We start from the raw sequence: 453691 nt of genomic DNA, 5'->3' as shown, positions 1-453691 counted from the left end.
ACGTCACAGCCACCCGCGCTGGGCGGCCTTGAGGCCGGCCTCGAAGCGGCTCCGCGCACCGAGCCGTTCCATGAGCCCGGCCATCGTCCTGCGAGCCGTGCGCGGCGAGATGTGCATGCGTGCCGCCACCGCCTCGTCGGTGAGGCCCTCGCCCGCCAGCCTGAGCAGCTCGCCCTCGGTCTCGGAGAGCCCGTCCGCCTCGGGCCGGCTGTCGGCGCCCAAGGGGGTCGACAGCTGCCACACCTGGTCGAAGAGCGCGTGCAGCGCCGCCACCACCCCGGGCCGGGTGACGTAGACGGCGCCCCGCCGGCTGGACTTCGGGTCGAGGGGGACCAGGGCGGCGTGGTCGTCCACCAGGATCATGCGGGGCGGCAGGGAGGCGGCCGTCCGGTACTCGGCCCCGTGGCCGCTGAGCCAGCGGGCGTACGCGAGCGTCGGACCGTCCTCCCGTACGGAGTCGAGCCCGATGGTCCGGACGCGGATGCCGCGCGCCAGGAGACGTGCGTCGTTGCGCCGGGCGGCGGCCAGCGCCGCCTCGGACTGCGCCCCGCCGGGCATGAAGGTCAGGATCTGCTGCCTCGTCTCCTCCGCGAGGCGCTCCAGCCGCTCCTGCACGGCGTCGAGGCCGATGAGCTGTTCCGCGTCCGGCGCGGACTCCTCCTCGGACGAGGAGAGCCGGCCGACGAGGTGACCGAGGGCCGACTGCTGCTCGATGATCCGCTTCTGCTGTTCGAGCAGATCGTCCCGCTGCCGGTCGAGCAGGGCCTGGAGGCCGGCCTGCGGAGAGACCGCGCGCAGCATGCCGGGACGCTCGAACGACTCCCTCAGCAGGCGTAGCTCGAAGAGGGCGTCGAGTGCGGCGCGGATCGCCTCGGCGGGCGTCCCCAGATGCTCGGCGAGCTGCGCGACCCCCCATTCCGGCTGCGCGCGCATCGCTCGGTACACCGCCTCGTGCCTGCTCTCCAGCCCCAGCAGGGTGAAGAGTTCACGTTCCCCCCCGGCGCTTTCTCCCTGGACTCCCTGTGAAGTTTCGGTGCGCATGTTTTAGAGGATGCGCGCGTGAACCCGAGGTCACAAGGGGTTTCGCAGAAGCCGCCTCCGGAGCGGGACGGCCGGTTCCCATGATCGCGAAGGGGGGGTCGGCGGCTGATGGCCCAAAGCGTCCTGGACGCTTCCGCCACCCCTGAAAGGCTTCTCCCCCGCTCCCGCGCCCGGCATCGTTGATGTTGCCCGGGGACGACGCCCCCCGGACGAACTCACCGCCCAACGCCCCTCATCGGTGGCACGTTATCGAGGAGTCTGTCATGTCCCAGTCCGGGGGAACCGCTTCCGTCACCGCCGCGCCGAAGCACCTGGCCGCCTGCCTCCTGCTGACGGCATGCCTGTTCTCGCTGGGGACGGCCTCGGTGGGCGGTACGGCCGCGGTCGACTCTCCCGTACGGGCCACGTCCGACACCGCTCCCCAGCAGATCGGCGTCCTCTCCGACGCCGGAACCGACGCCGGAACCGGCACCGGAACCGGCACCGACGCCGGCACCGGTACGTCCCCCGAGGACGGCCTCATCTGGGACTGAACCCTCGAACCGCCCCCCCCGACCGAACCCCCCACCAGGTCAGCCGAGATGCACCTGACGCTCGTCGTCCTCACCTCGCCCGCCGAGCCCCGGGAGTGGCTCCCCCCGAGGCGCATCGCCACCCTGCTGCACGAAGCGGCACACCCTGAGGACCTCTTGGAGCACGTCAGCGTGAGCTGCGGCCCCGGCCACGTCATCGCCGGACTGCACACCCGCCACCCGCTCACCGACACGGCCGTGCCGACGGCCATGGAAGCGCTGGTCGACCGCGCGCTGCGCGCGGAGCCGGACTTCGCCGACTGGCACGTGGTCCCGCGCGCCCGCATGAGCTGACGGCACCTCTCCCCGCACGCTCCCCTCCCTTCCGTGCTCACCCCTTGCCTTTCGCCCACCCCACCCCCCTTCAAGGAGACTTGTCATGAACACGCACCGCATCACCTCTCGTGGCCTGGCGCTCGCCCTCGCGACCCTGACCGCCGCGGGCCTCTCCCTGACCGTCGACACGGCCGCGTTCGCAGCGCCGCACAAGACGACCACGAGCACCTCGCCAGGGAAGCGGGCGGCCGCCCCCACAGGGAAGAGCACGGCGTTCACCCCGACCGTCGCCAACCCGACCACCGCCACCGCCGAGCAGCTCCTGGCCGGCGCCAAGGCCGCCGGGCTCCCGGCCCCGAAGACCTCCCCGGACACGACCGGCACCAGGACGGCCGGCGCCACGGACACCTCGGCGACGACCCTCTCGGCGACGTCCGCCACGCTCGCGGCGGACTGGCAGCCCGGTGACCCGATCACCCGCGACGAGGTGATGCGCCGCGCCCAGAGCTGGATCGACCAGGCGGTGCCGTACAGCCAGACGGCGTACCACACGGACGCCAACGGCACCTACCGGCAGGACTGCTCCGGGTTCATATCGATGGCGTGGGGGCTGCCGTCGAGCGCCTCCAACAACTACGGCGCGACGACCTGGACCCTCCCCAACTACGCCGACCAGCTCGCCGGTTACGAGGACCTGAAGCCGGGCGACATGCTCGACAACATCGACGCCCACGTCGTGCTGTTCAAGGGCTGGAAGGACTCCGCACACACGACGGCGATCATCCAGGAGGAGGCCCGGCCCGGCACCACGGCCCGGGAGGACAGCAGCTACTACACGACGAGCTACCTCTCCTCGAACGGCTTCAAGCCGTACCGCTACAAGAACATCATCGACAAGCGCGTCAACAAGCCCTCCCTCAACGGTGACGGGAACGCCGACATGGCCGTCCTGACCACCACCGGCGACCTCGCCGTCCGCAACAACGTCAACTCCGGCGGCTACTTCGACGGCGGCACCGTCCTCAGCAAGGGCTGGGCCAACTTCCTCGGCGGCACCGGCCAGGGCCGCCTCTACACCGCCGACACCGACGCCGACGGCCTGAGCGACCTCATCGTCCACGAGACCAACGGCGACGTCTCCATCCGCCACAACCTCGGCGCCGGCAAGGGCTTCGACGGCGGCACCGTCGTCTCCCAGGGCTGGGCCAACTTCCTCGGCGGCACCGGCAAGGGCCGCCTCGACTTCGCCGACACCAACGCCGACGGCGCCGCCGACATGATCGTCCAGTCCCCCGACGGCAACGTCTCCGTCCGCCTCAACCACAACAACGGCGCCTACTTCGACGGCGGCACCGTCGTCTCCCAGGGCTGGAGCAACTACCTCGGCAACGACGGCCAGGGCCGCCTCTACTTCGCCGACACCAACAACGACGGCGCAGCCGACATGATCGTCCACTCCACCAACGGCGACGTCGCCATCCGCCTCAACCACAACAACGGCGCCTACTTCGACGGCGGCACCGTCGTCTCCCAGGGCTGGACCAACTTCCTCGGCGGCACCGGCAAGGGCCGCCTCTACTTCGCCGACACCAACAACGACGGCGCAGCCGACATGATCGTCCACTCCACCGACGGCAACGTCGCCATCCGCACCAACCACAACAACGGCGCCTACTTCGACGGCGGCACCGTCGTCTCCCAGGGCTGGACCAACTTCCTCGGCAACGACGGCCAGGGCCGCCTCTACTTCGGCTGACCCGCCACCTGCCGCACCGGCGACGACCCCCGCGTCGTCGCCGGTGCGGCAGGGAACCGCCCCTGACCGTCACCCACTCGACCAAAGGATCAGCCATGTCCTCGCGGGGCTTCCGCACCGGCCTCCTGGCCGCCCTCACCACCCTCAGCGCCCTCACCCTCGCCGCGGCCCCCCAGGCTTCCGCGGCCGGCACCGGAACGCCGACGTCCCGCGCCGTCACCTACCAGGGCCACACCTTCCGCGTCCCCTCCGACTGGAGCGTCGTCGACCTGAAGGCCGACCCCACCGCCTGCGTACGCTTCGACCGCCACGTGCTCTACCTCGGAACCCCCGGCACCGAGCAGAACTGCCCCTCCGGGATCACCGGCAAGACCGACGCGCTGCTCGCCCAGCCCGCCCGCACGAGCGCGGACCGGCAGGGGACCGAGCGGGCCCCCCTGGACCGCGAGGTGCGCGTCGCGGCGGACACCCTCACCGTCACCGCGACCTATGACACCGACCCCACCCTGGTGAACGGCATCCTCGCCGACGCGGGCCTGCCCACCCAGCCCCGCCCGGCCACCATGACCGCGCAGACGCAGACGCTGACCGCGGCCGCGACGGTCCCGGCGTCCGCCACCCACTACACGGGCAAGGGCTTCGACGCCTGCGCCGCGCCCAGCTCCTCCACCATGACGGCGTGGAAGAACTCCTCCCCGTACGGCGCCATCGGCATCTACGTGGGCGGCTCCGAACGCGGCTGCGCCCAGCCGAACCTCACCGCCTCCTGGGTCTCCCAGCAGGCGAGCGCGGGCTGGAAGTTCCTTCCGCTCTACGTCGGCGTCCAGGCCTCCGGCATCACCTCGCCCGCCTCCCAGGGAGCCGCGGCCGCGGACGACGCCGTGAACGACGTCTCGGCGCTCGGCTTCGGCACGGGCAGCCTCGTCTACTACGACATGGAGAGCTACTCCTCCACCCGCAGCGCCGACGTCCTCGCCTTCCTGGCCGCCTGGACCAACCGGCTGCACGAGCTGGGCTACAAGTCCGGCGTCTACAGCAGCTCCACCTCCGGCGTGGCCGACCTGGCCGGGACGAGCAGCAGCTACTCCCGCCCGGACGTGATCTTCAACGCCAACTGGAACGGCGTCGCGAACACCGACGACACGGTCCTTCCCGCCAACCTGTGGGCCGACCACCAGAGGGTGCACCAGTACTCGGGGAACGTGACCGAGACCTGGGGCGGGGTGACGATCAACATCGACCGCGACTACCTCGACGTCGCGCTCGACTCCGCCACCACCAAGAGCAAGCCCTCCCTCAACGGTGACGGGAACGCCGACATGGCCGTCCTGACCACCACCGGCGACCTCGCCGTCCGCAACAACGTCAACTCCGGCGGCTACTTCGACGGCGGCACCGTCCTCAGCAAGGGCTGGGCCAACTTCCTCGGCGGCACCGGCCAGGGCCGCCTCTACACCGCCGACACCGACGCCGACGGCCTGAGCGACCTCATCGTCCACGAGACCAACGGCGACGTCTCCATCCGCCACAACCTCGGCGCCGGCAAGGGCTTCGACGGCGGCACCGTCGTCTCCCAGGGCTGGGCCAACTTCCTCGGCGGCACCGGCAAGGGCCGCCTCGACTTCGCCGACACCAACGCCGACGGAGCCGCCGACATGATCGTCCAGTCCCCCGACGGCAACGTCTCCGTCCGCCTCAACCACAACAACGGCGCCTACTTCGACGGCGGCACCGTCGTCTCCCAGGGCTGGACCAACTACCTCGGCAACGACGGCCAGGGCCGCCTCTACTTCGCCGACACCAACAACGACGGCGCCGCCGACATGATCGTCCACTCCACCAACGGCGACGTCGCCATCCGCCTCAACCACAACAACGGCGCCTACTTCGACGGCGGCACCGTCGTCAGCCAGGGCTGGACCAACTACCTCGGCGGCACCGGCAAGGGCCGCCTCTACTTCGCCGACACCAACAACGACGGCGCAGCCGACATGATCGTCCACTCCACCGACGGCAACGTCGCCATCCGCACCAACCACAACAACGGCGCCTACTTCGACGGCGGCACCGTCGTCAGCCAGGGCTGGACCAACTTCCTCGGCAACGACGGCCAGGGCCGCCTCTACTTCGGCTGACCCGAGACGCCCCCGAACGACGGAGCGCCCCGACCGGAAGAAACCGGTCGGGGCGCTCCTTAGCAGGTCAGAGGGGGTTTCCCTCGCCCGCTCCCGGTAGGCCGTGTGGGACTCGAACCCACAACCAATGGATTAAAAGTCCACTGCTCTGCCAATTGAGCTAACGGCCCGTGGAACAAGCACGCCCGAGCAGCATAGCCCGAGAGGGCTCGTGAACCGATCGAGTATCCGACACCGGCCGCGCCGCGGGCCCGGCCGGTGTCGGGCGGGCCCGCGGTGGGGCGGAGGGTCAGAACAGGGACTTGAAGGTGTTCCAGCCGGAGCCGACGAGGCGGCGGGAGCCGTAGGCGCCGCGGCAGGTGCTGTCGTAGGAGAAGAGCTTGCCGGTGGTGTCGCGGGCGGCGAGGTCGGCGCAGCCGTCGCCGGTGATGTCGCCGACGCCGACGAGGGAGGAGTACACGCCCCAGCCGCCGCCGACCTTCACGCGCGCGGTGACGCCGCCGGTCGCGGTGCCGTAGTAGCGCCACAGGACACCGGAGGCGTCCATGCCGAGGAGGTCGCCGCGGCCGTCGCCGTTGAGGTCGCCGGCACCGACGATCTTCTTGTACAGCTTCCAGTTGGTACCGATCCGGACCCGGGCCTTGAGCCGGTGGTCGGCGGTGCCGCCGTAGAAGTACACGTCACCGGTCGACGCCTGACGAACGACCAGGTCGGCGTACCCGTCGCCGTTCACGTCACCGGGGGACGTGAGGACGTCGTACTGCCCCCAGCCCGAGCCGACGAGGGTGTACGGCGAGGAGGCCGAGACCACCTTGTCGCAGCCCGGCCGGTAGGCCCGCAGCTGGTCGCCGACCCGGACGAGCACGTCCGCGCAGCCGTCGGCGTTCACGTCGCCGAAGGGCACCAGGACGGACGAGGTCGCGAACTTGGTGCCGGTCCCGGCGATCCGGGCCGAGAAGCCGCCGTAGCCGTTGCCCTTGTACATGGACACCAGGCCCGCGGTGTCCATGACGAGGAGGTCGCCCTGCGTGTCGTTCCCGGCGAGGTCCCGCCACGCCGGGCGGCCGCCGGTGACCGAGACCGTGCCGGTGAGGGACAGGTCGCTGCCCTGGCCGTCCGCCGTGCTCGCCGCCAGGTGCCAGCTGTACCGGCCGTTCACGACGGGCTTCCCCGCCGTGTCGCGGCCGTCCCAGGAGACGTCGACGCGGCCCCGGGTCTCGCCGCCGCCGTAGCTGCGGATCACGGCCCCGGAGTAGACGTCCCGCAGCGTCAGCTGCCAGATCGACGCGGGCTTGGACAGCGACCAGGACGCCTTCCAGCCGTCCTTCGACCGCATGCTCGCCGGCACCCTCGCCGAGGCGGCGGTGAGGCCGGAGGCGGGCACGCCCGTCCACACCGCGTGGACGCGGTTGTCGGCGTCCTTGTACGCGACGGCCCCGCCGAACCGGTCGACGGTCCAGGCCACCCGGCGGGCGCCGTACACGGGCGTCGAGTCGACGAGCGTGCGGGTCGCCGGCGTGCCCGTGTGGAAGTCGGTGATCCGGAGGTTCGCGTTGTTCTGGTCGACGTAGTAGCCGTCGCCGAGGAGACCGCCCTCCCCGTACGAGCGGGGCAGCGCGGTCTTGGCGCCGCTCTTCAGGTCGACGACGCCCTGCTTGGCGTACCGCGCGCAGGCCCAGTAGAGCCAGCGCCCGCCCGCGGTCTGGAGCTCCGTCAGCGGGCAGTCGGAGCCGGTCGCGAGCTTGCCGAGGACCTTGCCGGTGGCCAGGTCCTTGCGGGCGACCTCGCCGTCCGTGTCCGTGCTCGTGAACAGCGTGTCGCCCCAGAGGGCGGCGGCGGCCTGCTCCTGCCGCGACACGATCTTCGACGCGTCCAGGTCCACGACGATCGTCTCGGCGTCGGCGGCGAGTTCGCCGGGGAACATCGGCTGCCCGCTCTGGACGACCGCCCAGCGGCCGAAGGTGTCGCCGATCCAGCCGTCGCTGTCGCCGTCGACGGGGACGCGGGTCGTCTTCCCCGTGGTGCTTCGGGCGATGACCGCCCGCTGGGTGTACGGGATCCGGGGGTAGGAGACCGTGCGGCCGTCGCCGGTGTCGAGGAGCGGCGAGCCGTTCCACTCGGCGTTCGCCTCGACGCCCTGCCACACCGGTGCGGACTGCCCGGTGTGGACCGGTCCGACGGGCAGCGTCCGGCCGTAGAAGCCGGGCCCCTTCGGGCCGTCGTACTCCAGGGTGGTGAGCCGGCCGGCGCCCAGCGCGAGCGCGTCGATCTTCGCCGGGAGCGGTTCGAGCCGGCGCAGCTTCTCCAGGACCGGCACGCCGCCGCTCTTGCCCGGGACGGCCTTGAGCAGGGACCAGTCGGTGGCGGAGCTGCCGCCGACCACCGCCACGCCGGAACCATCACCCATCTGGGTGAGCGCCGCCTCGGCCCCCGCCAGGAGCGGGTTCTGCTCGCCCGTCGGGGAGAGCGCGACGAGGCGGCGGCGGAGCGTCGCGTCCGCGTCCGGCTCGTCGGCGACCGCGAGGACCCAGTCGCCGACGAGCCCGATGCGCTGGGCCGAGAGCCCCTCGGGCAGCGGATAGGCCGTCTCGGGCCCGTCCAGGGCGGCCAGCTGCCGGATGTGGACGGTGCGGGCGGTGTCGACCCAGGCGATCCGCTCCGGGGTCACCGCGACCGGCCCGGTGAGCACGTCGCCCGACGGGGTGGGCGAGGAGATCACCCGCATCTTCCCGGTCGGCAGGTCGACGACGCCGAGGTCGGTGTACGTGGGGGCCGAGGCGGAGCTCTTGAAGCGGATCACCGCCGTGGCGGCGTCGCCGGCCACGAGCCGCGCCGTGTGGAGGTCGGCCCCCTCGGGCCAGCCGGTGACGGGGGTCGTGGTCCCGTCCGGGTCGCCGACGCGCCGGAGGAAGTACCCGGTGGTGGTGGCGAGTTGCGAGCCGGGCTCGTACTGCTGGAAGAGCAGGGTCTCGCCGAGGATCCCCCGGTAGCCCGTGTCCTCCGGGATGGTCAGGCTCTGTTCCTCGCCGGTCCGCACGTCACGGAGGTAGTGCGTGCCGATGCCGTGCTGGAGGTAGACGTACGGGCCGCCGGTCCCCCGCTCCGCGAAGGAGTCGTTGCCGCTGCCGTACCCCAGCGGCACGGTGGCGCCGCTCGCGAAGTCGGTCCACTGCGGCTCTTCGCCGCTGTGCTCGTCGGAGTCCTCCGTGCGGTGCGCGTAGCCCGTGGGCCCCACCGCGAGGACGGTCTCCTGCCGGGGCACGGTCCGCCAGTTCGGCGTGATGTCCAGCTGGTCGATGCCCACGACCGGCGCGGCCGTCGCGGTCGGCGCGAGGCCGACCCCCGAGGCGAGCAGCGCGGCGGCGAGGACGGCTGTACGCGCGCGGGGTCGCCGCGCGCTTGGGTGACGGGTCAAAGAAAGGTCCCTCCCCGGGGAAACCTGCTGTGCGGGATGCGGGGAGGAGCCTTCGCCGGGCCCCCTGGCCGGCGCTCCTCACCCACCTCGACCGCCTGAGCGTATCCCGTCGAAATCCGGTACGAGACAGGGCCCGTACAAGCACCGGAGTGCTCGTACGGGCCCTGCTCTGTCAGGTCAGCCGACCTCAGCCGTTGCGCTTCCAGCGCGGCTTGTCGTCGCGACGGCCGAAGGAGCCGCCGGTCGAGCCGGTGCTGCCGCGGTGGTCGTCACGACGGCCGTACGGGCGGTCGCCGCCCGAGCGGAAGCCGCCGGCGGGGCGGTCGTCACGACGGTCGCGGTTGAACGGACGGTCGCTGCCACGGTGGCCGCCGGTGGGGCGGTCGTCGCGGCGCTCGAAGGAACGGCCACCGCGGTCGTCACGGTTGAAGCCGCCCGACGGACGGTCGTCACGGTTGAAGCCGCCCGAGGGACGGTCGTCGCGACGGAAACCACCGGAGGGGCGGTCGTCACGGCGGAAGCCGCCACGGTCGCCACCACGGTCATCGCGGTTGAAGCCGCCCGAGGGACGGTCGTCACGGCGGAAACCACCGGACGGACGGTCGTCACGGCGGAAGCCGCCACGGTCGCCACCACGGTCATCGCGGTTGAAGCCACCCGAGGGACGGTCGTCACGGCGGAAACCACCGGACGGACGGTCGTCACGGCGGAAGCCGCCACGGTCGCCACCACGGTCATCGCGGTTGAAGCCACCCGAGGGACGGTCGTCACGGCGGAAACCACCGGACGGACGGTCGTCGCGACGGAAGCCGCCACGGTCGCCACCGCGGAAGCCGCCACGGTCACCGCGGTCGTCACGGTTGAAGCCGCCACGGTCGCCACGGTCACGGCGCTCGAAGTTGCCCCGCTCGTCGCGGTAGGTCGAACGCTGCTCCTCGCGGCGCTCCTCGGCCTTCGCGGCACGCTCGGCCTCGACGACGGCGGCGGCGACCTCGGCCTCGGCGGCCTCGGTCACCTCGGCGACGGCGGCCTCCGGGTCCTCGCCGCGCTCGCGGGCGGCGCGGGCCACCAGGCGGTCGGCCTCCTCGCGGAGCTCGACGGCACGGCGCTGGAGGCGCTCCAGCTGCTTGGTCAGGTCGACGACCTCGCGCTCGGCCTGCTTGGCCGAGTTGTTCGCGGAGTCGGCCTGGACCTCGGTCAGCGAACGGGCGCCGGTGATCTCGGCGACCTCCGGGTCGAAGGCACCGGCACCGCCGACGATGTGGCGCGAGGCGTCGACGCCCGCGTCCTCCATCAGGCGGAAGATCTGGCGGCGCTGGTGCGGCAGGGCCAGGGAGACCACGACGCCGGAGCGGCCGGCGCGGGCGGTGCGGCCCGAGCGGTGCAGGTAGTCCTTGTGGTCGCCGGCCGGGTCCACGTTCAGGACCAGGTCGATGCCGTCGACGTGGATGCCTCGGGCGGCGACGTCGGTCGCGACGAGCGCGTTGACGTAGCCGTCCTTGAAGTCGGCCAGGGTGCGCGTACGGGCGCCCTGGGTCATGCCGCCGTGCAGGGCGTCGGCCTTCACACCGGCCTCGCGGAGCTGCTCGGCGATGCGGTCGGCGCCCAGCTGGGTGCGGACGAAGATGATCGTGCGGCCCTTGCGGGCGGCGATGGCGGCGGTGACCGGGGCCTTGTCCTTCGGCTTCACGACGAGGACGTGGTGGGTCATGGTGGTGACGGCGCCGGCGGACGGGTCGACCTCGTGCGTGATCGGGTTCACCAGGTAGCGCTTCACCAGGGTGTCGATCTCGTTCTCCAGGGTGGCGGAGAAGAGGAGACGCTGGCCGCCCTCGGGGACCTGGTCGAGCAGCTCGGTGACCTCGGGCAGGAAGCCCAGGTCGGCCATCTGGTCGGCCTCGTCGAGGACGGCGACCTGGACCTGCTCCAGGGAGCAGGCGCCGCGGTTGATGATGTCGCGCAGGCGGCCCGGGGTGGCGACGAGGATGTCGACGCCGCGCTCCAGGGCGTAGATCTGGTTGCCCATGGACGTACCGCCGCAGACGACCTTCATCTTGAGGCCGAGCACGTCGCCGTAGGGCTGGAGGGCGTCCGCGACCTGCATCGCGAGCTCACGGGTCGGGGTGAGGATGACGCCGCGGGGCTTCTTCTTCTCGGTGTGGCCGTCCGCGAGGGTGGCGAGCAGCGGCAGACCGAAGGAGAGGGTCTTGCCGGAGCCGGTGCGGCCGCGGCCGAGGATGTCCTTGCCGGCCAGGGCGTCCGGGATGGTCGCCGCCTGGATCGGGAAGGGGGTGGTGACGCCGTTCTGCGCGAGCTTGCGCACGACGCCCTCGGGCAGACCGAGGTCGCCGAAGGTGATGGTGGGCTCGGCGGGCTCCTCGACGGAGGCCTCGGCGTCGGTGTCGTCGGCCTCGATCTCGACGGCCTCGTCGGAGACGGTCTCGACGATCTCGGTGGCCTCTACGGCCTCGACGATCTCGTCGTTCTCGGGCATGACGGCGTGGTCAGAACTGAAAATGGACATGCGAAATGCGAAACCTTCCGGAGTCTCGGCACGCGCCCGTCAACTCCGTGATTTCGCACACGACCGCCTCGATGCGGTCAGCCACGGCTAGGGAGAGTACGCGCCACGCGGCGCTCTTCTGTGTCGGCGCCGGGCAATAGGATCAAGCGATCTACCACCATACGGACTCTCCCCCACCTATAGCAAATCGGACTACGTCACACCGGCCCGACCTGCGGAGACGCCATCGGCTCCGGGGGCGCGCCCGGCCCGTCCGCCGCCCGCATCGCACCCATCTGGGTGTCGGTGCCGGGCGTCGGCGGATCGGTGGGGTTCGAGGTGGGCTCCGGGGTGGGCTCGGGGGTCGGGTTCGAGGTCGGTTCCGGGGTCGGCTCGGGGCTCGGCGGGGTCGGCTCCGGCGTGGGCGTGGACCCGCCGCCGTCCGTGCCCCCGGCGCCTCCGCCGCTCCCCCCACTGCCGCCGCTGCCGCCGCTCCCGCCACTGCCGCCCGAACCGCCGCCCGGGACCTCGTGGGCACCACCGGGCGGCTGCGACTTCGACGGCCCGACGGCCCCGCCCGGGGCCCCCACCGGCAGCACCGCGCCCGGCGAGGGCTTCGCCGTGCCCGACGGCGAGCCGCTCGGGACCGGGGACTCCTTGCCCTCTCCGGCCGGCGCCGGGCCGCCCCTCTCCGGCCGGCCGTTCCACGAGCCGCCGTCCCCGCCCTGGACGCCGCCGCCCGTGTCGGTCCCGGTCGCCGCGCCGTGCTTCCCCCCGGACGCGCCGGGCGCCGGCTTCGCCCCCTCGTCACTCACACTCATACAGCCGCTCAGACCGGCACAGGCCGCGACGGCCAGCGCGGTGGCGGCCCATCTCACCGGGGTGGGCAAATGGCGCACGGGGGGCACCTCCAGGACACAACAGGCAGGAACGGAACGCGTCGCACTGCCCAACTCCCCAGGCACCACAAGGGACACGGCCCCCGCGCACCCACCCGATCCGGCCACGGCCGGCCGGCGGCCGCGCCGACACCGGCCGGCCGGCTCAGCCGTAGCCGAGCGCGTGCAGCCGTTCGTCGTCGATGCCGAAGTGGTGGGCGATCTCGTGCACGACGGTGATCTCGGTCTCCGCGACCACGTCCTCGCGCGACTCGCACATCCGCAGCGTCGGCCCCCGGTAGATCGTGATCCGGTCGGGAAGCACCCCGGCGTACCACTCGCCGCGCTCGGTCAGCGGCGTCCCCTCGTAGAGCCCGAGGAGCTCGGGATCGTCCGGGGAGGGCTCGTCCTCGACGAACACGGCGACGTTGTCCATCAGCCGTGTCAGCTCCGGCGGGATCCGGTCCAGGGCCTCGGCGACGAGCTCCTCGAACTCCTCACGCGTCATCTCCAGCACGGGCCCATTCTCCCCCCGTCGGAAACCGTTTTGGCGATACCGGCCGCCATCCCATATGCTTCTCACGTCCCCGACGCACTGAGAAGTGCGCAGGTGAGCCTCTAGCCCTCATCGTCTAGTGGCCCAGGACGCCGCCCTTTCAAGGCGGTAGCACGGGTTCGAATCCCGTTGGGGGCACGCAGGATCGTGTGCGAGACTAGTGATCGCACACAAGCAAGGCTCTGTGGAGCAGTTGGTTAGCTCGCCACCCTGTCAAGGTGGAGGTCGCGGGTTCAAGTCCCGTCAGAGTCGCTGAAGCTGGAAACAGCTTCGTGGCTGGGTAGCTCAGTTGGTACGAGCGATCGCCTGAAAAGCGATAGGTCGCCGGTTCGACCCCGGCCCCAGCCACAAAGAGAAGGCCCCGTTCGAAAGAACGGGGCCTTCTTCGTTTCACGTGAAACGGAAAGCGGCTGCACCTGAAACGGGAAGCGGCTGCACGGGGAGCGGGAAGCGGCTGCACGGGGACAGGAAGCGGCCGTACGGGGAAGGGGCCCGCGCCCCTCCCCCGTACCGCTCAGACCTCCTCGCGCCGCCGCGCCTTGCGGCCCCGCACCGCGAGTGCCACCGCCACCGCCGCCACGACCGCGACGAGCAGCGCCCAGTCCGGCACCGACCGGCCGAGGGAGGCGACCCGCTCCTCCACGGCGAAGGAGTCGTCCACCGACAGCAGGCCCGGCAGCGCGGTCGTCCCGTCGAAGACGAGGAAGAGCGTGCCGAGGGCGATGAAGAACAGGCCCGAGAGCAGCGAGGTGGAGTGGACCTCGAAGCGGCCGATGCGGAGCGGGCGGCCGCGCAGCCAGCGCCGCCGCCCCAGCTCGTACCGGTCCCAGAGCAGCGCCAGGACGAACAGCGGGACGGCCATGCCGAGCGCGTACACGGCGAGGAGCAGGCCCCCGTACACCGGGCTGCCGCTCAGTGCCGCCACCGTCAGGACGCTGCCGAGGATCGGGCCCGCGCAGAAGCCGGCGAGGCCGTAGACCAGGCCGAGGGCGTAGACGGAGAGCGCCGACGTGGGCCGGATGCGGCCGCTCGCCTCGGCGATCCGGCGGGAGGTGAAGCCGAGGCCGAGGATCTGGAGGACGCCGAGGCCGATGATCAGCCAGCCTCCGGCGGTGACGAGCAGGTCCCGGTGGCCGTAGAAGAAGCGGCCCGCGAGGGAGCCGGCCGCGCCGAGCGGGACGAGGGTGGTCGCCAGCCCCGCGTAGAGGATGCCGGTCCTGGCCACGAGCTTCGCGCGCGTGTCGATCGAGTACGCGAAGAAGGCGGGCAGGAGCAGGGCGCTGCACGGGCTGAGCAGGGCGAGGAGGCCGCCGAGGAAGGCGGCGAAGTAGCCGATGCCGGAGGTCACCGCTCGCCCTTCGACGAAGCGGTCTTCGCCGCCGCCTCGATGGCCTCCGTGAAGGTCTCCAGGGGCTGGGCGCCGGCGATCGGACGGCCGTTGATCAGGAAGGACGGGGTGGAGGTGGCGCCGAGCGCGTACCCCTGCTCCTGGTCCTTGCCGACGGCCTCGCGGGCCGCCTTCCCGTCGGTGTCCTTGGCGAACCGGGCCGCGTCGGGGACGCCGGCCTCCTCGGCGAGGGCGGCGAGGCGGTCCCTGCCGAAGCCCTTCTCCTTGGAGCCCTCGGCGTAGGCGGCCTTGTGGAACTCCCAGAACCGGCCCTGCTGCCCGGCCGCCCAGGAGGCGCGGGCGACGGTCTCCGACTCCTCGCCGAAGATCGGGAAGTTCCGCCACTCGATGCGCAGGGTGCCGCTCTCGACGTACTTCTTCACGAGGACGGGCTCGGTGTCGCGGGCGAACTTGCCGCAGTAGCCGCACTTGAAGTCGGCGTACTCGATGAGCACGACGGGGGCGTCGGCGCGGCCGAGGGCGAGCTTGTCGGCGGGGTCGCGGCGGGCGTACGCCTCCAGTTCGGCGTAGACGCCGGCGGAGGGGTCGGCGGAGACCTCGGCGACGGAGGAGGACCCGGAGGCGCCGGGGGAGGCGGGCCTGGTGGCGGTGTACGAGGCGAAGCCGGCGAGCACGGCGGCGACCGCCACCCCGGAGACGATCATGATCGGCTTGGACTTGGACGCGGTCTTGGACATGCGGAAGCGCTCCTGAGGGCGGAGGGAAGAAGGAAGGGCGGCGGAGGACGGCCGTCCGTCTACACCCTCAGGACCGACAGCTCCACGGGAGACGGCGCCACGCGCGCGGGTGGCTCCCGGCCCTGCGGCGCGGCCGGGACTCCGGGGTCCGGCTGCCGGACCCCGGGGGCCACCCGGTCGGCGGCCAGGGCCGGCAGCAGCTCGGCGAAGCCGTGGGCACGCGGCGGGACGACGGGGCCCGGGGCCCCTTCGTCGAAGGGGCGGCCGGGGTCGCAGCCGGGCACGGCGGCGGCCGTCACCACGGGGGCCGCCTCCGGAGGCGCGGCCGGGGAAGCGCCGCAGACCAGCAGGCCGAGCACCAGACCCAGCAACGCGGCGAGCGCCGCCGTCGCGCGGGTGGTGCGGAACATGCGAAACCTCTCCGGTCCGGGCCAGATGCCCGAAATACTACGCACGGCCGCCCCGCCCCCTTCGTAAATGGGTTCGCCGCTTCTCGCCGGCAGGTGCGATCCTGGATCCCGTATGTCTACTTCCTTCGCCGCCCTCCAGTCCGTCCTGGCCGAGGTCTCGCTGCGGGACTCCCACCGGCTCGGCCGCCGTCTCGAAGGCGCCCGCCGCATCCGCAAGCCCGAGGCCCGCGCGGCCGTCCTGGACGAGATCGCCGCCGAGGCGGCCAAGGCCAAGGAGCGCGTCGACGGGCGCGCCTCCCGCGTGCCCGCGGTCACGTACCCCGAGCAGCTGCCCGTCTCGCAGAAGAAGGACGAGATCCTGGAGGCGATACGCGACCACCAGGTCGTGATCGTCGCCGGTGAGACGGGCTCCGGAAAGACCACGCAGATCCCGAAGATCTGTCTGGAGCTGGGCCGGGGCGTCCGGGGCATGATCGGGCACACCCAGCCCCGCCGGATCGCCGCCCGCACGGTCGCCGAGCGCGTCGCCGAGGAGCTGAAGACCCCCCTCGGGGAGGCCGTCGGTTGGAAGGTCCGCTTCACCGACCAGGTGAACCCGGACGCGACCTTCGTGAAGCTGATGACGGACGGCATCCTGCTCGCCGAGATCCAGACGGACCGCGAGCTGCGCGCGTACGACACGATCATCATCGACGAGGCCCACGAGCGGTCCCTCAACATCGACTTCCTGCTCGGCTACCTGGCCCAGCTGCTGCCGAAGCGCCCCGACCTCAAGGTCGTGATCACCTCGGCGACCATCGACCCGGAGCGCTTCTCCCGCCACTTCGGCGACGCCCCGATCGTCGAGGTCTCCGGCCGTACGTATCCGGTCGAGGTCCGCTACCGCCCGCTCCTCGAAGAGGACTCCGAGGAGTCGGACCGGGACCAGATCACCGCGATCTGCGACGCCGTCGACGAGCTCCAGAAGGAAGGACCGGGCGACGTCCTGGTCTTCCTCTCCGGCGAGCGCGAGATCCGCGACACGGCGGACGCGCTGATCAAGAAGAAGCTCTTCAACACCGAGATCCTCCCCCTCTACGCGCGCCTGTCGCACGCCGAGCAGCACCGGGTCTTCCAGGCGCACTCCGGCCGCCGGATCGTCCTCGCGACGAACGTCGCCGAGACCTCGCTGACCGTCCCCGGCATCAAGTACGTGATCGACCCGGGCACCGCCCGCATCTCGCGCTACTCGCACCGCACCAAGGTGCAGCGGCTGCCGATCGAGCCGGTCAGCCAGGCCAGCGCCAACCAGCGCAAGGGCCGCTGCGGCCGTACGAGCGACGGCATCTGCATCCGGCTGTACTCCGAGGACGACTTCCTGACCCGTCCGGAGTTCACGGACGCGGAGATCCTCCGTACGAACCTGGCCTCCGTCATCCTCCAGATGACCGCGGCCGGCCTCGGTGACATCGAGAAGTTCCCCTTCATCGACCCGCCGGACCACCGGAACATCCGGGACGGCGTGCAGCTCCTCCAGGAGCTCGGCGCGATCGACCCGGCGGAGAAGGACCCGAAGAAGCGGCTCACGCAGCAGGGCCGGAAGCTGTCGCAGCTGCCCGTGGACCCGCGGCTCGCCCGCATGGTCCTGGAGGCCGACAAGAACGGCTGTGTCCGCGAGGTCATGGTGATCGCGGCGGCGCTGTCCATCCAGGACCCGCGCGAGCGGCCCTCGGAGAAGCAGGCGCAGGCCGACCAGCAGCACGCCCGCTTCAAGGACGAGACGAGCGACTTCCTCGCCTTCCTCAACCTGTGGCGGTACGTCCGCGAGCAGCAGAAGGAGCGCGGCTCGTCGTCCTTCCGCCGGATGTGCAAGCAGGAGTACCTGAACTTCCTGCGCATCCGCGAGTGGCAGGACATCTACGCCCAGCTGCGGACGGTCGCGAAGCAGATGGGGATCCACCTGAACGAGGAGGACGCGCCGGAGCAGTCCGTGCACGTCTCCCTCCTCTCCGGCCTCCTCTCCCACGTCGGCCTGAAGGACGTGAAGGAGAGCAAGGAGAGCCAGGGCCCGAAGCGCGAGGGCACCCGGAACGAGTACCTGGGCGCGCGGAACGCCAAGTTCGCGATCTTCCCCGGCTCCGCGCTCTTCAAGAAGCCCCCGCGGTTCGTCATGTCCGCCGAGCTGGTGGAGACCTCGCGGCTGTGGGCCCGGGTCAACGCGCGGATCGAGCCCGAGTGGATCGAGCCGCTCGCACAGCACCTGGTGAAGAAGACGTACAGCGAGCCGCACTGGGAGAAGGACCAGGCGGCCGTGATGGCCTTCGAGAAGGTGACGCTGTACGGCGTCCCGATCGTCGCCGACCGCAAGGTGAACTACGGGCGGATCGACCCCGAGGTCTCCCGCGACCTGTTCATCCGGAACGCGCTCGTCGAGGGCGACTGGCGCACCCACCACAAGTTCTTCGCGGACAACCGCAAGCTCCTCACCGAGGTCGAGGAGCTCGAGCACCGGGCCAGGCGCCGGGACATCCTCGTCGACGACGAGACGCTCTTCGACTTCTACGACAAGCGCGTCCCCGAACACGTCGTGTCCGGCGCCCACTTCGACTCCTGGTGGAAGCACAAGCGCCACGAGGAGCCGGAGTTCCTCGACTTCGAGCGCGAGATGCTCATCAACGAGAAGGCCGGGGCGGTCACCAAGGACGACTACCCGGACTCCTGGCGCCAGGGCGCGCTGAAGTTCCGGGTGACGTACCAGTTCGAGCCGGGCGCGGACGCGGACGGCGTGACCGTCCACGTGCCGCTCCAGGTGCTGAACCAGGTGACCGACGAGGGCTTCGAGTGGCAGATCCCGGGCCTGCGCGCGGAGGTCGTCACCGAGCTGATCCGCTCGCTCCCGAAGCCGATCCGCCGCCACTACGTGCCCGCCCCGAACTTCGCGACCCGCTTCCTGGACACGGTCGTGCCCGTCCAGGAGCCGCTGACGGGCGCGCTGGCCCGGGAGCTCCAGCGGATGGTCGGCGTGCCGGTCGCGGCCGAGGACTTCGACTGGGCGAAGGTCCCCGAGCACCTCAAGGTGACCTTCCGGATCGTCGACGAGCGGCGCCGGAAGCTCGCCGAGGACAAGGACCTGGAGACGCTGCGCCTCAAACTGCGCCCCAAGGCCCGTCAGGCGCTCTCCAAGGCCGCCGCGGCGGCGACGGGCGGCCCGGACGGCTCCGGGCCCTCCCTGGAGCGCACGGGGCTCAAGGACTGGACGATCGGGACGCTCACGAAGGTCTTCGAGACCAAGCGCGGCGGGCAGCCGGTGAAGGCGTATCCGGCGCTGGTCGACGAGGGCGATGCGGTGGCCGTGCGGCTCTTCGACTCGGAGGCCGAGCAGGCGCAGGCGATGTGGCGGGGCACCCGGAAGCTGATCATGCTGAACATCCCGGTGAACCCGGCGAAGTTCGCCTCGGACAAGCTGACCAACCAGCAGAAGCTGGCCCTGTCGTCGAACCCGCACGGCTCGATCCAGGCCCTCTTCGACGACTGCGCCACCGCCGCCGCCGACAAGCTGATCGCGGACCACGGCGGCCCGGCCTGGGACGAGGAGTCCTTCCGGAAGCTGTACGACAGGGTCCGCGCGGACCTCGTCGACACGACGGTGCGGACGGTGGGCCAGGTCCAGCAGATCCTGGCGGCCTGGCAGGCGTGCGAGCGCCGGCTGAAGTCCACGAACAGCCTGGCCCTGATCAACAACCTCACCGACGTGAAGGCGCAGCTCGCCTGGCTGATGCCGGCCGGCTTCGTCACCCGTACGGGCCTGAAGCGGCTCCCGGACCTGATGCGCTACCTGGTGGCGGTGGACCGGCGGCTCCAGCAGATGCCCACCGGGGTCCAGCGGGACACCACCCGGATGGAGAAGGTCCAGGAGATGCAGGACGAGTACGCCTGGCTCCTGGAGCAGCTTCCGAAGGGCCGCCCGGTGCCGTCCGAGGTGACCGACATCCGCTGGATGATCGAGGAGCTGCGGGTGAGCTACTTCGCGCACGCGCTGGGCACGGCGTACCCGATCTCGGACAAGCGGATCGTGAAGGCGATCGACGCGGCGGCCCCGTAAGAACCCTGTGATCGGGACCTCGCCGTGGGTGAGTTCGACCAGAACCCCTGACCTGCTGTACAGTCTTGCTCGCAGCCGCTTACGAGGGGCTGCGAGCAAGGCTCTGTGGAGCAGTTGGTTAGCTCGCCACCCTGTCAAGGTGGAGGTCGCGGGTTCAAGTCCCGTCAGAGTCGCTTTTCAGGAAGGCCCGCATCGAGAGATGCGGGCCTTCTTCGTGTTCCCGCGCCCCGCGGCTCACCGGGGGCCGAAGGTCCCATCGACCCGTGACCAACGGCGGGTTGGGGGCGGCCCCGGAGGTGGCAGGCTGTTCCTTGGCAAGGTTTCCACGGTGTGACGGGTGTCACTGAAACCGTTTCAGAAACGACCACACTTACACCCTCCCTACACCACCCCGATTTAATATGTGCAATTGCACCACCCTGGAGGGTGTACGGCGGAGCTGGAGGGTGCACGGCGGAGGGTGTGGCGCGGGGCACAAAAAGATCGCGCTGGACCCGGCGGAGTCCAGCGCGATCGATGACGAAGACCTGTTGGGGCAGGTGCCCGTCGGCAGTACTGAGGGGCGGGCGACCGGATTGGGGGATCCGGACGGGCCCGGTGTTACGGGGTGTTGCTTGGTCCTGCGGGGTTCTGCGCGACCTCAGGCCTCGCTGCGCTGCTGCGGAATGCCCGCCAGCAGAGCGCGAACCTCGGCCTCGCGGTACCGGCGGTGCCCACCCAGGGTGCGGATGGACGTGAGCTTGCCGGCCTTGGCCCAACGGGTCACCGTCTTCGGGTCCACGCGGAACATCGTGGCAACCTCGGCAGGGGTCAGCAGCGGCTCGGCATCAGGGGTGCGAGCGGTCATGAGCGGCCTCCTCGGGAGAACCGAACCAATCTCGGTTCTTTCCTCTAAATTCTGCACCTTGACCCGCCATGCCCGAAATGGCAGAAGCGGGTCGAGTCGGTTATAGGACGAACGGCTTGTCCTCGGCACTACAACTACACCATCCGTCCAGCCGCGTCGGCCAAACCGATGGAATTGCCCTCGCAGGTGTTCATCAGTGGCGGAAGTCGACTGACCATGCCATAACGGACAGTCACACCGCTGTGACGATCAGTCACAGGGTGATCAGGAGTCCTCAGACCCCCCATAGAGTGCAATGCTGAGCGTTCCGCCCGAACTTGGGCGGAAGGAACCCTCCCCGGACTCCTTGTCCTATTTTGGCACGAGGGTGGGTGATGGGCGCAAGGGTGCGTTACGTGCTGTCCGTCACGCTTGAGCCAAAGGCCCGGATCGGGACCAACGTCCTCACCCTCACGACGCGAAGGACCCGGCCACCCGGATCCAGCCAACGCCTCGAAGATCATTTACACCGGCCGGACATGTCTTGTCGATACCGACCTGACGAATCTGTCCGACTGATGTCAATTCGCGAAACGAAGGTCCCTGACGGTCCGCCAGCGCTCCGCGAGCCGCCCGTACACCTCGCTCGCCGTCTCCCCGTCCCCGGCCCGCAGCGCCGCGATCCCCTCCGCCAGCTGCGCCGCCGACCGCTCCTCCGCCAGCCACCCGGCCGGCATCGCGTGCACCAGACCCCCGAAGTCCAGCTCCACGAGCGCCCGCGGATGGAACTCCTCCAGCCAGCGCCCCACCTCGACCAGACCCTCCGTCATCGGACCGTCGTCGATCGCCTCCCGCAGCGCCCTCAGCGCCCGCGCGAGACGCCGCCGCGCCTGCGCCATCGTCGTCCGGTACCGCAGCACCGGCGCCCGGCCCGCCGCCCGGTCCCCCGGCTCGTACTCCCGCTCCTCGTCGCCGAAGAGCGCGAACCAGCGCAACGGCACCTGCCACACCCCGGTACGGATCCACGGGCGCGCGTCCGGATTCCGGCTCAGCCACCGCTCGTAGTCCCGCGCCACCTGGAGGCGCACCACGGGCGGCAGCATCGCGTCGAGCACCGACTCCGGATACGGGCCGGCCGCCAGCTCCTCCAGGGCCAGCCAGCCGCGCAGCCGGGTCCGCCACGGACAGATCACCACCGCCCCGTCCAGACGCGCGACGAACGCCTCCCCGCTCTCGTGCACCGGCACCGGCACCGGAGGCGTCGGCAGCAGGTCCGCGAGCGAGCGGCGCAGCTCCTCCTGCGCCCCCGGCGTGTGGGGCCGGCGGGCGTAGCGGTCCCAGTGGGACCGCTCCGGCTCGGGGAACGCGGCCAGCGGCTCGTACACCCGCAGATAGGACGCGTAGGGAACGGGGACCGTGGGGGCGACCGACATGTCGCAAATCCTTCCACGGAGGTACTCCGGGAGGGGGTGATCCTGAGCACTGCGGCCGATCTACGCCCAGGTAGGACTTACCCTCGTGCCGAACTGGTCCTCCCCCACCCCTAGGGAGGGCCGCAAACCGCCGCTTCGTACTTGGGAGTCACCACCGTGACCGATGTGACCGGCGTTCCTGCTGACGTACTGAGCACCCTGTTCCACTCGGAGCAGGGTGGCCACGAGCAAGTCGTGCTCTGCCAGGACCGCGCCACCGGCCTCAAGGCCGTCATCGCCATCCACAACACCGCCCTGGGTCCCGCCCTCGGCGGCACCCGCTTCTACCCGTACGCGACCGAGGCCGAGGCCATCGCCGACGCGCTCAACCTGTCGCGCGGCATGTCGTACAAGAACGCCATGGCCGGGCTCGACCTGGGCGGCGGCAAGGCCGTCATCATCGGCGACCCGGAGCAGATCAAGACCGAGGAACTCCTCCTCGCCTACGGCCGCTTCGTCGCCTCCCTCGGCGGCCGCTACGTCACGGCCTGCGACGTCGGCACCTACGTCGCCGACATGGACGTCGTCGCCCGCACCAACCAGTGGACCACCGGCCGCTCCCCCGAGAACGGCGGCGCCGGCGACTCCTCCGTCCTCACCGCCTTCGGCGTCTTCCAGGGCATGCGCGCCGCCGCGCAGACCCTGTGGGGCGACCCGACGCTCCGCGGCCGCAAGGTCGGCGTCGCGGGCGTCGGCAAGGTCGGCCACTACCTCGTCGAGCACCTCCTGGAGGACGGCGCCGAGGTCGTGATCACCGATGTGCGCGAGGAGTCGGTGCGCCGGATCACCGACAAGCACCCGCAGGTCGCCGTGGTCGCCGACACCGACGCCCTGATCCGCGTCGAGGACCTCGACGTCTACGCGCCCTGCGCGCTGGGCGGCGCCCTGAACGACGCGACCGTGCCGGTCCTCACCGCGAAGATCGTCTGCGGCGCGGCCAACAACCAGCTGGCGCACCCGGGCGTCGAGAAGGACCTGGAGGAGCGCGGCATCCTCTACGCGCCCGACTACGTGGTCAACGCCGGTGGCGTGATCCAGGTCGCCGACGAGCTGCACGGCTTCGACTTCGACCGCTGCAAGGCCAAGGCGACGAAGATCTTCGACACCACCCTGGAGATCTTCGCACGTGCGAAGGCCGACGGCATTCCGTCGGCCGCGGCGGCCGACCGGATCGCCGAGCAGCGCATGGCGGACGCCCGCCGCGCCTGATCCGCGCGCCCGGTCGCGCGCAGGGCCGGCCCGCCGCCGGGGAGACTTCCCTCACGCCCCTCGGCGGGTCGACCCTCAAGAAGAGGTTAAAATCGCGATTGACCAGCGAGGAAAGGGCACCTCGAAGGTTCTGTACCGGGGTATGTGATGCGCGCGGCGTACCGTAGACCCACGGAAACAGGTACCGTTGAAGCCCTACGGACCGGTCTCTCTACCGAGAGTCCGTTCCGAATCATGAACGCGTGTCAAGACTCTGGGGCCGACGAGCCCCGTCACCGAGGGGGTCGAGCCATGGGGCGCGGCCGGGCAAAGGCCAAGCAGACCAAGGTCGCCCGCCAGCTGAAGTACAGCAGCGGCGGGACAGACCTGACGCGTCTGGCCAATGAGCTGGGCGCTTCGACTTCGAGTCAGCCGCCGAATGGCGAGCCGTTCGAGGACGACGACGAGGAAGACGACCCGTACGCCCAGTACGCGGATCTCTACAACACGGACGACGAGGACGAGGACGACGAGTCCGGTCCTGGCGCGTCCCCGCGTCGCGCTTGACCTTCTGAATCGCAACACCGAAACCCGGACCGGGGTCACCCGTCCGGGTTTCTGTGCTGTCCGCGCACTGATCGCACGTCCGCGCACTGATCGTGCCGGGAGCGGATACGGGAACGGGGCGCCCCGGTGGGGCGCCCCGTTCCCGTATCGCTCTCTGCTACTTCGCGTAGTCGCCGACCAGCTCCGCGCCGGTCGTGTGCGCCCCGCGCTCGGTGATCTCGCCCGCGACCCAGGACTCGACCCCGCGGTCCGCCAGCGTCGCCAGGGCCACGTCCACGGACTCGGCCGGCACGACGGCCATCATGCCGACGCCCATGTTCAGGGTCTTCTCCAGCTCCAGGCGCTCCACCTGACCGGCCTTGCCGACCAGGTCGAAGATCGCGCCCGGCGCCCACGTCGAGCGGTCCACGGTGGCGTGCAGGCCGTCCGGGATCACCCGCGCCAGGTTGGCGGCCAGACCGCCGCCCGTGATGTGGCTGAAGGCGTGGACGTCCGTGGTCCGGGTGAGGGCCAGGCAGTCCAGGGAGTAGATCTTCGTCGGCTCCAGGAGCTCCTCGCCCAGCGTCCGGCCGAGCTCCTCGACCTGCTGGTCGAGGGTCATGCCGGCGCGGTCGAAGACCACGTGCCGGACGAGCGAGTACCCGTTGGAGTGAAGACCCGACGAGGCCATGGCGATGACCGCGTCACCCGTACGGATCCGGTCCGCGCCGAGCAGCCGGTCGTACTCCACGACACCCGTGCCCGCGCCGGCGACGTCGAAGTCGTCCGCGCCGAGGAGGCCCGGGTGCTCCGCCGTCTCGCCGCCGACCAGGGCACAGCCGGCCAGGACGCAGCCCTCGGCGATGCCCTTGACGATGGCGGCGACCCGCTCGGGGTGGACCTTGCCGACGCAGATGTAGTCGGTCATGAAGAGCGGCTCGGCGCCGCAGACGACGATGTCGTCCATGACCATCGCGACCAGGTCGTGGCCGATCGTGTCGTACACGCCCATCTGGCGGGCGATGTCGACCTTCGTGCCGACGCCGTCGGTGGCGGAGGCGAGCAGCGGACGCTCGTAGCGCTTGAGGGCGGAGGCGTCGAAGAGGCCGGCGAAACCGCCGAGGCCGCCGAGGACCTCGGGGCGCTGCGTCTTCTTCACCCACTCCTTCATGAGCTCGACGGCGCGGTCGCCCGCTTCGATGTCGACGCCCGCGGAGGCGTAGGAGGCACCGGTGGTCTCAGACATGGGTGAGAACTTTCGTGTCGTCGTACAGCTCGTGCTGCTCGTACCGCCCGTGCCGCGGGTCGCGGCACGGGCGGTGGGGGTCTTACGGGCGACGGAGCGCGTCGGAGGCCGCGGTGGCGGCCGGGCCGGCGGCCAGCTCGGTCTCCAGGAGCTGCTTGCCGAGCAGCTCGGGGTCCGGCAGCTCCATCGGGTACTCGCCGTCGAAGCAGGCACGGCAGAGGTTCGGCTTCTGGATCGTGGTCGCCTCGATCATCCCCTCCAGGGAGATGTACGAGAGCGAGTCCGCGCCCAGCGACTTGCCGATCTCGTCGACCGACATCCCGTTGGCGATCAGCTCCGCGCGGGTCGCGAAGTCGATGCCGAAGAAGCAGGGCCACTTGACCGGCGGCGAGGAGATCCGGATGTGGACCTCGGCCGCACCGGCCTCGCGGAGCATCCGGACCAGCGCGCGCTGGGTGTTGCCGCGGACGATCGAGTCGTCCACGACCACGAGCTTCTTCCCCTTGATGACTTCCTTGAGGGGGTTCAGCTTCAGCCGGATGCCCAGCTGGCGGATGGTCTGGGAGGGCTGGATGAAGGTGCGCCCGACGTAGGCGTTCTTCACCAGGCCGGCGCCGAAGGGGATGCCCGAGGCCTCGGCGTAGCCGATGGCGGCCGGGGTGCCGGACTCCGGCGTCGCTATCACCAGGTCGGCCTCGACCGGCGCCTCCTTCGCGAGGCGGCGGCCCATCTCCACACGGGAGAGGTACACGTTCCGCCCGGCGATGTCGGTGTCGGGACGCGCCAGGTACACGTACTCGAAGACACAGCCCTTGGGCTTCGCTTCCGCGAATCGCGAGGTACGGATGCCGTTCTCGTCGATCGCGATCATCTCGCCCGGCTCGACCTCGCGGACGAAGCTGGCGCCGCAGATGTCGAGGGCGGCGGACTCGGAGGCGACCACCCAGCCGCGCTCCAGCCGGCCGAGGACCAGCGGGCGGATGCCCTGCGGGTCACGGGCCGCGTAGAGCGTGTGCTCGTCCATGAAGACGAGGGAGAAGGCGCCCCGGACGTCGGGGAGGACCTTCGCGGCGGCCTGCTCGATGGTGAGCGGCTCGCCGTCCTCGTCCACCTGCGCGGCGAGGAGCGCCGTCAGGAGGTCCGTGTCGTTGGTGGCCGCCACACGAGTGGTGCGGCCTTCCCGCTTGGGCAGCTCGGCGACCATCTCGGCGAGCTGCGCCGTGTTCACCAGGTTGCCGTTGTGGCCGAGCGCGATCGAGCCGTGGGCGGTCGCCCGGAACGTCGGCTGCGCGTTCTCCCACACGGAAGCCCCGGTGGTCGAGTAGCGGGCGTGACCGACCGCGATATGACCCTGGAGGGAACCGAGAGAAGTCTCGTCGAAGACCTGGGAGACGAGTCCCATGTCCTTGAAGACGAGGATCTGGGAGCCATTGCTGACCGCGATTCCCGCGGATTCCTGACCCCGATGCTGGAGGGCGTAGAGCCCGAAGTACGTGAGCTTTGCGACCTCTTCACCCGGAGCCCAGACACCGAAGACGCCACAAGCGTCCTGGGGGCCTTTCTCACCGGGGAGCAGATCGTGATTGAGTCGACCGTCTCCGCGTGGCACGTTTCCGAGTGTAGACGGGCTCGACCACTGGTCCGAATTGAGGAAATGCGGGGGTGACCGCACTCGTGCGATCGCACCAAATGATCAATTGCGGCTTGGAGGGGCCTACGAACCAGGCGGCGTAAGGGCTCCCGGCCCCCGGACCCCGTCGAGCGGACGCTCGTACCAGGCCCGGGGCGGTCCCGCGATGTGACGGACGCCGCAGTCGGCGCCCCCTCAGCGGGTGGCCGCGGTCGCCGTGAAGCCCTCGCCGGAGGCGTCGGTGAGCGTCAGCGTTCGGTGGTTCAGCCGATAGGTGAGCGGGCCGTCGAGGAGCTCGTACAGCCTCGTCTCCAGCTTCATCTGCGGACTCGTGCACATCATCCGGGTGGTCGCCGCCGGGCCCTCGACGGTGAGGGTCCCGGCCTCCTCGTCGAGGCGGACGTGCGCGGAGAAGTCGTTGCAGCCGAGATTGCCGGTGGCCCGGCCGTCCTTGCCGAGGACGAACCGCGCCTTGTCCCCGCTGCCGTCGGACAGGGAGGAGGCCGTCTCCCCCGAGACCAGCCCGTCGATCTTCCAGGTGGTGCCGGTCAGCGGGATGGCCCGATCGGCGGTCAGCTCCAGCTCGTTGCGCCCGTCGGGCGAGTTCAGCCGCAGGCCGTCGCCCTTCAGCGTCCCCTTCAGCGGGCCGGAGAAGGCCTTGAGGAACTCCGCCTCGAAGCGGCCCCGGTCGCCGACGCAGGCCATCGTGGTGAACTCCCGCACGGTGACGGTGAGGGTGTCCCCCCGCACGGCGACGTCGGCGCCGAAGGCGTTGCAGCCGTCGTTCCCGCGGGCCCGGCCGTCCTTCCCGAAGTCGACGCTCACGCCGTCGGGCGCCACGGACCTGCGGCCGTCGACCGTGACGGCGCCGACCGTCCAGTACGTGCCGGCGACCGGCAGGTCCGGCGAGAGGGCGCCCGCGCCGCCGGCCCCGGTCCCTCCCTCCGTACCGCAGGCGGTGAGCAGCAGGAGGGGGACGAGGGGGACCAGGACGGCGCGTGCGCGTGGCTTCGGCATGCCGGTGGGACGAAGCGGCGGGCCGTACGGTTCCGGGCTTGGGCCGTCAGGGGGGCTCAGGCCATCAGAGGGAGCAGGGCGCTCAGATCCGCGCGCTCCCCGCTCGCGCTGACGTGCGCCGCGTCCAGCTCCTCGGCCCATCCCGTACGGCCCGTGGCGAGCCTGAGCCAGGTCAGCGGGTCCGTCTCCACGACGTTGGGCGGGGTGCCCCGGGTGTGCCGGGGGCCCTCCACGCACTGCACCACGGCGAACGGCGGGATCCGCACCTCGACCGCCCCGCCGGGGGCCTTCACGGCGAGGGCGTCGGCGAGGAGGCGGGTGCAGGCGGCGAGGGCCTGGCGGTCGAAGGGGATCTCCAGTCCGGCGGCCCGGTTCAGGTCGTCGGTGTGGACGACGAGTTCGACGGTGCGGGTGACGAGGAAGTCCCCCAGGCGCATCGGGCCGATCCACAGGTCGAGCACGTGGTCGTCGCCGTACCGGGACAGCGCCTCCGTGAGCCGGGCGCCGGCCCGCTCGTACAGCTCGGGTACGGGCGCCCCGGTGAGCGTCTCGCGCGCCGCGTCGGAGATCTTCCCGGCCAGCGCGACCGTGGTGAACGGCCAGTCGTGCGGCAGGAGCTTCCCCTCGGCCGCGGGCGGGCGGTCGAGGCCGCGGGCCAGCGAGTCGGCGATCCACGCGATGTGCCCGGCGAGATCGGCGACCGTCCACTCGCCCAGGTGCGTGGGACGGGCCGACTCGTCCGCCGTGAGACCGCTCACGGCGTCGGCGACGTGCCCGAACTGGGCCAGGACGGCGGCACGGGTCTTCGCGGAGTCATAGCTGCGGGGACGCTTCTTGGCAGGTGGCATGGCCCGAGGCTAGCCCCGAGACTGGAGGGGAAGGAGCCAATCGCAGCGAAAGCAGGCGACGGGACCATGACCCACCACGAGCACCCCCACGCCGCCTTGGTGCGCCGGGGCTACGAAGCCTTCAACAGCGGTGACATGGAGACGCTGGCCACGATGATGACCAGCGACTGCACCCAGCACGTTCCCGGCGAGAGCCAGATATCCGGGCACTACAAGGGCCGGGACAACATCCTCGGCGGCTACTACCGCATGCTCGGCGAGCTGAGCGGCGGCACCATCCGCGTCGACCTCAGGGGCGTGTACGTGGACGGCCGCGGCCACGTCATCAGCACGCACCGGTTCTTCGCCGAGCGCGGCGACCGGGGCATCGAGATGGACGGCGGCCTGTTCTTCACGCTCGTCGGCGACAAGATCTCCGACATCGACGAGTGCGTCGCCGACATCGTGGAGGCGGACTCCTTCTGGGGCACCGGCTGACAGCACGGAGCCCCCACCCTCGCGAGGGTGGGGGCTCCGTTCCGTACGGGACCGATCAGGCCAGCAGGCCCGGGATCGTCGCCTCGTGCGCCTCGCGCAGCTCCGCGAGGGAGAGCGCGAACTCGCCCTGCACGTCCACCGCGTCGCCGTCGACGACACCGATGCGGGTCGCCGGCAGACCCCGCGCACCGCACATGTCGGTGAAGCGGAGCTCCTCGCTGCGCGGGACGGCGACGACCGCACGGCCCGCCGACTCGCTGAAGAGGAACGTGAAGGCGTCCAGGCCCTCGGGGACGACCAGGCGCGCGCCGTTCCCGCCGCGCAGGCAGGACTCGACGACCGCCTGCACGAGACCGCCGTCGGACAGGTCGTGCGCCGCGTCGATCATGCCGTCGCGGGAGCCCGAGATCAGGATCTCGCCGAGCAGCTTCTCCCGGTCGAGGTCCACGGCCGGCGGCATGCCGCCGAGGTGCTGGTGGATCACCTCGGACCAGGCCGAACCGCCGAACTCCTCCTTGGTGTCGCCCAGCAGGTAGAGGAGCTGGCCCTCTTCCGCGAAGGCGATCGGGGTGCGGCGGTTGACGTCGTCGATCACACCGAGGACGGCCACGACGGGCGTCGGGTGGATCGCGACCTCACCGGTCTGGTTGTAGAGGGAGACGTTGCCGCCCGTCACCGGGGTGCCCAGCTGGAGGCAGCCGTCCGCGAGACCACGGGTGGCCTCGGCGAACTGCCACATCACGGCCGGGTCCTCGGGCGAACCGAAGTTCAGGCAGTCCGAGATGGCCAGCGGCTTCGCACCGGAGGCGGCGACGTTGCGGTACGCCTCCGCCAGCGCGAGCTGCGCACCCGTGTACGGGTCGAGCTTCGCGTACCGGCCGTTGCCGTCGGTCGCCATGGCCACGCCGAGGTTGGTCTCCTCGTCGATGCGGACCATGCCGGCGTCCTCGGGCTGCGCCAGGACCGTGTTGCCCTGCACGAACCGGTCGTACTGGTCCGTGATCCAGGACTTCGAGGCCTGGTTCGGGGAGGAGACGAGCTTGAGGACCTGGTCCTTGAGCTCGGCGCCGCCCTGCGGCCGGGGCAGCTTGCCGGCGTCGTCGGCCTGGAGGGCGTCCTGCCAGTCCGGGCGCGCGAACGGCCGGTGGTAGGTCGGGCCCTCGTGGGCGACGGAGCGCGGCGGCACGTCGACGATCTGCTCGCCGTGCCAGAAGATCTCCAGGCGCTCGCCCTCGGTCACCTCACCGATGACGACGGCGATGACGTCCCACTTCTCGCAGATCTCCAGGAAGCGGTCGACGTGCTGGGGCTCGACGATCGCGCACATGCGCTCCTGCGACTCGCTCATGAGGATCTCCTCGGGCGAGAGCGTGGCGTCGCGCAGGTGGACCTTCTCCAGGTCCACGCGCATGCCGCCGGAGCCGGCGGAGGCGAGCTCGGACGTGGCGCAGGAGAGCCCGGCGCCGCCGAGGTCCTGGATGCCCGCGACGAGCTTCTCCTGGAAGATCTCCAGGGTGCACTCGATGAGGAGCTTCTCCTGGAAGGGGTCGCCGACCTGGACGGCGGGGCGCTTGGCCGGCTTGGTGTCGTCGAAGGTCTCGGACGCGAGGACCGAGACGCCGCCGATGCCGTCGCCGCCCGTGCGGGCGCCGTACAGGATGACCTTGTTGCCGGGGCCGGAGGCCTTGGCGAGGTGGATGTCCTCGTGCTTCATCACGCCGATGCAGCCAGCGTTGACCAGCGGGTTGCCCTGGTAGCAGGAGTCGAAGACGACCTCGCCGCCGATGTTCGGCAGGCCCAGGCAGTTGCCGTAGCCGCCGATGCCGGCGACGACACCGGGCAGCACGCGCTTGGTGTCGGGGTGGTCGGCCGCGCCGAAGCGCAGCGGGTCGACGACCGCGACCGGGCGGGCGCCCATGGCGAGGATGTCGCGGACGATGCCGCCGACGCCGGTGGCCGCGCCCTGGTACGGCTCGATGTACGAGGGGTGGTTGTGCGACTCGACCTTGAAGGTGACCGCGTACCCCTGGCCGACGTCGACGACGCCCGCGTTCTCGCCGATGCCGACGAGCATGGCGTCGTTGACGGGGGTCTTCTCGCCGAACTGCTTCAGGTGGACCTTGCTGCTCTTGTAGGAGCAGTGCTCGGACCACATGACGGAGTACATGGCGAGCTCGGCGCCGGTGGGACGGCGGCCGAGGATCTCGCGGATGCGCGCGTACTCGTCCTCCTTGAGGCCGAGCTCCTTCCAGGGCTGCTCGCTGTCCGGCGTCTCGCTCGCGTGCTTGACGGTGTCGAGGCTCATCAGGCGTTGACCAGCTTCTTGAGGATCGAGGTGAAGAAACCGAGGCCGTCCGTCTTGCCGGTGCCGATCAGCGGCTCGACGGCGTGCTCGGGGTGCGGCATGAGGCCGACCACGTTGCCCGCGGCGTTGGTGATGCCCGCGATGTCGCGCAGCGAGCCGTTGGGGTTCATGTCCAGGTAGCGGAAGGCCACCCGCCCCTCGGCCTCCAGCTCGTCGAGCGTGCGCTCGTCGGCGACGTAGCGGCCGTCCATGTTCTTGAGCGGGACCTCGATCTCCTGGCCCTGGACGTAGTCCGAGGTCCAGGCGGTCTCCGCGTTCTCCACCCGCAGCTTCTGGTCGCGGCAGATGAAGTGGAGGTGGTTGTTGCGCAGCATCGCGCCCGGCAGCAGATGGGCCTCGGTGAGGATCTGGAAGCCGTTGCAGATGCCGAGGACGGGCATGCCCGCCTTGGCCTGCTCGATGATGCTCTCCATCACCGGCGAGAAGCGGGAGATGGCTCCGGCCCGCAGGTAGTCGCCGTAGGAGAAACCGCCGGCGAGGACCACGGCGTCGACCTGCTTGAGGTCCTTGTCCCGGTGCCAGAGCGACACGGGCTCGGCGCCCGCGAGGCGGGCGGCACGCAGCGCGTCCTGGTCGTCGAGCGTTCCGGGGAACGTGACGACGCCGATGCGTGCGGTCACGACTCCACCTTCACGATGAAGTCTTCGATCACGGTGTTGGCAAGGAAGGTTTCGGCCATCTCATGGATGCGGGCGAGGGCGGCGTCGTCGACCGGTCCCTCCACCTCCAGCTCGAAGCGCTTCCCCTGACGGACGTCGGCGATTCCGGCGAATCCCAGGCGAGGCAGTGCACGCTGCACCGCCTGCCCCTGAGGGTCGAGGATCTCCGGCTTGAGCATGACGTCGACTACGACGCGTGCCACTGGCACTCCCGGTGGTGTGTTGCGTGGGCGGTTCCCTCAGCGTACCTGCCTCCAAATTCTACGCGGGTAGAGATCTGAAGGATCCTACAAAAGCCCGGTTCGGGGCGACGTGCGTCACACGAACACCCGCCGGGCGCCGGACGCACACTCCCGCCCAGAATTCGAGCGAAATATTGCGGACCACATTGCGCCGGGACACGCTGAAACAATTGGCGGGGCTTCCCTATCCGACGCCTACCGCTGTACAAAGGAATCCAGAAGAAATCAGCATTGTCCCGGCACAACCGTACGGTCGGCATCGTTGCACGTCAGGGGCGCCACAAGCGCCCCGTCGACCCCGGTGGCCGCAGGAAAGGACCGATATCCGTGGCTCAGCGTGTGGTGGTCACTCTCTCCGATGACATCGACGGCGGAGAAGCGGCTGAAACGGTCGCGTTCGGTCTCGACGGGAAGATGTACGAGATCGACCTGAATGCTGCCAATGCAGAGAAACTCCGCAAGGCGCTCGCCCCCTACCTCGCCGCCGGCCGCAAGCTGCCGGCCCGGGCGGCGGCCGGCCGGAGCACCTCGGCGACCTCGTACACGCACACCGCCCTCGCCCCCGACCCGGCGGCGGTCCGCGCCTGGGCCCAGTCCAACAAGATGGACGTGCCCGCCCGCGGCCGCATCCCGAAGCGGGTCTACGAAGCCTTCCGCGCGGCGAGCTGAGCGGGAGCCCGGGAGACGGGGGCGCGCCGCCCCCGGGCCCGGACCAGGGTCGATTTGCATTGCACCCCCCTTGATCCGCTAGAGTCTGGATCACGCCGAGGGGCGAGGCCGAAAAGCCGAGTCCCCAGCAGCGTGCGGGTGTAGTTCAGTAGCAGAACAGCCCCCTTCCAGGGGGAAGGCGCAGTGTGCAATCCCTGTCACCCGCTCTGCGAGAAACGCGTTACCGACCACTCCGGTGGATCAGGTAGAGTGGTGCTCGCACCGAGCAGCGAAAGCTGACCGGTAGCAATGCGGACGTGGCTCAGTTGGTAGAGCATCACCTTGCCAAGGTGAGGGTCGCGAGTTCGAATCTCGTCGTCCGCTCAGGGAGCGAAGGCCCCGGTTCTTGAGAACCGGGGCCTTCGTCGTATCTCCGTATCCCCGGGCTTTCCCAGAACCCCATGACATGTGTCGGTCGGGGTGATGACAGCGCGCACTGCTTTCCGCCGCAGCCAGGGCGGCGGTTTCGGGGCGGTGCGCGGCGTCTCCCTCTCCGTCCCCCGGGGCGAGATCTTCGCCCTCCTCGGCACCGACGGCGCCGGCAGGACCTCCGCGGTCGAAGTCCTGGAGGGCCTCGCCGCCCCGACCGGCGGCACCGCCCGCTTCCTCGGCCACGACCCGTACCGCGAACGCTCCGCCGTCCGCCCGCGCACGGCGTGATGCTCCAGGAGGGCGGCTTCCCTCCGACCTCACCGTCGCCGAGACCGTCCGCCTGCGGGCCGGCTGCACCGGCGGCGGCCTCGCCGGCCGCGAGAAGGTGCGGATCAAGCAGCTGTCCGGCGGCGAACGCCGCCGCCTCGGCCTCGCGCACGACAGGAAGGGGAGACGGCCGCGTGACCGGGCCCGTACGCGTCCTGCTGCCGACGACGAGCGCCTGATCCGGGGCGCGCTCGCCGCCCTGCCCGCCCTGGAGGACGAGCTGGTCGTCGTCGCCGAGGCCGCGACCGGGCCCGAGGCGCCGGCCATGGCCCGCGCCCACCGGCCCGACGTCGCCGTCCTGGACCTCCAGACGCCAGGGGCGGGCGGTGTGACGGTGACCACATCGATCCGGGGCGAACTCCCGGACTGCCGCACGATGATCGCGACCGGTCGCGGCCGCCCCGGGCACCTCGAGCGGGCCCTCGCGGCGGGTGTCCGGGGCTTCGCGCCGAAGACCGTCAGCGCCGAGCGGCTCGCCGAGTCGAGCCGTACCGTCCACGCCGGAAACCGTTGTGCGGACCCCGAGTTGGCGGCCGACGCGATCGCCGCCGGGGACCCCCCGCCGACCGCCCGCGAGGCCGAGGTGCTCGAACTCGCCGCCGACGGCGCCCCCGTCGCGGAGATCGCCCGGAGGGCCGCGCTCTCCCCCGGAGCGGTCCGCAACCACTTCTCCTCCGCCACCGCGAAGCTCGGTGCGGAGAACCGTCACGCGGCGGTGCGTCTCGCCCGGTCGAAAGGTTGGGTATAGTTAGCAGCGCGCTACGGCGCATGCGGACGTGGCTCAGTTGGTAGAGCATCACCTTGCCAAGGTGAGGGTCGCGAGTTCGAATCTCGTCGTCCGCTCAGGGAGCGAAGGCCCCGGTTCTTGAGAACCGGGGCCTTCGTCGTACGCGCACAGCGGCCGGGGGCCGGCCGGGATGCCGTACGGGCCGGAAGGAGGCCCGTACGGCATCTGTCGGCTAGAAGCTGTCGGACCAGGCGTTCCCGGTCAGCAGCTCGTACGCCTCGATGTACTTGGCGCGGGTCTTCTCCACGACCTCCGGCGGCAGGGCCGGCGGCGGCTGCTCGCTCTTGCGGTCCCAGCCGGAGGCCGGGGAGGTCAGCCAGTTCCGCACGATCTGCTTGTCGTACGAGGGCTGGGCGCGGCCCGGCTCCCACTCGGCGGCCGGCCAGAAGCGGGAGGAGTCCGGGGTGAGGACCTCGTCGGCGAGGACGAGCGTCTCGCCCTCGAAGCCGAACTCGAACTTGGTGTCCGCGAGGATGATCCCGCGCTCGCGGGCGATGTCACGGGCCCGGGAGTAGACGGCGAGGGTCGTCTCGCGCAGCAGCGCGGCCGTCTCGGCGCCGACCTGGCGGGCGACCTCCTCGTACGAGACGTTCTCGTCGTGGTCGCCGACGGCGGCCTTGGTCGCCGGGGTGAAGATCGGCGTGGGCAGCTCGGAGCCGTCGGTCAGGCCCTCGGGGAGCGCGAGGCCGCAGACCGTGCGGGACTCGTCGTACTCGAGGAGGCCGGAGCCGGTGAGGTAGCCGCGGGCGACGGCCTCGACCGGGACCATGTCCAGCGACTTGCAGATCAGCGTGCGGCCCGCCCAGTCGGCGGGGGCGCCGGCCGGCAGCTCGGTGGAGAGCACGTGGTTCGGGGCCAGGTCGGAGAGCTGGTCGAACCACCACAGGGAGAGCTGGGTGAGGACCCGGCCCTTGTCGGGGATCTCGGTGGGCAGCACCCAGTCGTAGGCCGACATGCGGTCGCTCGCCACCATGACGAGGTCGCCCGCCTCGTTCCGGTACAGGTCGCGGACCTTGCCCGTGTGGAGATGGGTCAGGCCCGGGACCTGGACAGGCTCGGGCTTTTCTACGAATCCGGACACGGTTCCTCCGCGTAGGTTGATCCAGGGAACGTGTCCGATTCTCTCGCACGGGGGGACGGATCCGGCCGCCGGGCCCTGTGACCCCCCGCTCAGTCCCCTCTTCCAGTCCCCTCCTCAGTCCCTCTTGCAGATCCGGTCGAGGAGGTTGGCCGTGGCGCGCTGCACCCGGGCGTCGACATGGCCCGGGCGGTCCAGCGCCGGGGACCAGGCGAAGGTGCCGGACGCGAAGACCCAGGCGCCGGACGGGGCCCGGTAGAGGCTCGTCTCCTGGTGGCGCACGGCCCCTTCGCTGTCCCGGTACGGCGAGTGGGAGAGCAGGATGCGGCCCTGGTGCTCGGGGAGCGCGGTGCGCGGGTAGTAGCGGTCGGCCTCGCCCGCGACCAGGCCCGGGAGCTCGTCGCCGTCGCCCGCGCCCGTGGCCTCCCAGAGCCAGTGGTCGGCGTTCCGTACGACCAGCGGGTGCGGTTCGGGCACCCGGCCCGCGTACTGGATGCCGAGGAGCTGCTGCTCGGGCCGGTCGACCTCGCGCCAGAGCGCGGGGCGGCCGGGGCCGCGGCGCTTGCGGCAGGTGAGGAGGCGGTCCGGCACCCCGGACGGCGAAGGGCCCAGCTCCACCTGCCAGTACATGGTGTTGGCGGAGAGGAAGACGAGCGAGGTGCCCTGGTCGCGGGCGAGTTCGGCGGTCCGGCGCATCGGCGCCGACCAGTACTCGTCGTGGCCGGGGAAGACCAGGCCCCGGTAGCGGCCCGGGTCGACCCGGCCGGCGTGCAGGTCGCGGGTCTCCGCGTACGCCAGGTCGTAGCCGTAGCGCTCGGCCCAGCGGATGAAGTCGTAGGCGTGCCCGACGTGCAGGGGCAGCCCCGCGCCCGCGTACGGGCGGTCGAAGGAGACCGTGACGGCCGCCTCCTCCTCGCCGAGCAGCCGGCCCTCCTCGTCCCAGGCGTGGTACAGGCTGGCGCCGGTGTGTCCGTCCTCCGGGTAGAGGTTGTACGCCTGCCAGGTCACGTCCGGGAGGACGAGGAGCAGGTCCGCCGGGTGGTTGTCGCGGACCGTGAAGGGGATGTGCGAGCGGTATCCGTCGGCGGTGGTGAGGACCGCGACGTACGCGCCGATCGACCAGTACGAGGGGACCTGGAGCCGCCAGGACTGCCACCAGTGGTGGCAGGAGACCGTGCGGTCGGCGGTGAGCGGGGGCGGCTGGACGATCCCCGAGAGGCGCGGACTGGTGGTGATCTTCGCGGCGCCGTCGCCGCCGTAGTGCCCGATCCGGTAGACGTCGACCGAGAACTGCTGCGGCGGGTCCACCGTGATGTGGAAATCGATCGACTCGCCCGGTGCCACGGCCCCGCCGGACGCGAAGCCCTTGATCTGGCGCCGGACGTCGTCGGCCGTGCGCGGGCCGCCGCTGCCGCCCCGGGCCAGGATCTCGTCCGCGTACCAGGGGACCATCTGGCCCGTGTCGTCGAAGTAGTTGTCCGAGCCGCGCAGCCAGGGCAGCGGGCCCTGGCCGAAGGGATCGGAGACGGCGTGCGCCAGCGCACCCGACTCCCACCGTCTGATCTGCTCCGCCCCCATGTGCGCCCCTCCCTCGACTCCCCCGGTCGTCCGGTCAGTGCCTGTGGATCGTGCCGCTGTCATTGACGGTCTCCAGCACATCACATAACGCACGCACTCCGTCACCGTTCGTCGTGAATTGACGAGAGTGGAAGACGGGGCTCCGGGTACCTGCCCCTTCGGCGCCCTCAGACCAGGCGTACGGGCTTCTCCGGGCGCACCCCGGTACGGCTCAGCCAGGCCCGCAGCGGCTCCGGATCGCCGTCCTCGACGAGCGCGAGCACCCGGGGACCGAGGTCCGCCGCCCGCTCGCCGCCGACGAGCAGCGCCGGCCCGTCGAGCCAGTCGAGCCCGGGAGCGGCCTCGGCCGTGTCGACCGCCGCGCAGCAGACCATCGCGATCACATGGTCGGCGAGCAGGTCCCGCCCGGTACGCGGCGGCTGGAGCGGGAACAGCGGCAGGGGCCCGTCGGGACCACTCACGACATGCGGCGCCGCGCCGCCGCTCCCCTTCTCCGCGCTCCGGGCCGCACTCTCGGCCGCCGCCGCGACCCGCGCCTCCCGCGCCGCCTCCTCCCGCGCGACGAGCGCGCTGAGCGCACCGGCGAGCGCGTCGGCGGCGGGGTTGACGGGGTCGTCGTCGTGCTCGATGTCGTACTCGGCGTCGACGTCGATGTCGGGGCCGGCGCTGAGGTCGGGATCGGGGGCGGTCGCGGGTCCGGGCGCGGTCGCGGACTCGGGTCCGGTCACGGGCTCGAATCCGGCCGCGGGCTCGGTCGCGGTCACGGGCTCGGGCTCGGGCTCGGGCTCGGGCTCGGGTCCGGTCACGGGCTTGGTCACGGTCGCGGGCTCGGACTCGGGCTCGGGTCCAGTCACGGTCGCGGGCTCCGTCCCGGCCTCGGTCACGGTCCCGGTTCCCGGCCCGTGCTGGGGAGTCGTCAGGTGGGCCATCACGCGGGTCAGGGTGGGGCCGGGTGCGTCGTCGGAGGCCGGGCCGGCGGTGGTGGTGCCGGGTACGCCCAGGCCGTCGAGGGCCTGGTGGAGGCGGGCCGCGTCGGTGCGCCACTTCCGGTCGACGACCTCCTCCGGGTACTGGCTCCACTCCACGGGGGCCCAATCGGGCCCGGGCTCGGCGGGGCCACCGTGGAAGAGGCGGGCGGCGAGCAGCGAGGTGGCCTCGTCGACGGCGCCGGGCTCCTCCAGGAGGTCGCAGGCGGGGCGCTCCCCGAGCCGGGAGGAGAAGCCCTCCGCGAGCCGGTCCCGGCGGGAGAGCTCGGTCAGGGCGGAGACCACGCCCGCGTCGAGCTTGGCGGGCCAGCGGCCCATGCGCCAGGCGGGCAACGCGACCCGGGTGAGCAGGCGGTCCCAGCCCGCGTAGGCCAGGCCGACCTGTTCCTGGGCGACGATCCGTACGCCGTAGTCCACGGCCTGGGCGCGCTCGGAACCGGCGGCGGCGACCCCGCGCTCCATCTCGGCGGCGTGGCCGCGACAGGCGCGGAGCAGGACGCGGGCGACCTGCCCGACGCCCTGGGCGCCGAGCCGGCGGACCGGGTCGAGGCCGGGGGTCCGGGGCACGGCGACGGCGGCGTCCAGGCCGCGGACGAAGCGGCGGGCGGCGGCTATGTCGGGGTGGGCGGCGGGTCCCGTACCGGCGACGACGGGGGCGAGGACCGCCCGGAGCTCGCCGACGCGCATCCACCACAGGAAGGGCGAGCCTATGACCAGGACCGGGGCGCCGTCGCCGCCGGACGTCCGGTGGAGGCGGTGGGCCCGGTGGGTGCGGTCCTCCAGCCAGCTGTCGCAGTCCGGGGTGAGGGCTATCGCGGCGGGCGCGGGGACGCCGAGCCGGTCGGCCAGGTCGCGGACGAGCCGGTACAGATCGGGGGCGGCGGTCTCGGCGAGCTCCACCGTCGGCGTGGCCGCCGGACGGGCCCGGGTGATGACGAGGGCGACGACGGCGGAGGCGAGGAGGACGAGCACGGCGACGACGGTCACGACCCAGCGGGCCGTGTCCCAGGCCGCTCCGGTGAAGTGGCCGGTGACCCCGCCCGCGTACAGGACGACGGCCACCGCCGCGGGAAGCACGGCGAGGCCCAGTGCCCTGCCGCGGACACGGAGGACGGCGAGGGCCCGGGAGCGCGCGGCGCGCGCACCCCACTCCTCGCCGACAACGGAACCGGTACCGGACACGCCGTTCCTCACCCCCTCCTGCCCTCGACGGGACTGCCTGTGGCGGTGTTGCTCACTCCCCCACTGTGGCACCCGGCAGTGACATCGCAATGCCGGTGGGCCAAGTGCCGGAATGCCTTCGCCGCACCCTAGTTGGGGCTGTGGCGGGCGTCATCCGTATGGCCGAGCCGTCACCCGATGGAATGGCTTTGGGCAAAGGTGATGGCGCTTTTGTGGCCGTGTGGTTCACAGCTTCCGCACCACACGGCCACAAAAGGAATCGAGAGATTTCAGGAGAAATGCGGGCGGATCAGGCTTCGGCGGCCTTCCGCGCGATGTCCGTACGGTGCTGCGAACCGTCAAGGCGGATGCGGCCGACCGCCGCGTACGCGCGCTCGCGGGCCTGCGCCAGGTCCGTACCGGTGGCGGTGACCGACAGGACGCGCCCGCCGGCGCTCAGGACCGCGCCGTCCTCGCCCCGCTTCGTACCGGCGTGGAGCACGTACGCGTGCGGGGCGTCCTTCTCCGCGACCTCGTCCAGGCCCTCGATCGGGTCGCCCGTGCGCGGGGTGCCCGGGTAGTTGTGCGAGGCGACGACCACGGTCACGGCGGCGTCGTCGCTCCAGCTCAGCGGGGCCTGGTCGGCCAGGGTGCCGTTGGCGGAGTTCAGCAGGACGCCCGCGAGCGGGGTCTTCAGACGGGCCAGGACGACCTGGGTCTCGGGGTCGCCGAAGCGCGCGTTGAACTCGATGACCCGTACGCCGCGGCTGGTGATCGCCAGACCCGCGTACAGGAGGCCGGAGAACGGCGTGCCGCGGCGGCGCAGCTCGTCGACCGTCGGCTGCAGGACGGTCTCCAGGACCTCCTCGACCAGCTTCGGGTCGGCCCAGGGCAGCGGCGAGTAGGCGCCCATGCCGCCGGTGTTCGGGCCCTCGTCGCCGTCGAGCGCGCGCTTGAAGTCCTGCGCGGGCTTCAGCGGGAGGACGGTCGTGCCGTCGGTGATCGCGAAGAGGGAGACCTCGGGGCCGTCCAGGTACTCCTCGATGACGACGCGGTCGCACGCGAGCGCGTGCGCCCGGGCCTCCTCGACGTCCTCGGTGACGACGACGCCCTTGCCGGCGGCGAGACCGTCGTCCTTGACCACGTACGGAGCGCCGAAGGCGTCGAGCGCCTCGTCGATCTCCTCGGGGGTCGTGCAGACGTAGCTGCGGGCGGTGGGGACCCCGGCGCCCGCCATGACGTCCTTGGCGAAGGCCTTGGAGCCCTCCAGCTGCGCCGCCTCCTGGGACGGGCCGAAGACGGGGATGCCGGCCGCGCGGACGGCGTCGGCGACGCCGGCGACGAGCGGGGCCTCCGGGCCGACGACGACCAGGTCGGCGCCCAGCTCGGTGGCGAGCGCGGTGACGGCCGCGCCGTCCAGCTGGTCGACGGGGTGCAGCTCGGCGACCTCCGCGATTCCGGCGTTGCCGGGCGCGCAGTGCAGAGCGGTGACGTCGGGATCGAGGGAGAGAGAGCGGCACAGGGCGTGTTCGCGGGCGCCGCCGCCGATGACGAGGACCTTCACGCCTGCCAGGGTAGCCCGCGGGACGGGATGCCCTTTGTGCGGGCCACCGAGCGAGACGCCCCTACTGGTTCGGATATTCCTCCACAACCGTGGCGCCGAGCTCGCGCACGATCAGGTCGTGCCCGGACAGCGCCGACTCGACGAGATCCGGGTCGTCCTCCTCCGGGACGTCGTCCTCGGGCGCCACGGTCTGCGGCACCGGCGGGCTGTACGCGGGCGCGGGGGCCGGGGCCGGCTGCGCCTGCACGGGGGCGGGCTGCGCCTGTACGGGGGCGGGGGCCGGGGCCTGCTGGAAGGCGGGCGCGGGAGCGGCGGGCCGACCGCCGAAGCCGCCGTTGCCACCGCCGCCGAAGCCTCCGGTGCCGCCGGAACCGCCGAAGCCGGTGGCGGCGGGCGGGGGCGAGGCGCCGCCCGAGGGGTCGATGATCGCCTCGATCTTCCAGTTCACGTTGAACTGCTCGGCGAGGGCCTGCTTGAGGACCTCCTCGCTGCCGCTGCTCGCGAAGTTGTCGCGGGCGCCCGCGTTGAGGAAGCCGAGCTGGAGCGTCGTGCCGTCGAACCCGGCCACCTGGGCGTTCTGGCTGAGCAGGATCCAGGTGAAGCGGCGCCGGTTCTTCACGGCGTCGAGGATCTGCGGCCACAGGTTCCGCACCTGGGCCGTGTCCCCGCCGCCACCGCCGCCACCGGCCGGAGCCGGGGCCTGCGGCGCGGACTGCTGCTGTACGGGCGCGGGGGCCGGGGCGGCGGGCGCCGCGGACGCGCCGGACGCGCCGGGCCAGGCACCGGGAGCGCCGCCTCCGGGAATGCCGCCGCCGGGGGTGGCGGCACCGGGCCACGCGCCGGGCCGGGCGGCCGCGGGCTGCTCGTGCGCGGGAGCGTTCTGCGGTACGGGTGCGGGGGCGGGCTGCTGCACGGGGGCGGCGGGGGCCGGCGGGGGCGGGGCCATCGGGGTGTGGGCCTCGGGTCCGGGCACGTACCCCATGGCGGGCGCCGGAGGTCCGGGCGTGAAGACGGGCGCGGGCGCGGCGGCCGCCCCGCGCTCCAGCCGGTCGAGCCGCGCCTGGAGGGAACGCTCGTCGTCGAAGGCGGCGGGCAGCAGCACGCGCGCGCAGATCAGCTCCAGCTGAAGCCGCGGCGAGGTGGCCCCGCGCATCTCGGTGAGTCCCGCGTTGACGAGGTCCGCGGCACGGCTGAGCTCGGCGGCCCCGAACACGGACGCCTGGGCCTGCATGCGCTCGACGACGTCGACGGGGGCGTCGATGAGCCCCTTCTCGGCGGCGTCGGGCACGGCCGCGAGGATCACGAGGTCCCGCAGCCGCTCCAGGAGATCGGCGACGAACCGCCGAGGGTCGTTCCCGCCCTCGATGACCCGGTCGACGACCTCGAACGCGGCGGCCCCGTCCCCGGCCGCGAACGCGTCGACGACGGAGTCGAGCAGCGACCCGTCCGTGTACCCGAGCAGAGAGGTCGCCATGGCATACGTCACACCGTCCTCGGCGGCACCGGCGAGCAGCTGGTCCATGACGGACATCGAGTCACGCACGGACCCGGCACCGGCGCGGACGACGAGCGGCAGCACACCGTCCTCGACGGGAATGCCCTCCCGCCCGCAGACCTCGCCGAGGTACTCCCGAAGCGTCCCCGGCGGCACCAGCCGGAACGGATAGTGGTGCGTCCGGGACCGGATGGTCCCGATGACCTTCTCGGGCTCGGTCGTGGCGAAGATGAACTTCAGATGCTCCGGCGGCTCCTCGACCACCTTCAGCAGGGCGTTGAAGCCCGCCGAGGTGACCATGTGGGCCTCGTCGATGATGTAGATCTTGTACCGGCTGGACGCGGGCCCGAAGAACGCCTTCTCCCGCAGGTCACGGGCATCGTCCACACCACCGTGCGACGCCGCGTCGATCTCGATGACGTCGATCGACCCCGGCCCGTTCCGCGCCAGGTCCCGACAGGACTGGCACTCACCGCACGGCGTCGGCGTCGGCCCCTGCTCACAGTTCAGACACCGCGCGAGAATCCGCGCACTGGTCGTCTTCCCGCACCCGCGCGGCCCGCTGAACAGGTACGCGTGATTGACCCGGTTGTTCCGCAGGGCCTGCTGCAACGGGTCGGTGACATGCTCCTGCCCGATGACCTCGGCGAAGGACTCGGGGCGATAGCGGCGGTACAGCGCGAGAGACGACACGTATACGAGGTTATAGGCGCCCACCGACAACCCGGGAAAACCGCAGCGGCACGAGCACACGCCCGGAAACGCAAGCGCCCCCCACGCACCTGCCAGAGCCGACCTACCCTTGCTGCCTTCCGGCCCTGGGGGAGTTCAGTCAGATAGCACCGCGTGAGGGGCTGCGCCCAGCCTACCCGATCCCACGCCCCCCACGGCCCCCCTCACCCACCTGCGGCCTTCGCCCCACCCCCGCGCAGAGCGACGTGCGCGAGCACCCCCTCCGGTCATGTAATGTTCTCCCCGGAGGATTCGCCTAGAGGCCTAGGGCGCACGCTTGGAAAGCGTGTTGGGGGCAACCCCTCACGAGTTCGAATCTCGTATCCTCCGCCAGCTGTACCGAAGGCGCCGACTGCACTGCAGTCGGCGCCTTCGTCGTGCCGGGGCCTCGGCCGGGACCCCTGGGCTCAGCAACGTCTTCGCCGGGGCCGCCAGCTCGGCGACCGCCTCGGAGCAGTCCGTCGGTCTCGTCGGCGAGGTCGTGCAACCCGGTGGCGCCGTCCTATCCGGCCGGCGCCACCAGGCCGTGCTCGTAGGCGATGATGACGAGGTGGACGCGGTCACGGGCGTCGAGCTTGGCCAGCAGCCGCGTCACGTACGCCTTGACGGTCGCGCCGCTGATGAACATCGCCTCGGCGATCTCGGCGTTCGACATCCCCCGGCCGATCAGGGTCAGGACCTCCCGCTCGCGGCCGGTGATCCCCTGGATCTCCTTGGGCGGCAGGGCAGCGGCCCGCTGCGGGCGGTGGGCGAACTCCTCGATCAGGCGGCGCGTCACCTTCGGCGCGATCAGCGCGTCCCCGGCGGCCACGACCCGCACCGCCGCGATGATGTCGTCCAAGGCCATGTCCTTGACGAGGAATCCCGAAGCCCCGGCTCGCAGGGCGTTGTAGACGTTGTCGTCGTCGTCGAACGTCGTCAGGACGACGACGTGCGGGGCGCCGACGTCCTTCGTGATCATCCGGGTGGCCTCGATGCCGTCCATGCCGGGCATGCGGATGTCCATGACGACGACGTCGGGATGCAGATCCCGGACCAGTTGCACGGCCTCGGCGCCGTTTCCGGCCTCCCCGACGACCTCGACGTCCGGGACGTCGGTGATCACCATGACCAGACCGGCGCGGATCAGCGGCTGGTCGTCGGCGAGCACGACGCGGACCGGCATCAGACCTCCATCGGGATGGGGAGACGGGCAGTCACGCGGTAGCCGCCCTCGGGACGCGGACCGGCGGTGAAGTCGCCGTTCAGCAGCTTCACTCGATCACGCATTCCGGCGATGCCGTAGCCGGCGCCTTCGCCCCGGCCGGTCCCGGTCCCGCTGTCGACGATCACGACGGACAGGTCGGCCGGCTGGAAGACCACGGAGACACGGCACTGCTCCGTCGCGGAGTGCTTCACCACGTTGGTGACGGACTCCTGGATGATGCGGAACGCGGACAGGTCGACCTCCGGCGGCAGCGGACGCCGCTCGCCGCGCCACTCGACGTCCACCCGGACGCCGGCGTTCCGGACGTTCTCCACCAACTTGTCGACGTCATCGAGCCCGGCGAGCGGCTCGTCCGCGCCGCCGGACTCGGCGTCGTGGAGGGCTCCGAGCATCCGCCGCAGCCCGGCGAGCGTCTCCCGGCTGGTGTTCTCGATGACGCCGAGGGCCTTGCGGGCGCCCTCCGGCTGGGTCTCGATGACGCGCTTGGCGGCGCCGGCCTGGATCGCGACGACGCCGATGCTGTGCGAGATCACGTCATGCAGCTCGCGGGCGATCCGCAGCCGTTCGGCCGTCACCGCCTGCTCCGCGACCCGGGTGCGCATCTGCTCGGTGTGCTCGCGTTCCTGACGTCGCGAGTTCCCGATCACGCAGGCGACCACGATCATCATCAGGACGACGGCCTCGACCGAGGTGCCCACCCGGAGTCCCAGCGCCAGACGCGTGCCGATGTAGCCGAGGAGCCCGGCCAGGGCCAGCCCCGCGGCGAACAGTGACGTCCGCCGCGCCTCCGCGGCGGCGACGAAGCAGAGGGCGACGCAGACCGGCAGGTACTGCTCGGGCGCGATGCTGATCGTGTGCAGGGGGCCGTTGGTCAGGACCAGTGCGCTGAGCACCAGCATCGTCATCGATGTCAGCGGTCGGCGGGTCAGGAGCCGGCAGGCGCCGGCCATCAGGACCGCCGCGAGCAGCAGCATCGCCTGCTCGCGGCGGTCCATCGCGAACGGCTCGATGAGGTGGCTCTTCTCGCCCCAGGGCTGCAACCGTTCGCCCGGCCAGCGGATCTGGACGACGAACGAGTACAGCGTGGACACGCACCAGGTGAGCGCCGTCCAAGCGCCGGGCGTCACACGCCGCAGCAGCGACATCGAGGGCGGGGGCGGGGGCATGACGCGATCGTAGCCAGGTGATCATCCGGGGGCATCGGAGCGAGGGTGTACACCCTGGGTCGGTATCCCCGCCCCGGGATGTGGACGGCGCTCCGATGCCGGTGGACCAGGGTGATCGGCAGTGTTCTCCCCATGACGAACACTGGCGGTCACGAGGAACGGGACGTCGTCGTCCGGCTCACGGACGTGCGGAAGGACTTCGGGGATTACGCGGCTCTGGACGGCGTCTCGCTGGAGATCGGCGCCGGCGAGGCGGTCGCCCTGATGGGGCCGTCCGGCTCCGGGAAGTCGACGCTGCTGAACATGGTGTCCGGGCTCGACCGGCCGAGCACCGGATCGGTCGTCGTCGGCGGGGAGGACCTGGTCGGGCTCGACGAGAAGGGCCTCGCACTGTTCCGGCGCCGCCGGATCGGCATGATCTTCCAGTTCTTCAACCTCCTGGACGACCTGCCGGCCCTGGACAACATCGCCCTGGCCGGACAGCTGATCGGCCTGAAGGCGTCGGCAGCCCGCAAACGCGCTCTGGAACTCATGGGCGAACTCGGGATCGCCGACCGGAAGAACATCTATCCCGCCTCCCTCTCCGGCGGCGAGCGGCAGCGGGTCGCCACGGCGCGCGCACTGATGAACCAGCCGTCCCTGCTGCTGGCCGACGAGCCCACCGGCGCCCTGGACAGCCGGTCCGGCGACCAGGTGACGCACCTGCTCACGGACCTGAACCAGCTCGGCCAGACACTCCTGATCGTCACGCACGACCCGCGGCTCGCCGCGCAGTGCGCCCGCCGGGTCGTCGAGGTCGCGGACGGGCGCATCACCCGGGACCGCGCGGTGGACCGCGCAGTGACCACGGAGGCCGGCCGATGAGCGCCGTCTGGCGGGCTTCGCGCGCGGCGGTCAGGCGCCGCAGACTCCAGACCTTCGTCCTCGGCGTCGTCGTCATGGTCTCCAGCGCCATGGCCATCGTCACCCTGGGCCTGCTGGCGGCCGTGTCAGGCCCCTTCGACCAGGCCTACAACGCCGCGAACGGCGCACACGTCATCGCCGAGTTCGACAGCTCGAAGGCGACCGCCGCACAGATCGCCCAGGCCGCGAACGCCCCCGGCGTCGAGGCCGTCGCCGGTCCCTATCCCGAGGCCGTTCTCCACTCGCCCTCGGAGACCGGCGACCATCCGGTCGGGCTGTCGGGTTCGTTCACCGTCGTCGGCCGCGACCGGCCGGACACCCCGGTCGACACCCTCGGGCTCAGCGCCGGCCGCTGGGCGACCGGTCCCGGCGAGATCGTCATGAACGCGCCGTCGGACATCGGTCCGCTACAGATCAAGTCCGAGCGCGAGGTCGTCACACCGGACGGCGTGAAGCTGAAGATCGTCGGCTACGCCGCCTCGGCCAGTCAGTCCGCGGGCGGCTGGGTCACACCGGACCAAGCCCGGGCCCTGCACTCGGACTCACTCCAGATGATGTACCGCTTCGAGGAGGCCGGGTCCGACCCGGCACTGAAGGCCGGCACGGCCGCCGCCACGAAGGGCCTGCCGTCCGACGCCCTGACGGGAACCAGCTCCTACCTGGCCATCAAGGCGAACCTCGCCAAGGGCCCCCACACCTACGTGCCGTTCCTGACGGTCTTCGGCGTCCTGGGACTGCTCGTCTCGGTCCTGATCGTCGGCAACGTCGTCAGCGGCGCGGTCGTCTCGGGCTTCCGGCACATCGGAGTCCTCAAGGCACTGGGATTCACGCCGAACCAGGTGACGGCGGTCTACCTCGTCATGGTCACCGTCCCGGCGACGATCGGCTGCGCGCTCGGCTCGGTGATCGGCGGCCTCGTCGGCGGAAAGCTGGTGCGCCAGGCGTTCTTCGGCATCTTCGGCAACGATCTCGTCATCGACAAGGCGACCGTCCCCACGTGGGTCTATCCGGTCGTGCTGATCGGAATGCCCGCACTCGTCGCGCTGTCCGCGCTTGTCCCGGCGATGCGCGCCCGCCGCCTCCCCGCCGCCGTTGCCATCAGCGCCGGCAGCGTCCAACAGACCGGACGCGGCCTGGCGGTCCAGCGCAGACTCGGCGGATCACCCCTGCCGCGCCCGGTGAGCCTGGGCCTCGGCTGGCCCTTCGCCCGGCCGGGTCGCACGGCCCTGACACTGTCGACCGTCGTACTCGGCGTCATGACGGTGACGATGGCCCTCGGCCTCTCCACCTCGGTCGTCAAGTTCGGTCAGCTGCAGACGCAGACCGACAAGATCCAGGTACGCATCGACCTCAACGACCCCCAGTGGAACCCTCCCGGCCCGACCCACTCCGACGACCAGATCTTCGCGTTGCTGCGCTCGCTGCCCGGCACCGAGCACGTGTACGCCGAGACCGCGCTGGAGACCCGCCTGACAGGCTCATCGGGAATCCTCCGGATGAGCGCCGAGAGCGGCGACACGACGGAGCTGCACCCGGCTCTCGTCCGGGGACGCTGGATCGAGGGGCCGAACGAGGTGGTGGTCTCATCGGAGTTCTGGCACCAGCACAAGCTGTCCCTCGGCGACACGATCACGCTGGACTCGAGCGACGGGCCACAGCCACAGAAGATCGTCGGCGAGAGCACCCTCGGCTGGGACGTGACGACCCTCGACTGGAACCGGTTCACCCCGCTCAGCCCGGTCCATCGCGCCCAGAGCTTCCACGTCCAGCTCGCGAAGGGCACCGACCCGCAGGCCTACGCCGCTGCGGTCACACGCACGGACCCAGGACTGAACGCGACTGTGAACGGCGCCTCCGACACCATCGAAAAGGTCATCATCAGCGTGGTGTCGACGCTCACCCTGATGCTGATCATCGTCTCGAGCCTCGGCGTGTTCAACACAGTCGTCCTCAACACCCGCGAGCGGCGCAAGGACCTTGGGATGCTCAAGTCGCTCGGCATGACACCGCTCCAAGTGATCGCCATGGTGATGACGTCCATGACGACCCTCGGAGCGGTAGGCGGCCTCATCGGCGTCCCACTCGGAATGCTCGCGCACCGGATCATCATCCCGCTCACCGGACACGGCATCGGACTCGATCTGCCGAACTCACTACTACACGTGTGGAACTGGCCGATGGCATCACTGCTGGCCTTCTCAGGCTCCATGATCGCCGCGCTGGGGGCCTACCTCCCGGCCCGGGGCGCGGCGAAGGCGCCTACGGCGGAGGTACTGCGGACGGAGTAGTCGGGGGCAGCGGACAGCGAAGACCACGGCAGCAGAGTCCTGATCCTGGAATCGGTTCTGGTCTCAGTTCTGGTCTCAGTTCTGGCCTCGTCCATCACCGTTCAGGCACGTTCAACTACCTCTCCGGAGGACAGAAGCCGCAGGTCAGAACTGGCCCTGGCCCAGCCGAACAGCACCGAGCAGAATGGGAAAGCGTGTTGGGGGCAACCCCTCACGAGTTCGAATCTCGCATCCTCCGCCAGTGCCCCACCGGGCACGTTGCCGAAGGGCCCCACCGTTCGCGGTGGGGCCCTTCGACGTTGTCCATGCCGGTTTCCGTTCACCGCGCCAAGTGACAGCAGCGAGGCCCGTCGCTCCAAAGCCCGAGGTAATCACGATGGACGGCGAGGATGTCGTTCATCCGGGCATCAACCTTGGCGAGCGTCCGGTAGCCGGCCTTCACAGCCTCGCCATGCCGCCGGTAGTAGCGCCGATCTCGAGTCACTGCTCGCCGCACTTAGTGGCAGCCGATATTCGCCGCTTCCGCGCCGTATCCATCTTCTTCCCCTTGATCCGGCACAGCAGAATCATGGAAACAGCGTCGAACCGTAAGGGCGCCAATCAGCCGATGAGTCACCGGTCCGTTCCTGGACCGACTGTCCCGCCAAGGCTGCGTGACAAGCCACCAGTCGGCGGGCCCGGACCCGGCATGGTCACTTGTCGGGTGGAAGTTCGCGTTCCGGCTGGTTCAGGAGGGTCGGCAGTCGCTAGCCTTCCGTTGCACAGGCTGCCATGGGGGGACGCACCTGGATGACTTCCGGCCGGTTCCTCGAAGGCTCGCACTGCCCGAGAGGTGATGGATGATCGAATTCGATGACCCCCAGCTGCCCGAACAGGACCTGGTCCTGCTGCCCGACGAAGCCTTACGGGGCGACGAACCCGGAACCGGTCAGAACCCCGACGCTCCCCCGCCGCTGCGCGGCCGAGTCCGGCTGGGCGGCCCTCTCGCCCAGCGCCTCACGCCCGAGCAGTTGGCCGACGATCCCAGCCTGAGCGAATACCTCACCGGCCAGGTCAACACGTACAACTACTACCTGGTCCACCTCTCCCTCACCTTCGCTCCCACCCCCCAGCGGCCCCGGCTCGAATTCGCCCACCTGGCCCTGGACCTCTCCGCCAAGCCCGAGGCCCCACCGCCGCTGGCCCACTCCATGGACCCGATGCGTCTGACGGACACCGTCCAGGTCACCCGGACCCGCCGGCTCGGCCCGCAGCTCTCCCTCCTCGGTACCGACGTCTCGCTCGGCGAGGTCGGACAGAACCAGGAGTACACCACCCACCAACCCTTCGCCCAGGCCCTGGGGCTGCACGGTGCCACGCCCGGCTGGGAGTTCCGGCGGACCGTCGCCACCGAGCTGACCGGCTGCCACGCGCTTCGCCTGGTCGTCCGTACCGCCGTCGGCTCGGTCACGGACCTGACGTGCACGGTCACCGCGGGCGTCAAGATCCCCCTGCTGCGCCGCTACACCCGCACCCTGCCCCACCCGCTGCGTCTGGAAGCGACGCTGTGAGCGGGGGCCTCGCCGGCGCCCGCCCGGAGCCGCTGCTCCGGGCGGAGATCGCCGAACTGGCCAGCGTCTACAACGCCCCCGGGCAGGCCGAGACGCTGCTGCTGGCCGCCGGCTACCCGCCCGACGCGTTGCCCTACGCGCCGAAGTCTCCCCGTGAGTACTGGGAGACGGTGTCGGCGAACATCGCGACAGGCATCATGGCCGACGGCCGTCGGCGGATCCTGGCCGAGGCACGGGCGCGACGCCCGTTCAACCCCGTGTTCGCGGCGGCCCCCGCCCCAGGTTCGGGCGCCACCGTGGCCACGGCCGCCACCGGAGTACCCAAAGTCATGGTGCTCGGTGCAGAACCGGCCCGCCGGGGCGCCGTACGGGCCGGAGCCGAGCTGCGCGAGATCCTGAGGGCGACCGGCGGCCGCCTGGAGGTCATCCCCGGCCCCGCGGCCACCGTCGCGGATCTGGTCCGGATCCGGCGCGAGCTGCCCGACATCCTGCACTTGGCCTGCCACGGCACCGAGGAAGGACTGCTGTTGGAGGACCAGGACGGCGAGCCCCATACCCTGCCCGCCGCCGAACTCGCCAGCACGCTCCGGCTGGCCGCTGAGCACTACGACCATCACCTGCGGGCACTGGTCCTGCGCTCCTGCGACAGCGACGCGATCGCGGGGCGGTTCACGGAGCTGGCCGACGTGGTGATCGCCCACCGCGGCAAGCTCGACGCGGACTGCTCGACGCTCTTCGCCGCCGCCTTCTACGAGGAACTCGCGGCAATACCCGATCCGTTGTCCCAGAAGGAGCTTGTCGCCGCCGCCCACGTGGCCGCCCAGGACGTGGTGAACCGCGCCGGAGTGTGCCGTCCCATCCGTACCGACCTCATCGTCCTGACCCGAACCTCCTGAGGCGAAGGAGACGCAGTGCCGCTTTCCCACGTGCCTGAACCAGATGTGAACGACGAGGACTACGACGAGGCCGGCCCCTGGGACATCCCGCCCGAGGACTGGAAGACGCTCGTCGACCGCCTCTCCTCGGCGTTCGGCCACGACGAGTGGCTACGGATCCTCGCCGAACTCGGATACCCGAAGTCCGAGATCCCCATCGACGCCAAGGGCGCGAAGGACTTCTGGTTCCAGGTGCGCAAACGCGCCGAAGAAGGTGCGGTCCCGTGGGACTGGCGGAAGATCGTCCGGTATCTGGGTACCGACGACCGTGTCCAGTACCACCCGGACATCAGACGCCTCGTCACCAAGCACCGTCTGGACACGTCCCCCACCTCTGACGCCCAGCCGGCGAACGGACCGGCGCCCTCTCCCGAACCGACGACCGCCACCGCCATCATCCCGGCACAGGCCTCGACCGGTCCCGATACCGGCGCCGCACCAGAGACCGGCGAGCCGTACGCCGCAGCGCCCGCGTACGCCCGCGACGACCGCCTGCCACCCATCGGCAGTTACAGTGAACTGCTGCCCAAGTCCCCCCGCCCCGACCGCCGGGAGGCGATCCTGGCGCTGTGGGAGCATCGGCTCGGCCCGTGGGAGGGGCTCAACCAGTTCCAGCAGGACCTGGTCCAGGTCTGCCGGAAGATCATCGATGACCGCGGCGTGGCCCTGGTGTACGCGGTGACCAACAGCGGCAAGACCACCATCGCCCGCGTCGGCATGACGATGGCCCTCAACAACGACGAGTCGGCCATGATGCTGCTGCCGATCAAGGCACTGGTGGCGCAGGAAGAGGCCGAGTGGCAGGACTGGCTCGGCGGCCACGAGGCGCTGGAACGGCTCCAGGGGCAGGTGTACGGGGTGTCCCGCGACTACCCCGAGAGCGACCGGCCTGTGGGCAACGGCCACTACAAGGTCGCCGTGGCCATCTACGAGAAGCTCGGCGTCTACCTGGTCAACGGGATGCGCCCACTGGATCGCACCCGCCTGGTGGTCGTCGACGAGCTCCAGATGCTGTCCGAGACCAGCGACCGTGCGGCCAAACTGGAGGCCCTGCTCACCCTGATCAAGCTGCGGCCCGGCGACCGGCCCGCCTTGCTCGGCCTTTCAGCCGCCCTCAGTCCCGAGGCGGGCGAGACGCTGGAGCGGTGGTTGGGCGACCAGCGCACCACCTTCACCCCGAGCAGCAACGAGCGGCCTGTCCCTCTCGACACCTATGTCGTGGACCAGGGGACCTGGCTGGTCCAGCGCGACGCCCATCTCCTGAGCATGAACATGCCGGGCAGTCGGACGCCACCGGAGGCGGTGCGGGAGCAGCACCGGCTACCCGCCCTGCGCAGCCGGTACTCCCAAGCGCTGTCCAAGGGCCTCAACGGCCTCCAGCGCAAGCTGTCCACGGCCGAACTCGCCGCCACGCTCGTCCTCAGCATCCTCCAGGAGAACGACAAGCGCCGGATCATCTGCTTCGTCCCGACCCGGACCGCCGCCGACCAGCTGGCGGGCGGCATCCGGCAGGTCCTGGACGCCGCGTTCCAGCGTCCCAAGGGCGGCTCACCCTGGGTGAACGGCCGATACAAGAGCGCGGAGTCCGCCCAGCGCGACCTGGACGGCGATCTGTACGACCGGCTGCTGACCTCGGACATCCCCGGCTACGAGCTGGTGATCCGCGGCCTGCGCACCGGTGTGGCCGCGCACTCGGCCGCGCTGGCGCCCCCGATGCGGCGGCTGCTGGAGGAGGAGTTCCGGGCCGAGGACGGCCTGCTGCGCGTGCTGGTCGCCACCGACACCCTCGCGGTGGGCCTCAACCTCCCTGCCGACACCGTCGTTGCGACCAGCATCTCCGGCCTGTCGGGCGCCGGTTCTCAGCGCGCCCGACAGCTGCTGCTGCCCGCAGATCTGGACAATAAGGGCGGACGGGCGGGCCGCCGGGGCCAGACGGTGGCCGAGCGCGGCCAGTTCTACCTCCTGGTGCCCTCCGACCTGGAGCTGCAGAACGTCGACGGGCTGACGACCGCCGAGATCAAGGAGCTGGCCACGGTCGAGGGGGTCTCCAAGAAGTTCGTACGGAGCAAGCGCCGTTCCCTGGCCGTCCGGTCGCAGTACCGCGACCTGGACGCGATCAGCGGCCTGGTGCTTCAGGTGCTCTGCCAGGACAACCGGATGCTTGTCGAGAGCAAGTGGCTGGCACGGGTCCGGGTGATCATCGACAGCCTGCTGATCAGCTACGAGCCAGACCACCCCACGCTGCCCGAGCCCAAGGACATCCTGAAGGAGTTGCAGCGCCGCAAGCTGATCCACGAGGTGAGCCGAAGCACCCGCCCCGGCGCGGCGAAGAGCCTGAAGCTCACCGAGCTGGGCCAGGCCGTCGGACGGTCCGGCCTTGAGCTGGACGACGCCCCTGACCTGGAGCGCCTGGCAGGGCTCGTCCGCAGCGGGGCCGGAACGATAGAGCTGCTGTGGCACGCCTCCCGGGCCCGGTCCATCAAGCAGGTCACAGCCTGGGTGGCGCTCCCCGGCGAGGGGAGCAACCGTCATCTACCGTCCCTGAAGGGGGCGGTCCTCACCATGGCCCTGACGCACTGCGCCGAGCGCGAGCAGATGCGCCGGGACTGCGCGAACTGGGTGGCCACCGAGGGAGCACCCCTGCCGGAGCGGCTGCTGCGCGAGGCCGGGCGACCGGTAGTCTCGAAGGAGCTCAAGGATCTGCTGGCCAGCGACGAGGACGCCGCCGCCACCGACGAGGTCAACGCCCTGCTGCGGGCGGTGGTCGCGTACGAGTGGCTGCACGGGGTGCCGTTCGCCGAGATGCAGCAGCGGTTCTCGGGGGCGATCAAATCGGAGGAGGAGCCGGACAAGGGGCAGTTCAAGCCGCCGTCCCTGTCGCTGTACTACTCCGACGTCGAGCAGCTCTGCGAGCAGATGGCCGGCTACATCCGGGCGGCCGCGGACATCAGCTTCACCGAGGACGGGGTCGACCACTCCGCGCGGATGCAGCTCATCGCCCAGCAGGTGGAGTCCGGGCTGCCGGCGTGGCTGGCGAAGGTGTCCAAGATGCGGATCACCGGTCTGCATCGCGAGCGGCTGGCGAAGCTGGCGGGCCTGCCCGAGGACCAGCGGCCCGACCCGCCGTCGCTGCTGGTGGACACGGACCCGCTGAGCGAGGTCCTGACCGACACCGAGCGCGCCGACGCTCGGCGGATCATCGACAGCCGGCTGGCTCAGGAGCAGGCACACCGCGAGCGGATCGCCCGCGAGTGGGCCGACGTGGTGATCCCCGATGGCGAGGGCCAGATCTTCGACGACGTGTCGGAGGAACTGGAGAAGGCCAACGGGGCCGCCGCGTACCTGAAGCGGCTCGGCGAGCTCGCCGTGTGCCTGGGTCTGCAGGTCACCGAGGCGGTGATCGACGGGTCGTTCTACAGCTCGGAGTGGAGTGCCGAGGAGTCCGGCGCGGCAGTGACCGTCCGGGTGCCGGTGGCGGACCTGACCGCCGGGATGGTCGCGGACGTCCGGGAGGAGCGCACACTGGTCGTGGTCCGGGGGCGGCGGCCGGGAGTGCAGGAGGCGCTGGCCGCGCAGGGCCTGGTGGCCCGGTTCCTGGAACCCGACCACCTGCTGTCGGTCCTCGCGCACCTGGTGAAGACCCGAGGGCAGGTATCCGGGGACGAGGTCGTCGAGGAGCTGTCGGGCATCCGGCTGTCGTCGCTGGGCGGCATCAGCTGGTCGGTGCCAGTGCAAGCAAACTGAACTGGACGGAGCCGTCCGCGGGCCCCGGATCCGTCACGGATCCGGGGCTTCCGGTGTCACACGGTCCTGCTGGGCAACCGCACTGCAGGAGGCTGAAAGGTTGTCGGCAACCAGCGACGCAGCGGCTGTCTCTGGTGTCGGTCCTGGTCTCGGTCAAGCCCGTTCAACCCCACCCGGACAGGGCCATCCCCAACGCTCCGCTGCAGACCAGGACAACCACGGCCCCCGCCGGCCCCCCGTACGAACATTTGGACAACGTATTGGGGGCAACCCCTCACGAGTTCGAATCTCGTATCCTCCGCCAGCGCCTCACCAGGCACATTGTCGAAAGGGTCCCACCGTTCGCGGTGGGACCCTTTCGACGTATACGACACCGCCCCGACTGGGCGGGCCGGACGAGGCAAGGGCGGCACTCGAGGCTCAGCTCGCGGTCGACGGCGTAGCTGGTCCGCATCGAGGCGTCGATCACCTGCTGCCAGGAGCCGTACTTCGCATACAACTGGTCCGCGGGGGGCCGAGGGCATTGCCGCACTTGGCCTGGTTCCGCTCCTCCAGGATCCGGAGCTCCTCGGAAGTCATGCCCGCGCGGGTGATCGCCTTGGCCTGGTTCCGCATGTCGACCAGCTCCCGGGCGATCTCCTCGGCGGTGGCACCTGCCGCCCGCATGCCGGCCTCCGTGCGGTGCATGTCCTCCAGAAACCGCGATAGCTCATCCGGGCCCGCTGAGCCTCCACCTTCTCATCCATCGGCAGAACACGGATCCGACACACGCCCGGATCCGTACTCGGACAGGGGGCATCAGCGGAGACCGGCGGAGCGAGAGGAGCCGTGATGATCGACCCACAGGCCTCCGCCACGCTTGCCACGGACGAGCCTGCCGTCCCCAGCACGGCGACGGCAGCCACGAACGGGACAAGGACACGCCTCAGCAAGGAAGAGGAAAGGCGCATGGGCGCACCCTTGGGAACTCCACCACGCCCCTTCACGCAGCCACACCAATGATCCCCCTACGAGAACGAGAGCACGCCCACCAGACCCTGTCGGCCGTGGGTCCTGATGCGTCTGCCCCCGCCGTCAACCGTCCGCCCCTCGGCGGGAGCCTCCAGGCGCTTGGCGCCCGCCTGATCGGCATGTCGAACCCAGTCCTCGCCGTCGGTCCTCGACCCTACGGCTCCTCGGCTGGAGGCGCCTTCCATGCCTTCTGAACTGCGCTCTGGTGGAGGGCGTGACCGTGTGCGGGATTGGCCCGCAGGGCTGAGTTACGGCCCAGAAGGATTCGTTCACTGGATAGGGGGGTGATTTGGCGGAGGTACGTTCCTCCTCGATCCTCTTCGTAGCGATGACGGTACTTTCTGTGACGGCCAGTCGACGCGGATGACCAGTCGGCACATTCACTCAACTAGGGGATACCTATGAGGAAGTTGGCAGCAGCAGTGGTGGCTGCGGGGTTGTTCGTTGGCGGGATGGGGACGGCGGCTGCCGGCTCCTGGGGCCACGAGTTGAAGATGTACACGACCGGCGCCGCGTTCAGCGGTCGGTACAAGTGGGAGCCCAAGTTCCAGCACCGTGGGGCATTCCACGTACGTGGGCGCCTTTCAGACGCTGATCCTGGCGACGGCCACAACGTCTACCTCCGCGCAAAGGTAGAAGGGTACGGATGGGTTCGCGTCAAGGGTACCCAGAGGAAGACCGTCAACATCGACGAGATCTTCTTCGACGGCGCCGTTCTGGAAACCAATCACGCGCAGATCCAACTGTGCCGTGACCGTGGTTCTTTGCGTCCGGATAACTGCTCGGATCTTCGTAAGTTCCGACGCTAGAAGTCCACACCTGCGGGAGCCTCCAGCCCAGTGGCTCCCGCCCCACAGAGAGTGCACAGCACGATGGACGTCATCCTCCGCGCCGAGGGCGTGGATCTCTTCTACGGCACGCAGCAGGCAGTCACCGGTGCCGATTTCACGCTCAAGCGCGGCGAAGTGGCCGCCATCATGGGGAGCAGCGGTTCGGGGAAGTCGTCCCTGCTCTACTGCCTCGCCGGGGTCCTGCCGCCCACCAACGGCACGGTGACCTTCGACGGAGAACAGCTCTCGTGCCTCCCCGACGGGGAGCTCAGTGCGCTGCGCCGTACGCGACTGGGGTTCGTCTTCCAGTACGGGGAGCTGCTGCCGGAGTTGACCGTCGAGGAGAACGCGGCGCTCCCTCTCCGGCTCGCCGGGATCAGCAAGGCTCATGCTCACGCCATGGCCGGCCAGGTGCTCGGGCGGCTCGGCATGGGTGATCTGTTACGGCGCAGGACGTCGAAGCTGTCGGGTGGCCAGAGCCAGCGTGTGGCGGTTGCGCGGGCTCTGGTCCACCGGCCGGACGTGGTGTTCGCGGATGAGCCGACCGGGGCGCTCGACAGCGCCAATGCAGATGCTGTTCTGGACGAGTTCCTTCAACTGGCACGTCGCCAAAAGACGGCCGTGGTTATCGTCACGCACGATTCAGGCGTTGCGGCCAAGGCCGACACGCAGTACACGATGTCGGACGGTGTCCTGACCCAACGGGTGGCAGTGTGAGTGCCTTCTTTCTCGGGATGCGCTTGCTTTGGGGCAGCGGCCGTAGAGGGCGGGTCCGGTTCCTCTTGATGGCACTCGGCTCGGCACTTGGGGTGGCCTGCCTTGCCGCTGTCCTCACCATTCCCACCATCCTCGCTGCCCATGATGCGCGGACAGCGGCCCGCGCGGCGGTGCCGGGTGGCCACAGCAATATCGTCTACCAAGAGTTTCTGGACCCTTACGGGTCGCGTCCGCTTCGCCGAATCTTCATCGCTCGGACAGGTCCCGGTCCGACACCGCCCGCTCCCGGAATCAGAGAGATTCCGCACGCAGGCGAAGCCATCGTCTCGCCTGAGTTGGGCGAACTCCTCGCAGCCAATCCCCAAGCCGCAGGACTTGTGCCGGGTCATGTGACGGGCACGATCGCACCAGAGGGACTGGGCGGGCCGGACGACCTTTACGCCTACGTCGGCACCGCTCCTGCCGAGCTGACCGGAGCAAGGCCTCTCAGCCACTTCGGCGGCGAGCGCACAAGCGAGGAAGTAGTCGACTCGTCGACCCTCGACATCCTGCGCTTCACACTTGGGTGCATCGTGCTGCTCCCCCTCGTCATCTTCCTCTCCGTCTGCGCGCGACTTTCTGGGGAATCCCGTGCGCGTCGGCTCGCCGCGCTTCGACTCATCGGGCTCAGCGTGAAGGACACCCTGAGAGTCAACGCCGGGGAAAGCGTGGCAGCCGCATCGCTCGGCGCCCTGCTCGGCCTTCTCGGGTATCTCGGGGTCAACGAGATCATGGCGAGGGTCGGGCTACCTGGGCTGCAGTGGTATCCCGCTGACGGACGACCTGAGCCATCGACGGTGGCAGTGTGCCTGTTGGGATGTCCGTTACTCGCCTGGATTGTCGGGCAGTTCAGTGCACGACAGGCTGCTCTGTCGCCGATCAGTGTGCGGCGGACGGGGGAACGTAAGCGGCCCAAGAAGTACGGAACGTTGTTGCTGATCCCGGGGCTTGGAGTCATCGGGGGGTACTGCGCACTTAGTGTGATGGGACGAGACCCGTCCGGGGGGTCGGCCAGTGCCGTATTGGTGCCCGGGGCCGTGCTGTTGACCGGTGCTGGGCTCGTCTTCGGACTGGCGCCAATCACTGCATGGTTCGCACGACGGTTGGCTAGGGCAACAAAGTCATTGCCCATGGCTTTGGCGATGCGGCGTACAGAAGTGGATCCAGGGGCCTCGTTACGAGTGGCCACTGGACTCGTACTACTGATTTTCGGAGCCTCGCTGACGCAAGGGGTACTCGTCGAACTCGATCAGGTCAGTCGTCGAACGACACCCGTTCAGGAGTACAACATCAAACTGAGCGATCTGAAGCCGACACAACGAAAGGCACTCGCAGCAGTTCCGGGTGTACGAATGCAGATCGTCACGTACGGATCGTGGTACCGGCTCGATGACGCTATGCCGGAGCGCCTCGACTTGGTGGCTGCCACCTGTCCCCAACTCATCGCCTCCACTCGGCAAGCAAGGGGCTGTGTGGACGGAAGAGCCATGCAACTACGCGATGGCAATGCCGCCTACCCGGACGACCCTCAACCCGGTGACCGATTCCCCTTCCTGGCAGGTGACGATCGCAAGGTCACATTCACCGTGCCTCACGAGTGGATCGACATGTCCGCGTACCAGCCGTCTGTGTTCCATACCGGTGCTCTGCTTGTGCCTCCCTCCCTGCTCCCGCAGAACCTTGCAGACGCCAATGGCACCCTCACCCTCGTGAGTGGTGCCGACCCCGCCACCATCCGTTCCGTCCTCGACGGGATCGGGTCCGTGGCACCCACCGCTTCTGTCGAGCCGGTGGGGATCGTCATCAGTTCGCTCGCTCAGTTGACCGTGATCCGGAGTCTGCTGGTCGTCGGGATGGTGCTCGGGCTGGTGATCGGGGTGGCTGCGTTTGTCGTGTCGGTGGCTGATCGGGCTTTGGAGAGGCGGGGGCAGGTGACGGCGCTGGCGTTGTTGGGGGCGGGGGCGGGGACGTTGAGGGTGGTGCAGGTGGTGCAGGTGTTGTTGCCGTTGGTGGTGGGGTTGGGGGCGGCGATTGTTGCGGGGTGGCTGGCGGAGTCGAGTTATCTGATTACGGGGGGTGGGGAGGTGCACTGGGATTGGGAGGGGTTGCCCTTGTTGGTCGTCTGTGCGTTGGGGGTGATGGGTGCGGCTGCGGTTGCTTCCGTTCCGATGGTGCGGCGGCATATTGATCCTGAGCACATTCGGCGCGATTAGGTTTCGGGGTGGGCGGGGGGGTTTGTCTTCGGTTGTGACTGGAGCGAAGGGGCCCGTCGGCTGATTTCCTTCCTTCTGGGCCACGGGCATGCTGACGTGCTCGTGGCCCGTGTGTGGGCTGGGGGGGGGAAGTGGCCCCCGTTCTTCTCATGCCGCCAGTTCGTGGGTTGTGCGGTGCTCGATGCGGGTCTTCAGGGTCAGGGTGGCGGCCGCTGTCGCCGTGCCGGCTATGAGGGCTGTCCACCACAGGGTTGTGGGGCCGAGGTTCGTGTAGGTCGTCACGCCGAGGGTGAGGGCGGCGAAGCGGGCGACGCCCCAGGTCCAGCTGAAGGCGCCTTGGTAGCGGCCGCGGGCGTGGGACGGGGCGAGGTTGGCGAAGAGGCCGGCGGCGATGCCGGCGACGATGACCTCGCCGAGCGACCAGACGATGACCGACATGGTGTAGCCGGCGATGCTGTCGGCGAGGCCGGTCAGTGCGACGCCTGCCGCGATCAACGCGCTTCCCGTGCTCTGTACCGCCAGCTGCGGGAAACGGGAGAGCCATGCCGTCGCGAAGGGCTGGAGGGCGACGACCATGACCGCGTTGACGGCGGCCATCGCTCCGTACACCGCCGGGGAGAGGCCGCTGTCGCGGACGGCGAGCGGGAGTGCGACCTCGGTCAGCGAGTAGACGAAGAGCTGGACGCCGAAGAGGGGGAGGAGGAGCAGGGCCAGGCGGTCGCGGAGCACCACTCCGTAGCCGATGCCGTCCTGCTGCTTCTGCTGCGGAAGGGGCTCGCGCTTCGGTTCCGGGACGCGTACCGCCACCACCAGCGCGTACAGCAGCATCGAGCCCGCGTCCACGGCGAAGAGGAGCCAGTAGCCCCGCGCCGCGAGGTAGCCGCCCAGGACTCCCGCCACCGCCGTGCCGATGTTCACGCCCCAGCCGAAGAGGGCGTACGCACGTCGGCGTCGTTCGCTGTCGACGGCGTCGGCCAGCAGGGCGTACGCCGCGGGGGAGACCGTGCTGCCCGCCGCGCTGATCAGCAGCGCCGCCGCGGCCATCGTCCACACGCCCGGGGCCAGGAAGAGCGCTCCCTGCGCGGCCGCCGCGCCGATCAGGCCGATCAGCATCGTGGGGCGGCGGCCGATGCGGTCGGCGAGGATGCCGCCCACGGCCGGGCCGATCAGGTTGCCCGCGCCGAGTGCGCCGAGCACGTACGAGGTGTCTCCGCCGGTCACTCCCCGCGAGGCGAGGAAGAAGACCAGGAAGGGGGTGACCAGGTAGCCGAGGCGGTTGACGATCGTTCCCGCGAAGATCGTCCAGACCACGGACGGGAGGCCCCGGAAGGCCGAGGAGGAAGGGGAGTTCGCTTGGGTGGGAGGCATGCGTCGAGGGTGCTTTTCCTCCACCCCTCCCCTCCAATCATTAAGCTCAGGCCGAATCCATCCGCCGACTCCAGGACGTGAGACGCATGGACGCCGGGCTCAGCTTCTCCGCCGCCGATCTCGCCCAGACCCGTTTCGCCGTCTCCCCCATGTGGGAGGTCGTCACCAGCTACCGCGTCGTCGCCCATCTGCCCGACTCCGCCCCGCACGGGCGCTGGGCCGCCCAGGTGCGGCCCCGGCTCGTCCGCGCCGGGCTCGACCGCGGCTGGCTCGCCGCGCTCGTCCCCGGCCTCGGATACCTCGCCGACTTCCTCAACCCCACCCCCGCCGGGCCCTTCCCCACCCTCGAATCCGAGCTCGACGCCATCCGCCGCGCCTCCCCCGCGGACGTACGGGACGACCTCGACACCCTGGAGGGCAAGGGCGTCGCCCCGGCACGGCTCCGGTCGCTGCGGGAGGATCCCGCCGCCGTCCTCCCCAAGGTCGCCGACGAGATCGAGACGTACTGGGAGCTCGCCCTCGCCCCCTACTGGGCCCGCATCCAGAAGGTCCTGGAGGCCGATGTCTTCCACCGGGCGCGGCAGGTCGCCGAGCACGGTTCGGCGCGGGTCCTGAGCGAGCTCCACGAGACCGTGCGGTGGGACGACGGCACCCTCCGACTCGTACGGCGGCACTGCGCGCTCACCCGCGACCAGGCCGGCTCCGGGCTGCTGCTCGTCCCCTCCGTGTTCGCCTGGCCCCGCGTCCTCACCCGTTCCGTCCATCCCGACCCCCCTCAACTCGCCTACCCGGCGCGGGGTTTCGGGAGCGTCTGGGAGCCTCGCACCACCGCCGCCACGGACGCCGTCGCCGCCGTCCTCGGCCGCTCCCGCACCCTGCTCCTCAGCGAGCTCGACACCCCCGCCTCCACCACCCAGCTCGCCGCGCACTGCGGCATGTCCGCCGCCGGCGTCTCCCAGCACCTCATCGCCCTCCGGAACGCCGGCCTCGTCACCGCCCACCGCAGCGGCCGCTCCGTCCTCTACGCCCGCACCGCCGTCGCCGACCAACTCCTTCACCCCTAGGGGATGATCACCGGATGACCTCTTCCTCCTGGAGCGAGTTTTCCCTCGTACGTGACGGTGTACGGCTCTCCTGCCGCGACTGGGGCGGCGGTGGCGGCAGTGGCGGTTCCGGGTCCGACGTCCTCCTTCTCCACGGGCTCGCCGGGCACTCCGGGGAGTGGGAGGCCGTCGCCCGGCTGCTCCGGGACGCCGGTCACCGCGTCGTCGCCCTCGACCAGCGCGGGCACGGTGCCAGCGAGCGGCACCCGGCGGACGTCTCGCGTGCCGCGTACGTCGCCGATGTCGTCGCCGTCGTCGAGGAACTCGGGCTCGTACGGCCCCTGTTGGTCGGGCAGTCGCTCGGCGGGCACACCGCCCTCCTCACCGCCGCCGCCCACCCCGACCTGCCGCGCGCGCTCGTCCTCGTCGAGGCCGGGCCGGGCGGCGCCGGGCCCGAGCTGCCCGAGCAGATCGGCGGGTGGCTGCGGGCGTGGCCGGTGCCGTTCCCCTCGCGGGAGGCGGCCGTCGCGTACCTGGGGAACGGGAAGCCGGCCGTCGGGGAGGGGTGGGCCGAGGGGCTTGAGGAGCGCGACGGTGGGCTTTGGCCGCGTTTCGAACCCGCCGTCATGGAGCGGTCCCTCGACGAGCTCACCCGGCGCGCCTTCTGGGAGGAGTGGGCCGCCGTCCGCTGTCCCGCGCTCGCCGTCCTCGGAGAGGGCCGGGAGGGCGGGATCATCGGCGGCGACGAGTACGCGGAGATGGTCCGCGTCCGGACCGGGCTCCACGGCGTGAGCCTGCCCGGCACCGGACACGACGTGCATCTGGAGCGGCCCGGGGTGCTGGGGCGGGTGATTCTCGACTTCCTGCGGCAGGAGCCTCAGGAGCAGCGGCAGTAAGGGAGTTGAAGTCCTGGTGACGCGGTGCGCGCCGTCGGGCGGGTGGGCTCGAGTGGGCTAAGGAGCGGGGGTGAACTGTTCCGTGCCCACCACCCGGAGCAGTGCCAGCCGCTCCCCCGCGTCCGTGCCCGGCGGCGGGGTGTAGAGGACGAGGCGCTGTTCGCCCTCCGGGACGAGCAGCACCTGGCAGTCCAGGTCGACCGTGCCGATCACCGGGTGCGCGACCCGCATCCGGCTGTGCCGGCGGACCGCCACCTCGTGCCGTTCCCACAGCTCCGTGAACTCCTCGCTCGCCCCGCGCAGCCGCTCCACGAGCCGGGTGGCGGCCGGGTCGCCGGAGCGGCGGGCGACGGCCGCGCGCAGGTCGGCGACGTGGAGGCGGCTGTAGTACGCGTGCTCCTCGGCCGGATACGCCGTACGGGCCGCCGGGTCGGCGAACCAGCGCCATGCCACGTTCCGCCCGTGCTCCGACACCGTGCACACCCCGCCGAGCAGGGACTGCGCCATCGCGTTCTGGGCGAGGACGTCCCCGAGGTCGCTCAGGATCTGCGCGGGGGTCGTGTCCAGCTGGTCCAGGAGGTGGAGCAGCCCGGGTGCGACGTGGTCGCCGGCCGTGGCTCCGGCGGGCGGGCGGTGGCCGGCGAGGAGGTGGAGGTGGTCGCGCCCGTCCGCGTCGAGCCGCAGCGCGCGGGCGAGCGCGGCGAGCATCTGCGGCGAGGGCTGCGGGCCGCGCGCCTGCTCCAGGCGGATGTAGTAGTCGGCGGACATGCCGGCGAGCTGGGCGACCTCCTCTCGGCGCAGTCCGGGGGTGCGGCGGCGGGGACCGGCCGGGAGGCCGGCGTCCTGGGGGCGCACGCGTTCGCGGGAGCGGCGCAGGAAGTCGGCGAGTTCACGGCGGTCGATCGTCGTCATGCGGATCATGGTGCCGGGTGCGGGCGGGCGTATCCAGGGATCGGCGGTCCCTGGGTCGTGGCACCCGGATGGTGGGGCGGGGGGGGCTTACCCGGGGGGCGTACCCGGAGAGCGGGCGGTCCCCGGGGCGCGACACCCCGACCGTGAGCCTGGGGGGCGTGCCCAGAGACCCGGCGACCCCCAGGGCGCGACACCCCGACCCCGAGGCGTCGTCGTATCCAGGGACTGCCGGTCCCAGGGTCGGGAGGGCTCTCCCGGGCCGTTCCGGGCGGCGGCAGAGTCATCGGTGTCAGCCAACGACCGCATTCACAGGGAGCTCAGATCATGGCCACCGTCACCGTCGGTACCGCCCGCGTCCACTACGACATCGAGGGTGCGGGCGCCGGGCCCGCGCTGCTCCTCGTGCACGGCACCGGGGCGGGCGGCGCCGTTCTCACCTGGGGGCAGGTCGGGCCCCGGTTCGCCGGGGACCGCCGGGTGATCACTTTGGATCTGTCGGGTGCGGACCGGACCGTCGACGACGGCGGGCCGCTGAGCGTGGAGATGCTCGCCGCGCAGGTGATCGCGGTGATCGAGGACGCGGGCACGGGTCCGGTGGACCTGCTCGGGTTCTCGATGGGGGCCCCGGTGTCGGCGGCCGTCGCCGCCCTGCGCCCGGACCTGGTCGAGCGGCTCGTGCTGGTGGCGGGGTGGGCGTACACCGACGGGGACGAGTACATGCGGAACCTGTTCACGCTGTGGCAGCGGCTGGGCGGGTCCGACCCGGAGGGCTTCGGGCGGAGCGTGACGATGACCGGGTTCAGCCGCGGTTTCCTCAACGGGATCGGCCGCGAGGGCGTCGAGGCGCTCGTCCCGAACCTGCCGCCCACCCCGGGCACCCTGCGGCACGTGGCGCTCGACCTGGCGGTCGACATCCGCGCGCTGCTGCCCCGGATCACGGCGAGGACGCTGGTCGTGGGCGGTACGCAGGACATCACCGTGCCGGTGGAGAACAGCCGGGAGCTGCACGCGGCGATCGCCGGCAGCGCGTACGCGGAGATCGACGCCGGGCACGTCATGTTCTTCGAGAAGGAGGACGAGTTCGTGAAGACCGTGACCGGTTTCCTCGGCTCCTGAACGCCATGATGGGCCCATGGGAGACACGAGGTTCATCGACGACGCCGAGCGGCGGGCTCGGCTCGGGGTCCGGCACCTGCTGGCCGGGGGCGTGCGGGCGGGGTCGGCGGCGGAGGTCGGGGAAGCGCTCGTGGCGCTGCACGGGACAGATCCGGCGAGCGTGTTCCTCGCGGCGGGGGCGCGGCTCGGAGCAGGCGTCGAGCCGGTGGGGGCGGTGGAGGGGGCGCTGTACGAGGACGGGTCCCTGGTGCGGATGCACGGCATGCGGCACACGGTCTTCGTCCTCCCGTCCGGCCTCGCCGCCGCCGTCCAGTCCTCGACGACCCGGCCCGCCGCCGTCCGCGAACGCACCACGCTCCTCAAGCACTTGGCGGCCGGCAGCGATTTCGACGGGGCCTGGCTCGCGGAGACCGAGCGGCTCGTCCTCGCCGAGCTGGACGCCCGGGGCGAGGCGACGGGGGCCGAACTCGGCGAGGCCGTACCGAGGTTGAGGTCGACGTACGTGTACGGGACGGGCACCCGTCAGGAGGGCGTGCAGTCCGTCGCGAGCCGGGTGCTGCGAGTGCTGGGCATGGAGGGCCGGATCGTACGGGGCCGGCCGCAGGGTTCGTGGACGTCGAGCCGCTTCCGGTGGGCGGTCGCCGAGGCCCGTCCCGTACGGGATCCGGCGGAGGCGCGGGCGGAGCTGCTCGGGCGGTGGCTCGGGGCGTGCGGTCCCGCGACCGAGGCGGATCTGACGTGGTGGACGGGGTGGAAGGTCACGGACGTGCGCAAGGCGCTCGGGGCGGTCGGGGCGGTGCCGGTGGGGGTGGACGGGGGGACGGGTTTCGTCCTGCCGGACGACCTCGGTCCCGTGCCGTCACCGGAACCGTGGGCGGCGCTGCTGCCCGCGCTCGACCCGACGGCGATGGGCTGGCAGGGCCGTGACTGGTACCTGGACCCGGCCCACCGGGCGGCGCTCTTCGACCGCAGCGGGAACATCGGGCCGACGGTGTGGTGGAACGGCCGGATCGTCGGCGGCTGGGCGCAGCGCCCGGACGGCTCCCTCGCCCACCGTTTCCTCGCCGACGTGGGCGCGGAGGCGGAGCGGGCGGTCGGGGCGGAGGCGGAGCGGCTCGCGGGGTGGCTGGGGGACGTGCGGGTGACGCCCCGCTTCCGGACCCCGCTGGAGCGGGAGCTCGGCGCGGGGTGAGCACGGGCGGCCGGCCGGGTGAATCATCCCGGTTTCTTCCCGCGCGGTGTCGAGAACGGCGCCCCGGATCCGACTCTGCTGCGAGAGGCAGTACAGCCCGGCGAGCGAGGAGGAGTCATGAAGTACCTGGTGATGGTGCAGGGCGCGCAGGCCGACTACGAGGCGATGGCGGGGCGCGGCACCGCGCAGTACCCCTCCTGGGACAAGGCGCAGCTCCAGACGATGTTCGACCACATGAACGCGGTCACCGAGGAGGCGGCCGGGCGCGGCGAGCTGGTCGACGCGCAGGGGCTCGCCGCCCCGTCCACGACCCGCTTCGTCACGGTGGACGGAGAGGGCCGGCCGGTCGTCACCGACGGCCCGTACGCCGAGACGAAGGAGGTCCTCGCCGGTTACTGGGTCCTCGACTGCGCCTCCCTGGACCGCGTCACGGAGATCGCCGCGCAGGTCGCCCGCTGTCCGGTCCCGGCCGGTTCCCCGGAGTACCCGGTGGTCATCCGTCCGATCGACGAGACGGGACCGAGGCAGGACTGAGATCGAGCGGGACCGAGATCGAACGGAACCGAGATCGAGCAGGACCGAGATCGAGCAGGACCGAGATCGAGCGGGACCGGCGTCGATACGGGCGCTCGGTGCGGGTCTCAGTGCGGGTCTCAGTGCAGGCCGTGGGCCCCGCCCGGGTGGTGGGGCCGGCCCCTGGGGATCAGGGCCGGGGCGGTCAGGGCCGCCGTGGCGGCCGTGACGGCGCAGAGGGTGAAGGCGGTGGTGAAGCCCGTCGCGGGGGTGCCCAGGGCGACGGTGGAGGCGACGGCGACGCCGATGGCGCCGCCGACCTCGTGGAAGGTGTTGACGATGCCGGAGGCGAGGCCGGCCTCGTGCGCGGGGATCAGGCCGAGGGCCGTCGTCGTCGCCGTGACGAAGACCGCGCCCAGGCCGAGGGCCGCCGTGGCCAGGGACGGCAGGAGGGTCGTCCACGGATCGGCGGTGGGGGTGAGGAAGGCGAGCGGCAGGCAGCCTGCGGCCGCCAGGGCCATGCCGCCGGCGGCGCAGGCGCGCGGGCCGGCCGTGGTGACCAGGCGGGAGCCGAGGTGGGCGCCGATCGCCGTGGTGAGCGCGACCGGGAGGAAGAGGAGTCCGGTGCGGAAGGCGTCCAGGCCGTTCACGTGCTGGAGCCGCATCGAGCCCAGGAAGAAGAACGAGATCAGGAGCGCCGTCGCGACCAGCATGAGCAGGGAGCCCGCCACGACCGGGCGCCGGGTCAGCATGCGCAGGTCCATGAGCGGGGTGCGGCTGCCGCGCTCCACCGCCGCGAAGACGCCGTAGAGCGCGACCGCGCCCAGGAGCGACAGCAGGGTGGCCGGGGCCGTCCAGCCGGAGTCGCCGGCCCGGACGAGGCCGTGGACGAGGGCGCCGGTGGCGGTGGTGACGAGGAGGGCGCCGGGGACGTCCAGGTGCCGGGTGCCCGTCCGGGCGGGGTCCTCGGGCAGCAGCTTCGGGAGTACGGCGAGCAGCGCCAGGCCCGTCGGGACGTTCGCGTAGAAGATCCAGGGCCAGCCCGGGCCTGCCGTGAGGGCGCCGCCGAGGAGGACGCCGACGGCGGAGCCGGTGCCGCCGACGGCCGCCCAGACGCCGAGGGCCCTGGCCCGTTCGGGGCCGTGGAAGGCGGTCGTGACGAGGGCGAGGGCCGCCGGGGAGAGGAGGGCGGCGCCGATGCCCTGGGCGGCGCGGCCGCCGATGAGCACGGTGGCGTTCGGGGCCAGGCCGCAGGCCAGTGAGGCGGCGGTGAAGAGGGCGAGTCCGGTGAGGAGGACCCGGCGGGCGCCGAGGGCGTCGGCGAGCCGTCCGCCGAGGAGCATCAGCCCGCCGAAGCAGAGGGTGTACGCGGTGACGACCCAGGTCAGGGCCGTACGCCCGAGGCCCAGGTCGGCGGCGACGGAGGGCAGCGCGACGTTCACGACGGTGACGTCGAGGATCAGCATGAACTGGGCCGCGCAGATCAGCGCGAGGGCCGTCCAGCGGCGTGCGCGGACGTCTGCGGGGACGCCGGGGAGGGCGGTGTCGGTGGGCATAACTGAACTGTACGGCACAGTACAGTTGAACTCAAGAGTACAGTTTCGCAGCTGAACTTGAGAGTTCAGTTCCCTTGGTACGCTCCCCGCATGGACCCCAAGCCCGCCCCCACCGGCCCCCGCGCCGCCCGCAAGCGCCAGGCCATCGTGCGGGCCGCCCGCGACCTCTTCCTCCGCGAGGGCTTCGGCGTCGGCATGGACGCCATCGCCGCCGAGGCGGGCGTCTCCAAGGTGACCGTCTACAACCACTTCGGCAGCAAGGAGGCCCTCTTCACCGCCGTCGTCGCCGGCGCCCTCGACGAACCGCTGCACGGGGAGACCGGCGGCCCCGACCTCGCCCTCCTCGCCGACGCCGAGGACCTGCACGCCGCCCTCACCGAGGCCGGGCGCGCCTGGGCCCGGGCCGTCCGCGCCGACGAGGAGGGCCGCGCCCTGCGCACCCTCGTCGCGACCGAGCTCCACCGCTTCCCCGAGCTGGGCCGCGCCTGGCGCGCGCACGGACCGGCCGGCCACCACCCCGCCGTCGCGGACGCCCTGCGCGCCCTCGCGGACCGGGGGCGGCTCGCGATCCCGGACCTGGAGGTCGCCGTCCTCCAGCTGTACTCGCTGCTCGTCTTCCCGCAGATGGTGTTCGAGCAGTACGGCACGGAGCTCACCGAGGAGCTGAGCGAGCGGCTCGTCGTCGACGGGGTGGAGATGTTCCTGTGCCGCTACGCACCCTGACAGGTGTCAGCAGGTGCCATCCTTGGTCTTCGACGGAACCCCGTGCCGGGGAGTAAAATTACCCCCTGGGGTATCTGTGGAGGAGTGACAGTGGAACTCGATCTCGCGGGCGCCGAGCTCAAGGCCGTCCTGAACCGGCTGCGCCGGGCCCAGGGCCAGATCTCCGGCGTGATCCGGATGATCGAGGAAGGGCGCGACTGCGAGGAGGTCGTCACCCAGCTGGCGGCCGCCTCCCGGGCCCTCGACCGGGCCGGGTTCGCGATCATCGCGACCGGGCTCCAGCAGTGCTTGACCGACATCGAGGACGGTCGCAAGAACGGCGAGGACCCCGAGGCGATGCGGGCCCGCCTGGAGAAGCTCTTCCTCTCCCTGGCGTAGGGGCGTCCCCGGCGCGGAGGCACGGGAGCACCCCGGTGAAACGGATTCCTATCCGCTTCACCGGGGGGACGAGTATGCTCGCCACGGGACAGTCAGGACAGGAGTCGGCAGATGAGTACGGAGAACCCGCAGGCCGGAGGCAGGGCGGCGGTGCCGGTTCTCAGCCTGCTCCCGACCGTCGACGCCCCCGCCCCCGAGCGCGCCGACGCGGCCCGCAACCGGCGCAGGATCCTCGACGCGGCCGCCCGGATCGTCGCCGAGGAAGGCCCCGACGCCGTCACCATGAACCAGGTCGCCCACGCCAGCGGCATCGGCGTCGGCACCGTCTACCGCCGCTTCGGCGACGTCTCCCAGCTCCTGTGGGCGCTCCTCGACGACCGCGAGCGCCAGTTCCAGGAGGCGTACATGAGCGGCCCTCCCCCGCTGGGCCCCGGCGCCCCCGCCGCCGAACGGCTCGACGCCTTCCTCGACGCGCTCGTCGACCGGGTCGCCGCCCAGCGCGCCCTGCTCCTCGCGGCGCACTCCGCCGCGCCCCGCGCCCGCTACCACAGCGGCGCGTACCGGGTGATGCACACGCACATGGCCCTGCTCATCGGGCAGCTCCGCCCGGGCAGCGACAGCACGCTCCTCGCGCACCTGGCGCTCGCGCCGTTCTCGCCGGACGTCATGCACCACCTGACGGTCGAGCAGGAGCTGTCGGCCGAGCGGCTCAAGGCGGGCGTGAAGGGACTCCTGGCCCTCCGGGCCTGAGTCCGACCGGTCCGTCCGTTCCGGCCGGTCCGGCCCTTCCGGTCCGTCCGTCTCCCGCCGGTCCGGCCCTTCCGGTCCGTCCGTCTCCCGCCGGCCCGGCCCTTCCGGTCCGTCCGTCTCCCGCCGGCCCGGCCCGTCCGGCCAGTCCGGCCCGCCCGGCCAGTCCGGTCCGTGGCACGTGGTGGACCGGCGGGCCGCCGCCGGTCCAGGATCACGCCATGACCACGTACTTGATCCTGCACGGCTTCCAGAACCACCGTCCGCCCGCCCACTGGCAGCACTGGCTCGCCGGGCAGCTGCGCGAGCGCGGCCACGAGGTCCGCTACCCCCAGCTGCCCTCGCCGGACGCGCCCGTCCTCGACGAGTGGCTCGACGCCCTGGAGGAGCACGGGCAGCGCCCGGCCGAGGGCGAGTTCGTGGTCCTCGCGCACAGCCTGTCGGTGCTGCTGTGGCTGCGCGCCGGAGCCCGCCGGCCGGATGCCGACCGGGTCCTCCTGGTCGCCCCGCCCTCCCCGCGGGTCACCGCCTCGATCCCCGAGATCGCCGCCTTCGCCGACGGCCTCGACCTGACGGAGGCGGACCTGAAGGCGCGGCTCGTGTACGGGGACGGGGACCCGTACTGCCCCGAGGGCGCCGATCTGCACTACGGCATCCCGCTGGGCCTCGACCTGGACCCCGTACGGGAGGGCGAGCACCTCAACCCCGACTCGGGGTACGGGGAGTGGCCCTCGCTCCTGGAGTGGTGCGAGGACCCGTCCGTACGGGTGCGGGGAAACCTCGCGCCGTGACACCGGCAGCCCGGTAGCGTCGGCCGGATGCATCCCGTGACCGCACCGTACGACCAGGGCCTGCTCGACGTGGGCGACGGCAACCGCGTCCACTGGGAGGTCTCCGGGAACCCTGACGGCAAGCCCGCGCTCGTCGTGCACGGCGGACCGGGCTCCGGCTCCTCCCCCGGCAGCCGGCGCTGGTTCGACCCGGAGGCGTACCGGCTCGTCCTCTTCGACCAGCGCGGCTGCGGGCGCTCCACCCCGCACGCGAGCGACCCGGCCGCCGACCTGTCCGTGAACACCACCGCGCACCTGGTGGCCGACATGGAGCGGCTGCGGGAGCACCTCGGGATCGACAAGTGGCTGCTGTACGGCGGCTCCTGGGGCTCGACGCTGATCCTGGCGTACGCGGAGGCGTACCCCGAGCGCGTGTCGGAGATCGTGATCGCCGCCGTCACGACCACCCGCCGCTCCGAGACCGCCTGGCTGTACGAGGGCGTCGGCGCCTTCTTCCCCGAGGCCCACGAGCGCTTCCGGGCGGGGGCGGACCACGCGGCCGACCTCGTCGGGGAGTACGCCGCCCGGATGAACCACCCCGACCGGGCCGTACGGGAGAAGGCGGCGGCCGACTGGTGCGCCTGGGAGGACGCGGTCCTCGCGCCGGAGGGCATGGGCACCCCGTACACCGACCGGGTCGACGACGCCCGGCTCGGCTTCGTCCGGATCTGCTCGCACTACTTCGCGCACGGCGCCTTCCTGGAGGAGGGCGCGCTCATCCGCGACGCCCACCGGCTCGCCGGCATCCCCGGGGTGCTCATCCACGGACGGCTCGACATGGGCGGGCCGCTCACCACCGCCTGGGAGCTGTCCCGCGCCTGGCCGGACGCCGAGCTGCACGCGGTGGAGAAGCGGGGACACCTGGGCGGCGAGGAGACCGGGCGGCTGATCCTGGCGTCCCTCGACCGCTTCGCGAAGGGGTGAAGTCGGGCCGACAGGGCGGGAATTGATAATTCCACATGTCATTCCCGATCAATCTGACGGGAATTGCGAAGGATCTGTTCACAGAATGCCCTCACGATCGCTAACTTCCCCTCAACCTCGTCCGTATCGGGAAGGGACTTCTGTGAACGCATCCCAGCGCCGGGCCGCGGCCGTCCTCGCCGCCGCCGCCCTCGCCACGCCGCTGGTCCTCGCCTCCCCCGCCTCCGCGGGACAGGACCCCACGGCCGCACCCGCCCGCGATGCCGCCAGGCTGGCGAAGAAGCTGGTCCGCGAGACCACCGCCCAGGACGCCTACAAGCACCTGCAGAAGTTCCAGGCGATAGCCGACTCGGCCGGCGGGAACCGGGCGGCCGGCACGCTCGGCCACGACGCCTCCGCCGCGTACGTGTACACGCAGCTCAAGAAGGCCGGATACGACGTCCGGTACCAGCGGTTCGACTTCATCTACACCCAGACGCTCGCCGAGAAGGCCTCCGTCGTCGCGCCCGCGCCCCGGGCCCTCGACATCAAGGCGATGACGTACACGCAGTCCACCCCGGTCGGCGGCATCACCGCCGAGCTCGCGGCCGTGCCCGTCGACGCCGACGGGACCACCGGCTGCGAGCCGGGCGACTTCGCCTCCGGCACCTTCACCGGGAAGATCGCGCTGATCAAGCGCGGCGGCTGCACCTTCGCCGTCAAACAGCAGAACGCCGCCGCGGCCGGCGCCGCCGGCGCGATCGTCTACAACAACGTCGACGGCGCCCTCTCCGGCACCCTCGGTGACCCGGCCTCCGGAAAGATCCCCACCGGCGGGATCAGCCTGGCCGAGGGCACGCAGCTCGCCGCCGACCTCGCCGGGGGCCCGGTCTCGCTCTCCTTCGAGATCCGCCAGCTCCAGGAGAAGCGCTCCACCAACAACGTCATCGCGGAGACCCGCGGCGGCAACGCCGCCGAGACCGTCATGCTCGGCTCCCACCTGGACTCCGTCACCGCGGGCCCCGGCATCAACGACAACGGCTCCGGCTCCGCCGGCCTCCTGCAGACCGCCCTGGAGCTCGCCAAGTCGAAGGACAAGGTCCGCAACAAGGTCCGCTTCGCCTGGTGGTCGGCGGAGGAGGTCGGCCTCCTCGGCTCCGAGCACTACGTGAACAGCCTGACGGCGCTCGACAAGAAGGAGATCAGGCTCTACCTCAACTTCGACATGATCGCCTCGCCGAACTACGGCCTGTTCGTGTACGACGGCGACAACTCGGACGGCGTCGGCGCCGGCGCGGGACCCGAGGGCTCCGCCCAACTGGAGCGCGACATCACCGACTTCATGGACGCGCGCGGGCTCCCGCACGAGGGCACCGACTTCACCGGCCGCTCCGACTACGGCCCGTTCATCGAGGTCGGCATCCCCTCCGGCGGCACCTTCACCGGCGCCGAGGGCATCAAGACCCCTGCCCAGGCGGCCAGGTTCGGCGGCCAGGCGGGCGTCGCGTACGACGTGAACTACCACGCCGAGGGCGACGACATCAGCAACATCGACATGACGGCCTTCGACGCCAACATCGACGTCATCGCCAACGCCGTGGGCACCTACGCCCACGACCTCTCCTCCCTGCGCAAGCCGGTCGTCTCCACCCCCACCACCGGCGACGCGGGCAGCGGCGGCGGCCTGCACGGCGACCACGACGAGGTGACGCGGTAGCTAGCGCCTGCGGCGGGCCGTCCCGAAGAGCGAACGGCTGATCTCCCGGCCCAGCTGGGTGCCGATCGACCGGGTCAGGGACTTGAAGATCCCGCTGCCCACCACCTGTTCGACGAGCGAGGGCTCCTCCTCCGTCTTCCGGTCCTTCCGGTCCTTCGGAGCGGGAGCCCTCGCCGCTTCCTTCGCGGCCGCGGCCTCCAGCGCCGCCGCCTCCGCCGCCCGCTGCTCGGCGGTCAGCCTCTCGTACGCCGACTCCCGGTCCACCGCCTGCGCGTACCGCCCGTAGAGCGGCGAGGCCTTCACCGCCGCGTCCAGGGCCGCCGCGTCGACCGGCCCCATCAGCGACTCGGGGGCCCTCAGCCGGGTCGCCGCCACCGGAGTCGGCGCGCCCTTCTCGCTCAGTACGGTGACCACCGCCTCGCCCGTACCGAGCCCGGTCAGCACCTCCTCCAGGTCGTACGGCGACTTCGGGAAGGTCCGCACCGTCGCCTTCAGGGCCTTCGCGTCGTCCGGGGTGAAGGCGCGCAGCGCGTGCTGCACCCTGTTCCCGAGCTGCGCGAGCACGTCCGAGGGGACGTCCTTCGGGGTCTGCGTCACGAAGAAGACCCCGACGCCCTTCGAGCGGATCAGCCGGACCGTCTGCGTGATCGCCTCCAGGAACGCCTTCGAGGCCCCGCTGAACAGCAGGTGCGCCTCGTCGAAGAAGAAGACCAGCTTCGGCTTGTCGAGGTCGCCGACCTCCGGCAGGTCGCCGAAGAGGTCCGCCAGCATCCACATCAGGAAGGTCGAGAACAGCTGCGGCTTGTCCTGCACGGCCGGCAGCTCCAGGACCGAGACGATCCCCCGCCCGTCCGCCGCCGTCCGCAGCAGCTCGGCCGTGTCGAACTCCGGCTCCCCGAAGAAGTCCCCCGCGCCCTGCTGCTCGAAGGCCGTGAGGGAGCGGAGGATCACCCCCGCCGTCACGGTGGAGAGACCGCCGATCCCCTTGAGCTCGGCCTTCCCCGTGTCCGAGACCAGGAAGGCCACCACCGCCCGCAGGTCCTTGAGGTCGATCAGCTCCAGGCCCTTGGAGTCGGCGTAGTGGAAGATCAGGCCGAGCGACTGCTCCTGCGTCTGGTTGAGCTGGAGCACCTTGGAGAGCAGCACCGGGCCGAAGCTGGTGACCGTCGCGCGGACCGGGATGCCGGGGCCGGTGCCGCCGAGCGCGTAGAACTCGCAGGGGAATCCGCTCGCCCGCCACTCCTGGCCGACCTCGGCGGCCCGCTGTCTGACCTTCTCGCCGTCCTGGCCGGGCGCCGAGACGCCGGAGACGTCGCCCTTGACGTCGGCGAGGAAGACCGGCACGCCGTTCGCCGAGAGCTGCTCGGCGATCAGCTGGAGCGTCTTCGTCTTGCCGGTGCCGGTGGCCCCGGCGACCAGACCGTGGCGGTTGAGCACGGGCAGCGGGACGCGGATGCGCGCGTCCGGGTGACAGACGCCGTCCCAGAGCAGCGCCCCCAGTTCGAGTGCGGGGCCGTCGAAGGCGTACCCGGCGGCGATCTCGGCGGCGGGCCCGGTCGTCCCGGTGGTCGGCGGCGGCTCGCTCACGCTCATGACGGGACCCCAATTTCGCTTTTGTCACGGTTCGCACCAGCATCCCACCGCCCTCGCGTGGCTGCGCCGGGAGCCGCTCGCCCGGTAGGCTTTCCGTGTGATCTTCAAGCGCATCGGAAACGGAAAGCCGTATCCCGACCACGGCCGGGAAAGCACCCGGCAGTGGGCGGACGTCGCCCCGCGCCCGGTCCGCCTCGACCAGCTGGTGACCACCAAGGGCCAGCTGGACCTGGAGACCCTGCTCGCCGAGGACTCCACCTTCTACGGCGACCTCTTCGCGCACGTCGTGAAGTGGCAGGGCGACCTCTACCTCGAGGACGGACTGCACCGCGCCGTCCGCGCGGCGCTCCAGCAGCGCCAGGTGCTGCACGCCCGCGTCCTGGAACTCGACTGACGCCGCCGGGCCCCCTGCCCGGCTGACCCTTTCGAGGGGCAGTTCCACCCCATCCGGACGCGATCACATGATCATCAAGTAGGCATCGCCGACGGGCGGCATTACGCTGCGTTCATGAGCATGCTCACTCCCCCCGGCATGGGCGGAAAGTACCGCATCACGGGGGATGTCTACCCCCGCATGCGCCGCCCCCACCGCCGGCGCAGGATCGTCCTCGCGTCCGCCGCCGCCGTGGTCGTGCTCGGCGCGGCCGGCTGGGGGACGCTCCAGCTCGTCGACGTCTTCTCGGGCGGCGAGGGCACGAAGACGACGGCCGGGAAGCAGACCGACTGCAAGCCCGCGCCCAAGGCGACCACCGCGCCCGCCGCCGCCTTCCCCAAGCCCGCGCAGATCACGGTCAACGTCTACAACGCGACCCCGCGCAGCGGGCTCGCCAAGACGACCGCGGACGAGCTCAAGAAGCGCGGCTTCAAGATCGGCAAGGTGGGGAACGCGCCCGTCGCCTACGACAAGAAGGTCCCCGGCACCGGCCTGCTGCTCGGCGCGACCACGGCCGTCAAGGGCGCCCTCCCGGTCCTCGGCACCCAGCTCGCGGGCACCACGAGCAAGGCCGACACGCGGGCCACGGCGGACGTGGACCTGATCATCGGGACCGCGTTCAAGACGCTGGCCCCGAAAGCGACGGCGGACGCGGCCCTGGTCGCTCTGACCAAGCCCGCGCCCGTACCGACCGGAAAGTGCTGAGGGTTCTTACTCAGCCGACCCGTACATGCGGTCGCCCGCGTCGCCCAGGCCCGGGACGATGTAGCCGTTCTCGTTGAGCCGCTCGTCGACCGAGGCGGTCACGACGGTCACCGGCGTGCCCGCGAGCTCGCGCTCCATGACCTCGACGCCCTCCGGGGCGGCGAGGAGCACGACCGCGGTCACGTCGTCGGCGCCGCGCTTGATGAGCTCCTGGATCGCCGCGACCAGCGTGCCGCCGGTCGCCAGCATCGGGTCGAGGACGTACACCTGGCGGCCCGAGAGGTCCTCCGGCATCCGCGTCGCGTAGGTCGACGCCTCCAGCGTCTCCTCGTTGCGGATCATGCCTAGGAAGCCGACCTCGGCCGTCGGGAGCAGCCGGACCATGCCGTCGAGCATGCCGAGCCCGGCGCGCAGGATCGGCACCACCAGCGGACGCGGGTGCGACAGCTTCACGCCCGTCGTGGGGGTGACGGGGGTCTCGATGTCGACCTGCTCGGTCCGCACGTCCCTGGTGGCCTCGTAGGCGAGCAGGGTGACCAGCTCGTCGGCGAGACGCCGGAAGGTCGCGGAGTCCGTGCGCTTGTCGCGCAGAGTGGTGAGCTTGTGGGCGACCAGGGGGTGGTCGACGACGTGGAGACGCATGGCTCAACAGTAGCCCGCCCCGCACTGGCGTCGACCCACCGCGCTGGGGGAAAGTGGGGGCACAGGGACCCAGCGATGGGGTGGTGTGGCCCATGCCCGACCTGGAAGAACCGGCCGAGGACGCCGCCGAGGGGGCGGCCCGGGAGCCGGCGCCGGAGACCGACGCGGAGCGCCGCAGGCGCCGCGCCCAGTTCCTCCGCGAGCTGAACGAGGCCAAGGCGCTGCGCGAGCGCGTGCAGCCGCGGCGCGCCCGGGCCGCCCGGATGCGCCAGGCGATGCGCATGCGGACCTTCCGGTGGTGAGCTCCGGTGGGGTGCCGGCCGGATCATCCTTTGTGCGCCCCCTTCGTGCGCCGGGGTCGCACGCCCGCCCGATCGCGGGGTCGTTCAGACTGATGCACGACGCAAGAGCCGAAGACCTCTCCTGACGGCGTCGCATCTGTCACGATGCCGATTGGGCGGGGCATCAGGCTCGCGCCGCCGGAACGTCACACCTCTGATCAGTGGGAGAGAGTCAGGTGTACTTCGCCGCACTGCTCGCGCGCACCGAAGACGGGTGGGAAGCGAGCGACACGGAGCTCGACGACGTGGAGACCCTGTCGGATCTGGCCGAGCTGGCCCGCGAGGCCTCGGACGACGACACGGTGATCGTCTTCATCGAACAGGAGGACGCGTGGTTCGGGATCGTCCGGATCGAGGGTGAGGAGGACCCTCGCATCTACGTCTCGGACGGAGCCTCCGCCGCCCGTTCCTCGTACGGGGAGATGCTCACCCGGGAGCTCCTCGGGGACGGCCTGGACGACCTGGACGACGACCTGGAGACGCTGGACCTGGACGGCACCGAGGACGGTGAGCCGCTCGACGACGGCGTGGACGAGGACGACGAGGCGGGCTCCGTCGCCGCCGAGGCCGTCCCGGCCGCTCCGGTGGGCGACCGGCTGATCCTGGCGGACCTCGGCATGTCGGCGGAGGACCTGCTGGCCCTCGACAGCGACGCGCTCGCGGAGATCGCGGACGCGCTGGGCGCCGCGGACGTCCTGGAGGCCGTCCGCTAGTGGCAGTGCCCGTTCCGGATCCCGTTCGCGACCCCTGGCGCGAGGCCATGCGGCTCGCCATGGCCGAGGCCGACGCGGCCGCGCCCGCCGGTGACGTGCCGGTCGGCGCGGTCGTGCTCGGTCCGGACGGGGCGGTGATCTCCCGCGCGCACAACGAGCGGGAGGCCACCGGCGACCCCACCGCGCACGCCGAGGTGCTCGCCCTGCGCCGGGCGGCCGCGGTGACCGGCGAGTGGCGGCTGACGGGCTGCACGCTGGTCGTGACCCTGGAGCCGTGCGTGATGTGCGCGGGCGCACTCGTCCAGTCGCGCGTCGAGCGGGTGGTGTTCGGGGCGCTCGACGAGAAGGCGGGCGCGACGGGTTCGCTCTGGGACCTCGTGCGGGACCGGCGGCTGAACCACCGTCCCGAGGTGATCCAGGGCGTCCTCGGCGAGGAGTGCGCCGAGCAGTTGACGGCCTTCTTCCGCACTCGCTGACCCTCCTTCTGACCTGCGGAGGGATACGGATTTCATCGCAGCGGAACTTTGGGCTAAGCTCTCTCTCGGTAGCGTGTCCGAGCGGCCGAAGGAGCTCGCCTCGAAAGCGAGTGTGGGGAAACTCACCGAGGGTTCAAATCCCTCCGCTACCGCTTCGATCGAAGGGCCCGGTGCATCAGCACCGGGCCCTTCGGCGTATCTCCGGTGCCTTCGGTGCCCTTGAGGGGGCGCCTTCGCTGCCTTTGAGGGCCCCTACGCGAAAGGCCCCGGTACGCGCGCGGGGCGCGGCCGGGGCCTTCTCCGTCGGAACGGGGCTTGGGACGGGGGGAACGGCATCGGGGGGACAAGCCGCTCCCCCCGACGAGAACCGGTCCGGCAAGTCCTGCGCCGCGGTCAGGGGGGAAGCTCGCGGCGCGGACCCCGCAGTGCGGGCCGGTTCCTTCGAGCCCTCGGATTCCTGCCAGACCCGCCGGGCTCGACATCCATACTGCTCGCCCGTCACGCTTCCGGGGGACGACGAAAGGCCCGGATCGCCGGGCCCTTGGTCCATAAGGCCTCGGTTAGAGTGGCGCGGTCGTTCGACGGGGGAACAGGGGAGGGCGGGACAGATGGCGCAGGCGAAGAAGGTCGCGCTGTACGCGGTCATGGTCTTCATCGTGTACACGATCGTCACCTCCCCGGCCCGGGCGGCCGATCTGGTGCAGGTAGGGTTCGAGGGCATTTCCAGCGCCGCCCAGGGAGTCGGTCAGTTCATGACCGAACTGATCAACTAGGAGCCCTCCGTGATCCGCCATCTGGTCCTCTTCAAGCTCAACGACGGCGTCTCGCGGGACGAGCCGCGGGTGGTCGCCGGCGTCGAGGCGTTCCGCGCGCTCGGCGGGCAGATCCCGGAGCTGACGTTCTGGGAGTGCGACTGGAACATCACCGACCGGCCGATCGCGTACGACTTCGCCATCAACTCGGCCGTCGAGGACACGGACGCGCTCCAGCGCTACCTGGACCACCCGGCGCACCAGGCGGGCGTCGCCCAGTGGCGCGAGTTCGCGACCTGGGTGATCGCGGACTACGCCTTCTAGACCTCGCGTCACCCCTGGGCCCCCTGCCGTCGCGGCGGGGGGCCTTTTCCGTGCGTGACCTCCCCTTTTTCCGCCAACATGCCCTCAACACGTGAGTATGCGGTGCTTGCACACAGTGGACATGTCTTGTGATGCTATGACCGCTTTTGACGGATGAGTTGACCGTAGCCGACCCAGTCGACCAGCAAGACCAGCCAAAGGGGTGGCGTGAACGTGCCGGCCAGTACAGCACCTCAGGTCCCGCCCCAGCACGAGGCGGGCGGAGCCACCGACACCCCGCGCCCCCGGCCGCAGAGCAGCCGAGGCGCCGACACCCGGGCACTCACCCAGGTGCTCTTCGGACAGCTCAAGGACCTGGAACCCGGCACCCCCGAGCACCACCGGGTGCGCGGGGCCCTCATCGAGGCCAATCTGCCGCTCGTGCGGTACGCGGCGGCCCGCTTCCGCTCCCGCAACGAGCCGATGGAGGACGTCGTCCAGGTCGGCACCATCGGCCTGATCAACGCCATCGACCGCTTCGACCCCGACCGGGGCGTGCAGTTCCCCACCTTCGCCATGCCGACCGTCGTCGGCGAGATCAAGCGGTACTTCCGCGACAACGTCCGGACCGTGCACGTGCCGCGCCGGCTGCACGAGCTCTGGGTGCAGGTGAACGGCGCCACCGAGGACCTGACGACCGCGCACGGCCGCTCCCCCACGACCGCGGAGATCGCCGAGCGGCTGCGGATCGGCGAGGACGAGGTGCTCGCCTGCATCGAGGCCGGCCGCTCGTACCACGCCACCTCCCTGGAGGCCGCGCAGGAGGGCGACGGGCTGCCCGGACTGCTCGACCGGCTCGGCTACGAGGACCCCGCCCTGGCCGGCGTCGAGCACCGCGACCTCGTCCGCCACCTGCTCGTCCAGCTGCCCGAGCGGGAGCAGCGGATCCTGATGCTGCGCTACTACAGCAACCTGACCCAGTCTCAGATCAGCCAGGAGCTCGGCGTCTCCCAGATGCACGTGTCAAGGCTCCTCGCCCGGAGCTTCGCACGCCTGAGATCCGCAAACAGGATCGAGGCGTAACCGGAACGGGTAGACCGGTTCGGAGCAGTTCGACGGCGCCTCACATGCCGCACACCCCTTGTTTCCTGCGGATATGTCACCTCGCCGTGTCGACAAGTCACTACAGCGTGTTGCCGACATGTGACATTCTGCTGGAACCGAGTTTGCCGCAGCCCCGCCGCCGGTATTCAGGTGGTGGCTGCGTTCCTCAGATGGTCGCGGCGACCGCGACCGTCCGCGACCTCAAGGGGGTGGCATGTCCACAGAACTGGGCAGCTCGAAGGTGCTCACGCTCACGCCCGTTCCCGTGCCCGCGCAGACGACCGCGCCGACCGCGACCGACGGCACGGAGCCCGTGAACAGCACGGAGACCGCCGAGACCGCGCCCCCGCCGATGCTCCTCACCTCCGGCGCCCTCGACACCCGCACCCTCTCGCGCTCCCTGTTCCTGCGGCTGCGCGCCCTCGACACCGAGGGCGCCGCGGCCGACAGCCCGGAGCGGACCTACGTCCGCGACACCCTCATCGAGCTCAACCTCCCCCTCGTGCGGTACGCGGCGGCCCGCTTCCGCTCCCGCAACGAGCCGATGGAGGACATCGTCCAGGTCGGCACCATCGGCCTGATCAAGGCGATCGACCGCTTCGACTGCGAACGGGGCGTGGAGTTCCCGACGTTCGCGATGCCGACCGTCGTCGGCGAGATCAAGCGCTTCTTCCGCGACACCTCCTGGTCGGTCCGCGTCCCGCGCCGGCTCCAGGAGCTGCGCCTCGCCCTCACCAAGGCCAGCGACGAGCTCGCCCAGAAGCTCGACCGCTCCCCCACCGTGCCCGAACTCGCCGCCGTGCTCGGGGTGTCGGAGGAGGACGTCGTCGACGGCCTCGCCGTCGGCAACGCGTACACCGCCTCCTCGCTCGACTCCCCCTCGCCCGAGGACGACGGCGGCGAGGGCTCCCTCGCGGACCGCCTCGGCTACGAGGACTCGGCCCTCGAAGGCGTCGAGTACCGCGAGTCGCTCAAGCCGCTGCTCGCCAAACTCCCGCCCCGGGAGCGGCAGATCATCATGCTCCGCTTCTTCGCCAACATGACGCAGTCGCAGATCGGCGAGGAGGTCGGCATCTCCCAGATGCACGTCTCGCGGCTCCTCACCCGCACCCTCGCCCAGCTGCGCGAGGGCCTCATCTCCGACTGACTTGCCCAAAACGCCGCACTGTTGACGCCTCGTCAGCCAGACTGGGGCGCATGTGGCCAAGGAAGCCGGGACTCGCGGCGGTGGCGCTCTGCCTCGGCGGGGCGCTGACCGCGTGCGGCGGAGGAGGAGACGGCGAGGGGTACGCGGCGGTCGGCGCCGGCCCCTCCCTCAAGGGCGCGGTCGCCCCTTCGGGCGTGGTCACCCTGGTCCCCCTGGAGCCCTCCGCGAGCGGGACGACGTCCAGCACGTCGTCCCCGTCGCCCATGGCCCCGGGAAGCCCCGGGGCGTCCCCCGAAGGCGCCGGCGCCCCCTCTCCGGGCCCTTCCGGGACACCGGGGACCCCCGGTGCCTCCGGGTCTCCTCGTGCGGGATCCAGTACGGGTTCCCCCAGGGGACCGGGGTCGGGTGCGGCTCCGACGACCGCGTCGCCCGGTCACGCGAGCACCGGCACCCCGCCCCGTACCCCCTCCACCGCGCCGGGCACCGCCCCGCCCGGCACCGGTACGCCCCCGTCCTCGCCCACGCCGACCACCGCGCCCGGGCCCGCCGTGCTCACCGTCTCCGCTCCCGGCCTCGCGGACGGCGACCAGCGCTGGTGCCAGCGGGTCACCGTCACCTTCCGCAACACCGGTGGTTCCGCCGCGACTTCGGGCACGGTCGGCTTCGCGACGCACATCATCGGGCTGCTCGGCACCGACTGGGGGACGGTCTCCTCCCGTCAGCCGCTGCCCGCGCCGATCGCCGCCGGGACGGCGCGGACGCAGACGTACACGGTGTGCGTGGACTCCTGGCGGGTGCCGCTCGGCATGCGGGTCGACACCCGCGAGGTCACCGCCTCATGGCGCTGACCAGCACCTCCGCGAACTCCGCCGGGTGCTCCACGCAGCCCACGTGCCCGCCGGGGAACGCGACGGTCCCGGCCCCGGTCAGCTCCGCGATCCGCCGGGACGGCCCGACGAGCGCCTCCTGATCCGCCGACTCCCGCCCGACGCCCAGGACCAGCTTCCCGGCGGCGGCGCGCAGCCCGTCCAGGTCCGGGGCGGAGGAGGAGAAGGGGCACAGGACGTGCTCCAGGAAGACCGGCATGTTGGCGGCCATGCGGGAGGCCATCGGCCGGATGGAGGCGGGCAGTTCGCCGCTCCGCCGCTCCGGCTTCCGGCCGTCGGGCGTCTCGGAGAACCGGGCCATCGCCGGTCCGAGCCCCTGTGTGCGGTGCAGCTCGCGCACCTCGGCGAAGTGGTCGCGGTACGGGGCGGGGTCGGCGAGCAGTTCCACCAGGGGCGGCTCGTGGGCGACGAGCCGGCGCACCCGGTCCGGGCGGGCGGCGAGCAGCGCGAGGGCGACGATGGCGCCGGAGCTGCTGCCGAAGACGTACGCGGGCTCGTCCGGCGAGACCGCGTCCAGGACCGCGAGGGCGTCCTCGCGCCACTCGGCCACCCGCTGGTCGCCGAGGGGCCCGTCGAGCGGGCTGCGCGACAGGCCGCGCTGGTCGTACGAGACGACCGTGTGCCCGGCGTCCGCGAGCAGGTCCGCCATTCCTTCGAACAGGCCGGCGTCCCCCGCGCCGCCCGGGACGAGCAGGAGCACGGGCCCGGTGCCGCGTGACTCGTGGTGGAGCGTGGCCCCCGGGACCTTCACCGTGCCGACGTCGACGACCTTCATGATCCGTTCCCCCAGTTCCGCAGGACGTGGTGGAGCGCGTCGAGCGAGCGCGCCCAGGAGTCGGCGACGGGGCGGGAGTGCGCGAAGCCGCCGCTCAGTTCGAGGTGGATGTAGCCGTGGAAGGTGCTGCGGAGCAGGCGTCCGGCGTCGGTGAGGTCGGGTTCCTGGAGGCCGTAGCCGCGCAGCATGCCCTGCGTCAGCTCGACGGCGCGCAGGAAGACGGCGGTGTCGGCGACCTCGGCCGGGTCGATCCGCTGCTGGGTGGCCGCGTACCGCCCGGGGTGGGCGAGGGCGTAGTCACGGTAGGCGTCGGCGAAGGCGACGAGCGCCTCCTTGCCGGAGCGGCCGGCGACGGCCGCTCCGATGGCGTCGTTCATCTCGCCCGAGGCGAGGAGCGCGAGCCGCACCCGCAGGTCCCGCAGGTTCTTGATGTGCGAGTAGAGGCTCGCGTCCTTGACTCCGAAGCGGCGTGCCAGGGCCGAGACGGTGACCTTGTCGAGGCCGCTCTCGTCCGCCATCTCGGCGGCGGCCCGGACGAGGCCGTCGACGGTGACTCCCGCGCGTCGCACCACGGACTCTTCCTTCCTAGAGGCTCTAGTAAGAAACCTAGCACTCCTAGGCATGCTCAGGAACTGAGAAAACGCACTCCGGTCAGACGCTCCGACTCCTCCCACAGCCGGCGGCCCGTCCCGGGGTCTCCCGCCGCGTCGGAGAGGCGCACGCGGGTCGGGGCGCCCCGCAGTTCGCCCATGCCGTCCGGGCCGATGAACTCGCCGCCCGCGACGGACGGATCGGTCGCCGCGTACAGCTGGGGCAGCGCGCCCCGCTCCGGCCGCTGGGCGAGCAGCGGATTGCCGACGCGCCCGAAGAACAGCTTCGCCAGGCCGGAGGTGTCCTTCATCTGGAGGCTGGTCGCGGTGTAGCCGGGGTGGGCGAGCACGCTGCGGACCGGGCTGGAGGTCGCGGTCAGGCGGCGGTGCAGCTCCTTGCCGAAGACGGCGTTGGCGAACTTGGACTGGTTGTAGAAGGCCATCGGCGCGTAACCGCGCTCGCCGTTCAGGTCCTCGAAGCGGAGGCTGCCCTGCCGGTGGTTGATCGAGCTGACCGTGACCACCCGGGGGTCGGTCCCGGCGGCGAGCAGGTCGAGCAGCAGCCCGGTGAGCGCGAAGTGCCCGAGGTGGTTCGTGGCGAACTGGAGCTCGTGGCCCTGGGGGCTGAGCGTGCGGGGCGGGGCCATCACGCCCGCGTTGTTGACGAGCACGTCGAGGTGCGGGTGCTCCGCGCGCATCCGCTCCGCGAAGGCGCGCACCGAGTCGAGGTCGGCGAGGTCGAGCGGGCGGACGTCGAGGAGGCGGGCGTCGGCCCCGAGGGCCTCGGCGGCCCGTCGGCCCTTCTCCTCGTCCCGTACGGCGAGGATCACGCGCCCGCCCCGGCGGGCGAGTTCACGGATGGTGGCGAGGCCGAGACCGCTGTTGGCCCCGGTGACGACGGAGACCCGTCCGGTCTGGTCCGGGATCCGGTCGGCGGTCCAGCGCTGCTTGTCAGTCATGCGGCACACGTTGCCGTTCGTGTCACCGAGTGTCAAGTATGACTCTGGATGCCATGGGAGTCACCGCGTACCATCGAGCCCGTGACCACCCTCGCCCAGCGCAAACGCCAGCTCGTCGCGACCGAACTCACCGAGGCGGCCCTCCAGCTGCTCGCCCTCCGGGGCTTCGACGCGGTGACCGTCGACGAGATCGCGACCGCCGCCGGGGTCTCGAAGCGGACCTTCTTCCGGTACTTCGCGTCCAAGGAGGACGTGGTCGTCCAGTTCCTGGCCGGCATGGGCGCCGACATGCGCGCGGGGCTCGCGGCCCGGCCCGCCGGGGAGCGCCCGTCCGAGGCGCTGCTCCGCACCGTCTCCGTACCGCTGACCGCCTGCGGCGACCACGCCGAGCGCGCCCTGCCGGTGGTCCGGCTGATCCTGCGGACGCCCGCGCTGCTGGCCCGCTTCCTGGAGCACCAGGCGCGGTGGCGGGAGGAGCTGACGGAGGAGCTGGCGGTCCGGCTCGGGCGCGATCCCGGGACCGACCTCTATCCCCGGCTCGCGGCGGGCATGGCACTGGCCGCCTTCGACGCCGTGCTGCACCGGTGGAGCGGGGGCGAGGGCGCCGAGGATCCGGGCGCGCTGATCGGGGAGGCGTTCACGGTGCTGGCGCCGGCCCTGGATTCCGTCACCGCGTAAAGAAGTGGGCCGGGTCCGCACGCACTGCGGACCCGGCCCACTTCCTCCATGGGTACGGAGCGGTCAGCCCAGCGCCAGCCAGGCGACGGCCGCCAGGACGACGATCACCGCGACGACGCCGACGATCACGCCGACCTTCGGGCCGCCCGACGAGGTCGCGACCTGCTGCTGTCGCTGCTGCGGGGCGCCCTCGTCGACGAAGGCGCGGAACATCTGGGTGCTGCCGGCGGGGTCGTAACCCTCGGGGCCCTGCGGGGGCTGTCCCTGGCCGTACGGTGCTTGGGGGTTGTGTGCCATGGGCCAGGACCCTAGCGAAGTCGGGGTGGGGGGCCCAAGCCCCGCCCCCGCCCGCCTGCCTTTGCCGATTCTTTAGCGCCGTTTGACCGATTTAGTTTGCCTGAAGCAACCATCCATCTTTATGGTTGCCCTAAGCAACAAGATGGACGGGGGTGCCCGATGGCGACACGGAACAGGTACGAGGACCTCGCCCGGTCGGTGAGTGCGATCGGAGCCGTGAAGCGCGGACTCGCCCGTGTCCTGCCCGTCGAATGCCAGGGCGGCGCCGCGGCCACGCTCGCCCTGGTCAAGCACCACGGCGACATGCGGATGAGCCGCCTCGCCGAACTCATGGCCGTCGACATGTCCGTGTGCAGCCGCCATGTGGCCCACACGGTCGAACACGGCTGGATCGAGCGCCTGCCCGACCCGGACGACAAGCGCTCCCGCATCCTGCGGCTCACGGAACCGGGCCACGCGATGCTCGGCGAGCTCGACCGCCGGGTGACCGAGGCCTTCTCCCGCCACCTCTCGGAGTGGTCCGACGACGACGTCGAACTCCTCACCCACCTGCTGGTCCGCCTCCGAGAATCCTTCGGGGACTGCCGGGCCCAGGCCCACCACGCTTGAGAAAAAAGGAAGTTCATGGCTACGACCACGCCCGACACCGGTGCGCGGGACGGCGTCACCGGTACCGGCGGCGGCGACACCGCACCGATGACCCACCGGCAGATCATGGAGGCGCTGTCCGGGCTGCTGCTCGGCATGTTCGTCGCCATCCTGTCCTCGACGATCGTCTCCAACGCCCTCCCCCAGATCATCACCGACCTGGACGGCGGCCAGTCCGCCTACACCTGGGTGGTGACCGCCTCCCTCCTGGCGATGACCGCGACCACCCCGCTCTGGGGCAAGCTCGCCGACCTCTTCTCCAAGAAGCTGCTCGTCCAGATAGCCCTGATCGTCTACGTCACGGGCTCGGTCGTCGCCGGCCTCTCGCAGAGCACCGGCATGCTCATCACCTGCCGTGTCGTCCAGGGCATCGGCGTCGGCGGTCTGACCGCCCTCTCCCAGATCATCCTGGCCGCGATGATCGCCCCGCGTGAGCGCGGCCGGTACAGCGGCTACCTCGGCGCGACCTTCGCCGTCGCCACCGTCGGCGGCCCGCTGCTCGGCGGCGTCATCACCGACACCGACTGGCTCGGCTGGCGCTGGTGCTTCTACGTCGGCGTGCCGTTCGCGATCATCGCGCTGATCGTCCTGCAGAAGACCCTGAACCTCCCCGTCGTGAAGCGCGAGGTCAAGGTCGACTGGGCCGGCGCCTTCTTCATCAGCGCCGCCGTCTCCCTGCTCCTCATCTGGGTCACCTTCGCGGGCGACAAGTACGACTGGATGTCCTGGCAGACGGCCGCCATGGTCGGCGGCTCGGTCCTCCTCGGCGCGGTCTTCGTCCTCGTCGAGTCCAAGGCGAGCGAGCCGATCATCCCGCTCCGCCTGTTCCGCAACCGGACGATCACCCTCGCCTCGCTCGCCTCGCTCTTCGTGGGCGTCGCGATGTTCGCCGGCACGGTCTTCTTCAGCCAGTACTTCCAGCTGGCGCGGAACGAGTCGCCGACGATGTCCGGCGTCCTCACCATCCCGATGATCGGCGGCCTGTTCGTCTCCTCCACCGTCTCCGGTCTGATCATCACCAAGACCGGCCGCTGGAAGGCCTGGCTGGTCAGCGGTGGCGCCCTCGCCGCCGGCGGCCTCGGCCTGCTCGGCACGATCCGCTACGACACGCAGTACTGGCACATCGCGATCTTCATGGCGGTCCTCGGCCTCGGCCTCGGCATGATGATGCAGAACCTGGTGCTCTGCACCCAGAACCAGGTCGCCCCCGCCGACCTCGGCGCCGCCTCCTCCGTGGTCACCTTCTTCCGCTCCCTGGGCGGTGCGATGGGTGTCTCGGCGCTCGGCGCGGTCATGGCCCACCGGGTCACGGACTACGTCAAGGACGGCCTGACCGAGCTCGGCCCGAAGGCCGCTGCCGCCCTCGGCCAGGGCGGTTCGGGCGGCGGCATCCCCGACATGGACAAGCTGCCCGCCCCGATCCGCACGGTCATGGAGAGCGCGTACGGACACGGTGTCGGCGACGTCTTCCTCTACTCGGCGCCGTTCGCGCTGCTCGCCTTCCTCGTGACGCTGTTCATCAAGGAAGTCGCGCTGAAGAGCAACGCGACGAAGGCGGAGTCCCGGTAGAAGAGCTCCCGGCCGCGCTTCGAGCGGAGGCGCGGCCGGGTCCGGTACGGAGCGGCGGGCAGGGGACGGCCCGCCGCTCCGTCATTTCTCCGTGCCCTGTGCGGCCTCGCGCGCGACCATGACCTCGATGCCGGCGATCAGGACGTCCAGGGCGTAGCCGAAGTCGCGGTCCCAGATGACGCTGAGGTCCTCGTGCGAGGTCCGCTCGTCGAGGAGCTCCTGGAGGCCCTCGATCCGCTCCGCGAGGCCCGGGTCGTCCCGGAAGGCGTTCACCGACTCCACGTAGAACTCGTCCTGCGACTTGCCGGCCTCCGCCGCACGCCGGCCGAACTGGGACTCGATCGTCCCGTAGCCGTACACGAACTGGAAGACCGCCGACATCGCGCCCGGCCGGCGGTCGAGCGAGATGCCGGTCTCCGCGACCGTGTCGTGGATCTTCTGGCCGACGGCGATCGCGTTCGGGCCGATGTTCAGGTACTGGCCGGCGCTCGGCGACATCCACGCGTGGCGGACCAGCATCCGCCGGTAGTCCTGGGCGAGCAGCCGGATGCGGTCCCGCCAGTCCCCGGCGGCGTCGACCGCCGCGAGGTCGATCTCCCCGTACACCTCGTCCATGGCGTATTCGAGGATGTCGTCCTTGGTGTCCACGTACCAGTAGAGGGACATCGCGGTGACGTTCAGCTCGGTCGCGAGCTTGCGCATCGACAGCTTGGCGAGGCCCTCCTCGTCGAGCATCCGGATCGAGGCGGCGACGATCCGGTCCCGGTCGAGCCCGGCCGGGCCGCCGCCGCTGCGGGTGGTCTTCTGCTCCAGCCAGACGCTGGAACGCGCCGGGTCCTTGGCCCGATCGGCTGCCTTGACCATCGCGTTCCTCCGTCTGTCAGCGGTCCGTCACCATGCTAGGCAGCGACCGGCTGTCCGGGGGTCGCGGCCCGCTCCGCGCGCTCGGCCCGCTTGAGCAGGGCCGCCGCGAGGAGCCCGCCGGCGAAGACGGCGATCGCGCCGACGAGCTGGCTGGTCTGGAGGCCGGAGGCGAAGGCGTCCGAGATCTGCCGGCGCTCGGCCTCACCGCCGGCGGCGGCCAGGGCGGCGGGGAGGGAGCTCGCGGTGACGGCGACGAGGGCGGCGAAGCGGGCGTTGAGCACGGCCCCGAGGACGGCTACGCCCAGGCCGTTGCCGAACTCGGCCAGGGTGCCGTTGATCCCGGCGCCCACGCCCGCCTTCTCCGGCGGGATCGCGCTCATCACCGCGTTGGCCATGGCCGGGGAGGAGACGGCGATGCCGACGCCCATCAGGACCAGGCCGAGCAGCATGCCCCCGTAGCCGCCGTCCGTGCCGCCGCCGAGCAGCGCGATCGAGGTGAGGCCGGCGGCCACCAGCGTCATGCCGAGGACGACGGTGGGCGGGGTGCCGAGCTTCATGACGATCCGCGGGCCGACGCCGGTCAGGTTGAGGCCGACGATCGTCAGGGCGAGCGGCGCCATCCGGAGACCGGCTTCGAGCGGCCCGTAGCCGAGGACGAACTGCAGGTGCTGGGTGAGCAGGAAGAGCGAGCCGCCCATGCCGAAGACGACCAGGATCGAGCCGCCGATGGCACCGATGAACTTCTGGTTCCGGAAGAAGTGCATGTCGAGCATCGGGTACGGGGTGTGCAGCTCCCACCGCGCGAAGGCGCCGAGGGCGACGGCACCGATCGCGGCCGGGACCAGGACCTGCGCGGAGAGCCAGCCGTGCGCGGGGCCGCTGATGATCGCGTACACGACGGCGGTCATGCCGATGGTGGAGAGCAGTGCGCCGAGCAGGTCGGGGCGCTCGCCCTGGGGGTTCCTGGACTCGGGGACGAGCTTGAGGACGGCGACGAGGGCGAGGGCCGCGACCGGGATGTTGATCAGGAAGATCATTCCCCACCAGAAGTGGTCGAGGATGACGCCGCCGATCAGCGGGCCGCCGGCGAAGCCGAGCGAGGCGACCGTGGACCAGAGCGCGATGGCCTTGACCCGCTCCGCGTCGTCGAAGATCTGCATCACGACGGCGAGGGTGGTCGTCATCAGGAGCGCGCCGCCGACGCCCATGCCCGCGCGGGCGGCGATCAGCTGCGCGGTGGAGCCGGCGAGTCCGGCGGCGAGCGAGCCGAGGCCGAAGAGCACGAGGCCGGCGGCGAGGAGCTTCTTGCGGCCGTAGCGGTCGGCGGCGTTTCCGGCGGTGAGCAGCAGGCCGGACTGGACGAGCGAGTACGCGTTGATCATCCACTGGATGTCGGTGGTGGAGGCGTGGAGCTCGGAGGTCAGCGAGGGGATCGCGACGCTGAGGACGGTGTTGTCGAGCAGCACGGTGAGCTGGGCGAGGCAGATGACGCCGAGGATCAGCCAGCGCTGTGGATGGCGGCCGGTATCTGTCACGAGACGCTCCTATACGGTGTACGAGACCAAGGCTCGTACACCGTACAAGAGCTCTCTTACGCTGTATAGGGATTTACTTCTTCGCGGTCAGGTCGTAGAAGGCGGCACCGTCGACCGTGACCTTCTCGAAGGTCGCCGCGACCCAGGTGGAGAGGGCGGAGCCGCCGCCGCCGAAGCCTCCGCCGGCCTCGATGAAGTAGTGGATCCTGCCCTCGGCGACGTACCGCTTGAACTGCGCGAGCGTCGGGGCCGGGTCGCTGCCGTTGAAGCCGCCGATCGCCATGACCGGCTTCTCCGTGGCGAGCTGGTAGCCGGCGGCGTTCTGCGCGCCGACCGTGGCCGCGACCCAGGTGTACGCGTCGGCGTCGGCGAGGAGGGCGGCCTTCGCCTTCGCGCTGACGTCGGTGCCGTTGAGGAGGCCGCCCATGCCACCGCGGCCTTCGCCTCGGGTCGTTCCCTGAGGCGGGAGGCCACCGGGCATACCGCGCCCCTGGCCCTGGCCACCGGGCAGCTGACCACCCTGGCCGCCCGGCGCCTGGCCGCCCGGCATCTGACCGCCCTGACCGCCGGGCATCTGACCACCGGGCATCTGACCGCCCGGCCCCGGACCGTAGCGGAACGACCGGCCGTTCATCGGCCCCCGGCCGCCCATGCCGCCGCCCGCCGGGCCCGCCGTCACGATCGAGCCCCGGTGGCCGGAGTTCACCGTCGCCAGGGTGTACGCGAACGGCCCCGCGAGTCCCGCGAGCAGCCCGAGGCCCGCCAGCCCGAGCCCGAGGCGCCGGTCGACCCGGCCCGCGAGCGGCAGCCCGAGCGCGGCGGCCGCGCCCGCGACCAGGACCGTCCAGCGGAGCCACGGCAGCCAGTCCGGCGTACGGCCGAGCAGCGTCCAGCCCCACCAGGCCGTCACCGCGACGGCCACCGCGAGGGTCGCGGAGGCGAGGAGCCGCGTGCGCTCCTCCCACAGCACGGCCGCGCCCATGCCGATCAGCGCCGCGAGGTACGGGGCCAGGGCCACCGTGTAGTACTCGTGGAAGATGCCGGCCATGAAGCTGAACACGGCCAGCGTCATGAGCAGCGCCCCGCCCCACACCAGGAACGCGGAACGGGCCGTGTCCGTACGGGGCGCCCGCCAGGTGACGACGAGTCCGGCGACGAGCAGGATCAGCGCGGCCGGCAGCAGCCAGGAGATCTGGCCGCCCACCGCGTCGTCGAACATCCGGCCGATGCCGGTCTCGCCCCAGCCGCCACCGCGCGCGGGCAGCTCCATGCCGGCCGGCAGGTCCACGGTCGTCCCGCCCGGGCCGCCCCGGCCCCCGCCGCCGACGCTCCCGACCTCGTTGCCGTTGATGCGGCCGAGGCCGTTGTAGCCGAAGGTCAGCTCCAGGAAGCTGTTGTTCTGCGAGCCTCCGACGTACGGACGGGAGGACGCCGGCCACAGCTCGACCACGGCCACCCACCAGCCCGCCGAGACGAGCATCGCGAGCCCGCCGAGCGCGAGCCGGCCGAGCCGCCGCACGAAGCCGCCCGGGGCGCACACCACGTACCCGAGGGCGAGCGGCGGAAGGATCAGGAAGGCCTGGAGGGTCTTCGCGAGGAACGCGAGACCGAAGGCCACCCCTGCCCGCACCAGCCACTTCGCGGCGCCCTCGTCCGACTCCAGGGCGCGGAGCACGCAGTACACCGCGACCGTCATGAGCAGCGCGAGCAGCGCGTCCGGGTTGTTGAAGCGGAACATCAGCGCGGCGACCGGCGTCAGCGCGAGGACCACGCCCGCGACGAGGCCCGCGCCCGCGCCGAACCGGCGCCGGACGGCCGCGTACAGCACGGCGACCGTGCCCACGCCCATGAGCACCTCGGGCACGAGGATCTGCCAGGAGCCGAGCCCGAAGAGGCGGACGGAGAGGGCCATCGGCCAGAGGGCGGCCGGCGGCTTGTCGACGGTGATGACGTCGGCCGCGTCGAGGGAGCCGAAGAAGAAGGCCTTCCAGCTCTCGCCGCCCGCCTGGACGGCGGCGGAGTAGAAGGAGTTGGCGTAGCCGGAGGCGCTCAGGTTCCACAGGTAGAGCAGCGTGGTGGCGGCGAGCAGGCCGAGGAAGGCGGGCCGCACCCAGCGGGCGTCCTCGGCGCGCCCGCGCCAGAGCCGGGCGAGCCGGCCGGTGCGGGGTGCCGCGGGGACGGCGGTGGGGAGGGTGGTCATCGTTCGTTCCTTGCTGGGGCGCGGTCCGGGAAGACCCAGAGGCGGAAGAGGAGGAAGCGCAGGACGGTCGCGGCGAGGTTGGCGACGATCAGGACGGCGAGCTCGGTGGAGTGCGCCGGGTCGCCGCTCGCCGCGCCGAGGGCGGCGAGCGAGCCGCTGGTCAGGGCCAGTCCGATGGCGAAGACCACGAGCCCCTGCGCCTGGTGGCGGACGGCCCGGTCCCGGCCCCGCACGCCGAAGGTGAGGCGCCGGTTGGCCGCCGTGTTGGCGACGGCGGAGACGAGGAGGGCGGCGGCGTTGGCGAGCTGCGGGCCGGCTCCGAGGCGGAAGGCCGAGTACAGCGCCAGGTAGAAGAGCGTGGACAGGACCCCGACCACGCAGAAGCCGACGAGCTGGCGGGCGAGGCCGCCGGGTACGCCGTTCAGCTCGCGGTCCCGGGGGTCGTCGCCGAAGGGCCGGGCGAGCCGGTCGAGGGGCAGCGAACCGGTCGTGAGGGCCCGCCCCACCCGCCACACGCCCTTCAGGTCGTCGGTGGCGGTCCTCACGATGTGGACGGTCGAGTCGGGGTCGTCGACCCAGTCGACCGGCACCTCGTGGATGCGGAGCCCGGCCCGCTCGGCGAGGACCAGCATCTCGGTGTCGAAGAACCAGCCGGTGTCCTCCACCATCGGCAGGAGCCGCTCGGCGACCTCTCGCCGTATGGCCTTGAAGCCGCACTGCGCGTCGGAGAACCGGGCGGCCAGCGAGGAGCGCAGGATCAGGTTGTAGGCACGCGAGATGAACTCCCGCTTCGGCCCGCGCACCACCCGCGAGGAGCGGGCGAGCCGGGAGCCGATCGCCAGGTCCGAGTGGCCGGAGATGAGCGGCGCGACCAGCGGCAGCAGCGCGTTGAGGTCGGTGGACAGGTCCACGTCCATATAGGCGAGGACGGGCGCGTCCGAGGCCGACCACACGGTCCGCAGCGCCCGGCCGCGGCCCTTCTGTTCGAGCCGTACGGAACGCACCTCGGGCACCTCGGCGGCGAGGGCGGCGGCGACGTCGGGGGTCGTGTCGGTGGAGGCGTTGTCGGCGACGGTGATGCGGAAGCCGTACGGGAAGGTCCGCAGGAGGTGTTCGTGGAGCCGGCGGACGCACGGCTCCAGGTCCTTCTCCTCGTTGTAGACGGGGATCACCACGTCCAGGACGGGCCGCCCGGCCGCGCTCACCGGCAGGTGCTCCCGGGCGGGGAGGGCTTCCCCGATGGTGTGGGTTCGCATGGCAGGGACCCTCCCGGGCCCCGCTGTCACGGCTGTGTGATGAGCCTGTGGCCTGCCTGTGAGTCCTGCTGTCGGGCCTGCTTCCTGGGGAGCCGGACGGTGAAGACGGTCCGTCCGGGAGCGCTCTCGACGCTCACCTCCCCGCCGTGGGCGAGCACGACGGCACGCACGATGGCGAGGCCGAGGCCGGTGGAGCCGGCCTGCCGGGAGCGGGAGGCGTCGCCGCGCGCGAAGCGCTCGAAGACGACGGGAAGCAGCTCGGGCGGGATGCCGGGACCGTCGTCCTCGACGTCGACGAACACGGCCGGGACGTCCGTGCGGACGCGTGCGGTGACCTTGGTGCCGGGCGGGGTGTGGGTGCGGGCGTTGGCGAGGAGGTTGACCAGGACCTGCTGGAGCCGGGCGCCGTCGGCCCGCACGAGCGCGCTGTCCGTGGGCAGTTCGAGGCGCCAGTGGTGCTCGGGCCCGGCGGCGCGGGCGTCGCTGACGGCGTCCACGACGAGCGGGACGAGCTCGGTGGTCCCGTACGAGAGGGGCCGGCCGGCGTCGAGCCGGGCGAGCAGCAGGAGGTCCTCGACCAGGCCCGTCATCCGGGTCGCCTCGGACTCGATCCGGCCGAGGGCGTGCCGGGTGTCGGGGCCGCACTCCTCGTGGCCGCGTCGGGTGAGTTCGGCGTATCCCCGGATCGAGGCGAGCGGGGTGCGCAGCTCGTGGCTGGCGTCGGCGACGAACTGCCGTACCCGGGTCTCGCTCTGCTGGCGGGCGTCGAGGGCCGAGTGGACGTGGTCGAGCATCCGGTTGAGGGCGGCGCCGACCTGGCCGACCTCGGTGCGCGGGTCGGCCTCGGCCTCCGGGACGCGCTGATGGAGCGCCACCTCCCCGCTGTGCAGCGGGAGACGGGCGACCTGGCGGGCGGTGATGGCGACCCTTCGCAGCGGCCGGAGGGCGATCCGGACGAGCACGGTCCCGGCGAGCGAGGCCGCGACGAGCCCGGCGCCGGTGACGCTCAGCTCGACGAGGACGAGGGTGGAGAGGGCGTCCTCGACCTCGGCGAGCGGGAGGCCGACGAGGAACGCGCCCTTGGCCCCGGTGGCGTACTCGACCCGGTACGAGCCGAGCCCGCCGGGCAGGTCGACGGTGTGCGGCCGGCTGTCGCGGGGGACGGCGGCGAGGGCGGCCAGCTGTGCCGCGTCGAGCCCCTTGGTTCGGAAATACGCGCTGTGCACGCCGTTGTCGTCGACCTCCACCTGGTATCCGGCGGAGGAGACGCCGTCGTCCGTGAGGACGGCGCCGAGCGTGCCGTTCGGTGTCCCCGGCCCGATGAGGAAGTCGAGCGGATCCCTGTCCCGCACCGGCCCGGGCACGGGCAGGGCGACCGGCGGCCCGGCGGCCCGCTTCGCGACGGCTCGGACCTGCTCGTCGGCCTGGTCGTACAGGTACGAGCGGAACGCGATCGTCGTCACCGTGCCGATCACGGTCGCGACGACCGCGATCAGCGCGACCGCCGAGACGACGAGCCGCGTCCGCAGCGACCACGGCCGCCCCCGCCGTACGCGCACGGGAACTACTCCCCGGGCTTGATCAGATAGCCCGCCCCGCGCCGGGTGTGGATCATCGGCGAGCGGCCCGCGTCGATCTTCCGGCGCAGATAGGAGATGTAGAGCTCGACGACGTTGGCCTGGCCGCCGAAGTCGTACGACCAGACCCGGTCGAGGATCTGCGCCTTGCTGAGCACCCGGCGCGGATTGCGCATGAGGTAGCGCAGCAGCTCGAACTCGGTCGCGGTGAGGTGGATGGAGTCACCGCCCCGGGTGACCTCGTGGCTGTCCTCGTCGAGGGTCAGGTCCCCCACGGCGAGCAGGGACTCGCTGCGCGTCTGCGCGGCCCCGGACCTGCGGATGAGGCCGCGCAGCCGGGCGACGACCTCCTCCAGGCTGAAGGGCTTGGTGACGTAGTCGTCGCCGCCGGCGGTGAGTCCGGCGATGCGGTCCTCGACGGCGTCCTTCGCCGTCAGGAACAGCACGGGCACGTCGGGCAGCTCGCGTCGGATCGAGCCGAGCAGGCTCAGTCCGTCGGCGTCCGGCAGCATGACGTCGAGGATGACGGCGTCGGGCCGGAACTCTCGCGCGGAGCGGAGCGCGGCGGCTCCGTCCCCGGCGCTGCGGACCTGCCAGCCCTCGTAGCGCAGGGCCATGGAGAGCAGCTCGGCGAGCGAGGCCTCGTCGTCGACGACGAGGACCCGGACGGCGGTTCCGTCGGCGCGGAGCATGTCGGCGCGGGTGCCGGTGCGGCGTGTGGTGACGGTCATGGCACCACGGTGTCGGCCGCCGCTGAGAGGCCTCTTTCCCTTTCCTGTGAATTCCCTGAGAAAGGCCTTCGCGGGACCGGCCGCTCGCTGCTTCACGTTTCACGTGAAACGACGCGGCTCGCGTGAAACGACGCAGCTCACCGTTTCACGTGAAACAACGCGGCTCCGTTCTCGTAGAGGACCCGCCGGAGCCAGTCGTCCCCGAGCCCGAGCCGTTCGAGGGCGTCGAGTTGATGGCCGTACGAATACGGGATGTTGGGGAAGTCCGAGCCGAGCAGGATCCGGTCACCGAGGTCCAGGAGCCGCTTGCGCTCGCCCTCGGGGAAGGGCGCCATCCGCTCGCTGAAGTCGGTGAAGGCCATGGTGGTGTCGAGGTGGACGCCCTCGTGCCGCTGGGCCAGGTCGAGGAAGTCGCTGTACTCGGGCATCCCCATGTGGGCGATGATCGCCCGCAGCCGGGGGTGGCGGTCGAGCAGCCGCTCCATGGGACCGGGGCCCGTGAAGTTCCCCGGGCTGGGCCCGGAACCGCAGTGCACGACGACGGGGGTACCGCTGTCGGCCAGGGCGCCCCAGGCGGCGTCGAGCGCGCTGTCGTTCGGGTCGAAGCCGCCGACCTGGAGGTGCACCTTGAAGACCCGGGCGCCGGCGTCGAGCGCCTGGTGGACGTACGCGTCGACGCCCGGCTCGGGGAAGAGGGTCGCGGTGTGCAGGCAGTCGGGCGTACGGGCGGCGAAGTCGGCGGCCCAGGAGTTCAGCCACGCGGCCATGCCGGGCTTGTGCGGGTAGAGCATCGCGGTGAAGGCGACCGCGCCGAACCCGCGCAGGAGGGCGAGCCGGCGCTCCTCCTCCTCGCGGTAGGTGATGGGCCACTCCACGCCGGTCAGGGGCCCGACGGCGTCGAAGTACGCCCAGACCTTGTCGAGGACGTTCTGCGGCATGAAGTGCGTGTGCACGTCGACGAGCCCGGGGATGCCAAGCCGCGCGATCAGCGCTTCCGTCCCGCTCGCGACTTCCGTCTCACTCACGCTCAAAGCCGTAGCTCCGCTCGACCTTGCCGATGTGGACGCTGTAGCTGTCGTACCAGTGCTCCCGCCCGTACGCCTTGGCCGCCTGGTGCTCGGTGTGCAGGCGCCAGGCGTCGAGGGACTCCAGGTCGCGGAAGTAGGCGACGGTGATGCCGATGCCGCCGGGGGTGCGGGCGGACTCGTAGCCGAGGAAGCCGGGGATCTCCCGGACGATCTCCTGCATCCGGGCGGCGGTGTCGGCGTAGCCCTCGGGGGCGTCGGGACGGACGGAGGTGAACACAGCGGTGTAGTAGGGCGGTTCGAGGCCCGCCACCAGCTTCTGGGTCATGTGATCACCCTCGCCGGGGTGACGGCGGGATGTCCACGGCGCCCGGGCAAAGGGATCCAAGACTTTACGAAGAAGGATCCGGGCTCAGAAGAGCCCCTCCTGGGCGCTCTCGGCCACGGACGGAGGCACCGCCGTCACCGGCACGGAGAAGCCGTCCCCCTCCCCCGCCGCCGCGAGGATCCAGCCGCCCATGAGCCGGGTGTCGAGGACGAGGCAGCGCCCGTCGGGGGCGAGGAGGTGCAGGTCGGGACCGGCGGCGGCGAGCAGCCGCCCCGTGACGACACCGCCGTCGACGAGCTCGGCGACCGTGCCGTCGAGGCGCGGCAGTCCGTCGAGGTGGAACGCCCCCGCATGGTCACGCGCGGCGAACTCCAGCGGCTCCAGGGTCTCCGTCCAGCCGCCGACCTCCCGCGCCCGCCGGTACAGCTCCTCGACCTCGCGGGCCCGGTCCGCGGCGGGCGGCAGGGCGTGCCGGGCGGCCCTCTTCCGCTCGTACGCCACCCGGTCGGGCACGCCGAGGGCCTGCCGCAGGACCTCCTCCGTGCGCCGGGCGGCCATCAGCGGACCCCTGCCGAGCCAGCTGAACGCGACGGCCCCCTGCTCCAGGAGCCGGGCCTCGCCCCGGGCCTCGGCAGTGATCCCCACCTTGGTCATCCCGGGCCCGAACCACGCCAGGTAGACCCGGTACGGCTGCGGGTCGTCCGCGATCGTGTCGGCCGCGACCGAGTGCGCCCGGTCCAGCCGCGCACACTCCGGACACCGCCCCCCGGTGGCCCGCCCGGACACGGCGGCCTCCAGCGGACAGGGGTTCCCCCGGGCCCCCGGACACCGCCGGACCCCGACGGCCCGAAAGGCCAGCCGCTGCCCGTACGCGAGCGCGCTGACGCGCCCACCCCGCCACCGCAGCCCGGGCACCCCACCGCCCCAACTGATCCCCTGACACCACCACTCCACGCCGCCCACCCTCTTAAGCTCCCTGGATGTCCAGTCTCCGCCACATCCGCTTCCAGTCCCCGACCAGAAGCCCGCGGGGCCACCGTCCCGGCGTCTTCGGCCTCGCGAACGCGCTGGCCCGCGAAGGCCGGCTCTCCGCCGACGAGTACGCGGTCTGGCGCGCCTCGAACGACTGGTACGACGCGCACTTCCCGAATCCGGCGGCGGTGGACCCGACGGTCTACGACCCGGCGGTGAACCCGGGGGCCGCCGCCTGGTTCCGGCCGACGGCGACCGAGGCGCTGGCCCGGGTCGCGCCGTACCTGCGCATCCTGCGGGACCACGGCGTGCCCTGCGTGCGCCTGGATTCGGCGGATCCGGGCCGGATCGTGTACGAGGACGCGTACCAGGTGGTGGCGGTGGAACGGGCCGCTCAGGGCAGCACGTAGATGCGGGTGCCGTCCGGAGCCGGTCTGCCCACCTCGCGCATGCAGCCGCGTTCGAGGAGGAGCCGGACGCAGTCGCGGACGCGTTCGCGGGAGAGGCCGGTGCGGCGGGTGACGTCCTGGGTCCGGTAGCGCACCCCGCCCCGTACGAGCGCGGGCGCCAGGCAGGAGGCGACCGTGCGCATGTCCCCGGTGATGGCCCAGGACTCGACGAGCTCCTGCGGGCTGAGCGCGACGGCGGCGCCGGTGCGCTGGCGGGGCACGGCGAGCCGCTCCAGGGAGTCGGCGACCCTGGAGAGGCTCCGCCGGGTCTCGCGGAGCAGCTCCGCGTACTCGGTGGGTCCGGTGCGCACGGCGGCCCGCTCGTCGAACCGCCCCTCGAGCCGTACGAGGACGTCGACGAGCTCCGGCGGCAGCAGGTACCCGGAGTGCACCGGCGAGGGTTCGAGCCCGTACCCGCCGTATCGCTGGACCGCCGCCACGACCCCGGCCGTCCATGCCCGGAACGGTCCGGCCTCCGGGTTCCGGCACGCGCCGACGAGCTGGACGAGCCCCTCCAGGCTCACCATCCGGGCCGACGCCCGGATCCCGGAGGGCCGGCCGGAGGGCCCCGCGCCCCCGCCGAGGTCCCGCGCGGCCGCCACGCACTCCTCGGGCAGCGCCACGGTCCGCAGCGCCTCACGCGTCCCCGCGTACCCCAGCCGCTTCGCCACGTCCACCACCGGGAACCAGTGCGTCCCGTCCGGCGCGGTCAGCCGCCGCAGCCGCGCTCCGGTGGCGACGTGCACCAGGTCATCGATGTCGATCGCGTCCATCGATCATCACCTCCGCCTCGCAAGCTAGGCCGAGGGCATATTCGACTGACATGCAAATCAGACGGGTTCACCCAAAAGGGGAGGGTTCATGGGAGGGCTCCCAGGGATCCCCCAGGAACCTCCCGGGGACGAGGACACGCCCCTGCCGCCCCGCACCCCACCGCACTAAGATCCGACCCATGCCTCTGACCATGGACGACGTGGACCGGTTCGAGGCCTCCAGGCCCCGCCTGGAGGCGATCGCCTACCGCCTGCTCGGTTCGGCGAGCGAGGCGGAGGACGCCGTGCAGGACACGTTCCTGCGCTGGCAGGCCGCCGACGTCGACCGCGTCGAGGTCCCCGAGGCCTGGCTGACGAAGGTCCTCACCAACCTGTGCCTCAACCAGCTCACCTCGGCCCGCGCCCGCCGCGAGACCTACGTGGGCCAGTGGCTGCCCGAACCCCTGCTCGCCGGCGACCCGATGCTCGGCCCCGCCGACACCGCCGAGCAGCGCGAATCGGTCTCGTACGCGGTCCTCGCCGTCATGGAGCGGCTCTCCCCCAACGAGCGCGCGGTGTACGTGCTCCGGGAGGCCTTCGGCTACCAGCACCGGGAGATCGCCGAGATCCTCGACCTCACCGAGAGCGCCTGCCAGCAGATCTTCCACCGCGCGAAGAAGCACGTCGCCGCCGGCAAGGCCCGTACGGAGATCGACGAGGCCGAAGCCCGGCGGATCGTCGAGGAGTTCCTCGCGGCGGCCACCACCGGCCGGACCGAACCGCTCGTACGCCTCCTCACGGGAGACGCCGTCGCGATCGGCGACGGCGGCGGGAAGGTCCCGGCGCGCGCCAGCGCGTTCGAGGGCGCCGTCGCGGTGGCGAAGTTCCTGCGGGGCCTGTTCAAGCCGAGCAACGCCAAGCGCGCCCTCGTCGGCGGATCGCCCGAGCTGTACGCCTCGACCGCCAACGGCGTCCCCGCCGTCGTGGCGGTGCTCGACGGCCGGGTCATCGGCGTCATGTGCCTGGAGGTCACGGCGGAGGGCATCACGGCCTGCCGCAGCCAGGTCAACCCGGACAAGCTCGACCGCGCGACGAGGCACTGGTCGACCACGGACCACGGCGCTCCCCTGGTGCGGGCCACCTACTAGACCACCCTGTGATGCAGGTCACATCCCACTCCTGTCAGGAATCGTCGGGCTGCCCGGTTCAAGGGTCGAAACCGCGCGAGATCGTCGCCGAGACAGGAGCAGGAACATGCAGCAGCACCGCGTCATCGTCCTCGGGGCCGGCTACAGCGGAGCCATCGCCGCCGGACGCCTCGCCAAGCAGCTCCACCGCGAGGACGTCGCCATCACCCTCGTCAACGCCGAGCCCGACTTCGTCGAGCGGGTCCGGCTGCACCAGCTGGCGGTCGGCCAGAAGCTCACGCCCCGCCCGTTCGGCGAGATGTTCGCGGACACCGGCGTCGAGCTGAAGCTCGCGCGGGTGACCGCCGTGGACGCGGAGCGCAGGACGGTCACGGTCACCGCGAACGGCACCGGAGCGACCGAGGAACTGGAGTACGACACCCTCGTCTACGCCCTCGGCAGCGGCTGGGACCCCCAGGGCGTCCCCGGCACCGCCGAGCACGCCCACGAGATCTCCAGCCGCCCCGGAGCGCTCCGGCTGCGCGAGCGGCTCGCCGGCCTGGAGGCCGGGCGGTCCGTGGTCGTGGTCGGCGGCGGCCTCACCGGCCTGGAGGCCGCGACGGAGATCGCCGAGGCCCGCCCCGACCTCGACGTCGCCCTCGCCGCCCGCGGCGGCCTCGGCGACTGGCTCTCGCCCAAGGGCCGCGAGCACGTACGGAAGGTCTTCAAGGGCCTCGGCATCACCACGCACGAGCACACGGCCGTGACGGCCGTCGAGGCGGACCGCATCACCACGGCCGACGGCGGCGCGATCCCGGCCGCCGTCACCGTCTGGACCACCGGCTTCGCGGTGCACCCGATCGCACGGGCCACCACCCTGGAGGTCACCGACAGCGGCCGGATCGTGGTCGACGCGACGATGCGCTCGGTCTCGCACCCGGACGTGTACGCCGTCGGCGACGCGGCCCTGGCCATGGGCCCCGGCGACAAGCCCCTGCGGATGTCCTGCGCCTCGGGCGCCCCCATGGCCTGGCAGGCCGCCGACGCCATCGCCGCCCGCCTGACCGGCGGCAAGCTCCCCAAGACGGCCCCGCGCTACTTCAACCAGTGCGTCTCACTGGGCCGCAGGGAAGGCCTCATCCAGTACGTCACCGCCGACGACCGCTCGGTCAACGCCGCCCTCACCGGCCGACTCGCCGCCCGCTACAAGGAACTCATCTGCAAGGGCGCCGTCTGGGGCGTCGCCAATCCCAAGCTCGGCATCCCCACCCGCCGCCGCCACATCCTCCGCACCCCCGCCGCCCCCACCAGGGCCACGGCCTGACCCCACCCCCGGGCCGGGCGCTCTCCCCGGAGAGCGCCCACCGCGCCCCTCCCCCAACTCCCGCCCCCGACAACGCAAGAGGCCCGGACTCTCGTCCGGGCCTCTTGTCTGTGTGCACTCGGCAGGATTCGAACCTGCAACCTTCTGATCCGTAGTCAGATGCTCTATCCGTTAAGCTACGAGTGCTTGTTTTTAGTTCTTGTCTCCGTTCCCCGGCCCTTTCGGCCCGCTGTCCCGGCGACAGGAAGAACATTACATGAGTCCCGCCGTCATGTGAAATCCATTCCCCCCACCCCCTCTGACCTGCGGAAACGTCAGGGTGGGAGCCGAGGGCGGGGCGGCGGGCGAGGGGGTGCGCCGGGGGCTCGGGGGGCGAAAAGGCGGGGAAAGAGACCGGGGTCACATCGGATTGCCGTCGAGTCCCGAAAGGAGCTCGCGGAAGGAGTCCGGAAGCGGCCGAGCCGCGGAAGGAGTCCGGGAACGGCTGAACCGCGGAAGGGTTCCGGAAGCGGCCGAGCCGCGGAAAGGATGCGGGAGAACCGAACCGTGCAGAGAGCCCGGGAACGGCCGAAGCCCCGGCCTTGGGGGCCGGGGCTTCGGTAGGGGGCGGAGGCGGAGGGATTTGAACCCTCGATGGGCTTTAAGACCCAAACCGCATTAGCAGTGCGGCGCCATAGACCGGACTAGGCGACGCCTCCTTCGCACCTCGCGCATGCGCGGGTGGTGCGTGCAGATGATGACACAGGCGAACTGGTTGTCACCAATCGATTCTCACCGTACCGGTCGTTCGGGGTCCAGGGCAAAGCCCCGCCCCGCCCGGCGCACCCCGCTTGCGCAACGCCCCGGCGCCCGGAGCGTTAGAGGGGGCGGGCGCGCCGTGCATCCGCGCCCGCCGTACTTCCCGTGCTCCTGGAGATCCGCATGCTGCGCAGTCTCGTCCTCGCGACCCTCGCCACCGCCGCCGTCGGGACCGCCGGCATCGGCCCGCTTCCGCCGCTGAACCTGTTCTCGTCGCCCGACACGCTGACCGTGGCCATCGAGAAGAGCGGCCATCCGGAGGCCGACGGCGTCTTCGACCTGACCTGTGGCGAGCGCGCCCGGGGCAGCCATCCGGCCGCCGAGAACGCCTGCAAGAGGCTGACGCAGCTGGCCGGGGAGGGGAGCGACCCGTTCCTGCCCGTCCCCGCCGACCAGATGTGCACCCAGGTGTACGGCGGGCCCGTCCTCGCCCACATCACCGGCACCTGGCAGGGCCGCAGGGTCGACGCCCACTTCTCCCGGGCGAACGGGTGCGAGATCGACCGCTGGGAGAATCTGGAGCCGTTGCTTCCCTTCGTCCGGGGATGAGGCAGGGACGACCCCCGGAGGCTCCCTTAGACTCCCCTCAGTGACAGGCTGCGGCCCGAGGGGCAATATGGGGCCGGCCGGCCGATAGGGCGAGCACGTGCAGTGCGTCTGGGAGGAAGCGTCGTCGTGAGCAGCAGGCCATCCCGAGGCGCTGCTCGCCTCGCAGCCATACTCGACGCCCTCCCCGACGGCCTCGTGCTCGTCAACTGCAACGGCACGGTCGTCAACGCCAACACGATCGCCCTCGGCATGTTCGAGACGCCCGGCACCGCGCTCGTCGGCCGCGGCCTGCTCGATCTGCTGCCCACCTTCGACTCGCGCCTCATCCCCGGCTCCATGCGCCGCCCCGACGGCGCCGACGAGCGGGGCCACAGCAAGCCGGTCCGGATGATCGCCCGCCGGACGGACGGCTCCGAGTTCCCCGTCGAGGTCTCCAACGCCAGCCTGGAGGACGGCCGCCAGGCCTACGACTCGTACGGCGGCTACACCGGCGACGAGCTCCTCATGCTCGTCGTACGGGACCTCACCGGCACCCTCGACACCGAGGCCGAACTCGCCCGCTCGCAGCGCCAGACCGAGATGATCCTGCGCGCCGCCGCCGAGGGCGTCGTCGGCACCGACACCGACGGCCGCGTCGTCCTCGTGAACCCCGCCGCCGCGCAGATCCTCGGCTACCGCGCCGGCGAGCTCGGCGGCCAGGAGCTCCACCCGCTGATCCTCGCCAAGCGCTCCGACGGCGAGCCCTTCCCGTACGAGGAATCCCCCCTCGCCGACACCCTCAAGTCCGGCCGCAAGCACCGCGTCCGCGGGCAGGTCCTCTGGGCGAAGAAGGGCGACCGCGTGCCGGTCGACCTGACGACCGCTCCGGTGCGCGACGGCGACCAGCTCGTCGGCGCGGTCATGACCTTCACCGACCGCAGGCCGTACGAGGAGCTCGTCGAGAAGCACGCCGCCGAGCTCGCCGACCTGGCCGAGCGGCACGCGGCGGAGCGCGAGGCGCAGGCCGGGAAGTACACCTCCCTCGCCGCCCGCCACGAGCAGCTCACCGCCGTCCTCGCCGAGTCCCTCCGCGGCCCCCTGGACGAGCTGCGCACCCAGCTCGGCGCCCTCGCCGCCGACGACGCCGGGCAGCTGTGGCCCGAGGCCAACCAGGTCCTGCACCACCTGGCCGCCGGGTACACCCGGATGACCTCGCTCATCGACAACGTCCTCGGCTACCAGCGGCTCGACGCCGGCGCCGAGAAGCTCGACAAGGCCGTCGTCCTCCTCGACTCCGTCGTGACCGGCGGCATCGACAGCGCCGTGGAGCTGATCGGGCCCGGCCGGGCCCAGTTCGCCGTGCACACCCCGCCCATCGAGGCCGAGGTCGACGCGGCCCGGCTGACGACCGCGCTCGCCCACCTCGTCGCGGACGTCGCCGGCGTCGACGCGACCGGCAAGAGCAAGGCCGACCGCCCCGCGAGCGACTCCACGATCGTCGTCGCGGCCGCACAGCGCGGTGACGTCGTACGGATCGAGGTCCGCGGCCCGTACGCCGGCGGCGACCCGGTCCACGGGCCCGTCGTCCGCGGGATCGTGGCGGCGCACGGCGGTGTCGTGCAGACCCACGAGGTGCCGGGCACGAGCGGCGGCGCGTACGTCGTCGAGGTGCCGGTCGGCGCCGGCCGCGGCACCGTCCCCGCGCCCCCGGCGCCGAGGAACGACCCGCCCGAGGGCGGGCGCGAGGCCCTCGCCCTGCCCGCGCAGGCCTCCTCGGGCCCGGATGCCGCTCCCGCCGTTCCTGACGAGCCCGTCGCCGTCCCCGCCGCCGGTCTCGTGCCCGCCTCCGTCTCCGGTACCGGCGCCGACGCGCCGTCCGACCCCGCCGCCGAGACCTCCGGCGGCGGGCGGCGGCGGGCCCGGCGCGGGTCCACCGATGCCTTCCTGGAGAGCGCGGTCGCGCCCGAGGAGGAGACGCCGGGCGGGCGCCGCCGTGCCCGTACGGGGGAGCAGGCCGGTCCCGCCGAGCTGATCCCCGCCCAGCAGAACACGGCCGTGGAGCCCACCGGGCGCCGTCGGGGCCGTCCCGCCGAGGGCTCCGTCGTGACCGCCGCCGAGGGCGCGCAGGGGCGTGCCGCGCTCGGTGCGGCCGTGCCGCCGCAGGGCGTGGCCGTCGATCCGGCCGGGGTTCCCGCCCTGGCCCGCGCCCTGCCCGCCGTCGCCTCCGCCGCCCCCGAGGAGGCCCAGGCGCAGCCGAGCGGGCGCCGTCGGCGTGCGCTGGCCGCCGCGCAGGAGCGGGCCGCCGCGGCCGAGGCCGGGCCCCGTACGCCGTTCGCGCTGCCGCCCGCCGACGCCGACCGTGACGAGGAGGCGGCGCCGCCCGCCGCCGTTCCCGTGGCCGGCCCGCTGCCGGTCTCGGACGAGGGGCAGCACGAGGCCGTACGGGGCGTCCCGGGCGCCGACCACACGCCGCCGCAGCCGCACCCGCACGTACCGCCGCAGGCCGAGGCCCCGGTGGCCGTCGAGCCGACCGGGCGGCGCCGGGCCATCGCGGTGCCGCAGCCGGAGGCCGTACCGCCGTCCTCGCCGCAGAACGCCACCGGAACGGCCAACGGGACCGCCAACGGCTCCGGGACCGGCTCCGTGCCGCTGCCGCCCGAGCTGCCGATGCCGATGACCGTGTCGACGGATTCGACCCAGGGGCGGCCGTTCAGCGTCCGTACCCTCGGGCAGGGCGTGCCTTTCGTCCCGCCCGCCCCGACGGCCGCTCCGGTCGCTCCGGCCCCGGCCGCCAACGGCTCGGGACGGCGGCGCAAGCTCGCCACCCCGCCCGAGGTCGACCCGCCGGTCCCGGTGATCCCGCCGATCCCCGCGGTCCCGCCGGTCCCCGCGGCCGAGGCCAAGCCGCACCCGCTGCCGACGGCGCCCGCCCCCTCGCCGCACGACACCCCGGCCGAGGGCCGCGCGTACGCCATAGGAGCGCCCGCCGAGGGCTCCGCCGAGGGGCCCGAGCCGCTCGACGGTCCCGGCGGGGCGGTCGAGGTCGCCAACCGGCCGGCCCCGCGTCCCGTCGACGACGAGCTGCCCCCGGAGCCCCTCGACAACCCGCGCCGGCTGCTCGTCTGGCCCGCGCCCGACGTCTCCACCCAGCAGGCGCTGAGCGACCGCGGCTACCGGCCGGTGATCGTGCACTCCCGCGAGGAGGTCGACGCGCAGATCGCCGCCTTCCCGGCCGCGCTCTTCGTCGACCCGCTGACCGGCCCCATCACCCGGACCGCGCTCCAGTCGCTGCGTCAGGCGGCCGTCGCCGCCGAGGTGCCCGTGCTGCTCGCGGCCGGGCTCGGGCAGGCGACGCGGGAGGCGGCGTACGGCGCCGATCCGGCCGTGCTCCTCAAGGCGCTCGCGCCCCGCGACAGCGAGCAGCACCCGTCCCGGGTCCTGCTGATCGAGGAGAACGAGTCCATCGCGGAGGCGCTCGCGGCGACCCTGGAGCGGCGCGGGATGCAGGTCGCGCAGGCGGAGACGGACTCCGAGGCGGTCATGCTGGCCACCCAGATCCGGCCGAACCTGGTGGTGATGGACCTGATGCAGGTGCGCCGCCGCCGGGCCGGGATCATCGACTGGCTGCGCGCGAACGGGCAGTTGAACCGCACGCCGCTCGTCGTCTACACCTCGTCCGACCTCGTCGAGGAGGAGCTGCCGAAGCTCGAATCCGGCGAGACGGTCCTGTTCCTCGCCGAGCGGTCGAACAGCGCCGAGGTGCAGGCGCGGATCGTCGACCTGCTCGCGAAGATCGGCACCAACTAGCCCCGAGGGGCCGGTTGGTGCCGAGCAGGGCCCTACAACTGGGTGACGTCCAGCTCGCCCTCCGCGTACTGCCGGCGGATGACCTTCTTGTCGAACTTGCCGACGCTCGTCTTCGGCACCGCCGGCACGATCGCCCACCGCTCGGGCAGCTGCCACTTCGCGATGCCGCCCTCGTCGGCGAGGAAGGCCCGCAGCGTCTCGTAGTCCGCCGTCGCGCCCTCCTTGAGGACGACGGTCGCGAGCGGGCGCTCGCCCCACTTCTCGTCCGGCACGGCGACGACGGCGGCCTCGGCGACCGCCGGGTGCGCCATGAGGGCGTTCTCCAGCTCGACGCTGGAGATCCACTCGCCGCCGGACTTGATGACGTCCTTGGCGCGGTCGGTGAGGGTGAGGTAGCCGTCCGGGCTGATCACGCCGACGTCGCCGGTCTTGAGCCAGCCGTCCGCGCTGAACTTGTCCTCGGGGCGGAGCGGTTCGCCGTCGACCCCGTTGTAGTACGCGGCCGCGATCCAGGTGCCGCGCACCTCCAGCTCGCCCGCCGACTCGCCGTCCCAGGGGAGGTGCTCGCCGCCGGGGCCGACGAGCCGGCCCTCGACGCCGGCGGGGAAACGTCCCTGCGTGATGCGGTACGGCCACTCCTCCTCGGCGGTGAGGCCGTGCGGCGGGTGGGCCATCGTGCCCAGCGGGGAGGTCTCGGTCATGCCCCAGGCTTGGCAGAGCCGGACGCCGAGCCGGTCGTACGCCTCCATGAGGGAGGGCGGACAGGCGGCGCCGCCGATGGTGACCTGGCGCATGGAGGAGAGGTCGCGGGGGTGCGCGGTGACCTCGGCGAGCAGGCCCTGCCAGATGGTGGGGACGGCGGCCGCGTGGGTCGGCTTCTCGCGCTCGATCATCTCGGCGAGCGGGGCCGGCTGGAGGAAACGGTCCGGCATGAGCATGTTGATGCCGGTCATGAAGGTGGCGTGCGGCAGGCCCCAGGCGTTCACGTGGAACTGCGGGACGACGACCAGGCTCGTGTCCTTGTCGGTGAGGCCCATCGACTCGGCCATGTTCACCTGCATGGAGTGCAGGTAGATCGACCGGTGGGAGTAGACGACGCCCTTGGGGTCGCCGGTGGTGCCGGAGGTGTAGCACATGGCGGCGGCCGTGCGCTCGTCCAGCTCGGGCCAGTCGTACGCGGTCGGGCGGCCGGCGATCAGCTCCTCGTACTCGTGGACGCGCGGGGCCGCGCCGTCCAGGAGGGAGCGGTCGCCCGGGCCCGTGACGACGACGTGCTCGACCGTCGGCAGGTGCGGGAGGAGCGGGGCGAGGAGCGGGAGCAGGGAGCCGTTGACGAGGACGACCCGGTCGGCGGCGTGGTTGACGATCCACACCAGCTGCTCGGGGGGCAGGCGGAGGTTGAGGGTGTGGAGCACCGCGCCCATGGCGGGGATCGCGAAGTACGCCTCGACGTGCTCCGCGTTGTTCCACATGAGGGTGGCGACGCGCTGGTCGCCGGTGACCCCGAGTTCGTCGCGCAGGGCGTGGGCCAGCTGGTGCGCGCGCGTTCCGGCCTCCGCGAACGTGCGGCGCTGCGGCTCGGACTCGCCCGTCCAGGTGGTGATGGTGGACTTCCCGTGGATCGTCATCCCGTGCTGGAGGATGCGGCTCACGGTCAGTTGTACGTCCTGCATGGTGCTGTACACGGGGCGTCCTCCCGGTGGGCGCTACGTGGCAGAAAAGGGTGTGGAGATTCTGCGCCCGTACCGTTCGGTATGTCACTACCCGGGAGTAAGCAAATTGCCAGTGATTACTGGCGGGACCCGACGGAGGGCCCTCACGGCTACCGTACGGGCGTCAGCTCCGGGTCCTCGCGGAGCTTGCCGAGCGCCCTGGACACCGCGCTCTTGACCGTGCCGACCGACACCCCGAGCACCTCGGCCGTCTGCGCCTCGCTGAGGTCCTCGTAGTACCGCAGGACCACCATCTGGCGCTGCCGCTCCGGCAGCTTCAGGATCGCGCGCCACATCGCGTCGTGCAGCACCTGCCGTTCGGCCGGGTCCGGCTCCGGGAGGCCGACGGGCTCGGGCAGCTCCTCGCAGACGAACTCGTCGACCTTGCGCTTGCGCCACTGCGACGTCCGCGTGTTCAGCAGCGCCCGGCGGACGTAGCCGTCCAGGGCCCGGTGGTCCTCGATGCGCTCCCAGGCCATGAAGGTCTTGGCGAGCGCGGTCTGGAGGAGGTCCTCCGCGTCCGAGGGGTTGGCGGTGAGGGAGCGCGCGGTGCGCAGGAGCACGGGCCCACGCGCCCGTACGTACGAGGTGAAGGTCGGGAACGTCGCGTACTGCGAGGCACCGGCGCAGACGGGGCCAGAGGGTGGCGGAGTCATGACTCCACGCTAGGAGCGCGCGGGCCCCCGGGGATCGGCCCCAGGTCCCGACCCGCCGTCCGCCTCAGGTTGTAGGGGTGGGGACGGCTCCACCTCCTCTGGGTGGAGACCCGGCACCGGCCGGGTCAGGGTCGGGGGGGTGGAGGGCGGCCGTACGGGGGAGGCGGAGGTGGCCGTGCGGCGGGGGTGGCGTCCGGTGCGGTCCGGGGCGCGGGCCGCGCCCCGGGCGGCGGACGGCCCCTCAGGGGCGCTGGGAGTCCACGAACGACAGGGGTACGGGGACGCGCGCGGCGAACCGGGCGGGGGTGCCGACGCGGGCGACCGGCGCGTCGATCGCGTTGCGGTCGATCGCGAGGGTGCGCCCGCCGTACGTCTCGGTGACGTTGCCCGCGTACTGGTGGATCCGGGCGTGCGGCGTCCAGGCGTCCGGATGCAGCACCGACTCGGTGAGCAGCGCCGGCACCCCCCGCCAGCGCGCGAACCACATCACGTCCGGCAGGTCCTTCGTGCCCGCCTTCCGCTGGGTCTCCATGTCCCGCACCCCCGTGTCGGCGCTGCTGTAGAAGCCGGGGAGGTAGCCGAGGCGCTTCACCTCCCGGTTCCAGGCCCGGACGAAGGCGAGGGTGGTCGCGGCGCAGCTCGTGTCGCCCCGCCGGTAGGCCTCGATGTCGAGGTAGAGCGGGCTGCTCGTGTCGATCCCGAGGGCGCGCGCCGCCCGCACCGCGTCGCCTCCCTCCTGGGTGCCCTGGGTCGCGGGGGAGCTGCCGATGGCGAACTTGCGCTTGGCCAGGGAGTCCACGCACGGCGCCTGCGAGCCCACGAACAGCGGCAGCAGCCGCCAGCCCATGGAGTGCGCGGAGGCGACCCAGGCGGGGGTCAGCTCCTTCTGCACGGGGCAGCCGCGCCCCCGCCCCCCGAAGTAGATCCCGACGGCCCCGTACGGGGAACCCTGCCAGGCCTTCATCACCGTCAGGGACGGCGCCTCGCAGGTGTCGAAGGCCTTCCCGGCGAAGGTCACGGGGGCGAGGAGGGCGGGAGCGAGGAGGGCGTCGGGGGAGCCAGGGGCGTCGGGGGCGTCGGGGGAGCCGGGGACGTCGGGGGAGCCGGGGGCGTCGGGCGCGGGGACGGAGCGGGTCGTGGCCGGGGAGCCCTTCACGGCAGGCGCGGCCGGTGAGCCGGGCGCGGCGGCCGCGGCGGCCGTCGGGGTCGTCCTCGCCGTCGCCGGGGGCGGGGCGTTCAGGAGGGCGGCCCCGGCCAGCGCCAGCAGCACGGCCGCGACCGCGGTCCGCGCCCCGGGAGGCGGCGCGGAGCGCGGGCGGGCCGGTGCCGACGGCGGGGCCGGGGCGGGGGCGGGCGCGGGGGCTCCGGGGGCGGCACCGGAGACGGGCGTGGGGGCGGCTTCGGGGGCGGGCGGCGTGCGAGTGCTCATGGCGCGAGTGAAGGACCGCCCGTCCCTCCCGGCCACCGCTCAGGCCGTCGCCTCAGCCGTCCGTGCCCAGGATCAACCCGGACGTGGGAACACCCGTGCCCGCCGTGACCAAGGTCCGGGCCGCGCCGGGGACCTGGTTCACGGAGGTGCCGCGGATCTGCCGCACCGCCTCCGCGATGCCGTTCATGCCGTGCAGGTAGGCCTCGCCGAGCTGCCCCCCGTGGGTGTTCAGCGGGAGCGCGTCGGCCGCGACGAAGTCGCCCGCCTCGCCGGGCCCGCAGAAGCCGAACTCCTCCAGCTGCATCAGGACGAAGGGGGTGAAGTGGTCGTAGACGATGCCCACGTCGATGTCGGAGGGCGCGAGCCCGGAGGTCCGCCACAGCTGCCGGGCCACGACGCCCATCTCCGGCAGCCCGGTCAGGTCGTCCCGGTAGAAGCTGGTCATGGCCTCCTGCTTGCGGCCGGCGCCCTGGGCCGCCGCCAGGATCACGGCGGGCGGGCGCGGCAGGTCGCGGGCGCGTTCGACGGAGGTGACGACGATCGCCTGGCCGCCGTCGGTCTCCTGGCAGCAGTCGAGGAGCCGGAGCGGCTCGGCGATCCAGCGCGAGGCGGCGTGGTCGGCGAGGGTGATCGGCTTGCCGTGGAAGTACGCGGCGGGGTTGTTGGCCGCGTGCCGCCGGTCCGTCACCGCCACGTGCCCGAAGGCGTCCGGGGTGAGCCCGTACGCGTGCAGGTACCGCTGGGCGGCCATGGCGACCCAGGAGGCCGGGGTGAGCAGCCCGAAGGGCAGCTGCCAGCCGAGCGCCGCGCCCTCGGCGGAGGGCTCGCGCTGCTGCACGCCGGAGCCGAAGCGGCGCCCCGAGCGCTCGTTGAAGGCCCGGTAGCAGACGACGACCTCGGCGATCCCCGCGGCGACGGCGAGCGCGGCCTGCTGCACGGTGGCGCAGGCGGCGCCGCCCCCGTAGTGGACGCGGGAGAAGAACGACAGCTCGCCGATGCCGGCCGCCTGGGCGACGGTGATCTCGGGGTTGGTGTCCATGGTGAAGGTGACCAGGCCGTCGACGTCGGCGGGGGTGAGCCCGGCGTCGTCGAGGGCCGCGCGGACGGCCTCGACGGCGAGGGAGAGCTCGCTGCGGCCCGAGTCCTTGGAGAACTCGGTCGCCCCGATGCCGACGACGGCCGCCCGCCCGCCGAGCGCGTCCGCGCCGGTGAGGCTCATCGGGGCACCTCCACGGTGACGGTCCCGGTGACGTGGTGCCCGAGTCCGTTGGCGCCGACGACCCGGACGGTCGCCGTGTCCCCGTCCGCCCCGCCGGCCACCTCGGTGACCGTCCCGGTCAGGACCATGGTGTCCCCGGGGTGATTGGGGGCGCCGAGCCGGATGGCGACCCGGCGCAGGACGGCCCGGGGGCCGAAGTGGTCGGTGACGTACCGGCCGACGAGCCCGTTGGTCGTGAGGATGTTCATGAAGATGTCCGGGGATCCCTTCTCCCGGGCCAGCTCGGCGTCGTGGTGCACGTCCTGGTAGTCGCGGGAGGCGACGGCCCCGGCGACGATCAGGGTGCGGGTGATCGGGATGCTGAGCGGCGCCAGCTCGTCCCCCGGCCTCATCACGCGTCTCCCTTCGCGAGCAGGTCGCCGAGTCCGGCGAGGAGTTCGGTGCCGCAGCCCAGGTACGCGTCGAGCTGCCGGCCCCACAGGAAGTGCCGGTGGACGGGGTGGTCGAGGTCGGCGCCCATGCCGCCGTGCAGGTGCTGTCCGGCGTGCACCACCCGCTTGCCCGCCTCGGAGGCCCACCAGGCGGCGGTCAGGGCCGCCCCGGCGGCGTCGAGGCCCCCGTCGTGGCGCCAGGCCGCCTCGTAGGCCGTGACCCGGATGGCCTCGGTGTCCATGTGGGCGTCGGCGGCCCGCAGTTGGACCGCCTGGTGGGTGGAGAGCGGCCGGCCGAACTGTTCCCGTACGGAGGTGTACTCCACGGCCCGCGCGAGGGACCCGGCGCACACCCCGGCCTGGAGCCCGGCGAACGCGATCCGCGCGGCGGCGAGGACGTCGTCGTGGGCCCCGGCGCCGCCGAGCCGCTCCCCCGGCGCCCCGTCCAGGACGAGGCGGGCGGCGGACCAGGGCGCGGTGAGCTCGACGGCCTCGACGGCGGCCGCGTCCTCGGTGCGGACCAGCCACAGGGCCCGCTCCCCGTCCGGTACGAGCACATGGGTGGCGTCCCTGAGCCAGGGCACCCACGCGACGGCCCCGCTGAGCCGTCCGGCGCGCGAGGAGACCGTTCCCGGTCCCGGGAACGCGCCCGTCACCACCGTCGTCCCCTCGCGGAGGCCGGGCAGGAGCCGGGCCCGCTGCTCCTCCGTACCGTGCCGGGCGACGGCGAGGATCCCGTACACGCAGCTCGCGGCGAACGGCACCTGCGCCGTCCTGCGTCCCTGCTCCTCCAGCAGGAGGACCAGGCCGAGCAGGCCGATCTCCTCGACGGCGCCCGGGAGTCCGGCCGCGCAGAGGGCCTTCCAGAGCTCGGCGTCCGTGCCGGTCCCGGCGGCCCGGAGCCGCTCGTGCCCGGAGAGGTCGGCGAAGATCCGCGCGGCCAGCTCCCGGGCGGCCTCCTGCTCCTCGGTGGGGGTGAAGTCCATGTCAGTCCTCCCCTCCCGCACGGAAGACGGGAAGTTCGAGCTCCTCGTCGACCCGCAGGAACTCCAGGCGTACGGGCATCCCGATCCGCACCTTGTCGTACGGCACCCCCACCACGTTGCTGATCATCCGCACGCCCTCGGCGAGCTCGATCAGCCCGACCGCGTAAGGAGGGTCGAAGGCCGGGAAGGACGGATGGTGCATGACCACGTACGAGTAGACGGTCCCCTCGCCGCTCGCCTCGACGGTGTCCCACTCCCGCGAGCCGCACGCGTTGCACCCCGGCAGCCAGGGGAAGCGCAGCTCCGCGCAGTCCCCGCAGCGCTGGACGAGGAGCCGGTGCCCGGCCACGCCCTCCCAGAACCCGGCGTTGTCCCGGTTGACGACGGGCCGGGGCCTTCGCGCGGCAGGCTTCCGGGACGGCCGGGCGGCGGGCGCGTACTTGAGGATGCGGAAGCGGTGCGTGCCCGCGAGTTCGCCGCCGGCCCGGACGTCCGTCCGCGTCGTCACGAAGTGCCCGGTGCCGAGCTTGGTGGTCTTGCGCTCCGACACGGACTCGATGACGGTGTCGAAGCCGATCTCGTCGCCCGGGCGGAGCGGCCGCAGGTACTCCTGCTCGCAGTCGGTGGCGACGACCGAGGTGTATCCGGCCCCGTCGAGCAGGGCGAACAGCTCCTCGTACGCCGACGAGCGGGCGGTGTGCCCGGAGAGACCGCCCATCGTCCACGCCTGGAGCATGGTCGGGGGCGCGACGGCGTCCGACCCCTCGTACGCGGGGTGGGTGTCCCCCATCGCCTCGCACCAGTGCCTGATCATGGGCAGGTTGACCGGGTCCTTGCCGGTGCCGGCGCTGGCGGCGGACCGCCCCACGAAGGCCACGAGCCGCTCGTACAGGGCATCGTCCGTACCGCTCACCGCCGCCCCCTCCCCTTCATGCCGAGCCGCATCCTCGCGACGATCTCGCGCTGCACCTCGCTCACGCCTCCCCCGAAGGTGTTGATCTGCGCGGCCCGGTTCATGCGCTCCAGCTCACCGCCGCCGAACTCCCCCGGCGACCCCGCGCGCACCGTGCCCGCCCCGCCGGCGATCTCCTGGCAGATGCGGTAGACCTCCACCGCCGATTCGGTGCCCGCGAACTTCACGCCGCTCGCGTCCCCCGGGGCCAGCCGCCCGGCCCCCACGTCGCCGACCAGCCGCCAGTTCAGCAGGCGGGTCGCGGCCAGCCGGGCATGCGCCTCGGCGGCCCGGATCCGGACCCACGGCTCGTCGATGCGGCGCCGGCCCGTCACCGGATCGGGGGTGCGCGCCCGGTCGAGGACGGCCGCGAAGAAGTCCTCGGCCTGCATGCCGATCGCGGCGAGCGCGACCCGCTCGTGGTTGAGCTGGCTGGTGATGAGGCTCCAGCCGCCGTGCTCGGGCCCGACGAGGTTGCCCGCGGGGACGCGTATGCCGTCGTAGTGGGTGGCGGTGGTCGTCAGCCCGCCCACCGTCTCGATCGCGGTCCAGGAGAAGCCGGGGGAGTCCGTGGGGACGAGGACGATGGAGATGCCCCGGTGCGGGGGCGCGTCGGGGTCGGTGCGGCAGGCGAGCCAGATCCAGTCGGCGTTCTGGGCGTTGGAGGTGAAGATCTTCTGCCCGTCGATCAGCCAGTCGGATCCGTCGCGGACCGCGCGGGTCCGGAGGGAGGCGAGGTCCGTCCCGGCCTCGGGCTCGCTGTAGCCGATGGCGAAGACGGTCTCGCCGCGCAGGATCCGGGGCAGGAAGGAGGCCTTCTGCTCCTCCGTCCCGTACGCCATGAGCGTCGGTCCGACGGTGTTGAGGGTGACCATCGAGACGGGGGCGCCCGCGCGGTACGCCTCGTCGAAGAAGACGAACTGCTCGTCGGGCCCGCGGCCCTGCCCTCCGTACTCCTCGGGCCAGCCGAGACCGAGGAGCCCGTCGGCACCGATCCGGCGGAGCAGCGCGCGCTGGGCGTCGGCGTCTTCGGCGGGCGGCGGCCCTTCGGGCATCACCTCCCGGAAGTACGCGCGGAGTTCGGCGCGCAGCCGCAGCTGCCGCTCGGTCGGGGCGAGGTGCACGGCGACGGCCTCCCGTGGGACGACTGAGGTTTCTGACTGTCCGTCAGATTCCATATCCGTGTCAAGGCGCGCGAACGCGCGACGGCCCGCACGCCGGTGCCGAAGCACCGCCGCGCAGGCCGTCGTTCACACCACGCTCACGCCCCCCGTCGGGCCGGTCCCCGCGCCGGGGGTCACCACCACGGGTGGAAGTTCACCACGTTGTTGGTCTGGCCGATGTGGGTGAAGGCGGAGCCGTTCACGCTCGCGGTGTTGTTCTGGTTGGAGGCACCGGAACCGGTCGCCACCTGCTGCGTCGTGGTCGAGTTGCCGAGGTTGCTCCCGCCGACGCCGCTGCCGATGATCGTGGCGACGCTCGTGTTCGATCCGTCGTCCGCGAAACCGCCGTTGTCGGCCTGGGCCACCCCCGCGAAGAGCGCGGCGGCGAGGGGCAGGGCGGCGGCAGCGGCGAGGACGCGGGCGGTACGGATGCTTGCCATGTCTGTTCCTCCGGGAACTGAAAGCTGATGCTTGTGCACGGAACTTCGCTAGGGAACTGCTGTGAAGTACGGCCATGTCCAAGGCGGTTGGCCGACCGCCCCGGTCTTTCGTGCTCGACGTCGCGAATCCAGAGTTGCCCACCGAATCCCCGGCGAACCACCCCGGAGCGGCCGATTCCCCCGCAAGCGTGAGGACAAGCCGATAAACCCCTCTCCGCGAAGAAGCCGCAGCTCACACGGGCGAAGAGGGGTCAGGACGACCTCCGGGGGCGGCACGACCGGCGCACCGCAAGGGAGGAAGCGTTCCGGCAGATTTCCCGCCGGCCTTTCTCCCGGAAGGACGCCACGGCGCGTCCCCGCCCCCGGGGAATCGAGCACGCGGCTCGAATGGAGAAAAGGAATTCGACGACTGCGGGGCCTGCCGTTACGAGGCGTCCCTCACGGCCGCCTCGAAAGCGCCGTACGCCGCCGCGTCGAAGAGGACGAAGCGGACCTCCTCCACCTCGGTGCGGGCCGCCCGCACCGTCTCGACGGCGATCCGGGCGCCGTCCGCCATCGGCCAGCCGTAGATCCCGGTGGAGACGGCCGGGAACGCGACCGTACGGGCCCCCAACTCGTCGGCGACCCGCAGCGATTCCCGGTAGCAGGAGGCCAGCAGCTCCGAGCGGCCCTCGTCCCGCGACCAGACCGGCCCGACGGTGTGGATCACGTACCGGGCCGGCAGCCGCCCCGCCGTGGTCGCCACGGCCTTCCCGGTCGGCAGCCCCTTGCCGTAGTGCGAGCGGCGCAGGTCCTCACAGGCGGCGAGGATCTCCGGCCCGCCCTTCCGGTGGATGGCCCCGTCGACCCCGCCGCCCCCGAGGAGCGAGGAGTTCGCGGCGTTGACCACCGCGTCCACCGCCTCGGCGGTGATGTCTCCCTGGACGAGCACGACACGCATCTCCACACCCCTGTCTCCGTGGTGCCCGCACCCTACGGTCCCGCCCACGGGAGAACGACCGCCTTACCACCTCGCCGGACCGGGAAACCCCCGTCCGGAGCCGTCGGCGGCCGTCACGCGGGACGATGCATACGTACGGGATGACACCCGCCGAAGCGATGTCACGCGTACGAGTGGGTGTGGGGACGGTCCGGCCCCGCTCCGGAACGGCCGCCCCGAGGGACGCGCGCCTCCGGGTCCCGTGGGGCGGGGAGAGCGAAGTGCCCGGCTCAGAAGGCCTTTCCGGCTCTCAATCGATCCGGCGCCGTGTGCGTGTCTAACCCCAAGGCGAAGCCTAAATTGTTCAGAATGTCACCTACTGCCCCAGTTGAAACTACGAAGTTTCATTGCCTAGGAGCGTGTCATGCAGATTCGCAGGTGGCTCCCAGACCAGCCCACCCTCATCGGCCGTCACGACTGGCCGGACGAGGGCGGCAAGGGAACGCATCTGCGGCTCCGGGCCGGCTCCATCGTCGTGCTCGACCGACAGGCGTGGCGCGTCCTGGACATCACCGGATACCCCGGCAACGCATGGCCGGAATCCTACGAGAAGGCGTGGCGCGAGCACGTCGAACTGTGGTGGCACGCCAACGAACTGCGGCGGGCCGAGAACCAGTCGTTCAAACCGGCCCCCGAGCGCGCCGAGTTCTACAAGCGGCCGGTGGTGCTGGCGCTGCGCGACGAGAACCTGCCCCGGTCGGCCGTGAAGCACTGGTGCGCCCCCGCCAGCCAGGACTGGCAGGTCCTCCCCGAGCACTACGCCGTCTGCCGCGCCTGCGGCGAACTCCCGCCCTGCCACCACGGGGAGTACCGCCCCGAGGGCGGCCCCCGGCGCCCGGAGCAGAGCGGCGGCATCCCGCTCATCGTGCCCGAGGGCTGCTGCATGGGCTGCGCCGAGCAGATCAAGCCCCGCATGCGCACCGTCCGCTTCCCCGGCCCCAACCTCTGGTACCCCGACCTCGGCGACGACACCGCGGTCTTCCACTCCCGCTCCTCCTGCGAGGACCAGGTCGAGTACTACCGCGCCCAGTGGCAGAGCGAGTACGCCCAGCCCGCCACCCACCCGGTCACCCCGGCCTTCCCCGGCTTCGACCGCCTCCTCCTCCCCCGGGCCCGCCAGGCCCAGCTCCCGGCACCGGCATCGCCGTACGAGCAGGCGCCGGTCACGCAGTACGAGCAGGCCGCGGCCCCACTGACGGCCCTGCAGTACGACCAGCCCCCGGCCACGCAGTACGAGCAGGCCCCGGCCCCTCAGTACGACCAGACCCCGGCCACGCAGTACGAGCAGGCCCCGGCCCCCCACACGGCCCCGCAGCACAGCCAGGCTCAGGTCACGCAGCACAGCCAGGCCCAGGTCACACAGCACAGCCAGGCTCAGGTCACCCCGTACGACCAGGCCCCGGCCCCTCAGTACGACCAGACCCCGGTCACGCAGTACGAGCAGGTCCTCGCCACGCAGTACGAGCAGGCCCCGGCCCCGGCCCCCCACACGCCCCCGCAGCAGCACGGCCAGGAGCACTTCGCCGCCCCGCACGCACGGGAGGAGGCGCCCACCTCACTGGCCACCGGCTCCGGCACCTTCTCGCCGTCCTTCGACGGCTACCGGCCGGATCCGGAGCAGTACGCCCCGGCCCCTCCGGCGCCCCCGCAGAGCGCGGCCCCCGCGCCCGTACTCGTGCCCGCGGGCGCGGAGGACGCCGGTCCCGCCGCCCGGGCGGCGGAGGAGCTGAGCCGCTCCCTCGCGGACCGCCCGGTCTTCCACAACGCGGAGCAGGCGGCCCGGGTGATCGAGGAGCTCACCGCGGCGGTCCGCAACATCGCCCTCTATCTGAACAACCCCCAGGCCCGCAGCCACCCCTGAGCCCTTCTCAGCCGCCCTGGGGCACCGCGACGTACGCCTCCATGGGCGTGCTGGTCGGCGTGTAGCGCATCGCGGAGCTCGCGGTCGGGACCAGGTCCCGGTGGATCACCTTGGCCACGGCCTGGATCGTGTTCACGCCGTAGGTCATCGTGCTGTTGCCGTCGGTGAGCACGGTGATGGTGTAGTCGTGGCCGCCGCCGTTGAACGTGCCGACGCTGTGCACGCGCCAGCCGCGCGTGGCGCGCTGCAGCCAGCCGTTCTTGACGTGCACGGACACGAGGGAGGGCGCGCCGGCCGGGGTCCCCCACCGCTGCGAGCTGACGACGTTCCCCATCAGCTTGAGGACGTAGGAGCGGGCGTTGTCGCTCAGGACCGAGTTCCTGGCGGTGATCAGCGAGAGCAGCCGCTGCTCGTCGGTGACGTTGATCTGGGTGAGCCCCCAGTAACCGCCGGACCCCGGCACCGTCCGCGTCATGCCGGCGGCCGCCAGGAAGCCCTTCACCTTGGTGACCCCGAGCTGGTTCCACAGGGTGGTGGTGGACGCGTTGTCGGACTTGGTGATCATCGCGGTGGCGAGGGTGTTCTCGCGCGAGGTCAGATACCGATTGCTCTTCTTCGCGTCCCAGAGGAGCGTGGCGAGGACGGTCACCTTCACGACACTGGCCGAGTCGTACGAGGTCGTGGCCCGCAGGGTGCAGGTCGTGTTCGTGCCGCGGTCCCGCAGACCGACGGCGACGGTACCGCCGCGCGTCGCGAGAGCCGCGGTGATGTCCTTCTGCAGCTTGGCCGCGAGCCCGGCCTTGCCCGACGTACAGCTGACCTGCGGCGCGGTGGCGGCGGAAGCCGGCGCCGCGCCCGCGACGACGGGCACGAGCATCCCGGCCGCGACCACGGCCGGAAGCATGCGGGCACGCAAGGCTATTCGGTGAGTCATCTGGGTCCCCCCTGGAAACGAAACGAACGCGCCTACGGCGCACTCGCCTTTGATGACTCCCGAGCGTGCGGATGGTTGTACGAAATACGGATGACCGTACGAAATGACGAAGGGGTGCCCCTGCTCGGGGCACCCCTTCTGATCAGCGCTTCGTCTGACCTGCTGCGGTGGGTGTGGGATTTGAACCCACGGTGACTCGCGCCACGACGGTTTTCAAGACCGTTCCCTTAGGCCGCTCGGGCAACCCACCTGGGCCCCGCCCACCTGGGACGGAGCGGGCTACAGCGTACCGGCTGTGGGGCGGGGGCGGCGATGAGACGGCGGGGTGGGGGGTCGGGTTAAAGTCCCTTGTTCACAAGATTTCCACATATGGAACGCGGCATGCGCGTTTCTCGAAGGGCAGCAGGGTGCACGGCACGATCGACGGCTTCAGTTACGGCATGGTCACCCCCTTGGTGGGGTACGTGATGGCCTGCCTCGGAAGCGCCCTGGGGCTCCGCTGCACGGTCAGGTCCCTCCGTACCGACCATGCGCGGAAGCCCGGTTGGCTGGCGCTCGGCGCGGCGTCCATCGGCTGTGGCATCTGGACGATGCACTTCATCGCGATGCTCGGCTTCCGGGTGCGGGAGACCGCGATCTCGTACGACGCGTCCCTGACCTTCCTCAGCCTGCTGGTGGCCGTGGTCGTGGTGGGGATCGGCATCTTCATCGTCGGCTACCTCGGCACCCGGCCGGCCCCGCTGCTCCTGGCGGGCGCGCTCACCGGGCTCGGCGTCGCCGGCATGCACTACCTGGGCATGGCGGCGATGCGGATGAGCGGCGAGGTGCTCTACTCCCCCGCCGTCGTCGCCCTGTCCGTGGTCATCGCCGTGGTCGCGGCGACCGCCGCGCTGTGGGCGGCGGTCTCGATCCGCGGCTTCCTCGCCAGCCTGGGCGCCAGTGTGGTCATGGGCGTCGCCGTGACCGGCATGCACTACACCGGCATGGCGGCGGTCAGCGTGCGCGTGGACCACGCCTCGCACACGGTGGGGGGCTCGTCGCTCCTCGACGTGCTGCCGATGCTGGTCGGTCCGCTCGTCTTCCTCGTCCTCGCCGCGGGCGTCGTGATGTTCGACCCGCTGCTGATCATGGGCGAGGACGAGCCGGGGCGCCGGAGCCACCGGAAGGACGGGTTCGCCTCCTCCCGGATCGACATCGGGGACATCGGCGGTGGGGCCGGGACGTCGGGAGCGGGGGCGTGGGCCGCGGGCGACGGGGCCTACGCCACCACTCCGTTCGATCACCGGAACGGGTGACGGACGAGGAGGGGAGCACCGGATGTCCGGTGCTCCCCTCCTTCCGTTTCCGCCGGGCCGGTCAGCTGTCGCCGGTGCGTTCGCCGAGGGTGACGGTGGCCGTCGCGGTCTTGCCGTCGCGCTCGTAGGTGATCTTCACCGAGTCGCCCGGCTTGTACGTCCAGATCTCGCTGATCAGGGTGCGGCCGCTGTCGATCGGGTGGCCGCCGAAGCCCGTGATCACGTCGCCGGCCTTCAGGCCCGCCTTCGCCGCCGGGCCGTCGGGCGTGACCGCGGCCGTACCGCCGGAGCCCTGGGTGGCGATCATCGCGCCCTCGCCCTTGTCGTTCATGTTCACGGTCGCGCCGATCACCGGGTACACCGGCTTGCCCGTCTTGATCAGCTGCTGGGCCACGTTCTTCGCCTGGTTGACCGGGATCGCGAAGCCGAGGCCGATCGAGCCCGCCTGCGACTGGCCGAAGCCGCCGCTGGTCGACTGGATGGCCGAGTTGATGCCGATCACCGCGCCGCTCGCGTCGAGCAGCGGGCCGCCGGAGTTGCCCGGGTTGATCGAGGCGTCCGTCTGCAGCGCGCTCATGTACGAGTTGCTGCCGCCGGAGCCGTCGCCCGAGGCGACCGGGCGGTTCTTGGCGCTGATGATGCCCGTCGTCACCGTGTTGGACAGGCCGAAGGGCGCGCCGATCGCGATCGTCGAGTCGCCGACCGCCACCTTGTCGGAGTCCCCGAGCGGCAGCGGCGTCAGCCCCTTCGGGGCGTCCTTCAGCTTGATGACGGCCACGTCGTAGCCCTCGGCCCGGCCGACGACCTCCGCGTCGTACGTCTTGCCGTCCGAGAACGTCACGGACAGCGTGCCGCCGTCCGCCGCCGACGCCACCACGTGGTTGTTGGTGACGATGTGGCCTTCCTGGTCGTAGACGAAGCCCGTGCCCGTACCGCCCTCGCCGTCCTGGCCGCCGGACTTCGCCTGGATGGTGACCACGCTCGGCAGGGCCTTCGCCGCGACCGCCGCGACCGTCCCGGGCTCGCGCTTGAAGGAGGCCGGGGCCTGGCCCGAGGAGACCGTGGTCGAGCTGAAGCCGTTGTCGCCGCGCTCGGCCGCCCAGTAGCCGATGCCGCCGCCGATGCCACCCGCGACGAGCGACGCGACGAGAACGGCCGCCACGAGGCCGCCGGTGCGTCTGCGCGGCGCCTCGGGCGCGGGCGGGTGCGGGGCGCCCCAGGCGGGGGCGACCGGCGGGGGAGGCGGCGGCCAGCCACCGGCGGGGGCCGCGGCGGGGACGGCGGCCGTGACCTGCTCGGGGGCGGGCGTCGGGGTCGGCGTCGGGGTCGGCGTCGGGGTCGGGGTCGGCTCGGGGGCGGGCGTCGCCGCCTGCTCCGGCCGGGCCGAAGGCGTCTGCAGGGTGGTGTCCTGCGGAGTGGCGGCCTCCGCGGCCGGCTTCTCCAGGGACGGGGCCGCCGCCGGTGTCGGGGGCACGGGAGGCGCCGGAGGGGCGGACGGGGCAGCCGGGTCCGCCGGAACCGGCGTGCCCTCGTTCTCGGTGCTCACAGCTCGCTCTCCTCGTCGACTGCGGGGGTCGGGATGTCGGGGTGTCGGGTGCCTGGGTGGCTCCAGGGTGCTGCACCAGCTTTTCCCACAGGACGTCAGGCCGCTGTAAGGCGTAGCTGTGCGTTCGCACCCCATCCTTTATATACGGACAGAACGGACACATCCCGGGGTGCTCGCGCCGCCCCGCCAATGGCACCATGACGCCGTGACCCACGCACGGCAGCACCCGAACCGCGTCCCCCTCCAGGTCGTCGCCCACCGCGGCGCGTCCGAGGACGCACCGGAACACACCCTGGCCGCTTATGTGAAGGCCATCGAGGACGGCGCCGACGCCCTGGAGTGCGACGTCCGGCTCACCGCCGACGGCCATCTCGTCTGCGTCCACGACCGGCGCGTCGACCGCACCTCGAACGGCCGCGGCGCCGTGTCCGCGCTCGAACTCGCCGACCTCGCCGCCCTCGACTTCGGCACCTGGAAGGGCCGGGACGACTCCGGCGAGATCCCCGACTGGAAAGACACCGGACTCACCTCCGTCCTGACCCTGGAGCGGCTCCTGGAGCTGGTCTCCGACGCCGGGCGCCGGGTCGAGCTGGCCATCGAGACCAAGCACCCCACCCGCTGGGCGGGCCAGGTCGAGGAGAAGCTGCTCCAGCTCCTCCGGCGGTTCGGCCTGGACGCGCCCGCGTCCCCCGCCGAGTCCCCCGTACGCGTCATGAGCTTCTCGGCCCGCTCCCTGCACCGGATCGCCGCCACCGCGCCGACGCTGCCCACCGTCTCGCTCGCCCAGTTCGTCTCGCCCCGGCTGCGCGACGGACGGCTCCCCGCGGGCGCGCGCATCGCCGGGCCCTCGATCCGGATCGTCCGGCACCACCCCACCGTGATCCTGCGGCTCCAGAAGGCCGGGCACCAGGTCCACGTCTGGACGGTGGACGAGGCCGAGGACGTCGAGCTCTGCGAGCGCCTGGGCGTCGACGCGATCATCACCAACCGTCCGAAGCAGGTGCTGGCCCAGCTGGGCCGCGCCTGAGGAGCGAGCCGGCTCTCCCGTCGCTCCTTTCCCGCCCGTCACAGGGGGCAACGACCCTTACAGGGTGTGCCCCGGCGCGTTCCCTGCGTACGCGATCGTCACGAGTGCCTCATCACACGTGGATTGGCCGGTTTCCGGTCCAGGCCATTGGGGCATCCACACGGTGGCGTGGGGGTAAAGGAGGTCTCGGGGGTGGCGTTGGTGGTGGCACAGCAGGTGCCCACGTCGTCGAGCATGGCCGTACCTCATGGCCCTGCCGGCGTGGGTGAGGCGAGGCACCGGATGCGGGACGAGCTGTACCGCAGCGGGGTGTCCGAATCGGTCGTCGACGACGCGGTACTGATCCTTTCCGAACTGCTCAGCAATGCCTGTCGGTACGGCAGGCCGCTGGGCCAGGCGGAGCGGGGCGAAGGCGATGTGCGGGCGGCCTGGCGGGTCGACCCGGCGGGCGGCCTGCGGGTCGAGGTGACCGACGGCGGTGGTCCGACACGGCCCGTCCCGTCGACGCCCTCGGTCACCGCGCACGGCGGCCGCGGGCTGAACATCATCGGCGCGCTGGCCCAGGACTGGGGCGTGCGGGACAGCGCGACCGGCGAGGTCACCGTCTGGGTGGTGGTCACCGAGGGACACCGCCGCGAGGACTTCGCGGCGCGCGTCGGCGGCGGCTCGGGCTTCGACTTCCTCGACGCGTACGACGACCTGGACTGAGCTCCGGTACTGAGCACCGGGGACTGAGCACCGGGGACTGAGCACCGGTGCGGGAGCGCGGTGGCGGGCGCGGCCTCATGACGGCGCCCGCCCGCGCTGCCGCGCCGCCCCGCCTGAACGGCCCCGGCGCCCGGTGCGGCTAGGCTCGCGCCCGATACAGCACCGCACAGCCGCGATCGGGAGAAAGCCACACCATGGCCAAGAAGCGCCCCCAGACGAAGGCCGGCAAGGCCGGCCAGGCACAGGTCACGAGCGGGGAGATCCCGGTCGTCGGCGCGCGCGAGCCGTGCCCGTGCGGTTCGGGCCGCCGCTACAAGGCGTGTCACGGCCGGGCCGCCGCGCACGCCGTGACCGAGCTGGTCCAGCGCCCCTTCGAGGGCCTGCCCGGCGAGTGCGACTGGGTCGCGCTGCGCGAGCTGGTCCCGGCCGCCACCGTGCCGCTCACGCTGAAGGGCGGGCTGCCCGAGGGCGTGCCGTCCGTGACGCTCGCGACCGTGCTGCCGATGGCGTGGCCCGCGCTCCGCCGCGACGACGGCTCCGTCCTGCTCGCCCTGCAGAACGACTCCACCTCCGGCGACCTGGCCCGCGACCTCGCCGACACCCTCCAGCGCGCCCTGGAGACGGAGCCGGGCACCCCGGTCCCCGCGCGCCGCGTGCCGGCCGAGGGCCCGCGCCTCCAGGAGCTGCTCGACGCGGACGCCCCGTTCGTGCCGGAGGTCCACACGGGCTTCGAGTTCTGGATCCCGCAGTCCACGGACGGCGCGGACCCGGAGGTCGCGGCCTCCCTGGAGCGGGCCAACGCCGCCGCGATCCCGACCGTGAAGCTCACGGGCGTCGACTCCGCGTACTGGTGCGAGGTTCCGGACAAGAACCACCTGCGCTGGGTCATGCCGCACCCGGAGGAGAAGCTCCTCGACGCGCTCGCCCGCCTCCAGGCCGGCGAGGGCACCTCGCTCGGCGCGGACACCCGCCTCGTCGGCTCCTTCCGGGCCCACGGCCTGATGGTGCCGGTGTGGGACCTGCCGTCGTCGATGACGGCCGAGGACTGCGAGAAGCCGGCGGCCGAGTTCGCCGAGCGGCTCGCCGCGGCGCTCGCCTCGGACGCCCCGCTGACGGCGGAGGAGCGCCGGGCGCGCGGCGGTCTCACGAACCGTCAGGTGACTCTCAGCTGATACCCCAGGCGGTATCGGTGACTGACAGACCGACCAGTCGGTGACTTCCGCCACAGGGGGGTCTGCGGTCGGACAATTCCCTGTCCGAATAACCGAGATCGAATTTGCGAACAGCAGATCTCTTGTTACCGTTCTTGAAGCCCGGTCGCTGGTGCATCCCCCGTCGCCAGCGACCGGGCCTTTCCATGTCCGCTTCCGGCAGGCCCGAAGCGTCCGACGTTCAACTTCCTTCGCTGTCCGCCGTGTTGCTTCCCGCGCGGAGCAGCAGGGGAGTACTGCCGCCCTCGCCCGCTCCGGCGAATTCCGCGACCGCCGCATAGCCGGTGGCCGCGCCCCGGGCGCGCTCCCTCGGCGATTCGCACGTGCCCGGCTCGTCCTGCGCGGGGACGGGGCAGTCCACCTGTACGGTCCGCCCGCCGGGGCCCATGAGGGTCAGAAACGCGTCGAGCTGTCGGCCCGTCACGTTCCGGTAGTACGTACGCGCCCAGACGTCGGGCCCCTCGGTCAGGACGCAGGTCTGCGCCTCGGCCCCCTCGGGGGAGGCGAGTTCCGGACCGCAGTGCGTGACGCGCTCGGGGGCCGTCGGAGCCGAGGCGGAAGGAGTGGGGACGGGGGCGGAGGTGGGGGTGGCGGAGTCCGCTGTACGGGGTCCCGGGCCGAGCCCCTTCAGCAGGCCCCCGGCCTTCGCGTCGTCCCCGGCGCTCGCGCCGGCCGGGCGCCCGGGACCCCCCGTCGGCTTCGCCGTCGCGACGAGGGGCAGCAGGACGGCGACCGCGACGGCGGTGCCGAGCCCGACCACGCGGAGGTTCACCGGCCTCATGGGACCCACCACCTGCTCCTGAGATCTTGGACGGTGGTGTGAACATAGCGGCGGGATCCGGGCGCCCGGTCGGCCGCGCGCCCGTTTCCCGTACAAGTCGGACCGGGACACACCCGTTCGGGTGAACGGTCCTCCCGGGCGTGCCTCAGTACGCCCGCCTGCTCCCGCCGCCCGGGGCGCTCGTGCTCGCCTCGACCAGGGCGTCGACCACCGCCTCGACGTCGGGCAGCCACGGCCGGGCCGAGCCTGCGAGCGGCGCCCGCTCCCAGCGGACCTGTCCGGTCGCCGCGACCGACGGCGGAAGGAGCAGATAGCCGCCGTCGCCGTGGAACCTCAGCGAGCTGGGCACGCTGTCCTTCGCGTACAGCAGCTCGCCCAGCCGTTCGAGGCCGTACGGGGCGACGAGGATCGACCAGCGGGTCGGGCTCGCCACGACCGGGCCGACCCGCATGCCCGCCGCGTCGAGCGCGGCGAGCGCCCGCGCCCCCGCCGCCGCGGGGAGGCTGACCGCGCAGGGCGCGCGGCCGCCGGTGGCCAGGAGCACCGGGGCGTCCGGGCGCCGGGTCCACCACCAGCGGATCATGCGCTCGTCCGTGGTGGCCGCGAGCAGTCCGGGGTCGTAGGGGTGCGCGCCGGGCACCGCGCAGTCGGGGTCGGGACAGGAGCAGGCCGCTCCCGGGGCCGTACGGGTCGCGCCTCCCGCAGCCGTACGGGCCCCCGCGCCCGGGCTCGCGCCCGTGGCCGTGGCCGTACGGGTCGTCGTCGCTCTCAGGCCCGCGCCCGGCAGGACGGGCCAGTTCCACTCGACCGCGAAGGTGACCGCGGCGTCGAGCCGGGCGGTCCGCTCCTTGCGCCGGAACCGGAGCCTGCGTCGCCTTCCGAGGATCTCGCGCATGAGCGCTCGTTCCTTTCCGTTGAACGCCGAATCCACATCACACCATGTGCAGAAAACTTCACCGTGCGTATCAGCGCGTGCCGGGTCGGCGGGGTGCGACCCGCCGGGGGGCGGGGCGGACCGGGCCGGTGCCGGGTGGATCCCGGGGGAACCGGGTGGAGCCAGGTCAGAGCCGGAGCGGGTCAGAACACGTTCCCCGCCACTCGGTGGCGGGTTGCGGCCTGCGGCGGTGAAGACGCCGGGGTTCCGCGTCACGTTCCGGGGCGGTGCCAACTGCCCCTGCCTGTCACCGATTACGTACCCAGCACGCTGGGAATGACGCGCTTTCAAACGACGCCAGTCGACCGCAAAAGGTGCACACCGGGGACGATTTTCGGCCAACTTCCCCTGCACTTCAACCCCCTCGCACGACCTCACGGACACCACAAGTCCCGCGAGGACAATGCTGGACATCGTTCCTCTTCTGCGTGTACATGTGGATGCATCGAGCAGCTCGGAATGACATGGGAGTTTGCGATGCTATGGCGTCAAACGCACCGGTCGGAAAGCCGACTGCCATGACCGCCCCGCAGATGCCGAAAGTGGCCGGAATCGACTCCACGGCTCCCGGGCCCCCGCACACTACGTCGCCCCTCCACGGGGTCCCCGCGGCGGCGGGCCCCTCCGACGAGGCCCTCCCACCCGGCGTCCTGATCCAGGACCGGCTGGCCTCCTGGGTCTCGGACCTCACCACGCTCCACGAGCTCACCGAGCGGCTCATCAGGACCGACCGCCTCGACGAGGCCCTCCGCGAGGTGCTCGGCGCCGGAGCCGCCCTCGTCGGCGCCCGCCGCGGCATGGCCGTCCTCGAACCCTCCGACGGCCACGGCCCCACCAGCACCGTCGGCCTCGGCCTCGCCCACGCCGAGCTCGGCACCATCGAGACCGTCCCGCGCGGCGCCACCAGCTACGGCCGCCTCCTCGACGGACTGCCCGACCCCGCGCACCCGGAGCGCGTCCCCGATCCGATCGCCATCCGCGACGTCCGCACGGAGGAGGGCCTCGACCCGCGCCACCGCGAGGTCGCCGCCCGCCTCGGCTACGCCGCCAGCTACGCCCTCCCCCTCGCCACCGAGGAGGCCGGCCGGCTCGGCGCCCTCGTCTGGCTCTACGACGAGCCCGCCGAGCCCACCGACCGGCAGCGCCACCTCATCGGGCTCTACGGCCGCTTCGCCACCGAGCACCTCGCCCGGCTCGTCCAGGTCGAGCGCGCCCGCGTCCAGGTCTCCACCGTCGCCGAGGAGCTGCTCCCCCGCCGCCTCCCCCGCGTCCCCGGCGTCCAGCTCGCCGCCCGCCACCGCACCGGCCCGCTGGGCGGCGGCGACTGGTACGACGCGCTGCCGCTGCCCGAGGGCGCCCTCGGGCTGGCCGTCGGCTCCGTCTCCGGCACCGGCCCCAGCGCGCTCGCCGCCATGGGCCGGCTGCGCGCCTCCCTCCGGGCGTACGCGGTGATGGAGGGCGAGGACCCCGTCGCCGTCCTCTCCGACCTGGAGCTGCTGCTCCGGCTCACCGAACCGGCCCGCTCGGCGACCGCGCTCTTCGCCTACGCCGAGCCCGCGCAGCGCCGGATCGTCCTCGCCGGAGCCGGACACGCCCCGCCGCTGGTCGTCGGCGAGCGCCGCACCGAGTTCGTCGAGACCTCGCTCTCGGCCCCGCTCGGGATGCTCTCCTGCTGGGAGGCGCCGAGCGTGGAACTGTCCCCCGCACCTGGAGAAACGGTGCTTCTCTACACGGACGGGCTGCTGCGCCGTACCGGGGACGCCATGGACCGGGCCTTCGCCCGGCTCCACGCGGCCGCCGCGAGCGTGCCGAAGGCCGACCGGGGCGACCCGGGCGCCGTCGCCGACCACGTCCTGCGGACCCTGCTCCCCGAGGGCCTGGACCCGGCCGTGGAGGGGGAGGACGTGGTCCTGCTCGCCGCCCGCTTCGAGTGAGCCCGCTCCGAGCGGGATAGATGTAAGCGGAACGTAACTCTCCGGTAATGGGTCTTCCGGCCCTGGGCCCCCTTCCGCACGACCGTACGATGGTGGGGGTTCAGTGTCGTACCAAGAGGAGGCAGACCCGTGGCCGAGGAGCTCACCCCGGAGACCCCGGAAGAGACCGAGACCGAAGAGCAGGCGATCAAGCAGCGGAAGAACGGCCTGTACCCGGGCGTGTCCGACGAGCTCGCCGAGAACATGAAGTCCGGCTGGGCCGACACCGAGCTGCACGACCTCGCCCCGATCGCGCAGGCCGACAAGACCGCCGCCCGCCGCGCCGCGCTCTCCGCCCGCTTCCCGGGCGAGCGCCTGGTGGTCCCCGCCGGCAACCTGAAGACCCGGTCGAACGACACCGAGTACGCCTTCCGCGCCTCCACCGAGTACGCGTACCTCACCGGCGGCCGGCCCGAAATGAGCGCAGGCGGCGTCCTCGTCCTGGAGCCCACGGCCGACGGCCACGAGGCCACGATCTACCTGCTGCCGCGCTCCGACCGCGAGAACGGCGAGTTCTGGCTCGACGGCCAGGGCGAGCTGTGGGTCGGCCGCCGCCACTCCCTCGCCGAGGCCGAGCAGCTCCTCGGCCTCCCGGCCAAGGACGTGCGCGAGCTCGCCGCGGCCCTCAAGGAGGCCACCGGCCCCGTCCGCGCCGTCCGCGGCCACGACGCCGGCATCGAGGCCGCGCTGACCGACAAGGTCACCGCCGAGCGCGACGAGGAACTGCGGGTCTTCCTCTCCGAGGCCCGCCTCGTGAAGGACGCCTTCGAGATCGCCGAGCTGGAGAAGGCCTGCGCCTCCACCGCCCGCGGCTTCGAGGACGTCGTCAAGGTCCTCGACAAGGCCGAGGCCACCAGCGAGCGCTACATCGAGGGCACGTTCTTCCTGCGCGCCCGCGTCGAGGGCAACGACATCGGCTACGGCTCCATCGCCGCCGCCGGCCCGCACGCCTGCACCCTGCACTGGGTCCGCAACGACGGCCCGGTCCGCTCCGGCGACCTGCTGCTGCTCGACGCCGGCGTGGAGACCACCGAGCTCTACACCGCCGACATCACCCGCACCCTGCCGATCAACGGCCGGTACACCGACATCCAGCGCAAGATCTACGACGCCGTGTACGAGGCGCAGGAGGCCGGCATCGCCGCGGTGAAGCCCGGCGCCTCCTACCGCGACTTCCACGACGCCGCCCAGCGCGTCCTCGCCGAGAAGCTCGTCGAGTGGGGCCTCGTCGAGGGCCCGGTCGAGCGCGTCCTGGAGCTCGGCCTCCAGCGCCGCTGGACCCTGCACGGCACCGGTCACATGCTCGGCATGGACGTCCACGACTGCGCCGCCGCGCGCACCGAGATGTACGTGGACACCACCCTGGAGCCGGGCATGTGCCTGACCGTCGAGCCCGGTCTGTACTTCCAGGCCGACGACCTGACCGTGCCGGAGGAGTACCGCGGCATCGGCGTCCGGATCGAGGACGACATCCTCGTCACCGAGGACGGCAACCGGAACCTCTCGGACGCGCTGCCGCGACGCGCCGAAGAGGTCGAGGCGTGGATGGCCGCGCTGAAGGGCTGATCCCCGCGTACGTTGGAACCGAAGGGCCCCCGCCGACCGACCGGCGGGGGCCCTTCCCTCATGCGAGGAGCAGTGACGGACTGTCCCGCCACTTGAGGATCTTGTCGAAGCTGACCACGGCGCCGCCCCGGCCCGAACGGTTGCCGAACTGGACGTGATCGGCCAGCTCCTCGATCAGCCGCAGGCCCCGGCCGTGCTCGGCGTCGTCCGACGGGGCCGCCGGAGCCGCCTTCCCCGGGAAACCCGGGCCCGAGTCGGCGACCTCGATGCGGCAGGTCTCGCCGTCCAGGTACGCCGTCACCCGGTACGCCCCGCCGGGCTCCCGGGGACCGCCCCCGCCGCCGTGCTCGACGGCGTTGGCACAGGCCTCGGTCAGCGCGACCGACAGCTCGTAGGACACGTCGGGATCGACCCCCGCCGTCTCCATCGTGCCCAGCAGCAGCCTTCGCGCCAGCGGCACGCTCGCGGCCTCGCGCCGCAGATGGAGTGACCACCAGATGCTCATGCTCCAGCCTCCCGGCAGCGGCTCGACATACCGATACCTATTGCCGGAGCGGACGCTCCGTAAGCACGGTAAGGCGTCAAGAGCGCTCGTTCGGCGGATGACCCGGCGGCCACGCCGGTGTATGACGCCGGGAAGCGCCGGTGTATGTCACCCCGAAGAGGCCCAAGGGCGACCTTCCGGACCTGCCTCATGGCGGTCTTGCGCGTGGTGCGATGATGGGCCCGCCATGACTGCCCCCGCGCTCGCCCCACGGCTGCTGAGGGCCGCGGTGTTCACCGCGGTCTGCGTCGTGCTGTCCGCGCTGGGACACGCCCTCGCCGCCTGCGCGGGGATCGCCCTGTGGACCGTCGTCGCCGGTTTCCTCGGCGTCTTCGGGGTCACCGTGCTCTTCGCCGGCCGCGAGCGCTCCCTCGGCTTCGTCGTCGGCGCCCTCGCGGGCGGGCAGCTCGGCCTGCACGTCCTCTTCGGGCTCGGACAGCGGCAGCTCGCCCTGAGCGGCCAGGCCGACGACGCCCTCGTCCGGATGGCCGCCCGGCTGGTCTGCGGAGCGGGACCCGCGTCCCTCGACCCCGCCGACGCCGTCCGGGTCCTCACCGACGCCGGGGTCGCCCCGGCGACCGTGCACTCCCCCATGGGACACACGGCCATGGGACATGCGGCCGCCATGGCGACCGCCCCCGCCGGTGAGGTGCTCCCCGGCCTGCCCATGCTCCTCGGCCACCTCCTGGCCGCCCTGGCCACGGGCTGGCTGCTGCGCCGCGGCGACCGCGCCCTCGGCCGGCTCGTGGAGCTCTCCGAGCAGGGTGCGACGGAGCTCGCCGAGTGCGCCCTCGTGCGCTCCCTGCGGGCCGCGCTCCGCCTCGTACGGGCCCTGCTCGCCGGACTGCCGACGGCTCCGGGCACGGGACCGCGGCGGCCCCTCCGCACCGCCTCCGACTCCTCTCCGCCGCCGGCGGCCGAGGCCCTCCAGCACACGGTGATCAGGCGCGGCCCCCCGGCCGCCGACTGCGTCCTCGCAGCCTGACGCGGACCGCTCACGCTCGACGGGAGCGGGCCGCGCACGTCCGCACGCCCGAGCGGGACCTCCGTCCCCGGGCGCCGGATCACCTCGCCCTTCTCCTTCTCCGAGCTGGAGTTCTTCTGCCATGAGCGTTTCCCGTGTCTCCGCCGCCCGCGCCGCCCTCGCCGGCGGTATCGCCCTCTCCTCCGTGGTGCTGCTGTCCGGCCCCGCCTTCGCCCACGTCGGCGTGCAGCCGGTGGGCGAGGCGGCCAAGGGCGGCTACGCGACCGTCAACATCAAGGTCCCGAACGAGCGCGACAACGCCTCCACCGTGAAGCTGGAGGTCAACTTCCCGCTCGACCACCCGCTGGCCTCCGTCATGCCGCAGCCCCTCCCCGGCTGGAAGGTCGCGGTCACCAAGAGCAAGCTCGACAAGCCGCTGGAGATGCACGGCAAGAAGATCGACGAGGCCGTCTCCAAGGTCACCTGGACCGCCGACGGCTCGAAGATCGGCCCCGGCGAGTTCCAGCAGTTCCCGCTCTCCCTCGGGCAGCTGCCGGAGGACACCGACGAGCTGGTCCTCAAGGCGATCCAGACGTACGACAACAAGGAGGTCGTGCGCTGGATCGAGGAGCAGAAGGACGGCGCCGAGGAGCCCGAGAGCCCGGCCCCCGTCCTGAAGCTCTCCGCCGCCTCCGCCGACGAGGACCACCACGGCGGCGCCGCCTCCGCCGGGGCGGACGAGAAGGCCGGTCACGAGAAGGCCGGTCACGACGACGAGTCGGCCGACCACGAGGAGACCGCCGCCGCGTCCTCCGACACCACCGCCCGTGTCCTCGGCGTCGTCGGCATCCTCGTCGGCATCGCCGGTGTCGCCTTCGGCATCCTCGCCGGCCGGCGCCGCTCGGCCTGACGGCCACACCCTCACCCGACATCCGGAAGAAGCACCATGTCTGAAGAGAAGACGCCCGGGGCGGCCACGGCCCGTCCCGGGCGGCGCACGCCGCTGATCATCGCGACCGCCGCGATCGTCGCCGCGATCGGCGTCGTCGCGGCCGTCGGCCTCGGCGGCAACGACGACAAGCCCTCGGGCACCGGCTCGGCCCTCGCCGAGGTCTCCGGCGGCACCGACTCCACCAAGGCCGCCACCGTCCTCGACCGGCCGTTCACCAAGCCCGCCCTCGTCCTCACCGACACCAAGGGCCGGAAGTACGACCTGCGCGAGCAGACCAAGGGCAAGCCGACCCTCATCTACTTCGGCTACACGCACTGCCCCGACGTCTGCCCCCTGACGATGAGCAACATCGCCATCGCCAAGAAGCAGCTCCCCAAGGCCGACCAGGACAAGCTCCAGGTCGTCTTCGTCACCACCGACCCCGAGCGGGACACCTCCGCCGAGCTCGCCAAGTGGCTGCCCGCCGCCGGCGACCCCTCCTTCACCGGCCTCACCGGCGACTTCTCCGCCATCCAGGCCGGGGCCCGGCAGATCGGCATCGGCATCGACCCGCCGACGAAGGACAAGGACGGCAACGTCGTCTCCATGCACGGGGCCCAGGTGATCGCCTTCTCGCCCACCACCGACCAGGGCTACGTCCTGTACGGCGAGGACGCGAGCGTCGACGACTACGCCAAGGACCTGCCGAAGATCATCAAGGGGGAGAACCCGTGAACCGCCGCACCACCGCCCTGTCCGCCGCCGTGGCACTCACCGCCGCACTCGCGCTGACCGGGTGCTCGTCCTCCGAGAGCAAGCCCGATCTGGAGGTCAGCGGCGCGTTCATGCCGCAGCCGGTGATGGACATGGCCGGAGGCTTCCTCACCATCAAGAACGACGGCGACACGGCGGACAGGCTCACCTCCGTCACCAGCCCGCTCTCGGACGACATCACCATGCACGAGACGAAGAACCAGAAGATGCAGCAGGTGAAGTCCTTCGACATCCCCGCGAACGGCGAACTCTCCCTGACGCGCGGCGGCAACCACATCATGTTCATGGAACTGAAGTCGAAGCCGAAGCAGGGCGAGAAGGTCAGCGTCGAGCTGCACTTCGAGAAGTCCGCCCCCATCAAGGTCGACGTTCCCGTCGAAGCACCCAACCACAACCCGCAGCAGCACTGAGCTCGTTGACGGAGTGACACAGAGATGACGACCACCACCCCGCGCCTCGGCAACGCCCTGGCCCGGCTGCTGATCCTCGCGGCCGCGCTGCTCGGCACGCTGCTCGCCGGTGCCGCCCCCGCCTCCGCGCACGCGGCGCTCACCGGCAGCGACCCGAAGGACGGGGCGGTGGTCGCCGTCGCCCCCAAGGAGGTCAATCTGACCTTCTCCGAACAGGTCGCCATGGGCACCGACTCCATCCGGGTCCTCGACCCGGCCGGCCTGCGGGCCGACACCGGCGAGATACAGAACCTGTGCAGCGGCTCCGTCGTCCGGTACGGGGTGGAGCTCCGCGCCGGACTGCCCGACGGCACGTACACCGTGGCCTGGCAGGCCGTCTCGGCCGACAGCCACCCCGTCTCCGGTGCCTTCACCTTCTCCATCGGCGCCCCCTCCGCCACCTCCGTCGCCGTGCCCGAGCAGACCGCCGGCGGCGGTCTGGTCGGCCTCCTCTACGGCATCGCCCGCTACCTCTCCTACGCCGGATTCATCGTCCTCGTCGGCGGCGGCGCCTTCGTCCTGGTCTGCTGGCCGCGCGGCGCGAGCATCCGCACCGTCCAGCAGACCGTGGTCCGCGGCTGGCTGACCCTCACCGGCGCCACCCTGGCGCTGCTCCTCCTGCGCAGCCCCTACACCGGCTCCGGAAAGCTCACCGACGCCTTCGACCTGGCGGGCCTGAAGACCGTCCTGGAGACGAAGACCGGCGCCGCGCTCACCTCCCGGCTGCTGCTGCTCGGCGCGGCCGCGCTCTTCGTGGCCGTCCTCTTCGGCGCCTACGCCAAGCGCACCGACCCGAAGGAGAAGAAGGACCTCGCCTTCGGCCTCGGCATCGGCGGCACCGTCGTCGCCGCCGGCATCGCCGGGACCTGGGCCCTGGCCGAGCACGCCTCGACCGGCCTCCAGCCCGGCATCGCCATGCCCGTCGACGTCCTGCACCTCCTCGCCGTCGCCGCCTGGCTCGGCGGCCTCACCGTGCTGCTCGTCGCCCTCTACCGGACGCCGTCCGTCGAACGCTCCGCCGTCGACCGCTTCTCCAAGGTGGCCTTCGGCTCCGTGGCCGTCCTCGCGGCCACCGGGCTCTACCAGTCCTGGCGTCAGGTCGGCTCCTGGTCTGCGCTGACCGGGACCCGGTACGGACAGCTGCTCCTCGTCAAGATCGGCCTCATGGCGGTCCTCGTCGGCATCGCCTGGATCTCCCGCCGCTGGACCCGCCGCCTGGCGGACCCGACACCACGGGAAGCGGCCGGGGCGGACCCGGCCGGCGGGGAGGCGGACCCGGCAGACCCGGCAGACCAGGTGAACGGGGAGACCGGCCCCGCAGACCAGGCGGACGGGGAGGCCGACGAGCCCGAGGTGTCCGAGGTGCCGGGCGAGGCCCCGGACGTCACGGTCACCGAGCCCGAGACCGCCACCGCCACCGCGACCGCCACCGCCACCACCACCGCCACCGTCCCCGACCCCGGCCCCGCCCCCGACCCCGAGCGGGCCGCGCAGCTCGCCCGGCAGCGGGCCGCCGTCGCCACCGCGCGGCGCAAGCGGGAGCGGGACGCCGACCCCGAGCGGACCGGTCTGCGCCGCTCGGTGCTGACCGAGGCCGCCGTCGCCGTGGTCCTCCTCGCCGTGACCACCGTCCTCACCTCGACCGAGCCCGGCCGCACCGAGGAGGAGGCCGGCAGCGCCGGCTCCGTCTCCGGCCCGGCCGCCGTGCCCGACCGGCCCGTCGACATCCGGCTGCCCTTCGACACCGGCGGCGTCGACGGCAAGGGCGTCGTGCGTCTCAGCCTCGACCCCGGCCGCACCGGCGCCAACGCGCTCCACCTCTTCGTCGAGCGCCCCAACGGCAAGCCGCTGGACGTCCCCGAGATCAAGGTCGCCCTCACCCTGGAGGCGAAGAACGTGGGCCCGCTGCCCGTCGCCCCCGACCGGATCCAGACCGGGCACTGGAGCGCGAGCGGCGTCCAGTTCCCGATGCCGGGCGACTGGAAGATCCAGGTGACCGTCCGTACCTCCGAGATCGACCAGACCACCATCGACAAGAACGTGAAGATCGGCTGAAACACGTGACCGACAGCGACAACCTCGATCTCTCCCGACGGCGCCTGCTCGGCACCGTCGGCGCGGCGGGCGCCGCCGGCCTCGTCGTCGGCGCGGCCGGCAGCGCCGGGATCTCCGCGGCCTTCTCCGGCGACGACGCCTCCGGCACCGGCGGCGCCCCGGCCCTGACCACCGTCGGCTCGACCGCGGTGATGTTTCACGGGAAACACCAGGCCGGCATCACCACCCCCCTCCAGTCCCGCGGCCATCTGATCGCCTTCGACCTCGCCCCGGGCGCCGGGCGCAAGGAGGCCGCCGCCCTGCTGCGCCGCTGGTCGGCCACGGCGAAGGTGCTGATGGCGGGCAAGGCCCCGGCCGAGGACACCGGCATCGCGCTCGACGCGGGCCCCTCCTCCCTCACGATCACCTTCGGCTTCGGCCGCACCTTCTTCGACCGCACCGGGCTCGCCTCGCGCCGGCCCGCCGGGCTCGACCCGCTGCCCGCCTTCTCCGCCGACGCCCTGGACCCCCGGCGCTCGGAGGGCGATCTGTGGGTGCAGATCGGCGCCGACGACGCGCTCGTCGCCTTCCACGCGCTGCGCGCCGTCCAGAAGGACGCGGGGGACGCGGCCCGGGTGCGCTGGCAGATGAACGGCTTCAACCGCTCGGCCGGCGCCACCGCGAAGCCGATGACCGCCCGCAACCTGATGGGCCAGGTCGACGGCACGGGCAACCCCAAGCCCACCGACCCGGACTTCGACAAGCGGATCTTCGTCCCGGCCGGGGGCGGCGGCTCCCCCGAGTGGATGGCCGGCGGCTCGTACGCGGTGGTGCGCCGGATCCGGATGCTGCTCGACGACTGGGAGAAGCTGCCGTCGGCCCGGCAGGAGAAGGTGATCGGGCGCCGGAAGTCCGACGGCGCCCCGCTCACCGGCGGCTCCGAGACCACCCCGCTCGACCTGAACAAGTTCGGGCCGGACGGGAAGCCGGTGATCCCGGACAACGCCCACTCCCGGATCTCCGCCCCCGAACAGAACGGCGGGGCGGCGATGCTGCGCAGGCCGTTCTCCTTCCACGACGGGATCGGTCCGGACGGGACGCCGGACGCGGGCCTCCTCTTCGTCTGCTGGCAGGCGGACCCGCTCAGGGGCTTCGTCCCGGTGCAGCGCAAGCTCGACCGGGGCGACGCGCTGTCCGCGTTCATCCGGCACGAGGCGAGCGGCCTGTTCGCGGTGCCGGGCGGCCCCGCCGAGGGCGAGTACGTCGGCCAGCGCCTCCTGGAGGCCTGACCACAGGGCCCGGAGCAAGCGGCGGCCCGGCGCGGCGGGGACCATTAGGGTGACGGTATGTCCGCCACCCGGTACACCTATCTCGGCCCCGAAGGCACCTTCACCGAAGCGGCGCTGCGCACGCTGCCCGAGGCCGCGACGCGGGAACTCGTCCCCATGGTCTCGGTCCCGGCCGCCCTCGACGCCGTACGGAACGGGGAGGCCGCCGCCGCGCTCGTCCCGATCGAGAACTCGGTCGAGGGCGGGGTGACCGCGACCCTGGACGAGCTGGCCTCCGGCGAGCCGCTGATGATCTACCGCGAGGTGCTCCTGCCGATCGCCTTCGCGCTGCTCGTCCGGCCCGGGACCAAGCTCTCGGAGGTCAAGACGGTCACGGGCCACCCGGTGGCCCAGCCGCAGGTCCGGAAGTGGCTGCGGAAGCATCTGCCCGACGCGGTGTGGGAGTCCGCGGCCTCCAACGCGGACGGGGCGCGGCTCGTGCAGGAGGGCCGGTTCGACGCCGCCTTCGCGGGGGAGTTCGCGGCGGCGACGTACGGCCTGGAGGCGCTGGTCACCGAGATCCACGACGCGGAGAACGCCGAGACGCGGTTCGTGCTCGTGGGCCGGCCGGCCCGGCCGGCGGCGCCGACGGGTGCGGACAAGACCTCGGTGGTGATCTGGCTGGGTGACGATCATCCGGGTGCCCTCCTCGAACTGCTCCAGGAATTCGCGGTGCGCGGGGTGAACCTGATGCTGATCCAGTCCCGGCCCACGGGAGCGGGGATCGGGAACTACTGCTTCGCCGTGGACGCCGAGGGCCATATCTCGGACCGGCGGGTGGGCGAGGCGCTGATGGGCCTCAAGCGGATCTGCCCCGGGGTGCGGTTCCTCGGCTCGTACCCGCGGGCCGGTGTCGCGGTCGAGGACGTGCGGGCGCTGCGGCGGGGGACTTCGGACGTGGAGTTCATGGAGGCCTCCGACTGGCTGGCGAGGGCCCAGGACGGTCGGGCCTGATCCGATGGTGGACGAACGCTTCCGGCGGTGTGAGCGTTCGTCCACAGGTACGAACCACTAGTCCTACCTGCATACTTTTCAGTTACCCACAGAGGTTATCCACAGGACCCCGGTCAACCCTGGGGACAAGTCGACAGCGCGCCGCGACATGGTCGACAAATCGGCCTAGTCACCCCCAGTCGTTCCATGCGTCATCCACAGAGCCCCACGGGCCCGGTTGTCAGCACTCCTCTGCCGACTCACTCGTCGGAGTGAGCAATTCCCACCCAAATGAGTGTGTGAATGCTGTTTGATCACGGAATTCCCAGGTACGGGGAGGGAAATCCGCGCGAGCCTCTCCGTAGTCCACAGATCTTCCGCACAGCCTGTGGATAAGTGAATGCGGTGGCCGGTGATCAGCATTTCTCCTCACCTCAATCCGGGCAAAACAACACGCGCACCGTTATCCGGTGGGGGCACACGAACGCGCACCGGTAGCCTGGTGGGGTGATTGACCTTCGCCTGCTCCGTGAGGACCCCGACCGTGTTCGCGCCTCCCAGCGCGCCCGTGGAGAGGACGTCGAGCTCGTCGACGCCCTGCTCTCCGCCGATGAGCGGCGCAGGTCGTCCGGCGTCCGCTTCGACGAGCTCCGATCCGAGCAGAAGTCGCTCGGCAAGCTGATCCCCAAGGCCACCCCGGAGGAGCGCGCCGAGCTCCTGCAGAAGGCGGAGCAGCTCAAGGCCGACGTCAAGGCCGCCGAGGCCGAGCAGAACGAGGCCGACGAGACGGCCAAGCAGCTCCTGCTCCAGCTCGGGAACATCGTCCACACGGACGTCCCGGTCGGCGGCGAGGAGGACTTCGTCGTCCTGGAGACGCACGGCACCATCCGCGACTTCGCGGCCGAGGGCTTCGAGCCCAAGGACCACCTGGAGCTGGGCGAGGCCCTCGGCGCCATCGACGTCGAGCGGGGCGCCAAGGTCTCCGGCTCGCGCTTCTACTACCTGACCGGCGTCGGCGCCCTGCTGGAGCTCGCCCTGGTCAACGCGGCGATCGCCCAGGCCACCGAGGCCGGCTTCATCCCCATGCTGACCCCGGCGCTGGTCCGCCCGCGCGCCATGGAGGGCACCGGCTTCCTCGGCCAGGCCGCGGAGAACGTGTACCACCTGGAGAAGGACGACTACTACCTCGTCGGCACGTCCGAGGTCCCCCTCGCCGCGTACCACATGGACGAGATCATCGATGCCGACAAGCTGCCGCTGCGGTACGCGGGCTTCTCGCCCTGCTTCCGCCGCGAGGCCGGCACGTACGGCAAGGACACCCGGGGCATCTTCCGCGTCCACCAGTTCGACAAGGTCGAGATGTTCTCGTACGTCGCGCCCGAGGACGCGGAGAACGAGCACAAGCGGCTCCTGGAGTGGGAGAAGCAGTGGCTGACCTCGCTGGAGCTGCCGTTCCAGGTCATCGACGTCGCCACCGGTGACCTCGGCGCCTCCGCCTCCCGCAAGTTCGACTGCGAGGCGTGGATCCCGACGCAGGGCAAGTACCGCGAGCTGACCTCCGCCTCTAACTGCGACGGCTTCCAGGCCCGTCGTCTCTCCGTCCGCATGCGCGAGGAGAAGGACGGCAAGAAGACGGTGCAGCCGCTGGCCACCCTGAACGGCACGCTGTGCGCCGTACCGCGCACGATCGTGGCGATCCTGGAGAACCACCAGCTGCCCGACGGTTCGGTGCGGGTGCCGGAGGTGCTCCGCCCCTACCTCGGCGGCCGTGAGGTCCTGGAGCCGATCGCCAAGTGAGCCCCTTCCCCTTCCGCCTGGTCGCGACGGACCTCGACGGCACGCTGCTGCGGGCCGACGAGTCCGTCTCGGAGCGCACGCGGGACGCGCTCGCCGCCGTGACGGCGGCGGGTGCCGCGCACATCGTGGTCACCGGCCGGGCGGTGCCCTGGACCCGGCACATCCTCGACGACCTCGGCTACGAGGGGATAGCGGTGTGCGGGCAGGGCGCGCAGGTCTACCACGCCGGTGAGCACCGGCTGCTGACCTCGCTGACCCTGGACCGACAGCTCGCGGGTCTCGCGCTCTCCAAGATCGAGGCGGAGGTGGGCCCGCTGGCGCTGGCCGCCAGCCGTGACGGTCTGGACGGCGAGGTCCTGATGGGCCCGGGTTACCAGGCGCACGAGGGGCCCCTGCCGTACGTGCCGTACGAGGACCCGGCGGAGGTGTGGTCGGCGCCGCTGACCAAGCTGTACATCCAGCATCCGACGCTGTCCGACGACGAGCTGACCCGCATCGCGCGGGGGACGGTCGGCGGGCTCGTGGACGTCGTCATGGCGGGGCCCGGCATCGTGGAGATCCTCCCGCTCGGCCTGAGCAAGGCGACCGGTCTGTCGCTCGCGGCGCGCCGGCTCGGCGTGAAGGCGGCGGAGACGATCGCCTTCGGCGACATGCCGAACGACATCCCGATGTTCGGCTGGGCGGCGCACGGCGTGGCCATGGGCAACGCGCACGAGGAGCTGCGGGCGGTGGCGGACGAGGTGACGGTCTCGAACGAGGAGGACGGCATCGCGGTCGTCCTGGAGCGCCTGCTCTCGGCCTGACGCCCCGAGGACCTGACGTCCCGAGGGTCTGACGTCCCGAGGACCCGACGTCCCGGAAACCGTACGAAGGCCCGCTCCCCGAGGGGAGCGGGCCTTCGCGGGTTCACGGCCCGCGCGGATCGTGGATCCACGCGCTCGAAGCGGCCGCACCCGGGGGATCCCCCGTGTCCCCCGTGTCCCCCGTACAACTAGTGTGCGCCGGGCGGTTGTTCGGTCACCACTGGTTTTCCCCGGGTCAGCGGGTAGCAGGCCAGGCCGATGGCCAGCGAGATCGCGTGGCCGAGGTCGGTGTAGGTGCGGTCGGTGACGAGCGGGACGAGGAAGAACGCGAGCACGCAGACGAGGTAGAGCCAGCGCCAGGGGTTCGGCAGCCGGTAGGTCAGGATGCCCATGGAAGCGGCGAGACCGTAGCTGACGCCGATGTCGACGACGTGCGCCATGCTGCGCGGGACGTCGTGGAGCTGGATGGCCGCGAGGACGACCTGCTGGCTGATGAGCGTGGCCGCGATGTGGGCGGTGGCGACGGTGAAGAGCCATTTCGGGGTGCCCAGCCAGCGTTCCACGGGGGCGTGGAAGACCTCGAAGAGCACCGCGTACAGCAGGAGGTCGGCGGGGTCCTCGATCCAGAACGCGCTGCCGAGCAGGGCCCGCATGGGGTGGTGCGCGAGCTGGTGGAGATTGCTGCTGTTGCGGTGGAGGAGGTAGGTCTCCAGGCCGTGGGGGACGAGCGCGATGACGAGGCTGGTGATCGCGATGACCGCCAGCCACACATGCGTACCGGGTGACGAACGCACCCACGACCTGATCGGTCGGGACGGTTCGCCACCCGGAGGGGTTTCGCCCGGAGGGTGTTCACCCGGAGGGGTTCCACCCGGAGAGGTTTTGCTCGGCACCTTTCAGTGCCTATCACCCGAAGCTGGGAGAAACCTCAGAAATTGATCATGTGTCCCGCAATACCGTGGATCGCTTCCTTCACGGCCTCGCCCAGGGTCGGGTGCGCGTGGACGTTCCGGGCGACCTCGTGGACCGTGAGGTCCCACTGCTGGGCCAGGGTCAGCTCGGGCAGCAGCTCGGTGACGTCGGGGCCGATCAGGTGGGCGCCGATGATCTCGCCGTACTTCGCGTCGGCGACGATCTTGACGAAGCCGGTGGCGTCGCCCAGGCCGTGCGCCTTGCCGTTCGCGACGAACGGGAACTTGGCGACCTTGACGTCGTAGCCCTTCTCGCGGGCCTGCGCCTCGGTCCAGCCGAAGCTGGCGATCTGCGGCTGGCAGTAGGTGGCGCGCGGGATCATCGGGTAGTCGAGCTCCATCGTCTCGGCGTCCCCGATGGTCTCGGCCGCGATGACGCCCATGGCCTCGGCGGTGTGCGCGAGCATCAGCTTCGCGGTGACGTCGCCGATGGCGTAGATGTGCGGCACCGAGGTGCGGCAGCGGCCGTCGACGTCGATCGCGCCGCGCTCGGTGAGGGCGACACCGGTGTTCTCCAGGCCGTAGCCGGAGACGTTCGGGGCGAAGCCGATGGCCTGGAGGACCTTGTCGGCCTCCAGGACCTTCTGCACGCCGTCCTTGCCGGTGACGGTGACGCGGACCTGCGGACCGGACTCGTCGATCGCCTCGACGCGGGTGGAGGTCAGGACGTCGATGCCGAGCTTGCGGTACTGCTTCGCCAGCTCCTTCGACACCTCCTCGTCCTCCAGCGGGGCGATCCGGTCGAGGAACTCGACGATGGTGACCTTGGTGCCGTAGTTGTTCAGCACGTACGCGAACTCGATGCCGATGGCGCCGGCGCCGGCGATGACGATCGACTTCGGGGCGTCCTCGGCCAGGATCTGCTGCTCGTACGAGACGACGCGGTCGCTGAGGGCCGTGCCCGGGAGCATCCGCGGGCTGGCGCCGGTCGCGATGATGCAGTTGTCGAAGGTGATCGTCTCCGAGGTGCCGTCGGCCTTGGCCACCTGGAGGGTGTTCGCGTCGAGGAAGGTGCCCCGGCCGTTGAACTCGGTGATCCCGTTCTTCTTCATCAGGAAGTGGACGCCCTTGACGCGGCCGTCCGCGACCGAGCGGCTGCGGCGGAAGGCCTCGCCGTAGTCGAAGGAGACCGTGCCGTCGACCTTGATGCCGAAGGTCTTCGCCTCGTGGTTGAAGATGTGGGCGAGCTCGGCGTTGCGCAGCAGCGCCTTGGTGGGGATGCAGCCGACGTTCAGGCAGACACCGCCCCAGTACTTCTCCTCGACGACCGCGACCCGCTTGCCCAGCTGGGCGGCGCGGATGGCGGCGACGTAGCCGCCGGGGCCAGCTCCGAGTACGACGACGTCGAAGCGGTCTGACATGACTGACTCCCGAAGGTGGTGAGGGTGTTCGGTCCGCGTACGGCCCCACAGTAGTCCGCCGTCCCTCGCCCGGTCAGTTGTAGGATGACTGGGCAACCGGGCGACTGAAGGGGTACGAACGGCATGGCGGCACTCAAGGCGGCGGGGCGGACCTCGCTGGTGGACTCCGTGGTGGAACAGCTGCGCACACAGCTCACCGAGGGCGAGTGGGCGGTCGGCGACCGCATCCCGACCGAGCACGAGCTCGCACAGCAGCTCGGCGTCGGCCGCAACACCGTCCGCGAGGCGATCCGGGTCCTCGTCCACTCCGGTCTCCTGGAGTCCCGCCAGGGCAACGGCACCTTCGTCAGGTCCACCGCCGACCCGGCCGCCGTGCTCCGCGGCGTCCGCCACGCGGGCGCGGTGGACGTCCTCGAACTGCGGGCCGCCCTGGAGGCCGAGGCCGCCCGGCTCGCGGCCGCCCGGCGCGACACCCACGACCTGCTGCGGCTGCGGGCCGCCCTCACGACGCTGCGGGAGGAGGGCGACCGGAACGCGGACGCGGACCTCGCCTTCCACCTCGCGGTCGTCGGCGCGACCCACAACGCCGCCTTCGTCGAGGTCTACCGCTTCTTCTCCGCGCAGGTCCACGAGGTCCTGGTGGAGGCCCTCGGCGACCGGGAGATGCCCCCGGTCGACATCGACGCCCACGAGGCCCTGGTGGAGGCCGTCGAGGCCGGCGACCCGGAGGCGGCGGAGCGGCAGGCCCGCGAGCTGCTGCGGGTGCCGATGGAGACGACGCGGTCGCTGACGGAGGAGACCCGATGAGGACCGGCGAAGAGGCCCGCGTGCTCGTCGACGCCGAGGCCGGGGTCCGGCCCTCGGCCGAGGGGACGGCGGCCCGGCGCGCCCTGCTCGCGCACCCGGCGGTGCTCCTCGTCGGCATCGTCCTCGCCTCGCTCAACATGCGGGTCGCGCTCGCGAGCGTGGCGCCGCTGGTCGGCGAGATATCCGGCGCCTTCGGGCTCTCCGCGACGGCGAGCTCGCTCGTGACCTCGGTGCCGGTGCTGTTCCTCGGCCTGGGCGCCCTGGTGGCGCCGGCGCTCGGCCGCCGGTTCGGCGCCGAGCGCGTGCTGTTCGCGGCGCTCCTGCTGCTCGGAATCGGCATCCTCGCGCGCGTGCTGCCGTCCGTGTACGCGCTGTACGCCGGCGGGGTCCTCGTCGGCACCGCGATCGCCCTGCTCAACGTGCTGATGCCGGGCCTGATCAAGCGTGACTTCCCGGACCGGGCCGCGTCGATGACCTCGGTCTACACGGGCGCGATGATCGCCGGCGCGACGGTCGCCGCGGCGGCCGCGGTCCCCCTGGAGAACGCCCTGGGCGGCGGCTGGGAGGCCTCGCTCGGCTTCTGGTCGCTGCTCGCCGCGGTCGCGGCCCTCGCCTGGCTTCCGCAGGTCCTGATCGCCCGCGGTCGTACGGGACACGAGGTACGGGCCGTCCCGGCCGAGGGCGCCCGCCCGGTGCGCGTCTGGCGCTCGGCACTCGCCTGGCAGGTCACCCTCTTCATGGGCCTGCAGTCGGTGTGGTCGTACGTGCTGATCGCCTGGATGCCGACGATCTTCACCGACCACGGGATGAGCCGCTCCACGGCCGGCATGATCTTCGCCTTCAACAACCTGATCCAGGTCGCCGGCGCCTTCGCGGTGCCGCTGCTCGCCGGCCGGATGCGCAGCCAGCGCCCGCTGATCGTGCTGGTCACGACGCTCGTCGCGGCCGGTTACGCCGGACTGATGGTGGCCCCCGTGGAGGGCGCCTGGCTCTGGTCGGCGGTCCTCGGCATCGGCCAGGGCGGCGCCATCGGCCTCGCCCTGACCCTGATCGTGCTGCGCGCCGGGGACGCGGTGACCGCCGCCAGGCTGTCCGGGATGGCCCAGACGGTCGGCTATCTGATGGCCGCCGCCGGGCCGCTGGTGGCCGGCGCCCTCCACCAGGCCACCGGCTCCTGGACCCTGCCGATCTGCGGGGTCCTCGGCGTCTGCGCGACGGCCCTCGCCGTCGGCCTCCTCGCGGCCCGGAACCGGACGGTCTGAAGGACGGGGGCGGGGCGGACGGTCCGGGAGACGGGGCCGGGACGGACGGTCTGAGCGAGGGGGGCGGGGGCGGTACGGCTCCGGGTGGGGCCTCCCGGGGCCGGGCGACGCCCCTCGGAGCCGTACCGCTTCGTCTCTGTCGTCCTACTCCTCGCCGGCGAGGGTCAGCTTGCGCAGCTTCTGGCCGGCGAACCAGGTCGCCACGACCGTCACCGACACGAGCAGCGTCACCGCCGTCGTCAGCCCGACCTCGGAGGTGATCAGGCCGTCGCCGGTGACCTTCTGCGCCAGGGCCAGCGCCCACTGCTGGACGCTCAGGGTCTTCGCGCCGGAGATCAGGGAGCCGAAGAGGGCCTCCCACACCAGGGCGTAGACCAGGCCGATCACCACGGCGTGCCGGCTGACCGTGCCGAGCAGCAGGAACAGGGCGCTGTAGGCGATGGAGGCGACCAGCGCGGCGACCGTGTAGGCGACGGCGACCTGCTGGCCGTTGCCGTTGAGGATGAATCCGGCGATCAGCGTCGGGACGGCCGAGAAGACCATGGTGACGGCGATGGCCACGATCAGCTTGGTGGTGATGATCGTCGACCGCTTCACCGGCTTGGAGAGCAGGTAGACGATGGAGCCGTCGTCGATCTCCGGGCCGATCGCGCCCGTACCGGCGATGACGCCGATCAGCGGGACCATCGTGGCGAGCGCGAAGCCGCCGAGGAGGTCGGCCGCGACCTGGTCGTCCGCGCCGTTGAGCATGCGGACGGCCGCGGCGATGAGCACGAGCAGGCCGGGCAGGAGGAAGAGGATCGCCGCCCGCCGGCGGCCGAGGAGGGCCCGGTAGGTGAGCCGGGCGACAGTGGGGTCGTACATCGGGGTCGTGCTCCTTTCAGGCCGCGACGAGATACGAGAAGACGGATTCGAGGGACTCGTCGGAGGGCGAGACCGTCAACAGCCTGATGCCCCGCTCCCGCGCGACCTTCGGCAGCAGCTCGGTGAACCGTCCGAAGTCGACGGCCTGGATCCGCAGTCCGCCGTCCACCGCGTCGACCTCGATGCCGGCCGTGGACGGGTCGGCGATCAGCGCGGCGGCGAGCGCCCGGTCGTCGCTGGAGCGGATCAGGTAGCGGTGCGGCCGGTCGGTCATCAGCCGGCGGATCCTGCGGAAGTCGCCGGAGGCCGCGTGCCGCCCGGCGACGATCACCTCGATGTGGGAGGCGAGCTGCTCGACCTCCTCCAGGATGTGCGAGGAGAACAGGACCGTGCGGCCGTCCGCGCCCATCCGCCGCAGCAGGTCCATCAACTGCATCCGCTGGCGCGGGTCCATGCCGTTGAACGGCTCGTCGAGCAGCAGCACGGACGGCTCGTGGACGAGGGCCGAGGCCATCTTCACGCGCTGCCGCATGCCCTTGCTGTACGTGGCGATCTTCCGGTCCTGCGCGTACTCCATCTCGACGGTCGCCAGGGCCCGCTGGGCCTCCGCCGCGCCGAGGCCCTGGAGCTCCGCGTTGGCCACGACGAACTCGCGGCCGGTGAGGAAGTCGTACATCGCCTCCCGCTCGGGGACGACGCCGATGGAGCGGTAGACCGACTCGTTGCGCCAGACCGGCGCGCCGTCGAGGGTCACGCTGCCGGTGGAGGGGTCGAGGAAGCCGCCCATCATGTTGATGAGGGTGGACTTCCCGGCGCCGTTGGGGCCGAGGAGACCGGTGACGCCGGGGCCGATCGACATCGTGACGTCGTTGACCGCTACGACGTTCCCGAACCAGCGCGAGACGTGGTCGATGTGCAGGGTGCTCACAGTCCGACCTTTCGGTAGCGGGCCATCAGGATGCCGTAGCAGGAGGCGATGAGGCCGAGGACGACCACCAGGTAGACCACGCCGACACCGGCCCCGACCTGCATCTCGCCGGGGAAGGAGGCGTGGGCGCCGAGGAACGCGTTCTGCAGGCCGATGACGAGGGTGAGGGGGGAGAAGAGGCCGAGCCAGATGATGGCGCCGGTGTTCTCGGTGGCGTAGGAGATGCCCTGGAGGGTGGAGACCGCGCCGTAGGAGATGGTGAGGACGGCGATCACGGCGGCGACGCCGAAGCCGCGGCGCGGGGTGAGCGCGGCCATGACCAGGCCGATGCCGCCGAAGAGCACCGACAGGATCGCGACGGAGACGAGGCCCTGGCCGAACATCTTGGCCTGCTCGACGAAGTCCATCTTGGCCAGCATCGAACCGATCCACAGGATCAGCAGCGGGGAGGCGGTGAGGACGAAGAGCGCCGAGGCCATCGCCCCGAACTTGGCGAGCACGTAGTCCACCCGCTCGATCGGACGCGAGAAGTACAGCGGGACCGTCCGGAACCTCAGGTCGCGGGAGACCGACTGCGGGGCCTGGGAGGCCAGGAAGACGGCGATGACGAGCTGGAGGTAGATCGCGTACTGGGTGTACTCCACGAACAGCTTGTCGGCCTTGGTGTACACCGAGATGGCGACGATGATCAGCGCCGGGACGCACATCACCGCGAAGAGCAGCATCGGCAGCACCTTGGACTTGGCGCTGCGGCCCAGCCCGTACGCGCCGCGCAGCGACTGCGAGAACAGCGACCTGCGCGCGTACGACCGGCCGAGGCGCTGGCCGTCGTAGGACCGGTAGCCGATGTTGTGGATCCGGGTCGTGTCCGGGGTCTGGTTCGTTTCGGGGGTCTGGGCGCTCATCGGGCCGGCACCTCCTCCTGGTCCGTCGCCTTGAAGACCTCGGCGATGTGGTGACGGCGCTGCTCCATGCGGACGAGACCGAGGCCGAGGCCGGCGACGGTGTCCCGTACGAGGTCGTACGTCTCCTCGCCGGGGGCCTCCAGGAGCAGGATGTGACCGGCGCCCGGCAGGCCGTCCTCCACGCCCGCGTGGATCGTGACGCCGGCGGCGGCGAGGGCCGCGCGCAGCGACGCCGTGCCGTCGGGGTGGGCGTCGGAGTCGGTGACCTCGACCGCAAGCGTCGTGGTGGTCCGGGTGAAGTCGCTGGTGGAGCTGGAGCGGAGCAGCTTTCCGCCGTCGATGACGACGACGTGGTCGCAGGTGCGCTCCAGCTCGCCCAGGAGGTGCGAGGTGACGAGGACGGAGATGCCGAAGTCGGTCCAGACCCGGCGGATCAGTCCGAGCATCTCGTCCCGGCCGACCGGGTCGAGGCCGTTCGTCGGCTCGTCGAGGAGGACCAGCTTCGGGTCGTGGACCAGCGCCTGGGCCAGCTTCACCCGCTGCTTCATGCCCGTCGAGTAGCCGCCGATCGGGCGGTAGCGCTCCTCGTACAGGCCGACGTGGCGCAGGGTGTCGGCGGTCCGCTCGCGGGCGGCCGAGGCCGGGAGGCCCGACATCCGCGCCATGTGGACGACGAACTCGGTGGCCGAGACGTCCGGCGGGAGGCAGTCGTGCTCGGGCATGTATCCGACGCGCTCGCGGATCTCGGGGCCGTGCGTGCGGACGTCGAGGCCCAGGACCTGGGCGCTGCCCTCCGTGGCGGGGGAGAGGCCGAGCAGGATCTTGATCATCGTGGACTTGCCGGCTCCGTTGGCACCCACAAGTCCGGTCACACCGGGCCCGATGTCCAGGGAGAGCCGGTCGAGAGCGGTCACCCGGGGGAACCGCTTGCTGAGGCTTTCGGTAGCGATCACAGTCACGCTTCGACGGTAGTGGCGTGCGCCACAGAAGTCGTCAGCCCAACGGCTCGGTCCTTCTCCGACTACAGGAGTACAAGCCCGTAGGGGCGCCGAGACGAAAGTCTTTTCCACAAGCCGTCGTCGGTCTCCTCCAGTCGGCCGTCGGTCTTTCCGCCGGACTTTTCCACAGGGTCGCCGTCCGACCTCTTGACGCAGCCGCCGGGCATTGTCACATTCATCGGTGTCAAGTTACGAACGCGTAGCGCAGCCGGGCGCTCACACGGGACGGCGGGTGGCATGGCCTCAGCAGTGACAGGCGAACTCTCCGCGGAGCTGCGGGGGTTCAGGGAAGTACAGCGGCTCTCGTACGAGTGCGCGGAAGCCGTCGCGGCCCAGCTCAAGCCGGGCGTGACCGAGCGCGAGGCCGCCCGGATGCAGCGGGAGTGGCTGTACGAGCGGGGGGTGCGGGACTGGTTCCACCGGCCGTTCGCCTGGTTCGGGGACCGCACGGCCTTCGTGGACTTCAAGATCCCGCTGCAGTTCTTCCCCACGAACCGGCGCCTCGAGGCGGGGATGCCGTTCATCCTCGACATGGCGCCGGTCCACCGGGGCTACACGGCCGACATCGGCTACAGCGGCTGCCTGGGCCTCAACCCCCTGCACGACAAGCTGCTCGCCGATCTTGAGGCCCACCGGGAGCTGATCCTGCGCGAGGTCCGCGAGCGCCGCACGCTGCGCGAGATATACGAGGACGTGGACCGGCTCATGGTCCGCCAGGGGTACGCGAACCGGCACCGGGCCTATCCGTTCGGCGTCATCGCCCACAAGATCGACCGGGTGAAGGAGCGCCGCTGGGCACCGACGCTCTTCGGCTTCGGCACCCAGTCGCTCAAGGGCCTGGCGAGCGACGCCGTGCACGGCCACCGGGACGGCTGGTCGCCGCTCTGGTCGCCGTACAAGTTCTCCGACCACCCGCCCATGCCCGGGCTGTGGGCGGTCGAACCGCACCTCGGATTCCGGGGGACGGGCGCGAAGTTCGAGGAGATCCTGGTCGTCACCGACTCCCGGGACCCCGAGCAGAGCGCTTTCTGGCTGGACGACGATCTGCCGCACGTGCGGCGCTGGAACGAGGGAGCGGTCTGATGGCGGGAATCGCCGGGCTTGACGGGGCGCGGGAGCGCTGGGTCCGGACGGGCGGGATCGAGCTGTGCGTCGCCGAACTCGGCGACGCGGACCGGCCGACCGTCCTCCTGGTGCACGGGTACCCGGACTCCAAGGAGGTGTGGTCGGAGGTCGCGGTCCGGCTGTCCGAGGACTTCCACGTGGTGCTGTACGACGTCCGGGGGCACGGCCGGTCGACGGCGCCGGCGCCGCTGCGCGGCGGTTTCACCCTGGAGAAGCTGACGGACGACTTCCTCGCGGTCGCCGACGCCGTCAGCCCGGGCCGTCCGGTCCACCTCGTCGGCCACGACTGGGGTTCGGTGCAGTCCTGGGAGTTCGTCACGGTGCCGCGCACCGAGGGCCGGATCGCCTCCTTCACCTCGATGTCGGGTCCCTCGCTCGACCACTTCGGGCACTGGATCAAGCAGCGGATGACCCGGCCCACCCCGCGCCGGGTCGGACAGCTCCTCGGCCAGGGCGCCAAGTCCTGGTACGTGTACATGCTGCACACGCCCGTGCTGCCGGAGCTCGCCTGGCGCGGACCGCTCGGCAAGCGCTGGCCGAAGGTCCTGGAGCGGATGGAGAAGGTCCCGGCCGGCGACTACCCGACGCCCTCCCTGCCGAACGACGCGGCGCACGGCGCCTGGCTCTACCGGGACAACGTCCGGGCCCGGCTCGGCAGGCCGCGCTCCGACGCGTACGCGCACGCGCCCGTGCAGCTGATCACGCCGACCGGCGACGCCTTCCTCTCCGAGCGGCTCTACGACGACCTGGGCAGCTGGGTGCCGGAGCTGACCCGGCGCACCCTGCCCGCCAAGCACTGGGTGCCGCGCACCCGGCCGGACCAGCTGTCCGCCTGGATCGCCGAGTTCGTCCGGGCCAACGAGGACGCGGCGACCAAGGCTCCGAAGCCGGTGGCCGCGACGGTGGCGAAGAGCGGTGTGAAGCCGGAGTACGCGGAGCGGTTCGGCGGCCAGCTGGTCCTGGTCACCGGGGCGGCCAGCGGCATCGGCCGGGCCACCGCCTTCGCGTTCGCGGAGGCCGGCGCCCGGGTGGTGGCCGTGGACCGGGACGCCGAGGGCGCCGCCCGCACGGCCGAGATGGCGCGTCTGATCGGCGCCCCGGAGGCCTGGGGCGAGACCGTCGACGTCTCCGACGAGCAGGCGATGGAGAAGCTGGCCACGAAGGTGGCGGACGAGTACGGAGTCGTCGACGTCCTGGTCAACAACGCGGGCATCGGGCTCACCGGCTCCTTCTTCGAGACCTCGGCCGAGGAGTGGAAGCGGGTCCTGGACGTCAACCTGTGGGGCGTCATCCACGGCTGCCGCTTCTTCGGTGCGCAGATGACCGCGCGCGGCCAGGGCGGGCACATCGTCAACACCGCCTCGGCGGCGGCCTTCCAGCCCTCCCGGGCGCTGCCCGCGTACAGCACGTCGAAGGCGGCGGTGCTGATGCTCAGCGAGTGCCTGCGCGCCGAACTGTCCGGCCAGGGCATCGGAGTGTCGGCGATATGCCCCGGCATCGTCAACACCAACATCACGGCGACCGCGCGGTTCGCCGGGGTCTCGGACGCGGAGGAGGAGAAGCGGCGGCAGCGGAAGGCCTCCCGGCTGTACGGCCTGCGGAACTACCCGCCGGAGAAGGTCGCGGACGCGATCCTGGGGGCGGTCCTGCACGACCGGGCCGTCGTCCCGGTGACTCCCGAGGCCCGGGGCGCCCACTTCCTGTCCCGGCTCAGCCCGGGAGCCCTGCGAGCGCTCGCCCGCTGGCAGCCGCCGGCGTAGGGGCGGGGGGCTCGGGCGGGGGCAGCCGCCGGCGTAGGGAGGTGCGGGCCTCGGCCGGGGGAGGCGGGGCTGGCTTTGCCACGGTCGTGGGGGGCTGGGCCGGCCTCGCCTCGGTCGGGGAGCTGGGTTGGTCTCGCCTCGGTCGGGGAGCTGGGTTGGTCTCGCCTCCGTCGGGGAGCTGGGTTGGTCTCGCCTCCGTCGGAGGGCTGGGTTGGTCTCGCCTCGGTCGGGGAGCTGGGTTGGTCTCGCCTCGGTCGGAGGGCTGGGCCGGCCTCGCCTCGGTCGGGGAGGTGGGTTGGGCACGGCTCGTGGGGAGCGGGGCGGGACCGGCGGTCGTACGATCCCTTCCAGGAGGGGCCCCGCGGTGGCGGGGTGAAGGATGCGGTCGGTGGGAGCGGTTTTGTCCGAGCAGTCAGCACAGCCGGAGTACCGGATCGAGGATCTCGCCCATCACAGCGGGGCCACGGTCCGGACGATCCGCGCCTACCAGGACCGCGGTCTGCTGCCCCGCCCGGAGCGGCGGGGCAGGTCGAACGTGTACGGGGACGCGCACCTCGCCCGGCTCCACCAGATCGCCGACCTCCTCGACCGGGGCTACACCCTGGCCTCGATCAAGGAGCTCCTTGAGGCGTGGGACACCGGCCGGGGGCTCGGCGGGGTGCTGGGTCTGGTCGCCGAGGTCCACGGGCCGTGGACGGACGAGGAGGCGGACCGGATCTCCCGTGCGGAGCTGGACGCCCGCTTCGGCGGCACGCCGGACGAGGATGCCATCCGGGAGGCCGTCGAGCTCGGCGTCCTGGAGCGGCTGCCGGACCGGGAGGACGAGGAGTACCTCGTTCCGAGCCCGCAAGAGCTGGCGGTGGCGGCCGAGTTGTACGCGGCGGGCGTGCCGCTCGCGGCGATCACCGGACACCTGAGGGAACTTCGCGATCAGGTCGAACACATCGCGTCCCGTTTCCTGGAGTTCACGACCGAGCACGTCTTCGCGCGCTATCTGGAGCACCGGCCGCCGACGGACGCGGACGCGGCGGAGGCGGCGACGATGGTGCGTCGCCTCAGGCCGCTCGCCCAGCAGACGGTGGACGCCGAACTGGCGCGGGCGATGCGCCTGTTGGCGACCCAGCACCTCCAGATCCACCTGTCGCCGGATCACCCTCCGGTGAAGGACGACCAGCCGCGCGCGGTGTCGCTCCCCGCCGGGACGATACGGGCCGTGCAGAGCCTGGTGGGGACGGAGGGCGTCGAGGCCTTCATCGCGGCGGCCACAGAACGAGAGGTACACAAGAGGACATTGGACGCACTTGCCTCAAGTCGACCGATAGATAATTAACTTACCCAATCCGCCTGAAAATGAAGTCCCGTTGTCCACAGAATCATCAACTTGCCTGTGGATAACCAAGCTTTGTTGTGGATCAAACCTGCCCATCGAAATTCGTTGGTGAGGCGCGTCACGCTTCGGCATCCTGACGGAATGAACCAGACACGCACAGTGAAGGTGTCGAAGTACCTCTCCAAACATCTGCGCCACCAGCCCGAGCGCATCGGACTCGTCCTCGACGCGCACGGCTGGACCGAGATCGACGCCCTGCTCCGGGCCGCCGCGGCCCACGGCTTCCCGATCACCCGCGAGGAGCTCGACCACGTCGTCGCGACCAACGACAAGAAGCGCTTCGCGATCGAGGGCACCCGCATCCGCGCGAGCCAGGGCCACACCGTCGCGGTCGACCTGGACCTGCCGGCCGCCGAACCGCCCGCGTACCTCTACCACGGCACGGTCGCGGACCGGCTCCCCGCGATCCGGGCGGAGGGGCTGCGTCCCATGGCCCGCCACCACGTCCACCTCTCCCCCGACCGGGAGACGGCGACCCGGGTCGGCGCGCGCCGGGGGCGGCCCGTCGTGCTGAGCGTCGACGCCGGCGCCATGCGGCGGGCCGGACACGTCTTCCACGTCAGCGCCAACGGGGTCTGGCTGACCGACGCGGTCCCGCCGGAGTTCCTTCGCTTTCCCTCCTGAGGCGCTCCTTGTCCTGAGGCGCTCCTCGTCCTGAGCCGGTCCTCGTCCTGAGGCAGGCACTTTCCTGAGCCGGTCCCCGCCCTGGGGCATGATCGACTTCATGGCCGCCCACCCGCATCACCCGCATCTGCCCAGCACCGAAGCCGCCGTCGCCGCGATCCGTGAGCTCGCCCGGGAGTTCCACCTGGAGATGACGGTGACCGACGACATCGGCGCGGACCGGACCTCCCGGCGGACCTCGGCCGACGCGTTCACCGCCCTGGACCCCGACGGCTCGCTCCCCCACGAGGCCTACGTCGAGCTGGGCGGCTCCCCCGCCGTCACCGTGCAGGTCTTCCCCGAGGGCGACGCCAGGATCACCGTGGAGGGGATCGAGTTCGCGGACGTGCCCCGCGACGCCGTCCCCGCCTTCCTCCGCTCCGTCCACGGCGGCCTCGCCCATGTGAAGGGCCGGTTCTTCCCGCCCGGCTGGTGGCTGATCGTCCCGCTGCCCGGCGACGAGACGTACAAGGAGCTGGTCACGGGAGCCACCCTCACCCCCTGGCTGAGCGCCCGCGTCCGCTGACCGCCGTAGGCTCGGAGCCATGACCTTGCGCCTGAGCACCGTGATCCTGCCCGTCGACCGCTGGCACGAGGGGGGTCGCCAGAAGTGGCGGCACGCCGAGGAACTGGGGTTCCACGCCGCGTACACCTACGACCACCTCTCCTGGCGGAGCTTCCGCGACGGCCCGTGGTTCGGCGCGCTGCCCACGCTCACCGCGGCGGCGACGGCCACCGAGCGGCTCCGGCTCGGCACCCTCGTGACCTCGCCGAACTTCCGGCACCCGGTGACGCTCGCCAAGGAACTGATCACGCTCGACGACGTCTCCGGCGGGCGGGTCACCCTCGGCATCGGCGCGGGCGGCAACGGCTTCGACGCCACCGCGCTCGGGCAGGAGGCGTGGACGCCGAAGGAGCGGGCCGACCGGTTCGGCGAGTTCGTGGGGCTGCTCGACCGGCTGCTCACCGAGGACGCGGTGACGGAGCGGGGCACGTTCTACTCGGCCGACGAGGCGCGGAACATCCCCGGCTGCGTCCAGCGCCCGCGGCTGCCCTTCGCGGTGGCGGCGACCGGGCCGCGCGGGCTGAGGCTGGCCGCGCGGTACGGGCAGGCGTGGGTGACCACCGGCGACCCGAAGCTGTACGAGGAGGGGACCCCCGAGCAGTCGGTGGAGGCCCTGCGCGGCCAGATCGGCAAGCTCGGCAAGGCCTGCGCCGAGGCCGGACGGGACGTCGACGAGCTGGACAAGATCCTGCTGACCGGCTTCACCCCGGACCGGGGCCGGCCGCTGGAGTCCGTGGACGCCTTCGTCGACTTCGCCGGGCGCCACCGCGAGCTCGGCTTCACCGAGCTCGTGATCCACTGGCCGATCGCGGACTCCGACTTCGCCGCCGACCAGACCGTCTTCGAGAACATCGCCACCGAGGCGCTCGCCCAGCTGGGCTGAGCCTCGCCGCCCTGACCCGCCCCGCGCCGGGGCGGGTCAGGCCGTACGCCGGGCGTGGCTCCGCCACAGCGCGAGCATGACCGGGGAGCCGGCCGGGGCAGGGCGGGCCGGGCAGACGTCGAGATGACTGACCCGGCACGTGTCGGACGGCACGGCGGAGCCCAGGGCGACCGCGGTCCCGTCGCCCGCGACGCGCCAGCGTCTGCCCGCCGGGACGAGCCGGGCCGCCAGCTCCCCGGGCTCCAGCAGGAGCCGGCGCCCCCGGACCGTACGACGCCACTCGGCACGGGCCCCACACCGGTCACAGGCCGCGAGGGCCGACGCCTCGGAGGACGCAGAGGGCGCGGAAGAACCAGCGGAAGAACCAGAGGCCCCCGGGGCCCCTGAGAACGGCGACCGCTGCTGCGGTACGGCACCCGCAGAGCGGGCCGCGTCGCGTACGGCACCCCCGGCGAGGGCCGTCTCCGGTACGGCGCCCCCGGCGCCGGTCCTCGGGCGGGAGACGATGTCGGTCAGGCCGGCCAGGACGTCGCCGACCAGCACCGGTTCCCGTACGGGGTGGTCCGCTCCGGACCGCTCGCACTCCGCGCACAGGGCCATGCGGAGGCTCGCGATCCACGTTCCGTACGGCGCACCGCAGGAGTCGCACTCCCCTCTTCGCCGGCCCGCGACCATGCCCGCCCTCCCTGGAGACGCCGTCAGCTCCCAGGAATCTTCCCCGTCTCGTCCTGAACGAACGGGTGTTTACGGCCATGTCCTGACACGCCGGTCGCGCCTCAGTTCGGCCGCTTCGGCAGCCGGCGGTAGCCCGGGTGGACGCCCGGCGTGAGGCCCTGCTGCTCGGCGATCCGGCCGAGGAGCGCCGTCAGCCGGGCCCGGTCCTCCTCGTCGAGCGCCGCGAACAGGTCGTCCTCGTGCAGCGCGGCGACCTCCCGGACCCGTCCGAGCACCCGGCGGCCGTCCTCGGAGACGTACAGCTCGTGGTGGCGACGGTCCTCGGCGCTGCGCCGGCGTTCGACGAACCCCTTCTTCTCCAGGTTGTCGATGAGCGCGACGACCCGGCTCGGGACGACGCCGAGGTCGGCGGCGAGGGAGCGCTGGCTCCGTCCCGGCTCCATGGCGATCATCCGCAGCAGGCCGACGTCCGGCGGGGCGAGGCCGAGCTCGCCGACGCGCTCTTCAAAGCGTCCCGCCGCGTGCGCCCCGAGCTGGGCGAGCAGGAACGCCCCGCCGCGCGGGGGCGAGGCCGCCGCCGCTCCCGGATCTTCCACTGGTTGCCGGTCACTGCTCACGGAGTTATCGTACGACACAAGAATGATTCTCCACTGTGAACTATTCTTCTCAGAGAACGGACAGGACCCGTGTCTGCAGAGAGCTGGACCGATCCCCGGCCGACCGAGGCCCCCCGAGCACGCCGGGAGCCCCAGGGAGGACCGCCACCCGGTGTGCTCGCCGTGGTGTTCACCGGGCTGTTCCTGGCCGGGCTCGTCCTCAGCACCGTGCTCGCCGACGGCGACCCCTTCCCCTCCCCCTTCGGCGAGACCGGCGAGATCGTGGCGTACTTCCGCGCCCACTCCGGCGCCGTCCAGGTCTCCGGCGCCCTCCAGTTCGCGGCCTCGATCCCGCTGGCCGTCTACGCCGCCACGGTCTCGGCCCGGCTGCACCGGCTCGGCGTCCGCGCGCCCGGCGCGACCATCGCCCTGGCCGGCGGCCTCCTCGCCTCCGGATTCCTGGCCTGCTGCGGACTGGTGAGCTGGACCCTGTCCCGTACGGAGGTCCTCGACCTCCCGCCGCTCGTCCGGTCCCTCCAGTACCTGGCCTTCGCCACCGGCGGCCCGGGCCACGTGGTGACGCTCGGCCTGCTCGTGGCCGGGATCGCCGTCCCCGGACTCCTCGCCGGACTGCTGCCCCGCGCGCTCGCCGTGACCGGTCTCGTCCTGGCGGCGATCGCCGAACTCTCCGCCCTCACCCTGCTTCTCGACGGCGCCGCCCTGCTGCTGCCGCTGGCCCGCTTCACCTGCCTGGGCTGGCTGATCGCCGCCGGCTTCCTGCTGCCCCGTCGCCGTACCCGCAAGAACCAAGGAGCGCCTGCATGAACGAGAACCTGACGGACAAGCTCGTACGGTTCCAGCAGCCGGAGAAGACCCTCCGCTACCTGGGGGAGCTGCCCGACACCCGCCTCGCCGACCTCTTCGGCCTCGACACCGACACGTACCGGAAGCTGCTGCGCGACCTCGACGACCAGGCCCGGGACACCGCGGCCGAACTGCTCGAGGACCCCGGCTTCGCCGAGCGGGCCGGCCGGCTGCCCTTCCGGCCGGGGCAGCGGATCGTCGCCCTCGGCGAGAGCACCACCGCCGACCGGCTCTCCTGGTTCTCGATCCTGCGCCACCTCCTCCCGGACGGCGTCGAGCTCGTCAACCTCGCCGTCTCCGGTTCCACCACCACCCAGGCCCTCGCCCAACTGCCCCAGCTCGCCTTCCTGCGCCCCGACTGGATCCTGTGCATGCTCGGCGCGAACGACGCCCAGCGGCTGGGCCGCGGCCCGGGGGAGGCGGGCACCCGGCTGGTCAGCGAGGCGGAGACCGAGCGCAACCTCCTCGCCCTGCGGGAACTCGCCGGCCGCGGCGGGCCCTCCGGCCCGGACCGCTGGATCTGGCTCACCCCGAGCGCCGTGGACCAGGAACGGGCCGACGCCTACCCGCACTTCCGCCGCGCGGGGATCGGCTGGACGAGCGAGGACGTCGACGGCGTCGCCGGCTTCCTCCTCGGGCAGCCGGAACTCACCGTCGACACCCGGCAGGTCACCGCCGGTCTGCACCTCGACGACGGGATCCACCTCACGCTCGACGGCCAGCGAGCCGTCACCGTCGCCCTCGTCGACGCCCTGACGGAGACGAACTCGACGCCCTGACGGAGACGAGCCCGACGCCCTGACGGAGACGAGCCCGACGCCCTGACGGAGACGAGCGCCGGGCACCTCCACGCCCAGAACCCGCGCACTCATATGTGCAGCTCCTCGCACGCCCGTGCGTCCGGTGCGGAAGAATGGTCCGGTGACCTCTCCCCGTTCCCCGCGCCCTTCCGCCCCGGTGGCCCGGCTGATCGCCACCGACCTCGACGGCACCCTGCTGCGTGACGACAAGTCCGTCTCCCAGCGCACCGTCGCCGCCCTCGCCGCGGCCGAGCAGGCCGGGATCGAGGTCTTCTTCGTCACCGGCCGCCCGGCCCGCTGGATGGATGTCGTCAGCGACCACGTCCACGGGCACGGCCTGGCGATCTGCGCCAACGGCGCCGCCGTCGTGGACCTGCACGCGGGCGGCACCTTCCTGGAGGTCCGCCCCCTCGAGCGGCCGATCGCGCTCGACGTCGTGCGTGCCCTGCGCGCCGCCGCGCCGGGCACCTCCTTCGCCGTCGAGCTCACCACCGGCATCCACTACGAGCCGCTGTACCCGCCGTTCTACCTCGACCCGGGCGCCACCGTCGCCACCGCCGAGAAGCTCCTCTTCGAGGAGGCGCCCGGCTCGGCCGCCCCCGTGCTCAAGCTGCTCGCCCAGCACCCCGAGCTCGACCCCGACGCGTTCCTCGCGATCGCGAGGGAGGCGGCCGGCGACCGGGCCGCCTTCACCCGGTCCAGCCCGACCGCCCTCATCGAGATCAGCGCGCTCGGCGTCTCCAAGGCCTCCACCCTGGCCCTCTGCTGCGCCGAACGCGGCATCGCGGCCGAGGAGGTCGTCGCCTTCGGCGACATGCCGAACGACATCGAGATGCTGAGCTGGGCCGGCCGCTCGTACGCGATGGGCAACGCCCACCCCGACGTCATCACCGCCGCCTCGGGCCGGACGGTCGGCAACAACGAGGACGGGGTCGCCGTCATCATCGAACAGCTCGTCGCCGAAGCCCTGGCTTCCCGGGGCTGAAGGTCAGAGCGGGGCCTCCCACACCACCGTCGTCCCGCCGCCGTCCTCGCCCAGGCCGGGGTCGCACCAGCTCGCGCCGCCCAGCGACTCGGCCCGGCGGGCCAGGTTGCGCAGGCCGCTGCGCCGCCCGCCCGCCGGGATGCCGATGCCGTCGTCGGCGACCGAGAGGCGTACCCCGGAGGCGCCGTCGGGCAGCGTGATGCCGGCGTCGACGACCACCTCGATACGGCTCGCCTCCGCGTGCCGGAACGCGTTGGAGAGCGCCTCGCGCAGCGCGGCGATGAGGTTCTTGCCGGTGAGTTCGCCGACCGTCGAGTCGATCGCGCCGAGGAAGCGGTGCGCGGGCTTGAAGCCGAGCGGCACGGCCGCCATGTTGATCTCCCGCAGGACGCGGGTGCGCAGCCCCGACGGGGCCTCGGCGGGGCCCTGTTGGAGCGCGAAGATCGCCGTACGGATCTCCTGGATGGTCACGTCCAGCTCGTCCACGGCCTTGCCCACGCCCTCGCGCACGGCCGGCACGATCGACTTCCGCTGGGCGCTCTCCAGCATCATCCCGGTCGCGAAGAGCCGCTGGATCACCAGATCGTGCAGGTCACGGGCGATCCGGTCGCGGTCCTCGTAGACCGCGAGGCGCTCCCGGTCGCGCTGGGCGTCGGCCATCATCAGGGCGAGGGCGGCCTGCGAGGCGAACTGGGTGGCGAGCGTCCGCTCCGCCTCCGTGAACTGCCGGGCGCCCCGGGCCCGGGGCGTGGCGAGCGCGCCGAGGACCCGCCCGCCACTCTGCAGCGGCAGCATCATGCTCGGCCCGTACGGGGACGTCAGCCGGCTGATCATGCGCGGGTCCGTGGAGGCGTCGGCCACGAAGACCGCCTCGCCCTCCAGGAGCTGCTTCACCACGGCGCTCTCGGGCGGGATCACCACGCCGAGCGACTTCGTGGGCCGGGGCGAGGAGACGGCGACGATCTCCAGGCCGCCCTCCTCGGCGGGCAGCAGCACGATCCCGGCGTCCGCGTCGGCGAGCCGACGGGCCTGTTCGGCGACGACCGTGAGGGCGTCGTCCGCGTCTCCGCCGGAGAGCAGCGCGGTGGTGACGGCGACCGAGCCGTCGATCCACCGCTCGCGCTGCCGGGCCGCCTCGTACAGGCGGGCGTTGCCGATCGCGATGCCGGCCTCGGTGGCGAGGACCCGGACCATGTGCACGTCGTAGTCGTTGAACTCGCCTCCGCCGTGCTTCTCCGCGAGGTAGAGGTTGCCGAAGATCTCGCCCTGGACCCGGATGGGGACGCCGAGGAAGGTCCGCATCGGCGGATGCCCGGGCGGGAAGCCGGCGGCGCGCGGATCGGTGGTGAGGTCGGCGAGACGGATGGTCTGCGGGTCGCGGATCAGCGCGCCGAGCAGCCCCTTGTGGCCGTCGGGGCGGTGGCCGATCCGGTGGGCCGTGTCCTCGTCGACGCCGAAGGTGACGAAGTCGGAGAGGCCCTCGCCCTCGTCGTCGACGACGCCGATCGCGGCGTAGCGGGCGTCGGCGAGTTCGGCGGCGGTCTCGCAGATCCGGTCGAGGGTGGAGTGGAGTTCCAGGCCGGTACCGACCGAGCGCATGGCCTCCAGGAGCTGCGGCACGCGGGCGGTGAGCTCCGTGGACAGCCCCTGGAGGCTGCGGGTGGCCTGGGTGGCGGCTTCCAGGGGGTCCGAGGACTCGGACGGCGCGGCGGCGGTCATGGCCTTGAGACTAGTAAGTCCTATTTGGCAAGAAAAGTCGGCCGTCCGCCGCCGGTGAGGAGCTCATCGGTGTCCCGTTCCCGCTCCAGCATCCGGCGCAGCGGGCCGTCCGCCGCCGCGAGCTCGGCGTAGGGGCCGCGCTGCACGGTCCGGCCCTCGTCGAGGACCACCACCTCGTCGACCGCGCCGAGACCGTGCAGCCGGTGGGTGATGAGGACGGTGGTGCGGCCCTCGGTGGCCCGGAGCAGGTCGTCGGTGAGCGCGTCGGCGGTGGCCAGGTCCAGGTGCTCGGCGGGCTCGTCGAGGACGAGGACCGGGAAGTCGGCGAGGAGGGCCCGGGCGAGCGCGAGGCGCTGCCGCTGGCCTCCGGAGAGCTGCGAACCGTGCTCGCCGACGAGCGTGTCGAGTCCGGCGGGCAGCCCGTCGACCCAGTCGAGCAGCCGGGCCCGGCGCAGCGCCTCGCGCAGCTCCCCGTCGTCCGCCCCGACCTTGGCGAGCCGCAGGTTCTCGCGGACGGAGCTGTCGAAGAGGTGGGCGTCCTGGGCGCAGAGGCCGACGAACCGCCGGACCTCGTCGCCGTCGAGCTCCCGCGCGGGCACGCCGCCGAGCCGGTACGTGCCGTGCTCCACGTCCAGGAACCGCAGCAGCACCTGGGCGAGCGTGGTCTTGCCGGAGCCGGAGGCGCCGACGACCGCGACCCGCCGCCCGGCCTCCAGGGTGAGCCCGAAGTCGTCGAGCGCCGCCCTCTCCTGTCCGGCGTGCCGGGCCGAGAGCCCGGACAGCTCCAGCGGGAACGGACTCGCCGGGGGAGCGGCGGGCGTGCGCGGCTCGTGTACGGGGACGGGGGCGTCCAGGACCTCGAAGACCCGCTCGGCACTGCGCTTGACGCGCTGCCGGTACTGGACGGCGAGCGGAAGCCCGGTGACGGCCTCGAAGGCGGCGAGCGGCGTGAGGACGACCACGGCGAGGGCCACTCCGTCGAGCCGCCCGTCCCGTACGGCCTGGATGCCGACGAGCGCGGCGGCCGCGACCGTCAGGCCGCAGACCAGGGCCGAGAGTCCGGCCCCGAGCGCGGTGGCGGCGGCCTGCCGGGAGGCGATGGAGGTGAGGGCGCGGTCGGCGTCCCGCGCCCGCTCGATCCGGCCCCGGAGCGCACCGGCGACGGTCAGTTCGGCGCAGCCGCGCAGCAGATCGGCGACGGCGGTCGCCAGGGTGCCGCGCGCGGGGGCGAGCCTCCGCTCGGCCCTGCGGGCGAGGGCCCCGCCGGCCATCGGCACGGCGACCCCCGCGACCAGCAGGCCGACGGCGAGAACGGCCCCGGCCTCGGGCAGCAACCAGGCGGTGAACCCGACGGAACCGGCACCCACGAGGAGCGCGGCGCCCACGGGCAGCAGCCAGCGCAGCCAGTAGTCCTGGAGGGCGTCGACGTCCTGGACGAGCCGCGCGAGGAGGTCACCGCGCCGGGTGCGGCGCAGTCCGGCCGGGGCGATCCGCTCCAGGCGCCGGTAGACGGAGACCCGCAGGTCGGCGAGCATCCGCAGGACTGCGTCGTGCGAGACGAGCCGCTCGGCGTACCGGAAAACGGCCCGGCCGATGCCGAAGGCGCGCGTGGCGGTGACGGCCATCATCAGATAGAGCACGGGCGGCTGTTCGGACGCCCGCGAGATGAGCCACCCGGACACGGCCATGAGTCCGACGGCCGAGCCGAGGGCCAGGCTCCCGAGGAGCAGCGCGAGCGCCATACGCCCCTTGAGCTCACCCGCCATCCCGCGCACCCGCGCGAGCACCGACGAGGACGCCACCGGCACCGGTCCGGCAGGGCGCGTGAGGGGTTCCTCTTCCACGAGGCCGACGGTGGACGCCTGCCCGACGGGGCTCGTCGAAGGCGCATGTTCCACGTGAAACGGAGCGGGTACGTCGCCGCCGAGGCTCACCACCCGGTCCGCCACCGCGAGCAGCGCAGGCCGGTGCACCACCAGCAGCACCGTCCGCCCGGCGGCAAGGCGACGAACCGCGTCGACGACCCCCGCCTCCGTCGCCCCGTCCAGCGCCGCCGTCGGCTCGTCGAGCAGCAGCAGCGGCCGGTCCGCCAGGAACGCCCGGGCGAGCGCGAGCCGTTGCCGCTGCCCCGCCGAGAGTCCCGCGCCGTCCTCGCCGAGCACCGTGTCGAGCCCGAGCGGCAGCCCCGCGACGAACCCGTCCGCCCCGGCGTCCCGCAGGGCGCCCCGTACCGCCTCGTCGGAGGCGTCCGGCCGGGCGAGCCGGACGTTCTCGGCGACCGTCCCCGCGCACAGGTACGGCCGCTGCGGCACCCAGGCGATCCGGGACCGCCACGCCTCCAGGTCCAGCGACCCCAGGTCGACGCCCCCGACCCGTACGGAACCGCCCTCCTCCGGCACCGCGAACCCGAGGACGACGTCGAGCAGCGTCGACTTCCCGACCCCGCTCGGCCCGACCAGGGCCACCGTCTCGCCCGGCTCGACCGTCAGCGTCGCCGCGTCGAGCGAGGGCTCGGTGCGCCCCGCGTGCCGCACCGTCACACCGTCGAGCTCAAGCCGTACGGACTCCGGCGCAGCTGCCGCGCCACCGTTCCGTACCGGCTGCTCCAGGACCTCGAAGATCTCCTCCGCCGCCGCGAGCCCCTCCGCCGCCGCGTGGTACTGCGCCCCCACCTGCCGCAGCGGAAGGTAGGCCTCGGGCGCCAGGATCAGGATGACGAGCCCGGTGTAGAGGTCGAGCTCGCCGTGGACGAGCCGCATGCCGATGGTCACGGCGACGAGCGCGACGGACAGCGTCGCGAGCAGCTCCAGGGCGAAGGAGGAGATGAAGGCGATCCGCAGGGTCCGCATCGTCGCCTGGCGGTACTCGGAGGTGATCGCGCGGATCGACTCGGCCTGGGCCTTCGCCCGGCCGAAGATCTTGAGGGTGGGAAGGCCGGCCACCACGTCCAGGAAGTGACCGGAGAGCCGCGAGAGCAGCTTCCACTGCCGGTCCATCCGGGCCTGGGTGTACCAGCCGATGAGGATCATGAAGACCGGGATGAGCGGCAGCGTGACGACGATGATCGCCGCCGAGACCCAGTCCTCGGTGACGATCCGGGCCAGGACCGCCACCGGCACGACCACCGCGAGACCCAGCTGCGGCAGATAGCGGGCGAAGTAGTCGTCGAGGGCGTCCACGCCCCGCGTGGCGAGGGCGATCAGCGAACCGGCCTTCTGCCCGCTCAGCCATCCCGGCCCGAGTGCGGCCGCGCGGCCGAGGAGCCGGCCGCGGAGTTCGGACTTGACCGCCGCGCTCGCCCGGTGGGCGGCGAGCTCGGTCAGCCAGGAGACCAGTCCCCGCGCCACCGCGACTCCGGCGAGCAGCAGCAGGGGGGTGGTCAGATCGGAAACCGACTGGGCCTTCTGGAAGGCCCCCACCACGATCTCGGCGATGAGCATCGCCTGGGCGATGACCAGCGCCGCCCCGACGAGGCCGAGCACGACCACCGCGATCAGGAAGAGACGGGTGGCCCTGGCGTACCGGAGCAGGCGCGGGTCGATCGGTTTCACGTGAAACATGCCCCTCTGGGGAGGGCCGGCCTCGGTGAGCACCGGCCCTGTCGAGCGTCGGTCCTAATGGGCGTCGGCGATGTGCTGCGTGCCGATGCGCTTGCGGAACACCCAGTAGGTCCAGCTCTGGTAGAGCAGCACCAACGGGGTCGCGATCGCCGCGCACCAGGTCATGATCTTGAGCGTGTACGGGCTCGACGACGCGTTCGTCACGGTAAGGCTCCACTCGGGGTTGAGCGAAGACGGCATGACGTCCGGGAAGAGGGCGAGGAAGAGCATCGCCACCGCGGCGGCGATCGTGACGCCCGAGAGCGCGAACGACCAGCCCTCGCGGCCCACCCTGATGGCGGCGATGGCGCCGACGAGCGCGACCACGGCGACCAGCATCGCCGCGAGGCTCCAGCTGTCACCCGTGTGGACCTGGGTCCAGATCAGGAAGACGAGCGCGAGCACCGCCGTGACCAGACCCAGCTTGAGCGCGAGCGCCCGTGCCCGCGTCCGGATGTCCCCGACCGTCTTGAGCGAGGCGAAGACCGCGCCGTGGAAGGTGAAGAGGGTGAGCGTGACCAGGCCGCCGAGGAGCGCGTACGGGTTGAGCAGGTCCCAGAAGTTGCCGACGTACTCCATGTCGCCGTCGATCTTCACGCCCCGGACGATGTTGCCGAAGGCCACGCCCCAGAGGAGCGCGGGGATCAGCGAGGTCCAGAAGACGGCCTGTTCCCAGTTGCGCTGCCAGTTCTCCTCGGGCCGCTTCGCCCGGTACTCGAAGGCGACGCCCCGGACGATCAGGCAGACCAGGATGATCAGCAGCGGCAGGTAGAAGCCGGAGAACAGCGTCGCGTACCACTCGGGGAACGCGGCGAAGGTCGCGCCTCCGGCCGTGAGCAGCCACACCTCGTTGCCGTCCCAGACGGGTCCGATGGTGTTGATGAGGACCCGCTTCTCGGTCCGGTCGCGGGCGAGCAGCTTGGTCAGGATGCCGACCCCGAAGTCGAATCCTTCGAGGAAGAAGTAGCCGATCCAGAGGACGGCGATGAGTACGAACCAGACGTCGTGGAGTTCCATGCCTCGATCTCCTGAGCCTCAGTACGAGAAGGCCATGGGACGGTCGGGGTCACGAGAGTCCCCGCCGATCTTGGTGGGCGGGTTGAGGTCGTCCTCGCCGAGCTCCGGCGGTCCCGCCTTGACGTACTTGACGAGGAGCCTGACCTCGATGACGGCGAGGATCGCGTAGAGCGCGGTGAAGACGATCATCGAGGTGAGGACCTCGCCCTGGGAGACACCGGGGGAGACGGCGTCGCGGGTGCGCAGCACGCCGTAGACGACCCAGGGCTGACGGCCCATCTCGGTGAAGATCCAGCCCCAGGAGTTGGCGATCAGCGGGAACGCCATGGTCCAGAGGGCGACGATCCAGTACCACTTGCCCAGGCGGGGGCTGAGCGCCTTCCGCTTGAACAGGACCAGATTCGGCACTTCGTCCTCACCGGTCCGCAGCCCCGGCGCCAGCATGAACTTCTTCCGGGTCAGCCAGAGACCGACCACGCCGACGGCCAGCGAGGCCATGCCGAAGCCGATCATCCAGCGGAAGCCCCAGTAGGCGACGGGGATGTTGGGCCGGTAGTCGCCGGGCCCGAACTTCTCCTGCTCGGCCTTGTTCACGTCGTTGATGCCGGGGACGTACGAGCTGAAGTCGTCGTTCGCGAGGAAGGACAGCAGGCCCGGGATCTCTATGGCGACCGTGTTGTGGCCCTTCTCGACGTCGCCGTAGGCGAAGACGGAGAAGGGTGCGGGCGCCTCGCCGTCCCAGAGCGCCTCGGCGGCGGCCATCTTCATCGGCTGCTGCTTGAACATGACCTTGCCGAGCAGGTCGCCGCTGATGGCGGTGCCGAGGCCGGCGATGATCAGGGTGATCAGGCCGAGCCGCAGCGAGGTCCGCATGATCGGGATGTGCTTCTTGCGGGCCAGGTGGAACGCGGAGATGCCCACCATGAACGCGCCGCCGACCAGGAACGCCGCCGTGATCGTGTGGAAGAACTGGGTGAGCGCGGTGTTCTGGGTGAGCACGTGCCAGAAGTCGGTGAGCTCCGCCCGGCCGCGCTCCTCGTTGATCCGGTAGCCCACGGGGTGCTGCATCCAGGAGTTGGCCGCCAGGATGAAGTACGCGGAGAGGATGGTGCCGATCGACACCATCCAGATGCAGGCGAGGTGGATCTTCTTCGGCAGCTTGTCCCAGCCGAAGATCCACAGACCGATGAAGGTCGACTCGAAGAAGAAGGCGATGAGCGCCTCGAAGGCGAGCGGCGCGCCGAAGATGTCACCGACGAAGCGGGAGTAGTCGGACCAGTTCATGCCGAACTGGAACTCCTGCACGATGCCGGTGACCACACCCATGGCGATGTTGATCAGGAAGAGCTTGCCCCAGAACTTCGTCGCCCGGAGGTACTTCTCCTTCTCCGTCCGCACCCAGGCGGTCTGGAGCCCGGCGGTGAGCGCGGCGAGGGAGATCGTCAGGGGAACGAAGAGGAAGTGGTAGACGGTCGTGATGCCGAACTGCCAGCGCGCCAGAGTCTCTGGCGCCAGAGCTAGGTCCACGTCGTTTTCTCCTTACATCGCCGTGAGCGCCGTGGTCACATCGGCAGTTTGCCCCGTTAATCCCACTTATTACGGGACGAACAGGGACACGCTTGTGAACGCGTTCACATTCACAAGCATTATGGCTCATACGAAATCCGTACCTTCAGTCGGGGTCCCCCTACCGAAGGCCACCCCTTCCCAGGACCTTCAACATATTGTTGAATCCGGGGCATGACCCTTCGGATACGCATCATCTGGCCGGCCGGACACACCACGGCCACCCTTGAGGAGACCCCCACGAGCGAGGCGCTCGCGGGAGCCCTCCCGATCTCCTCCACCGCCCGCACCTGGGGCGAGGAGGTCTACTTCGACACGCCGGTCTCCGTCCCCGTCGAGGACGGCGCGCGCCAGGTCGTCGAACCCGGCACGGTGGCCTTCTGGACGGAGGGCGACGCGCTCGCCCTCCCCTACGGCCCCACCCCGATCTCACGGGGTGACGAATGCCGTCTGGCGAGCCCCTGCAACCTGCTCGGGGCGCTCGACGGCGACCCGCGGATCCTGGCCACCGTCAGGGACGGCGACCCGATCCGCGTGGAACTCGCCTCCGACTGATCAGAGAGCCTGGCGGAAGCCCTCCGCCGCCTTCAGGAACAGGTCGTTCGCCTCGCACTCACCGATCGTGACGCGCACGCCCTCGCCCGCGAACGGCCGCACCACCACGCCGTGCCGCTCGCACTCCGCCGCGAAGTCCATGGTCCGCTCGCCGAGCCGCAGCCAGACGAAGTTCGCCTGGGTGTCCGGCACGGTCCAGCCCTGGGCCACGAGCCCCGCGTGGACCCGCTCGCGCTCGGCCACCAACGAGCCGACCCGCCCGAGCAGTTCGTCCTCGGCCCGCAGCGAGGCCACCGCCGCGTCCTGCGCCAGCTGGCTCACGCCGAACGGCACCGCCGTCTTGCGCAGCGCCGCCGCCACCGGCTCGTGGGCGACCGCGAAACCGACCCGCAGACCCGCCAGGCCGTACGCCTTGGAGAAGGTGCGCAGCACGGCCACGTTCGGCCGGTCGCGGTAGAGCTCGATGCCGTCCGGGACCTCGACGTCGCGGACGAACTCCTTGTACGCCTCGTCGATCACCACCAGGACGTCGGAGGGCACCCGGTCGAGGAAGCGCTCCAGCTCCGCCCGGCGCACCGCGGTGCCCGTGGGGTTGTTGGGGTTGCAGACGAAGATCAGCCGGGTCCGGTCGGTGATCGCCTCCGCCATCGCGTCGAGGTCGTGCACGTCCCCGTCGGTCAGCGGCACCTGCACGGAGGTGGCCCCGCTGATCTGCGTGATGATCGGGTACGCCTCGAAGGAGCGCCAGGCGTAGATCACCTCGTCGCCCGGGCCCGAGGTGGCCTGGAGCAGCGACTGCGCGACGCCGACCGAGCCGGTGCCGGTGGCCAGGTGCGAGACGGGCACGCCGAAGCGGTTCGCCAGCTCCTCCATCAGCCCGGTGCAGGCCATGTCCGGGTAGCGGTTGAAGCCGGCGGCGGCGGCGAGCGTGCTCTCCATGACCCCCGGCAGCGGCGGGTAGGGGTTCTCGTTGGAGGACAGCTTGAAGGCCACGGGGCCGCCCGCGGCGGCCGGCTTGCCCGGCTTGTAGGTGGGGACGCCGTCCAGCTCGGCGCGCAGCTTGGGGCTGCCGGTGCTCGTCCCGCTGGTCTCGCTCACAGTGTGGCCTCCTCGACCGTCCGTACCGCCAATACTCCTCACCTTAAGAGGATTCGCCTCCGCTGCGAATGGGCTGTGGACAACAGGAGGGACACACTGTGGATACGGCCCCTGCTCCCGCCTCCGAAGAGGGGGCGCGCGCCTGGGTGGCGTGCGCCGGTGGCGGGCGCCGTGGCGCGCATCCCCCGTAGAGGTGAGTTGAGACCTCTTCGAGACCTCGCACCCTCGCCAGGCCTAGGCCATTCGATCGCCATAGATCACACGGAGAAGCCCCCAAGCACCTTTGATTCCCTGCCACTTGACCCTTTTTGATCATGCAGAAACGTGCCTGTCAACGCCTGCATATGCGGCCGCCCCGACCGCCCCTCATCGCCCTACTATCGGCTCGCCATGACAGCAGCAGGGAAGCACCAGGTGAGCCGGGCACAGACCCGGGGAAGCCGGCAGGGCCGGGCAGGCATCCGGGACGTGGCCGCCGCCGCCGGGGTCTCCATCACGACTGTCTCCGACGCGCTCAACGGCAAGGGCCGACTCCCGGACGCCACCCGCCGCCACGTCCGCGAGGTCGCCGACAGGCTGGGCTACCGCCCATCCGCGGCGGCCCGCACGCTCCGTACCGGCAAGTCGGGACTCATCGGCCTGACCGTGACCACGTACGGGGATGAACCTTTCACCTTCACCGAATTCGCGTACTTCGCGGAGATGGCCAGAGCAGCCACATCGGCGGCACTCGCCCGGGGCTACGCCCTGGTCATCCTCCCCGCCACCTCCCGCCATGACGTCTGGTCGAACGTCGCCCTCGACGGCACCGTCGTCATCGACCCCTCCGACCACGACCCGGTCGTCACCGAACTGGTCCGCCAGGGCCTGCCCGTCGTCTCCGACGGACGCCCCGCCGGCACCCTTCCGGTCACCGCCTGGGTCGACAACGACCACGAAGCCGCCGTCCTCGACCTGCTCGACCACCTCGCCGACGCCGGCGCCCGCCGGATCGGCCTCCTCACCGGAACCACCACCGACACGTACACCCGCCTGTCCACCACCGCGTACCTCAACTGGTGCGAACGGGTGGGCCAGGACCCCGTCTACGAGGCCTATCCGGCGCACGACCCGTGCGCGGGCGCCGTCGCGGCCGACCGGCTGCTCGCCCGCCCGGACCGTCCCGACGCCGTGTACGGCCTCTTCGATCCCAACGGAACCGACCTCCTCGCGGCCGCCCGCCGCTACGGACTGCGCGTCCCGGACGACCTGCTGATCGTCTGCTGCAGCGAATCCACCGTCTACGCCACCACCGAACCGCCCGTCACGACGCTCTCGCTCAAACCGCGCCGGATCGGCACCGCCGTCGTCCAGCTCCTCATCGACGCCATCGAGGGGATCGACACCGACGGTCCGGTCGAGCAGGTGATACCGACCGAACTCATCGTCCGCACCTCCTCGCAGCGGCGTTCACCGCGCACCACGGTCAGCCCGCCGCGCTCACCCGCGAAGGACTGATCCCACGGACGGCGGCGCCCCAACCCGCCGTCATCCGACTCGCCGTCCTCGCCCCTGCCCGTGGGCGGGGGCGGCGAAACCGGTCGCCACACCGGTCTCGACCCTGGACTGGACCTTCTCAATTCGGGCGAAACAACCGGTTAACCCGGAGTGGACCCGGATTCACCACCCCTGGTGCGTCACACAGGAGGACCCTCATTCCTATGATGGGCGGACGACACCGCGGACCACCACGACCAGGCCGGTCCGCGATGTGCAGGGCATCGCGACGGTGGTGGAGGGGTCGATGACTCAGGGGGCCGGTCAGGAGCCCGTGGTACGCACGGCGACATTGCGTGACTTCCGCGTACCGCCGTACGCCCGCGTGCCCGTGCAGGGCCACGCCGCCGAACCGCCGTCCCCGGAAGAACCGCCGCTCGCGGCCTCCCCCGTCGAAGCGGTCCCGATGCAGACCCTGCCGCCCGCGCCCGTACCCGTCGAAGCGGTCCCGGCGCAGAACCTGCCGCCCGTGCCCGTCGCCGCCGCGCTCCAGGCCGCCCCGGCGCCCGTCGCCGCCGCACCCCAGGCCCCCGCCGCACCGCCGGCCCCCGCGCCCCTGCCCGCCGCTCCGACCCTCCACCTGGGGCACCGCCTCGCCCCGGCGTTCGCGGCCCCGGCCGGCTCCTCCATCGTCTCCGTCGCCACCGGCCACCCCGGCAACGCCTTCCCCGAGGGCGAGATGCCCGAGGGATACACGCCGACCGAGCGCGACCTCCCGGTCATCAACCGCGGCGACACCGTCCAGGTCCCGGTCACCCCCGAGCGGGCCCCCGCCCCGGAGCCCTCGAACGGCGACGGACCCGGCCCCCTCTACGTCGTCGGCGACGTCCACGGCTACCTCGACGAGCTCGTCGCCGCCCTGCGCGCCCAGGGCCTCATCGACGAGAACGGCGGCTGGTCCGCGGGCAACGCCCGGCTCTGGTTCCTCGGCGACTTCACCGACCGCGGCCCCGACGGCATCGGCGTCATCGACCTCGTCATGCGCCTCTCCGCCGAGGCCGCCGCCGCGGGCGGCTACTGCAAGGCCCTCATGGGCAACCACGAACTGCTGCTCATCGGCGCCAAACGCTTCGGCGACACCCCCGTCAACTCCGGCGCGGGCACCGCCACCTTCCAGGCCGCCTGGCTGCTCAACGGCGGCCAGAAGCACGACATGGACCGCCTCCAGGACGTCCACCTCCAGTGGATGTCCCGGCTGGACGCCGTGGTGGAGGCGGACGACCACCTCCTCCTGCACTCCGACACCACCGCGTACCTCGAATACGGCCAGACCATCGAGGACGTCAACGACACGGTCCACGAGATCCTCAACCGGAACGACGCCGACGAGGTCTGGGACCTCTTCCGGAAGTTCACCAAGCGCTTCGCCTTCCGCGACGACGCCGGCCCGCAGGCCGTCCAGGAGCTGCTCTCCACCTACGGCGGCCGCCGGATCGTGCACGGCCACAGCCCCATCCCGTACCTCCTCGGCCAGGTCGGCACGGAGGACGGCGAGGACGGCTCGGGCCCGGTCGTCGACGGACCGCACGTGTACGCCGACGGTCTCGCGATCGCCATGGACGGCGGAGTGACCATGGCCGGAAAGCTACTGGTCGTCCAACTCCCCCTGAACGGCTGACGCATAACCCAGCGCATCCGGGGAAGTCGATTTCCGGAAACACCCTGTCAGGCCGTGGCGTCACCGCAATACCATCGGGTCATCCGTAGCAGGCTCTCCTCCGTTTCCGCCCTGCCGACCGTTTCCCACGGCTGAACCGGGCCTACGGAGCATCGGGGGATGCACATGAACGTGGCTCCGCACCTGCTGACCGAGGACCGCGCCGAGTACGAGCGGATCCTCGACGACGCACTGAGCACCGCCCACGCACGTCCGGATCTCGACGGCGTCGGCACCCGGCTCACGGCCGCGCAACTGCGCGCCATGGCAATGAACGCGACAGCGCTGATCACCACCGCGGCGGCGAGCGAGTACGACCACTTCGTGAAGGTCCGCGAGCAGAACCGGACCCTCACCCCACCCCGCACGCCCCCGGTGGATCCCGACGCGGGAACGGGCGCGGGCGTCGTCGCCATCGTCACCGTGATGGTGCCCGTCCTCGCGGGCACGGCCGCCGCGATACTCCTGCTGGTCGGGGCGGTCCTGCACGCCTTCACCCCCACCGTGGTGTTCGGCGAGACCCTGCTGACGGCCGGTCTCGTCTTCGCCGCCCTCGCCGCCGCCGGTCTGCTCAGCGCGGGCGCCGGCCTCCTCCTGACCGCCCTGCGCAACCGACCGGCCGCGGCGGACGGGCCCACCCCGGCCGACGACGAACTCGCCCTCGCCCGCGAAGCCTGGCGCCGCGCCCTCCTGGAGCGCGGGCTCCTCCCCTTCCTGCGCGACGCCCTCGCCGCGGTCGGCCCCCCGGACACACCGAACCCCTGAGGGCCGGACGCCGGGACCGGGACCTGCCCGGCCCCGGTCCCTCCGGTCAGTCCGCCAGCGGCAGGTACACCCGGTTGCCGGAAGCCGCGAACTCCTTCGACTTCTCCAGCATCCCGGCCTCGATCTCCTCCGGGGTCGCGTCCGTGTCGCCGCCGAACTGCTCGGTGATGCTTCGGCTGATCTTCATCGAGCAGAACTTCGGACCGCACATCGAGCAGAAGTGCGCGGTCTTCGCGGGCTCCGCCGGGAGCGTCTCGTCGTGGAACTCGCGGGCGGTGTCCGGGTCGAGGGCCAGGTTGAACTGGTCCTCCCAGCGGAACTCGAAGCGCGCGTCCGAGAGCGCGTCGTCCCACTCCTGCGCGCCCGGGTGGCCCTTGGCGAGGTCCGCCGCGTGCGCCGCGATCTTGTACGTGATGACGCCCGTCTTCACGTCGTCCTTGTTCGGCAGGCCGAGGTGCTCCTTGGGCGTGACGTAGCAGAGCATCGCCGTGCCCCACCAGGCGATCATCGCCGCGCCGATGCCGGAGGTGATGTGGTCGTACGCGGGCGCGACGTCCGTGGTCAGCGGGCCGAGCGTGTAGAACGGCGCCTCCTCGCAGATCTCCTGCTGGAGGTCGATGTTCTCCTTGATCTTGTGCATCGGGACGTGCCCGGGGCCCTCGATCATCGTCTGCACGTTGTGGCGCTTGGCGATCGTGTTGAGCTCGCCGAGCGTGCGCAGCTCCGCGAACTGCGCCTCGTCGTTGGCGTCCGCGATCGAGCCGGGGCGCAGACCGTCGCCGAGCGAGTAGGTGACGTCGTACGCCGCCAGGATCTCGCAGAGCTCCTCGAAGTTCGTGTAGAGGAAGTTCTCCTTGTGGTGCGCGAGGCACCAGGCGGCCATGATCGAGCCGCCGCGCGAGACGATGCCGGTCTTGCGGCGGGCGGTGAGCGGCACGTACGGCAGGAGCACGCCGGCGTGCACCGTCATGTAGTCGACGCCCTGCTCGGCCTGCTCGATGACCGTGTCCTTGTAGATCTCCCAGGTCAGCTCCTCGGCCCGGCCGTCGACCTTCTCCAGGGCCTGGTAGAGCGGCACGGTGCCGATCGGCACGGGGGAGTTGCGCAGCACCCACTCGCGGGTGGTGTGGATGTTGCGGCCGGTGGAGAGGTCCATGACCGTGTCGGCGCCCCACTTGGTCGCCCAGGTCATCTTCTCCACCTCCTCCTCGATGGAGGAGGTGACGGCGGAGTTGCCGATGTTGGCGTTGACCTTCACCAGGAACCGCTTGCCGATGATCATCGGCTCGATCTCCGGGTGGTTGACGTTCGCCGGAAGGACCGCGCGCCCCGCCGCGATCTCCTCCCGCACGACCTCGGGGGAGACGTTCTCGCGGATCGCGACGTACTCCATCTCCGGGGTGATCTCGCCCCGGCGGGCGTACGCGAGCTGGGTCACGGCCTGGCCGTCGCGGCCCCGGCGCGGCAGGCGCGGGCGGCCCGGGAAGACCGCGTCGAGGTTCTTCAGCCCGCCGCCGCGCGGCGAGGTGTGCTTGATGCCGTCGTCCTCGGGGCGGACCGGGCGGCCCGCGTACTCCTCGGTGTCGCCGCGCGCGATGATCCAGTTCTCGCGCAGCGGCGGAAGGCCCCGCCGGACATCGGTGTCGATGGCGGGATCGGTGTACGGGCCGGACGTGTCGTACAGCGTGACGTCCTTGCCGTTGGTGAGGTGCACCTGACGGACGGGGACCCGGAGGTCGGGGCGCGAGCCCTGGACGTACCCCTTGTGCCAGCCCGGCGTGCGCTCCTGCCCGTCGGTCTGGTTCTGGTCGGAGGCAGGCGTGCGTGCATCCTGAATGGTCATGAGACCGATCTCCCTACGCCGGCATTACCCGGTAACAGGTTCGGCGGTCGGCGCAGCCTCCTCCCGTACGTGCGTACGGTGATCAGCGCCCTCTCAGCCCGGTGCTCCGAGCTCCCGCGTGTGCAAAGGTGCCACCACGCTAGCGTCATTCCTGGCGTGCTGAACAGTGGGCCCCCGCCGTTCTTGCGATGATCGGTCGGTGACTTCCCCCCGGCAGACCCCCGAGCAGCACGCCCACGTCCACGCTCCCGGCCACGCTTCGGGGCACGATTCCGGCCCTTCCCACGGGCATGGACACGAGCACAGACACGGACGGGTGGACGGGCACGGCCACGGCGGTGGGCACGGTGGCGGACACGGGCACAGCCACAGCCATGGACCCGCCGCCCCGGTCTCGCGGCATCTGCGCAAGGTCATCGCCGCGATCCTGATCCCCTTCGCCACCGCCGTCGTGGTCGGGCTCGCGGTCCTGTGGCCGAGCGACACCCCGGCGCACGAGCGCACCGGCGTCGGCTTCGACCGGCAGACCCAGCAGGGCAAGGTCGTCTCCGTCGCACACGTCGACTGCAAGGACGTGAACGCCTCCCAGGTCCCGCCGACCGGCGACACCTCCACCCCGGAGGGCCGCGAGGCGGTCGACGCCCAGCAGAAGCAGTGCGGGAAGGCGACCGTCGAGGTCACCAGCGGCGCGGACAAGGGGCGCAGGTTCGTCGAGATCGTGCAGCCGGACGCCACGCGTCAACTGCACGAGGGGCAGGGCGTGGTGGTGGCGTACGCCCCCGACGCCCCGCACGACCTGCAGTACTCGGTGACCGATGTGAACCGGAAGCTGCCGTTGGCGGTGCTCGCCGCCGTCTTCGCCGTGGCGGTCGTGGTGGTCGGCCGGATGCGGGGCGTCATGGCGCTCATCGCGCTCGCCGTGAGCTTCCTCGTGCTGACGCTCTTCATCCTTCCGGCGATCCTGCAGGGGTCGAACCCGCTGGTCGTGGCGGTGGTCGGGTCGAGCGCGATCATGCTGATCGCGCTCTACATGTGCCACGGCCTCTCGGCCCGCACCTCGGTCGCCGTGCTCGGCACACTGATCTCGCTGCTGCTGATCGGCCTGCTCGGTTCGGTCTTCATCGACTGGGCCTCGCTCAGCGGCAACACCGACGACAACACCGGTCTGATCCACGGCCTGTACCCGGAGATCGACATGTCCGGTCTGCTGCTGGCCGGGATCATCATCGGTTCGCTCGGTGTGCTCGACGACGTGACGGTCACCCAGACCTCCGCGGTCTGGGAGCTGCACCAGGCCGATCCGGGCATGGGGCCGCGCGGCCTGTACCGGGCCGCCATCCGGATCGGCCGCGACCACATCGCCTCGGTCGTGAACACCCTGGTCCTCGCCTACGCGGGTGCCGCCCTGCCGCTGCTGCTGCTCTTCTCCATCGCCCGGAGCAGCATGGGGACGGTGGCCAACAGCGAGTTGGTCGCCGAGGAGATCGTCCGGACGCTGGTCGGTTCGATCGGTCTGGTGGCGTCCGTGCCGGTCACCACGGTGCTCGCCGCTCTGGTCGTCTCGGCCGACCGTCCGGTGTCCGGGGGCGCGAAGCCCGCGGCGGTACGGGGAGGCAGGCGCCGCCGCGCCAAGTGAGGCGTACGTACGTGTTGAGGTGTACGTACGCGCTGAGGTGTACGTACGCGCTGAGGCTCGGGCCGGCCCGGCTCGGGGAGGGTCCGGCGCGAACGTCCTGCTCAGGCGGGGTCGTTCGGGAAGGCGGCTCAGGCGGGGCCGGCGTTCTCCTCGGCCAGGATCCGGCCCAGCGCGGCCTCCAGGTGATCCTCGAAGTCACCGAGTGTCCGTTCCTGACCGAGCGGAACCAGCTTGTCCGTGCGGTCGAGGAAGGCGACCAGCGGCGGCGCGCTGGCCCGGAACAGCGCGCGATCGCCGCCCACCTGGAGCCGGATGGAGACGTCCGAGAGGCCCTCGGGTTCCGTCGGGGCGATGTGCACATCCCCGTCCCCGCTCGGCCGGTTGATCCCGTCGAGCAGCAGTTCCCTTCCGAACGCCCAGGTCACAGGCGCGTCTCCGGGGAGGTGGAAGGTCATCCGCACCGCGTAGGGATCCCGGGTCTCATACCGGAGTTCGACCGGGATCTTGAAGGAGAGCTCCTCGGAGACGAGGAAGCTCATCAGGACCTCGGCCTGAACCGACTCTCGCATCATGTACCCCGCAGTAGATGAAGCAGTTGTGTAAACACAGCTGCTGAAAGCTGTGACCGAAACGGCCAGGAATGATCCCCCGTGGCCCTCTTGACGCAATCGTGCTGTACGCACTAGCAGATCACAAGGAGTGATTTTTCAGATACTGATAGAGAACGCGAGCGAGCTGAAGAGCCTTCCGATCTCCGTACGTAGCCGCTCGACTGCTGGGAGCAACCGTTCTTCCTGGTGGAGGGGGACGGAAATCGCCACCGCGGCCGCCGCGGAGCCCGCGGTGATCGGGATGGCGGCGCAGATCGTGCCGAGCGCATATTCCTGACGCTCCACCAGGGGTTCCATTCGCCCCAAACCACCCAAACGCTGCAAAAGCGCACGGTGATTACGCACCGTGTACGGAGTGATGGCTTCCACCGGATGGCGGTCGAGGTGGTCTTGACGAGATTTCGGATCGAGTTGACTCAGCAGGCACTGCCCGATCGCGTGGGCGTGCGCGGTCTCGCGGAAGTCGGCCCATTCGTCGACCGCGGGGTTGGAAGGGGTGTCGGCGACGGCGACGAGCTCGATCTCGCCCTCGCGGTAGAGGGCGAAGTAGATGGGTACGCCGATCTCGTCCCGCCAACGGGCGAGGGAGTCTTCGATCTTGATGCGACGATTCTGCACATCTCCGCCGCCGGCCAGTCGGGCGGCGGCGTCGCCGAGGACGAACACACCCTTGTCGCGGAGCAGATAGCCCTCGTGCGTCAGGGTGCGGAGCAGGTGGTACGTGGTGGGCAGCGGGAGGCCCGTCTCACGGGCGAGCTGTTTCGCGGGGGCGCCCTCCGCGTGCGAGGCCACGGCCTCCAGGAGTCTCAGCGCCCGCTGCACCGAGCCGATCAGGGTAGGCGCAGCCGTCTGCGTAGCCGTGGCCAAAGGTCACCCCCAGGCGTGACGACGGATGCAGTGCACCCGCCCGCGGGGGCCGCCCCCGCGCGCCCGCCGGGCCTGGGAAACCGCTGGTCAGTACCGAGGTCTACGCCTGTAGTCCCCGACACGGCGGAGAGATTCCACTCTAGTGGCAGCCCTGGGGGGCACACCCTGATTCGACCAGCGCGTTCCCCCGCCCGGGCTAATACCCTCCGCCGGCTTCATACCGATGAGTAGCTTGTGCTACCAGTCCCCGCGCGAGCCGCTGGAGGAGCTGAACTTCCGCACGACGTAGATCAGTCCGGCGACCAGGGCCGCGAAGAGCAGCACCTTGAAGAGCAGGCTGACCACGAAGGTCAGGACGCTGGTGATCAGTCCGCCGAAGACGAACAGGGCGAGGAGCGGTATGGCGACCCACTTCACCCACCAGGGCATCCCCGCGAGAATCTCCCGTACGGCCATCGTCCCTACCTCGCTCTCGAAGAACCACTTCCGCGCACTCCGCGCCGGACATCCTCAAGGCTAGGTGCGGGAGGAAGCGGATGGGGGCCCCGTGGCCCCCGCTCTCCCCTGATCCGACCCCTAAGGGCTCGGGGCCCTCGACCCTCAGCCCTCCGGTAACTCAGCCCTCCGGCGACTCAGCCCTCCGGCAGCTCCACCCTCCGGCGACTCAGCCCTCCGGCGGCGAGAAGACCACCATGACCCGCAGGTCCTCGCTGATGTGGTGGAACCGGTGCTCCACCCCGGCCGGCACGTAGACCACGCTGCCGCGCGCCACTTGGGTCGTCTCCGTCCCGACGGTGATCGCCGCCCGGCCGCTGACCACGAAGTAGACCTCGTCCTGGCCGTGCGGCCGCTGCGGGTCGAGCTCTCCGGCGTCGAGCGCGTACAGACCCACCGACATGTTCCGCTCACGCAGGAACTGGAGGTAGGCGCCCTTGTTCGCGGCGCGCTCCGCCTCCAGTTCGTCCAGCCGGAATGCCTTCATCGCCTGCTCGCCCCTGCCCTTGGCCCGATCGTGTCTGCCACGATCAGACACATGAAGAATTTCGTCGTCAAGACGCTCGCGAACGCGGGCGCTCTCGGAGTCGCCATCTGGTTGCTCCAGGACATCACCCTGACCGGTGAGAGCACCGGCAAGAAGGCCTGGACCCTCATTCTCGTCGCCCTGGTCTTCGGGCTGGTGAACTTCCTGGTCAAGCCGGTCGTCAAGCTGCTGACCCTTCCCCTCTTCATCCTGACCCTCGGCCTGATCACCCTGGTGGTCAACGCCCTGATGCTGCTCCTCACGTCCTGGCTGGCCGAGCAGCTCGACCTCAGCTTCCACGTGGAGGGCTTCTGGACCGCCGTCCTGGGCGGCCTGATCATCTCCGTCGTCTCGTGGGCGCTGAACGTCGTTCTCCCCGACGGCGACTGAGTGGGGACCATGGCCTACCGCGTCTGCTTCGTCTGCACGGGCAACATCTGCCGCTCGCCGATGGCCGAGCACGTCTTCCGCCGCCGGGTGGAGGAGGCCGGCCTCGGCGATCTGGTGGAGATCGACAGCGCGGGCACCGGAGGCTGGCACGAGGGCGACGGCGCCGACCCGCGCACGGTCTCCGTGCTCGACGAGAACGGATACACCTCCGCGCACACCGCCCGGCGGTTCCGGTCCTCGTGGTTCCCCGCGCTCGACCTGGTGATCGCCCTGGACGAGGGGCACCTGCGGGAGCTCCGGGAGCTCGCCCGCACCCCCGACGAGGCGGCGAGGATACGGCTCCTGCGCTCCTACGACCCGGCCGCCGGGACCGGGCTCGACGTCCCCGACCCCTACTACGGGGACCGCGAGGAGTTCGAGGAATGCCTGGAGATGGTGGAGGCCGCGAGCGAGGGACTGCTCGCGGCCGTACGCGCGGAACTGGAGGGACGGACACCGTGACGGACCAGGAAATCGGCGACGGCACGCGGGCGGTACGGGCCGGCCTGCCCGAGCCCGTGAAGTACGAACCGACCCTGCCGGGGCCGGTCTTCGCGGCCCACTTCCATCTGCCGGGCGAGCCGACCGGCCCGTACACCTACGGCCGCGACGAGAACCCGACCTGGACCCATCTGGAGCGGGCGATCGGCGAGTTGGAGGCGCCGGGGGAGGAGGGCGTGGAGACGCTGGTCTTCGCGTCCGGCATGGCCGCGATCTCCGCCGTCCTCTTCTCCCAGCTGAAGGCCGGCGACGCGGTGGTGCTGCCGTCCGACGGCTACCAGGCGCTGCCCCTGCTGCACGAGCAGCTGCGGGCGTACGGCATCGAGGTCCGCACCGCGCCGACCGGCGGCGACGCCCAGCTGTCCGTACTGGACGGGGCCCGGCTGCTGTGGATCGAGACCCCGTCCAACCCCGGTCTCGACGTCTGCGACATCCGCCGTCTGGTGCGGGAGGCGCACGCGGCAGGGGCGCTCGTCGCCGTCGACAACACCCTCGCCACCCCGCTCGGCCAGCGTCCCCTGGCGCTGGGCGCGGACTTCTCCGTCGCCAGCGACACCAAGGGCATGACCGGGCACGGCGACATCCTGCTCGGTCATGTGACCTGCCGGGATCCGCTGCGGGCGACGGAGGTACGACGCTGGCGCAAGATCGTCGGCGCCATCCCCGGCCCGATGGAGGCCTGGCTCGCCCACCGGTCGCTCGCCACGCTCCAGCTGCGGATCGACCGGCAGTGCTCCACCGCGCTGGCGCTGGCGCGGACGCTCGCCGAGCGCGCGGACGTGACCGGGCTCCGCTATCCCGGGCTGCCCGGCGATCCCTCGCACGCGGTGGCCGCCCGGCAGATGCGGCGCTTCGGGCCGGTGGTCTCCTTCGAACTGGCGGACCGCAAGCGCGCCGAGCGGTTCCTGGAGGAGCTGCGGTTCGTGGACGACGCCACCAGCTTCGGCGGCGTGCGCTCCACCGCGGAGCGGCGCGGACGCTGGGGCGGGGACGCGGTCGCGGAGGGCTTCATCCGCTTCTCGGTCGGCGCCGAGGACCCGGAGGACCTGATCGCCGATGTGCTGCGCGCCCTCGACGAGGCCGGAAGCGCGGGCTGACCAGCGCCTCGGGGCATGCACCGAGGACGCTCCGAACCTCCCCCCTCGTGGCTCGGAACGTCCTCGGTTTTACGCGCGGAGACCGCCTGAACAAGGCTAGTTGACTGTGCGTCAGTGTCCAATCACATGAGCGACAGCGACCTATCGACTTATTTATAGTTGGACGGTCCTGAGGCGCAGTCAGCCGACCGCCTGAGTCGAACGGCCTCACGGCCGGAAGGGGGCGGACATGGATCTGGCCCTGCTGCGCACGTTCGTCACGGTGCACCGGGCCGGCTCCTTCACCCGCGCCGCCGCGCTCCTCGGCCTCTCCCAGCCCGCCGTCACCAGCCAGATCCGGACGCTGGAACGGCAGTTGGGGCGGCCGCTCTTCCTCAGACAGGCGCGCGGGGTCACCCCCACCACCATCGGCGACGAACTCGCGCACCGCGCGGCGCCCCATCTGGACGCCCTCGTGGAGATCGCGGAGACCGGCCTCGACGAGGAGAGCGGGGCCCGCACCCTCCATCTCGCCGGGCCCCCGGAGTTCACCGCGATCCGCGCGCTGCCCGCCCTCACCCCCCTGGTCGGCCAGGGGCTCGCCGTGCGGGCCTCCTTCCTCGGCAACACGGAGGAGATCCTCGACGGGCTCGCCGCCGGACACCACGATCTGGCCATCGCCACCGCCCGGCCCCGGGGCGGTCTGCTCGTCTCCACCCCGCTCTGCGACGAGGAGCACGTCCTGGTCGCGGCCCCGCGCTGGGCCGCCCGGCTCTCCCCCGAGGTGCTCCTGAGCAAGGGCGCGGTGGTCCTGGAGCAGCTGCCGGTGGTCGAGGTCCACGAGTCGCTGCCCTTCGTCTCCCGCTACTGGGCGAGCGTCTTCGAGACCAAGCCGGCGGCCGCCGCCACCGTCATCGCCCCCGACCTGCGGGCCGTGCGGGACGTCGCCGCCTCCGGTGCCGGGCTCGCCGTCCTGCCGCGCTATCTGTGCGAGGAGGCCCTGGGGCGGGGACGCCTCGTGGCGCTGCTCGATCCCCCGGTCCCCCCGATCCGGACCTACTTCCTGATCGCGCGTACGGGGACGCTCGCACTGTCCCCTCTGGCACGAGCCCACGAGGAGCTGCTGCGCGCGGCCGTGGACTGGTGAGTTTCAGGACACCTCGGACGGGCCATTTTCTTCCCATGACCGAACGGCCCGTGATCAAGCGCACCGCACGCGCCATCCTGCTCGACGGGGACGACCTGATCCTCATCAAGCGGACCAAGCCCGGAATGGATCCCTACTGGCTCACGCCCGGCGGCGGCGTGGAGCCCACCGACGCGACCGTCGTCGAGGCCCTGCACCGCGAGGTGCTCGAAGAGCTCGGCGCCAAGATCACCGATGTGGTGCCCTGCTTCGTCGACACCGTCGAGCACATCGTCGACGGCGGGGTCTCCGGGGTGAAGGTCCAGCACTTCTTCGTGTGCCGGCTCGGTTCGATGGACCCCTCCCTGCGGCACGGCCCCGAGATGGAGGAACCCGTCGGCGAGTACGAGATCGTCCGGGTCCCCTTCAGCCGGGTCGGCATCGCCGCCGTGCACCTCGTCCCGCTCTCCCTGCGCCACTACCTCGACGGCAACATCGAGGGCGTCCGCGCGATGCACGCTCCTGACCTGGGCTAACCGACCGTCGCGGGGGTGAGCTCCGCGAGGAAGTCGTGGCGGATGCGGTCCGAGGGGACCCCTGCGCCGCGCAGGGCGTCGACCCCTCGGCGGACCATGTCGAGCGGGCCCGAGAGATAGGCGTCGCGTTCGTTCCACGGGCCGTAGCGGCAGACGGCGTCCGGGAGCCGCCCCTGCTCCTCGGTGACCGGGTGGACCGAGAGCCACGGGAAGGTCTTCTGGAGCCGCAGCATCGTGTCGATGTCGTAGAGGTCGTGACCGCTGCGCGCCCCGTAGAAGACGTCGACCGGGCGCCGGTCCCCGTGCTCGGCGACGTCCTCGACCAGCGCCTTGATCGGCGCTATCCCGGTGCCGCCGCCCATGCAGAGCAGTCCGGTGTCCGTGGAGTGGTCGACCGTCATGGAGCCGGCCGGCGGGCCGAGCCGCAGCACGTCCCCGGGGCGTGCCCGGTGGACCAGCGCGTTGGACACCCAGCCGGCCGGGACGGCCTTGACGTGGAGGGACAGCAGTCCGTCCGGGCGGGGTGCCGCGGCGAAGGAGTAGTGGCGCCAGATCCGGGGCCACCACGGGGTCTCCAGGGTCGTGTACTGCCCGGCGAGGAAGGGATACGGCTGGTCGGGCCTGAGCGTGACGACGGCGATGTCCGGGGTGCGCAGATCGTGGGAGACCACCTCGGCCTGCCACCAGGCGGGCGCGGTCCGCTCGTCCTCGGCGGCCGCGTCGATCATGATCTGGGAGATCGTCGTGTAGGTGCGGACCCAGGCCGCTTCGGTCTCCTCGTCCCAGCTCTTCTCCGCGTACCGCACGAGCGCACCGATGAGGGCCTCGCCGACGGCCGGATAGTGGGCCGCCTGGGTTCCGTACTTCCGGTGTCCCCTGCCGAGGTTCTCCAGGTACGCGGTGAGGACCGGGACGTCGTCCATGTGCTCGGCCGCCGTCAGGATCGCCTTCAGGAGCCGGTCCCGTTGTGTGTCCATGGCCGCGGGGAACAGCTCGCGCAGCTCGGGGTGGTGGACGAAGAGCAGGGCGTAGAAGTACGAGGTCACCCGGTCGGCGACCGGTGCGATCTCCGCCAGGGTGCGACGGACGAGTACCGCGTCGGCGGAGGATCCCTCGGATATGAGGGTTTCCCTCCCGCCTGCCGTCGGGGAGTCCCGCTCGTCCGTCGTGGGGGTCGGAGCATCCATCATGTGCCTCGCCTTGCGCTGGCCGGCTTCCGTGGTCGCAGCATGGCGCCTGCGACCGGCGCTTCGGACGGAAAGCGGCGTTCTCGGGCCATAGGCCCGGGTTTCTGGCTAGGCTGCGCTGTTTCGGACCAACGCGTAGGCCTCGCGCAGGTCCCCTCCGGAGTAGCTGTGGCGGGCGAGCCCGGCGAGATGGTGGTCCGCGTTCACGGCCACGGTCTCCGGCACGATCGCGAAGAGCTCCGCGTCGGACATCGAGTCCCCGTACGCGACGCAGTCGGCGGGGTCCACTCCGTACCGCACGCAGAGCTCACCCGCGATCCGCACCTTCGCCCGCGCGTTGAGAATGCCCGGCCGGTGGATCGGCTCGGTGAACGGAACCGCCGGCCAGAGCGAACCGTGCACCGTGTCGGCTCCCCAGTCGAGGAGCCGTTCGACGAAGAAGTCGGGCGAGAGGGAGATGACCGCGCAGCGGTCTCCCCGGGCCCGGATGTCCGCCCAGACCTCACGGATGCCCGCCAGCCAGGGCGCCCCTTCGAAGGCCGCAGCGACCTGCTCCGGGGTCAGTGCGGCCCACAGCGCGTGGGCCCGGACGGCGAACTCGTCCGGCGTGAGCCCCCGTAGGAACCCCTCCTCCAGGGCGGCGATCTCCTCGACCAGATCCAGTTGCCGGGAGATCTCCACCGCGGCGGCCGAGCCCCGGATCAGGGTGCCGTCGAGGTCGAAGAGATGCAGACGCCGTGTTCGGGGGTTCCGGGGTTTCACGTGAAACACCGTAAAGCGGTGGACGGAAGATCACCGCGTCGTTCAGCCTGAAAGGCATGCCGACTTCCCCCACCCCCCTCGCACAGCTCCCCATCCGACGCCTCACCCCGAAGGACCTCCTCGCCTGCGCCGACCTCTCCGAGAACCGGGGATGGCTGCGCGAGGAACACAAGTGGGGCCTGCTGCTCACCGCGGGCACCGGCTACGGCATCGACGACCCCGAGGGCCCGGGCCTTGCCGCCGGCTCCGTGGTCACCTCGTACGGCCCGGGGCTCGCCGCGATCGGCATGGTGCTCGTCGCCGAGCGGTACGCACGCCAGGGCCTGGGACGCCGGCTCATGCAGCACGTCCTGGCGGAGGCCGGGGACACCCCGCTCACCCTGTACGCCACGGCGAACGGACAGCCCCTGTACGAGCAGCTGGGCTTCACCGAGACGAGCCGGTCCGAGATGGTGTGCGGACGCTTCACCTTCACCGCGCCCGCCCCGGACGTTCCGGTCCGCCCGGCGACGGCGGAGGACCTCCCGGCGATCCTGCGCCTGGACCACGAGGTCTTCGGCCTCGACCGCACCCACATGATCACCCGGCTCCCCGCGTTCGCCGACCACCTCCGGGTCGCGCAGGACGGCGGCGAGATCATCGGCTTCGCGGCCGCCTGGCCCAATATGGACACCCATGTCATCGGCCCCCTGATCGCCCGGGACCCCGGCACCGCCCAGGCCCTGATCGCCTCCCTGGCGGCCGCCACCGACCGGCCGCTGCGCACGGACATCGACGTCCGGCACACCTCCCTGCTGGGCTGGGCGAAGGAGAACGGCATCGACACGATCGCCACCACATCGGTGATGGTCCGCTCCCTGCCCGACCTCCCCGGCGACTGGCGCCGCCGCTTCGCTCCCCTGACGGTCGCCGCGGGCTAAATTTACTTGCAGGCGCGCATTATTGCGCCGCTTCGTCTACTCTGGACCGAGAGCCGTTCCGGCTCCGAGGAAAGACCGAGGGAGAGCCCATGACCGCGACGGACCCCGCACTCACCGCGCTCTCCCAGCGCTGGTGCGCCCTCTCCCTGCTGCACGGCAGGATCGAGTCCCACCTCGAACGCGCCCTGGAGTCCGGGCACGGCCTGAGCGTGCGGGAGTACTCGCTGCTCGACGTCCTCAGCCGCCAGCACAGCGGCCCCGGCGGCCACCTCCAGATGAAGCAGGTCGCCGACGCCGTCGTGCTCAGCCAGAGCGCCACCACCCGGCTCGTCACCCGGCTGGAGGACCGCGGCCTGCTCACCCGGTACCTCTGCGCCACCGACCGGCGCGGCATCTACACCGATGTGACCGAGGCCGGCCTGAAGCTCCTCGAAGAGGCCCGCCCCACCAACGACAGCGCGCTGCGCGAGGCCCTCGACGAGGCCGCGAAGAACCCGGAGCTGGCACCGCTGGTCCGGGTCGTCGAGGGCGTGGGCGTACCCGTGTGACGCGGGCGCACGTACGCTGCCGGGCATGAGCGATCTTGAGATACGCCCCGCCACCGCGGAGGACCTTCCGGCCATCGTCGCGATGCTCGCCGACGACCCCCTGGGCGCACAGCGCGAGTCCCCCGACGACCTCGCCCCTTACCTCACCGCCTTCGAGCGCCTCGCGAACGACCCGCACCAGCACGTCGTCGTGGCCGTCCGCGAGGCCAAGGTGGTCGGCACACTCCAGCTGACGGTCATCCCGGGACTCTCCCGCCGGGGCACCACCCGCTCGATCATCGAGGGCGTCCGCATCCACGCCGACGAGCGCGGCAGCGGCCTCGGGACCCAGCTCATCGAATGGGCCGTCGCGGAGTCCGGACGCCAGGACTGCCGACTCGTTCAGCTGACCTCCGACGTCACCCGCACCGATGCCCACCGCTTCTACGAGCGCCTGGGCTTCGAGGCCTCCCACGTGGGCTTCAGGAAGAACCTTTGAGGGCGTGTTTCACGTGAAACGGCACGGTTTCACGTGAAACAGCACGCACGGGCTCAGAGACCGCGCCAGCCCGCCTCGTCCACACCGCCCGGAACCGCGTCCCCCGGCTCGTACGGCTCCCGCGTGAAGACGAAGGAGCCGAGGTCGAGATGGCTCACGCTGCCGTCGGGGCGCCGCACGACCCTGAGCGTCTCCCCCGCGTAGTAGCCGTTCAGCCCGACCCAGCCGCCCTCGGGCAGCGCACGGAAGCGGGCCCGCCGGCCGACGCCCCGCAGGGGTTCGAACACCACGCTCCGCTCGGGACCGAGCCGAAGCCCGTAGGCGTACGTGCCCCAGTACCAGGGCCCGGTGAGGGACAGCAGCTCCTCGTCCACCTCGACCTCGGGAAGGGGGCGCCACGGCTCCGGGAACCTCGGCTCCGCCTCCGCCACGATCCGTACGAGATCGGCGGCGACGACCGCCGTCAGCGGGCCCGAGGTGGCGTTGGAGAGGGCGATCCCCGCGAGGCCGTCCTCCACGCTCACCCACATACAGGCGACGAAGCCCGGGAGGGAGCCGGTGTGACCGATCAGGGTGCGGCCGTCCCTGCGCAGCAGCTGGAGGCCGAGCCCGTAGCCCCCCTCCCAGTCGCCCTCGCCGGCCGGAGCGGCGGGAGCACGCATCTCCTCCACGGACGTCGTGGCGAGCACCCGCTCGTCCCCCGCCGCGAGGAAGGCGGCGAACCGGGCGAGGTCGGCGGCCGTCGACCACAGCTGCCCGGCCGATGCCATCAGACCGAGGTCCTCGGACGGCTCGGGCATCATGACGTCGGCCCAGGGGTGGACCGCCCAGCCCCCCGCGTGCGGAGCGACCGGATCGGCCGTCGTACGGCTCATCCCCAGCGGCTCCAGGATCTCGCGCCGCAGGGCCTCCTCCCAGGACACCCCCCGGACCGCCTCGACCAGCGAACCGAGCAGCGTGTAGCCGGGGTTGGAGTAGTGGTGCCGGCGCCCCGGCGACTGGAGGAAGGGCTGCTCCCCCAGGACGTCGGAGAGCTCCGGCCGCAGCGCGGCGGAGGACCTCTCCCACCACGAGCCGGGCGTCTCGGCCGCGAGACCGCCGGTGTGGCTCAGGAGCTGAGCGATCGTCACCTCACCGACGCCCGTCCCCTTCAGATGCCGCTCCAGCGGATCGTCGAGCCCGAGCAGGCCCTCGTCCCGCAGCCGCATCACCAGCACGGCGGTGAACACCTTGGTGATCGACCCGATCCTGAACTGGGTGTCCGCATCGGGCGCGTGGCCGTCCACACAGCTGCGGGAGCCGCTCCACACCAGCGCCCCGTCGCGGACGACCGCCCCCACGAAGGAAGGCGTCCGCCCCTCGGACTGGGCCACCGCGACACGGTGCAGCAGGGCCCGCTCGGTCCCCGGCAGCAAAGCTTCGAATGATGTCGTCATAGACCCCATCCAACGCGATGCCGGTCGCGGGGAGTACCCGGCCGAAGACCTGACCGGGTCGGCGGTGCGATGCCCGTGCCGCCACTCGGCATCGGCCTGCCGACGCTCGCCTGGTTCCTCCCGACGTTGACGGCACCGGAACGGGCCCCGCCGAGGGTCTCGCTGGGGTGAGGCCGGGCCCGCCGACGGGCGTGGGTCAGGTCTGGGCCATGTCCACGAAGCGGGAGTAGTGGCCCTGGAAGGCCACGGTGATCGTGGCCGTCGGGCCGTTACGGTGCTTGCCGACGATGATGTCCGCCTCGCCCGCGCGCGGGGACTCCTTCTCGTAGGCGTCCTCGCGGTGCAGCAGGATGACCATGTCGGCGTCCTGCTCGATCGAGCCGGACTCACGCAGGTCGGAGACCATCGGCTTCTTGTCGGTGCGCTGCTCGGGACCACGGTTCAGCTGGGAGAGCGCGATCACCGGCAGTTCCAGCTCCTTGGCGAGGAGCTTGAGGTTTCGCGACATGTCGGAGACCTCTTGCTGACGGCTCTCCTGCCGCTTGGAACCGCCCGACTGCATGAGCTGCAGATAGTCGATGATGACGAGCTTGAGGCCGTTGCGCTGCTTGAGCCGGCGGCACTTCGCGCGGATCTCCATCATCGACAGGTTCGGGGAGTCGTCGATGTACAGCGGGGCCTGGGAGACGTCCGGCATGCGGCGGGCGAGACGCGTCCAGTCCTCGTCGGTCATCGTGCCGGAGCGCATGTGGTGGAGGGCCACGCGCGCCTCGGCCGAGAGCAGACGCATCGCGATCTCGTTGCGGCCCATTTCCAGGGAGAAGATGACGCTGGGCAGGTTGTGCTTGATGGAGGCCGCGCGGGCGAAGTCCAGGGCGAGGGTCGACTTACCCATGGCGGGACGGGCCGCGATGATGATCATCTGACCGGGGTGCAGCCCGTTGGTGAGCGAGTCGAGGTCGGTGAAGCCGGTGGGCACACCCGTCATCTCGCCGCTGCGGGAGCCGATCGCCTCGATCTCGTCGAGCGCCCCCTCCATGATGTCGCCGAGCGGCAGGTAGTCCTCGGTGGTGCGCTGCTCGGTGACCGCGTAGATCTCGGCCTGGGCCGAGTTCACGATCTCGTCGACGTCTCCGTCGGCCGCGTATCCCATCTGCGTGATCTTGGTGCCGGCCTCCACGAGGCGGCGCAGGACCGCGCGCTCGTGGACGATCTCCGCGTAGTACGAGGCGTTGGCCGCGGTCGGTACCGACTGGACCAGGGTGTGGAGGTAGGAGGCGCCGCCGACACGGGTGATCTCGCCGCGCTTGGTGAGCTCGGCGCCGACCGTGATCGGGTCGGCCGGCTCGCCCTTGGCGTAGAGGTCGAGGATCGCCGCGTAGACGGTCTCGTGGGCGGGCTTGTAGAAGTCGTTGCCCTTGATGATCTCCACGACGTCCGCGATGGCGTCCTTGGAGAGGAGCATGCCGCCGAGGACGGACTGCTCGGCGTCGAGGTCCTGCGGGGGGACGCGCTCGAATCCGGAGAGCCCGCCGTCCCAGGGGCCTTCGCCGCCGCGCTCGTGCTGGTCGTCACGTCCGCGGCCACGGCCGCGCCCTTCGCCCCGGGTACGGGTGGGCAGCCGGTCGCTCGGTCCGCTGTCGGCCCAAGGGTCGTCCATGGGCTCGGGAACGCTCACCGGGCCACCTCCTCCCGTCCGCTCCGCGGACATCGCCGTGCCACTCTTTCTTACGCCACGGCCTTCATCAACGAGGGGCTTCGCGACCGCTTTTCGCGCGTCGGGCGCCGGACCACGGTAGGCCCGCGAGGGGCGTCAGCCAATCTGGTTATCCACAGGCCCTGTGGGCGAAGGGCCAGATGCTGTGGAGAACTCGCCGGATCCTGTGCACGGAGCGGGGGACAGCCATGTGGACAAACTCATAACACCCCTGGCCTCACGCATCTGACCTGCACGTTTCCCATCCACGGGCTGTGGGGGAGAAAAAGTTTTCCCCATGGACCAAGATCAGAACAAACGGCCCACACCCGAAGCCCCGCACCATCAGAAAGTAAGGACTGCTCATGCATTGCATCTCTTACCTGTGGAAGATTAGATTGAGCCCATGACTCAGGCCCCCGCGACCTCCAAGGCCGTCCGCCGACAGCACGACCGCGAGATCGTCTCCCTCGCCCTGCCGGCCTTCGGTGCTCTCGTCGCCGAGCCGCTGTTCCTCATGGTCGACAGCGCCATCGTCGGCCACCTCGGCACACCTCAGCTCGCGGGCCTCGCGATCGCCGCGGCGCTGCTCTCCACCGCCGTCAGCGTCTTCGTCTTCCTCGCCTACGCCACCACGGCCGCCGTCGCCCGGCGGGTCGGCGCGGGCGACCTCCAGGCCGCCATCCGGCAGGGCATGGACGGCATCTGGCTCGCGCTCCTCCTCGGCGCCGCCGTCGTCGCGCTGACCCTGCCCACGGCGCCATGGCTCGTCGACGTCTTCGGGGCCTCGGACACCGCAGCCCCGTACGCCGTCACGTACCTCAGGATCTCCAGCCTGGGGATCCCCGCCATGCTGGTGGTCCTGGCCGCCACGGGTGTCCTGCGCGGCCTCCAGGACACCCGTACACCGCTCTACGTGGCGATCGCCGGCTTCGCGACCAACGGCGCGCTCAACCTCGGCCTGGTCTACGGGGCCGGACTGGGCATCGCCGGCTCCGCCTGGGGCACGGTCATCGCCCAGTGCGGCATGGCCGTCGCCTACCTCGTCGTGGTCGTACGGGGCGCCCGGCGCCACGGCGCCTCCCTCCGCCCCGACCCGGCCGGCATTCGCGCCTCCGCCCAGGCCGGCGTCCCGCTCCTGGTCCGTACGCTCTCGCTCCGCGCGATCCTGATGATCGCCACGGCGGTCGCCGCCCGGCTCGGGGACGCGGAGGTCGCCGCCCACCAGATCATCCTGTCCCTGTGGAGCCTGATGGCCTTCGCGCTCGACGCGATCGCCATCGCGGGGCAGGCCATCATCGGCCGCTACCTCGGCGCGGACGACGCCACCGGCGCACGGCAGGTCTGCCGCCGGATGGTCCAGTGGGGCGTGCTCTCCGGTGTGGTGCTCGGCGCACTGCTCATCGTCGCCCGCCCCCTGTTCATCCCGCTCTTCACGAGCGACACCACCGTCCAGGACACCCTGCTCCCCGCGCTCCTGGTCGTCGCCGTCTCCCAGCCGATCTCCGGAGTGGTCTTCGTCCTCGACGGCGTCCTCATGGGCGCGGGAGACGGCCCCTACCTGGCCTGGGCCATGCTGCTGACCCTGGCCGTCTTCGCGCCGGTCGCGCTTCTGGTCCCGACGCTCGGCGGCGGGCTGACGGCGCTCTGGTGGGCGATGACCCTGATGATGACCGTGCGGATGGGAACCCTCTGGTTCCGGATGCGCTCCGGCCGCTGGATCGTCACGGGCGCCACGCGCTGACGCCGTACGCGTTTCACGTGAAACAGCAGAAGAGAGACAACGGAACAGAAACAGCGGAAGGGCCGCACCCCGAGGGGTACGGCCCTTCCTCACTGCTGAGCGCAGACTGCCAAGGGCAGCGTTACGCGGCGACGACCTCGACGCCGAGCTTCGCGGCAACCTCGGGGTGCAGGCGCACGGACACCTGGTGCGAGCCCAGGGTCTTGATCGGCGAACCGAGCTCGACGCGACGCTTGTCGACGTCGGGGCCACCCGCGGTCTTGATCGCCGAGGCGATGTCGGCCGGGGTCACGGAGCCGAAGAGACGGCCGGCGTCGCCGGAGCGAACGGCCAGGCGCACCTTCGTGCCCTCGAGCTGGGCCTTGATCTCGTTGGCCTGCTCGATGGTCGCGATCTCGTGGATCTTGCGGGCGCGGCGGATCTGCGCCACGTCCTTCTCGCCACCCTTGGTCCAGCGGATCGCGAAACCACGCGGGACCAGGTAGTTGCGAGCGTAGCCGTCCTTGACGTCGACGACGTCGCCAGCGGCACCGAGGCCGGAGACCTCGTGGGTCAGGATGATCTTCATTAGTCGGTCACCCTTTCCTTATCGCGCGGTGGACGTGTAGGGCAGCAGCGCCATCTCACGGCTGTTCTTGACGGCCGTGGCGACGTCACGCTGGTGCTGCGTGCAGTTGCCGGTCACGCGGCGGGCACGGATCTTGCCGCGGTCGGAAATGAACTTCCGCAGCATGTTCGTGTCCTTGTAGTCCACGTACGCGGTCTTGTCCTTGCAGAACGCGCAGACCTTCTTCTTAGGCTTGCGCACAGGCGGCTTCGCCATTGTGTTTCTCCTGTGTGATCAAGAAGTGGGAGTACGAGCTGCTTCGAGGGCGCGTGCCCTAGAAGGGAGGCTCGTCCGAGTAGCCGCCGCCGGAGTTTCCACCCCAGCCGCCACCGCCGCCGCCCTGCTGGCCGCCGCCGGAGGGGCCGCCGGTCGCCCACGGGTCGTCGGCGGGAGCACCGCCGCCACCCTGCTGGCCACCGCCGCCGGAGTTTCCACCCCAGCCGCCACCGCCGCCGCCCTGCTGGCCGCCGCCGTATCCACCCTGGCCGCCGCGACCGGTGGTCTTGGTGACCTTGGCCGTGGCGTTCTTGAGGCTGGGGCCGACTTCCTCGACGTCCAGCTCGTAGACCGTGCGCTTGACGCCCTCACGGTCCTCGTAGGACCGCTGCTTCAGCCGGCCCTGCACGACGACGCGCATGCCTCGCTGGAGCGACTCCGCGACGTTCTCCGCCGCCTGACGCCAGACCGAGCAGGTCAGGAACAGGCTCTCGCCGTCCTTCCACTCGTTGGTCTGACGGTCGAAGGTGCGGGGGGTGGACGCGATACGGAACTTCGCGACCGCCGCACCGGACGGGGTGAAGCGCAGCTCGGGGTCGTCGACAAGATTGCCGACGACCGTGATGACGGTCTCGCCTGCCATGGGGGAACCTCTCGGCGGGTTTGCTTCTGGCTGCTTTGCTGCTACTCGAACCCGATGACCTCTGAGCTAGAAGCTCAGTGGGTCTCGGGGCGGAGGACCTTGGTCCGGAGGACCGACTCGTTCAGGTTGAGCTGGCGGTCGAGCTCCTTGACGACCGCAGGCTCGGCCTGCAGGTCGATGACCGAGTAGATGCCCTCGGGCTTCTTCTTGATCTCGTACGAGAGACGACGACGGCCCCAGGTGTCGACCTTCTCGACCTTTCCGTTGCCCTCACGGACGACGGAGAGGAAGTTCTCGATCAGGGGGGCGACAGCGCGCTCCTCCAGATCGGGGTCGAGGATGACCATCACCTCGTAGTGACGCATGTGGAACCCACCTCCTTTGGACTCAGCGGCCACGGTCGTTCCGTGGCAGGAGGGTCGTGATGCGTGAGCGACGGTATCCACCACCACTGACAGTCCCCTCGGCGAACGAGGAGCGCTGTCGGGGATCCCTGCGGGACCTGGGCAGACACCGGCGCAGCTGTACAGAGTACCCGCACATCGCCCTGCGGTTGAAATTCCCCGGGAAGGGGACGCAATCTGTACACAACGGATGTCGGCGGCGCTACGATGCGCCGCCTTCCCGCAGGCACGCCAGGAGGTGCCCCATGGCACAGGCAATGCGACCCGACCCCGGCCACTCCCTCTTCGCGACCGACGGCAAACCCCATCCGCTCCAGGACACCCTGATGGTGGTGACGCTGGTGCTGGGGATCGTCTCGTTCACCACCGCGCAGTTCTACAACCTGCACCTGCTGAGTTCCTGGTCGGGCCTGATCGGCATCCTGACCGGTGCCTACGGGCAGTTCATCTCCGTGACGACCCGCGAGCGCTTCCTGATGGTCCTCGGACTCGGCGCCTCGGCGTTCGGCTTCTACCTCGGAATGGCGCACGGAGGCCTCTTCGGCGGCGTCGTCAGCTGAGACCCGCGGCACGTCAGGGCACACACACCCATTCGGGGCGCTCCTTGGTCACAGTAGGCTTCGGCGCGAGAGCCGGAGCCCCTGACCGATGGGGACACACCTGCCGAGGAGCGCCCCGCATGAGCCTGACCCTGAGGACCATCAGCCGTGAGCAGCATCTGGCATTCATCCAGAGCCAGCCCGCGGCGAGCCACTGCCAGGTCCCGGCGTGGGCCGATGTGAAGACCGAGTGGCGCTCGGAGAACCTCGGCTGGTTCGACAAGTCCGGCGAGCTCGTCGGCGCCGGTCTGGTGCTCTACCGCCAGCTGCCGAAGATCAAGCGCTACCTCGCCTACCTGCCCGAGGGCCCGGTCATCAACTGGTACGCGCCGAACCTCGACGACTGGCTGCAGCCGATGCTGGCGCACCTCAAGCACCAGGGCGCCTTCTCGGTGAAGATGGGCCCGCCGGTGGTCATCCGCCGCTGGGACGCGACCGCCATCAAGGCCGGCATCCAGGACCCGGACGTCAAGCGCCTCAAGGACGTCGAGGCCACCCACATCGAGCCGCGCGCCTTCGAAGTCGCGGACCGGCTGCGGAAGATGGGCTGGCAGCAGGGCGAGGACGGCGGCGCCGGCTTCGGCGACGTGCAGCCCCGCTACGTCTTCCAGGTCCCGCTGGCGAACCGCTCGCTCGACGACGTCCTCAAGGGCTTCAACCAGCTGTGGCGCCGGAACATCAAGAAGGCCGAGAAGGCCGGTGTCGAGGTCGTCCAGGGCGGTTACGAGGACCTGGCCGAGTGGCAGCGGCTGTACGAGATCACGGCCGTCCGCGACCACTTCCGGCCGCGCCCGCTCTCGTACTTCCAGCGCATGTGGACCGTCCTCAACAACGAGGACCCCAACCGCATGCGGCTCTACTTCGCGCGCCACAACGGCGTGAACCTGTCGGCCGCGACCATGCTCGTCGTCGGCGGGCACGTCTGGTACTCCTACGGCGCCTCCGACAACATCGGCCGTGAGGTCCGGCCCTCGAACGCGATGCAGTGGCGGATGCTGCGCGACGCGTACGCCATGGGCGCGACCGTCTACGACCTCCGGGGCATCTCGGACTCGCTCGACGAGACCGACCACCTCTTCGGACTCATCCAGTTCAAGGTGGGCACGGGCGGCGAGGCCGTCGAGTACGTCGGCGAGTGGGACTTCCCGCTGAACAAGCTGCTGCACAAGGCGCTCGACATCTACATGTCGCGCCGCTGACCGTTCCGTAGGCTTCGTAGTCGTACACACCTTTGATCCACCACTGCCGTCAGAAAGGTTCCGGGCCGGCCATGGCGCTCTCCCTCTACGTCGACACCGCTCGCTGGCGGGCGCACCAGAAGTCCGTCATCGACCAGTTCCCCGGAATCATCCCGGTGTGCAAGGGCAACGGGTACGGCTTCGGGCACGAGCGGCTCGCGGACGAGGCGGCCCGGATCGGCGCCGACATGCTCGCCGTGGGCACCACGTACGAAGCCGCGAAGATCAAGGACTGGTTCGGCGGCGACCTGCTGGTCCTCACCCCCTTCCGACGGGGTGAGGAACCGGTTCCGCTGCCCGACCGGGTGATCCGTTCCGTGTCCTCCGTGGACGGTGTCCACGCCCTGGTGGGCGCCCGCGTCGTGATCGAGTGCATGAGCTCGATGAAGCGGCACGGCGTCCGCGAGGAGGAGCTCCAGCAGCTCCACTCCTCCATCGAGAACGTCCGCCTGGAGGGCTTCGCCCTCCACCTGCCCCTGGACCGCCCGGACGGCACCGACGCGGTCGAGGAGGTCATCGCCTGGATGGACCGGCTGCGCAATGCCCGGCTGCCGCTGCACACCATGTTCGTGAGCCACCTGCGGGCCGAGGAGCAGGCCCGGCTCCAGCAGCAGTTCCCGCAGACCCGCTTCCGCGCCCGGATCGGCACCCGGCTGTGGCTGGGCGACCACGAGGCCACGGAGTACCGGGGCTCCGTCCTCGACGTGACCCGGGTCGCCAAGGGCGACCGCTTCGGCTACCGCCAGCAGAAGGCCGCGTCGGACGGCTGGCTGGTCGTCGTCGCCGGCGGCACCTCCCACGGCGTGGGCCTGGAGGCCCCGAAGGCGATGCACGGCGTCATGCCGCGCGCCAAGGGCGTCGCCCGGGCGGGCCTCGCCACCGTCAACCGGAACCTCTCGCCCTTCGTCTGGGCCGGGAAGCAGCGCTGGTTCGCCGAGCCGCCGCACATGCAGGTGTCGATCCTGTTCGTGCCGGCCGACGCCCAGGAGCCCCGGGTGGGCGACGAGCTCGTGGCGCATCTGCGCCACACCACGACGCAGTTCGACCGGCTCGTCGAGCACTGAGCCGGCCTGAGCCGAGAAGGCACTCACCCCCCGGAAGCAGGACTTCCGGGGGGTGAGTGCCTTCTCGGTCACTCGGGGGCTCTCCAGGGGTCGTCCGTGGTGCCCCAGCGCACCCGCTGTCCCTCCGCCACGGCCGGGGCGGCGTGCCGGGCCGGATGGGCCGCCCTGCCCGCCACGACGACGTCCTCGGCGCCGTCCAGGACGCCCCCCGAGGGGTCGTCCGCGCCGTCCTGCCGGACCGGGTCCTTCTCGGGCGTCAGGATGTCCCGTACGACCATCACGCACAGGTACAGCGTGCCGAGCAGGTGCAGGACGATCGCGAACTGGTAGCCCTCCACCGGGAGGCCCTGCTTGCTGCCGCCGGTGGTGTAGGCCAGGTACATCCAGACGCCGACGAAGTACATGACCTCGCAGGTCTGCCAGACCAGGAAGTCGCGCCAGCGGGGCCGGGCGAGCGCGGCCAGCGGGACCAGCCACAGCACGTACTGCGGCGAGTAGACCTTGTTGGTCAGCACGAACGCGGCGACGACCAGGAAGGCCAGCTGGGCGAAGCGCGGCCTGCGCGGCGCCGTGAACGTCAGGAACGCGAGACCGGCCACCGCCGCCGCCATCAGCAGCAGCGCGTACAGATTGGCCCGGTCCGGGGTGATCACGTCGCCCGTCCGCTGGCTGACCAGCAGCCAGATCGAGCCGAAGTCGACGTTCCGGTCCCGGCTGAACAGGTAGAACTGCTTCCACCCCTCCGGCGCGAGCAGCATCACGGGCAGGTTCACGACCAGCCACGCGCCGCACGCCCCGAGCACCGCCGTCCCGTACTCCCGCCACTTCCCGGCACGCCAGCAGAGCAGCAGCAGCGGGCAGAGGAGCAGTATCGGATAGAACTTGGCGGCCGTGGCCAGGCCCAGCAGGACCCCGAAGGCCAGCGGACGGCTCCGCGACCACATCAGGACGGCGGCGGCGGTCAGCGCGACGGCCAGCATGTCCCAGTTGATCGTGGCGGTGAGCGCGACCGAGGGGGCCAGGGCGACCAGGAGACCGTCCCAGGGGCGCAGGCGGTGCGTCCGGGCCACACAGACCGCCAGGACGGCCGCGCACACCATCAGCAGGCCCGCGTTGACCAGCCAGTACGACTGCTCCTGCTGGTTCAGCTCACCGCCGCCGGGCGTCAGCCAGGCCGCGACCTCCATGAAGAGGCCCGTCAGGACCGGGTACTCCAGGAACGGTATGTCGCCGCCCAGCCGGTCGAAGTACGGGACCAGGCCGTCCGCGAAGCCCCGTCCGGCGAAGAGGTGCGGGATGTCCGAGTAGCAGGCGTGGGTGTACTGGGAGGTCGCGCCCCGGAACCAGGCCCAGTTGTAGCAGGGCAGTTTCTGCACCATGCCGAGGGCGTACATCCCGATGGCCACGAGCGCGATCACCCGCACCGGCGTCCACTGGCCCGTGCCGGCCGCCGCCCGGCGCCCGTAGGGCCCGCCGATCAGTTCGCTGCCCGCGGCCGCCACCTTGTCCCGGTGGGTGGGGATGACCGTCTGCGAGCGGTCCTGCGGCGCGCTCGACTTCTGGAGGCTCGGCATGGGGGACATCCTGCCGTACGACCCCGGGAAAACGGCGAGGGCCGCCGCGGCCGCTCCGTACGGAAGGTACGAAGGGGACGCGACGGCCCTCAGGACGTGCGCGGCGGGATCAGGGGATCCAGGCCCCTCCACCGGGTTTGCCGTTCCCGTTGCCGCCGGAGCTGGTGTCCGTCGGCGAGTCGGTCGGCGTCGGCGCATCGGTGGTGGTGGGTGGCGTGGTGGTGGGCTGGCCTGTGTTGCCACCCGGGTTGCCGTTGTCGTTGCAGAACGGGTCCCAGACGCTACAGGTCGTCTTGCCCGGCTTCGGCGACTTGGTCGGCCTCGCGGGGGGAGTCGTCGTCGGAGTGGCCGGGGGAGTCGTCGTCGGCGTGGCCGACTCGGTGGGCGTCTCGGTGGCCGTCGGGCTCGGCGTGGGGCTCGGAGCGCCACCGCCGTAGACGGGCTTCGCGCCCTCCAGCTTCTCCGGCTTGGGGAAGTCCACGACCGGATCGTCCTTCACGGCATCCGACATGTACTTCTGCCAGATCTGCGAGGGGAACGACGAACCGTGGATCCTCTCCATGCCGCCGGTGCCGTACATCTCCTCGAACTTGCGGTCCTTCTTCGTCTCGTCGTCGTCGAAGCGGTACATGTCGATCGCGGTCGACAGCTGCGCCGTGTAGCCCACGAACCAGGCCGACATGTTGTCGTCGGTCGTACCGGTCTTGCCGGCCACCGCGCGGCCCGGGATCCGTGCCTTGGTACCGGTGCCCCGGGGGTCGTCCACGACGGACCGCAGCACGTCGGTGACGTTGCCGGCGATGGCCGGGCTGAAGGCCTGGGTGGACTTGGCCTTGTGCTGCTTGACGACGACGCCGTCCTTCTTCACCTTCTCGACGGAGTAGGGGTCGTTCTGCTCCCCCTGGTTGGCGAAGGTGGCGTACGCGCCGGCCATGCGGATCGCGCTCGGGCTGGAGACACCGAGGGAGAAGGAGGGCACATCGGCCTTGACCAGGGATTCCTCGCGGAGTCCGGCGGCCATGGCGGCCTCGCGCACCTTGTCGATGCCGACGTCCATGCCGAGCTGCACATACGGCGAGTTGGCGGACTTGATCATGGCGTAGCGCAGAGAGACGGGGCCATAGCTGGCGTGGTCGTCATTGCTCTGCTTCCACTCGTTGCCCTTGTCGTCGAGCCAGATGTCCCCGTCGTACTTGCGGATCGTCAGGTCGTTCTTGCCGTTGTAGAGGCTCTTGTCCGGATCCACGATCGTGCGCTCGGACGCGTCCTGCTGCGAGGGGCCCTTCGGGTCCCGGACGCCGTCCTTCATCGCGGCGGCGAGCACGAAGGGCTTGAACGTCGATCCGACCTGGGCACCGGTGGAGTCGGCGTTGCTCCGGTAGTGCTTGGTGGCGTCGACGCCACCGTAGATGGCGACGATCTTCCCGGTCGCGTTGTCGACGGAAGCGCCACCGAACTGGACGTGCGTGTCGTCCTTCGGGCGCTTCTTCGGGTCGATGTTCTCCTTGATCACGTTCTTGATCACGGATTCCATCTTGTTCACCTTCGACTTCTCGAAGGTGGTGTAGATCTCGTAGCCGCCGCGTGCCAGATCCTGCTCGGTGATGCCGAACTGGTTCTGCATGTTCACGTTGGCGGTGGAGACCAGGTAGCCGATCTGGCCGCCCAGGTTGGCGCTCTTCTTGGGCCCCTGCGTCTTAGGGAAGGTGGTGTACTTCGCCCGCTCCTCGGCCGTGAGGTGCCCGTCCTTCTGCATCTCGTCGAGGATCCACTTCCACCGCTCGGTCGCCCGCCTGGTGTTCGCCTCCTGCGTGGCCGCGGGGTCGATCTCGGGGTAGCCGGCCGGGTCGAAGTACGTCGCGCCCTTCAGCACCGCGGCGAGCAGTGCCGACTGACTCGGGTTGAGCTTGCTGGCGTCCGTGTTGAAGTAAGCGCGGGCCGCCGCCTGAATGCCGTACGCACCACGTCCGTAGTACGAGGTGTTCAGGTAGCCGGCCATGACCACCTCCTTGTCGACGTCGTTGCCGACCTTCATGGAGATGAAGAGTTCCTTCACCTTCCGTGTGATGGTCTGCGACTGGTCGTCGAGGCGGTTGTTCTTCACGTACTGCTGGGTGATGGTCGAACCACCCTGGGTCTCGCCGCCCTTGGCCATGTTCCACACGGCGCGGGCGATACCCATGGGGTCGACACCGGAGTCTTCCCAGAAGGTCTTGTTCTCCGCCGAGATCACCGCGTCCTGCATGGGCTTCGGGATCTGCGCGAAGGGGACGATCTGGCGGTTGGTTCCACTGCCCGTCGCGATCATGCGCGATCCGTCGGCCCAGTAGTAGATGTTGTTCTGAGAGGTCGCGTTCTTGGCCTCGTCAGGGATGTCCACCGTGGAGTACGCGTACGCGGCGACGCCCATCAGGCTCGCGGCGAAGAACAGGAACGTACCCGTCACGAGCTTCCACGACGGCAGCCAGCGACGCCAGCCGTACTTGTTGTGACGCGGGTAGTCGATGATCCGCTTCTTGCCCGGCGGGCGACCGCCGCCGGAGCCCCGCCCCGGACCGCTGCCGCGACCGCCGCCACCGCCGCCACCGCGCCGCCCTCCACCGGGACCACCGGGGCCACCGGGACCGGAATCGGCTCCCCTGCGACGGCTGCCGCGCTGGGCGGCCCGTCGGGCCTCCGCACGACCTCCGTAGGGACGCTGCTCCTCTCCATAGGAGGAGGGAGGACCGTACGAGGCCGAAGGGGCCTCCATACCGACGTCATGGGCCGGGGCCGACCTGCGGCCCATCGGCTGCTGGGCAGCGCGCCGTGCCGCCGCTCGACCGCCCGTCGGCGGCTCCTGCGGCGGCATTTTGCGACGATGCTCGCTCATCGAACGACTACTCCTCGGGCAGGCGCGTACGCCTGGAAGCGGCAGTTGAGTTCCGGTCCCCCCGAAATGCGCACGGTCGGCACCCCATCGGAGGTCCCTCCGTGTCGCAGCCGGTCACCCGCTGCACTGACGCCCCGCAGCGCTGCGCGGTTCCCGGTGGTCTGCATGCCGCACAGACTACGCACGGCCAAAACCCGCCTAGAGCCGGACTTCACCCCAAATCAGACAAGTCGATCGCTGTGAATTGACGATGTGACGCCGGTCACGGCGGCCCCGCTTGTCGAGACAGGGGGGCCGTTCTATCGTGCTGATGTATCGAGTCGATACATCAGCGCGGCATAAGGGCCCCGGAAGCGGAGAAGGAGGCGACGGATGAGCAGACGCTCCGGCATCCTCGAGTTCGCCGTCCTCGGCCTGCTGCGCGAGGCCCCCATGCACGGGTACGAGCTGCGGAAGCGCCTCAACACCTCGCTGGGCGTCTTCCGGGCCTTCAGCTACGGAACGCTGTATCCCTGCCTCAAGACGCTGGTCGCCAACGGCTGGTTGATCGAGGAGCCGGGCAGCGCCCCCGAGGAGGCCCTCGCCGCTTCACTCGCAGGACGCCGGGCCAAGATCGTCTACCGGTTGACCGCGGCAGGTAAGGAGCACTTCGAGGAGCTCCTCTCCCACACCGGCCCGGACGCCTGGGAGGACGAGCACTTCGCGGCGCGCTTCGCCTTCTTCGGGCAGACCGAGCGCGAGGTGCGGATGCGCGTGCTCGAGGGCCGCCGCAGCCGGCTGGAAGAGCGCCTGGAGAAGATGCGCGCCTCCCTGGCCCGGACCCGCGAGCGCCTGGACGACTACACGCTTGAGCTGCAGCGCCACGGCATGGAGTCCGTGGAGCGCGAAGTGCGCTGGCTGAACGAGCTCATCGAGAGCGAGCGGGCAGGGCGGGATCAGCGATCCGGCCCCGGCGCCACCGCTCTGCACGACAACGATTCTGGAGAAACGGGCGGCCTGCCCCGGCACGGGGGCAGTACCCGGCCGGATCCGTCCGACGACACCGCCAAGTGAAACCCTGCGCACAGCAGGGCTTCCACGATCACACAGGGAGCAACCGGAATGGGTTCGGTTCGCGTAGCCATCGTCGGCGTGGGCAACTGCGCCGCCTCGCTGGTGCAGGGCGTCGAGTACTACAAGGACGCCGACCCGGCGACCAAGGTGCCCGGCCTGATGCACGTCCAGTTCGGCGACTACCACGTCCGTGACATCGAGTTCGTCGCCGCCTTCGACGTCGACGCGAAGAAGGTCGGCCTCGACCTCTCCGACGCCATCGGTGCCAGCGAGAACAACACCATCAAGATCTGCGACGTCCCGAACAAGGGCGTCACGGTCCAGCGTGGTCACACCCTCGACGGTCTCGGCAAGTACTACCGCCAGACCATCGAGGAGTCCGCCGAGGAGCCCGTCGACGTCGTCCAGGTCCTCAAGGACCGCCAGGTCGACGTCCTCATCTGCTACCTGCCCGTCGGCTCCGAGGACGCGGCGAAGTTCTACGCCCAGTGCGCCATCGACGCCAAGGTCGCCTTCGTCAACGCCCTTCCGGTCTTCATCGCCGGCACCAAGGAGTGGGCGGACAAGTTCACCGAGGCGGGCGTCCCGATCGTCGGCGACGACATCAAGTCGCAGGTCGGCGCCACCATCACGCACCGCGTGATGGCGAAGCTGTTCGAGGACCGCGGTGTCCGTCTTGAGCGCACGATGCAGCTCAACGTCGGCGGCAACATGGACTTCAAGAACATGCTGGAGCGCGAGCGCCTGGAGTCCAAGAAGATCTCCAAGACCCAGGCCGTCACCTCGCAGATCCCGGACCGCGAGCTGGGCGAGAAGAACGTCCACATCGGCCCGTCGGACTACGTGGCCTGGCTGGACGACCGCAAGTGGGCGTACGTGCGCCTCGAGGGCCGCGCCTTCGGTGACGTTCCGCTGAACCTGGAGTACAAGCTCGAGGTGTGGGACTCCCCGAACTCGGCGGGTGTCATCATCGACGCCCTGCGCGCCGCGAAGATCGCCAAGGACCGCGGCATCGGCGGCCCGATCCTCTCCGCCTCCTCGTACTTCATGAAGTCCCCGCCGGTCCAGTACTTCGACGACGAGGCCCTGGCCAACGTCGAGAAGTTCATCAAGGGTGAGGTCGAGCGCTAAAGCTCCGCACGCTTGTCGATCGAGGGTCCCCGAGGCACTGCCCGGGGGCCCTCTTCGTATGTGAGTCTTGCTGCCATGCCCGTCGTACGTGATCTGCGCGTACTCCTGCGCCTGACGAACTTCCGCCGCCTGCTCGCCGTACGGCTGCTCTCCCAGTGCGCCGACGGCGTCTACCAGGTGGCCCTGGCCACGTACGTCGTCTTCTCCCCCGAGAAACAGACCTCCCCCGGCGCGATCGCCTCCGCCATGGCCGTGCTCCTGCTCCCGTACTCCCTCGTCGGGCCCTTCGCCGGAGTGCTCCTCGACCGCTGGCAGCGCCGCCAGGTCTTCCTGTACGGAAACCTCCTGCGCGCCCTGCTCGCCTGCGGGACCGCCCTGCTCGTCCTCGCCTCCGTACCGGACTGGCTCTTCTACGCCTCCGCCCTCTCCGTCACCGCCGTCAACCGGTTCGTCCTCGCAGGGCTCTCGGCCTCCCTCCCGCACGTCGTCGACGAGGAGCGGCTCGTCGTCGCGAACTCGCTCTCGCCCACCGCGGGCACCCTCGCCGCGACCATCGGCGGCGGTCTCGCGTTCGGTGTCCGGCTCATCGCCCACAACTCCGACGCGGTCGTCGTGGCCTTCGGCGCCGTCCTCTATCTCTGTGCCGCCCTCGCCTCCCTGCGGATGTCCCGGGAACTCCTCGGCCCCGATCCCGACGCCGTACCGCCGGCCCTCGCCTCGGCCCTGAAGGCGACGGCCCTGGGGCTGGCCGCGGGGCTGCGCCACCTCGCCGAGCGCCGGCCCGCCGCCCGGGCGCTCACCGTGGTGACCCTCATGCGCTTCTGTTACGGCGCCCTGCTCGTCAGCGTGCTCATGCTCTGCCGCTACGCCTGGAGCTCCACGGAGTCCGAGGGGCTCGGCCTCCTCGGACTCGCCGTCGCCGCGTCGGGCGCCGGCTTCTTCGCGGCCGCCGTCCTCTCCCCCTGGGCGATCGGACGGTTCGGGCCCTTCGGCTGGATGACCCTGTGCACGGCCGCGGCCGCCGTCCTCGTGCCCGCGCTCGGCCTGACCTTCACCCCGACCCCCTCCCTCATCGCCGCCTTCGTCCTCGGGCTCATCACCCAGGGGGCCAAGATCGCGACGGACACGGTGGTCCAGACGGCCGTGGACGACTCCTATCGCGGCCGGGTCTTCTCGCTCTACGACGTGCTGTTCAACGTCGCCTTCGTGGGGGCGGCGGGCGTCGCGGCGCTGATGCTTCCGCCCGACGGCCGGTCACCCCTCCTCGTCGTGCTGGTGGCCGCGATCTATGCCGCGCTCGCCCTGGCCCTGGTCCGGGAACGCCGGAAGGGGTGACGTTTCACGTGAAACACCACCCCTTCCAGAGCGTCGACCGGGCCCGTGTTTCACGTGAAACATCGGCCCGTCCGGGCGCCGGGCCGACTCAGTCGCGCGCCGCCCACCACTCCTTGAGCGCGGCGACGGCCTGGTCGTGCTCCATCGGCCCGTTCTCCAGCCGGAGTTCCAGCAGGAACTTGTACGCCTGACCGATGGCCGGCCCCGGCCCGATGCCCAGGATCTCCTGGATCTGGTTGCCGTCGAGGTCGGGACGGATCGCGTCCAGCTCCTCCTGCTCCTGGAGCTGGGCGATGCGGGCCTCGAGACCGTCGTAGGTCCGGGAGAGCGCTGCCGCCTTGCGCTTGTTCCGCGTGGTGCAGTCCGAGCGCGTCAGCTTGTGCAGCCGCGAGAGGAGCGGCCCGCCATCGCGGACGTAGCGCCGTACGGCCGAGTCGGTCCACTCGCCGTCCCCGTAGCCGTGGAAGCGCAGGTGCAGCTCCACGAGGCGCGAGACGTCCTTGATCATCTCGTTGGAGTACTTGAGCGCGGTCATGCGCTTCTTGGTCATCTTCGCGCCGACCACCTCGTGGTGGTGGAACGAGACCCGGCCGTCCTTCTCGAAGCGGCGGGTGCGCGGCTTGCCGATGTCATGGAGCAGGGCGGCGAGGCGCAGCACCAGGTCGGGCCCGTCCTCCTCCAGGTCGATCGCCTGGTCGAGCACGGTCAGCGAGTGCTCGTAGACGTCCTTGTGCCGGTGGTGCTCATCGCTCTCCAGGCGCAGCGCAGGGAGCTCGGGCAGCACGTGCTCGGCGAGGCCCGTGTCCACGAGGAGCCCGAGGCCCTTCCGGGGGTGTGCCGAGAGCAGCAGCTTGTTGAGCTCCTCACGGACGCGCTCGGCGGAGACGATCTCGATCCGGCCCGACATCTCCTTCATGGCCGCGACGACCTCGGGGGCGACCTCGAAGTCCAGCTGAGCGGCGAAGCGCGCGGCCCGCATCATGCGCAGGGGGTCGTCGGAGAAGGACTCCTCCGGCGTACCCGGCGTGCGCAGCACCCTGGCGGAGAGGTCCTCAAGACCGCCGTACGGGTCGATGAACTCCTTCTCGGGGAGGGCGACGGCCATGGCGTTGACGGTGAAGTCACGCCGGACGAGGTCCTCGTCGATGGAGTCGCCGTAGGAGACCTCGGGCTTCCGGGAGGTCCGGTCGTACGCCTCCGAGCGGTACGTGGTGACCTCGATCTGGTAGCCGTCCTTCTGCGAGCCGACGGTCCCGAAGGCGATGCCGACCTCCCACACGGCGTCGGCCCACGGACGGACGATCTTCAGTACGTCCTCGGGGCGGGCGTCGGTGGTGAAGTCCAGGTCGTTGCCGAGCCGGCCGAGCAGGGCGTCCCGCACCGAGCCGCCGACCAGCGCGAGGCTGAACCCGGCCTCCTGGAAACGGCGGGCGAGGTCGTCGGCGACAGGGGACACACGCAGCAGTTCACTGACCGCGCGGCGTTGCACCTGGCTCAGTGCAGTCGGGGTGTCTTCGTTGGCGTTCGGCACAACAGAAAAGGGTACGTGCCCCGGCTCACCACGACGCTCCCGTTTCCGGCTGGAGCACTCCCCGGCACTTGCCCCCAGCGTGCCTCGTTACCATGCCTGGACACAGCAACCGGGAACCACCGACACCACTGGCACCAGAGACAACGACGAGGACGGGCGAACGCGTGGCCGAGGCGGCAGACATCCAGGGAACCGGTCCCTCACCTGCCCGCCGATGGCTGCGGCGCACGATCACCGCCGCCTTCGGGGTACCACTCCTCCTCGGCCTGCTCCAGGTCCCGGCCGTCGCCTCCCCGGCGACCGCCGCCCAGGACGCCACCGGCTCCAGGACCGTCGATGTGTCGCTCGACACGCTGTCCCCGAGCGCACCCGTCGAGGGGGACACCGTCACCGTCACCGGCACGGTGACCAACCGGGGCAAGAAGACCGTCACCGACGCGACCGTGAACCTGCGCGTCGGGCCGAGGATGACCAGCCGCAGCGAGATCGAGCAGGTCACGGGCCGCACCGGCTTCCGGAACGACAGCGACCCCGCCCCCCTCGAAGACGCCCCCACCGTCAAGATCCCCCGGCTGGGCGCCGGCCTCAGCACGGACTTCTCCCTGTCCGTCCCCGTCTCCGACCTCGGGCTGGACCAGGAGGGCGTCTACCAGCTGGGCGTCTCCCTCACCGGGCAGACCTCGGACAAGCAGTACGACCGGGTGCTCGGCATCGAGCGGACCTTCCTGCCGTACCAGCCCGAGGCCGCCGAGAAGAAGACCCAGCTCACCTATCTCTGGCCGCTGATCTCCTCGGCGCACGTCTCGGCGCAGACGGCCACGGACGACCAGCAGACCCCGGTCTTCGAGGACGACAGCCTGGCGGCCGAGCTGCGTCCGGGCGGGCGCCTGGACCAGCTGGTCTCGCTGGGCAAGGACCTTCCGGTCACCTGGGTCGTCGACCCGGACCTGCTGGCCTCCGTCGACGCCATGGCGAACGGCTACCGCGTCAAGGACGGCGACCGGGACGTCCCCGGCAAGAACCAGGCCGTCGCCGAGAGGTGGCTGGACGCGCTGGAGAAGGCGGTCCAGGGGAACAAGGTCGTCGCCCTTCCCTTCGCCGACCCCGACCTGGCCTCCCTGGCCCACCGGGGCAAGGACGTGCCGGGCTCCCTCGGACACCTCCAGTCGGCGACCGCCCTGGCGGGCATGACGGTCGAGACCGTCCTGCACGTCCAGGCGTCCACCGACTTCGCCTGGCCCGCCGACGGAGCCGTGGACCCCTCCATCGTGGCGGTCGCGACCTCGGCCGGCGCCGACAAGGTGATCGCCCGCAGCGACAGCGTCCGCGACGACCTCCCCTACACGCCCACGGCCGCCCGCCCGCTCGGCAACGGCAGCACCACGGCCGTGGTGAGCGACGCGCTCCTGTCCACCGCCTTCGAGGGGGACATGGTCCGCGCGGAGAGCTCCACGCTCGCGGTCCAGGAGTTCCTCGCCCAGTCGCTCGCGGTCACCCTGGAGCAGCCGGAGGACCAGCGCAGCATCGTGGTCGCCCCGCAGCGGATGCCGAGCGTCGCCCAGGCCCAGTCCATGGCGACCGCCCTGGAGGGACTCTCCGGGCGGCGCTGGACCCAGCCCAGCGACCTCCTGGCGGCCGCCGCGGCCAAGCCGGACCCGGACGCCTCCACCACGGTGCCGAGCCGCTCCCGCTACCCGAAGCAGCTGCGTGACCGGGAGCTCCCGGTGCAGGCCTTCCGCGACATGAAGACCACGCGGGACGAGCTGGACGACTTCAAGATCATCCTGACCCAGCCGGAACGCGTCGTGACGCCGTTCGGCAACGCGATCAACCGCGAGATGTCGACCTCCTGGCGGGGCGAGGCCCGGGCGGCCGCGATCTACCGGAACAACGTCCTGGACTATCTGCAGACCCTCACCAAGGGCGTCCAGCTGGTCGACAAGTCGGACCTCACGCTCTCCGGCCGCAGCGCGACGATCCCCGTGACCGTCCAGAACAAGCTGCTCCAGGGCGTGGACAACCTGAAGCTGCGCCTGACCTCCGGCAACAAGAACCGGCTGGAGCTGAACGGCGAGCGGTATGCCGAGCTCCCGGTGAAGGTCGGCGGCGGGCACAGCCAGTCGGTGAAGTTCACCGCCTCGGCCAACGTCAACGGCCAGGTGCCGATGACGGCCCAGCTCTACACCCAGGACGGCACCCCGTACGGGCAGCCGATGAACTTCGTCGTGAAGGTCTCCGAGATCACTCCCACGGTGATGCTCGTGATCGCCGGCGGTGTCCTGCTCCTCGTCCTCGCCGGTGTCCGCATGTACAGCCAGCGCAAGCGGGTGGCGGCCCGGAACGCCGAAGCGGAAGCCGCCGAGGCCGAGGCCGCCGAGTCGGACGAGACCCCCGAGGACGACGCCACGGCGGAGTCCGGCGAGGATGCCTCCGGCGAAGCGGAATCCGACGGGGCCGAACCCGGGCAGCCGAGTGACCCGACGGCGGACACCGGGCCCGAAAGCGGCGACCCGTCGGGCCCGGGTGAGAAAGTGGACCGTTGAGCGATGTCGTGGCCGGTCGGCCGGGGACGATGAGGTGGGGTAACCATGAACGCGCCGTACGACGGTGACCGCGGCCAGGGCGCGGGCGGCCCGGCGCCGTCCGGTGGGACGCCCGCGGCGCCTCCCGGTGCCGGCCACCCGCCGGTGCCGTCCCCGCAGCAGGGCGCCCCTGGCGCGCAGGGGCAGGACCCCTACGCGCAGAGCCCGTACGCCCAGGACCCCTATGTCCAGGACCCGTACGTCCAGGACGCCTACGCCCGCGACCCGTACCAGGCCCAGGACCTGTCCGCGCAGGACCCGGTGACCGAGGCGCTCTACGACCGCGCCGCGCACCCGCCGCCCCCGCCCGGCACCTACCAGGACCCCCACGCGCTCTACCAGCAGCCGGCCGCGCCGCAGCACGCTCCCGACCCCCGGGTGTGGGCGCAGACCCCGGCGCCCGAGCCGGACGGTCCCTCGCGCCACCTGCCGTACGGCGACGACGCGCGCACGGTCCAGTTCACCGGGGTCGACGACCTGGTGACCCGGGCCGGCGAGGAGACGCCCGAGCCGGACGCGTTCGCGCACCTCTACCGGGACCAGCAGGCCTCCGGCCAGGTGCCCCAGCCCGCCCCGGAGCCGGACCCGCTGCCCGCGCCCGCTCCCAAGAAGGGCGGCCGTGCCTCCGGGCTGCTGAAGTCGAGCGCCGTGATGGCGGCCGGCACCCTGGTCTCCCGGCTGACCGGCTTCGTCCGCAGCCTGGTGATCACCGGTGCGCTCGGCGCGGCCCTGCTCGGTGACACCTTCACCATCGCCTACACCCTGCCGACGATGATCTACATCCTCACCGTCGGCGGCGGCCTCAACTCGGTCTTCGTCCCCCAGCTCGTCCGCTCGATGAAGAACGACGAGGACGGCGGCGAGGCCTACGCGAACCGTCTGCTCACCCTGGTCATGGTGGCGCTCGGCCTCATCGTGGCCCTGGCCGTCTTCGCCGCACCGCTGCTGATCCGGCTGATGTCGAACACCATCGCCGACGACGCCGCGGCCAACAGCGTGGCCGTGACCTTCGCCCGCTACTGCCTGCCCACGATCTTCTTCATGGGCGTGCACGTGGTGATGGGCCAGATCCTGAACGCCCGCGGCAAGTTCGGCGCGATGATGTGGACCCCGGTCCTCAACAACATCGTCATGATCGTCACCTTCGGCCTGTTCATCTGGGTCTACGGCACCTCCGCCGAGTCCCACATGGGCGTGCAGACCATCCCGGACGAGGGCATCCGCCTGCTCGGCATCGGCACCCTGCTCGGCCTCGTGGTCCAGGCGCTCGCCATGATCCCGTACCTGCGCGAGACGGGCTTCCGCTTCCGGCCCCGCTTCGACTGGAAGGGCCACGGGCTCGGCAAGACGGTCAAGCTGGCCAAGTGGACCGTCCTCTTCGTCCTCGCCAACCAGGCGGGCGTCCTGGTCGTCACCCAGCTCGCCACCGCCGCCGGTGAGGAGTCCGGGAAGAACGGTGCAGGCTTCCTCGCGTACTCCAACGCCCAGCTGATCTGGGGCATGCCGCAGGCCATCATCACGGTCTCCGTCATGGCCGCGCTGCTGCCGCGGATCTCCCGCGCCGCCCACGACGACGACCCCGGCGCCGTCCGGGACGACATCTCGCAGGGCCTGCGGAACTCGGCCGTCGCCATCGTCCCGGTCTCCTTCGCCTTCCTGGCGCTCGGCGTCCCGATGTGCACCCTGCTCTACGCCTCCAGCGGCATCGAGGCCGCCCAGGGCATGGGCTTCATCCTGATGGCCTTCGGCCTCGGCCTGATCCCCTACTCCGTCCAGTACGTCGTGCTCCGCGGCTTCTACGCCTACGAGGACACCCGGACGCCCTTCTACAACACGGTGATCGTCGCCGCCGTCAACGCGGCCGCCTCGGCGGTCTGCTACGTCGTGCTGCCCGCCCAGTGGGCCGTCGTCGGCATGGCCGCCTCGTACGGACTCGCCTACGCCGTCGGCGTCGGCATCGCGTGGCGCCGGCTCAGCAAGCGCCTGGGCGGCGATCTGGACGGCACCCACGTGATGCGGACCTACGCGCGGCTCTGCATGGCCTCCGTGCCCGCGGCGATCGTCGCCGGCGCCGTCGGTTTCGGCCTGCTGAAGCTGCTCGGCGAGGGCGCCATGGGCTCGCTCGTCGCCCTGCTGGTCGGCGGGGCTGCCCTCCTCGGCGTCTTCTTCGTCGCGGCGAAGCGCATGCGGATCACGGAACTGAACACCCTGGTCGGCATGGTCCGCGGACGTCTGGGACGCTGAACCGGCGGTCCCGCACAACCATCGGCGGGGATCGCGTGTCGTGCATAGCGTCCGACTGTGGGCACAATTGGCTTGGCTGTTGGATGTGGCGCAACGGATGGGGAGGCAGGAACGACGGTGGCGGAACGTAGCACGGCTGCCGTCGACGTGGCCGACAACAGCGGTGACGACCCGCTGACCGCCAAGGCGGACACGGCCGCGACCGACGGGGTGGCGGAAGAGCAGAAGACGGCGGAGAAGACCGCCGAGCCCACGGAGAGCAAGGCGGTCGAACGAAAGAGCGGCGAGCAGCCCTCCATCACGGCACCCGAACTGCACAGCGGCCACAAACTGGCCAGACGCTACCGGCTGGAGGAGTGCGTCACCCGTCTGGACGGCTTCAGCAGCTGGCGTGCCGTCGACGAGAAACTGCGCCGTGCGGTCGGGGTCCACCTGCTGCCGGCCGACCACCCCCGGGCCCGGTCGGTCCTGGCCGCGGCCCGCTCCTCGGCCCTCCTCGGCGACCCCCGGTTCGTCCAGGTCCTCGACGCCGTCGAGGAGAACGACCTCGTGTACGTGGTGCACGAGTGGCTGCCGGACTCCACCGAGCTCACCGCGCTGCTCGCGACCGGCCCGCTGGAGCCCCATGACGCCTACCAGCTCGTCAGCCAGGTCTCCCAGGCCATGGCCGCCGCCCACCGCGAGGGCCTCGCCCACCTCCGGCTCACCCCGAGCGCGGTCCTGCGCAGCTCCACCGGCCAGTACCGGATCCGAGGCCTGGCCGTGAACGCCGCCCTGCGCGGCATCACCGCCGAGCGTCCGCAGCGCACCGACACCGAGGCCATCGGCGCCCTGCTGTACGCCGCGCTCACCCAGCGCTGGCCGTACGACAGCGACGCCCATGGGCTCTCCGGGCTGCCCAAGGGCGTCGGGCTGCTGCCGCCGGACCAGGTCCGTGCCGGCGTCCACCGCGGCCTCTCCGAGATCGCCATGCGCGCCCTCGCCAACGACGGGGCCACCGCCTCGCGGCAGGAGCCGCCCTGCACCACTCCGGACGAGCTGGCCAAGGCCGTGGCGGCGATGCCGCGCGTCAGGCCGCCGGAGCCGGAGTTCACGCCCCCGCCCGAGTACCAGCAGACGACGTACCAGCAGGGCACCTACGGCCGCCCCCAGCCGCGTCCCGTGATCACCCAGCCGGTCGTCGTCCCGCCGCCCCCGCTCCAGAGCCGCACGGGCCGCGCGATGAAGTGGGCCGTCTCGGCCCTCCTCATCGCCGCCCTCGGCCTCGGCAGCTGGCAGATCGCGGACCGGCTGCTCCAGCCGAAGAGCACCGACAAGACGCCCACCGTCCAGCCGACGCTCGACGACGAGAAGCCCAAGCCGCCGAAGCCGCTCGCCATCCAGGGGGCCGAGGAGTACGCCCCCGACGGCAGGGCGCAGGACGCGAGCGAGGTCGCCAACACGTACGACACCGACAGCTCCACGTACTGGCGCACCAGGACGTTCCAGGACGGCCCCGTCCTCGCCCCCTACAAGCAGGGCGTCGGCATCGTCTACGACCTGGGCAGCGAGCAGAACGTGACGTCGGCGTCCATAGCGCTCCGCTACGGCGGCCCGCAGACCGCGATCACCCTGTACGCGACGGACTCGCTGAACCCCTCGGGTTCCGTGGAGTCGATGAAGCGGATCGCCACGGTCGAGACCTCGGACACGACGGCGAAGCCGGAGACGAAGACGCCGGTCAAGACGCGTTACGTGCTCCTCTGGCTGACCTCCGCGCCGTACGCCGGCGGTGACCAGTACTTCGGCCCCGGCTACAAGCAGGCCATCACGAACGTGTCCTTCCAGGGCACCGCCCCGTAGGCACCACCTCGCACCCTCCATGAGCGCCGAGCCCAGCTCGGCGCTCATTTACTTCCGGGCACGGACCGGATTGAATGCCTGCACGGCTGCCGATCGAGGAGGGGAACCGTGGCGCCTCCGGCTGACGACCCCCGGACGGCGGCGGACGAGGAACTCCTCGCCCGCCATGTCGCCGGAGACCCGGACGCCTTCGGTGAGCTCGTTCGGCGGCATCGGGATCGGTTGTGGGCGGTGGCGCTGCGGACGCTGGGGGACCGCGAGGAGGCCGCTGACGCGGTGCAGGACGCGCTGATCTCCGCCTTTCGGGCCGCGCACACCTTCCGTGGCCAGTCGGCCGTCACGACCTGGCTGCACCGCATCACGGTGAACGCCTGTCTCGACCGGGCCCGCAAGACCGCCTCCCGCAGGACCTCGCCCGTCGACGACACCGACCGCTTCGAGCAGCTCCTCGACCCGCACGAGTCGGCCGAGGCGCCCGTGGAGCGCCAGGACCTCCACCGGCAGCTCCTGGTCGCGCTCGCCTCGATTCCGGAGGACCAGCGGGCCGCGCTCGTCCTGGTCGACATGCAGGGATACCCGGTCGCGGAGGCGGCCCGTATTCTCGGCGTCCCGACCGGGACCGTGAAGAGCCGCTGCGCGCGCGGGCGGGCACGCCTCCTTCCGATGGTCACTCATCTGCGCGTCGACACCGTGGGTAACGAGGCCACCGAAGGGGGAAGGAACCGGACGCCGGGGACATCCGTCCCACCGGTGCCGGGGCCGACGGATACCGGACCGACAGATCCAGCTGCTGTGAAGGGCGGAGGTGGGCGCACGTGACTTCCACGGCCGGCAGGGCCGACACCACACAGCACCCGGACGTCTCGGAGATCTCCGATCTGACCGAGGGGCTGCTCTCACCGACCCGCTCGGCGGCCGTACGACGGCACCTGGACGGCTGTCCCCTCTGCGCGGACGTGAGGGCCTCCCTGGAGGAGATCCGGGGCCTCCTCGGCACCCTGCCCGGACCGCCCCGCATGCCCGCCGAGATCGCCGGACGGATCGACGCCGCCCTGGCCGCCGAAGCCCTCCTCGACGCCACCTCTCCGGAGAGCGACACCCCTGTTTCACGTGAAACATCGCGCTCCCCGGGCGAGACCACGCACCCCTCCCCGGCCACGGACCGTCCTGCCGGACGCCCTCGGGCGGGTACCGGCCCCGGTCGCCCCGGCAGGCCCCGCCGTCGCCGGATCGCACTGCTCTCCGCGATCGGCGCCGCCTTCGGAGCCGTGGTGCTCGGCACGAGCCTGTACCTCAGCCAGGTGGGCGATGTGACCGCCGGGAGCACGGCGGACCACGGCGCCGAGAAGGCCGACACGCTCGCGAGCGCGCCCCTCAGCCCCTTCTCCGGCGCACCCGTCGAGGACCGCGTCCACGCCCTGCTGGCCGAGAGTCGCGCTCCCAAGACCGCCCAGGGGGTCGGGCCCGAGTCCATGTCCACCGAGACCGGTGGCGACGCCTCCCGTAGTACGGGGAACAGTGCCGTCCCCGGCTGTGTGCTGGCCGGCACCGGCCGCAGCGAGGCGGTGCTCGGCTACGAGCGGGGGGAGTACCGGGGAACACCCGCCTATCTGCTCGTCATGACCGATCCGGAGGACGGCACACGGGTCCAGGCCTATGTGCTCGACGCCTCCTGTGCCGAACGGCCCACGGGAAGCGGAAACCCGGCCGCCGAGGTCCTGCTCAGTCAGACGTACCCTCGCTCCTGACCTCTCTCCCTGCCCGGCCACGGTGCCGCGCGGCGGTCTCGGGAATGCACGCCCCTTAGGATCCGTTGGGTGGGGTGAGAGCGACCGAGACAACCGCCCCCGTAGGCAGTGGCAGTCTGCAGAGACGAGGAAGAAACCCGTGAGCGACGTCCGTAACGTGATCATCATCGGCTCCGGGCCCGCGGGTTACACCGCTGCGCTCTACACGGCCCGAGCGTCGCTGAACCCCCTGGTCTTCGAAGGTGCCGTCACCGCCGGTGGCGCGCTGATGAACACCACCGAGGTCGAGAACTTCCCCGGTTTCCGTGACGGCATCATGGGCCCGGACCTCATGGACAACATGCGGGCCCAGGCCGAGCGCTTCGGCGCCGAGCTGGTCCCGGACGACGTCGTCGCCGTCGACCTGACCGGTGACATCAAGACCGTCACCGACACCGCCGGCACCGTGCACCGCGCCAAGGCCGTCATCGTCACCACCGGCTCCCAGCACCGCAAGCTCGGCCTCCCCAACGAGGACGTGCTCTCCGGCCGCGGTGTCTCCTGGTGCGCCACCTGCGACGGCTTCTTCTTCAAGGACCAGGACATCGCCGTCGTCGGCGGCGGCGACACCGCGATCGAGGAGGCCACCTTCCTCTCGCGCTTCGCCAAGTCCGTCACGATCGTCCACCGCCGGGACACCCTGCGCGCCTCCAAGGCCATGCAGGAGCGCGCCTTCGCCGACCCGAAGATCTCCTTCGCCTGGGACAGCGAGGTCACCACGATCCACGGCGAGCAGAAGCTCAGCGGTCTGACCCTGCGCGACACGAAGACCGGCGAGACCCGCGAGCTCCCCGTCACCGGCCTCTTCATCGCCGTCGGCCACGACCCCCGGACCGAGCTCTTCAAGGGCCAGCTGGACCTGGACGAGGAGGGCTACCTCAAGGTCGCCGCCCCCTCGACCCGCACGAACCTCACGGGTGTCTTCGGCGCCGGTGACGTCGTCGACCACACCTACCGTCAGGCCATCACGGCCGCCGGCACCGGCTGCTCCGCCGCGCTGGACGCCGAGCGCTTCCTGGCCGCCCTCGCCGACAGCGAGAAGCTGGCCGAGACCCCCGCGGTCTGACCCCCGTCCCTCCCCACCCCACACCCCGCGAAAGAAGGAGGTCGCCGTGGCCGGCGCCCTGAAGAACGTGACCGACGCAGACTTCGACGAGGTCGTCCTCAACAGCGACAAGCCCGTCCTGGTGGACTTCTGGGCGGCCTGGTGCGGCCCGTGCCGTCAGATCGCCCCGTCGCTGGAGGCCATCGCCGCCGAGCACGGCGAGATCGAGGTCGTGAAGCTCAACATCGACGAGAACCCGGCCACGGCTGCCAAGTACGGCGTCATGTCGATCCCGACGCTCAACGTCTACCAGGGTGGCGAGGTCGTGAAGACCATCGTCGGCGCCAAGCCGAAGGCGGCCATCCTGCGCGACCTGGAGCCCTTCGTCGCGGGCTGATGCTCCTCTGTTTCACGTGAAACGGCCCGTCCCCGACAGGGGGCGGGCCGTTCTCGTTCTCCGCGCGCCTAGAGCGGCCGGAGCGCGGGCTCCTTCTGCACGGCGCCGAGCAGACGGTCCAGGGCCATCTCGACGTCCTCCTTCCAGGAGAGCGTCGTCCTGAGCTCCAGCCTCAGCCGGGGAAAGGCATGGTGCGGACGAACGGTCTTGAAGCCCACCGCGAGGAGATGGTCGGCCGGCAGCACACAGGCCGGCTCCTTCCACCGGGCGTCCCCGAACGCCTCGATCGCCTTGAAGCCCCGCCTCATCACGTCCTTGGCCACGGTCTGCACCATCACCCGCCCCAGGCCCTGCCCCTGATAGCCCGGCATGATCCACGCCGTCATCAGCTGGACGGCGTCCGCCGCCACGGGGCTCGTGGGAAAGGCCGTCGAACGCGGCACATAGGCCGGGGGAGCGTAGAGGACGTAACCGACCGGCACCTCGTCGACATAGACCACCCGGCCGCAGGAACCCCACTCCAGGAGAACGGCCGAGATCCAGGCCTCCTTCTCCACCTCCGGGCGCCCCGCCTTCACGGCCGCCTCACCACTGACCGGGTCGAGCTCCCAGAACACACAGGAGCGACACCGCTTGGGGAGATCCGGAAGGTTGTCCAGCGTGAGCGGTACGAGCCGACGCCCCACGGCTGCTCCTCGTTTCCCTCGCCATCGAGCACGGATACGCCTTTCGGAATCGTATCGATCGGGCGATCGGGGCGATACCGCTCATGAGCAAAGGGCGGGCCGCGTTCCGGTGAAGACCGGAGCACGGCCCGCCCTCGGCGGCCTCAGGGGGAGAGGGGATCAGCCCTCGGCCTTCTTCTGGTCCAGGACCCTTCCCTCACCGGGAGCCAGGGTCGAGAGGATCCGCTCCAGGTCCTCCATCGAGGCGAACTCGACGACGATCTTGCCCTTCTTCTGCCCCAGGTCGACCTTCACCCGGGTCTCGAAGCGGTCCGAGAGCCGGGAAGCGAGGTCCGTGAGCGCGGGCGAGACACGGGCACCGGCCCGCGGCCCCTTCGGCTTGACCGTGGACGCGGACTCCTCGGAGCCCATGAGACTCACGATCTCCTCGACGCTGCGCACCGAGAGGCCTTCGGAGACGATCCGGTACGCCAGCTTGTCCTGGGCGTCCTGGTCCTCCACGCCGAGCAGGGCCCGTGCGTGTCCGGCGGAGAGCACGCCGGCGGCGACCCGGCGCTGCACCGGCAGGGAGAGGCGCAGCAGACGCAGCGTGTTGGAGATCTGCGGGCGGGAACGTCCGATCCGCTCCGCGAGCTGGTCGTGGGTGCAGCCGAAGTCCTTGAGCAGCTGCTCGTAGGCGTGGGCCTCTTCGATCGCGTTCAGCTGGGACCGGTGCAGGTTCTCCAGGAGCGCGTCCAGGAGCATCTTCTCGTCGTCGGTGTCCCGGACGATCGCCGGAATCCGCTCAAGGCCCGCCGTCGTCGACGCCCGCAGACGGCGCTCACCCATGACGAGCTCGTAGCGGTCGGCCTCGACCTTGCGCACGACCACGGGCTGGAGCAGGCCGACCTCCTTGATGGAGGTGACGAGCTCCGCGAGGGCGTCCTCGTCGAAGACCTCACGGGGCTGATGCCGGTTGGGAACGATGGCATCGATCGGAAGCTCGGTGAAGTAGGCCCCTGCCGGAGGCTCCGGCAGGGCCACCGGCGCGGGCTCGTTCCACGTCGGCGACGACTCCGGGGCCTTCGGGCTCTGCGGCAGCGTCGCCAGCTTCGCGGCGGCCACCCCCCGCTCCACCTGTCGTTCCTGGGGAGCAGCAGGAATCAGCGCACCGAGCCCACGCCCCAATCCCCTACGTCGCTCACTCACTGGATCCCCTCCGACATGCTGCGCTGGTTGTTCTGGTGCCCTACATGGGCGTGCTGCGGGTCGTAGTGCACGGCGACCCCCCGCAGGGCGATCTCACGGGCCGCTTCGAGATACGACAGGGCGCCGCTGGAGCCCGGGTCGTAGGTGAGGACCGTCTGCCCGTAACTCGGCGCCTCCGAGATGCGGACGGACCTCGGAATGCTGGTCCGCAGCACCTCCTCGGCGAAGTGGCTGCGCACCTCCTCGGCGACCTGGGAGGCGAGCCTCGTCCTGCCGTCGTACATGGTGAGCAGGATCGTCGAGACGTGGAGCGCCGGGTTGAGGTGCCCGCGGACCAGGTCGACGTTCCGCAGGAGCTGCCCGAGTCCCTCCAGCGCGTAGTACTCGCACTGGATCGGGATCAGTACCTCCGCGCCCGCCACCATCGCGTTGACCGTGAGGAGGCCGAGCGAGGGCGGGCAGTCGATCAGGATGTAGTCCAGCGGCTGCTCATAGGCCTGGATCGCGCGCTGGAGTCGGCTCTCACGCGCCACCAGCGACACCAGCTCGATCTCCGCGCCGGCGAGATCGATGGTGGCGGGGGCGCAGAAGAGGCCCTCGACGTCCTTGACCGGCTGCACCACGTCGGAGAGCGGCTTGCTGTCCACCAGCACGTCGTAGATCGAGGGGACCTCGGCGTGGTGGTCGATGCCCAGTGCCGTCGAGGCGTTGCCCTGCGGGTCCAGGTCGATGACCAGGACCCGGGCACCGTGCAGCGCCAGGGAGGCGGCAAGGTTGACCGTCGTGGTCGTCTTGCCCACGCCGCCCTTCTGGTTGGCGACCACCATCACACGAGTCCGGGCCGGGCGGGGAAGTCCCTCACCGGCACGACCCAGTGCCTCTACTGCCAGCTGGGCAGCACGACCGATGGGGGTGTCGTCCATCGGGGGCGGTGTTTCACGTGAAACATCCTCCCCCGCCGATTCGGTTCGGGGACCGGGGACCGGATCGGTCATCGGTCCCGCGATGTTGGCGTCGGACCGCAAGGATTCACTCTCCTCGGCTTCAGGCTCGCGATGAGGAGAGCCTGCCATGCTTTCGGTGTCGTGAACCAGCGAGGCCGGTGGTTCTGTGGGTGAATCCACCTCTGTGGACAACTCCGTAACCCTCGCGAGTGGCTTCACACGGGGCCTACGGTCCCGGGGCGTGGCAGCCGCGCGACCGCGGCTGATGATCCCCTGCAGCAGTGAGCGACGTTTCACGTGAAACACCATGCCGCTGCCGCCCGGCCGGGACCGTTCGACACTCCGAAATGGTACGTATCAGGCGCTCAGCGGCGCCGACGGGTCTTGCTGGTGCGGGCGGCCTTGGCCCGCTTGGCCGCGAACCGCACACCGCCGGGGCTCTCGCCGACCTCCACCCGGACGACCGTGGTCATCGGATCGACGATCCCCTCACCCACCTGCAGAACCGAGGCCTCCACCACACCGAGCCGGGAGAGCGCGGCGCGAGCACCGTCGATCTCCTCCTGCGCGGTATCGCCCTTGAGCGCCAGCATCTCTCCGTACGGACGCAGCAGGGGGACGCCCCAGCCGGCCAGCCGGTCGAGCGGCGCCACCGCGCGGGCGGTCACCACGTGCACGGGCGTGATCTTGCCGAGCATCTCCTCCGCGCGCCCCCGGACCACGGTCACGTGGTCGAGGCCGAGCAGCTCGACGACCTCCTGGAGGAAGTTCGTCCTGCGCAGGAGCGGCTCCAGAAGGGTGATCTTCAGGTCGGGCCGGACCAGAGCCAACGGGATGCCGGGCAGACCGGCGCCCGAGCCCACATCGCAGACGGTGACGCCCTCGGGGACGACCTCCGAGAGGACGGCACAGTTCAGCAGGTGACGCTCCCAGAGACGCGGGACCTCGCGCGGGCCGATCAGACCACGCTTCACACCCGCGTCCGCGAGCAGCTCCGCGTACCGCACGGCCTCCGGGAAGTACTCACCGAAGACTGTCCGCGCCTGCTCCGGCGCTTCGGGGAGCGCCTGCTCCGGCACCTCGGGGAGCTCCGCTGCCTCCGTCACGGGAACCGTCCTTCCGTACCGCACGCCTCGCGTGCGAGCGCACTGTGGTGGCTGACTATCAAGGCTGACAAAGATCGGCCCCGCCTGCGAACAGACGGGGCCGAGACTACGTGAGGGTTCAGGCCGGGAGCACGACGACGAAGCGCTGCGGCTCCTCGCCCTCGGACTCGCTGCGCAGACCGGCGGCGGCGATCGCGTCGTGCACGACCTTGCGCTCGAACGGCGTCATCGGGTCCAGCTTGACCGGCTGGCCGTTGGCCTTCACCTCGGCCGCGGCCTTGGCGCCCAGCTCGGCGAGCTCGGCGCGCTTCTTGGCCCGGAAGCCGGCGATGTCGAGCATCAGTCGGCTGCGGTCACCGGTCTCGCGGTGCACGGCAAGGCGCGTCAGCTCCTGGAGCGCCTCCAGGACCTCGCCGTCGCGGCCCACGAGCTTCTGCAGGTCGCGGCTGCCGGAGTCGCTGATGATCGAGACCGCGGCCCGGTCCGCCTCGACGTCCATGTCGATGTCGCCGTCGAGATCGGCGATGTCGAGCAGGCCTTCGAGGTAGTCGGCCGCGATCTCACCCTCCTGCTCCAGGCGGGTCAGGGTGTCGCCACCCTCGGCGGCGGCGGAGGTGGTGCCTTCCGTCACGGATGGACTCCTTCTTGCTTCTGGGAGGGCTTACTTCTTGGAGGACGGGTGCTTGGGCCGCTGCTGGCCCTTGCGCTGGCGGTTGCCGCCCGAGCTGGCGCGGCTGCGGCCGGAGGACTGACCCTGCGTGCCGCCCTTGGCGGGGGTCTCCGGCTTCTTCTCCAGCGAGGTCTTCGGCTCGGTGTCCGAGACGCTCTCCTCGGTGGTCTCCGCCGACTCGTCGGCCTCGGTGTCCTTCGCCGGGGACTGCGGGGCCGCGGAGGCCTGGCGCTGCGCCTTGGTCTGGCGCTTGGGCTGCTGGCGCTTGGCGGCGGCACCGCCCTCGGCCTCGACCACGAGGGTGTCGCCCTTGATCACGGTGCCGTCGGCCTGGGCGGCGAAGCCGGCCTTGGAGAGGCCCGTGAAGAAGCGGCGCTCGTTCTCGTTGCGGTCGCCGCCCTTGGCGACGATCACCTTGACGATGTTCTTCCGGCGGCGGCCGCGGACCTCACCGTGCTGCGTGACGCTCTTGAGCAGGCGCTGCAGGTAGGCGTCCTGGGCCTTGCTGCCCGGCGTCGGGTTCTGGTTGATCACGTACATCTGCTGGCCCATGGTCCACACGTTGGTGGTCAGCCAGTAGACGAGGACACCGACGGGGAAGTTGATGCCCATGCCGGCGAAGATCAGCGGGAAGATGTACATGAGCATCTTCTGCTGCTGCATGTACGGCGTCTTCACGGAGAGGTCGACGTTCTTCATCATCAGCTGGCGCTGGGTGAAGAACTGCGAGGCCGACATCATGATGATCATGACCGCGGTGACGATGCGCACATCGGTGATCGAGGCACCGAGAGCCTCGACCTCGGCGGCGCTGTTCGTGAACTTGGCGGCCAGCGGGGCACCGAAGATGTGGGCCTGACGGGCGCTCTCCAGCAGCGACTGGTTGATGACGCCGATGGTCTGGCCGTTGGCGATGGCCGACAGCACGTGGTACAGCGCGAAGAAGAACGGCGACTGCGCCAGGATGGGAAGGCACGAGGAGAGCGGGTTGGTGCCCGTCTCCTTGTACAGCTTCATCATCTCTTCGGACTGACGCTGCTTGTCGCTCTTGTAGCGCTCCTGGATCGCCTTCATCTTCGGCTGGAGCGCCTGCATGTTCCGCGTCGACTTGATCTGCTTCACGAAGAGCGGGATCAGGCAGATGCGGATCAGCACCACGAGGGACACGATGGAGAGACCCCAGGCCCAGCCCGTGTCAGGACCGAAGATCGCCCCGTACATCTTGTGGAACTGGACGATGACCCAGGAAACGGGCCAGGTGATGAAGCTGAACAGACTGGCAATCGTGTCCACTAATCAGGCTCCTTGAGCATTGGGCGAGGTCTCGGCGGCCGGGCTCGTCTCGGCGGGGAACCCGCCCTTGTCGCCGCGCAGCGCGTTCCGCAGCATCTCGTGCCAGCGGGGGCGCTTGCGCGGGGGGACGTGATCCACACCGCCGGGCGACCACGGGTTGCACCGCAGGATCCGCCAGGCGGTCAGGGCCGTGCCCTTGATCGCGCCATGCCGGTCGATGGCCGTGAATCCGTAGTGGGAACACGACGGGTAGTACCGGCAGACGGGGCCCAGGAGAGGGCTGATCGTCCACTGGTACAGCTTGATGAGAGCCAGCAGCGGGTACTTCATCGCGTGCCCCCTCCCAGCAGCCGCTGGAGAGCGGCGTCCAGGTCTCGGGCCAGCTGTGCGTGGTCGGCGTCGCCGGCTCCGGGCAACGCCCGTACGACCACCAGGCTACCGGGGGGCAGCTCGTCGATGCGGTCGCGGACGAGATGGCGCAGGCGTCGCTTCACCTGGTTGCGTACGACCGCACCGCCCACGGCCTTGCTCACGACGAAACCCGCACGCGTCGGGGGAGCGCTCTCCCCAGGCGCGTGCGGGTCCGTTGCACTGCTGCGCAGGTGGACGACGAGGAGCGGGCGACCAGCCCGGCGCCCTCGGCGTACCGCGGTTGCGAAGTCCTCGCGCCGCCTCAGCCGATTCTCGGTAGGCAGCACGTCATGACCTGTTTAAGTGGATCAGGCGGACAGGCTCGCGCGACCCTTGGCACGGCGGTTCGCCAGGATGGCGCGGCCGGCACGGGTGCGCATGCGCAGGCGGAAGCCGTGGGTCTTCGCGCGACGACGGTTGTTCGGCTGGAAGGTGCGCTTGCTCACTCGGGGGCTCCAGAAATGATTCGTAGATGGCGGGACATCGCCTGGCTGTCACCGTGCGCCCACGAGTAGCTCGCAATACGCCCGAGTGCACCGCTACACGATCACTGTGCGTGATCTTTGCCCATCGGAGGCAGGCGGCAGCAGCCATCGACAACTCGACCTGGTTACGGTACGCGCGGCTACGCCATCCGGTCAAACCGACCTGTCTGCACCCCCCATTGTGCACAGGCTGTGGACAACAACTTGAACCACGTCATCCGGCCCGACTACCGTGAACGGTCTCCGTAATCTTTTTCCGTTCTGTCCTCACCTGTCCCGGGTGGACCCGTCCTCATGGACTTCGACCCACCGTCCCCGAGAACCACACCTTCGTGGGACCTGCGAGAAAGCGTGCCCTGTGGCTGACGTACCTGCCGATCTTGCCGCAGTCTGGCCGCGTGTCCTCGAGCAGCTTCTCGCCGAGGGCCAGCAGGGGATCGAGCCCAAGGACAAACAGTGGATCGAGCGCTGCCAGCCGCTCGCCCTGGTCGCGGACACGGCTCTGCTCGCCGTGCCCAACGAGTGGGGGAAGCGGGTCCTGGAGGGCCGGCTCGCCCCGCTGATCAGCGAGACCCTCAGCCGTGAGTGCGGCCGGCCGATCCGGATCGCGATCACCGTCGACGACTCCGTCGGCGAGCCGACGCCGCCGGCTCCCCCGGTCCAGCAGTCGCCGCAGCCGCGCTACGACGAGCGCGCGCAGCCCGAGCCGTACGAGAAGTACGAGGGCTACGGCCACCGGCCGATGCCCGACGACGGCCTGCCCACCGCGCGCCCGGCCTACCCGGACTACCAGCAGCCGCAGCGGCCCGACCCCGGCGCCTGGCCGCGCACCCAGGAGGACCTCTCCTGGCAGCAGCCGCGACTCGGCGGCTACCAGGAGCGCGCCCCGTACACCGGTCCCAGCGGCCCGGCCGGTCCCGAGCAGTCCCGGGGGGCCCGTTACGACGAGCCGGCCCGCGGCTACGAGACGCCGCGGCCCGAGCGCGCCGAGCTGCCCGACCCGCAGAACCACGGTCCCCGTCCGGGCCCCCGCCCCGGCGGTCCGGTCCCGGGGCCCGGCGGCGTGCCGGGCGGCGGTCACGGCTCCTCGTCCTCCGGGCAGGGCGCCGGCGGCCCGAACGAGCAGCACGCGCGGCTGAACCCCAAGTACCTCTTCGACACCTTCGTCATCGGTTCCTCGAACCGGTTCGCGCACGCGGCCGCCGTCGCGGTCGCCGAGGCGCCGGCGAAGGCGTACAACCCGCTCTTCATCTACGGCGAGTCGGGCCTCGGCAAGACGCACCTGCTGCACGCGATCGGGCACTACGCGCGGAGCCTCTACCCGGGCACGCGCGTGCGGTACGTGAGCTCCGAGGAGTTCACCAACGAGTTCATCAACTCGATCCGCGACGGCAAGGGCGACGCCTTCCGCAAGCGCTACCGCGATGTGGACATCCTGCTCGTCGACGACATCCAGTTCCTGGCGAGCAAGGAGTCGACGCAGGAGGAGTTCTTCCACACCTTCAACACGCTGCACAACGCGAACAAGCAGATCGTGCTCTCCTCGGACCGGCCGCCCAAGCAGCTGGTGACCCTGGAGGACCGGCTCCGCAACCGCTTCGAGTGGGGCCTCACCACCGATGTGCAGCCGCCCGAGCTGGAGACGCGCATCGCGATCCTCCGCAAGAAGGCGGTGCAGGAGCAGCTCAACGCTCCGCCGGAGGTGCTCGAGTTCATCGCGTCCCGGATCTCGCGGAACATCCGTGAGCTGGAGGGCGCGCTGATCCGGGTGACGGCCTTCGCGAGCCTCAACCGGCAGCCGGTGGACCTCGGGCTGACCGAGATCGTCCTCAAGGACCTGATCCCGGGCGGCGAGGACAGCGCGCCGGAGATCACCGCTCCCGCGATCATGGCGGCCACCGCCGACTACTTCGGTCTGACGGTGGAGGACCTCTGCGGATCCTCGCGCAGCCGCGTCCTGGTGACGGCCCGGCAGATCGCCATGTACCTGTGCCGTGAGCTCACGGACCTGTCGCTGCCGAAGATCGGCGCGCAGTTCGGCGGCCGCGACCACACGACGGTGATGCACGCGGACCGGAAGATCCGTGCCCTGATGGCGGAGCGGCGCTCCATCTACAACCAGGTCACCGAGCTCACCAACCGCATCAAGAACGGCTGACGCGGGCCCGCCGCAGGGCCGTCAGAGCCTCTCGAAGGGCGCTCCGGGACACCTCCCGGGGCGCCCTTCGGCGTTCCCTCCGTCCCCTGCCGGCCCCCTGCTGTCCCCACCCCGTCCCCCGGCCCGTTCGATTACTTCGTTCCGGTGGCGGGTTCTCCACAGATTGCGGGATGATCTCCCGTCCACAGGGTGGGGACTGTCGAGTTATCCGGATTGTGTCCACAGGCAGGCCTGGTGACAGAGCATCACCCCAGGTCAGACCCTTGTGGAATTGTTGGCAACTGTTCTCCACAGGCTGTGGATGAATCTTCCGTCCACAGGGGGTCCCGAAGGTTGTCCACCGGCTGCCCACAGGCTGCGGACGGTTGCCCACAGCTTCTCCACACCGCTGTCCACTGTTCGGCAACGAAACACCCCCGCTCACCGGGTCGAGTGAAAGCCGTCACACCAAGGGAGACGTTTGGGCTGTGGGGAACCTGGGGAAAGCTGGGGACAGCGCTGGGGAGAACTCCCCATGGCCTGTGTATCGGCTGTGCAGAACTTTCGGGTGTCCACAGACACCCACGGTTTTCCACTGGTTCCACCCACAGCCTCGGTGGACAAAAAACCTGGACTGACCTGCGCGAACGGCGTTATCCACGGTTTCCACAGGCCCTACTACTACTCCCACATAGAGTTAGCTAGGAATCCGTTTCGAAGTGGGGCCTGTGCACAACTCGGCGCCGGAGCTCCGACGCGCTCTTGTCGCGACTTGACCCCGAGCCGCACCGAGTGTCTGTGGCGTACGTCAGACTGGTTCCCGCAGTCGACGAAGAGCCAGCAACAGCAGGAGGCGGTTCCGGTGAAGATCCGGGTGGAGCGCGATGTACTCGCGGAGGCGGTGGCCTGGGTGGCCCGCAGCCTCCCGGCCCGTCCGCCGGCGCCCGTGCTCGCAGGCCTTCTGCTGAAGGCCGAGGACGGCGCCCTGAGCTTCTCGAGCTTCGACTACGAGGTCTCCGCGCGAGTCTCGGTCGAGGCCGAGGTGGAGGAGGACGGCACCGTCCTCGTCTCCGGCCGGCTGCTCGCCGACATCTGCCGCGCCCTCCCCAACCGTCCCGTGGAGATCTCCACAGACGGTGTACGGGCGACCGTCGTCTGCGGCTCCTCCCGCTTCACCCTCCACACCCTGCCTGTGGAGGAGTACCCGGCGCTGCCGGAGATGCCCACCGCGACCGGCACCGTCCCCGGTGAGGTCTTCGCCTCCGCCGCCGCGCAGGTGGCCATCGCCGCCGGCCGTGACGACACGCTGCCCGTCCTCACCGGTGTGCGCATCGAGATCGAGGGCGACACGGTCACCCTGGCCTCCACCGACCGCTACCGCTTCGCGGTCCGCGAGTTCCTGTGGAAGCCGGAGTCCCCGGACGCCTCCGCGGTCGCCCTGGTGCCCGCGAAGACCCTCCTGGACACCGCCAAGGCGCTCACCAGCGGCGACACGGTGACGCTGGCGCTCTCGGGCTCCGGCAAGGGCGAGGGCCTCATCGGCTTCGAGGGCGCGGGCCGCCGCACCACCACCCGCCTCCTGGAGGGCGACCTCCCGAAGTACCGGACGCTCTTCCCGACCGAGTTCAACTCGGTCGCGGTGATCGAGACCGCCCCCTTCGTGGAGGCCGTGAAGCGCGTGGCCCTGGTCGCCGAGCGCAACACCCCGGTCCGGCTGAGCTTCGAGCAGGGCGTGCTCATCCTGGAGGCCGGCTCCAGCGACGACGCACAGGCTGTGGAGCGTGTGGACGCGCAGCTGGACGGCGACGACATCTCGATCGCCTTCAACCCGACCTTCCTCCTGGACGGCCTGAGCGCGATCGACTCCCCGGTCGCCCAGCTCTCCTTCACGACCTCCACGAAGCCGGCGCTGCTGAGCGGCAAGCCCGCGCTCGACGCGGAGGCGGACGAGGCCTACAAGTACCTGATCATGCCGGTGCGGCTGAGCGGCTGATCGCCGCCGACGGGGGCATCGCCTGAGCGGCTGACCCCACAGGTGTGCACCCGGGTCCGGGCGTAGGCTCGGACCCGGGTAAACCGCACACGACGCTTAAGGAATCTCTGATGGAGCTCGGTCTCGTCGGTCTCGGCAAGATGGGCGGCAACATGCGTGAGCGCATCCGCCGCGCAGGCCACACCGTCATCGGATACGACCGCAATCCGGACCTCGCCGATGTCCACAGCCTCGAAGAGCTTGTGGGCAAGCTCAAGGGTCCGCGCGTCGTGTGGGTCATGGTCCCGGCCGGTGCCGCGACCCAGTCCACCATCGACGAGCTGGCGAATCTGCTCTCCCCCGGCGACATCGTCGTGGACGGCGGGAACTCGCGCTGGACGGACGACGAGAAGCACGCCGAGGAGCTCGCCGCCAAGGGCATCGGCTTCGTCGACTGCGGCGTCTCCGGCGGCGTGTGGGGCCTGGAGAACGGCTACGCGCTGATGTACGGCGGCTCCGCCGAGGACGTGGCGAAGGTCCAGCCGATCTTCGACGCGCTCAAGCCCGAGGGCGAGTTCGGCTCGGTCCACGCGGGCAAGGTCGGCGCCGGCCACTTCGCGAAGATGGTCCACAACGGCATCGAGTACGCGATGATGCAGGCCTACGCCGAGGGCTGGGAGCTCCTGGAGAAGGTCGACTCCGTCACCGACGTGCGCGAGGTCTTCCGCTCCTGGCAGGAGGGCACGGTCATCCGTTCCTGGCTGCTCGACCTCGCGGTGAACGCCCTCGACGAGGACGAGCACCTGGACAAGCTGCGGGGCTACGCGTCGGACTCCGGCGAGGGCCGGTGGACGGTCGAGGCCGCCATCGACAACGCCGTCCCGCTCCCGGCGATCACCGCCTCGCTGTTCGCGCGGTTCGCCTCCCGTCAGGACGACTCCCCGCAGATGAAGATGATCGCCGCGCTGCGCAACCAGTTCGGTGGCCACGCGGTCGAGACGAAGAAGTAATCCACAGGCTGTGCACCCCGCGGTGCACAGCCGCCGGGGGAAGAAGGTCGGCGCCCACCATGCACGTCACGCATCTCTCGCTGGCCGACTTCCGCTCGTACGCCCGGGTCGAGGTTCCGCTCGACCCGGGCGTCACCGCTTTCGTGGGCGCGAACGGCCAGGGCAAGACCAATCTGGTCGAGGCCGTCGGCTATCTCGCCAACCTCGGCAGCCACCGCGTCGCCTCCGACGCCCCGCTCGTCCGGATGGGAGCGGAGCGCGCGGTCATCCGCGCGGCCGTCACCCAGGGCGAGCGGTCCCAGCTGATCGAGCTGGAGCTCAACCCGGGCCGGGCCAACCGCGCCCGTATCAACAGGTCCTCGCAGGTCAGACCGCGTGACGTGCTCGGCATCGTACGGACCGTGCTGTTCGCCCCCGAGGACCTCGCCCTGGTGAAGGGCGACCCCGGCGAGCGCCGGCGCTTCCTCGACGAACTGATCACGGCGCGCACGCCGCGCATGGCGGGCGTGCGCTCCGACTACGAGCGCGTGCTCAAGCAGCGCAACACGCTCCTGAAGTCGGCGGCGATGGCCCGGCGGCACGGCGGCCGCGGCATGGACCTGTCCACCCTGGACGTGTGGGACCAGCACCTGGCCAGGGCCGGCGCCGAGCTGCTCGCCCAGCGGCTCGACCTCATCGCCGTACTGCAGCCGCTCGCCGACAAGGCGTACGAGCAGCTCGCGCCCGGCGGCGGACCGATCCTCCTGGAGTACCGCCCCTCCGCGCCGGGCGCCGGGCACACCCGCGAGGAGCTGTACGAGCAGCTGCTCGCCGCCCTCGCCGAGGTCCGCAAGCAGGAGATCGAGCGGGGCGTCACGCTCGTCGGACCCCACCGGGACGAGCTGCTCCTCAAGCTGGGCGAGCTCCCCGCGAAGGGGTACGCCAGCCACGGCGAGTCCTGGTCGTACGCGCTGGCGCTGCGGCTCGCCTCGTACGACCTGCTGAGGTCCGAGGGCAACGAGCCGGTCCTCGTCCTCGACGACGTCTTCGCCGAGCTCGACGCGCGACGGCGCGAGCGGCTCGCGGAGCTGGTGGCGCCGGGCGAGCAGGTGCTCGTCACGGCGGCGGTGGACGACGACGTGCCGGACGTGCTCGTGGGCACGCGGTACGCCGTGTCCGGCGGGACGGTGGAACGGGTGTGACGGGCATGAGCGAGGAGAACTCTCCACAGTCTGTGGACAGGCCTGCGGCATCCGCGGCCCCCTCGGTGCCCGAGCCGTCGGGCGTCGACCTCGCCCGGGTCGCGCTGCGCGCCGCCAAGGAGCAGGCGAAGGCGCGGGGCGCGGCGGCGGCGCAGAAGAAGCAGGCCCGGCGCGGGGGCGGGCTGCGCTCCGGCGCGCGCGCCGACGGGCGCGACCCGATGGCGCTCGGCGCCGCGATCAACCGGCTGATCACCGAGCGGGGCTGGGAGACGCCGGCGGCGGTCGGCGGGGTCATGGGGCGCTGGCCGCAGATCGTCGGCGAGGACCTCGCGAAGCACTGCGTACCGCTGAAGTTCGACGACGAGCCGGACGCGCGGGTGCTGACGGTGCAGTGCGATTCGACGGCCTGGGCCACGCAGCTGCGGTTGCTGGCGCCGACGCTGGTGGCCCGGCTCAACGAGGACCTCGGGCACGGCACCGTGCGGATGATCAAGGTGCTGGGGCCGGGGGCGCCGCGGCGGGGGTACGGGCCGCTCCGGGCGCCGGGGTCCGTGGGGCCCGGGGACACGTACGGGTAGGACGGGGCCCCGGGGCTCTCGTGGTGCGGGTCCGGGCGGTCGGGCGCCGCGCGGACGGGCCGTGCCCGCGATTGCCCACAACGCGCTACGGCCCGAAGCGCTGGGTGGCCGTCAGGGGCGTCTGGAGCCCCTGTCTGGATATGGGGAGTCGTCTCGCGCCCGCGCAGGGCGGCACATGCGCATTCAGGTACCGGCAAACCCCCATGAGTGTCAGCGGTACCGGTAGACTGGGAGACAATCCCGCCACCCTGCGGAACATGTCGAACGACGCAGCCGCTCCCGTATGCCCGGAGAACGGCCTGTGCTGTGCCAGAAAGGGCGCTTCGTGGCCGATTCCGGCAACCCCAACGAGAACACCCAGTACACCGCCAGCAACATCCAGGTACTCGAGGGCCTGGATGCCGTGCGTAAGCGCCCTGGCATGTACATCGGCTCGACCGGCGAGCGCGGTCTGCACCACATGGTGCAGGAGGTCGTCGACAACTCGGTCGACGAAGCCCTGGCCGGCCACGCGGACACCATCGACGTGACGATCCTGGCCGACGGCGCCGTGCGCGTCGTCGACAACGGCCGTGGCATCCCGGTGGGCATCGTGGCCTCCGAGGGCAAGCCGGCCGTCGAGGTCGTGCTGACCGTGCTGCACGCGGGCGGCAAGTTCGGCGGCGGCGGCTACGCCGTCTCCGGCGGTCTGCACGGTGTCGGTGTGTCGGTCGTGAACGCCCTGTCCACCAAGGTCTCCGTCGAGATCAAGACGGACGGCCACCGCTGGACGCAGGACTACAAGATGGGCGCCCCGACGGCCCCGCTCGCCCAGCACGAGGAGACCTCGGAGACCGGCACGTCGGTGACCTTCTGGGCCGACCCGGACATCTTCGAGACCACCGAGTACTCCTTCGAGACGCTCTCGCGCCGCTTCCAGGAGATGGCCTTCCTCAACAAGGGCCTCACCATCACGCTCACCGACGAGCGCGAGTCCGCGAAGGCCACGGTCGGCGCCGACGACCCGGACGCCGAGGCCACCGCCGAGGCCACCGCGCGCACGGTGAAGTACCACTACGAGGGCGGCATCGTCGACTTCGTGAAGTACCTCAACTCGCGCAAGGGCGAGCTGATCCACCCCACCGTGATCGACCTCGACGCCGAGGACAAGGACAAGAACCTGTCCCTCGAGGTCGCGATGCAGTGGAACAGCGGCTACAGCGAGGGCGTGTACTCCTTCGCCAACATCATCCACACCCACGAGGGCGGCACGCACGAGGAGGGCTTCCGCGCTGCGCTGACCTCGCTGATCAACAAGTACGCGCGCGACAAGAAGCTGCTCCGCGAGAAGGACGACAACCTCACGGGCGACGACATCCGCGAGGGTCTGACGGCGATCATCTCGGTCAAGCTGAGCGAGCCGCAGTTCGAGGGCCAGACCAAGACCAAGCTGGGCAACACCGAGGTCAAGACCTTCGTCCAGAAGGCGGTCTACGAGCACCTCAACGACTGGCTGGACCGCAACCCGAACGAGGCCGCGGACATCATCCGCAAGTCGATCCAGGCCGCCACCGCGCGCGTGGCCGCGCGCAAGGCGCGCGACCTGACCCGCCGCAAGGGCCTCCTGGAGTCGGCGTCCCTCCCGGGCAAGCTGTCCGACTGCCAGTCGAACGACCCGTCCAAGTGCGAGATCTTCATCGTCGAGGGTGACTCCGCCGGCGGCTCGGCCAAGTCCGGCCGCAACCCGATGTACCAGGCCATCCTGCCGATCCGCGGCAAGATCCTGAACGTCGAGAAGGCCCGCGTCGACAAGATCCTGCAGAACACCGAGGTCCAGGCGCTGATCTCCGCCTTCGGCACCGGTGTGCACGAGGACTTCGACATCGAGAAGCTCCGCTATCACAAGATCATCCTGATGGCGGACGCCGACGTCGACGGTCAGCACATCAACACCCTGCTGCTGACCTTCCTCTTCCGCTTCATGCGGCCGCTGGTCGAGGCCGGTCACGTCTACCTCTCCCGCCCGCCGCTCTACAAGATCAAGTGGGGTCGGGACGACTTCGAGTACGCGTACTCGGACCGGGAGCGCGACGCGCTCGTCGAGCTGGGCAAGCAGAACGGCAAGCGGATCAGGGAAGACTCGATCCAGCGCTTCAAGGGTCTCGGCGAGATGAACGCCGAGGAGCTGCGCGTCACCACCATGGACGTCGAGCACCGCGTACTCGGCCAGGTCACCCTGGACGACGCCGCCCAGGCCGACGACCTGTTCTCGGTGCTCATGGGCGAGGACGTCGAGGCACGGCGCTCGTTCATCCAGCGCAACGCCAAGGACGTTCGCTTCCTCGACATCTGAGTCGGTCTCAGCTGACCGTACGAAAGGACTGACGACCAGCAATGGCCGACGAAAACACTTCCGGCACCACCGAAGAGCAGGAACCCGTGCTGCGGATCGAGCCCGTCGGGCTCGAGACCGAGATGCAGCGTTCGTACCTCGACTACGCGATGTCCGTCATCGTGTCCCGCGCGCTGCCCGACGTGCGCGACGGCCTCAAGCCCGTCCACCGGCGCGTGCTGTACGCGATGTACGACGGCGGCTACCGGCCCGAGAAGGGCTTCTACAAGTGCGCCCGCGTCGTCGGCGACGTCATGGGTACGTACCACCCGCACGGCGACACCTCGATCTACGACGCGCTCGTCCGCCTCGCCCAGCCCTGGTCGATGCGCATGCCGCTCGTCGACTCCAACGGCAACTTCGGCTCCCCGGGCAACGACCCGGCCGCCGCCATGCGCTACACCGAGTGCAAGATGGCGCCGCTGTCGATGGAGATGGTCCGGGACATCGACGAGGAGACCGTCGACTTCCAGGACAACTACGACGGCCGCAACCAGGAGCCGACGGTCCTGCCGGCCCGGTTCCCGAACCTGCTGGTCAACGGCTCCGCCGGCATCGCCGTCGGCATGGCCACCAACATCCCGCCGCACAACCTGCGCGAGGTCGCGGACGGCGCCCAGTGGTACCTGGCCAACCCGGAGGCCTCGCACGAGGAGCTCCTCGACGCGCTCATCGAGCGCATCAAGGGCCCCGACTTCCCCACCGGCGCGCTCGTCGTCGGCCGCAAGGGCATCGAGGAGGCGTACCGCACCGGCCGCGGCTCCATCACGATGCGTGCGGTCGTCGAGGTCGAGGAGATCCAGAACCGCCAGTGCCTGGTGGTCACCGAGCTGCCCTACCAGGTCAACCCGGACAACCTCGCGCAGAAGATCGCCGACCTGGTGAAGGACGGCAAGGTCGGCGGCATCGCCGACGTCCGCGACGAGACCTCGTCCCGGACCGGTCAGCGCCTGGTCATCGTGCTCAAGCGCGACGCCGTCGCCAAGGTCGTCCTCAACAACCTGTACAAGCACACCGACCTGCAGACGAACTTCGGCGCGAACATGCTGGCGCTCGTCGACGGCGTGCCGCGCACCCTCTCGCTCGACGCGTTCATCCGCCACTGGGTGACGCACCAGATCGAGGTCATCGTCCGCCGGACCAGGTTCCGGCTGCGCAAGGCCGAGGAGCGCGCCCACATCCTGCGCGGTCTGCTCAAGGCCCTCGACGCGATCGACGAGGTCATCGCCCTCATCCGCCGCAGCGAGACCGTCGAGATCGCCCGCGCGGGCCTGATGGACCTGCTGGCGATCGACGAGATCCAGGCCAACGCGATCCTGGAGATGCAGCTCCGCCGGCTCGCCGCCCTGGAGCGCCAGAAGATCGTCGCCGAGCACGACGAGCTCCAGGCGAAGATCAACGAGTACAACGCGATCCTGGCCTCGCCGGAGAAGCAGCGCGCGATCGTCAGCGAGGAACTGACCGCGATCGTCGAGAAGTTCGGCGACGACCGCCGCTCCAAGCTGGTGCCCTTCGACGGTGACATGTCCATCGAGGACCTGATCGCCGAGGAGGACATCGTCGTCACGATCACGCGTGGCGGCTATGTGAAGCGCACGAAGACCGAGGACTACCGCTCGCAGAAGCGCGGCGGCAAGGGCGTGCGCGGCACGAAGCTGAAGCAGGACGACATCGTCGACCACTTCTTCGTCTCCACCACCCACCACTGGCTGCTCTTCTTCACGAACAAGGGCCGGGTCTACCGGGCCAAGGCGTACGAGCTGCCGGACGCCGGCCGGGACGCCCGCGGCCAGCACGTGGCCAACCTGCTGGCCTTCCAGCCGGACGAGCAGATCGCCCAGATCCTGGCGATCCGCGACTACGAGGCCGCGCCGTACCTGGTGCTCGCCACCAAGGCCGGTCTGGTGAAGAAGACCGCGCTGAAGGACTACGACTCCCCGCGCTCGGGCGGTGTCATCGCGATCAACCTGCGGGAGCGCGAGGACGGCAGCGACGACGAGCTGATCGGCGCCGAGCTGGTGTCGGCCGAGGACGATCTGCTGCTCGTCTCGAAGAAGGCGCAGTCGATCCGCTTCACCGCCACCGACGACGCGCTGCGTCCGATGGGACGCGCCACCTCGGGCGTCAAGGGGATGAGTTTCCGCGAGGACGACGAGCTTCTCTCGATGAATGTCGTCCGGCCCGGTACTTTCGTCTTCACCGCGACCGACGGCGGGTACGCGAAGCGCACCCCCGTCGACGAGTACCGCGTCCAGGGCCGTGGCGGCCTCGGCATCAAGGCCGCCAAGATCGTGGAGGACCGCGGCTCGCTCGTGGGCGCGCTGGTGGTCGAGGAGACCGACGAGATCCTCGCCATCACGCTGTCCGGCGGTGTGATTCGTACGCGAGTCAACGAAGTCAGGGAGACCGGCCGTGACACCATGGGCGTCCAGCTGATCAACCTGGGCAAGCGCGATGCCGTCGTCGGCATCGCACGGAACGCCGAGGCGGGAAGCGAAGACGAGTACGCCGACAATGCCGAGGACGCCGAGGGCGTCGTCGAGTCGGCCGAGTCGATCGAGGCCGAGGCGGCCGAGGGCACGGAGCCCTCGGCCGGGGAGCACGACGAGGAGTAAGAGCGTGAGTGGAGCCACGGGCGCCGGATCGGCGGCTGCCGGAGCTTCTGCCGGTGCGGGAGCGAACGGCGCCCGTGGCCCCGCCACGGACTCCCAGGGGGTTGCGGTGACGGACACTCGGGGGCAGCAGCCCTCGTACGAGACGTACAACGGGCCACTGCCCGGCGAGCGCCCCCAGGCGCAGTCGGGAGGGCCCTACCACCCGCCGCAGGCGTACGGCACGCCTGCGGACGGTACACAGGGCGGGCAGACCGGGGCCGTGCGCCGGCCGCGTACCGGGGCGCGCACGACGCCCAGGACGCGCAAGGCGCGGCTGCGGGTGGCCAAGGCCGATCCGTGGTCGGTGATGAAGGTGAGCTTCCTGCTCTCCATCGCGCTGGGCATCTGCACGGTCGTGGCCGCGTCGGTGCTGTGGATGGTCATGGACGCCATGGGCGTCTTCTCGACGGTCGGCGGCACGATCAGCGAGGCCACGGGCTCGAACGAGTCCAACGGCTTCGACCTGCAGTCGTTCCTGTCGCTGCCGCGGGTCCTGATGTTCACCTCGGTGATCGCCGTGATCGACGTGGTCCTGATGACCGCGCTGGCGACGCTGGGCGCGTTCATCTACAACCTGTCGGCCGGTTTCGTGGGCGGTGTCGAGCTGACGCTGGCCGAGGACGAGTGACGTGCGCGGGGGCCGGGGAACTACCGATTTTGGGACTGGCCCCCACGTGCGCTAATGTTCAGGAGTCAGCGAGCGGGACACACACCGCGAAGCAGACGGAGGGGCTATAGCTCAGTTGGTTAGAGCGCATCCCTGATAAGGATGAGGCCACAGGTTCAAATCCTGTTAGCCCCACAGTTCAGATCGACCCGGATGGTACGCCATCCGGGTCGATCTGTTTGTGTGAGGTTTGAGGCTCGTACAGGTCACCGATCGGTATCGGTCGATGTGTAGAGTGGGCGTCAGAAGTCTCCTACGTCAACGAAAGACGAGGTCGCGCGGTGAAGAAGCTTCTCCTGGTCGCACTGGCCGCCATCGGCGGGCTCCTCGTGTACCGCCAGATCCAGGCGGATCGCGCCGAGCAGGACCTGTGGACGGAGGCGACCGACTCCGTGCCCGCAGGTTCCGGTGTCTGAGAGACACACACTCTGTGGGTGAAGCCCCGGCCGCGCGAGCGGACCGGGGCTTCACCGTTTCCTGACCGCGCCTTCTGTGTTCGCCACCGCGAATCTTGCACTTGCTTGCGCAAATCCATGGGGGAGGGCGTGCGAGCGGACACCGGAGGGACGGGCGGGGCAGGATGGACCGGCACCACCGGACGGGGACGGGAGAAGCGCGTGGGCACGCAGGCCGTGGGGCGGCGGACCGGGATCGGCCGGAGGGCGGGAGCCCTGATCGCGGCGGCCGCGGTGGCGGCACTGCCCGTACAGGCACGGGCTTCCGAAGGGGCCGGAGGGGCCGCCGTGCCGCCGTACGCCTTCGACGGCTCGGCCCAGCGGGTCCAGGGCGCCGCCTCCAGCCTCGACGCGAAGCCCCTCAGGACCGGCCGGACGTACCGGGACACCCTTGAGAAGGACGGCAAGGTCTACTACCGGATCGACCTCGACACCCGGCACAACGCGTACGTCTCCGTCGTCGCCGTCCCCAAGCCCGGCGGCAAGGTCGCGTACGGCGACGGCTTCAAGGTCGGCATCCAGGACAACTCCGGAGCCGACTGCGGCTACCAGGACGTCGACTTCGGCTCAGGGAAGTACGCCAGGCCGCTCGCCGGCTACGCCCGCCGGATCGTCGACCCGGACGCCTACAGCTGCCAGAAGCCGGGCGCCTACTACGTGCTCGTCGAGCGCGACTCGGCCCCGGAGTCCACCCCGGACGACTGGGAGCTGGAGATCCGGTACGTGACCGAGCCCCTCCTCACTCAGGCCGGCCCCACGGAGCTCCCCAAGGACTGGGCGTCGGCCACCCCCGCGCCGCCGTCCGGAGGCCAGCAGAAGCGCCAGGGCGGCGCCGGGGTCCAGGAGGCCGTCTCCCTGCGGGAGGGCGAGTGGCGGGCCGACCTCCGGCCCGGCCAGACGCTCTTCTACCGGGTTCCCGTCGACTGGGGACAGCAGCTCTTCGCCGGCGCCGAACTCGGCAGCGGCACCGAGGGGGACCTGGTGAGCAGCGCGCTCACCCTCTCGCTCGCCAACCCGGCCCTCGGCTTCGTCGACATGAACACGGTCGGCTACGACGGGAGGCCCGCGACGGTGGCGCTCGACCCGCTGCGGCCGGTGGCCCACGAGAACCGCACCTCGTACGACACGGCCACCAACGGCATGCGGTTCGCCGGCTGGTACTACCTGTCGGCGACGCTCAGCCCGGAGGTCGCCGCCGAGTACGGCGACGAGCCGGTGCCGCTGACGCTCCGGGTCAACGTCAGGGGCACCCCTGAGAAGGCTCCCCCGTACGACGCGGCCCCCGGGATGTTCTCGGTGACCCCGGACGACCGGGAGGCCGCGAAGAACGGCGCCGTCGGGGCACCGGTCACGGCGAACGGCGCCATGACGGTCCTCGCGGCGGCCGGGATCGGCACCGGGACCGTCCTGCTCCTCGGACTCGGCGCCTGGACCCTGCTGGCCCGGCGGCGCGCCTGAGTCAGATCCGCGCCAGAGCCCAGAAACCGACCGCGAGCGACACCAGCGCGAGCAGCAGCACCGGGACCGCCACCTTCGGGGGCGGCCCCGGACGGCGTACGGGGGCGGCCGGGGCGGGGGCGTGCACCGGCGGGTACGCGGCCGGCGGGGGCAGAGGGAAGCTGCCCGTCTCGGAGGGCCCGGGGAGCGGCGGGGGCGGGGAGGCCGGGACGGGAGTGGTGGGCACGTACGGCTGGTGCTGTCGCGGCGGTACGGGCGGCGGTACGGGCGGCTGTGTGAGGTGCTCCGGGACCGGTACGGGGGCGCCGAAGCCCGTGGGCACTGCGGGTGCTGCGGGTCCTGTGGGGCCTTCGGGGCCGAAGCCGGGCGGGAGCGGGCCGAGGCGGTCGGAGATCTGGACCGGCTGCTCGCCGGGATCCTGCGCGGGCAGCATCTCGACGGCGGCGCTCAGCGCCGTGCGCACTCCCGTGGCCGTCCGGAAGCGGGCCCGCGGATCGGGCTGGAGCAGACCGGCGAGCACCTGCCACAGGGGCTCGGGGATGCCCTCGGGGGCACCGGGAGTGCCATGGGCGAGGAAGTGCTCCACCAGGGCCTGGGAGTCCGGCTTGCGGCCCTGGAGCAGATGGAGCCCGACCAGGCCGACGGCGAAGAGATCGGCGGTGAAGTCGGGCTCGGCGCCGAGGAGCTGCTCGGGCGCGAAGTAACCGGGCGTCCCCACCACGTAGTCGGTCTCGGTGAGACGGGGTTCGCCCTTGCGCATGGCGATGCCGAAGTCGGACAGGCGCAGGTGCGGCCGCCCGGTGCCGGTGACCTCCATGAGGATGTTCGCGGGCTTGATGTCCCGGTGCACGACCCCTTCGGCGTGCACCGTGGCCAGGCCCGAGAGCAGCTGGTCGAGCAGGGTGCAGACGAGACGGGGCGGCAGCGGGCCGTGGTCCCCGATGACGTGGGCCAGCGAGCCGCCGGCCACCAGGTCCATGGTGAACAGGACCTTGTCGTCGTCGGCGGCCCAGCTGGCCGGGGCGAGGACGTGCGGATGGTCGATCCGCAGCGCCTGCTCGCGGACGAAGCGGAGGAGGGTGTGCGCGTCGCTCTGCAGGAGCACCTTGGCCGCCACGTAACGGCGCCGCCGGTGGTCCCAGGCCCGCCACACCGCCCCCGCCCCGCCGCGTCCGATCGGGTCGACCAGCTCGTACCGACCAGCGAAGACCTCACCCATCGCGCTGCGCCCGCTCCCCGTCCGCGTCGTCTCCCCGTGGTCCCGGCCGGCTGCCGGGCCCGCGTCAGTTCTGGTGCGACTCGTAGTGGGCGACCGCGTCGGCGGTGCGCCCGGCGCCGTACACCCGGAGGAACTCTGCCAGTTCCGGGTGGGCGGGGGCGAGCGAGTCGGCGGCGTCGATGATGTCGCCGGCGGCGGCCACGGAGCGCAGCAGCGACTGGATCTCGCGGACCACGCGGCGCACGGTCGGCGCACCGGAGCCGGTGGTGGCCGGGCCGGTGCTGGTGAGGACGGAGCCGCCCTGCGACTTCTTGACCTCGTCCATCCGGTCGGTGGCCTCGGCGGCGCTGACGCTGCCGTCGGCGACCTGGACGGCGAGCTCCTGGAGGGCCTGGACGCGCTGGACGACGGCCGGGTTGCCGATCTTGGCCCGCTGGCCGCTCATCAGCTGGGACAGCATGGGCGCGGAGAGCCCGAGCACGGCCGCGAGCCTGGCCTGGTTGAGCCCGAGATCGTCGATCAGCCGACGGAAGAGCGCCCCCAGCGGCTCCCCGTACCAACTGCGCTGAAGCTCTCTGGCTCTTGCCGTGGCTTCCTGCTGCGCTGCGTCCATGACGTACTCCCCATCCCTTGGGTTCGCCACTGCGAACCCCGGGCAGCATCTTACGGAGAGTGGTCGCCGACCGGGAGTCCCAATCCTTTTGCCGGACATGGGGGGTGACCCGGTACGCTGTCCTCGTTCCGGGGCCTTAGCTCAGTTGGTAGAGCGCTGTCTTTGCATGGCAGATGTCAGGGGTTCGACTCCCCTAGGCTCCACTCGGACAGAGACCCCCTCGTCCTGCGTCAGCGCAGGACGAGGGGGTCTTTCGCGTTCGTGGCACTGGGTGACCGGGGCGGTGCTGGTCCGACCGGGTGGTGTTCATCGGAAGAACTGCGCGACGGCAGCGTCGGTCCGCGGAAATCGGGCCCGTATCCAGATCATGAGAAAGGTATGTAAAGCGCGCAACCTGAAATGAACCATCCGGGAACGTCACGAAAGTGAGGGGCCATGGCCACCGCCAAGGTCAAGCAGTTCTGGACCGCCTTCGTCTCCGTCCTCTTCGCCCTGCTCGCCTCCGTCGGCCTGGCGAACACCGCCGCCGCGGCCGGCCGGCCCGCCGTCCAGCAGCCCGAGGAGCCGGCCGCGCCCGCCGCCGTCCCCGCCGCCGCCGTCGTCGCCGCCGGGGAGGGCGCCCTCGCCTCCGTACCCGCGCAGCGGACGCACTGGTGGCCGCTCGTCGGGGACCGTTCCCTGCCGCCCACCATCAAGCAGCGCATCGCCGCCGAGGCCCACGGTTCCTCGCCCGCCGGGCGCCAGCGCTCCTCGTCGACCGCCGGCCTCGACAGCGACCCGGCCGCCCTGACGGAGCTCGCCCTCGCCGCCGCGTCGTAGGGCGCGGGGAGACTCCCCGCACCCGGTACGACGCCGGCGGACCCGGCACGATGCCGGTAGACCTGGGCACGACCCCGTAGACCTGGGCGCGATCCGGCGGACCCGGTACGACCCCGGTAGGCCCGAGCGCGATCCGGGCAGATCCGGTACGACCCCGGCAGACGCCGGTAGAACCGAGCACGACCCGAGCACGACCCGAGCACGACCCGGGCAGACCCGAGCACGAACCGGGCAGACTCGAGCACGACCCGAGCATGACCCGGGCAGACCCGAGCACGACCCCGGCACGGCCCGGGCAGAACCCCGGTGGAACCCGGCAGAACCCCGGCAGGACCTCCGTACGACCCTGGCAGAACCCCGGCAGGACCCCGGCAGGGGTCAGCGGCGTTCGTCGCGGTCGGCGGCATCGGCATCGGCCTGGGCATCGGCCTCGGTCTCCGCCTCCGTATCGGGGGAGGCCCCACTGCCGTCGACGGACGACAGCGAGGAGCCCTCGTCCACCTCGGTGGGAGCGGGAGGCTCGACCAGCCAGTCGGGATTGGCCTGCTTGTCCCACCACTTCCAGGCGGCGAACGCGCCGCCGACCAGAAGGCCGAGGACGACGAGTCCCTTGGCCAGGCGTCCGGCCCTGGCCCGACGCTCGTGCTTCTTCACGATCTTCCTGATGTCCTCCGGCGTCACCTGACCGCGCAGCGCGGCCCAGGCGGCGGTGGAACGCGACCCGGCCTCCTCGAGGACGGGACCGGTCGCGGCGACCGCGCTCTCGACGCGCGGAACGGTGTAGTCGGCCGCCTGACGGGCGGCCTGGCGGGTCTTGACCGCCGCACGGTGTGCGGCCGCGTCGACCCGCGGCGGTACATGCGGTGCGACATACGAGTCGTACTGCGCGCGAGCCTGCGTACGGGCCGCGGACGCTGCCTTCGAGACCTTCGGCGCGAGCACCCCCCGCGCCTCCTGTGCGTACTGAACGGCCTGGTCCTTGGCCGTGCCGGCGTACGGCGCCACCGCTTCCGCGGCGTGCAGGACGCTCTCCTTCGCCGAATCTGTCGCGGCGCGCACGCTCTCCATGCGGGTCACGGGATTCCTCCTCCTCGGTGGCGATGTCGGTTTTTCACCCTTCCATCCTTTTCGGAATCATGCCCGTCGGAGCGAGGTCCGGCATGCGGGGCTGGCATCCGGGGCATGCGAGGATCGGACACGCCAGAGACAGACGTGACATGACGCGGGACGCGGGACGACGCGACGCGACACGACGTGGGACGGAAGGCGACCGTGGCCGAGCAGCTGTACGCGATCCTCAAGACGAGCCTGGGCGACATCGAGGTGCGGCTGATGCCGTTCCACGCCCCGAAGACCGTCCGGAACTTCGTCGAACTCGCCTCCGGCGAGCGCGAGTGGACGCACCCCGCCACCGGCAAGGTCTCCTCGGACCGGCTCTACGACGGAACGGTCTTCCACCGGGTCATCAAGGGCTTCATGATCCAGGGCGGCGACCCGCTGGGGAACGGCACGGGCGGGCCGGGCTACGAGTTCGCCGACGAGTTCCACCCGGAGCTCTTCTTCGACCGCCCCTACCTGCTGGCCATGGCCAACGCCGGCCCGGGCACCAACGGCTCGCAGTTCTTCGTCACGGTCGGCGCCGCGACCTGGCTGAACCGCAAGCACACCATCTTCGGCGAGGTCGTCGACCAGGAGAGCCGGAAGGTCGTGGACGCGATCGCGGCCACCGCGACCGACCCCCACACCGAGCGTCCGCTCCAGGACGTGGTCGTCGAGTCCGTGGTGATCGAGAAGCGCTGAGGCGGAAGGGACGGGACCTCCCATGGACACGCAGCCCGGTCTGCTGCGCTGCTACCGCCACCCGGAGGCCGTGACCGGCATCCGCTGCGCCCGCTGCGAGCGGCCCATCTGCCCGCAGTGCATGATCTCGGCGTCCGTCGGCTTCCAGTGCCCCGAGTGCGTGCGCGACGGCTCGGGCACCGGCCACTCCGCCGGCGCCAACCAGCCCCGGACGCTCGCGGGCGGCCGGGTGGCGGCGGACGGGCGCCTGGTCACCAAGATCCTCATGGCGATCAACCTGGCGCTGTTCATCGCCGTCCAGGTGGTGGGCACTCCGCTCCTCGACGAGCTCGCGCTCATCGGCGGCGGCCATGTGGTCCTGTCGAACGGTGAGCCGGTCGGGGTCGCGGACGGCGAGTGGTACCGCCTGCTGACCTCCGCCTTCCTCCACCAGGAGATCCCGCACTTCCTCTTCAACATGCTGGGCCTGTGGATGATCGGCGGGATCGTCGAGCCCGAGCTGGGGCGGATCCGGTACACGGCCCTCTGTCTGCTCTCCGCGCTCTCCGGCTCCACGCTCGCCTATCTGCTCTCCCCGCACACCCAGTTCTCGCTCGGCGCCTCCGGCATGGTCTTCGGACTGCTCGGCGCCTGGATCGTGCTGGCCCGGCGCAGGCGGCAGGACATGCGTCCCGCGCTCCTGTTCGTGGGGCTGAACCTGCTCATCACGTTCACCCGTCCGGGGATCTCCTGGCAGGCGCACATCGGCGGTCTGGTGGCCGGCGTGCTGCTGACGTACGCGATGGTGCACGCGCCCCGGGCCCGGCGGGACCTCGTGCAGTACGGGGCCTGTGCCCTGGTGCTCCTGATCGACCTGGGGATCGTGCTCGCCCGATCGGCCGCGCTCACCTGAGCGCAGAGGGCCGTGGAAGAGCTTCGCTGTGAGCTTTCCCCAGAGTTATCCACAGTGCGTGGCGGATCTTCTGCGTTCTGTGGGGAAAGACCGCGCCCCTCGCCTCTGACCTGGTGTTTCTCCAGGGAGGTGAGGGGCGTTGCGTGTGTCGCCCAAGGTGATTCCGGTCATACCGGCGTCAACCTCGTGCAAGTTATCCACAGATCTTCGTAAGTTATCCAGTGCTGTGCACAACGCTGTGGATAAGCTCGGGGGAGAGCTTGACGAGAGGCCCGCGCAAGCGCTACCCGGCTACTCACACTGCGGGGAGACGGCTACTTCCACTGCGTGGAGACGCCGAAGCCGGCCGCGATGAAGCCGAAGCCCACCACGATGTTCCAGTTCCGGATCGACTCGACCGGCATGGAGCCGTCGGTGACGTAGAAGACCACGATCCACACCAGCCCGATGGCGAACAGCGCCAGCATCACGGGCGCCACCCAGCTGCGGTTCGTCAGCTTGATGTTGGTGGCCTTGGCGGGCGGGGGCGTGAAGTCGGCCTTCTTGCGGATCCGTGACTTCGGCACGAGGGACTCTCCTGTCGATGCGCTGCGTGACCGCGCAGGGAACTGTGGCTGGCGCCGGGATGTGACGAAGGAGGACGACTGCGTCCCCCAGGCGTCCGTTAGCGTAGTGGTTCCGAGGCACCGAAGGGGATCAGGGTACGTTGAGCAATTCCGCCGACACTCCCGAAGGGCCGGGCCGCACCGCGAGGTGGCGCCCCGTCCGGGTGCTCACCCTTGCCGTCTTCGCCCTCGCCGGACTGATCTTCGTCACGAGCTTCAACACCGCCAAGGGCACCAACCTGCGCACGGACGCCTCGCTCCTGCGGCTCTCCGACCTCATCGAGGAACGCAGCCACAAGAACGCCGGCCTCGACGAGTCCACCGCCGCCCTCCGCACCCGGGTCGACTCCCTCGCCGCCCGCGACGACGGCTCCACGCGCGCGCAGGACGAGAAGCTCGACGCCCTCGAAGCGAAGGCGGGGACCAGCGAGGTCGCCGGCTCCGGCCTCACCGTCACCCTCGACGACGCCCCGCCGAACGCCCAGGCCGCCCCCGGCTACCCCGAACCCCAGGCCAACGACCTGGTCATCCACCAGCAGGACCTCCAGGCCGTCGTCAACGCCCTGTGGCAGGGCGGCGCCGAAGGCATCCGCGTCATGGACCAGCGGCTCATCTCCACCAGCGCCGTCCGCTGCGTCGGCAACACCCTGATCCTCCAGGGCCGCGTCTACTCCCCGCCCTACAAGATCACCGCCGTCGGCGACCAGGGGAAGCTCACCAAGGCCCTGGCCGCCTCCCCCGCGATCCAGAACTACCAGCTGTACGTCAAGGCGTACGGGCTCGGCTGGAAAGTCGACGAGCACAAGGCGGTGACTCTTCCCGGCTACTCGGGCACAGTGGACCTCCACTACGCGAAGCCGGTGAGCTGACAGCGGGAGGGCCGCTTGCGTCTCGTCGTCAGGACCCTCAGCGAGCTGTGCATCACCGTCGGCGCCCTGGTCGTCCTCTTCGTCGCCTACCTCCTGTACTGGACCGGCGTCCAGGCCGACAGCGCCAGCGCCGCCCAGATCGACACCCTCCAGCGCGCGTGGGCCGGCACACCCGTCGCCCCCGCCCCCGCGCGCGTACCGGCGCCGTACGTCACCGGCGAGGGCATCGCCGTGATGTACGTCCCCCGGCTCGGCCGCGACTGGAAGTGGCCCGTCCTCGAAGGCACCGGCCCCGGCATCCTGAAGCAGGGCCTCGGCCACTACAGCCGCACCGCCGCCCTCGGCGGCACCGGGAACTTCGCCGTCGCCGGCCACCGCCGCACCCACGGCGACCCCTTCAAGGACTTCCCGAGGCTCCGCCCCGGCGACGCGGTCGTCCTCACCGACGGCACGACCTGGTTCACGTACCGGATCGACCGCGGCCCCTACCGGACCGTCCCCGGCGACACCGCCGTCGTCGACCCCGTCCCCAGGAAGTCCGGCTTCCGCGGGCCCGGCCGCTACCTCACCCTCACCACCTGCGACCCCGAGTGGGGCAGCAGCCACCGGCTGATCGTCTGGGCGCACCTCGACGCCACCCGCCCGGTGGCCGACGGTCGTCCACAGGCTTTGGACAGCTGACCCCCCACGGCCCCCTCGCCCCGTACTCTGGTCCCCGTAACGAACGGAAGGGACGGTCCACGTCATGTACGGCTGGATCTGGCGGCATCTGCCGGGCAACGCGTGGGTACGGGCGCTGATCTCGATCGTGCTCGTCCTCGCGGTCGTCTACGCCCTCTTCCAGTACGTGTTCCCCTGGGCGGAGCCTCTGCTTCCGTTCAACGATGTGACGGTGGACGGCCAGTGAGCGCGCGAATTCTCGTCGTCGACAACTACGACAGCTTCGTCTTCAACCTCGTTCAGTACCTCTACCAGCTCGGCGCGGAGTGCGAAGTCCTCCGCAACGACGAGGTCGAGCTGAGCCACGCGCAGGACGGCTTCGACGGCGTCCTGCTGTCCCCCGGGCCCGGCGCTCCCGAGCAGGCCGGGGTCTGCATCGACATGGTCCGGCACTGCGCCGACACCGGGGTGCCCGTCTTCGGCGTCTGCCTCGGCATGCAGTCGATGGCCGTGGCGTACGGCGGCGTCGTCGACCGCGCGCCCGAGCTGCTGCACGGCAAGACCTCGCTCGTCACGCACGGCGGCAAGGGCGTCTTCGCCGGTCTGCCCTCGCCGTTCACCGCGACCCGCTACCACTCGCTGGCCGCCGAGCCCGCCGCCCTGCCGGCCGAGCTGGAGGTCACGGCACGGACCGAGGACGGCATCATCATGGGACTTCGCCACCGTGAACTCCCGGTCGAGGGCGTGCAGTTCCACCCCGAGTCGGTCCTCACCGAGCACGGGCACCTGATGCTCGCCAACTGGCTGGAGCAGTGCGGCGACAAGGGGGCGGTCGGCCGGTCGGCGGGGCTCGCTCCGGTGGTGGGCAAGGCCGTCGCGTGACGACGGGCTCGCCGTGGTTCCGGACGACGAACGGACCGGAGCCCGAGCCGATACCCGGGGAGCCGTACGCACCGGCGGAGTCCTACGCGCCCGCCGGGCCCTACGCACCCGCCGAGGCGTACGTGCCCGCGGAGGCCTACGCCCCCACTGAGACGTACGCCCCCGCCGAGTCGTACGCGGCGGACGGGGCGTACGCACCCGCCGAGCCGTACACCCCCGCGGAGGCGTACGCACCCGTCGAGCAGCCGTACCCGTACCAGGAGCCCGCCCCCCAGGAGAGGCCCTACGAGCCCCCGTACGGGCCGTACGAGCCGCCCGAGCCCTCTCCCGCCCGGCCGGACGAGACGATGCCCCTGCAGGCCGTGGAGGAGGCCTCCGGGCCGCTCACGCCGTCGCCCGCCGGGCCCGGGCGGGCCGAGCGCCGCCGTGCGGCCAAGGGCGGCCGCGGCCGGGGGACGGCCCCGGCTCCGGCATCCGCCGCAGCGGCCGAGGGGCGGCCGCTGTCCCGCGTCGAGGCACGGCGGGCCGCCCGCGCCGCCAAGGAGAGCGTCGGCGTCGTCGCCAGCCGCGTCGTCGGGGAACTCTTCATCACCTTCGGCGTCGTCATGCTCCTCTTCGTCGCCTACCAGCTGTGGTGGACGAACGTCCTCGCCGGCCAGGAGACCGACCGGGCCAAGGAGCAGATCGAGGACACCTGGTCCAAGGGCGGCGGCGACAGCGCGCCCGAGGCCTTCGAGCCCGGCAAGGGCTTCGCCATCATGTACATCCCCAAGCTGGACGTCGTCGTCCCCATCGCCGAGGGCACCAGCAAGAGCAAGGTCCTCGACAAGGGCATGGTCGGCCACTACGGCGAGGGCAAGCTCAAGACGGCCATGCCGGCCGACAAGCAGGGCAACTTCGCGGTGGCCGGCCACCGCAACACGCACGGCGAACCCTTCCGGTACATCAACCAGTTGAAGCCCGGGGACCCGGTCGTCGTCGAGACGAAGAGCGCGTACTACACGTACGAGATGACCAGCATGCTGCCGCAGACCTCTCCCTCCAACGTGTCGGTGATCGACCCCGTACCGAAGCAGTCCGGCTTCAAGGGCCCCGGCCGGTACATCACACTGACCACCTGCACACCGGAGTTCACCAGCACCTACCGCCTGATCGTGTGGGGCAAGCTGGTCGAGGAACGCCCGCGCAGCAAGGGGAAGCCGGCAGCGCTCGTAGGCTGATACCCCACACCTCCGGACGGGACGACGGGACGACCTAGTGGCACGCGCGCGCAACCGGATCGCCGGGATCATCAGCTTCTTCGGCGAACTCCTCATCACGGCGGGCGTGGTGCTCGGCCTCTTCGTCGTCTACTCCCTGTGGTGGACCAACGTCCTCGCCGACCGCGCCGCCGACAAGGACGGCGCCCAGGTCCGCGGCCAGTGGGCCGACCCGGGCCCCGGGGCGCTCGACACCAAGGACGGCATCGGCTTCCTCCACGTCCCCGCCATGCAGAACGGCGAAGTCCTGGTCAAGCGGGGCACCGGCACCGACGTCCTCAACCACGGCGTCGCCGGCTACTACACCGACCCCGTCAAGTCCGCGCTCCCGCAGGACAAGCAGGGCAACTTCACGCTCGCCGCGCACCGCGACGGGCACGGCGCCAAGTTCCACAACATCCACAAGTTGAAGACCGGGGACCCGATCGTCTTCGAGACCAAGGACACCTGGTACGTCTACAAGGTCTACAAGACCCTTCCCGAGACCACGAAGTACAACGTGGACGTCCTCCAGCCCGTCCCCGAGGAATCGGGCAGGACCAAGCCCGGCCGCTACATCACGCTGACCACCTGCACCCCGATGTACACCTCGGACTACCGCTACATCGTCTGGGGCGAACTGGTCCGCACGGAGAAGGTCGACAGCGACCGGACGCCCCCGGCGGAACTGCGCTGAGCTCCGGCCGGGCTTCGGGCGAACGGGAGAGCCCCGGCATCCGGTAAGCGGATGCCGGGGCTCTCCCGTGTGTGGCGGGCGTCAGCCGAAGAAGCCGCCGCCGCCGGGGTTCCCGTTGTTGTTGTCCCCGCCGCCACCGCCCAGCGTGGTGACGGTGACCGGCTGGTTGGTGGGGATCGTCGAACCCTCCGGGGGGTTCGTGTTGAGGACGAGGGCGTCCTCCTTGTCGGAGCCCACCTGGACGACCTGCAGGCCCATGCCCTGGAGCAGGTCCCGGACGTCCTTGAACTTCTTGCCGGTCAGACCCGGGGGGATCGTGACCGTCTGCTGCTGCGGGCCCTTGGAGACCTTCAGCGTGATCTGGACGTCCAGCGGCTGGTTCGACGGGCCCTGCGGGGTCTGGTCGATGACCGTGCCCGCGGGCTCGTTCGAGTCGACCTCCTCCTTGTTCACGTTCTTGAAGCCGATCGCGTTCAGCTGCTGGAGGGCCTGGTCGTAGGTCCGGCCCTTCTGGCTGGGAAGCTCGGACAGCTGCTTCTTCGCGACGGTGATCGTGATCTCGGAGTTCTGCTCCGCCTTGGTGCCGCCCTCGGGGTTCTGGCGCAGGACCGTGCCGGGGTCCTGGTCGGACTCCTCCTGCTCGACCTTGACCTTGAAGCCCTTGTCCTTGAGGCTCTGCTCGGCCCGCTCCTGGGACTGCTCCATGACGTCCGGGACCTCGATGAGCGGGGCGCCCTCGGACATGTACACCTGGACCGTGCCGTTGATGTCGATCTTCGCGCCGTTGTCCGCGGCCGGGTCCTGGCGGCAGACGGTGTCCTTGGGCTGGTCGCAGCGCTCGGTGCCGGCCTGCTGGACCTTCACCTGGACGTTGCGCGCGAGGCCCTGCGCCCCCTCCATGGTCTGGCCGACCAGCTGCGGGACCGTGACCTGCTGGGGGGCGTCCTTCTTGTTGAAGACCGCGACACCGATGAAGACCGCGCCGATGAGCACCAGGACGGCCGCGAGGGCCAGCAGGATCGTCGAGGTGTTCGACTTCTTCTGGCCACCGCCGCGGCGGCGGTCCGGACGGTCGTCATAGCCGCCGTAGCCGCCGTCGTCCGGGTTGACCGGCGGCATCATCGACGTCTGGCCGGCCGGGTCGGCCTGGCGCAGCGCGGTCGTCGGCTGGTCCTCCGGCGGATAGCCGCCGTAGCCCCCGCCGTACGCGGGCGCGCCCGCCATGCCCATCCCCATGCCCATCGCGGCGGCGGCCGCGACCGGCTGGCCGTCGAGGCAGGCCTCGATGTCCGCGCGCATCTCGTCGGCGGACTGGTAGCGGTAGTCGGGGTCCTTGACCAGCGCCTTCAGGACGATGGCGTCCATCTCGGGCGTGATCTCGGGGTCGAAGTTGCTCGGCGGCTGCGGTTCCTCGCGGACGTGCTGGTACGCGACCGCGACCGGGGAGTCGCCGATGAACGGGGGCCGGACGGTGAGCAGCTCGTAGAGCAGGCAGCCGGTGGAGTACAGGTCGGAGCGGGCGTCGACCTGCTCGCCCTTCGCCTGCTCCGGGGAGAGGTACTGGGCCGTGCCGATCACCGCGGAGGTCTGCGTCATGGTCATGCCGGAGTCGCCCATGGCGCGCGCGATGCCGAAGTCCATGACCTTGACCTGGCCGGTGCGCGTCAGCATGACGTTCGCCGGCTTGATGTCACGGTGCACGATGCCGGCGCGGTGCGAGTACTCCAGCGCCTGGAGGATGCCGACCGTCATCTCGAGGGTGCGCTCGGGCAGCAGCTTGCGCCCGGAGTGCAGCAGCTCACGCAGGGTCGACCCGTCGACGTACTCCATCACGATGTACGGGATGGAGACCTGGTCGACGTAGTCCTCGCCGGTGTCGTAGACCGCGACGATCGCCGGGTGGTTCAGCGAGGCGGCGGACTGTGCCTCACGGCGGAACCGGGCCTGGAAGGACGGATCACGGGCCAGGTCGGCCCGCAGCGTCTTCACGGCGACGGTGCGGCCGAGCCGGGTGTCCTGGGCGAGGTACACCTCGGCCATGCCACCACGGCCGAGCACCGGGCCCAGCTCGTACCGGCCGCCGAGGCGACGCGGCTCTTCCATAGCTAATCCAGCCCTCTCCGTCTGTCCCGACCGCACCCATGGGTGGTCCGGCGGTGTGTGCTGTTCGCGCATACGCTACCGGCCCCGGGAAGGCGTTCCGCCCGGGGCCGGTAGCTGATACCTGACCGGTACCTGGCTCGTACGGGGTCCAGGGGGTCAGCCCCGGGTCTTGATGACCGCCTTCATCACGGCCTTCGCGATCGGGGCGGCGAGGCCGCCACCGGTGATGTCCTCACGGTCCGTGCCCGCCGAGTCCTCGACGACGACGGCGACCGCGACGGGGGAGCCCTCGGAGGTCTTGGCGTACGAGATGAACCAGGCGTACGGACGCTTCGCGTTCTTCTCGCCGTGCTGGGCCGTACCCGTCTTGCCGCCGACCTTCACGCCGTCCATGTTCAGGTCGGCGTTGCCGCCGGTGCCCTTCGTGACGACGCTCTCCATCATCTGCTGGAGCTTCTGCGCGGTCTCCGGCGAGACCGGGCGGCTCATCTCCTCCGGCTCGTTCTGCTTGATGACGTCGAGGTTCGGGGCCCGCAGCTGGTCGATCATGTACGGCTTCATCAGCTTGCCGTCATTGGCGATCGCCGCCGTGACCATCGCCATCTGCAGCGGGGTCGTCGCGGTGTTGAACTGGCCGATCGACGAGAGCGCGTTGCCACCGCGGTCGGAGTTCTTGTCGAACACGGAGGCGGAGGAGCGGACCGGGGTGAACTGCTCGGCGTTGAAGCCGAACTTCTCCGCCATCTCGACCATCTTGTCGCGGCCGACGTCGTCGCCCAGCTTCGCGAACACCGAGTTGCAGGAGATCTCGAGCGCGTGGATCAGGCTGGTGTTGGCGCAGCCCTTGGCGTGGTTGACCATCTCCCGGTTGGAGAGCGGGATCTTCCAGCCCTCGGGGGTGTCGGTCGGCGCGTTGATGTCGGTGACCTTGCCGTTCTCCAGGGCCGCGGCGGCGGTGACGACCTTGAAGACGGAGCCGGGGGGGTAGATCTCGCGGAGCGCGCGGTTCAGCTTCGGCTTGTTCTTGTCCTTCTCCAGCGAGACCCAGGCCTTCTCGTCCTCGCTGGAGTAGCCGGCGAAGGCGGAGGGGTCGTACGAGGGCGTGGACGCCATCGCGAGGATCTTGCCGGTCTTCGGCTCGATGGCGACGACGGCGCCGGTCTTCTTGCCGAGTCCCTTGTAGGCGGCCTTCTGCGCGGCGCCGCTGAGGGTGGTGACGACGTCGCCGCCCTTCTTCTTCTCGCCGGTGAACATGGCGAGGGTGCGGTCGAAGAAGAGCCGGTCGTCGTTGCCGGTGAGGATGCCGTCCTCGATCTTCTCGATCTGGTTGGCGTCGTAGGCCTGCGAGGCGAAGCCGGTGACCGGGGCCCACATGGGGCCGTCCACGTAGGTCCGCTTGTACTTGTAGAACTTGTCGCCCGAGTCGACGGAGCCCGTGACGGGCTTGCCGTCGACGATGATGTTGCCGCGCTCGTTCGAGTACCGCTCGATCTGGATGCGCCGGTTGTTCGGACTGGCGTTCAGCTCGTCGGCGCGGACGAACTGGAGCCAGTTGTCGCGGACGAGCAGGGCGAGGACGAGCAGGCCGCAGAAGATCGCGACCCGCCGCAGCGGCTTGTTCACGGACGGACCACCTGGGTCATCTCGGCGTCGGAGTTCGGGGCGGGGGCGGGCGCGGGACGGCGCGCGGTGTCGCTGATCCGGATCAGGATGCCGATCAGGGCCCAGTTGGCGATCACGGAGGAACCGCCGTACGCGAGGAACGGCATCGTCATACCGGTGAGCGGGATGAGGCCCATCACACCACCGGCGACGACGAAGACCTGCAGCGCGAAGGCGCCGGACAGGCCCATCGCCAGCAGCTTGCCGAACGGGTCGCGGGCCGCGAGGGCGGTGCGGACGCCGCGCTCGATGATCAGGCCGTAGAAGAGCAGGAAGACCATCACACCGGTCAGACCGAGCTCCTCGCCGACGGTGGCGAAGATGAAGTCGGAGTTCGCGGCGAACTGGACCAGGTCCGAATTGCCCTGGCCGAGACCGGTGCCGAGGATGCCACCGGAACCGAAGGACATCAGCACCTGTGTCATCTGGTCGCACGCGTACGCCATGTTGGTGCCGGGAGGCGCCGTCTTCAGGCACTCGAACGGGTCGAGCCAGGCCTGGACGCGCGACTGCACGTGGCTCGCCGTCGAGCCGACGACCACGGCGCCCGCGGAGGACATCAGCAGACCCATGACGACCCAGCTGGTCCGCTCCGTCGCCACGTACAGCATGATCACGAACATGCCGAAGAACAGCAGCGACGTACCGAGGTCGTTCTCGAAGACCAGGATGAGGAGGCTGATCGCCCAGATCGTCAGGATCGGGCCGAGGTCACGGCCGCGCGGCAGGTAGAGCCCCATGAAACGGCGGCTCGCCAGGGCGAGCGCGTCCCGCTTCACCATGAGGTAGCCGGAGAAGAAGATCGCCAGGACCAGCTTGGCGAACTCACCGGGCTGGATCGAGAAGCCGCCGACGCGGATCCAGATCTTGGCGCCGAAGACGTCCGCGCCGAGTCCCGGCACGAGCGGCAGCAGCAGCAGGACGAGCGCCGCCACCATCGAGATGTACGTGTACCGCTGCAGCACCCGGTGGTCCTTGAGCAGCAGCAGCACGCCCACGAACATCGCGATGCCGATCGCGGAGTACATCATCTGGTTCGGCGCGGACGGGCTGAACGCGCCGTACGTCCGCTTCGCCAGCGAGATCAGCCGGGGCGACTGGTCGAGACGCCAGATCAGCACCAGTCCCATGCCGTTGAGCAGAGTCGCCAGCGGCAGCAGCAGCGGGTCCGCGTACGGCGCCCACTTCCGCACCACGAGGTGGGCGACACCCGCGAGCAGCGCGAGGCCGAGGCCGTACCCGAGCATTCCGGCCGGGACCTTGCCGTCGATGGCCAGGCCCACGTTGAGGTACGCGAACACCGGGATGACGACGGCGAACGCGAGCAGCGCCAGCTCGGTGTTGCGACGGCTCGGCGCCTCGATCGCGCCGATGGTGGTCGTGTTGGTGACAACGCTCATGGTGGTGAAAGGCCCCCTACGGGTGCTTACTGCTTGCCGCAGTTCGAGGCCAGCTTCTGCTCCTCCGCGGTGAGGGTGGGACCCGGGGACGGAGCGGCTGTGGTGGGCTTGGAAGTGGGCGTGGCGGTGCCCGCGGGCTTCTGGGCCGGCGGCTTGCTCGCCTGGTCGGCGGCCTTCTCGGCGGCGGCGTGACGCTGCTCCGCCTTCTTGCAGGCGGAGGCCTGCACGGCCAGCTCGGCGATCTTCGTCTGGGCCTTGCCGAGGCTGCCGCCCGCGATCGTGTCCTCGACCTGCTTCCGCTGGTAGGCGGGGAGGTACTTGAGTTCGATCTCGGGGTGGTCCGTCTCGACCTTCGAGAGCGACACCCACGCCAGGTCCTGGCTGATGCCCTGGTACAGCGCCACGTGCTGGTCCTTGGACCCCACGAAGTACTGCGTCTGCGTCCAGCGCCAGGCGCCGTAGAGGCCGCCGCCGACGAGGCCGAGGACGAGGACGAGGAAGAAGGAGCGCTTGAGCCACTTGCGGCCGGTGCGCGGCTTGACGAAGTCGTCGTCCGCGTACGAGTCGAAGGAGCCCTGCGGGGGCATGCCGCCGTAGCCGTGGTCGCCGCCGCTGCCGGGCGGGCCGAAGCCGCCGGCGGGGGGCTGCTGGTGCGGCGCGGGGCGGCCGAGGCCGGAGGCGCGGCCGGCGGGGGTCTGCATCGCCCCGCCGTCGTTCAGCTGGGCCTGGTTCTCGGCGACGGCGCCCACGATGACCGGGGTGTCGCTGAGGTGGCCGGCGAGGGTGTCGCCGCCGTCGACGTCGAGGACGTCGGCGACGATCACCGTGATGTTGTCGGGGCCGCCGCCGCGCAGCGCGAGCTGGATCAGCTCCTGCACGGTCTCGTGCGGGCCCTGGTAGCTGGCGAGGGTGTCCTCGAGGGTCTGGTGCGAGACCACGCCGGACAGGCCGTCGGAGCAGATCAGATAGCGGTCGCCGGCCCGGACCTCACGGATGGAGAGATCGGGCTCGACGTGGTCGCCGCTGCCGAGCGCGCGCATGAGGAGCGAGCGCTGCGGGTGGGTGGTGGCCTCTTCCTCGGTGATCCGGCCCTCGTCGACGAGGCGCTGGACCCAGGTGTGGTCCTGGGTGATCTGGGTGAGGACGCCGTCGCGCAGCAGATAGGCGCGCGAGTCCCCGACGTGCACGAGACCGAGGCGCTGGCCGGTCCACAGGAGGGCCGTGAGCGTGGTGCCCATGCCCTCCAGCTGCGGGTCCTCCTCGACCATCATCCGCAGCTGGTCGTTGGCGCGCTGCACCGCCGTACCGAGCGAGGTGAGGATGTCGGAGCCGGGGACGTCGTCGTCGAGCGTGACGAGCGTGGAGATCACCTCGGAGGAGGCGACCTCACCGGCGGCCTGGCCGCCCATGCCGTCGGCGATGGCGAGGAGCCGGGGACCGGCGTAACCCGAGTCCTCGTTGCCCTCGCGGATCATGCCCTTGTGCGAGCCCGCGGCGAATCGCAGGGACAGAGTCATGCGCACCTGCCCTGTCGACGCTGCATCGGGGTACAGCCGGTCTCGACCCACACTGCCCACCCTCCGGTCGCTCCGGTCACGCCGGTCGCTTCAGTCGCTCCGGTCGGGAGCGCGGCACGTCCTGTGGCGGGGACCGTCCCGGCTCGCTCGCTCCGCTCGCTCATTCTCGTACTACTTCCGCAGCTCGATGACGGTCTTGCCGATGCGGATCGGCGCGCCCAGCGGAATGGGTGTGGCGGTGGTGAGGCGGGCCCGGTCGAGATACGTGCCGTTCGTGGACCCGAGGTCCTCGACGATCCACTGGCCGTCCCGGTCCGGGTAGATCCGGGCGTGACGGCTGGAGGCGTAGTCGTCGTCGAGGACGATCGTCGAGTCGTGCGCCCGGCCCAGCGTGATCGTCTGGCCCTGGAGGGCGACGGTCGTGCCGGTGAGGGTGCCCTCGGAGACGACCAGCTTGGTCGGGGCGCCGCGGCGCTGGCGCCCACCGCCCGCGTTCTGCTGGCCGCGCTGCTGCGGAGGCGCGGCGGCCTGGCGCGCGTTCTGCTGGGGGCGCGCCTCTTGGCGCCGCGAACCACGCTGGGTGACTCGCGTACCGAAGAGGTCGCTGCGAATGACCTGGACGGCCACGATGACGAACAGCCACAGAACGGCCAGGAAACCCAACCGCATGACCGTCAGGGTCAGCTCTGACATTGCCCCCGCTTCACCCTTCGGCTTGCCGGTAAACGATGGTGGTGCTGCCCACGACGATCCGCGAGCCGTCGCGGAGCGTAGCGCGGGTGGTGTGCTGCCCGTCCACCACGATGCCGTTGGTGGATCCCAGATCCTGGATCGTCGAGGGCGTTCCGGTCCGGATCTCGCAGTGCCGGCGGGAGACGCCGGGATCGTCGATCCTCACGTCCGCGTCGGTGCTGCGGCCGAGGACCAGGGTCGGGCGGGAGATCTGGTGGCGGGTGCCGTTGATCTCGATCCAGCGGCGCATGGAAGGGCCCGCTCCGGCATGGGTGCCGGGGCCGGGCGTGGATCCGGGGCCACCCGCCGGACGCCCCGCGGGCGCCGTCGGCCGGTGGCCGGGCGCGCCGGGAGGCGGGGAGGCGGGCATGGGCGGGGCGCCGGCCGGGGGGTACCCGTAGCCGCCGCGGCCCTGCTGCGGGTGCTGCCCCGGGGAGGGCGGCTGCGACTGTGACGTACTCGACGCCAGCGTGCGGCTGCGGACGCGGTACAGGCCGGTGTCGAGGTCCTCGGCCTTCTCCAGGTGGACCTTGATCGGGCCCATGAAGGTGTACCGCTGCTGCTTCGCGTAGTCCCTGACCAGGCCGGCGAGCTCGTCGCCGAGCTGGCCCGAGTAGGGGCTGAGACGCTCGTAGTCCGGCGTGCTCAGCTCCACGATGAAGTCGTTGGGGACGACGGTCCGCTCGCGGTTCCAGATCGTCGCGTTGTTGTCGCACTCGCGCTGGAGCGCGCCCGCGATCTCGACGGGCTGGACCTCGGACTTGAAGACCTTGGCGAAGGTGCCGTTGACCAGACCTTCGAGACGCTGCTCGAAACGCTTCAGGACTCCCATGGGGCACCTCCTCCGTCGTTGTCGCCCTGGTACTGCTTACTGATCGTATCCACGCGTCGGGAAATCGGCTGGTTCCCCTTCTCTGCCCTGTGGACGAGTGTCACCTCTCACAGGCTTTCCCCACGGATCGTAGAGGCGGCCTGTGGACAGTGTCCCGCACCCGGCTGCGGGAGCGGAGGCGCGGGCCGGGGTTCCGGACCGGTCCGTCCGCTTCCGCCCTCCTTCTCCCCCCTCCTTCTCTCCTTCCTCCTCTCCCTCTTCCTCTTCTCCTCCCCCTCCTCCGCCGCTCCCCCTCCTCCGCCGCTCCCCCTCCCCTCCGCTCCCCCTCCCCTCCGCTCCCCCTCCTCCGCCCCCTGGCTTCGCCGCTCCTCCCCCTCTCCTTGTTCTCCGGGAGCGGGGGCGAAACAACGGATGTGAATCCACGGTCTACGACGTGCTAATCTTCAGATGTCGCCAGGCGCTCCCACTGAAAAGTGAGAGGGCAGGGAGACCACCCAATGCGCGGGTGGCGGAATAGGCAGACGCGCTGGATTCAGGTTCCAGTGCCCGCAAGGGCGTGGGGGTTCAACTCCCCCCTCGCGCACCAGACGGAAGCCCCGTAGGTCATCGACCTACGGGGCTTCCGCGTTCGTCGGCGCGGATGTGAGCCTTCCCACGTCGGACCTCGATGAGCGCGTGCGCCTCGGTCGCCGGCACGGCTCGGTCGCCGGCGCGACTTTTGTCGTCGGAAGGCGAGACGAAAGAGAGACGTCCGGCATGCCGGGCGCTGCCTAGGGTTCGAGCGTGGACGCTATGTCGAAGTCGGGGACCCGGACCGCACGGGAGATCGGGGCCAGGGCCGCCGCCTGGTGGGACTGGTTCGCCGTGCCCGGACAGTGGTCGCGGCGCAGGATCACCGGCGAGGTGGCCCTCGCCCTGGTCCTCGCGGTGCTCGCGGCGGGGACCGAGGAACTCATGGGCGGCGAGGGCTGGCGGCCGGTCGCGGTCGGCGCCGGCGCGGCCGTCCTGTCGCTGCTGCGGCGCAGACTCCCCGCGAGCGTGCTCGTCCTGACCGCCGGACTCACCCCCTTCGTGCCCGGCCTCGGGGCGCTGCTCATCGTGCTCGGCTGGTCGTCCGGCCGGTACATCGCCAGTGCCGGGCGGGCGCTGGCCGCGTTCATCGCCTCCTTCGTCCTGAACGTCGGCGGGACGGTCCTGGAGACCTGGGACCGGCAGCGGCTGCTCACCGTCGCCTTCATGGCGACCCTCTACTACCTGGGCACCACCCTGGCCCCCGGCCTCGCCCACCGGTACTGGACCCAGCGCCGGACCCTGCTGCACGCCCTCCAGGAGCGCAACGCGCAGCTGCTGCGCGAGCGGAACATGGTCGTCTGGCAGGCGCGGCTGCGGGAGCGGCAGCGGATCGCGCAGGACATGCACGACAGCCTCGGCCACCAGCTGGCACTGATCGCCGTGCACACGGGGGCCCTCGAAGTGGACCGGGACCTCGGCGAGCGCCAGCGCGAGGTGGTCGGCGTCCTGCGGAACGCGTCCGTGACCGCCATGCACGAGCTGCGGGAGGTCGTCGGGATACTCCGCGACGGGGTCGCCGCGACGGACGGGACGGCGGCGCCCGCGCCGGCCGGGGACGAGACGGGGCGGGCCGCGCGCGGCATCGCCGGGATAGCAGGGCTCGTGGAGGCCGCCCGGGCGACCGGCACCTCGATCGGGCTGCGGAGCCTCGGGCAGGAGCGGCCACTGGCACCGGCCGCCGACCACGCCGCGTACAGGATCGTCCAGGAAGCCCTGACCAACGCCTACAAGCACGCGCCGGGGACGCCGATCGGCGTCGAGCTGCGGTACGAGCCGGACACCTTCGTCGTGGAGATCGTCAACGGCGAACCGGTCGACGGACCGGCGAAGGACGTCGTGAGCGGCGGACAGGGGCTGGCCGGGCTCGTCGAGCGGGCCCGCCTGGTGGGCGGCATCTGCCACGCGGGTCCGGCCGACGGCGGCGGGTTCCGGGTGGCCGGGATGCTGCCGTACGGGGCCGCGCCCGTCGTGGAGGCAGCGCCTTTGGTCGATGCGGCCGACGACTTCCGACAGCAGACCACGAAGCCGCTGGTGGGCGATGGTCGTCCGGTCGTGGTCGGACCGGCCGACCGGACGTTCACGGAGCGGGAGCTGGCGATGGCGGTGCGTGGGGGAAAGAGCAGGAGCACGGGCGGGGCGATCGCGCTGGGCTGCGGGATCGCGTTCGCGGCACTCGTCCTGCTGGTGGTGGCGGGCGGCTTCGGCCTCTACTTCCTGATGGGCTCGCTGAAGGACGGGATGATCGACCCCGCCCAGTACAACGCGGTGAAGGTCGGGATGACCGAGAAGGAGGTCCGCGAGCAGCTCCCCTCGGGCGACACCATCGCCACCACCGGACTCGACGGCTCGGGACCCGAACGGCCGGAGGGCTCCCGCTGCCTGGTGCTGCTGTCCTCGGAGATGGGCGACGCCTATGACGAGGACCCCGTTTTCCGGTTCTGCTTCAAGGACGGCAAGCTGATCGAGAAGAAGTCGTACGTGGTCAAGCAGCGATAGCGCTGAACCGCCCGTACCGGAGGCGTGGGGGAGAAGCTGTGGCAGGGCAGCCCATCAGGGTCGTGATCGCCGACGACGAGCCCCTGATCAGGGCCGGGATCCGGATGATCCTCATCTCGGACCCGGAGATCGAGGTCGTCGGGGAGGCGGCCGACGGGCGGGCGGCGGTCGAGGCGGCGCGGGCGCACGCCGCCGACGTGGTGCTCCTCGACATCCAGATGCCGGTGCTCGACGGCCTCTCGGCGCTGCCGGAGCTGCGCCGGGCGGCGCCCGCGGCCCGGGTGATCATCCTGACGACCTTCGGGGAGCGGGAGAACGTGCTGCGGGCCCTGGAGCACGGGGGCGCCGGGTTCCTGCTCAAGGACACGGCGCCCGCCGAGCTGATCCGGGCGGTACGGGCCGCGGCGGCGGGAGACGCGTACCTGTCGCCGGCGGCGACCCGGCACGTGGTCGAACGGCTCGCCACCGGCCGGGAGGCGGCCCGCGCCGAAGAGGCACGCGCACGCGTGGCGGCGCTCAGCGAGAAGGAGCGCGACGTCCTCGCGCTGCTCGGCGAAGGGCTCTCCAACGCGGACGCCGGAAAGCGGCTCCACATGAGCGAGGCCACCGTGAAGACGTACGTGAGCCGCATCCTGTCCAAGCTGCGCTGCGAGAACCGGGTGCAGGCGGCGCTGCTCGCGCGGGACGCGGGACTGTAGCCGCAGGGGAGCCCCCGGGGGCCTCGGGTCAGGTGGAAGGGATGTCCGGGAGGGGGCTCGCGGCCGCTTCGTTGTAGCGCAGCAGGTACGTGGCGAAACGGCCGAGGTCCTCGGCCGACCAGTCCTTCAGGCGCTCCCGGAAGACGACGAGCCTGTTCGCCTGGGCCGAGGCGAGGACCTTGGTGCCGGCCTCGGTGGGGTGCAGGACGTGCACCCGGTGGTCGTCGGGGGCCGGGCGCCGCTCGACGAAGCCGAGCTTCTCCAGGGCGGCGATCTGGCGGCTGATCGTCGACTTGTCCAGGAGGTAGTGGGCCGCGAGGTCGGTGGCGCGGCAGCCGCGCTGCTCCTCGATGTGGGCGAGGAGCGTGTACGAGACCAGCGGGAGCTCGGGATGGACCCGGGCCGCCGCGGCCCGGGCCCGGCGGGCGAAGGCCGTCAGCTCGCGCTGGATGACGTCCACGGACGCCTCACGGGGAGGCGGTGTGCCGCCGGTCATCGTGGGCTCCCTGTCGTCGTCGTTCGCCGGTCACGCGCTTTCGGTTGTATAGTACAACGGTTATTTAGTTGTAAAAGCCAACCATGGAGGTCTCGGTGTCCGCAGGACCGAACACCAGCGGTGCGTTGCGGCATGTCCTCGGACATCTGCTCACCCCCCTGTTGATGTGCGTCGGCATGGGACTCGCCTACCTCGGTGCCTTCCACGCCCCCGAACCCCACGACCTGCGCGTCGACGTCATCGGCTCCGGCCCCACCACCCAGGTCCTCGCGCAGACGCTCCACGACAAGGGCGCCGGCGCCCTCGACGTCCGTACCGTCCCCGACCGGGCCACCGCCGTCTCCGCGCTGCGCGAACAGCGCAGCTTCGGCGCCTACGTCCCCGGCGAGAAGCCCGAACTGCTCGTCGCCTCCGGCTCCTCCGACACCAGCGCCATGGCCGTCGAGAAGGTCTTCACCAAGGTCGCCGCCGCCCAGGACGCACCGCTCAAGGTCACCGACGTCGCCCCCACCGCCTCCGGCGACCCCACCGGCCAGGGCGTCTTCTTCCTGCTCGTCGCCCTCAGCATCGGCTCGTACGCCTCCGTCGCCGTCATCGGCGGAGCAGGCGCCGTCCTGCCCATGCGGATCAGGGCCCTCCTCGCCGCCGGCATGTCCCTCGTCGTCAGCCTCATCGGCACCCTCTTCGCCGGGCCGGTCTTCCACCTGGTCGACCAGGGGCTCGGCGGGGTGTGGGCGACGTCCTGGCTGTACGCGGCGGGCATCCTGGCCGTCGGCGTCGGCCTGCACACCTTCCTGCGCCGCTGGACCACGCTCGGCGTGATGGTGCTCTTCGTCATGCTCAACTTCACGAGCTCCGGCGGCATCTACCGGCCCGAACTCCAGCCCGGCTTCTTCGGCGCCCTGCACGCCTTCTGGAACGGCGCGGGCTTCGTCGAAGGCGTACGCGCCCACGTCTACTTCGACGGTCACGGGCTCGGCGGGCACATCCTCGTCCTCGCCCTCTGGCTCCTCGCCGGCACCGCGCTCCTCGTCCTCGCCGGGCTCACGGAGACACGGCGGAAGAAGACGGACGCCGTGACCACGGCGCCGGCCGAAACCCGGGCCGCGGCCGCGGCCGAGGAGGAGATGGAAGAAGCCGTCGCGGCCTGAGAACGAGATCCGAAGGTTGTCCACAGGCGTTGTCCACAGGGGGAGACGCTCGATCGGGAACGGCGGTACGGTCGGGGCCGGATGATGTTGGACAACGCATCGGGGGAGGGCGTCCCATGGACGAGAACCGGGCCGTCGTGCCAGGACAGCGCGGTACGGACGGACAGCAGAACGGGGCACGCGTCCCGCACGTGCCGGGCTTCGCCCGCCGATCCGCCCCCGGCACCGGAATCTCCCCCAAGGAGCACGGCAAGCAACTCCGCGAGCGGGTGCCCCGCTCCTCGCACGACCAGCCGGCCCTCGCCGCCGACCGCCCGGACGCCGTGCGCGCCGTCGAGGAATCGAGCCGCGACCGGGTCCCCGAACTCACACCGATACGGGTCGGCAGGATGGCGGCGAGCCCCTTCGCCTTCCTGCGCGGCTCCGCCGGACTGATGGCCCAGGACCTCGCCGGAACACCCGTCACCGGGATCGCCGCCCAGATATGTGGCGACGCGCACGCCGCCAACTTCGGCCTCTACGGGGACGCCCGCGGCCGGCTCGTCATGGACCTCAACGACTTCGACGAGACCGTCGTCGGCCCCTGGGAATGGGACCTCAAACGGCTCGCCACCTCCCTCGTCCTCGCCGGCCGGGAAGTCGGAGCCGCCGAGGACGTGTGCCGGGCCGCCGCCTTCGACACCGTCGGCGCGTACCGGCGCACCATGCGCCTGCTCGCCCGACTCCCCGCCCACGACGCCTGGAACGCGATCGCCGACGAGGAACTCGTCTCCCACACCGACGCCCGCGACCTCCTCGGCACCCTGGAACGGGTCTCCACCAAGGCCCGCAACAACACGAGCGCCCGATTCGCCGCCCGCTCGACCGAGGCCGTGACGGCCGCCGAAGGCGGCGGCCGCAGATTCGTCGACGCACCCCCGGTGCTGCGCAGGGTCCCCGACGCCGAAGCGGCCGAGGTCGCCACCTCCCTCGGCACGTACCTGGAGACCGTGTCCGAGGACAGACTGCCGCTCCTCGCCCGGTACGCCGTCCACGACGTGGCCTTCCGGGTCGTCGGCACCGGAAGCGTCGGCACCCGCTCCTACGTGGTCCTGCTCCTGGACCACCGGGGCGAACCGCTGGTGCTCCAGGTGAAGGAAGCCAGGCCGTCGGCCCTGCTCCCCCACCTGCCGGCCGCCGGCTTCACCGTGGCGGACACCGACCACGAGGGCCGGCGCGTGGTGCTCGGACAGAAGCGGATGCAGGTCGTCAGCGACATCCTGCTGGGCTGGACCACGGTCGAAGGGCGCCCGTTCCAGGTCCGGCAGTTCCGCAACCGCAAGGGCAGCGTGGATCCCGCCGCCCTCACCGCGGACCAGCTCGACGACTACGGGCGGATGACCGGCGCCCTGCTCGCCCGCGCACACGCCCACAGCGCCGACCCGCGCCAGATATCCGGCTACTGCGGCAAGAACGAGGAACTCGACGAGGCCATCGCCTCCTTCGCCGTCACCTACGCCGACCGCACCACCGCCGACCACGCCGACCTGCTGTCGGCCGTCCGCACGGGACGCATAGCGGCGGAACTGGGTGTCTGACGCCTGAGGTCGGGGGCGTCGGTGTGGGAGACGAGTTCCTCGTCTCCGATCGCGTTCCAGGCGTCGTGGGCGGGGAGTCGGGGGACGTCAGGGAGCCAGGAGACGTCGGAGGAAGTCAGGGGGACCACAGCCAAGGGGGGAGGGGAGGGAGGGGGAGGGAGGGGGGGGAGGCCCCCCCCGGAGGACCGTAGGCTGGATGGGACGAGGCGGAACGAGGACTTGGCGGGCGTGGACGTGAGCGTGGACCAGGGTGTGAACGAGGGACCCGGGGACGAGCGGCCCGTGGCCGAGCAGTCCGAGGAGCAGCGGTCCGGCGACCGGCAGGCCGGGGCCGAGTCGGGGGAGCCGCAGGCTGGGGACCAGTCCGTCGGGGAGGGGCCGGTTGCGGACCAGTCCGTCGGGGACGGGTCGGTTGCGGGCCGGTCCGGCGGGGAGGAGCGGCCTGAGGCTCGGTTGGAGCGGGCTGTGCGGGTGGCCGAGCAGGCGTTGATCGAGTTCGAGATCGCCGTGGAGACCTTCCGGGTCGAGGTGGAGAACTTCTCGCGGCTGCACCACCAGAAGCTCGGGCCGATGTACGCGCGGCTCGATGAGCTGGACGCGCGGATCGCCGAGGCGCGGGCGGCGCGTACCGGGGATCCGGAGGATCTGCGGCGGGCGGAGGAGGCGCGGGCGGCGGTGCTGCCGATGCCCGGTGTGGACGAGCTGTTCCACGACTGGATCGACACCGACGGCCTCTCCCCCGAGGCCGCGGCGATGCTCACCGACCGGCCCGTTCAGCCGCCGAAGCGGGTCCGTCCCGGTGAGGAGGCCCGCAGGCTCTACCGCGAGCTGGCCCGCAAGGCCCACCCCGACCTGGCCCGGGAGGAGGACGAGCGGAAGCGGCGCGAGGAGTTCATCACGCGGGTGAACGCCGCCTACGCCCGCGGCGACGAGGCGCTGCTGCGCGAGCTGTCCGCGGAGTGGGAGGCCGGACCGGTGCCGGCCGAGGAGCGGCTCAGCGAGAGCGAGGAGCTGTACGCGCGCCTGGAGTGGCTGGCCGAGCGCAAGGACATGCTGTCGGCGGTGGCCCGTGAGCTGGAGGAGAGCGCGATCGGCGCGATGCTGCGGATGGCGCCGGAGGACCCGGACCAGCTCCTGGAGGAGATCGCCGAGCAGCTGCTCGCGCAGGTCGCCGAGCGGGAGAGCGAGCTGGCGGGGCTGGTGCAGTAGGTTTTCAGTACCGGCCGAGTCCTTCGGGCGGTACTGGAACGAGAGAAGGCCTGTCCCATGAATTTCTCCCCGCTGCCCTCGGTGGACGCGGCTTCCGTGCCGGCCGATGCCCTGGTGCTGGACGTCAGGGAGGACGACGAGTGGAAGGCCGGGCACGTCGAGGGTGCGGTGCACGTGCCGATGAGCGACTTCGTGGCCCGCTTCGGTGAGGTGACGGAGGTCATGGCCGAGCGCGGTCGCGCCTATGTGATGTGCCGGGTCGGCGGCCGTTCGGCGCAGGTCACCCAGTACCTGGTGCAGCAGGGTTTCGACGCGGTGAACGTGGACGGCGGGATGATGGCCTGGGACGGTGCCGGGCGTCCGATGGTCGCGGAGAGCGGCGACCAGGCCTTCGTCCTCTGACGTACGTCTGAGGCGTCAGTCGAGGGGGTGGGCGGCCAGCAGGTCGCCGAGGGCCTCCTCGTGGGCCGCGGCGGGGCCGAGGGACAGTTCGAGGTGCTTGGCCCAGGCGTGGTAGCGGTGCAGCGGGTAGTCGGTGTCGGCGCCGAAGCCGCCGTGCAGGTGCTGGGCGGTCTGCACCACGCGGCGGACTCCTTCGGAGGCCCAGATCTTCGCGACGGCGATGTCCCCCGCCGCGGGGAGCGCCCCGTCGGCGCCGCTGGAGAGGCGCCAGGCGGCCTGCCAGAGGGTGGCCTCCATGGCGCGCAGGTCGATGTAGCGGTCGGCGGCCTGGACGGCGACCGCCTGGAACGTGGCCACGGGGTGGCCGAACTGTTCGCGCTTTCCGGTGTACTGGCTCGTCATGGCGAGGACGGCCTCGCCGAGGCCGAGGGCGAGCGCGCACGTTCCGGTGGTGAGGAGGTCGCGCAGTCGTTCCCAGGCGCCGTCGGTCTCGATGACGTCCGCCTCGTCGAGCCGTACGGCGTCGAGCCGTAGTTCGGCGAGGAGTTCGCCGCTGGTCGAGTACTGGTCGGTGAGGTCCACGCCCTCGTGGGCGCGGGGCAGCAGGGCGAGGACCGTGCGGCCTTCGGCGGTGTGCGCGGGTACGGCGATGATGTCGGCGCGGTGGGCCCAGGGGACGGCGGTCTGGAGGCCGTCGAGGATCCAGTCGCTTCCGTCGCGGCGTGCGGTGACGGCCAGGTCGGCGGGTTCGTGGCCGGTGCGTCCCTGGGAGGCGGCGGTGAGGACGAGTTCGCCGCGGGCGGTACGGGGGAGGAGCCCGGCGGCCGTACGGGGGTGGGCGTACCGCTCGACGGTCAGGGCGACGGCGCTGGTCTCCAGGAGGGGGACGCGGGCGAGGACGCGGGCGGATTCGCGCAGGACGAGACAGAGGGCGACGGGGTCGAGTCCGGCGCCGCCGTGCTCGGGGGTCAGGGTGAGGCCGAGGAGGTCGGCGGCGGCGAGGCGGGCCCAGAGCGGCCGGTCGAGGTCCTCGGCCACGGCGCCCGGGGTGAGGGCGGGGCTCGGGACCGCGTCGGGCGTGACGTCCGCGAAGACCGCCTTGGCCGCCTCGACGGCCGCCTGCTGCTCTTCGGTGAAGGTGAAGTCCACGGTGCTGCCTTCCCGTTGCCCGGAGCCTGTTCTTCTGACGGATCGTCAAGATAGAACAGGTTCTAGGGGAAGGGAATGGGGGCGCCGCACCTCGTCGGCGCCCCCATCCGTCAGCGGTCGAAGTCCAACTCCACGTCCGGGGTGGCCGGGTGGGACTGGCAGGCCAGGACGTATCCGGCTTCGGTCTCCTCCGGCTCCAGGGCGAAGTTTCTGTCCATCCGCACCTCTCCGCCGACGAGGAAGGCGCGGCAGGTGCCGCACACGCCGCCCTTGCAGGCGTACGGGGCGTCCGCGCGGGCGCGGAGCACGGTGTCGAGGAGGGTCTCGCCCCGCTCCACCGGCCAGGTGCCGGACCGGCCGTGCAGGGTCGCCGTCAGGGTGGCGTGCGCCGGGGCGTCGGCGGCGGGGGCCGGGGCGGGCGCGGAGCCGTCGTCGACGTGGAAGATCTCCTGGTGGATCCGGCCGCGGTCGACGCCCAGGCCGCGCAGTGCCTGCTCGGCGCCCTGGACGAGTCCGAAGGGGCCGCAGAGGAACCAGCCGTCGATGTCGGCGACCGGCAGCAGGGCGGGCAGGAGTCCGGTGAGCCGCTCGCGGTCGAGGCGGCCGGACGGCAGACCCGCCTGCTGCTCCTCCCGGGAGAGCACGGTGACCAGCTGGAAGCGGTCCGGGTAGCGGTCCTTGAGGTCGGCGACCTCGTCGAGGAACATCGTGGACGCGGCGGTGCGGTCGCTGCGGACGAGGCAGAACCGGGCCTCCGGCTCACGGGCGAGCAGGGTGGCCGCCATCGAGAGGACCGGGGTGATGCCGCTGCCGCCGACGACGGCGGCGAAGTGGCCGGGGCGCGCGGTGAGCGTGAAGCGGCCCATCGGTTCCATGACCTCGACGAGGTCGCCGACGGCGAGTTCCTTGAGCGCGTACGTCGAGAACGAGCCGCCGTCGACGAGCCGGATGCCGACGCGCAGGACGGGGGGCTCGCCGGCGGGGGACGCGGGGGCGCAGATCGAGTAGGTGCGGCGGATCTCCTCTCCCTGCTCGCCGGTGCGGCGCAGGGCGAGGTGCTGGCCGGGGAGGTGCCGGTACGCCTCGTGGAGTTCGGGCGGGACGGCGAAGGTGACGGCCACGGAGTCGTCCGTGAGCCGGTCGACCTCGCTCACCTCGAGGGGATGGAACCCGGCCCGTCCGGCGGCTGAGGATTCCATCTACAACTCCTTGAAGTGGTCGAACGGTTCGCGGCAGGCGGTGCAGCGGCGCAGGGCCTTGCACGCGGTGGAGGAGAAGCGGCTCAGGAGCTCGGTGTCGGTGGATCCGCAGTGGGGGCAGCGGATCGCCAGGGTGAGGGGCACGGGGCCGCCGGCGGGTCCCTGGGGGCGTGGTGGGGCGATGCCGAACTCGGTGAGTTTGCGCCGTCCTTCCTCGCTGATGTCGTCGGTGGACCAGGCGGGGGTGAGGACGGTGACGACGGAGACGTCCGGCACGCCGTGCTCGTGGAGGGCCTGCTCGATGTCGGAGGCCATCGCCTCGATCGCGGGGCAGCCGGTGTAGGTGGGGGTGAGGGAGACCTCGACGCGGCCGGGGCCGAGGACCTGCACGCCCCGCATGACGCCGAGTTCCTCCAGGGTGAGGACGGGCAGCTCGGGATCGGGGACGGAGCCGGCGACGCGGCTCAGTTCCTCCTCCAGGGCCGTCATGGTCACCATGTCGCCCCCGGGTGGCTGCGGTGCAGGTGCTGCATCTCGGCGAGCATGCGTCCGAAGGGTTCGGTGTGCAGGCCCTGTCGGCCGGCGCCCGCGCTCCAGGCGCCGGTGCGGGGTCCGGCGGGGACGGTGAGCGTGGCCCGGCCGAGGACGGCGGTGACGGAGTCCAGCCAGGCGGTCTCCATGGCGGGGAGGTCCAGGTCGAGGCCGTCGACGGGCTGGAACAGTTCGCCGGTGTACCGCCAGAGGGCGTCGCAGGCGCGCTGCATCCGCTGGTGGCTCTCGGGGGTGCCGTCGCCGAGGCGGAGGGTCCAGTGCTCGGCGTGGTCCTGGTGGTAGGCGACCTCCTTGACGGCCTTGGCCGCGAGGCCGGCGAAGGGGCCGTCGCCGGTGGCCAGCTGCCCGTACAGGAGTCGCTGGTAGGTGGAGAAGTAGAGCTGGCGGGCGATGGTGTGGGCGAAGTCGCCGTTCGGCTGCTCGACCAGCTGGGCGTTCCGGAAGGAGCGCTCCTCGCGGAGGTAGGCCAGTTCGTCCTCGTCCCCGACGAGGGAGAGCAGGACGCGGGCCTGGCCGAGGAGGTCGAGGGCGATGTTGGCCAGGGCGACCTCCTCCTCCAGGACGGGGGCGGAGCCGGCCCATTCGCCGAGGCGGTGGGAGAGGACGAGGGCGTCGTCGCCGAGGGCGAGCGCCGCGGCGGTCACGGTGTCGGTGGTGCCGGTCACAGGTGCTTCACTCCCTCGGGGATCTCGTAGAAGGTCGGGTGGCGGTAGGGCTTGTCCGCGGCCGGCTCGAAGAAGGGGTCCTTCTCGTCGGGCGAGGAGGCGGTGATCGCCGTCGAGGGGACGACCCAGATCGACACGCCTTCGGACCGGCGGGTGTAGAGGTCGCGGGCGTTGCGCAGGGCCATTTCCGCGTCGGGGGCGTGGAGACTGCCCGCGTGGGTGTGGGACAGTCCGCGGCGGGAGCGCACGAAGACCTCCCACAGCGGCCAACCGTCGGTCGTCATGCCTGTCCCTCTCCGTGCTGTCCGGTGTGCTTCTCGGCGTAGGCCGCCGCCGCTTCTCTGACCCAGGCGCCGTCCTCGTGGGCCTGGCGCCGCTTGCTGAGCCTCTGGTCGTTGCAGGGGCCGTTGCCCTTGAGGACGGCCCAGAACTCGGTCCAGTCGATCGGGCCGAAGTCGTAGTGCCCGCGCTCCTCGTTCCACCGGATGTCGGGGTCGGGGAGGGTGAGGCCGAGGGCCTCGGCCTGGGGGACGGCGATGTCGACGAAGCGCTGGCGCAGTTCGTCGTTGGAGTGGCGCTTGATCTTCCAGGCCATCGCCTGGGCGGTGTGCGTCGACTCGTCGTCCGGGGGGCCGAACATCATGAGCGAGGGCCACCACCAGCGGTTCACCGCGTCCTGTGCCATGGCGTGCTGGGCCTCGGTGCCGTTCGACAGGGCGAGCAGTGCCTCGTATCCCTGGCGCTGGTGGAAGGACTCCTCCTTGCAGACCCGGACCATCGCGCGGGCGTACGGGCCGTAGGAGCAGCGGCAGAGGGGGACCTGGTTGGTGATGGCGGCGCCGTCGACCAGCCAGCCGATCGCGCCGACGTCGGCCCAGGTCAGCGTGGGGTAGTTGAAGATCGAGGAGTACTTCTGGCGGCCGGAGTGGAGCTTGTCGAGGAGCTCGTCGCGGCTGGTGCCGAGGGTCTCCGCCGCGCTGTACAGGTACAGGCCGTGGCCGGCCTCGTCCTGCACCTTGGCCATGAGGATCGCCTTGCGCCGCAGGGAGGGGGCCCGGGTGATCCAGTTCGCCTCGGGCTGCATGCCGATGATCTCGGAGTGGGCGTGCTGCGCGATCTGCCGGACGAGCGAGGCGCGGTAGGCCTCGGGCATCCAGTCGCGCGGCTCGATCCGCTCGTCGGCGGCGACGGCGGCGTCGAAGACGGCCTCGTAGGCGGCCTGCTCCGCCGCCACGGCCGTGTCCGACACGCCGGGTGCGCCCGTGGTCCCTGTCGTCGCTGCCGTCACTGCGGTCATCAGACTCCCTACCGACCGATCGTTCGGTTGAATGACTTCAATGGTGGGTCGGCGGCCCGTATGGTGTCAACCCTGTGGATAACCGAGGCAGGCTGATCGGGATCGGGGCGGGATGGACGCGTACGTCGAAAAGGACGCGGTCGAGGTGAGCGACGACGGGCGGAGACCCCCCGCGGACCCGTCGGCCGCCCCTCCTGAGCCCCCGGGCACCGCTCCCGGAACCGAGGGCCGCGAGGAGCCCGCGGAGTCCAAGGGGGCCGGGACCGGATCCGGCGGCGGGATCATGGCGCTCTCGCTGCCGTACCAGGTCGTCGTCGCCGTGGCGCTCGCCGTCATCGGCGTTTTCACCTGCGTCCACCTGGCGATGGTGTTCCTGCACGTGGGGCCGTCCAACACGCTGACCAAGCGGCACGGCGAGGCCGTCGACGACTGGATCTACCCCGAGTTCGAGCAGAACTGGAAGCTCTTCGCGCCCAACCCGCTCCAGACGAACGTCGCCCTGGAGGTCCGCGTCGAGCTCGACCCCGCCGCCGACGGCGGCCGCCGCACCACCGGATGGCTCGACCTCACCGCCCAGGACATCAAGGCCATCCAGCACAACCCGATCCCCAGCCACTCGCAGCAGAACCAGCTCCGCAGGGCCGTGGACTTCTACACCAACACGCACAACGACAGCGGCCGCTCCAACGGGCTGCGCGGCGACCTCTCGGAGCAGTACATGCGCCGGCTCGTGATGCTCAGGCTCGACGCCCTCGAAGGTCCCGACGGACGCGCCCTCGGCCCCGAGGTGCGGCGCATCCAGATCCGCACCGTCTCCCGGCCCGTCCCGGCCGCCTCGTGGAGCACCGAGAAGTCGCGTTCCGTCCCCTCCTACCGCGCCTTCCCGTGGTGGACGATCACCGAGGCCGACCGGCCCGCCGGTGCCGGCACGAACCGCACGGAGGCGGGCCGATGAGCATCTCCCCCGCCACGCCCGCGTCCCCCGCCACGCGCGCGCGTGCCCGCGAGCCCTTCGACCGCAAGCTCGCCCGCGGCGTGCAGGCCGTCACGAGCCGCTCCCTCGCCCCGTACCAGAGCGCGATCGTACGGATCGGCTTCTCGCTGACCTGGCTGATCTTCCTGCTGCGCGAGCTGCCGCACCGCCATCTGCTCTACGGACCCGACGGCCCCTGGTCCTGGGAGCTGGCGCAGCGGCTGATCGCCGACAACAAGGCCTTCACCGTGCTCATGTGGTCGGACGGCCGACTCTGGTTCGAGCTCGTCTACGGGCTCGCGGTGCTCTCCGCCGCGCTGCTCCTGGTGGGCTGGCGCACCCGGGCCGTGTCCGTGGTCTTCATGGTCGGGGTGCTCTCGCTGCTGAACCGGTCCGTCTTCGTGGGCGACGGCGGCGACAACGTCCTCCACCTCGTCGCGATCTACCTCGTCTTCACCCGCTGCGGTCAGGTGTGGTCCCTGGACGCCCGGCGCGCGGCCCGCGAGGCCCGCGCGGCCCGTGCCGGGGAGCCGCCGCGCCGCGATGTCGTCGGACCGCTGCTGTGGACGGTGCTCGGGGGCTTCCTCCTCGCCGCCACCTGGTTCAGCGACGTCAGCGGCGAGTGGTGGATGCCGGTGCTGCTGTGGGTGCTGTGGCTCGGGAACGGGCTGTGGTGGCTGGTCTGCCGGCTCGCCCCCGGGGAGCCGCGCACCCTGCTCGACGCCCTCGCCAACCTCGCGCACAACGCCGTCCTCGTCGTGCTCATGGCCGAGGTCTGCATGATCTACTCCACGGCCGGCTGGTACAAGATCCAGGGTTCGCGCTGGCAGGAGGGCACCGCCCTGTTCTACCCGCTCCACCTGGACTACTTCTCGCCCTGGCCGGCCCTCTCCGGCCTGCTCGGCGCCAGCGGGGTCATGGTGATGCTGCTGAGCTACGGCACGGTGATCGTCCAGGTCGCGTTCCCCTTCACGCTCTTCAACCGCAAGGTCAAGAACGTCCTGCTCGTCGTGATGATGGCCGAGCACGCCGGGATCGCGGTGCTCCTCGGACTGCCGGTCTTCTCGCTCGCGATGATCTCCGCCGACGCCGTGTTCCTGCCGACGGCGTTCCTGGTGTGGGTGGGCGCCCGGGTGGTCCGGGGCCGGGACCGGCTGCTGAAGCGGACGCCGGTCGAGACGCTGCCCGAGCAGCGCCGTACGAGTGAGGAGCCGGGCCCCCGTACCCTCGTCGGGTGAGCACCACGGAAGAACAGCCCGAGCCGGTCCAGTACGACGAGGGGTTCGGCCCCGAGATCGGCGTCGGGCCGCACCCGGAGCCGTGGCCGCGGGACGAGCGGTACGACCCCGAACTGCTCGCCGGCGGCGACCGGCGCAACGTCGTGGACCGCTACCGGTACTGGACGCGCGAGGCGGTCGTCGCCGACCTGGACACCCGCCGCCACGACTTCCACGTGGCGGTGGAGAACTGGGGCCACGACTTCAACATCGGCTCGGTGGTGCGGACCGCCAACGCCTTCCTGGCGAAGGAGGTCCACATCGTGGGCCGGCGTCGCTGGAACCGGCGGGGCGCCATGGTCACCGACCGCTACCAGCACGTCCGGCACCACCCGGACACCGCGTCGCTGACCTCGTGGGCGGCGGCCGAGGGCATCCCGGTCATCGGGATCGACAATCTGCCGGGCGCCGTCCCGCTGGAGCGGACCGTGCTGCCGCGCCGCTGTGTGCTGCTCTTCGGGCAGGAGGGCCCGGGGCTCACCGAGGAGGCCCGCGCCCATGTGGAGATGGTCTGCTCGATCGCCCAGTTCGGCTCGACCCGGTCGATCAACGCGGGTGCGGCGGCCGCGATCGCCATGCACGCCTGGGTGCAGCGCTACGCGGAGATCGAGGCTCCGTAGGAGTCGTGGAGGCCCCGGAGGGCCTCCACGAGACCGCGGGTCAGGCCTGGCGGCGGACCTCCACCACCCGGAAGCGGTTGGAGACGAAGGCGCCGTCGCACAGCGCGGCGTTCGCCGCCGGGTTGCCGCCGGAGCCGTGGAAGTCGGAGAACGCGGCCGTCTGGTTCACGTACACCCCGCCCGTCAGGTTCAGCGACAGCTGGGCCGACTCCTCCAGGCAGACCTCCTCCACCGCGCGCTCGGTGTCCGCCGAGGTCGTGTAGGCGCCGACCGTCATGGCGCCCTTCTCGCGGACCGTGCGGCGCAGCAGCTCCAGGGCGTCGGCGGTGGAGTCCACCGAGACGGCGAAGGAGACCGGGCCGAAGCACTCCGAGAAGTACGCGGCCTGGGCGTCCGGCTTGGAGCCGTCCAGCTTCACGATGACCGGCGTGCGGACCACGGCGTCCGGGTACTCCGGGTTGACCACCTCGCGGGAGGCGAGGGCGACCTCGCCGAGCCCGGCGGCGGCCTCCAGGCGCGCCTTCACGTCCGGGTTGACCAGGGCGCCGAGGAGGCCGTTCGCCCGGGCGTCGTCGCCGAGCAGGCCGCCGACCGCCGCCGCGAGGTCGGCCACGACCTCGTCGTACGACTTGGGACCCTGGTCGGTGGTGATGCCGTCGCGGGGGATCAGCAGGTTCTGCGGGGTGGTGCACATCTGGCCGCTGTACAGGGAGAGCGAGAAGGCCAGGTTGGCCAGCATCCCCTTGTAGTCGTCGGTGGAGTCGACGACGACCGTGTTGACGCCGGCCTTCTCGGTGTAGACCTGGGCCTGCCGGGCGTTGGCCTCCAGCCAGTCGCCGAAGGCGGTGGAGCCGGTGTAGTCGATGATCCGGATCTCGGGGCGGACGGCCAGGGTCTTGGCGATGCCCTCGCCGGGGCGCTCGACGGCCAGCGCGACCAGGTTCGGGTCGAAACCGGCCTCGGCGAGCACCGCGCGGGCGACCTTCACCGTGAGCGCGAGCGGCAGGACCGCGCGCGGGTGCGGCTTGACCAGGACCGGGTTGCCGGTGGCGAGGGAGGCGAACAGGCCCGGGTAGCCGTTCCACGTGGGGAAGGTGTTGCAGCCGATGACCAGGGCGATGCCGCGGCCGACCGGGGTGAACTCCTTGCTGAGCTCCAGGGGGTCGCGCTTGCCCTGCGGCTTGGACCAGCCGGCCCGCCCGGCGGGGGTGCGGGTCTGCTCCTCGTACGCGTACGCCACGGCCTCCAGGCCGCGGTCCTGGGCGTGCGGGCCGCCGGCCTGGAACGCCATCATGAACGCCTGGCCGCTGGTGTGCATGACGGCGTGGGCGAACTCGTGGGTACGGGCGGAGATCCGGGCGAGGATCTCCAGGCAGACCAGGGCGCGGGTCTCTGCGCCCGCGTCCCGCCAGGCGCCCATGCCGGCGCGCATCGCGGGCAGCAGCACGTCGAGGTCGGAGTGCGGGTACTCGATGCCGAGCTGCGGGCCGTACGGCGAGGTCTCGCCGCCGGTCCAGCCGTCCGTGCCGGGCTGGTCGAGGTCGAAGCGGGTGTTCAGCACGGACTGGTGGGCGGCGAGGCCCGCCGCCGCGTCGAGAGTGCCGTCCGCGCCGTACGCCTTCGGGTGCTCGGGGTACGGCGACCAGTAGGCGCGGGTGCGGATGGTTTCGAGCGCCTGGTCGAGTGTGGACCGGTGCTTCTCGGCCAGACGGTCGGTGGTCAGCTGAGCGGTGGCCATCGATGGACCAACTCCTCGTCGAGCTGGGCAGGGAGACGCGTACGGAGTTAGAGTAACCGAACGATCGGTCGGGACAAGGGGGTCCGTCGATCCTGTGGAAAACCCATCGGGGAGGATCACTTCCATGAGTGCCGACATGAGCACCGACGTGACCGTCAGGGGGAGCGACGACGTGACCACCCGTGAGACCGCCGCCGAGGGGCAGGACGCCCTCGCCGGCATCGGACCGGACCGCACCGTCGCCGTCGTCGGCACCGGGACCATGGGCCAGGGCATCGCCCAGGTCGCGCTGGTCGCCGGCCACCCCGTGCGCCTCTACGACAGCGCCCCCGGCCGGGCCGCCGAGGCCGTCGCCGCCCTCACCGCCCGCCTGGACCGGCTCGTGGAGAAGGGACGCCTCGACGCCGCCGCCCGGGAGGCCGCCGTCGGCCGGCTGCACGCGGCCGAGGACCCCGCCGAGCTCGCCGACGCCGCGATGGTGGTCGAGGCGATCGTCGAGGACCTCTCGGTCAAGCAGCGGCTCTTCGCCGACCTGGAGAAGATCGTCGGCGACGACACCGTCCTCGCCACCAACACCTCCTCCCTCTCCGTCACCGCCATCGCGGGAGGGCTGCGGCTGCCCGGCCGCTTCGTCGGACTGCACTTCTTCAACCCGGCGCCGCTGCTCCCCCTCGTCGAGGTCGTCAGCGGCTTCGCGACCGACCCGGACGTCGCCACGCGCGCGTACGCCACGGTCAAGGGCTGGGGCAAGACGCCGGTGCGCTGCGCGGACACCCCCGGCTTCATCGTGAACCGGGTCGCCCGCCCCTTCTACGCCGAGGCGCTCCGCGTGTACGAGGAGGGCGCGGCCGACCCCGCCACCATCGACGCGGCCCTGCGCGAGTGCGGCGGTTTCCGGATGGGCCCGTTCGAGCTGACCGACCTCATCGGCCAGGACGTGAACGAGGCCGTCACCCGCTCGGTCTGGGACTCCTTCCACCAGGACCCGAAGTTCACCCCCTCGCTCGCGCAGCGCCGGCTCGTCGAGTCGGGGCGGCTCGGCCGCAAGTCGGGGCACGGCTGGTTCTCGTACGCGGAGGGCGCGGAGCGTCCCGAGCCGCACACGGCGGCGCCGGCCGAGGCGCCCGGGCGGATCGCCGTACGCGGTGACCTGGGGCCCGCCGAGCCGCTGATCGGGCTCTTCGAGGAGGCCGGGATCGAGGTCCGGCGCAAGGGCGGCAACGGGTACGTCCTGCTGCCCGGCGGCGCCCGGCTCTGCCTCGCCGACGGCGAGTCCGCCTTCGAGTACTACACCGACGAGATCATCTACTTCGACCTCGCCCTGGACTACGCGCGCGCGAGCCGGATCGTCCTGTCGACCGGCGAGCACACCTCGGCCGAGTCCCTCGCCGAGGCCGTGGGCCTCTTCCAGGCGCTCGGCAAGCAGGTGTCCGTGATCGGCGACGTGCCCGGCATGATCGTCGCCCGTACGGTCGCGATGCTCGCGGACCTCGCGGCCGACGCCGTCGACCGGGGTGTCGCCACCGCCGAGGACGTCGACACGGCGATGCGGCTCGGGGTCAACTACCCCGCCGGCCCGCTGGAGTGGGCCGGGAACGTGGGCCACGCGCGCGTGCGCGACCTGCTCTCGGCGCTGCACGAGCGCTACCCGACGGGGCGGTACGCGCCCAGCCTGGCCACCGCCCGCCGGGGATACGCCGAGGAAGGACGGGATTCCTGATGACCACGGCGAAGCGCGACACGTACACCCCCGAGACGCTGCTCTCGGTCGCGGTGCGGGTCTTCAACGAGCGCGGTTACGACGGCACGTCGATGGAGCACCTGTCCAAGGCGGCCGGGATCTCGAAGTCCTCGATCTACCACCACGTCTCCGGCAAGGAGGAGCTGCTGCGGCGGGCGGTCAGCCGGGCGCTCGACGGGCTCTTCGCGATCCTCGACGAGCCGGGCGCCGGGCGCGGCCGGGCCGTCGAGCGGGTCGAGTACGTCACGCGCCGCACCGTCGAGGTGCTGATCGCGGAGCTGCCGTACGTGACGCTGCTGCTGCGGGTGCGGGGGAACACCACCACCGAGCGGTGGGCGATGGAGCGGCGCCGCGAGTTCGACCACAAGGTGGCCGATCTGCTGAAGGCCGCCGCCGCCGAGGGCGATCTGCGGGCCGATGTGGACATCCGGCTCGCGACCCGGCTCCTCTTCGGCATGATCAACTCGCTGGTGGAGTGGTACCGGCCGCATCCGGACGCGACGGCGGAGCGGGAGCAGCTGGCCGAGACCGTCGTCCACCTGGCCTTCGACGGGCTGCGGGCGGCCCGCTGATCCTCTGTGCACCCGGGCTGGCCCTCGTACGGGCCCGTGCGGGCCGCTGATCCCCCGTGTGCCCGGCTGTGGCCCTCGTACGGCCGCTGAATCCCCCGTACAGCTCGGCTGGCCCTCGGACGGGCCGCTGATCCCCCGTGCAGCCCGGCTGGCCCTCGGGCGGCGCGATCCTCCGTGCGCCTGGCTGGATCCCCCCGTACGGCCCGGCTGAGTCCCTGTGTGGCCTGCTGAGGGCTCAGCGGCCCGGGTCCAGGCGGTCCGGGTCGAGGTCCGTCTCCTCGAAGACCAGCAGGGTCCGGGTGGAGAGCACTTCGGGGATCGACTGGAGCTTGGTGAGCACCAGCTCGCGCAGGGTCCGGTTGTCCGGGGTGTGGACGAGCAGCAGGACGTCGAAATCGCCGCTGACCAGGGCGATGTGCGCGGCTCCGGGCAGGGCCTGGAGCTGCTCGCGCACGGTCCGCCAGGAGTTCTGGACGATCCTGAGCGTGATGTAGGCGGAGGCGCCGTGGCCCGCCCGCTCGTGGTTGACGCGGGCGCTGAAACCGCGGATCACCCCGTCGTCTATGAGCCGGTTGATCCGCGCGTACGCGTTGGCGCGGGAGACGTGCACCCGCTCGGCCACGGAGCGGATCGAGGCGCGGCCGTCCGTCTGGAGGATGCGCAGGATGTCGCGGTCGACGGCGTCCAGAGGGCGTGCCGGGGCGCCTGGGATCACCGGTGTCGGAGCCGGTGCGACGACCCGCTCCCAGTCGTCGGCCATTTGTTCATCCGCCATATGCCCCCGCCTCTCTCCGGTGGACGACCTGCCCTTATCCCAGGCTGTGGAGAACCGTTTGTCCACAGGCTGGAGGTGCCTGTAGCCAAAATGCCTCCACGACCGAACAATCGGTAGGTGAGGCGCGCCACACTCGCGCCACCCGCCTTCGGGTCTTATGCCCGCTCCCACGAGGAGGTGGACTCGTTGCAACAGCGCAGTTCGACAGTCCAAGAGCCACCCGGTTCCGTTCCCGCCCACCGGCCCACTCCGCCGCCGGCATGGCAGCCGCGTACCGATCCCGCCCCGCTGCTGCCCGACGCCGAGCCGCTGCGCGTGCTCGGGACGGACGCCGTGGCCGACGCCGACCCCGCGCTGCTGCTGCGGCTCTACGCGGAGCTGGTCCGCGGCCGCCGGTACAACACGCAGGCCACCGCCCTGACCAAGCAGGGCCGGCTCGCCGTGTACCCGTCCACCACCGGGCAGGAGGCGTGCGAGGTCGCCGCCGCCCTCGTCCTGGAGGAGCGGGACTGGCTCTTCCCCTCGTACCGCGACACCCTCGCGGCCGTCGCCCGGGGCCTCGACCCCGTCCAGGCCCTGACCCTGCTGCGCGGCGACTGGCACACCGGGTACGACCCGCACGAGCACCGCATCGCGCCGCTCTGCACGCCGCTCGCCACCCAGCTCCCGCACGCCGTGGGTCTCGCCCACGCCGCCCGACTCAAGGGCGACGACATCGTGGCCCTCGCCATGGTCGGCGACGGCGGCACCAGCGAGGGCGACTTCCACGAGGCGCTGAACTTCGCCGCCGTCTGGCAGGCCCCCGTGGTCTTCTTCGTCCAGAACAACGGCTTCGCGATCTCCGTGCCGCTCGCCAAGCAGACCGCGGCCCCCTCCCTCGCCCACAAGGCCGTCGGATACGGGATGCCGGGCCGGCTCGTCGACGGGAACGACGCGGTCGCCGTCCACCAGGTGCTCACCGAGGCCGTGGTCCGCGCCCGGCTCGGCGGCGGACCCACCCTCGTCGAGGCCGTCACCTACCGGATCGACGCCCACACCAACGCCGACGACGCCACCCGCTACCGCGAGGCGAGCGAGGTCGAGGCCTGGCGGGCGCACGACCCGATCCTCCTGCTGGAAAGAGAACTGACGGAGCGTGGCCTGCTCGACGAGGACGGCAGGCGCGCGGCGGCGGAGGCCGCCGAGACGATGGCTGCGGAGCTGCGCGAACGGATGAACGCCGACCCGGTGCTCGAACCCATGGAGCTCTTCTCCCACGTCTACGCGGAGCAGACCACGCAGCTGCGTGAGCAGGCGGCGCAGCTGCGCGCCGAGCTCGAAGCCGAGGGTGAGGCGTGATGACGACCGCGACGAGCGGCCCCGCGGCGGCCAAGGCCGCAGGGAAGGCGGGGAAGGCGAAGCCCGCCACGATGGCGCAGGCGCTCCAGCGCGCCATGCGCGACGCGATGGCCGAGGACCCGACCGTCCATGTGATGGGTGAGGACGTCGGCACCCTCGGCGGCGTCTTCCGGGTCACCGACGGGCTCGCCGAGGAGTTCGGCGAGGAACGCTGCACGGACACCCCGCTGGCCGAGGCGGGCATCCTCGGCGCGGCGGTCGGCATGGCCATGTACGGGCTGCGGCCGGTCGTCGAGATGCAGTTCGACGCCTTCGCCTACCCGGCGTTCGAGCAGCTGCTCTCGCACGTGGCGAAGATGCGCAACCGCACCCGCGGCGCGATGTCGATGCCGATCGTCATCCGCGTCCCGTACGGCGGCGGGATCGGCGGCGTCGAGCACCACAGCGACTCCTCCGAGGCCTACTACACGGCCACCCCGGGGCTGCACGTCGTCACCCCGGCCACCGTCGAGGACGCCTACGGGCTGCTGCGCGCGGCCATCGCCTCCGACGACCCGGTCGTCTTCCTGGAGCCCAAGCGGCTCTACTGGTCCAAGTCCGACTGGTCCCCCGAGGCGCCCGCGCCCGTCGAGCCCATCGGCAAGGCCGTCGTGCGGCGACAGGGCACCGGGGCCACCCTGATCACCTACGGTCCCTCGCTGCCGGTCTGTCTGGAGGCGGCGGAGGCCGCGCAGGCCGAGGGCTGGGACTTGGAGGTCATCGACCTTCGCTCGCTCGTGCCGTTCGACGACGAGACCGTCTGCGCCTCGGTGCGGCGCACCGGCCGCGCGGTCGTCGTCCACGAGTCGACCGGCTTCGGCGGCCCCGGCGCGGAGATCGCCGCGCGCGTGACCGAGCGCTGCTTCCACCACCTGGAGGCGCCGGTGCTGCGGGTCGCGGGCTTCGACATCCCGTACCCGCCGCCGATGCTGGAGCGGCACCATCTGCCGGGCGTGGACCGGGTCCTGGACGCGGTGGCGCGACTGCAGTGGGAGGCGGGAAGTTGATGGCACACGTGCTCGAGTTCAAGCTGCCCGACCTCGGTGAGGGCCTCACCGAGGCCGAGATCGTGCGCTGGCTGGTCGCCGTCGGCGACGTCGTCGCCATCGACCAGCCGGTCGTCGAGGTCGAGACGGCCAAGGCCATGGTCGAGGTGCCCTGCCCGTACGGCGGCGTCGTCACCGCCCGGTACGGCGAGGAGGGCACCGAACTGCCCGTCGGCGCACCGCTCCTGACGGTCGCCGTGGGCGGTACGGGCGCGCCGGAGGAGCTCGCGGAGGCCGCCCCGGAGGCGGCCCGCACGGCGGCCGACTCCGCCGTCTCCTCCGAGTACTCGGGCAATGTGCTCGTCGGCTACGGCACGGCCGGGCCGGCCGCCCGCCGCCGTCGCGTACGGCCCGCGAACCCGGCGGTCGCGCAGGCCCCGGCCCCGGTCGCCGCGCCCGCTCCGGTCGTGGCTTCGGCCCCCGCGGCTCCGGCTCCGGCTGTGGCTGCGGCGCCCGGCGGGCACGGGGGTCCCGTGCCGGTCATCTCGCCGCTCGTGCGGAAGCTGGCCCGTGACCGGGGCCTCGACCTGCGGGAGGTGCGCGGATCCGGGCCCGAGGGGCTGATCCTGCGGGCCGACGTGGAGCAGGCCCTCGCCGCCCGGGAGCGGCAGGCCGCCGCTCCGGCGCCCGCACCCGCCGTGGCGGCCGCGGCCCTCGCGGCACCGGCCGGTGAGCGGGTTCCGCTGCGCGGGGTCCGGGGTGCGGTGGCGGACAAGCTGTCCCGCAGTCGTACGGAGATCCCCGACGCGACGTGCTGGGTCGACGCCGACGCGACCGAGCTGATGGCGGCCCGTGCCGCGATGAACGCGGCCGGCGGGCCGAAGATCTCGCTGCTCGCGCTCCTCGCGCGCATCTGCGTCCACGCCCTGGCCCGGTTCCCCGAGCTCAACTCCACGGTGGACACCGCCGCCCGGGAGATCGTCCGGCTGCCGTCCGTGCACCTGGGCTTCGCCGCCCAGACCCCGCGCGGGCTGGTCGTCCCGGTGGTCAAGGACGCGGGCACCCGGACGGCCGAGTCGCTGACGGACGAGTTCGCCCGGCTGACGGAGGCGGCCCGGCAGGGCGCGATCACCCCGGCCGATCTGACCGGAGGGACGTTCACCCTCAACAACTACGGGGTGTTCGGGGTCGACGGCTCCACGCCGATCATCAACCACCCCGAGGCCGCCATGCTCGGTGTCGGCCGGATCATCCCCAAGCCCTGGGTGCACCAGGGTGAACTGGCGGTCCGTCAGGTGGTGCAGCTCTCGCTCACCTTCGACCACCGCGTCTGCGACGGCGGCACGGCGGGCGGCTTCCTGCGGTACGTGGCGGACTGCGTCGAGCAGCCTGCCGTCCTGCTCCGCACGGTCTGAGGCGGGCGGCCGCACGGGACGGCCGCACCGGGCGGCCGCACAGGACAGCCGCACCGGGCGACCTCAGCAGGCGACCGCACCGGCCGGCCCTCCGGTGCGGTCGCCCGTCGCGGCCACCTGCTGTGGTCGCCTGCTGAGGTCGTCCGTTGCGGTCGCCTGCTGAGGTCGTCCGTTGCGGTCGCCTGCTGCGGTCGTTCGTTGTGGCCACCTGCTGCGGTTAGTCCGGGGGTCGCTCTCCGGTGTGGCCGCTCTCCGGTGCGGCCATTCAAGGGCGCGGCCGTCCCCCGCGTCCCTCCGGTCCGTCTCAGCAAGGGAGACGGGCCCGTCGGCGGCGGCCCCCGGCGGCCCATACTGCTGGGGTGACCACCGCATACGACGCCGTCGTGCTCGCCGGGGGTGCCGCCCGGCGCCTCGGCGGTTCCGACAAGCCAGGGGTACGGATCGGGGGCCGGACCCTGCTCGACCGGGTGCTCGCGGCCTGTCCCGACGCCGGCCGGACCGTGGTCGTCGCCGACCCCCGCCCGACCGCCCGCCCCGTCCACTGGACCAGGGAGGACCCGCCCGGCGGCGGCCCGCTCGCCGCCCTCGGCGCCGGCGCCCGGGAGACCGGTGCCGACGTCCTCCTCGTCCTCTCCGCCGACCTTCCCTTCCTCGACGCGGCCACCGTCCGCCGCCTCCTCGACGCGCTCGACGCGGCCCCCGAGGCCGAGGCCGCGCTCCTCACCGACGCCGAGGGACGGGACCAGCCGCTCGTCGCCGCGTACCGCCGCGCCCCGCTCCTGCGGGAACTGGCGCGCGCCACGGACCGGCGCGGCACCCTCGCCGGCGGTCCGCTGCGTCTCCTCACGGCGGAACTCCGCCTCACCCGGGTCACCGCGGCCCCCCTCGCCTCCTTCGACTGCGACACCTGGGAGGACATCGCCACGGCCCGCGCCCGCATCAGGGAGCATGGGAACGTGCTGGATGAATGGATCACCGCAGTCAAGAACGAACTGGGCATCGACCTGGACGTCGACACCGGCCTCCTGCTCGACCTCGCCCGTGACGCCGCCCACGGCGTCGCCCGCCCCGCCGCGCCCCTGACCACCTTCCTGGTCGGCTACGCGGCGGCCCGCGCGGGCAGCGAGGGCGGACCGGAGGCCGTCGCCGAGGCCGCCCGCAAGGCCGCGGCGCTCGCCCAGCGCTGGGCCGCCGAGCAGGACGAGGCCGGATGACCCTGAAGGAGCCCGCCCCCGTGGCCCCGAGAACCGCCGTCGGCGCGCACGCCGAGCCGCCGCACCGGGCCACCGCCTGGCCCGAGGCCCGGGCCGCCGCCGCCCGCGCCGGGACCACCGCGCGGGCCGGCCGCGAGCCGCGGCGCCTCCCGCTCGGGCAGGCGCTCGGCCGAACCCTGGCCGAGCCGCTCCTCGCCCTCACCGACCTGCCCTCCTTCGACACCTCCGCCATGGACGGCTGGGCCGTCGCCGGACCGGGCCCGGGACCCTGGACCGTCCGCGCGGAGACCCCCGTCCTCGCAGGTCACGCCCCGGCCGCCGCGCTGAACGACGGCGAGGCCGTACGGATCGCCACCGGCGCCCCCGTCCCGCCCGGGACCACCGCCGTCATCCGCAGCGAGCACTCCCGCGCCGAGCCGGCCGGGACCGCCCCTGCGGGCCTTCTGCTGCACGCCCTGCGCGAGGTGGCCCCCGGACAGGACATCCGGCCCCGGGGCCAGGAATGCCGCTCCGGCGACGCACTGCTGCCCGCCGGCACCGCCGTGACCCCCGCCGTACTGGGCCTGGCCGCGGCCGCCGGTTACGACGAGCTCCCCGTACCGCCGCGCCCCCGGGTGGAGGTCCTCGTCCTCGGCGACGAGCTGCTCACGGCCGGACTCCCCCACGAGGGGCTCATCCGTGACGCCCTCGGCCCGATGCTCGGCCCCTGGCTGGCGGCGCTCGGCGCCGAGGTGCTCGCCACCCGGCGGATCGGCGACGACGCCGAGGAGCTGTACGCGGCCGTCACCGGCTCCGCCGCCGACCTGGTCGTCACCACCGGAGGCACCGCCGCCGGGCCCGTCGACCACCTCCACCGCGTGCTCGACAAGGCGGGCGCCACGCTCCTGGTCGACGGGGTGAAGGTCCGCCCCGGCCACCCGATGCTCCTCGCGGCCCTGGACGGCCGCCGTCACCTCGTCGGCCTGCCCGGCAACCCGCTCGCCGCCGTCTCCGGGCTCCTCACGCTCGCCGAGCCGCTCCTCGCGGCCCTGACCGGCACCTCCCCCTCCCGGGGCCGCGCCCCCGTCCAGGAGGACGTGCACGGGCATCCGTACGACACCCGGCTCGTCCCGGTCGTCCGCCGGGGCGGCCGGCTCGCTCCGCTGCGCTACAACGGGCCCGCCATGCTGCGGGGCATCGCCGTCGCGGACGGCATGGCCGTCGTCCCGCCCGGCGGCGCCCGGTCCGGTCAGGAGCTGGACGTCCTCGACCTTCCCTGGCCGCCGACGTCGGGCGCCGTACCGGCCCAAGGAGCGTGTTTCACGTGAAACTTCCCAGCCGCGACGTGATGGCCCGCAACGCGGACGAGCGGGTCTCCGGCCCCCAGGTCCGGCTGCCCCGCCGGATCGTCGAGCGGCCGCTGCGCCAGGTCGGCAAGCGGCTGCTCATGGCGCTCGGGGTGCTGCTCGTGACGGTCCTCATCGTCTACGCCGACCGCGGTGGCTACCACGACAACGCCGACGAGACGCTCGACTTCCTCGACTCCGTCTACTACGCGACCGTGACGCTCTCCACCACCGGATACGGCGACATCGTCCCGTACAGCGACACGGCGCGGCTCGCCAACATCTTCCTCGTCACGCCCCTGCGCGTGCTGTTCCTGATCATCCTGGTCGGCACCACTCTTGAGGTCCTCACCGAGCGGACCCGGGAGGAGTTCCGGATGAACCGCTGGAGGTCCACCTTGCGCGACCACACCGTCATCGTCGGTTTCGGGACGAAGGGGCGGTCCGCGATCCAGACGCTCTGCGCGACCGGGCTCCGCAAAGACAAGATCGTCATCGTCGACCCCTCCACCAAGGTGATCGAGACGGCGAACGCGGACGGATTCGTCGGCGTCGTCGGCGATGCCACCCGCAGCGACGTGCTGCTCCGCGCGGAGGTGCAGCGGGCCCGGCAGATCGTCATCGCCACCCAGCGCGACGACACGGCGGTCCTCGTCACCCTGACGGCGCGCCAGCTCAACAAGGGCGCGAAGATCGTCGCCGCGGTCCGCGAGGAGGAGAACGCGCCGCTGCTGCGCCAGTCCGGCGCGGACGCGGTCATCACCAGCGCCAGCGCCGCCGGGCGCCTGCTCGGCCTGTCCGTGCTCAGCCCCAGCGCCGGCACGGTGATGGAGGACCTCATCCAGCAGGGCTCGGGCCTCGACCTCGTGGAACGGCCGGTGACCAAGAGCGAGGTCGGCAAGAACGTCCGCGAGACCGGCGACCTGGTGGTGAGCGTGCTGCGCGGCCACCGGCTGCTCGGTTACGACGATCCCGCGGCCAGCCCGCTCCAGCTCACCGACCGGGTGATCACCATCGTGCGCGCCGCGCCGGTGACCCCGCTCTCCACACCGCCCGAGGACTGACCCCGCGCGACCGCGTCCGCCCGGGGACCGGGCCGCCGGACGAGTAGCCTCGCCGCCATGTATGCGATCACGATTCCGGAACCCGGTGGTCCCGAGGCGCTCGTCTGGGCCGAGGTGCCCGATCCCGTACCCGGCGAGGGCGAGGTCCTCGTCGAGGTGGTGGCGAGCGCGGTCAACCGCGCCGATCTGCTCCAGCGCCAGGGCTTCTACGACCCGCCGCCGGGAAGCTCCCCGTACCCCGGCCTGGAGTGCTCGGGCCGGATCGCCGCCCTCGGCCCCGGGGTGTCGGGCTGGGCCGTCGGCGACGAGGTGTGCGCGCTGCTCGCCGGCGGCGGCTACGCGGAGAAGGTCGTGGTCCCGGCCGGCCAGCTGCTGCCGGTCCCGGAGGGCGTCGACCTGGCCACGGCCGCCGCGCTCCCCGAGGTGGCGTGCACCGTCTGGTCCAACATCTTCATGATCGCGCACCTGCGGCCCGGTGAGACGCTGCTCGTGCACGGCGGGGCGAGCGGGATCGGCACGATGGCGATCCAGCTGGCGAAGGCGGTCGGCGCGAAGGTCGCGGTCACCGCCGGTGGCCCCGAGAAGCTGGCGCGCTGCGCCGAGCTGGGCGCGGACATCCTCATCGACTACCGCGAGCAGGACTTCGTCGAGGAGCTGGCGAAGGCGACGGACGGGGCGGGCGCGGACGTCATCCTGGACATCGTGGGCGCCAAGTACCTGGAGCGGAACGTGAAGGCGCTCGCCGTGAACGGCCGGCTGGTCGTCATCGGCCTCCAGGGCGGGGTGAAGGGCGAGCTGAACCTCGGGGCGCTGCTCGCCAAGCGCGCCGCCGTCATGGCGACCACGCTGCGGGCCCGTCCCGCACAGGAGAAGGCTGCGATCGTCGCGGCCGTACGGGAGCACGTCTGGCCGCTGATCGGCGCGGGCACGGTCCGGCCGGTCGTCGACCGCACCCTCTCCCTGGCGGAGGCCGCCGAGGGACACCGTGCCCTGGAAGACGGCCGCCACGTCGGCAAGGTGCTGCTCCTCGCCCCGGGCGCCTGACGGCCGCCAAGCGGCCGGCGGCACGCGCACCCGGCACCGACGCGTGACGCCAACCGCACCGGCGCCTGGCGCCCGGCATCCGGCACCCGGCGCCACCGGCATCCGGCACCACCGCGCCGGCGCGTGACCCCGCCGTGGCCGGCACCACCGCACCGGCGTCCGGCACCGCCTGCACCGGCGCGTGACCCCGCCGTGGTCGACAGCGTCGGCGCGTGGCCGACAGCACCGCCGCGCGGTGCCCGTAGTGCGGGGAAGGGCCCGGCACACCTGGTGTGCCGGGCCCTTGCCGTACGACCTGGGGGATCTACAGGTACGGTCCCGAGCGGACCGCGTGGCCGTGGCCGTGGTCGTCGTCATCGTCGTGCGAGGCGCCCGGGGGGAGGGCGCGGCGCATCTGCTCCAGCTGGGCGCGGGCTGCCATCTGCTGGGCGAACAGGGCCGTCTGGATGCCGTGGAACAGGCCTTCGAGCCAGCCCACGAGCTGCGCCTGAGCGATGCGCAGCTCCGCCTCGGAGGGGATCGCCTCGTCCGTGAACGGCAGGGAGAGCCGCTCCAGTTCCTCGACCAGTTCGGGCGCGAGCCCGTCCTCCAGTTCCTTCACGGAGCTGGCGTGGATGTCCTTGAGCCTGACGCGGCTCGCCTCGTCCAGAGGGGCCGCCCGTACTTCCTCCAGAAGCTGCTTGATCATGCTGCCGATCCGCATGACCTTCGCAGGCTGCTCGACCATTTCCGTCACCGGGACCTCGCGGGGTTCGTCGTCGCCCTGAGCGCCGCCGAGGGCCATCCCGTCCTGTCCCACGATGAGGACCTGGGGGCTCTCCTGCGACCTGTCATTCCTCGGCATCTCCATGCCGCCATTCTCTCGTACACACGCGTCATCACAGGGTGTGCCCCTGTACGGAGGTGATCCACCCTCGTACAGGGGCACAGGACGGGAACGAAGACCGTCAGGTCGCCGCGCGCCGGGCCAGTGCGCCGCGCGAGCGGGTCACCAGGGCGGCGAGGAGCGCGGCGCCGAGCGGGACGGCGACGAGCAGTCCGGCCAGCGTCTCCCAGGGGATGACGATCGGCACGTCGGGCGGGGTGGTGTCGGCGCTCCAGCCCTCGGCGATGTTCTGCTCGTACCAGCGGAGCTGGTCGCGCTCCTCGGTGAGCCGGAGTCCGACGGCGGGCAGCAGCCCGGCGGCCGAGCCGAGGACCACGCCCATCGTGGCGACGACTCCGCACTGGAATCCGCTGAGGGTGCGGCGGACCCGGGGCGGGGCGCCGACGGCGGCGAGCGTCTTCAGGTCGGCCTCGGCGTCGGCCTGGGCGAGCCCGGTGGCGATGCCGGCGGCGCCGATGGTGACCAGGCCCGCGAAGATGGCGAGCGAGAGCAGGATGATGCCGTTCTCGTTGACGAAGCCTTCTTCCAGGTGCAGTTCGACGTTGCTGCCGAGCTTGGCGAGGTCGCTGTCGAGCTTCTGTCGCTGCTCGCCGTCCGGGAGCCGGTCCGTGCTGGCGTACACGCCCATCGGCACCGTGGAGAGACCGGCGGCCTTGGCGGTGGCCGGGGTCATGAGGACCTGGACGCCGTACGACTTCTTGTCGCCGGGCACCTGGTAGGCGGGCAGGGAGCTGATCCTGCCGGGGGCGGGGCGGCCCTGCTCGGCGGCCTTGTCGGCGGCGGGGATGTCGGTGATCTGCTTGATCCCGACGGTGCCGTTCCTGTCGACCAGGGCGCGGTTGAAGGCGACGATCTTCCCGTCGGCGAGGGCCTTCACGGTCGCGGGGTCGTCGATGCCGAGGATCTGGAGCAGCTTGGCGTCACCGATGACCAGGCCGCCGTCGGAGATCCACATGCCGCTGCTCGGGGACTCCTTGCACCGCCAGTCGTCGGTGAGCATCTTCCGCCGCTGCTCGGGCGTGTACTGCTCGGCGGGGTTGCCGCCGCCCGGGGCCGTCGCGTTGAGCGGGCACTCGTTCGCCGGGGGCACGACGACCTCGTAGCGGCCGCAGCCGGCGCCCTCTCCCCAGGGCGCGCAGCCGGGCTTGCCGACCGATACGCGATCGACGTCGGCGCGGACGTCCACGGGGAAGTTGCGCTGGAGGGCCTCGCGGACGGCGGGGACGTCCCGGCCTCCCTCCTCCTGGACGAAGGCGGCGGCGACGCCGTACGGCAGGGTGGCCTCGTACGCGGCCCTGTTCTGGGCCTCGCGGCTGGCCATGTACGTGGAGACGGCGACCGTGCCCGCGACGGCGGCGAGGACGGCGGCGACGGCGGGTGCCGTACGGCCCCGGTTGCGGACGGCGTCCCGCAGCGCCAGGCGCGGGGAGAGCGGCAGCCAGCGGCCGGTGCGCCCGAACAGGCCCACCAGGGCCGGGGTCATGGCGACGACGCCCAGCTCGGCGAGGGCGGAGCCGGCGGCCACGAGGGTGACCTGCTCGGACACCATCGAGCCGAAGAGGGCGACCGCGCCGCCGAGGAGGAGGGCCGCCAGGCCGATCAGGGGCAGCACCCGGCTGCTGCGGCGGATCCCGCGCCGGCCGGTGAGCGAGGCGAGGACGGTCTGCCGGGAGGCGGTGAAGGCCGGGACGATCGCGGCGAGCAGGCCGGTCAGGACCGCGAGCAGCGCGATGCCGAGGAGTTCGAGGGGCCGGATGTCGAAGGCCCCGAACCGCTGGCCCATGGCCTCCTCGAGGACCGGCTGGAGCGCCAGGGTGAGGAGCAGCGCGAGGACGATGCCGGTGACGGCGGCCGCGACGCCGATGACGAGGCCGCCGCTCAGCACGATGGCCCGGATGTGGCTGCGGGCACCGCCGTTGGCCCCGACCAGACCGAGCTGGCGGCGCGAGCGGCGGGCGCCGACCGCGAACGCGGGTCCGGCGAGGAGGCAGATCTCCAGGATCGCCAGGCCGACGACGGTGGCCAGGGAGGCGAGCGCGGCGGCGTCGGCCCCAGGGCTGGACTCGTAGCCGCCGAAGCCGTCCTTCTGGAAGAGCGGGACCTCGGACTTGGCCGGCGGGTCGAGGAGCACCGCGCGCGAGACGACGGTGACGCCCTTGGTGTTGATCTCCTTGACGGTGTTCCACGTGAAACCACCGGGGTGGCGCACCAGGTACGAGACGGAGACCTGGGGGGTCGGCAGTCCGGCCTTCTCGACCGCCTTGCCGTACGGGGCGAGGAAGGCCCCCGGCAGCGCGTTGACCTGGTCGGTGTTGAGCGAGTCGGGAAGTTCGTAGGAGCCGACGATCCGATACGGGCGGTCGAAGTTGCGGGCGGAAAGGGTCGAGCCGACCGACAGACCGCTGCTCTCCAGGAAGTGCGAGGTCGCCATGACCTCGTCGTCCTTCTCCGGGTAGCGCCCCTCCAGGAGCGGCATGATGCCGCGGGCGATCGGATCGGAGGCCTTGAGCTCACGCACCTCGGTCAGGAGCAGACCGTGGGTCGTCGTCAGCTTGGCCGAAGCCTCGCTGTCCGTGAGGACGGTGGAGCCCGCGGGGATCACCCCGGTGACATCGGTGGAGCCGCTCGGCCACGGCTCGTCCTCGTAGTCCTTGGCCGGCGTGCTCATCTCGCCGGGCGGGTCCTGGAAGACCGGGACGCCGCCGACACCGGGGTCCGTGAAGCGGGCGTCGGCCGCGCCGATCGTCCGGTCCACCCGCTCGGCGGGGGAGAGTTCGGAGCTGCGGTAGGTCAGGTCGAGGGCGCTGACGCCCAGGATGGGCAGCGCGATCATCGCGAGGACGAGGGCGCTGCGGCCCTTGGAACGCCAGGCGTCACGGCGGGCTATGCGGATCGCGGCCCGCCAGGAGTGGAACCAGGTCTTCACGCCTCGGCCACCCGGCCCGACAGGAGCGAGTCGGCCTCGCTGCGTACGGTCTGGTCGACGATGGCGCCGTCCCGCAGGAACACGACCCGGTCGGCCCAGGCCGCGAAGCGCGGCTCGTGGGTGACGAGGACGCCGGCGGCGCCCGCGTCGCAGCGGGAGCGGAGCAGGGCGAGCACGGACTCGCCGGTCTCGGAGTCGAGGGCGCCGGTCGGCTCGTCGGCGAGGACGAGGCGGCGGTCGCCGACGAGGGCGCGGGCGACGGCCACCCGCTGCTGCTGGCCGCCGGACATCTCGTCGGGGAAGCGGTCGGCGAGGTGGCCGAGCCCCATCTCCTCCAGCGAGGCGAGGGCCTCGACGCGCGCCTTGCGGGCGGAGGTCCCGTCCAGCTCGCGGGGCAGGGCGACGTTCTCGGCGGCGGTCAGGGCCGGGATGAGGTTGTAGTCCTGGAAGACGTATCCGATGCTGCGGCGGCGCAGGGCCGCGAGCTGCTTGACGTTCGCGGTGGTGATGTCGGTGCCCTCGACGATCACCCGGCCCGAGCTGGGGGTGTCCAGGCCGCCCGCGATGGTGAGCAGCGTGGACTTGCCGGAGCCCGACGGGCCCATGACGGCGACGAGTTCGCCGGGGTACACGGCGAGGTCGATGCCGCGCAGGGCGTGCACCTCGGTGGCGCCCGCGCCGTGGACGCGGGCCAGGTTCTGGAGTTGCAGCACGGGCTGCTGTGTCGGTGTCGACAAGGAGGGGTCCCCCCGTTGGCCGTACGCGGCGGTCGTGCCGGGTACGGGAGTGTGCGGTGGAAGGTGGTGCGTGAGAGGTACGGGCGGGGCGCGGGCGTGCGGTCAGCGCGCCCCGGGCGTACCGGTGGCCGAGGTGCCCTGCGGGGCCGGAACCCCGGGGCCGGCGGGGCCAGCGGGGGCGGTCGAAGTTCCCGTCCCGGTCGTCGTCCCCGTCCCGGTCGTCGCCGACAGGCGGATCAGGCGGGACTCGCAGTGGTCCAGCCAGCGGGCCTCCGCCTCGGTCTGGAAGATCAGCTGCTCCAGGACGAGCAGCCAGGCCACGTCGTCCCGCTCCCGGGCCTCGCCGCTCTCGACGGCGAGCAGGGCCTGCGCCTTGAGCCGGGTGTAGTCCTGCATCGCCTTCACGGTGTGCCGGCGCTGGGACTGGATGACGGCGCGGATGTCGACGCCGGGGGCGCCCACGGCCATGGCGAGCTTGATGGCCAGCTCGTCGCGGGCGGGGCTGGTGCGGTCCACCGGCTTCTCGAACCAGGTCCTGAGCTCGGCGCGGCCGCTGTCGGTGATCGCGTAGAGGGTGTGCCCGGCCGCGTCCTCGCCGCCCTGGGCGACCATGCCGTCGCGTTCGAGCCGGTTCAGGGTCGTGTAGACCTGGCCGACGTTGAGCGGCCAGGTGGAGCCGGTGCGGGACTCGAACTCCGTACGGAGCTGGGAGCCGTAGCGAGGGCCGCGTTCGAGGAGGGCGAGCAGCCCGTGGCGGATCGACATACTCAGTATGTATACCGGGTATGTTTCGGCGGACAACCGTCCTGAGAGGGAAGCGTCAGGTCCGACTCAAGGGGGACCCGGCCGCTCCGGGCGGGCTCAGCGGCGGCGCATCCGGAGCCCGAGGAAACCGATGCCGAGTCCCATCAGGGACAGCCCCACGCCCAGGGTGAGGACGGGAATCCGCTGGTCGACGAGGGTGGGCGCGGCCTCGGCCGACAGTCCTGGCACCGCCGCGGGCAGGCTGGCGGGCGCCGCCTCGGGCGGCACCGGGTCCTCCTCACGTACCCCTTCGCCCACCGCCTCGGCGGTCGCGCGCCCGCGCGGGGCTGTAGCAGTTCTGGTACGCGCGGGGCCGGGAGACGGCGCCGAGGCGCTCGCCGAAGCCGTGGCGGACTCGCCGCGGCCGGGGCGCGGCCGCCCCTCACCGGCCGGCCGGCCCGCGAGGGAGGCGGACCCGCTCGGAGCGGGGGCGTCGGAGGGCTCGGCGCTCGGCGCGGCCGTGGCGGACGGCGCCCCGGTGCCGGTGGGCGCGGGCGCGGGGGTGACGGGCGCCCGGGTGCCCCCCGGAGGCGGGGACGCGGACGCGGACGCAGAGGCAGGGGCAGAGGCGGCAGGGGAGTCCGGCGGCACGGTCGACGAGGGCGCGACGGAGGTCGGACTCGCCGCGGGCGTCGGGGCCGCACCGGTCCCCGAGGTGCCGGGGGGCCCGGCCGCGCGCCCGAGGGGGGCGTACCAGGCGGGCGCGCCCCCGGAGGTGGAGTGCCCGGCGGGTGCGTACGGGGAGGCGGCCGCGTACCCGACAGACGCGGGCCCGGAGGTGGCCACGTACCCGACAGGCGCGGACCCGGAGGCGGCCGCGTACCCGACAGACGCGTACCCGAGGACGGCGTACCCGACGGGCGCGTACCCGGAGGAAGGCGCGCTCCCGACAGCCGCGCCCACCACCGTGCCCGCGCCCCCCACGGCCGCACCCCCCACCGGCGCGCCGTACAAGGCGCAAAAGCAGGTGAACGCGCAGGTGAGCGCGGGGCGGAGGGCCCGTGCGCGTGCCCTGCGGAGTGTTGGAGTCACCGGGTGACCCCCTCCCGTACCGAGGCGCCGAGATGTTCAACTCAGCGTCACATGTCGGAACAGTTCCGGCATCCGGGACGGGGGCAGGGGGCGTACGCAGGAGCGTGCGACTACTGCGGGGGGTTGCCCGTCGAGATCTTGAGGGTGAACTCGGCGTCCGCGTCCGTGATGTCCTGGCCGGCCGGCGGGTACTGCTCCAGGACCGTGCCCTCGCCGTACGTGGACTCGTCCACCGGGGTCTGGGTCATGATCTTCCATCCGGCCGCCCGGACGCAGTCCTTCACCGACTGGATGTTCTTGTAGGTGAAGTTGGGGACCTCGAACTTCGAGGGGTCCTCGCTCGACTCCGAAGGCTGCGTGCACTTCTTGATGTCGATCGTCTTGGTGAGGTCGGGGCCCTTGTGGCCGGGCGCCGCCGACTGGCTCTGCTGCGTCTGCGTGCCGCCGGTGCCGCCCGCCTCCGGGTCGTCCTTGTTCATGTTGAACGCGACGATCAGGCCGCCGATCACGAGCGCCGCGGCGGCGATCGCGCCGACGATCACCCGGGTGCTCCGCCCGGAGCCGGAGCCCGAGCCGCCGACCCCGGTGTGGACGGGCGCGGGCGTGGGCGCGGGCGCCGGCATGGGCATGGGCGTCGGGGCGTACGGCGAGGGGGCCGGGGTCTGGTAGACGGGCGCGGGCGCCTGCTGCGGGTAGCCGTACGAGGGGCCGGGCACCGGGCCGGGCGCGGGGGTCGTCGGGCCGTACGGACCGGGCTGCGGGGTCGGCGGCAGGTACGGCTGCTGCACGGGGCCGGGGGCCGTCGGCGCGGTCTGGCCGATCGGCGGGAAGACCGCCGAGCCGACGCCCGCGCCGCTGCTGACCGGACCGCCCTGGACGATCACCGGCGCACCGGTCTGGCCGGCGGACAGGACCCGCAGGCACTCGTCGCGCATCGCCGCCGCGCTGGGGAACCGCTCGTTCGGGTTCTTCCGCAGGGCGCGGGCGACGAGGGCGTCCATCGCCGGGGTCACCGAGCGGTTGACGGAGGACGGGGCGACCGGCTCCTCCTGCACGTGCGCGTAGGCGATGGCGAGCGGGGAGTCGGCGTCGAAGGGCAGACGGCCCGTCAGCAGCTGGAAGAGCATGATGCCGACCGAGTAGAGGTCGGAGCGGGCGTCCACCGCGCGGCCGAGGGCCTGCTCGGGGGAGAGGTACTGCGGGGTGCCGACGACCATGCCGGTCTGCGTCATGGAGGTGACGCCGGACTGCATGGCCCGCGCGATGCCGAAGTCCATGACCTTGACCACACCGCGCTTGGTGGTCATCACGTTGCCCGGCTTGATGTCCCGGTGGACCAGGCCCATCTCGTGGCTGACCTCCAGGGCGGCCAGGACGTCGGCCGTGACCTTGAGCGCCTTGTCGGCCGGCATCGCGCCGTACTGCTGGACGTCGGCGGCGAGGACCGAGCCGAGCGGCTGTCCCTCCACGTACTCCATGACGATGTACGGCATGACGGCGCCGTCGAGGGTGTCCTCGCCGGTGTCGAAGACCGAGACGATGTTCGTGTGCGACAGCTTCGCGACGGCCTGCGCCTCGCGCCGGAACCGCTCGCGGAAGGACTGTTCCCGGCCGAGCTCCGTGTGCAGCGTCTTGATGGCGACCTGCCGGTCGAGGGCGCTGTCGTACGCCAGGTACACCGACGCCATGCCGCCCTCGCCGAGAAGGTCACGCAGCTGGTACCGGCCGCCCGCGACCGAACCGCCCGCATAGCGGCCCTGTGCGCCGTCCTGGCTCATCTGTGCTTCCCCCTACGCGCGCGTGGCGGCGTCGATCCGGAATTTCCTGGCGCAAGTCTGCCGTAGGGCAGTGACACGTCAAGCCGGGCACCGGTTCGGTACCCGTTCCGTGACCCTCCGCACAGGAAGCTCCCCCGAACCGTTTCCGCACGGCCGGATGAAACCCGTCGAATTTGCACAGGTGTACGTCGAGGGGGTTGGATGGCCGGTCCATCTCGGACCGTGGTGTCGCACGGAGCCTGTAGCGTGACGACTGGACACGGCACGACAGACGACGGCGAGGACTGATGGCACCCGAATCCGGAGCAGGTAACGGTGTGCCGGAGGCGTCGGCGGAATCCTGGGGCGAGGGCGGCGTCGTCGGCGACGGCCGTTACCGCCTGACGCACCGTCTGGGCCGCGGCGGCATGGCGGAGGTCTTCGCCGCCGAGGACGTACGGCTCGGCCGCACCGTGGCCGTCAAGCTGCTGCGCGCCGATCTCGCCGAGGACCCGGTCTCCAAGGCGCGCTTCACCCGTGAGGCGCAGTCCGTCGCCGGGCTCAACCACCACGCGATCGTCGCCGTGTACGACTCCGGCGAGGACCTCGTGGGCGGCCGGCCCGTCCCGTACATCGTGATGGAGCTCGTCGAGGGCCGCACCATCCGCGACCTGCTGCTCAGCGCCGAGGCGCCGGGTCCCGAGCAGGCGCTGATCATCGTCTCCGGGGTCCTGGAGGCGCTGGCCTACTCGCACCAGCACGGCATCGTGCACCGCGACATCAAGCCGGCGAACGTGATCATCACCAACAGCGGTGCGGTGAAGGTCATGGACTTCGGCATCGCGCGCGCCCTGCACGGCGCGCAGTCGACGATGACCCAGACCGGCATGGTCATGGGCACCCCGCAGTACCTCTCCCCCGAGCAGGCCCTCGGCAAGGCGGTCGACCACCGCTCCGACCTGTACGCGACGGGCTGCCTGCTCTACGAACTCCTCGCGCTGCGTCCCCCGTTCACCGGCGAGACCCCGCTGTCCGTCGTGTACCAGCACGTCCAGGACGTGCCGGTCCCGCCGTCCGACGTGACGGGGTCCGTGCCGCCGGAGCTCGACGGCCTGGTGATGCGCTCGCTCGCGAAGGACCCGGACGACCGGTTCCAGAGCGCCGAGGAGATGCGCGGGCTCATCCAGTACGCCCTGTCGATGCTCCAGCAGCAGGGCGGCTACACCGGCACGTGGAACACCGGGCCGGTCGAGATGTACGACGGCGGGCACGCCCAGGGCGGCGGCCTGGCCGCGACGACCGCGATGGGCCACCCGATGCACGGCGAGACCGCGCAGGGCCCGATCCTCCCGCCGATGAACCCGAACGACGGCGGGTACAACGGCTACGACGGCGGCACGGGCGGCACCGTCGGCTACGGCCAGGACGCGTACGGCCCGCAGAACGGCGGCCGCGGCAACCGGGCCAAGATGGTGCTGTTCGCCGCGCTCGCGCTGATCGCGATCGTCGCCGGCATCGCGTACGCGATCGACAAGGCGGGCGACTCGGGCGGTGGCGGCGGCGTGAATCCGACGAAGACCGTCACCAACTCCCCGTCGACCGCCTCCGAGGAGCCCACCGCCACGGAGGAGCCCACCCAGGAGCACACCGAGGAGCAGGGCACCACGACCGGCGGCGACTCGACCCAGCAGCCGTGGAACCCGCCGCAGACGCAGCAGCCGACCCGGTCCACGGGCGAGCCGACGACCGAGGCGCCGACGCAGCCGACGACCGCCCCGCCGACGGAGTCCACGGACACGCCGACGGAGTCGACGGATCAGCCGACGACCGAGGCGCCGACGCAGCCGACGGACCAGCCGACCGACGACTCCTCCGGCGGCAACGGCAACCCGGACACCCCGACGACGGGCGCGGGAGCCGTGACCGGCTGACCGGTCCTCTCCTCCCCGGCCTTCTCCGGCGTGGTCAGCCGGCGAAGGCGTCGTGGACCGCCGCGTACTCGCGCGTCCACCAGACCGCCAGGGCCGACACCGCGGGGAACTGCGGGTCGGCCCTCCGGTCGTGCAGCTGGTAGCGCCAGCGCAGCGTCCAGAAGTCGTTGAGCCGCTCCCACCACACCCGGTGCGCCGCCGCCGCCAGCTCGGCGCCGTCCGCGCCCGTCGCCCTCCGGTACGCGCGCGCGTAGGCCCGTACCTTCTCCAGGGCCAGCTGTCCCTCCGGCCGTACGAAGAAGATGGCGGCGGCCCTGACCGCCTCCTCGGCCCGGGGGCGGACCCCCAGCCGGTCCCAGTCGACGATCGCGGCGGGCTCCGCGCCCCGGTAGAGCAGGTTCAGCGGGTGGAAGTCGCCGTGCACCCAGCCGGCCGCGGAGGCGGGCGGCGGGCGGTGGTGGGCGTGCTGGGCGAGCAGTCTGCGCCGCTCCCTGAGCCGGTGCGCGGCGAGCGCGTCGAAGTTGTCGCGGGGGCGGTGCGCGCGGGCGAGGCGGAGCAGTTCGTCGATGGCCCGGAAGGTGTCCTCGGGGTGGGCGCTCTCGTGGTCGCCGCCCGGCGGCGGGGACTCCATGACCTGCTCCAGGCAGGTGTGGACGCGGCCGAGGAGGGTGCCGAGGCGCCGTGAGCAGCCGGTGGAGAGCTGGGTGCCGTGGCGGTGGCGGCCGTCGACCCAGGGGTGCAGGGCGTAGCAGTGACCGCCGACGAGCGCGACCGTGCGGCCCCGGCTGTCGGGGAGCGGCGGGGCCACGGGCAGTCCCAGGGCGTGCAGGCGCTGGGTGGCGCGGTGCTGGCGGGTGATGGTGGCCCGGTCGGAGGTGGGGGCGTCCAGGTGCTGTTTCAGGAAGTAGGAGCCGCGGGTGGTGGAGAGCCGGTAGCCGCGGTTGAGCAGGCCCTCGGTGACGGGGACGCAGGAGAGGGGTTCGCCGACGTCCGTGTAGCGGCGCAGGAGGGGGCGGAGGGGCGGAGCGTGGAGTACAGATGAGCGCGGCACTCCGCAGATGTTAGATCACGCTGCGTGGTGAAGGGGTCGCTCTTCGGAATGCTCTTCGGAGCGCTCTTCGAGACGGGTTTCGGGATGGGCTTCGAGACCGGCTTCGAGACCGGCTCCGGGACCGGCTCCGGGACCGGCTCCGGGACGGGCTTCGGGACGGGCTTCGGGACGGGCTTCGGGACGGGCTTCGGGACGGGCTTCGGGATGGGCTTCGAGGCCGGCTCCAGGACCGGCTTCGGGACCCGCTTCGGGCCGGCCGCTGTAGTCGAGTTCGTGGACCGTCACGAACTGCGGATCGATCCGCATGAACACCGGGGTGAAGGGCTCGCCGTCCACCTGGACGGGCTCGGGGCCGAAGGCCGCCAGCTCCTCCGCCGTCGCCTCGACGATCTCGGCGGTGCCGGTGAACTGCACGGACCAGATCCGCTCGGCGCCGGAGCCGAAGTTGTCCGCGCCGTACGCGACGACGCTGCCGTTGCACGCGCGGTGGTAGCCGAGGCCGCGGTGCATCCGGAGCAGGACGCGGCCGTCGGACACGATGTGGCGGGCGGGGGCGACGAACGGCATCGCCCGCATGCTCGTCGCCACCCGGCCGTACGACACGCGGCCGAGCAGCTCGATGGCGCGGATCTCCTCGGTGGGCATGGCCTCGTCGGTGGACATGGCTTCCACTCTCCGCCACCGGCACCGTGTCGGAAAAGGGGCCCCTGCCCCGGTTCGACGGGGACGTAGGTCCCGAAAACGGTCCGTCGGCCCCGGCCTGGTCCGTACGGGTGGGACCGGGACCCGCCCGTGCTCCTAGTGGCGCTCGACCTGGAGCCGCGCCACGTACGCCGCGGCCTGCGAGCGCCGCTCCATGCCCAGCTTCGACAGCAGGCTGGAGACGTAGTTCTTGATGGTCTTCTCCGCGAGGTGGAGCCGCTCGCCGATGACCCGGTTGGTCAGGCCCTCGCCGATCAGGTCCAGGATCCTGCGCTCCTGTTCCGTCAGGCTGGCCAGCTTGTCGTCGCGCTTGGGGTTGTTGCCGTCGCGCAGCCGCTCCAGGACCCGGGCGGTGGCCACCGGGTCGAGGAGCGACTTTCCGGCGGCGACGTCCCGCACGGCGTTGAGGAGTTCGTTGCCCCGGATGGCCTTGAGGACATAGCCCGAGGCCCCGGCCATGATCGCGTCGAAGAGGGCCTCGTCGTCCGCGTACGAGGTCAGCATCAGGCACTTGATCGACTCGTCCTGCGAGCGGATCTCCCGGCACACCTCCACCCCGCTGCCGTCCGGCAGCCGGACGTCGAGCACCGCGACGTCGGGGCGGGTCGCGGGGATCCTGACCAGCGCGTCCGCCGCCGTCCCGGCCTCGCCGACCACCTCGATGTCGTCCTCCACGGAGAGCAGCTCGTGGACGCCGCGCCGCACGACTTCATGGTCGTCCAGCAGAAATACCCGGATTTTTCCTTCTTCGCGCACGCAGTCAGTCTCACATATTGGGTCTTCCGGCGCCCGGGGTGCGCGGGATAACGTGCCGGGTGTTCCGACGACGGCGTCGGGCCGTTGTCCATGCGCTGACCAGCGGTGTTTCCCCTATTCCTCGATTTACTTGGAAATCCAAGCAAAATCGCAGGTCAAGTGGGGTTTCGCGGGAATGCCGCGTCATGGGTAACGTGCCTATGACGGCGTTCGCCGGAGCACCTGTCACGCCCCACTCCGGCCGCGTCGCACCCACCCCGTGCGAAGGTACGGACAAGGCGGAGCCGCACTGGCCTCACCGGCGAACCCGGGGGCCGGACCGACGGAGGAGCACGCACGTGACCGTGGAGAGCACTGCCGCGCGCAAGACGACGCGACGCAGCAGCGGCACCAAGCGCACCGCAAGCGCGAGCACGAGCACCACCAAGAAGGCGACGGCCACCACGGCCACGGAGCCCGAGCTCGTTCAGCTGCTGACGCCCGAAGGGGAGCGCGTTCAGCACCCCGAGTACGACATCGATCTGAGCGCCGAGGAGCTGCGCGGCCTCTACCGCGACATGGTCCTCACCCGTCGCTTCGACGCCGAGGCCACCGCTCTGCAGCGGCAGGGCGAGCTGGGCCTGTGGGCCTCGCTGCTCGGCCAGGAGGCCGCGCAGATCGGTTCCGGCCGGGCCCTGCGCGATGACGACTACGTCTTCCCGACCTATCGCGAGCACGGCGTCGCCTGGTGCCGCGGGGTCGACCCGACGAATCTGCTGGGAATGTTCCGCGGCGTGAACAACGGCGGCTGGGACCCCAACAGCAACAATTTCCACCTGTACACGATCGTCCTCGGCTCGCAGACCCTGCACGCCACCGGCTATGCCATGGGCATCGCCAAGGACGGCGCGGACTCCGCCGTACTCGCCTACTTCGGCGACGGCGCCTCCAGCCAGGGCGACGTCAACGAGTCGTTCGTGTTCTCCTCGGTCTACAACGCCCCGGTCGTGTTCTTCTGCCAGAACAACCAGTGGGCCATTTCCGAGCCCACCGAGAAGCAGACCCGCGTCCCGCTCTACCAGCGCGCCCGCGGCTTCGGCTTCCCCGGCATCCGCGTCGACGGCAACGACGTCCTCGCCTGCCTGGCCGTGACCCGCTCCGCCCTGGAGCGCGCCCGCCGCGGCGAGGGCCCGACGCTCATCGAGGCCTTCACCTACCGCATGGCGGCCCACACCACCTCGGACGACCCGACCCGCTACCGCCGCGACGCGGAGCGCGAGGAGTGGGAGGCCAAGGACCCGATCCTGCGCCTCAAGGCGTACCTGGAGAACGAGGGCCACGCCGACGCGGCCTTCTTCGAGGAGCTGGAGGCCGAGAGCGAGGCCCTCGGCAAGAGCGTCCGCGAGGTCGTACGCGCCATGCCCGTCCCGGACCACATGGCGATGTTCGACAACGTGTACGCGGACGGGCACGCGCTCGTCGACGAGGAGCGCGCGCAGTACGCCGCCTACCAGGCGTCCTTCGAGGGCGGAGAGGCCGAGTAATCATGGCTGTTCAGAAGCTTCCCCTGGCCAAGGCGCTCAACGAGTCGCTGCGCAAGGCCCTGGAGACCGACCCCAAGGTCGTCATCATGGGTCTGGACGTCGGCAAGCTCGGCGGTGTCTTCCGGATCACCGACGGCCTGCAGAAGGACTTCGGCGAGGACCGCGTCGTCGACACCCCGCTCGCCGAGTCCGGCATCGTCGGCACCGCGATCGGCCTCGCCCTGCGCGGCTACCGGCCGGTCGTGGAGATCCAGTTCGACGGCTTCGTCTTCCCCGCGTACGACCAGATCGTCACGCAGCTGGCGAAGATGCGGGCCCGCTCGCTCGGCACCGTGAAGATGCCGGTCGTCATCCGCATCCCGTACGGCGGCGGCATCGGCGCGGTCGAGCACCACTCCGAGTCCCCCGAGTCGCTCTTCGCGCACGTCGCGGGCCTCAAGGTCGTCACCCCGGCGAACTCCTCCGACGCCTACTGGATGCTCCAGCAGGCGATCCAGAGCGACGACCCGGTCATCTTCTTCGAGCCCAAGCGCCGCTACTGGGACAAGGGCGAGGTCGACACCGAGGCCATCCCCGGCGAGCTGCACAAGGCCCGCGTCGCCCGCGAGGGCACGGACCTCACCCTCGTCGCCTACGGCCCGATGGTGAAGACCTGTCTGGAGGCGGCCGCCGCCGCGGCCGAGGAGGGCAAGTCGATCGAGGTCGTGGACCTGCGCTCGATCTCCCCGCTCGACTTCGACACCATCCAGGCCTCGGTCGAGAAGACCCGCCGCCTGGTGGTCGTCCACGAGGCCCCGGTGTTCTTCGGCTCCGGCGCGGAGATCGCCGCCCGCATCACCGAGCGCTGCTTCTACCACCTGGAGGCCCCCGTCCTGCGGGTCGGCGGCTACCACGCGCCGTACCCGCCGGCGCGCCTGGAGGAGGAGTACCTGCCGGGCCTGGACCGCGTGCTCGACGCCGTCGACCGCTCGCTGGCGTACTGAGGAGAGCCGCACGATGACGATCCGCGAATTCAAGATGCCCGACGTGGGCGAGGGCCTGACCGAGGCCGAGATCCTCAAGTGGTACGTCCAGCCCGGTGACACCGTCACCGACGGGCAGGTCGTCTGCGAGGTCGAGACGGCCAAGGCCGCCGTCGAGCTGCCGATCCCCTTCGACGGCACGGTCCACGAACTGCTCTTCCCCGAGGGCACCACGGTCGACGTCGGCCAGGTCATCATCTCGGTGAACGTGGGCGGCGGCGCCGCTCCCGAGGAGCCGGCGGCGCCCGCCGCGGCCGCCGCCCCCGCGCAGGAGCCGGTGGCCGAGCCGCAGCCGGAGGGCCGTCAGCCGGTCCTCGTCGGCTACGGCGTGGCCGCGAGCTCCACCAAGCGCCGGGCCCGCAAGACGACGGCCGCCGAGCCCGCCGCGGTGGTCGTGCCCGAGCAGCTGAACGGCCACGCCCCGGTCGCCGAGCGCCCGCTGGCCAAGCCGCCGGTGCGCAAGCTCGCCAAGGACCTCGGCGTCGACCTGGCCTCGGTCACCCCGACCGGCCCGGACGGGATCATCACCCGCGAGGACGTCCACCGCGCGGCGGCTCCGGCCCCGGCGCCCGTGGCCGCTCCCGCGCCCGTCGCCGCGGCCCCCGCTCCGGTGGCGGCGGCCCCGGCTGCCACGCCCGTCGTCTCGACGGACGCCCGGGAGACCCGTATCCCCATCAAGGGCGTACGGAAGGCCACGGCGGCGGCGATGGTCGGCTCGGCCTTCACCGCGCCGCACGTCACCGAGTTCGTGACCTTCGACATCACGCGCACGATGAAGCTGGTCGAGGAGCTCAAGGCCGACAAGGACATGGCGGGCCTGCGGGTCAACCCGCTCCTCCTCATCGCCAAGGCCGTCCTGGTCGCCGCCAAGCGCAACCCGGACATCAACGCGGCCTGGGACGAGGCGAACCAGGAGATCGTCCTCAAGCACTACGTGAACCTGGGCATCGCCGCGGCCACCCCGCGCGGTCTGATCGTGCCGAACATCAAGGACGCGCACGCCCAGACCCTGCCCGAGCTCTCGAAGTCCCTGAGCGAGCTCGTCGCCACCGCCCGCGAGGGCAAGACCACCCCGGCGGCCATGCAGGGCGGCACCTTCACCATCACCAACGTCGGCGTCTTCGGCGTCGACACCGGCACGCCCATCCTGAACCCCGGCGAGTCCGCGATCCTCGCGGTCGGCGCGATCAAGCTCCAGCCGTGGGTCCACAAGGGCAAGGTGAAGCCGCGTCAGGTCACCACCCTCGCCCTCTCCTTCGACCACCGCCTGGTCGACGGCGAGCTCGGCTCCAAGTTCCTGGCGGACGTCGCCGCGATCCTGGAGAACCCGAAGAGGCTCATCACCTGGGCGTAGTGGCTCGGTTGTCGCGTTTCACGTGAAACATCCGGTGGTGGCTTCGGCCGCCACCGGATGTTTGGGTTGAGGGCATGGACCTCCACCTCGCACCCCCGCACGGCGCCGGGCCCGTACACCTCGGCATGACGCTCGACGAGGCGGTCGCCGCCGTCTCCCCCTGGGGCGAGCCCCGTGTGCGCACCCGGCCGAACCGCGTCCTGGCGACGGTCTCGGTCATCTGCGACCACATGGGCGTCGAGGTGCTCCTGGAGGAGGAGGACACGGTCACGGCCGTCGAGCTGTGGTGGCCGGGGGAGGGGCGGGAGAGCTCGACGCGGGTGCTCCTGGAGGGCGTCGGCGTGCTGGGCGTCCCCGCTCCCGACCTCTTCCGGACCCCCGCCGACGACGTCCTCGGGCACCTCGCCGCCCAGGGGTGGCGGGTGCACGACGCGGACGGCGAAGCCCCCTTCGTGGCCGGCCTCTCGCTCGGCTTCACCCGCCGCACCTCCCAGGAGGTCCCGCGTCGGCGCGACGGCCTCCCCGTGCACTTCACCTCCGTCCTCGTCGGCGGCGAGGACTACTACGACCACCGCCTCCCGTAAGCGGTCCAGGATGCGGACGTGGCTGTCTGATGCACCTCTGTTGTATCTATTCTGTGCGCATGTCATCCGCCCCAGCCGGTCCCCTCGCCCCGCCCGCCAAGCAGCCACCCGCCGCCGACCGCGTCTACATGCACGTCAAGCAGGCCGTACTCGACCGGCGCTACGAGGGGGGCACCCTCCTCACCGAGGGGGAACTCGCCCAGGCCGTCGGGGTGTCCAGGACCCCCGTCCGCGAGGCGCTGCTCAAGCTGGAGATGGAAGGGCTGCTGAAGCTCTACCCGAAGAAGGGCGCCCTCGTCCTCGCCGTCTCCGCGCAGGAGATCGCCGACGTCGTCGAGACCCGGCTGCTCGTCGAGGAGTTCGCCGTCCGCCGGGCCGTCCCCGCGCCCGCCACGCTCGTCGCCCGCCTCGAAGAGCTCCTGGAGGAGCAGAAGCGGCGCGCCGAGGCCGGGGACCTCGCCGAGGTCGCCGTCACCGACCGCTGCTTCCACGCCGAGATCGTCCGGCACGCCGGCAACCAGATCCTCGCCCGCCTCTACGACCAGCTCCGCGACCGGCAGCTGCGCATGGGCGTCGCCGTGATGCAGTCCCAGCCCGACCGCGTCGCCAAGAACATCACCGAGCACGCCGAGATCCTCGACCGCATCAAGGCCGGCGACGTCGAGGGCGCCGCGCACTGCGTCCGCCAGCACCTCAGCTGGGTCAAGGTCCTGGTCCGGGGGGACGCCCGATGAGGACCTCCCTCCCCGGAGACCCGCCCGGCGGAAAGCGGGCCGCCCTCGTCTGGGGCGTCGGCGTCGCCGTCTACTTCGTCGCCGTCATCTTCCGCACGTCCCTGGGCGTCGCCGGACTCGACGCCGCCGACCGCTTCGACGTCAACGCCTCCGCGCTCTCCACCTTCTCCATACTGCAGCTGCTCGTCTACGCGGGCATGCAGATACCCGTCGGCCTCATGGTCGACCGCCTCGGCACCAAGAAGGTCCTGGCCCTCGGCGTCGTCCTCTTCACCGTCGGCCAGCTGGGCTTCGCGCTCTCCCCCTCGTACGGCACGGCGCTCGCCTCCCGCGCCCTCCTCGGCTGCGGCGACGCCATGACCTTCATCAGCGTCCTGCGGCTCGGCAGCCGCTGGTTCCCCGCCCGCCGCGGCCCGCTCATCGGCCAGGTCGCCGCCCTCTTCGGCATGGCCGGCAACCTCGTCTCGACCGTCTTCATCGCCCGCGCCCTGCACGGCCTCGGCTGGACGACCACCTTCGTCGGCAGCTCCCTCGCGGGCGTCCTCGTCCTCGTCCTGCTGCTGCTCCTCCTCAAGGACCACCCCGAGGGGTACGAGCCGGCGCCCGCCACGCACGCGGGTGCCGCCTTCGTCCGCCGCCAGATCGCCGAGTCCTGGCGCGAGCCCGGCACCCGGCTCGGCATGTGGGTGCACTTCACCACCCAGTTCCCGGCCATGGTGTTCCTGCTGCTCTGGGGCCTGCCCTACCTCGTCGAGGCCCAGGGCCTGTCCCGGTCCACCGCCGGAACCCTGCTCACCCTGGTCGTCCTCTCGAACATGGTCGTCGGCCTCGCGTACGGGCAGATCATCGCCCGCCACCACGCGGCCCGCGCCCCCCTCGCCCTCGGCACGGTCGCGGCCACCGCCCTGCTGTGGGGGACCACCCTCGCGTACCCCGGCCACGCGCCGATGTGGCTGCTCGTCACCCTCTGCCTGGTCCTCGGCGCCTGCGGACCGGCCTCGATGATCGGCTTCGACTTCGCCCGCCCGGCCAACCCGCCGGAGCGCCAGGGCACCGCCTCGGGCATCGTCAACATGGGCGGTTTCATCGCCTCGATGACGACGCTGCTCGCCGTGGGCGTGCTGCTCGACGCGACCGGCGGCAACTACCGGATCGCGTTCTCCTCGGTCTTCGTCCTGGAGGCCCTCGGACTCGTGCAGATCCTGCGCCTCAAGGCCCGCACCCACCGCAGGGAACGGGAACGGCTCGTCGCCAGCCGCGTCGAGGCCGTGCACGTACCCGTATAGAACGTGGCGCGACCTATCGGGGCGTCACCGCGAAGTTGTCCAGGATCGCCGCCGCGAGATCGGCGTCGCCCTCCGTCTTGACCCGGTCGGCCACCTCGGCCGGCCGGACCCGGCCGCAGGCCAGGCGCACGAACGTCTCCCAGTCCATCGCCAGCGTCACCGCCGGGCCCAGCGACGGCGCGCCGTCGATCGTGCCGCGGCCCTCCGCGTCCACCCGTATCGTCCGCAGGAACTCCACCGGGCCGGTCACGTCGAGCACCACCGCCGAGGACGCGGGCGCCCCGGCGTCCTTGGCGACCACGTCCGGCAGGGCCTCCAGGAGCACGTCCCGGGCCACGAGCGCACCCGCCGAGTCCAGGTTCCCCGGCACGCCCAGCGCCGCCCGCAGGTCCTGCTCGTGCACCCACACGTCGAAGGCCCGGTCCCGGTAGCCCGTTTCGAGGGTCTGCTCGGCGCTGAGGGGAGCGCGGATCAGATGCTCGGGGGAGCGGTTCTCGTTGCGGAGCTGACGGGCCCGCCGGATCAGGATGTACTCCAGCTCCGAGGTCATCTCCGGGGAGGTGTGGTGCCGCCGCACATCGACCTGGACCTCCATGTAGCGGGCGAAGTCACTGCGTACGTGGTACAGGTCGCGGGGCAGGGAGTGGATCGGCCGCGGGTCGCCGAGCATCTCCGTCTCCATGCCGATCACATGGGACACGATGTCCCGCACCGACCAGCCGATGCACGGGGTCGGCCGGTTCCATTCGCTCTCCACGAGCGGCTGCACCAGCTCGGCTATCGCCTCGATGGAATGGGTCCAGGCGTCTGCGTAGTTCTGGAGGCTGGGATGGACGGTCACGGGACCCCTCGGCGGTTCTTCGGTGCGCGGGCTGAAAACACGACTGGGTGGGAGGCTCGGACGCTAAGTTACGCTGCCCGAAGGCACCCCGGCAGTGCTTTCGTGTGACGATCGTAGGCCGGTGTTGACGGCTCGAATGCCAGGACGGTGGTAGTGTGCGCGCCTCGCTGATCCAGATCGCGGTAGACCCGGACGAACCGGTCGACGCCAGACGCGCCCGCGTGGCACGTCTCGTACGGGAGGAATCCGGCCACGCGGACCTCGTCGTCCTGCCGGAACTGTGGACCGTCGGCGCCTTCGCCGCCGACCTCTTCGCCGCCGAGTCCGAGCCGCTGAACGGCCCCACCCACCGGGCGATGGCGGCGGCCGCCCGCGACGCCGGGGTCTGGCTGCACGCCGGCTCCTTCGTCGAGGCGGAGGGCGGCGCCCTCTACAACACCTCGCTCCTCCTCTCCCCCGACGGCGAACTCGCCGCCTCCTACCGGAAGATCCACCGCTTCGGCTTCGACAAGGGCGAGGCCGTGCTCATGGCCGCCGGCGAGGACCTCGTCACCGTCGACCTCCCGCTCCTCACCGTCGGCGTCGCCACCTGCTACGACCTGCGCTTCCCCGAGCTCTTCCGCGGCCTCGTCGACGCGGGCGCCCAGGCCTTCGTCGTCCCCGCCGGCTGGCCCGCCCGCCGCCGCGCCCACTGGACCCTCCTCGCCCGCGCCCGGGCCGTCGAGAACCAGGCGTACGTCCTCGCCTGCGGCACCGCCGGCACCCACGCGGGCGTCGAACAGGCCGGTCACTCGATCGTCGTCGACCCCTGGGGCGAGACCCTCGCGGAGGCCGGCCCGGACGAGGAGATCCTGCGGGTCGTCCTCGACCCGGCGAAGGTCCGCACGACCCGGGAGGAGTTCCCGGCGCTCAAGGACCGGGTGCTCGGCATCGCGGCACCCCGCATCCGACGGGGCTGAGCGCCGTCGGGCCCGGCCCCGGGGCCGGGCCCGCCCCCGTCCCGCCCAGCCCCCACCGAGAGGCCCACACCCCCGTGACCGACCCCGACACGGCGGCCCTCGCCGCCTTCGCCGCGCTCTTCGGAGCGCCGCCCGAGGAGCCCGCGCCGCCCGTCGACTGGGAGGCGGTGGAGGAGTGGCTCGGGCTGCGGCTGCCTGCCGACTACAAGGCGATAGCCGCCGCGTACGGCCCGCTCGACATCGGGGAACGGCTGTGGCTGCACACCCCGTTCGCGAGCGACGCGCGCCTCTTCGACTACGGGAGTTTCGTCGAGGGCGGCCGGCGGGCCGCCCCCGGTGTCCTTCCCTTCGGGGCCACCCGCATGTCCGACACGCTCTACTGGGACACGACCGCCTCGGACGACCCGGACGAATGGCCCGTCGTCGTCCACGTGCAGGATCTCGCCCATTCCGGCAAGGACCCCTGGCTCCGCCCCGGCACCACCCTCCTGCCCACCCTCACCGGCTTCGTCTCCGACGGCCTGCGCCCGCACCTCGCCCGCAGCGGCGTCGCCGGAGGCGAACTGTCCGCCTGGACCCCGCCGGCCCGGCGCCCCGAACCGACCCCCGAGCAGCGCGCGGCCCTCACCGGCGGCGGCACCGGCCTCGACGCCCTCACCGCCCTGGTCCCGCCGCCCGCCGCTCCGCACCTCGGCGAGCAGAGCTGGGAGTGGCTGTACGAACGCCTCGGCACCCGCCTCCCCACCGAGTACGTCCGCCTGATGGAGACGTACGGCGGCGGCGAGTGGTGCCAGTGGCTGCGCTTCAGCACCCCGCTGGGCACCGGGCACTACGACCTGGCGGGCACGGAGGAGTGGTACGGCGAGGCCTACCGGAGCCTGCGCGCCGGCCACCCCCAGTACCACCCGCTGGCCGTCTGGCCCGAGCCCGGCGGCTTCCTTCCCTTCGCCGACTCCATCGACGGCGACCAGCTGTGCTGGCTCACCGAGGGCGACACCCCCGACGACTGGCCGCTGATCGTCGTCCCGCGCCATGCCGACCAGGGCCCGCCGCTCACCGGCACGCTCACCGGGATCCTGCTCGCCTGGCTGCGCGGCGAACTCCGCACGGAGGGCCTCCCCCGCCTCGTACGCCCCCACGAGGACCCGCTCGACGTCATCGGCTTCGAGCCGTACGGCCCGGAGGACGAGGACTAGCGCAGCTCCGCCGCGTCCGGCAGCAGTGCGGTCAGTTCCTGCCAGACGCGCTTCGGGGCGACCCGGCGCAGCCGGAACGGGCTGTCGGCGGGCGCGCCGCCCTCCGCGAGGGGCTCGGCGGGCAGTTCGCGCAGCCAGTAGCCGAGCGGGCCGCAGTCCCAGGCGGCGACCGCGCGGGCGACCACGCCCTGGGCGCCGTCCTGCCGGCCCTGCCAGGCGGCGGTCATGCGCCACTGGGAGCGGAGCTCGACGATCAGGTCCGCGAGCCGGGAGGCGGTCGGGGCGGTCACGGAGGCGCCTCCCGCCGCGCGCAGCGCCTCCGCGACGAGGGACCGCTCGTCCGCGCCGGGCTCCGCGGAGGCCTTCTCCAGGGCCGCGAGCCCGGCCTCCAGGACGCCCATCGTCGTCTCGACGACCTCCTCGCCCTCGAACCCGCCCGACTGCCGCAGGGCCACCAGGTCGGCGAGCGTCCACACCACGGTCCTGGGCTCCACGAGCCGGTACTCGGCCTCCTCCTCGCCCGGCCAGGTCTCGTGGCACACGACGTGCTCGTCGCCGATCAGCAGCCCGTGGTGGAGGGTGCCCTGCCGGCCGCCCGCCTCCAGGGAGACGATCACGGACGGCTGGACGAGGGTCTTCATCAGCGGCAGCAGGAGGGCGGACAGCTCCCCCGCCCCGTTGGCCAGCCCGGCGTCCCGCAGCCGCGCCGCCGCCGGCTCCAGGGCGTCCGGGACCGGCTGACCGGTCGCCAGCTGGGCGAGGACGAAGACCTCGTCGTCGTTCAGCCGGAAGCGGGATCGGGTCACGTCGAAGGAAGGCATCTCACGCTCACTCATCAGGGGGTCAGTACTGGGACTCGGTCCAGAAGTGGGTCACGCGGGACAGCCCGGCCTTCACCGCGCCGAGCTGCGTCAGCGTGGAGCGGTCCACGCCCGCGAAGATCAGGGCGAGCGACAGGTCCCCGCCCTCGGCACGCCCGTCGACCCGCACGGACAGCCTGCGGTTCTTCCCGCGTCCGGTCTCCTGGACGGTGATCCTGACGCCGGGGTCCTCGTCGTCCGCGGCGCGGGTCAGGACGTAGCCGTGCTTGTCGAGGGCCGCGAGCCGGTAGTGGTCGCCCGCGTACCGCATCGCCAGCGCGCGCTGCTCCAGCGTGGCGCCGAAACGGTTCCGCTCCACGTACACGACCCGGTCGCCGACCCGCAGCGTCGACCGGTTCAGACCCGGCAGCCTCATCCCCTCGACGTGCATCCCGCGCGCCTCGAAGGAGGCGGTCGGCAGCCGCCCGCCGCGCACCTCCGAGACGAGCGACTCGGGGGAGGTGCGGGGGAGGGGGCAGGTCAGCAGGATCTCGCCGAACTCCGGCGAGACCCCCTTCCAGCCGGCCCGGTAGTCGTGCCGGTTCCCCTCCTTCCACGCCTGGAGGTCGAAGGCGGTCACCTGGATGTGCATCTGTCTCGAACTCCTGCTCAGTCGAAGGGATTCAGCGCGCTGCCGAGCTTCTTCGCCCCGTCCTTGAGCCCGTTCCCGATGTCGGACGCCGTGTCGCCGACCCAGTCCCCGGCCGCTTCCAGGCCCTTTCCGATCGCCTCGTGGTTGTCCCAGATCAGCGCCGCGCCGTACGCCACGCCCGTACCGACCGCGAGGCCGAGCGTGACCGGGTTGGGTGCCACGGTCAGCGCGGTCAGCGAGGCGTTGAAGGCCGTCCCGGTGAGGTCCGTGGCGAACTTCGCCGGGTCCGCCTTGATCATGTCCGTGTCGTACGTGGCGAGGTTGGCCACGCCGTACGCGGTGGCGGCCACGCCGCCGACGACACCCGCGCCGCGCAGCCAGCCCGCCGCCTTGGCCGCGTTGGCCAGGCCGCCGTTCTGCGCGACCTTCAGCAGGTTGGCCTCGGCGGCCGTCGGCATGAAGAAGGCGCCGTTGCGCATGAACCCGCCGTACATGGCGGCCTCGTCGGAGCCGGTGATCGCGGTCGCGACACCCGGCGGCACCTTGCTGAGCAGACTGCCCGGAGCGGCCCCCGCCAGCCGCATGTTGAACTGCTTCGACAGGAAGGTGCCGGGTGCGGTCGGGTGCGTGAACGGCGGCCGGAGCGCCTTGGACAGCTTGTACGAGTAGAGGCCGGCGGCCGTCAGGGCGCTGGAGAACGCGCCCGCCGTGATGGCGCCCCGGGTGAACTTGTCGACCAGATCGGCGAGTTTCTCGTTGCCGGTGAGCTTGGCGATGCCGTCGCGCTGGAGCCGCTGGACGTAGTCGTCGAGCGTCTCGTCGTCCTTCATCTTCAGCCAGGCCAGGTCCATCCGGTCGTCCTTGGCCTTGTCGTCGGCCGCGGCGACCTTGCCCGCGTCACCGTTGAAGCCGGTGCCGAGGGTCTCGTCGTTCTTGTCGCCGTAGCCGTCCTCGACCACGGCCTCCAGGTCCTTCTTCAGGTCCTGGTCGGCGACGTCGAAGGCCTTCACACAGCCGTCCAGGTGCTCGGCCCAGGCCGCCTCGGCCTCCCGGACGCTCCTCGCGCCGTCCGGGTCGTGGTGCAGCGCGCTGCGCTCCTCGGGGGTCAGCCGGTCGTAGTCGTACGCGACCCTCCCCGCCTCGGAGACCTTCATGCCGGCCTTCACGGCGTCGGCACGGGCGCTCTCCAGCTGCTTCTTCAGCTCCGTGAACTGCTCGTGGGCGTTGCGCAGCAGCGTCGCGGTGGCCTTCGCCTGCGTCTGCGCCGCCTGGTACTCGTAGCGGGTGGCGGTGAAGTTGGTGTGGGCGGCGGTCGCGCTCTCGCCCAGCCAGGTCTGCGCGGTGGTCAGCGACTGCACGCTGTCCCGGTAGCGCTCCTCCACCTTGTGCAGCTCGCCCGCCATCTCGTCCCACTTGTCGGCGGCGGTGGCGAGCTTGCCCAGGTCGGTCGTCATGATCTCGGCGTACGTCAGCACGGGCCGCCCCCTCAGTACTGCCCGATGCGGGAGGTCGGCTGGACCCCCGCGAGACGGGCACGGGTGTCGGTCTCCTGCCGGCCGAAGGCGTCCGCCGTGCCGCGCAGGGCGGTCTTCTCGGAGGCGAGCCGGGCGAGGAGCGTCCTGACCTGCTTGTCCCAGGTGGTCCCGACGGTCTTCAGACCGGCCGCGGTCGCCCAGCCGGCGAAGCCGCCGGCGGCCTCCGTGGTGGCGGCGTCCGCCCACGTGGCGGCCTTGCTGGTGTTCGGCTCCAGCTCGGTCTCGATCGTGTTCGCCGCGGCCTTCTTCTTTGCTGGTGCGGTGGCGAGATCGGGCGCCCCGCCCGCCGCACCGCCACCGCCGCCGTCGAGCTGGTTCAACCGCATCCCGACGGGGGCCTGTTCCGTCGCGTCGGATCGTATTCCGGCCCATTCCTCGTCAAAGCCCATACCGCACTGCCCCCATGGAAGAATGCTTATCACTTTGCAGGTGCATCGTATGTTTCCGTGGTGACGGTGCGGGGCGCAAGGCCGGACGGCACGTCCGCCGACCTGTTCGCCGTCTAGTCCTCCCGCTCGGCCATCCGGATGACGCACACGGCGACCGCGATCTGCAGCGCCGCGTCCGCGTCCTCGCGGACCACGTTCACCGCGTACGTGTCGCGGACGTGGAACCACTGCCGGGAGATGTGCGCGAGGAGCTCGCCCTCGTACTCGACGGTGAACTCCCGGTCCAGGATCCGGCCGCTGACGTCCAGTTCGGTGCCGTCGACGAGCGTCACCCGGTAGTGGTTGCGGAGCAGGGAGAGGCGCTTGCGGCGGACGGTCGCGAGCGGCTGCCCGTCCCGCTCGATCGTCATCGCGTCCCGGAGGCTGAACATCTTCTGCCGCAGGGTGACGAGGACCCGCCCGTCGGGGTCCTTCAGCTCCAGGGTGTCGCGCAGCCGCAGGGCCTTGCCGTCGACGAGGAAGGCGTGGCGGCCCCGCTCGTCCTCGATCCAGTAGTCGTCGCCGATCGCGAAGATCTTGTCCCGTACGAGATATTTCACGCGCCTATGTCTGCCCCGCCCGCCGGGCTTCTCACCCGAAGTACCGGGTGAACGCGTCCGGCGTGGCGCCGAGCATCTCCCCGAACGGCGAGTCGAGCTGATGGATCAGCAGCACGGTGAAGGCGATGAACCCGGAGAGCCCCATCACCATCACCACGTGCGTCGTGCTCCTCTTGATCCCGAAGAGGAACATGAACGCCAGCGTCAGCACACCCCCGATCAGCAGCCCCGTCCACAGCACGGGGGACAGCCGTTCCTGCGCCGCCGCCTCCCGCCCCCGCCGCGCGTCGTCGACGTACCCCAGCTGGGCCAGCACCTCCTGGGCCGCGATCTGCTCCGGCACCCTGGCCGAGTCGTCCACCTCGCTCGCCTTCCGGAGCTGAGCGAGCAGCGTCCAGCCGGATTCGCCGAGCGGCTCACGGGCGACCATCTCCGGCCACTCGACGTCGACGACGTGCCGGGCGTACGTCCGCGCCGCGTCCCGCAGTCGCTGCCGCTGCGCGACGGGCATGGCGTCCGCGAGCAGATACGTCTGGTGCAGGGCGCTCGCCTCGGCCTGCACGTGGTCGTCGGCGGAGGAGCGGGTGTCCCAGACCGAGACCAGACAGAGCCCGAGCACGATCGCGTAGAGCACCGACACCATCATGGCGATGTACTCCGCGACGTCCTCCCGCGGCTCCTCGTCCTCCCCGACCGGGAACAGCCTGGTCTTGGCGAACACGGAGAGCGCGGCGACGACCGCGACCCCCAGAACGACGAAAAGCGTCTCGAACAAGGCCACCGTCACTTCCCCCGATTCCCGAGCAGCGCCGCCGCGACGGCCGCGGGAATCAAGATCAACAGCAACATCATCACAACCCCGAACTCCTTCGCCTCCCTCCCCCGCCGCCTCAACCGCCCCAAAAACCCCTCGTCATCCCGCACGGCGAGCGCCCGCGGCGGGCGGGTGGCGGCGGTGGTGGTGGAGTCGGTGGTGGTGGAGTCGGCGGTCGTGGGGGCGGGGGGCCTGGGGGTGGGGGGCCTGGGGGTGGCAGGGGGTACGGCTCCGGTTCCGGCCCCGGCCCCGGTTGCAGTCCCAGTCCCGGCCCCGGTTCCAGTCCCGGTCCCGGTCCCAGTCCCGGCCCCTGAGCCGGTCCCAGCCCCAGCCCCAACCCCAGCCCCGGCCCCGGCCCCTGAGCCGGCGCCAGCAGTCCCGGGAGCACGGGGAGCACGGGGAGCCCCGGGGACACCGGCAGTTCCGGCAACCCCAGCGGCCCCGCCAGCGCCAGCAGCACCACTGGTCCGGGCAGCACCAGTGGCACCACCGGTCCGGGTAGCACCAGTGGCACCACCGGTCCGGGTAGCACCAGCGGCACCGGCAGACCCAGGGGCACCACCCGCGCCAGGCGAAACCCCACCACTCCCCCCGGCCCCACTGCCCCCACCGCCCCCCCGTACGACGGCAGGCGAGGCAAGGGTGAAGACGGCGGAGGACCGAGCCGTGAGCGTCGGCGCGGGGACGAGGGAGCCTCCGGCGTCATAGGTGGGGACCCGGTCGCTGCCGGTGGCGAGCCCGGTGCTCCGGTGGGTGCCGGGCGGACGCCGGACGATGGCCGCGCAGCGGACCGAGGCGCCCGGGGGGAGCCGGGACGCGGCGGTGCCGCAGTCGACGGTGCCGGGGCCGAGGGCCAGGGCGGCGTCCTCGACGCGTACGGCGTGGACGGGGCGGTTGCCGAGGTTGGTCACGGTGTACGTGACGGTCGCGGTCCCGGATGCGCCGGCCCCGACCGCGACCCGCTCGGTGAGCGCGAGGCCCCCGGCGACGCCGTCGTACCCGGAGCGGGCGGTGGCGCCGATCCGCCGCCCGAGGGACGGGATGTCGCCCTCGGCCCGCGCGGTGGCGAGGTGCGCCCCGGGCAGGGCCTGGAAACGGGCGACGCACTCGAACTCCCGGAGCGCGCCGAGCGTCTGCCGGGGGCACCGTACGACCCCGCCGGGCACGCCCGGGTCGACGACCCGCACCCCGTACAGATGCGCCTCGCCGTGGTTCACCAGCCGGTACCGCTTCACGATCTGCGCCCCGGCCCGCGCGGAGGGTGGCCGCGCCGCGCTGTCGGCCCGCCCGTCCACGGTGACGGTCATCCGCAGCGCCCCGTCCCCGGCGCCACCGGCCCAGGCGACGGCGCCGGGCAGCACGAGAAGTACCGCCACCAGCAGCCCACCGCTCACCCGACGGCGGTAATAGTCCGATGATCTGCCCGCACGCGTCATGCGCCCCATGCCACCGCCCGCCCCCGACCACCCCCCGGCCAGGACACGCCCCGTCCCCCCACCCGGCCCCGGTTTTCCACCCGTACGGCACTCTTGAACCATGAACGACTCTGCGCCCACCCCCGCGCCCCGACGTGCCCGTGTCCGTGCCCCCGAGCTGATCGGCAAGGGCGGCTGGCTGAACACCGGCGGAGAAGAACTGACCCTCGCCGATCTGCGGGGAAAGATCGTTCTGCTCGATTTCTGGACGTTCTGCTGCGTGAACTGCCTGCACGTCCTCGACGAGCTCCGGGACCTGGAGGAGAAGCACCGCGACACGCTCGTGATCGTCGGGGTGCATTCGCCGAAGTTCGTGCACGAGGCCGAGCATCAGGCGGTCGTCGACGCCGTCGAGCGGTACGAGGTGCATCACCCGGTGCTCGACGACCCGGAGCTCGCGACCTGGAAGCAGTACGCGGTGCGGGCGTGGCCGACGCTCGTCGTGATCGATCCCGAGGGGTATGTCGTCGCGCAGCACGCCGGTGAGGGGCATGCCAACGCGATCCGGACGCTCGTGGAGGAGCTGGAGGCGGAGCACGAGGCGAAGGGGACGCTGCGGCGCGGGGACGGGCCGTATGTGGCGCCCGAGCCGGTCGCGACCGATCTGCGGTTCCCCGGGAAGGTCATCACGCTGGACGGCGGGAACTTCCTCGTCTCGGACACCACCCGGCACCAGCTCGTCGAGCTCGCCGAGGACGGCGAGACCGTGGTGCGGCGGATCGGTGAAGGGGTGTTCCGGGAGCCGCAGGGGCTCGCGCTGCTGCCCGGTGGCAAGGTCGTCGTCGCCGACACCGTGAACCACGCGCTGCGGACGTACGACCCGGAGACGGGTGCGATCGAGCTCGTCGCCGGCACCGGGAAGCAGTGGTGGCAGGGGTCCCCGACCTCCGGACCCGCCCTCGACGTCGACCTGTCCTCGCCGTGGGACGTCGCGTGGTGGCAGGGCAAGGTGTGGATCGCGATGGCGGGTGTGCACCAGCTGTGGACGTACGACCCGGAGAGCGGGACCGTCGAGGTCGCGGCCGGGACGACGAACGAGGGACTCGTCGACGGGCCCGCGGCCGAGGCGTGGTTCGCGCAGCCCTCGGGACTCGCCGCCACCGAGGAGCGGCTGTGGATCGCCGACTCGGAGACCAGCGCCGTGCGGTGGATCGACACGGAGGGGGTCGTGCACACGGCCGTCGGGACCGGGCTCTTCGACTTCGGGCACCGGGACGGCGCCGCCGGACAGGCGCTGCTCCAGCACCCGCTGGGCGTGACCGCGCTGCCCGACGGTTCGGTCGCCGTCTCCGACACGTACAACCACGCCCTGCGCCGCTACGACCCCGCCACCGGCGAGGTCACCACCCTCGCCACCGATCTGCGCGAGCCCAGCGACGCGGTCCTCGTCGGCGGCGACATCGTGGTCGTCGAGTCCGCCCGGCACCGGCTGACCCGGCTGCGGCTGCCCGAGGAGGCCGTCCAGGTCGAGTCCGCCGCCTACCGGACGCGGCGGGAGGCCACCGAGGTCGCCCCCGGCCGGCTCCGCCTCGACGTCGTCTTCCAGGCGCCGACCGGGCAGAAGCTGGACGAGCGGTACGGCCCCTCGACCCGTCTCCTGGTCTCCTCGACCCCGCCGGAGCTGCTGCTCGGCGGCGAGGGCACCGGGACCGATCTCTTCCGCGAGCTCGAACTGAACCCGGACGTCACCGAGGGCGTGCTGCACGTCTCCGCGATGGCCGCCTCCTGCGACGACGACCCGGCCAACGAGTACCCGGCCTGCCACGTCCACCAGCAGGACTGGGGCGTCCCGGTGAAGCTCACGGCCGACGGCGTCGCCCGTCTCCCGCTGATCCTCGCCGGCATGGACGGCTAGTCAGCGGACGATCCCCTGGTTCCTGGACGGGCGCCCCGCGGCCCCGTCCAGGCACCCCTCCACCCACGCCGCCGGATCGTGCGCGGCCCGCTCGCCGCCCATCCCCTGCCGCTCCATGCCGGCGCACTCCCCCTCGCGCAGGGCGCGCCACTTGGTGATCCGTACGGCCTGGAGGTAGCCGCCCTCGTACGCGATGTCCGTTCCCCAGGGTGGACGTTCGTCGTACCGGCCGATCAGGACGGCCGCCGCCGCCGTACCCAGGAGCACGGCGGCGGCGACGACGGTGACGAACTTCCGCAGGGGTGGACCCTCATGGCGATGCATGGGGAGACGCTGTCAGGAGGGGCCTTTCGCGGATGTTTCGCGAGGGGCCGCTGGCTTCGCCGGTTCGGCGCGCCAGTTCAGTCCCCCTCGTAGGCGCCCTCCTCGTCCTCCGTGTCGTACGGGTCTTCGTCCAGGTCCTTCGCGGAGGTTTTGCGGCGCAGGTTCTCGACGTCGGTCTGGATTCCCAGCAGCAGTTTGTGGAGATCGTCGAGCATGCTCAGTGGTGCGAGCGGGGTGTGCTCGCCGACCTCCGGCTCCAGGGCGAGGAGCCGGTCCAGGGAGTCCCGAGCCCCCAGGATGTGGAGGCGCAGGCTCTTGCGGTGCTCGGCCGCGCGCTGGCTGGGGAGGGGCGGCGTGTCACCCGCCCGCGGCGTGGGGATGTCGCCGAGGACGAAGGAGTCCCCCTCAGGGAACAGTCCTTCCGGCTCGGGCATCCCGTCCTCCCCGGCGGAGGAGCCCTCCTCGTCGGCCGACGGAGAGGACGCGGCGGGCTCGGCCTTCTGAGCGGGATTGGCGGGCTTCTTGACCCGGTCGGGGTCGGAGGCGGCGACGACATCCCACTCGTACAGCAGCACGGGAACGCCGTCGGCGGTCCGCGCGGTCTTGTCCTCTGCCGCGGGGTCGACCCGGAAGTAGGCGTAGGGCTTCTCGGCGGACTGGGACGCGTCCTTCCCGGTGAGGCTCTGCCTGGCGACCGAGTTCATCGGCAGGTCGTCGGCACGGAACGTGTTGGCGGCCATCGCCAGGGTCCAGAGGCCCAGCTCGTTGTCCTGACGGGACAGGCCTTCGATGATCACGCTCGTGTCGGCCCGGAACGGGACGCCGCCCTTCTCCTTCGGCGCGTCGAGCGAGGAGCCGACGTTCCGGGTGAGCAGCTTGTCCGCGATCAGCGCCGCGCCGCCGGCCACGGCCAGGGTGCAGCGGGCGTTGACGTCTCCGAGCATGGCCGGCTCCACCAGCGTGGTGAAGTCATCGGTGGGTACGGGGACCCAGTCGCCGGTGACGAGGCCGGTCAGCACGCCGCCGTTGTTCCACGCGTTGCGCGCCTGCTTGGTGACCAGGCTCTTCCGGGAGCGCCACGGCAGGTCGATCATCGGCCCGAGCAGCCCGGCGAAGGCCTTCACGCTCATGCGCTTGCCGCCCTTGATGGCCTTGGCCTGGTCCTTGAGCGCGTCGAGCAGGTCGGGTTTGGTCAGCGCGCTGACCAGATAGACGGCACGCCAGAGCGCGGTGCCCGGGGGGCGGCCGGTGCTGCCGAACATCTCGGGGAGGTCGGCCACGGGGATGCGGCCGACGGCGAGACCGTACACGTCCTGGAGGTCGGAGGTGCTCCAGCGTGGGTCGCCGACCTGGATGACGCGCTTGAGCGCGCGCGTGATGACCTCCACATTCTGGGCGGCGGCATCCCACTGCTTGAACTCGACGTGGATCGAGGCGAGTACGGAGCGGATGGCGTCGTCGAAGAGGTCTTCCGGGGACAGCAGACGTCCCGCGTGCCCCTCGATGCCGACGGCGATCTGGGCCGGCACGGCGTAGGACTGGAAGATCTGGGCCGCGCGCGGTCCCGGTACTTCCCCCGCGATCTCCTCGTCGAACTCCTTTCGGAGCTTCGCGCGCCACGCCGCTCGGGAATCCGTCAGGCGTTTCCGCAGGTCAGAGCCGCTTTCTCGGGCTGAATCGGCCGAGATGCCACCGAGGAGCGCGTTCGTGGCCAGCGTGGCGACGGTGCTCTCTTCCTCTCCGGACCCGGCGAGCACGGCCCAGGCGCTGGCGAGTCGCGTGATGCCGTCCCGCACCACGAGGACCTCGATCGGGTCGGTGCCGTCCTCGAAGGTGATCGAGACCGGGTGGACGATCAGGTTGCGGGTCACCGACCGGGTCAGGATGGACTGGGCGTACGTGTTGATCGACAGGGTGGCGTGGATGGTCTGCCACACGTGGTTCCGCAGGTGGTCGAAGCTCTCGTACCGGTACTCGACGACGGCGCTCGGCTGACCTTCGTGGGCAAGCCCCTGGACCTGGGGGTCGGGAACCTCCATGACCGACATGCCGGTGCGGGGCTGGATGCCGGGGAAGAGCTCGCTCATCAGGACACGGGTCACGGCTGAGTGGAGCGTGGCGCCCTCTACGTTCTCGGTCATAAGGACGCCGGTGGGGTCGTTCGGCGTGGGGCGGAGCTGGAGGGCCAGGGCGTCGGGGTGGGTGGTGGCGTGAGCTATGGCGGCCCAGGCGGTCTCGGGAAGCCGGATGCTCGGGTTGTTCCGCGCGGCCGTGAGGATGGCGTTCTGCTGCTCGGTGGTCGGCTCCTGCGGGAGCTGGCGGGCGATGTTGGTGACCTGGACGGTCTCCCCCTCCCAGGGGACGTCCAGGGTGAGAGCGGTGATGGGGCCGGTGGGCACGGTGGTGACCTCCTGGGTGGAGAGGCAGTCGGGAACGGGTGGTGCGAGGGGTCCCTCCGGGGGCGGGGCGGGGTGTGTGGTTGCCCGCCCCGCCCCCGGAGGGCCGTTGTGCGGTGTCAGAGCGTTTCCGGGGCGGCGCCCGGCGGCGGCGACGAGGGCCGACGGGGGTCGTCCGTGGTGTCCGGCCGGTTGCGGTACTGATGACTCGCCCAGGCGTGGTCCCGCGCAAGGTCGACGGGAAGCAGCGCGTCGGCTTCGGAGCACGGCAGCCCGGCGGTCAGCGTGGAGCCGGGCGGGAGGAGGACCGCTTCGTCCCGGGTGAGCCGGTACCAGGCGTGGCCGTTCCCGCTCGTACGCATGAGGACGAGCGCCGAGTCTCCGTGGTCGAGGTGCGTGGCGATCCGCGCCATCGCCCGCTGGAAGGCCTGCTCCTCGTGCGTCTTCCCGGCATGGAAGACGGTGGTCCTGGAGAAGGTGAGGAACGTAAGGGTCCGGAAGAACTCGGTCGCCGGGCCACCGAAGCGGCCGGGACGAGGCCGTCGCATCGCCTTCTGGTGCAGCCTCAACCGATCGATGAAGAAGGGGAGTTCACCAGGGGTGAGCGAGATGACGGACAGGGTCGTGTGTCCATGCCAGCGCGAGCAGCCCATGAAGTGGAGGTGCGAGGGCAGGGCGCCCCGCGCCAGGGGCAGCTGAATGCCGGTCTTGCTCTTCCTGGAGTGGTGCGACGGAATGGACTCCGGCGCGTGGCCGGTGGGGTCCATGGTCGATTCGGGCTCGCCGAGGCGGGCCGTGATCGGGGTGTGCGGGTCGGGGCTCATGGAGGCGCCTCCTGGCTCTACGGGGCGCCGATCGCAGGCAACAAGCCGTGCGACGAGCCCAGTTGATGGTGCGGTCCTTTGAGACTGGCACGCCATCAGGCCGGGTTCAATGGCTAATCAAGATACGTCTGAAACCCGAACGGCCCCCGGGTAGGGCCACCCATCCCTTGATTCCCTGATGAGACGGCACATGAAGGCAGACCTAGGGGTGGAGGGATGTTATGTAAATACGCCATCCGTCTACAGGCTTGTGCTCGCTGTCGTAGCTAGATCAACCCCCCCTTGGCGTTCGGATAGTTATCGAAAAGCATGGGAAGGGGATTCTGGCCCAGCTTGTCCAAGTTTGCGAAGACCGCTGCTACGTCAGTGATTTCACCCAGAATGCTGTTCTTCTGAATGATCCAGACGGAATCGTTCTCAGACGTCGGAAGTGTGCGCGGGATGGTCGTGAGGCCGAGTCTGGTCAGCTCGGTGCTGATCTGAGTGCACAGTTCCCGGCTCAAGCGCGATCGATCTTCCGCCGCGTGCTCTTTGAGGAAGCGCATGCTGAATCGCTTGACGCCGTCGTCGACTTCGACAGCATGCTTGATAATAGTGAGGTCCATAACTCAGTAAGTTACTGAGTTATGGACCTGGTTGGGAAGAGGGGGCGTGCTTCACCTCTCCCACCTGCGCCTTCTCTCCAAAGGGTACCGCTCCCGGCCCAAGAGCGGTCCGGGAGCGGGGAGTTCGACGCGTATGGTGCGGGCCTCAGCCCTCCAGGAACGCCACCAGGGCGTTTGCGAGGAGGAACGGGTCGTCGGCGCCGCAGAGTTCGCGGGCGCTGTGCATGGAGAGGATCGCGACGCCGATGTCGACGGTGGAGATGCCGTGGCGGGCGGCGGTGATCGGGCCGATCGTGGTGCCGCAGGGCATGTCGTTGTTGGAGACGAAGGACTGCCAGGGCACGCCGGCCTTCTCGCAGGCGGCGGCGAAGACGGCGCGGCCGCTGCCGTCGGTGGCGTAGCGCTGGTTGACGTTCACCTTGAGGATGGGGCCGCCGTTGACGCGCGGGTGGTGCGTCGGGTCGTGGCGCTCCGCGTAGTTGGGGTGGACGGCGTGGCCGGTGTCGGAGGAGAGGCAGACGGTGCCGGCGAAGGCGCGGGCCCGGTCCTCGTAGGAGCCGCCGCGGGCGTAGACGGAGCGCTCCAGGACGTTGCCGAGGAGGGGGCCCTGGGCGCCGGTGTCGGCCTCGGAGCCGTTCTCCTCGTGGTCGAAGGCGGCGAGGACCGGGATGTACGGGAGGTCGTCGCGGCCCGCGAGGGAGGCGAGCGCGGCGACGGCGGCGTGGACGGACAACAGGTTGTCCATGCGCGGGCCGGCGAGGAGCTCCTGGTCGCGGCCGAGGTACGCGGGCGCGTCGACGGCGTGGACCATCAGGTCCCAGCCGGTGACGTCCTCGGCGTCGACGCCGGCCTCGGCGGCGACGAAGGAGATCAGGTCGCCCTCGTGGACCTCGCCGATGCCCCAGATGGGCTGCATGTGGCGCTGGCGGTCCAGCTTGAGGCCGTCGTTGGCGGAGCGGTCGAGGTGGATGGCGAGCTGCGGGACGCGCAGCAGCGGCCGGTCGACGTTGACGAGGTGGTGGCTGCCGTCGCGGAGGGTGAGGCGGCCGGCGAGGCCGAGGTCGCGGTCGAGCCAGGTGTTGAGGAGGGTTCCGCCGTAGACCTCGACGGCGACCTGGCGCCAGCCCTGGGCGCCCATGTCGGGGCGCGGCTTGACGCGCAGGTTGGGGGAGTCGGTGTGGGCGCCGACGATCCGGTACGGGGTGTGGGCGGCGGCGCCCTCCGGCACGTACCAGGCGATGATCGCGCCGCCGCGGATCACGTACTTCCCGCCGCTCGTCCCGTCCCAGGCCGCGGTCTCCTCGACGCGCCGGAAGCCGGCCTTCTCCAGTCGCTCGGCGGCGCTCGCCACCGCGTGGTACGGCGAGGGGGAGGCCGTCAGGAAGGCCATCAGGTCGTCGGTGTGTCCGCGGTCGAAGGGGCCGGCGGTGGGACGGGAAGCTGCGCTGCTCATGGGGTTCACCTTACGCACGGACCGGATACCGAATACCAGACCCCGGAAAGGGGGAATCGAGACGCTCGTGGGGAGCGGGAACGGCCCGTTTTCGGGCAGCGGGGGCGGCTCGCTGCCGGGCAGCGGGGGCGGCTCGCCTTCGGGCAGCAGGAACGGCCCGCCCCCCTCCCCGGGGACGGGCCGTTCCGTCAGGACGTGGCGCGTCTTAGAACGCGGCCTCGTCCAGGTCCATGAGCGAGCCGTCGACGGCCTCGGCCAGCGCGCGCTCGGCGGAGACGCCCGGCAGGACGTTGGCGGCGAAGAACTTCGCGGCCGCGATCTTGCCCTGGTAGAAGGCGACGTCCTTGGGGTTGGCGCCCTCGGCCAGCTTCTCGGCGGCGACGGCCGCGCCCTTGAGGAGCAGGTAGCCGACGACGACGTCGCCGGAGGCGAGCAGCAGACGGGTGGTGTTGAGGCCGACCTTGTAGATGTTCTTGACGTCCTCGCCGGTGGCGGTGAGGTCGGTGATCATCTTGCTGACGATGCCCTCCAGGTCGACGGCGGCCTTGGCGAGCGCGTCGCGGGCGCCGGCCAGCTCCTCGCCGCCGGTGCCGACCGCGAGGAACTTCTTGATCTCCTCGGACAGCGCGTTCAGGGAGGCGCCCTGGTCGCGGACGATCTTGCGGAAGAAGAAGTCCTGGCCCTGGATGGCCGTGGTGCCCTCGTAGAGGGTGTCGATCTTGGCGTCCCGGATGTACTGCTCGATCGGGTACTCCTGCAGGAAGCCGGAGCCGCCGAAGGTCTGGAGCGACTGCGCGAGCTGCTCGTAGCCCTTCTCGGAGCCGTAGCCCTTCACGATCGGGAGCAGCAGGTCGTTGAGGCCGTGCAGCGCCTTGGCGTCCTCGCCGGCCGCCTCCTTGAGCGCGATCGAGTCCTGCACGGAGGCCGTGTAGAGGACGAGGGAGCGCATGCCCTCGGCGTACGCCTTCTGCGTCATCAGCGAGCGGCGGACGTCGGGGTGGTGCGTGATGGTGACCTTGGGGGCGTTCTTGTCCATGAAGTTCGCCAGGTCGGTGCCCTGGACGCGCTCCTTGGCGTACTCCAGGGCGTTGAGGTAGCCCGTGGAGAGGGTGGAGATCGCCTTCGTGCCGACCATCATGCGGGCGAACTCGATGATGAGGAACATCTGGCGGATGCCGTCGTGCTTGTCGCCGATGAGCCAGCCCTTGGCGGGGTGGTTGGCGCCGAAGGTCATCTCGCACGTGTTGGAGGCCTTGAGGCCCATCTTGTGCTCGACGTTGGTGGCGTAGACGCCGTTGCGCTCGCCCAGCTCGCCGGTCTCCCAGTCGAACTCGTACTTCGGGACGAGGAAGAGGCTCAGGCCCTTGGTGCCGGGGCCGGCGCCCTCGGGGCGGGCGAGGACGTAGTGGAGGATGTTCTCCTCCATGTCGTGCTCACCGGAAGTGATGAAGCGCTTGACGCCCTCGATGTGCCAGGAGCCGTCCTCCTGCTGCACGGCCTTGGTGCGGCCGGCGCCGACGTCCGAGCCCGCGTCGGGCTCGGTGAGGACCATGGTGGAGCCCCAGCGCTTCTCGACGGCGATCTGCGCGACCTTCTTCTGCGCCTCGGTGCCCTCGTTGTAGAGGATGCCGGCGAAGGCCGGGCCGGAGGAGTACATCCAGATGGCCGGGTTCGAGCCGAGGAGGAGCTCCGCGTAGGCCCAGACGAGGGAGCGCGGGGAGACGCTGCCGCCGATGCCCTCCGGGATGCCCAGACGCCAGTACTCGGAGTCCATGAAGGCCTTGTAGGACTTCTTGAAGGAGGCCGGTACCGGGGCGGTGTTGGTCTCCGGGTCGAAGACCGGCGGGTTGCGGTCGGCGTCGGCGAAGGACTCCGCGAGCTCGTTCTCGGCGAGGCGGCGGATCTCGTCGAGGATGCTCTTGGCGGTCTCGACGTCCATCTCCTCGAACGGACCGGTGCCGTAGACCTTGTCGCGGCCGAGGACCTCGAAGAGGTTGAACTCGATGTCGCGGAGATTCGACTTGTAGTGCCCCATGGCGACGGCTCCGTAAGGCTCGGGGAGGCGGATTCTTCGTACGACGTACTACCGGTGAGTAGCTCACGCTCTCTACGATGATGCTACCCACCGGTAATAACGGCAACCCCTATCCCGGCCAGATGTCTGTGACGCGGACCGCACACAGGCGCGGACGCGGACCGCACACAGGCGCGGACGCGGACCGCACGCACCCCGGACGGGGGCGTGCGCACCGTGACGGCGGCGGTCAGTAGTGCTCGACGGTCTTGCCCTCCGGGACCTGGTAGCAGCCGGAGATCACGTCGACCATCAGCATCGGGGGCTTCGGCTTGCCGAGCACGGTGCGGGCCTTCCAGAAGCTGATGTGGACGCCGAACTTCCGCGCGTCGTCGTCCGCCGTCAGCTCCAGGCTCTTGGCGGCGCTGTCGTCGGGGCCGTACTTCACGATCTTCCAGCCGTGCTCGGGGAGCTTCGACCGCAGCCGCTCCATGGCCTGGGCCAGCTCGTCGTCGGTCTTCGCCGACAGGCTCCACGGGTGGAAGATCCGGTAGAACTTCTCGCGGTCCATGCCCTGGCAGGGCTGGGCCCCGGCGCCGGCCTTGGAGGCCGATCCCCGGACGCCGATGAGGTCGTAGATCTCGCTCGACACCTTCTTGGTCTCGGCGTTCACCTCGTCCTGCTCGCGCACTCCGACGACCTTGGTCTCACCGGAGCCGGAGGAGCCGGACGTGCCGGAGCCCGACGTGCCGGAGCCGGATGTGCCGGCCCCGGATGTGCCGGAGCCGGTCCCGTTCGAATCTGACATGCCGCATCCCGTGAGTGTGAGGAGCGCTGCCGTCGCTACCGCGACAGCGCCGGCCCGGACCTTAGTCAACCTTCTGCACCTGTTCGTATTCGCCTGTGACCACGGCGGCCTGGTTCCTGATGCTCAGGCTTCCGTCGTTCCAGTAGTCGCTGTGCCCGTGGCCGTCCGTGGTCATCTGGTTGGCCCCGAACACCTCGTCGCTCGGGATGAGGAACACACCGCCGCCCAGCCGCCACTGGCTGCCGCCGTGGCCCCACCGGCCGATGTCGGGCACGGGGTCGCCGTCGGCCTCCTCGTTCCACACGTGCCCCTTCGGGACGTCCAGCTCGCCCGCCGAGCCCACCTGGACGCCGGGGCTGCCCGCGAAGACGATGTCGTCCGCGTGCAGCGTGCCCTGCCGCGCCGCCGAGCCGATCAGGGTCGTGCCGTAGGAGTGCCCGACGGCGGTCGTGTGGCTCTTGTCGGGTCCGCCCTGGGCGACCTCCAGGCCCTCCATGAACGTGTTGTACGCCGGAGCGCCGTCGTTCGCGTAGTGGCTGAAGGGGGCGTCCTTGACGATGTCCTGCGGGGCGTCGTAGCCCAGCCAGGTGACGGTGGAGATCGTGGAGTCCGGCGACATCGCGTGGGACTCGCGCCACAGGCTGCTCATCCGGTCGATGTTGCCGCCGATGTTGCCCAGGTTCGACGTCGTGCCCGGTACGTAGACCGCCGTGTGGTCGGCGGTGTCCGGGTTCCCGCTCGCGACGATCGCCCGGCCGTGTCCCTCGGGGGAGAAGCCCAGCAGGTACGCCTCGGGCAGCCCGTCCTTGCCCGTGTTGGCGAACCGGTCCTCGATCGCGTTCATGCCCTGCAGGGAGCTGTCGAGGTGCTTCTTGCGGTCCCCGTACTCCTTGTCCCACTTGATCCACTCGTCGCTGTAGACCATGCCGACGCGCGGGCCGCCGAAGACCATCTTGGGGAACGGCTCGGCCGGGATCCCCTTCAGGTCGATCTGGTACTGCGCCTTCGACTCGGCGAGGACCATCCGGTTGGCGTCGTCGCGGACGGCGGAGGGGATGCCGTCCAGGGCGCCGACGGAGGCGGGGTAGAGCGTCGCGTACTCGTCGCGCTGCTCCTGGGTGAGGCCGTTCCACCAGTCGGCGTTCTCCTGGGGGGACTTGCCGTGGGGGATCTTGTCGTCGTCGGCGTACCGGCCGGCGGCGTTCTGCATCGCCTTGGTGTCCTTGGCGGCGTCCGCGAGGGTCTCGTCGCTGACGGTCAGGCCGGGATCGGCCTTGAGCCTGCGCAGGACGTCGGCGTAGCGGCCGTCGATCTCGGCCGCCTCCCGGACGGCCTGGTATATGCGCTCGGTGATGTCCTCGGCCTTGCCCTTGTTGGCGTCGGCGCTGCCGATGCCCTCGGCCGCGCCGGGGAGGTAGGGGAAGGGCGCGCCGGGGTGTGCGGTGTTGCTGCCGGGGAGGAGGACGGACGACTGGACCGGGTAGGTCACCGTCCCGTCGGCGTTCACGGTGAACTTCAGGTTCTCCGCGTCTTCGAGGGCCTGCATCAACTTCTTCTGCGGGGAGGCGAGTTCGGACGCGAGCCCGTTGAGCGCCGTACGGATCAGGCCGCACTCCGTGTGCAGGTACTGGTAGTTGCGGGAGAGCTGCTGGACGTCTCCGCCCGCCCTGTTCGCCGTCTCGCCCTTCTGGGTGTCGTGGATCTTCGCGAACATGCCGTTGTCCACGCGGTCCTTGTCCGCGTTGGCGCGGGAGCTGACCTTGCCCCAGCCGTCGGCGGCGTCGGTGTACTCGTTCAGCTTCACGTCGCGCAGCTGCTGCCAGGTGGGCATGGCGGTCAGCCCTCCTTCTTCTCGGAGGGGCCCGACTGGCGGGCGCCCTCTGCGGCCACCTTCTGCCGGGTGTCCTCCTCGCGCTCGCCGAAGTCGCGTCCGGCCGCCTTGAGGGCGCCTTCGAGCCGGCCGCACTCGTCGCGGACGGCGGAGAGGCGGGTCTTCCAGGTGCCGAGGATCTCGTCGAGCGCGGCGGAGGAGTCGAAGCCGGCGGTGGAGCCGGCGACGCCCTCGTTGGCCGTGTCGAGGTCGGTGACCGAGTTCGCGGTGGAGGTCCTCAGCTCGCCCGCGGTGTTCCCGGCGCTGTGCCAGGGGCCGACGTCGACCTTGAGGTCGCCGCCTCCTCCTCCGCCGTCCGGGGCGGCGAGCCCCGCGAGGCTCATCCGCGCGGGCTGTTCCCCGATGATCTCCTGCCATCTGGCGTCGAGCGCCATCTGTCACCCCCGTGGTGGCCGGATTGCTTCCGCGAACCTAGCAAGAGAGCGGATGCGGTGCGAAGAAACGTGCGAGGGCCACCCATGCGTCCTCCCCGCGCCCCGCCGTCGCTCGCTAGGCTGGGCGCATGTACGGCTACGACCAGAATCCGGGCGCTCAGCAGCAGTACGCGCCGCCCCAGCAGGGGCAGTACGCCCCGCCGCAGGCGGGTATGCAGGGCGGCATGCAGGCGGGCATGCAGGGCGGCGGGTACGCCCAGCAGCAGCCGCCGCTCTACCCCGAGCCCTCGCCGCCCTCCCTCGCGGACGCCGTACGCGCCTTCACGACCGGCACCCTGGCCCCCGAGGACTTCCAGCAGATCTTCGCGACCTCCAAGGTCTACTGCCCGCGCGGCGACAACCCCGGCTTCCTGGCCCTGCACAACACCCAGCAGCCGGTCATCCCGATGTTCACCTCGCTCAAGGAGCTGCGGCGGTACGCGGGCAAGGAGTCGAAGTACTTCGTGATCACCGGCGCCGAGGTGATCGACCTGCTGCCGACGGGCTACGGCTTCGTCCTCGACATGGAGGGCGACCACCGCATGGTCTTCGACGCGAAGGCCGTGGAGCAGATGGTCGACTACGCGATGCGGCGGATGTACGGCTGACGCACGCTGGACGTACGTGGGAGCGCCCGGGAGGAATTCCTCCCGGGCGTTCCGCGTTCCGGGTGGCAGAAAGTTCAGCGTTCAACTAAAGTGGACGTACAAGGTCGCACCTAGGAGGTCCGGTCATGCCCGCTGTGACTGTCGAGAACCCGCTCACCCTGCCGCGCGTCGCCGCGCCCGCCGACGCCGTCTCCCGCCCCGTGCTCGCCGTCACCACGGCCCCCCAGGGCTTCGAGGGCGAGGGCTTCCCGGTGCGCCGCGCGTTCGCCGGGATCAACTACCAGTACCTCGACCCGTTCATCATGATGGACCAGATGGGTGAGGTGGAGTACGCGCCCGGAGAGCCCAAGGGCACGCCCTGGCACCCCCACCGCGGCTTCGAGACCGTCACCTACATCATCGACGGGATCTTCGACCACCAGGACAGCCAGGGCGGTGGCGGCACCATCACCAACGGTGACACCCAGTGGATGACCGCCGGCTCCGGCCTCCTGCACATCGAGGCCCCGCCGGAGTCCCTCGTCGTCAGCGGCGGCCTCTTCCACGGCCTCCAGCTGTGGGTCAACCTGCCCGCGAGCGACAAGATGATGGCCCCCCGCTACCAGGACATCCGCGGCGGCCAGGTCCAGCTGCTCACCTCCCCCGACGGCGGCGCGCTGCTCCGCGTCATCGCGGGCGAGCTCGACGGGCACGAGGGCCCCGGCATCACCCACACCCCCATCACGATGATCCACGCCACCCTGCGTCCCGGCGCCGAGATCAACCTGCCCTGGCGCGAGGACTTCAACGGCCTCGCGTACGTCCTCGCCGGCCGCGGCACCGTCGGCACGGACCGGCGGCCCGTCCACATGGGCCAGACCGCCGTCTTCGGCAAGGGCGGCGCGCTCACCGTCCGCGCCGACGAGAAGCAGGACGGCAACACCCCGGACCTGGAGGTCGTGCTCCTCGGCGGACAGCCGATCCGCGAGCCCATGGCCCACTACGGCCCGTTCGTCATGAACACCCAGGCCGAACTCCGCCAGGCCTTCGAGGACTTCCAGGCGGGCCGCCTCGGCACGATCCCGGCGGTCCACGGGATGGGCGAGTAACGACACGGACGGTACGGGGCGACCACGCGCGCGTGGCCGCCCCGTACCCGTACCGCGCCCGCTGACGAGGCGTCACCCGTACGGCCCGTCAGCGCGCGACGACACGCCGGCGGGCGTGGTCCGGTGAGGAGGTGCAGACGAGCCGAGCGCCCCTCCTCCCCGAACCCGCACGCCGGTTCGCCGCCTGGTGCGTCGTTCTGCTCCTCGCCGCCGGGGTCGCCGCCGTCTTCATCTGGCTCTGCGTCGTCTTCAAGACGGCCGTCACCCCCGTCCTGCTCGCGATCCTCGGCGCCGCCCTCCTCGGGCCGCTCTACCGCCGCCTGCTGCAGATGAAGGTGCGCAAGGGGCTCGCCGCCGCGCTCACCGTCCTCAGCATCGTCGTGGTCGTCGGCGGCGCCGCGTACATCGTCGCCGTCGCCCTCGTCGAGACCGGCGACCAGATCATCTCCTCGCTCCGGCAGGCCGCCACCGACATCGCGAAGCACCTCGGCGCGGCCGGGACCTCCCTCGACGACCTCGCCAAGAACGCCAAGACGCTCCTGGAGAAGTTCGGCGGCACCGCCGCCTCCGGGGTCATCAGCGGCCTCAGCGTCGTCGGCGAGATGCTCGCCACCGCCGTCCTCGCCCTGCTGCTGATCTTCTTCTTCCTGAAGGACTCCGACCGGGCCGCCGGCGCCCTGCGCTCCCTCGTCCCCCGCTCCACCGGCGACCTCGTCGAGGCGATGGCGCGCCGCGCCTTCGAGGCCGTCGAGGGCTTCATGCGCGGCACCACGTTCGTCGCCTTCGTCGACGCCCTCCTCATCGGCATCGGCCTGGTCATCCTCGACGTGCCCGGCGCGATCGGGCTCGCCGCGCTCGTCTTCGTCACCGCCTACATCCCCTACCTCGGGGCCTTCTTCTCCGGCGCGGTCGCCGTCCTCGTCGCCCTCGCCGACCGGGGCTTCGTCATCGCCCTGTGGGTCTTCGGCATCGTCCTCGCCGTCCAGGCCATCGAGGGCAACGTCCTCCAGCCCCTGGTCCAGAGCCGGACCGTGCAGATGCACCCGGCGGCCGTGATGCTGGCGATCACCGCCGGCGCGTCCGTCGCCGGCGTCCTGGGCATGCTGCTCGCCGTCCCCCTGACGGCCGCGGCGACGGGGATCCTGGGGGTGCTGCGGGCGCGGTACGGGGCACCACCGGAGCCTGCGGACGAGCCCTAGGCCGGCGTCAGCCCACCCGGCTGGAACGAGGCCAGGAGCTGCTCCAGGGCGGCCTGGTCCGGGCCCACGAAGGGGTCGGCGTCCGGGGCGGCCGCGAGCGTGTCGAGCATGCGGCGTGTCATCCGCACGGCCGGAGGCAGATGCGTGCACAGGACGATCTCCGGGTTCGTCTCCGCCAGCGGAGCGAGCGTCGCCCGGTACTTCTCCGCGTCCACCAGGTGCACCCACGGGCTGTCGATCGTCGCCCAGAGCAGCTGCGTCCGCCGCAGCTCCTCCGGCTTCAGGTCGCTCGCGTGCCCGCTCTCGGCGAGCTCGGCGCTCGGCATCGGACCGCCGAAGCAGTCGGAGCTGAAGCAGATCCGGGTCCGGTCGTCGTAGAAGCCGACGGTCGCCGGATTGTCGAAGAGCGGCGGCCGGAAGGCGTGCAACACCCGGTCGCCCACGTCGAGGGACTGGCCCGGGTTCAGGAAGTACACCCGGTCCATCGGCAGCGCCCGCTCGGTCGTCATGATCCCGAAACCGAGGAAGGTCGTGACCACGCGCGCGCGTGGAGCGGCGTCCAGCAGGTCGAAGATCCCGCCGGTGTGGTCCCGGTCGGGGTGCGTGAGCCAGATCCAGCGGACGTCGGCCGGGTCCACGACACCGCCGAGCGCCGCGACGAAATCACGGTCCTCGACCGAGAGCCCGGTGTCGACGACGACGGGCTCGGCGGCGGTGAGGACGTACGCGTTGGCGGGGACGTGCCCGATCCCCGGGACCTCGAGACTGTCGGCGATCACCGTCGTGTCGCTGCCGACCTTGTGGATGTCCATGGCGCGCTCCGTGGTCCCCCACGCACGACCGTACGAGACCAGTCTGCGCCGGGGGAGGGGCACACCGCCCGCCGGAGACCGGGACCTGTCCGCCGGGCAGGCCCCGGCCCCAGCAGTCCCGGGGGCCGGCCGAGCAGCAGCTCCGGGGGCTGGCCGTAGCCGTCCTGGAGGTCGGCAGCAGTCCCGGGGGCCGGCCGAGCAGCAGCTCCGGGGGCCGGCCGTAGCCGCCCTGGAGGCCAGCGGCAGCAGCTCCGGAGGCGGCGCAGCAGCACCGGAGGCTAGCGGCAGCAGCCGCCCTCCGAATCCGGCTCGTTCAGTTCGAACCAGATCGCCTTGCCCTCGCCGCGCGGATCGACGCCCCACGCGTCCGCCAGCATCTCCATCAGGACCAGGCCGCGGCCGCTCGACGCCATCTCGCCCGGGTGCCGCTTGTGCGGCAGCTCGTCGCTGCCGTCGGAGACCTCGACGCGCAGCCGCCGCGACTTCTCGCCGCAGGCCACCTCGGCGACGAGGAGCGCGTCGCCGTCCGTGTGGACGAGGACGTTCGTGACCATCTCGGAGACCATCAGGACCGCCGAGTCGAGCTGGTCCTCGTCCGACCAGTCGTGCAGCAGCTGCCGGACCTGCTCGCGCGCCTCGGCGATCCGCTCCGGTTCGGCCTGGGCGATCGACATGAGGGTGCGGCGCGGGGCCTCGCGCACGGCGCCGGCGGGCCGGCGGGAGAGCAGCAGGACGGCGATGTCGTCCTCGCGGCGGTCGGCGAGCGGGCCCGTCGTGTGGTGCGAGCCGGGCCCGTGGACGGCCTCCACGAGGTCGTCGGCGAGCCGCTCCAGGTCCTCGCCGTCGTGGGACTCCAGGAGCTCCCGTACGCGTTCCCAGCCGGTGTCCAGGTCGTGCCCGCCGGTCTCCAGGAGCCCGTCGGTGCAGATCATCAGCGTCTCGCCGGGGTCCAGGGTGAGCCGGGTGGTGGGGTAGTCGGTGTCGGGGTCGATGCCGAGCGGCAGCCCGCCGGCCGTGGGCCTGAGCAGAACCGTTCCGTCGTTCATCCGTACCGCCGGATCCGGATGCCCCGCCCGCGCGATGTCGACCGTCCCCGTCTCCAGGTCGACCTCCAGGTAGAGACAGGTCGCGAAGCGCGGACCGCCGTTCTCCTCGCCGTCGTCCGCGTCCGTGATCCCGTACAGGAAGCGCGAGGCCCGCGAGAGCACCGCGTCCGGCCGGTGGCCCTCGGAGGCGTACGCGCGCAGGGCGATCCGCAGCTGCCCCATCAGCCCGGCGGCCCGCACGTCGTGCCCCTGGACGTCGCCGATGACGAGGGCGATGCGGCCCGCGCCGCGCCCGCCGGTGCGGGAGGTGCCGCCGGGCAGCCGGATCATGTCGTACCAGTCGCCGCCGACCTGGAGCCCGCCGCCGGTCGGCACGTACCGCGCGGCGACCTGGATGCCGGGGATGCCGGGACCGAGGACCGGCATCATCGTCCGCTGCAGGCCGAGCGACAGCTCGCGCTCGGACTCGGCCACGCCCGCGCGTGCGAGGGCCTGCGCGAGCATCCGCGCCACCGTCGTCAGCACGGACCGCTCGTCGGGCGTGAACACCACCGGGTGCTTGAAGGCCGCCATCCAGGCGCCCATCGTCCGCCCGGCGACGACGAGCGGCACGAAGGCCCACGAGGCGCGCCCGAAGCGCTGCGCGAGCGGCCAGGTCATGGGGAAGCGCCGCAGGTACTCCTCCGGCGTCGGCAGGTAGATCGCCCGCCCGGTCCGTACGACCTCCGCCGCCGGATAGTCCGTGTCCAGCGACATCGACGAGAACGGCCCCTCGTCGCCCTCGCTGTGCCCGTGGTGGCCGATGACCGTCAGCCGGTCGCCCGCCACGCCGAAGACGGCGAGCCCGTCGGGCGAGAAGCCGGGCATCGACAGCGAGGCCGCCACCCGCAGCACCTCGGCCGTCGACCGCGCCTCGGCGAGCGCCCGCCCCGCGTCGAGGAGGAAGGCCTCGCGGGAGCGGCGCCAGTCGCCGGTGATGGGGGTGCGGGCGGCGGTGCCGGGCGGCTGCTCGGCGACCTCCTGGAGGGTCCCGACCAGCTGGTAGTCGTTCCCCTCGATGAGCGGCTTCGACCTGCTCCGTACGGTACGGAGCACCCGCCCGTACTCGTCCATGATCCGCAGCCGGGCCTCGGCGAGGGTGCCCTCGGCGACGGCGAGGTTGATGACCCCGTCGATCTCGTTCCAGTCGACCGGGTGAAAACGCGACCGTACGGCCGCCTCGGTGAGCCGCACGGGCTCGGCGGGCAGCCCGAGCAGCCGGGCGGCCTCGGCGTCGAGCGAGACGATCCCGGACGCGTTGTCCCAGCGCCACAGGCCGGTCGCGATCGCGGCCAGGACGTCCTCGGTGCGCATTGCCCCACTTTATGAAGATCGGACAGCAAGTCGCCACCGACACTATTCGAAATGCGATCTTGGCCCGGCCGGTACTCTGGGTGGGTCTGCCCTCGTGTCCCGTGACATCTGTGACAGTGGTCACGTCCGGCCGGCGCCCCACGACCCAAGATCCCGAAGACTGGATGAACGACGATGCATCGGTACAGGTCCCACACCTGCGGCGAGCTCCGCGCCTCTGACGTCGGCACCGACGTCCGGCTGAGCGGCTGGCTGCACAATCGGCGCGACCTGGGCGGCATCCTCTTCATCGATCTGCGCGACCACTACGGCATCACGCAGCTCGTCGCCCGTCCCGGCACCCCCGCCGCCGAGGTCCTCGACAAGCTGACGAAGGAGACCGTCGTCCGCGTGGACGGCAAGGTCGTCTCCCGTGGCGCGGAGAACGTCAACCCCGAGCTGCCGACCGGCGAGATCGAGATCGAGGCCGCCGAGGTCGAGGTCCTGGGCGCCGCCAAGCAGATCCCCTTCACCATCAACACCGACGACGGTGTGAACGAGGAGCGGCGCCTGGAGTACCGCTTCCTCGACCTGCGCCGCGAGCGCATGCACCGCAACATCATGCTGCGCTCCGCCGTCATCGCCTCCATCCGCTCCAAGATGGTGGCCCTCGGCTTCAACGAGATGGCGACCCCGATCCTCGCCGCGACCTCCCCCGAGGGCGCCCGCGACTTCGTCGTCCCGTCCCGCCTGAACCCGGGCAAGTTCTACGCGCTGCCGCAGGCGCCGCAGCAGTTCAAGCAGCTGCTGATGATCTCCGGCTTCGACCGGTACTTCCAGATCGCGCCCTGCTTCCGCGACGAGGACGCCCGCGCCGACCGCTCGCCGGGCGAGTTCTACCAGCTCGACGTCGAGATGTCGTTCGTCGAGCAGGAGGACGTCTTCCAGCCGATCGAGAAGCTCATGACGGAGCTCTTCGAGGAGTTCGGCGGCGGCCGCCACGTCACGTCCCCCTTCCCGCGGATCCCGTTCCGCGAGTCGATGCTCAAGTACGGCAACGACAAGCCGGACCTGCGCACCGACCTCGAACTCGTCGACATCTCCGACGTCTTCGAGAACTCCGAGTTCAAGGCCTTCGCCGGCAAGCACGTCCGCGCGCTCGCCGTCCCGAACACCGGCGACCAGCCGCGCAAGTTCTTCGACGCCCTCGGCGACTTCGCGGTCTCCCTCGGCGCGAAGGGCCTGGCCTGGGTCCGCGTCGGCGAGGAGAACGCCCTCACCGGCCCCATCGCCAAGTTCCTCACCGAGGAGAACGTCAAGGTCCTCACCGAGCGCCTCGGCCTCCAGCCCGGCCACGCGATCTTCTTCGGCGCCGGCGAGTTCGACGAGGTCTCCAAGATCATGGGCCCCGTCCGCGTCGAGGCCGCCAAGCGCGCCGGCCAGTTCGAGGAGAACGTCTTCCGCTTCGCGTGGATCGTCGACTTCCCGATGTACGAGCGGGACGAGGAGACCGGCAAGATCGACTTCTCGCACAACCCGTTCTCCATGCCGCAGGGCGGCCTCGAGGCCCTGGAGACCCAGGACCCGCTGGACATCCTCGGCTGGCAGTACGACATCGTCTGCAACGGCATCGAGCTCTCCTCCGGCGCCATCCGGAACCACGAGCCCGAGATCATGTTCAAGGCCTTCGAGATCGCCGGCTACTCCCGCGAGACCGTCGAGGCCGAGTTCGCCGGCATGCTCCGCGCCTTCGAGTACGGCGCCCCCCCGCACGGCGGCATCGCCCCCGGCGTCGACCGCATCGTCATGCTCCTCGCCGACGAGCCCAACATCCGCGAGATCATCGCCTTCCCCCTCAACGGCAACGGCCAGGACCTCCTCATGGGCGCCCCGACCGAGCTCGACGAGTCCCGCCTGCGCGAGCTGAACATCCAGCTCCGCAAGCCCGTCGAGAAGAAGACCGTCTCCGAGGACCGCCCGGTCACGGAGTCGGTCCACCCGGAGGCCGGCCGCTAAGCCCCCGGCTGACGCCTGACGAAGGGCCCGGAATCCTCACGGATTCCGGGCCCTTCGCGTCGTTGTGGTTCACCCTTCGACAGTCAGGTCGTGCAGGGCCTGCAATATCGCATCGAGGTCCACCAAAGCCCGTACGCAGAAATCCTGGTCCCGCATCGCCAGATCGACACGCTCATCGAATACGGGCGAGGCTGCGGCGTCCTCGCCCTCTCCCAGAATTCGCGACGGAGCCAGAAGCCGATTCCGCCGCGACGTGTCGATGCGCCATGCCTCTTGGGCCGAAGCCGTGGATACGGCACGCTCGACGAGCCGTAGCTTCTCAGGAAGCGGCTCCTCGGCTCTCCTCGGCTCTCCTCAGCTCTCGTCGGCGAAGTGATGCGCGACGATCCACTGGTCGTACTCCTCGTCGGACACGGCGCACATGGTCCGCCCGTCCACGGAGACGGTCAGGAACTCCGTGTGGCCGGTGCCTGCCAGGATGCGGGAGGGGAGGTTGGCCCCGACGAGGTCCTTGACGCGGAGCCAGCCGATCTCGTGGGTGTCCGGGCCCGGCGCCAGCATGCAGAACTCTCCCTCTTCGTCGACGAGTTGAGCGGACGTCGACAGGGAGTCCCACTGGCGGTCCAGTTCCGCCGCGGCGTCGGGACGCGCGTGGCTGACCGAGACCGTCGGCTTCACCTCGTAGCCCGCGAAGGCGAGGTGGGCCCGCGGGACGTCGGGGAGGTGGGAGGCCTTGTCGAAGTCCAGGACACGGAGGCCGCTCGCTTCGAGCTTCCGGTACCAGTCGGGCGCCGGGTGGGACACGAGGACGTCCCCTTCCTGGAGCCGGTCGAGGGGCCCGCCGGACAGGAGGACCGCGGCGCTGTGCGGGGGGTCGAGGAACTCCAGGGGCTGCCTGTACTTCTCGATGCGGTCGAGGACGAACGTGCTTTCCGGCGCCACCGTGTCCTGGTCCCGCTCCAGGACGAAGACCTGCCCGACGCGGGCGGTGCCCCCGATGCAGCGGATGACGCAGATTCCTCCGTCGGCGGCCTCGCCCGGTCCCACCACCTCGTAGATCTGGAGTCTGCTGAAGGGGGCAGGGGTCTCGGAGGTAGGCACGTCGCTCTCCCGGGTCGATGTCTCGGTTGCGGTCGGGACCAGGCTGATGTCAGGCCGTGCGGGCCCGCAAGGCTGTCTCCCCGGGTGCGTCACGTCCGGCCTCGTGCGCGGCCGGAGAAGTTTTTTCCGACGGCTGTCACACATCCGGTCCGGGGTCCGTCAGTGCAGTGTCCGGCTCGGTCGAGGCGGATACGGAAGGCAGCTGAAGGAGCCCGAGATGTTCGCCGAGATGTCCACCACCGCCATCGTCGTCACCGCCGTCGCCGCGTTCATGGCGGGGTTCTCCGGGGCGTCGGTCTTCGCCAAGGCCAAGTTCGTCGTCGAGCCGCTCGCCGAGTACGGCGTGCCGCGGTCCTGGTGGAACCTGCTCGGGGCCGCCAAGGTCGCCGGGGCGGTCGGGCTCGTCGTCGGGTTCTACGTCCCGGTCATCGGGACCCTCGCCGCCATCGGGCTCATCCTGTACTTCGCCGGGGCCGTGATCACCGTGCTCCGGGCCCGCGCCTACGGGCACGCCCCCTTCCCGCTGATCTACATGGCGCCCGCCGTCGCCGCCCTCGCCCTGACCTGGTGACGTGGGCAGCGAGAAGGCCGCCGGCCCCTGCGAGCAGGGGACGGCGGCCTTCTTCGTACGGTCAGGACGTCAGGACGTCAGTCCTTCTTCGGGTCCTCCAGGCGCGGGAACAGCACCGCGCCCTTCGTCACCGTCGCGCCGGCCGGGAGCAGGCCCCACGTGCCGGAGGACTGGACCGGCTGGTCGGCCAGGGCGCCCAGGGAGGCCTCGGCGCCGAGGGAGTCCCAGAGGGCCTGGGAGGTCTCCGGCATGATCGGGTTCAGCAGGACCGCCACCGCGCGGAGCGACTCCGCGGCCGTGTAGAGGATCGTCGCCAGGCGGGCCTTGCCCTCCGGCGAGTCGTCCTTCGCGACCTTCCACGGCTCCTGCTCCGTGATGTAGCCGTTGACCTGCTTCACGAAGTCGAAGATCGCCAGGATGCCGCCCTGGAAGTCCAGCTCCTCGCCGATCTTCGCGTCGGCCGTCGCGACGGCCTTGGCCAGACCCTCGTGGACCGCCTTCTCCGCGTCGCCGTCGGCCGTCGAGGCCGGCAGCTCGCCGCCGAAGTACTTGCCGACCATGGCCGCCACGCGCGAGGCGAGGTTGCCGTAGTCGTTGGCCAGCTCGCTCGTGTAGCGGGCGGTGAAGTCCTCCCACGAGAAGGAGCCGTCCGAACCGAAGGCGATCGCCCGCAGGAAGTACCAGCGGTACGCGTCCACGCCGAAGTGCGAGGTCAGGTCCTGCGGCTTGATGCCGGTCAGGTTCGACTTCGACATCTTCTCGCCGCCGACCATCAGCCAGCCGTTGGCCGCGACCCGGCCGGGGACCGGCAGGCCCTGCGCCATCAGCATCGCGGGCCAGATCACCGCGTGGAAGCGGAGGATGTCCTTGCCGACGAGGTGCGTGTTCGCCGGGAACGTCTCCTCGAACTTCGCCGGGTTCTCGTTGTAGCCGACCGCCGTCGCGTAGTTCAGGAGCGCGTCGACCCACACGTAGATGACGTGCTTCTCGTCCCACGGGATCGGGATGCCCCAGTCGAACGTCGAGCGCGAGATCGACAGGTCCTGCAGGCCCTGCTTGACGAAGTTCACGACCTCGTTGCGCGCCGACTCGGGCTGGATGAAGCCCGGGTTCGCCTCGTAGAACTCCAGGAGCTTCGGGCCGTACTCGCTGAGCTTGAAGAAGTAGTTCTCCTCCTTGAGGATCTCCACCGGCTTCTTGTGGATCGGGCACAGCTTCGTGCCGTCCTCCGCCTCGATGAGGTCGCCGGGGAGCTTGTACTCCTCGCAGCCCACGCAGTACGGGCCCTCGTACCCGCCCTTGTAGATCTCGCCCTTGTCGTACAGGTCCTGCACGAACTCCTGCACGCGGTCGGTGTGACGCTTCTGCGTGGTGCGGATGAAGTCGTCGTTCGCGATGTTCAGGTGCTCCCAGAGGGGCTTCCAGGCCTCCTCGACGAGCTTGTCGCACCACTCCTGCGGCGTGACGTTGTTCGCCTCCGCGGTGCGCATGATCTTCTGACCGTGCTCGTCCGTGCCGGTGAGGTACCACACCTTCTCGCCGCGCTGACGGTGCCAGCGCGTGAGCACGTCGCCTGCGACGGTCGTATAGGCGTGGCCCAGGTGAGGAGCGTCGTTGACGTAGTAAATGGGGGTCGTGACGTAGAACGCCTTCGCCCCCTGCTTCTCGGATCCAGTGGCCGCCATGGTCGAAATCCTAACGGTCGGACGAAGATCCCCTCACCTCGGTAAACCGGGGGCTGTGGATGATGAGCGGCATGCGTGTACTCGTAGCCGAGGACGAACGGGACCTCGCCGCACTCCTCGCCACCGGCCTGCGGCGGGCCGGCTTCGCCGTCGACACCGTCCACGCGGGGGACGACGCCCTGGAGCGGCTCGGTCTGTACGCGTACGACGTGCTCGTCCTCGACCGGGACCTGCCCCGCGTCCACGGTGACGACGTGGCCCGGCGGCTCGTCGCCGCCGGATCGCCCACCCGGATCCTCATGCTCACCGCCTCCGCCGCCGTCGAGGACCGCGTCGAGGGCCTCGACCTGGGGGCCGACGACTACCTCGGCAAGCCCTTCGACTTCCCCGAGCTGGTCTCCCGCGTCCGCGCCCTCCGGCGGCGCTCCGCCCGCCCCGCCCTGCCGCCCCTCCTCGAACGCGACGGCCTGGTCATGGACACCGTCCGGCGGACCGCCGCCCGCGACGGGCGGGACCTCGACCTCTCGCCCAAGGAGTTCACCGTCCTCCAGATCCTCCTGGAGGCCGACGGCGCCGTCGTCTCCGCCGAGGAGCTCCTCGAACGCGCCTGGGACGCCCACGCCGACCCCTTCACCGGGGCCGTACGCGTCTGCATGAGCAAGCTGAGGGGGAAGCTCGGGGAGCCGGGACCCGTCCGGACCGTGCAGGGCGTGGGGTACGCGCTGTGAGCCCGGGGCTCCTCGGCGCCGGGTCCACCATCCGCACCCGCATCGCGCTCGTCTACGGAGGCGTCTTCCTGGTCCTCGGCGCCGTGCTGCTGCTCGTGGTGAACCTGCTGGTCAGGGCCGGTACGGACGCCGACGCGGAGGCGATCGTGGCGGGGGCGGACGACGTCGCCGTCGTCGAGGCGTACCGGATCGGCGACGACGTCAGCCGGGCCGCGGGCGAGCAGATGCTCATGTGGTCCTGCATGGCGTTGCTGGTCATCGCCTGTGGGGCGGTGGTGGTGGGGTGGTGGACCGCCGGGCGGGTCCTGCGGCCCGTGCACGAGATGACCGCGCGGGCCCGGCGGCTCTCCGGGCTCGACGCGGGGGTCCCCCCGGACGGAGCCTGGGGGAGGCTCGCGGTGCGCGGGCCCGACGACGAGCTCAAGGAGCTCGGCGACACGGTCGACGCGCTCCTCGGGCGCCTCGAAGCCGCCTTCGACAGCCGGCGCCGGTTCATCGCCAACGCCTCCCACGAGCTCCGCACCCCGCTCGCCACCCAGCGCGCCGCGATCCAGATCGGCCTCGACGACGACTGCGAGGTCCGGCAGGTCCTCCTCGACGCCAACCGGCGCAGCGAACGCCTCATCGACGGGCTCCTGCTCCTCGCGCGGAGCGAGCGCGGGCTCGCCGAACGGGAGGACGTGCGGCTCGGGGACGTCGTCGAGGAGGAGTACGCGCACGCGTACGTGGTGGGAGACGGCGGCGTCGTACGGGGGAGCCGGGTGCTGCTCGCCCAGCTCGTACGGAACCTCGTCGCGAACGCGGTCGCGTACAACGTGCCGGGGGGCGAGGTCCGCGTACGGGTCGAGGCGCCCGGGGTCCTCACCGTCGTCAACACCGGGCCGGTCGTCCCCGAGGCCGACGTCGACGGACTCTTCGAGCCCTTCCGGCGGGGGGAGGGGCGGGACCGGATGGGGCCCGGCGCGGGGCTCGGGCTCTCCCTCGTGCGGTCCATCGCCCTCGCGCACGGGGGTGCCGTGCGGGCCGTCGCCCGGAGCGCCGGGGACGGCGGGGGGCTGGCGGTGACGGTGACCCTGCCGGTCACCGTCACCGCCTCTTGCTCCTAGAACTCCAGGCCGGAGAGCAGACCCCGGTAGAAGGCCGCGTGCGCCGTCTCCACGGGGGTCACGCCCGCGAAGTACGCCGCCGTACGGGGGGTGCCGTCGAGCTTCCGCAGGTAGTCGAAGGCCTTGTTGTCCTCCTCGCCCCAGACCACGAACCGCCAGTGCAGCGGGCGCTCCGCCGCCTCGGCGAGCGCCTGCGTCGCGGCCGTCTTCGACTCCGGGGCGCCGTCCGTCTGGAACACCACGAGCGCCGGGCGGGCCGGGTCGTTCTTCTCGTGGTGCGCGAGGACCTCTTCGACGGCCCGGTGGTAGTTCGTACGGCCCAGGCGACCGAGAGTGCCGTTGATCTCGTCGACACGGGTGGGCGTGAGGCCGGCCGGGGTCAGGTCGACCGTGCCGTCGATGTCCGTCGAGAAGAACACGGTCGTCACGGTCGCGTCCTCGTCCAGGTGCGCCGCCAGCGCGGTGACCTGCTCGGCGAGCCGCTGCACGGAACCGTCCTTGAAGTACCCGCGCATCGACCCGGACCGGTCGACGACCAGGTACACGGCGGCCCGCGCCCCCGTGAGCCCCTGCTTCTTGAGCTCCGCCCCGGCGGCCTTGTACGCGTCCGCGAGGTGGGGCGCGGCGGCCTTGAGGGCGGCGAGGGGGAGGGCGGGGGTGAGGGTGGAGGTGACCTGGTCGGACTCGTCGTCGGCCGGGGCCTCGTCGGTCTGGGCCTCCGGCTCGGGGGCGGCGTCGGCCGCCGGTTCCGCCGGGGCGGTGTCCTCGGCCTGCGTCTCGTCGGCCTGGGCCTCCGGCTCGGCCGGGGTCGTGTCGGCGGCGACCTCGGCGACCTCGGGCTCCGCCGGAGCGGCGGCCTCGGCCTCCGGCTCCTCCGCGGCGTCCGCCTCCGGCTCGGGGGCGGCTTCGGCGGCGGGCTCGGCCGCCTCCTGTGCCTCCGGGGCGGCCTCGGGCGCGTCCACGGCGACGACCGGCTCGGGCTCCGCCGGAGCGGCGGCCTCGGCCTGCGGCTCCTCCGCGGCGTCCGCCTCCGGCTCGGCGGCCTCGGCGGCGGGCTCCGCCGCCTCCGGCTCCTCCGGAGTGGCCTCGGGCGCGACCACGTCCACGACGGCGACCGTCTCCGGCTCCGCCGCGACGGCAACCTCGGCCTGCGGCTCGTCCGCAGCGTCCGCCTCCGGCTCGGCGGCCACCTCGGCCACCTCGGGCTCCGCCGGAGCGGCGGCCTCGGCCTGCGGCTCCTCCGCGACGCCCGCTTCCGGCTCGGCGGCCTCGGCGGCGGGCTCCGCCGCCTCCTCCCGCTGCTCAACAGCAGCGGGAGCAGCGGCAGCCGTCGGCTCGTCGGCGTCCTGCGTCGCCGCCGCGTCCACCACGGCCTCGGCGGCCACCGGCTCCTCGGCGGGCTCCGCCTCCACCTCGGCCGCGGTCACCGGTTCCTCGGCAGCGGCCACCGGCTCGTCGGCAGCGTCCGCCGCCACCTCGGCCGCGGCCACCGGCTCCTCGGCAGAAGCCGGAGCCGTAGCCGTCACCTCGGCCTCACCCGTGCGGGCCTTCGGGATCTGCGGGTTGTCGAAGGACGCCGCCACCAGGTCGTCCGCCGCCCGGCGGGCAGCCGCTTCCGAGGCGACCGGGACACTCGCGGCCTCCGCGGCACCCGCGGTCTCCACGGCGGCCGGGGCCTTCACAGCCTCCGACGTGTCCACAGCCCCCGACGTGTCCACGGCGGCCGAGGCCTCCACCGCCTCCGCACCCTCCACCGCACCCACAGCCTCCGGCGTAGCCGTTTCCGGGGTTTCACGCGTCTGGGGCGGGACGGAGGTTGCCGGGGATTCCTCGCGGTTCCGGCCGAAGACCTTGCGCAGCATGCTCCGAATACCCATGGGCGAACCCTTTCGCATGAGTGGGGGTGCAGTGTGAATGTCCGTACTGGGTGTTTCGGGATGTTCATCCCTGGCCAGGGCGGACACGTAAGGTTAGCGGCCGCCCCCTCCCCTTCCGGCGCCCCGGTCGGCCACGGTTGTCGTGCATTCATGCGGCGTTCATTCGGGCGCCGTCCCGGTGCAGATCTACGCCCATAGCGTCGCGGCCGAGAGAACCCGACAGCATGGCGGCGCTGTGACGCGCCGGAGGAGGACGAAGTGCGCAAACTGCTGCCGCTGCTGAGCACGAACCCGCACGGGGGCGGACGTTCCGCTCTCACCTGCCGGTTCCGCTGTGGTGACGCCTGCTTCCACGAGGTGCCCAACACCAGCGACAACGAGTACGTCGGCGACGTCATCGCCGGGGTGCTCTCCCGCCGTTCCGCGCTTCGTGCCGCCGCCGTCGTGACGGTCGCCTCCGCCGTCGGCGGGGCCGTCGCCCTCGGGGGCGCCCAGGAGGCCGTGGCCGCGCCGGGGAGGCCGGAGCGCGTCGACGGCGCCCGGGGGCTCCGCTTCGCGCCCGTCGCGCCCAACACCGCCGACCAGGTCACCGTCCCCGCCGGGTACGAGCAGAACGTGGTCATCCGCTGGGGCGAGCCCATCCTCCGGGGCGCGCCGGCCTTCGACTCCGAGAACCAGACCGCCGCCGCGCAGGCCGGTCAGTTCGGCTACAACAACGACTTCCTGTCCCTGCTGCCGCTGCGCCACGAGCCGCACCGACAGGTCCTCGTCGCGAACCACGAGTACACCGACGAGGTGCTGATGTTCCGGGGGTACGACCCCGAGAACCCGACCCGCGAGCAGGTCGAGATCGCCTGGGCCGCGCACGGCCTCGGCGTCGTCGTGGTGCAGGAGGAGCACCGTACGGGCAAGCTGACCGCCGTCACCCGGCACCGGCTGAACCGGCGGCTGACCGCGACGAGCGAGTTCGAGCTCGCCGGGCCCGTCGCCGGCGGCGACCTCGTGAAGACGTCGGCCGACCCGGAGGGCCGTACCGTCCTCGGCACGCTCAACAACTGCTCCGGCGGCACCACCCCGTGGGGCACCACGCTCCACGGCGAGGAGAACTTCAACCAGTACTTCGCGAACGGCTCCTCCGCCACCGACAAGCGGTACGGCATCGGCACCGGCGCCTCCGAGCGCAAGTGGGAGCGGTTCGACAAGCGCTTCGACCTCAAGCAGGAGCCGAACGAGTCGCACCGCTTCGGCTGGGTCGTCGAGCTCGACCCGTACGACCCCGAGTCGACGCCCCGCAAGCGCACCGCGCTCGGCCGCTTCAAGCACGAGGCCGCGCAGCCCCGGCTCACCGAGGACGGCCGTCCCGCCGTCTACATGGGCGACGACGAGCGGTTCGACTACCTCTACAAGTTCGTTTCCTCGAAGCGGATGAAGAAGGGGAACTCGCGGGCCGCCCACGAGCACAACCTCACCCTCCTCGACGAGGGCACCCTCTACGTCGCCAAGCTGACCGGCGACTCGCCCGCCGAGATCGACGGCACTGGCAAGCTCCCGAACGACGGCGAGTTCGACGGGTCCGGCGTGTGGATCCCGCTCGCGACCGCCGGTCCCGACGGTGCCGTCTCGCACGTGCCCGGGATGACCGCCGAGGAGGTGTACGTCTTCACCCGTCTCGCCGGTGACAAGGTCGGGGCGACGAAGATGGACCGGCCCGAGGACGTCGAGCCGTCGCCGCGCACCGGTCGCGTGTACGTGGCGCTCACCAACAACTCCAAGCGCGGCACCGCGGGCAACGCCCCCGCCGACGAGGCGAACCCGCGCAACGTCAACAAGCACGGCCACGTCCTGGAGCTCGCCGAGCACTGGGACGACCCGGCGGGCGACGGCTTCGCGTGGCGGCTGTTCCTGGTCGCGGGCGATCCGGGCGACCCGGCCACCTACTTCGCCGGCTTCCCCAAGGAGAAGGTCTCCCCGATCTCCTGCCCGGACAACGTCGCCTTCGACCCGCACGGCAACCTGTGGATCTCCACCGACGGCAACCAGCTCGGCTCCCACGACGGCCTGTTCGGCGTCGCCACCCGCGGCGAGCGGCGCGGTGAGCTCAAGCAGTTCCTGACCGTGCCGACCGGCGCCGAGACCTGCGGCCCGCTCGTCCAGGACCGCCGCGTCCTGGTCGCCGTGCAGCACCCGGGCGAGGTCGACGGCGCCTCCGTCGAGAAGCCCGCCTCCGTCTGGCCCGACGGACCGGGGAAGATCGTCCGCCCGGCGGTCGTCTCCGTATGGCGCACGGACGGCGGCGACATCGGCCTCTGAGGTCTCTTGGGGTCTCTGAGGCCTCTGATGCACGCAGGGGGGCCGGGAGCGGATCACTCCACTCCCAGGCCCTCCCTGAATCTGACGAACTGCTCCTCCGGGTCGCCCGTGTACGCCCACGGCACCCACGCCGCCCGCGTCCCGAGCAGCCCCATCAGCTCCCGCGCGATCTCCACCTGGCCCGCATAACAGGCCGCGTGGGCAAGGAAGTTGAGGTCACCGATCTCCTCCGGGGGCACCGGGCCGCCGGGGTCCCGCCCGCCGATCCAGCGGGCGTGCGTACGGCGCAGCTCGGTCACCGCCAGTTCGTGCTTCCAGTGCTGGTCGAAGCCGCGCACCGGGCCCCGGCCGAGCGCCCCGTCCGCGATGTACCGGTACTCCTCGACCCGGGCCACCTGCACCAGGACCGGCAGCGGCGAGCCGGGCGGTGCCACGCCCGCCGCGTCGCGGGCGAAGTCGTACATGCTGCCGTGCGTGCCGTGCCACCGCGCGGACCAGTAGCGCAGCACCTGGATGTGGCCCTCGGTGTTGTACGGGTCGCGGCGTCGCAACTCGTCGAACCAGTGGCGGAGTTCGCGGCGCGGCACCCCGCCCTCGTACAGCCTGGCCACCGAGAGGAGCGAGACCCACGGCATCGGGTCCTCCGGTGCCGCCTCGGCCGCGTTCCGGCAGGCGTCGACGGCGGCGTCGATCCGGCCCCGGTCGATGGTGGCGCCCCGGCCGGCGGCGATGGCCGCGTCGAAGACCCGTACCACCTCGGTCGCGGCCCGCAGGACGGCGGCGTCGGGGTTGCCGGGCTCGGCGGCCCGCCAGGTCTCGACGGTGGAGCTGCCGGCGGCGGCGTGCGAGAGGAGCCGCAGCCGGTGGGTGCGGCGCGCCCAGTGCGTACCGGTGGCGGCGAGCAGGTCCCGTACGCCCTGCCAGCGGCCGATGACGATGTCGTGGCGCGCCTCGGTCAGCGCCCGGTCCCCGAAGTCCGGGTCGAAGTCGGGCGCGAAGCGCTCCTGGCGCGCCGCGCGCACGGAACGGCGTCGTACGGCCATCGGGGGCCTCCTTCGGGTTCGGCTGCCGTCAGAAGTCGCTGCGTCGGAAGTCGCCGCGTACGTGAGGGTGTACGTACGGGCGAGGTCAGGAGTCCGTCAGAAGTCCGTCGCGTAGTTCTTGTCGCGGGTTCCCGTACGCGGGCTCGTGGCCGGGGCGGAGCCCTCCGCCGCTTCGAGGGCGCGGACGGCGTCCAGGCGGGCCGGGCGGTAGTAGTCGCTGCCCTTGCGCCAGTACACGAGCAGCGGGACGACGCCGAGGAGCAGTCCGCCGAGGCCGATGGTGACGGCGGTCGTGGAGAGGGTGCTGAGGGATTCGACGAAGGCCCAGAGCATGAACGCGGAGCCGAGCAGGGGCCAGAGGCCGCCGAGGACCAGGTTCCGCACGGAGCGGAACAGGACCGCCTTGTAGGCGACGATGGCGGCGATGCCCGCGAGGCCGTAGTAGAAGGCGATCTGGAGGCCGATCGCGGCGACGGCGTCGCTGAGGATGCGCTGCACGGAGCCGGCGGCCGCGGCCGCGGCGAACATCAGGAGGGCGGCGCCGCCGACGGCGGCGATCGCGACCCACGGGGTGTTCCAGCGGCGGTGCACGAGTCCGAGGGCGGCGGGCAGGGTCCGGTCGCGGCCCATCGCGAAGAGGGAGCGGGTGACCTGGAGGAGGGTGGTCTCCAGGGTGGCGACGGTGGACAGGAGGACGGCCGCGACGAGCAGCTTGCCGCCGACGCCCGGCCAGATCTCCTGGCCGAGGACGGCGAGGACGTTGGGTCCGGCGGCGCGGATCTCGTCGGCGCTCAGCAGGACGTTGACGGCGACGGTGAAGGCCTCGAAGAGGAGGAAGACGAAGCCGACGCCGACGAGCGCGGCGAGTCCGGCGGTGCGGCGGCTGTCGCGGGTCTCCTCGCTGAGGTTGCTGGTGACGTCCCAGCCCCAGTAGTAGAACGCGGCGATCAGCGCCCCGGCGGCGAAGGTGTCGGGCCCGTGGAAGTGGTCGAGGGCGAACCAGGACCAGTCGAAGTCGGTGGCCCGGCCCCGGTGCGCGACGGCGGCCAGGATGAAGCCGAGCAGGATCAGCATCTCGACGCCGGACATCACGAGTTGCGCCCGTACGGTGAGCCGGGCGCCGCCCAGGACGACGAGCAGCATCATCAGGAACCAGCCGGCGCCGACGGCCGCGGCGAGCGGGGTGGAGTCGGCGAGTTCGGGGCTGATCAGGGAGAGCGTGAGGGTGCCGGCGGGCAGCGAACCGGCCACCATGAAGACGATGGCGGCGATGACGAGCGCCCAGCCGGAGAGGAAGCCGAGGAAGGGGTGGAGGGTGCGGCCCACCCAGGAGTAGCCGGCTCCGGCGTTGACGTCGATCCGGCCGAGGCGGGCGTACGCGAGGACGATGCCGAGCATCGGTATCGCGCAGTAGAGCAGGGCGGCGGGTCCGGCGAGGCCGACCGCGCCGAAGAGGACGGCGGTCGTCGCGGCCAGCGAATAGGCGGGGGCGCTGCCGGCGACGGCCATCACGATCGTGTCGAAGGTGCCGAGGACGTTGGGCTGGAGCCCTCTGTTCGTGGTGGTGCGCATGGCGGGTCCTCGGGGAGCGGGGAGGGTGAGGCAGGGCGAGGCGGGGCAGGGCACGGCTGAGTGGCGTGCTCGCCGGGCCGGTTGCCGACGGCGGCGGGCGCGGATCACGGGTGAATCGAGCGCATCGTAGTCGCCCGGGTGGATTCCGGTAACGGCGGTGGGGAAGGTTCCGTTCCGTGACCGCCGGTAAGTCCTCCCGTGCGCCCCCGGAACGGGGTTTACCGCAGGTCGGGACCGGCGATGGCACGGGCCGCGCCGACCTCCCGGCGCAGCGGTGCCAGGACTCCGTTCTCGTCGCCGGGGAGCTCCGCGCGGACCTCCACGAGGGTGTCGGTGCCGCGCAGTCCGTCCGCGAGCTCCCGCAACTCCCGCTCCACGGCGGTGACCTCCGCCGGATCGGGCGCGGGGGCGCCGTGGTCGACGCGGATCCTGGCCGCGGTCGTCGCGTCGACGATCCGTTCCACGGCGACGACGAGCGGCCACCAGGCGGCGGCGCGGGTGCCGGTGGGCGGCGGTTCGGTCAGGGCCCGCTGGAACTCGGAGCGGACGGTGGACAGATCGCGGTAGAGCTTCCGCCGGGCCCGCAGCCGCCCGCCGTGGTCCTCCGTCCCGCCGAAGGCCCGCCCCACGTACGCGGCGGTGTCGGCGACGGCGTCGGCGAGCCGGTCGCCGATCCGGGAGTGCCAGGACTCGGGCCAGAGCAGATAGCCGGCGACCAGGGCGATCGCGCAGCCGATGAGCGAGTCGTACAGGCGGGGCAGGACGAGGTCGAAGCCCTGGTGGTTGAGGACGTCGGAGAGCAGCAGGATGACCGGGGTGATGGCCGCGGTCTGGAAGGCGTACCCCTTCGCGGAGGAGGCGGGGATCAGCGCCGCGAGCACGGCGAGGACCGGCACGTCCCACCAGCCGCGGGGCACTTGGGAGAGGACGAGGGCGGCGAGGACGAGTCCGGCGGCGGTGCCGGCGGCGCGGAGCACGGCCCGGGAGAAGACCGAGCCGAAGTCGGGCTTCATGACGAACGTGACGGTGAGCGCGACCCAGTACGAGCGGGGTACGGGGACCAGCGAGACGAGGGCCTGCGCGAGGCCGACGCAGAGCGCGAGCCGCAGGCCGTACCGCCAGGACGCCTCGGAGAGCAGCACGGCGCGGGCGGCCCGGCGGGCCCGGACCCGGAGGGCGGCGGGCCTTCCCAGCCGGTCGTCGACGTTGAACGGGTCGGGGTCGGCCAAGGGGGTCTCCCCTGCTCGAGCGGAGCCGAGAGCTTGGGGAAGGACGACGGTCGCCGCGTACCGCAGGGCGTGGTCCACGGCCTTCTCGGCGGGCCGCTCGGGCGTCGGCAGATCGAGTGCGGGCGCCCCGGTGCGCCCCTCCTCGACGGCGTCCGCCAGATCCCGTACGGCGGCCGGGATCTCGGGCGGCAGCGGCCCGAGGAGCCGGGCCCGCAGATGGGCGGCGGGCGCGGCCTCGACGAGCGGGATGACGACGTTCAGCTGGGCGAGGATCCGCACCAGGGAACTCGCCCGCCCGTGCTGGCGGGCCCGCCGGGCGAGCACCAGGTCGTACGACTGGTTGAGCGAGGCGGTGACGGCCTGCCGCTTCTCGTCGTACGAAGGGGTGCCGGTGGCCTCGTACAGCTCGGCGACGGCCCGGTAGGTCGCCGCCACCGCCTCCCGTTCGGGCGCGGCCCGCCGCATCGGCCAGCCGAGGAGCGTGAGCACGAGCACGAACAGCCCGCCCAGCGCCAGCAGAACGGGCGCCCTCCACCACGGCTCCGGCATCGGCAGCCCCGCCCCGACGACGGCGTTGAGCAGCAGGAGCAGCCCCGACACGGACGCGACCGCGCCGATCGACGAGATCATCCCGGACACGAGGGCGATGACCGTCACGACGGCCACCGCCACCCACCCCTCCCCGAAGACGAGGGTCCCGAGCGTCACCCCCAGCGCCCCGAACAACTGCGGCACCGCGATGTTGAACACCCGCATCCGGTAGGCGTCGGCCGTGTCCCCGATGACCCCCGACAGCGCCCCCATCGACACCAGCGCCCCGTACGCCGGCTTCCCCGCCGCCATCCCCACGGCCAACGGCACGGACAACGCGACCGCCGCCCTGACGACGGCGGCCCACGGCACCGGCGCGGCCTCCGGCTTGAGCCCGGCGGTCAGCCAGGCGGGCGGTGCGATCCGTGCGGGTCCTGCGCTCCGTGCCATGCGACCAACGTACGACGCCGTCGCCGGAGCCCCCGGGAGGCCTCAGTTGCGGTACGACTCGACCTCGGTGGCCGGGCGGAGGGCGGCCGTGTCGGGGTCCTCGCCGAATTCGGCTTTGGCGCGTCGTTGGCGGAGCAGGTCCCAGCATTGGTCGAGGCGTACTTCGAGGTCGGCGAGGCGGGTGCGTTCCTCGGGGGAGAGGCCGCCGGTGCCGGCCCGTCGGCGGAGGGTGCGTTCCTCCTCGACGAGGGTGCCGATGTCGTCAAGGATCTCCTCGTTGTCCATGCCTTCCAGCGTGGCGGATCAGCGCTCGCCCCGCAGGTCGAGGTCGGCGAGGACGGCGCGGTGGTCGGAGCCGGGGAGGGCGGGGAAGCGGAGGGCGGCGACGGAGAAGTGGTCGCTGACCAGGACGTGGTCGATCTGGACGTACGGCGGCAGGGGGCCTTCGGTGGGCCAGGTGGGGGTGCGGCTGGTGCGGGCCTGCCGGGCGGCGTCCTGGACGTGGCCGGTGCGGAGGATCGCGCGGAAGGCGTGGTGGTCCTGGGAGGCGTTGAAGTCTCCGGCGAGGAGCATCGGTGTGCGGGGCGGGCGTTCGGCGGCCGCCTTCTCGATCCGGCCGAGTTCCCGTTTCCACAGGTCCACCTGGCCCGGCAGCGGCGGCATGGGGTGGGCGAGCTGGACGCGGACGGGCCGGCCGGCGATCTCGGCGGTGGCGCCCGGCATGCCCATGACCGCAGGGATCACCTCCTCGTCGCTCAGCGGATAGGCGCTGAGCAGGACCGAGCCGGCCGAGCCGCCGGAGTCGACGGAGGCGTGGTGGGGGAGCTCGGCGGCGAAGGTGCTGGTGAGGGCGTGTCCGCAGACGTGGTCGCACTCGGAGACGAACACCAGCCGGGGGCGTTCGCGGCGGATCGTGCCGATCAGCGCCTCGGTGGCCTGGCCGAACTCGACGTTGGCGGCGAGGACGCGGACCCGGGTGATCGGCAGGCCGCCGTAGGCGGTGACGGCCTGCGGCAGGTACGGCAGGGTGCTCCAGGCGGTCACGGCGAGGACGACGACGGCCGTGAAGGCGAGGGCGCGGCGGCGGGCGGCGGCGGCGAGCAGCACCCCGAGGGCGGCGGGGACGGTGAGCCAGGGGAGGAAGGAGAGCAGCTGCGGTACGGGCGTGACCGCGTCCGTGTCGAGGAAGCGGCAGGCGGCGGTCACGGCGGGCACGACCAGGAGCAGCCCTGCGGCCCAGGCGGTGAGGGAGTGCCTGGGCCGGAGAGGAGGTGCTTCGGGTGCCGCGGGAGGGGGTGCCATGGGTGCGGGTGCTGCCGGTTCGGGTGCTTCCGGGGCGGGGGGTCGGTCCACGCGGCTCAGTGTCGCAGCGCCTGCGCGATCTCCGCCTTCGGTTGGCCCGAGAGCGTCCGGTTGCTGCGCGCCGTGCCGGTCTTGGACTTCCCGGCTTCGACGCCGTCGATGTTCAGGACGACGGCGTCGAGCATGTTCCCGTCGCCGTCACGGAAGATGACCATGATCGTGTAGTCGGCGGTCTTGTCCTTGGGGTTGGCCGCGGTGATCGTGGCGATCGTGCGGTCCCCGTCGGTGCTGGTCGGGCCGGCGCTGACGTCGCCGGTGGCGTTCACCCCGTCCTTGACCTTGTTCATCTGCTCCTGGGCGGCCGAGGCGACGGCCGCGGTGGCGGAGGAGACGATCTCCCCCGCCTTGTTCTTGGCGGTGTCGCAGCCGGTGAAGGGGATGAGGAGGAGGGCGGCGGTGGTGGCGAGAGCGATTCCGGTCGTACGGCGTCCCATCTGCCGCGCCTCAGAACGCCTTGTCCGAGCCGTACTGGTCGTCCGTGGCCAGTGCCCAGATCACGAAGACCGAGATGGCCATGGAGAAGAGCGCCCACCACGGCTGGTAGGGCAGGAAGAGGAACTGGAAGAGGACGTTGAGGGAGGCGAGGGAGATACCGGCGATCCGGCCCCACTCGGCGCCCCTGAGGATGCCGAAGCCGGCGATGGCGACGATGACGCCGAGGATCAGGTGGATCCAGCCCCAGGTGGTGAGGTTGAACTTGAAGACGTAGTCGCCGATGCGGGTGTAGACGTCGTCCTCGGCGATGCCGGCGATGCCCTGGAAGATGTCCATGAAGCCGGTGACCAGCATGAGGACGCCGGCGAAGAGGGTGCCGCCGGAGGCCCAGGCGGAGGAGCTCGACGGGTGCCCCGCCTGGCGGGGTGAGGTGTTCTGGCTCATGGCCCCATCGTCGGAGCGTTCGTACGATTCCGAACTTTCAACTGGGCCGAACGAGTGAGCGCAGGAAGGCGTCGAGGGCCGCGTCGAACTCCTCGGGCCGCTCCAGGTTGGGCAGGTGCGCGGCCCGCTCGATCACGGTGAGCGTGGAGTGGGGCAGCAGCGCGTGCATCTCCTCCGCGTCCGCGACCGGGGTGTACGTGTCGTCCCGGCCGACGACGACGAGCGCGGGCACGGCGAGGGCGGAGAGGACCGGTTTGTAGTCGGGGCGCTCGGCCCGGCCGCGCAGGGCGGCGGCCGCCGCGACCGGGTCGGTGGCGCACATCATGCGGTGGACGTGCGGCGCGGCATGCGTGTTGTAGGGGGCGACCATCCGGTCCAGGACCTCGTCGGCGTACCCCCGCATGCCCTCCCTCAGGAGCCGGTCGGCCATGGCGTTCCGGGCCTTCTTGCCGTCCTCGGTCTCGGCGGCCGGGAAGGTGTCGGCGAGGACGAGGCCCCGGACCCGCTCGGGGTGGCGGCGGACGAGCTCCATGGCGATCTGGCCGCCCATGGAGAGGCCGGCGACGACGCAGTCGTCGATGCCGAGCGCGTCGAGGAGGTCGGCGAGGTCCTCGGCGAACTCGCCGAGGGTGGTGGATCCGGTCGTCGCGCCGAGGGGCGTGGCGCCGTAGCCCCGCAGGTCGGGGGCGATGACGCGGTGTCCGGCGCGGGAGAAGCGGTCGATCTGCGGCTGCCACATCGTGTGGTCGAAGGGGTGGCCGTGGACGAGGAGGAGGGCGGGGCCGGTGCCCCGGTCCTCGTGGAAGGTGGGCATGACGGCAGGCTAGGCAGCCCCAACTGCTCGGTGCAATAAGATCTTTGCTCTCGGTGCAATGAGGGGGTGGGGCTCGTGGACGAGTACCGGAGGATCGCCGACCGGGTCGAGGCGGCCGTACGGGACGGGCGGCTGCGCCCCGGCGACCGGCTGCCGCCGCAGCGCGTCTTCGCCCGCCGCCACGGCATCGCGAACTCGACGGCGATCCGCGTGTACGGGGAGCTGGCCCGGCGCGGACTGGTCGTCGGCGAGGTCGGACGCGGCACCTTCGTCCGGGCCGCGCCCCCGCTGCCCGGGCCCGCTCTCGCCGAGGCGACCGGTGCCGCGCCCGTCGACCTCCAGCTCAACTACCCGGTCGCCGAAGGACAGTCGGAGCTGATGGCCCGCGCGCTCACGGCGCTCTCCCGGCCCGACGTCCTCGCGGAGGCCGTCTCCCGGCCGGCCGCCGCCACCGGTACGCCCGGGGCCCGGGAGGCGGCGGTGTCCGTCCTCGCCCGGTCCGGCTGGGCGCCCGACCCCGACGGCGTCCTCTTCGCGGGGAACGCCCGCCAGGCCCTCGCCGCCGCGCTCTCCGCGCTCGTGCCGCCCGGCGGCCGCCTCGGCGTCGAAGCGCTCACGTATCCGCTGGTCAAGGCGGTCGCGGAGCGGCTCGGCATCCGGCTGGTCCCGCTCGCCCTCGACGAGGAGGGGGTGCGGCCGGAGGCCCTGGAGACCGCGCACCGGGCCGCGCCCCTCGCCGCCGTCTACCTCCAGCCGACCCTCCACAACCCGCTCTCCACCACCGCGGGGGAGGAGCGCCGGGCCGAACTCGCCGGACTTCTGCGCCGCCTGGACCTCACCGCCGTCGAGGACACCACCTGGGCCTTCCTGCACCCCGACGCGCCCGCGCCGCTCGCCGCGCACGCCCCCGAGCGGGTCCTCCTCGTCGACAGCCTCTCCAAACGGCTCGCCCCCGGACTGACCGTCGGCTACGTCGTGGCGCCGGCGCGTCTCCGCACCGCCGTCGCCGACGCCCTGCGCTCCGGCGCCTGGACCGCCGGCGGGCTCGCCCTCGCCGCCGCCACGCGCTGGGCCGGGGACGGGACGGTCGCCGAGGCGGTCGCGCTCAAGCGGGCGGACACGGAGGCCCGGCACGCCCTGGTCCGGCGCCGGCTCGCCGGGCATGCCCTCCGGTCGTCCCCGCACGCGTACTACTGCTGGTGGGAGCTGCCCGCGCCCTGGCGCGCGGAGACCTTCACCGCGGCCGCCGCCGCACGCGCGGGGGTGGCCGTCACCCCCGGCAGCGCCTTCGCGGTCGGCCGCGGAGCGACCCCCGACGCCGTCAGGCTCGGCCTCGCGTCACCGCCGGTCGCGGTCCTGGACGAGGCCCTGGCCCGGCTGGCCGCGGTGGCCGCCGAAGGCCCGTGATCCACTTGCGGGGTGCGGGGCGGGGGTGTGCTCTGGAGGGTGCGGGAACCGGGGGGCCGAAAGCGAAGGAGCTCCTGCCATGGCCGCACACGCAGCGGTGCCCGTCCGGCGCCAGTTCAGTACGCACGGCTGGGGAGTCCCGGTCACGATCGGCGTCTCGTACGGCCTGTACGCGCCGGTGATCGTCCGAGACGGCGGCGCGCTCAGCTGGGGACAGTTCTGGCTGGGCCTCATCTCCGCCGTCGTCGTCGCCGTCGCGATGTACGCCCTCCGACGCTATGGCCACCACCTGCCCCGCGAGCTGCGGGGCGCCGCCTGGGGCGCCTACGCAGGCATCGCGGTCGGCTTCCTGTACAGCCTCTCCGGCGCGAGCATCTACTCGTCGACGCTGCTCGGGCTGATCGTGGGAGCGGTCTCGGGCGGCGCGGCGTTCTACCTCTTCTACACGCACGAGGACGCGACGGGTCACCCCGCGCCGTACTGACGGCCCTCCCGCGCGGGCAGCGCGCCGGCCCGGTGGTGGTGGTTCAGGACGCCTCGTCCCGCACCACCACCACCGGGCACGGCGCGTGGTGGGTGACGTGGGAGGAGACCGAGCCGAGGACCGCCGCCTTGAAGCCGCTGTACCCGCGGTCGCCGACGACCAGCAGGCTCGCGCCCCGGGCCGCGTCGACGAGGGCCTGGGCGGCGTTGTCGCCGACGATCGTGCGGGTGACGGCGGCGGCCTCCTCCGGGGTGAGGATGGCGTCGAGGGCCGTGTCGAGGATCTGCCGGGCGACCTTCTCGGGGTCGAACTGCAGGGACACGCCCGGCACCACCGTCGCCCAGACCCCGGGGTAGTCCCAGCTGATCACCGCCTGGAGCGAGTCCCCGGTGAGGGCGGCCTGCGCGGCCGCCCACTTCAGCGCCTTCAGGGAGGGCTCCGATCCGTCCACGCCCACCACGATCCTGCCGTCGGCCATCGCCGACCTCCGTTTCGTCGCTGCCAGTGGACCCAACGTAACAAAACCGGTCAGTCCAGGCGCAGGTCCGCCAGCTGCTTCTCGAACGGGACGATCTCCTCGTCGTCGGTGCGCCGGGCCGGACGGGCGGCCACGGTGTCCGCGAACTCGTTGCCCGCGCGGGTGATCCGGGCCGGCAGGCCTTCCGTGTACTCGTCGCCGCCCGAGCCCCAGTCCTCCGAGGCCGCGTAGACGGCGGTGGGGGAGACGGAGGCGCGGAGGTAGGCGAAGAGGGGGCGGAGGGCGTGGTCGAGGACGAGGGAGTGGCGGGCGGTGCCGCCGGTGGCGCCGAGGAGGACCGGCACGCCGGTCAGCGCCGTCGGGTCGATCAGGTCGAAGAAGGACTTGAACAGGCCGCTGTAGGAGGCGGTGAAGACGGGGGTGACGGCGATGACGCCGTCCGCGCCCGTCACCTTGTCGATCGTCTCCTGGAGCTTCTCGGAGGGGAATCCCGTCACGAAGTTCTTCGCGATGTCGACGGCGAGGTCGCGCAGTTCGACGACCTCGACGTCGACGGCGTACTCCTGCTCGGCCAGCCGGTACCGGGCCGCCTGGAGGAGGCGGTCGGCGAGGAGCCGGGTGGAGGACGGGGAGCTCAGGCCGGCCGAGACGGCGACCAGCTTCAGCGTCTGCATGGCGTCAGATCTCCTTCGAGGCGTTCGAGGCGTTCGAGGCGTTCGAGACGACGGCGGGGTGGAGCGGGGCGGTCTCCGGCACGCCGGCCGGCCGCAGGTTCTCGAACTCCTTGCGCAGCACCGGGACGACCTCCTCGCCGAGGATGTCGAGCTGCTCCAGGACCGTCTTCAGCGGCAGTCCCGCGTGGTCGACCAGGAACAGCTGGCGCTGGTAGTCGCCCACGTAGTCGCGGAAGGACAGGGTGCGCTCGATGACCTCCTGCGGGGAGCCGACGGTCAGCGGGGTCTCGCGGCTGAACTCCTCCAGGGAGGGGCCGTGGCCGTAGACCGGCGCGTTGTCGAAGTACGGGCGGAACTCCCGTACCGCGTCCTGCGAGTTCTTCCGCAGGAACACCTGGCCGCCGAGGCCGACGATCGCCTGCTCGGGGGTGCCGTGGCCGTAGTGGGCGTACCGCTGGCGGTAGAGGCGGACCATCTTCTCGGTGTGCTGCTTGGGCCAGAAGATGTGGTTCGCGAAGAACCCGTCGCCGTAGTAGGCCGCCTGCTCGGCGATCTCGGGGGAGCGGATGGAGCCGTGCCAGACGAACGGCGGGACGCCGTCGAGCGGACGCGGGGTGGACGTGAAGCCCTGGAGGGCGCTGCGGAACTTGCCCTCCCAGTCGACGACGTCCTCCCTCCACAGCTTGTGGAGGAGCGCGTAGTTCTCGATGGCGAGCGGGATGCCCTGGCGGATGTCCTGGCCGAACCACGGGTAGACCGGGCCCGTGTTGCCGCGCCCCATCATCAGGTCCACGCGTCCGTCGGCGAGGTGCTGGAGGGTCGCGTAGTCCTCGGCGATCTTCACCGGGTCGTTGGTGGTGATCAGGGTGGTCGAGGTGGAGAGGATCAGGTTCTCCGTGCGGGCGGCTATGTGCCCGAGGAGGGTCGTCGGCGAGGACGGGACGAACGGCGGGTTGTGGTGCTCGCCGGTCGCGAAGACGTCGAGCCCGACCTCCTCGGCCTTGAGCGCGATCGCGACGGTGTCCTTGATGCGCTCGTGCTCGGAGGGGGTGCGGCCGGTGGTGGGGTCGGTCGTCACGTCGCCGACGGTGAAGATCCCGAACTGCATCGTGCTCACCTCTCGCGGTGTCCTGCCTTGCGGCCTGTTGGTTGAAGCTTAAACTATCCGCTCCAACGATGCGACCCCCTCCTCTATTCCGGCGCCTTACCCTGGATCGCATGACCGAGAAGGCGGCCGAGAAGGCGACGGGGAAAGAGACCGGGGAAGCGCACGACAGCGAACGGTGGAAGGAGCGGGGCGTGATGCTCCGCGTCTTCGTGTACGTCTTCGCCACCCACGCCTTCGCCGGCTTCGTCTGGCTGCTCTTCTACGTCGGTCAGAACGCCCAGAAGTGACCGTCCGGTAAGCCCCGACCAGGGCTCACGTAGAGTCCCGGACGTGAACGCTGCGATATCGGTGGTGTCGGTCGTCGGAATCGGCGCGGACGGCTGGGACGGGCTCCCCGAGGGCTCCCGCCGTGTCCTGCGCGCCGCCGAGGTCCTCATCGGCGCCCCCCGCCAGCTGGACCTCCTCCCCGCCGACGCCTGCGCCGGCGAGCGGACCACCTGGCCCTCCCCGCTCCGCCCCGCCGTCCCCGGCCTGCTCGCCGCCCACGAGGGCCGCGCGATCGCCGTCCTCGCCAGCGGCGACCCCAGCTTCTACGGCATCGCCCGCACCCTCGCCGAGACCGTCGGCGCCGACCGCCTGCGCGTCCACCCGCACCCGTCCTCCGCCTCGTACGCCTGCGCCCGCCTCGGCTGGCCCCTGGAGGCCGTCGAGACGGTCTCGCTCGTCGCCCGCCCCCTCGCCGCGCTCTCCGCCGCCCTCCACGACGGCCGCCGCCTCCTCGTCCTCAGCGAAGGCGCCGACACGGCCGCGCGGGTCGCGGACCTGCTCCGCACGAGCGGCTGGGGCGGCACCCGCATCCGCGTCCTCGAACAGCTCGGCGGCCCCGCCGAGCGCCTCCTCGACGGGACCGCCGCCGACTGGCCCCACGAGCGCACCGACGCCCTCAACGTCCTCGCCCTCGACTGCGTGCGCGACCCGGACGCCCTCCGGCTCGGCGCCGTCCCCGGACTCCCGGACGAGGCGTACGAGCACGACGGCCAGCTCACCAAGCGGTACGTGCGCGCCGCCACCCTCGCCGCCCTCGCCCCCGCCCCCGGCGAACTCCTCTGGGACGTCGGCGGCGGCTCCGGCTCCATCGGCGTCGAATGGATGCGGACCCACCGCTCCTGCCGGGCGATCGCCGTCGAGAAGTCCCCCGAACGGGCCGCCCGCATCGCCCGCAACGCCGACGCGCTGGGCGTACCGGGCCTGAAGGTCGTCACCGGCCCGGCGCCGGCGGCGCTGTCCGGTCTGGAGACGCCGTCCGCGGTCTTCGTCGGCGGCGGCCTCACCGCCCCCGGCCTCCTCGACACCTGCTGGGCGGCCCTGCCGCCGGGTGGTCGGCTCGTCGCCAACACGGTGACCCTCGAATCCGAGGCGCTGCTCGCCCGGTGGTACGCCCGCCACGGCGGCGAACTCGTCCGGCTCGCCGTCGCCGCCGCCGTGCCCGTGGGCGGCTTCACCGGCTGGCGCCAGGCCATGCCCGTCACGCAGTGGTCCGTAACGAAGGGTTGTACAGAGGAATGACCGTCTACTTCATCGGCGCGGGCCCCGGCGCGGCCGACCTCATCACCGTGCGCGGCGCGCGGACCCTCGCCAAGTGCGGGGTCTGCCTCTACGCCGGCTCGCTCGTCCCCACGGAACTCCTCGCCGAGTGCCCGCCGGACGCGAAGCTCGTCGACACGGCGAAGATGGACCTCGACCAGATCGTCGCCGAGATCACCGCCGCCCACGCGGCCGGACAGGACGTGGCCCGCCTCCACTCCGGCGACCCGTCCGTCTTCAGCGCGGTCGCCGAGCAGATGCGGCGGCTCGACGCGGCGGGCGTCCCGTACGAGGTCGTGCCCGGCGTCCCCGCCTTCGCGGCGGCCGCCGCCGCGCTCAAGCGGGAGCTGACGGTCCCGACCGTCGGCCAGACGGTCATCCTCACCCGCATCGCCCAGCAGGCCACCCCGATGCCGGAGGGCGAGGACCTCGCCACCCTCGGCCGCAGCGGCGCCCTCCTCGTCCTCCACCTGGGCGCGCGCTACGTCGACCGCATCGTCTCCGAGCTGGTCCCCCACTACGGCGCGGACTGCCCGGCGGCGGTCGTCGCCATGGCCAGCCGCCCGGACGAGGTCGTCCTGCGCGGCACCCTCGACGACATCGCCGAGCAGGTGAAGACGGCGGGCATCACCAAGACGGCCGTCATCATCGTGGGCCGCACGCTCGCCGCCTCGGAGTTCCGCGACAGCCACCTGTACGACCCGGCCCGGGACCGCCACACCTGCTGACGGCCCCGTCCGCGGCCCGGCGCCTCAGGCGTTGGGCCGCTTGCCGTGGTTCGCCTTCTTCTTCTTGCGGGCCCGCTTCTTGTTGCCGCGCTTCGCCATGGGACGGACTCCCTCTCGGTCGGGGATGCTGCCGTGGCCAGCCTAGGTTCGGGGCGGTGGGGCCGCATGTCGGTGCCAGGGGCTTCAATGGACCCGTGACCGTCTACGACGTGGCCCGGGCGCTGCCGGGCATCGAGGAACTGCGCGACCGCTCCCGGGGGCTCGCGATGCTGGACGCCGTCCTGAGCCCGGAGTGGGAGGGCCGGTACTACTCCTTCGACGCGCACTGGTCGGAGACCGAGCAGCTGGCGTCGATGCGGGACGGCTCCGGTGGCGAGTACACGATCGTCCTCTCGCCGGCGGGGGCGTTCGCGCGCGTCTTCGACCACGAGTCGCCGATCAGCCCCTTCGGGCCGCTCGCGGACGGCCAGACCTGGCCCGGGGTGCTCGACGGGCTCCCGGAGGCCTTCCGGGAGTACCTGACGGAGCCCGCGTTCACGGACGAGGACGGGGTGCACGTGACCACCGCCTGCCTGTGGCGCGAGGCCACGGACACGGCCTGGCGGACGGGTCCGGTCGCCTTCCCGGACCTGGACGGCCACGAGGACCCGGACGGCTCCGGCCGCCTCCTCCACCTGCTCGTGGACCGCACGGCGGAGGCGTACGCCGCATGGGCGTCCGACTACTACGAGCGGCCGGTCGACCTGGAAGCCGTACGCCACGTCCTCGCCCTGCGCCCGCTGACCCCGGAGCTCGTGGAGACCCTCAACCCGGAGGTGGCGCTCGCCGACCTCGCCGAGGACGTCGCGGAGATCGGCTACCCGACGGCCTGACGTCCGCCCGCCGCCCACTCCGGCGCGAGGACCGACATCACCGTCGCGTCCACCCGCTCCCCCTCCCACAGCAGCGCGCCCCGCAGGACGCCCTCCGCGCGGAAGCCGGCCTTCTCGTAGGCGCGGCGGGCGCGGGGGTTGAAGGCGTACACCTCCAGCCAGATCCGGTACAGGCCGAGCGCCTCGAAGCCGTGGCCGACGATCAGCCGGGTCGCCTCCGTGCCCAGGCCCCGGCCGATGGCGTCGGGGACGAAGCAGATCCGGAAGGCGCAGCTCTCGTTGTCGGGGTCCCGATCGAGGAGGACGGCCTCGCCGACGACCCGCCCGGTCGCCCGCTCGACCACGGCGAGGTCCAGCCGGTCGTCCTGCGCGCCCCGCGAGCCGTACCACTTCAGGAGCGCCGCCTCGTCGAAGCGCGTGTGGCCCCCGGTGAGCCGGGTGACCTCCTCGTCCTCGAACAGCGGCAGCAGCGCGGGGACGTCCGCCTCGGTGACGGGACGGAGGGTCACCAGGTCACCGGTGAGGGTGGGCTTGTGGGAGAAGTCGGTCATCCCGGGATTCTCGGCGGTGGCCCGGCCGGCTGTCGCGCGGATTACGCGCCCGCGCCCGCTCCCGGTCCTGTCTCCGGGCCCGCCCCCGCGCCCGGTCCCGGTCCCGCCACCGACGAACGCCCCACCACCGTCCCCGCCCGGTCGATGCAGATCACGTCCACCGCGACCGGCGCCCCGCGCAGCACGGCGAGGGCCTCGTCGCGGGCGCGGGCGGCGACCAGGTCGCCGAGGGGGACGGCGGCGGCCTCGCAGAGGCGGAGGGCGGCGAGACCCGTGTTGGCGGCGGCGATCTCCGAGGCCAGGGACTCCGGGGCGCCGCCCGTGCGGGCCAGGTCGGCGAGGAAGGCCTTGTCGACCTGGGAGCGGGCCGAGTGGAGGTCCAGGTGGCCGGCGGCCAGCTTGGAGAGCTTGGCGAAGCCGCCGCAGATCGTGAGCCGGTCGACGGGGTGGCGGCGGACGTACTTGAGGACGGCGCCCGCGAAGTCGCCCATGTCGAGGAGGGCGATCTCCGGAAGGTCGTACAGCGTCGTCACCGTGCGCTCGGAGGTGGAGCCCGTACAACCGGCCACGTGGGTCAGACCGCCCGCGCGGGCCACGTCGACGCCCCGGCGGATGGAGTCGATCCAGGCGGAGCAGGAGTACGGGACGACGACGCCGGTCGTGCCGAGGATCGACAGGCCGCCCAGGATGCCGATGCGGGGGTTCCAGGTGGAGCGGGCGATCTCGGCGCCGTTGTCGACGGAGACGGTGATCTCGACGTCGCCGGGGGCGCCGTGCGCCGCCGCCACGGCGGCGACGTGCTCGCGCATGAGCTGCCGGGGCACGGGGTTGATGGCGGGTTCGCCGACGTCGAGGGGGAGGCCGGGGAGGGTGACCGTGCCGACGCCCTCGCCCGCGCGGAAGACGACGCCGGAGCCGGGCGGCAGGAGCCGTACCGTCGCGCGGATCACGGCCCCGTGCGTGACGTCCGGGTCGTCGCCCGCGTCCTTGACCACGGCGGCCATGGCCGCACCGGACGTCAGGGACTCGGCGGTCAGCGCGAAGGACGGCGTCTGGCCCTTCGGGAGGGTGATCGTCACCGGGTCGGGGAAGTCGCCGGTGAGGAGCGCGGTGTACGCGGCGGTCGTGGCCGCGGTCGCGCAGGCACCGGTCGTCCAGCCCGGGCGGAGACCGGTGTGCTTGAGTTGGGCCTCACGCCCGCCGCCTGTACTCACGAAGAGGCTCCTGTGCACGTACTCATTCTCGGCGGGACCACCGAGGCCCGCGCCCTCGCCGGACTGCTGCACGACCGGGTCCGGGTCACCAGCTCCCTCGCGGGGCGGGTGGCGAGCCCTCGGCTCCCGGCGGGAGAGGTCCGGATCGGGGGCTTCGGCGGGCCGGAGGGGCTCGCCGCGTGGCTGCGGGAACACGCCGTGGACGCGGTCATCGACGCCACCCATCCCTTCGCCGAGCGGATCAGCTTCAACGCGGCCCGGGCGGCCGCCACCGCCCATGTTCCCCTGCTGGCCCTGCGCCGCCCCGGCTGGGTCCGGACCGAGGGCGACGACTGGCGCGACGCGGGCTCCCTGGAGGAGGCGGCGCGGGCCCTGCACGGGCTCGGCGACCGCGTCTTCCTCACGACCGGCCGCCTGGGCCTCGCCGCCTTCGCCGCCTGCCCCCAGTGGTTCCTGGTCCGCTCGGTCGACGCCCCCGACACCCCCGTGCCCGCCCGCACCGAGATCCTCCTCGACCGCGGCCCCTTCACCCTCGACGGCGAACGCGAACTCCTCGCCCGGCACCGGATCGACGTGGTGGTGACCAAGGACAGCGGTGGCGCGGCGACCGCCCCGAAACTGACGGCGGCCCGCGAGGCGGGCATCCCGGTCGTCGTGGTCCGCCGCCCGCCGGTCCCGGAGGGCGTACCGACGGCGGCGACCCCGGAGGAGGCCGCCGCCTGGGTGCTGCGGTAGCGGCCGGTCAGAGCCAGGAGGCCCAGATGCCGTACGCCTGCGGGCGGACGGACACTTCGGCGCCCGAGGGGTCGGTGAAGACCACGCGGTAGTAGTGGAGGCCCAGCAGGTCCCGGGCCACCGCCTCGTCGAAGTACTCGAAGGCCGAGCCGCCCACGTCGCCCGTGGTGAGGGTGGTGTAGGCGCCTTCGCGGGGGTCCCAGCGCTCCACGCGGTACCGGGTGGCGGTCCCGCAGGGGACGGCGGATCCGTCGGAGCACCGCAGGTAGAGCCGGGGGTACTGGGCCTCGTAGACGTAGGTGCCGGTCCAGCCCGGCGGCCGGGTGTCCGGCAGGGTGACGCGGATCTCCGCCGGGTTGAGGTCACCGATGCCGGGGTCCACGTCGTGGTTGTCCGAGGCGGCGACCCGGTAGACGTGCTCGCGGCCGTCGGGGATCGTCGGGCAGAGGATCTCGGTCGCGGCCAGGGACTGCCCCCGCCAGCAGTTCTTCTCCCAGGAGGTCTCGCCGGTGACGGGGTTGGTGACGCCCTGCCACACCACGTAGCCCTGGACGTCGTCGTCGGCGGGCGGGGTCCAGGTGAGGCGCACACCGAGCGGGATCCGTTCGGCGGCCAGGTCCAGGACCGGGGCCGGGCGCACGGTGTCCGGGGTGGTCTCGGTGGCGGCGGGGCCGGGCTGCGACGCGTGCCCGTACCGGTCGATCGTGACGACCCGGTACTCGTAGGTCGTCTCGGACTTGCCCTGGACGTCCCAGCAGGAGCCGATGACCTCCTTCGGGCCGGCGTACGGGGGAACGGTCCCGGAGACCCACGTCCAGTACACATGGGGGTCCGTCAGCGGCCGGTCGTCCGAGGTGTTCGGCTTGCAGCCGGTGACGGTGCTGGTCTCGCCGGTCGCGGTGTCGGTGCGGACGATCCGGTACGTGGGAAGGGGGTCCTCGTCGACGGTCCACGGATCGACGCCGCGCCACCAGATGCTCACACCGTCGCCGGCCTTGGTCGCCCTCGTCTCGAACGGCGGGATGGACTCGGCCCGTTCGGCCATCGACAGCGTGGTCTCCACGGGCGCGGCGGCGTTGCCCTCCGCGTCGAGGGCCCGCACCGCGTACCGGTAGGTGTCGGCGACCGCGGCCGTCTGGCGCGGCACGACGTCGGTCGCCGTCGTGGTGTCGCCCGTGATCAGGGCGTTCAGCTGGTCGCCGGTCGCGGGGTCGTACTGGAGGACCTGGTACGAGGCGGCCCCGGGCACGGGGGACCACGTCAGGTGCGGGACGCCCGCCCGGTAGTCGACGCGGAGACCGGAGACGGGCGCCGGGGGCGTCAGATCCCAGGGGGCGAGGGCGGTGGCGGGCGAGTACGCGGACCAGTTCCCGGCGGCGTCGCGGGCCCGGCCGCGGTAGGTGACCTTGCGGCCGTCGGCGGGCTGGTCGGTGTCGCAGAAAGCGCGCTCGCTGCCGGAGAAGACCGTGGTCCATGCGCCGGTCACCGGGTTCTGCCGCTGGGCCTCGTACCAGGCGATGTCGGCCGCGTTCGCTGCCGTGGTGGCGAGGTAGACGGCCATGTAGGGCAGGTTGTCCGGGCAGCCGGTCTGATTGACATAGGGGGCGGCGGGCGGGGTCCTGTCGACGGTGGTGACGGCGAGGTCGCTGCTGCCCGAGGACTCGTTGCCCGCCTTGTCGACGGCGCGGACCTCGTAGACGAAGCGCTGGCCGGTGGGCGGCGGGGAGTTCACGTGACTCGTGCCCGTGACGAGGGCGGTGGCGCTGCTGACCTTCGTCCAGGTGGTGGAGGTGCCGAGCCGCCGGTAGACGCGGTAGCCCGCGAGGTCCATCTCCTTGTTGGCGGCCCACTTCAGGGTGACCTTGCCGAGGGCCTTGTCGTACGCGAGGGTGGCGCCCGTCGGCAGGAGCGGTCGCACCTTGTCGACGGTGGCCGAAGTACGGGGCGCGTAGGAGGCCTTCACGTTCGCCGCGCCCGTCCAGGTCGCGTAGTGCACGACGATGGTGTGGCGGCCGGACGGGATCGTGAGGTCGACCGTCTTCTTCCGGGTGGTGGAGACGTTCTTCCAGAGGTCGATCTTGCGGACGCCGTCGAGGCTGACGCGGATGCCGTCCTGGGCTTCGGCGGTGAAGGTGAAGGGGCCGCCGGAGCCGAAGTCCCGCGTCACCGACCAGCGCACGCCGAAGTCGTCCCTGGGCAGGGTGACGCCGGCGGGGTCGCCGTAGCCGTAGTTCTCGGCGATGGCGGAGTCGCAGGTGGTCAGTCTCGGGGTGCCGGTGAGGGTGGTGTTGGCGTAGTACTCGGCCTTCCACAGAGGGGAGGCGCAGGTGACGGCCGCAGCCGCCGGAGTGGCGGTCAGCAGGCCGCCGGTGGCGGCGAGCGCGGCGGTGGTGGCCAGAGCGCTCAGCCGGGTACGAGTCGTCACAGGGGGAGGGCCCTTTCCGGACCTATGGGAAGCACGTGAAACAGGGGAACGCCTGTGTGACTCGTGAGGTGGGGGGAGGGTTGTGCCCTCGCCCCCACCTGCCCTTTCAGTCCCTGTTTCAGCCGTAGCGCCGCGGCGTCCACGCGATCGTGCGGCCGTCGCCCCGTTCGACCGCGCGCGTCTGCGAGGAGCCGATCAGGAGGAGGGTGCGCATGTCGACCTCGGACGGGTCCAGGGTCTTGAGGGTGAGGACGCGGACCGACTGCTCCGGGCCGCCGACGTCGCGGGCGACGACCACCGGGGTCTCGGGGGAGCGGAGTTCGAGGAGGAGGTCGCGGGCCGCGGCGACCTGGTGGGTGCGGGACCTGGAGCCCGGGTTGTAGAGGGCGATGACGAGGTCGGCGCTCGCGGCGGCGCGGAGACGGGTCTCGATGACGTCCCAGGGCTTGAGGCGGTCGGAGAGGGAGATCGTGGCGTAGTCGTGGCCGAGCGGGGCGCCCGCGGCGGCGGCGGCCGCGTTGGCGGCGGTCACCCCCGGGAGGACCCGTACGGGGACGTCCGCGTACTCCGGTTCGCAGGCGACCTCCAGGACCGCCGTCGCCATGGCGAAGACGCCCGGGTCGCCGCCCGAGACGACCGCGACCTTCCGGCCGCGCCGGGCCAGGTCGAGGGCGAACTCGGCGCGCTCGGACTCGACCTTGTTGTCGGAGCCGTGGCGGATCTGGCCGGGGCGGAGGACGGGGACCCGGTCGAGGTAGGTGGTGTAGCCGACGAGGACGTCGGCGTTGACGAGCGCGCCGCGCGACTCGGGGGTCAGCCAGGGTGCCCCGGCGGGGCCGGTGCCGACGACGGTGACCTCGCCCCTCTCCCGTACGGGGGGCTGCTGGTCGATGCGGGAGGGGAGGACGGCGACGGAGAAGTACGGGACGGACTCCGGGTCGACCTCCGTGAGCTTCTCGGTGCGCTCGCCCTTCATGAACGCGCGCTCCACGTACCGGGCGTCGTCCAGGCGGCCCGCCCGCTCCAGGGCCCGCTTGACCGTGGGGAAGGTGCGGCCGAGCTTCATCACGACCGCCGAGTCGGTGCCCGCGAGGCGGGCCGTCAGCTCGTCCTCCGGCAGGGTGCCGGGGATGATCGTGAGGACCTCCTCCGCCTCGCACAGCGGCTCCCCGAGCCGGGCGGCGGCGGCGCTCACCGAGGTGACGCCGGGGATGACGGTGGTGTCGTAGCGGTCGGCGAGCCGCTTGTGCATGTGCTGGTAGGAGCCGTAGAAGAGCGGGTCGCCCTCGGCGAGGACGGCGACGGTGCGCCCGGCGTCGAGGTGCGCGGCGAGGCGGGCCGCGGCCTCCTCGTAGAAGTCGTCCAGGGCACCCCGGTAGCCGCCCGGGTGGTCCGTGGTCTCCACCGTGAGCGGGTACATCAGCCGCTCCTCGACGTGGTCCTCGCGGATGTGCTCGGCGGCGATGGAGCGGGCTATGGAGCGGCCGTGGCGGGCCGAGTGGTAGGCGACGACGTCGGCGGAGGCGATCGCCTTCACGGCGGCGACCGTCATCAGGTTCGGGTCGCCGGGCCCGAGCCCGACGCCGTACAGCTTTCCGGTCACTTCTGGATCTCCGCTTCGTGGGCGAGGGCGTTGAGCGCGGCGGCCGTCATCGCGCTGCCGCCGCGCCGGCCCCGTACGACCAGGTATTCGAGGCCGAGGGCGTTCTCGGCCAGTGCGTCCTTCGACTCGGCGGCGCCGATGAAGCCGACCGGGATGCCGAGGACGGCGGCGGGCTTCCCGGCGCCCTTCGCGATCATCTCCAGGAGGTGGAAGAGCGCGGTCGGCGCGTTGCCGATGGCGACGACGGAGCCTTCGAGGCGGTCCCGCCACAGTTCGAGGGCGGCGGCCGAGCGGGTGGTGCCGAGCTCGGCGGCGAGACCCGGGACGGCCGGGTCGGAGAGGGCGCAGAGCACCTCGTTGTCGGCGGGCAGCCGCTTGCGGGTGACGCCGCTGGCGACCATCTGCGCGTCGCAGAGGATGGGCGCGCCGGCCCGGAGTGCGGCGCGGGCGCTCGCGACGACGCCCGGGGAGTGGGCGATGTCCTGCACGAGGTCGGTCATCCCGCAGGCGTGGATCATCCGGACCGCCACCTGGGCGACGTCGGCGGGCAGGCCCGAGAGGTCCGCCTCGGCGCGGATGGTGGCAAAGGACCGGCGGTAGATCTCCGTCCCGTCCTTCTCGTAGTCGAACATCCTGGTGCTCTCGCTCATCTCGTCGTGCGGGCCGTGGTCACTGCTTCGGGCAGGGAGGTGCGGGGGGTCGGTACGCCGTTCACCAGGTAGGTGTCGTCGCCGGTGGCGAGGACGTCCACCCAGGTGCCGTGCGGGTGGCCGCAGCGGCGCTCGCACCCGGAGTAGTGGACGGGCAGGCCCCCTCGCCGGACGAGGGCGGCGTCCGCCCGTACGTCGGCGAGGGACTTGGCGCAGCCGGGGCGTCCGGTGCAGGCGCTGACCCCGACCGAGGGCAGGTCGGGCCGGGTGATCAGGCCGTGCTCCGCCAGGTCCCGGTCGGCGGCCCCCACGACGACCACCCCCCGCCAGGGCGTGAGCCGGAGCTCCTCGGCCCCGTCGGCCAGGGCCCGCAGCTGGGCGGCCGTCAGCCGGCCGAGCGGGGCGAGGACGTGCAGGGCGCGCTCGCCGAGGGGGCCGGGCGCGGGCGGCGGGGACGCGGGAAGCGGCGGTACGGGTACGGGCTCCGCCGTGATCCCGGCCCGCGCGAGGGCTCCGGCCCAGTCGGGCACGTGCTCCTCGGGCAGCTCGCGCGGGCGCCAGGCCCCGTTCCCGGCGGCCCCGGCGGCGTCGAGGAACACGAGGGCGGCGGTGAGGGCGGCCCGGACGGCGTCGGTCGCGGCCAGCCGGAAGGCCTCCGGGCCCAGCCGCAGCAGGACGGATCCGTCCGGCCCTGCGATCAAGCTCACATCGCCGCCGAGCCCGGCGACGTCCCCGCGCCCGTCGTCCAGGACGAACAGGAACCGTCCCGAGAGCGACGCCGCCCGGGGCTCGGCGCAGAGTGCGGTGTCCAGTGCGCGGGCCCACAACTGCACGTCCGCGGAGCCGAGTCCGTCGAGTCCCGCGCCGGGCGAGGCCACGATGTTGCGGACGCGCTCATGGGTGGGGGAGGGCAGCAGACCCGCCCCGTCCAGGAGGGACGCCAGGTCTGCCCCGCAGCCCTCGCCGAGCCCGCGCAGCTCCGCGTTGCCGCGCGAGGTGATGCTGATCCGTCCGTCGCCGAGCGTCTCCGCCGCGACCGCGAGCGTCTCCGCCTGATGTGTCGTCAGGCGCCCTGCGGGCAGGCGCAGTCGGGCCAGGCGTCCGTCGTCGGCGGGGTGCAGGCGCAGCGCCCCGGGGCAGGCGTCGCCACGGTCCCGTATGCGAGCTTCGCCCGGTTCGGGCGTCGGGGGTGGGGTGGGCGGCATGGCGGCGAGCATACCCACGGGGAACCGCCTGACCACCGGGTGTGATCCGGCCGACTCCTGGCGCTCCGGGCCCTGCCGGTGCCTGCCGGTCCTTGGTGCTCGAGGCCCGCCGGTGCTCGCCCGTGCCGCCGTCGGACGTCCCGGTGTGATCCGGCCGACCCCGACGCTCCCTGGGGCCCGACCCCGGCACGATCTAGGATGCAGATCGGCATGGGGTCCCAGGACCCCGGGGAGGAAGCCCGGTGAGAATCCGGCGCGGTCCCGCCACTGTGAGCCCGTACCCGCGAGGGACGGGTGAGTCAGGAACTCCCGCCGTCCACACGACCACCCGGGGCGCGGACAACCCCGAGGAAGGCCTGAGCTCGCCATGCTCCTGCTGCTGTCGCACTCCGACACCGACCTGCTCAGCGCCCGCGCGGCCGGGGGGCCGGTGGAGTACCGCTTCGCCAACCCCTCCCGCCTCCCCCTCGCGGACCTCCCCGGGCTGCTCGACGGCGCCGACCTGGTCGTCGTCCGGCTCCTCGGCGGCGTCCGCTCCTGGCAGGAGGGCCTCGACGCGATCCGCGCCGCCGGGAAGCCGGTGGTCGTGCTCAGCGGCGAACAGGCTCCCGACGCCCAGCTCATGGAGGCCTCCACCGTCCCCGTCGGCGTCGCCACCGAGGCGCACGCCTATCTGGCGCACGGCGGCCCGGCGAACCTGGAGCAGCTGGCCCGCTTCCTCTCCGACACCGTCCTGCTCACCGGCCACGGCTTCGAGGCCCCGGCCGCCGCCCCCACCTGGGGCCCGCTGGAGCGGACCGTGCGCAACGGGACCGGCCCGACCGTCGCCGTGCTCTACTACCGCGCCCACCACATGAGCGGGAACACCGCCTTCGTCGACGCCCTCTGCGGCGCGATCGAGGACGCCGGCGCCCGCGCCCTCCCGCTGTACGTGGCGTCCCTGCGCGCCCCCGAGGCCGAGCTGATCTCCGTCCTGCGCGGAGCCGACGCCATCGTCACGACCGTCCTCGCGGCGGGCGGTACGAAGCCCGCCGAGGCGCAGGCCGGCGGCGACGAGGAGGCCTGGGACGCGGGCGCGCTCGCCGCGCTCGACGTGCCGATCCTCCAGGCGCTGTGCCTGACCGGGTCCAGGGAGGCCTGGGAGGAGAACGACGAGGGCCTCTCCCCGCTGGACGCCGCCAGCCAGGTCGCCGTGCCCGAGTTCGACGGCCGCCTCATCACCGTCCCGTTCTCCTTCAAGGAGATCGACGAGGACGGCCTGCCCGCGTACGTCGCCGACGCCGAGCGCGCGGCCCGCGTCGCCGGGATCGCCGTCCGGCACGCCCGGCTCCGCCACATCCCGAACGCCGAGAAGAAGCTGGCGCTCGTCCTCTCCGCGTACCCGACGAAGCACTCCCGCATCGGCAACGCGGTCGGCCTCGACACCCCCGCCTCCGCCGTCTCCCTGCTGCGCAGGCTGCGGGAGGAGGGGTACGACTTCGGGCCCGTCGAGGACATCCCCGGCCTCGTCTCCGGCGACGGCGACGAGCTGATCTACGCCCTCATCGAGGCCGGCGGCCACGACCAGGACTGGCTGACCGAGGAGCAGCTCGCGAAGAACCCGGTCCGCATCCCGGCCGCCGACTACAAGCGCTGGTACGCGCAGCTGCCCGCCGAGCTCCGCGAGCAGGTCGAGGAGCACTGGGGCCCGGCGCCCGGCGAGATGTTCCTCGACCGCTCGCAGAACCCGGAGGGCGACATCGTCCTCGCCGCCCTGCGCCGCGGGAACCTCCTCGTCCTCATCCAGCCGCCGCGCGGCTTCGGCGAGAACCCGATCGCGATCTACCACGACCCCGATCTCCCGCCGTCCCACCACTACCTGGCCGCCTACCGCTGGATCGCGGCCCGCGCCGAGGACGGCGGCTTCGGCGCCGACGCCATGGTCCACCTGGGCAAGCACGGCAACCTGGAGTGGCTGCCCGGCAAGAACGCCGGCCTGTCCGCCGCCTGCGGCCCCGACGCGGCCCTCGGCGACATCCCGCTGATCTACCCGTTCCTCGTCAACGACCCGGGCGAGGGCACCCAGGCCAAGCGCCGCGTCCACGCGACCCTCGTCGACCACCTGGTGCCGCCGATGGCCCGCGCCGACTCGTACGGCGACATCGCGCGCCTGGAGCAGCTGCTCGACGAGTACGCGCAGATCAGCTCGATGGACCCGGCGAAGCTCCCGGCCATCCGCGCCCAGATCTGGACCCTGATCCAGGCCGCCAAGCTCGACCACGACCTCGGTCTGGAGGAGCGCCCGGAGGACGACGGCTTCGACGACTTCCTGCTGCACGTCGACGGCTGGCTGTGCGAGGTCAAGGACGCCCAGATCCGCGACGGCCTCCACGTCCTCGGCGGCGCGCCGACCGGTGAGGCCCGGGTCAACCTCGTCCTCTCCATCCTGCGCGCCCGCCAGATCTGGGGCGGCACCCAGGCGCTCCCGGGCCTGCGCGAGGCCCTCGGCCTGGACGAGTCGGCCGCGACCCGCACCACCGCCGACGAGGCGGAGGCGAAGGCCCGCGAGCTGGTCGAGGCGATGGAGGCGCGGGGCTGGGACGTGGCACGGGTCCCGTCGGTCGTGACCGAGGTCCTGGGCTCGGGCGCGGAGGGCGACGAGGCCGCGGACGCGGAGGCCGGCGAGAGCACGGCCGGCGCGGACGGCGTGAAGGCCGCTGCCGCCGGGACCGCTCGCGCCGAGGCCGTCGCGGACGTCCTCCGCTTCGCCTGCGAGCAGGTCGTGCCGCGCCTGGCCGGCACCACCGACGAACTCGCCCACGCCGTGCACGCCCTGAACGGCGGCTTCGTCCCGGCCGGCCCCTCCGGCTCCCCGCTCCGTGGCCTGGTCAACGTCCTGCCGACCGGCCGGAACTTCTACTCGGTCGACCCGAAGGCCGTGCCGTCCCGGCTCGCCTGGGAGACCGGGCAGGCGCTCGCCGACTCCCTCCTCACCCGCTACCGCGACGACAACGGCGCGTGGCCGACCTCCGTCGGCCTGTCCCTGTGGGGGACGAGCGCGATGCGCACCGCCGGCGACGACGTCGCCGAGGCGCTCGCCCTGCTGGGCGTCCGCCCGCTGTGGGACGAGGCCTCGCGCCGGGTGAACGGCCTGGAGCCGATCCCGCTCGCCGAGCTCGGCCGCCCGCGCGTCGACGTCACGCTGCGCATCTCGGGCTTCTTCCGGGACGCGTTCCCGCACGTCATCGGCCTCCTCGACGACGCCGTACGGCTCGTGGCGGGCCTTGAGGGCGAGTCCGCCGAGGACAACTACGTACGGGCGCACGCGCAGGCCGACCTCGCCGAGCACGGCGACGAGCGGCGCGCCACCACCCGCATCTTCGGCTCCCGGCCGGGCACGTACGGCGCGGGCATCCTCCAGTTGATCGACTCGCGCGACTGGCGCACGGACGCCGACCTCGCCGAGGTGTACACGGTGTGGGGCGGGTACGCGTACGGGCGCGGGCTCGAAGGCCGCCCGGCGCGCGCCGAGATGGAGACGGCGTACAAGCGGATCGCGGTGGCCGCGAAGAACACGGACACCCGCGAGCACGACATCGCCGACTCCGACGACTACTTCCAGTACCACGGCGGCATGGTCGCGACCGTCCGCGCGCTCACGGGCACGGCCCCCGAGGCGTACATCGGCGACTCGACCCGCCCGGAGACCGTCCGCACCCGCACCCTCGTCGAGGAGACCTCCCGCGTCTTCCGCGCCCGCGTGGTCAACCCGCGCTGGATCGAGGCGATGCGCCGCCACGGCTACAAGGGCGCGTTCGAGCTGGCGGCGACCGTCGACTACCTCTTCGGGTACGACGCGACCACGGGTGTCGTCGCCGACTGGATGTACGACAAGCTCACCCAGGAGTACGTCCTCGACGAGACGAACCAGGCCTTCCTCAAGGAGGCCAACCCCTGGGCCCTGCACGGCATCGCCGAGCGCCTCCTCGAAGCCGAGTCCCGCGGCATGTGGGAGAAGCCGGACCCGGAGACCCTGGCCGCCCTGCGCCAGGTCTTCCTGGAGACGGAGGGCGACCTTGAGGGCGCTGCGGGCGAGGACTAGGCCCTGACGAGGGCCGGGGCCAGTTCGAGGACGCGGCCCCGGTACCCCTCCCGCAGCCGCCGGTCGTGGCTGACGATCACCAGCGTGCCCGTGTACCGGGCCAGCGCTGCCTCGATCTCCTCCACCAGGCCCGGGGCCAGGTGGTTGGTCGGCTCGTCGAGGAGGAGCAGGTCGGCGGGGGAGGTCACCAGGAGGGCCAGTTCCAGCTTGCGGCGCTGGCCCGTCGAAAGCAGCCGGACCGGGGTCGTCAGATCCCGGGCGGCGAAGAGCCCGAGGGCGAGCAGTTCGTCCTCGCGGCCTTCTCCGAAGGCCTCGCCCACCGTACGGGGGTCGAGGGGTGGGGCCGTGTCCTGGCGGAGCAGCCCGACCCGGGCGGGCACGGTCACCGTGCCCGCGTCCGGGGCGAGTTCGCCCGCCAGGACCCGGAGGAGAGTGGTCTTTCCCGCGCCGTTCGGGCCGGTGAGCAGCAGGCGTTCGCCCGGGTCGAGGTGGAGCGCGTCGAGGTGGAGCCGGCCGTCGACGCGTATCCCCGTGAGGTCGACGGGAGCGCCTTCGCCCGTGATGTCCGCGCGGAACCGGAGCGGTTCCGGCGGCGCGGGCACGGGGTGGGCGGTGAGCCGGGCGAGTCTCTCGCGGGCGGAGCGGATGCGGCTCATCGCGCCGTGCGCCCGTGACCGGGCCCGGAAGGCGCCCGCCCCGCTGAACGCGGCCGGGGCCTTGCGGGGGATCGCGGAGAACCGGTCGACGTTCGTGTCGGCGAGCGCCCGGTGGCGGGCGAGTTCGGCCTTCCACTCCTCGTGCTCCCGCTGTCTGCGGGCCCGTTCGGCGGCGCGGCCGGCGAGGTAGCCGCCGTAGCCGTCGCCGTACCGCCGCACGGTGTGGCGGTCCTCGTCGACCTCCAGGACGGCGGTGGCGACCCGGTCGAGGAAGACCCGGTCGTGGGAGACGGCCACGACCGTGCCCCGGTGGGCGCGCAGCCGCTCCTCCAGCCAGGCGACGGCCTCGTCGTCGAGGTCGTTGGTCGGCTCGTCGAGCAGCAGCAGTTCGGGTTCGGCGGCGAGGACGGCGGCGAGGGCGAGCCGGGAGCGCTGTCCGCCGGAGAGCGTCCCGAGCGGTCGGCCGCGGTCGAGCGGTCCGGGCTCGCCGAGCCGCCGCAGGGTGGTCTCGACGCGCCGGTCGGCCCCGGCGCCGCCCCGGGCCTCGTAGGCGGCGAGCAGTCCGGCGTATCCGGCGAGGTCGCCGGTGGCGGCGAGCTCGGCCTCGGCCGTACGGATCGCGCGCTCCAGCTCCCGCACCTCCGCGAGCGCGTGGTCGACGGCGTCGCCGACGGTCGCGTCCGCGGGGAGGTCGAGGGTCTGGGCGAGGTGCCCGAGGCCGCCGGGGGAGTCGACGGTCACGGTGCCGTTGTCGGGGGTCTCCAGGCCGGCGAGGAGCCGGAGGAGGGTGGACTTCCCGGAGCCGTTGTCGCCGACGACGCCGAGGCGTTCGCCGGGGCGGACGGTGAGGGAGACCCGGTCGAGCACGGTCCGGTTCTGCGCGTACCGGTCGTCGTAGCGCTTGGTGACGTCGGTGAGTAGGGCACGGAACAAGGGCGACCTCCTGCCGTCGGGGACACGGACGCGAGACGCGTCGTCTCGCCTGGGTGACAGTACGACACCCGGAGAGGTCTGACAAGACGATACGTCTCGTCTTGATTCGTGGGCGGTCAGGCGGAGGCTATGCGCAGGACCAGTGCGGCCGCCGCGACCAGGGCGAGCACCGCCGCCGGCGCCAGCTCGAAGTCCTTCACCCGCAGGTGGGAGATGACGGCGCCGACGAAGTAGAGCACCAGGCCCACCGCCGCGGCCTCGCCGAGGAGCGGGACGAAGAGCCCCGCGAGCAGGCCGAGCGCACCGGCGGCCTTCGCGGTCGCGAGCCACGGCAGCGCGCCCTCCGGGACGCCCACCTTGGTCATGCTGCCGGTGACCTGCGGGTTCTTGGTGAACGTCATGAAGGCGGAGCCGAGCGAGGCGAGGGCGAGCAGAACCGCGACGGCGGCATGGGCGATGAACATGGAGGTACTCCAACGGTCGGGGGACGACAACCGTTGAACAGTATCAACGATTTCTCTGGCTCCACAATTGCGTTGTTGTTACGGTGGACGGCATGGCAGCACTCCCGACCGATCGCCTCGGCTTCCTCCTCTCCTTCCGCGGCGAGCTCACCGGTGCGCGCATCCGCGCCGCCCTGGGCGTCGCCGGACTGCACCCGCGCAACGCGATGACGCTGATGCAGCTGGCCCCCGGGGCCACGAGCCAGCGCGAGCTCGCCGTCGCGATGGAGATCGACCCGAGCCAACTCGTCGCGATCCTCAATGAGTTGGAGGCGGACGGGCTCGCCGAGCGCCGCCGCGACCCGGCCGACCGGCGCCGTCACATCGTCGAGATCACCCCGGCCGGCACCGCCGCCCTGGAGCGCGTCGACGCAGCCGTGCGCGAGGCCGAGCGGGAACTCTTCGGCGACCTCACCGAGGCCGAACAGCACCTCCTGCGCGGCCTCTTGGACCGCGTCGTCGTGGACCCGACCGTCCACGAATGTGGCGAGTAGCCGCCAGAGAGGTCTGGGGGAAGGGTCCGAGGGAAGAGTCCGAGGAAAAGAAATCCGAAGAAAGATCGCTCTCGGCGATGACTTCCGGGGGTGCGGGCGGTCTACCCCATGACCGTTCCCCCAGCGAGGAGATCACCATGGCCGAGACCGACACCCGGACCCTGGACACCGTCGGCGCGACCCTGCGCTACGACGTGCGCCCCGGCACCGGGCCCGACGAGCGACCCCTGCTGCTGATCGGCTCGCCCATGGACGCGAGCGGCTTCACCACGCTCGCCTCCCACTTCGCCGACCGGACCGTCGTCACGTACGACCCGCGCGGAGTGGGCCGCAGCGAGCGCACCGACGGCGCCGCGGAGAACCTCCCCGAGGAGCACGCCGACGACCTGGCCCGGCTGATCGAGGCGCTCGGCGCCGGGCCCGTGGACGTCTTCGCGAGCAGCGGCGGCGCGGTCAACGCCCTCGCCCTGGTGGCCCGGCGCGGCGACCTGGTGCACACCCTCGTCGCGCACGAGCCGCCGACGGCCCAGGCCCTCCCGGACCGCGAGGCGGCCCTCGCGGCCTGCGCGGACGTCCGGGCCACCTATCTGCGGGACGGCTGGGGCGCGGGCATGGTGCGGTTCATCGCCCTGACGGGCCACCAGGGCCCGATCCCGGCGGACTGGTCCGAGGGCCCCTTCCCCGGGCCCGAGACCTTCGGGTTCCCGGCCGAGGACGACGGCTCGCGCGGCGACCCGCTGCTCGGGCAGAACATGCGCGGCTGCACCTCGTACCTCCCCGACTTCACCGCCCTGCGCGCCGCGCCGACCCGGATCGTCGTCGCCGCGGGCAAGGAGTCCGAGGGCACGTTCGCCGCGCGGGCGGCGGTCGGCGTCGCCGAGGGCCTCGGCACCCCGGTCGCCGTCTTCCCGAGCCACCACGGCGGCTTCCTGGGCGGCGAGTTCGGCCAGCAGGGCGCCCCTGCGGAGTTCGCCGAGGCGCTGCGGACGGTCCTGACCGAGAGCTGAGGAGCGGGGGGCGGCGCCGGCCGAGAGCCGAGAGCCGAGGCGTTACTTCTTCGCGGCGGCGGCCTTCACGGCCGCCGCCGCGTCGGCGTTCCCGAGGCCGGCTCGAGGAACTTCCCCGGATCGGCGGCCGTGTCGCGGCTCGTCCGCATGATCGCGGCCGGGTCCATGCCCTGGTGGCGCGGGAGCGCGGCGACGGCGGCGAGGGTGGCGGGCCGGTGGCGCATGAAGATCTCCCCGTTCGTCAGCGTTCGACCCGGTGAACGGCCGGTGCGGGCGGCCCGCAACTCGGGAGTTCCCCCTTCCTAGAACTCATTGTTCTAGTAGAGTGCGAACAAGGGAGGATTCCATGAACCGTGCCGCACCCCGTCTCCGCGCGCTCGCCGCGCTCCCCTTCGTCCTCGCGACCGCCGTCCACGTGCCGTTGCTCGTCCTCCGGTACGACCGGCTCCCCGACCCCCTCGCCACCCACTTCGACGGAGGGGGCACCGCCGACGGCTTCACCGGCCGCGCCGCCTTCGCCGTCATCAGTACGGCCCTGCTCCTCAGCCTCGGCGCCGGCTGGACGCTCCTCGTCCGCCGCGCCGCGCTGTGGGGGGCCTGGGCGACCGCCGGCTTCACCGGCGCGCTCCTCGCCCTCCTCGTACGGGACAACGTGGACGCCGTCGACGCGGCCCAGGTCGACGCGCCCCTCGCCGAGATCACCGTCGCGGCCGGCGTCGCGGGCCTCCTCGCGCTCGTCGGCTGGGCCCTGACCCGGTTCGTGCCGCCGGAGGAGGCCGAGACCTCCGCCACGGACGGCCCGCGGCTCGCGCTCGGCGCGCACGAGCTCGCCGGATGGACCCGGGCCACCGGCTCCCGGCCGCTCACCGCCCTCGCGGTGCTCGCCCTCGTCGCGGCCCCGGCCGTCCTGCTCCTCGCGCCCTGGCCGGCCGCGCTGCTCGGTCTCCTCGGCCTCGTCATCGGCGTTCCCGGGCTGGTCCTCGCCCGGGTCAGGGTCACCGTCGACCGGCGCGGACTCACCGTCAGCCCCTCGTTCGCCTCCCGGCCCCGCGTCCGCATCCCGCTCGACGAGGTCGCCGGCGCCGATGCCCGGGAGATCTCCGCCCTGGCCGACTTCGGCGGCTGGGGCTACCGGGTCCGGGCCCACCGGACGGGCGTGGTGCTGCGCTCCGGCGAGGCCCTCGTCGTACGGCGGACCGGCGGCCGCGAGTTCGCCGTCACCGTGCCCGACGCGCGGACCGCCGCCGCCCTCCTCAACACCCTCGCCGAACGGCATGGGAAGGTCTGACCGTGCTCTTCCGTGTCGACCCGGCCTCCGCCGTCCCCCTCGGCGACCAGATCGCCGCCTGCGTCCGGGGTGCCCTCGCCGACGGCTCCGCCGCCCCCGGCGAACGCCTCCCGGCCGCCCGCGAACTCGCCGACTCCCTCGGCGTCAACGTCCACACCGTCCTCCGCGGCTACCAGCGGCTCCGCGAGGAGGGCCTCATCGAACTCCGCCGGGGCCGCGGCGCCCTCATCGTCCCCGGTGCCACCGCCCCCGACCGCGCCCGCCTGATCTCCCGGCTCCGGGAGGCGGCGGCGGAGGCCCGCGAACTGGGCCTCACGGAGGCGGAGTTCCTCGACCTGGCGCGTACGAGTCTGGGCTAGCCCCTCCGACCGACAGACCGACAGGCCGTCAGCCCAGCTCCCGCACCGGCGCCCCCGCCAGAAAGGCCTCGATGTCCTCGACCGCCTCGCCGAAGTAGCGCCCGTAGTTCCCCTCCGTCACATAGCCCAGATGGGGGAGGGCCAGGACGTTCGGCAGGGTCCGCAGCGGGTCGTCGGCGGGCAGGGGCTCCGTCTCGTACACGTCGAGGCCCGCCCCCGCGATCCAGCCCTCGCGCAGCGCCCGCAGCAGCGCCCCGCCGTCGACGAGACCCGCCCGGGAGGTGTTGACGAGGTACGCGGACGGGCGCATCGCCCGCAGCTCCGGCTCCCCGACCAGGCCCCGGGTGCGCTCGGAGAGCACCAGGTGCAGCGAGACGAAGTCGCTGGTCGCGAACAGGTCCCGCTTGTCCTTCGCGAGCCGTGCGCCGTGCTCGGCGGCCCGCTCCTCCGTCAGGTTCGGGCTCCACGCGGTGACCTCCATGCCGAAGGCGAGGCCGATCCGGGCCATCTTGGCGCCGATCTTCCCGAGGCCGACGAGGCCGAGCGTCCGGCCTGCCAGGTCGGCGCCGACCGTCGACTGCCACGGCCCGCCCTCCCGCAGGGCCCGCGCCTCCGCCGGTACGTGCCGGGCGAGGCCGAGGAGGAGCGCCCAGGTCAGCTCGGTGGGCGGCGCGGAACTGCTGGCGGTGCCGCAGACGGTGACGCCCCGCTCCTTGCAGGCGGCGAGGTCGATCGAGGCGTTGCGCATGCCGGAGGTGATCAGCAGCCGGAGCCGGGGGAGGCGGGCGAGGAGCTCCGCGTCGACCGGGGTCCGCTCCCGCATGACCACGAGGATCTCGCAGTCCTCGACGGCGGCGACGAGCGCGTCCCGGTCCGTCAGGTGCTCGCGCAGCACGCGGACGTCCACGCGGTCGGCGAGCGGGCCCCAGTCGGCGGAGGCGAGGGCGACGCCCTGGTGGTCGTCGAGTACGGCACAGCGCATGTTCATGACCGCATGATCGCGTACACCCCTGTGCGCCGCCCAGGGCGACAGAACCACCCTCCTTCAAGAGAATTGCTCTGACTTGTCCCGAATGTGAGGAGTGGGTGCCATGAGTGCAGCGGCCGGTGACAGCGGTGACGAACTCGCCGTACTCCGGGCCCGGGTCGCCGCCCTGGAAGCGGAGAAGGCGACCGCCCGACCACCCCACCACCGCGTCCGTTCCTTCTTCTCCGCCCTGCTCATCGTCATCGGCTGCGTCCTCGTCCCGCTCGGCATCGTCGCCACCTGGACCTCTGACCTCGTCGGCGACACCGACCGGTACGTGCAGACGGTCAAGCCGCTCGCCTCGGACCCGGACATCCAGGCGGCCGTCGCGACCCGGGTGACGAACGCCGTCATGGAGCACATCGACCTGCAATCCCTCCTGGAGGGCGTCGCGCCCGACCAGCGGCCCCTGGCGGCCAAGGCCCTCGGCAAGCTGGGCGGCTCCCTGGAGAGCGCGGTCGGCAGCTTCGTCCACGAGCGGACCCAGGACGTCGTCGCCTCCCCGGCGTTCGAGACGATCTGGACCGATGCCAACCGGGCCGTCCACACCTCCCTCGACCGTGCCCTGACCGGCAACGACGAGGGCGCCGTGAAGATCGAGACGAACACGGTCACCATCGACCTGGCGCCCGTGATCGACCGGGTGAAGCAGCGGCTCGTCGAGTCCGGCCTCGACGTCGCGGCCAAGATCCCCGAGATCCACACCGACTTCACCGTGGTCAAGTCCGAGGACATCGGCAAGGTGAAGACCGGCTTCGCGCTGCTCCAGGCCATGGGCATGTGGCTGCCGGTGATCGCGATCCTGCTCGTCGTCGGCGGTGTGCTGCTCGCCGTGAAGCGCCGCCGCACCCTGGTCGCCGCGGCCCTCGGCGTCGCCTTCGCCGCGATCGTCCTCGGCGTGGCCCTCACCGTCTTCCGCACGGTCTACCTGAACGCCCTGCCCGCCAACGTCTCCCCCGGCGCGGCGAGTTCCATCTACGACACGCTGATCCGCTTCCTCCGCACCTCGGTCCGGGCGTACGCGGCCCTCGGCATCCTCATCGCCCTCGCCGCCTGGCTCTCCGGCCCGAGCCGCCCCGCCGTCCTCGTCCGGGGCTTCTGGAACTCCGGGATCGACGCGACCCGGGGCTTCGCCGACCACGCGGGCATGCGCCTCGGCCCGGTGGGCCCGTTCGTCCGGCGCTACCGCACCTGGATCACCTGGATCCTCGTCGCCGCCGCGGCCGCCGGCGTCGTCTTCTGGCCGCACCCCACCGCCTGGGTCATCGTGGGCCTCGCCCTCGCCCTGCTGTTCGTGCTCGCGGTGGTGGCCTTCCTGGCGAAGGAACCCGACGAATCCGGGGCACCCCACGGGACGGAGGGCACCGCTCGGACCTGACGGCCCCGCCCGGGCACGAGCGCCACGACCGCCTGGACGCCGAGCGACAGGTGCACGAGCCCCGTCACCCGGCCCGCGAGCCGCCACGGCACCCCGAAGGCCAGGAACAGGCCCGCCGTGAACACCGCCCAGCTCCCGACCTTCACCCACCGGGACAGGTCCGCGTCCTGCGGGGAGTCGGACAACGCGCCGGTCGGCGTGCCGGCGACGGCCACCCCGACGAGCACGCCCACGGACAACTGGAGGAGCAGCACGAGGGCGTGGACGAGGCGACCGGCGCCGGAAGCATGATCTGTACGGGGCCGCCACGGCTGTGGCCCGGCTGGAGCAGGCCCAGGGTGACCACGGAGACCAGGACGGCGGCGAGCAGCGGCAGCACGCGCGCGAGGCGCGGCCGCCGGTCCGGCAGGACGGTCAGGAGCGCGACCGGGGCGGCGAGGAGGGCGGTGGTGCCGATCTCGTACCGGGTGGGCCGCACGGCGGGCGCGAACCCGACGGAGAACAGCACGATGCCGACGCCCCGGGCCCGGCGCGGCACCGCGCCGGGCAGCGTCCCGACCCGCCGCAGGCCGGCCGCCGCCCCGGGCAGGGCGGCCGGGTGTCCCGTGCCCGCCCGACGAACTCCCTGAGGGCGACCGCCCGGTCGAGCCGGGCCGCATCGGGGAAGGCGGTGACGGTCGAGGTGGGCGTGCGGTCCCCGGCGGTCACGGAGAGCACGGCGCCGTCCGCGACGAGCACCGTCCCGGCCTCCCCGCCGTGGGCGCGGGCGATGCCGCGGACGACCTGATCGACGCCCTCCGCGCCTTCTCCGCCGAACGCCGGCACGAACCGGGCCGGTTCACGGAGAAGCGCGTGGAGTTCTTCGGGGGGCAGGCGTCACCGGCGGACGGTGTCGTCGGTCTTGAGGTCCTTCAGCGCTTCGTCGAACTCGTCGACCTTGTCCGGGCAGTAGACCTGGAGGACGATCCGCTCGGCGCGGACCGCCCTGGTGTCGGAGATGACCGGCCGCATGCCGGGGCCGGTGGCGCCGTTGGCCTGCTGGATCTTCCACAGCGCCGTGTTGAGGGCGCCGCCCGGGTCCTCGCAGACCGGGCCGCCGTCGGTGCCGAGCAGCTGCTGGACGGTGTCGGTGTCGGGGGAGGGGTATCCGGCCTTCACCAGCTCCTCCTGGAGCTGCTCGGCCTTGGAGAGCGTCGCGCTGCTCTTCTTCACGCTCGCGTACCGGATGACTCCGGTGACGGCGAGGCCGACGAGGAGCACGATCGCGCCCCAGTAGATCCACTTGTGCTCGGAGGCGAAACGGGTGGGACTCATGCCCGGTCTCCCTCGCTCGAAGCGCCGGAGGCGGCGGCGGTGGTGCGCCAGTTCGGCTTGCGGAACCTCAGGAAGAGCCACGGGATCAGGAAGCCCAGGACGAGCAGGCCGCAGCCGATGAAGAGGACGTACGACCAGACGCTGCCGCCGCCGAACTGGGAGGGCGGTACGAATCCGATGCCGAGCGCCGCGAGCGAGGCGAGCAGGCCCACGGTGCACACCAGGCCCAGGGCGGGCACCCGGTAGCCGCGGGGGTGGTCGGGCTGGGTCTTCCGCAGCCGCATCGCGGCGGCGAACATCAGCAGGTACACGATGAGGTACACCTGCGTGGTGATCGTGGAGAAGATCCAGTAGACGCTCGACACGTTCGGGATGAGCGCGTACATCAGGGCGATGACCGAGGTCACGACGCCCTGGGTGACCAGGATGTTCTGCTGGATGCCGAACCTGTTGAGCTTCTGCAGGAAGGGCGGCAGGTAGCCCTCCTGGCGCGAGATCTCCAGGAGGCCCTTGGACGGCCCGGCGAGCCAGGTCAGCATGCCGGCCAGGGAGGCGGAGATCAGCATGACGGCGGCGATCGGGGTCATCCAGCCGATGTCGAAGTACGAGAAGAAGGCGTCGAAGGCCTGCATCACGCCGGCGGTGAGGCTGAGCTGATCGGCCGGCACGACCCAGCTGATGGCCAGGGCGGGCAGGATGAAGATCAGCAGGACGAGGCCCATCGCCAGGAACATCGACTTCGGGTACTCCTTCGCCGGGTCCTTCAGCGAGGAGACGTGGACCGCGTTCATCTCCATGCCGGAGTACGACAGGAAGTTGTTGACGATGAGGACCAGGCTGGCGAGTCCGGTCCACTCCGGCAGCAGGTGACCGGCGTCCATCGGGGCGGCGGACGGGTTGCCCTGGCCGAGGAAGACCATGCCGAGGACGACGAGGATCGTTCCCGGCACGAGCGTGCCGATGATGAGGCCCCAACTGGAAAGACCCGCCAGGGCCTTGGTGCCGCGCGAGGAGACCCAGACGCCGGTCCAGTACAGGACCATGATGACGATCGCCGTGTAGACGCCGTTCGAGGCGAGGGCCGGGTCGATGACGTACGCGATGGTCGAGGCGACGAAGGCCAGCAGGCTCGGGTAGTAGAAGATCGTCATCGCGAACTGGCACCAGACCGCGAGGAATCCGAGCGGCTTCGACAGCCCCTCCGCGACCCAGCGGTACACACCGCCGTTCCAGCCGGAGGCGAGCTCCGCCGAGACCAGGGCGGTCGGCAGCAGGAACACGATCGCCGGGACGAGATAGAGGAACACGCAGGCCAGGCCGTAGATGGCCATCGTGGGCGCGGCCCGCAGGCTCGCGACCGACGCGGTCGTCATCAGGGCGAGCGTCACCCAGGTCATGGTGCTGGGCGCGGCGGCCTGCGCCGCTGCCCGCGGTCTGGGGACTTCGGCCGGTGTGTCGATGCTGCTCAAGGGGCCCTCCCGTGCGTAGGACGATCAGTTCACACTTGGACGTCCTGGGAGGCCCGGCAACCGGGATCGGCCGTACGGAGGACGGGATCCGGCCGTCCGTGAGGGCGTACGGGTGGAGAAGCGGCCGACGTCCACCCGTCCGGGCGCACGGCGTCTCCGGTCCGGTCGTACGGCTGAAGGACCGGCGGTACGCGCGCGGGGGCGCGCCCCGGCGGCGGACGAACCGGGCGCGGAGCGCCTCCGCGCTGCCGGGGCCGGCCAGTGGACCGGCCGCGATGCCGAGGGCCACGAACTCGCCCCGCCGCTGCGGCTGATCCGCACCCCCGGCCACGGCGCCGGGGACATCACCCTCCTCGCGGGTACCGGCGAGGGCGTCGTCGCCTTCGGGGGCGACCTCTGGCGGCGGCCGGACGGCCCCGTGGAGGACCCGGTGGCCCCCCGACCACGCGGTCCCGCGGGACTCGCGCCTCCGCCTCCGCGTCCTCGCCGCCGCCGACGTCATCGTCCCCGGCCACGGCCCGGCGTTCCCGGCGGACGACACCGCACCGCTCCAGAGACGACACCGCGCCGCTCCAGAACACCCGTTTCCACCCGGTATGCCTAGACTCGTCTTCCATGTCGATCCCTGACGAGCTGCTCGTCGACGTCGCCGCCACCGTGGAAGCCGGGCGGAGCAACCAGATGTCCCTGACCGTGGTCGCGGGGGGAGTGGTCATCACCGGGCGCCTCGCGCCGGAGGCCCTGTGGAGACAGCGGGTGTCGGAGGTCCTGACGGACTCGGCCCGGCTCGGCGAGTTCTCCGGCGTCTTCACCCCCGTACGGGACGAGCTGAAGACCGTGGAGCCACCCACCCACCTCCACTTCCACCTCGCCCGCATCCTCCAGGGCACGGTGGGCATGCCCGAGACCGGCGGCATGTACCGCGTCGCGATCGCGGACGTCAGCGCCTGGACCGTGGGGGACTTCAGCTACTCGGACAGCTGACGACGACGCCGGTCGTCCGGCCCCGGAGACGCCGGCCACGCCGGTCATCTGACCCCGGAGACCACGAGGAACGGCGGGTGCCCGGCCTCCGCCGGATCGCCGCCGAGCAGCGTCGAGCGGTGGGTGAGGACGGGCTCGTGGACGTCCAGGTCGGTGAACCCGGCCTTGCCGAGGACGTCGAGGTACGTCTGGCACGGCCAGTGGTGGTCGAACGTCTCCAGCGGGGCTTCGCCGCCGGGCAGCTCCCGGCGGGACCGCCGCCGCTCGCCCTTGGTGTAGACCCGGCCGGGCTCGCCGCTGCGGAAGGTGGAGAACCGGATGCCCGCGGTGCGCGGGTCGGCGTCCAGCACGGCGAAACGGCCGCCGGGACGCAGCACGCGGTGCGCCTCCGCGGCGATGTCGTGCAGGTCGGCGATGTCCCCGGTGGTGGTGAAGACGAAGCAGGCCATGGCGGCGTCGACGGAACCGTCGGCGAGGGAGCCGAGACCGCCGTCCTCGGTCGCCCGGTAGTCGATCCGCGGGTGCGGGCGCCGCGTGCGGGCGATCTCCAGCATGCGGGGCGAGCGGTCGACGGCGATCACGCGCGCGTCGGAGGCCTCGACGACACGGGTGGCGACCTTGCCGGGCCCGCAGCCGTAGTCGAGGACCGTACGGACGGCGCAGGAGCCGATGCCGAGGGCGTGGAAGACGGCGGGGTAGCCGATGAGGCGCTCGGGGAGGTCGTCGTAGGACTCGAAGGCGTCGGCGAAGGCGTCGGTGTGCTGGGCGGGAGCGCTGATCGTATGAGAGGTCATGAGGTGGGGGGCCTTCCGATGATGATCCACTTCGTCCGGAACGTACTGGTCGGGGAAGCCGCAGGACAGGGCCTGGGCGTCCCCCTCACTCGGGTGGGCCAACGGTCGCGGCCGCTGCCGGGCGCTCCGCCCGGCCTCGTGGGTTGATGAGAGGACTGTCGACCAGTCCGTTGATCGAAGGGGAAACTGTGGCGCTCCATGAGATGAAGGCACCGAAGAGTGCTGACGCGGCGACCGATGTGTTCGCCTCGGCGCTGAGCGAGCGGGTCCTGCCGAAGCACCGGATGCCGGAGGAGCCGAACCTCCCCTCGGTGGTCTACGCGATGCTCCACAACGAGCTGCTGCTCGACGGCAACGCCGCGCAGAACCTGGCGACGTTCTGCACGACGTGGACGGACGACGAGGTCCGCAAGCTGATGAACGAGTGCCTCGACAAGAACATGATCGACAAGGACGAGTACCCGCAGACCGCCGAGATCGAGGCGCGGTGCGTGAACATCCTGGCCGATCTGTGGAACGCCCCGGGGACCGGCGAGGACACGGCGATCGGCTGCTCGACCACCGGCTCCAGCGAGGCCGCCATGCTCGGCGGACTGGCCCTGAAGTGGCGGTGGCGGGAGCGGCGGCGGGCCGAGGGCAAGCCGGTCGACCGGCCGAACATCGTCACCGGGCCCGTGCAGATCTGCTGGGACAAGTTCGCCCGCTACTTCGACGTGGAGCTGCGCCAGGTCCCGGTGGAGCCGGGCGCCACCGGCCTCCGCCCCCACCAGCTGAAGGAGTACGTCGACGAGAACACCATCGGCGTCGTCGCGATCCTCGGCGTCACCTACACCTGCGACTACGAGCCGGTCGCCGAGCTGGCCGCCGAACTCGACCGGATCCAGCAGGAGTCGGGGCTCGACATCCCGATCCACGTCGACGCGGCGAGCGGCGGTTTCGTCGCGCCCTTCCTCCACCGGGACCTCGTCTGGGACTTCCGGCTGCCGCGGGTCTCCTCCATCAACGCCTCAGGCCACAAGTTCGGCCTCGCGCCCCTCGGCGTGGGCTGGGCGGTCTGGCGCACCGCCGACCTCCTGCCCGAGGACCTCGTCTTCCGGGTGAACTACCTGGGCGGCGACATGCCGACGTTCGCCCTGAACTTCTCCCGCCCCGGCGGCGAGATCGTCGCCCAGTACTACAACTTCCTGCGCCTGGGCCGGGCCGGCTACCGGCGCGTCCAGGAGGCGTGCGCGCTGACCGCCCAGTACCTCGCCCGGAAGATCGAGGCGATGGGCCCGTTCACCCTGCTCTACGACGGGCAGGGCGCGCTGCCCGCCGTCTCGTACACGCTCGCCGACCCCAAGGGCGCGGGCTTCAGCCTGTACGACCTCTCCGACGAGCTCCGGAGGCGCGGCTGGCAGGTCCCCTCCTACCCGCTGCCCCCCGACCGGCAGGAGACCGTCATCCAGCGCGTCATGATCCGCCACGGCATCGGCCGCGACGAGGTCGACCTGCTCGCCCAGGACATGGGCCGCGCCCTGGAGCGCCTGACGAAGGGCGTGCCGTCGGACGCCGAGCGCGCGGGCTTCCACCACTGACCGACACGGATCGGGAGACGGATCAGGACACGGATCGGGAGACGAATCAGGATTCGAGAAGCGCGTCCCCGACCCCCGCAACTAGCGTGAAGTCCATGGACATCACCATTCACACCACGGCCCTCCCGCACGACGACCCGGACGCCTCCCTGGCCTTCTACCGCGACGCCCTCGGCTTCGAGGTCCGCAGCGACGTCGGCCAGGGCAGGATGCGCTGGATCACGGTCGGCCCGGCGGGCCAGCCCGGCACCTCCATCCTCCTCGCCCCGCCCGCCGTCGACCCCGGCATCACCGAGGACGAGCGCCGCACCATCACCGAGATGATGGCCAAGGGCACGTACGGCTGGATCCTCCTCGCCGCCCCCGACCTCGACTCCGTCTTCGCGAAGATCCGGGCGACGGACGCCGAGGTCGTCCAGGAGCCGACCGACCAGCCGTACGGCATCCGCGACTGCGCCTTCCGCGACCCGGCGGGCAACCTCATCCGCATCCAGGAAGTCCGCTAGATGTGCCGCCCGGCATGGGCCCGCGCGCGCACCACCGCGCAACGCCTGGACGACTTCACCCGCATGCGCCGCGTCCGCGACCACCTCGACCGCGACCACGCCCGCCCCCTGGACGTCCTGGCCCTGGCCCGCGCCGCCGGCCTGCCTCCCGGCCTCCTGGTCCGCCAGTTCCGCCTCGCGTACGGAACCTCGCCGTACGACTACCTCCTGTCCCGCCGCGCGGAGCGCGCGAGGACGCTGCTGCTGCACGCCGCCCGGACCTGACCCCGGCCGGGGAGGGCCGCTACGGCGTGACCGTCCTGCCGGCGAAGCCCGCGACGGCCCGGCGCAACGGCTCGGCCGCCTCCTTCGGCGCGGCGCGGGTGTCGAGGCCCAGCACCTCGACGAGCCCGAGACGGCCCCGGGGCCCCTCGATCCGCAGGACGCGCCGGGTGGGCCCGTCGGGCGAGGGGTGGACGACGAGGGCGAGCGGGGCGTCCGGGGAGGTGTACCCCTGGATGTAGGTCAGCAGTTGGTGACGGTCGTCCGCGGAGACGTTCTTCTCCCCGTACTTCTTGTACTTGGCGTCCACGGCCAGGAAGCGCGTCGCCGCGGGCCCCGCGTCCGCCGTCGCCGCGCCCCCGCCGGCCGCCTGCGGGAAGGCCAGCAGCACGTCGGGACGGAACGGCGGGCTCTTCTTCCCGAGCCCGCCGCGGGTCCGGATCGCCCCCTCCGCCGGCCCCGCCTGCCGGCCGCCCAGGGAGACGGCCGCGTCGGCGGCCATGCGGCGGACCACGCGCTCCCACAGGACGTTCAGGTTGAGCAGCAGACTCTTCGCGCCGAAGCCGTACGGATCCAGGAGATCGGTCACGCCACCGCCGCCGAGCACCATCCGGGACCAGGCGTGCGCGGCCCGGTAGTGGCTGTTCAGCCGGTTGTACCCGGCCCGCGCGAGGAGCGGCAGCGCGTCCTGCGGGCGGCGGGGGGAGGGGAAGCGCGCCGCGGCGTCGAGCAGCCACCCGGTCAGCCGGGGGTCGGTGGACCGCCGGGCGGCGACGGTCAGCGCGGCCCCGCAGACGAGGTTCTCCCAGCCGCCGTCCTCGTACTCGAAGGTCTGCAGGTGGAGCCGGTCGACGGCGCCGTAGCACCGGGTGGCCTGGGCCTCGACGTCGAGCCGGCCGCGCAGCGCCGAGTCGACGCGGTGCCGGCGCACGTAGTCCCTGCGCAGGCCGTGCCGCAGCAGCAGACGGCACTCGTGCAGCAGGGCGGCGGGCACGAGACCGGCGTAACCGTCGCTGCCGAGGGGCCAGTTGCGGAGCGTCTCGCTCGGCTCGCGCTGGTTGTCGGCGTAGCAGAGCCAGTCGATCAGGCGCCTGCCCTCGATCGGCATCTTGGGGCGGAGGAGCAGCCGCAGCCGGTCGAGCTGGAGCACTCCGGCGACCGGTCCGGCCGTGAGCACGTACCCGTGCCGGACCTCGGTGACGGTGACGACCCCGGCCGCGCGGAGCCGGTCGAGGTCGTTCCCGTACAGCAGGGAGCGCGGGACGGTCCTGGACCCGTACTCGTCCAGGACCACCTCGTGCCGTGGCGTGATCGCGGGCACGCGCCTACTCCAGGCCCCAGGCGCCCGGATCCTCGCCGCCGGGGAAGTCCTCGCCCGCGGCCGTGGCGGCGACGAACTCCTCGGCCAGGATGCGGGGCAGATCCTGCGGGTTGGTCTGGACGACCCGGCCGGTGCGGTCGTCCACGAGGCCGCCGAGGACGCTCTTCAGCAGGTCGGGCTGTCCGTGGCAGTAGTCGGCGACGAGCGGCACGATCTCGTGGTGGAAGGCGTGGGAGAGCTGTTCGGCGGTGGCGAGCGGCCGGTCCCCGGACAGCAGGTACGCCTGGCCGAGCAGGTGGTCCGGCCCGAAGGCGACGTCGAGTTTGGCGTTCAGTCCTTCGAGGAGGTCGGCCAGGCCGAGCCCCTCCACCTCGCCGTCCAGGACGTCCGGATCCGGCGGCACGTCGAGGAAGGCGAACCTCCGCCGGATCGCCGCGTCGATGTGGCCCACGCTGCGGTCCGCGGAGTTCATGGTGCCGATGATCCGCACGTTCGGCGGGACGGTCTGCCGCCGGCCGCTGGTCGGCAGGGTGACGGACACGGAACCCCGCTTGTCGAGCTCCAGGAGGGTGATCAACTCGCCCAGGATGCGGGGCAGATCGCCGCGGTTGATCTCGTCGACGACGATCACGAACGTGTCCTGGGGGGCCTTCTCGGCCGCCGCGCAGACGCGGCGGAACAGGCCGTCCGTCATCTGGAGGCTGAGCCCCGCCCCGTCCGAGGCCAGATCGGGTTTGAAGCCCTCGACGAAGTCCTCGTACCCGTAGGACGGGTGGAAGGTCACCATGGTGAGAGGGGCCGCCGTCCCGCCCTCCGGCACCTGGGACAACGCGGCGAGCGCGGCGGCGCGCTCCGCGGGCGCGGCCTCGATCCGGTCCCCCCGGCCCGCGAGGAGCAGCGCGACGCTGAGCGCCAGGCGCGTCTTCCCGGTGCCGGGCGGTCCCTGCAGGACGATCTGGCCCTTGTGGTGGAGCAGATCCCTCGCCTTGCGCACGGAATCGGGAAGCTCCGCGTCGCTCGCGGCGTCCGCCTCGGGTCCCGTGTCGCCGCTGTGCCAGGACTCGTTGCGCCTCGCCCGGATGTCCCGCCACAGCGTGGCGGGAACCTTCGCGAGCGTCTGCTGCCAGGCGTGCCGGGGCGAGTCGAAGGTCTGGGCGAAGGAGGTGTCCCAGTCCACCCCCACCACATGGCGGTGGGTCGGCACGTCCGGGGCGTAGGAGTAGCCGTCGGCGACGGTGCCGACCGCCAGCACCTCCGACTTCCCCCGGTTGGCGACGATCCGGTCCCCGGGCTCCAGGTCGCGGAAGGCGAGCAGCTGCCGGGCGAGCCGCAGGCTGCCGCCCGCGCTCCCCGGCCAGTGCTGGTCCAGGACGTCCTTGAGCTCCCGGTCGCTCTCGTACTGGCCGAGGCTGCCCACCTCGTCCCAGCCGATCCGGATGTTGCCGTCCGTACGGCACTCGTCCCAGAGACCGGCACGCTCCCCGGGGGAGATCTTCCAGATCGGCCGGCTGCTCGGCCGCGGATCGTGGAAGGCGTACAGGAAGGACATCACCTCGTGCGGGCTCCACCCCTCGAACTCGGGGGTGCGCCGCACGAGGCCGAGGAGCTCCCGGTTGGCCCGCCAGGTGCGCGCCCCCGAGGACTCCTGGTGCGGCCGGCCCCCCAGGAGCGCGGTGAAGTGGCGGACGTGCGCGGCGGAGAAGATGGGCAGGAACGCGCCGGGGAAGTAGACGGCCAGGGACTTCGTGGTCAGGGCCTGCCCGTACGAGAGCGAGTCCAGCTCGTCGATGCGCCCGTACTCCCCGGCTGCGGCCGCGTCGAAGGCCGTCACGAACTCCGCCCTCACCCGCGCCCAGGCCTCGCGCACGGGGAGCCTGCTCAGGGCGCTGGGGACGATCCGCCACTCGCCCGTCCGGTGCTGGTACACGATGTGCTTCGCCGCGCTGCCGCCGCGGATGCTGCCGAACGCGTTGGTGCCGTACTCCAGGAGCCGGCAGAAGGTGTGCCGCGGGTCCCGGTAGGACGCGGGCCCGAGCGCGTACCGCTCCAGCGGCAGTTCGGCCCAGGCCTCCAGCGGGAACTCCGCGAGGACGCGTCGCCGTTCCTCCTCCGCGGCGTCGGCGGCCCGCCGGGCCGCCTCCCGGTCGAATCGCGCGATGTCGCCCGCGAGCGTGCTCCTGAAGTCCCCACCCTCAGCCATGACGGCGATTCTTCCGTACGCCGCTCCGCCACGGCCCCGGGGGGCGCGTGGGCGGGGCGCGGGATCAGGACGCGTGCGCGACCGGAGCGGCGGCCTCCCAGGCGAACCCGTCGGGGTCGGTGAAGGAACCGCCGTCGAGGCTTTCCCCGCTCACCCCGCTTCCCCCGCTCTCCCCGCGGAGGACGAGCCGGTGCGATCCCGTGCCGTCGACCGGCACGCCGGCGTCCTTGGCCAGGGCCTTGCGCCCGTAGAGGGCCAGGGTGACGGCACCTTCGGGCGCGGCGAACTCCACGTACTTCCGGCCGAAGCTCTTCGCCACGGCGAGGCCCCGCCCGACGTAGAACTGCTTGCTCTCGGTGATGTCCGACGTGCCCAGCAGGAGCACGATCCGGTCGACCCGCCCGGTGGCGGGGCCGGTGTCCTTCTTCTCCGAGGACGCGACCTTCCAGATCGTGCCGTCCGGGGCGCGCACGACACCGCCGTAGCCCCAGAACGACTTCGAGGCGGGCTTCAGGACCGTCGCCCCGGCGTCGACGGCCGCGTCGACCAGACCCCGGACATCGGCCGGCTGCGCCACGGTGAGCGACACCGTGAACCCGCGGAACCCGTCCGTGGGCGCCTCCGAGGCACGCAGGGACACATGGGCGCCGAGCCCGGAGGCGGCGTAGAAACGTTCGGCGGCCGCGAGGTCGGCCACCTCAAGGGTGAGGGAAGCGAGGGAAGTCATGTCCTTCACGCTAGGGCCGGCACCCTCGTCGACGCTTCTCCGATCCTGACCGTTCGGGGGGAGGCGACGGCGCTCCTGCCGTTCGGCACCCGCGGCACGTGACGTAGGAGCCGTGACGCCTCGGCCGCTGTCCGCCGTCCCTGCCGGCCTGTGGCGGCACGTGCCGGGCCCGTGGTCGAGGGCCCTCTACCCGGCTGCGTCCCCCTCGGGGTGTCCCGGGGCGAGGAGCCGCCGCAGTGCCGTCGGTGTGTGACCGAGGGAGTGGCGCATGGTCCGGGTGAGGTGGGCCTGGTCGGAGAAGCCCAGGTCGGCGGCGAGGGCGGCGAGGCTTTCCTCGCCCGCGTCCAGACGGTCGAGGGCGCGGCAGACACGGACCCGGTTGCGGTAGCGGGTCAGGGAGACTCCCAGCTCGCGGGTGAAGGCGCGGCTCAGACGGTAGGGCGAGACGCCGAGGAGCTCCGCGAGCGGCAGCAGTCCCCCGGAGGCGGGGTGGGCCTCGCCGATCGCCTGCCGGGCCGCGGCGACGAGTGGGCCCTCGTCCCGGCCGGGGCGCACGCCGGTCGGGACGGCTCCGTCGACGGCCTGTCCGACGGTGGCGGAGAGCAGCCCGAGGAGCTCCTCGGTCACCGCGTGGTCCACGTCGCCGGTGCGGGCGGACGCGAGGACGCGGCGGTGGGCCAGGTCGAGGCGGGCGTCCACGTACACGCTCTGTCGGGCCGGGCGGGCCTCCTCGCCGGCCACGGCCCGCCACAGCGCGGGCGTCAGGCTGATCGAGGTGCACTCGTCGCCCCCGGCGGCCGGGTGTGCGAAACGCTCTTCCTCACCCGGTACGCCGAGGTAGGCCGTCGTCGGGTCGACCTCGGCCGGGGCGCCCGCCACCTGCCTGCGGAACCGGCCGCGCCGCACGAGCACCACCCGGTAGTCCTCGCGTACCTCCGTCCGCGACCAGCGGGTGTGGTCGTCCCGGCAGCTCACCGCGGTGACGCTGAAGCCGGGCCGGGTGGCGAGGACGGTGGTGGTGAGCACTCTTCGACGCTACGCCGCGGGTCTGACACCGGCCCCGCCGCAAGGATGTTCAAGACCGGCAGGGGGCGCGGCGAGCAGGCTGAGCGGTGTCGCACAGCATCCCGTACCGCGTTCGAGGAGTCGCCGTCATGCCCGTTCTCGCGCAGATCAGCACCATCGTCATCGATTGCGGTGACCCGGTTCGGCTCGCCGGTTTCTACAGCGAGGTCACCGGCTGGGAGATCACCCACAGCGGCGAGGACTACGCCTCCCTGGCCGGCGGGGAGCAGCCCGGCCTGGCATTCGTCCGCATCGAGGGGTACCGGGCCCCGGGCTGGCCCGACGCCGCCCAGCACGCCCACCTCGACCTCACGGTCACCGACCTGGAGGAGGCGGCCGGCCGGATCCTCGCCCTCGGAGCGTCGAGGCCCGAGTTCCAGCCCGGCAAGGACCAGTGGGTCGTCCTCACCGACCCCGAGGGGCATCCGTTCTGCCTCACCACCGGCGCCTGACACATCCCCCGACAGGAGAAGGGCACATGGCTCACATCAACAAGGAATTCCTGATCGACAACTCCCCGGAGAACGTCTGGGAGGCCCTGCGCGAAGTCGGAGCCGTGCACCGGCGCCTGGTGCCGGGCTTCGTCACGGACACCCGCATGGAGGCGGATACCAGGATCGTGACCTTCGCGAACGGCGTGGTCGTCCACGAGCTCATCGTCGACATCGACGATGCGGCCCGCCGGGTGGCCTACGCGGTGGTCGGCGGCTCGATGGCGCCGAAGCACCATCACGCCTCGATGCAGGTCCTCGCCGACACCGCAGGACGCAGCCGTTTCGTCTGGACGATCGACGTCACACCGGACGAACTCGCCCTCCCCATCGACGAGATGGCCGAGCAGGGCGTGCGCATCATGCGGGAGGCGCTGAAGGCCGCCCCGGGCCCGGCGAGCAGGTAGAAACCTCTGGGCAGGTGGTGGCGCAGAGGCGGCACAAGACGCCTGGACAGGTCTGGACGACGACGAAGCCCCGGGCCGCTGACCTGGGGCTTCGCGTGAAGAGCGGATGACGGGGATCGAACCCGCTCCATAAGCCGGGGAACCACCGCCGCCCGGCTCGGGCACCCAACGCCTGACCTGCGAAAACGTCCCCTGATACGGCGCTTCTCGTTGGCGCGGCGACACCCGTCTCGTCCGCTGTCCACCGCCCCCGCCGACACGTTGCGGCACGCCCCTCCGGGCGGCATGCGCGAGCGGGAGGCCGCCCCCCGCCCGCATGTGATCCAGTGCACATCGACGGGACCGATGAGTCTTCTCGTCGCCATCGGTCATATGGGCGACAAGTTCGAAGCGAGGAAGGCCCTGCCATGACCGACATGCTCACCGCGCCCCGCCACGTCCTGTCCACCGTGCCCGCGTCGCGATCCGGGGCGCGGTGGGCGGCGGCCGGTGGCGTGGTGGCGGGCCCGCTGTTCCTCGCGGCCGGACTCGCCCAGGGCTTCGCGCGCGACGGCTTCGACTTCACCCGGAACGCGATCAGCCAGCTCGCCCTCGGCGAGGCGGGCTGGATCCAGACGGCGAGTTTCGTGCTCACCGGCACCCTGCTGCTCGCCGGCGCGGCCGGCCTGCGGCGTGCGCTGCGCGGAGGCCCCGGCGGGACGTGGGGCCCGGCCCTGGTCGGCGTCTTCGGCGCCTCCTTCTGGGCCGCGGCGGCCTTCCCCGCCGATGCCGGAGCGGGCTTCCCCGTCGGGGCGCCCGAGGCGACCGCGATGAGCGGTCACGGCGCCGCCCACATGTTCGGCGGCATGATCGGCTACCTCGCCCTGTGCGCCGCGTTCTTCGTCCTGGCCCGCCCGCTCGCCGCCCGTGGCCTTCGCCACTGGGCGGTCGCATCCCGCATCGTGCCGGCGGTCGTCCTCGCCGGGTTCATGGCCTCGGCCTCCTCGGTCCTGGCGTTCACCGTCGGCGCGGGTCTCGGCCTGCTGTGGCTGAGCGCGGTGACGGCCCGCCTGGCCGCCCGCTAGCCGACCGCCGCTCCCTCCGGCATCATCGACACGACCAAGATCATCACCATCCGAAACGGGGCATCCATGACCGACGCCGTGAAGGGTCCTGCCAGCTACTTCCCCTCCATCGAGAAGAAGTACGGCCGCCCCATCGCCGAATGGAAGGACCTCATCCGCTCCTCCCCGCTCACCAAGCACATGGAGCTGGTCAACTGGCTCAAGTCCGAGCACGGCCTCGGCCACGGCCACGCCAACGCCCTCGTCGCCCACACCCTCGCCGAGGACAGCGGCAAGTGACCAGGCGGGTCAGGCAGGGGCGCGGGGTTCCTCGTGCGACCCAAGCGGACCAGTAGCTGATCTGACGCCGCATCGGGTCCCGTACGGTACGCGAATGGCGCGTGGCACCCGACAGGTTTGGACGACGACGAAGGCCCAGGTCGCTGACCTGGGCCTTCGCGCGAAGAGCGGATGACGGGAATCGAACCCGCGCCATAAGTTGGGGAATCACCGCCGTCCGTCCTCCCTGGCATGCAAATGACCTGCGGAAACGCTCCTCGGGGCCGCTCATTCGGAGATCAGGGCTGTGCGAGGGCGGACACGGTGTCTTCGGGTTGTTGCGGCAGGTCGATGTGGACGGTGATGCCGCCGCCGGGGCGTGGGGCGGCGGTGATCGTGCCGTCGTGGGAGAGCGTGATGGCGCGGACGACGGCGAGCCCGAGTCCGAGGCCGTTCCCCGTGCGGCCTCGGCCACGCCGGAAGGGCTCGAAGAGAGCCGGAATCTCCTGCTGCTCCAGAACGGGCCCGCTGTTGGTGACTTCGATGAACGCGCTGTCTCCCATGGTGCCGGTGGTGATGCGTGCCGTGCCGTCCGGGTGGTTGTGGCGGACCGCGTTGGCGAGCAGGTTCAGAGCGACTTGGGCGAGCAGTGCGGGGTCGCCCGAGACCGGGGCCGGGGCGAGTGCCGCGGTGACGTGGACCCTCGCGACCCGTGCCTCCCCGGCCAAGTCCGCCACGGCGTTCCGGACGGTGTCCGCGAGGTCGACGGGCTGCGGCGCCCGGGTGCGGCTTTCGCCGCGAGCCAGGGTCAGCAGTGAGTCGATCAGATGCTCGGTGCGGGTGTTGGCGTCCAGGGCGCGGCGCAGCGCGGGTTTCAGGTCGTCGGGAACGCGCCCCTGAGCGAGAGGGATCTCCAGCGCGGTGCGCTGAAGAGTGAGGGGGGTGCGCAGTTCGTGCGAGGCGTGGGCGGTGAACTGCCTCTGGGCGTCGAAGCTGCGGTCCAGCCGGTCGAGCATGGCGTCGAACGTGTCGCCGAGTTCGCGGACCTCGTCGTGAGGGCCCGTGAGGTCGAGCCTTTCGTCCAGGCTGCTTCCGGTGCTGATGCGGCGGGCCGCCGCGGTCACCTGGGTGAGGCGGTGCAGCGAGCGGCGGCTCGCCCGCCACGCGAGCAGTGCGGCGAGCGCGGTGAAGACGAGCAGCAGAAGCAGGGACCGGGTCAGGAGCTGTGTCAGGACCCGGTCCTGGAAGTCCTCGAAGCCCTCGGCGGGGGTGAGGGGCGCCGCTTCCGTGGCCGTGTCCGGCGGGGCGGGGACGACCGGCGTGGCGAAGCCCGTGGGCACGCCGGTCGGAGACGCGGAGGGATCGACGGGTTCCACGGGCACGGTCGATACGGCGGGGACGACGAGGGAGCGGTTGTCCTCGATGAGCTGCTGGGCGATGAGCCAGTTGAGGAGGAGCAGTCCGCTGCCGAGGACCAGGAAGACCAGCGTGGTCACCAGGGTCAGGCGCCCGCGCAAAGGCAGGCGGTGCGGAAGGAGACGGCGGGGCGTGTGCCGGAGCCTCGGTCCCCTCACAGCCGGTACCCGTAGCCGGGGGTGTGGCTGATCAGCCGGGGCTCGCCGAGTTTGCGGCGAAGAGCGTGGACCGTGACCCGGATGGCGGTGGTGGCCGGGTCCAGTGCCGCGTCCCACAGCCGGTCCTTGAGCTCCTCGCCGGTGACGGGGGCACCGTCCGCGGCCAGGAGGATCTCCAGTACGCCGAGCTCCCTGGGCGTCAGCTTCAGCGGGCGCCCGTCGCGCTCCGCCACGCGGCGGACGGTGTCCAGGCGCACACCGTCGCGGCTGAGCACCGTCACGGAGGCACCCGCGCCGCCCCGCCGACCCAGTGCGCGGAGCCGGGCGACCAGTTCCAGGTACGAGAAGGGCTTGGACATGTAGTCGTCGGCGCCGTGGCCGAGGCCGTCGACCAGGTCGGTCAGGGCGCCGGCGGCGGTGAGCATCAGGATCCGCGCCGGGTGTCCGGCCGCGTTCAGCGCCCGGCAGACGGCGTCGCCGCCCAGCTGGGGCAGGTCGCGGTCGAGGACCAGTACGTCGTACTCGGCGGCGGCCGTCATCTCCAGCGCCCGAACCCCGTCGTGGGCGACGTCGCAGGCCATCCCCTCGCCGCGCAAGCCTTCCGCGAGCATCGAGGCCAGCTCTTCCTCGTCCTCGACGATGAGCACCCGCATGTCGCCCCTCCCTCTCCTCTCCGGTGACCTGGGTGGCCGGGCCTGTGACCCGACCCGGTCCAGGATGCCGCCGGGCACGTTAGCCAGGGGTTAGGCGGATGATCACGCGTGTCTCACCGGGGGCTCCGTACAACGGTTTCCGACGTCATGGCCGAGGGCGACGTCATCGTCGAGACCAGCGAGGAGCAAGACATGCGCGCACCCATCGGGCGGACGCTCATAGCGGCGGCCGCCGTGGCCGCGGCCCTGGTGATGAGCGGTTGTTCCGCATCCCAGGACGAGGCCCCCAAGGTCGCCGGAGACGACGGGACGGGCGGCGGCAAGCCGCAGGACGACGCCGCGATCAAGCAGTCCTGGGTGAGCTGTATGCACGCTCAGGGGCAGACCCAGGTCCTGATCGACAAGGAGGGCGACATCGCCGTCCCCGCCTCCGGCACCGGCACCGGCTCCGCCCCCGTCGGCGGCTATGACGCGGCGGCCAAGCTCTGCGACGGGAAGAATCCCGGCATCCACCAGGTCCAGGAGAAGAACAACAAGAAGTTCGTCGACATGGCGCGCGCCTTCGTCGCGTGCGGCAGGAAGAACGGCTACCCGGACCTGCCCGATCCCGACCCGAAGGACGGCATCCTCGTCTTCACCGGTCAGTCGTTCGACGCGGCCAAGTGGGACGCCGTCCAGCCCGCCTGCGGCAAGCTGCCCATGCCCGGCTACCGGATCGGCCAGTGACCATGGCCCGGACCACGAACACGCCCGCCGAGGCGCTCGCGGATCCGTCACCCGCCCCACGGGGCGGGCGCCGCGAGCGGCGGAAGCTGGTCGTACCGCTGGTTCTGACCGCGGCGATCACCGGAGCGGCGGTCCTGGGCGTGACCCGCCCGTGGGAGCGCCCGGGACCCGCCGACGGGAAGGCGCCCGTCGAGTACGGCACCGTCGCCGTGCAGAAGGGGTCGCTGTCCAGCGGCATCCAGATCGCCGGGACGCTCGGATACGACGAGCCCGCGCCCGTCGTCGCCGCCGGCCGCGGCACCGTCACCTGGCTCCCCGCCGTGGGCGCCGTCATCAGACCCGGCGGGAAGCTGTACGAGGCCGACGGCCGCGCCGTCGTCCTGATGCGAGGCAGCCGGCCCCTGTGGCGCGACCTGGGCCCGGGCGCCGCCGACGGCCCCGACGTCGAGCAGCTCAAGCGCAACCTGATCGACCTCGGGTACGCCGACGGGCTCGGCCTGGCCGTCGACGAGAAGTTCACCAAGGGCACCGAGACCGCTGTCAAGCGGTGGCAGAAGTCGCTGGGGGTGAAGCAGACCGGAACGGTCACGCTCGGCAGCGTGGTCATGCTGCCGCAGGCGAGCGTGCGTGTGCAGCAGCTCGGCGTCCAGCTCGGCGCGCCGCTGGGATCGGCCTCGGCCATGACCGTGAGCGGCACCGGCCTCGTCGTCAGCGTGCGCCCCGCCGACAACCAGCTGTCCCGGTTCAAGCCCGACGGCAAGGTCGAGGTCAGGCTGTCCGACGGCAGCATGGTCACCGGGCGCGTCCGTTCCCTCGTCCGCGGCGGTTCCGATGGACCCGGCGGCCAGGGCGAAGGGGATGGCGGCGGAGGGGCCGGCGGCGACCAGCAGAAGACCACCGTCACGATCAGGCTGGACGACCAGCAGCAGGCGCGCAGGACCGGGCCGTCCTCCGTGATGGTCACCGTCGTGGGCGACAGCGTCAGCGACGCCCTGATCGTGCCCGTCACCGCGCTGCTCGCCCTGGACGGAGGCGGCTACGGCGTCAAGGTGGTCGACGGCACGGTCACCCGACTGGTCAGGGTGCGGCTGGGGCTGATCGCCGACGCCCAGGCACAGATCTCCGGGGGCCTCAAGCCCGGCACCCAGGTGGTGATCCCCAAGTGACACCCGTACTGGAACTGACCGCCGTCACCAAGGAGTACCCGGGTTCCCCACCACTGCGCGTACTGCACGGCATCGACCTGACCGTCGAGGCCGGAGAACTCCTCGCCGTGGTGGGCCCGTCCGGCTCCGGCAAGTCGACCCTGCTCGCCCTCCTCGGCTCGCTGGACCGGCCGAGCGCCGGGCGGCTGCGCTTCGAAGGGCGCGATCTGTCAGGGCTGTCGGACGCCGAACTCGCCTCGGTCCGCGCCCACCGGATCGGCTTCGTCTTCCAGCAGTTCTTCCTCCTGCCGGGGCTCACGACGGTGGAGAACGTCGCGACCGGCCTCCTCTACAGCGGCGCCCGGGCGGCCAGGCGGCACGCCGCGGCCGTCGAGGCGCTCCACGAGGTGGGCCTCGGACACCGGCTGGGGCATCGTCCCGACCAGCTCTCCGGCGGCGAGAAGCAGCGCGTGGCCATCGCCCGGGCCCTCGTCGGACGCCCCGCACTGCTGCTCGCCGACGAACCCACCGGCGCGCTGGACAGCGTCTCCGGCATGGCCGTCGTCGACCTGCTGAGCGCCCTGAACGCCAACGGCACCACCGTCGTCGTCATCACCCACGACCGCGATCTGGCCGCCTCCCTCCCCCGCCGCATCGGCATCCGGGACGGCCGGATCGACTTCGACGAACGCATCTCCCACCCGGCGGGAGCCGGCCGATGACCGCCCGCCCCCGCCGCACACGGCTGCGCCTGGTGGACCTGCTGCGCCTGGGCACGATCGGTCCCCGCACCCGTAAGACGCGCTCCGCCCTGTCGGCCCTGGGCATCTCGCTCGGCATCGCGGCCGTCGTCGCCGTGACCGGGATCTCGGCCTCGAACCAGGCCCATCTGCTGGCCCGGCTGGACCGACTCGGCTCCAACCTGATCACCGTCGCCGCCGGGAAGGACGCCACGCAGCAGCTCGTGCCCCTGCCCTCCACGGCGGAGAAGATGCTGGGCAACATCGCCCCGGTGCAGCGGGTCACCGCGGTCGGGGCCACCAAGGCGGAGGTCTACCGCAACGACCTCGTGCCCGAGCAGCAGACCGGAAGCATCACCGTGCTGGCGACCCGGTCGAACCTGCTCGACGTCCTGCACGGCTCCCTGCGGAGCGGGAAGTGGCTGGACCGGGCCGGCGAGCGGCTCCCCGTCACCGTGCTCGGCGACCAAGCAGCCCAGCGCCTCGGTGTCACCGCGGCCGGCGAACGGGTCTGGCTGGGTGGCCAGTGGTACGCCGTCGCGGGCATCCTCGCGCCGAACGAACTGGCTCCCGAACTGGACACCGCCGCCCTCGTCGGCTGGCCCCAGGCGACACGTCACCTGGGCGCCGACGGCTCCGCGGCCACGGTCTACCTGCGGGCCCACCCGGAGCGGGTCCCCGACGTGCAGAGGGTGGCGGCGGCCACGGCGAACCCGGCGGGCCCGAGCACCGTCGCCGTCAGCCGCCCCTCCGATCTCCTCCTGGCACGCGACGAGGCCAAGGGCGCGCTCACAGGACTGGTGCTCTCCCTGGCCGGGGTCGCCCTCCTCGTCGGCGGCGTCGGCATCGCCAACACCATGGTCGTCGGCGTCATGGAACGCCGCGGCGAGATCGGACTGAGGCGCGCACTGGGCGCCCGAGGAGGACAGATCGCCGCCCAATTCCTGCTGGAGGCCATCCTCATGGGCTTCATCGGAGGCATCGCCGGCCTCGCCCTGGGCAGCCTCACCGTCTATGGCTACGCCCTGGCTCAAGGCTGGCCGGCCTCGATTCCGTACTACACGGTCAGCGGCGGCCCGGTGGTCTCCGTGCTGGTCGCGGCTGCCGCCGGGATCTACCCGGCCCTGCGCGCGGCCAAGGCATCCCCCACGGACGCCCTGCGGTCGGCCTGACACGACCCGGAGCACCCGGAGCCGCGCGACGAGATCCGACAGGCGGCCGGCCCGGGCGGCATGTCCTCACGGGGCCGGACAACGACGAAGCCCCAGGTCGCTGACCTGGGGCTTCGTGGAAGAGCGGATGACGGGAATCGAACCCGCGCTATAAGCTTGGGAAGCTCATGTTCTACCATTAAACTACATCCGCGAAGCGGCCGGGTGATCCGTGCCGCATCGTTGCACACTGTACCCCATGCGCCACTTGAGGCGAAGTTCACGCGTTCGGCGTGTGCGGAGTGCCGCGTGGAGGGCGCCTTGTTGATCCCCTAATGTGGCTGATCGTCCACCACACGTGTAGGGGAAGGGACTTGATGGGTTCGATGGAGCGCACCGTCGTCCGTTGTGCCGAAGGGCATGTGTTCAGTACCGCCTCGTTCCCGCTTCAGCAGCTCGGTGCCGGGAGGATCGGGCCCGGGCGGCTCATTCGGTGTCCGCGGTGTGCGCGGTTGCGGCATGCGGTGCCGGTGGAGGCCGGGCGACGCTGAGCTGTGAGGGCCGGGGCGCGGGCGCTTGCCGATCGGGGCAGGTCCGCGCCCTTTGCGTATCGTGCGTATCGTGGGGGCGTGCTTCTCTCAGACAAGGACATCCGGGCCGAGATCGATGCCGGACGGGTGCGTATCGACCCGTACGACGAATCCATGGTGCAGCCCTCGAGCATCGACGTGAGGCTTGACCGCTTCTTCCGGGTGTTCGAGAACCACCGCTACCCGCACATCGACCCCGCCGTCGAGCAGCTCGACCTGACGCGTGAGGTCGAGCCGGAGGGCGACGAGGCGTTCATCCTGCATCCGGGCGAGTTCGTGCTGGCCTCGACCTACGAGGTCATCACCCTGCCGGACGACATCGCGTCGAGGCTGGAGGGGAAGAGTTCCCTCGGGCGGCTCGGGCTCGTCACGCACTCGACCGCCGGGTTCATCGACCCCGGTTTCTCGGGGCACGTGACCCTGGAGCTGTCGAACCTCGCGACCCTGCCGATCAAGCTCTGGCCGGGGATGAAGATCGGCCAGCTGTGCATGTTCCGGCTGAGCTCGCCCGCCGAGTTCCCGTACGGGAGCGAGCGGTACGGCTCGCGGTACCAGGGCCAGCGGGGGCCGACGGCCTCCCGCTCCTACATGAACTTCCATCGGACCCAGGTGTGAGGCGGTCGCAGGCATGAGTGAAGTACGCGAGAACCTGACGTACGAGGGCTTCGGCACCGCCGTCCGCGAGCTGGCGCAGACCATCGCCGACGACGGCTACGAGCCCGACATCGTGCTCTCCATCGCCCGCGGCGGCGTCTTCGTCGCCGGCGGTCTGGCCTACGCCCTGGACTGCAAGAACATCCACCTGGTGAACGTGGAGTTCTACACGGGCGTCGGGACCACGCTGGAGATGCCCGTCATGCTCGCGCCCGTGCCGGACGCGATCGACTTCAGCGACAAGAAGGTGCTCATCACCGATGACGTCGCCGACACGGGCAAGACGCTGAAGCTCGTCCACGACTTCTGCGTCGACCACGTCGCCGAGGTCCGCTCCGCCGTCATCTACGAGAAGTCGCATTCCCTCGTGAAGTGCGAGTACGTGTGGAAGAAGACCGACGAGTGGATCAATTTCCCGTGGTCGGTCGAGCCGCCCGTCGTGAAGCGTGAGGGTCAGGTCCTCGACGCCTGAGCACGAAGGCACGGAGAAGGCCCCCGCCGGTTTCGGCGGGGGCCTTCTCCGTCGTCAGAGCGTCAGGACGTCAGGACGTCAGGACGTCAGGACGTCAGAGCGTGCCCAGCTTGATCAGGCTCAGCAGCGCCACCAGCTGGATCGCCGACGCGCCCAGGGCCTTCGGCCACGGGAGGTCGTGCGAGCGGCTCACCATCACCGTGAAGAGCGCGCCCGTCGCCAGCCAGGTCGCCCAGCCGAGGACCTGCACCAGGCCGTTCTCGCCGCCCAGGAAGGCCGCGAAGACCAGGCGCGGCGCGTCCGTGATCGACATGATCAGCATCGACAGGCCGACCGTGGGCTGCCAGGCGCCGTCGCCGCCCAGCTGGCGCGCGAGGGTGTGGGTCACCGTGCCCAGGATCAGGCCGCCGAGCACGAAGGCGAGGGCCGTGATCAGGGCGGCCGAGAACGTGGGGTCGAGCGTCTCCTTGCCGTCCTTCTCGAAGCCGAAGATCGCGAGGAGTCCGTAGAGGAACGTGACGATCAGGGCCGGGCCCCAGACGGCGTGGTCCCGCATCTGCAGGAACGTGTCCGCAGGGCGCAGCACGATGCCGCTCAGGAGCTGCTTCCAGGCGAGGCGGGGGCCGGTGGGGACGGGGGCCGGGGGCGGTCCGGCGTGGGCGTACGGGTCGTCGACGCTGAACATCTGGGTGTGGCCCGGGTTGTTCGCCGCCGCGTGCTGCTGCTGGTGCCCCTGCTGCCCGCCGTAGGGGTCGCCGAAGTACTCCGGCTCCCCGTAGGGCTGCTGTCCCTGCTGCCCGTACTGCTGCTGCCCGTACTGCTGCCGCTGGTGCCCCTGCGGCGGCTGCTGCCACTGCTGCTGCGGGTACGGCGGCGGGGCCGCGTTGTGCCCGTACGGCGCCTGCTGCGGTTGTTGTTGCGGGTGCTGCGGGGGGCGGTTGTCCCGGCCGCGTCCGTTCCTGAATCCAGCCACGTCGTCGAACGTACCCGCTTCCGCCGTCCGGGCGCTCCCCAGGCCCTTCCTTGCCACTGACCTGTGACATCCCCTAGGGGACCCCCGAAGGGAGAAGGGCCGCCCCGCGCACATGGCGCGGGGCGGCCCTTCTCACGTCAGGTCCGGTCTCAGACGGCCGGCTCCGGCTCCTCGGCCGCGGCCTCCGGCTCCGGGTCGACCGGGGTCTTGACCGAGTCGAGGAGCAGCTGGGCCACGTCCACGACGGTGACGGACTCCTTGGCCTTGCCCTCGTTCTTCTTGCCGTTCACGGAGTCCGTGAGCATGACGAGGCAGAACGGGCAGGCGGTGGAGACGATGTCCGGGTTGAGGGACAGGGCCTCGTCGACGCGCTCGTTGTTGATGCGCTTGCCGATCCGCTCCTCCATCCACATCCGGGCACCACCGGCGCCGCAGCAGAAGCCGCGCTCCTTGTGGCGGTGCATCTCCTGCTGGCGCAGGCCCGGGACGGCGGACATGATCTCGCGCGGCGGCGTGTAGACCTTGTTGTGGCGGCCCAGGTAGCAGGGGTCGTGGTAGGTGATGAGGCCCTCGACCGGGGTCACCGGGATCAGCTTGCCCTCGTCGATGAGGTGCTGGAGCAGCTGGGTGTGGTGGATGACCTCGTACTCGCCGCCGAGCTGCGGGTACTCGTTGGCGATGGTGTTGAAGCAGTGCGGGCAGGTCGAGACGATCTTCTTCGCCGACTTCGGCTTCTTCGTCGACTCGTCCTCGTCGTCCTCGCCGAACGCCATGTTCAGCATGGCGACGTTCTCGGAGCCGAGCTGCTGGAACAGCGGCTCGTTGCCGAGGCGGCGGGGGGAGTCACCGGTGCACTTCTCGTCGCCGCCCATGATCGCGAACTTGACGCCCGCGATGTGGAGCAGCTCGGCGAAGGCCTTGGTGGTCTTCTTGGCGCGGTCCTCCAGGGCGCCGGCGCAGCCGACCCAGTAGAGGTAGTCGACCTCGGACAGGTCCTCGATGTCCTTGCCGACGATCGGGACCTCGAAGTCGACCTCCTTGGTCCACTCGACGCGCTGCTTCTTGGCCAGGCCCCAGGGGTTGCCCTTCTTCTCCAGGTTCTTGAGCATCGTGCCGGCCTCCGACGGGAAGGCGGACTCGATCATGACCTGGTAGCGGCGCATGTCGACGATGTGGTCGATGTGCTCGATGTCGACCGGGCACTGCTCGACGCAGGCGCCGCAGGTGGTGCAGGACCACAGGACGTCGGGGTCGATGACGCCGTTCTCCTCGGCGGTGCCGATGAGGGGGCGCTCGGCCTCGGCCAGGGCGGCGGCCGGGACGTCCTTCAGCTGCTCCTCGGTGGCCTTCTCGTCGCCCTCCATGGTCTTGCCGCCGCCCGCGAGCAGGTACGGCGCCTTGGCGTGGGCGTGGTCCCGGAGGGACATGATCAGGAGCTTCGGGGAGAGCGGCTTGCCCGTGTTCCAGGCGGGGCACTGCGACTGGCAGCGGCCGCACTCGGTGCAGGTGGAGAAGTCGAGGATGCCCTTCCAGGAGAACTGCTCGACCTGGGAGACGCCGAAGACGGCGTCCTCGGCCGGGTCCTCCCAGTCGATCTCCTTGCCGGCCGTGGTCATCGGCTGGAGCGCGCCCAGGGCGGTGGAGCCGTCGGCGTTGCGCTTGAACCAGATGTTCGGGAAGCCGAGGAAGCGGTGCCAGGCGACGCCCATGTTGGTGTTGAGCGAGACCGTGATCATCCAGGTGAAGGACGTGACGATCTTGAGGCACGCGAAGAAGTAGGTGAGGTACTGGATCGTGCTGAGGTCCAGGCCGTCGAGGAGCGTGATCAGCGGGTACGAGGCGAAGAAGCCCGGCTCCCAGCTCGTGACGTCGTGCTGGACGCCTTCGAGGGCGCGGAGCGTCATGATGCAGACGCCGACGATCAGGATGACGGCCTCGACGAAGTACGCCTGGCCGGTCTTGGAGCCGGCGAAGCGGGACTTGCGGCCGGCCTTGGTCGGCTTGCTCAGCTGGCGGATGACGATGAGCGTCACGATGCCGAGGACCGTCATCAGGCCGAGGAACTCGGTGAAGATCTCGTACGGCAGCCAGTCGCCGATGATCGGGATGAGCCAGTCGGCCTGGAAGAGCTGGCCGAAGGCGTTCACGATCGTGAGGAGCAGCGAGAAGAAGCCCACCGCGACGAACCAGTGCGCGAAGCCGACGATGCCCCAGCGGTTCATGCGCGTGTGGCCGAGGAATTCCTTGACCAGCGTGATGGTGCGCTGCTTGGGGTCACCGGTGCGCGTGCCGGCGGGGACGGGCTGACCGAGCCGCACGAAGCGGTAGATCTGCACGATGGCGCGGCCGAACAGCGCGACGGCCACCACCGTGATGGCGATCGACACGATGATCGCGGCGAGTTGCATGACGGGCTCCTCGGGCGGGCCTACTAAGCGGTAACTTATGGAGTTCCCGCTGAGATTACCCGGTCACGGCGCCGCACTGTAGCGGCGCTCGCGGTGATATGTGTCGCTCAGGCAAACCTTGCCGTGCGACGCCTGCGGACTGCTGGAAGCGTACGCGCAAGGATCAGCAGATCCATCCCCAGCCAATGGTGGTCCACATAGTGGAGATCGAGCAGCTCGCGCTCCTCCCACGGCAGCTCCGAGCGACCGCTGATCTGCCACGGTCCCGTCATCCCCGGACGTACGGAGAGCCGGCGCCGGCCCTCGCCCGCGCACTCGCGGTGGGTCGGGGTCAGCGGGCACGGGCCGACGAGCGACATCCGGCCCGTGACCACGTGGAGCAGGAGCGGCAGCGCGGCCAGCGGACTCCTCGTGCGGAAGGTCAGCATCGTGAAGGGCCGCCCCGCCAGGCCGGCCACCGTCCGGCGGCGCAGGACCGGGCCGCTCCCGCCGAGGGTGACGGACAGGGCGGTCCAGGCGATCAGGGGCGCGAGCGCGAGGAGCAGGGCGAGCCCGCCCGCCACGTCGAACGCGCGCTTCGCCGTCATGCGCTCACACCCTTCGGCGGGAACCCTGGGGCGGGAACCCTGGGACGGGGATCCCGGGGCTGGTGATCCCGGGACGGGAACCCCGGGACGGGAATCCTCGGACATGTCCTGACTATGTCCGGACCCTCTCATGCGAACCTGGTCAAATGGGGGAACGGCACGCCGGTTGAGCGCCCGGGCCGACGAAGAGTTGAGTCGGCTCGACTCAGGTCTGTTGACGCGGGCGGCCTCCTCGTGCATCCTTGAGTCAGTTCCACTCAAGTCAGTCAGCTGGAGGAATCGAAATGGCACGTGCGGTCGGCATCGACCTGGGCACGACTAACTCCGTCGTCAGCGTTCTCGAAGGCGGCGAGCCCACCGTCATCACCAACGCCGAGGGCGCCAGGACCACGCCGTCCGTCGTCGCCTTCGCGAAGAACGGCGAGGTGCTCGTCGGCGAGGTGGCCAAGCGTCAGGCCGTCACCAACGTCGACAGGACCATCCGGTCGGTCAAGCGCCACATGGGCACCGACTGGAAGATCGACATCGACGGCAAGAGCTTCAACCCGCAGCAGATGAGCGCCTTCATCCTGCAGAAGCTCAAGCGCGACGCCGAGGCGTACCTGGGCGAGAAGGTCGTCGACGCGGTCATCACCGTCCCGGCGTACTTCAACGACTCCGAGCGTCAGGCCACCAAGGAGGCCGGTGAGATCGCGGGCCTCAACGTCCTGCGCATCGTCAACGAGCCGACCGCGGCCGCCCTGGCCTACGGCCTCGACAAGGACGACCAGACGATCCTCGTCTTCGACCTCGGTGGCGGCACCTTCGACGTGTCCCTCCTGGAGATCGGCGACGGCGTCGTCGAGGTGAAGGCCACCAACGGTGACAACCACCTCGGTGGTGACGACTGGGACCAGCGCGTCGTCGACTACCTGGTGACGCAGTTCCAGAACGGCCACGGCGTGGACCTGGCCAAGGACAAGATGGCTCTCCAGCGTCTCCGCGAGGCCGCGGAGAAGGCGAAGATCGAGCTCTCGTCCTCGACCGAGACCACGATCAACCTGCCCTACATCACGGCCTCCGCCGAGGGCCCGCTGCACCTGGACGAGAAGCTCACGCGCGCCCAGTTCCAGCAGCTCACCTCCGACCTGCTCGACCGCTGCAAGGTGCCGTTCCACAACGTCATCAAGGACGCGGGCATCGCCCTCAAGGAGATCGACCACGTCGTTCTCGTCGGTGGCTCGACCCGCATGCCGGCCGTCGCCGAGCTCGTCAAGGAGCTGACCGGCGGTCAGGACGCCAACAAGGGCGTGAACCCGGACGAGGTCGTCGCCATCGGCGCCGCGCTCCAGGCCGGTGTCCTCAAGGGCGAGGTCAAGGACGTCCTGCTCCTCGACGTGACCCCGCTGTCCCTCGGCATCGAGACCAAGGGCGGCATCATGACCAAGCTCATCGAGCGCAACACCACGATCCCGACCAAGCGGTCCGAGATCTTCACGACGGCCGAGGACAACCAGCCGTCCGTGCAGATCCAGGTCTACCAGGGCGAGCGCGAGATCGCGGCGTACAACAAGAAGCTCGGCATGTTCGAGCTGACCGGTCTGCCGCCGGCCCCGCGTGGCGTCCCGCAGATCGAGGTCGCCTTCGACATCGACGCCAACGGCATCATGCACGTGACCGCGAAGGACCTGGGCACGGGCAAGGAGCAGAAGATGACCGTCACCGGCGGCTCCTCGCTGCCGAAGGACGAGGTCGACCGGATGCGCCAGGAGGCCGAGCAGTACGCGGACGAGGACCACCGTCGCCGCGAGGCCGCCGAGACCCGCAACCAGGGTGAGCAGCTCGTCTACCAGACCGAGAAGTTCATCAAGGACAACGAGGACAAGCTCCCCGGTGACGTCAAGAGCGAGGTCGAGGCCGCGCTCGGCGAGCTGAAGGAGAAGCTCAAGGGCGAGGACACCGCCGAGATCCGCACCGCCACCGAGAAGGTCGCGGCCGTCTCGCAGAAGCTCGGCCAGGCGCTGTACGCCGACGCCCCGGGCGCTGCCGGTGCCGCGGGCGCCGAGGCCCCGAAGGCCGACGACGACGTCGTCGACGCCGAGATCGTGGACGACGAGAAGGGCGGCCAGGCGTGACCGAGGAGACCCCGGGCTTCGAGGAGAAGTCCGACGTCCCCTCCGGCGCCACCGCTGACGACGCCGCCGAGACCGTCGAGACCTCCGAGGAGGACTCGACGGCCCCGGCCGGGGACGCTACGGATGTAGCCCTCCTGGCGCAGCTGGACCAGGCCCGCACGGCGCTCACCGAGCGCACGGGCGACCTCCAGCGGCTCCAGGCCGAGTACCAGAACTACCGCCGCCGCGTGGAGCGGGACCGGGTCACGGTCAAGGAGATCGCCGTCGCGAGCCTCCTGTCCGAGCTCCTGCCCGTCCTCGACGACGTCGGCCGGGCCCGGGACCACGGCGAGCTCGTGGGCGGGTTCAAGTCGGTGGCCGAATCGCTGGAGACCGTCGTCGCCAAGATGGGTCTGCAGCAGTTCGGCAAGGAGGGCGAGCCCTTCGACCCGACGATCCACGAGGCCCTGATGCACTCGTACGCGCCGGACGTCACCGAGACGACCTGCGTGGCGATCCTGCAGCCGGGGTACCGGATCGGCGAGCGGACCATCCGGCCCGCCCGCGTGGCCGTCGCCGAGCCCCAGCCCGGGGCGCAGGGCAAGGCCGAGGAGTCGGAAGACCCCGGCAAGTCCGACAAGTCCGAGAAGGACAGCGAGTAACAGCCGTACCCGTGCGCGGGAGGAGGGACGTCGATGAGCACGAAGGACTTCGTCGAGAAGGACTACTACAAGGTTCTCGGCGTCCCCAAGGACGCCACCGAGGCCGAGATCAAGAAGGCGTACCGGAAGCTCGCCCGCGAGAACCATCCGGACGCCAACAAGGGTGACGCGAGCGCCGAGGCGCGCTTCAAGGAGATCTCCGAGGCGAACGACGTCATCGGCGACCCCAAGAAGCGCAAGGAGTACGACGACGCCCGCGCCCTCTTCGGGAACGGCGGCTTCCGTGCCGGCGGCCCCGGAGGCGGCGGATCGTTCAACTTCGACCTGGGCGACCTCTTCGGGGGCGCCCAGGGCGGGGCCGGCGGCTTCGGCGGCGGCGGAGGCATCGGCGACGTCTTCGGCGGCCTGTTCAACCGCGGCGGGGGAGCGGGCACCCGCACCCAGCCGCGGCGAGGCCAGGACATCGAGTCCGAGGTGACGCTCAGCTTCACCGAGGCCATCGAGGGCGCGACCGTACCGCTGCGGATGTCCAGCCAGCAGCCGTGCACGGCGTGCTCCGGGACCGGCGACAAGAACGGCACGCCCCGCGTGTGCCCGACCTGCGTCGGCACCGGGCAGGTCTCGCGCGGCAGCGGCGGCGGCTTCTCGCTCACCGACCCCTGCGTGGACTGCAAGGGCCGCGGCCTCATCGCCGAGAACCCCTGCGAGGTCTGCAAGGGCAGCGGGCGGGCCAAGTCCTCCCGCACCATGCAGGTCCGCATCCCGGCGGGCGTCAGCGACAACCAGAAGATCCGTCTCCGCGGCAAGGGAGCGCCGGGCGAGCGCGGCGGGCAGCACGGCGACCTGTACGTCGTCGTGCACGTCGACGAGCACCCGGTCTTCGGCCGCAAGGACGACAACCTCACCGTCACCGTGCCGGTCTCCTTCTCGGAGGCGGCGCTCGGCGGCGAGATCAAGGTCCCGACCCTCGGTGGCCCCGCGGTCACCCTCAAGCTGCCCCCGGGCACCCCGAACGGCCGGACCATGCGCGCCCGGGGCAAGGGCGCGGTCCGCAAGGACGGCACGCGCGGCGACCTCCTCGTGACGGTCGAGGTGGCGGTGCCGAAGGAACTGGACGACAAGGCGCGCGAGGCCCTGGAGAACTTCCGCGAGGCGACCGCCTCCGAGGACCCGAGGGCCGAGCTGTTCCAGGCGGCGAAGGGAGCGTGACCCGATGAGACGCAATCCGTACGAGCTGACCGACGAGTCGCCGGTGTACGTCATCTCGGTGGCGGCCCAGCTCTCCGGTCTGCATCCGCAGACCCTGCGGCAGTACGACCGGCTCGGTCTGGTCTCCCCGGACCGCACGGCGGGCCGCGGGCGGCGCTACTCGGCCCGTGACATCGAGCTGCTCCGCCAGGTGCAGCAGCTGTCGCAGGACGAGGGCATCAACCTGGCCGGGATCAAGCGGATCATCGAACTGGAGAACCAGGTCGCGGCGCTCCAGGCACGGGTGTCCGAGCTGTCGGCGGCGGTCGAGGGCGCGGCGGCGACGCTGCGCCAGCGCGAGGCCCAGGTGCACGCCTCGTACCGCCGGGACCTGGTGCCGTACACCGATGTGCAGCAGGCGAGCGCCCTCGTGGTGTGGCGCCCGAAGCGCGGCGAGTAGCCCTCCGCCCCTGTCTCCGTCCGGAAGAGGCCCCCTCCACCAGCGGGTGGAGGGGGCCTCTTTCAGTTGTCCCGTTCGAGGATGCCGGACTGGGCGATCAGATAGCCGAGCTGTGCCCGGCTCCCGCTGCCGAGGGCGGCGGCGAGCTTGGCGATGTGCGCCCGGCAGGTCCGTACGTTCATCCCGAGCCGGCGGGCGATGGCCTCGTCGACGTGCCCCTCGACGAGGAGCCTGGCGATGGACCGCTGGACGCCGCCGATGCCGTCGGTCTTGATGTCGTACGGGATCTCCTCCCGGATCGGCACCGCCAGCTGCCAGAACTGGTCGAAGACGCCGCAGAGGTAGGCCACCAGGCCGGGGTGGCGCAGCTCCAGGGCCACCTGGCGGTCGCTGCGGGCCGGGATGAAGGCGACCTCGCGGTCGACGATGATCAGCCGGTCGATGATCTCCTCGAGGGTGCGGACCTGGACCTCGGGGCCGACGTGCTCCAGATAGGTCAGGGTGAGCTCGGTGTGGCGCGCGGTGTGCTGGTAGAGCGTGCGCATGGTGATGCCGCGGCCGAGCAGGGGGGAGACGCGGTCGAGGGCCTCGCTGAGGGCCTGCGCGGGGCGGCCGCCGCCCGGCTGGACGGTGAGGAGCTCGCTGCGGCAGTTGGCCACGACGCGGTCGAGGGTCGAGTTGATGCGGTCGATGCCTTCGAGGACGTTGATGGCGTGTGTGGCGGGGGAGTCGTGGGCGCTGATGGCCATGAACGGCTCGAAGGCGTCGGACAGCGCGACGGTGCGCCGCCGGCGGTCGAGGATCTCCCGTTCGATCGGCTGGAGCAGCTGGGCGAGCGCGGCGGAGGGGGGGACCGGGCGCAGCCACTGCGCGTCGTCCGGGTCGGGGTGGAGCAGCGCGAGGTCGAGGAGGCAGGGTGCCTCGACCGCCTCTGACCGGGCTATTCGCCCGGCGCGCAGAGCGGCCGCGTACAGCTCGGAGCCCGCTTCGCACAGTTCCGCATGCGAATGTGGGTGACCTGTTTCGTCCGCTTGTTTCCGCATATGAACACCCCCAGGCTCCTGCATCTCAGGAACATGATGCCTGGGTTTGGTGGTGCAGGCGCAGAGAGTAAGCCATCGTCTTACCTGCGGGGGTTGGAAACAGACGTTGCCTTCAAGTGAGGTTGCTCGGTGATGATGAAGAAGCTCATACGCGCGGCGGCCGGATTCGCCTTCATCGCGGCCGCCACGGTGGGCGCGGGAGTGGCCCTCGACCCGGGTTGGCACTCGGAGCCGGCGCACGTGCAGGCCGCTCCGCTCGACCCGGGCTGGCACTTCGCGGCCCCCACCGTGGTGGACGACCCGGGCTGGAGCGTGGCTCCCGCACAGGACCCCGGCTGGAGCTAGCCAGGGCCATGAATGTTCCCGATGATCCCAGGTTCCGCCGGGAGATGGCTTCGGCCTACCGCTCCGGCTGGCACTTCGTCGATCTCGCCACGGCAATCCCCCACCGTGGCGACTCGCTGAAGGTCACGCTCTTCGGAGAGCCGATCGTCGTCGCCCGCGGTCAGGACGAAGACGTCCGTGCGTACCGGTGCCTGCGCCGCCCCCGAGGCGCTCCACAGCCCATCCGCTGTGCCATCCGGTACGGCATGATCTTCGTCAATCTCGACCAGCGCGACCACCAGCTGATCGAGCCCGAGACCATCACCGCCACCCCCCGCAGTGCCTGAGCGATTCCCCCGTCGTTGTAGATCGCTCCGGCACTTCCCCCACACAGCGGCGCCATCGCGGACCTGAAACGCGATGGCGCCGCTGTGCTTTTCGCTTTTCCCGTACGGGTCAGGCGCGGCCCATCGCCCGCGTGAGGGCGATCTCGATGACGACCCGGTCCGGGTTCGGGCTCGGCACGCGCCCGTAGCGCTCGGCGTAGCGGCCGACGGCGTCCGCGACCGTCTCGGCCTCCGTGCGGACGTGGGCGACGCCCTCCAGGGTGGCCCAGCGCCCCTTGTCGACCTGGCAGACCGCGACCCGCGCGCCGTCCGCGCCCGCCGCCAGGACGTTGGCGACCTTCCGGCTGTTCTTGTTGGTGATCACGCGCGCGTACCCGCCCTCGGGGTCGTACGTGACGCCGACCGCGACGACGTGCGGCGTGCCGTCGGGGCGCGGGGTGGTCAGGGTGCACATGTGGTACTCGCGCCAGAAGCTCAGGTACGAGTCGGACGGGTTCCTGGGGTCTGTGGCCATGCCCGGAAACTACCCGTGGCGGAGCTCCCGTCAAAACCTTGAGCGGAATAGACTCAACTTTGTGTACGTTGGAAGGGTCATAGAGGGAAGTGGACCCACGACGTTCGAGGAGGAGCACCGCACGTGGACGCCGAACTGACCAACAGGAGCCGGGACGCGATCAACGCGGCGAGCAGCCGTGCCGTGTCCGAAGGACATGCCGACCTGACCCCCGCCCACCTGCTGCTGGCCCTCCTGGCCGGTCAGGACAACGAGAACATCACCGACCTGCTGGCCGCCGTCGGCGCCGACCAGGCCGTCGTGCGGGCCGGCGCGGAGCGGCTGCTCGCCGCCCTGCCGAGCGTCACCGGGTCCACGGTCGCGCCCCCGCAACCGGGCCGCGAGTTCCTCGCGGTCATCGCCGACGCCGACAAGCGCGCCAAGGAGCTCGGCGACGACTACCTCTCCACCGAGCACCTCCTCGTCGGCATCGCCGCCAAGGGGGGCCACGCCGGTGAGATCCTCGACCAGCAGGGCGCGAGCGCGAAGAAGCTGCTCGACGCGTTCGAGAAGAGCAGGGGAGGACGCCGGGTGACCACACCCGACCCGGAGGGGCAGTACAAGGCGCTGGAGAAGTTCGGCACGGACTTCACGGCCGCCGCGCGCGAGGGCAGGCTGGACCCGGTCATCGGCCGCGACCACGAGATCCGGCGCGTCGTCCAGGTGCTGTCCCGCCGCACCAAGAACAACCCGGTCCTCATCGGCGAGCCGGGCGTCGGCAAGACCGCCGTCGTCGAGGGCCTCGCCCAGCGGATCGTGAAGGGCGACGTCCCCGAGTCCCTGAAGAACAAGCGGCTCGTCTCGCTCGACCTCGGCGCGATGGTCGCCGGCGCGAAGTACCGCGGCGAGTTCGAGGAGCGCCTGAAGACCGTCCTCTCCGAGATCAAGGAGAGCGACGGCCAGATCATCACCTTCATCGACGAGCTGCACACGGTCGTCGGCGCGGGCGCCGGCGGCGACTCCGCCATGGACGCCGGCAACATGCTCAAGCCGATGCTGGCCCGCGGCGAGCTCCGCATGGTCGGCGCGACCACCCTCGACGAGTACCGCGAGCGGATCGAGAAGGACCCCGCCCTGGAGCGCCGCTTCCAGCAGGTCCTGGTCGCCGAGCCGACCGTCGAGGACACCATCGCGATCCTCCGCGGCCTCAAGGGCCGGTACGAGGCCCACCACAAGGTGCAGATCAACGACTCCGCCCTGGTGGCCGCCGCGACCCTCTCCGACCGGTACATCACCTCCCGCTTCCTCCCCGACAAGGCCATCGACCTCGTCGACGAGGCCGCCTCCCGGCTCCGCATGGAGATCGACTCCTCGCCCGTCGAGATCGACGAGCTCCAGCGCTCCGTGGACCGGCTCCGCATGGAGGAGCTGGCCCTGAAGAACGAGACGGACGCGGCGAGCAAGCAGCGCCTGGAGAAGCTGCGCCGCGACCTCGCCGACCGCGAGGAGGAGCTGCGCGGCCTCACCGCCCGCTGGGAGAAGGAGAAGCAGTCCCTCAACCGGGTCGGCGAGCTCAAGGAGCGCCTCGACGAGACCCGCGGCCGCGCCGAGCGCGCCCAGCGCGACGGCGACTTCGACACCGCCTCCAAGCTGCTGTACGGGGAGATCCCGGGCCTGGAGCGGGAGCTGGAGGCCGCCACCGAGGCCGAGGCCCAGCAGGAGGCGTCCAAGGACACCATGGTCAAGGAGGAGGTCGGCCCCGACGACATCGCGGACGTGGTCGGCTCCTGGACCGGCATCCCCGCCGGCCGCCTCCTGGAGGGCGAGACGCAGAAGCTGCTCCGCATGGAGGACGAGCTCGGCAGGCGGCTGATCGGCCAGTCCGAGGCCGTCCAGGCGGTCTCCGACGCGGTGCGCCGCACCCGCGCCGGGATCGCCGACCCCGACCGGCCCACCGGCTCCTTCCTCTTCCTCGGCCCGACCGGCGTCGGCAAGACCGAGCTGGCGAAGGCGCTCGCGGACTTCCTCTTCGACGACGAGCGGGCCATGATCCGCATCGACATGTCGGAGTACGGCGAGAAGCACTCCGTCGCCCGGCTCGTCGGCGCGCCTCCCGGCTACGTCGGCTACGAGGAGGGCGGCCAGCTCACGGAGGCGGTCCGCCGCCGCCCGTACAGCGTGGTCCTGCTCGACGAGGTGGAGAAGGCGCACCCGGAGGTCTTCGACGTCCTGCTCCAGGTCCTCGACGACGGCCGTCTGACCGACGGACAGGGCCGGACGGTGGATTTCCGCAACACCATCCTGATCCTCACCTCGAACCTCGGCAGCCAGTTCCTGGTCGAGCCGCTGACCTCGGAGGACGTGAAGAAGCAGCAGGTCCTGGAGGTCGTCCGGGCCAGTTTCAAGCCGGAGTTCCTCAACCGTCTGGACGACCTCGTCGTCTTCTCGGCGCTCGACCGGTCCGAGCTGGGCCGGATCGCGCAGCTCCAGATCGACCGGCTCGCCAAGCGGCTCGCCGACCGGCGCCTCACCCTGGACGTCACCCCGGCGGCCCTGGAGTGGCTCGCCGAGGAGGGCAACGACCCCGCGTACGGCGCCAGGCCGCTGCGCCGCCTGATCCAGACGGCGATCGGCGACCGGCTCGCCAAGGAGATCCTCGCGGGCGAGGTCGTGGACGGCGACACGGTCCGCGTGGACCGCTTCGAGGACGGTCTGATCGTGGGAGCGGCGAGCTAGGGACGGGCCCTGGCGGCCGGGGCGGACCCCATCGCCCGCGGCGGGATCTTGTCAGCCCGCAGCGGATCGCGGGCGGTGGGGCTTGCCACGTACCGCCCGGCATGGGGGAGGATGGCGACATCCGTACGAAGGGAAAAACACGGTGAGCATCGACCCGTCCTCGATTCCGAATTTCGGGGGCCAGCCCCAGCCTCAGGCCGTAGGACCGGCGGGCCCCGTCGTCCCCGACCAGGACCTCGTCAAGCAGCTCCTCGAGCAGATGGAACTCAAGTACGTCGTCGACGACGAGGGTGACCTCGCGGCGCCGTGGGAGGAGTTCCGCACGTACTTCATGTTCCGCGGCGAGGGCGAGCAGCAGGTCTTCTCGGTGCGGACGTTCTACGACCGCCCGCACTCGGCCGACGACCGCGCGAAGATCCTCGACGCGATCGACGACTGGAACCGCCGCACCCTGTGGCCCAAGGTGTACACGCACCTGCACGAGGAGGAGGACGGCTCCGCCACCCTCCGCCTCATCGGCGAGGCGCAGATGCTGATCGGCACCGGCGTCGCCCTGGAGCACTTCGTGTCCTCCACGGTCAGCTGGGTCCGCGCCTCCATCGAGTTCGACAAGTGGATCGTCGAGCAGTTCGGCCTGGAGTCCTCCGAGGAGAAGGGCGACGAGGAGGCCTGAGCCTCCCGCGCCCCCGGCGCTCAGATCGCCATGCGTGCGAGCGTCAGGGCGTAGGCCCCGTAGCAGAACGACAGCCCGGCCAGGGCCGCGACCACCAGGATCGCGGCCCTCGGCCGGGCTTTCGTCAGTGCGGCCGCGAGCGGCAGCAGCAGCGGGAAGGCCGGCAGCAGGAAGCGCGGCTTCGACTCGAAGAAGCCCGAGCCGCCGACGGCGATGAGCACGAGCACCGCCGCGTAGGCGAGCACGGGCGGCGGCGGCCGCTCCCCGCAGACGAGGAGCGCGAAGAGCAGCACCGCGGCGCCGGTGATGAGCAGGGCCATCGCGAAGCCGAACTGCGTGGTGCCGCCCAGCATGTCCCGGACGAAGACGAGGGAGCCCCTGCCGAGGTCGAAGCGGGAGGTCCAGCCGGACTGCACGGCGAAGTAGCCGCCGAGCGGATCGCCCTTCCGGACGCCCACCCAGAGCACGTACGAGAGCCAGCCCGCCGGCGCGAGCAGGCCCGCCGCCCAGACGCGGGGCCCGGACCGGCCCCGGGTCCGCCACAGCTCGCAGCCGGCGGCGGCCAGGACGGCGGCGGCGACCGCCATCCCGTTCGGCCGGGTGAGACCGGCGAGGCCCGCGAGGACGGCCGCGGCCGGCCAGCGGCGGGTGAGCAGCGCGTACAGCGCCCAGGCGGCGAACGCGGTCATCACCGGTTCGGTGTACGCCATGGTCAGCACGACCGAGTGCGGCAGCAGGCCCCACAGCAGGACGAGGACGGTCGCGGTCCTGCGGCCGCGCAGCCGCTCCCCGACCAGGTAGACGCCCCAGGCGGCGGCCCCGGCCGCGAGCCAGGACAGCAGCAGCCCGGCGGTGCCCCCGGTGACCGGCAGCACGGTGGTCACGGCCCGGACGAGCGCCGGGTAGAGCGGGAAGAACGCCAGGTCGTCCAGGACCATGCCGTGGGCGCCGTGGAGGACGCGCCCGTAGCCGTGCGCGGCGATCTCCGCGTACCACCGGGAGTCCCAGGAGGTCGCGAGGAGCGCCCGGGGCGAGCGGCCGGAGTGCCGGGCCCACAGGGCGAGGACGAGCAGTCCGGTGAGGCGGGCGGCGGCGAAGAGGCCGAGGGCGGGCACCGCCCGGCGCAGCGGGCCCCGGTCCCGGGCGCGGGGCCCGCTGCGGACCACGGCCGGCGGGGCCGCCGGGCGGTCGAGTGTCTCGGCGGACAGGGTGCACCTCCGGGCGCGGGGACCGATCATTACCCGGTCAATCGGTCTACCCGATGATCGTCCCGGTGCCCGGAGGCGCGCACGGGTGCGGGCGTCCACCCCCCGCCCGGCCGAACGGCCTCGTCAGGCGCTGAGGGCCTTGAGGCGGGAGACGGCCTCCTCCAGGACCTCGGTCCGCTTGCAGAAGGCGAAGCGGACGAAGGGGGCGCCGGCCTCGCGGTGGTCGTAGAAGACGGCGTTGGGGATGGCGACGACCCCGGCGCGCTCCGGGAGGGAGCGGCAGAAGGCGAAGCCGTCGGTGGCGCCGAGGGGGCGGATGTCGGTGGTGACGAAGTAGGTGCCGGCCGGCCGGTAGACCTCGAAGCCCGCCTGCGCGAGGCCCTCGCTCAGCAGGTCCCGCTTGGCGCTCAGCTCGGCGCGGAGCCCGTCGAAGTAGGCGGCCGGGAGGCGCAGGGCCTCGGCGACCGCGTACTGGAAGGGGCCCGAGGAGACGTACGTGAGGAACTGCTTGGCCGAGCGGACGGCGGAGGTCAGCTCGGGGCTCGCGGTGACCCAGCCGACCTTCCAGCCGGTGAAGGAGAACGTCTTGCCGGCCGAGCCGATGGTGACCGTGCGCTCGCGCATGCCGGGGAGGCTCGCGATCGGGAGGTGTTCGGCCCCGTCGAAGACCAGGTGCTCGTACACCTCGTCCGTGACGACGAGGAGGTCCCGCTCGATCGCCAGCTCGGCGACGGCGGTGAGTTCGGCGCGGGTGAGGACCGTGCCGGTGGGGTTGTGGGGGGTGTTGAGCAGGATCAGCCGGGTGCGGTCGGTGACGGCGGCGCGCAGCTCGTCGAGGTCGAGGACGTAGGCGCCCTCGTGGGGGCGGAGGGTGACGGGGACGCGGGTGCCGCCGGCCATCGCGACGCAGGCGGCGTACGAGTCGTAGTACGGCTCCAGGGCGATGACCTCGTCGCCGGGCTCGACCAGGGCGAGCAGGGCCGCCGCGATCGCCTCGGTGGCGCCCGCCGTGACGAGGACCTCCGTGTCGGGGTCGTACGCGAGGCCGTACCGCTCGCGCTGGTGGTCGGCGATCGCCGACCGCAGCTCGGGGACGCCGGGGCCGGGCGGGTACTGGTTGCCGCGGCCGTCCCGCAGGGCGCGGACCGCCGCCTCCCGGATCTCCTCCGGGCCGTCGGTGTCGGGGAAGCCCTGACCGAGGTTGATCGACCCGGTCCTGGCGGCGAGCGCGGACATCTCGGCGAAGATCGTCGTCCCGAACTCGGCGAGGCGGCGATTGAGCAGCGGTCGTGTCATGGCGGCCATCCTGGGGCCAAGCTCTGGACTTGCTCAAGTGCGCTTTGACGGGGCGTCGGAGCGGGAATCCCCCTCGCACAGAAGAACGGGGGTAGTACTGATGGGATTCTTCATCTTCATCGTCATCGCGGTGGTGGTCATCGCGCTGGTCGCCGGCGGCCGGAACTCGGGCGGCGGAAGCAAGCGGCGCGGCAAGCGGCGCGGGGGACGGGGGAGCGGCGGGAGCTGGGCCGACGGTGGGGGCGGGGGCGGCTGTGGCAGCAGCTCCTGCGGGTCCGGGGGCTCCTGCGGATCCGGCTGTGGCGGGGGTGGCTGCGGCGGCGGCAGCTGATTGAACAAGTGAACTGTGGGGGCCCCGAAGGGGTTGGAAAACACGGCAAGTTGGGTAAAAACGCTGCGAGTCGCCCGGGGTCCGTGGTTCTCTCGCTCCTGACAGAGACAGCCCTCGGACCGTGTGTGGACCCGAGCCGGCGATTCCCCACTCCCGTAGAACCCTTCTCCGGGGCGCCCCCGGCCCACCCGTCAAACCGTGTTTGCGGAGCCGACCCATGCTCACCACCTTGAAGACCTCCTACACCGATACGCGCGCGGCCGATCTGGCCTGGGCCCTCGGGCGCGAGCCGCTGCCCGCGCTCGCCGTGCTCGACCTCGAACTCGCGGGCGCCAAGCTCCAGTTGAGACTGCTCGGCGCCTCCCACCAGGTCCTCCTGGAGGAGGAGGGGCGCCACTGCTCGGAGACCGTGGCCTGCATGCCCGGCAGCAGCACCCCGCTCCCGCTCGGCGTGTCCAAGCGCGTCGGCGAGTGGGAGTACGAATTCGCGGCGCGCGTCGAGACGCTCTCGGAGGGCTCCTTCGCGGGCCGCGCACAGGAGTTGCTCGCGCTCGTCGCCGACCACCCCAACGGGCTCGCGGGGACCTTTCCCGGCTCCCCGCACGCCTTCACGGCGATGCTCGCGCAGCGTCACGAGGGCCAGGTGCGGTGGCGCACCTGGCACGCCTACCCGCAGGAGGGGCAGTTGGTGGTGACCAGGACCCGTATCGGCGCACGTATGCCCGCAACGCTCTGATGCGCCCTCCCGGAGCCCCATGTGCACTCGTGTGGGTGACAAGGAGTGCGACAGTCGTGACGTAGCGTTACGGTCATGATCGAGCCGACCGTGACCATGCCACCCAAGAGGGTGCGCCGGCCGCCCCCGCTGCGGTCCGTGCGGCCGCCGCGCGACGCGGTGCGGTTCCCGGTCCTCGCGGTCGTCTTCGTCTGCGCCGCCTGCGGCCTGGTCTACGAGCTCGAACTGGTCGCCCTCGCGTCCTACTTGATCGGCGACTCGGTCACCCAGGCCTCCGTCGTGCTCTCCGTGATGGTCTTCGCGATGGGCGTGGGCTCGCTCCTCGCCAAGCGGTTGCGCTGCCGTGCCGCCGTCGGCTTCGGCCTGGTCGAGGCCGGGCTCGCGCTGATCGGCGGCTGCTCGGCGATGGTGCTGTACGCGGCCTTCGCCTGGCTCGGCGAATCGCGGTACGTCCTGGTGGCGTTCTCGCTCGCGATCGGCGTGCTCATCGGCGCCGAGATCCCGCTCCTGATGTCGCTCATACAGCGGGGACGGGCGGCGGGGGCCACGCGCTCCGGGCGGGCCGGGCGGCAGGCCTCGCTCGGGGAGGAGGACGACGCCGCCGGGACGGTCGCCGACCTCTTCGCCGCCGACTACGTCGGGGCGCTCGTCGGCGGCCTCGCCTTCCCCTTCCTGCTGCTGCCCTGGCTCGGCCAGCTCACCGGCGCGCTCGTCACCGGCGCGGTCAACGCGGTCGCGGGCGGCGGCCTGGTCCTCTGGGTGTTCCGCCGCGACCTGACCCGTCATTCCCGTTCGCTGCTCGTGGCCGTGAACGTGGGCGTCCTCGCCGTCCTCGCCACCGCGACCGTCCTCGTCGACGACTTCGAACAGGCCGCGCGCCGGGCCGTCTACGGGGAGCGGGTGCGGGTCGCCGTCCACACCGAGCTCCAGGAGGTCGTGGTGACCGGGGGCCGGGGGGAGCCGCCCGACCTGTTCCTCGACGGACGCCTCCGGGTCTCCGGCCGGGACGAGTACCGCTACCACGAGGCCCTCGTCCACCCCGCGATGAACGGCCCGCACGCGCGCGTGCTGATCGTCGGCGGCGGCGACGGCCTGGCCGCCCGCGAGGTCCTGCGCTACGCCGGGGTCCGCTCCGTCACCGTCGTCGAACTCGACCCGGGCGTCGTCCGCCTCGCCCGCACGGACCCGGCGCTCGCCGCGCTCAACGCCCAGGCCTTCCGCGACCCGCGCGTCCACGTCGTCTACGCGGACGCCTTCCGCTGGCTGAGGGGCGCCGCCGATCATCCGCAGGAACGGTACGACGTGGTGATCTCCGACCTGCCCGACCCGGGGATCACCCCCAGCACCAAGCTCTACTCGGAGGAGTTCTACGGCCTGGTGGCCCGGGTGCTCGACGACTCCGGACGGTTCGCCGTGCACGCCGGATCGGTCACCGACCGGCCCCGCACCTACTGGACCGTCGACGCCACCCTGCGCGCCGCCGGCTTCGCGACCCGCCCGTACAGCGCGAGCGGCCGCACCCCGGGCTTCGCCGCCGGACCCGACCGCGCCGACCGCACCAGCGGCACGGAGCGGGGGCCGGAGGACTGGGGCTTCCTCCTGGCCGTACGGGGCGACCGGCCGCCCGCCCTCGGCCTCGCCCCCGACGCGCCCCGGCTGCGCTCGCTCGGCCCCGGGACCCTGGAGAGCGCGGCCCGCCGCGCCGAACGCACCCGCGGCGCCGAACCGCCGCCCTCGACCCTGGTGCACCCCCGCTACGGGGCCTGAACCGGCACCGGGCAGGGGTCTGAACCGGCACCGGGCGGGGGTCTGAACCGGCACCGGGCGGGGGCTCGGTCCGCCACCGGGTGCAAACAGGCGACGCCGCGCCCCGCCCTGAGTAGGCTCGGCTTCCATGGACCATGAGGTGTTCGTTCCCGTCCCGGCCGAGGCCCTGCGCGTGACGCTCACGGACCCGGCCCGCGTGGTGCGCTGCGTGCCCGGTCTCCAGCGGGACGCCGACGCGGAGGCGGGCCCCCTCGCGGGCCGCCTCAAGGTGCGGGTCGGCGGCAACACCATCACCTACCGGGGCGCCCTGCGGGTCGTCGAGCGGGACGGTGCCATCACCTACGAGGGCGAGGGCACCGAGGCCCGGGGCAAGGGCTCGGCCGAGCTGTCCCTCACCGTCGTCCTCACCCCGGTGGCCGAGGGGACCAGCCTCAGCTTCACCGGCGCCCTCACGGCGGCCGGCCGGCTCGCCGAGGCCACGGAGGAGGCGCGCTCGATCGCGGGCGCCAGGCTCCTCGACAAGTTCGTGGAGGCGGTGGCCGCGCTCGCGGAGGAGCACTCCGAGGACACCGACGACACCGACGACGACGGGGTCGACGACGGCGTCGAGGAGCCGTCGGGGCGGGACTCCGCCTTCGACGTGCCCGCGTCGCCGTCCTCCCTCGACCCGCTCCTCGACGAGGACTTCGCCGAGAGCCTGGGCGAGGGGCCGGCCGACACCCCGATCGACTTCCCCGCCCCGCAGCCCGCCGCCGAGGCCGCCCACGCCCGCCGGACCATGATCGGGCGGAGCGCCGAGGAGGTCGACCACGCCCCGCCGCGCGGCCGGTACGCCCCCGTCCCCGCCCCCGAGACGACGAGCGCCGGCGCCACCCTGCGCTGGATCGCCCCGGCCGCGGCCCTCGCGCTGGCCTCCGCCGTCGTCGTCGGCCGGGCCCTGCGCCGACGTCGTTGAAACGGTCCCGGCACGGCTAGGGTCGGGGCGTGACCACGCAGACGCGACTGACGGCGGGCGACGCCGAGTTGACCATCAACCCCGACCACGGCTGCCGGATCGAGAGCCTGCGCATCGGCGGCACCGAGGTGCTGCGCCAGGGCGAGCGGTACGGAAGCTTCCCGATGGTGCCCTGGTGCGGGCGGACCGCGCTCGGCCGCTTCCGCAACGGCGCCACCACCCACCAGCTTCCGGTCACCGCGCCCCCGCACGCCATCCACGGCACCGTCCGCGACATCCCGTGGAAGACCGCCCGGACCTCCGCCACCGAGGCCGTCTTCACCTGCGAGCTCGACGACCCCTGGCCGTACAAGGGCCGGGTCACCCAGATCTTCGAGCTGTCCGAGGACGCCCTCACCCTCCGCTTCGGCGTCGAGACCTACGACGACTCCTTCCCGGCGCAGGCCGGCTGGCACCCCTGGTTCCTGCGCAACCTGGGGAAGGGCGGTCAGGACGTACGGATCGACTTCGCGCCCGCCTGGCAGGAGGAGCGCGGGGACGACCACCTGCCCACCGGCCACCGCGTCGACCCCCTCCCGGGCCCCTGGGACGACTGCTTCGGCATGCCCGACGGCGTCGACGTCACCCTCGTCTGGCCGGAGGAGCTGGAGCTGAAGGTCGCCAGCCGCGCCGAGTGGGTCGTGATCTACGACGAGCCCGAAGAGGCGGTCTGCGTCGAGCCGCAGTCCGGCCCGCCGAACGGCCTCAACACCCACCCGCGCCTGGTCACCCCGATCGACCCCCTGGAGGTCGAGAGCGTCTGGAGCTGGCGACGGCTTTAAGCTGCTGAGCATGACTGACGTACGCGCTGAGCTGCTCCAGCAGATCAAGGACAAGGCCGTGGTGCACGGCAAGGTGACCCTCTCCTCGGGTCTGGAAGCCGACTACTACGTGGACCTGCGCCGGATCACGCTGGACGGCGCTGCTTCGCCGCTGGTCGGCCAGGTCATGCTCGAACTGACCAAGGACCTCGACTTCGACGCGGTCGGCGGCCTGACGCTGGGCGCCGACCCGGTCGCGACGTCGATGCTGCACGCCGCCGCCGCGCGGGGCGAGCGGCTCGACGCCTTCGTCGTCCGCAAGGCCGCCAAGGCCCACGGGATGCAGCGCCAGGTCGAGGGCCCGGACATCAAGGGCCGTCGCGTCCTGATCGTCGAGGACACCTCCACCACCGGCGGCTCGCCGCTGACCGCCGTCGAGGCGGCGCGCGCGGCCGGCGCCGAGGTCGTCGCCGTCGCCACGATCGTGGACCGGGCCACCGGAGCCGGCGAGAAGATCAGCGGCACGGCGGGCGTTCCGTACCTCTACGCGTACGCGCTGGACGAGCTCGGCCTGGCGTAACCGCCGCGAAGTCGTGACTTAGGTCCGGGACCCCGGCCAGAACGGTCCTGACCTGCGTTTTTCCCCAGGGGCGGGGTGTTTCACGTGAAACACCCCGCCCTTCGGCATGCCGCGCCCGTGGGAGCCCGTACAAGAGTCTGGAAAGATGGGCCGCGACGATGACGTCGCCCCTAGGTCAGGGACAGCAACGCACACACCCCGCACATCACAAGGAGCGGACGAATGCCCATCGCAACCCCCGAGGTCTACAACGAGATGCTCGACCGGGCGAAGGCAGGCAAGTTCGCCTACCCGGCCATCAACGTGACCTCGTCCCAGACCCTGCACGCTGCGCTGCGCGGCTTCGCGGAGGCCGAGAGCGACGGCATCATCCAGATCTCGACCGGCGGTGCCGAGTTCCTGGGCGGTCAGTACAACAAGGACATGGTCACGGGCGCCGTTGCCCTGGCCGAGTTCGCGCACATCGTCGCCGCGAAGTACGACATCACGGTCGCCCTCCACACCGACCACTGCCCGAAGGACAAGCTGGACGGCTACGTCCGTCCGCTGCTCGACGTCTCCGCCGAGCGCGTCGCCCGTGGCGAGAACCCGCTGTTCCAGTCGCACATGTGGGACGGCTCCGCCGAGACCCTCGCCGACAACCTGGCCATCGGCCAGGAGCTGCTCGCGAAGGCCGCCGCCGCCAAGATCATCCTTGAGGTCGAGATCACCCCGACCGGCGGCGAGGAGGACGGCGTCAGCCACGAGATCAACGACGAGCTGTACACCACCGTCGAGGACGCCATCCGCACCGCCGAGGCCCTCGGCCTGGGCGAGAAGGGCCGCTACCTGCTCGCCGCGTCCTTCGGCAACGTCCACGGCGTCTACAAGCCGGGCAACGTCGTGCTCCGCCCCGAGCTCCTCAAGGACCTCCAGGCCGGCGTCGCCGCCAAGTTCGGCAAGGCCGACCCGTTCGACTTCGTCTTCCACGGCGGCTCGGGCTCGACGGCCGAGGAGATCGCCACCGCCCTCGAGAACGGCGTCGTGAAGATGAACCTCGACACCGACACCCAGTACGCCTTCACCCGCCCGGTCGTGGACCACATGTTCCGCAACTACGACGGTGTCCTGAAGGTCGACGGCGAGGTCGGCAAGAAGTCCACCTACGACCCGCGCACCTGGGGCAAGCTGGCCGAGGCCGGCATGGCCGCCCGCGTCGGCGAGGCCTGTGTCGCGCTGCGCTCGGCCGGCACGAAGCTGAAGTAAGCCTGTGAGCGACGGGCCCGGTCACCTGGTGAGGTGCCGGGCCCTCGCCATGTCTGGAGGGTGATCCATGGCGTACGACTTCGACCGGGAGATAGACCGGCATGGGACCTGGTCGGTCCAGTGGGACGGCATCGCGGACCGCTTCGGCGTCTCCGACCTGCTGCCCTTCACCATCTCCGACATGGACTTCGCCTCCCCGCCGGAGGTCCTCGCGGCCCTGCGCGAGCGCGTCGACCACGGGGTCTTCGGCTACACGGACTGGCGGCTCGGGGAGTTCCGCGAGGCGATCCGCCACTGGTACGCGAGCCGGTACGGCGCCGAGATCGACCCCGGGACGCTGGTGTACGCGCCCTCCGTGCTCTCCCAGCTCTCGCAGCTCCTCCAGATGTGGACCGCGCCCGGCGACGGCGTCGTCGTCCACACCCCCACGTACGACGGCTTCCGCAAGGCCGTCACCGGGCTCGGGCGCGAGCTGCGGGGCGTCCCGGTCGGCGACCTGGAGGCCCTGGAGCGCGAGCTGGCCCGGCCGGACAGCCGGATGCTGCTGCTCTGCTCCCCGCACAACCCGACCGGCCGGGTGTGGACGGAGGAGGAGCTCACCGTCTTCGCCGAGCTGGCCGAGCGGCACGGCGCCGCCGTCGTCAGCGACGAGATCCACGCCGACCTGACGTCCGACGGCCACCGGCACGTCCCCTGGACGCGGATCGCCGAACCGGGCCGGGGCCGCCGTTGGGCCCTGGTCACCTCCGGCACCAAGGCCTTCAACTTTCCCGCCCTCTCCGGTTCGTACGGCATGATCGGCGACCCCGACGAGCGCGAGGCGTTCATCCGGCGCATGGAGACCGGCGAGGGCCTCGCCTCGCCCGCCGTCCTCTCGCTGACCGCGCACATCGCCGCCTACCGGCAGGGCGCGGCCTGGCTGGACGAGCTGCGCGCGTACGTGGCGGGCACCATGGACATGGTCCGCGAACGCCTCGCGGACCTCCCGGGCGTGGTCTGGGACCCGCCGCAGGCCGGCTATCTGGCCTGGATCGACCTGCGGGCGCTCGGCATCGAGGAGGCCCGGCTCCAGGAGGAGCTGGTGGCGGTCGAGAAGGTCGCGATCATGCCGGGCGGGGTCTACGGCACCCCCGGCTTCGTCCGGCTGAACGTCGGCTGCCCCCGCGCCAAGGCCGAGCGGGGCGTGGACGCGCTGGTCCGCGCGGCGAACCGGCTGCGTACGGCCTGAACCCGGCGCGCGGAGGCCCCCGCTTCGCGGGACCATGCAGGCATGGGTGTGGCTGCGGGTGTGCGGGACGTGCGGATGGCCTCCGGGACCGGCCGGTGGATCGTGTTCACCACCGTCCTCGGCTCCGGGATGGCGCTGCTCGACTCGACCGTCGTCAATGTCGCCCTGCCGCACATCGGCGAGGACCTGGGCGCCGACCTGGCCGTCCTCCAGTGGACGGTCAACGCCTACATGCTGACGCTGGCGGGGCTGATCCTGCTCGGGGGCTCGCTCGGCGACCGGTTCGGGCGGCGGAAGGTCTTCGTCGTCGGGGTGGCGTGGTTCGCCCTGGCCTCCCTGCTGTGCGGGCTCGCCCCGAGCGCCGGGGTGCTGATCGCGGCCCGCGCCCTCCAGGGCGTCGGCGGGGCGCTGCTCACGCCCGGCTCCCTCGCGCTGATCCAGGCGAGCTTCCACCCGGACGACCGGGCGCGGGCGGTCGGGCTGTGGTCCGGTTTCGGCGGGGTGGGGGCGGCGATCGGGCCGTTCGTGGGCGGCTGGCTGGTGGACGGTCCCGGCTGGCGGTGGGTGTTCCTGCTGAACGTGCCGCTCGCCGCGATCTGCGTCCCGGTCGCCCTGCGGCACGTCCCGGAGTCCCGGGACGAGGCCGCGCACGGCCGCTTCGACGTGCTCGGCGCGGTCCTGGGCGCGGCGGCGCTGGCGCTCGTCACGTACGCGCTGATCGGCGCGGCCTGGTGGGCCGGGGCCGCCGGGGTGGTGGTCGGGGCCGGGTTCGTGGTGGTGGAGCGGCGGCGCGGGGAGCGGGCGATGGTGCCGCCGTCGATCTTCCGCTCCCGCATGTTCACCGCGGTCAACCTGGTCACCCTCTGCGTGTACGCGGCGTTCGGCGGCTTCTTCTTCCTGGCGGCCCTCCAGCTCCAGGTGGTCTCCGGCTACTCGGCCCTGCAGGCCGGCATGGCCCTGCTGCCGACGACCGTGCTCATGCTGCTGCTCTCCGCGAGGTCCGGGGAGCTGGGGGAGAAGATCGGGCCCCGGATCCCGCTCACCGTGGGGCCGCTGCTGTGCGCCGGCGGGATGCTGCTGATGCTGCGGGTCGGGGAGGACGCCGTGTACGTGACCGACGTGCTGCCGGCGATGCTCGTCCTCGGGCTCGGCATGACGACCCTGGTCGCGCCGCTGACCGCGACCGTCCTCGCCTCGGTGGACGTGTCCCGGGCGGGCCTCGCGAGCGGCATCAACAACGCGGCCGCCCGCGCGGCCGGGCTGATCGCGGTGGCCGCGCTGCCGCTGCTCGCCGGGATGGGCCCGGAGGCGTACCGCTCGGCGGAGGAGTTCGGGGCGACGTTCCGGCGGGCGATGCCGATGTGCGCGGGGATCCTGGTGGTGGGCGCGGTCCTCGCCTGGACGACCCTGCGGACCCCGGCCGCGTCGGCGGAATGCCACCCGGAGTGCAAGGTCCACTGCGGGGTGCAGTCCCCGCCGCTCGACCCGGGGGAGCGGGACGTGGCCACCGGCGAGGGCTCCTGAGGCGGGACGCGGCCCGCCGACGAGGGCCCCTGGGGACAGGACGCGGCCCACCGGCGAGGGCCCCTGGGAGACAGGACGCGGCCCACCGGAAAAGGCTCCTGAGGCGGGACGCGGCGCCAGGCGGAGGCTCCTGAGGCAGACTGGGGCCCATGGCCATCCACGAGAACCTCCTGGGGGGACCGGCCCCCACCCACCTGCCCGACGACCCGGGTCCGCGCGAGCTGCTCGCGAACGGCACGGCGCCGGCGGACGTCGCCGCGAAGTACCCGACCTCCTCGCTCGCCTGGGCCCGGCTCGCCGACGACGCCTACGAGCGCGGCTCGGTCGTCGAGTCGTACGCCTACGCCCGTACCGGCTACCACCGCGGCCTCGACGCGCTGCGCCGCAACGGCTGGAAGGGCCACGGCCCGGTGCCGTGGGAGCACGAGCCGAACCGCGGCTTCCTGCGCGCGCTGCACGCCCTCGCCCGGGCGGCCGGCGACATCGGTGAGAAGGACGAGTACGAGCGCTGCACGACCTTCCTGCGGGACTCCTCGGAGACCGCGGCGGAGACGCTCGGCTGACGTTTCCGGATCCTGCCGGAACTCCTCGCGGAACGCCCTTTCCTCCTGCTGCGGAGGGAAGGGCGTACCTGTTGATCGAACTCCGATTCGTGTCATGATGCGCTTGGGACGTGCGCGAAGGCGCGCGCCTCCCGAGGGGACCGGAGCTCCCGTGGCGCGCCGCAGAGCGCGCGCGGTGGAGCGGACCGCTACCCGGTAGCACGTATCGAGGAGACAGAAATGTCAGCCTTCCCAGGTTCTCCCGATGCCTCCGGAGCCGGATCGGTCGTCGACGCACCGAACCTCGACTTCGCGGGCACGACGCCGTACGAGGACTACGTCCAGGCGGACGTCCTCACCCACCTCCAGCACCTCCGCTCGGACGACCCCGGCGAGATGGTCTTCCTGGTCACCACCCAGGTCATGGAGCTGTGGTTCACGGTGATCGTCCACGAGTGGGAGACCGCGAGCCGCGCCCTGCGCGAGGACCGCATCCCCGTCGCGATGGACGCGCTCAAGCGCTCCGTGCGCGAGCTGGAGGCGCTCAACCACTCCTGGCGCCCGCTCGCGCAGCTCACCCCCGGCCAGTTCAACGCCTACCGGGCGGCGCTCGGCGAGGGCTCCGGCTTCCAGTCGGCGATGTACCGGCGGATGGAGTTCCTGCTCGGCGAGAAGTCCGCGTCCATGCTCGTCCCGCACCGGGGCGCGCCCCGCGTCCACGCCGAGCTGGAGAAGGCGCTGCACGAGCCGAGCCTGTACGACGAGGTCCTCGGGCTCCTCGCCCGCCGCGGCCTGCCCGTCCCGCAGGAGGTCCTCGGCCGCGACCTGGCGCAGCGGTACGAGCCCTCGCCCGAGGTCGAGAAGGTCTGGGCCGGGATCTACGCGGAAGCCGACCAGAACGGCGAGCTCGTCCGCCTCGGCGAGGCCCTCAGCGACGTCGCCGAGCTGATCTGGCGCTGGCGCAACGACCACCTGGTCGCGACCCGGCGCGCGATGGGCGCGAAGACCGGCACCGGCGGCTCCGCCGGCGTGGCCTGGCTGGAGAAGCGGGCCCAGAAGAACGTGTTCCCCGAGCTCTGGACGGCCCGCAGCCATGTCTGACGACCTCTCGCGCCGGGCTCTGGAGCTCGACGCCGCCGACGGACTGGCCGGGCACCGCGCGAAGTTCGCCCTCGACGAGGGGACCGTCTACCTCGACGGCAACTCGCTGGGCGCGCTGCCCGCGCACGTCCCCGCCCGCATGGCCGACGTCATCACCCGCGAGTGGGGCGAGCTGCGCATCCGCTCCTGGGACGAGTCCGGCTGGTGGACCGCGCCGGAGCGGATCGGCGACCGGATCGCCCCGATCGTGGGCGCCGCCCCGGGACAGATCGTGGTCGGCGACTCGACGAGCGTGAACGTCTTCAAGGCGGTCGTCGCCGCGGCCCGGATCAGCGGTGACGGCCGGGACGAGATCCTCGTCGACGCGACGACCTTTCCCACGGACGGGTACATCGCGCAGTCCGCGGCACGGATGACGGGTCACGAGATCGTGCCCTGCGACCCGGCCGACATGGCGGCCGCGGCGAGCGGCCGCACGGCCCTCGCGCTCGTCAACCACGTCGACTACCGCACGGGCCGGCTCCAGGACCTGCCCGGGCTCACCGCCGCGCTCCACGCGGCGGGCGCGCTCGCCGTCTGGGACCTGTGCCACAGCGCGGGCGCGCTGCCCGTCGGCCTGGACGCCCACGGGGTCGACCTGGCCGTCGGCTGCACCTACAAGTACCTGAACGGCGGCCCCGGTTCGCCCGCGTACCTGTACGTCGCCGAGCGCCACCAGGCCGCCTTCGACTCGCCGCTGCCCGGCTGGAACTCGCACGCCGACCCCTTCGGCATGACCCCCGGCTACGAGGCGGCGCCGGGCGCGCTCCGGGGCCGGGTCGGCACCCCGGACATCCTCTCGACGCTGGCCCTCGAAGCGGCGCTCGACGTCTGGGACGGGGTCGCGGTCGAGGACGTGCGGGCCAAGTCCCTCGCCCTGACGGACTTCTTCCTGGAGTGCGTCGAGGCGTACGTCCCCGAGGGCCGCGTCACCTCCGTGACCCCCGGGGCGCACGCCGAGCGCGGCAGCCAGGTGGCGCTGCGCTGCGCGGAGGCGCCCGCCGTCATGACCGAGCTGATCAAGCGCGGGGTCGTCGGGGACCTGCGCCGCCCCGACATCCTGCGGTTCGGCTTCACCCCGCTGTACGTCGGCTTCGCGGACGCGGAGCGGGCGGCGAGGACCTTGGCGGAGGTTCTTCGGCAGGTCTGATCATCGGCCGATCTGCGGGGGTTCCGGTGCTGGTACCGTCCCCGCAGGTCAGGCCAATTCGGCCGCGTATCCGAGAGGTTGGAACAGCATGCCGGACCCCGCCGCGCGCGATGCCGCCGAAGAGGCGTCGGCCTTCTCGCACCCGGCCGTCGCCCCGGACGCCACCGCCGCGTACGGCGACCACCCGGACCAGGTGGTCGACTTCTACGCCCCGCGCGACGGGGGCGTCCGGGCCCCGCTCGTCGTCGCCCTGCACGGGGGTGCCTGGCGGGCACCGTACGACCGGCAGCACCTGACTCCTTTCGTGGACTTCCTGGCCCGCCGGGGCTTCGCCGTGGCGAGCGTCGAGTACCGGCGCGGCCCCGGCCTTCCCCACCAGGGCGGTACGGCCCCGGTCGCCGGGCGCTGGCCGGAGACCTTCGACGACGTGGCCGCCGCCCTGGACGCCGTGCAGGACCTGGCCGCCGCGCACCTCCCGCAGGCCGACCCGCGGCGGACCGTCCTCACCGGCCACTCGGCGGGCGGCCACCTCGCGCTGTGGGCCGCCGCCCGGCACGTCCTGCCGGCCGGCTCCCCCTGGCGCCTGCCCGCCCCGCAGGAGCTGCGCGGGGTCGTCGCCCTCGCCCCGATCTCCCACTTCGGGCGTGCGGTGGAGCTGGGCGTGTGCGGCGGCGCGGTCACGGAACTCCTGGGCGGCGAGGCGGAGTACGCGGCGCGCGCCGCCTCCACGGACCCCTCCGTCCTCCTCCCGACCGGCATCGCGACCACCGTCGTCCAGGGCCGCGAGGACATCGTCGTCCCGTACGCCGTGGCCGAGGCGTACGCGGAGGCGGCGTCGAAGGCGGGCGAGGAGGTCGGCCTGACGCTCCTGGAGGGGGTCGGCCACTTCCCGCTGATCGACCCGTCGGCGGACGCGTGCGCGGTGGTGGCGGAGGAGATCGCCCAACTGGCGTGGTGAGCCCGGATTTCCCCCACAGTCACTCGTACAACCCTTCGAGTCGATCGAGAGTCTGATCGGGCGCGCACCATCGTGTCCGATCTTTCTCGTGGGGGTTTCACCTTGCAGCTCCGCACCACCGGCACCCGTCTCGCCACCGCTGTCACGGCCGTCCTCGCCGTCACGGCCGTCGGCGCCGGCACCCTGGCGACCGCTCCGGCCGCCTTCGCGGCGACGCCGGCCGCGGTCACGGCGACCGAGGCCGCCTCGGCCCTTCCCGTCTTCCCCCAGGGGTCCGACTTCGGCGGTGTGGGCGCCACCGGCTTCCTCAGCTCGACCTACGACATGCTGGCCAACAAGATCCTGCTCTGGACGCCGTACGACGGCGGGGAGTCCACCCCGCTCCGGGTGCCGGAGAACGGCGGCTTCACCACCGACGGCGACGTGGTCGTCCTCGGTGACGCGGGCTGGACCCTCAAGATGCGCCAGATCACCCTGCGGAACATGGCCGACCCGGCCGCTCCCGCCGTGTCCATCGACCTCGGCGCGCTGAACGGCACCTACGTGGCCGTGCTCGGCCCGACGAGCGTCCTCGCGCAGATCACGCACGAGGACGGCACGGCGGAGCTGCAGGTCGTGACCAAGGACGGCGCCACGACGACCACCCGCAAGATCTCGGGCCTGCCGGCGGACGCCGACGAGTTCAGCGCCTCGGCGGTCACGAACGACACCGTCCTCGTCGGGTACGCGACCGGCCCGGCTGCCGCGCGGACCGGCGGCCGTGCCCTGGTCGACCTGAAGACCGGGACGGTGACCGAGACGTACGACTCGGCCGAGTCCGGGCACGGCTTCACCAGCCTGATGTTCTCCGGCTCGCACGTGGCCTGGGTCGACTACGACAACACCAGCGGGCTGTACGTCACGTCCGTCGACCGCAAGACGGGCGAGCGGAAGAAGACCGTCCTGGGTGCCCGCGACGGCGAGTGGTACCACGAGCTCGTGGGCGACCGCCTGGTCTACGGCAACCCGTCGAAGCCCGCCCGGGCCGTCTCCCTGACCGGCGGAGACGCCGTCGACCTCGGCATCACGACCAGGGGCTACTCGTTCGCGTCCGACGGCACCGCGGTGCTGCTCGGCAGCCGGGCCGGGGAAGGCGACGGACTGTTCCGCGTCGCGGCCGGTGCGGACGGCGCCCCGACCGTCACCAAGGTCGCGGAGACGGGCATGGTGCCCGAGAAGCCGCTGGCGATCCAGCAGGTCCACGTCCCCGACGCGGTGAACCTCGACCAGACCGGCGGCAAGGTGACCCTGGGCTGGACGCTGTCGCGTCCCGAGGCCTACGTGGACGTCACGCTCACGCACACCGCCACCGGCAAGGAGTTCAAGAAGCGTCTGACGACCCCCGAGATCGCCACGCGGTTCTCCTTCGTCTGGGACGGCGTCATCGACGGCGTCGACGCGCCGAACGGCACGTACGCGGTGGAGGCGGAGGCGACTCTGGCCGACGGCACCGGCGAGCCCGTCCACCAGGGCTGGCTCATGAACGTCACCCGCACCGCCAACCCGCACGACTTCAACGACAACGGCTCCACCGACGTCCTCGCCCGGGACTCCGCCGGTGTGCTGTGGCGCGACGACCTGCGGGACCGTCCGGTGGACGGCAAGATCAAGACCGCCCAGCGCACCAGGATCGGCGCGGGCTGGAACACGTACAAGCAGATCGAGGCCGTCGGCAACATCGCGGGCTCGTCCGCCGGTGACCTGGTCGCCCTGGACGGCTCCGGCTACCTCTGGCAGTACCAGGGCAGGGGCGACGGCAGCTTCGCCGGCCGTGTGAAGGTCGGCGGCGGCTGGGGCGGCTACACCAAGCTCACCGGCGGCTCCGACCTCAACGGCGACCGCCGGCCCGACCTCCTGGCCGCGGACGCCTCGGGCGTGCTGTGGTTCTACGGCGGCACCGGCTCCGCCACGCGTCCGTTCACGACGCGGGTCAGGGTCGGCGGCGGCTGGGGCGTCTACAACCAGCTGACGGCCGTCGGCAACATCGCCGGCTCGTCCGCCGGCGACCTGGTCGCCCGTGACGCCTCCGGTGTCCTGTGGCTCTACCAGGGCGACAGCGCCAACAACTTCTCCCCCCGGGTGAGGATCGGCTCCGGCTGGGGCGCCTTCTCCCAGCTCGTCGGCGCCGGCGACGTCAACGCCGACGGCCGCCCGGACCTGATCGGGTACGGGGCGGGCGGCACGTACGTCTACAAGTCCACCGGCTCGGCCACGGCGCCGTTCACGCGCCTGACGACGAACCTGTACGCGGGCGAGGGCACCAAGTTCAACAGCGTCGCCTGAGGCCTGCCCTAGTCCTCAAGGGGGACCCGGAAGGATCCGCATCCAGCGGGACGACCGGGTCCCCCACCGCCCGTACGGTGGTTCGCGTGACCAAGACGCAGACCACCGAGACGAGCCGCAGCCCCGAGCTCCGCCTGGCGCAGGACGCGCTCGGTGGGCTGCGCGCGGACCTCTTCCACGACGCCTTCGCCTACCGACCCCTGCCGCGCATGGACGTGGAACGGGGGCCGACCCGGTTCCTGCCGGAGCGGATACGGATCTACGCGGGCCTCCTCCCGCACGCCTTCGTCGCGTTCTGCGCCGTGATCGTCTTCGCCATGGGGTACGACCGGATCTACTACGCCTTCGGCCTGCTGGCGTTCGTGACCAGCGCCGCGCCGGCCGCGATCGTGCTGCTCACCCTGGTCCGGCCGGTCCTCGCCTTCTGGGCCTCGCTCGCGTCGACCCCCTTCGTGGGATACATCGCCGGCTACGAGGCCGGCTGGCCCTGGGCGGCGAACTCGCTCGCCGCCCATCTGGTGGTCCTCGCCGTCGTCGCCGCCCGCACCCGGCCCCGTACGGCCGCGTGGATGTGGGTGGTGACGGCCGCCTACTGCCTCTTCGCCGAGATGTTCCTCGGGATCGGGCGCAGCTCCGACTCGGTCCCGCTGCTGTTCGTCGCGGCCCTCGTCCTCCTCACCGTCACCGTCTTCCAGGTCCGCCGCCAGGCCGACCGCGAGGTCTCCGCCCAGCAGACCGTCACCGCGCGGGAGATCTCCAAGCGGACCGTCCTGGAGGAGCGGACGACCATCGCCCGCGAGCTGCACGACGTCGTCGCCCATCACATGTCGGTGGTCGCCATCCAGGCGGAGGCCGCGCCCTACCGGGTGGAGAACCCGCCGCCGGAGCTGGAGCAGGCCTTCCTCACCATCCGGGAGAACGCCGTCGCCGCGCTGACCGAACTGCGCCGCATCCTCGGGGTCGTACGGGCCGAGGACTACGAGGCCCCCGACGCCCCGCAGCCGACCCTCGGCGACCTGGACGTCCTCGTCGACAACGTCCGCGAGGCCGGGCTCGACGTGACGAAGACGGTGACCGGCGCGGTGCGCGAGCTGCCGCAGGGCGTGGAGCTCTCCGCGTACCGGATCGTCCAGGAGGCCCTGTCGAACGTCCTGCGGCACGCGCCGGGCGCGTCCGCGAAGGTCGAGGTCAGCTATGTCCTCGGGGGGTTGGGGCTGCGCATCGCCAACGGCCCGGCGCGCGGCCTGGTCAAGCCCACCCGTCACCCGGCCAGCACCCCTCAAGGAGGGCTTCGCCCGCCCCATTTGATGGGCGCCGGCCACGGCATCACCGGCATGCGGGAGCGTGTGACGATGCTGGGCGGGGAGATGACGGCGGAGGCGACCGAGGACGGTGGCTACGAGGTGGCGGCCTTCGTCCCCGTGAGCCGTGAGGAGCAGCAGGCATGATCCGTGTACTGATCGTCGACGACCAGATGATGGTCCGCGAGGGCTTCTCGGTGCTGCTCGGCGCCATGCCGGACATCGAGGTCGTCGGCGAGGCGGTCAACGGCCGGGAGGCGATCGCGCAGGTCGCCGCCCTCCGCCCCGACGTGGTCCTCATGGACATCCGGATGCCCGAGCTGAACGGCATCGAGGCCACCCGGGAGATCGTCGCCGCCGACGCGGACGCGAAGGTGCTGGTCCTGACGACCTTCGACCTCGACGAGTACGTGTACCAGGCGCTGCGCGCCGGGGCCTCCGGCTTCCTCCTCAAGGACGCCTCCGCCCGGCAGCTCGCGGAGGGCGTGCGGGTCGTCGCGTCCGGCGAGGCGCTGCTCGCGCCGACCGTCACGAAGCGGCTCATCACCGAGTTCGCGAAGGCGCCGGGAGCGTCTCCGCGCCCGCCGGCGATGGCCCAGATCGGGGAACTGACCGAGCGGGAGACGGAGGTCCTCGTCCTCATCGCCCAGGGCCTGTCGAACGCCGAGATCGCCGACCACCTCGTCGTCGCCGAGTCGACGATCAAGACCCACGTCAGCCGCATCCTGGTGAAACTGGGCCTGCGCGACCGCACCCAGGCGGCGGTCTTCGCGTACGAGGCGGGATTGGTACGGGTCGGCGGCTGAGCCCGGCGCGCGGCGGGGCTGGTGCGAGTGGGGGCTGAGCCGGCTGCGGGGTGGAGTCGGTGTGAGTGGGTGGTCGAGCCCGGCGCGTGGCTGAGGCGGCTGCGCGGTGGAGTCGGTGCGGGTGGGTGGCTGAGGCGGCTGCGGGGTGGGGGCGGTGCGGGTGGCTGAGGCGGCTGCGGGGTGGGGGCGGTTCGCGTTCGTGGTGGAGGCGGTCCGGGGCGGGGCGTGGGGGTGGGGGGTAGCGTCCGGGCATGGACGCTGTTGACGCTGTGTACGACCCCTGGTCGGCGGAGTTCGTCGCCGATCCCTATCCCGCCTACGCCCGGCTGCGCGCCACCGGCCGGGCCCACTGGCACGGGCCCACCCGGCAGTGGCTGATCCCGCACTACGAGGACGTGTCCGCGCTGCTGAGGGACCGGCGCCTGGGCCGGACGTACACCCATCGCTTCACGCACGAGGAGTTCGGGCGGACGCCTCCGGACACCGCGTACGAGCCCTTCCACACGCTCAACGACCACGGGTTGCTGGATCTGGAGGCGGCCGACCACACCCGGATCCGGCGGCTCGTGTCGAAGGCGTTCACGCCGAGGACCGTGGAGAACCTGGCGCCGACCGTACGGCGCCTGGCCGCCGGGCTCGTCGGTGACCTGGTGGCGGCGGGCGGCGGCGATCTGCTGTCCGCCGTCGCCGAGCCGCTGCCGGTCGCGGTGATCGCCGAGATGCTCGGCATTCCGGAGGAGGACGAGGAGCGGGGGATGCTGCGGCCCTGGTCGGCGGCGATCTGCGGGATGTTCGAGCTGAACCCCTCGGAGGAGACGGCCCGAAGGGCGGTCCGGGCCTCCGTCGAGTTCTCGGACTATCTGCGGGAGCTGATCGCGCGGCGGCGGAAGGACCCGGGGGAGGACCTGATCTCGTCCCTGATCGCGGTGGAGGAGCTGACGGAACAGGAGATGATCTCCACCTGCGTCCTGCTTCTCAACGCGGGCCACGAGGCCACCGTGAACACCACGGTCAACGGCTGGTGGACCCTCCTCAAGCAGGACGTCCGTCCGGAGCCCGAAAAGTTGTCCACAGCTGTGGAAGAACTTCTGCGCTACGACACCCCGCTCCAGATGTTCGAGCGCTGGGTCCTCGACGACATCGAGCTCGGCGACGTCACCCTCCCGCGCGGCTCCGAGGTCGCCCTCCTCTTCGGCTCCGCCAACCGCGACCCCGCCCGCTTCGGCCCCACCGCCGACGTCCTCGACCTCGAACGGGCCGACAACCCGCACATCACCTTCGGCGCCGGCATCCACTACTGCCTCGGCGCCCCGCTCGCCCGCCTCGAACTGACCTCCGTGTTCGGCGAGTTGCTCCGGCAGGCGCCGGGCCTCCGGCTCGCGGCCGACCCGGTGTGGAAGCCGGGGTACGTCATCCGGGGCTTCGAGGAGCTGCTCGTGGAGGTGTGAGCCGCGCGGTCCGCAGTGGCTCAGCATGTCCCCTCCAGGACCTGGCGGAGGCGGGCCGCGTAGGCCTCCGGGTGGCTGGTGTTGCCGTTGTGGCCGCCCGGGAACTCCACCAGTTCGTGGCCGACGAGCTCGGCCAGGGAGGTCGCGCAGGCGTGGTCGAAGACCGCGCGCGGGGTCGTGCGGCCGGCGGCGGGGACTATGCGGGTGCCGGTGTCCGTCAGTGCGGCGGTGTCGAGCGTGTCGTGGACGACCGCGGTGAAGTCGTGGCGGATGAAGTGGTCGAAGTTGGCGATCCGCCGGGCGTTCATCGGCTGGGGCGTCAGGTTCGGCTCGGCGTCGGCGCCGGTGGGGTCGATGCCCAGGGTCCGGGCGATCTCCGGCAGCACGGCGCCGAGACCTCCCCGGCCGTACAGGTCCTGGAGGGCGATGAGCTCCCGCTCGTGCCGGGCGCGCTCCTGGTCGGGCAGCAGGCGCGGGGCGACGGGCTCGTGGGCGACGAGCGTGTGGATGAGCCCGGGGTGGCGCACGGCCGCGTGCAGCCCGATGACGGCTCCCAGGCTGCAGCCGAGCACGAGGGCGGGCGCGTCGGCGAGTGCGGCGAGGAGGCGCTGGACGTCGTCGGCGTGCTCGACCAGCGTCGCTCCCCGCTCCGGGGCGTCGAGCCGGCTGCGGGAGAGGCCGCGGCGGTCGTAGGTGATCACGCGGTAGGAGTCGGCGAGCCGGTCGACGAGGTCGGTGCTGCGGTCGGCGTCGCCCTCCCCGCTCTGCGAGATCAGCAGCGTCGGGCCGGTGCCCCGCACCTGGTAGTGCAGGACCGCCCCGGGGGCGTCGAGCGTGCCGACGGTCTCGGGCGTGGTCGTGGTCATGGCCTCGGTCATGGTTCTCCCCCTTTGTGTGCGGAGGGCTTCGTGCCCTCCGGCCTCCTCATCGACGTTATTCCATCGAACTCGATACATCAATCCCGATACATCAGATCGGATGAATCCATTTCGATGTATGTTGACGGGGTGAATGGAGCCGAACTGTTCCTGCTGGGCCGCCTCCTGATGAAGATCGGCGAGGACGCGCTGCCCGAGCCTCCCGGTGGCGAGGGCCGGTACGCCGGCAGCGCCCGGCTGGTGCTGATCGTCGCCGGCGACATCGCCGCCCACCCCGACAGCGCCGTCGGCGAGATCGCCGCCCGGACCGGTCTGCCGCAGAGTCAGGTGTCCACCGCCGTGGCCCGGCTGAAGGAGGCCGGATCGGTGCGGGCGGTGCCGGACCCCGCCGACCGGCGCCGCGTGCTCGTGCGCCCGGCCGCGGAGGCGTCCGCACGCGTGGCGGAGGTGCGGGCCACCCGGATCGAAGGCGCGCTCGCCGCGGCGCTGGGGTCCGACGACCCGCAGCGCCTGGGCGAGGTCACCCAGGCGCTGGAGGTGCTGGCCCGTACGCTCATGCCGGAGTCCCCGGCCCGCTCCTGAGCCGCACGGGCCGGTACGAGCCCGCACGAGCCGGGTGCAGGGCCGCACGAGCCCGCACGAGCCGGGTACGGGCCGCACGCGGGTGCAGCCCGCACGAGCCGGGTACGGGCCGCACGCGGGTGCAGCCCGCACGAGCCGGTGCGGGCTCGTACAACGGCCCCGCGCGAGGCCCGCACGAGCCCGTACGGGCCCCCGTACGCAGGAGGCGCCTCAGCCCGCCTCCACGTCCCGTCGCCGCAGCCCCGCCAGGCCCGCCGCCGTCAGGGCCGCCGCCAGGGCCGTCAGGACCAGGACCGGGGTCCAGGTGATCTCCGGGCCCGGGAGCTTCGGCAGGTGGCCGAAGGGGGAGAGGTTCAGGACGGCCTGGGGCAGGCCGAGGGCCGGGCCGATCCAGCCGAGGGCCAGGCAGAGGCCGGCCGCGCCCCAGGCGGCGGTCGCGGCCTTCGGGGTGGCGCCCCAGAGCAGGACGGCGAGCCCGGCGAGCGTCCAGACGGCGGGGAGCTGGACGAGCGCGGCGCCCAGGATCGGGCCGAGCTCGTGCCCGTACGAGAGGGCCAGGGCGAGTCCGGCGAGGAGGAGGATCAGGGCCGAGCCGGCGAAGGCGATCACCAGGTGCCCGGCGGCCCAGCGGAGCCGGCCGAGCGCGCCCGCGAGGAGCGGTTCGGCGCGGCCCGAGGTCTCCTCGCCGTGGGGGCGCAGGACGGATCCGACCGCGTACAGCGCCGCGAGCATCCCGAAGAGGGAGATCATCGTGGCGAGGAAGGCGTCGGTCAGGGCGCTCTGGCCGCCCATCCGCTCGAAGATCTCGCGGGCCCGTTCGTTGTCGCCGACGATGTCGGCCGCGCCTTCGACCATCCCGCCGAAGACGAACCCGCCGAGCAGGAAGCCCAGAGACCAGCCCAGGAGCGTCCCGCGCTGGAGCCGCCAGGCGAGCGCCCCGGCGGTCGCGAGACGGCCCTCGGCGGGGCCCGGGCGGGTCGCGAGGAAGCTCGCGCCGACGTCGCGGCGGGCGGTCAGCGCGTACGCCGCCACCGTCTGCGCCAGGACGGCCGCGAGGATCAGCAGCAGCACCCACCAGCGCTCGCCGGCGAAGGCCCGGACGTGTTCGGCCCAGCCGATCGGCGAGAGCCAGGTGAGGACCGACGAACCGTCCGACGTCCCCGCGTCGCCCGCCGCCCGCAGGGCGAACGCCAGGCCCAGGACGCCCGCCGTCAGGCCCTTGGCGAGCCTCGCGCTCTCCGTGAACTGGGCGGCGAGCGCGGCCACCGTCGCGAAGACCATGCCGGTGCCGCCGATCGCCAGACCGAGCGCGAGCGCCCCGGCCGCGCCCTGTCCGGCGAGGCCGGCGGTGACGAGGAGGGCGATGGCGGTGTCGAGGACGAGCGCGGTGAGGAGCGCCGACGTCAGCGGGGCCCTGCGGCCCACCGCTCCGGCGGACAGCATCTCCTGACGGCCGGTCTCCTCCTCCTCGCGGGTGTGCCGGACCACCACGATCAGGCTCGCGACGGCGGCGAGGACCGCGCCGAAGGTGCCGAAGCGCCAGGCGACGAGCCCGCCGAGGGAGTCGTCGAGGACCGGTCCGTACAGTGCGCGCATCGAGCTGTTGGCGGTCATCGAGGCGGCGAGCTGGGCCCGTTCGGCGGCCGTGCCGTACAGCCCCTCCAGGGAGCCCGCGCCGCTCGCGACCAGGCCGCCGGTGACGAGCGCCCAGACGGGGAGCATCAGCCGGTCGCGGCGCAGTGCGAGGCGGGTGAGGGCGCCGGTGCCGGCGAAGTTCCCGGCGAAGTGCCCGACAGGGCTCCCGGTCTCGGTGAGGACGCCGGTGCCGGTCATCGGGAGGCCGCCTCGTCCGTGTAGTGCCGGAGGAACAGCTCCTCCAGGGTCGGCGGGGTGGAGGTCAGGCTCCGCACGCCCGACGCGGTCAGGGAGCACAGGACGGCGTCGAGCTTGTCGGTGTCGACCTGGAGCTTCACCCGGTTTCCCTGGGTGTCGAAGTCATGGACGCCCGGCAGGCGGGCGAGGCCGTCGGGCGGTCCGGCGAGTTCGGCGGTGATGCTGGTACGGGTCAGGTGCCGCAGCTCCGCGAGCGAACCCGACTCGACGGTGCGGCCCTTGCGGACGATGCTGACCCGGTCGCAGAGCGCCTCGACCTCGCTGAGGATGTGGCTCGACAGCAGGACGGTCCGGCCCTGGGCGCGGGCCTCCTCCACACAGCTCTGGAAGACCTCCTCCATCAGCGGGTCGAGTCCGCTGGTCGGCTCGTCGAGGACGAGCAGGTCGACGTCGGCGGCGAAGGCGGCGACCAGGGCGACCTTCTGCCGGTTGCCCTTGGAGTAGGTGCGGCCCTTCTTGGTGGGGTCGAGCTCGAAGCGCTCGATCAGCTCGGCGCGCCGGGCCTTGTCGAGGCCGCCGTTCCCGCGCAGCCGCCCGTACAGGTCGATGACCTCGCCGCCGGACAGATTGCGCCAGAGGGTGACGTCGCCGGGGACGTACGCGATGCGGCGGTGCAGCTCGACGGCGTCCTTCCAGGGGTCGCGGCCGAGGAGCCGGACGTCGCCGGAGTCGGCGCGGAGGAGGCCCAGGAGGACCCGGATGGTGGTGGACTTCCCGGAGCCGTTGGGGCCGAGGAAACCGTGGACCTCGCCGGTCTCGACGCTGAGGTCGAGGCCGTCGAGCGCGTGGGTGCGCCCGAAGGACTTGTGGAGTCCGACGACGCTGATGGCCTTCGTCATGGTTCAGAACGTACGCTCATTTCACAAACTTGTGAAGTTAAGGAACTGCGTGAATCCACGCTTAGAGTGGGGAACATGACGACGTCCAAGGAAACGGCCGGGGAAGAGGCGGTCTCCCGCTTCGTCGAGCGCTTCGCCGCCGAGATGACCGCCGCCGGCATGCAGCGCATGGCGAGCCGCGTCTTCGCCGCGCTCCTGGCCTCCGAGACGGCCTCCATGACCTCGGCCGAGCTCGCCGAGCAGCTGCGGATCAGCCCGGCCGCCGTCTCCGGCGCGATCCGCTACCTCTCCCAGGTCAGCATGGTCAGCCGCGAGCGCGACCCCGGCACGCGCCGCGAGCGGTACGTCCTCCACAACGAGCTCTGGTACGAGACCTTCACCCGCCGCGACCAGACCCTCACCCGCTGGGAGAAGGTCCTCGACGAGGGCGCCGCGACCCTCGGGACGGACAGCGCGGCGGGCCGCAGGGTCGCGGAGACGGCGGAGTTCTTCGCCTTCCTGCACGGCGAGATGGCCGGAATCATGGACCGCTGGCGCGCCCACAAGGACGCGGCGGCGACCGAGGCTCAGGAGTCCTGAGCCCCCGCCCGGGTCTCCAGCGGCGGGGCGAGCCGCTCCAGGAGCGCGGTGAACTCCGGCCGCCCGTCGTCCTCCCAGTACAGTCCCGCCGGCCACAGGGGGCGCCCCCCGATCCAGGGCACGACGAACGCCTTGCGGCCGTCCGGGGTGAAGTCCGGCCAGTGCCAGCCGTGCAGGCGGATCATGCCGACGGGCAGGGCCGGAAGCCCGCGGCGCGGCTCCTTCCGCGGGCCGGGCGGAATCAGCGGGATCACCCCGTCGGGCCGGGCGTGCAGGCCGCCGGCCCCCGGGAACGTCACCAGGACGGGCGCGCCGCCCTGGGGGTCGTACAGCAGGACGTACCGGCGGAGGCGGGGCGGGTAGGAGGTCGCGGCCCGGACCATCGTCCGCACGGTGGGGCGGCCGACGGTCAGCAGCTGGTGGCAGGCGTACACGAGCGCGCCGAGGGCCAGCACGCCCGCGACGCCCAGCTTCAGCAGGTCCTCCTTCGGCGGCCCGGTCAGCGCGGCCGCGCCCAGCGCCGCGCAGAACGCGAGCGCGACAAGCACCCGGTGCACCCCGGCGATCCGCCGCAGACTCCGCACCCGCCACCACGGCACCACGCTCACGTCCGCCTCCGGGCGGAGCGCCTTGCCCTGGGGGACGGCCTGCCGCCGGGCGTGCGCGGCGAGCACGGCGTAGGTCGGCCCGGTGGCGGGGGGCGGCGAGTCGAGGGGCACGGGAGGGCGGTCCATGAGGACGCCGTCCACGATGACGGGAGGCCGGTCCATGGCGGCGTAGGGGGTGTCGTCGGGGGCGGCGTCGGGGTTGTCGTGGTCGGGGAGGTCGTAGGGGGCGGCGTAGATGCGGTCGTAGGGGTCGCGGAGGTCGTGGAGGTCGGAGGGGCCGTGGGGGCCGTCCGCCGTGACGGGCGCGGCCTGCGGTTCCTGCGGCTGCCGTGGCGCCGCCCGGAGCATCAGCCCCTCCGCCTCCGCCCGAGCGACGATCCGCCGCCGCACGCGCCCGCCGCGCATCGGTTTCGCCCAGATCAGGACTCCGCCGCCGCCGGGCGGCGCGAGGACTCCGCCCACGCGCGGGTCGCCGCACCACCACAGCGTGCCGTCCGGGCCCGGCCGCAGCAGCTCGTACCGCTGCCGCGTGGCGACCACGGTCAGCGGCCACGCCTCGGCGCCGCCGGGGGAGCGCAGGACGACGCTCGTCGCGTACCGGCTGCTGCCGATCGCCACGGCGGGGTGCGCCGACCAGGTGCCCGCGCCGAGGGTCCGCCGCATCCGCCGCGCGTTGCCCCATGAGCCGATCCCGAAGCACAGCGCCAGGAACCCGGGCGCGAAGAGCCAGTAGGTCGCGTCGGAGGCCCACGTGTCCGCGACCAGCAGCTCGACGGCGACGGCCAGGACGAGGGCCACGATCCCCGCGACGACCAGCAGGGCGGCTCCGCGCCGGTAGCGCTCCAGCCCCGCCGCCGTCTCCTCGACGTCCAGCGCACACGTCATCGCATGTTCCCCCGCCCCTGAGTGATCGTCCCCGCCCGTGACGTTATGCGACCTCCACGGGCAGTGTCAGCCCCCAGGCCCCCGCCCGTACCGTCCACGTCCTCCGCCGCACCGGCCCCGTCAGGTGCCCGTCCGCGCGGTAGCGGAAGTCCGGGCCCGAGACCGTCACCGTACGGGCGGTCGCGTGCCGGGCGGGGGAGGCGAGCGGGTGGACGGTCACCTCGGCGGTGCCGCCGGCGGGCCGGACCGTCAGGCCCTCCACCGGGGCGTCGACGTCGGCGAGCAGCACCCCGTCCGCCTCGACCCGGAGCCGGGCCGTGGCCACGGCCACGGGGGCCGGGCGGACCAGCGTGCGGACGAGGGAGCGGCAGGTGCCCCAGACGGTCGGCGCCACGGGGGCGACGGCGGGTGCGCCCGGGACCAGGAGGTCGCCGAGGACGACGCCGTCGCTGTCGTCGACGAGCAGGTCGAGGCGGCGTACGGTCCCGTGCAGGACGGCCCGGGCCGCCGCCGGGGTGGAGCGCGGCACGCCGAGCGCGTGGGCGACTTCCAGGGCGTCCGGCGCGCCGATGGGGACGAGCGAGAGGGCCCCGCCGGCGAGCTCCCGCTCGCGGTGCAGCAGGGTCACCGTGCGCAGCAGCGCGCGGTCGTCGCCGAGTACGACGGGACGCCGGGAGCCGCGCCGGGCCAGGGCCCGGGAGAATTCCTCGGGGCCGTCCGGCAGGCAGATCTTCGCCTCCGCGCCCGCGGACAGCACATCCTTCGCGATCCGCACGGACTCGCCGTCCATTCGGCGGGCGACCGGGTCGACGATGACCAGCAGCTGGTCGTGATCCGACACCTCGGTCCTTCCTCGGGTAGCATCTTTGTGCAAGAGCCCCTTGCGCTATTGCGCCAGGGGCTTCGTCTATTCCGGGGCACACCGGTGAGGCGGCGTACGCCCCCTGACCTTGGACATGCCCCACCCGGAAGGGGTGTACGCCTGTGCCCGCACTTGTGCTGCTCGGTGCTCAGTGGGGTGACGAGGGCAAGGGAAAGGCCACCGACCTGCTCGGTGGATCCGTGGACTACGTGGTGCGTTACCAGGGCGGCAACAATGCCGGCCACACGGTCGTCGTCGGCGACCAGAAGTACGCGCTGCACCTCCTCCCTTCCGGAATCCTCTCCCCGGGGTGCACCCCGGTGATCGGAAACGGTGTCGTCGTCGACCCGGCGGTCCTGCTCTCCGAGCTGAGCGGGCTGAACGAGCGCGGCGTCGACACGTCGAAGCTCCTGATCAGCGGTAACGCCCACCTGATCACCCCGTACAACGTCACCCTCGACAAGGTGACGGAACGGTTCCTCGGCAAGCGCAAGATCGGCACCACGGGCCGCGGCATCGGCCCGACCTACGCGGACAAGATCAACCGCGTCGGCATCCGGGTCCAGGACCTGTACGACGAGTCGATCCTCACCCAGAAGGTCGAGGCGGCGCTGGAGGGCAAGAACCAGCTCCTCGCCAAGCTGTACAACCGCCGCGCGATCGAGGCGGAGCAGATCGTCGAGGAGATGCTCCAGTACGCGGAGCAGATCAAGCCGTTCGTCGCGGACACCACGCTGATCCTCAACAAGGCGCTCGACGAGGACAAGGTCGTGCTCTTCGAGGGCGGCCAGGGCACCCTGCTCGACGTCGACCACGGCACGTACCCCTTCGTCACCTCCTCGAACCCGACCGCCGGCGGTGCCTGCACGGGTGCGGGCGTCGGCCCGACGAAGATCTCCCGCGTCATCGGCATCCTCAAGGCCTACACGACCCGCGTCGGCGCCGGCCCGTTCCCGACGGAGCTCTTCGACGCGGACGGCGAGGCCCTGCGCCGCATCGGCGGCGAGCGCGGCGTCACCACCGGCCGCGACCGCCGCTGCGGCTGGTTCGACGCCGTCATCGCCCGCTACGCGACCCGCGTCAACGGCCTGACGGACTTCTTCCTCACCAAGCTCGACGTCCTCACCGGCTGGGAGCAGATCCCCGTCTGCGTCGCCTACGAGATCGACGGCAAGCGCGTCGAGGAGCTCCCCTACTCGCAGACCGACTTCCACCACGCGAAGCCGATCTACGAGATGCTCCCGGGCTGGTCCGAGGACATCACCAAGGCCAAGACCTTCTCCGACCTTCCGAAGAACGCCCAGGCGTACGTGAAGGCCCTCGAGGAGATGTCGGGCGCCCCGATCTCCGCGATCGGCGTCGGCCCCGGCCGCACGGAGACGATCGAGATCAACTCCTTCCTGTAAGCAGGCGTGCCGAGAAGGCCCGCACCTCCGGGTGCGGGCCTTCTCGCATGTCCGGCTACGCGTCGAACCTCGTGTCCCGCCCGACCTTGTCCCACGCGTTCAGGTCCGCCCGGACCTGCTCCAGGTGGGCGTGGATGGCGTCGATGGAGTCGTCGCCGAGGGCCAGCCGCAGCGGCGTCTCGTCGGCGTTCAGGGCGGCGAGGACGGCTGCCGCGGCCTTGGCGGGGTCGCCGGCCTGGCCGCCGTCTCCGCCCTCGACGAAGGCGCGGGTGGCGCCGACGGTGTCGGCGTAGTCGGGGATGGTGTCGCCGCTGAGGCTGCCGTTGCCGAAGAGGCTGGTGCGGAAGGCGCCGGGCTCGACGACGAGGACCTTGATGCCGAGGGGGGCGACTTCGGCGGCGAGGGCTTCGGACATGCCCTCCAGGGCGAACTTGGTGGCGCTGTAGGCCCCGAAGCCGGCCATCGACATCTGGCCGCCGACGCTGCTGAGCTGCACGATCGCGCCGGAGCGGCGGGCCCGCATGTGGGGCAGGACGGCGCGGGTGAGGGCGGCGGGGCCGAAGACGTGGACGTCGAAGAGGGAGCGCAGTTCGGCGTCGGAGGTCTCCTCGACCGAGCCGACGTGGGTGCGGCCCGCGTTGTTGACGAGGACGTCGACGCGGCCGTGGCGCTCGATCAGCGCGGCGACCACCCGGTCGACCGCCTCCGCGTCCGTCACGTCCAGGGCGACCGGGTCGACCTGGTCGGGGTGGGCGGCGACCAGGTCGTCCAGGGTCTCGGTGCGGCGGGCCGCGGCGACGACGACGTCACCGGCGGCGATCGCGGCCTCGGTGAAGGCGCGCCCGAACCCGCTGTTGGCTCCCGTGATCAGCCAGACCTTGCTCATGTTCCTGATTCCCCTCGTTCGTTGTCCAACAAGCGTGCACGCGAAGGCAGTTGTCCGTCCAAGATCTCGCGTGATAACCCATGGCTATGGACGTGCACGGGCGGGACCTGCGGTACTTCCTCGCGGTCGCCGAGGAGCTCCACTTCACGCGGGCGGCCGAGCGTCTGTACGTCTCGCAGCCCGCGCTCAGCAAGCAGATCCGCGCCCTGGAGCGGCAGCTCGGCGCGCCCCTCTTCGACCGCGACCGGCAGGGCGTCCGCCTCACCGAGGTCGGTACGGCCCTGCTGCCGCACGCGCGCGCGGTGCTCGCCGCGTGGGCGGAGGGGGAGGGCGCGGTGCGCGCCGCCCGGGCCGCGCGGGAGGCCACCCTCGTCATCGGCATGTCGACCAGCCCCGGCCGGGGCGGCCTGCTGCCCGCGATCCGCTCCCGCTTCACCGGGAAGCACCCCGGGGCGCGGCTCCGGCTGCGCCAGATCGGCTGGGACGATCCGACGGCCGGGCTCGCCGACGGCACCAGCGACCTGGCGTTCGTCTGGCTCCCGCTGGTCGGCGCCGAGCGCTACCGCTGGGTCGTCGTCGCCACCGAGCCGCGCCTGATCGCCCTGTCCGAGCGGCACCCGCTGGCCGCCCGCGAGCGGATCGACTTCGCCGACCTCCTCGACGAACCCTTCCTCGCGCTGCCCGGCGCCGTCGCCCCCGAACTCCGCGACCACTGGCTGGTCCTGGACGCGCGGGACGGCCGTCCGGCCCGGATCGGCGCCGAGATCAGCTCCACCGACGAGACGTACGAAGCCCTCGTCGACGGCCTCGGCATCTGCCTGGTCGCCGAGGGCAACGCCCCGCTGCTCACCCGTGGCGGCGTCGTCGTCCGCCCCGTCGACGGCGTCTCTCCGACCCGCTTCGCCCTCGCCTGGCGCGCCGACGACCCCCGCCCCCTGGTCCACGACTACGCGCGCGCGGCGGCCGAAGTCGTACCCCGGGAGGCTTGAACTCGGCTTGTGGGGCTGGTGGTTCGGCTGCGTAATGAGGGGCACGTCGTAGCCGTTCCGTCTCGGGGGGGATGCATGGGAACGAACGAAACGCCGCCGCCGAAGCCGACACAGCCACCGGTACAGACACCGAAGAAGCCGGTCGATCCGCCGTCGAGGCCGTGGACCGAGCCGGGCAGAGCGCTCGCCACCCCGCTCGGCCCGTCGCTGCCCGGGGGGCCCGCGCTGGTCATCAGCAAGCGGCTGCTCTGGGTGCACGGAGGCGTCTATCCGCTGGAGAACATCGTCCGCGTCCACACCTTCGTGCTCCGGCCCCGGCGCTGGGAGGCCGTCGTCCGGTTCCTGAAGCGCGGCGGGATCACGCTCGCCGTCCTCCTGACCCTCCTGTACTTCGCGGACCAGTCGTCGCCGAGTTCGTACGATTCGAGCAGCAGTGACCTCGGCAACGTCTTCGGCGGCGCCGCGGGCCTCGCCTTGTTCCTGCTGGTCTACTTCTTCGGCGACATGGCCTCCGTGGCCTTCGCCTCGACCCACGACGTCCTCGCCATCGAGACCAACGGACGTTCCACGGCCCTGGTGACCGGGGAGCGCGCGTACCTGAACCGGCTCGTCCGCTCGATCGCCGAGGCGATCGACAAGCCGGACGCGGAGTTCCGCGCCTCCGTGGGGACGCTGGAGATCACCAACTACGACAACTACTTCTTCGGGGACTCCGTGAACATGTACGGCGGCAGCGGCAACACGGGAGTGATGAAGTGATGGCCGGGGACAACTACTACGGCGACGTCGTCAACATGCACGGCGGCAGCGGCAACCAGGGCATCGTGCACCACCACGCCTCGCCGGACCTGGAGCGCGCGCTGGCGGACGTGCTGGCGCGCATCGAGGAACTGCGCGGTCAGGTGGAGCCCGAGGTGGCCGAGCGGCTCGACGGGGCATCGGCAGGCCTCGCGGTGCCGCAGGCGCGGCGGGGCGGGCTCGTACTGCTGCGGGACCTCGCCGTGACCGTCGGCGCGATCGGCCAGCCCCTCCTGGACGCCGTCGGGGCCGCGCTGCAGCTCCTCGGGCCGTAGCGGGCGCTAGTCCCGTACGAACTCGGCCGGTTCCCCGTCCGCGCTCATCCCGTAGACCTGGAGCCGTTCCTCGCCCTTGTACCGGACGATGCGGAGGTTGCCGGAGCCGTTCTCGGCGCAGTCCGGGTCCCAGGTGTCCGGGTCGCGGGTCTCCGGTCCGATGACGAGGAGGGTGCCCGCCCCGCCGAGGACGGCGGTGGAGGCGCAGTCGACGTCGTCGGAGAGGTAGTTGCCCTCGGCGTCCGCGCGCGGGTACGACTGCTCGTAGCGGACGAGGGGGGCGCCGGCCGGGCCCTGGGTGATGGTGACGCGGTAGGACCAGCGGTCGGGGTCGGGCTGGGTGAGGGTGTCCGGGGCCTGCTTCCAGGTGCCGAGGTATGCGGCGGGGACGATGTTCGTGCCGGCCTCGACCCGCTGGAAGGGGGCTCTGGCGACGCCGGAGCTCCATTCGACGACGTCGGCCGAGCGGAGCTTGAGCGTCTGGCGGGCGGCCGGGGTGCAGCGGCGGGCGGGGACGCTTTCGGTGATCTCGGCTTCGCCGAGGACGAGTTCGTCGTCGGTGGCGGAGATCAGCGCGGCCCGGCCCATGCAGAGCTGTTCGCCGGTGACGTGGGTGTAGACGGCGGCCTTGGCGCCTGCCGGGCCCTGGGCGATCTCGATCCGGCTGGTCTCGTACGGGGCGTTCGCCGAGCCCTTGAGGACGCCTTCCCAGGCACCGAGGAAGGCGGCCGGGACGATCCCGGCGGGGCGGGCGTCTCCGCCCTTGCCGCCGCCCGTGGTGTCGCCGTTCCCGGGCCGGTACGTGTACGCGACGCCGGCCGCCGCCGCGACGACGAGGGCCGTGACGGCGGCGAGCAGCGCGGTGCGGCCCCGGCGCCGGGGCGCGGCGGGCGCGGGAGCCGTGCTTTCCGTCTCCGGCGGCGGAGGAGCGTCATCGGCGGGGGACGTGCCGTCCGCTTCGAGGAGCTGCGCCGCGTGCCGTCCGAGGCGGGCCAGGACGTCCGCCGGGAGCCAGGGGTCGGCCACCGGGAGGGTCTCGACGATCTCGGTGGCGGTGGGCCGGGCCGCCGGGTCCTTGGCGAGGCAGGCGCGGATGAGTCCGGAGAGCTCGGGCGGGAGGCCGGTGAGGTCGGGCTCGTCGTGGGCGATGCGGAACATCGTGGCGTGGACGCCGCTGTCCGCCGTGCCGAAGGGGGCGCGGCCGGTCGCCGCGTACGCGAGGACGGAGCCGAGGCAGAAGACGTCGGACGCGGGCGAGACCTGGTCGCCGCGGACCTGCTCGGGCGACATGAAGCCGGGGGAGCCGACGACGGCCCCGGTGGTGGTGAGGTTGCCACCGGCGTCGACGTGGTCGACGGCGCGGGCGATGCCGAAGTCGATGATCCGCGGCCCGTCGACGGCGAGCAGCACGTTCGACGGCTTGAGGTCGCGGTGGACGAGCCCGGCGCCGTGGATGTGGTCGAGGGCGCGGGCGAGCCCGGAGGCCAGGGCCCGTACGGTCGCGGGCGGCAGCGGCCCGAACTCGTCGCCGACCACGGTCCGCAGGGACGGCCCGGGTACGTAACCGATGGCGACCCACGGGGAGTCGGCGGTGGTGTCCGAGCCGAGGACGGGCGCGGTGCCGGCGCCGCCGACCCGTTCGAGCGCGGCGACCTCGCGGGCGAACCGGCGCCGGAACTCGTCCTGGGCGGCCAGCTCCGCGTGCACGACCTTGACCGCGACGGTCCGCCCGCCGGCCGAACGCGCCAGGAACACCCGGCCCATCCCGCCGACCCCGAGGCGGCCGATCAGACGGAACGGGCCGACGCCGACCGGGTCTTCCGCGTGCAATGACTCCACGTCGCCAGAGCATGCCAGACCCGCAATCGCCCCATCAGCCGTCCCCGCAGACCTTCAGCCCCTTCGGGGTGGCGCAGGGCAGGTGGCCGTGGGCGCTGATGACGTCCTGGCCGCGCCCCGACCGGAGGTACGTGAGGAAGCTGGAGGTCAGGGAGTCGGTCCGGGGCAGGCCCCAGGTGTAGGCGTACTCGATCTCCCGGTACGGGTAGCCGGACCCGCCCAGCTCCTCCACGACGGGCCGCCGCCCGTCGACGGCCACCCGGTGCAGGCCCTTCCGTCCTTCGGTGGCGCGGAGTTCGGCGTAGCCGACGGCGCCGGGGAGCTTGGCGACGGTGTCCAGGACCTGGCCGGTGGAGTCGAGTTCGCAGCGGATCACCTTGGAGGCGGGGTCGTCGAGCGTCAGGCAGTCCTGGGAGGAGTTGGCGGGCTCGTTGAAGTCGAGGACCCGGCGCTGGAAGACCTGCCGGGTGCCGGAGTTGGCGTCCCGGCTGACCAGGAGCACCGGCCGGTCGAGGCTCGGGACGATCTGCTTCCAGTCGGTGATCTCGCCCCGGTAGATCCGGCGGACCTGGTCCAGGGTGAGGTCGTCGACGGGGATGCCGTCGTTGAGGACGAGGGTGAAGAGGGAGACGGCGACCCTGTTCTCCCGCAGCTCGGGGAAGCCGTTCGGCTTGTGCCCGTCGGAGAAGGCGATGATCGAGCCCCTCTCCTTCCCGGCCTGGGCCAGCTCCCGGATCCCGGCGGTCGAGCCGTGCACGTCGACGGTCACGGTGGAGCCCTCGCAGTCCTCCTCGTACTGCTTGGCGACCTCCCGCAGCGCGGGCGCGAAGGCCGTGGAGCCGGTGAGGGTGAGGGTGCCCCGGGCGCAGCCGATGGGCGGCGGGGTCTGCTCGCGGACGATGATCGCGGCGAGGGTCATGACGCAGACGGTGAGGACGACGACGACGTTCCGGGCGGTCGGGCTGAACCTGGCCGGCTTCTCGTCGGGGGTGGTGCTCCTGTTGCGCCGGATGGAGCCGCCCTGGAGGCTTCCGGCGATCTTGACGTCGCGGTCGGCGACGCCGCCGGAGAGCTGGACGAGCAGTTTGAAGTACTGGCCGCGCTCCAGGGCCACCTTGGGGACGAGGACCGCGTTGCCGTCGCGGCCCAGCGCGGGGGCGCGCTCCAGGTCGTCCCGGACCGAGACCCAGCCGGCGGGGACGGTGGCGACGACGCCCTGGACGGTCCGCTCGCCGAAGGTGATCCTCAGCCCGTGGGGTTCGGTGGAGGCGCCGTAGTCCTCGGAGCCGATGTCGAGCTCGCGGTCGTTCTCGATGCGGAGGAGGACGAGCGTGGAGCCGTCGGCGGGCGCGGCCATCCCCACGACCTGGCCCTCCCGGACGGTCATGACCTCGCTGTCCTGGTTGTCCTCGCGGTGGAGCGGGGTGTTGAGCTGCACGCGGTAGCCGAGCCGCTTGCGCTGCGGCGAGAACCGGTCGATCCAGACGACGGCGAAGGTGACCAGGACACCGATGAGGGCCGTCCCCACGGCGATGAGGTTCTCCGGTGTTATCCACTCCATGGCCGGGACGGTACGGACGTCCGTACGAGACCGGGAGGGGTGTAGCGGGCGGCCACCTGGACTTCGCCGTTCGTTCAGAGACGGCCACTCGGGTGGGCGGGCAGAGGTTGCTGGCGGGTCTGGAGCGTGGGTGTAATGGCCACGAGGGGGCCTTCCGTCTGAGGAGTACCCCATGCGTGTCGTCGAAGTGACCGCCTACGGCGGACCCGAGGTCCTCCGCATGGCCCGCCGGCCGAAGCCGGAGGCCGGGGCCGTGCCGGGCAAGGTGCGGGTGGCCCTGAAGGCGGCCGGAGTGAACCAGGCGGACCTGCGGATCCGCGCGGGCCGGTACGCCGACGCGGTCGGCGACCTCAGGCCCCCGTTCGTCCTGGGGACGGACTTCGCGGGCAAGCTGCTCGATCCCGTGCCCGGAGAGCCGGGGATGACGGTCGGCGCCCGCGTGGCCGGTTTCGTGCCCTGGTTCGAGATGCTGACGGGCGACGGCACGTACGCCGAGATCATCTGGGCCGCCCCGGAGTGGCTGGCCCCGGTCCCGGACGACGTGGAGTTCACCGTGGCCGCGTCCCTGCCGCTGGCCTCGGCCACCGCCCAGCAGGCCCTCGACCGGCTGGGCCTCCCGGCGGGGGCGGCGCTGCTCGTGACCGGCGCGAGCGCCGTGGTGGGCCGCCTGGCGGTCCAGTACGCCCATGCCGCCGGACTGCGCGTGGTGGCCGTCGCCCACGAGGGCGACGAGCCCGAACTGCGCGTCCTCGGCGCGGACCACGTCGTCACGCGCGGCCTCCCGGAGGACGTCGTCGCGAAGGTCCTCGCGGGCGACCCGGACGGGGTGGACGCGGTCTTCGACGGGGCGCTCGTCGGCCCCGCGCTCCTCCCGGTCCTCAAGGGCGGCGGCGCGTTCGCCGCGCTGGCCCCCGACCGGGTGCCGGTCGCCGAGCGTGACATCCGCGTCGAGACCGTACGGGCCGTCCCCGACGCCCCCCGGCTCGCGGAGAGCCTGCGGAAGGTGGCGAACCGCGAGCTGATCACCCGGGTGGCCGACGTGATGCCGCTGGAGGAGGTCGCGGAGGCGCACCGCCGGGCGGAGGCGGGGCACCGGCCGGGCCGGATCATCCTGATGATCTGAGGGTGATCCGGGTCACAGGGGCTGGACCTCAAGTTTGGTTGAGGAAGAAAGATCCTTCTCACCAGCCCCTGTGAAACCCAGGAGACGATCCCCATGGCCACACTGCTGCACATCGACACCTCCTTCGGCGGCGAGAACTCCCACTCCCGCGCCGTCACCGCCGCCTTCCGCAGGTCCTGGGAGGCGGAGAACCCCGGGGGAACGGTGATCTACCGGGATCTCGCGGCGGACCCGGTCCCCCACCTGGAGGCCGCCGCCTACTACGCCGGCAACACCGACCCCGCCGACCACTCCCCGGAGCAGCGGGCCGCGTTCGCCCTCCGGGGGAGGCTGATCGAGGAGGCCGAGCAGGCGGACGTGATCCTCCTCGGCGCCCCGATGTACAACTACGCGATCCCCTCCACCCTGAAGGCCTGGATCGACCACGTCATCGCCGGCGGCCGCACGTCGAGGACCGAGCACCGCTCCCTCGCCGGCAAGCGGACCGTCGTCGTGACCAGCCGGGGCGGCTCCTACCGCGAGGGCACCCCGATGTACGGCCGCGACTTCGTCGAGGGCTACCTGCGGCAGGCCCTCGGCAGCGACCTCGGCCTGGACGTCACCTTCATCACCCCCGAGCTGACCCTCGCCCCGGTCGTCCCCGCGATGGCCGACCTCGTCCCGCTCTTCGAGGCCTCCCGCACGGAGTCCCTCGCGACGGCCGAGTCCCTGGCGAAGGAACTGACGGTGCAGCTGGCCGCGTAAGCCCGTAAGGCCGCGAACCCGTAAGACCGTAAGACCGGAGAGCGACCCCCGCGACCCCACGACGCCGGGGGTCGTTTTCTGGTCTAGACCTTGACAGGTTCAGACCAATCACGCTTCGCTGTGGCTTCCCACCCGGACCCCACCCGGAAGGAAGTACGCACCATGCTGCGTAAGTTGGTCACCCTGCTGGCCGCTCTCTGTACGGCCCTCGGCCTCGCCGTCCTCCTCCCCACGGCCTCGGCGGGCGCCGCCCCCGCGTGCGTCGCCGCCTGGAACTCGGGCAGCGTCTACACGGGCGGCATGACCGCCTCGTACAACGGCCACAACTGGTACGCCAAGTGGTGGACCCAGAACGAACGCCCCGGCTCCTCCGACGTCTGGCGCGACGAGGGCGCCTGCGGCACCGGCGGGGGCGGCACGGACCCGGACCCCTCCGGATTCGTCGTCTCCGAGGCCCAGTTCAACCAGATGTTCCCGAGCCGGAACCCCTTCTACACGTACGCGGGCCTCGTGGCCGCCCTCAAGGCCTACCCCGGCTTCGCCACCACCGGCACCGACACGGTGAAGAAGCAGGAGGCCGCCGCCTTCCTCGCCAACGTCTCCCACG

At 71.8% G+C, this 453691-nt stretch carries 409 protein-coding genes, 17 tRNA genes, 1 other RNA gene, 5 pseudogenes and 2 riboswitches; of the genes and pseudogenes, 233 read left to right on the top strand and 199 right to left on the bottom strand.

Going from position 1 to position 453691, the window contains the following annotated elements; all coding sequences use genetic code 11:
- Window positions 1-3: 3 nt before the first annotated feature.
- Window positions 4-933, bottom strand: coding sequence for a LuxR C-terminal-related transcriptional regulator (locus ACFYUS_RS16885; RefSeq protein WP_388851688.1), 930 nt, complete (start codon window positions 931-933; stop codon window positions 4-6).
- A 371-nt stretch (window positions 934-1304) separates the two neighbouring features.
- On the opposite strand from ACFYUS_RS16885, the gene ACFYUS_RS16880 reads away from it, so the two are divergent.
- The 4 genes from ACFYUS_RS16880 (at window position 1305) to ACFYUS_RS16865 (ending at window position 5780) form a co-directional block, all read left to right on the top strand.
- Window positions 1305-1574, top strand: coding sequence for a hypothetical protein (locus ACFYUS_RS16880; RefSeq protein ID WP_388851686.1), 270 nt, complete (start codon window positions 1305-1307; stop codon window positions 1572-1574).
- 48 nt (window positions 1575-1622) lie between these two features.
- Window positions 1623-1907: a hypothetical protein gene (locus tag ACFYUS_RS16875; RefSeq protein WP_388851683.1), complete on the top strand. Its 285-nt coding sequence runs from the start codon at window positions 1623-1625 to the stop codon at window positions 1905-1907.
- An 85-nt stretch (window positions 1908-1992) separates the two neighbouring features.
- The gene (locus tag ACFYUS_RS16870; protein ID WP_388851680.1) at window positions 1993-3645 is read left to right on the top strand and encodes an FG-GAP-like repeat-containing protein; all 1653 of its coding nucleotides are present in this window, start codon (window positions 1993-1995) and stop codon (window positions 3643-3645) included.
- Window positions 3646-3740: 95 nt separating this feature from the next.
- Entirely contained in the window at window positions 3741-5780 is a 2040-nt protein-coding gene (locus ACFYUS_RS16865; protein ID WP_388851677.1) for a glycoside hydrolase domain-containing protein, read from the top strand.
- Window positions 5781-5877: 97 nt separating this feature from the next.
- On the opposite strand, the gene ACFYUS_RS16860 is transcribed toward ACFYUS_RS16865, so the two are convergent.
- From ACFYUS_RS16860 to ACFYUS_RS16840, 5 genes are all read right to left on the bottom strand, one after another.
- Window positions 5878-5950 (bottom strand) — tRNA-Lys (locus ACFYUS_RS16860).
- Window positions 5951-6069: 119 nt separating this feature from the next.
- The gene (locus tag ACFYUS_RS16855; protein ID WP_388851674.1) at window positions 6070-9195 is read right to left on the bottom strand and encodes an FG-GAP-like repeat-containing protein; all 3126 of its coding nucleotides are present in this window, start codon (window positions 9193-9195) and stop codon (window positions 6070-6072) included.
- A gap of 187 nt (window positions 9196-9382) precedes the next feature.
- Entirely contained in the window at window positions 9383-11719 is a 2337-nt protein-coding gene (locus tag ACFYUS_RS16850) for a DEAD/DEAH box helicase (protein ID WP_388851671.1), read from the bottom strand.
- Between the two features lie 197 nt (window positions 11720-11916).
- Window positions 11917-12597: a hypothetical protein gene (locus tag ACFYUS_RS16845; protein ID WP_388851668.1), complete on the bottom strand. Its 681-nt coding sequence runs from the start codon at window positions 12595-12597 to the stop codon at window positions 11917-11919.
- A 145-nt stretch (window positions 12598-12742) separates the two neighbouring features.
- Window positions 12743-13093, bottom strand: coding sequence for a metallopeptidase family protein (locus tag ACFYUS_RS16840; protein WP_030496497.1), 351 nt, complete (start codon window positions 13091-13093; stop codon window positions 12743-12745).
- A gap of 104 nt (window positions 13094-13197) precedes the next feature.
- Here ACFYUS_RS16840 and ACFYUS_RS16835 point away from each other — a divergent pair.
- The 3 genes from ACFYUS_RS16835 to ACFYUS_RS16825 all read left to right on the top strand — a co-directional run bounded on the left by ACFYUS_RS16835 (window position 13198) and on the right by ACFYUS_RS16825 (window position 13480).
- A tRNA-Glu gene (locus ACFYUS_RS16835) sits at window positions 13198-13270 on the top strand.
- Between the two features lie 40 nt (window positions 13271-13310).
- Window positions 13311-13384 (top strand) — tRNA-Asp (locus ACFYUS_RS16830).
- Between the two features lie 22 nt (window positions 13385-13406).
- Window positions 13407-13480, top strand: a tRNA-Phe gene (locus ACFYUS_RS16825).
- Between the two features lie 166 nt (window positions 13481-13646).
- On the opposite strand, the gene ACFYUS_RS16820 is transcribed toward ACFYUS_RS16825, so the two are convergent.
- The 3 genes from ACFYUS_RS16820 to ACFYUS_RS16810 are packed head-to-tail and all read right to left on the bottom strand — an operon-like array spanning window position 13647 to window position 15627.
- Complete coding sequence (locus tag ACFYUS_RS16820) at window positions 13647-14480, bottom strand: cytochrome c biogenesis CcdA family protein (RefSeq protein WP_388851665.1); 834 nt, start codon at window positions 14478-14480, stop codon at window positions 13647-13649.
- On the bottom strand, window positions 14477-15217 hold the full coding sequence (locus tag ACFYUS_RS16815; RefSeq protein ID WP_388851662.1) for a DsbA family protein: 741 nt from the start codon (window positions 15215-15217) through the stop codon (window positions 14477-14479). Before ACFYUS_RS16815 ends, ACFYUS_RS16820 begins: the two co-directional genes overlap by 4 nt.
- A gap of 59 nt (window positions 15218-15276) precedes the next feature.
- On the bottom strand, window positions 15277-15627 hold the full coding sequence (locus ACFYUS_RS16810; RefSeq protein WP_388851659.1) for a hypothetical protein: 351 nt from the start codon (window positions 15625-15627) through the stop codon (window positions 15277-15279).
- 112 nt (window positions 15628-15739) lie between these two features.
- Between ACFYUS_RS16810 and hrpA the strand changes: the two genes are divergently transcribed.
- Window positions 15740-19708: an ATP-dependent RNA helicase HrpA gene (gene hrpA, locus ACFYUS_RS16805; RefSeq protein WP_388851656.1), complete on the top strand. Its 3969-nt coding sequence runs from the start codon at window positions 15740-15742 to the stop codon at window positions 19706-19708.
- A gap of 99 nt (window positions 19709-19807) precedes the next feature.
- Window positions 19808-19881 (top strand) — tRNA-Asp (locus ACFYUS_RS16800).
- A gap of 467 nt (window positions 19882-20348) precedes the next feature.
- Here ACFYUS_RS16800 and bldC read toward each other — a convergent pair.
- Complete coding sequence (gene bldC, locus ACFYUS_RS16795) at window positions 20349-20555, bottom strand: developmental transcriptional regulator BldC (RefSeq protein ID WP_003949541.1); 207 nt, start codon at window positions 20553-20555, stop codon at window positions 20349-20351.
- 560 nt (window positions 20556-21115) lie between these two features.
- Window positions 21116-21967 (bottom strand): hypothetical protein, encoded by an 852-nt coding sequence (locus ACFYUS_RS16790; protein ID WP_388851653.1) that lies wholly within the window; start codon window positions 21965-21967, stop codon window positions 21116-21118.
- A gap of 156 nt (window positions 21968-22123) precedes the next feature.
- On the opposite strand from ACFYUS_RS16790, the gene ACFYUS_RS16785 reads away from it, so the two are divergent.
- Window positions 22124-23215, top strand: a complete 1092-nt coding sequence (locus ACFYUS_RS16785; RefSeq protein WP_388851650.1) for a Leu/Phe/Val dehydrogenase — start codon at window positions 22124-22126, stop codon at window positions 23213-23215.
- A 291-nt stretch (window positions 23216-23506) separates the two neighbouring features.
- A complete protein-coding gene (locus ACFYUS_RS16780; RefSeq protein WP_388851647.1) occupies window positions 23507-23761 on the top strand; it encodes a DUF3073 domain-containing protein in 255 nt (84 codons plus the stop codon).
- A 157-nt stretch (window positions 23762-23918) separates the two neighbouring features.
- Here the strand turns inward: ACFYUS_RS16780 and purM are convergent, their stop codons facing one another.
- From purM to ACFYUS_RS16760, 4 genes are all read right to left on the bottom strand, one after another.
- Window positions 23919-24986 (bottom strand): phosphoribosylformylglycinamidine cyclo-ligase, encoded by a 1068-nt coding sequence (gene purM, locus ACFYUS_RS16775; RefSeq protein WP_388851644.1) that lies wholly within the window; start codon window positions 24984-24986, stop codon window positions 23919-23921.
- A gap of 82 nt (window positions 24987-25068) precedes the next feature.
- Window positions 25069-26595 (bottom strand): amidophosphoribosyltransferase, encoded by a 1527-nt coding sequence (gene purF, locus ACFYUS_RS16770; RefSeq protein WP_388851641.1) that lies wholly within the window; start codon window positions 26593-26595, stop codon window positions 25069-25071.
- A 216-nt stretch (window positions 26596-26811) separates the two neighbouring features.
- A complete protein-coding gene (locus tag ACFYUS_RS16765) occupies window positions 26812-27633 on the bottom strand; it encodes an META domain-containing protein (protein WP_388851638.1) in 822 nt (273 codons plus the stop codon).
- Window positions 27634-27689: 56 nt separating this feature from the next.
- Window positions 27690-28481 (bottom strand): sterol carrier family protein, encoded by a 792-nt coding sequence (locus tag ACFYUS_RS16760; protein WP_388851635.1) that lies wholly within the window; start codon window positions 28479-28481, stop codon window positions 27690-27692.
- 66 nt (window positions 28482-28547) lie between these two features.
- Here ACFYUS_RS16760 and ACFYUS_RS16755 point away from each other — a divergent pair, with 66 nt between their 5' ends.
- Window positions 28548-28958 (top strand): nuclear transport factor 2 family protein, encoded by a 411-nt coding sequence (locus ACFYUS_RS16755; protein ID WP_388851632.1) that lies wholly within the window; start codon window positions 28548-28550, stop codon window positions 28956-28958.
- Between the two features lie 55 nt (window positions 28959-29013).
- Here the strand turns inward: ACFYUS_RS16755 and purL are convergent, their stop codons facing one another.
- The 3 genes from purL to purS are packed head-to-tail and all read right to left on the bottom strand — an operon-like array spanning window position 29014 to window position 32185.
- The gene (purL, locus tag ACFYUS_RS16750) at window positions 29014-31263 is read right to left on the bottom strand and encodes a phosphoribosylformylglycinamidine synthase subunit PurL (protein ID WP_388851629.1); all 2250 of its coding nucleotides are present in this window, start codon (window positions 31261-31263) and stop codon (window positions 29014-29016) included.
- Window positions 31263-31943: a phosphoribosylformylglycinamidine synthase subunit PurQ gene (gene purQ, locus ACFYUS_RS16745; protein WP_388851626.1), complete on the bottom strand. Its 681-nt coding sequence runs from the start codon at window positions 31941-31943 to the stop codon at window positions 31263-31265. The genes purL and purQ overlap by 1 nt, the downstream gene beginning before the upstream one ends.
- Entirely contained in the window at window positions 31940-32185 is a 246-nt protein-coding gene (gene purS, locus ACFYUS_RS16740; protein ID WP_017240564.1) for a phosphoribosylformylglycinamidine synthase subunit PurS, read from the bottom strand. Before purS ends, purQ begins: the two co-directional genes overlap by 4 nt.
- A gap of 366 nt (window positions 32186-32551) precedes the next feature.
- Here purS and ACFYUS_RS16735 point away from each other — a divergent pair, with 366 nt between their 5' ends.
- The 6 genes and pseudogenes from ACFYUS_RS16735 (at window position 32552) to ACFYUS_RS16710 (ending at window position 34474) form a co-directional block, all read left to right on the top strand.
- Window positions 32552-32893, top strand: a complete 342-nt coding sequence (locus ACFYUS_RS16735) for an Lsr2 family protein (protein ID WP_388851622.1) — start codon at window positions 32552-32554, stop codon at window positions 32891-32893.
- Window positions 32894-33027: 134 nt separating this feature from the next.
- A tRNA-Gly gene (locus tag ACFYUS_RS16730) sits at window positions 33028-33099 on the top strand.
- A gap of 84 nt (window positions 33100-33183) precedes the next feature.
- Window positions 33184-33256 (top strand) — tRNA-Gly (locus tag ACFYUS_RS16725).
- 99 nt (window positions 33257-33355) lie between these two features.
- Window positions 33356-33740: pseudogene (locus ACFYUS_RS16720) on the top strand (ATP-binding cassette domain-containing protein); the annotation flags it as partial.
- Window positions 33741-33806: 66 nt separating this feature from the next.
- Window positions 33807-34379, top strand: a complete 573-nt coding sequence (locus tag ACFYUS_RS16715; RefSeq protein WP_388851803.1) for a DNA-binding response regulator — start codon at window positions 33807-33809, stop codon at window positions 34377-34379.
- A 22-nt stretch (window positions 34380-34401) separates the two neighbouring features.
- Window positions 34402-34474, top strand: a tRNA-Gly gene (locus ACFYUS_RS16710).
- Window positions 34475-34590: 116 nt separating this feature from the next.
- On the opposite strand, the gene ACFYUS_RS16705 is transcribed toward ACFYUS_RS16710, so the two are convergent.
- The 6 genes from ACFYUS_RS16705 to ffs all read right to left on the bottom strand — a co-directional run bounded on the left by ACFYUS_RS16705 (window position 34591) and on the right by ffs (window position 43139).
- A complete protein-coding gene (locus tag ACFYUS_RS16705) occupies window positions 34591-35499 on the bottom strand; it encodes a phosphoribosylaminoimidazolesuccinocarboxamide synthase (RefSeq protein ID WP_388851619.1) in 909 nt (302 codons plus the stop codon).
- Window positions 35500-35613: 114 nt separating this feature from the next.
- Window positions 35614-37074 (bottom strand): N,N-dimethylformamidase beta subunit family domain-containing protein, encoded by a 1461-nt coding sequence (locus ACFYUS_RS16700; protein ID WP_388851616.1) that lies wholly within the window; start codon window positions 37072-37074, stop codon window positions 35614-35616.
- Between the two features lie 167 nt (window positions 37075-37241).
- Window positions 37242-39242, bottom strand: a complete 2001-nt coding sequence (locus ACFYUS_RS16695; RefSeq protein WP_388851613.1) for a hypothetical protein — start codon at window positions 39240-39242, stop codon at window positions 37242-37244.
- Between the two features lie 289 nt (window positions 39243-39531).
- A complete protein-coding gene (gene purD / locus ACFYUS_RS16690) occupies window positions 39532-40785 on the bottom strand; it encodes a phosphoribosylamine--glycine ligase (RefSeq protein WP_388851610.1) in 1254 nt (417 codons plus the stop codon).
- A gap of 61 nt (window positions 40786-40846) precedes the next feature.
- The gene (locus ACFYUS_RS16685) at window positions 40847-42973 is read right to left on the bottom strand and encodes a DNA polymerase III subunit gamma and tau (RefSeq protein WP_388851607.1); all 2127 of its coding nucleotides are present in this window, start codon (window positions 42971-42973) and stop codon (window positions 40847-40849) included.
- Between the two features lie 67 nt (window positions 42974-43040).
- Window positions 43041-43139, bottom strand: an RNA gene (ffs, locus tag ACFYUS_RS16680) — signal recognition particle sRNA small type.
- A 118-nt stretch (window positions 43140-43257) separates the two neighbouring features.
- On the opposite strand from ffs, the gene ACFYUS_RS16675 reads away from it, so the two are divergent.
- A tRNA-Ser gene (locus ACFYUS_RS16675) sits at window positions 43258-43345 on the top strand.
- A gap of 169 nt (window positions 43346-43514) precedes the next feature.
- On the opposite strand, the gene ACFYUS_RS16670 is transcribed toward ACFYUS_RS16675, so the two are convergent.
- Both ACFYUS_RS16670 and ACFYUS_RS16665 read right to left on the bottom strand, forming a co-directional pair.
- Window positions 43515-44177, bottom strand: a complete 663-nt coding sequence (locus tag ACFYUS_RS16670; RefSeq protein ID WP_388851604.1) for a response regulator — start codon at window positions 44175-44177, stop codon at window positions 43515-43517.
- Complete coding sequence (locus tag ACFYUS_RS16665; protein WP_388851601.1) at window positions 44177-45385, bottom strand: sensor histidine kinase; 1209 nt, start codon at window positions 45383-45385, stop codon at window positions 44177-44179. Before ACFYUS_RS16665 ends, ACFYUS_RS16670 begins: the two co-directional genes overlap by 1 nt.
- Before the next feature lie 132 nt (window positions 45386-45517).
- Here ACFYUS_RS16665 and ACFYUS_RS16660 point away from each other — a divergent pair, with 132 nt between their 5' ends.
- From ACFYUS_RS16660 to ACFYUS_RS16640, 5 genes are all read left to right on the top strand, one after another.
- Window positions 45518-46249, top strand: coding sequence for an ABC transporter ATP-binding protein (locus ACFYUS_RS16660; RefSeq protein WP_388851598.1), 732 nt, complete (start codon window positions 45518-45520; stop codon window positions 46247-46249).
- Window positions 46246-48576: an FtsX-like permease family protein gene (locus ACFYUS_RS16655; protein WP_388851595.1), complete on the top strand. Its 2331-nt coding sequence runs from the start codon at window positions 46246-46248 to the stop codon at window positions 48574-48576. The genes ACFYUS_RS16660 and ACFYUS_RS16655 overlap by 4 nt, the downstream gene beginning before the upstream one ends.
- A gap of 839 nt (window positions 48577-49415) precedes the next feature.
- Window positions 49416-50126, top strand: a complete 711-nt coding sequence (locus ACFYUS_RS16650) for a hypothetical protein (RefSeq protein WP_388851592.1) — start codon at window positions 49416-49418, stop codon at window positions 50124-50126.
- Entirely contained in the window at window positions 50123-51022 is a 900-nt protein-coding gene (locus ACFYUS_RS16645) for an effector-associated domain EAD1-containing protein (RefSeq protein WP_388851589.1), read from the top strand. Before ACFYUS_RS16650 ends, ACFYUS_RS16645 begins: the two co-directional genes overlap by 4 nt.
- Before the next feature lie 30 nt (window positions 51023-51052).
- Window positions 51053-54805: a DEAD/DEAH box helicase gene (locus tag ACFYUS_RS16640; RefSeq protein ID WP_388851586.1), complete on the top strand. Its 3753-nt coding sequence runs from the start codon at window positions 51053-51055 to the stop codon at window positions 54803-54805.
- Between the two features lie 394 nt (window positions 54806-55199).
- On the opposite strand, the pseudogene ACFYUS_RS16635 reads toward ACFYUS_RS16640, so the two are convergent.
- Window positions 55200-55755, bottom strand: a pseudogene (locus tag ACFYUS_RS16635) (hypothetical protein); the annotation flags it as partial.
- Window positions 55756-56217: 462 nt separating this feature from the next.
- On the opposite strand from ACFYUS_RS16635, the gene ACFYUS_RS16630 reads away from it, so the two are divergent.
- The 3 genes from ACFYUS_RS16630 to ACFYUS_RS16620 all read left to right on the top strand — a co-directional run bounded on the left by ACFYUS_RS16630 (window position 56218) and on the right by ACFYUS_RS16620 (window position 59615).
- Window positions 56218-56625: a hypothetical protein gene (locus tag ACFYUS_RS16630; protein WP_388851583.1), complete on the top strand. Its 408-nt coding sequence runs from the start codon at window positions 56218-56220 to the stop codon at window positions 56623-56625.
- A gap of 63 nt (window positions 56626-56688) precedes the next feature.
- A complete protein-coding gene (locus tag ACFYUS_RS16625; protein WP_388851580.1) occupies window positions 56689-57363 on the top strand; it encodes an ABC transporter ATP-binding protein in 675 nt (224 codons plus the stop codon).
- A gap of 17 nt (window positions 57364-57380) precedes the next feature.
- On the top strand, window positions 57381-59615 hold the full coding sequence (locus ACFYUS_RS16620) for an ABC transporter permease (protein ID WP_388851800.1): 2235 nt from the start codon (window positions 57381-57383) through the stop codon (window positions 59613-59615).
- Between the two features lie 147 nt (window positions 59616-59762).
- On the opposite strand, the gene ACFYUS_RS16615 is transcribed toward ACFYUS_RS16620, so the two are convergent.
- Complete coding sequence (locus ACFYUS_RS16615) at window positions 59763-60983, bottom strand: MFS transporter (protein WP_388851577.1); 1221 nt, start codon at window positions 60981-60983, stop codon at window positions 59763-59765.
- Window positions 60984-61069: 86 nt separating this feature from the next.
- Here ACFYUS_RS16615 and ACFYUS_RS16610 point away from each other — a divergent pair, with 86 nt between their 5' ends.
- Together ACFYUS_RS16610 and ACFYUS_RS16605 are read left to right on the top strand one after the other, a co-directional pair.
- A complete protein-coding gene (locus tag ACFYUS_RS16610; protein WP_388851574.1) occupies window positions 61070-62047 on the top strand; it encodes a DUF5937 family protein in 978 nt (325 codons plus the stop codon).
- A 14-nt stretch (window positions 62048-62061) separates the two neighbouring features.
- A complete protein-coding gene (locus ACFYUS_RS16605) occupies window positions 62062-62922 on the top strand; it encodes an alpha/beta fold hydrolase (protein WP_388851571.1) in 861 nt (286 codons plus the stop codon).
- 57 nt (window positions 62923-62979) lie between these two features.
- On the opposite strand, the gene ACFYUS_RS16600 is transcribed toward ACFYUS_RS16605, so the two are convergent.
- Window positions 62980-63834 carry a helix-turn-helix transcriptional regulator gene (locus tag ACFYUS_RS16600; RefSeq protein ID WP_388851568.1) on the bottom strand — a complete coding sequence of 285 codons (855 nt, stop codon included), beginning with the start codon at window positions 63832-63834 and terminating at the stop codon, window positions 62980-62982.
- A gap of 324 nt (window positions 63835-64158) precedes the next feature.
- On the opposite strand from ACFYUS_RS16600, the gene ACFYUS_RS16595 reads away from it, so the two are divergent.
- From ACFYUS_RS16595 to ACFYUS_RS16585, 3 genes are all read left to right on the top strand, one after another.
- On the top strand, window positions 64159-64950 hold the full coding sequence (locus ACFYUS_RS16595) for an alpha/beta fold hydrolase (protein ID WP_388851565.1): 792 nt from the start codon (window positions 64159-64161) through the stop codon (window positions 64948-64950).
- Between the two features lie 16 nt (window positions 64951-64966).
- A complete protein-coding gene (locus ACFYUS_RS16590) occupies window positions 64967-66142 on the top strand; it encodes a winged helix DNA-binding domain-containing protein (protein ID WP_388851562.1) in 1176 nt (391 codons plus the stop codon).
- 117 nt (window positions 66143-66259) lie between these two features.
- On the top strand, window positions 66260-66676 hold the full coding sequence (locus ACFYUS_RS16585; protein WP_388851559.1) for a YciI family protein: 417 nt from the start codon (window positions 66260-66262) through the stop codon (window positions 66674-66676).
- A 119-nt stretch (window positions 66677-66795) separates the two neighbouring features.
- Here ACFYUS_RS16585 and ACFYUS_RS16580 read toward each other — a convergent pair whose 3' ends face one another.
- A complete protein-coding gene (locus ACFYUS_RS16580; protein ID WP_388851556.1) occupies window positions 66796-68211 on the bottom strand; it encodes a DHA2 family efflux MFS transporter permease subunit in 1416 nt (471 codons plus the stop codon).
- 90 nt (window positions 68212-68301) lie between these two features.
- Between ACFYUS_RS16580 and ACFYUS_RS16575 the strand changes: the two genes are divergently transcribed.
- From ACFYUS_RS16575 to ACFYUS_RS16550, 6 genes are all read left to right on the top strand, one after another.
- The gene (locus ACFYUS_RS16575) at window positions 68302-68934 is read left to right on the top strand and encodes a TetR/AcrR family transcriptional regulator (protein ID WP_388851553.1); all 633 of its coding nucleotides are present in this window, start codon (window positions 68302-68304) and stop codon (window positions 68932-68934) included.
- A gap of 90 nt (window positions 68935-69024) precedes the next feature.
- Window positions 69025-69312: a metal-sensitive transcriptional regulator gene (locus ACFYUS_RS16570; protein ID WP_388851550.1), complete on the top strand. Its 288-nt coding sequence runs from the start codon at window positions 69025-69027 to the stop codon at window positions 69310-69312.
- A 111-nt stretch (window positions 69313-69423) separates the two neighbouring features.
- Window positions 69424-70062 (top strand): TetR/AcrR family transcriptional regulator, encoded by a 639-nt coding sequence (locus ACFYUS_RS16565; RefSeq protein WP_388851548.1) that lies wholly within the window; start codon window positions 69424-69426, stop codon window positions 70060-70062.
- Between the two features lie 218 nt (window positions 70063-70280).
- Window positions 70281-70850: an RBBP9/YdeN family alpha/beta hydrolase gene (locus tag ACFYUS_RS16560; RefSeq protein WP_388851545.1), complete on the top strand. Its 570-nt coding sequence runs from the start codon at window positions 70281-70283 to the stop codon at window positions 70848-70850.
- Between the two features lie 27 nt (window positions 70851-70877).
- A complete protein-coding gene (gene pip / locus ACFYUS_RS16555; RefSeq protein WP_388851542.1) occupies window positions 70878-71813 on the top strand; it encodes a prolyl aminopeptidase in 936 nt (311 codons plus the stop codon).
- 142 nt (window positions 71814-71955) lie between these two features.
- Window positions 71956-73509 (top strand): M28 family metallopeptidase, encoded by a 1554-nt coding sequence (locus ACFYUS_RS16550; RefSeq protein ID WP_388851539.1) that lies wholly within the window; start codon window positions 71956-71958, stop codon window positions 73507-73509.
- On the opposite strand, the gene ACFYUS_RS16545 is transcribed toward ACFYUS_RS16550, so the two are convergent.
- Window positions 73510-75102, bottom strand: a complete 1593-nt coding sequence (locus tag ACFYUS_RS16545; RefSeq protein ID WP_388851536.1) for a helicase HerA-like domain-containing protein — start codon at window positions 75100-75102, stop codon at window positions 73510-73512.
- Window positions 75103-75199: 97 nt separating this feature from the next.
- On the opposite strand from ACFYUS_RS16545, the gene ACFYUS_RS16540 reads away from it, so the two are divergent.
- On the top strand, window positions 75200-75496 hold the full coding sequence (locus tag ACFYUS_RS16540; RefSeq protein ID WP_030209440.1) for a type II toxin-antitoxin system VapB family antitoxin: 297 nt from the start codon (window positions 75200-75202) through the stop codon (window positions 75494-75496).
- Window positions 75497-75610: 114 nt separating this feature from the next.
- Window positions 75611-76240 (top strand): LytR C-terminal domain-containing protein, encoded by a 630-nt coding sequence (locus ACFYUS_RS16535; protein ID WP_388851533.1) that lies wholly within the window; start codon window positions 75611-75613, stop codon window positions 76238-76240.
- 6 nt (window positions 76241-76246) lie between these two features.
- On the opposite strand, the gene upp is transcribed toward ACFYUS_RS16535, so the two are convergent.
- Complete coding sequence (gene upp / locus ACFYUS_RS16530) at window positions 76247-76882, bottom strand: uracil phosphoribosyltransferase (RefSeq protein WP_017240523.1); 636 nt, start codon at window positions 76880-76882, stop codon at window positions 76247-76249.
- A 92-nt stretch (window positions 76883-76974) separates the two neighbouring features.
- Between upp and ACFYUS_RS16525 the strand changes: the two genes are divergently transcribed.
- From ACFYUS_RS16525 to ACFYUS_RS16485, 9 genes are all read left to right on the top strand, one after another.
- Window positions 76975-77184 carry a hypothetical protein gene (locus ACFYUS_RS16525; RefSeq protein WP_388851530.1) on the top strand — a complete coding sequence of 70 codons (210 nt, stop codon included), beginning with the start codon at window positions 76975-76977 and terminating at the stop codon, window positions 77182-77184.
- Between the two features lie 215 nt (window positions 77185-77399).
- Window positions 77400-77936, top strand: a complete 537-nt coding sequence (locus tag ACFYUS_RS16520) for a hypothetical protein (protein WP_388851797.1) — start codon at window positions 77400-77402, stop codon at window positions 77934-77936.
- Window positions 77937-77983: 47 nt separating this feature from the next.
- Window positions 77984-78412: a tRNA adenosine(34) deaminase TadA gene (gene tadA / locus ACFYUS_RS16515; protein ID WP_388851795.1), complete on the top strand. Its 429-nt coding sequence runs from the start codon at window positions 77984-77986 to the stop codon at window positions 78410-78412.
- Window positions 78413-78479: 67 nt separating this feature from the next.
- Window positions 78480-78564: transfer RNA gene (locus ACFYUS_RS16510), tRNA-Ser, on the top strand.
- A 456-nt stretch (window positions 78565-79020) separates the two neighbouring features.
- On the top strand, window positions 79021-79185 hold the full coding sequence (locus ACFYUS_RS16505; protein WP_167352206.1) for a hypothetical protein: 165 nt from the start codon (window positions 79021-79023) through the stop codon (window positions 79183-79185).
- A 9-nt stretch (window positions 79186-79194) separates the two neighbouring features.
- On the top strand, window positions 79195-79488 hold the full coding sequence (locus ACFYUS_RS16500) for a Dabb family protein (RefSeq protein WP_388851527.1): 294 nt from the start codon (window positions 79195-79197) through the stop codon (window positions 79486-79488).
- 213 nt (window positions 79489-79701) lie between these two features.
- On the top strand, window positions 79702-80550 hold the full coding sequence (locus ACFYUS_RS16495; RefSeq protein ID WP_388851524.1) for an RNA polymerase sigma factor SigF: 849 nt from the start codon (window positions 79702-79704) through the stop codon (window positions 80548-80550).
- A 235-nt stretch (window positions 80551-80785) separates the two neighbouring features.
- Window positions 80786-81718, top strand: coding sequence for an RNA polymerase sigma factor SigF (locus ACFYUS_RS16490; RefSeq protein WP_388851521.1), 933 nt, complete (start codon window positions 80786-80788; stop codon window positions 81716-81718).
- Window positions 81719-81768: 50 nt separating this feature from the next.
- Window positions 81769-82566 (top strand): hypothetical protein, encoded by a 798-nt coding sequence (locus ACFYUS_RS16485; protein WP_388851519.1) that lies wholly within the window; start codon window positions 81769-81771, stop codon window positions 82564-82566.
- Here the strand turns inward: ACFYUS_RS16485 and ACFYUS_RS16480 are convergent.
- Genes ACFYUS_RS16480 through ACFYUS_RS16470 form a run of 3 tightly spaced genes read right to left on the bottom strand, consistent with a single transcriptional unit; the run spans window position 82547 to window position 84929 of the window.
- A complete protein-coding gene (locus tag ACFYUS_RS16480) occupies window positions 82547-83380 on the bottom strand; it encodes an alpha/beta fold hydrolase (protein ID WP_388851516.1) in 834 nt (277 codons plus the stop codon). The genes ACFYUS_RS16485 and ACFYUS_RS16480 overlap by 20 nt on opposite strands.
- Window positions 83377-83949, bottom strand: coding sequence for a TetR/AcrR family transcriptional regulator (locus ACFYUS_RS16475; protein ID WP_388851792.1), 573 nt, complete (start codon window positions 83947-83949; stop codon window positions 83377-83379). The genes ACFYUS_RS16480 and ACFYUS_RS16475 overlap by 4 nt, the downstream gene beginning before the upstream one ends.
- A 56-nt stretch (window positions 83950-84005) precedes the next feature.
- Window positions 84006-84929 carry an oxidoreductase gene (locus ACFYUS_RS16470; protein ID WP_388851513.1) on the bottom strand — a complete coding sequence of 308 codons (924 nt, stop codon included), beginning with the start codon at window positions 84927-84929 and terminating at the stop codon, window positions 84006-84008.
- A 48-nt stretch (window positions 84930-84977) separates the two neighbouring features.
- Between ACFYUS_RS16470 and ACFYUS_RS16465 the strand changes: the two genes are divergently transcribed.
- On the top strand, window positions 84978-85607 hold the full coding sequence (locus tag ACFYUS_RS16465) for a TetR family transcriptional regulator (RefSeq protein WP_388851510.1): 630 nt from the start codon (window positions 84978-84980) through the stop codon (window positions 85605-85607).
- 63 nt (window positions 85608-85670) lie between these two features.
- On the opposite strand, the gene ACFYUS_RS16460 is transcribed toward ACFYUS_RS16465, so the two are convergent.
- Window positions 85671-85904 carry a hypothetical protein gene (locus ACFYUS_RS16460; protein ID WP_388851508.1) on the bottom strand — a complete coding sequence of 78 codons (234 nt, stop codon included), beginning with the start codon at window positions 85902-85904 and terminating at the stop codon, window positions 85671-85673.
- Window positions 85905-86063: 159 nt separating this feature from the next.
- Here ACFYUS_RS16460 and ACFYUS_RS16455 point away from each other — a divergent pair, with 159 nt between their 5' ends.
- Together ACFYUS_RS16455 and ACFYUS_RS16450 are read left to right on the top strand one after the other, a co-directional pair.
- Window positions 86064-86513, top strand: a complete 450-nt coding sequence (locus ACFYUS_RS16455) for a MarR family winged helix-turn-helix transcriptional regulator (RefSeq protein ID WP_388851505.1) — start codon at window positions 86064-86066, stop codon at window positions 86511-86513.
- Between the two features lie 15 nt (window positions 86514-86528).
- A complete protein-coding gene (locus ACFYUS_RS16450) occupies window positions 86529-88121 on the top strand; it encodes an MDR family MFS transporter (RefSeq protein WP_388851502.1) in 1593 nt (530 codons plus the stop codon).
- Window positions 88122-88202: 81 nt separating this feature from the next.
- Here the strand turns inward: ACFYUS_RS16450 and ACFYUS_RS16445 are convergent, their stop codons facing one another.
- The 9 genes from ACFYUS_RS16445 to ACFYUS_RS16405 all read right to left on the bottom strand — a co-directional run bounded on the left by ACFYUS_RS16445 (window position 88203) and on the right by ACFYUS_RS16405 (window position 98591).
- On the bottom strand, window positions 88203-88985 hold the full coding sequence (locus ACFYUS_RS16445) for a TetR/AcrR family transcriptional regulator (protein WP_388851499.1): 783 nt from the start codon (window positions 88983-88985) through the stop codon (window positions 88203-88205).
- 35 nt (window positions 88986-89020) lie between these two features.
- A complete protein-coding gene (locus tag ACFYUS_RS16440; protein ID WP_388851496.1) occupies window positions 89021-90520 on the bottom strand; it encodes an MFS transporter in 1500 nt (499 codons plus the stop codon).
- A gap of 73 nt (window positions 90521-90593) precedes the next feature.
- On the bottom strand, window positions 90594-92720 hold the full coding sequence (locus tag ACFYUS_RS16435) for an ArnT family glycosyltransferase (RefSeq protein ID WP_388851493.1): 2127 nt from the start codon (window positions 92718-92720) through the stop codon (window positions 90594-90596).
- On the bottom strand, window positions 92717-93976 hold the full coding sequence (locus tag ACFYUS_RS16430) for a glycosyltransferase (protein ID WP_388851490.1): 1260 nt from the start codon (window positions 93974-93976) through the stop codon (window positions 92717-92719). The genes ACFYUS_RS16435 and ACFYUS_RS16430 overlap by 4 nt, the downstream gene beginning before the upstream one ends.
- A 26-nt stretch (window positions 93977-94002) precedes the next feature.
- On the bottom strand, window positions 94003-95535 hold the full coding sequence (locus ACFYUS_RS16425; protein ID WP_388851487.1) for a sensor histidine kinase: 1533 nt from the start codon (window positions 95533-95535) through the stop codon (window positions 94003-94005).
- A 5-nt stretch (window positions 95536-95540) separates the two neighbouring features.
- Window positions 95541-96284, bottom strand: a complete 744-nt coding sequence (locus ACFYUS_RS16420; protein WP_388851484.1) for a response regulator transcription factor — start codon at window positions 96282-96284, stop codon at window positions 95541-95543.
- Window positions 96285-96421: 137 nt separating this feature from the next.
- Window positions 96422-97309: an amidohydrolase family protein gene (locus ACFYUS_RS16415; RefSeq protein WP_388851481.1), complete on the bottom strand. Its 888-nt coding sequence runs from the start codon at window positions 97307-97309 to the stop codon at window positions 96422-96424.
- Entirely contained in the window at window positions 97302-97637 is a 336-nt protein-coding gene (locus ACFYUS_RS16410; protein WP_388851478.1) for an antibiotic biosynthesis monooxygenase family protein, read from the bottom strand. The genes ACFYUS_RS16415 and ACFYUS_RS16410 overlap by 8 nt, the downstream gene beginning before the upstream one ends.
- An 84-nt stretch (window positions 97638-97721) precedes the next feature.
- Window positions 97722-98591 (bottom strand): DUF2797 domain-containing protein, encoded by an 870-nt coding sequence (locus ACFYUS_RS16405; protein ID WP_388851475.1) that lies wholly within the window; start codon window positions 98589-98591, stop codon window positions 97722-97724.
- Window positions 98592-98617: 26 nt separating this feature from the next.
- On the opposite strand from ACFYUS_RS16405, the gene ACFYUS_RS16400 reads away from it, so the two are divergent.
- Window positions 98618-99019 (top strand): hypothetical protein, encoded by a 402-nt coding sequence (locus tag ACFYUS_RS16400; RefSeq protein ID WP_388851472.1) that lies wholly within the window; start codon window positions 98618-98620, stop codon window positions 99017-99019.
- Here ACFYUS_RS16400 and ACFYUS_RS16395 read toward each other — a convergent pair.
- A complete protein-coding gene (locus ACFYUS_RS16395; RefSeq protein WP_388851469.1) occupies window positions 99004-99831 on the bottom strand; it encodes a BRO family protein in 828 nt (275 codons plus the stop codon). The genes ACFYUS_RS16400 and ACFYUS_RS16395 overlap by 16 nt on opposite strands.
- Window positions 99832-100010: 179 nt before the next feature.
- Between ACFYUS_RS16395 and ACFYUS_RS16390 the strand changes: the two genes are divergently transcribed.
- Both ACFYUS_RS16390 and ACFYUS_RS16385 read left to right on the top strand, forming a co-directional pair.
- Window positions 100011-100958 (top strand): RNA polymerase sigma-70 factor, encoded by a 948-nt coding sequence (locus ACFYUS_RS16390; protein WP_388851466.1) that lies wholly within the window; start codon window positions 100011-100013, stop codon window positions 100956-100958.
- Between the two features lie 106 nt (window positions 100959-101064).
- Window positions 101065-102261 (top strand): NAD(P)/FAD-dependent oxidoreductase, encoded by a 1197-nt coding sequence (locus ACFYUS_RS16385; protein ID WP_388851463.1) that lies wholly within the window; start codon window positions 101065-101067, stop codon window positions 102259-102261.
- 113 nt (window positions 102262-102374) lie between these two features.
- Here the strand turns inward: ACFYUS_RS16385 and ACFYUS_RS16380 are convergent.
- A tRNA-Arg gene (locus ACFYUS_RS16380) sits at window positions 102375-102447 on the bottom strand.
- 421 nt (window positions 102448-102868) lie between these two features.
- Window positions 102869-102959: transfer RNA gene (locus tag ACFYUS_RS16375), tRNA-Ser, on the bottom strand.
- 223 nt (window positions 102960-103182) lie between these two features.
- Here ACFYUS_RS16375 and ACFYUS_RS16370 point away from each other — a divergent pair.
- Together ACFYUS_RS16370 and ACFYUS_RS16365 are read left to right on the top strand one after the other, a co-directional pair.
- Window positions 103183-103608, top strand: a complete 426-nt coding sequence (locus ACFYUS_RS16370) for an SSI family serine proteinase inhibitor (protein WP_388851460.1) — start codon at window positions 103183-103185, stop codon at window positions 103606-103608.
- Between the two features lie 126 nt (window positions 103609-103734).
- Window positions 103735-107394 carry a PAS domain-containing protein gene (locus ACFYUS_RS16365; RefSeq protein WP_388851457.1) on the top strand — a complete coding sequence of 1220 codons (3660 nt, stop codon included), beginning with the start codon at window positions 103735-103737 and terminating at the stop codon, window positions 107392-107394.
- 32 nt (window positions 107395-107426) lie between these two features.
- Here the strand turns inward: ACFYUS_RS16365 and ACFYUS_RS16360 are convergent, their stop codons facing one another.
- The 10 genes from ACFYUS_RS16360 to ACFYUS_RS16315 all read right to left on the bottom strand — a co-directional run bounded on the left by ACFYUS_RS16360 (window position 107427) and on the right by ACFYUS_RS16315 (window position 117322).
- Window positions 107427-109079: a long-chain fatty acid--CoA ligase gene (locus ACFYUS_RS16360; RefSeq protein WP_388851454.1), complete on the bottom strand. Its 1653-nt coding sequence runs from the start codon at window positions 109077-109079 to the stop codon at window positions 107427-107429.
- Window positions 109080-109216: 137 nt separating this feature from the next.
- A complete protein-coding gene (locus ACFYUS_RS16355) occupies window positions 109217-109762 on the bottom strand; it encodes a SigE family RNA polymerase sigma factor (protein ID WP_388851451.1) in 546 nt (181 codons plus the stop codon).
- A 241-nt stretch (window positions 109763-110003) separates the two neighbouring features.
- The gene (locus tag ACFYUS_RS16350) at window positions 110004-111191 is read right to left on the bottom strand and encodes a DUF1906 domain-containing protein (RefSeq protein ID WP_388851448.1); all 1188 of its coding nucleotides are present in this window, start codon (window positions 111189-111191) and stop codon (window positions 110004-110006) included.
- Between the two features lie 52 nt (window positions 111192-111243).
- Window positions 111244-112410 carry a lipid-transfer protein gene (locus tag ACFYUS_RS16345; protein WP_388851446.1) on the bottom strand — a complete coding sequence of 389 codons (1167 nt, stop codon included), beginning with the start codon at window positions 112408-112410 and terminating at the stop codon, window positions 111244-111246.
- Complete coding sequence (locus ACFYUS_RS16340) at window positions 112407-112802, bottom strand: MaoC family dehydratase (RefSeq protein ID WP_388851443.1); 396 nt, start codon at window positions 112800-112802, stop codon at window positions 112407-112409. The genes ACFYUS_RS16345 and ACFYUS_RS16340 overlap by 4 nt, the downstream gene beginning before the upstream one ends.
- A complete protein-coding gene (locus ACFYUS_RS16335; RefSeq protein ID WP_388851440.1) occupies window positions 112802-113827 on the bottom strand; it encodes an acyl-CoA dehydrogenase family protein in 1026 nt (341 codons plus the stop codon). The genes ACFYUS_RS16340 and ACFYUS_RS16335 overlap by 1 nt, the downstream gene beginning before the upstream one ends.
- Before the next feature lies 1 nt (window position 113828).
- Complete coding sequence (locus ACFYUS_RS16330) at window positions 113829-114740, bottom strand: bifunctional MaoC family dehydratase N-terminal/OB-fold nucleic acid binding domain-containing protein (RefSeq protein WP_388851437.1); 912 nt, start codon at window positions 114738-114740, stop codon at window positions 113829-113831.
- Complete coding sequence (locus tag ACFYUS_RS16325; protein WP_388851434.1) at window positions 114737-115903, bottom strand: acyl-CoA dehydrogenase family protein; 1167 nt, start codon at window positions 115901-115903, stop codon at window positions 114737-114739. Before ACFYUS_RS16325 ends, ACFYUS_RS16330 begins: the two co-directional genes overlap by 4 nt.
- A 173-nt stretch (window positions 115904-116076) precedes the next feature.
- Window positions 116077-116382: a hypothetical protein gene (locus tag ACFYUS_RS16320; RefSeq protein WP_388851431.1), complete on the bottom strand. Its 306-nt coding sequence runs from the start codon at window positions 116380-116382 to the stop codon at window positions 116077-116079.
- A gap of 424 nt (window positions 116383-116806) precedes the next feature.
- Window positions 116807-117322: an O-acetyl-ADP-ribose deacetylase gene (locus tag ACFYUS_RS16315; protein ID WP_388851788.1), complete on the bottom strand. Its 516-nt coding sequence runs from the start codon at window positions 117320-117322 to the stop codon at window positions 116807-116809.
- Window positions 117323-117725: 403 nt separating this feature from the next.
- Here ACFYUS_RS16315 and ACFYUS_RS16310 point away from each other — a divergent pair, with 403 nt between their 5' ends.
- On the top strand, window positions 117726-119222 hold the full coding sequence (locus ACFYUS_RS16310; RefSeq protein WP_388851428.1) for a hypothetical protein: 1497 nt from the start codon (window positions 117726-117728) through the stop codon (window positions 119220-119222).
- A 7-nt stretch (window positions 119223-119229) separates the two neighbouring features.
- Here the strand turns inward: ACFYUS_RS16310 and ACFYUS_RS16305 are convergent, their stop codons facing one another.
- Window positions 119230-120126, bottom strand: a complete 897-nt coding sequence (locus ACFYUS_RS16305) for a serine hydrolase (protein ID WP_388851425.1) — start codon at window positions 120124-120126, stop codon at window positions 119230-119232.
- A gap of 195 nt (window positions 120127-120321) precedes the next feature.
- Window positions 120322-120406: transfer RNA gene (locus ACFYUS_RS16300), tRNA-Ser, on the bottom strand.
- 157 nt (window positions 120407-120563) lie between these two features.
- Here ACFYUS_RS16300 and ACFYUS_RS16295 point away from each other — a divergent pair.
- Entirely contained in the window at window positions 120564-121451 is an 888-nt protein-coding gene (locus ACFYUS_RS16295) for an MHYT domain-containing protein (protein ID WP_388851422.1), read from the top strand.
- Between the two features lie 61 nt (window positions 121452-121512).
- Here ACFYUS_RS16295 and ACFYUS_RS16290 read toward each other — a convergent pair whose 3' ends face one another.
- Window positions 121513-122997 carry a S1C family serine protease gene (locus tag ACFYUS_RS16290; protein WP_388851419.1) on the bottom strand — a complete coding sequence of 495 codons (1485 nt, stop codon included), beginning with the start codon at window positions 122995-122997 and terminating at the stop codon, window positions 121513-121515.
- Window positions 122998-123202: 205 nt separating this feature from the next.
- Between ACFYUS_RS16290 and ACFYUS_RS16285 the strand changes: the two genes are divergently transcribed.
- The 3 genes and pseudogenes from ACFYUS_RS16285 (at window position 123203) to ACFYUS_RS16275 (ending at window position 125904) form a co-directional block, all read left to right on the top strand.
- The gene (locus ACFYUS_RS16285; RefSeq protein WP_388851417.1) at window positions 123203-124024 is read left to right on the top strand and encodes a glycerophosphodiester phosphodiesterase; all 822 of its coding nucleotides are present in this window, start codon (window positions 123203-123205) and stop codon (window positions 124022-124024) included.
- A gap of 104 nt (window positions 124025-124128) precedes the next feature.
- A pseudogene (locus tag ACFYUS_RS16280) lies at window positions 124129-124732 on the top strand (ATP-binding protein).
- A 194-nt stretch (window positions 124733-124926) separates the two neighbouring features.
- Window positions 124927-125904 (top strand): DUF5926 family protein, encoded by a 978-nt coding sequence (locus tag ACFYUS_RS16275; protein WP_388851414.1) that lies wholly within the window; start codon window positions 124927-124929, stop codon window positions 125902-125904.
- A gap of 220 nt (window positions 125905-126124) precedes the next feature.
- On the opposite strand, the gene ACFYUS_RS16270 is transcribed toward ACFYUS_RS16275, so the two are convergent.
- A complete protein-coding gene (locus ACFYUS_RS16270) occupies window positions 126125-126724 on the bottom strand; it encodes a hypothetical protein (protein WP_388851411.1) in 600 nt (199 codons plus the stop codon).
- 145 nt (window positions 126725-126869) lie between these two features.
- Window positions 126870-127619, bottom strand: a complete 750-nt coding sequence (locus ACFYUS_RS16265; RefSeq protein ID WP_388851408.1) for a bifunctional DNA primase/polymerase — start codon at window positions 127617-127619, stop codon at window positions 126870-126872.
- A gap of 521 nt (window positions 127620-128140) precedes the next feature.
- Here ACFYUS_RS16265 and ACFYUS_RS16260 point away from each other — a divergent pair.
- Together ACFYUS_RS16260 and ACFYUS_RS16255 are read left to right on the top strand one after the other, a co-directional pair.
- Window positions 128141-129592, top strand: a complete 1452-nt coding sequence (locus ACFYUS_RS16260; RefSeq protein WP_388851405.1) for a PP2C family protein-serine/threonine phosphatase — start codon at window positions 128141-128143, stop codon at window positions 129590-129592.
- A 129-nt stretch (window positions 129593-129721) separates the two neighbouring features.
- Window positions 129722-131197, top strand: a complete 1476-nt coding sequence (locus tag ACFYUS_RS16255) for an aminopeptidase P family protein (RefSeq protein WP_388851402.1) — start codon at window positions 129722-129724, stop codon at window positions 131195-131197.
- Window positions 131198-131255: 58 nt separating this feature from the next.
- Here the strand turns inward: ACFYUS_RS16255 and ACFYUS_RS16250 are convergent, their stop codons facing one another.
- A complete protein-coding gene (locus tag ACFYUS_RS16250) occupies window positions 131256-131702 on the bottom strand; it encodes an ATP-binding protein (RefSeq protein WP_388851400.1) in 447 nt (148 codons plus the stop codon).
- Between the two features lie 226 nt (window positions 131703-131928).
- On the opposite strand from ACFYUS_RS16250, the gene ACFYUS_RS16245 reads away from it, so the two are divergent.
- The 9 genes from ACFYUS_RS16245 (at window position 131929) to ACFYUS_RS16205 (ending at window position 141754) form a co-directional block, all read left to right on the top strand.
- Window positions 131929-132726 (top strand): hypothetical protein, encoded by a 798-nt coding sequence (locus ACFYUS_RS16245; protein ID WP_388851397.1) that lies wholly within the window; start codon window positions 131929-131931, stop codon window positions 132724-132726.
- Window positions 132727-132847: 121 nt separating this feature from the next.
- The gene (locus tag ACFYUS_RS16240) at window positions 132848-133615 is read left to right on the top strand and encodes a YcnI family protein (protein ID WP_388851394.1); all 768 of its coding nucleotides are present in this window, start codon (window positions 132848-132850) and stop codon (window positions 133613-133615) included.
- A gap of 36 nt (window positions 133616-133651) precedes the next feature.
- On the top strand, window positions 133652-134371 hold the full coding sequence (locus tag ACFYUS_RS16235) for an SCO family protein (RefSeq protein WP_388851391.1): 720 nt from the start codon (window positions 133652-133654) through the stop codon (window positions 134369-134371).
- A complete protein-coding gene (locus ACFYUS_RS16230; RefSeq protein ID WP_388851388.1) occupies window positions 134368-134820 on the top strand; it encodes a copper chaperone PCu(A)C in 453 nt (150 codons plus the stop codon). The genes ACFYUS_RS16235 and ACFYUS_RS16230 overlap by 4 nt, the downstream gene beginning before the upstream one ends.
- A gap of 24 nt (window positions 134821-134844) precedes the next feature.
- Window positions 134845-136914 carry a copper resistance CopC/CopD family protein gene (locus tag ACFYUS_RS16225; protein ID WP_388851385.1) on the top strand — a complete coding sequence of 690 codons (2070 nt, stop codon included), beginning with the start codon at window positions 134845-134847 and terminating at the stop codon, window positions 136912-136914.
- 5 nt (window positions 136915-136919) lie between these two features.
- Window positions 136920-138182, top strand: coding sequence for an iron uptake transporter deferrochelatase/peroxidase subunit (gene efeB / locus ACFYUS_RS16220; protein ID WP_388851382.1), 1263 nt, complete (start codon window positions 136920-136922; stop codon window positions 138180-138182).
- Window positions 138183-138239: 57 nt separating this feature from the next.
- Window positions 138240-139175 (top strand): prephenate dehydratase, encoded by a 936-nt coding sequence (gene pheA / locus ACFYUS_RS16215; protein ID WP_388851379.1) that lies wholly within the window; start codon window positions 138240-138242, stop codon window positions 139173-139175.
- Window positions 139176-139661: 486 nt separating this feature from the next.
- Complete coding sequence (gene serS, locus ACFYUS_RS16210) at window positions 139662-140951, top strand: serine--tRNA ligase (RefSeq protein ID WP_388851376.1); 1290 nt, start codon at window positions 139662-139664, stop codon at window positions 140949-140951.
- Window positions 140948-141754, top strand: a complete 807-nt coding sequence (locus ACFYUS_RS16205) for an HAD family hydrolase (RefSeq protein ID WP_388851373.1) — start codon at window positions 140948-140950, stop codon at window positions 141752-141754. Before serS ends, ACFYUS_RS16205 begins: the two co-directional genes overlap by 4 nt.
- 188 nt (window positions 141755-141942) lie before the next feature.
- On the opposite strand, the gene ACFYUS_RS16200 is transcribed toward ACFYUS_RS16205, so the two are convergent.
- Together ACFYUS_RS16200 and lpdA are read right to left on the bottom strand one after the other, a co-directional pair.
- Complete coding sequence (locus ACFYUS_RS16200) at window positions 141943-142560, bottom strand: rhomboid-like protein (RefSeq protein ID WP_388851786.1); 618 nt, start codon at window positions 142558-142560, stop codon at window positions 141943-141945.
- Between the two features lie 122 nt (window positions 142561-142682).
- On the bottom strand, window positions 142683-144086 hold the full coding sequence (gene lpdA, locus ACFYUS_RS16195) for a dihydrolipoyl dehydrogenase (RefSeq protein ID WP_388851370.1): 1404 nt from the start codon (window positions 144084-144086) through the stop codon (window positions 142683-142685).
- 123 nt (window positions 144087-144209) lie between these two features.
- On the opposite strand from lpdA, the gene ACFYUS_RS16190 reads away from it, so the two are divergent.
- Window positions 144210-144893, top strand: a complete 684-nt coding sequence (locus tag ACFYUS_RS16190) for a FadR/GntR family transcriptional regulator (protein ID WP_388851367.1) — start codon at window positions 144210-144212, stop codon at window positions 144891-144893.
- The gene (locus ACFYUS_RS16185; protein ID WP_388851365.1) at window positions 144890-146155 is read left to right on the top strand and encodes a CynX/NimT family MFS transporter; all 1266 of its coding nucleotides are present in this window, start codon (window positions 144890-144892) and stop codon (window positions 146153-146155) included. The genes ACFYUS_RS16190 and ACFYUS_RS16185 overlap by 4 nt, the downstream gene beginning before the upstream one ends.
- 144 nt (window positions 146156-146299) lie before the next feature.
- Here ACFYUS_RS16185 and ACFYUS_RS16180 read toward each other — a convergent pair whose 3' ends face one another.
- The 4 genes from ACFYUS_RS16180 to ACFYUS_RS16165 are packed head-to-tail and all read right to left on the bottom strand — an operon-like array spanning window position 146300 to window position 149805.
- Complete coding sequence (locus ACFYUS_RS16180) at window positions 146300-147019, bottom strand: ABC transporter permease (RefSeq protein WP_388851362.1); 720 nt, start codon at window positions 147017-147019, stop codon at window positions 146300-146302.
- A gap of 16 nt (window positions 147020-147035) precedes the next feature.
- Entirely contained in the window at window positions 147036-147947 is a 912-nt protein-coding gene (locus ACFYUS_RS16175; RefSeq protein ID WP_388851359.1) for an ABC transporter ATP-binding protein, read from the bottom strand.
- Window positions 147944-148852 carry an ABC transporter permease gene (locus ACFYUS_RS16170; protein WP_388851356.1) on the bottom strand — a complete coding sequence of 303 codons (909 nt, stop codon included), beginning with the start codon at window positions 148850-148852 and terminating at the stop codon, window positions 147944-147946. Before ACFYUS_RS16170 ends, ACFYUS_RS16175 begins: the two co-directional genes overlap by 4 nt.
- Window positions 148849-149805: an ABC transporter ATP-binding protein gene (locus ACFYUS_RS16165; protein WP_388851783.1), complete on the bottom strand. Its 957-nt coding sequence runs from the start codon at window positions 149803-149805 to the stop codon at window positions 148849-148851. Before ACFYUS_RS16165 ends, ACFYUS_RS16170 begins: the two co-directional genes overlap by 4 nt.
- Window positions 149806-150087: 282 nt before the next feature.
- Here ACFYUS_RS16165 and ACFYUS_RS16160 point away from each other — a divergent pair, with 282 nt between their 5' ends.
- From ACFYUS_RS16160 to ACFYUS_RS16135, 6 genes are all read left to right on the top strand, one after another.
- Window positions 150088-150933: a M24 family metallopeptidase gene (locus ACFYUS_RS16160; protein WP_388851353.1), complete on the top strand. Its 846-nt coding sequence runs from the start codon at window positions 150088-150090 to the stop codon at window positions 150931-150933.
- Window positions 150933-152735, top strand: coding sequence for an SDR family oxidoreductase (locus tag ACFYUS_RS16155; RefSeq protein WP_388851350.1), 1803 nt, complete (start codon window positions 150933-150935; stop codon window positions 152733-152735). Before ACFYUS_RS16160 ends, ACFYUS_RS16155 begins: the two co-directional genes overlap by 1 nt.
- A gap of 379 nt (window positions 152736-153114) precedes the next feature.
- Window positions 153115-154065, top strand: a complete 951-nt coding sequence (locus ACFYUS_RS16150; RefSeq protein WP_388851346.1) for a MerR family transcriptional regulator — start codon at window positions 153115-153117, stop codon at window positions 154063-154065.
- Between the two features lie 141 nt (window positions 154066-154206).
- Window positions 154207-154749, top strand: a complete 543-nt coding sequence (locus ACFYUS_RS16145; RefSeq protein ID WP_388851343.1) for an RNA 2'-phosphotransferase — start codon at window positions 154207-154209, stop codon at window positions 154747-154749.
- Between the two features lie 100 nt (window positions 154750-154849).
- On the top strand, window positions 154850-155314 hold the full coding sequence (locus ACFYUS_RS16140) for a hypothetical protein (RefSeq protein WP_388851340.1): 465 nt from the start codon (window positions 154850-154852) through the stop codon (window positions 155312-155314).
- 19 nt (window positions 155315-155333) lie between these two features.
- Window positions 155334-156236 carry an LLM class flavin-dependent oxidoreductase gene (locus ACFYUS_RS16135; RefSeq protein WP_388851337.1) on the top strand — a complete coding sequence of 301 codons (903 nt, stop codon included), beginning with the start codon at window positions 155334-155336 and terminating at the stop codon, window positions 156234-156236.
- Between the two features lie 36 nt (window positions 156237-156272).
- Here ACFYUS_RS16135 and ACFYUS_RS16130 read toward each other — a convergent pair whose 3' ends face one another.
- Together ACFYUS_RS16130 and ACFYUS_RS16125 are read right to left on the bottom strand one after the other, a co-directional pair.
- Entirely contained in the window at window positions 156273-156911 is a 639-nt protein-coding gene (locus ACFYUS_RS16130) for a DUF6083 domain-containing protein (protein WP_388851334.1), read from the bottom strand.
- A gap of 101 nt (window positions 156912-157012) precedes the next feature.
- Window positions 157013-157528, bottom strand: coding sequence for a MarR family winged helix-turn-helix transcriptional regulator (locus ACFYUS_RS16125; RefSeq protein ID WP_388851331.1), 516 nt, complete (start codon window positions 157526-157528; stop codon window positions 157013-157015).
- 153 nt (window positions 157529-157681) lie between these two features.
- On the opposite strand from ACFYUS_RS16125, the gene ACFYUS_RS16120 reads away from it, so the two are divergent.
- The 3 genes from ACFYUS_RS16120 to ACFYUS_RS16110 all read left to right on the top strand — a co-directional run bounded on the left by ACFYUS_RS16120 (window position 157682) and on the right by ACFYUS_RS16110 (window position 160156).
- Window positions 157682-158332 carry a hypothetical protein gene (locus ACFYUS_RS16120; protein ID WP_388851328.1) on the top strand — a complete coding sequence of 217 codons (651 nt, stop codon included), beginning with the start codon at window positions 157682-157684 and terminating at the stop codon, window positions 158330-158332.
- Window positions 158329-159150 (top strand): SGNH/GDSL hydrolase family protein, encoded by an 822-nt coding sequence (locus ACFYUS_RS16115; RefSeq protein WP_388851325.1) that lies wholly within the window; start codon window positions 158329-158331, stop codon window positions 159148-159150. Before ACFYUS_RS16120 ends, ACFYUS_RS16115 begins: the two co-directional genes overlap by 4 nt.
- Window positions 159151-159292: 142 nt before the next feature.
- A complete protein-coding gene (locus ACFYUS_RS16110; protein WP_388851322.1) occupies window positions 159293-160156 on the top strand; it encodes a Cof-type HAD-IIB family hydrolase in 864 nt (287 codons plus the stop codon).
- Window positions 160157-160159: 3 nt separating this feature from the next.
- Here the strand turns inward: ACFYUS_RS16110 and ACFYUS_RS16105 are convergent, their stop codons facing one another.
- From ACFYUS_RS16105 to ACFYUS_RS16090, 4 genes are all read right to left on the bottom strand, one after another.
- A complete protein-coding gene (locus tag ACFYUS_RS16105; protein ID WP_388851319.1) occupies window positions 160160-161875 on the bottom strand; it encodes a GAF domain-containing sensor histidine kinase in 1716 nt (571 codons plus the stop codon).
- A gap of 20 nt (window positions 161876-161895) precedes the next feature.
- On the bottom strand, window positions 161896-165426 hold the full coding sequence (cydD, locus tag ACFYUS_RS16100) for a thiol reductant ABC exporter subunit CydD (RefSeq protein ID WP_388851316.1): 3531 nt from the start codon (window positions 165424-165426) through the stop codon (window positions 161896-161898).
- Between the two features lie 63 nt (window positions 165427-165489).
- Window positions 165490-166491: a cytochrome d ubiquinol oxidase subunit II gene (gene cydB / locus ACFYUS_RS16095; protein ID WP_388851313.1), complete on the bottom strand. Its 1002-nt coding sequence runs from the start codon at window positions 166489-166491 to the stop codon at window positions 165490-165492.
- Between the two features lie 18 nt (window positions 166492-166509).
- Window positions 166510-168018 carry a cytochrome ubiquinol oxidase subunit I gene (locus ACFYUS_RS16090; RefSeq protein ID WP_388851310.1) on the bottom strand — a complete coding sequence of 503 codons (1509 nt, stop codon included), beginning with the start codon at window positions 168016-168018 and terminating at the stop codon, window positions 166510-166512.
- 213 nt (window positions 168019-168231) lie between these two features.
- Between ACFYUS_RS16090 and ACFYUS_RS16085 the strand changes: the two genes are divergently transcribed.
- Window positions 168232-168612, top strand: coding sequence for a cyclophilin-like fold protein (locus ACFYUS_RS16085; RefSeq protein ID WP_388851308.1), 381 nt, complete (start codon window positions 168232-168234; stop codon window positions 168610-168612).
- Here the strand turns inward: ACFYUS_RS16085 and hisC are convergent, their stop codons facing one another.
- Window positions 168613-169710: a histidinol-phosphate transaminase gene (hisC, locus tag ACFYUS_RS16080; RefSeq protein ID WP_388851305.1), complete on the bottom strand. Its 1098-nt coding sequence runs from the start codon at window positions 169708-169710 to the stop codon at window positions 168613-168615.
- A gap of 390 nt (window positions 169711-170100) precedes the next feature.
- Here hisC and ACFYUS_RS16075 point away from each other — a divergent pair, with 390 nt between their 5' ends.
- The 3 genes from ACFYUS_RS16075 (at window position 170101) to ACFYUS_RS16065 (ending at window position 173668) form a co-directional block, all read left to right on the top strand.
- Window positions 170101-171207, top strand: a complete 1107-nt coding sequence (locus ACFYUS_RS16075) for a LacI family DNA-binding transcriptional regulator (RefSeq protein ID WP_352018072.1) — start codon at window positions 170101-170103, stop codon at window positions 171205-171207.
- 286 nt (window positions 171208-171493) lie between these two features.
- Entirely contained in the window at window positions 171494-172864 is a 1371-nt protein-coding gene (locus ACFYUS_RS16070; RefSeq protein WP_388851301.1) for a metallophosphoesterase, read from the top strand.
- A 159-nt stretch (window positions 172865-173023) separates the two neighbouring features.
- Window positions 173024-173668 carry a hypothetical protein gene (locus tag ACFYUS_RS16065; protein WP_388851298.1) on the top strand — a complete coding sequence of 215 codons (645 nt, stop codon included), beginning with the start codon at window positions 173024-173026 and terminating at the stop codon, window positions 173666-173668.
- Between the two features lie 46 nt (window positions 173669-173714).
- Here the strand turns inward: ACFYUS_RS16065 and thiC are convergent, their stop codons facing one another.
- Window positions 173715-175511: a phosphomethylpyrimidine synthase ThiC gene (gene thiC / locus ACFYUS_RS16060; protein ID WP_388851295.1), complete on the bottom strand. Its 1797-nt coding sequence runs from the start codon at window positions 175509-175511 to the stop codon at window positions 173715-173717.
- Window positions 175505-175639: riboswitch (TPP riboswitch) on the bottom strand. (Overlaps the previous gene by 7 nt.)
- A gap of 38 nt (window positions 175640-175677) precedes the next feature.
- On the opposite strand from thiC, the gene ACFYUS_RS16055 reads away from it, so the two are divergent.
- A complete protein-coding gene (locus ACFYUS_RS16055; protein ID WP_388851292.1) occupies window positions 175678-177147 on the top strand; it encodes a YibE/F family protein in 1470 nt (489 codons plus the stop codon).
- Window positions 177148-177275: 128 nt separating this feature from the next.
- On the opposite strand, the gene ACFYUS_RS16050 is transcribed toward ACFYUS_RS16055, so the two are convergent.
- From ACFYUS_RS16050 to ACFYUS_RS16035, 4 genes are all read right to left on the bottom strand, one after another.
- A complete protein-coding gene (locus ACFYUS_RS16050) occupies window positions 177276-177716 on the bottom strand; it encodes an SsgA family sporulation/cell division regulator (RefSeq protein WP_189804987.1) in 441 nt (146 codons plus the stop codon).
- A gap of 138 nt (window positions 177717-177854) precedes the next feature.
- The gene (locus ACFYUS_RS16045) at window positions 177855-178625 is read right to left on the bottom strand and encodes an IclR family transcriptional regulator (protein WP_388851289.1); all 771 of its coding nucleotides are present in this window, start codon (window positions 178623-178625) and stop codon (window positions 177855-177857) included.
- 237 nt (window positions 178626-178862) lie between these two features.
- The gene (locus ACFYUS_RS16040) at window positions 178863-179081 is read right to left on the bottom strand and encodes a DUF5326 family protein (protein WP_388851286.1); all 219 of its coding nucleotides are present in this window, start codon (window positions 179079-179081) and stop codon (window positions 178863-178865) included.
- Window positions 179082-179289: 208 nt separating this feature from the next.
- Entirely contained in the window at window positions 179290-179607 is a 318-nt protein-coding gene (locus ACFYUS_RS16035) for a cupin domain-containing protein (RefSeq protein WP_041130210.1), read from the bottom strand.
- A 51-nt stretch (window positions 179608-179658) separates the two neighbouring features.
- On the opposite strand from ACFYUS_RS16035, the gene ACFYUS_RS16030 reads away from it, so the two are divergent.
- From ACFYUS_RS16030 to ACFYUS_RS16010, 5 genes are all read left to right on the top strand, one after another.
- On the top strand, window positions 179659-180036 hold the full coding sequence (locus tag ACFYUS_RS16030; protein ID WP_388851283.1) for a phage holin family protein: 378 nt from the start codon (window positions 179659-179661) through the stop codon (window positions 180034-180036).
- A gap of 9 nt (window positions 180037-180045) precedes the next feature.
- Entirely contained in the window at window positions 180046-180537 is a 492-nt protein-coding gene (locus ACFYUS_RS16025; RefSeq protein ID WP_388851280.1) for a low molecular weight protein-tyrosine-phosphatase, read from the top strand.
- Window positions 180534-181673, top strand: coding sequence for a cystathionine gamma-lyase (locus ACFYUS_RS16020; RefSeq protein WP_388851277.1), 1140 nt, complete (start codon window positions 180534-180536; stop codon window positions 181671-181673). Before ACFYUS_RS16025 ends, ACFYUS_RS16020 begins: the two co-directional genes overlap by 4 nt.
- A gap of 229 nt (window positions 181674-181902) precedes the next feature.
- A complete protein-coding gene (locus ACFYUS_RS16015; protein WP_388851274.1) occupies window positions 181903-182799 on the top strand; it encodes a LysR family transcriptional regulator in 897 nt (298 codons plus the stop codon).
- Between the two features lie 35 nt (window positions 182800-182834).
- Window positions 182835-183314: an NUDIX domain-containing protein gene (locus tag ACFYUS_RS16010; RefSeq protein WP_388851271.1), complete on the top strand. Its 480-nt coding sequence runs from the start codon at window positions 182835-182837 to the stop codon at window positions 183312-183314.
- On the opposite strand, the gene ACFYUS_RS16005 is transcribed toward ACFYUS_RS16010, so the two are convergent.
- Both ACFYUS_RS16005 and ACFYUS_RS16000 read right to left on the bottom strand, forming a co-directional pair.
- Entirely contained in the window at window positions 183311-184501 is a 1191-nt protein-coding gene (locus tag ACFYUS_RS16005; RefSeq protein ID WP_388851780.1) for a globin domain-containing protein, read from the bottom strand. The genes ACFYUS_RS16010 and ACFYUS_RS16005 overlap by 4 nt on opposite strands.
- A gap of 108 nt (window positions 184502-184609) precedes the next feature.
- On the bottom strand, window positions 184610-185272 hold the full coding sequence (locus ACFYUS_RS16000) for an HAD family hydrolase (RefSeq protein ID WP_388851268.1): 663 nt from the start codon (window positions 185270-185272) through the stop codon (window positions 184610-184612).
- 47 nt (window positions 185273-185319) lie between these two features.
- Between ACFYUS_RS16000 and ACFYUS_RS15995 the strand changes: the two genes are divergently transcribed.
- The 3 genes from ACFYUS_RS15995 (at window position 185320) to ACFYUS_RS15985 (ending at window position 187209) form a co-directional block, all read left to right on the top strand.
- On the top strand, window positions 185320-186183 hold the full coding sequence (locus tag ACFYUS_RS15995; RefSeq protein WP_388851265.1) for a GNAT family N-acetyltransferase: 864 nt from the start codon (window positions 185320-185322) through the stop codon (window positions 186181-186183).
- Between the two features lie 89 nt (window positions 186184-186272).
- Window positions 186273-186731, top strand: a complete 459-nt coding sequence (locus tag ACFYUS_RS15990) for a MarR family winged helix-turn-helix transcriptional regulator (RefSeq protein ID WP_388851262.1) — start codon at window positions 186273-186275, stop codon at window positions 186729-186731.
- A gap of 25 nt (window positions 186732-186756) precedes the next feature.
- Complete coding sequence (locus tag ACFYUS_RS15985) at window positions 186757-187209, top strand: GNAT family N-acetyltransferase (protein ID WP_388851259.1); 453 nt, start codon at window positions 186757-186759, stop codon at window positions 187207-187209.
- Between the two features lie 53 nt (window positions 187210-187262).
- Here ACFYUS_RS15985 and ACFYUS_RS15980 read toward each other — a convergent pair whose 3' ends face one another.
- Together ACFYUS_RS15980 and dnaB are read right to left on the bottom strand one after the other, a co-directional pair.
- Window positions 187263-188645, bottom strand: a complete 1383-nt coding sequence (locus tag ACFYUS_RS15980; protein ID WP_388851256.1) for a serine hydrolase domain-containing protein — start codon at window positions 188643-188645, stop codon at window positions 187263-187265.
- Between the two features lie 196 nt (window positions 188646-188841).
- The gene (gene dnaB, locus ACFYUS_RS15975) at window positions 188842-190323 is read right to left on the bottom strand and encodes a replicative DNA helicase (protein WP_078908767.1); all 1482 of its coding nucleotides are present in this window, start codon (window positions 190321-190323) and stop codon (window positions 188842-188844) included.
- Between the two features lie 424 nt (window positions 190324-190747).
- Here dnaB and ACFYUS_RS15970 point away from each other — a divergent pair, with 424 nt between their 5' ends.
- Window positions 190748-192085 carry an MATE family efflux transporter gene (locus ACFYUS_RS15970; protein ID WP_388851252.1) on the top strand — a complete coding sequence of 446 codons (1338 nt, stop codon included), beginning with the start codon at window positions 190748-190750 and terminating at the stop codon, window positions 192083-192085.
- Window positions 192086-192206: 121 nt separating this feature from the next.
- Here the strand turns inward: ACFYUS_RS15970 and rplI are convergent, their stop codons facing one another.
- The 4 genes from rplI to rpsF form a co-directional block, all read right to left on the bottom strand.
- Window positions 192207-192653, bottom strand: a complete 447-nt coding sequence (gene rplI, locus ACFYUS_RS15965) for a 50S ribosomal protein L9 (RefSeq protein ID WP_053640001.1) — start codon at window positions 192651-192653, stop codon at window positions 192207-192209.
- 18 nt (window positions 192654-192671) lie between these two features.
- Window positions 192672-192908: a 30S ribosomal protein S18 gene (gene rpsR, locus ACFYUS_RS15960; protein ID WP_005315025.1), complete on the bottom strand. Its 237-nt coding sequence runs from the start codon at window positions 192906-192908 to the stop codon at window positions 192672-192674.
- A 58-nt stretch (window positions 192909-192966) separates the two neighbouring features.
- Window positions 192967-193551: a single-stranded DNA-binding protein gene (locus ACFYUS_RS15955; protein ID WP_123453610.1), complete on the bottom strand. Its 585-nt coding sequence runs from the start codon at window positions 193549-193551 to the stop codon at window positions 192967-192969.
- A 74-nt stretch (window positions 193552-193625) separates the two neighbouring features.
- Window positions 193626-193916, bottom strand: a complete 291-nt coding sequence (rpsF, locus tag ACFYUS_RS15950) for a 30S ribosomal protein S6 (RefSeq protein ID WP_007383258.1) — start codon at window positions 193914-193916, stop codon at window positions 193626-193628.
- Window positions 193917-194200: 284 nt separating this feature from the next.
- On the opposite strand from rpsF, the gene ACFYUS_RS15945 reads away from it, so the two are divergent.
- From ACFYUS_RS15945 to ACFYUS_RS15935, 3 genes are all read left to right on the top strand, one after another.
- Window positions 194201-194515, top strand: coding sequence for a hypothetical protein (locus tag ACFYUS_RS15945; protein WP_388851248.1), 315 nt, complete (start codon window positions 194201-194203; stop codon window positions 194513-194515).
- Window positions 194516-194634: 119 nt separating this feature from the next.
- On the top strand, window positions 194635-195753 hold the full coding sequence (locus tag ACFYUS_RS15940) for a lipid II:glycine glycyltransferase FemX (protein ID WP_388851245.1): 1119 nt from the start codon (window positions 194635-194637) through the stop codon (window positions 195751-195753).
- 71 nt (window positions 195754-195824) lie between these two features.
- Window positions 195825-196856 carry an alanine racemase gene (locus ACFYUS_RS15935; protein WP_388851242.1) on the top strand — a complete coding sequence of 344 codons (1032 nt, stop codon included), beginning with the start codon at window positions 195825-195827 and terminating at the stop codon, window positions 196854-196856.
- A 68-nt stretch (window positions 196857-196924) separates the two neighbouring features.
- Here ACFYUS_RS15935 and ACFYUS_RS15930 read toward each other — a convergent pair whose 3' ends face one another.
- Window positions 196925-198439: a glycosyltransferase family 87 protein gene (locus tag ACFYUS_RS15930; RefSeq protein ID WP_388851239.1), complete on the bottom strand. Its 1515-nt coding sequence runs from the start codon at window positions 198437-198439 to the stop codon at window positions 196925-196927.
- 100 nt (window positions 198440-198539) lie between these two features.
- The gene (locus ACFYUS_RS15925; RefSeq protein ID WP_388851236.1) at window positions 198540-201302 is read right to left on the bottom strand and encodes a transglycosylase domain-containing protein; all 2763 of its coding nucleotides are present in this window, start codon (window positions 201300-201302) and stop codon (window positions 198540-198542) included.
- A 372-nt stretch (window positions 201303-201674) separates the two neighbouring features.
- Here ACFYUS_RS15925 and ACFYUS_RS15920 point away from each other — a divergent pair, with 372 nt between their 5' ends.
- From ACFYUS_RS15920 to ACFYUS_RS15910, 3 genes are all read left to right on the top strand, one after another.
- Window positions 201675-202355, top strand: coding sequence for a helix-turn-helix transcriptional regulator (locus ACFYUS_RS15920; protein ID WP_388851234.1), 681 nt, complete (start codon window positions 201675-201677; stop codon window positions 202353-202355).
- 48 nt (window positions 202356-202403) lie between these two features.
- A complete protein-coding gene (locus tag ACFYUS_RS15915) occupies window positions 202404-203486 on the top strand; it encodes an inositol-3-phosphate synthase (protein ID WP_388851231.1) in 1083 nt (360 codons plus the stop codon).
- A gap of 75 nt (window positions 203487-203561) precedes the next feature.
- Window positions 203562-204821, top strand: coding sequence for an MFS transporter (locus ACFYUS_RS15910; protein WP_388851228.1), 1260 nt, complete (start codon window positions 203562-203564; stop codon window positions 204819-204821).
- Window positions 204822-204909: 88 nt separating this feature from the next.
- Here the strand turns inward: ACFYUS_RS15910 and ACFYUS_RS15905 are convergent, their stop codons facing one another.
- The gene (locus ACFYUS_RS15905; RefSeq protein WP_388851225.1) at window positions 204910-206352 is read right to left on the bottom strand and encodes a CCA tRNA nucleotidyltransferase; all 1443 of its coding nucleotides are present in this window, start codon (window positions 206350-206352) and stop codon (window positions 204910-204912) included.
- 164 nt (window positions 206353-206516) lie between these two features.
- Here ACFYUS_RS15905 and ACFYUS_RS15900 point away from each other — a divergent pair, with 164 nt between their 5' ends.
- The 7 genes from ACFYUS_RS15900 (at window position 206517) to trxA (ending at window position 216249) form a co-directional block, all read left to right on the top strand.
- Window positions 206517-208895 (top strand): DUF6049 family protein, encoded by a 2379-nt coding sequence (locus tag ACFYUS_RS15900; protein WP_388851222.1) that lies wholly within the window; start codon window positions 206517-206519, stop codon window positions 208893-208895.
- Window positions 208896-208940: 45 nt separating this feature from the next.
- A complete protein-coding gene (murJ, locus tag ACFYUS_RS15895) occupies window positions 208941-211178 on the top strand; it encodes a murein biosynthesis integral membrane protein MurJ (RefSeq protein WP_388851219.1) in 2238 nt (745 codons plus the stop codon).
- 117 nt (window positions 211179-211295) lie between these two features.
- Complete coding sequence (locus tag ACFYUS_RS15890; RefSeq protein WP_388851216.1) at window positions 211296-213020, top strand: protein kinase family protein; 1725 nt, start codon at window positions 211296-211298, stop codon at window positions 213018-213020.
- Between the two features lie 108 nt (window positions 213021-213128).
- On the top strand, window positions 213129-213839 hold the full coding sequence (sigM, locus tag ACFYUS_RS15885; RefSeq protein WP_388851213.1) for an RNA polymerase sigma factor SigM: 711 nt from the start codon (window positions 213129-213131) through the stop codon (window positions 213837-213839).
- Window positions 213836-214768 (top strand): anti-sigma factor family protein, encoded by a 933-nt coding sequence (locus tag ACFYUS_RS15880; protein ID WP_388851210.1) that lies wholly within the window; start codon window positions 213836-213838, stop codon window positions 214766-214768. The genes sigM and ACFYUS_RS15880 overlap by 4 nt, the downstream gene beginning before the upstream one ends.
- Window positions 214769-214907: 139 nt before the next feature.
- A complete protein-coding gene (gene trxB, locus ACFYUS_RS15875; protein WP_388851207.1) occupies window positions 214908-215873 on the top strand; it encodes a thioredoxin-disulfide reductase in 966 nt (321 codons plus the stop codon).
- Window positions 215874-215919: 46 nt separating this feature from the next.
- Entirely contained in the window at window positions 215920-216249 is a 330-nt protein-coding gene (trxA, locus tag ACFYUS_RS15870) for a thioredoxin (RefSeq protein ID WP_388851205.1), read from the top strand.
- Window positions 216250-216317: 68 nt separating this feature from the next.
- On the opposite strand, the gene ACFYUS_RS15865 is transcribed toward trxA, so the two are convergent.
- The 9 genes from ACFYUS_RS15865 to rpmH all read right to left on the bottom strand — a co-directional run bounded on the left by ACFYUS_RS15865 (window position 216318) and on the right by rpmH (window position 222993).
- Window positions 216318-216935, bottom strand: a complete 618-nt coding sequence (locus ACFYUS_RS15865; RefSeq protein WP_388851202.1) for a GNAT family N-acetyltransferase — start codon at window positions 216933-216935, stop codon at window positions 216318-216320.
- 159 nt (window positions 216936-217094) lie between these two features.
- Window positions 217095-218123, bottom strand: a complete 1029-nt coding sequence (locus ACFYUS_RS15860; protein ID WP_388851200.1) for a ParB/RepB/Spo0J family partition protein — start codon at window positions 218121-218123, stop codon at window positions 217095-217097.
- Entirely contained in the window at window positions 218120-219196 is a 1077-nt protein-coding gene (locus tag ACFYUS_RS15855) for a ParA family protein (RefSeq protein ID WP_388851196.1), read from the bottom strand. Before ACFYUS_RS15855 ends, ACFYUS_RS15860 begins: the two co-directional genes overlap by 4 nt.
- 236 nt (window positions 219197-219432) lie before the next feature.
- Entirely contained in the window at window positions 219433-220197 is a 765-nt protein-coding gene (gene rsmG, locus ACFYUS_RS15850) for a 16S rRNA (guanine(527)-N(7))-methyltransferase RsmG (protein WP_388851193.1), read from the bottom strand.
- 94 nt (window positions 220198-220291) lie between these two features.
- Window positions 220292-220804: a protein jag gene (locus tag ACFYUS_RS15845; RefSeq protein WP_388851190.1), complete on the bottom strand. Its 513-nt coding sequence runs from the start codon at window positions 220802-220804 to the stop codon at window positions 220292-220294.
- 30 nt (window positions 220805-220834) lie between these two features.
- Window positions 220835-222136 carry a membrane protein insertase YidC gene (gene yidC / locus ACFYUS_RS15840; protein WP_388851187.1) on the bottom strand — a complete coding sequence of 434 codons (1302 nt, stop codon included), beginning with the start codon at window positions 222134-222136 and terminating at the stop codon, window positions 220835-220837.
- A 3-nt stretch (window positions 222137-222139) separates the two neighbouring features.
- The gene (gene yidD / locus ACFYUS_RS15835; RefSeq protein ID WP_388851184.1) at window positions 222140-222466 is read right to left on the bottom strand and encodes a membrane protein insertion efficiency factor YidD; all 327 of its coding nucleotides are present in this window, start codon (window positions 222464-222466) and stop codon (window positions 222140-222142) included.
- A complete protein-coding gene (rnpA, locus tag ACFYUS_RS15830) occupies window positions 222463-222834 on the bottom strand; it encodes a ribonuclease P protein component (RefSeq protein WP_388851181.1) in 372 nt (123 codons plus the stop codon). The genes yidD and rnpA overlap by 4 nt, the downstream gene beginning before the upstream one ends.
- Window positions 222835-222855: 21 nt before the next feature.
- Window positions 222856-222993: a 50S ribosomal protein L34 gene (gene rpmH / locus ACFYUS_RS15825; protein ID WP_015659252.1), complete on the bottom strand. Its 138-nt coding sequence runs from the start codon at window positions 222991-222993 to the stop codon at window positions 222856-222858.
- A 397-nt stretch (window positions 222994-223390) separates the two neighbouring features.
- Between rpmH and dnaA the strand changes: the two genes are divergently transcribed.
- The 11 genes from dnaA to ACFYUS_RS15770 all read left to right on the top strand — a co-directional run bounded on the left by dnaA (window position 223391) and on the right by ACFYUS_RS15770 (window position 237515).
- Complete coding sequence (dnaA, locus tag ACFYUS_RS15820) at window positions 223391-225190, top strand: chromosomal replication initiator protein DnaA (RefSeq protein ID WP_388851176.1); 1800 nt, start codon at window positions 223391-223393, stop codon at window positions 225188-225190.
- An 841-nt stretch (window positions 225191-226031) separates the two neighbouring features.
- On the top strand, window positions 226032-227162 hold the full coding sequence (gene dnaN, locus ACFYUS_RS15815) for a DNA polymerase III subunit beta (RefSeq protein WP_041130169.1): 1131 nt from the start codon (window positions 226032-226034) through the stop codon (window positions 227160-227162).
- A gap of 110 nt (window positions 227163-227272) precedes the next feature.
- Complete coding sequence (gene gnd / locus ACFYUS_RS15810) at window positions 227273-228151, top strand: phosphogluconate dehydrogenase (NAD(+)-dependent, decarboxylating) (protein ID WP_388851172.1); 879 nt, start codon at window positions 227273-227275, stop codon at window positions 228149-228151.
- A gap of 59 nt (window positions 228152-228210) precedes the next feature.
- On the top strand, window positions 228211-229332 hold the full coding sequence (gene recF, locus ACFYUS_RS15805; RefSeq protein ID WP_388851169.1) for a DNA replication/repair protein RecF: 1122 nt from the start codon (window positions 228211-228213) through the stop codon (window positions 229330-229332).
- Between the two features lie 5 nt (window positions 229333-229337).
- The gene (locus ACFYUS_RS15800; protein ID WP_388851166.1) at window positions 229338-229910 is read left to right on the top strand and encodes a DUF721 domain-containing protein; all 573 of its coding nucleotides are present in this window, start codon (window positions 229338-229340) and stop codon (window positions 229908-229910) included.
- A gap of 301 nt (window positions 229911-230211) precedes the next feature.
- A complete protein-coding gene (gyrB, locus tag ACFYUS_RS15795; protein WP_388851163.1) occupies window positions 230212-232242 on the top strand; it encodes a DNA topoisomerase (ATP-hydrolyzing) subunit B in 2031 nt (676 codons plus the stop codon).
- Window positions 232243-232283: 41 nt separating this feature from the next.
- Window positions 232284-234896 (top strand): DNA gyrase subunit A, encoded by a 2613-nt coding sequence (gene gyrA, locus ACFYUS_RS15790; RefSeq protein WP_388851160.1) that lies wholly within the window; start codon window positions 232284-232286, stop codon window positions 234894-234896.
- Between the two features lie 106 nt (window positions 234897-235002).
- Window positions 235003-235563 carry a DUF3566 domain-containing protein gene (locus ACFYUS_RS15785; protein WP_388851157.1) on the top strand — a complete coding sequence of 187 codons (561 nt, stop codon included), beginning with the start codon at window positions 235003-235005 and terminating at the stop codon, window positions 235561-235563.
- A gap of 100 nt (window positions 235564-235663) precedes the next feature.
- A tRNA-Ile gene (locus tag ACFYUS_RS15780) sits at window positions 235664-235737 on the top strand.
- A 146-nt stretch (window positions 235738-235883) separates the two neighbouring features.
- Window positions 235884-236018: a DLW-39 family protein gene (locus ACFYUS_RS15775; RefSeq protein WP_003958712.1), complete on the top strand. Its 135-nt coding sequence runs from the start codon at window positions 235884-235886 to the stop codon at window positions 236016-236018.
- 201 nt (window positions 236019-236219) lie between these two features.
- Window positions 236220-237515 (top strand): hypothetical protein, encoded by a 1296-nt coding sequence (locus tag ACFYUS_RS15770; protein ID WP_388851154.1) that lies wholly within the window; start codon window positions 236220-236222, stop codon window positions 237513-237515.
- A gap of 1 nt (window position 237516) precedes the next feature.
- Here ACFYUS_RS15770 and ACFYUS_RS15765 read toward each other — a convergent pair whose 3' ends face one another.
- Both ACFYUS_RS15765 and ACFYUS_RS15760 read right to left on the bottom strand, forming a co-directional pair.
- Window positions 237517-238734: a serine/threonine-protein kinase gene (locus ACFYUS_RS15765; RefSeq protein ID WP_388851151.1), complete on the bottom strand. Its 1218-nt coding sequence runs from the start codon at window positions 238732-238734 to the stop codon at window positions 237517-237519.
- A gap of 64 nt (window positions 238735-238798) precedes the next feature.
- Window positions 238799-239347, bottom strand: coding sequence for a helix-turn-helix domain-containing protein (locus ACFYUS_RS15760; protein WP_388851148.1), 549 nt, complete (start codon window positions 239345-239347; stop codon window positions 238799-238801).
- 130 nt (window positions 239348-239477) lie between these two features.
- Here ACFYUS_RS15760 and ACFYUS_RS15755 point away from each other — a divergent pair.
- Together ACFYUS_RS15755 and ACFYUS_RS15750 are read left to right on the top strand one after the other, a co-directional pair.
- Window positions 239478-239550: transfer RNA gene (locus tag ACFYUS_RS15755), tRNA-Ala, on the top strand.
- 232 nt (window positions 239551-239782) lie between these two features.
- Window positions 239783-240166: a DUF6344 domain-containing protein gene (locus tag ACFYUS_RS15750; protein ID WP_388851145.1), complete on the top strand. Its 384-nt coding sequence runs from the start codon at window positions 239783-239785 to the stop codon at window positions 240164-240166.
- A 378-nt stretch (window positions 240167-240544) separates the two neighbouring features.
- Here ACFYUS_RS15750 and ACFYUS_RS15745 read toward each other — a convergent pair whose 3' ends face one another.
- Window positions 240545-241243, bottom strand: a complete 699-nt coding sequence (locus ACFYUS_RS15745; protein ID WP_388851142.1) for a DUF5324 family protein — start codon at window positions 241241-241243, stop codon at window positions 240545-240547.
- A gap of 195 nt (window positions 241244-241438) precedes the next feature.
- On the opposite strand from ACFYUS_RS15745, the gene ACFYUS_RS15740 reads away from it, so the two are divergent.
- Together ACFYUS_RS15740 and ACFYUS_RS15735 are read left to right on the top strand one after the other, a co-directional pair.
- Complete coding sequence (locus ACFYUS_RS15740; RefSeq protein WP_388851139.1) at window positions 241439-241966, top strand: peptidylprolyl isomerase; 528 nt, start codon at window positions 241439-241441, stop codon at window positions 241964-241966.
- Between the two features lie 22 nt (window positions 241967-241988).
- Window positions 241989-242858: a rhomboid family intramembrane serine protease gene (locus tag ACFYUS_RS15735; RefSeq protein WP_388851136.1), complete on the top strand. Its 870-nt coding sequence runs from the start codon at window positions 241989-241991 to the stop codon at window positions 242856-242858.
- A gap of 314 nt (window positions 242859-243172) precedes the next feature.
- Here the strand turns inward: ACFYUS_RS15735 and crgA are convergent, their stop codons facing one another.
- Complete coding sequence (crgA, locus tag ACFYUS_RS15730; RefSeq protein WP_030685820.1) at window positions 243173-243424, bottom strand: cell division protein CrgA; 252 nt, start codon at window positions 243422-243424, stop codon at window positions 243173-243175.
- Window positions 243425-243564: 140 nt separating this feature from the next.
- Here crgA and ACFYUS_RS15725 point away from each other — a divergent pair, with 140 nt between their 5' ends.
- The 6 genes from ACFYUS_RS15725 to ACFYUS_RS15700 all read left to right on the top strand — a co-directional run bounded on the left by ACFYUS_RS15725 (window position 243565) and on the right by ACFYUS_RS15700 (window position 247809).
- Complete coding sequence (locus ACFYUS_RS15725; protein WP_388851133.1) at window positions 243565-244332, top strand: DUF881 domain-containing protein; 768 nt, start codon at window positions 243565-243567, stop codon at window positions 244330-244332.
- 15 nt (window positions 244333-244347) lie between these two features.
- The gene (locus ACFYUS_RS15720) at window positions 244348-245013 is read left to right on the top strand and encodes a class E sortase (protein WP_388851130.1); all 666 of its coding nucleotides are present in this window, start codon (window positions 244348-244350) and stop codon (window positions 245011-245013) included.
- A 64-nt stretch (window positions 245014-245077) separates the two neighbouring features.
- Window positions 245078-245239 (top strand): hypothetical protein, encoded by a 162-nt coding sequence (locus ACFYUS_RS15715; protein ID WP_024760376.1) that lies wholly within the window; start codon window positions 245078-245080, stop codon window positions 245237-245239.
- Window positions 245236-245874, top strand: coding sequence for an aminodeoxychorismate/anthranilate synthase component II (locus ACFYUS_RS15710; RefSeq protein WP_388851127.1), 639 nt, complete (start codon window positions 245236-245238; stop codon window positions 245872-245874). Before ACFYUS_RS15715 ends, ACFYUS_RS15710 begins: the two co-directional genes overlap by 4 nt.
- On the top strand, window positions 245871-247094 hold the full coding sequence (locus ACFYUS_RS15705; RefSeq protein ID WP_388851124.1) for a class E sortase: 1224 nt from the start codon (window positions 245871-245873) through the stop codon (window positions 247092-247094). The genes ACFYUS_RS15710 and ACFYUS_RS15705 overlap by 4 nt, the downstream gene beginning before the upstream one ends.
- Window positions 247095-247131: 37 nt before the next feature.
- On the top strand, window positions 247132-247809 hold the full coding sequence (locus ACFYUS_RS15700) for a class E sortase (RefSeq protein ID WP_388851122.1): 678 nt from the start codon (window positions 247132-247134) through the stop codon (window positions 247807-247809).
- An 81-nt stretch (window positions 247810-247890) separates the two neighbouring features.
- On the opposite strand, the gene pknB is transcribed toward ACFYUS_RS15700, so the two are convergent.
- The 6 genes from pknB to ACFYUS_RS15670 all read right to left on the bottom strand — a co-directional run bounded on the left by pknB (window position 247891) and on the right by ACFYUS_RS15670 (window position 256055).
- Window positions 247891-249912: a Stk1 family PASTA domain-containing Ser/Thr kinase gene (pknB, locus tag ACFYUS_RS15695; protein WP_388851119.1), complete on the bottom strand. Its 2022-nt coding sequence runs from the start codon at window positions 249910-249912 to the stop codon at window positions 247891-247893.
- A gap of 156 nt (window positions 249913-250068) precedes the next feature.
- On the bottom strand, window positions 250069-251535 hold the full coding sequence (locus ACFYUS_RS15690; protein WP_388851116.1) for a peptidoglycan D,D-transpeptidase FtsI family protein: 1467 nt from the start codon (window positions 251533-251535) through the stop codon (window positions 250069-250071).
- Window positions 251532-252974, bottom strand: a complete 1443-nt coding sequence (locus tag ACFYUS_RS15685) for an FtsW/RodA/SpoVE family cell cycle protein (RefSeq protein WP_388851113.1) — start codon at window positions 252972-252974, stop codon at window positions 251532-251534. The genes ACFYUS_RS15690 and ACFYUS_RS15685 overlap by 4 nt, the downstream gene beginning before the upstream one ends.
- A 26-nt stretch (window positions 252975-253000) precedes the next feature.
- Window positions 253001-254491, bottom strand: coding sequence for a Stp1/IreP family PP2C-type Ser/Thr phosphatase (locus tag ACFYUS_RS15680; protein ID WP_388851111.1), 1491 nt, complete (start codon window positions 254489-254491; stop codon window positions 253001-253003).
- Between the two features lie 171 nt (window positions 254492-254662).
- Window positions 254663-255184, bottom strand: coding sequence for an FHA domain-containing protein (locus ACFYUS_RS15675; RefSeq protein ID WP_388851108.1), 522 nt, complete (start codon window positions 255182-255184; stop codon window positions 254663-254665).
- 10 nt (window positions 255185-255194) lie between these two features.
- The gene (locus ACFYUS_RS15670; protein WP_388851105.1) at window positions 255195-256055 is read right to left on the bottom strand and encodes an FhaA domain-containing protein; all 861 of its coding nucleotides are present in this window, start codon (window positions 256053-256055) and stop codon (window positions 255195-255197) included.
- 499 nt (window positions 256056-256554) lie between these two features.
- Between ACFYUS_RS15670 and ACFYUS_RS15665 the strand changes: the two genes are divergently transcribed.
- From ACFYUS_RS15665 to ACFYUS_RS15655, 3 genes are all read left to right on the top strand, one after another.
- Window positions 256555-256641, top strand: a tRNA-Leu gene (locus ACFYUS_RS15665).
- 206 nt (window positions 256642-256847) lie between these two features.
- On the top strand, window positions 256848-258623 hold the full coding sequence (locus ACFYUS_RS15660; RefSeq protein WP_388851777.1) for a sensor histidine kinase: 1776 nt from the start codon (window positions 256848-256850) through the stop codon (window positions 258621-258623).
- Between the two features lie 38 nt (window positions 258624-258661).
- On the top strand, window positions 258662-259321 hold the full coding sequence (locus ACFYUS_RS15655) for a response regulator (protein ID WP_388851102.1): 660 nt from the start codon (window positions 258662-258664) through the stop codon (window positions 259319-259321).
- A gap of 28 nt (window positions 259322-259349) precedes the next feature.
- Here ACFYUS_RS15655 and ACFYUS_RS15650 read toward each other — a convergent pair whose 3' ends face one another.
- Window positions 259350-259817 (bottom strand): MarR family winged helix-turn-helix transcriptional regulator, encoded by a 468-nt coding sequence (locus ACFYUS_RS15650; protein ID WP_388851099.1) that lies wholly within the window; start codon window positions 259815-259817, stop codon window positions 259350-259352.
- Window positions 259818-259912: 95 nt separating this feature from the next.
- On the opposite strand from ACFYUS_RS15650, the gene ACFYUS_RS15645 reads away from it, so the two are divergent.
- The 4 genes from ACFYUS_RS15645 to ACFYUS_RS15630 all read left to right on the top strand — a co-directional run bounded on the left by ACFYUS_RS15645 (window position 259913) and on the right by ACFYUS_RS15630 (window position 264156).
- Window positions 259913-260968, top strand: a complete 1056-nt coding sequence (locus tag ACFYUS_RS15645; protein ID WP_388851097.1) for a hypothetical protein — start codon at window positions 259913-259915, stop codon at window positions 260966-260968.
- 116 nt (window positions 260969-261084) lie between these two features.
- Window positions 261085-262545: a DUF2252 domain-containing protein gene (locus tag ACFYUS_RS15640; RefSeq protein ID WP_388851094.1), complete on the top strand. Its 1461-nt coding sequence runs from the start codon at window positions 261085-261087 to the stop codon at window positions 262543-262545.
- Window positions 262546-262998: 453 nt separating this feature from the next.
- Complete coding sequence (locus ACFYUS_RS15635) at window positions 262999-263754, top strand: hypothetical protein (protein WP_388851774.1); 756 nt, start codon at window positions 262999-263001, stop codon at window positions 263752-263754.
- Window positions 263755-263811: 57 nt separating this feature from the next.
- On the top strand, window positions 263812-264156 hold the full coding sequence (locus tag ACFYUS_RS15630) for a rhodanese-like domain-containing protein (RefSeq protein ID WP_388851091.1): 345 nt from the start codon (window positions 263812-263814) through the stop codon (window positions 264154-264156).
- A 15-nt stretch (window positions 264157-264171) separates the two neighbouring features.
- Here the strand turns inward: ACFYUS_RS15630 and ACFYUS_RS15625 are convergent, their stop codons facing one another.
- The 6 genes from ACFYUS_RS15625 to paaA form a co-directional block, all read right to left on the bottom strand.
- Entirely contained in the window at window positions 264172-265305 is a 1134-nt protein-coding gene (locus ACFYUS_RS15625) for an acyl-CoA dehydrogenase family protein (protein ID WP_388851088.1), read from the bottom strand.
- A 110-nt stretch (window positions 265306-265415) separates the two neighbouring features.
- On the bottom strand, window positions 265416-266504 hold the full coding sequence (locus ACFYUS_RS15620; RefSeq protein WP_388851085.1) for a 2Fe-2S iron-sulfur cluster-binding protein: 1089 nt from the start codon (window positions 266502-266504) through the stop codon (window positions 265416-265418).
- Window positions 266505-267002 (bottom strand): 1,2-phenylacetyl-CoA epoxidase subunit PaaD, encoded by a 498-nt coding sequence (paaD, locus tag ACFYUS_RS15615; RefSeq protein WP_388851082.1) that lies wholly within the window; start codon window positions 267000-267002, stop codon window positions 266505-266507. It abuts the gene before it with no gap.
- Window positions 266996-267721, bottom strand: coding sequence for a 1,2-phenylacetyl-CoA epoxidase subunit PaaC (gene paaC, locus ACFYUS_RS15610; RefSeq protein ID WP_388851079.1), 726 nt, complete (start codon window positions 267719-267721; stop codon window positions 266996-266998). The genes paaD and paaC overlap by 7 nt, the downstream gene beginning before the upstream one ends.
- Window positions 267718-268005, bottom strand: coding sequence for a 1,2-phenylacetyl-CoA epoxidase subunit PaaB (gene paaB / locus ACFYUS_RS15605; protein WP_030692422.1), 288 nt, complete (start codon window positions 268003-268005; stop codon window positions 267718-267720). The genes paaC and paaB overlap by 4 nt, the downstream gene beginning before the upstream one ends.
- Window positions 268002-269018, bottom strand: a complete 1017-nt coding sequence (gene paaA / locus ACFYUS_RS15600) for a 1,2-phenylacetyl-CoA epoxidase subunit PaaA (protein ID WP_388851076.1) — start codon at window positions 269016-269018, stop codon at window positions 268002-268004. Before paaA ends, paaB begins: the two co-directional genes overlap by 4 nt.
- Before the next feature lie 112 nt (window positions 269019-269130).
- On the opposite strand from paaA, the gene ACFYUS_RS15595 reads away from it, so the two are divergent.
- From ACFYUS_RS15595 to ACFYUS_RS15585, 3 genes are read left to right on the top strand one after another with little or no spacing between them, the layout of a single operon-like run.
- The gene (locus ACFYUS_RS15595) at window positions 269131-269973 is read left to right on the top strand and encodes a DUF5819 family protein (protein ID WP_388851073.1); all 843 of its coding nucleotides are present in this window, start codon (window positions 269131-269133) and stop codon (window positions 269971-269973) included.
- Window positions 269970-271229 (top strand): HTTM domain-containing protein, encoded by a 1260-nt coding sequence (locus tag ACFYUS_RS15590; protein WP_388851070.1) that lies wholly within the window; start codon window positions 269970-269972, stop codon window positions 271227-271229. The genes ACFYUS_RS15595 and ACFYUS_RS15590 overlap by 4 nt, the downstream gene beginning before the upstream one ends.
- Window positions 271226-271888 (top strand): TrmH family RNA methyltransferase, encoded by a 663-nt coding sequence (locus ACFYUS_RS15585; protein ID WP_267259177.1) that lies wholly within the window; start codon window positions 271226-271228, stop codon window positions 271886-271888. Before ACFYUS_RS15590 ends, ACFYUS_RS15585 begins: the two co-directional genes overlap by 4 nt.
- Window positions 271889-271928: 40 nt before the next feature.
- On the opposite strand, the gene paaN is transcribed toward ACFYUS_RS15585, so the two are convergent.
- Window positions 271929-273626 (bottom strand): phenylacetic acid degradation protein PaaN, encoded by a 1698-nt coding sequence (paaN, locus tag ACFYUS_RS15580; RefSeq protein ID WP_388851067.1) that lies wholly within the window; start codon window positions 273624-273626, stop codon window positions 271929-271931.
- A gap of 136 nt (window positions 273627-273762) precedes the next feature.
- Between paaN and ACFYUS_RS15575 the strand changes: the two genes are divergently transcribed.
- Both ACFYUS_RS15575 and ACFYUS_RS15570 read left to right on the top strand, forming a co-directional pair.
- A complete protein-coding gene (locus ACFYUS_RS15575; protein WP_388851771.1) occupies window positions 273763-275346 on the top strand; it encodes a 3-hydroxyacyl-CoA dehydrogenase in 1584 nt (527 codons plus the stop codon).
- Window positions 275346-275939, top strand: a complete 594-nt coding sequence (locus ACFYUS_RS15570; protein ID WP_388851064.1) for a TetR/AcrR family transcriptional regulator — start codon at window positions 275346-275348, stop codon at window positions 275937-275939. The genes ACFYUS_RS15575 and ACFYUS_RS15570 overlap by 1 nt, the downstream gene beginning before the upstream one ends.
- Window positions 275940-276174: 235 nt before the next feature.
- On the opposite strand, the gene ACFYUS_RS15565 is transcribed toward ACFYUS_RS15570, so the two are convergent.
- Window positions 276175-276699: an Lrp/AsnC family transcriptional regulator gene (locus ACFYUS_RS15565; RefSeq protein ID WP_388851767.1), complete on the bottom strand. Its 525-nt coding sequence runs from the start codon at window positions 276697-276699 to the stop codon at window positions 276175-276177.
- Window positions 276700-276891: 192 nt separating this feature from the next.
- Here ACFYUS_RS15565 and pdhA (ACFYUS_RS15560) point away from each other — a divergent pair, with 192 nt between their 5' ends.
- From pdhA (ACFYUS_RS15560) to ACFYUS_RS15530, 7 genes are all read left to right on the top strand, one after another.
- A complete protein-coding gene (gene pdhA, locus ACFYUS_RS15560; protein WP_388851764.1) occupies window positions 276892-278052 on the top strand; it encodes a pyruvate dehydrogenase (acetyl-transferring) E1 component subunit alpha in 1161 nt (386 codons plus the stop codon).
- Window positions 278052-279098, top strand: coding sequence for an alpha-ketoacid dehydrogenase subunit beta (locus ACFYUS_RS15555; RefSeq protein WP_388851061.1), 1047 nt, complete (start codon window positions 278052-278054; stop codon window positions 279096-279098). The genes pdhA (ACFYUS_RS15560) and ACFYUS_RS15555 overlap by 1 nt, the downstream gene beginning before the upstream one ends.
- Window positions 279098-280492: a dihydrolipoamide acetyltransferase family protein gene (locus ACFYUS_RS15550; protein ID WP_388851058.1), complete on the top strand. Its 1395-nt coding sequence runs from the start codon at window positions 279098-279100 to the stop codon at window positions 280490-280492. Before ACFYUS_RS15555 ends, ACFYUS_RS15550 begins: the two co-directional genes overlap by 1 nt.
- A gap of 359 nt (window positions 280493-280851) precedes the next feature.
- Complete coding sequence (locus ACFYUS_RS15545; protein ID WP_388851055.1) at window positions 280852-281706, top strand: NTP transferase domain-containing protein; 855 nt, start codon at window positions 280852-280854, stop codon at window positions 281704-281706.
- A complete protein-coding gene (locus ACFYUS_RS15540; RefSeq protein ID WP_388851052.1) occupies window positions 281703-283013 on the top strand; it encodes a molybdopterin molybdotransferase MoeA in 1311 nt (436 codons plus the stop codon). Before ACFYUS_RS15545 ends, ACFYUS_RS15540 begins: the two co-directional genes overlap by 4 nt.
- Before the next feature lie 20 nt (window positions 283014-283033).
- Entirely contained in the window at window positions 283034-284095 is a 1062-nt protein-coding gene (locus tag ACFYUS_RS15535) for a potassium channel family protein (protein WP_388851761.1), read from the top strand.
- A gap of 57 nt (window positions 284096-284152) precedes the next feature.
- Window positions 284153-285139 carry an NAD(P)H-quinone oxidoreductase gene (locus tag ACFYUS_RS15530; protein ID WP_388851050.1) on the top strand — a complete coding sequence of 329 codons (987 nt, stop codon included), beginning with the start codon at window positions 284153-284155 and terminating at the stop codon, window positions 285137-285139.
- A 304-nt stretch (window positions 285140-285443) separates the two neighbouring features.
- Here ACFYUS_RS15530 and ACFYUS_RS15525 read toward each other — a convergent pair whose 3' ends face one another.
- The 5 genes from ACFYUS_RS15525 to ACFYUS_RS15505 all read right to left on the bottom strand — a co-directional run bounded on the left by ACFYUS_RS15525 (window position 285444) and on the right by ACFYUS_RS15505 (window position 290720).
- Window positions 285444-285989: a bacterial proteasome activator family protein gene (locus tag ACFYUS_RS15525; protein WP_086826813.1), complete on the bottom strand. Its 546-nt coding sequence runs from the start codon at window positions 285987-285989 to the stop codon at window positions 285444-285446.
- Between the two features lie 97 nt (window positions 285990-286086).
- Entirely contained in the window at window positions 286087-288951 is a 2865-nt protein-coding gene (locus ACFYUS_RS15520; RefSeq protein ID WP_388851048.1) for an FtsX-like permease family protein, read from the bottom strand.
- Window positions 288948-289688: an ABC transporter ATP-binding protein gene (locus ACFYUS_RS15515; RefSeq protein WP_388851046.1), complete on the bottom strand. Its 741-nt coding sequence runs from the start codon at window positions 289686-289688 to the stop codon at window positions 288948-288950. Before ACFYUS_RS15515 ends, ACFYUS_RS15520 begins: the two co-directional genes overlap by 4 nt.
- A gap of 102 nt (window positions 289689-289790) precedes the next feature.
- Window positions 289791-290453 (bottom strand): PadR family transcriptional regulator, encoded by a 663-nt coding sequence (locus tag ACFYUS_RS15510; protein WP_388851044.1) that lies wholly within the window; start codon window positions 290451-290453, stop codon window positions 289791-289793.
- 96 nt (window positions 290454-290549) lie between these two features.
- Entirely contained in the window at window positions 290550-290720 is a 171-nt protein-coding gene (locus tag ACFYUS_RS15505; RefSeq protein WP_388851041.1) for a hypothetical protein, read from the bottom strand.
- Window positions 290721-290838: 118 nt separating this feature from the next.
- On the opposite strand from ACFYUS_RS15505, the gene ACFYUS_RS15500 reads away from it, so the two are divergent.
- The gene (locus ACFYUS_RS15500) at window positions 290839-291531 is read left to right on the top strand and encodes a hypothetical protein (protein ID WP_388851038.1); all 693 of its coding nucleotides are present in this window, start codon (window positions 290839-290841) and stop codon (window positions 291529-291531) included.
- Between the two features lie 103 nt (window positions 291532-291634).
- On the opposite strand, the gene ACFYUS_RS15495 is transcribed toward ACFYUS_RS15500, so the two are convergent.
- Complete coding sequence (locus ACFYUS_RS15495; RefSeq protein WP_388851035.1) at window positions 291635-293302, bottom strand: protein kinase; 1668 nt, start codon at window positions 293300-293302, stop codon at window positions 291635-291637.
- Between the two features lie 287 nt (window positions 293303-293589).
- On the opposite strand from ACFYUS_RS15495, the gene ACFYUS_RS15490 reads away from it, so the two are divergent.
- On the top strand, window positions 293590-295212 hold the full coding sequence (locus ACFYUS_RS15490) for a protein kinase (protein ID WP_388851032.1): 1623 nt from the start codon (window positions 293590-293592) through the stop codon (window positions 295210-295212).
- Between the two features lie 34 nt (window positions 295213-295246).
- Here ACFYUS_RS15490 and ACFYUS_RS15485 read toward each other — a convergent pair whose 3' ends face one another.
- The 3 genes and pseudogenes from ACFYUS_RS15485 to ACFYUS_RS15475 form a co-directional block, all read right to left on the bottom strand.
- The gene (locus ACFYUS_RS15485) at window positions 295247-296263 is read right to left on the bottom strand and encodes a phosphotransferase (RefSeq protein ID WP_388851029.1); all 1017 of its coding nucleotides are present in this window, start codon (window positions 296261-296263) and stop codon (window positions 295247-295249) included.
- A 261-nt stretch (window positions 296264-296524) separates the two neighbouring features.
- Window positions 296525-296908: pseudogene (locus ACFYUS_RS15480) on the bottom strand (pyridoxamine 5'-phosphate oxidase family protein); the annotation flags it as partial.
- Between the two features lie 153 nt (window positions 296909-297061).
- Window positions 297062-297721, bottom strand: coding sequence for a response regulator (locus ACFYUS_RS15475; RefSeq protein ID WP_388851026.1), 660 nt, complete (start codon window positions 297719-297721; stop codon window positions 297062-297064).
- Window positions 297722-298059: 338 nt separating this feature from the next.
- On the opposite strand from ACFYUS_RS15475, the gene pdhA (ACFYUS_RS15470) reads away from it, so the two are divergent.
- The 6 genes from pdhA (ACFYUS_RS15470) (at window position 298060) to ACFYUS_RS15445 (ending at window position 304224) form a co-directional block, all read left to right on the top strand.
- Window positions 298060-299244: a pyruvate dehydrogenase (acetyl-transferring) E1 component subunit alpha gene (gene pdhA, locus ACFYUS_RS15470; protein ID WP_388851023.1), complete on the top strand. Its 1185-nt coding sequence runs from the start codon at window positions 298060-298062 to the stop codon at window positions 299242-299244.
- A 2-nt stretch (window positions 299245-299246) separates the two neighbouring features.
- The gene (locus ACFYUS_RS15465; RefSeq protein ID WP_093875189.1) at window positions 299247-300227 is read left to right on the top strand and encodes an alpha-ketoacid dehydrogenase subunit beta; all 981 of its coding nucleotides are present in this window, start codon (window positions 299247-299249) and stop codon (window positions 300225-300227) included.
- 13 nt (window positions 300228-300240) lie between these two features.
- Window positions 300241-301620, top strand: coding sequence for a dihydrolipoamide acetyltransferase family protein (locus ACFYUS_RS15460; protein WP_388851019.1), 1380 nt, complete (start codon window positions 300241-300243; stop codon window positions 301618-301620).
- Between the two features lie 74 nt (window positions 301621-301694).
- Entirely contained in the window at window positions 301695-302204 is a 510-nt protein-coding gene (locus ACFYUS_RS15455; protein ID WP_388851016.1) for a hypothetical protein, read from the top strand.
- 59 nt (window positions 302205-302263) lie between these two features.
- Entirely contained in the window at window positions 302264-302938 is a 675-nt protein-coding gene (locus ACFYUS_RS15450) for a GntR family transcriptional regulator (RefSeq protein ID WP_388851014.1), read from the top strand.
- Window positions 302935-304224: a nitrate/nitrite transporter gene (locus ACFYUS_RS15445; protein WP_388851011.1), complete on the top strand. Its 1290-nt coding sequence runs from the start codon at window positions 302935-302937 to the stop codon at window positions 304222-304224. The genes ACFYUS_RS15450 and ACFYUS_RS15445 overlap by 4 nt, the downstream gene beginning before the upstream one ends.
- A gap of 13 nt (window positions 304225-304237) precedes the next feature.
- Here ACFYUS_RS15445 and ACFYUS_RS15440 read toward each other — a convergent pair whose 3' ends face one another.
- Entirely contained in the window at window positions 304238-305065 is an 828-nt protein-coding gene (locus tag ACFYUS_RS15440; RefSeq protein ID WP_388851008.1) for a maleylpyruvate isomerase family mycothiol-dependent enzyme, read from the bottom strand.
- Window positions 305066-305220: 155 nt separating this feature from the next.
- On the opposite strand from ACFYUS_RS15440, the gene ACFYUS_RS15435 reads away from it, so the two are divergent.
- On the top strand, window positions 305221-306024 hold the full coding sequence (locus ACFYUS_RS15435) for a carbon-nitrogen family hydrolase (protein ID WP_388851005.1): 804 nt from the start codon (window positions 305221-305223) through the stop codon (window positions 306022-306024).
- A gap of 74 nt (window positions 306025-306098) precedes the next feature.
- Window positions 306099-307220, top strand: a complete 1122-nt coding sequence (locus ACFYUS_RS15430; RefSeq protein WP_388851002.1) for an SMI1/KNR4 family protein — start codon at window positions 306099-306101, stop codon at window positions 307218-307220.
- On the opposite strand, the gene ACFYUS_RS15425 is transcribed toward ACFYUS_RS15430, so the two are convergent.
- The 6 genes from ACFYUS_RS15425 to ACFYUS_RS15400 form a co-directional block, all read right to left on the bottom strand.
- Window positions 307217-308056: a histidine kinase gene (locus ACFYUS_RS15425; RefSeq protein WP_388850999.1), complete on the bottom strand. Its 840-nt coding sequence runs from the start codon at window positions 308054-308056 to the stop codon at window positions 307217-307219. The genes ACFYUS_RS15430 and ACFYUS_RS15425 overlap by 4 nt on opposite strands.
- Before the next feature lie 7 nt (window positions 308057-308063).
- Window positions 308064-308672, bottom strand: coding sequence for a hypothetical protein (locus tag ACFYUS_RS15420; RefSeq protein WP_388850996.1), 609 nt, complete (start codon window positions 308670-308672; stop codon window positions 308064-308066).
- A 17-nt stretch (window positions 308673-308689) separates the two neighbouring features.
- Window positions 308690-310147 (bottom strand): hypothetical protein, encoded by a 1458-nt coding sequence (locus ACFYUS_RS15415; RefSeq protein ID WP_388850993.1) that lies wholly within the window; start codon window positions 310145-310147, stop codon window positions 308690-308692.
- Between the two features lie 11 nt (window positions 310148-310158).
- A complete protein-coding gene (locus ACFYUS_RS15410; RefSeq protein ID WP_388850990.1) occupies window positions 310159-310533 on the bottom strand; it encodes a hypothetical protein in 375 nt (124 codons plus the stop codon).
- A gap of 176 nt (window positions 310534-310709) precedes the next feature.
- Complete coding sequence (locus tag ACFYUS_RS15405) at window positions 310710-311195, bottom strand: LURP-one-related/scramblase family protein (RefSeq protein ID WP_388850987.1); 486 nt, start codon at window positions 311193-311195, stop codon at window positions 310710-310712.
- 31 nt (window positions 311196-311226) lie between these two features.
- Window positions 311227-311976 carry a hypothetical protein gene (locus tag ACFYUS_RS15400; RefSeq protein ID WP_388850984.1) on the bottom strand — a complete coding sequence of 250 codons (750 nt, stop codon included), beginning with the start codon at window positions 311974-311976 and terminating at the stop codon, window positions 311227-311229.
- Between the two features lie 1569 nt (window positions 311977-313545).
- Between ACFYUS_RS15400 and ACFYUS_RS15395 the strand changes: the two genes are divergently transcribed.
- The gene (locus ACFYUS_RS15395; RefSeq protein ID WP_388850981.1) at window positions 313546-315339 is read left to right on the top strand and encodes an NHL domain-containing thioredoxin family protein; all 1794 of its coding nucleotides are present in this window, start codon (window positions 313546-313548) and stop codon (window positions 315337-315339) included.
- On the opposite strand, the gene ACFYUS_RS15390 is transcribed toward ACFYUS_RS15395, so the two are convergent.
- From ACFYUS_RS15390 to ACFYUS_RS15350, 9 genes are all read right to left on the bottom strand, one after another.
- On the bottom strand, window positions 315340-315663 hold the full coding sequence (locus tag ACFYUS_RS15390; RefSeq protein WP_388850978.1) for a hypothetical protein: 324 nt from the start codon (window positions 315661-315663) through the stop codon (window positions 315340-315342). It abuts the gene before it with no gap.
- Window positions 315664-315740: 77 nt separating this feature from the next.
- The gene (locus tag ACFYUS_RS15385) at window positions 315741-318062 is read right to left on the bottom strand and encodes a hypothetical protein (RefSeq protein WP_388850975.1); all 2322 of its coding nucleotides are present in this window, start codon (window positions 318060-318062) and stop codon (window positions 315741-315743) included.
- 116 nt (window positions 318063-318178) lie between these two features.
- Entirely contained in the window at window positions 318179-318883 is a 705-nt protein-coding gene (locus ACFYUS_RS15380; protein ID WP_388850972.1) for a hypothetical protein, read from the bottom strand.
- A 266-nt stretch (window positions 318884-319149) separates the two neighbouring features.
- Window positions 319150-319488 (bottom strand): hypothetical protein, encoded by a 339-nt coding sequence (locus tag ACFYUS_RS15375; RefSeq protein WP_388850969.1) that lies wholly within the window; start codon window positions 319486-319488, stop codon window positions 319150-319152.
- A gap of 145 nt (window positions 319489-319633) precedes the next feature.
- Window positions 319634-320941, bottom strand: coding sequence for a M18 family aminopeptidase (locus tag ACFYUS_RS15370; protein ID WP_388850966.1), 1308 nt, complete (start codon window positions 320939-320941; stop codon window positions 319634-319636).
- Window positions 320942-321146: 205 nt separating this feature from the next.
- Window positions 321147-322976, bottom strand: coding sequence for an acyl-CoA dehydrogenase (locus tag ACFYUS_RS15365; protein WP_388850963.1), 1830 nt, complete (start codon window positions 322974-322976; stop codon window positions 321147-321149).
- Between the two features lie 229 nt (window positions 322977-323205).
- Window positions 323206-323763 carry a hypothetical protein gene (locus ACFYUS_RS15360; RefSeq protein ID WP_388850960.1) on the bottom strand — a complete coding sequence of 186 codons (558 nt, stop codon included), beginning with the start codon at window positions 323761-323763 and terminating at the stop codon, window positions 323206-323208.
- 61 nt (window positions 323764-323824) lie between these two features.
- Window positions 323825-325594: an alpha/beta hydrolase gene (locus ACFYUS_RS15355; RefSeq protein WP_388850957.1), complete on the bottom strand. Its 1770-nt coding sequence runs from the start codon at window positions 325592-325594 to the stop codon at window positions 323825-323827.
- 5 nt (window positions 325595-325599) lie between these two features.
- Entirely contained in the window at window positions 325600-326028 is a 429-nt protein-coding gene (locus ACFYUS_RS15350) for a hypothetical protein (RefSeq protein WP_388850954.1), read from the bottom strand.
- Between the two features lie 128 nt (window positions 326029-326156).
- Here ACFYUS_RS15350 and ACFYUS_RS15345 point away from each other — a divergent pair, with 128 nt between their 5' ends.
- From ACFYUS_RS15345 to ACFYUS_RS15335, 3 genes are all read left to right on the top strand, one after another.
- Window positions 326157-326675, top strand: coding sequence for an SseB family protein (locus ACFYUS_RS15345; protein ID WP_388850951.1), 519 nt, complete (start codon window positions 326157-326159; stop codon window positions 326673-326675).
- Window positions 326676-326800: 125 nt separating this feature from the next.
- On the top strand, window positions 326801-327763 hold the full coding sequence (locus ACFYUS_RS15340; protein ID WP_388850948.1) for a pirin family protein: 963 nt from the start codon (window positions 326801-326803) through the stop codon (window positions 327761-327763).
- A 131-nt stretch (window positions 327764-327894) separates the two neighbouring features.
- Window positions 327895-328962 carry an AI-2E family transporter gene (locus ACFYUS_RS15335; protein ID WP_388850945.1) on the top strand — a complete coding sequence of 356 codons (1068 nt, stop codon included), beginning with the start codon at window positions 327895-327897 and terminating at the stop codon, window positions 328960-328962.
- Here ACFYUS_RS15335 and ACFYUS_RS15330 read toward each other — a convergent pair.
- Entirely contained in the window at window positions 328959-329774 is an 816-nt protein-coding gene (locus ACFYUS_RS15330) for an MBL fold metallo-hydrolase (protein WP_388850942.1), read from the bottom strand. The genes ACFYUS_RS15335 and ACFYUS_RS15330 overlap by 4 nt on opposite strands.
- A 278-nt stretch (window positions 329775-330052) precedes the next feature.
- Entirely contained in the window at window positions 330053-332173 is a 2121-nt protein-coding gene (locus tag ACFYUS_RS15325; RefSeq protein ID WP_388850939.1) for a SpoIIE family protein phosphatase, read from the bottom strand.
- Window positions 332174-332347: 174 nt separating this feature from the next.
- Between ACFYUS_RS15325 and aspS the strand changes: the two genes are divergently transcribed.
- Together aspS and ACFYUS_RS15315 are read left to right on the top strand one after the other, a co-directional pair.
- On the top strand, window positions 332348-334168 hold the full coding sequence (gene aspS, locus ACFYUS_RS15320; RefSeq protein WP_388850936.1) for an aspartate--tRNA ligase: 1821 nt from the start codon (window positions 332348-332350) through the stop codon (window positions 334166-334168).
- Between the two features lie 90 nt (window positions 334169-334258).
- Window positions 334259-334483 carry a hypothetical protein gene (locus ACFYUS_RS15315; protein ID WP_388850933.1) on the top strand — a complete coding sequence of 75 codons (225 nt, stop codon included), beginning with the start codon at window positions 334259-334261 and terminating at the stop codon, window positions 334481-334483.
- A 39-nt stretch (window positions 334484-334522) separates the two neighbouring features.
- Here the strand turns inward: ACFYUS_RS15315 and ACFYUS_RS15310 are convergent, their stop codons facing one another.
- Complete coding sequence (locus ACFYUS_RS15310; protein ID WP_388850930.1) at window positions 334523-335269, bottom strand: hypothetical protein; 747 nt, start codon at window positions 335267-335269, stop codon at window positions 334523-334525.
- 217 nt (window positions 335270-335486) lie between these two features.
- Here ACFYUS_RS15310 and ACFYUS_RS15305 point away from each other — a divergent pair, with 217 nt between their 5' ends.
- On the top strand, window positions 335487-335840 hold the full coding sequence (locus ACFYUS_RS15305; RefSeq protein ID WP_388850927.1) for a DoxX family protein: 354 nt from the start codon (window positions 335487-335489) through the stop codon (window positions 335838-335840).
- Window positions 335841-335917: 77 nt separating this feature from the next.
- Here ACFYUS_RS15305 and metG read toward each other — a convergent pair whose 3' ends face one another.
- Entirely contained in the window at window positions 335918-337525 is a 1608-nt protein-coding gene (gene metG, locus ACFYUS_RS15300; protein WP_388850925.1) for a methionine--tRNA ligase, read from the bottom strand.
- Window positions 337526-337596: 71 nt separating this feature from the next.
- Between metG and ACFYUS_RS15295 the strand changes: the two genes are divergently transcribed.
- Window positions 337597-338253: a response regulator transcription factor gene (locus tag ACFYUS_RS15295; protein WP_388850922.1), complete on the top strand. Its 657-nt coding sequence runs from the start codon at window positions 337597-337599 to the stop codon at window positions 338251-338253.
- A complete protein-coding gene (locus ACFYUS_RS15290) occupies window positions 338250-339359 on the top strand; it encodes an ATP-binding protein (RefSeq protein WP_388850919.1) in 1110 nt (369 codons plus the stop codon). The genes ACFYUS_RS15295 and ACFYUS_RS15290 overlap by 4 nt, the downstream gene beginning before the upstream one ends.
- Here ACFYUS_RS15290 and ACFYUS_RS15285 read toward each other — a convergent pair.
- Window positions 339356-341122: a VWA domain-containing protein gene (locus ACFYUS_RS15285; protein ID WP_388850916.1), complete on the bottom strand. Its 1767-nt coding sequence runs from the start codon at window positions 341120-341122 to the stop codon at window positions 339356-339358. The genes ACFYUS_RS15290 and ACFYUS_RS15285 overlap by 4 nt on opposite strands.
- Before the next feature lie 372 nt (window positions 341123-341494).
- On the opposite strand from ACFYUS_RS15285, the gene ACFYUS_RS15280 reads away from it, so the two are divergent.
- On the top strand, window positions 341495-343546 hold the full coding sequence (locus tag ACFYUS_RS15280; protein WP_388850913.1) for a PhoX family protein: 2052 nt from the start codon (window positions 341495-341497) through the stop codon (window positions 343544-343546).
- Window positions 343547-343599: 53 nt separating this feature from the next.
- On the opposite strand, the gene ACFYUS_RS15275 is transcribed toward ACFYUS_RS15280, so the two are convergent.
- The 8 genes from ACFYUS_RS15275 to ACFYUS_RS15240 form a co-directional block, all read right to left on the bottom strand.
- Window positions 343600-344589, bottom strand: coding sequence for a hypothetical protein (locus ACFYUS_RS15275; protein ID WP_388850910.1), 990 nt, complete (start codon window positions 344587-344589; stop codon window positions 343600-343602).
- 96 nt (window positions 344590-344685) lie between these two features.
- The gene (locus ACFYUS_RS15270) at window positions 344686-346161 is read right to left on the bottom strand and encodes an APC family permease (protein ID WP_388850907.1); all 1476 of its coding nucleotides are present in this window, start codon (window positions 346159-346161) and stop codon (window positions 344686-344688) included.
- Between the two features lie 218 nt (window positions 346162-346379).
- Window positions 346380-348371, bottom strand: a complete 1992-nt coding sequence (locus tag ACFYUS_RS15265; protein WP_388850904.1) for an FUSC family protein — start codon at window positions 348369-348371, stop codon at window positions 346380-346382.
- Window positions 348372-348413: 42 nt separating this feature from the next.
- Window positions 348414-348656, bottom strand: coding sequence for a DUF2630 family protein (locus ACFYUS_RS15260; RefSeq protein WP_388850901.1), 243 nt, complete (start codon window positions 348654-348656; stop codon window positions 348414-348416).
- 18 nt (window positions 348657-348674) lie between these two features.
- Entirely contained in the window at window positions 348675-349673 is a 999-nt protein-coding gene (locus tag ACFYUS_RS15255) for an endonuclease/exonuclease/phosphatase family protein (protein ID WP_388850898.1), read from the bottom strand.
- A gap of 56 nt (window positions 349674-349729) precedes the next feature.
- Window positions 349730-350167 (bottom strand): hypothetical protein, encoded by a 438-nt coding sequence (locus tag ACFYUS_RS15250; protein WP_388850895.1) that lies wholly within the window; start codon window positions 350165-350167, stop codon window positions 349730-349732.
- 10 nt (window positions 350168-350177) lie between these two features.
- Complete coding sequence (locus ACFYUS_RS15245) at window positions 350178-350612, bottom strand: hypothetical protein (protein WP_388850892.1); 435 nt, start codon at window positions 350610-350612, stop codon at window positions 350178-350180.
- Between the two features lie 37 nt (window positions 350613-350649).
- Window positions 350650-351426 (bottom strand): alpha/beta fold hydrolase, encoded by a 777-nt coding sequence (locus ACFYUS_RS15240; protein ID WP_388850889.1) that lies wholly within the window; start codon window positions 351424-351426, stop codon window positions 350650-350652.
- 75 nt (window positions 351427-351501) lie between these two features.
- On the opposite strand from ACFYUS_RS15240, the gene ACFYUS_RS15235 reads away from it, so the two are divergent.
- A complete protein-coding gene (locus ACFYUS_RS15235; protein WP_388851758.1) occupies window positions 351502-352833 on the top strand; it encodes a PLP-dependent aminotransferase family protein in 1332 nt (443 codons plus the stop codon).
- Window positions 352834-352912: 79 nt separating this feature from the next.
- Entirely contained in the window at window positions 352913-353317 is a 405-nt protein-coding gene (locus ACFYUS_RS15230) for a hypothetical protein (RefSeq protein WP_388850886.1), read from the top strand.
- Window positions 353318-353360: 43 nt separating this feature from the next.
- Here ACFYUS_RS15230 and ACFYUS_RS15225 read toward each other — a convergent pair whose 3' ends face one another.
- From ACFYUS_RS15225 to ACFYUS_RS15215, 3 genes are read right to left on the bottom strand one after another with little or no spacing between them, the layout of a single operon-like run.
- Window positions 353361-353795, bottom strand: coding sequence for a universal stress protein (locus ACFYUS_RS15225; protein WP_388850884.1), 435 nt, complete (start codon window positions 353793-353795; stop codon window positions 353361-353363).
- Between the two features lie 50 nt (window positions 353796-353845).
- Window positions 353846-354469: an FMN reductase gene (locus tag ACFYUS_RS15220; RefSeq protein ID WP_388850881.1), complete on the bottom strand. Its 624-nt coding sequence runs from the start codon at window positions 354467-354469 to the stop codon at window positions 353846-353848.
- Window positions 354470-354473: 4 nt separating this feature from the next.
- Window positions 354474-355577 carry an LLM class flavin-dependent oxidoreductase gene (locus tag ACFYUS_RS15215; RefSeq protein ID WP_388851755.1) on the bottom strand — a complete coding sequence of 368 codons (1104 nt, stop codon included), beginning with the start codon at window positions 355575-355577 and terminating at the stop codon, window positions 354474-354476.
- Window positions 355578-355687: 110 nt separating this feature from the next.
- On the opposite strand from ACFYUS_RS15215, the gene ACFYUS_RS15210 reads away from it, so the two are divergent.
- The 3 genes from ACFYUS_RS15210 to cobM are packed head-to-tail and all read left to right on the top strand — an operon-like array spanning window position 355688 to window position 357889.
- Window positions 355688-355864, top strand: a complete 177-nt coding sequence (locus ACFYUS_RS15210; protein ID WP_388850878.1) for a DUF6126 family protein — start codon at window positions 355688-355690, stop codon at window positions 355862-355864.
- A gap of 43 nt (window positions 355865-355907) precedes the next feature.
- Window positions 355908-357143 (top strand): precorrin-6y C5,15-methyltransferase (decarboxylating) subunit CbiE, encoded by a 1236-nt coding sequence (gene cbiE / locus ACFYUS_RS15205; protein ID WP_388850875.1) that lies wholly within the window; start codon window positions 355908-355910, stop codon window positions 357141-357143.
- A complete protein-coding gene (cobM, locus tag ACFYUS_RS15200; protein ID WP_388850872.1) occupies window positions 357140-357889 on the top strand; it encodes a precorrin-4 C(11)-methyltransferase in 750 nt (249 codons plus the stop codon). Before cbiE ends, cobM begins: the two co-directional genes overlap by 4 nt.
- A 24-nt stretch (window positions 357890-357913) precedes the next feature.
- Here cobM and ACFYUS_RS15195 read toward each other — a convergent pair whose 3' ends face one another.
- A complete protein-coding gene (locus tag ACFYUS_RS15195) occupies window positions 357914-357988 on the bottom strand; it encodes a 50S ribosomal protein bL37 (protein WP_099895366.1) in 75 nt (24 codons plus the stop codon).
- A gap of 95 nt (window positions 357989-358083) precedes the next feature.
- Here ACFYUS_RS15195 and ACFYUS_RS15190 point away from each other — a divergent pair, with 95 nt between their 5' ends.
- Entirely contained in the window at window positions 358084-358761 is a 678-nt protein-coding gene (locus ACFYUS_RS15190; protein ID WP_388850869.1) for a hypothetical protein, read from the top strand.
- On the opposite strand, the gene ACFYUS_RS15185 is transcribed toward ACFYUS_RS15190, so the two are convergent.
- Both ACFYUS_RS15185 and ACFYUS_RS15180 read right to left on the bottom strand, forming a co-directional pair.
- Window positions 358746-359312 carry a GNAT family N-acetyltransferase gene (locus tag ACFYUS_RS15185; protein ID WP_388850866.1) on the bottom strand — a complete coding sequence of 189 codons (567 nt, stop codon included), beginning with the start codon at window positions 359310-359312 and terminating at the stop codon, window positions 358746-358748. The genes ACFYUS_RS15190 and ACFYUS_RS15185 overlap by 16 nt on opposite strands.
- Window positions 359313-359353: 41 nt before the next feature.
- The gene (locus tag ACFYUS_RS15180; RefSeq protein WP_388850863.1) at window positions 359354-360526 is read right to left on the bottom strand and encodes a cobalt-precorrin-5B (C(1))-methyltransferase; all 1173 of its coding nucleotides are present in this window, start codon (window positions 360524-360526) and stop codon (window positions 359354-359356) included.
- 12 nt (window positions 360527-360538) lie between these two features.
- Here ACFYUS_RS15180 and ACFYUS_RS15175 point away from each other — a divergent pair, with 12 nt between their 5' ends.
- Complete coding sequence (locus ACFYUS_RS15175) at window positions 360539-361261, top strand: cobalt-precorrin-6A reductase (protein WP_388850860.1); 723 nt, start codon at window positions 360539-360541, stop codon at window positions 361259-361261.
- Window positions 361262-361268: 7 nt separating this feature from the next.
- Here ACFYUS_RS15175 and ACFYUS_RS15170 read toward each other — a convergent pair whose 3' ends face one another.
- The 4 genes from ACFYUS_RS15170 to ACFYUS_RS15155 all read right to left on the bottom strand — a co-directional run bounded on the left by ACFYUS_RS15170 (window position 361269) and on the right by ACFYUS_RS15155 (window position 367156).
- Window positions 361269-363686: a PA14 domain-containing protein gene (locus tag ACFYUS_RS15170; protein WP_388850857.1), complete on the bottom strand. Its 2418-nt coding sequence runs from the start codon at window positions 363684-363686 to the stop codon at window positions 361269-361271.
- 118 nt (window positions 363687-363804) lie between these two features.
- Entirely contained in the window at window positions 363805-365289 is a 1485-nt protein-coding gene (gene cobJ / locus ACFYUS_RS15165) for a precorrin-3B C(17)-methyltransferase (RefSeq protein WP_388850855.1), read from the bottom strand.
- Window positions 365286-365939 carry a precorrin-8X methylmutase gene (locus ACFYUS_RS15160; RefSeq protein WP_388850852.1) on the bottom strand — a complete coding sequence of 218 codons (654 nt, stop codon included), beginning with the start codon at window positions 365937-365939 and terminating at the stop codon, window positions 365286-365288. The genes cobJ and ACFYUS_RS15160 overlap by 4 nt, the downstream gene beginning before the upstream one ends.
- Window positions 365936-367156, bottom strand: coding sequence for a cobalamin biosynthesis protein CobG (locus ACFYUS_RS15155; protein WP_388851752.1), 1221 nt, complete (start codon window positions 367154-367156; stop codon window positions 365936-365938). The genes ACFYUS_RS15160 and ACFYUS_RS15155 overlap by 4 nt, the downstream gene beginning before the upstream one ends.
- Before the next feature lie 183 nt (window positions 367157-367339).
- Window positions 367340-367472: riboswitch (cobalamin riboswitch) on the top strand.
- A gap of 39 nt (window positions 367473-367511) precedes the next feature.
- Here ACFYUS_RS15155 and cobN point away from each other — a divergent pair.
- Window positions 367512-371225, top strand: a complete 3714-nt coding sequence (gene cobN / locus ACFYUS_RS15150) for a cobaltochelatase subunit CobN (RefSeq protein ID WP_388850849.1) — start codon at window positions 367512-367514, stop codon at window positions 371223-371225.
- Here the strand turns inward: cobN and abc-f are convergent.
- Window positions 371222-372814, bottom strand: a complete 1593-nt coding sequence (abc-f, locus tag ACFYUS_RS15145) for a ribosomal protection-like ABC-F family protein (protein WP_388850846.1) — start codon at window positions 372812-372814, stop codon at window positions 371222-371224. The two genes, cobN and abc-f, sit on opposite strands and share 4 nt — an antisense overlap.
- 116 nt (window positions 372815-372930) lie before the next feature.
- The gene (locus ACFYUS_RS15140) at window positions 372931-373278 is read right to left on the bottom strand and encodes a DoxX family protein (RefSeq protein ID WP_388850843.1); all 348 of its coding nucleotides are present in this window, start codon (window positions 373276-373278) and stop codon (window positions 372931-372933) included.
- Between the two features lie 92 nt (window positions 373279-373370).
- Between ACFYUS_RS15140 and ACFYUS_RS15135 the strand changes: the two genes are divergently transcribed.
- Window positions 373371-373811: a MarR family winged helix-turn-helix transcriptional regulator gene (locus tag ACFYUS_RS15135; protein WP_388850840.1), complete on the top strand. Its 441-nt coding sequence runs from the start codon at window positions 373371-373373 to the stop codon at window positions 373809-373811.
- A 137-nt stretch (window positions 373812-373948) separates the two neighbouring features.
- Window positions 373949-374818, top strand: a complete 870-nt coding sequence (locus tag ACFYUS_RS15130) for an alpha/beta fold hydrolase (RefSeq protein WP_388850837.1) — start codon at window positions 373949-373951, stop codon at window positions 374816-374818.
- 65 nt (window positions 374819-374883) lie between these two features.
- Here the strand turns inward: ACFYUS_RS15130 and ACFYUS_RS15125 are convergent, their stop codons facing one another.
- The gene (locus ACFYUS_RS15125; protein WP_388850834.1) at window positions 374884-375042 is read right to left on the bottom strand and encodes a hypothetical protein; all 159 of its coding nucleotides are present in this window, start codon (window positions 375040-375042) and stop codon (window positions 374884-374886) included.
- A 122-nt stretch (window positions 375043-375164) separates the two neighbouring features.
- On the opposite strand from ACFYUS_RS15125, the gene ACFYUS_RS15120 reads away from it, so the two are divergent.
- Together ACFYUS_RS15120 and ACFYUS_RS15115 are read left to right on the top strand one after the other, a co-directional pair.
- The gene (locus ACFYUS_RS15120) at window positions 375165-376106 is read left to right on the top strand and encodes a DUF1648 domain-containing protein (RefSeq protein WP_388850831.1); all 942 of its coding nucleotides are present in this window, start codon (window positions 375165-375167) and stop codon (window positions 376104-376106) included.
- Window positions 376107-376108: 2 nt separating this feature from the next.
- Window positions 376109-376465 (top strand): GntR family transcriptional regulator, encoded by a 357-nt coding sequence (locus ACFYUS_RS15115; RefSeq protein WP_190104403.1) that lies wholly within the window; start codon window positions 376109-376111, stop codon window positions 376463-376465.
- Window positions 376466-376493: 28 nt separating this feature from the next.
- Here ACFYUS_RS15115 and ACFYUS_RS15110 read toward each other — a convergent pair whose 3' ends face one another.
- Window positions 376494-377453 carry a D-2-hydroxyacid dehydrogenase family protein gene (locus ACFYUS_RS15110; protein WP_388850828.1) on the bottom strand — a complete coding sequence of 320 codons (960 nt, stop codon included), beginning with the start codon at window positions 377451-377453 and terminating at the stop codon, window positions 376494-376496.
- A 103-nt stretch (window positions 377454-377556) separates the two neighbouring features.
- On the opposite strand from ACFYUS_RS15110, the gene ACFYUS_RS15105 reads away from it, so the two are divergent.
- Entirely contained in the window at window positions 377557-378870 is a 1314-nt protein-coding gene (locus tag ACFYUS_RS15105; protein ID WP_388850825.1) for a hypothetical protein, read from the top strand.
- Window positions 378871-379012: 142 nt separating this feature from the next.
- On the opposite strand, the gene ACFYUS_RS15100 is transcribed toward ACFYUS_RS15105, so the two are convergent.
- From ACFYUS_RS15100 to ACFYUS_RS15090, 3 genes are all read right to left on the bottom strand, one after another.
- On the bottom strand, window positions 379013-379408 hold the full coding sequence (locus ACFYUS_RS15100) for a hypothetical protein (RefSeq protein ID WP_388850822.1): 396 nt from the start codon (window positions 379406-379408) through the stop codon (window positions 379013-379015).
- A gap of 338 nt (window positions 379409-379746) precedes the next feature.
- Window positions 379747-380184, bottom strand: a complete 438-nt coding sequence (locus tag ACFYUS_RS15095) for a hypothetical protein (RefSeq protein WP_388850819.1) — start codon at window positions 380182-380184, stop codon at window positions 379747-379749.
- Complete coding sequence (locus tag ACFYUS_RS15090; protein ID WP_388850817.1) at window positions 380181-381653, bottom strand: APC family permease; 1473 nt, start codon at window positions 381651-381653, stop codon at window positions 380181-380183. The genes ACFYUS_RS15095 and ACFYUS_RS15090 overlap by 4 nt, the downstream gene beginning before the upstream one ends.
- A gap of 259 nt (window positions 381654-381912) precedes the next feature.
- On the opposite strand from ACFYUS_RS15090, the pseudogene ACFYUS_RS15085 reads away from it, so the two are divergent.
- Both ACFYUS_RS15085 and ACFYUS_RS15080 read left to right on the top strand, forming a co-directional pair.
- Window positions 381913-382201: pseudogene (locus ACFYUS_RS15085) on the top strand (MBL fold metallo-hydrolase); the annotation flags it as partial.
- A 67-nt stretch (window positions 382202-382268) separates the two neighbouring features.
- The gene (locus ACFYUS_RS15080; RefSeq protein ID WP_388850815.1) at window positions 382269-382637 is read left to right on the top strand and encodes a hypothetical protein; all 369 of its coding nucleotides are present in this window, start codon (window positions 382269-382271) and stop codon (window positions 382635-382637) included.
- Between the two features lie 44 nt (window positions 382638-382681).
- Here ACFYUS_RS15080 and ACFYUS_RS15075 read toward each other — a convergent pair whose 3' ends face one another.
- The gene (locus ACFYUS_RS15075; protein ID WP_388850813.1) at window positions 382682-383431 is read right to left on the bottom strand and encodes a class I SAM-dependent methyltransferase; all 750 of its coding nucleotides are present in this window, start codon (window positions 383429-383431) and stop codon (window positions 382682-382684) included.
- Between the two features lie 188 nt (window positions 383432-383619).
- Here ACFYUS_RS15075 and ACFYUS_RS15070 point away from each other — a divergent pair, with 188 nt between their 5' ends.
- From ACFYUS_RS15070 to ACFYUS_RS15060, 3 genes are all read left to right on the top strand, one after another.
- Window positions 383620-385008 carry a glutamate decarboxylase gene (locus tag ACFYUS_RS15070; protein ID WP_388850810.1) on the top strand — a complete coding sequence of 463 codons (1389 nt, stop codon included), beginning with the start codon at window positions 383620-383622 and terminating at the stop codon, window positions 385006-385008.
- 95 nt (window positions 385009-385103) lie between these two features.
- Complete coding sequence (locus ACFYUS_RS15065) at window positions 385104-385514, top strand: VOC family protein (RefSeq protein ID WP_388850807.1); 411 nt, start codon at window positions 385104-385106, stop codon at window positions 385512-385514.
- Complete coding sequence (locus ACFYUS_RS15060; RefSeq protein ID WP_388850803.1) at window positions 385515-385778, top strand: hypothetical protein; 264 nt, start codon at window positions 385515-385517, stop codon at window positions 385776-385778.
- A 19-nt stretch (window positions 385779-385797) separates the two neighbouring features.
- Here ACFYUS_RS15060 and ACFYUS_RS15055 read toward each other — a convergent pair whose 3' ends face one another.
- From ACFYUS_RS15055 to ACFYUS_RS15040, 4 genes are all read right to left on the bottom strand, one after another.
- On the bottom strand, window positions 385798-387096 hold the full coding sequence (locus tag ACFYUS_RS15055) for a PE-PGRS family protein (protein ID WP_388850800.1): 1299 nt from the start codon (window positions 387094-387096) through the stop codon (window positions 385798-385800).
- Between the two features lie 4 nt (window positions 387097-387100).
- The gene (locus tag ACFYUS_RS15050) at window positions 387101-389296 is read right to left on the bottom strand and encodes an McrB family protein (protein ID WP_388850797.1); all 2196 of its coding nucleotides are present in this window, start codon (window positions 389294-389296) and stop codon (window positions 387101-387103) included.
- 64 nt (window positions 389297-389360) lie between these two features.
- On the bottom strand, window positions 389361-390023 hold the full coding sequence (locus ACFYUS_RS15045; RefSeq protein ID WP_388850794.1) for a glyoxalase: 663 nt from the start codon (window positions 390021-390023) through the stop codon (window positions 389361-389363).
- A gap of 186 nt (window positions 390024-390209) precedes the next feature.
- Entirely contained in the window at window positions 390210-391049 is an 840-nt protein-coding gene (locus ACFYUS_RS15040) for a helix-turn-helix domain-containing protein (protein WP_388850791.1), read from the bottom strand.
- A gap of 128 nt (window positions 391050-391177) precedes the next feature.
- On the opposite strand from ACFYUS_RS15040, the gene ACFYUS_RS15035 reads away from it, so the two are divergent.
- From ACFYUS_RS15035 to ACFYUS_RS15020, 4 genes are all read left to right on the top strand, one after another.
- Complete coding sequence (locus ACFYUS_RS15035; protein WP_388850788.1) at window positions 391178-391540, top strand: VOC family protein; 363 nt, start codon at window positions 391178-391180, stop codon at window positions 391538-391540.
- Window positions 391541-391566: 26 nt separating this feature from the next.
- A complete protein-coding gene (locus tag ACFYUS_RS15030) occupies window positions 391567-391986 on the top strand; it encodes an SRPBCC family protein (protein WP_388850785.1) in 420 nt (139 codons plus the stop codon).
- A 407-nt stretch (window positions 391987-392393) separates the two neighbouring features.
- Window positions 392394-393050 (top strand): DUF998 domain-containing protein, encoded by a 657-nt coding sequence (locus tag ACFYUS_RS15025; protein WP_388850782.1) that lies wholly within the window; start codon window positions 392394-392396, stop codon window positions 393048-393050.
- A 66-nt stretch (window positions 393051-393116) separates the two neighbouring features.
- Entirely contained in the window at window positions 393117-393329 is a 213-nt protein-coding gene (locus tag ACFYUS_RS15020) for a DUF4287 domain-containing protein (RefSeq protein WP_041130004.1), read from the top strand.
- 278 nt (window positions 393330-393607) lie between these two features.
- Here ACFYUS_RS15020 and ACFYUS_RS15015 read toward each other — a convergent pair whose 3' ends face one another.
- A complete protein-coding gene (locus tag ACFYUS_RS15015) occupies window positions 393608-394825 on the bottom strand; it encodes a sensor histidine kinase (RefSeq protein ID WP_388850779.1) in 1218 nt (405 codons plus the stop codon).
- A 53-nt stretch (window positions 394826-394878) separates the two neighbouring features.
- Window positions 394879-395535: a response regulator transcription factor gene (locus tag ACFYUS_RS15010; protein WP_388850776.1), complete on the bottom strand. Its 657-nt coding sequence runs from the start codon at window positions 395533-395535 to the stop codon at window positions 394879-394881.
- A 192-nt stretch (window positions 395536-395727) separates the two neighbouring features.
- Here ACFYUS_RS15010 and ACFYUS_RS15005 point away from each other — a divergent pair, with 192 nt between their 5' ends.
- The 4 genes from ACFYUS_RS15005 to ACFYUS_RS14990 are packed head-to-tail and all read left to right on the top strand — an operon-like array spanning window position 395728 to window position 399318.
- The gene (locus ACFYUS_RS15005; protein WP_388850773.1) at window positions 395728-396261 is read left to right on the top strand and encodes a hypothetical protein; all 534 of its coding nucleotides are present in this window, start codon (window positions 395728-395730) and stop codon (window positions 396259-396261) included.
- Between the two features lie 2 nt (window positions 396262-396263).
- Window positions 396264-397427: a peptidoglycan-binding protein gene (locus tag ACFYUS_RS15000; protein ID WP_388850770.1), complete on the top strand. Its 1164-nt coding sequence runs from the start codon at window positions 396264-396266 to the stop codon at window positions 397425-397427.
- Entirely contained in the window at window positions 397424-398128 is a 705-nt protein-coding gene (locus tag ACFYUS_RS14995; RefSeq protein WP_388850767.1) for an ABC transporter ATP-binding protein, read from the top strand. The genes ACFYUS_RS15000 and ACFYUS_RS14995 overlap by 4 nt, the downstream gene beginning before the upstream one ends.
- Window positions 398125-399318, top strand: a complete 1194-nt coding sequence (locus tag ACFYUS_RS14990) for an ABC transporter permease (RefSeq protein WP_388850764.1) — start codon at window positions 398125-398127, stop codon at window positions 399316-399318. The genes ACFYUS_RS14995 and ACFYUS_RS14990 overlap by 4 nt, the downstream gene beginning before the upstream one ends.
- A 122-nt stretch (window positions 399319-399440) precedes the next feature.
- Here ACFYUS_RS14990 and ACFYUS_RS14985 read toward each other — a convergent pair.
- Window positions 399441-399511 (bottom strand) — tRNA-Gly (locus tag ACFYUS_RS14985).
- Between the two features lie 415 nt (window positions 399512-399926).
- On the opposite strand from ACFYUS_RS14985, the gene dcd reads away from it, so the two are divergent.
- Entirely contained in the window at window positions 399927-400502 is a 576-nt protein-coding gene (dcd, locus tag ACFYUS_RS14980) for a dCTP deaminase (RefSeq protein ID WP_030690788.1), read from the top strand.
- Between the two features lie 13 nt (window positions 400503-400515).
- The gene (locus tag ACFYUS_RS14975; RefSeq protein WP_024755952.1) at window positions 400516-401013 is read left to right on the top strand and encodes a phosphoribosyltransferase; all 498 of its coding nucleotides are present in this window, start codon (window positions 400516-400518) and stop codon (window positions 401011-401013) included.
- A gap of 94 nt (window positions 401014-401107) precedes the next feature.
- On the opposite strand, the gene ACFYUS_RS14970 is transcribed toward ACFYUS_RS14975, so the two are convergent.
- The 3 genes from ACFYUS_RS14970 to ACFYUS_RS14960 all read right to left on the bottom strand — a co-directional run bounded on the left by ACFYUS_RS14970 (window position 401108) and on the right by ACFYUS_RS14960 (window position 404981).
- Window positions 401108-401986, bottom strand: a complete 879-nt coding sequence (locus tag ACFYUS_RS14970) for a Yip1 family protein (RefSeq protein WP_388850759.1) — start codon at window positions 401984-401986, stop codon at window positions 401108-401110.
- A gap of 149 nt (window positions 401987-402135) precedes the next feature.
- Window positions 402136-404394, bottom strand: a complete 2259-nt coding sequence (locus tag ACFYUS_RS14965) for a (Fe-S)-binding protein (protein WP_388850756.1) — start codon at window positions 404392-404394, stop codon at window positions 402136-402138.
- A 107-nt stretch (window positions 404395-404501) separates the two neighbouring features.
- Window positions 404502-404981 carry a sugar transferase gene (locus ACFYUS_RS14960; protein ID WP_388850753.1) on the bottom strand — a complete coding sequence of 160 codons (480 nt, stop codon included), beginning with the start codon at window positions 404979-404981 and terminating at the stop codon, window positions 404502-404504.
- A gap of 284 nt (window positions 404982-405265) precedes the next feature.
- Here ACFYUS_RS14960 and dnaK point away from each other — a divergent pair, with 284 nt between their 5' ends.
- The 4 genes from dnaK to ACFYUS_RS14940 are packed head-to-tail and all read left to right on the top strand — an operon-like array spanning window position 405266 to window position 409384.
- Window positions 405266-407095, top strand: coding sequence for a molecular chaperone DnaK (dnaK, locus tag ACFYUS_RS14955; protein ID WP_388850750.1), 1830 nt, complete (start codon window positions 405266-405268; stop codon window positions 407093-407095).
- Window positions 407092-407736 carry a nucleotide exchange factor GrpE gene (grpE, locus tag ACFYUS_RS14950; protein WP_388850747.1) on the top strand — a complete coding sequence of 215 codons (645 nt, stop codon included), beginning with the start codon at window positions 407092-407094 and terminating at the stop codon, window positions 407734-407736. The genes dnaK and grpE overlap by 4 nt, the downstream gene beginning before the upstream one ends.
- A gap of 33 nt (window positions 407737-407769) precedes the next feature.
- A complete protein-coding gene (dnaJ, locus tag ACFYUS_RS14945; protein WP_388850744.1) occupies window positions 407770-408945 on the top strand; it encodes a molecular chaperone DnaJ in 1176 nt (391 codons plus the stop codon).
- A gap of 4 nt (window positions 408946-408949) precedes the next feature.
- Window positions 408950-409384, top strand: a complete 435-nt coding sequence (locus ACFYUS_RS14940) for a heat shock protein transcriptional repressor HspR (protein ID WP_086825514.1) — start codon at window positions 408950-408952, stop codon at window positions 409382-409384.
- Between the two features lie 62 nt (window positions 409385-409446).
- Here the strand turns inward: ACFYUS_RS14940 and ACFYUS_RS14935 are convergent, their stop codons facing one another.
- The gene (locus tag ACFYUS_RS14935) at window positions 409447-410427 is read right to left on the bottom strand and encodes a helix-turn-helix transcriptional regulator (protein ID WP_388850740.1); all 981 of its coding nucleotides are present in this window, start codon (window positions 410425-410427) and stop codon (window positions 409447-409449) included.
- A 132-nt stretch (window positions 410428-410559) separates the two neighbouring features.
- Here ACFYUS_RS14935 and ACFYUS_RS14930 point away from each other — a divergent pair, with 132 nt between their 5' ends.
- Together ACFYUS_RS14930 and ACFYUS_RS14925 are read left to right on the top strand one after the other, a co-directional pair.
- Entirely contained in the window at window positions 410560-410772 is a 213-nt protein-coding gene (locus ACFYUS_RS14930) for a hypothetical protein (RefSeq protein ID WP_388850737.1), read from the top strand.
- Between the two features lie 8 nt (window positions 410773-410780).
- On the top strand, window positions 410781-411098 hold the full coding sequence (locus ACFYUS_RS14925) for a (2Fe-2S)-binding protein (RefSeq protein WP_388850734.1): 318 nt from the start codon (window positions 410781-410783) through the stop codon (window positions 411096-411098).
- 109 nt (window positions 411099-411207) lie between these two features.
- Here the strand turns inward: ACFYUS_RS14925 and ACFYUS_RS14920 are convergent, their stop codons facing one another.
- Window positions 411208-411612: a pyridoxamine 5'-phosphate oxidase family protein gene (locus ACFYUS_RS14920; protein WP_388850731.1), complete on the bottom strand. Its 405-nt coding sequence runs from the start codon at window positions 411610-411612 to the stop codon at window positions 411208-411210.
- A gap of 123 nt (window positions 411613-411735) precedes the next feature.
- On the opposite strand from ACFYUS_RS14920, the gene clpB reads away from it, so the two are divergent.
- Both clpB and ACFYUS_RS14910 read left to right on the top strand, forming a co-directional pair.
- Entirely contained in the window at window positions 411736-414327 is a 2592-nt protein-coding gene (gene clpB / locus ACFYUS_RS14915; protein ID WP_388850728.1) for an ATP-dependent chaperone ClpB, read from the top strand.
- Between the two features lie 142 nt (window positions 414328-414469).
- A complete protein-coding gene (locus ACFYUS_RS14910; RefSeq protein ID WP_388850725.1) occupies window positions 414470-415000 on the top strand; it encodes a YbjN domain-containing protein in 531 nt (176 codons plus the stop codon).
- Window positions 415001-415020: 20 nt separating this feature from the next.
- On the opposite strand, the gene ACFYUS_RS14905 is transcribed toward ACFYUS_RS14910, so the two are convergent.
- Both ACFYUS_RS14905 and ACFYUS_RS14900 read right to left on the bottom strand, forming a co-directional pair.
- Window positions 415021-416238, bottom strand: coding sequence for a glycosyltransferase family 39 protein (locus tag ACFYUS_RS14905; RefSeq protein ID WP_388850722.1), 1218 nt, complete (start codon window positions 416236-416238; stop codon window positions 415021-415023).
- Between the two features lie 93 nt (window positions 416239-416331).
- Window positions 416332-417513, bottom strand: coding sequence for a pyridoxal phosphate-dependent aminotransferase (locus ACFYUS_RS14900; protein ID WP_388850719.1), 1182 nt, complete (start codon window positions 417511-417513; stop codon window positions 416332-416334).
- Window positions 417514-417604: 91 nt separating this feature from the next.
- On the opposite strand from ACFYUS_RS14900, the gene ACFYUS_RS14895 reads away from it, so the two are divergent.
- The 17 genes from ACFYUS_RS14895 (at window position 417605) to ACFYUS_RS14815 (ending at window position 436337) form a co-directional block, all read left to right on the top strand.
- Window positions 417605-417835: a hypothetical protein gene (locus ACFYUS_RS14895; protein WP_388850716.1), complete on the top strand. Its 231-nt coding sequence runs from the start codon at window positions 417605-417607 to the stop codon at window positions 417833-417835.
- A gap of 217 nt (window positions 417836-418052) precedes the next feature.
- Window positions 418053-418571 (top strand): DUF2617 family protein, encoded by a 519-nt coding sequence (locus ACFYUS_RS14890; RefSeq protein ID WP_388850713.1) that lies wholly within the window; start codon window positions 418053-418055, stop codon window positions 418569-418571.
- A gap of 75 nt (window positions 418572-418646) precedes the next feature.
- Complete coding sequence (locus ACFYUS_RS14885; RefSeq protein WP_388850710.1) at window positions 418647-420338, top strand: polyamine aminopropyltransferase; 1692 nt, start codon at window positions 418647-418649, stop codon at window positions 420336-420338.
- A gap of 127 nt (window positions 420339-420465) precedes the next feature.
- On the top strand, window positions 420466-421293 hold the full coding sequence (locus ACFYUS_RS14880; RefSeq protein ID WP_388850707.1) for an SRPBCC family protein: 828 nt from the start codon (window positions 420466-420468) through the stop codon (window positions 421291-421293).
- 29 nt (window positions 421294-421322) lie between these two features.
- Window positions 421323-422114: an aldose 1-epimerase gene (locus ACFYUS_RS14875; RefSeq protein WP_388850701.1), complete on the top strand. Its 792-nt coding sequence runs from the start codon at window positions 421323-421325 to the stop codon at window positions 422112-422114.
- A 10-nt stretch (window positions 422115-422124) separates the two neighbouring features.
- Window positions 422125-422673: an orotate phosphoribosyltransferase gene (pyrE, locus tag ACFYUS_RS14870; protein ID WP_041129971.1), complete on the top strand. Its 549-nt coding sequence runs from the start codon at window positions 422125-422127 to the stop codon at window positions 422671-422673.
- Between the two features lie 222 nt (window positions 422674-422895).
- Entirely contained in the window at window positions 422896-423918 is a 1023-nt protein-coding gene (gene fbaA / locus ACFYUS_RS14865; RefSeq protein WP_388850698.1) for a class II fructose-bisphosphate aldolase, read from the top strand.
- Window positions 423919-423985: 67 nt separating this feature from the next.
- Window positions 423986-425146 carry a MalY/PatB family protein gene (locus ACFYUS_RS14860; protein ID WP_388850695.1) on the top strand — a complete coding sequence of 387 codons (1161 nt, stop codon included), beginning with the start codon at window positions 423986-423988 and terminating at the stop codon, window positions 425144-425146.
- 42 nt (window positions 425147-425188) lie between these two features.
- Window positions 425189-426670, top strand: coding sequence for an MFS transporter (locus tag ACFYUS_RS14855; RefSeq protein ID WP_388850693.1), 1482 nt, complete (start codon window positions 425189-425191; stop codon window positions 426668-426670).
- Between the two features lie 149 nt (window positions 426671-426819).
- Complete coding sequence (locus ACFYUS_RS14850; protein ID WP_388850690.1) at window positions 426820-427233, top strand: DUF3151 domain-containing protein; 414 nt, start codon at window positions 426820-426822, stop codon at window positions 427231-427233.
- Between the two features lie 219 nt (window positions 427234-427452).
- Complete coding sequence (locus ACFYUS_RS14845; protein WP_388850687.1) at window positions 427453-428313, top strand: tryptophan 2,3-dioxygenase family protein; 861 nt, start codon at window positions 427453-427455, stop codon at window positions 428311-428313.
- Window positions 428306-429502 (top strand): kynureninase, encoded by a 1197-nt coding sequence (gene kynU / locus ACFYUS_RS14840; protein WP_388850684.1) that lies wholly within the window; start codon window positions 428306-428308, stop codon window positions 429500-429502. Before ACFYUS_RS14845 ends, kynU begins: the two co-directional genes overlap by 8 nt.
- Window positions 429503-429590: 88 nt before the next feature.
- A complete protein-coding gene (locus ACFYUS_RS14835) occupies window positions 429591-430460 on the top strand; it encodes an alpha/beta hydrolase family protein (RefSeq protein WP_388850681.1) in 870 nt (289 codons plus the stop codon).
- Between the two features lie 102 nt (window positions 430461-430562).
- Window positions 430563-432782 carry a hypothetical protein gene (locus ACFYUS_RS14830; RefSeq protein WP_388850678.1) on the top strand — a complete coding sequence of 740 codons (2220 nt, stop codon included), beginning with the start codon at window positions 430563-430565 and terminating at the stop codon, window positions 432780-432782.
- Window positions 432783-432859: 77 nt separating this feature from the next.
- A complete protein-coding gene (locus ACFYUS_RS14825) occupies window positions 432860-434230 on the top strand; it encodes a sensor histidine kinase (protein ID WP_388850675.1) in 1371 nt (456 codons plus the stop codon).
- Complete coding sequence (locus ACFYUS_RS14820; RefSeq protein ID WP_388850671.1) at window positions 434227-434889, top strand: response regulator; 663 nt, start codon at window positions 434227-434229, stop codon at window positions 434887-434889. The genes ACFYUS_RS14825 and ACFYUS_RS14820 overlap by 4 nt, the downstream gene beginning before the upstream one ends.
- 251 nt (window positions 434890-435140) lie before the next feature.
- Window positions 435141-436337, top strand: a complete 1197-nt coding sequence (locus tag ACFYUS_RS14815) for a cytochrome P450 (RefSeq protein WP_388850669.1) — start codon at window positions 435141-435143, stop codon at window positions 436335-436337.
- A gap of 20 nt (window positions 436338-436357) precedes the next feature.
- Here ACFYUS_RS14815 and ACFYUS_RS14810 read toward each other — a convergent pair whose 3' ends face one another.
- Window positions 436358-437215, bottom strand: a complete 858-nt coding sequence (locus tag ACFYUS_RS14810) for an alpha/beta fold hydrolase (protein WP_388850666.1) — start codon at window positions 437213-437215, stop codon at window positions 436358-436360.
- A 129-nt stretch (window positions 437216-437344) separates the two neighbouring features.
- On the opposite strand from ACFYUS_RS14810, the gene ACFYUS_RS14805 reads away from it, so the two are divergent.
- Complete coding sequence (locus tag ACFYUS_RS14805; protein WP_388850663.1) at window positions 437345-437797, top strand: MarR family winged helix-turn-helix transcriptional regulator; 453 nt, start codon at window positions 437345-437347, stop codon at window positions 437795-437797.
- Window positions 437798-438007: 210 nt separating this feature from the next.
- Here ACFYUS_RS14805 and ACFYUS_RS14800 read toward each other — a convergent pair whose 3' ends face one another.
- Together ACFYUS_RS14800 and ACFYUS_RS14795 are read right to left on the bottom strand one after the other, a co-directional pair.
- Complete coding sequence (locus tag ACFYUS_RS14800) at window positions 438008-439519, bottom strand: ABC transporter permease (RefSeq protein WP_388851749.1); 1512 nt, start codon at window positions 439517-439519, stop codon at window positions 438008-438010.
- Between the two features lie 107 nt (window positions 439520-439626).
- Window positions 439627-440529 (bottom strand): ATP-binding cassette domain-containing protein, encoded by a 903-nt coding sequence (locus ACFYUS_RS14795; protein ID WP_388850660.1) that lies wholly within the window; start codon window positions 440527-440529, stop codon window positions 439627-439629.
- Window positions 440530-440604: 75 nt separating this feature from the next.
- Here ACFYUS_RS14795 and ACFYUS_RS14790 point away from each other — a divergent pair, with 75 nt between their 5' ends.
- The gene (locus ACFYUS_RS14790; RefSeq protein ID WP_388850657.1) at window positions 440605-441108 is read left to right on the top strand and encodes a GbsR/MarR family transcriptional regulator; all 504 of its coding nucleotides are present in this window, start codon (window positions 440605-440607) and stop codon (window positions 441106-441108) included.
- Here the strand turns inward: ACFYUS_RS14790 and ACFYUS_RS14785 are convergent.
- Entirely contained in the window at window positions 441096-442601 is a 1506-nt protein-coding gene (locus tag ACFYUS_RS14785) for a hypothetical protein (protein ID WP_388850654.1), read from the bottom strand. The genes ACFYUS_RS14790 and ACFYUS_RS14785 overlap by 13 nt on opposite strands.
- A 43-nt stretch (window positions 442602-442644) precedes the next feature.
- Window positions 442645-443391: a diacylglycerol kinase gene (locus ACFYUS_RS14780; protein ID WP_388851746.1), complete on the bottom strand. Its 747-nt coding sequence runs from the start codon at window positions 443389-443391 to the stop codon at window positions 442645-442647.
- A gap of 194 nt (window positions 443392-443585) precedes the next feature.
- Between ACFYUS_RS14780 and ACFYUS_RS14775 the strand changes: the two genes are divergently transcribed.
- Window positions 443586-444869, top strand: a complete 1284-nt coding sequence (locus ACFYUS_RS14775; RefSeq protein ID WP_388850651.1) for an adenylosuccinate synthase — start codon at window positions 443586-443588, stop codon at window positions 444867-444869.
- 55 nt (window positions 444870-444924) lie between these two features.
- Here the strand turns inward: ACFYUS_RS14775 and ACFYUS_RS14770 are convergent, their stop codons facing one another.
- Window positions 444925-445755, bottom strand: a complete 831-nt coding sequence (locus tag ACFYUS_RS14770) for an oxidoreductase (protein ID WP_388850649.1) — start codon at window positions 445753-445755, stop codon at window positions 444925-444927.
- Window positions 445756-445835: 80 nt separating this feature from the next.
- On the opposite strand from ACFYUS_RS14770, the gene ACFYUS_RS14765 reads away from it, so the two are divergent.
- From ACFYUS_RS14765 to ACFYUS_RS14755, 3 genes are all read left to right on the top strand, one after another.
- Window positions 445836-446744 (top strand): LysR family transcriptional regulator, encoded by a 909-nt coding sequence (locus ACFYUS_RS14765; RefSeq protein ID WP_388850645.1) that lies wholly within the window; start codon window positions 445836-445838, stop codon window positions 446742-446744.
- Between the two features lie 75 nt (window positions 446745-446819).
- Window positions 446820-447503, top strand: coding sequence for a DUF6232 family protein (locus ACFYUS_RS14760; RefSeq protein WP_388850642.1), 684 nt, complete (start codon window positions 446820-446822; stop codon window positions 447501-447503).
- Window positions 447503-447817: a hypothetical protein gene (locus ACFYUS_RS14755; protein WP_388850639.1), complete on the top strand. Its 315-nt coding sequence runs from the start codon at window positions 447503-447505 to the stop codon at window positions 447815-447817. The genes ACFYUS_RS14760 and ACFYUS_RS14755 overlap by 1 nt, the downstream gene beginning before the upstream one ends.
- A gap of 6 nt (window positions 447818-447823) precedes the next feature.
- Here ACFYUS_RS14755 and ACFYUS_RS14750 read toward each other — a convergent pair whose 3' ends face one another.
- Window positions 447824-449656 carry a serine/threonine-protein kinase gene (locus ACFYUS_RS14750; protein ID WP_388850636.1) on the bottom strand — a complete coding sequence of 611 codons (1833 nt, stop codon included), beginning with the start codon at window positions 449654-449656 and terminating at the stop codon, window positions 447824-447826.
- A gap of 34 nt (window positions 449657-449690) precedes the next feature.
- Complete coding sequence (locus tag ACFYUS_RS14745; protein ID WP_388850632.1) at window positions 449691-451217, bottom strand: substrate-binding domain-containing protein; 1527 nt, start codon at window positions 451215-451217, stop codon at window positions 449691-449693.
- 172 nt (window positions 451218-451389) lie between these two features.
- Between ACFYUS_RS14745 and ACFYUS_RS14740 the strand changes: the two genes are divergently transcribed.
- The 3 genes from ACFYUS_RS14740 to ACFYUS_RS14730 form a co-directional block, all read left to right on the top strand.
- Window positions 451390-452340 (top strand): NADP-dependent oxidoreductase, encoded by a 951-nt coding sequence (locus ACFYUS_RS14740; protein ID WP_388850629.1) that lies wholly within the window; start codon window positions 451390-451392, stop codon window positions 452338-452340.
- Between the two features lie 93 nt (window positions 452341-452433).
- Complete coding sequence (locus tag ACFYUS_RS14735) at window positions 452434-453084, top strand: FMN-dependent NADH-azoreductase (protein WP_388850626.1); 651 nt, start codon at window positions 452434-452436, stop codon at window positions 453082-453084.
- 162 nt (window positions 453085-453246) lie between these two features.
- Window positions 453247-453691 (top strand): glycoside hydrolase family 19 protein (locus ACFYUS_RS14730; protein WP_388850623.1); only part of this gene is annotated, 445 nt, incomplete at its 3' end.

It is taken from the genome of Streptomyces sp. NPDC004284, from assembly GCF_042874035.1.
In the GTDB taxonomy this organism is placed as follows: domain Bacteria; phylum Actinomycetota; class Actinomycetes; order Streptomycetales; family Streptomycetaceae; genus Streptomyces.
This window is presented reverse-complemented; position numbering and strand designations above follow the sequence as displayed.

What these genes read in the sequence shown, in the direction of transcription:
- ACFYUS_RS16885 (WP_388851688.1), bottom strand. Translation starts at nt 933, where the DNA reads ATGCGCGCGCAGCCGGAATGGGGGGTCGCGCAGCTCGCCGAGCATCTG.
- ACFYUS_RS16880 (WP_388851686.1), top strand. Translation starts at nt 1,305, where the DNA reads ATGTCCCAGTCCGGGGGAACCGCTTCCGTCACCGCCGCGCCGAAGCAC.
- ACFYUS_RS16875 (WP_388851683.1), top strand. Translation starts at nt 1,623, where the DNA reads ATGCACCTGACGCTCGTCGTCCTCACCTCGCCCGCCGAGCCCCGGGAG.
- ACFYUS_RS16870 (WP_388851680.1), top strand. Translation starts at nt 1,993, where the DNA reads ATGAACACGCACCGCATCACCTCTCGTGGCCTGGCGCTCGCCCTCGCG.
- ACFYUS_RS16865 (WP_388851677.1), top strand. Translation starts at nt 3,741, where the DNA reads ATGTCCTCGCGGGGCTTCCGCACCGGCCTCCTGGCCGCCCTCACCACC.
- ACFYUS_RS16850 (WP_388851671.1), bottom strand. Translation starts at nt 11,719, where the DNA reads ATGTCCATTTTCAGTTCTGACCACGCCGTCATGCCCGAGAACGACGAG.
- ACFYUS_RS16815 (WP_388851662.1), bottom strand. Translation starts at nt 15,217, where the DNA reads ATGTCCAAGACCGCGTCCAAGTCCAAGCCGATCATGATCGTCTCCGGG.
- ACFYUS_RS16810 (WP_388851659.1), bottom strand. Translation starts at nt 15,627, where the DNA reads ATGTTCCGCACCACCCGCGCGACGGCGGCGCTCGCCGCGTTGCTGGGT.
- hrpA (WP_388851656.1), top strand. Translation starts at nt 15,740, where the DNA reads ATGTCTACTTCCTTCGCCGCCCTCCAGTCCGTCCTGGCCGAGGTCTCG.
- bldC (WP_003949541.1), bottom strand. Translation starts at nt 20,555, where the DNA reads ATGACCGCTCGCACCCCTGATGCCGAGCCGCTGCTGACCCCTGCCGAG.
- ACFYUS_RS16790 (WP_388851653.1), bottom strand. Translation starts at nt 21,967, where the DNA reads ATGTCGGTCGCCCCCACGGTCCCCGTTCCCTACGCGTCCTATCTGCGG.
- ACFYUS_RS16780 (WP_388851647.1), top strand. Translation starts at nt 23,507, where the DNA reads ATGGGGCGCGGCCGGGCAAAGGCCAAGCAGACCAAGGTCGCCCGCCAG.
- purM (WP_388851644.1), bottom strand. Translation starts at nt 24,986, where the DNA reads ATGTCTGAGACCACCGGTGCCTCCTACGCCTCCGCGGGCGTCGACATC.
- ACFYUS_RS16765 (WP_388851638.1), bottom strand. Translation starts at nt 27,633, where the DNA reads ATGCCGAAGCCACGCGCACGCGCCGTCCTGGTCCCCCTCGTCCCCCTC.
- ACFYUS_RS16760 (WP_388851635.1), bottom strand. Translation starts at nt 28,481, where the DNA reads ATGCCACCTGCCAAGAAGCGTCCCCGCAGCTATGACTCCGCGAAGACC.
- ACFYUS_RS16755 (WP_388851632.1), top strand. Translation starts at nt 28,548, where the DNA reads ATGACCCACCACGAGCACCCCCACGCCGCCTTGGTGCGCCGGGGCTAC.
- purL (WP_388851629.1), bottom strand. Translation starts at nt 31,263, where the DNA reads ATGAGCCTCGACACCGTCAAGCACGCGAGCGAGACGCCGGACAGCGAG.
- ACFYUS_RS16700 (WP_388851616.1), bottom strand. Translation starts at nt 37,074, where the DNA reads ATGGGGGCGGAGCAGATCAGACGGTGGGAGTCGGGTGCGCTGGCGCAC.
- ACFYUS_RS16670 (WP_388851604.1), bottom strand. Translation starts at nt 44,177, where the DNA reads ATGCCGGTCCGCGTCGTGCTCGCCGACGACCAGCCGCTGATCCGCGCC.
- ACFYUS_RS16665 (WP_388851601.1), bottom strand. Translation starts at nt 45,385, where the DNA reads ATGCCCCCGCCCCCGCCCTCGATGTCGCTGCTGCGGCGTGTGACGCCC.
- ACFYUS_RS16660 (WP_388851598.1), top strand. Translation starts at nt 45,518, where the DNA reads ATGACGAACACTGGCGGTCACGAGGAACGGGACGTCGTCGTCCGGCTC.
- ACFYUS_RS16655 (WP_388851595.1), top strand. Translation starts at nt 46,246, where the DNA reads ATGAGCGCCGTCTGGCGGGCTTCGCGCGCGGCGGTCAGGCGCCGCAGA.
- ACFYUS_RS16650 (WP_388851592.1), top strand. Translation starts at nt 49,416, where the DNA reads ATGATCGAATTCGATGACCCCCAGCTGCCCGAACAGGACCTGGTCCTG.
- ACFYUS_RS16630 (WP_388851583.1), top strand. Translation starts at nt 56,218, where the DNA reads ATGAGGAAGTTGGCAGCAGCAGTGGTGGCTGCGGGGTTGTTCGTTGGC.
- ACFYUS_RS16625 (WP_388851580.1), top strand. Translation starts at nt 56,689, where the DNA reads ATGGACGTCATCCTCCGCGCCGAGGGCGTGGATCTCTTCTACGGCACG.
- ACFYUS_RS16620 (WP_388851800.1), top strand. Translation starts at nt 57,381, where the DNA reads ATGCGCTTGCTTTGGGGCAGCGGCCGTAGAGGGCGGGTCCGGTTCCTC.
- ACFYUS_RS16615 (WP_388851577.1), bottom strand. Translation starts at nt 60,983, where the DNA reads ATGCCTCCCACCCAAGCGAACTCCCCTTCCTCCTCGGCCTTCCGGGGC.
- ACFYUS_RS16610 (WP_388851574.1), top strand. Translation starts at nt 61,070, where the DNA reads ATGGACGCCGGGCTCAGCTTCTCCGCCGCCGATCTCGCCCAGACCCGT.
- ACFYUS_RS16605 (WP_388851571.1), top strand. Translation starts at nt 62,062, where the DNA reads ATGACCTCTTCCTCCTGGAGCGAGTTTTCCCTCGTACGTGACGGTGTA.
- ACFYUS_RS16600 (WP_388851568.1), bottom strand. Translation starts at nt 63,834, where the DNA reads ATGACGACGATCGACCGCCGTGAACTCGCCGACTTCCTGCGCCGCTCC.
- ACFYUS_RS16595 (WP_388851565.1), top strand. Translation starts at nt 64,159, where the DNA reads ATGGCCACCGTCACCGTCGGTACCGCCCGCGTCCACTACGACATCGAG.
- ACFYUS_RS16590 (WP_388851562.1), top strand. Translation starts at nt 64,967, where the DNA reads ATGGGAGACACGAGGTTCATCGACGACGCCGAGCGGCGGGCTCGGCTC.
- ACFYUS_RS16585 (WP_388851559.1), top strand. Translation starts at nt 66,260, where the DNA reads ATGAAGTACCTGGTGATGGTGCAGGGCGCGCAGGCCGACTACGAGGCG.
- ACFYUS_RS16580 (WP_388851556.1), bottom strand. Translation starts at nt 68,211, where the DNA reads ATGCCCACCGACACCGCCCTCCCCGGCGTCCCCGCAGACGTCCGCGCA.
- ACFYUS_RS16575 (WP_388851553.1), top strand. Translation starts at nt 68,302, where the DNA reads ATGGACCCCAAGCCCGCCCCCACCGGCCCCCGCGCCGCCCGCAAGCGC.
- ACFYUS_RS16565 (WP_388851548.1), top strand. Translation starts at nt 69,424, where the DNA reads ATGAGTACGGAGAACCCGCAGGCCGGAGGCAGGGCGGCGGTGCCGGTT.
- ACFYUS_RS16560 (WP_388851545.1), top strand. Translation starts at nt 70,281, where the DNA reads ATGACCACGTACTTGATCCTGCACGGCTTCCAGAACCACCGTCCGCCC.
- pip (WP_388851542.1), top strand. Translation starts at nt 70,878, where the DNA reads ATGCATCCCGTGACCGCACCGTACGACCAGGGCCTGCTCGACGTGGGC.
- ACFYUS_RS16545 (WP_388851536.1), bottom strand. Translation starts at nt 75,102, where the DNA reads ATGAGCGTGAGCGAGCCGCCGCCGACCACCGGGACGACCGGGCCCGCC.
- ACFYUS_RS16535 (WP_388851533.1), top strand. Translation starts at nt 75,611, where the DNA reads ATGAGCATGCTCACTCCCCCCGGCATGGGCGGAAAGTACCGCATCACG.
- upp (WP_017240523.1), bottom strand. Translation starts at nt 76,882, where the DNA reads ATGCGTCTCCACGTCGTCGACCACCCCCTGGTCGCCCACAAGCTCACC.
- ACFYUS_RS16525 (WP_388851530.1), top strand. Translation starts at nt 76,975, where the DNA reads ATGCCCGACCTGGAAGAACCGGCCGAGGACGCCGCCGAGGGGGCGGCC.
- tadA (WP_388851795.1), top strand. Translation starts at nt 77,984, where the DNA reads ATGCGGCTCGCCATGGCCGAGGCCGACGCGGCCGCGCCCGCCGGTGAC.
- ACFYUS_RS16505 (WP_167352206.1), top strand. Translation starts at nt 79,021, where the DNA reads ATGGCGCAGGCGAAGAAGGTCGCGCTGTACGCGGTCATGGTCTTCATC.
- ACFYUS_RS16490 (WP_388851521.1), top strand. Translation starts at nt 80,786, where the DNA reads ATGTCCACAGAACTGGGCAGCTCGAAGGTGCTCACGCTCACGCCCGTT.
- ACFYUS_RS16485 (WP_388851519.1), top strand. Translation starts at nt 81,769, where the DNA reads ATGTGGCCAAGGAAGCCGGGACTCGCGGCGGTGGCGCTCTGCCTCGGC.
- ACFYUS_RS16480 (WP_388851516.1), bottom strand. Translation starts at nt 83,380, where the DNA reads ATGAAGGTCGTCGACGTCGGCACGGTGAAGGTCCCGGGGGCCACGCTC.
- ACFYUS_RS16470 (WP_388851513.1), bottom strand. Translation starts at nt 84,929, where the DNA reads ATGACTGACAAGCAGCGCTGGACCGCCGACCGGATCCCGGACCAGACC.
- ACFYUS_RS16465 (WP_388851510.1), top strand. Translation starts at nt 84,978, where the DNA reads ATGCCATGGGAGTCACCGCGTACCATCGAGCCCGTGACCACCCTCGCC.
- ACFYUS_RS16460 (WP_388851508.1), bottom strand. Translation starts at nt 85,904, where the DNA reads ATGGCACACAACCCCCAAGCACCGTACGGCCAGGGACAGCCCCCGCAG.
- ACFYUS_RS16455 (WP_388851505.1), top strand. Translation starts at nt 86,064, where the DNA reads ATGGCGACACGGAACAGGTACGAGGACCTCGCCCGGTCGGTGAGTGCG.
- ACFYUS_RS16450 (WP_388851502.1), top strand. Translation starts at nt 86,529, where the DNA reads ATGGCTACGACCACGCCCGACACCGGTGCGCGGGACGGCGTCACCGGT.
- ACFYUS_RS16445 (WP_388851499.1), bottom strand. Translation starts at nt 88,985, where the DNA reads ATGGTCAAGGCAGCCGATCGGGCCAAGGACCCGGCGCGTTCCAGCGTC.
- ACFYUS_RS16435 (WP_388851493.1), bottom strand. Translation starts at nt 92,720, where the DNA reads ATGACCACCCTCCCCACCGCCGTCCCCGCGGCACCCCGCACCGGCCGG.
- ACFYUS_RS16430 (WP_388851490.1), bottom strand. Translation starts at nt 93,976, where the DNA reads ATGCGAACCCACACCATCGGGGAAGCCCTCCCCGCCCGGGAGCACCTG.
- ACFYUS_RS16420 (WP_388851484.1), bottom strand. Translation starts at nt 96,284, where the DNA reads ATGACCGTCACCACACGCCGCACCGGCACCCGCGCCGACATGCTCCGC.
- ACFYUS_RS16410 (WP_388851478.1), bottom strand. Translation starts at nt 97,637, where the DNA reads ATGACCCAGAAGCTGGTGGCGGGCCTCGAACCGCCCTACTACACCGCT.
- ACFYUS_RS16400 (WP_388851472.1), top strand. Translation starts at nt 98,618, where the DNA reads ATGTCCAGTCTCCGCCACATCCGCTTCCAGTCCCCGACCAGAAGCCCG.
- ACFYUS_RS16395 (WP_388851469.1), bottom strand. Translation starts at nt 99,831, where the DNA reads ATGGACGCGATCGACATCGATGACCTGGTGCACGTCGCCACCGGAGCG.
- ACFYUS_RS16390 (WP_388851466.1), top strand. Translation starts at nt 100,011, where the DNA reads ATGCCTCTGACCATGGACGACGTGGACCGGTTCGAGGCCTCCAGGCCC.
- ACFYUS_RS16385 (WP_388851463.1), top strand. Translation starts at nt 101,065, where the DNA reads ATGCAGCAGCACCGCGTCATCGTCCTCGGGGCCGGCTACAGCGGAGCC.
- ACFYUS_RS16370 (WP_388851460.1), top strand. Translation starts at nt 103,183, where the DNA reads ATGCTGCGCAGTCTCGTCCTCGCGACCCTCGCCACCGCCGCCGTCGGG.
- ACFYUS_RS16355 (WP_388851451.1), bottom strand. Translation starts at nt 109,762, where the DNA reads ATGACTCCGCCACCCTCTGGCCCCGTCTGCGCCGGTGCCTCGCAGTAC.
- ACFYUS_RS16350 (WP_388851448.1), bottom strand. Translation starts at nt 111,191, where the DNA reads ATGAGCACTCGCACGCCGCCCGCCCCCGAAGCCGCCCCCACGCCCGTC.
- ACFYUS_RS16345 (WP_388851446.1), bottom strand. Translation starts at nt 112,410, where the DNA reads ATGAGCCTCACCGGCGCGGACGCGCTCGGCGGGCGGGCGGCCGTCGTC.
- ACFYUS_RS16340 (WP_388851443.1), bottom strand. Translation starts at nt 112,802, where the DNA reads ATGAGGCCGGGGGACGAGCTGGCGCCGCTCAGCATCCCGATCACCCGC.
- ACFYUS_RS16335 (WP_388851440.1), bottom strand. Translation starts at nt 113,827, where the DNA reads ATGGACTTCACCCCCACCGAGGAGCAGGAGGCCGCCCGGGAGCTGGCC.
- ACFYUS_RS16320 (WP_388851431.1), bottom strand. Translation starts at nt 116,382, where the DNA reads ATGGCAAGCATCCGTACCGCCCGCGTCCTCGCCGCTGCCGCCGCCCTG.
- ACFYUS_RS16315 (WP_388851788.1), bottom strand. Translation starts at nt 117,322, where the DNA reads ATGCGTGTCGTGCTCGTCCAGGGAGACATCACCGCCGAGGCGGTGGAC.
- ACFYUS_RS16310 (WP_388851428.1), top strand. Translation starts at nt 117,726, where the DNA reads ATGCAGATTCGCAGGTGGCTCCCAGACCAGCCCACCCTCATCGGCCGT.
- ACFYUS_RS16305 (WP_388851425.1), bottom strand. Translation starts at nt 120,126, where the DNA reads ATGCTTCCGGCCGTGGTCGCGGCCGGGATGCTCGTGCCCGTCGTCGCG.
- ACFYUS_RS16275 (WP_388851414.1), top strand. Translation starts at nt 124,927, where the DNA reads ATGGCCAAGAAGCGCCCCCAGACGAAGGCCGGCAAGGCCGGCCAGGCA.
- ACFYUS_RS16270 (WP_388851411.1), bottom strand. Translation starts at nt 126,724, where the DNA reads ATGAGGCCGGTGAACCTCCGCGTGGTCGGGCTCGGCACCGCCGTCGCG.
- ACFYUS_RS16265 (WP_388851408.1), bottom strand. Translation starts at nt 127,619, where the DNA reads ATGCGCGAGATCCTCGGAAGGCGACGCAGGCTCCGGTTCCGGCGCAAG.
- ACFYUS_RS16260 (WP_388851405.1), top strand. Translation starts at nt 128,141, where the DNA reads ATGGCGTCAAACGCACCGGTCGGAAAGCCGACTGCCATGACCGCCCCG.
- ACFYUS_RS16250 (WP_388851400.1), bottom strand. Translation starts at nt 131,702, where the DNA reads ATGAGCATCTGGTGGTCACTCCATCTGCGGCGCGAGGCCGCGAGCGTG.
- ACFYUS_RS16245 (WP_388851397.1), top strand. Translation starts at nt 131,929, where the DNA reads ATGACTGCCCCCGCGCTCGCCCCACGGCTGCTGAGGGCCGCGGTGTTC.
- ACFYUS_RS16240 (WP_388851394.1), top strand. Translation starts at nt 132,848, where the DNA reads ATGAGCGTTTCCCGTGTCTCCGCCGCCCGCGCCGCCCTCGCCGGCGGT.
- ACFYUS_RS16235 (WP_388851391.1), top strand. Translation starts at nt 133,652, where the DNA reads ATGTCTGAAGAGAAGACGCCCGGGGCGGCCACGGCCCGTCCCGGGCGG.
- ACFYUS_RS16225 (WP_388851385.1), top strand. Translation starts at nt 134,845, where the DNA reads ATGACGACCACCACCCCGCGCCTCGGCAACGCCCTGGCCCGGCTGCTG.
- pheA (WP_388851379.1), top strand. Translation starts at nt 138,240, where the DNA reads ATGTCCGCCACCCGGTACACCTATCTCGGCCCCGAAGGCACCTTCACC.
- lpdA (WP_388851370.1), bottom strand. Translation starts at nt 144,086, where the DNA reads ATGTCAGACCGCTTCGACGTCGTCGTACTCGGAGCTGGCCCCGGCGGC.
- ACFYUS_RS16190 (WP_388851367.1), top strand. Translation starts at nt 144,210, where the DNA reads ATGGCGGCACTCAAGGCGGCGGGGCGGACCTCGCTGGTGGACTCCGTG.
- ACFYUS_RS16185 (WP_388851365.1), top strand. Translation starts at nt 144,890, where the DNA reads ATGAGGACCGGCGAAGAGGCCCGCGTGCTCGTCGACGCCGAGGCCGGG.
- ACFYUS_RS16180 (WP_388851362.1), bottom strand. Translation starts at nt 147,019, where the DNA reads ATGTACGACCCCACTGTCGCCCGGCTCACCTACCGGGCCCTCCTCGGC.
- ACFYUS_RS16170 (WP_388851356.1), bottom strand. Translation starts at nt 148,852, where the DNA reads ATGAGCGCCCAGACCCCCGAAACGAACCAGACCCCGGACACGACCCGG.
- ACFYUS_RS16160 (WP_388851353.1), top strand. Translation starts at nt 150,088, where the DNA reads ATGGCCTCAGCAGTGACAGGCGAACTCTCCGCGGAGCTGCGGGGGTTC.
- ACFYUS_RS16155 (WP_388851350.1), top strand. Translation starts at nt 150,933, where the DNA reads ATGGCGGGAATCGCCGGGCTTGACGGGGCGCGGGAGCGCTGGGTCCGG.
- ACFYUS_RS16150 (WP_388851346.1), top strand. Translation starts at nt 153,115, where the DNA reads ATGCGGTCGGTGGGAGCGGTTTTGTCCGAGCAGTCAGCACAGCCGGAG.
- ACFYUS_RS16145 (WP_388851343.1), top strand. Translation starts at nt 154,207, where the DNA reads ATGAACCAGACACGCACAGTGAAGGTGTCGAAGTACCTCTCCAAACAT.
- ACFYUS_RS16140 (WP_388851340.1), top strand. Translation starts at nt 154,850, where the DNA reads ATGGCCGCCCACCCGCATCACCCGCATCTGCCCAGCACCGAAGCCGCC.
- ACFYUS_RS16135 (WP_388851337.1), top strand. Translation starts at nt 155,334, where the DNA reads ATGACCTTGCGCCTGAGCACCGTGATCCTGCCCGTCGACCGCTGGCAC.
- ACFYUS_RS16130 (WP_388851334.1), bottom strand. Translation starts at nt 156,911, where the DNA reads ATGGTCGCGGGCCGGCGAAGAGGGGAGTGCGACTCCTGCGGTGCGCCG.
- ACFYUS_RS16115 (WP_388851325.1), top strand. Translation starts at nt 158,329, where the DNA reads ATGAACGAGAACCTGACGGACAAGCTCGTACGGTTCCAGCAGCCGGAG.
- ACFYUS_RS16105 (WP_388851319.1), bottom strand. Translation starts at nt 161,875, where the DNA reads ATGACCGCCGCCGCGCCGTCCGAGTCCTCGGACCCCCTGGAAGCCGCC.
- cydB (WP_388851313.1), bottom strand. Translation starts at nt 166,491, where the DNA reads ATGGAACTCCACGACGTCTGGTTCGTACTCATCGCCGTCCTCTGGATC.
- ACFYUS_RS16085 (WP_388851308.1), top strand. Translation starts at nt 168,232, where the DNA reads ATGACCCTTCGGATACGCATCATCTGGCCGGCCGGACACACCACGGCC.
- ACFYUS_RS16075 (WP_352018072.1), top strand. Translation starts at nt 170,101, where the DNA reads ATGACAGCAGCAGGGAAGCACCAGGTGAGCCGGGCACAGACCCGGGGA.
- ACFYUS_RS16070 (WP_388851301.1), top strand. Translation starts at nt 171,494, where the DNA reads ATGACTCAGGGGGCCGGTCAGGAGCCCGTGGTACGCACGGCGACATTG.
- ACFYUS_RS16065 (WP_388851298.1), top strand. Translation starts at nt 173,024, where the DNA reads ATGCACATGAACGTGGCTCCGCACCTGCTGACCGAGGACCGCGCCGAG.
- thiC (WP_388851295.1), bottom strand. Translation starts at nt 175,511, where the DNA reads ATGACCATTCAGGATGCACGCACGCCTGCCTCCGACCAGAACCAGACC.
- ACFYUS_RS16050 (WP_189804987.1), bottom strand. Translation starts at nt 177,716, where the DNA reads ATGCGAGAGTCGGTTCAGGCCGAGGTCCTGATGAGCTTCCTCGTCTCC.
- ACFYUS_RS16040 (WP_388851286.1), bottom strand. Translation starts at nt 179,081, where the DNA reads ATGGCCGTACGGGAGATTCTCGCGGGGATGCCCTGGTGGGTGAAGTGG.
- ACFYUS_RS16035 (WP_041130210.1), bottom strand. Translation starts at nt 179,607, where the DNA reads ATGAAGGCATTCCGGCTGGACGAACTGGAGGCGGAGCGCGCCGCGAAC.
- ACFYUS_RS16030 (WP_388851283.1), top strand. Translation starts at nt 179,659, where the DNA reads ATGAAGAATTTCGTCGTCAAGACGCTCGCGAACGCGGGCGCTCTCGGA.
- ACFYUS_RS16025 (WP_388851280.1), top strand. Translation starts at nt 180,046, where the DNA reads ATGGCCTACCGCGTCTGCTTCGTCTGCACGGGCAACATCTGCCGCTCG.
- ACFYUS_RS16015 (WP_388851274.1), top strand. Translation starts at nt 181,903, where the DNA reads ATGGATCTGGCCCTGCTGCGCACGTTCGTCACGGTGCACCGGGCCGGC.
- ACFYUS_RS16010 (WP_388851271.1), top strand. Translation starts at nt 182,835, where the DNA reads ATGACCGAACGGCCCGTGATCAAGCGCACCGCACGCGCCATCCTGCTC.
- ACFYUS_RS16005 (WP_388851780.1), bottom strand. Translation starts at nt 184,501, where the DNA reads ATGGATGCTCCGACCCCCACGACGGACGAGCGGGACTCCCCGACGGCA.
- ACFYUS_RS15995 (WP_388851265.1), top strand. Translation starts at nt 185,320, where the DNA reads ATGCCGACTTCCCCCACCCCCCTCGCACAGCTCCCCATCCGACGCCTC.
- ACFYUS_RS15990 (WP_388851262.1), top strand. Translation starts at nt 186,273, where the DNA reads ATGACCGCGACGGACCCCGCACTCACCGCGCTCTCCCAGCGCTGGTGC.
- ACFYUS_RS15985 (WP_388851259.1), top strand. Translation starts at nt 186,757, where the DNA reads ATGAGCGATCTTGAGATACGCCCCGCCACCGCGGAGGACCTTCCGGCC.
- ACFYUS_RS15980 (WP_388851256.1), bottom strand. Translation starts at nt 188,645, where the DNA reads ATGACGACATCATTCGAAGCTTTGCTGCCGGGGACCGAGCGGGCCCTG.
- ACFYUS_RS15970 (WP_388851252.1), top strand. Translation starts at nt 190,748, where the DNA reads ATGACTCAGGCCCCCGCGACCTCCAAGGCCGTCCGCCGACAGCACGAC.
- rplI (WP_053640001.1), bottom strand. Translation starts at nt 192,653, where the DNA reads ATGAAGATCATCCTGACCCACGAGGTCTCCGGCCTCGGTGCCGCTGGC.
- rpsR (WP_005315025.1), bottom strand. Translation starts at nt 192,908, where the DNA reads ATGGCGAAGCCGCCTGTGCGCAAGCCTAAGAAGAAGGTCTGCGCGTTC.
- ACFYUS_RS15955 (WP_123453610.1), bottom strand. Translation starts at nt 193,551, where the DNA reads ATGGCAGGCGAGACCGTCATCACGGTCGTCGGCAATCTTGTCGACGAC.
- rpsF (WP_007383258.1), bottom strand. Translation starts at nt 193,916, where the DNA reads ATGCGTCACTACGAGGTGATGGTCATCCTCGACCCCGATCTGGAGGAG.
- ACFYUS_RS15945 (WP_388851248.1), top strand. Translation starts at nt 194,201, where the DNA reads ATGGCACAGGCAATGCGACCCGACCCCGGCCACTCCCTCTTCGCGACC.
- ACFYUS_RS15940 (WP_388851245.1), top strand. Translation starts at nt 194,635, where the DNA reads ATGAGCCTGACCCTGAGGACCATCAGCCGTGAGCAGCATCTGGCATTC.
- ACFYUS_RS15935 (WP_388851242.1), top strand. Translation starts at nt 195,825, where the DNA reads ATGGCGCTCTCCCTCTACGTCGACACCGCTCGCTGGCGGGCGCACCAG.
- ACFYUS_RS15930 (WP_388851239.1), bottom strand. Translation starts at nt 198,439, where the DNA reads ATGTCCCCCATGCCGAGCCTCCAGAAGTCGAGCGCGCCGCAGGACCGC.
- ACFYUS_RS15925 (WP_388851236.1), bottom strand. Translation starts at nt 201,302, where the DNA reads ATGAGCGAGCATCGTCGCAAAATGCCGCCGCAGGAGCCGCCGACGGGC.
- ACFYUS_RS15920 (WP_388851234.1), top strand. Translation starts at nt 201,675, where the DNA reads ATGAGCAGACGCTCCGGCATCCTCGAGTTCGCCGTCCTCGGCCTGCTG.
- ACFYUS_RS15915 (WP_388851231.1), top strand. Translation starts at nt 202,404, where the DNA reads ATGGGTTCGGTTCGCGTAGCCATCGTCGGCGTGGGCAACTGCGCCGCC.
- ACFYUS_RS15910 (WP_388851228.1), top strand. Translation starts at nt 203,562, where the DNA reads ATGCCCGTCGTACGTGATCTGCGCGTACTCCTGCGCCTGACGAACTTC.
- murJ (WP_388851219.1), top strand. Translation starts at nt 208,941, where the DNA reads ATGAACGCGCCGTACGACGGTGACCGCGGCCAGGGCGCGGGCGGCCCG.
- ACFYUS_RS15855 (WP_388851196.1), bottom strand. Translation starts at nt 219,196, where the DNA reads ATGGCAGGCTCTCCTCATCGCGAGCCTGAAGCCGAGGAGAGTGAATCC.
- yidD (WP_388851184.1), bottom strand. Translation starts at nt 222,466, where the DNA reads ATGAAGTACCCGCTGCTGGCTCTCATCAAGCTGTACCAGTGGACGATC.
- gnd (WP_388851172.1), top strand. Translation starts at nt 227,273, where the DNA reads ATGGAGCTCGGTCTCGTCGGTCTCGGCAAGATGGGCGGCAACATGCGT.
- recF (WP_388851169.1), top strand. Translation starts at nt 228,211, where the DNA reads ATGCACGTCACGCATCTCTCGCTGGCCGACTTCCGCTCGTACGCCCGG.
- ACFYUS_RS15800 (WP_388851166.1), top strand. Translation starts at nt 229,338, where the DNA reads ATGAGCGAGGAGAACTCTCCACAGTCTGTGGACAGGCCTGCGGCATCC.
- gyrA (WP_388851160.1), top strand. Translation starts at nt 232,284, where the DNA reads ATGGCCGACGAAAACACTTCCGGCACCACCGAAGAGCAGGAACCCGTG.
- ACFYUS_RS15765 (WP_388851151.1), bottom strand. Translation starts at nt 238,734, where the DNA reads ATGGGTGAGGTCTTCGCTGGTCGGTACGAGCTGGTCGACCCGATCGGA.
- ACFYUS_RS15760 (WP_388851148.1), bottom strand. Translation starts at nt 239,347, where the DNA reads ATGGACGCAGCGCAGCAGGAAGCCACGGCAAGAGCCAGAGAGCTTCAG.
- ACFYUS_RS15750 (WP_388851145.1), top strand. Translation starts at nt 239,783, where the DNA reads ATGGCCACCGCCAAGGTCAAGCAGTTCTGGACCGCCTTCGTCTCCGTC.
- ACFYUS_RS15735 (WP_388851136.1), top strand. Translation starts at nt 241,989, where the DNA reads ATGGACACGCAGCCCGGTCTGCTGCGCTGCTACCGCCACCCGGAGGCC.
- ACFYUS_RS15715 (WP_024760376.1), top strand. Translation starts at nt 245,078, where the DNA reads ATGTACGGCTGGATCTGGCGGCATCTGCCGGGCAACGCGTGGGTACGG.
- pknB (WP_388851119.1), bottom strand. Translation starts at nt 249,912, where the DNA reads ATGGAAGAGCCGCGTCGCCTCGGCGGCCGGTACGAGCTGGGCCCGGTG.
- ACFYUS_RS15685 (WP_388851113.1), bottom strand. Translation starts at nt 252,974, where the DNA reads ATGAGCGTTGTCACCAACACGACCACCATCGGCGCGATCGAGGCGCCG.
- ACFYUS_RS15680 (WP_388851111.1), bottom strand. Translation starts at nt 254,491, where the DNA reads ATGACTCTGTCCCTGCGATTCGCCGCGGGCTCGCACAAGGGCATGATC.
- ACFYUS_RS15675 (WP_388851108.1), bottom strand. Translation starts at nt 255,184, where the DNA reads ATGTCAGAGCTGACCCTGACGGTCATGCGGTTGGGTTTCCTGGCCGTT.
- ACFYUS_RS15670 (WP_388851105.1), bottom strand. Translation starts at nt 256,055, where the DNA reads ATGGGAGTCCTGAAGCGTTTCGAGCAGCGTCTCGAAGGTCTGGTCAAC.
- ACFYUS_RS15660 (WP_388851777.1), top strand. Translation starts at nt 256,848, where the DNA reads ATGTCGAAGTCGGGGACCCGGACCGCACGGGAGATCGGGGCCAGGGCC.
- ACFYUS_RS15650 (WP_388851099.1), bottom strand. Translation starts at nt 259,817, where the DNA reads ATGACCGGCGGCACACCGCCTCCCCGTGAGGCGTCCGTGGACGTCATC.
- ACFYUS_RS15640 (WP_388851094.1), top strand. Translation starts at nt 261,085, where the DNA reads ATGGACGAGAACCGGGCCGTCGTGCCAGGACAGCGCGGTACGGACGGA.
- ACFYUS_RS15630 (WP_388851091.1), top strand. Translation starts at nt 263,812, where the DNA reads ATGAATTTCTCCCCGCTGCCCTCGGTGGACGCGGCTTCCGTGCCGGCC.
- ACFYUS_RS15620 (WP_388851085.1), bottom strand. Translation starts at nt 266,504, where the DNA reads ATGGAATCCTCAGCCGCCGGACGGGCCGGGTTCCATCCCCTCGAGGTG.
- paaD (WP_388851082.1), bottom strand. Translation starts at nt 267,002, where the DNA reads ATGGTGACCATGACGGCCCTGGAGGAGGAACTGAGCCGCGTCGCCGGC.
- paaB (WP_030692422.1), bottom strand. Translation starts at nt 268,005, where the DNA reads ATGACGACCGACGGTTGGCCGCTGTGGGAGGTCTTCGTGCGCTCCCGC.
- paaA (WP_388851076.1), bottom strand. Translation starts at nt 269,018, where the DNA reads ATGACCGCAGTGACGGCAGCGACGACAGGGACCACGGGCGCACCCGGC.
- ACFYUS_RS15595 (WP_388851073.1), top strand. Translation starts at nt 269,131, where the DNA reads ATGGACGCGTACGTCGAAAAGGACGCGGTCGAGGTGAGCGACGACGGG.
- ACFYUS_RS15590 (WP_388851070.1), top strand. Translation starts at nt 269,970, where the DNA reads ATGAGCATCTCCCCCGCCACGCCCGCGTCCCCCGCCACGCGCGCGCGT.
- paaN (WP_388851067.1), bottom strand. Translation starts at nt 273,626, where the DNA reads ATGGCCACCGCTCAGCTGACCACCGACCGTCTGGCCGAGAAGCACCGG.
- ACFYUS_RS15575 (WP_388851771.1), top strand. Translation starts at nt 273,763, where the DNA reads ATGAGCACCGACGTGACCGTCAGGGGGAGCGACGACGTGACCACCCGT.
- ACFYUS_RS15570 (WP_388851064.1), top strand. Translation starts at nt 275,346, where the DNA reads ATGACCACGGCGAAGCGCGACACGTACACCCCCGAGACGCTGCTCTCG.
- ACFYUS_RS15565 (WP_388851767.1), bottom strand. Translation starts at nt 276,699, where the DNA reads ATGGCCGACGACTGGGAGCGGGTCGTCGCACCGGCTCCGACACCGGTG.
- ACFYUS_RS15555 (WP_388851061.1), top strand. Translation starts at nt 278,052, where the DNA reads ATGACGACCGCGACGAGCGGCCCCGCGGCGGCCAAGGCCGCAGGGAAG.
- ACFYUS_RS15550 (WP_388851058.1), top strand. Translation starts at nt 279,098, where the DNA reads ATGGCACACGTGCTCGAGTTCAAGCTGCCCGACCTCGGTGAGGGCCTC.
- ACFYUS_RS15540 (WP_388851052.1), top strand. Translation starts at nt 281,703, where the DNA reads ATGACCCTGAAGGAGCCCGCCCCCGTGGCCCCGAGAACCGCCGTCGGC.
- ACFYUS_RS15535 (WP_388851761.1), top strand. Translation starts at nt 283,034, where the DNA reads ATGGCCCGCAACGCGGACGAGCGGGTCTCCGGCCCCCAGGTCCGGCTG.
- ACFYUS_RS15530 (WP_388851050.1), top strand. Translation starts at nt 284,153, where the DNA reads ATGTATGCGATCACGATTCCGGAACCCGGTGGTCCCGAGGCGCTCGTC.
- ACFYUS_RS15525 (WP_086826813.1), bottom strand. Translation starts at nt 285,989, where the DNA reads ATGGAGATGCCGAGGAATGACAGGTCGCAGGAGAGCCCCCAGGTCCTC.
- ACFYUS_RS15510 (WP_388851044.1), bottom strand. Translation starts at nt 290,453, where the DNA reads ATGTCGATCCGCCACGGGCTGCTCGCCCTCCTCGAACGCGGCCCTCGC.
- ACFYUS_RS15495 (WP_388851035.1), bottom strand. Translation starts at nt 293,302, where the DNA reads ATGAGCCAGGACGGCGCACAGGGCCGCTATGCGGGCGGTTCGGTCGCG.
- ACFYUS_RS15490 (WP_388851032.1), top strand. Translation starts at nt 293,590, where the DNA reads ATGGCACCCGAATCCGGAGCAGGTAACGGTGTGCCGGAGGCGTCGGCG.
- ACFYUS_RS15465 (WP_093875189.1), top strand. Translation starts at nt 299,247, where the DNA reads ATGGCTGTTCAGAAGCTTCCCCTGGCCAAGGCGCTCAACGAGTCGCTG.
- ACFYUS_RS15460 (WP_388851019.1), top strand. Translation starts at nt 300,241, where the DNA reads ATGACGATCCGCGAATTCAAGATGCCCGACGTGGGCGAGGGCCTGACC.
- ACFYUS_RS15455 (WP_388851016.1), top strand. Translation starts at nt 301,695, where the DNA reads ATGGACCTCCACCTCGCACCCCCGCACGGCGCCGGGCCCGTACACCTC.
- ACFYUS_RS15450 (WP_388851014.1), top strand. Translation starts at nt 302,264, where the DNA reads ATGTCATCCGCCCCAGCCGGTCCCCTCGCCCCGCCCGCCAAGCAGCCA.
- ACFYUS_RS15445 (WP_388851011.1), top strand. Translation starts at nt 302,935, where the DNA reads ATGAGGACCTCCCTCCCCGGAGACCCGCCCGGCGGAAAGCGGGCCGCC.
- ACFYUS_RS15425 (WP_388850999.1), bottom strand. Translation starts at nt 308,056, where the DNA reads ATGAGTGAGCGTGAGATGCCTTCCTTCGACGTGACCCGATCCCGCTTC.
- ACFYUS_RS15420 (WP_388850996.1), bottom strand. Translation starts at nt 308,672, where the DNA reads ATGCACATCCAGGTGACCGCCTTCGACCTCCAGGCGTGGAAGGAGGGG.
- ACFYUS_RS15410 (WP_388850990.1), bottom strand. Translation starts at nt 310,533, where the DNA reads ATGCGGTTGAACCAGCTCGACGGCGGCGGTGGCGGTGCGGCGGGCGGG.
- ACFYUS_RS15395 (WP_388850981.1), top strand. Translation starts at nt 313,546, where the DNA reads ATGAACGACTCTGCGCCCACCCCCGCGCCCCGACGTGCCCGTGTCCGT.
- ACFYUS_RS15390 (WP_388850978.1), bottom strand. Translation starts at nt 315,663, where the DNA reads ATGCATCGCCATGAGGGTCCACCCCTGCGGAAGTTCGTCACCGTCGTC.
- ACFYUS_RS15380 (WP_388850972.1), bottom strand. Translation starts at nt 318,883, where the DNA reads ATGAGCCCCGACCCGCACACCCCGATCACGGCCCGCCTCGGCGAGCCC.
- ACFYUS_RS15375 (WP_388850969.1), bottom strand. Translation starts at nt 319,488, where the DNA reads ATGGACCTCACTATTATCAAGCATGCTGTCGAAGTCGACGACGGCGTC.
- ACFYUS_RS15370 (WP_388850966.1), bottom strand. Translation starts at nt 320,941, where the DNA reads ATGAGCAGCGCAGCTTCCCGTCCCACCGCCGGCCCCTTCGACCGCGGA.
- ACFYUS_RS15365 (WP_388850963.1), bottom strand. Translation starts at nt 322,976, where the DNA reads ATGGGGCACTACAAGTCGAATCTCCGCGACATCGAGTTCAACCTCTTC.
- ACFYUS_RS15360 (WP_388850960.1), bottom strand. Translation starts at nt 323,763, where the DNA reads ATGTCAGATTCGAACGGGACCGGCTCCGGCACATCCGGGGCCGGCACA.
- ACFYUS_RS15355 (WP_388850957.1), bottom strand. Translation starts at nt 325,594, where the DNA reads ATGCCCACCTGGCAGCAGCTGCGCGACGTGAAGCTGAACGAGTACACC.
- ACFYUS_RS15350 (WP_388850954.1), bottom strand. Translation starts at nt 326,028, where the DNA reads ATGGCGCTCGACGCCAGATGGCAGGAGATCATCGGGGAACAGCCCGCG.
- ACFYUS_RS15345 (WP_388850951.1), top strand. Translation starts at nt 326,157, where the DNA reads ATGTACGGCTACGACCAGAATCCGGGCGCTCAGCAGCAGTACGCGCCG.
- ACFYUS_RS15340 (WP_388850948.1), top strand. Translation starts at nt 326,801, where the DNA reads ATGCCCGCTGTGACTGTCGAGAACCCGCTCACCCTGCCGCGCGTCGCC.
- ACFYUS_RS15330 (WP_388850942.1), bottom strand. Translation starts at nt 329,774, where the DNA reads ATGGACATCCACAAGGTCGGCAGCGACACGACGGTGATCGCCGACAGT.
- ACFYUS_RS15325 (WP_388850939.1), bottom strand. Translation starts at nt 332,173, where the DNA reads ATGCGCACCGAGGACGTCCTGGCCGCGATCGCGACCGGCCTGTGGCGC.
- aspS (WP_388850936.1), top strand. Translation starts at nt 332,348, where the DNA reads ATGCATCGGTACAGGTCCCACACCTGCGGCGAGCTCCGCGCCTCTGAC.
- ACFYUS_RS15305 (WP_388850927.1), top strand. Translation starts at nt 335,487, where the DNA reads ATGTTCGCCGAGATGTCCACCACCGCCATCGTCGTCACCGCCGTCGCC.
- metG (WP_388850925.1), bottom strand. Translation starts at nt 337,525, where the DNA reads ATGGCGGCCACTGGATCCGAGAAGCAGGGGGCGAAGGCGTTCTACGTC.
- ACFYUS_RS15295 (WP_388850922.1), top strand. Translation starts at nt 337,597, where the DNA reads ATGCGTGTACTCGTAGCCGAGGACGAACGGGACCTCGCCGCACTCCTC.
- ACFYUS_RS15275 (WP_388850910.1), bottom strand. Translation starts at nt 344,589, where the DNA reads ATGGCCGTACGACGCCGTTCCGTGCGCGCGGCGCGCCAGGAGCGCTTC.
- ACFYUS_RS15270 (WP_388850907.1), bottom strand. Translation starts at nt 346,161, where the DNA reads ATGCGCACCACCACGAACAGAGGGCTCCAGCCCAACGTCCTCGGCACC.
- ACFYUS_RS15265 (WP_388850904.1), bottom strand. Translation starts at nt 348,371, where the DNA reads ATGGCACGGAGCGCAGGACCCGCACGGATCGCACCGCCCGCCTGGCTG.
- ACFYUS_RS15260 (WP_388850901.1), bottom strand. Translation starts at nt 348,656, where the DNA reads ATGGACAACGAGGAGATCCTTGACGACATCGGCACCCTCGTCGAGGAG.
- ACFYUS_RS15255 (WP_388850898.1), bottom strand. Translation starts at nt 349,673, where the DNA reads ATGGCACCCCCTCCCGCGGCACCCGAAGCACCTCCTCTCCGGCCCAGG.
- ACFYUS_RS15250 (WP_388850895.1), bottom strand. Translation starts at nt 350,167, where the DNA reads ATGGGACGCCGTACGACCGGAATCGCTCTCGCCACCACCGCCGCCCTC.
- ACFYUS_RS15245 (WP_388850892.1), bottom strand. Translation starts at nt 350,612, where the DNA reads ATGAGCCAGAACACCTCACCCCGCCAGGCGGGGCACCCGTCGAGCTCC.
- ACFYUS_RS15240 (WP_388850889.1), bottom strand. Translation starts at nt 351,426, where the DNA reads ATGCCCACCTTCCACGAGGACCGGGGCACCGGCCCCGCCCTCCTCCTC.
- ACFYUS_RS15230 (WP_388850886.1), top strand. Translation starts at nt 352,913, where the DNA reads ATGGCCGCACACGCAGCGGTGCCCGTCCGGCGCCAGTTCAGTACGCAC.
- ACFYUS_RS15225 (WP_388850884.1), bottom strand. Translation starts at nt 353,795, where the DNA reads ATGGCCGACGGCAGGATCGTGGTGGGCGTGGACGGATCGGAGCCCTCC.
- ACFYUS_RS15220 (WP_388850881.1), bottom strand. Translation starts at nt 354,469, where the DNA reads ATGCAGACGCTGAAGCTGGTCGCCGTCTCGGCCGGCCTGAGCTCCCCG.
- ACFYUS_RS15215 (WP_388851755.1), bottom strand. Translation starts at nt 355,577, where the DNA reads ATGCAGTTCGGGATCTTCACCGTCGGCGACGTGACGACCGACCCCACC.
- ACFYUS_RS15210 (WP_388850878.1), top strand. Translation starts at nt 355,688, where the DNA reads ATGACCGAGAAGGCGGCCGAGAAGGCGACGGGGAAAGAGACCGGGGAA.
- cobM (WP_388850872.1), top strand. Translation starts at nt 357,140, where the DNA reads ATGACCGTCTACTTCATCGGCGCGGGCCCCGGCGCGGCCGACCTCATC.
- ACFYUS_RS15185 (WP_388850866.1), bottom strand. Translation starts at nt 359,312, where the DNA reads ATGACCGACTTCTCCCACAAGCCCACCCTCACCGGTGACCTGGTGACC.
- ACFYUS_RS15160 (WP_388850852.1), bottom strand. Translation starts at nt 365,939, where the DNA reads ATGAGCGAGAGCACCAGGATGTTCGACTACGAGAAGGACGGGACGGAG.
- ACFYUS_RS15155 (WP_388851752.1), bottom strand. Translation starts at nt 367,156, where the DNA reads ATGCTCGCCGCCATGCCGCCCACCCCACCCCCGACGCCCGAACCGGGC.
- cobN (WP_388850849.1), top strand. Translation starts at nt 367,512, where the DNA reads ATGCTCCTGCTGCTGTCGCACTCCGACACCGACCTGCTCAGCGCCCGC.
- ACFYUS_RS15140 (WP_388850843.1), bottom strand. Translation starts at nt 373,278, where the DNA reads ATGTTCATCGCCCATGCCGCCGTCGCGGTTCTGCTCGCCCTCGCCTCG.
- ACFYUS_RS15135 (WP_388850840.1), top strand. Translation starts at nt 373,371, where the DNA reads ATGGCAGCACTCCCGACCGATCGCCTCGGCTTCCTCCTCTCCTTCCGC.
- ACFYUS_RS15130 (WP_388850837.1), top strand. Translation starts at nt 373,949, where the DNA reads ATGGCCGAGACCGACACCCGGACCCTGGACACCGTCGGCGCGACCCTG.
- ACFYUS_RS15125 (WP_388850834.1), bottom strand. Translation starts at nt 375,042, where the DNA reads ATGCGCCACCGGCCCGCCACCCTCGCCGCCGTCGCCGCGCTCCCGCGC.
- ACFYUS_RS15120 (WP_388850831.1), top strand. Translation starts at nt 375,165, where the DNA reads ATGAACCGTGCCGCACCCCGTCTCCGCGCGCTCGCCGCGCTCCCCTTC.
- ACFYUS_RS15110 (WP_388850828.1), bottom strand. Translation starts at nt 377,453, where the DNA reads ATGAACATGCGCTGTGCCGTACTCGACGACCACCAGGGCGTCGCCCTC.
- ACFYUS_RS15105 (WP_388850825.1), top strand. Translation starts at nt 377,557, where the DNA reads ATGAGTGCAGCGGCCGGTGACAGCGGTGACGAACTCGCCGTACTCCGG.
- ACFYUS_RS15095 (WP_388850819.1), bottom strand. Translation starts at nt 380,184, where the DNA reads ATGAGTCCCACCCGTTTCGCCTCCGAGCACAAGTGGATCTACTGGGGC.
- ACFYUS_RS15080 (WP_388850815.1), top strand. Translation starts at nt 382,269, where the DNA reads ATGTCGATCCCTGACGAGCTGCTCGTCGACGTCGCCGCCACCGTGGAA.
- ACFYUS_RS15075 (WP_388850813.1), bottom strand. Translation starts at nt 383,431, where the DNA reads ATGACCTCTCATACGATCAGCGCTCCCGCCCAGCACACCGACGCCTTC.
- ACFYUS_RS15065 (WP_388850807.1), top strand. Translation starts at nt 385,104, where the DNA reads ATGGACATCACCATTCACACCACGGCCCTCCCGCACGACGACCCGGAC.
- ACFYUS_RS15060 (WP_388850803.1), top strand. Translation starts at nt 385,515, where the DNA reads ATGTGCCGCCCGGCATGGGCCCGCGCGCGCACCACCGCGCAACGCCTG.
- ACFYUS_RS15050 (WP_388850797.1), bottom strand. Translation starts at nt 389,296, where the DNA reads ATGGCTGAGGGTGGGGACTTCAGGAGCACGCTCGCGGGCGACATCGCG.
- ACFYUS_RS15045 (WP_388850794.1), bottom strand. Translation starts at nt 390,023, where the DNA reads ATGACTTCCCTCGCTTCCCTCACCCTTGAGGTGGCCGACCTCGCGGCC.
- ACFYUS_RS15035 (WP_388850788.1), top strand. Translation starts at nt 391,178, where the DNA reads ATGCCCGTTCTCGCGCAGATCAGCACCATCGTCATCGATTGCGGTGAC.
- ACFYUS_RS15030 (WP_388850785.1), top strand. Translation starts at nt 391,567, where the DNA reads ATGGCTCACATCAACAAGGAATTCCTGATCGACAACTCCCCGGAGAAC.
- ACFYUS_RS15025 (WP_388850782.1), top strand. Translation starts at nt 392,394, where the DNA reads ATGACCGACATGCTCACCGCGCCCCGCCACGTCCTGTCCACCGTGCCC.
- ACFYUS_RS15020 (WP_041130004.1), top strand. Translation starts at nt 393,117, where the DNA reads ATGACCGACGCCGTGAAGGGTCCTGCCAGCTACTTCCCCTCCATCGAG.
- ACFYUS_RS15010 (WP_388850776.1), bottom strand. Translation starts at nt 395,535, where the DNA reads ATGCGGGTGCTCATCGTCGAGGACGAGGAAGAGCTGGCCTCGATGCTC.
- ACFYUS_RS15005 (WP_388850773.1), top strand. Translation starts at nt 395,728, where the DNA reads ATGCGCGCACCCATCGGGCGGACGCTCATAGCGGCGGCCGCCGTGGCC.
- ACFYUS_RS15000 (WP_388850770.1), top strand. Translation starts at nt 396,264, where the DNA reads ATGGCCCGGACCACGAACACGCCCGCCGAGGCGCTCGCGGATCCGTCA.
- ACFYUS_RS14990 (WP_388850764.1), top strand. Translation starts at nt 398,125, where the DNA reads ATGACCGCCCGCCCCCGCCGCACACGGCTGCGCCTGGTGGACCTGCTG.
- ACFYUS_RS14975 (WP_024755952.1), top strand. Translation starts at nt 400,516, where the DNA reads ATGAGTGAAGTACGCGAGAACCTGACGTACGAGGGCTTCGGCACCGCC.
- ACFYUS_RS14965 (WP_388850756.1), bottom strand. Translation starts at nt 404,394, where the DNA reads ATGCAACTCGCCGCGATCATCGTGTCGATCGCCATCACGGTGGTGGCC.
- ACFYUS_RS14960 (WP_388850753.1), bottom strand. Translation starts at nt 404,981, where the DNA reads ATGACGGCGAAGCGCGCGTTCGACGTGGCGGGCGGGCTCGCCCTGCTC.
- dnaK (WP_388850750.1), top strand. Translation starts at nt 405,266, where the DNA reads ATGGCACGTGCGGTCGGCATCGACCTGGGCACGACTAACTCCGTCGTC.
- dnaJ (WP_388850744.1), top strand. Translation starts at nt 407,770, where the DNA reads ATGAGCACGAAGGACTTCGTCGAGAAGGACTACTACAAGGTTCTCGGC.
- ACFYUS_RS14940 (WP_086825514.1), top strand. Translation starts at nt 408,950, where the DNA reads ATGAGACGCAATCCGTACGAGCTGACCGACGAGTCGCCGGTGTACGTC.
- ACFYUS_RS14935 (WP_388850740.1), bottom strand. Translation starts at nt 410,427, where the DNA reads ATGCGGAAACAAGCGGACGAAACAGGTCACCCACATTCGCATGCGGAA.
- ACFYUS_RS14930 (WP_388850737.1), top strand. Translation starts at nt 410,560, where the DNA reads ATGATGAAGAAGCTCATACGCGCGGCGGCCGGATTCGCCTTCATCGCG.
- ACFYUS_RS14925 (WP_388850734.1), top strand. Translation starts at nt 410,781, where the DNA reads ATGAATGTTCCCGATGATCCCAGGTTCCGCCGGGAGATGGCTTCGGCC.
- ACFYUS_RS14920 (WP_388850731.1), bottom strand. Translation starts at nt 411,612, where the DNA reads ATGGCCACAGACCCCAGGAACCCGTCCGACTCGTACCTGAGCTTCTGG.
- ACFYUS_RS14905 (WP_388850722.1), bottom strand. Translation starts at nt 416,238, where the DNA reads ATGATCGGTCCCCGCGCCCGGAGGTGCACCCTGTCCGCCGAGACACTC.
- ACFYUS_RS14900 (WP_388850719.1), bottom strand. Translation starts at nt 417,513, where the DNA reads ATGGCCGCCATGACACGACCGCTGCTCAATCGCCGCCTCGCCGAGTTC.
- ACFYUS_RS14895 (WP_388850716.1), top strand. Translation starts at nt 417,605, where the DNA reads ATGGGATTCTTCATCTTCATCGTCATCGCGGTGGTGGTCATCGCGCTG.
- ACFYUS_RS14890 (WP_388850713.1), top strand. Translation starts at nt 418,053, where the DNA reads ATGCTCACCACCTTGAAGACCTCCTACACCGATACGCGCGCGGCCGAT.
- ACFYUS_RS14885 (WP_388850710.1), top strand. Translation starts at nt 418,647, where the DNA reads ATGATCGAGCCGACCGTGACCATGCCACCCAAGAGGGTGCGCCGGCCG.
- ACFYUS_RS14880 (WP_388850707.1), top strand. Translation starts at nt 420,466, where the DNA reads ATGGACCATGAGGTGTTCGTTCCCGTCCCGGCCGAGGCCCTGCGCGTG.
- pyrE (WP_041129971.1), top strand. Translation starts at nt 422,125, where the DNA reads ATGACTGACGTACGCGCTGAGCTGCTCCAGCAGATCAAGGACAAGGCC.
- fbaA (WP_388850698.1), top strand. Translation starts at nt 422,896, where the DNA reads ATGCCCATCGCAACCCCCGAGGTCTACAACGAGATGCTCGACCGGGCG.
- ACFYUS_RS14860 (WP_388850695.1), top strand. Translation starts at nt 423,986, where the DNA reads ATGGCGTACGACTTCGACCGGGAGATAGACCGGCATGGGACCTGGTCG.
- ACFYUS_RS14855 (WP_388850693.1), top strand. Translation starts at nt 425,189, where the DNA reads ATGGGTGTGGCTGCGGGTGTGCGGGACGTGCGGATGGCCTCCGGGACC.
- ACFYUS_RS14850 (WP_388850690.1), top strand. Translation starts at nt 426,820, where the DNA reads ATGGCCATCCACGAGAACCTCCTGGGGGGACCGGCCCCCACCCACCTG.
- ACFYUS_RS14845 (WP_388850687.1), top strand. Translation starts at nt 427,453, where the DNA reads ATGTCAGCCTTCCCAGGTTCTCCCGATGCCTCCGGAGCCGGATCGGTC.
- kynU (WP_388850684.1), top strand. Translation starts at nt 428,306, where the DNA reads ATGTCTGACGACCTCTCGCGCCGGGCTCTGGAGCTCGACGCCGCCGAC.
- ACFYUS_RS14835 (WP_388850681.1), top strand. Translation starts at nt 429,591, where the DNA reads ATGCCGGACCCCGCCGCGCGCGATGCCGCCGAAGAGGCGTCGGCCTTC.
- ACFYUS_RS14820 (WP_388850671.1), top strand. Translation starts at nt 434,227, where the DNA reads ATGATCCGTGTACTGATCGTCGACGACCAGATGATGGTCCGCGAGGGC.
- ACFYUS_RS14815 (WP_388850669.1), top strand. Translation starts at nt 435,141, where the DNA reads ATGGACGCTGTTGACGCTGTGTACGACCCCTGGTCGGCGGAGTTCGTC.
- ACFYUS_RS14810 (WP_388850666.1), bottom strand. Translation starts at nt 437,215, where the DNA reads ATGACCGAGGCCATGACCACGACCACGCCCGAGACCGTCGGCACGCTC.
- ACFYUS_RS14800 (WP_388851749.1), bottom strand. Translation starts at nt 439,519, where the DNA reads ATGCTCCCCGTCTGGGCGCTCGTCACCGGCGGCCTGGTCGCGAGCGGC.
- ACFYUS_RS14795 (WP_388850660.1), bottom strand. Translation starts at nt 440,529, where the DNA reads ATGACGAAGGCCATCAGCGTCGTCGGACTCCACAAGTCCTTCGGGCGC.
- ACFYUS_RS14790 (WP_388850657.1), top strand. Translation starts at nt 440,605, where the DNA reads ATGACGACGTCCAAGGAAACGGCCGGGGAAGAGGCGGTCTCCCGCTTC.
- ACFYUS_RS14785 (WP_388850654.1), bottom strand. Translation starts at nt 442,601, where the DNA reads ATGACGTGTGCGCTGGACGTCGAGGAGACGGCGGCGGGGCTGGAGCGC.
- ACFYUS_RS14780 (WP_388851746.1), bottom strand. Translation starts at nt 443,391, where the DNA reads ATGGACGGCGAGTCCGTGCGGATCGCGAAGGATGTGCTGTCCGCGGGC.
- ACFYUS_RS14770 (WP_388850649.1), bottom strand. Translation starts at nt 445,755, where the DNA reads ATGAGCAAGGTCTGGCTGATCACGGGAGCCAACAGCGGGTTCGGGCGC.
- ACFYUS_RS14765 (WP_388850645.1), top strand. Translation starts at nt 445,836, where the DNA reads ATGGCTATGGACGTGCACGGGCGGGACCTGCGGTACTTCCTCGCGGTC.
- ACFYUS_RS14760 (WP_388850642.1), top strand. Translation starts at nt 446,820, where the DNA reads ATGGGAACGAACGAAACGCCGCCGCCGAAGCCGACACAGCCACCGGTA.
- ACFYUS_RS14755 (WP_388850639.1), top strand. Translation starts at nt 447,503, where the DNA reads ATGGCCGGGGACAACTACTACGGCGACGTCGTCAACATGCACGGCGGC.
- ACFYUS_RS14745 (WP_388850632.1), bottom strand. Translation starts at nt 451,217, where the DNA reads ATGGAGTGGATAACACCGGAGAACCTCATCGCCGTGGGGACGGCCCTC.
- ACFYUS_RS14740 (WP_388850629.1), top strand. Translation starts at nt 451,390, where the DNA reads ATGCGTGTCGTCGAAGTGACCGCCTACGGCGGACCCGAGGTCCTCCGC.
- ACFYUS_RS14735 (WP_388850626.1), top strand. Translation starts at nt 452,434, where the DNA reads ATGGCCACACTGCTGCACATCGACACCTCCTTCGGCGGCGAGAACTCC.